Source organism: Neorhizobium galegae bv. orientalis str. HAMBI 540 (assembly GCF_000731315.1).
GTDB classification, from domain to species: domain Bacteria; phylum Pseudomonadota; class Alphaproteobacteria; order Rhizobiales; family Rhizobiaceae; genus Neorhizobium; species Neorhizobium galegae.
Genome location: NZ_HG938353.1, coordinates 3,318,800 through 3,780,172, shown reverse-complemented (window position 1 = coordinate 3,780,172; position 461,373 = coordinate 3,318,800). Strand labels below are relative to the sequence as shown.

The following is a 461,373-nucleotide window of genomic DNA, read 5'->3' as shown; positions in this document are numbered from 1 at the left end:
CGGTGAGCGCCGAGTTGGTGGGAAGCTTCTCCTCATAGGTGATGCCGCGGTCGCCGCGCAGCACCCAGCGGCCGGCTGGCGGCACGTTCATCTGGGTGACGTCCTGGCCGTTGAAAGCGAGAATCCGGCCGCGCAGCATCGGCACCTGGGTGATCGTACCCTCCGGCGCCTGCTGTTTCAGGATGTTGACGAAGCCTTCGCGCTCCGATCCCTGGATGTCCACGAAGAAGAAGTTCGGCGCCTGCTGGGCGATGCTGCCGGTCAGCTGGCGGCGCATATTGCCGTCGATCAGCGCCAGCGTCACGAGCAGGGCAAGGCCGAGGCCGAGCGACAGAACGACTGAAGGCGTCAGCGCGCCGGGCCGGTGGATATTTCCGATCGCCAGCCGCAGCGCCGGCGAGTTTACCCGCGGGCTTCTCCTCGCCAGTGCTGCAATCAGTGCTGCCACGAGGCGCAGCAGCACGAAAGCGCCGGCGACTGCGGCAAGGAAAACAGAGGCGATGAAGCGTTCCTCGGCAGAGAAGATGGCCAGCGTTGCCAGGGCAGCGAGCGCCAGGCCGGCGGCCAGAAGATAGGGCCAGGAGGGAAGGCGGGTATTGTCGAAGCTCTGCTCCCGGAAGAGGGCGGTTGCCGGAACCTCGCGGGCATGACCGAGCGGGAGGACCGCGAAGGCGAAGGTGATCAGGATGCCGAACAGCGCGGCAAGCGCCAGCGCCGAGGGATAGAAGGTCACTTCCTTCGGTACCGGCAGCACGCCTTCGAGGAACTGCAGCGCCACGAAGGGCGAAACCGCGCCGATGACGAGACCGATCAGGATGCCGACTACTGCGAGGAGCATGATCTGGATGAGGTAGATCATCGTCACCACCGAGGCCGGTGCGCCGAGGCACTTGAACGTGGCGATGGTGGTGCGCTTGGCGTCAAGAAAGGCGCGCACCGCATTGGCGACGCCGACGCCGCCGACGATCAAGGCCGTCAGGCCGACCAGTGTCAGGAATTGCGAGAAGCGATCGACATTTTCGGTCAGCGAGGGGGCGGCCCGGTCGCTGGTGCGAACGGACCAGCCGGCACTTGGAAATTCGCGGTTGGCGCGGGCGGTCAGCGTCGAACGGGTCGCCGGATCGTCGAGCTGGATCTTGTAGGCATGTTCGACGAGGCTGCCGGTGGTGATCAGGCCCGAAGCTGCAAGCGCTTCGCGGCTGACGATCAGGCGCGGCGCAAAGCCGAAACCGTCGGAAAGTGCGTCCGGTTCGGCGGTGATCGTACTGCGCAATGTCAGCTTGGCATTGCCGAGCAGAAGCTGATCGCCGTCCTTGAGGCCGAGGCGTTCCAGCAGCAGCGGGGCTGCCAGCGCCCCAAAAGTGTCTCCCTGCTTGCCAAGCAGGTCGGGCAGCGGCGCCGAGGGCTCGGCGCGGAAGCTGCCATAGAGGGGATAGGCGTCGTCCACCGCCTTGACCTCGACCAGCGCCTGTTCGGAACCGTCGGGCTTGCGTGCCATAGAGCGCAGGCTGGTGGAAACCGAAACCTTGCCGAGGCTTGTTAGAAACGCGCGTTCCTGGTCGGTGGCCTCGCGGTTGTTCAGCTCGAAGCGGATGTCGCCGGCAAGGATTTCCTGGCCTTGGGATGCGATGGCGCCGGTAATCGCCCGCGATACCGAATTGACCGCCGCGATCGCCCCGGTGCCGAGCGCGATGCAGGCTAGGAAGATGTAGAAGCCGGCCAGGCCGCCGCGCATTTCGCGCAGCGCCAGGCGGAAGGAAATCGAAAGGCGCGGAAAGGCCGACCTCATGCGGAGACCGCCTGAACGGTCGCGTGGGCGGTGGCGCTGTCGCCGACGATCTCGCCGGAGCGGACGCGGATCTGGCGCGAGCAGCGGGCGGCAAGCGCGTTATCATGGGTGACGAGCAGCATGGTCATGCCGCGCTCCGCTTGTTTCGAAAAGAGCAGGTCGGCGATCTGCCGGCCGGTCTCGGTGTCGAGATTGCCGGTCGGTTCGTCGGCGATCAGCACGGACGGCGAGGGGGCAAGGGCGCGGGCAATCGCCACGCGCTGCTGCTCGCCGCCGGAAAGCTGGCCGGGATAGTGGCTCAGCCGTTCGCCGAGGCCGACGGCTGCGAGCTCCCGCCGGGCGATTTCGAAGGCGTCCTTCACATTGGCGAGTTCGAGCGGCACGGCGACGTTTTCGAGCGCCGTCATGTTGGCGATCAGGTGGAAGGACTGGAAAACGATGCCGATATTGCGACCGCGGAAATCGGCAAGCCTGTCTTCGGAAAGGGCGTGAAGGGGTGCGTCGTTGATGACGATCTCGCCACTGTCGAGGCGTTCGAGGCCGGCCAGAACCATCAGCAGCGTCGATTTTCCCGAGCCCGAAGGCCCGACGATACCGACGGCTTCGCCTGCACGGATTTCGAGGTCGATCTGCTTCAGCACATGCACCGAGGCCGCCGCGCTGCCGAGGGTCAGATCGGCTTTCTTCAGCGTGATGATGGTTTTAGTCAAATCGAACCGTCCTATATTAGGCGTGAAGCGTAACCCGAACACCGCGTTGCGGTAGCGCTCAATCTAGGAGACGGATCGTGAGTTTTAAAGCAAGCCTGCTTCACTTCATCGTCATGTCCGCGCTGGCGCTGGCCGCAATGCCGGCCGCCGCGCAGGATAAGGCGATCCAGCTCGTCGGTTTCGGCGACAGCCTGATGGCGGGTTACCAGCTTGCGCCTTCCGAATCCTATACGGCCCAGCTCGAGGCGGCGCTGAAGGCCGATGGGCAGAATGTCGTGGTCACCAATGCGGGCGTTTCGGGCGATACGACAGCAGGAGGGCTTTCGCGCATCGACTGGTCGGTGCCCGACGGAACTGACGGCGTGATCCTCGAGCTCGGCGCCAACGATGCGCTGCGCGGCATCTCTCCCGAGCAGTCGGAAAAGAACCTCGATGCGATCCTGGCGCGGCTGAAGGAACGGAAAATCCCGGTGTTCCTGATCGGCATCCTGGCACCGCCGAACATGGGCGGGGATTATGCCGAAAAGTTCAACCCGATCTACAAGCGGCTGGCGGAGAAATACGCGGTGCCGCTCTATCCGTTCTTCCTGGATGGGGTCGCGACCATTTCCACGCTCCAGCTCTCGGACGGCATGCATCCGAACGCCAAAGGGGTCGCGGTGATGGTCGAAAAGACCACGGAACCTGTCAAAAGCTTCCTGGGGGCTATTAAGGATAAGGGAAAATAACAGCTTGCGCGGAACTCCGTTGCATGATTCGCTGTTTGCATCTGCAAAAGATTCGAGGAGGTCCCTATGCCGAGACTTTTCACCGCCCTCGAAGTTCCGCGCAATGTAGCGATGAGCCTGTCGCTCCTGCGCGGCGGGATCCCCGGTGCCCGGTGGATCGACGTGGAGAATTATCACATCACTCTACGCTTTATCGGCGATGTCGATGGCCGCACCGCCGACGAGATCGTCGACCGTCTGGACCGTATCGACCGGCCGGAATTCCAGGCGACGCTGACCGGGATCGGCTCCTTCGGATCGAAGAAGCCGCATTCCATCTGGGCCGGCGTTTCGCCTTCACCGGAAATCTACGCGCTGCAGGCGGAGATCGAGCGGATCTGCCAGCGTTTCGGCCTGCCGCCGGATCCTCGCAAGTTCACGCCGCATGTGACGCTCGCACGGCTCAAGAATTGCCGGCTGGACGATGTGGTCCACTACCTTTCCGGCCGCGGCAACTTCTATACGGCGCCCTTCACGGTGCCGCGTTTCGTGCTGCTGTCATCGAAGGAATCGGTCGGGGGCGGGCCTTATCTGACGGAGGAAATCTTCCCCCTGCAGGAGGCGAGCTACGGCACCGCCTATGCTGGCGACATGGAGCCGGCAAAAAGCCTCCTTTAACCCGAAGCAGCCCCTTTCCGAAGGAGCGTTGGACGATGAACTACGAAAAGCTGGATACGGCGAGCGTCGAGCGCGAGTTCGCGACGCTTGACGGCTGGGATCTGAAGCCCGAAGGCGATGCGATCTTCAAGAGCTTCAAGTTCAAGACCTTCATCGAGGCCTTCGGTTTCATGGCCGAATGCGCACTGTCCGCCGAGAAGCTCAACCATCACCCGGAATGGTCGAACGTCTATTCGCGGGTCGACGTGCTGTTGACCACCCACGCGACCAAAGGCCTGACCGACATCGACTTCAAGCTTGCCCGGGCGATGGACAAGGCATCCTCGCGCCGCAATTGAACTTCATGGTCTAGAGCCCATATTGGGTGGGCACACGTTGAGCGAACGGAGCGACCATGGACGACGTGAAGATCGGCGAGATTCTGTTGCCGGGTGACGAGGATACGCAAGACCGCCGCGAGCGGCAGGTGCGCGCCAGGTTCTGGCCGACCCTGAAGCGGGCCGTCCGGCAGGTGCCGTTCAGCCGCGACCTGATCGCCGCCTATTACTGCGCGATCGACCGGCGGACTCCGACGCGGGTGCGGGGCGTCCTGCTTGCGGCGCTTGCCTATTTCATCATGCCGATCGATTTTCTGCCGGACATGTTCGTCCTCGTCGGCTTCACCGACGATGTCGCCGTGCTCGCAGCAGCTTTCCGGATGATCCAGGGCCATATTGCCGACCGCCATTACGAGGCTGCCGATCTGGCGCTGGCGGACAATCCCGACATCGCCGACGGCGTGCGCGGCAAATAGTCTCACGGGGCGTCATTCCCCCGAAGGATCGTCGAGAACTCTTCGCAAGCGCTCGAATGCAAGCCGGATTCGCGACTTCACCGTCCCGAGCGGCAGGCCCGTGGACGAGGCGATTTCCGAATGGGACTGGCCGAGGAAGAAGGCCGCCCGCACCATTTCCATCTGTTCGCCAGGGATATCGGCAAGGGCTGCACGCACCTGCGCATCCCGTTCCTCGCCTTCGAAAATCGTATCGGCGCCCGGCGCCTCGGTCACGAAGAACAGGGGTTCGTAGACGTCCAGATACTTGTGCCTCGCCCGCCGTTCCGCATCGATGCGACGGTTGCGGGCGATGCGGAAAAGCCAGGTGGACAGGGAGGATCGGGCCGGATCGTAGAGGCCGGCGCGGTGCCAGAGAACGGCCATCACCTCCTGGACGAGTTCCTCCGCATCGTCGGGCCGCATCGACCGCTTCACCAGCCAGGATTTCAGACGCGGCGCGTAATAATCGAACAGCACGGTAAAAGCTGCCTGATCGCGCTCATCGGCCACTGCCCTTACCAAGCCGGCGAAGTGGTCTCTTTCGTCTACATCCATTTACGCTGCGCACAGTTTCCGATGAGATTCGCGTCATATTCGACCATTCTAATGTCATTGTGAGAGTTAGGAAAAGGACAAACTCTTGCCCCAATCCTTGTGTCACTGATTGACGAAACGCATGGAAATTCTGCTGGTTGGCTCTTTGGAGGCATGGGGGGAGTGCTATCTCCACGCACCTATGGGCCAAGGCAGGAGATTCAGCAGATTCTAATAGTCTGGTTGACGGTTTGGTAACCAGGATCAAGTCAAAATGCACCGAATCAGGATCATGCCTGGCAAGGCTTGCCCGCTCGGGCCGTTGAACTAACAAAACCGGCAGGAGACCATGTCTGTAAGAACAATCGCAACCGCATTGGCAATCTTGGCTGCAAGCACCGGCCTGGCATCGGCTCAGGCGCCGAAGGCCACTGCCCCGGCCAAGCCCCAACAGGCCCAGGCGCCGGCACCGGCCGCCGCAGGTCCCACCCGCATCCAGCAATTCAAGGCGTGGGGCGCCTATTCCTACAAGTCGGGCGCCAGCAACGTCTGTTACGTGCTTTCGGTGCCGACCACCAAGGAACCGGCCAGCGTCGATCACGGCGATATCTTCTTTATCGTCTCGCAGCGGCCCGGCCAGAACATTTCCTACGAGCCGCAGGCAATGGTCGGATACGTTCTGCAGCCGAATTCCAAGGTGACGGTGACGATCGACAAGAAGAACTTCACGATGTTCACCAAGGACAAGGCGGCCTGGGTCGAGAACGCCGCCGAGGAGCCGGCGCTCGTCGCGGCGATGAAGACAGGTCACAACATGAGCGTCAGCGCCGTTTCCGGCCGCGGCACAAAGACCTCCTATGCCTATTCGCTGCAGGGCATTGCAGCGGCGTTGAAGCAGATCGAAACCTGCAAGTAAGCGTCTGTGCGCAGCAAGAGTTGGAAGGCCGGTCGCAGCACCGGCCTTTTGCATTTCTTGAAGAATAGTGACGCGGCGGCTATTTGATGATAAAGCCCCGCCCAACGAAGGTCCGGCACATGTGCCCGATGGGCCGATACAGGTTTCACGCATCCAACATGCCCTGACTTTCCCGCTGATCGATCGTGGGAAAGCTGCATGTGTTCGAACGGGATAGAAGAATGTCAGTCTCAGAGGCTCTGGCGCCGCTTGCCATCAAGACGCCGCTCGTCGCCAATCCGGATCTGTACGGCACCAAGCCGTCGCTGATCGGGCTTTCGCGCGAGGACATGGCGCAGGCGCTGAAGGAAAAGGGCGTATCTGAAAAGCAGGTGCGGATGCGCGTCAGCCAGCTCTGGCACTGGCTCTATATCCGAGGCGTATCCGATTTCGACGCGATGACCAATGTCGCCAAGGACATGCGCGAGATGCTGAAGCTGCATTTCACCATCGCGCGTCCGGAAATCGTCGAGGAACAGGTTTCCAATGACGGCACCCGCAAATGGCTGTTGCGCTTTCCGCCGCGCGGCGCCGGCCGTCCGGTCGAAGTCGAGACCGTCTACATTCCGGAGGAAGGCCGCGGCACGCTCTGCATCTCGAGTCAGGTCGGCTGTTCGCTCACCTGTTCGTTCTGTCATACCGGAACGCAGCGCCTGGTGCGCAACCTGACGGCTGAGGAAATTCTCGCCCAGCTGCTGCTGGCACGTGACCGGCTCGGCGATTTCCCCGGTACCGACACGCCGCCGGGCGCCTACGTGCCGACCGGCGACCGCAAGGTGACCAATGTCGTGATGATGGGCATGGGCGAGCCACTCTACAATTTCGAAAGCGTCAAGACGGCCCTGCTGATCGCCACCGACGGCGACGGGCTGTCGTTGTCGCGACGCCGTGTCACCCTGTCGACCTCAGGCGTGGTCCCGGAAATCTTCCGGACCGGCGACGAGATCGGCGTGATGCTCGCGATCTCGCTGCATGCGGTGCGCGACGACCTGCGCGACATGCTGGTGCCGATCAACAAGAAATATCCGCTGAAGGAGCTGATCGAGGCCTGCCGCAACTATCCCGGTCTTTCGAACGCCCGCCGCATCACCTTCGAATATGTGATGCTGAAGGACGTCAACGACAGCCTGGAGGACGCCAAGGCGCTGATCCAGCTTTTGAAGGGCATTCCCTCCAAGATCAACCTGATCCCGTTCAATCCCTGGCCGGGCACGAACTACCAGTGTTCGGAATGGGCGCAGATCGAGAAATTCGCCGACTTCATCAACCAGGCGGGTTACGCCTCGCCGATCCGCACCCCGCGCGGCCGCGACATCCTCGCCGCCTGCGGCCAGCTGAAATCGGAATCGGAGCGGATGCGCAAGACCGATCGCCTCGCCTTCGAGGCGATGATGATCGCCGGGCACGGCGAGGACGACTGAGGAGACCAGGCCGGCTTTTCTGTCAGCGTGCCTGGGTGAAGAAAATCTTCGCCGCGAAGACCGAGAAGACGCCGGCAAAGGTGTAGTCGATGCCGCGCAGGACCTTCGGGTTGGCCTGCAGCCAGTTGGCCAGGCGGTCGGCGGCAAGGACGACGATCACGTTCACCGGCATGCCGATGACGATGAAATAGACCCCTAGGAAAATCAGCTTGCTCGTGACGTCCGGATCGCCGGCGGTGACGAATTGCGGCAGGAAGGTCATGAAGAAAATGATGACCTTGGGATTCAAAAGGTTCACCCAAAAGCCCGTCGAAATGTTGGCAAGCGCGCTCGCCTTGGTCTGGTCGACCTTCTCCACCGACAGTTTTGAGCCGAAGCGGATCGCCTGGATCGCCAGCCAGAGCAGATAGGCGGCGCCGCCGGTCTTGAGGATGAAGAAGGCGGTCGGCGAAGCGGTGATCAGCGCCGAGATGCCGAAAGCGACCAGCAGCGTGTGGCAGATGACGCCGAGGCTGGTGCCGAGCACCACGAACAGCGCGGGTCGCCGGCCCTGGCCGAGCGCGCGGCTGATCGACAGCGTCATATCCGGCCCCGGAGTCAGCGCCAGAAGCAGACCGGCAGCCGTGAAGGCGAGGAGGGTGGCAAGGCTCGGCAGGAAATCCATGGGCGCACGCTCGAATAGCCGGATAAAGGAGTGCTCCATTTACCCGGCTTTCGCGGCTATGCCAATCAGGCGCTCAGCGCTTGGAGATGAATTCCTTTGACGCATCCGCGAAATTCGGATGCCAGCGCGACAGCGGCGGGCGGTTCTCGATGATGTCGCCGATCGCCCAGGCCATGCGGCGTTCGTCTGTCGCCCGGTCCACGTCGTTGTCTGGGCAGAGAATATAGAAATCACCGCGCTCGAGGCTGGCGAGCATGAACTCGACCGTCTGTTCCGGCGTCCAGGCGCCGGCGGGCTTTTCGATGCGGTCGCCCTTGGTCAGGCCGGTAAACACGAAGCCTGGGATGAGCAGATGGGCCGACACATGGCAGTCGGGCGTGTTGCGAAGCTCGTGCTGGAGCGCTTCGGTGAACGCCTTCACACCGGCCTTGGCGACATTGTAGGCGGGATTGCCGGGTGGGGTGGTGATCCCCTGTTTCGAGCCGGTATTGATGATCAGCGACGGCTCGCCATGGGCGATCATGGCCGGCCCGAACGTCCGCGTACCGTTGATAACGCCGAGGAGATTGACGGCGAAAATGCTGTCCCAGTTGACCTGCGGCCCGAATATCGAACTCCCCGGGCTGATGCCGGCATTGTTCATAAGCACATGCACCCGGCCGAAACGCTGGATGACGGCGCGTTCCAGAGCCTCGATCTCATCCGGCTTCGAAACGTCGGTGCCGATGGCGGCGACGTCCGCCTCGCCGTCTTCGGCAAGGGCCGCGACCTCGCGGCAAGCTTCCGCAAGCTTGTCGCCCTCCAGATCGGCAAGGACTACGGAAAGGCCCATCCGGGCAAATTCCTTCGCCGCCGCCAGACCGATGCCGGATGCGGCCCCGGTAATCACGGCGACATTGTCCTTTTTCAGAGCGGGATGAGTGATGGTCATGGCAGATCTCCTCTAGGGCGCTGCTGTTCAAAGGTCGGGCGGGATATGGAACTCGTAACCAAGCGTGTCAACGTGACATGACAGTTACAGTTTGCCGGGTTTTTCTTGCGTGGCTCAAGAAACTCGCTAAAAGTGCCGCAAATCCTGACTTGGCAGTTTCAAGAACCGCTTCCACCCGCAGACGGACGTAAATCGACATGGTACTCCCGAAAGACGTAAAGAAGGTCGTTCTCGCCTATTCCGGCGGTCTCGACACCTCGATCATCCTGAAATGGCTGCAGACCGAACTGAATGCCGAGGTGGTGACCTTCACCGCCGATCTCGGCCAGGGCGAGGAGCTGGAGCCGGCTCGCAAGAAGGCCGAGATGCTCGGCATCAAGGAGATCTATATCGAGGACGTGCGCGAGGAATTCGTGCGCGATTTCGTCTTCCCGATGTTCCGCGCCAACGCCGTCTATGAAGGCGTCTACCTGCTCGGCACCTCGATCGCCCGTCCGCTGATCTCCAAGCACCTGATCGAGATCGCCAAAAAGACCGGTGCCGATGCGATCGCCCATGGCGCCACAGGCAAGGGCAACGACCAGGTCCGTTTCGAGCTTTCGGCCTATGCGCTGAACCCGGATATTAAGGTCATCGCCCCGTGGCGCGACTGGGCGTTCAAGAGCCGCACCGATCTTCTGAAATTCGCCGAGGAAAACCAGATCCCGGTCGCCAAGGACAAGATGGGCGAAGCGCCGTTCTCGGTCGATGCCAACCTGCTGCACTCCTCTTCCGAGGGCAAGGTTCTGGAAGACCCGGCCGTTGAGGCTCCCGAATACGTGCATATGCGCACGATCTCGCCGGAAGCTGCTCCGGACAAGGCGACCGTCATCAAGGTCGGCTTCAGACAAGGCGATGCGGTTTCCATCAACGGTGTCGCCATGTCGCCGGCGACCCTGCTTGCCGCGCTCAACAATTACGGCCGCGACAACGGCATCGGCCGTCTCGACCTCGTCGAGAACCGCTATGTCGGCATGAAGTCGCGGGGCGTCTACGAGACCCCCGGCGGCACGATCCTGCTGGCGGCCCACCGGGCGATCGAGTCGATCACGCTCGACCGCGGTGCCGCCCATCTCAAGGACGACATCATGCCGCGTTACGCGGAGCTCATCTATTACGGCTTCTGGTTCTCGCCGGAGCGAGAAATGCTGCAGGCGCTGATCGACAAGAGCCAGGAGCATGTCGAAGGCGAAGTGACGCTGAAGCTCTACAAGGGCAATGTCATGGTCATCGGCCGCGAGAGCGAAAAGTCGCTCTATTCCGACAAGCTGGTCACCTTCGAGGACGACCAGGGCGCCTACGACCAGAAGGATGCTGCCGGTTTCATCAAGCTCAATGCGCTGCGCCTGCGCACCCTCGCCAAGCGCAATCTCGGCAAGTAATTCCAAACAATCCGATCACCGAAGCCCGCCTACCCGAAAGGGAGGCGGGCTTTTTCATGCCCTGCGGCTGGCGACTCGGAAACCGATGTACCCGAGCACGGCGATCAGGTGCATGGCGGGAATGACGATGCCGAAGGCCGGCAGCGGCGAGCCGATCGAGGCGGCGGCGACGCCGCCCACGAAGCCGGCGCCCATCTGGATGAAGCCCATCATTGCCGATGCCGACCCGGCAATATGCGGGAAGGGGATGAGGCCCGCCGCGGTCATGTAGGGCGATACGAAGGCGATCCCGAAAGCGCACATGGCAACCGGCACCATGACCGACAGAAAGGATGGCGGCAGGTAGTGGATCGAAAGGGCCATGAGGAGGCCACCGCTGCCGCTGAAAATCAGTCCGACAAGGGGCGCGCGTTCGGCCGGCAACCATCTCGAGATGACGCGCAGGCAGACCGACCCCATCAGGAAGAAGCCGGATTGCATCAGCATGCTCATGCCGAACTGGGTCGGCGTCAGCCCGACCCTCTCGATCAGGATGAACGGCAACACGGCCGCCTGTGCGTACATGGAGCCCACCGCGCCGGCGAGAACGACCGCGGTAAACAGGAAGCGCGGCAAGGCGACGATTTCCGCATAGGCCTGGACGAGCCGCAGCGGTTTCAGCCGACTGCGATCGGGTACCGTGGTTTCCTTCAGGCAGACGGTCGAGAGGAAAACGAGGAGGGCGCCGAAGCCGACCATCAGCAGGAAGACGGACCGCCAGCCGAATGCCGCCAATGCAAGGCCGCCGATCGTCGGACCGAGGGACGGCCCGATCGCCAGGATGATGCCCATCGTATTGATGATGCGGGCCGCGTCGCCGCCGTTGAACTGATCGCGCACGATGGCGCGCGACACAGTGATGCCGACGGAGGCACCGATACCCTGGACGAGGCGGCCGGCGAGCACCCATTCGACCGTCGGCGCAAAGGCGGCAAGCAGAGAACCGGCGAGATAGATCAGGAGAAAACTCAGCGAGGCGGTCTTGCGGCCGAAGGCATCGGAGACGGGGCCGGCGACCAGCTGCGCCAGCGCGAACCCGGCAAAATAGAGCGACAGCGACATCTTGATCGCTGCCTCCGTGGTCGAGAAGGCGTGCACCAGTTCCGGCATGGCCGGCGTGTAGATCGCCATCGAGATCGGTCCGATCGCCGTCAGGAGCGCGCCGATGATCGTGGTTCGGCGCTCGCTCATCCGAGCGGGGACAGGCGGCATGTTATCGGCTTTCATCGAATGCGGTCTGGAGCATGACTGAAGGGGTTACGGCCTGGAGGTTGGCGTTGAACGCGGCCAATGCCTCGCGCAGGATGCGGCTGTTTTCCTCGCTCAAGCCTTCGGTCGCCTGAGCAAGGATGGCGTTCAGTTCGTGGCGGATCGAGCCGATCATCTCGTCGGAGGTCTTGGTGAGATTGATCCGCTTGACGCGCCGGTCGGCAGAGCATTGCTGCCTTTCGACCAGGCCGAGTGCCTCCAGCTTGTCGAGATAGGCGCAGAGCGTCATCGGCTCGACGCCCATGCGGGCAGCGATGTCGAGCTGGCGGCTGCCGTCGACGGTCGCGATGTTCAGGAGCGCCCGCGCCTCGCCGGGCGTCAGTCCGAGGCCGGCCTCGGCGATGCGGCGCTCGAAGGCGGCACGCAGCAATCGGGCACTGTCAGCGATCAGAAATCCCAAACTGTCCATGCCTTCTTCGGCACCTTTCGCCTTTATATGCAAATTTTGTAAGGTACCCTTACTATCTTTCGGGTGTGAGGCAAACGGAAAACGGGGTTCGGTTGCATTGACACCGGCGAAACCTGCGGCGAGATTGTCGCAGCCTTCCGACGGAGCTTCTCCATGTCCTCATCGCTGCTTGCCGGTGCCTTTTTCGCGGCGCTCGCCTATACGCTCATTCCCGGCCCGGCATTCCTGGCGCTGCTCGGCATCGGTGCCGGACAGGGGAGGCAGGCCGGCGCCTTCTTCATGGGCGGTCACTTGGCGGGAGACATTCTCTGGTCCGGGCTGGCGCTGGTGGCGATCATCGGCGCCAAGACGGTCGGCACCGCCGTCTTCGACATACTCGGGGTTTTCTGCGGTCTCTATCTTGGCTGGATCGGCTGGAGCGCGTTGCGGGCGAAGCCGAAGAAAGATGGCGGCGCTCTGGTGACGGTCGAAAAGCCGCTGCGGCGCGGGCTGATTTTCGGGTTGACGAACCCGAAGGGTTATCCGGTGGCACTGGCAACCTTCACGGCGCTGCTGGCGAGTTCAGCCGATGCACTGGATTTCAGCGCGTTGCCGGTGCTTCTCGCCGTGTCGCTGATCGGGTTTCTGACGGCCGATCTGGTGCTGATCGGGATTATCGGCGCCGGCGTGGTGCGGCGGTTCTATCGGAAGCATGAAAGGGTGATCGTCCGGCTTTCCGGCCTGCTGTTCATCGGTTTTGCGGTGCAGGCGCTCTGGCATTCGGCACCAGGCCTGTTCGGCTACCGGCGCGCCTGAGCTTCGATCAGACTTCGATGAAGGCCATCACCGCGCGAAGGACATTGGCGCGGGGCGTATCGCCGAGCGACATGGCGATCTCGAGTTGATTGCGGTAATAATCGTGGAAATTGAAGCCGGTTTCGTCGGTGACCTGCGACAGGTCCATCAATTGTCCCTGAGCATCGACGGCGTGCGTCGGAAGTTCTTCGGACAGCGTTATGTAAGTGTCCTGGTCGATCCTGCCGGCCTGATAGTTTTCAAGCGCGAGCGCACGCAGATCCCGCGGGGTGATCGCCGAAAAATCGATCGGCGATTCATCCGTGTCGGGCACCTGAAAGGTGATCTGGCTCTGCCGACTTCCATGCTCGGATGACTTCTCGACTTTATTGTTTCGAGAGTGGTCCCTTTGCAGTAAGTTGGTAGACCAGCGCAAGGAACTGATTTCCATGGCTATATCCTGATTCATCGGATACTGGCCAAAAGTACCTTTGATTACTGCAGTGCGTCAAATGGTTAATAACCGTTAATTGTTGTGTATGATTTCTTGCTGAAAGACGAAAATGGATGGGCGCATACCCATTCCCGCCGCCTTCTCCTATATGATTGGCGAAGCATCGTTACGAAGGATATTTGCATGTCTTCTAATCTTCTGGTGAACCCCGCTCTCGTGGACTGGAACGGCCATCACGGCCTGCCGCGTTTCGATCAGGTGAAGGACGAGGACTTCGCTCCCGGCTTCGACGCGGCACTTGGCATCCACGAAGCGGAGATCGAGGCGATCGCCAGCAATCCGGAAGAGCCGACCTTCACCAATACCGTCGTTGCGCTGGAGACCGCGGGCGACGAGCTGTCGCGCGTTTCGTCACTGTTCTGGGGCAAGGCTGGTGCGCATACCAACGAGAATATTCAGGCGCTCGAGCGCGAGATCGCGCCAAAAATGTCGCGCCATTATTCGAAGATCGGCATGAATGCGGCGCTGTTTTCCCGCATCGATACGCTTTGGGAAAAGCGCAAGGAACTGGGCCTGACACTCGAGGAAGAACGCGTGCTTGAACGTCACTGGAAGGGCTTCGTCAAGGCCGGTGCCAAGCTTGCCAAGGCTGAGCAGGAGCGGCTTGCCGATATCAACGAGAAGCTCGCCGGGCTTGGCGCCAAGTTCGGCCAGAACGTGCTCGGCGACGAGAAGAGCTGGTCGCTGAAATTGTCCGGCGAGGCCGAGCTGGACGGCCTGCCGGTCTTCCTGCGCGATGCCATGGCGTCCGCTGCCCGCGAGCGCGGCGAGACGGACGGCTATATGGTGACGCTGTCGCGTTCGATCATTGAGCCGTTCCTGACTTTCTCCACCCGCCGAGACCTGCGCGAACAGGCGTTTAAGGCCTGGGCGGCGCGTGGACAAAACGGCGGCGAGACCGACAATCTCGGCATCGTGCGCGAAACGCTGTCGCTTCGGGCGGAAAAGGCAAAGCTGCTCGGATACGAGAATTTCGCCGCCTACAAGCTCGACAACACGATGGCGAAGACCGCGGACGCGGTAAATTCCCTGCTCCGCAAGGTCTGGGACAAGGCACGCTCCAAGGCGTTGGAGGAAGAGGCGAGCCTTGGCGGGTTGATCGCCGAGGAGGGCAAGAACCATGAGGTCATGCCCTGGGACTGGCGGCATTACGCCGAGAAGCTACGCCAGCGGACCTTCGATTTCTCCGAGACTGAGCTAAAACCCTATCTGCAGCTCGAAAAGATCATCGAGGCCTGCTTCGACGTCGCCGAGCGGCTGTTCGGCATCAAAGTGGTCGAAGTGAAGGGTGTGGCGGCCTATCATCCGGATGTACGGGTATTCGAAGTCCGCGACAGGGATGGTTCGCTGAAGGCGCTGTTCCTCGGCGATTATTTCGCGCGCTCCTCGAAGCGCTCCGGCGCATGGATGAATTCCCTGCAGTCGCAGCACAAGCTGCCGCTGAAGAACGGCGCGACAGGCGAACTGCCGATCATCTACAACGTCTGCAATTTCGCCAAGCCCGCCGAAGGCAAGCCGGCGTTGCTGTCGCTCGACGACGCCCGCACGCTGTTCCACGAATTCGGCCATGCGCTGCACGGCATGCTGTCGGATGTCACCTATCCGTCGGTCTCCGGCACCGGCGTGTCGCGCGATTTCGTCGAACTGCCGTCGCAGCTCTACGAACACTGGCTGGCCGTGCCGGAAATCCTCGAGAAATACGCCGTGCATCACGAGACCGGCAAACCGATGCCGAAGGCGCTGCTCGACAAGGTGCTGGCGGCCCGCACCTTCAACGCCGGTTTCGCGACGGTGGAATTCACCTCTTCGGCGCTCGTGGACATGGCGTTCCATACCCGCGGGGCGGTCGAAGATCCGATGGCGGTGCAGAAGGAAGTGCTCGACGAGATCGGCATGCCGGCCTCGATCGTGATGCGCCACGCGACGCCGCATTTTCAGCATGTGTTTTCGGGCGACGGCTATTCGGCCGGCTACTATTCCTACATGTGGTCGGAAGTGCTCGATGCCGACGCCTTCTCCGCCTTCGAGGAAACCGGCAATGCCTTCGATCCGGTCATGGCCCGCAAGCTCAAGAACAATATCTATTCTGTCGGCGGTTCGATCGATCCGGAAGAGACCTACAAGGCCTTCCGCGGCAAGTTGCCGGACCCGCAGGCTATGCTGAAGAAAAAGGGCCTCGCGATGGTCGAGGAGCTTTCCGGGAGCGACGCCTGAGCGCGTCGTGATCCTGGTCTCAGGGGGTGCGGCATGCCGATGATTCACCAATCATCGGCCTGTCATCCGGCCGTCATAAAACCGTAACACCACTGTCATGGAACCTTAATAGGAAACCGGCATCGCCTCCAACCGATGCCGGTTCTCCATGACCTTTCAGCCCCCAGCGACACATGCCGCCGTTTCGACGGCCGGGGTGGAATTGCATTACGGCGCGACGCCGGTTCTCAAGGGCATCGATATCTCGCTTTCGAAGGGCAAGACGCTTGCCCTTCTCGGCCCCTCCGGCTGCGGAAAGACCACGCTTCTGCGCCTCGTCGCCGGATTGCTGGCGCCGACCAAGGGTTCGATCTCGATTGTCGGCCAGGTGGTTGCGGATGCTGCCGCGAATACATTCTCCCCGCCCGAAAAGCGCAATCTCGGCATGGTCTTTCAGGACTACGCGCTGTGGCCGCATCTGACGGTCGGCGGCAATGTTTCCTTTCCGCTCGAGATGCGTGGCCTCGGCAAGGCCGAACGCCAGTCTCGCACGATGCGGGCGCTGGAGCGTGTCGGTCTCGGTGCCTATGCGGACCGCCGTCCAAGCGATCTGTCCGGCGGCCAGCAGCAGCGCGTGGCGATCGCCCGTGCCATCGTCGCCGAACCGCAGCTCATCCTCTTCGACGAGCCGTTGTCCAACCTCGACCGCGAGCTGCGCGAAAACATGGTCGGCGAACTTGCCGAGCTGATCGCAACGCTCGGTCTGACCGCCATCTATGTCACGCACGACCACGCGGAAGCGCTGACGCTTGCTGACGACGTGGCCGTCATGCGCGACGGGCTGATCGAGCAGCTCGCGTCTCCCGACCAGTTGATCGAAAAGCCGGCGACGCCCGAGGTGGCGGATTTCCTGCGCCTCGGCGGCATCGCCGATCTCGACCATCGCGACGGGCTGTGGGTCTTCAAGGGCAGCGACGTGGCGCTACTGCGGAGTGAAGGCGATGCCGGCGCGAGCGCCCGCGTGCTCATTCCGGTCGGCTCGATCTCGGTCAGTGACGTCGGGCCGGGGCGGCTTGCGGCAACCGTGCTGCGCTCGCAGTTCCGCGGCGACGGGCACCTGGCGACGGTTTCGCTCGTCGGCCCCACCCATATGGAATTGCAGGTTCTGAGCCGCGTCAAGCTTCGGCCGGGCGACGGCGTCGGCCTTTCGATCGATCCGGATCAGATCCGCTGGTTTTCCCCACGCGTTCATTCATCCCAAAAGGAGAGTTTGCAACATGCTTAAATCATTGAAGAGCATCACTTTCGGCGTCGTTGCCGCAGCACTTACGGCGGGCGTCGCCCATGCCGACGTCACCGTCTATACCGCCGGTCCCCAGAGCCTGATCGACAAGCTGTCGGCCGGCTTCACCAAGCAGACCGGCATCAAGGTCAACGTCTTCCAGGCGACGACCGGCAAGGTCATGGCTCGTATCGAAGCCGAAGCCGCAAACCCGGTCGTTGACGTTCTGGTTTCGGCTTCCTGGGATACCGCCACCGACTTCGCCAAGCGCGGCTGGCTCGTCAAGTATTCGAGCCCCAACGCTGCCAAGGTTCCGGACTTCCTGAAGACGGAAGGCGCCGTCGCGCAAGGGATCTCGGCACTCGGCATTGCCTGGAATACCAAGAGCGGCACGCCGAAGCCGACCGAATGGGCCGACCTGACAAGTAAGGAATACAAGGACCTCGTCAACATTCCGGATCCGGCGCAGTCCGGCTCGTCCTTCGAGCTGACCGCGGCTCTCGCCGGCCAGGACAGTTTCAAGCTCTTCAACGACCTGAAGGCCAATGGCGCGATCATCGCCGGCGCCAATGCTGACGCTCTGAACCCGGTTCTGCAGGGTGCCAAGGCCGCCGTCTTCGGCGCCGTCGACTACATCACCCTCGCTGCCAAGGCGAAGGGTGAATCGATCGACGTGATCTTCCCGGCTTCCGGCACGGTCATCGCGCCGCGTCCGGCGATGATCCTCAACTGGTCCAAGAACCAGGACGATGCCAAGAAGTTCATCGACTATATGCTGTCAGACGAAGGCCAGAAGGCCGTCGCCGACGAAATGCTGATGCCGGCCCGCGCCGATATCCCGGCTAACCGTCCGCTGATCAGCGACCTGAAGCTGCTTAAGTACGATACCGCCACCGTCTACGGCAAGCGCAAGGAAACGCTGGCCGAGATCAGCAAGATCTACGGCGGCAAGTAAGGAACAGACGCATGAAGATGAACGGCATCGGCGGGGCGGCTCCGGCCGCCTGGCTCGCGATTGCGGGACTAGTTGTCGTCGTCGCCATCCCCTTCATCGCCGTGGTGCTGCAGGGCATCTTCCCCAATCTCGGACAGGGCTCGTTCGCGGGCCCTTTCTCCTCGCTTCTCGCGACGCTTGCCGATAGCGCGCTGATCGGCATGGCCGGCAATACGCTGCTGCTCGGCGGCTGCGTGGTGCTTGCCTCGGCCGTGGTCGCCGTGCCGCTAGGCGTCTTCCGGGCGCTCTACCGCATTCCCTACGCGCCGTTCTGGGACGTGGTTCTGCTCGTTCCCTTCATGATCCCGCCCTATATCGCGACGCTCGGCTGGATCATGACGCTGCAGCCGCGCGGCTACCTGCAGCAGCTGGTCGGCTTCAACCTCGCGCCCTTCCTGTTCTCGCTGTTCGGCATGACGCTGGTCATGGCCTTCAACACGTTTCCGGTCGTCTATTTCGCGGTGTCGCGCACGGTGGAAGCCGTTGGTTCGCGCTACGCCGATGTCGGTCGCGTGTTTGGCGCGACGCCCGCGCGGGCCTTCTGGCGGATCACACTGCCGTTATCCGCTCCCGGCCTTGCTGCCAGTCTGATGCTGGTTTTCGCGGCCGCCATCGAGGAATACGGCACGCCGGCGGCGCTTGGCCGTCGTGCCGGTTTCCAGGTGCTGGTGACCGGCATCGATCTTCGGATCACCGACTGGCCGATCGATCTTCCGGGTGCGGCGATCCTGTCGCTGCTTTTGGTCGGCATGTCGCTCGTGACTTTCCTGTTGCAGCGCTGGATCCTGGCGCGGCGCTCCTACCAGACGGTGGGCGGCAAGCCGAGCGCCAAGGACAAACGGTCGCTCGGCGCCCTGAAGGTGCCTGTGATGATCGCCTTCTCAGTGGTGGCATTCCTGGCGACGGGCGTGCCGCTGCTGGCGATCCTGGCGACGGCCCTGTCGCGGACGATTTCCGGCGGGCTGGCGCTCGGCAATCTCAGTCTCAGCAATTTCATCGCCGTCTTTAGCAACAGCGCCGGCGCGGTCGGGGCATTGGTCAACAGTTTCTCGCTCGGCATCGCCACGGCCCTGATCACCGGGCTGATCGGTGTGACCGCAGCCTACACGGTGGTCAAGACGCGGATGCGCGGCCGCACGACGATCGACATCATGACCATCCTGCCGAACGCGCTGCCTGGCATTGTCGTGGCGGTCGGGCTGATCCTTGCCTGGAACATGCCCTGGCTTCCGGCGACACCCTACAACACCGCCTTAATCCTGCTGCTCGCCTATTGTTGCATCCTGCTGCCGCAGCCTGTACGCTATACCACGGCGGCCTTCCAGCAGATCGGCGATAATCTGGAGGCGGCGGCCCGCGTCTTCGGTGCCAGCAGCATCACGGCCTTCCGGCGCATCCTGCTGCCGCTGGTCTTTCCAAGTCTTGCGTCGGCCATGCTGCTGGTCTTTGCGCTCGCTTCCCGCGAGCTGGTTGCCTCCGTCGTCGTCGCCCCGGTCGGCATGCTGACGATCGCCACATTCATCTGGCGGCAGTTCGAGCAGGGATCGATCGGGCTCGGCATGGCCATGGCCTTCATTGCAATCGTGATTACCACCCTACTGCCGCTCCTCCTGCTGACCCTGTTGAGGCGCAGCGGGCTGGTGGCGGAATAGCCGTCAACCATCATCGCGCTCACCCCTTTCGCAAATGCGAAAAACAGGGTATGAGGCCGCAAAACGAATTGGGTGCCGCCTCCCGTCGCCGCGCCAAAGCTCAGAGATTCAAAACATGAAAATGCGCAATATCGCGATTATCGCACACGTTGACCATGGGAAGACCACCCTCGTTGACGAACTTCTGAAGCAGTCCGGCTCGTTCCGCGACAACCAGCGCACCACCGAGCGCATGATGGACAGCAACGATCTCGAAAAAGAACGCGGCATTACCATTCTTGCCAAGGCGACCTCGATCGAGTGGAAGGGCGTTCGCGTCAACATCGTCGACACGCCCGGCCACGCCGACTTCGGTGGCGAAGTCGAGCGTATTCTCTCGATGGTGGACGGCGCGATCGTTCTCGTCGATAGCTCCGAAGGCCCGATGCCGCAGACCAAGTTCGTGGTCGGCAAGGCGCTGAAGGTCGGCCTTCGCCCGATCGTCGCGATCAACAAGATCGACCGTCCGGACGGCCGCCACGAAGAAGTCATCAACGAAGTCTTCGACCTGTTCGCCAATCTCGACGCCACCGACGAACAGCTCGATTTCCCGATCCTTTACGGTTCCGGCCGCGATGGCTGGATGAACGTCAATCCGGAAGGCCCGAAGGACCAGGGTCTCGCCCCGCTTCTCGATCTGGTGCTGAAGCACGTTCCCGAGCCGAGCGTCGGCGAAGAAGACGGCGCGTTCCGCATGATCGGCACGCTGCTCGAAGCCAACCCCTTCCTCGGCCGTATCATCACCGGCCGTATCCATTCCGGCTCGATCAAGCCGAACCAGGCCGTCAAGGTTCTGAGCCAGGACGGCAAGACGGTCGAAACCGGCCGAATCTCCAAGATCCTCGCCTTCCGCGGCATCGAACGCACGCCGATCGAGGAAGCCCATGCGGGCGATATCGTCGCGATCGCCGGCCTCTCCAAGGGCACGGTCGCCGACACGTTCTGCGATCCCTCGGTCACCGAGGCGCTGCATGCACAGCCGATCGACCCGCCGACCGTCACCATGTCCTTCCTCGTCAACGATTCACCCCTGGCCGGCACCGAAGGCGACAAGGTCACCTCGCGTGTCATCCGCGACCGCCTGTTCAAGGAAGCCGAAGGCAATGTCGCGCTGAAGATCGAGGAATCGGACGGCAAGGATTCGTTCTTCGTGTCCGGCCGCGGCGAATTGCAGCTCGCGGTGCTGATCGAAACCATGCGCCGCGAAGGCTTCGAGCTCGCCGTGTCGCGTCCGCGCGTCGTCATGCACAAGGCCGAGGACGGCACGCTGATGGAGCCGATCGAGGAAGTCGTCATCGACGTCGATGAAGAACATTCCGGCGTCGTCGTGCAGAAGATGTCCGAGCGCAAGGCTGAAATGGCCGAGCTGCGTCCGTCCGGCGGCAGCCGCGTCCGCCTGGTATTCTTCGCGCCGACCCGCGGCCTGATCGGCTACCAGTCGGAACTTCTGACCGATACCCGCGGCACGGCGATCATGAACCGCCTGTTCCACGACTATCAGCCTTACAAGGGTGAAATCGGCGGCCGCACCAACGGCGTGCTCTTGTCCAACCAGGCCGGCGAAGCCGTCGCCTATGCGATGTTCAACCTGGAAGACCGCGGCCCGATGATCATCGAGCCGGGCGAGAAGGTCTATGCCGGCATGATCATCGGCATTCACAGCAGAGACAACGACCTTGAGGTCAATGTCCTCAAGGGCAAGCAGCTGACCAACATCCGCTCTGCCGGCAAGGACGAAGCCGTTCGTCTGACCCCGCCGATCCGCATGACGCTCGACCGCGCTCTCTCCTGGATCCAGGACGACGAGCTGATGGAAGTGACGCCGAAGAACATCCGTCTGCGCAAGACCTATCTCGACGCCAATGACCGCAAGCGCTTCGGCAAGGCGAAGATCGCCTGATTTCGGCTACATGCTCTGAGCCCTTCAAAACCCCGGCAGAAATGCTGGGGTTTTTTCTGTGCCTGAGACCTGCCCGGCCTTGTCGCAAAGGTTAAAAACACGTTAACGTTGCCTCGTTGTCCACATGAGAAGTCTGTGGGCAATCCGCTCTACACACATTGGTGGAATGGCGGATTGCCGACATCAGGGCCTAGAGTAAACGTTATGAAGACGTTATCGATCGATGTCCGGCGGGCCGAACCGCAAGACGCCCGCGCCATTTCCGAGGCGCACCGCCAGGCATGGACCCAGGCCTATGCAGGCCTCATTCCCTATAAGCCGCTGACCCAGATGCTGGAGCGCCGGGGCGAGACCTGGTGGCGCAAGGCGACGCGCGGGCCGGCAACGCTGCTGGTTCTCGACGTCGCCGACCAGGTCGCCGGTTATGCGACGATCGGCCTCAACCGCGCCCGTGCCCTGCCTTACGACGGCGAGGTCTACGAGATCTATCTGCGTCCGGAATTCCAGGGTATCGGCCTTGGCCGCCGCCTGTTCGGCGAAAGCCGCCGGCTCCTGAAATCGCTCGGCTGCGAAGGTCTGGTTGTCTGGTGCCTTGAGGACAGCGAGCATGCGGCGCGTTTCTTCCGCCGGCACGGCGGCGTGGATCTCGCCGAAGGCATGGAAGATTTTGGCGGCACGCAGCTTCGCAAGATCGGTTTTGTCTGGCCTTGAACGGTCAGGCTTGAAGTCCTTGAATTTAAACGATTTCTAATGTTTCGGCGCGCAGCGTGGTTCAATATTGGCGTCAAAGCCTTGTTGCCTTGCAGCATGATTCCCGCTATCGACGCTTAACTTTGTCGAACCTCATCGGGGACTAGAATGCGTATCGATGCAATTTCCGTTGGCAAGAATCCGCCTGAAGACGTCAACGTCATCGTTGAAGTGCCGGTCGGCGGCCAGCCGATCAAGTACGAAATGGACAAGGAAGCCGGCGCTCTTGTCGTCGACCGCTTCCTCTACACGCCGATGACCTATCCGGGCAATTACGGCTTCGTACCGCATACGCTCTCGGAAGACGGCGACCCGATCGACGTCCTTATCTGCAACACCCGTCCGCTGGTTCCCGGCTGCGTCATCAACGTGCGCCCGATCGGCGTGATGATCATGGAAGACGATGGCGGCAAGGACGAGAAGATCATTGCCGTGCCGGTTCCGAAGCTGACCCAGCGCTACGACAAGATCAAGAACTACACGGATATGCCCGAGATCACGCTGAAGCAGATCGAGCATTTCTTCGAGCACTACAAGGATCTGGAGCCCGGCAAGTGGGTGAAGATCGGCGGCTGGCAGAATGTCGACGTGGCCAAGACACTGATCATCGAAGCCATCGAGCGCTACAAGGCCCAGAAGTAAGTCGTCAGGCCTTCAGGACCTTTTTGAATTTCTCTTCCAAATCCTCCGGGTCGCCATCGATCCGGAGGATTTTTTTGCGCGCGGTTTCGCCCGACAGGATCGAGATGGAGGATTTGGGGAGACGGAACGTGTCGGCCAGCAGCAGGATCAGCGCCTTGTTGGCCTTGCCGTCCTCCGGCACGGCGGTGACGCGTGCCTTCAGGAAAATGTCGCCATCGGCTGCGGTCTCGATGCCGTCGACAGCATTGCGGCCCGAATTCGGCGTGAGCCGGATTGCGAGCCGCAGATGATCGGAATGCCTGCTATAAGGACCGCTCACGCAAACAGCGGATAGATCGACGTCCACATCAGCGAGCGGATGAAGAAGATGATCAGCAGCAGGACGACCGGCGAAATGTCGATGCCGCCGAGATCCGGCATGATGCGGCGGATGGGGCGCAGCACCGGTTCGGTGACGTTGAAGAGGAAACGACCGACCGCATCGACGAACTGGTTTCGCGAATTGATGACGTTGAAGGCAAAGAGCCAGGAAAAGATGGCGCTGGCAATCAGCACCCAGGTATAGAGGTTCAAGGCCAAATCGATGGTCTGAAACAGGGCGAGCATTAACGTCTCCATTTCTTTGTTGACAGACATGTAGACATTGGCGAACTAACGGGCAAGTGCCGCGCCCGCGCCTCATCCGATTCATGTTTAACGGGCGACAGGCACGCTGCCGGCTTCCGGCTCCGCTGAAAGTGCTGCCTTATGTCCATTCCTGCCTCGGGCGATCGTTTCGCCGCCTTCCGGCACTCATCCTATACTCGCTTCTTCTTTTCCCGGCTCTTTTCGGCTTTCGCGATCCAGATCATCAGCGTCGCGGTCGGCTGGCAGATGTACGACGAGACCAGCAATCCGCTCTATCTCGGCCTGATCGGGCTTTTCCAGTTCCTGCCGTCGCTGCTCCTGATCCTCGTCACCGGCTCGGTCGCCGACCGCTATAACCGGCGCGCGATCGTGGCGGCCTGCATGGTGGTCGGAGCGCTCTGCGCCGGCGCCCTGCTGGCACTCACCGTCACCCATTCGTTTTCGCCCTGGCCGGTCTTCGGCATCCTGATCGTGTTCGGGATCGAGCGCGCCTTCATGGGGCCTGCGGTCCAGTCGCTCGGGCCGAATTTGGTGCCGGAACAGGACCTGCCGAATGCGGTTGCCTGGAATTCCTCGTCGTGGCAGACGGCGGCGATCCTCGGCCCGGTGGCGGGTGGCCTGCTTTACGGCGTCAGCGCGATCGCCGCTTATTCGGTCGCCTTCGCCTTTCTCATCCTGGCGGGTGCTCTGGTCTTCATGATCCCGAAGCCTCCGCAGCGAAACGCGGTCGAGAAGGTGAGTTGGGGCCAGATCCTCGCCGGCTTCAAGTTCATCTCCGGTGAAAAGATCGTGCTCGGGGCGATCTCGCTCGACCTCTTTGCGGTGCTGCTCGGCGGTGCGGTGGCGCTGATGCCGATTTTTGCGCGCGATATTCTGGAACTCGGGCCCTGGGGGCTCGGCATGCTGCGGGCAGCACCGGGCGTCGGGGCGATCATCGTCGCGATCTACCTCGCCTTCTACCCGATCCGCCACCATGCCGGCGTGGCAATGTTCATCGGTGTCGGGCTGTTCGGAGCGGGCACGCTGGTCTTCGGTCTCTCAGCGACGCCCTGGCTGTCGATTTCGGCGCTGATGCTGATGGGCGCGTCCGACATGATCTCTGTCTATGTGCGCGAGACGCTGATCGCGCTCTGGACGCCGGACGAGGTGCGCGGCCGGGTCAATGCGGTCAACATGGTGTTCGTCGGCGCGTCCAACGAACTCGGGGAATTCCGGGCAGGTACGATGGCCTCGATCTTCGGGGCGATGCCGGCCGTGGTTATCGGCGGTATAGGCACGCTGGCGGTTGCGATCATCTGGTCCATGAGCTTCCCGAAGCTGCGTCGGATCGACAGCCTCGAGGCACCGGAGCGGGAAGAGAAATCGGCCCAGCCGGCCTGAAGCGCCGGCCGGCGGCGCAGCATGGCGAATATCTGAAGCGTCGTCGTGGCCGGTGGAAGCATCGGCATCGGGTACCGTCAGTCTTCTCCCTGGTCTCCCAAGGTTGCACGGGCGGCGGCCTGCTGGCGCTCGAGAACCCTGTCGCGCGCCGAGACGCCCAGAAGATCGGCGATCCTCCAAATCACGTGATCTTCGATTTCGCTGCGCTGGCCGTCGGCATAAACGATATCCCAGAGGATGCCGAGCAGCTCGACGCGGTCTTCTTCGTTGACGAGATGCTTTCTGAGATCGGACGTGAAGCGGTAATAATCGACGGCCTCGCTGCCGGCCTGGTGGCCGACCTCGATCAAAGTCTTCAGGCGATCCTCGCTCAAGTCGTAACGTTCGCGCAGCAGATCGCGAAACTTCTGCTGTTCCTGATCGGAAATATTGCCGTCCGCCTCCATGACCTGGAAACAGAGCGCCACGAAGGCCACCCGCGGATCATCGGGCGCGAATTCCTGCGTATGGTGGGATCCTGTCAGAGTGTGGAGGAAGGCCTGAATGCGATCTAACATCTATCTCCAGGCCCTCGCCATTCTAGAACAACCGGAGCCTCGTTGCGGGCTGCCCGGCTTCGGGATCTTTCACACCCGGATCATCCGGCGGACGGCCGAAAAAGGGAACGGGCTCCTCCCCCTTTTCAGGGGTTTTTCCGTCCTTCGGCGTCACATTCGCTGGCGCTGGTGTTTTTGCTGCAACAGCTAACTCCTTCGGAACAGGCTTTGCCTCCGGTGGAGCGGGCTTGACCGGAACCAGGATCGGCCGCGGCGCTTCCTCGGCGCGAGACTCGGCGTTCCGGGTGAAAGCCGGCACCTCGGTGACGGGCGGCAGGCTGGCGATCGCCGTGTCGGCTGCAAGCGAACCTTCCTCGACCGGGCCTTCGAGCTGGTCGAACGGCGCCTTCCACTCGAAGGCGTCGAGCCGGCCGGTGACCGGGGAAATCGGCAGCCATTTTTCCGAGACGTGCCCGTCGGCCACCCAGGCCGGGTCGCGGGGTGCTCGCAGCGCCTGCGCCATCCAGTGCCGGACGCGGCCCTGGTCGCCGGTCTCGGCCTCCTCGATATCGGCGAGCAGCAGGTAGACGGCCTCGCGGGGCTCCATGCGGGCGGCTGCCTCCGCCTTGGCGCGGGCCTTCTTCAACTCCTGCGCGTCGAGCGCCGCCTGGGCGACGGCCAGCAGCGATTCGACATTGTTGGGCCGCATCGCCTCGAGCTTTTCGGCGCGTTTCAGCCGGTCGACGGTGCTGTCGCCACTGCGGGCACGGACATAGGCGCGGGCGATTTCCGGATGGGGCCCGAGCTTCCAGACTCCTTCGAGGGTGGATGCGGCCTTGCGGACATTGTCCTCACGCAGCCATGCCTTGGCGGCGATGACGGCGGCGGGCACCAGATCCTTGGCGAGTTTCAGGGCCGCCATGGCATCGTCGCGGGCGCCCTTCGGATCGCCTTCCAGCCGGTCGTTTGCCTTGGCCGTCAGAAGCACGGCCTTCCAGCGTTCGGCCTGCGGCTTTTCGAGGATATTGGCCATGCGTTGCTGGTCGAGCAGGCGGATTGCATCATCCCAACGGCCGGCCTGGCTGCGGGATTCGAGGGTCGCCTGGGCGGCCCAGGGCAGGTAGGGCGCGTGTTCGACGGCCTTTTCGGCATACTGGCGGGCGGCCTCGTTGGCGCCGAGCCGGCGGGCTTCCATGTAGAGGCCGCGCAGGCCGAGTTCGCGGGTTTCCGGATCCTCGGCCATCTGCTCGAACTTTTTGCGCGCTTCGTCGTGCTTGCCTTCGATCAGGGCGGCCTGGGCTTCGAGGAGATGGATCAGCGGCTCCTGGTCTGCACTGATCAGCCCGCGGGTGCCAAGGCTCATCTTGCGGGCGAGCAGCGCATTGCCGGCGCCGGCGGCGATCAGGCCGGTCGACAGTGCCTGGTAGCCGCGGTCCCGCTTGCGGGCGCGAAAATAGCGGCGGACGGAATAGGGCGATGTCCAGATCACCCCGACGATCCACCAGAGGATCATTGCAAAGCCGACCAGCGCAACCACAGCGGTCGCGGCCACCATCAGGCTGGTTTCGATCAGGTGATCCTGCCAGGTGATGGAAAGCAGGCCGGGGCGATCCGCGAGCCAGGAGAAACCCCAGCCGAGAGCCAGCACCACAACGAGAAAAATGAAAAGTCTGACCATCCGGTTCTTCCGTCCTCAGCCTTGGGTGCCGGCGACGGCGCGCGTCAGCGTTCCGCCCACGAGATTTTCCACCTGAATGCGGGCATCGAGCTTCTGCTTGAAATCGCGCGAAACGGCTTTTGCCGGTTCCGGCAGCGCGTCCCATTCGCGAGCGGAGGCCTGGAGATTGCCGTTGCGTAGCGCCTCTTCCATGCGGGCGACGATCGCATCCGGCGTCGCGCCCTGGACGTCACCGACGCGGCGGACCTTGACGACCGACATGGCGGAGGCAAGCAGCCGACCGGCAATACCCTGGTTGGGATCGGGCTGGGCGGTCGCTTCCAGCATGGCATCGGCAATGCGGGGGAAGTCGCGCTGCAGCTCGGCGCGGGCGGGCACGCCGGCGGACGCGAACTTTTGCAGGTCGGCGACGGCGGGATCGTCGCCGGCGACGCTCACGAAGGTCTGCAGTTCGGTTTCGAACGGACCGCCGCGATCGATACCGGCCTTGAGGGCGGCGGCTGCGACGGCGCGGGCGACCTGTTGTTCCGGGCCGCGATCGTTCAGCTTGGCCTCGGCCTGGTCCAAGCGCTGGGCGAGGCCGGAATCGGCACTCGCCGCCGACTGGACGGTGGCGCGAAGCCGGTCGAGATCAGCCTTCAGCGCGGCAAGCGCCTGGTCGCCGGCGCCGCTCGATGCCTTGGGCGCAGTTTCAAGGGCTGCGACGCGATTGGCGAGCGCGGCATCCGGCGCTGCTGCGGTGGCGGGACGATTTTTGAGTGCTGCTATTTCCTGGCGCAGTGCGGCGATCTCCGAAGAGAGACCGGCCGTGTTGGACGCGGCCGGAGTTGGCGTGGCGCCGGGCAGGTAACCGGCATATTGCATGCTGCCAGCCAGCAGCAGCGCGACGATGCCGCCGAAAATACCGGCTGCGATCAGCGTCGACGTGGCAGGGCTCGGACGCTGCGACGGGGCAGGAGTTGGCTCCGGTTCGGGCGCCACGGTCGCGGGCTGCGGTTCGCTCCGGGCGGCAGACCAGGGGTCGTCATAACGCGGCTCGTCCGCGGCCGAGGGACTGGACGCCGGTTCTTCCGTGGGCTCGGCCTTGGCCGGTTCTTCGGCGCTTGCGGAAACGTCTTCGGCAGGCTCGGTCGCGCTCACCGCATCATCGGTGTCGTTGCTGCGGACAGGTTCGGCGACCACATCCGATTGCTCGGCCGTGAGGTCGATCGTGACCGGCTCCTTATCTGTCTTGGATCGGCGGGGTGGTTGTTCCGGTACCATCTCGACCTCTTTTTGCATGCGCTCACAGGAAACTAGTGGGTGGGTCATCGGAAAGAAAGGGGCGGGCGGGATTTTGGCGCAACACATCAACTAAAGGAGTGCCAATACCCCATCCTCGTCAGGGTGGCTGGCGATCTTGATATTTCTGTGAAATTCCCGCGGAATGTTTTCGGCGACATTGTCGCTGAGGCAGAGGAACTGCACGGATGCAAGTTCCTTCAGGTGCGGCGCAGCGAAATCACAGAACAGCCGGGCATTTTCCCGCGAGTAAAGGAGCACGGCATCCACGGGTGGATCGAGCAGGGTGGCGCGGATGAAAACCTCATCGTAGGCTATGGGCATCATTCCGTAGACTTCGGTCGCCACAAACGGGACGCCCTCGGCGTTGAGGCCGTCTTCGAATTGCGGCGAGCGCGGCTTGCCGGCGAGATAGAGCAGGGGGGCGTCGAAATCCGATGCATCGCTTGCGATGAGTTCAGCAAGTTCGGCGCCTGTGCCGGGGCCACGGCGAATGTCCCGGAAACCGGTATCTTCGGCCGCCTTTGCCGTTGTTTCTCCGACGGCGTAGAGGGTTTGGCCGAGAAAAGGGGCGAGGCGATCGCCCAGCGAGGACAGCACGCGAACGGCTTCGGCGCTGGTGACGGCGAGCGCAGAATGCCGGCCGGCGAGCGCTGTCGCGGCAGCGTCCGGATGATGGATCGACTTGGTCAGCGGCAGCAGGACCGGCTGATGGCCGAGGTTCTGCAGCCGTTCGTCGGTCCGGCGGGCCGAGCTTTCGGGGCGGGTGACGACGACCCGCATGGCTTTACGACCAGCCTTCGAAGAAATCGGTGCCGGCCGCCGCGCGGACCGCTTCTCCCGCCTGCCGGCCGAGCTTTTCCGCGCTCACCCGTTTGCCTTCGGTCTCGATCGAATGTTCCCTGCGGCCATCCGGCGTCAGGATCAGCCCTGAGAATTTCAGATGGTCGCCCTCGCAGATGGCGTAACCGCCGATCGGGGTGCGACAGGAACCGTCGAGGGCTGCCAGGAAGGCGCGTTCGCAGGAGACCGCGTCATAGGTCGGGCGGTCGTTGATCGGGTCGAGAAGCGCGTCGATGCGGGCATCACTGACACGGCTTTCGACGCAGATCGCGCCCTGCGCCGGCGCCGGGGGGAAATCCTGCGGGTCGAGCAGTTCGGTGACGACATCCTGCTTGGCAAGGCGCTTGAGGCCGGCATAAGCGAGCAGCGTCGCATCCACCTGGCCTTCGCTCAGCTTGCGCAGCCGCGTTTCGACGAGGCCACGGAAGGTGATGACCTCGATGTCCGGACGGATGCGGCGGATCAGCGCCTGGCGGCGCAGCGACGAGGAGCCGACAGTGGCGCCATCGGGAAGGGCGGCAAGCGTATGGGCGGTGCGGCCGATAAACGCATCGCGAAAATCCTCGCGGGGCAGGTAGGCGGCGAGACGCAGCCCCTCGGGCAGCTTGGTCGGCATGTCTTTCGAGGAATGGACGGCGAAATCGAGATCGCCGGAGATCAGCCCTTCCTCCAGTTCCTGGGTGAACAGGCCCTTGCCGCCGAGCTCGCTCAGCGCCCGGTCGGTGATCCGGTCGCCGGTGGTCGACAGCACGACGATCTCGAACATGTCCTCCGGCAGGCCATGCGCCGTCATCAGCCGGGCCCGGGTTTCGGAGGCCTGGGCGAGTGCCAGCGGGCTGCCGCGCGTGCCGATCCGGAAAGGTTTTGTTTGCATCCGCGTCATTCCATTGTTACCGGAGGCTTTCGTAGACCGGTTTATCCGGCATCGCAATTATCGATAGGCGTATGGCGACCTTTCTTCGCATCCTCGGCATTGAAACTAGCTGCGACGAGACGGCGGCTTCCGTCGTCGTGCGCCATGAGGACGGCCGCGGCGAAATCCTCTCCGACGTGGTGTTCTCGCAGCTCGACGAACACAGCGCCTATGGCGGCGTCGTGCCGGAGATCGCCGCGCGTGCCCATGTCGAGGCGCTGGACGGGCTGATCGAGGAAGCACTGGCGCGCGCCAATGTGTCGCTCGACGAGATCGATGCGGTCGCCGCGACATCCGGACCGGGCCTGATCGGCGGGCTGATCGTCGGGCTGATGACCGCCAAGGCGATCGCGCGGGCGGCCGGCAAGCCGCTGATGGCGATCAACCATCTCGAAGGTCATGCGCTGACGGCGCGGCTGACCGACGGGCTTTCCTTTCCCTACCTGATGCTGCTCGTGTCCGGCGGCCATACGCAGCTGGTGCTGGTGCGCGGCGTCGGCGAATATGAGCGCTGGGGCACGACGATCGACGATGCGCTCGGCGAAGCCTTCGACAAGACGGCAAAACTGCTGGGGCTTCCCTATCCCGGCGGGCCGGCGGTCGAGAAGGCGGCGCTGAAAGGCAATCCGGACCGGTTCTCGCTGCCGCGGCCGCTGGTCGGCGAAGCGCGGCTCGACTTTTCCTTCTCGGGCCTCAAGACGGCGGTGCGCCAGGCGGCGACCGAGATCGCGCCGCTCAGCGAGCAGGATATTGCCGATATCTGCGCCTCGTTCCAGAAGGCGGTTTCCCGGACGCTGCGCGACCGCATCGGCCGCGGGCTCGCCCGCTTCAAACAGGAGTTCGCGCATCTCGACGTCGACCGGGCGCTGGTCGTCGCTGGCGGGGTTGCCGCCAACCAGGAAATCCGCCGGACGCTGCAGGCGCTCTGCATCGAGAACGGCTTCCGCTTCATCGCGCCGCCGCCGAGACTCTGCACCGACAACGCGGCGATGATCGCCTGGGCGGGGCTCGAGCGGATGGCGGAAGATCTGCCGACCGACGGAATGGATGTGGCGCCGCGCTCGCGCTGGCCGCTCGACAAGGACGCCAAGACCCTGCTGGGGTCCGGCAAGCGAGGAGCCAAGGCATGAGCACTCGGGAACGGATCGTCGTTATCGGGGCCGGTGCTTTCGGGACGGCACTTGCCGCGGTGATTTCGCTGGAAGGCCGACATCCGGTCACCCTGATCGGCCGCGATCCCTCGCTGATGAGCGATCTGCGCGATGACCGGGTGCACGATGCAGCCCTTCCCGGCGTGCCCCTGCCGGATGCGCTGGAGTTTTCCGCCGAGCCGGATGCGATCGGCGAGGCGAGCCTTGTTCTGTTCGCCATGCCTTCGCAGGCGCAGGCGGATGCGGCGCGGCATTACGGTCCCTATCTTGCCGACGGCGCGGTGGTCGTCACCTGCGCCAAGGGCATCGACAAGTCTTCCGGCCGGTTGCTGACCGACCTGCTGGAGGCGGAATTGCCGCATCATCCGGTCGCGGTGCTTTCGGGGCCGGGTTTTGCGGCCGATATCGCCCGCGGCCTGCCGACGGCGATGGCGATTGCGGCGGGGGATGAGGCATTGGCGGAGCGGCTCGCCAACGCGCTCTCGAGCCGTACCTTCCGCCTATATGCCTCCACCGACCGGATCGGTGTGCAGCTCGGCGGAGCGCTGAAGAACGTGCTGGCGATTGCCTGCGGCATCATCGAAGGCGCCGGCCTCGGCGAATCGGCGCGCGCCGCGCTGATCTCGCGCGGTCTTGCGGAAATGTCGCGGCTGGTCGAGGCGATGGGCGGCAATGCGGATACGGTGCGGGGCCTGTCGGGCCTCGGCGACCTGGTGCTGACCGGCACCAGCCATCAATCGCGCAACCTGCGTTTCGGCATCGCGCTCGGCAGAGGCGAGGGTACTCAGGCCGGCGGACCGCTGGTCGAAGGGGCCTTTGCGGCATCCGTCGCGGCGCGTCTTGGCGAAAAATTCTCCGTCGAGCTGCCGGTCACCAACGCGGTGGCCGAAATCATCGACGGCAAGCTCGATATCATGACGGCCATGGAACAGTTGATGACCCGGCCGATCACCACCGAATAAGACCGTTTCCCCAATAGGATCATGCAAGGAGAGACTGATGCTGTTTGCGTTTCTGTGCACCGACAAGCCCGGCCATCTGAACGTCCGGATGGAAACCCGCCCTACCCATCTGGAACACCTGAACAAGCTCAATGCCGAGGGCACGCTGAAGTTCGCAGGTCCGTTCCTGGATGATGACGGCAAGCCGAACGGCAGCCTCGTGGTCGTCGAAGCCGCCGACATGGCCGCCGCCCGCCTGATCGCCGAAGCCGATCCCTATTACCTGGCGGGCCTGTTCGAGAAGGTCGAAGTGAAGGCCTGGAACTGGGTCTTCAACAAGCCGGAGTGAGGCGACAGATGGCGTACTGGCTTTACAAATCCGAACCGTCGGCCTGGTCCTGGGAACAGCAGAAGGCGGCAGGGGAAAAAGGCACCGAATGGACCGGCGTGCGCAATTACCTGGCGCGCAACAACATGCGGGCCATGAAGATCGGCGACAAGGGTTTTTTCTACCACTCGAATGACGGGTTGGAGATCGTCGGCATCGTCGAGGTCTGCGCGCTCTCCCATCCCGATTCCAGCGCCAAGGGCGATCCGAAGTGGGATTGCGTCGATATCCGCGCCGTGACCGACGTGCCGACGCCGGTGACTCTGAAGGACATCAAGGCCAATCCGAAGTTCGAGAAGATGTCGCTGGTGACATCGATGCGGCTTTCGGTTCAGCCGGTGACCGACGAGGAATATTTTGAAATCTGCAGGCTCGGTGGTCTCGACAATCCGCCGAAATCGCCGGCCTGAACCCCGCCTTGAAGACCGATCCCCGGACCTTCATCCTCGCCAATACCGAGCTCATGAGCCCGCCGCATGTGCGGGAAATCCGGCTGCATCTAGCGAGCGAGGCGCATGACCTCTGGAAAAAGACGGAAGAGGATCTTGAGAAGATCGGCCTGCCCCCGCCATTCTGGGCTTTTGCCTGGGCGGGTGGGCAGGGGCTTGCACGCTACATCCTCGATCATCCGGAAACGGTCGCGGGCAAAATGGTGCTCGATTTCGCCAGCGGCTCCGGCCTGGTGGCGATTGCCGCGCGGCTCGCCGGCGCCGCCGACGTACTGGCCGCGGATATCGATCCCTGGGCTGCGAGCGCCATAGCGCTGAATGCTGCGGCCAACGACGTCGCGATCCGCTCCACGGCCGAAGACCAGATCGGCAAGGCGGTCGGGGCGGATGTCATCCTGGCCGGCGACGTCTTCTACGACCGGGATTTTGCGTCGGCCCTGATCCCGTGGTTCACGCGGCTTGCGGGTGAGGGGAAGCTGGTCCTGATCGGCGATCCGGGCCGCAGCTATCTTCCGAAGGACATGCTCGAATCGCTGGCGGTCTATCAGGTGCCGGTCACCCGGGCGCTGGAAGACAGCGAGGTGAAGATGACGACCGTCTGGCGGTTTGGTTAGCTTCGAGCAGGCTAATTCCCGCCGCGGATGACGCAGACGCCGGCTTCGTAGGAGCAGGCGTTTCCAAAGCCACGCAGGCCTGCGCCGACGTCGATGATCTTGGCCTTGGGGGCGAGCACCACGCGACCGTCTTCTCCCTGCCAGTAGTCTTCCGAAAAATAGCGCGCAAAATGGATGCCGAAGTCGGGGATCGGGGGAGCCTGCAGCGGTCCACTGAAGATGCCGAGCCTGCGGACGAAGGATGCCGTGCCGGTGTAGAAGACGCGGAAGCTTTCCACGTTTGACGCGCCATCACCCTGTTCGACCCAGTGATTGCCGCCAAGGCGGTAGACGCTGCTGTCGGCGCCGCGCCAGCCGTCGCGGGCATTGGCGGCGGATGCGAGCGACGCGAAAAGCGCCGCTGCGACCAGGACAGGCTTGATGCGATTCGCGATCATGGCGAAACTCCGGAGAACATGATTAACGAAACGTTACCATAAAACGGCTCACCACGTCCCGGCGGCAACGAAATCTTTCCAAATCGTAGTTAATGTGGCCGCCGGGTTGACCCGCGTAAGCCACGAGAAAGACACAATCGATTAAATTGAAAATCGGTTTGAATTGTTCTTGTCGTCAGACATCCGTGCGATTAAACCACGCCAATGATGCAATGCACATTTCTTCGGCACCGTGCATTGTTGGGCGCCCGCCCTTGATACCGCATACGACGCCGCGAGGTTCTGATGGCGAATGTGACAAATAACCGGCCCTTGTCGCCGCATCTTCAAATCTACAAGCCAATCCCCACCATGATCATGTCGATTGTGCACCGCATCACCGGCGGAGCGCTCTATGTCGGCACCATTCTGGTGGCGTGGTGGCTGATCGCCGCCGCCAGCGGCCCGGCCTATTACGACTGGGCCAACTGGGCGCTCGGCAGCCTTCTCGGCAAGCTCGTGCTGCTCGGCTATACCTGGGCGCTGATCCACCACATGCTCGGCGGTTTCCGCCACTTCATGTGGGACCTCGGCCACGGTTTCGAGAAGGAATTCTCCACCAAGCTCGCCATCGCCAATATCATCGCATCGCTCTGTCTGACCGTGCTGGTCTGGGTGATCGGCTTCCTCGTTCGGTAAGGTTCTCATCCATGGATATGCGTACCCCGCTCGGTAAGGTCCGCGGACTGGGCTCCGCCAAGGACGGCACCGATCATTTCTGGCGACAGCGCCTGACGGCCGTCGCCAACGTGCCGCTGATGACCTTCTTCGTCATCTTCATGATCATCTATGCCGGAAAGCCCTATCCGGAAGTGATCGCCGCGCTGTCGAACCCGTTCGTCGCCGTCATCATGGGCCTCATCGTCATCTCCGGCGTCATTCACATGAAGCTCGGCATGCAGGTGATCATCGAGGACTATGTCCACGGCGAATTTAGCAAGGTCGCGCTGATCATGCTCAACACCTTCTTCTCGATTTTGATCGCCGGGCTCTGTCTGTTCGCCGTTCTGAAAATCGCATTCGCAGGATAACCCGTCATGGCATCAGTCACACCTATTGCCCCGAACGGGGCCGCCCAGAACGGCAAGGCTTATACCTATGTCGACCATTCCTATGACGTGATCGTCGTCGGCGCCGGCGGCGCGGGCCTGCGCGCCACGCTCGGCATGGCCGAACAGGGTTTCAAGACCGCCTGCATCACCAAGGTCTTCCCGACCCGTTCGCACACCGTCGCGGCGCAGGGCGGCATCGCAGCCTCGCTGCAGAACATGACGCCGGACTCGTGGCAGTGGCACCTTTACGATACCGTCAAGGGTTCCGACTGGCTCGGCGATGTCGATGCCATGCAGTACATGGTCATGGAAGCGCCGAAGGCCGTCTACGAACTCGAGCATTACGGCGTGCCTTTCTCCCGTAACGAGGAAGGCAAGATCTACCAGCGCCCGTTCGGCGGCCACATGCAGAATTTCGGCGCCGGCCCGCCGGTGCAGCGCACCTGCGCGGCAGCCGACCGTACCGGCCACGCCATCCTGCACACGCTCTACGGCCAATCGCTGAAGAACAATGCGGAATTCTTCATCGAATATTTCGCGCTCGACCTGATCATGTCGGATGACGGCCGCTGCACCGGCGTCGTCGCCTGGAACCTCGACGACGGCACGATCCACCGCTTCGCCGCCAAGATGGTGGTGTTGGCGACCGGCGGTTACGGCCGCGCCTATTTCTCGGCAACGTCCGCCCATACCTGCACCGGCGACGGCGGCGGCATGGTGGCCCGCGCCGGCCTGCCTCTGCAGGACATGGAATTCGTGCAGTTCCACCCGACCGGCATCTACGGCTCCGGCTGTCTGATCACCGAAGGCGCGCGCGGCGAAGGCGGTTACCTCGTGAATTCCGAGGGCGAACGCTTCATGGAGCGTTATGCGCCTTCGGCCAAGGACCTTGCCTCGCGCGACGTGGTTTCGCGCTGCATGACGCTGGAAATCCGCGAAGGCCGCGGCGTCGGCAAGAACAAGGACCACATCTTCCTGCATCTCGACCATCTCGATCCCGCCGTTCTTCATGAACGCCTGCCGGGCATTTCCGAGAGCGCCAAGATTTTTGCCGGCGTCGACGTGACGCGGGAGCCAATCCCGGTTCTGCCGACCGTGCATTACAACATGGGCGGCATCCCGACCAACTTTTATGGTGAAGTGCTCAATGCCGACAGCGCCAATCCGGAACGGCTGCTGCCGGGCCTGATGGCCGTCGGCGAGGCGGGCTGCGCGTCGGTGCACGGGGCCAACCGCCTTGGCTCCAACTCGCTGATCGACCTCGTGGTCTTCGGCCGCGCCGCCGCGATCCGTGCCGGAGAGGTGATCAACAAGGCCGAGCCGATCCCGGCGCTCAACATCGCCGCCTGCGACAAGATCATGGACCGCTTCGACCGCCTGCGGAACGCCAATGGCGGCACACCGACCGCGGTGCTGCGCGACAAGATGCAGCGCACCATGCAGGACGATGCCGCCGTGTTCCGTACCCAGGAATCGCTGGAATCGGGCTGCAAGCGGATGTCGGCAATCTGGGGCGAGCTGAAGGACATCAAGGTCACCGACCGTTCGATGATCTGGAACTCCGACCTGGTCGAGACCCTCGAACTCGAAAACCTGATGGCGAACGCGATCACCACGGTGGTCGGCGCGGAAGCCCGCAAGGAAAGCCGCGGCTCCCACGCACGCGAGGACTACACATCCGGCCCGTTCGGCGGCCGCGATGACGAGAACTGGCGCAAGCACACACTCGCCTGGGTCAGCGACAACGGCGACGTCAAGCTCGACTACCGCCCGGTCCATACCGAGCTCATCGCCGAAGGCATCGATCCTTACAAGATCGAGCCGAAGGCACGCGTGTACTGATCATGCAAATCGTCGAGGACATTGGTGCTATCGCAAGCTATGTCAGAGACATTGCCCGGAAGGTTGCGTCTCAAACCGGCAGCAAGGTCGAACACGTGGAGACCGGCCGCTATCATGTCCAGGTTCATTTGAGCGATGACTATAAGCTCGTTTTTTTTGAGCACGAGATTGGTGAGGAGTTTCAAATTCGGCTCGAGCCAGCCACGCATACTAACTATCTTCTTGAATTCGGTTTCGGGCCGCGGCGTCGTGCGAAGTTTGGACTAACTGTCGATGGACAAGTCTATCTTTTGCGCGATACGAAGTCATTGTCGATTGGACAGAGGCAAAACTTCAACGTGCGGCCTATTGCAGGATCCAACTATTACGTCGTTTGTTCGCTTGATGATCGTATTGCGGACGAAATAATCCGCTTTTATGAAGATGAAGCAGTTTTGGAGGATGCGAGCGGAAAGCTTGCGACCGGCGACTACGGTCCATTGGTAGAACATAGCCGAACAGGCTGCGAAGTCATCCCAAAGCATCATCCGGTGGCGAAAGCTGCAGAACGGTATCTTCTGGAGCATGGCTTTGAACTTCTGGTAGCAAAAGGATGCCGTCCGGACTTTTTTGCTCAAAGAGATCGCCGCAAGACGGTCGTTGAGGTAAAGCCTAATGTCAATCAGCAGTCCATTGCTACGGCTATCGGGCAGTTGTTGATGTACAGACTGATCACTTCGAGTGATGAAATGTTGCTAATTGTGCCTGAAAGCGAACCGGTAAACCGGATCCGCGTTCAGATTGCGCAGATTGATCCGCGCATTGTTGTGGCTTCAATACCGATCGACAGGATTGAACATGGTTGAACTCGCTCTCCCCAAGAACTCTCAGATGACCGAAGGCAAGACCTGGCCGAAGCCGGCAGGAGCCAAGAACGTCCGGGAATTCCGCATCTACCGCTGGAGCCCGGATGACGGGCAGAACCCGCGCATCGACACCTATTACATCGATGTCGACGATTGCGGCCCGATGGTGCTCGACGGTCTGCTCTACATCAAGAACAATATCGATCCGACGCTGACGCTGCGCCGCTCCTGTCGCGAGGGCATCTGCGGCTCCTGCGCCATGAACATCGACGGCACCAACACGCTCGCCTGCACCAAGGGCATGGACGACGTGAAAGGCACCGTGAAAGTCTATCCGCTGCCGCACATGCCTGTCGTCAAGGATCTGGTTCCTGACCTCACCAACTTCTACGCCCAGCACCGCTCGATCGAGCCCTGGCTGAAGACGGTTTCGCCGCCGCCGGCCAAGGAATGGAAGCAGAGCCACGAAGACCGCCAGAAGCTCGACGGCCTCTACGAGTGCATCCTCTGCGCCTGCTGCTCGACCTCCTGTCCGAGCTACTGGTGGAACGGCGACCGTTACCTCGGCCCGGCCACCCTTTTGCAGGCCTATCGCTGGCTGATCGATAGTCGTGACGAAGCCAAGGGCGAACGGCTCGACAATCTCGAGGATCCGTTCCGGCTCTATCGCTGCCATACGATCATGAACTGCGCCCAGACCTGCCCCAAGGGTCTGAACCCGGCCAAGGCAATCGCCGAGATCAAGAAGATGATGGTCGAGCGCCGCGTCTAAGGCATCCCCGACAGTCGGTGCCCCGTCCGGCCCGTGTTGGCGGGGTCTGAGCGCATTGCAGCATTTCTCTTGAGCGGACATGCCGAATTGTTCCAGTACGACTTGATTAACCAAGGTGGTTTACGATAATTCGGTCTCAATTCAGTGGCATCGGTGGCGGGTACCGGCTGAAAGCAGGAGTTTAGTGATGCAGTTCAGATATATGGCGACGGGACTTGTTCTTGCCTTGGCACTGGCGGGTTGCCAGCGCACTTCGTATAGCCCCTATAGCGATCTGCCCGCCCAACCCTCTCAGCCTGCTCCGCTTCAGGCGCAGCCGGTGCCGTCCGTTCAAGGTGGCCAGCTGCCGCCGCCCCCTGGCACTGCTGGTTCTTCCCAGTTTCCCAACGCACCCGGCGCAAATCCTGCCATGGCGTCGGCCAATCCGGCCGCACCGCCTGCGAGTGCGCTCGATGTCAAGAAGGAAGGCATGGTTGGCAACTGGCGTGTGTCCAATGGCGGCTCTTCCTGCGACATGTTCCTGACACTCACCAATCTCGGTGGCGGTTCGCGCGGCGGTACCCGCGGCTGCGCCGGCGAACTGACCGCGATGGGCTCCTGGGACGTGTCGGGCAAGATGGTCCAGTTCAAGAACCGGGCCGGTGACGTGATCGGGCGCGTCTACAAGAGCGCCGAGAACCGCTTTGACGGCACGATGAATTCCGGTCAGCAAGTCAGCCTCAGCCGTTAAGCGGCCCCCCGCAATTTCGAGGGCGTCCGGTTGGAACCCATCCCCGAATACACGACGAGTGTCGGTGAGGAGCTGAGAGCCCTCACCGCATCCGGCGTGCTAACCGCCGATCGGGCCCAGCTTTCGGTTGCCGCCAAACTCGACCATCTGCTGACCTGCCTTCGCGAGACGAGGCCGGCGAAGAAGAAAAGCTCGCTCGGCTGGCTTTTCGCCAAGGGCGACGGCCGGCCGCGCGAAATACGCGGGCTCTACGTGCATGGCAGCGTCGGGCGCGGCAAGACCATGCTGATGGACATGTTCTTCAAGAAGGCGCCGACGACCAAGAAACGCCGGGCGCATTTCCACGAATTCATGGCGGATGTGCACAACCGGATCCACGACCATCGCCAGAAGCTGAAGCGCGGCGAGACCAAGCAGGCGGACCCCGTGCCGCCGGTCGCCGCGGCACTGTTTGCGGAGGCGGAGCTCCTCTGCTTCGACGAGTTCTCGGTCACTGATATCACCGATGCGATGATCCTGGCACGGCTGTTCACGGAGCTGTTCGGGCTCGGCTGCGTTCTTGTCGCGACCTCCAACGTGGCGCCGGACGATCTTTACCGGGACGGGCTGAACCGCGGCCTCTTCCTGCCGTTCATCGCGCTGCTCAACCAGTATGTGGACGTGGTCACCCTCGATTCACCCAACGACTACCGCATGCAGAAGCTCGCAAGCCTGCCGGTCTACATAACGCCGCTCGACGCGCGCGCCGACGCGGCGATGGAATCCGCCTGGCACCAGGTGACCGAGGGCGAGAAGGCGGCGCCTGCCGAGGTGCCGATGAAAGGGCGCAGCATCCATGTGCCGTCGGCCGCCGGGCGGGCAGCACGGTTCGATTTCAAGGACATCTGCGGCAAGCCGCTGGGCGCGACGGACTATCTGGCGCTCGCCGATCGCTTCGACGCGATCTTCGTCGAGCACGTTCCGCAGCTCGGGCCGGAGAAGCGCAACGAAACCAAGCGGCTGATCAACCTCGTCGATACGCTCTACGACCACACGGTCCGTCTCTATATTTCCGCGGCGACCGCGCCGGAAGATATCCTCCTGGAGCGAAAAGGCACAGAAGGCTTCGAGTTCGACCGCACCATCTCGCGTCTTTTCGAGATGCGCAGCCCCGACTATCTCGCATTGCACCAAGAAAAGCGCCGCTGATTTTAACGGTTTGGTGACAGAAAATCTTACGTTTACGTAAGATTTTTAACATCTAACCGATTGAAAAAGTTGAGTAGAAAATAATCGATTGCCATTTTGAGCGGATGGGGCTATGCGGTCTGGCACATTGGTAGGCGAGCCGTAGTCTGCCAAGGATTCGGATCTCGAAAGGAAGCTTTTCGATGGCGCGCAAGAAGATCGCACTTATTGGTTCTGGCATGATTGGTGGCACGCTGGCGCATCTCGCCAGCCTGAAGGAACTGGGCGACATCGTCCTCTTCGACATCGCCGACGGCATTCCGCAGGGCAAGGGCCTCGATATCGCCCAGTCCGGCCCGGTCGAGGGCTTCAATGCGAAGCTTTCCGGCGCCAGCGATTACGCGGCCATTGAAGGCGCCGACGTCTGCATCGTCACTGCCGGTGTCGCCCGCAAGCCGGGCATGAGCCGCGACGACCTGCTCGGCATCAACCTCAAGGTCATGGAGCAGGTCGGCGCCGGCATCAAGAAGTATGCCCCGAACGCCTTCGTGATCTGCATCACCAACCCGCTCGATGCGATGGTCTGGGCTCTCCAGAAGTTCTCCGGCCTGCCGAAGAACATGGTTGTCGGCATGGCCGGCGTGCTCGACTCGGCTCGCTTCCGTCTCTTCCTCTCCGAAGAATTCAACGTTTCCGTCCAGGACGTCACCGCCTTCGTTCTCGGCGGCCATGGCGACACGATGGTGCCGCTCGCCCGTTACTCCACCGTCGGCGGCGTTCCGCTCACCGACCTCGTCAAGATGGGCTGGGTCACCAAGGAACGCCTCGAAGAAATCATCCAGCGCACCCGTGACGGCGGCGCCGAAATCGTCGGCCTGCTGAAGACCGGTTCTGCCTATTACGCGCCTGCCGCTTCGGCGATCGAAATGGCCGAATCCTTCCTCAAGGACAAGAAGCGCGTTCTGCCGGCTGCCGCCTATCTCTCCGGCCAGTATGGCGTGAAGGACATGTATGTCGGCGTTCCGACGATCATCGGCGCCGGCGGCATCGAGCGCATCATCGAGGTCGAGTTCAACAAGGACGAAGAAGCCGCCTTCCAGAAGTCTGTCGGCGCCGTCGCCAGCCTCTGCGAAGCCTGCATCAACATCGCCCCGGCTCTCAAGTAATTGACGCGCTGAAGTCATCGAAACAGGGATAAACCCATGAACATTCATGAATATCAGGCCAAGGCTCTGCTGAAGGGCTATGGCGCACCGGTTGCGGAAGGCGTCGCGATCCTGAAGGCTGATGAGGCCGAAGCTGCTGCGAAGTCGCTGCCGGGTCCGCTTTATGTCGTCAAAAGCCAGATCCATGCCGGCGGTCGCGGCAAGGGCAAGTTCAAGGAACTCGGCCCCGACGCCAAGGGCGGCGTTCGCCTGGCCTTCTCGATCGAAGAAGCCAAGGCGCATGCCAAGGAAATGCTCGGCAACACGCTGGTGACCGCGCAGACCGGCGAAGCCGGCAAGCAGGTCAACCGCCTCTATATCGAAGACGGCGCCGACATCGCTCGTGAGCTCTACTGCTCGCTGCTGGTCGATCGCTCGGTCGGCCGCGTCGCATTCGTCGTTTCGACCGAAGGCGGCATGGACATCGAAGCCGTCGCCCACGACACGCCTGAGAAGATCCACACGATCGCCATCGATCCGGAAGCCGGCGTGACGGCTGCCGATATCGCTGCAATCTCCAAGGCCCTGGAACTCGACGGCGCTGCCGCGGAAGATGCCAAGTCGCTCTTCCCGCTGCTCTACAAGGCCTTCAACGAGAAGGACATGGCCCTTCTTGAGATCAATCCGCTGATCGTCATGAAGAATGGTCACCTGCGCGTTCTCGACGCGAAGATGTCGTTCGACGGCAATGCGCTCTTCCGTCACGACGACGTCAAGGCGCTGCGTGACGAGACCGAAGAAGATGCCAAGGAAATCGAAGCCTCCAAGTGGGACCTCGCTTACGTGGCTCTCGACGGCAATATCGGCTGCATGGTCAACGGCGCCGGTCTCGCCATGGCGACGATGGACATCATCAAGCTCTACGGCAAGGAGCCGGCTAACTTCTGCGACGTCGGCGGTGGTGCCGGCAAGGAGAAGGTGGCTGCGGCCTTCAAGATCATCACCGCGGACCCGAAGGTCGAGGGCATCCTCGTCAACATCTTCGGCGGCATCATGCGCTGCGACGTCATCGCTGAAGGCGTTGTCGCGGCGGTGCAGGAAGTCGGCTTGAAGGTTCCGCTCGTGGTGCGCCTCGAAGGTACCAATGTCGAGCTCGGCAAGAAAATCCTAAATGAATCTGGTCTCGCTATCACGGCGGCTGACGACCTTGACGACGCGGCGAAGAAGATCGTCGCGGCGATCGAAGCCTAACCTGGAAGGACCGGAACCAATGTCTATTCTCGTCAATAAAGACACCAAGGTCATCGTCCAGGGCCTGACCGGCAAGACCGGCACCTTTCATACGGAGCAGGCGCTCGCCTATTACGGCACCAAGATGGTGGGTGGCGTTCATCCGAAGAAGGGCGGCGAATCGTGGTCGTCCGGCGTCGACGGTACGGCGCTGCCGATCTTCACCTCGGTTGCCGAAGCCAAGGAACGCACGGGCGCCGATGCGACCGTGATCTACGTTCCGCCGGCAGGCGCCGCGGACGCGATCATCGAAGCGATCGAAGCCGAAGTTCCCTTCATCACCTGCATCACCGAAGGCATCCCGGTCATGGACATGGTCCGCGTCAAGGCTCGCCTCGACCGCTCCAAGTCGCGACTGCTCGGCCCCAACTGCCCGGGCATCCTGACCCCGGAAGAATGCAAGATCGGCATCATGCCGGGCTCGATCTTCCGCAAGGGCTCGGTCGGCATCGTTTCCCGCTCGGGCACGCTCACCTATGAGGCCGTGTTCCAGACGTCCAACGAAGGCCTCGGTCAGACGACGGCTGTCGGCATCGGCGGCGACCCGGTCAAGGGCACCGAGTTCATCGACATCTTGGAAATGTTCCTCGCTGACGAAGCCACCACCTCGATCATCATGATCGGCGAAATCGGCGGCTCGGCGGAAGAAGACGCGGCGCAGTTCCTGAAGGACGAAGCCAAGAAGGGCCGTAGCAAGCCGATGGCCGGCTTCATCGCAGGCCGTACCGCACCGAAGGGCCGCACCATGGGCCATGCCGGTGCAGTGGTTTCCGGCGGCAAGGGTGACGCGGAATCGAAGATCGCGGCCATGGAATCCGCAGGCATCAAAGTGTCGCCGTCCCCGGCCCGTCTCGGCAAAACCTTGGTTGAAGTCCTGAAGGGCTGACGCCACATAAAGGACACTCGCCACCCCCAGATAGATAGGTGGCGATTGATCCGACAAGCTTCGGACAGGCGAAGCGCCACATTGTTTCGCCTGTCCATGTTTTGCGTCTCACAACTTCAGGGACGCGTGGCCGCCAAAGGCGGTTCGGTACAAGACGAAGACCAAGAAAATGCGGAGACCGGAGATATTTTCCGGCTCCGATTACGTCAGGAGGCGGGCGCGGCGCCCGCAGATAACCATGGCACGGCAAGAAGCCAACGAGCAGTTCCTCATCACCTCTTTCCTCGACGGACAGAACGCGGCCTATATCGAGCAGCTTCATGCCCGGTACGAGGACGACCCGACATCCGTCGCGCCGGAATGGCAGGCCTTCTTCAAGGCACTCGCCGACAATCCGGACGATGTGAAGGCGGCCGCCAAGGGAGCCTCATGGCAGCGCAAGAACTGGCCGATCACGGCTAACGGTGAACTGGTCTCGGCGCTCGACGGCAACTGGCCGATCGTCGAGAAGGCAATCGAAACCAAGGTCAAGGCGAAGGCCGAAGCTGCTGCCGTCGCGACCGGCAAGCCGGTCAACGAAACGGATGTGCTGCAGGCGACGCGCGACTCTGTCCGCGCCATCATGATGATCCGTGCGTACCGCATGCGCGGCCACCTGCATGCCAAGCTCGATCCGCTCGGCATTGCCAGCGCGGTCGAGGACTATAACGAACTGTCGCCGTCCGCTTACGGCTTCACCGAAGCAGACTACGACCGCAAGATCTTCATCGACAACGTGCTTGGCCTCGAATACGCGACGCTGCGCCAGATGATCGAGATTCTGGAGCGGACCTATTGCTCGACGCTCGGTGTCGAGTTCATGCACATTTCCAATCCGGAAGAAAAGTCCTGGATCCAGGAACGCATCGAAGGCCCGGGCAAGGGCGTCGAGTTCACGCCGGAAGGCAAGAAGGCGATCCTTTCCAAGCTGGTCGAGGCTGAAGGTTACGAACAGTTCCTCGACGTCCGGTTCAAGGGCACCAAGCGCTTCGGTCTCGACGGCGGTGAATCGCTGATCCCGGCGCTCGAACAGATCATCAAGCGCGGCGGCCAGGAAGGCCTTGAAGAAGTCGTTCTCGGCATGCCGCATCGCGGCCGCCTGAACGTGCTCACCAACGTCATGCTCAAGCCGCATCGCGCGGTGTTCCACGAGTTCAAGGGCGGTTCGTTCAAGCCGGACGAAGTCGAAGGTTCTGGCGACGTCAAGTACCATCTCGGCGCTTCGTCGGACCGCGAGTTCGACGGCAACAAGGTGCATATGTCGCTGACGGCCAACCCGTCGCATCTGGAAATCGTCAACCCGGTGGTCATGGGCAAGGCCCGCGCCAAGCAGGACATGCTCGCCAAGGCCTGGGACGGCGATATCATTCCGCTGAAGGAGCGCTCCAAGGTCCTGCCGCTGCTGCTGCACGGCGATGCCGCGTTTGCGGGCCAGGGTGTCGTGGCCGAAATCCTCGGCCTTTCGGGCCTGCGCGGCCACCGCGTCGCCGGCACGATGCACGTCATCGTCAACAACCAGATCGGCTTCACCACCAACCCGGCCTTCTCGCGTTCGTCGCCCTATCCGTCCGACGTCGCCAAGATGATCGAGGCGCCGATTTTCCACGTCAACGGCGACGATCCAGAAGCGGTCGTCTATGCCGCCAAGGTCGCCACCGAATACCGGATGAAGTTCCACAAGCCGGTGGTCATCGACATGTTCTGCTACCGCCGCTTCGGCCATAACGAAGGCGACGAGCCGGCGTTCACGCAGCCGAAGATGTACAAGGTCATACGCGCCCACAAGACGGTCGCGCAGATCTATGCCGACCGCCTGATCGCCGAAGGTCTCGTCACCGACGGCGAATTCGAGAAGATGAAGGCCGATTGGCGCGCCAATCTTGAAACCGAGTTCGAGGCCGGCCAGAGCTACAAGCCGAACAAGGCCGACTGGCTGGATGGTCAGTGGTCGGGCCTGCGCTCGGCTGACAATGCCGACGAACAGCGCCGCGGCAAGACTGCGATGCCGATGAAGGAACTGCGCGAGATCGGCCGCAAGCTGGCGACCATTCCGGAAGGTTTCAACGCGCACCGCACTATCAAGCGGTTCATGGAAAACCGTTCGCAGATGGTCGAGACCGGCGAAGGTATCGACTGGGCTATGGCGGAAGCCCTGGCATTCGGCTCGCTTGCCGTCGAAGGCACCAAGATCCGCTTGTCCGGTCAGGATTGCGAACGCGGCACGTTCTCGCAGCGTCACTCGGTTCTCTACGATCAGGACACCGAAGAGCGTTACATCCCGCTCGCCAACCTGTCGCCGACCCAGGCCCGTTACGAAGTCATCAACTCGATGCTTTCGGAAGAGGCGGTTCTCGGCTTCGAATACGGTTATTCGCTTGCTCGTCCGAATGCGCTCACCCTCTGGGAAGCCCAGTTCGGCGACTTCGCCAACGGTGCGCAGGTCGTGTTCGACCAGTTCATCTCGTCGGGCGAACGCAAGTGGCTGCGCATGTCCGGTCTCGTCTGCCTTCTGCCGCACGGTTATGAAGGCCAGGGTCCGGAACACTCCTCGGCACGCCTGGAGCGTTGGCTGCAGATGTGCGCCGAAGACAACATGCAGGTCGCCAACGTCACGACGCCGGCTAACTACTTCCACATCCTGCGCCGCCAGACGAAGCGCGACTTCCGCAAGCCGCTGATCCTGATGACGCCGAAGTCGCTGCTGCGTCACAAGCGGGCCACCTCGACGCTTGCCGAAATGGCCGGCGAATCCGCCTTTCATCGCCTGCTCTGGGACGATGCGGAGGTCATCAAGGATGGTCCGATCAAGCTGCAGAAGGATGCCAAGATCCGTCGCGTCGTGCTCTGCACCGGCAAGGTCTATTACGACCTGCTCGAAGAGCGCGAAAAGCGCGGCATCGACGACATCTACCTGCTGCGCATCGAACAGCTCTATCCGTTCCCGGCCAAAGCCCTGATCAACGAGCTTTCCCGCTTCCGCAATGCGGAAATGGTCTGGTGCCAGGAAGAGCCGAAGAACATGGGTGCATGGTCGTTCATCGATCCGTATCTGGAATGGGTTCTGGCGCATATCGATGCCAAGTATCAGCGTGTCCGGTATACGGGCCGGCCGGCAGCGGCCTCGCCTGCAACGGGCCAGATGTCGAAGCATCTCGCACAGCTCGAAGCCTTCCTCGAAGACGCGCTCGGCGGCTGATTCCCAGCCGCTCCTTCACTTTTCACAGACACAACCTACAAACACGGAAACAGATCATGGCCACCGAAATCCGCGTCCCCACTCTCGGCGAGTCCGTCAGCGAGGCAACTGTCGGCACCTGGTTCAAGAAGGTCGGCGATACGGTCAAGGCCGATGAGCCGCTCCTCGAGCTCGAAACGGACAAGGTGACAGTCGAGGTTCCGTCGCCGGCCGCCGGCGTTCTGACCGAAATCGTCGCCGCCAACGGCGAGACCGTCGGCCTCGGCGCCCTCCTCGGCCAGATCGCCGCAGGCGCTGCCGGCGCCGCGACCGCCGCCCCGGCTGCAAAGCCCGCCGAAGCTGCACCTGCCAAGGCTGCCGAACCGGCTGCTCCGGCGCCGGTCGCTGCCGCCGCCAGCGCTTCTGCCACCGCCACCTCGATGCCGCCGGCTCCGGCTGCTGCAAAGGTCGCTGCGGACAACAACATCTCGACTGCCGATATCGATGGTTCGGGCAAGCGTGGCCAGGTTCTGAAGGGCGACGTGATCGCTGCCGTCGCCAAGGGCATTTCCGCTCCGGCACAGGCGCCTGCCGCTCCGGCGGCACCGCGTCCGGTTTCCTCGGCCGACGACGCTTCCCGCGAAGAGCGTGTGAAGATGACGCGCCTGCGCCAGACGATCGCCCGCCGCCTCAAGGATGCCCAGAGCACCGCCGCCATGCTGACCACCTATAACGAGGTGGACATGAAGGCGGTCATGGACCTGCGCAACCGCTACAAGGACGTGTTCGAGAAGAAGCACGGCGTCAAGCTCGGCTTCATGGGCTTCTTCACCAAGGCCGTGACCCACGCGCTGAAGGAACTGCCGGCTGTCAACGCCGAGATCGACGGCACCGACATCATCTACAAGAACTACTGCCATGTTGGCGTCGCCGTCGGCACCGACAAGGGCCTTGTGGTTCCGGTCGTGCGCAATGCCGACCAGATGTCGATCGCTGAAATCGAGAAGGATATCGGCCGCCTCGGTAAGCTCGCCCGTGACGGCGCGCTTTCGATGGCCGACATGCAGGGCGGCACGTTCACCATCTCGAACGGTGGCGTCTACGGTTCGCTGATGTCCTCGCCGATCCTCAACGCCCCGCAGTCCGGCATTCTCGGCATGCACAAGATTCAGGACCGTCCGGTGGTCATCGGCGGCCAGATCGTCATCCGCCCGATGATGTATCTCGCGCTCTCCTACGATCACCGCATGGTCGACGGCAAGGAAGCCGTGACCTTCCTGGTGCGCGTCAAGGAAAGCCTCGAAGATCCGGAACGCCTGGTTCTCGATCTCTAAGACGGGAACGAACCTATGGAAACGCTCGGGGTTACCGCAACGCCATACATGACGCTGCTGGCCTTGAGCGTTGTCCTTCTGGTGTTCCATGTTCTACTGCAGGGTACGCTTTCCACTCGCGAGCTTGGTCGTGAATGGAACGCAGGGCCGCGAGACGAGGGACTGGCGCCGAGGGACAAGTTCGCGGGGCGTGCCGCGCGTGCTTCGAAAAATTTCCAGGAGACCTATCCGGCGTTTGTCGGGCTTCTGCTCGGCGTTGCCTTTGCTCGAGACGCGTCCGGCTGGGGGCTGATCGGCGGCTGGATCTGGCTGATCTCTCGGGTCGTTTATATCCCGCTCTATATGGGCGGCGTGCCTTATATCCGCTCCCTCGTCTGGACGGTGAGCCTGATCGGGCTTCTCGCCATGACCATCGCGCTTTTCCGGTGACGCCATGACCGCATCCTTGAAAACATGGCTTCCGATACTTTGCCTGGTGCCGGGCATGGCGATAGCTGCCGAGCGATGCGCCATCGAGAAGGCCGTGTTCGTCGAGGCTACTGCCGGGACCGTGCTTTCGTTCAAGCCGGTCGGTTCGGATGCGGCGGTCGTCAGCCACCTGTTCACGATCACCGGGGCCAAGCTGAAGCTCGACGGCAACGTCATGTATGACGAGGAATCCAAGCGTCCAGGCGGCATGGTGACGAACAACTGCCCGCAGGGCGATGCGACCGGCGCCGAACTTCGGGCCTGTACCGTCTGGACAGGCGTGCCTTATGCCCTTGATGTGGCGACCGGCCATATCGACATATTGGGCGCGGCGAATACCCGGGCGCCGGACGCGATCCTGATGCCGGGCTTCGGCCCGTCGATCCGACATTCGACGCTGTGGGGCAAAAGCGGTCTGAAACAGGTCCCCTGGGATCTGTACGAGTTCAAGGAATGCAAGGCATGAGCGAAAACCCTGTTCTTCTGGTGACCGGCGGAAGCCGCGGCATCGGCGCGGCGGTTTCGCTCATGGCTGCCAGCCGCGGCTGGCGGGTGGCGGTGAACTACGCGTCCAATCGGCAGGCGGCCGAAAAGGTGGTCTCGGAAATCGAGGCAGCCGGCGGCGAGGCGATCGCGGTCGAGGCGGATGTCGGCAATGCGACCGAGATCGTCGCGATGTTTCTGGCGGTCGACCGACATTTCGGGCGGCTGGACGGGCTGGTCAACAATGCCGGGATCGTCGACATGCCCCAACGCATCGACGAGATGAGCGCCGAACGCATCGAGCGAATGATGCGGGTCAATGTCATCGGTTCGATCCTGTGTGCCGGAGAGGCGGTGCGCCGCATGTCGACGAAACACGGCGGCAAGGGCGGCGTGATCGTCAATATCTCGTCGATGGCTGCCAAGCTGGGCTCTCCGGGGCAATATGTCGATTACGCAGCTTCGAAGGCCGCGATCGACACGCTGACCATTGGCTTGGCGCGCGAAGTCGCGACCGAAGGCGTGCGCGTCAATGCGATCCGCCCAGGTGTTATCGACACGGATATCCATGCGTCCGGCGGCCTGCCGGACCGGGCGCGCGACATGGCGCCCAGCGTTCCCATGCAACGGCCGGGCAGGGCGGAAGAGGTGGCGGATGCCGTCCTCTATTTTCTGTCGCCAGCGGCTTCCTACGTAACCGGCGCCATACTCGACGTGAGCGGCGGGCGCTAAGAGATGAAGAGAAGGAAAAAGTACTATGGCATATGATCTCGTCGTCATCGGAAGCGGCCCCGGCGGTTACGTCTGCGCGGTGAAGGCTGCCCAGCTCGGCCTCAAGGTCGCGGTCGTGGAAAAGCGCGCCACCTATGGCGGGACCTGCCTCAACATCGGCTGCATCCCCTCCAAGGCGCTGCTGCACGCTTCCGAAATGTTCGCCCACGCCGCCCACGGCATGGATGCGCTCGGCGTCGAGGTTTCCGCGCCAAAACTCAATCTTGAAAAGATGATGGCCCACAAGGACGCGACCGTTAAGTCGAACGTCGACGGGGTCTCCTTCCTGTTCAAGAAGAACAAGATCGACGGCTTCATCGGCACCGGCAAGATCGTCTCGGCCGGCAAGGTCACGGTGACCGGCGACGACGGCAAGGTCCAGGAACTTGAAACCAAGAACATCGTCATCGCCACCGGCTCCGACGTTGCGGGCATTCCGGGCGTCAATGTCGAGATCGACGAGAAGGTGATCATTTCGTCGACCGGCGGCATCGCGCTCGAAAAGGTGCCGCAGCACCTGATCGTGGTCGGCGGCGGCGTCATCGGCATGGAGCTCGGTTCGGTCTGGTCGCGCCTCGGCGCCAAGGTGACTGTCGTCGAATACCTGGACAAGCTGCTCGGCGGCATGGACGGCGAAGTCTCCAAGCAGTTCCAGCGGATGATGGTGAAGCAGGGCATGGACATCCGTACGGATGCCAAGGTCACCGGCGTCGAAAAGACCGCCACTGGCGCCAAGGTCACCTACGAGCCGGTCAAGGGTGGTGAGGCCCAGACGCTGGAAGCCGACGTGGTGCTGATCTCTACCGGGCGCAAGCCCTACACGGCAGGCCTCGGCCTGGAGGAAGCGGGCGTCAAGCTGGACAACCGCGGCCGCGTCGAGATCGACGGCCACTTCAAGACCAATGTCGAGGGCATCTATGCGATCGGCGACGTGGTCAAGGGACCGATGCTTGCCCACAAGGCGGAAGACGAAGGTGTGGCGATGGCGGAAATCCTCGCCGGCCAGCACGGCCATGTGAACTACGACGTCATCCCGAGCGTCGTCTATACCCAGCCGGAAGTCGCGTCCGTCGGCAAGACCGAGGAAGAGCTGAAGGCTGCGGGCATCGCCTATAAGGTCGGCAAGTTCCCGTTCACGGCGAACGGCCGCGCCCGCGCGATGCTGGCGACGGACGGTTTCGTGAAGTTCCTGGCCGACAAGGACACCGACCGGGTTCTCGGCGGCCATATCGTCGGTTTCGGCGCCGGCGAAATGATCCACGAGATCGCCGTGTTGATGGAATTCGGCGGTTCGTCGGAAGACCTCGGCCGCACCTGCCATGCCCATCCGACCATGTCGGAAGCCGTCAAGGAAGCAGCACTCGCGACCTTCTTCAAGCCGATCCACATGTGAGCGCGTCCAGCGCTTTCATGCCGGTATGATCGGGAAGGGTGGGACATCGTCCTGCCCTTTCGCCGTTTGTGAGGCCTACCCCTCGAAACGGCCCGTGGCATCACGATCGCGCTCGTATCGCCTGGCGAGCGGAAACGGCGGCAACCAGGACTCACGGCGGATGATCCAGCTTTCGTAGGTTGGCGTCAGCTGGTCGGGGGCATCCAGAGATCCGAGGTTGACTTCGATCTCGTCCGCGGTGCGTGCGAAAACCGACGAGCCGCAGCGGGGACAGAAAAACCGCCCGGCGTAATCGCGCGTCTCGCCATCGACCGTTACCGCGTCCTCGGGAAATATCGCGGAAGCGTGGAAAAGCGCTCCATGGTGCTTGCGGCAGTCGAGACAGTGACAGAGGCCGACCCGGTACGGCAGCCCCGACGCCACAAATCGCACGTTGCCGCACAGGCAACCGCCGGTAAATCGATCCATGTCGCGTCTCCTCCAAAATCAAGCGGCGGGAAATTTTACCGACCAGCAGCTTCGGTGCAATTGTCCGCAGCGGACGATAATGTTCATCGCTACCAGCCGAACACACGGCATGGAATTATGATTGATCAATTCCAGGATTAAATCTTGGACAGGGTTGCCGCTTTCGCTTGAGCATCCGGCAAACGGACCTAGACTGGATTCCATCACTCTAACCTTCTGAAAAAGGTCAAGAAAATGGCTTCCTCCTTCACAGTTCCCCAGCGTATCCTACATTGGCTGATGGCGGCGCTGATCCTATTCAACCTGCTTTTCACCGACGCCATGGAGACTGCCGCGCGGCTGATGTTCCGCGGTCAGGCACTGACGCCGGAGCAGGTGAGTTCGGCGAATATCCATGCCTATGTCGGCATCGGCGTGCTGGCTCTCGGCCTGATCCGGCTCTGTCTGCGGTTGGTGCAAGGTGTGCCGCCGGAGCCGCGGCAAGAGCCTCCGTTCCTGCGGTTGGTGGCGAAGATCAGCCACTGGGCTTTTTACGCGCTCTTTGTCGCCATGCCGTTTGCTGGCATCGGCGCGTGGTATTTCGGAAACAAGACTGCCGCCTTCGCGCATACGGGGCCGCTGAAGTTGCTGATGTGGGCATTGATCGTCGCCCATATCGGCGGGACGCTGGTGCATCAGTTCTATTGGAAGACCGATGTGCTGAAGCGGATGACGAGCGGTTGACGACGAATGGGCGGCGTCAGTTGATCGCCGTCACCTTGAAGCCCTGTTTCCGGAAGAGCTCGACAAGGCCTTCCTCGCCCGGCAGGTGAAGGGCGCCGACGGCCATGAAGGCGCCGCCCTGATCCAGGATCGGAGCTGCCCGATCGGCCATCACATGGTTGCGCTTGCTGACCACCAGGTTTTCGAAGTCGCCATAACCGGCCTCGTCCTCGGTTCCGTCGGGTGCCACGGCTTTCAACATCGGCATGGCAAGGCCGATATTGCCTGAGAGATAGACTTCGGTCAGCGTCTCGAAAATGTCATCGACGCGCCGGCCGAGCTTGATGGTCTCGATCAGCGACTTGAGGTGAAGCTCGATCGGGATGGCGTTCAGTGCCGCCGCCTGTTCTTCGAGCGTTTCCAGCCCTTTGACCGGTTTGCCCTCGGCGGTGGCCTGTTCGGCAATCTTCTTGTCGAGAAAGGCGACGTTCTGCGCCTTGCGGGCGAGTTCGCAAGCCGGCACGGAAACGAGAGCCATCAGCATCCACGGTCGCATGCGCGAAACGGCCGAGAGCGGCACTCCGCGTGCCTTCAGGCCGGTCTCGAGCAGCGCGACATCATCCTTGGGCAACAGCGAATCGATCGTGCTGCCATCCGTCAGCATCATCAGTTCCGGTTTGGCCAGCATCTTGGCCATTGCCTTCTTCTCGTCGATGACCTCGTCGGATTCGATGATGATGGTCTTTGCCTTGGAATGGGCTTCGGCGGCGCCAAGCGGCATTTTCAGCACCCGCGGGTCGGAAACGTGCATGGTGCCGAGCAGATAGGAGGCTTGAAGCCCGTCCTTCTCGATTTTCCAGAAGATGCCCTTGCCGTTCGGTACCTTGGCGCCCTCGGCGACGATCTGGTCGTAAAGCGGCGACTTTTCGGCCTTCATCTCTTCGAGAAGGTTCTGGCCGTCACAGGCCGGCGTTTCCGCCCGTGCAGGGGATAATGAGCCGAGGATGAGAAGCAGAGAGGCAAGTGCTGCGACATGTGCGGCCGCAATCAGCCACAGCACGAAACCTTGGGCGCGTTTCATCAAAGCGCCGGTGGGGGAGGCAAAGGCGGGAGTCATCATGTCATCCGTCTGAAAGTTGCCGACATATTAGCGATGGCGGCTGCACAAGCGCTTAACGCAACTGGTTAAAACTTCGTTCAGGCGCGGGGATGGGCGCGGTCGTAGACTTCCAGCAATCTGGAGGAATCGACGCCGGTATAGACCTGCGTTGTCGAGAGGCTGGCATGGCCGAGCAGTTCCTGGATGGTGCGCAGATCGCCGCCGCCGGCGAGCAGATGGGTGGCGAAGGAATGCCGCAGCGCGTGCGGCGTGGCTGTCTCCGGCAGGCCGAAGGCACTCCGGAGCTTCTGCATTTCCCGCTGGATGATCGCCGGCTGCAATGGACCGCCGCGAGCGCCCCGGAAGAGGGGTTTCTCTGCCTCCAGATGGTAGGGGCAGAGTTTCTGGTAGGTGGCGACGGCATCGAAAACCACCTGCAGGAGCGGCACGAGGCGGGTCTTGCTGCCCTTGCCGGTGATCCGCAGCGTCGTTGCACCCGGCGTCAGGTCGATGGGGCGGAGGCCGAGCGCCTCGGAGATGCGCAGGCCACAGCCGTATAGGAGGGTCAGCACCGCGGCATCGCGGGCGGCGATCCACGGCTCTTCCTGCAGCTGCGCGCCCGTGGTGACGAGATTGAGCGCCTGCCGGTCACTCAGCGGCTTCGGCAGGGATTTTGGCTGCTTCGGAGCGCGGATGGCGCCGGCGGCTGCGGCGTTCACCAGGCCCTTGCGCTCGAGATAACGAAGAAATGAACGAAGCCCGGCAAGATGCCGGCCGAGCGACCGCGCCCCCGAACCCTCGCGGCGGCGGGCTGCCAGGAAGGCGCGCAGGTCGGCCGGGCGCAGCGTGTGGATATCGGAGATTTTCGCCGGACCTGCCAGATGTCCGGTCAGAAACGTCAAAAACTGCCGCGTGTCGCGTTCATAGGCATCGAGCGTGTTCGGCGAAAGCCGGCGCTCGCTCGCCAGGCTCTCCAGCCATTCCCTGCGTTTTTCGGTCAGGTCGGGCGCGGCGATAATCAGCAGTTCGTTCAAGATCTGACCCGTTGAATTTGGAGAGGTTGCGCCCCAGATTGCTCTGGACGGCGTTACGAAATCCCTAAACCTGCCTTAGTCCTGGGTAACGATGTCATCGTTCGATCATACGGGGCTGCGATACCAAGCAGGTCCTGCCTGCGGGAGTTTCTATGGCGCGCCGTGATTCTACGACCACTTTTGGACAGTTCGCGGAAACAATCGCCCTCGTTTCACAAGGCAGACCTGGTCACATCGTCGACACGCTGATTGCCGAACGCGGCCAGCGGATCGTCCAGAATCCGCTCTGGCCGGCAATGCGTCCATTCCTCTACACGCTGCTGCGTTATGGAAGGGCGATCAAATTCGCCAACGACATCTCCACGCTCAACGGCTTCCAGTGCTTCGAATACATGAGCAACCTCCTGAAGCTGGATGTCACGGTCGCCAATGCCGAGCGTATTCCCGAAAAGGGCGGTTTCATCCTGGTCAGCAACCACCCGACCGGGATTGCCGATGGGGTTGCCGTCTTCGACCTGCTGAAGTCGCGCCGTCCGGACATGATGGTTTTCGCCAACCGAGATGCCGTGCGCGTCAATCCGCGTTTTTCCGAGATGATCATCCCCGTCGAATGGCGGGAGGAGCACAAGACCAAGCTCAAGGCTCGCGAGACGCTGGTTCTGACCAACAAGACCGTCGAGGACGGCAAGGTGATGGTGCTGTTTCCTTCGGGGCGCATCGCCTACTGGGCGGACGGCAGACTGAACGAGCGCCCGTGGAAGACATCTGCCGTTAGCCTCGCGCGCAAATACAACATGCCGATCCTGCCGATCCACATGCGGGCGCGCAATTCCGGTCTGTTCTACTGGTTTGCCAAATGGTCGACGGAGCTGCGCGACATGACGGTGTTCTACGAACTTCTCAACAAGAAGGGCGACCATTTCGATTTCACCGTTGGTCAGATGATCCCGCCGAGCGCGCTGGATGGCGATATGACGGAGGTCACCAAGGCGCTCGAACAGCACACGGTGTTCGAGCTTGCCGCCGATGGCGACGCGACATTCAAGCCTGCCGAGAAATCGCAGACGGCTTCGGCGGCATGAAAGACATGCGTCCCGCGGATATAGCTGCACTGGACATAGGCGTGGTGATTGCTCCGCTCGGCAACCCGCTCGGGGGTGATATCGTGATGCTCGCCGAGACCGCCAGGCAGGAAGGTTATAATCACATCCTGCGGATCGCCGAGGAATGGTCTGCGGGGATCAATCGCTTCGAGCGACGCGGCGAAAGCCTGCTCGGTGCTCACGATCAGGGACGGTTGATCGCCGTCGGCGGGATGACGGTCGAGCCGTCGCGCGCCGACTGGCTGCGGATGCGCCGCTTTTATGTGTCGCGGCGATACCGGGGCAGGGGGATCGGCAGGCGTCTTGCCGAACACCTGCTCGAACACGCCCGCTCCTTCACGCCGGTCGTGACAGTCCATGCCGGCAGCGACGATGCCAGTCGTTTCTGGCAGGCCATTGGCTTTCTGCCGCTGACGGGCGAGAGCTATACGCACACCCTGCGCCTGACCTGAGCGACGTTTTTTCCCGCCGTTCTTTGGCTAGGCCCGTTCTTCGACTAGGAATGGAGCATGCTGCTTCGCTCGATGTTTGCCGCCAACTACCGCTCTCTGCGCTCGATCCGCATGGATCTGGCCGGCGTGAATCTATTCATCGGCGAAAACGGCGTCGGAAAATCCAATCTTTACCGCGCCCTGCAGCTGGTGCAGGCGGCGGTGCGCGGCAATCTTGCCTATGAAATTGCGGCGGAAGGCGGCATGGCTTCGGCGCTCTGGTCTGGACAGCGCCGGCAGGAGAAGAATTTCCGCATCAGGCTCGAAGTCGAGGTTCTTGATGACGAGCGAGCGGTGACGTTCCGCTACCGGGTCGAGGCGGGGCTTCGTCCGCCTATCGATGCAGCGGGCTTTGCCTTCGAGCCGCAGGTGAAGGAGGAGGAGCTTGTCGTTGAAACCGGCTCGCGGCCCGTGACGATGATGAAACGCACCGGGCCGGGGATCATGGTGCGCGGGGCAAGCGGTCGCATGGAGGAGTATCCCGAAAAGGCGATGACCTCGGAAACGGCAATCGCGCTGCTCGGCGATGCCGGCCACTATCCGGAAGTCGGGGCTTTTCGGCGATTGATCGATGGCTGGCGGTTCTTCCACGGTTTTCGAACCGATCGGGATTCCGCCCTGCGGCAGCCCTGCCTTGCCGTTACCTCGCCGCTACTGGATCAGGACGGCGGTAACATGGCGGCGGTGTTCGCGACGCTCGTCCACACCCGTGGGGACACGGTGGAGCTCGACAGCGCCGTTGCTGCAGCTCTTGGCGGGGCGAAACTGCATGTGCCTGAGCCGGGTGAATATGCGGAATTCGGTCTGGTATTTCCCGATTTCCCCAAACGGATTTTTCAGCCACGCGAGCTTTCCGATGGCCAGATCCGTTTCCTCGGGCTCGCCGCGGCGCTGATGTCCTATCGCCAGCCGCCGCTGATCGCGCTCAACGAGCCGGAGGCGAGCCTGCATCCGGACATGCTGGCGCCGCTCGCCGACATGATCGCGCAGGCCGCGCGCCACAGCCAGATCTGGATCGTCACCCATTCGGAACTGCTTGCCTCCGCCGTCCAGGAGCGTTGCGGCACGCGGCCGCGGCGGGTGATCCGAAAGGAAGGCGCCACCTGGATCGACGGCATGCGGCTGACCGGCGTCATCGATGACGAAGACGAGGATGAGTGATCCTGTTTAGGGTTCCCTTTTGTTCCGGGTTTGGGCATGGTCGCCGCCCATGGGCATAGATTCGTCCGATCTCTTCGGTTCGCTGTTTGAAGCGCCGTCATTGGTGAGGGTGGTGCCGGTGCTGGTGCCGCTGCCGGTGCCGGTCGCCTATAGCTATGCCGTGCCGGAGGGGGTGCATGTGGAGCCCGGTTCGGTCGTGCAGGTGCCAGTCGGGCCACGGCAGCTGATCGGGGTCGTCTGGGACGGCGACAACGACGACAAGCTCGATCCCAAGAAGCTGAGGCCGCTGACCCTCGTTTTCGATTGCCCGCCGCTTTCCAAGGAGATGCGCGATTTCGTCGATTGGGTGGCGAGCTATACGCTGTCCCCACCGGGCCTGGTGGCGCGCATGGCGATCCGCGCGCCCGCCGCACTCGATCCGGAGCCGATGGTCGAAGGCCTACGCTATCTCGGCGGCCAGCCGGAGCGGCTGACGCCGGCGCGGGCCCGGGTGCTCGATCTCGCGGACGAGGAAGAAATCCCCTGGACGCGCAGCGGGCTGGCGCATGCCGCCGGTGTCTCGATGAGTGTTGTCGACGGGCTGACCGCGCAAGGGATTTTCGAGACTGTCTTCCTGCCGCCACCGCCGGTCGTGGCGAGGCCCGATCCGGATTATATCAGCCCGCGCATCGAGGGACCGCAGAAACAGGCATCCGTGGACATCCTGGAGTCGATCCGGGCCGGCGGGTTCTCCGCCTCGCTGATCGATGGCGTCACCGGCTCGGGCAAGACGGAAGTCTATTTCGAGGCGATCGCCGAAACCTTGAGGCGCGGAAAGCAGGTGCTGATCCTGCTGCCGGAAATCGCGCTGACATCGAGCTTCCTTGAACGTTTCCAGGAGCGGTTCGGTGCCAAGCCCGGCGAGTGGCATTCGGATCTTGCCCCCCGCATGCGTGAAAAGGTCTGGCGCGGCGTGGTGACCGGCGAGGTGAAGGTGGTGGCCGGAGCGCGTTCGGCGCTGTTCCTGCCCTTCGAGGACCTCGGCCTGATCATCGTCGACGAAGAGCACGACCCGGCCTACAAGCAGGAAGACCGGGTCTTCTACAATGCCCGCGACATGGCGGTGGTGCGGGCCCGGATCGGCGATTTCCCGATCGTGCTGGTTTCGGCGACGCCCTCGGTGGAGAGCCAGGTCAACGGCTTGGCCGGCCGCTACAACACGGTGCACCTGCCAACCCGTTTCGGCGATGCGGCGATGCCAGACCTGCATCTGATCGACATGCGGCGCCACCCGCCGGAGCGCGGTGGATTCCTGTCGCCGGTGCTTTTGCGGGCGATGAAGAAAACCCTGGAGCGGAACGAGCAGTCGCTGTTGTTCCTCAATCGGCGTGGGTATGCTCCGCTGACGCTCTGCCGCGTCTGCGGCCATCGGTTTCAGTGCCCGCAATGTTCGAGCTGGCTGGTGGAGCACCGGTTCAAGAGCCAGATCCAGTGCCATCAATGCGGTTACTCGGAACGGACCCCGGAAGCCTGCCCGGAATGCGGTACGCTCGACCACCTCGTCGCCTGCGGGCCGGGTGTCGAGCGGATTGCCGAGGAGGTCGAAAAGCATTTTCCGGAGGCGCGCACGATCGTGATGTCGTCGGACCTGCTCGGCGGCGTCAAGCGCATGCGGCTAGAGCTGGAGGCGATCGCCAAGGGCGAGGCGGATATCGTCATCGGCACCCAGCTGGTCGCCAAGGGCCATAACTTTCCACTGATGACGCTGGTCGGCATCGTCGATTCCGATCTCGGGCTTTCGAATGGCGATCCACGCGCTGCCGAGCGCACCTTCCAGCTTCTGAGCCAGGTGACGGGCCGCGCCGGGCGAACCGGCCTCAAGAGCCATGGCCTGCTGCAGACCTTTCAGCCTCAGCATCCCGTGATGCAGGCAATCGTCTCGGGAGATGCCGGGGCCTTTTACGAGCGCGAGATCGCCGAGCGGGAAAAGGCGATCCTGCCGCCCTTCGGTCGGCTCGCCTCGCTGATCGTTTCTGCCGATACGCGTGCGGATGCGGAAACCCATGCGCGGGGCCTCAGAGCCGCCGCGCCAAAGGTCACCGGCATTTCGGTGCTCGGTCCGGCGGAGGCGCCGCTGGCGCTGGTGCGCGGCCGGCACCGCTTCCGGCTTTTGGTGCATGGCCGGCGCAATTCCGACATGCAGGCGTTTCTGCGGGCGATGATGGAGAACGGCCCGAAACAGCGCGGCTCGGTGCAGATCCAGCTCGATATCGACCCGCAGAGTTTTCTTTGATCGCCGCTCTTTGCGACTTGTTTACCGCTTGCGTTAGAATCTTGCGATTCGAACGATGCGAGGCGACATGGAACTTTATTTTCCCACTGAACTCGGCGAGCGGGTGGCTTTCGTCTGTGCGGCGGTAACCGCTGCGCTCGGCCTCCTCGTCTTCCTGTTTCCCGCCGTCGTCCTGCGCCTGACTGCATTCCAGATCGGCGAGGTGCGGCCGGAAGGTTATGCCGCGGTCCGATCGACCGGCGCCCATCATCTCGGGTTCGGCCTGGCGGCGATCATGCTCGCCCAGGACTGGATCTACATGACGCTCGGTATCGCACTCGGATTTGCTGCTGTGGGACGATTGCTGTCCTGTGCCCTGGATCGAGGCTTCACCCCCAGAAACATAGCATTTTCCCTACTTCAGGTTGCGCTTGCCGGCGGGCCGCTCGCCTATGTCTTCGGCTATATCTGACGCATAATTCGAAGATTGCAGGCGGTTGCCTGCCGAAAATCCTTCCGCTTCCGGTATAAAATCGCTCTCAGCCCTTGCGTGTCCGGCTTTTTCCGTTATCAGGCGTGTTGCGAGTCCTTACAGCCTATGCTAGACGGACCGCGAAAGTCGGAAAGGGTAGGGCGCAAGCTCTGCAGGTTCTGAGAAAAAATCAAACGATTTCAAGCTCTTGCTTCACCTCTCCCATAGGGTCTGGCGCTTGGATGGCAATACAGGGAAACTGTGCCCGTGGCTGACACGTCCCAGCTTATTTCCGGTGTAGCGGAGCGTTATGCTTCCTCGCTTTTCGAACTGTCTCTCGAGGCTGGTTCGATCGACAAGGTCGGTGCCGATCTTGATCGTTTTCAGGCGCTGCTGGATGAGAGTGAAGACCTGCGACGCCTGGTCGCAAGCCCGGTATTTTCCGCCGAGGACCAGCAGAAGGCCGTGATCGCCGTGGCCGAGAAGGCTGGCATTTCCGGTCTCGTCGCCAATTTCCTGAAGGTGGTCGCCGGCAATCGTCGTCTTTTCGCGATGCCAGGCATGATCCGCGCCTTCCGCCAGATCGCCGCAGAGCATCGCGGTGAAATCACTGCCGAGGTCACCTCGGCGCATGCGCTTTCCCAGGCGCAGGAAAACGAACTCAAGTCGGCGCTGAAGGGCGTAACCGGCAAGGACGTGACAATCGCCGTGACCATCGACCCGTCGATCCTCGGCGGCCTGATCGTCAAGGTCGGTTCTCGTCAGATCGATACTTCCCTTCGCACCAAACTTTCCACCCTTAAGCTTGCACTGAAAGAGGTTGGCTGATGGATATCCGCGCCGCGGAAATTTCCGCAATTCTGAAAGACCAGATCAAGAATTTCGGCCAGGAGGCTGAAGTTTCCGAAGTCGGACAGGTTCTGTCCGTCGGCGACGGCATTGCCCGCGTCTACGGTCTGGACAATGTCCAGGCTGGCGAAATGGTCGAATTCCCGGGCGGCATCCGTGGTATGGCGCTGAACCTCGAAGCCGACAATGTCGGCGTCGTCATCTTCGGTTCCGACCGTGCGATCAAAGAAGGCGACATCGTCAAGCGGACCGGCGCCATCGTCGACGTTCCGGTTGGTCCGGAACTGCTCGGCCGCGTCGTCGACGCGCTTGGCAACCCGATCGATGGCAAGGGCCCGCTCAACGCGACCCGCCGTTCGCGCGTCGACGTCAAGGCTCCGGGCATCATTCCGCGCAAATCGGTTCATGAGCCGATGTCGACCGGCCTCAAGGCCATCGACGCGCTCATCCCGGTCGGCCGCGGCCAGCGCGAGCTGGTCATTGGCGACCGCCAGACCGGCAAGACCGCGATCATCCTCGACACGATCCTCAACCAGAAGGCCATTCACGATAACGGCCCGGATGCGGAAAAGCTGTTCTGCGTCTACGTCGCTATCGGCCAGAAGCGCTCGACGGTTGCTCAGTTCGTGAAGGTTCTCGAAGAGCGTGGCGCTCTGCCGTACTCGATCATCGTTGCTGCGACCGCTTCGGATCCGGCTCCGATGCAGTACCTGGCACCGTTCGCCGGCTGCGCCATGGGCGAATATTTCCGCGATAACGGCATGCATGCCCTGATCGGCTACGACGACCTTTCCAAGCAGGCCGTCGCCTACCGCCAGATGTCGCTGCTCCTGCGCCGCCCGCCGGGCCGCGAAGCTTATCCGGGCGACGTCTTCTACCTGCATTCCCGTCTTCTGGAGCGCGCTGCAAAGCTCTCCGACGAGCGTGGCAATGGTTCGCTGACGGCTCTGCCGGTCATCGAAACCCAGGGTAACGACGTTTCGGCCTTCATTCCGACCAACGTGATCTCGATCACAGACGGCCAGATCTTCCTTGAAACCGACCTGTTCTACCAGGGCATCCGTCCGGCCGTTAACGTCGGTCTGTCGGTTTCTCGCGTCGGTTCCGCCGCGCAGATCAAGGCGATGAAGCAGGTTGCCGGCTCGATCAAGGGCGAACTTGCCCAGTATCGCGAAATGGCCGCCTTCGCCCAGTTCGGCTCCGACCTCGACGCCTCGACGCAGCGCCTGCTGAACCGTGGTGCACGCCTGACGGAACTCCTGAAGCAGCCGCAGTTCGCGCCGCTGAAGACGGAAGAACAGGTCGCTGTGATCTTCGCCGGCGTTAACGGCTACCTCGACAAGATCGCGGTCGCCCAGGTCGGCAAGTTCGAGCAGGGCTTCCTCTCGTACCTGCGTTCCGAAGGCAAGGCTATCCTCGATGCGATCCGCACCGAGAAGCAGCTTTCCGACGACACGCGTGCGAAGCTGAAGGCTGCTCTCGACAGCTACGCCAAGTCGTTCGCCTGAGAACGGATCAAGCCCACCTAACCCCCAGGGGACCGATAACGGATGCCTTCACTTAAGGATCTGAAAAACCGGATCGCCTCCGTCAAGGCGACGCAGAAGATCACCAAGGCGATGAAAATGGTCGCCGCGGCGAAGCTGCGCCGTGCTCAGGAGGCGGCCGAGGCCGCCCGTCCTTACGCGGAACGCATGACCAAGGTGCTGGCCGGCCTTTCGGCCGCCAATGCCGGCAATGCGGAAGCGCCGCTGCTGCTTTCGGGCACCGGCAAGGACCAGGTTCATCTGCTGATCGTCGCGACCGGCGAACGCGGTCTGGCCGGGGGCTTCAACTCCTCGATCATCCGTCTTGCCCGCGACCACGCGCTGAAGCTGCTTGCCCAGGGCAAGACGGTGAAGATCATCACCGTCGGCCGCAAGGGCAACGACATCCTGCGCCGCACGTTCAAGGACAACATCGTCGACTACGTGACGTTCCGCGAAATCAAGCAGCTCGGTTTCGCCCAGGCCGACGAGGTGGCACACAAGGTGCTCGCGCTCTACAATGCCGGTGAATTCGACATCGCGACGCTGTTCTACGCACGCTTCCAGTCGGTGATCTCGCAGGTGGCGACCGCCTCGCAGATCATCCCGGCCAAGTTCGATGCGACGCAGGCTGCGGATGCCTCCTCGGCGCTCTACGAATACGAGCCGAGCGAAGAGGAAATCCTCGAAGACCTGCTGCCGAAGAACGTCGCAGTCCAGATCTTCCGGGCTCTGCTCGAAAACAACGCTTCCTTCTATGGCGCGCAGATGTCCGCAATGGACAACGCGACGCGCAATGCCGGTGACATGATCAACAAGCTGACTCTCTCCTACAACCGTCAGCGCCAGGCACAGATCACCAAGGAACTTATCGAAATCATTTCGGGCGCGGAAGCGCTCTGAGGTAAAGAAAGAGGGTAAGAATCATGGCTACCGCAACGGGCACGTCCCTCGGCAAGGTGACCCAGGTTATCGGCGCTGTCGTCGACGTCACTTTCGACGGCGAACTGCCGGCGATCCTGAACGCGCTTGAAACCGACAACAACGGCAACCGCCTTGTTCTCGAAGTCGCGCAGCACCTCGGCGAAAGCGCCGTCCGCACCATCGCAATGGACTCGACCGAAGGTCTGGTTCGTGGTCAGCACGTCACGGATACCGGCGCTCCGATCACCGTTCCGGTCGGTCCGGAAACGCTCGGCCGCATCATGAACGTCATCGGCGAGCCGGTGGACGAAGCCGGTCCGCTGGTCACCTCCGGCAAGCGCGCCATCCACCAGGAAGCGCCTTCCTACGTCGATCAGTCGACCGAAGGCCAGATCCTGGTCACCGGCATCAAGGTCGTCGACCTGCTCGCGCCTTACGCAAAGGGCGGCAAGATCGGCCTCTTCGGCGGTGCAGGCGTCGGCAAGACGGTTCTCATCATGGAACTCATCAACAACGTCGCAAAGGCACACGGCGGTTATTCCGTGTTCGCAGGCGTCGGTGAGCGTACCCGCGAAGGCAACGACCTTTACCACGAAATGATCGAATCGGGCGTCAACAAGCATGGCGGCGGCGAAGGCTCCAAGGCCGCGCTCGTCTATGGCCAGATGAACGAACCGCCGGGCGCCCGCGCTCGCGTGGCTCTGACCGGTCTCACCATCGCTGAAGATTTCCGCGACAAGGGCCAGGACGTTCTGTTCTTCGTCGACAACATCTTCCGCTTTACCCAGGCAGGTTCGGAAGTGTCGGCTCTGCTCGGCCGCATCCCTTCGGCCGTGGGCTATCAGCCGACGCTCGCCACCGACATGGGCCAGATGCAGGAACGCATCACCACCACGACCAAGGGCTCGATCACCTCGGTTCAGGCCATCTACGTTCCCGCCGACGACTTGACCGACCCGGCACCGGCAACCTCGTTCGCCCACTTGGATGCAACGACGGTTCTGTCGCGTTCGATCGCCGAAAAGGGCATCTACCCGGCCGTCGACCCGCTCGACTCCACCTCGCGCATGCTCGACCCGCTGGTCGTCGGCGAAGAGCACTATGATATCGCCCGCAAGGTGCAGACGACCCTGCAGCGCTACAAGTCGCTGCAGGACATCATCGCCATCCTCGGCATGGACGAACTGTCCGAAGAGGACAAGATGACCGTCCAGCGCGCCCGCAAGATCGAGCGCTTCCTGTCCCAGCCGTTCTTCGTCGCCGAAGTCTTCACCGGTTCGCCGGGCAAGCTGGTTGCGCTCGAAGACACGATCAAGGGCTTCAAGGGCCTCGTCAACGGCGATTACGACCATCTTCCGGAAGCCGCCTTCTACATGGTCGGCTCGATCGAAGAAGCCGTCGAAAAGGCCAAGAAGCTGGCTGAAGCAGCCTGATCCTGAACGAGATGGCGCGCGGGACTATCTCCGGCGCGCCTTTCCCGCATAAAACACGCGGGCTTCTCGGCAAGGAATTGCCTCGATGCCCTGATGATTTAGTTTTTCGCAATTCCGGACGCAAAACCGCTCTGCACTTTTGCTGGAATTGCTTTGAGGAAGTAGACCTTCATGGCCGAGGCTTTCAACTTTGAACTGGTTTCGCCCGAGCGCCTGCTCGTCTCGGAAAAGGTCACCGAAGTGGTGATCCCGGCGACGCTTGGCGAAATGACGGTGCTTGCCAATCACGCGCCGACGATGACGACCATCAAGCCGGGTGTGGTTTCGGTGAAGCTTGCCTCGGGCCAGGTCACCAAATACGTGGTTTTCGGTGGCTTCGCCGACATCCTGCCGACCGGCTGCACGCTGCTTGCCGAATCTGCGGTTCCGGCGAGCGAGCTGACCCACGCGACGCTGCAGAAGCGGATCGAGACGACGCAGGCCGAGATCAACCACGCGCAGAACGACGAGCACAAGACCAAGCTCGAACAGTTCCTGGCGGAACTGACGCACCTGAACGGCGTCGTCAATCCGGCCTGATACGTCAAAATTCTCTGCGAAAGAGCAAGGCGGTCCGAAAGGCCGCCTTTTTCTTTGGGCGGTGGTCGGTTCCTCCGGCGGCTATCGGCGGGACCGGATGGCCGCTTGTATGTGCCGCGCCATCTTGTTAGCCCTTGCCGGTGGAGGAACGCGATGATCGACAAGCTGGAATTCTTCATTGCCCTGGCGCGCGAAGGCCATTTCGGCCGGGCGGCGGAGGAGTGCGGCATTTCGCAGCCATCGCTTTCGGCGGCGATCCGTCAGCTCGAAGAACAGCTCGGCGTGCAACTCGTGGTGCGCGGCTCGCGCTACCAGGGCCTGACGCCGGAAGGCCAGCGGGTGCTGGAATGGGCAAAACGGATCGTCGGCGATGCGCGCACCATGCGCGAGGAAATGCGCGCGGCCCGCAAGGGCCTTGTCGGTCATATCCGGCTGGCGTCGATCCCGACGGCGCTGGCGATGATCCCCAGATTGACCGAACCCTTCCAGGCCAAGCATCCGGAAGTCACCTTTTCCGTCGTCTCGCGCAATTCCCTGCAGGTTCTTTCCCAGCTCGACAATTTCGAAATCGACGCGGGCATTACCTATCTCGACAACGAGCCGCTGGGGCGCGTGACGAGCGTGCCGCTCTATGCGGAGCGCTATAATCTGGTGACGGCCGAGGGCGCGCCCTATGCGGACCGGGAAAGCGTGACCTGGAAGGAGATGGCCGATCTTAGGCTCTGTCTATTGACGCCCGACATGCAGAACCGCCGGATCATCAACCAGCACCTTGCGGAAGCGGGGGTGACGGTGAAGCCGATGCTCGAATCGAACTCGATGGTGGTGCTTCTCTCGCATGTGGGGACCGGGCGCTGGGCGAGCATCATGCCGCGCAACGTGGCGCGATCGTTCGGGTTCACAAAAGAAATCAGGACGATCCCCATCGTTGATCCGGAAGCCACGCATATCGTCGGGCTTGTTGCGACACACCGCGAGCCGTTTACGCCGCTGGTGTCGGCCCTGCTTCACGAGGCTCGCAGCCTCACTCCTGCTGCCATGGCTTGATAGTTTTTTTCTATCGCGTAACCGATCTCCTTTATTGACGGTTGAGGCCCCGGTTGCGACATTCCATTCCCAGTAGGCGAAGTACGATTGTCGGACAACTTCGTCGGCTTTCTGATCCGCATGTGCATGGTGGCGCCGACGCCGCGGCGCTGGGACGGATCAGCCCGGGAGGCTACAGACTATGAATATGCGAATTTCCGCTGGTGAGCTCACCGAGCGGTCGCTTCAGATCATCAGGGATCTGAAGCATTTGGAAGGTCCGATGCTGCCGATCCTGCATGCGATCCAGGCAGAGTTCGGTTATGTGCCGGAAGAGGTAAAGCCGGTCATCGCCAGTGAACTCAACCTGTCGCGCGCCGAAGTGCATGGCGTCGTCACCTTCTATCACGAATTCCGCGACCACCCGGCCGGCCGGCATGTGCTAAAGCTCTGTCGCGCCGAAGCCTGCCAGTCGATGGGCAGCGACCGCATCGCGGACCATGCCCGGCAGCTTCTCGGGATCGACTTCCACCAGACAACACTCGACGGAGCCGTGACGCTCGAACCCGTCTACTGTCTGGGGCTCTGTGCCTGCGCGCCCGCCGCGATGCTCGATGGCGAGGTTCTTGGCCGCGTCGACGAGCACTGTCTTAGCGAAATCGTTGCGGGGCTAAGCCGATGACGGTGACGATTTTCGTTCCGCGCGATGCTGCAGCGCTCGCGCTCGGTGCCGAAAAGGTGGCGAACGCGATAATCGCCGAAATCGCAGCCCGCGGCCTCGATGCGAAAGTCGTGCGCAACGGCTCGCGTGGCATGTTCTGGCTGGAGCCATTGGTCGAGGTGAGTACCGAACACGGGCGTATCGCCTATGGGCCGGTCAAGGCCGGCGACGTTTCAGGCCTGTTCGATGCCGGTTTCCTGCAAGGTGCAGAGCATGCTTTGCATCTCGGTCCGACCCACGACATCCCGTTCCTGCGCCAGCAGACGCGGCTGACCTTCTCCCGTTGCGGCGTCACGGATCCGCTTTCGCTGGATGACTATCGCCAGTATCAGGGGCTGAAGGGCCTCGATAATGCGATCGCCATGACTGGGGCACAGATCGTTGCCCAGGTCACGGACAGTGGCCTTCGCGGCCGCGGCGGCGCCGGCTTCCCGACCGGCATCAAGTGGAAGACGGTGATGGATGCGGCGGGGCCGCAAAAATACATCGTCTGCAATGCGGACGAGGGCGACAGCGCCACCTTCGCTGACCGGATGATCATGGAGGGCGATCCCTTCGTGCTGATCGAAGGCATGATCATTGCGGGCATCGCGACGGGTGCCACCAAGGGTTATGTCTATACCCGCTCGGAATATCCGCACGCCATCGCGACGATGCGCCAAGCGGTCGAGATCGCCCGTGCCGCCGGCATTCTCGGCCCGTCGGTGATGGGTTCGGTGCATGCCTTTGACATGGAGGTCCGCTCCGGCGCCGGTGCCTATGTCTGCGGCGAAGAGACCTCGCTGCTGAATTCGCTGGAAGGCAAGCGCGGCATCGTGCGCGCCAAGCCGCCGCTGCCGGCGCTGCAGGGTTTTCTCGGCCGCCCGACGGTGGTCAACAACGTCATCTCGCTTGCGTCGGTGCCGGTCATCATGGATCGCGGTGCCGCCTTCTATCGAGATTTCGGCATGGGCCGTTCGCGCGGCACGATCCCGATCCAGATCGCCGGCAATGTCAAATACGGTGGCCTCTACGAGACGGCCTTCGGCCTGTCGCTCGGCGAGATCGTCGATCATATCGGCGGCGGCACGGCGACCGGACGGCCGGTGAAGGCGGTGCAGGTGGGTGGGCCACTCGGCGCCTATTTCCCGCGCGCGCTGTTCGATACGCCGTTCGACTACGAAGCCTTCGCAGCCCGGGACGGGCTGATCGGCCATGCCGGCATCACCGTGTTCGACGATAGCGCCGACATGCTGAAGCAGGCGCGGTTCGCAATGGAGTTCTGCGCCATCGAAAGCTGCGGCAAGTGCACGCCCTGCCGCATCGGCTCGACGCGCGGCGTGGAAACGGCCGACAAAATCGCTCAGGGTATCGAGCCGGAGAAGAACAAGGCGCTGCTCGCCGACCTCTGCAACACGATGAAGTTCGGTTCGCTCTGTGCGCTCGGCGGCTTTACGCCCTATCCGGTGATGAGCGCGATGAACCACTTTCCGGAGGATTTTTCTCCGGTTCCGATGGTGGAGGCGGCGGAATGATGGCCCTGCGCGCGTCAGCTCCGGTTGAACTCCGGAGTGCCCCCCTCTGCCCTGCCGGGCATCTCCCCCTCAAGGGGGGAGATCGGCTGGGGGCTTGCTCTCCGCATTCCATTGTACCTCGCATCCTCCGTGTCGGCTCTTTTGAAGCGGCGGTTCTGCCTTTTGTGATCTCCCCACCTGAGGGGGAGATGCCCGGCAGGGCAGAGGGGGGCGGCTTGCTCCGAGGTCAAAGACTCAATTCCATTTTCGTACAGGAGACACACAATGTCCCTCGTTCATGAAATCGACTACGGCACACCGGCTTCCCGCTCCGAAGCCCAGGTGACCCTTACCATTGACGGCCGCGCCATTACCGTGCCGGAAGGCACGTCGATCATGCGCGCTTCGATGGAAGCCGGTATCAAGGTTCCGAAACTCTGCGCCACCGACATGGTCGACGCCTTCGGTTCCTGCCGCCTCTGTCTCGTCGAGATCGAAGGCCGCAACGGCACGCCGGCGTCCTGCACCACGCCTGTCATGCCGGGCATGGTGGTCCACACCCAGACCGGACGACTGAAGGACATCCGCAAGGGGGTCATGGAGCTCTATATCTCCGACCACCCGCTCGACTGTCTCACCTGCGCCGCCAACGGGGACTGCGAATTGCAGGACATGGCCGGCGCAGTAGGCCTTCGCGACGTTCGCTACGGCTATGAGGGCGACAACCACGTCAAGGCTCGCAACGATGGCGCGATCAACGCCAAGTGGATGCCGAAGGACGAGTCGAACCCGTACTTCACCTACGATCCGTCGAAGTGCATCGTCTGCTCCCGTTGTGTGCGTGCCTGCGAGGAAGTGCAGGGCACGTTCGCGCTGACGATCGAGGGCCGCGGCTTCGGCAGCCGTGTCTCGCCCGGTGCCCACGAACTTTTCCTCGATTCCGAATGCGTTTCCTGCGGCGCCTGCGTTCAGGCCTGCCCGACGGCGACGCTCACTGAAAAGTCGGTGATCGCGATCGGCCAGCCGGAACATTCGGAAGTCACCACCTGCGCCTATTGCGGCGTCGGCTGCTCCTTCAAGGCGGAGATGCGCGGCGAGGAACTGGTGCGCATGGTGCCGTGGAAGGATGGCCAGGCGAACCGCGGCCATTCCTGCGTCAAGGGCCGCTTCGCTTACGGATATGCGACCCACAAGGACCGCATCCTCAACCCGATGATCCGCGAGAAGATTTCCGATCCGTGGCGGGAAGTGACCTGGGAAGAGGCCTTTTCGCACGTGGCTTCCGAGTTCCGCCGGATCCAGTACCAGTACGGTCGGGATTCGATCGGCGGCATCACCTCGTCGCGCTGCACCAACGAGGAGACCTTCCTCGTGCAGAAGCTGATCCGCGCCGGCTTCGGCAACAACAATGTCGATACCTGTGCCCGCGTCTGCCATTCGCCGACCGGTTACGGTCTCGGCCAGGCGTTCGGCACGTCTGCCGGCACGCAGAATTTCGACTCGGTCGAGCATACCGACGTCGCCATCGTCATCGGCGCCAACCCGACCGACGGCCATCCCGTGTTCGGCTCGCGCCTTAAGAAGCGGCTGCGCCAGGGCGCCAAGCTAATCGTCATCGATCCGCGCCGCATCGATCTCGTCCGCACGCCGCATGTGGAGGCCGATTATCACCTGCCGCTGCAGCCGGGCACCAATGTTGCCGTACTGACGGCGCTTGCCCATGTCATTGTCACCGAAGGCCTGTTCGACGAGAAGTTCATCCGCGAACGCTGCGACTGGTCCGAATTCGAGGACTGGGCCGGCTTCGTTTCGGAAGACGCACACAGCCCGGAGGCGACCGAGAAATATACCGGCGTGCCGGCGGATCTCGTTCGCGGTGCGGCCCGGCTTTACGCTAAGGGCGGCAACGGGGCGATCTATTACGGTCTCGGCGTCACCGAACACAGCCAGGGCTCGACCACCGTCATGGCGATCGCCAACCTTGCGATGGTCACCGGCAATATCGGCCGTCCGGGCGTCGGCGTAAACCCGCTGCGCGGCCAGAACAATGTCCAGGGCTCCTGCGACATGGGCTCCTTTCCGCACGAACTGCCGGGCTACCGCCATATCTCGGACGATGCGACCCGCGACACGTTCGAAAAGCTCTGGGGCGTGACGCTCAACAACGAACCGGGCCTGCGCATCCCGAACATGCTGGATGCCGCCGTCGAAGGCACGTTCAAGGGCATCTACATCCAGGGCGAGGACATTCTCCAGTCCGACCCGGATACCAAGCACGTCTCGGCCGGCCTTGCCGCGATGGAATGCGTCGTCGTCCACGATCTCTTCCTCAACGAGACGGCCAATTACGCGCATGTCTTCCTGCCGGGTTCGACCTTCCTCGAAAAGGACGGCACGTTCACCAATGCGGAACGCCGCATCAACCGCGTGCGCAAGGTGATGAGCCCGAAGAACGGTTATGCTGATTGGGAAGTTACCCAGAAGCTGGCGCAGTCGATGGGACTTGCCTGGAACTATGCGCATCCGTCCGAGATCATGGACGAGATCGCCGTATCGACGCCGAGCTTCGCGCTGGTTTCCTATGACTATCTCGACAAGATGGGCTCGGTTCAGTGGCCGTGCAACGAGGCGCACCCGGTCGGCTCGCCGATCATGCATGTCGACGGTTTTGTGCGGGGCAAGGGCAAGTTCATCCGTACCGAATATGTCGCGACGGACGAGCGTACCGGCCCGCGCTTCCCGCTGCTGCTGACCACAGGTCGCGTCCTTTCCCAGTACAATGTGGGCGCCCAGACGCGCCGTACCGAAAATGTCACCTGGCATGCGGAAGACCGGCTGGAAATCCATCCGCACGATGCCGAACAGCGCGGCATCAAGGAAGGCGACTGGATCAAGCTCGCCAGCCGTTCGGGCGATACGACGCTGCGGGCGCTGATCACCGACCGCGTCGCGCCGGGCGTGGTCTACACGACCTTCCACCACCCGAACACCCAGGCAAACGTCATCACCACCGACTTCTCCGACTGGGCGACCAATTGCCCGGAATACAAGGTGACGGCGGTGCAGATATCGCCGTCCAACGGCCCGACCGAATGGCAGAGCGATTATGACGAACTGTCGCGGCGGTCTCGACGGATTACGGGGAAGCTGGAGGCTGCTGAGTGATGCAATTGCCTGGCGTGCTTCGCGTTACCCCCCTCTGCCTGCCGGCATCTCCCCCACAAGGGGGGAGATCGGCAAGACGCGCCGCCGGCATTCGTCAGCATTGGAAATACGTTTGCTCACTCGATGACGTTAATAGTGGGCTGGACATCGCCACATCCGATCTCCCCCCTTGTGGGGGAGATGCCCGGCAGGGCAGAGGGGGGTATTCCTGCCCCGACGTCCTATGACCTTATTCAACACCACCGCAACAGCCCCCGAGATCGCCCGCCGCAACGGCGTGGTCCGCACGGCCACGCGGGTGGTGCCGGAGGAGGTGCCTATCGCCTTTTCCTATGGCGGGTCGACCCATGCGGTGATGATGGGCACGCCTGCCGATCTCGAGGATTTCGCGGTCGGCTTCAGCCTGACGGAAGGCATCATCGCGTCGATGGCGGAGATCGAGAGCATCACCGTGGTTGCGGAAGGTGCCGGTCTCGATGTTCAGGTGACGCTCGCCGAGGATAAGGAAGATGCGCTGCGCGCTCGCCGGCGACATATGGCCGGGCCGGTCGGCTGCGGGCTTTGCGGCATCGAATCGATCGAGCAGGCCATGCGCCCGGTGCCGGATGTTTCCGCGGTGACGATGGCGCTCAGCCCGAAAGAGGTGAGCGAAGCTGTCGCGGCACTCAATTGTGCGCAGCCGCTGCATCGGGAAACCCATGCGGTTCACGGCGCCGGTTTTTATCGGCCGGGCAAGGGGCTGGTTGCCGTCCGCGAGGATGTCGGCCGCCACAATGCGCTCGATAAGCTTGCCGGAGCGGTCACCCGCGAGGGCGTCAAGGGTTCGGCCGGCGTCGTGGTCGTCACCAGCCGCATCTCCGTCGAGATGGTGCAGAAGACGGCGATCCTCGGAAGCCCGGTGCTGATTGCCATTTCCGCGCCGACAGCACTTGCCATCCGCACGGCGGAAGCGGCGGGCATGACCTTGATCGCGCTGACCCGCGGCGAGGATTTCGAAATTTTCACGCGTACCGATCGCATAACCACTGGAGTTGTCGCCGATGTCGCATGACCAAAGCCCCGAGCAATTGGTGCTCGACAAGCTGGTCCGGATGGCCAACCAGATCGCTACCTTCTTTCTGTCGCAGCCGGAAAGCGTCCGCGCCGAGGGCGTTGCGACGCATATCAACAAATTCTGGGAGCCGCGCATGCGCCGGCACCTTTTCGAGCATCTCGACAATGGCGGGGCAGGGCTGCTGCCGCTCGTGGTCGAGGCCTCGACGCTGATCCGCCGGCCGGAAGCCAAGGTTGGATCGGGCGTTGGCGTCGGCCAGGATGCGAGGCAGGGTGCGCCGGGCGGCAAGGGTCCCGCTGAGGGAGAATCGCTTTCCGAACCGAGCATTCCGGAGAGCGCCGCATGAATTCATCCATCCGGCAGGTGAGGGGCCGGAGGGGGAATAGAGCATAGCCGTCATCCAGAGGGAGGATATTTTTTAATGGCAATTGCAGACACGACGAACGAGGGCCTGACAGGCAATGTCGGGCTCCTCGATAGGGAACGTATTATCGCAAAACCGGGCTTCAATCGCTGGCTGGTGCCGCCGGCAGCTTTGGCTATTCACCTTTGCATCGGCATGGCATACGGCTTCAGCGTCTTCTGGCTGCCGCTGTCGCGCGCCCTAGGTACCACGCAGGACCCGTCCTGCACCAGTCTCAATCTCATCTCGGCACTGTTCACGACAAGCTGCAACTGGCGTGTTGCAGACCTCGGGTGGATCTACACGCTGTTCTTCGTGCTGCTCGGTTGCTCGGCGGCGATCTGGGGCGGCTGGCTGGAACGGGTCGGCCCGCGCAAGGCCGGTTTCGTCTCGGCCTGCTGCTGGTGCGGCGGCATTATCGTCGCGGCCATCGGCGTTATGACCCATCAGCTGTGGCTGATGTGGATCGGCGCCGGCGTGATCGGTGGTGTCGGCCTCGGTCTCGGTTACATCTCGCCGGTCTCGACGCTGATCAAATGGTTCCCGGACCGCCGCGGCATGGCGACCGGTATGGCTATCATGGGCTTCGGAGGCGGCGCGATGATCGGCGCTCCGCTCGCCAACCTCTTGATGAACTATTTCAAGACCGGTACTTCGGTCGGCGTCTGGCAGACCTTCATCTGCATGGCGGTGATCTATTTCTGCTTCATGATGGGCGGCGCCTTCGGGTACCGTATCCCGCCGGCCGGCTGGCGTCCCGAAGGCTGGACGCCTCCGGTCTCCAAAACGACGATGATCACCACCAGGCACGTCCACCTGCGGGATGCACACAAGACCAAGCAGTTCTGGCTGATCTGGGCGGTGCTTTGCCTGAACGTTTCGGCTGGCATCGGCGTTATCGGCATGGCCTCGCCGATGCTGCAGGAAATCTTCGCCGGGTCGCTGATCGGTCTGCCGAACCTGACCTTCTCGCAGCTTGACGCGAGCCAGAAGGCACAGATCGCCACGATTGCCGCCGGTTTTGCGGGTCTCCTGTCGCTCTTCAATATCGGCGGGCGCTTCTTCTGGGCATCGCTCTCCGACAAGATCGGCCGCAAGAACACATACTATACGTTCTTCGTGCTCGGCATCGTGCTTTATGCGCTCGCTCCGACGCTTGCCGATATGGGCAACAAGGCGCTCTTCGTGCTCGCCTTCGGCATCATCCTGTCCATGTATGGCGGCGGTTTTGCGACCATTCCCGCGTACCTTGCGGATATCTTCGGCACCCAGTTCGTCGGCGCCATCCACGGTCGCCTGCTGACGGCCTGGGCGACGGCCGGCATCCTCGGACCGGTCGTCGTCAACTACATCCGCGAAGCTCAGCTCACGGCAGGCGTACCTGCCGGTCCGGCGCTCTATACCGGCACGATGTATATCCTCGCCGGCATGCTGGTGCTGGGTCTGGTCGCAAACTCGCTGGTGCGTCCGCTTGCCGACAAATGGTTCATGTCGGACCACGAAGTTGCTTCGCTGCAGGCAAAGACGGCTGCCGCGAATGCCGGTCCGACCGGCTCCTTCGGCATCGGCACCGGTGGGCTGGATGCCAAGGCGGCGATCGCCTGGGCCGTGGTCGGCATTCCGCTCCTCTGGGGCGTCTGGGTGACGCTGCGGAGCAGTCTGGTGCTGTTCGGCTAACATTCGGCAATTGGAATGACGAAGGGGCGGCTTGTCGAAGCCGCCCCTTCTTTTTGCCTTGCACGCAAATGTGAGGATAAAAACGGAGGCGGCTCCGCTTGACGGCGGCGGAATCCAAGCTAGATTGCCTTCCGGAACCCGAGTTCGCATTCTCTGCGAAACGCACGCGCCCGCGTGCCCGATCCGGCTTCCAGTGACTGCTTTATCTCTTCATATCTTCAGTGCACACGGGAGTTCTCCATGCGCTACAATCAATTGGGCAATACAGGTCTTTTCGTCTCCGAACTCTGCCTCGGCACGATGACCTTCGGCGAGAACCAGACGGGCGCCGTCTGGAGTGCCGTCGCCGGTCTCGATCAGGACGCCGCCGACAAGATCGTCGAGCGCTCGCTGGCCGCCGGCGTCAACTTCATAGATACGGCGAATGTTTATTCCCAGGGCCGGTCAGAGGCCATCCTCGGTCAGGCGATCAAGAACCTCGGCGTGCCGCGCAAGGACGTGGTCATCGCCACGAAATTCCATGGCCAGATGGGCGACAAGCCGAACGATCGCGGCGCCTCCCGCGGCCATATCATGGACTCGGTGGAGCAGAGCCTCGAACGGCTGCAGATGAACCATATCGATCTCTACCAGATCCATGGCACCGACACGGTAACGCCGATCGACGAGACGCTGCGGGCGCTCGACGATCTCGTGTCGCGTGGCCTCGTCCGCTATATCGGCCTTTCCAACTGGGCGGCCTGGCGGATGGCGAAGGCGCTCGGCATTTCCGAGCGCAAGGGTTACGCCCGTTTCGAGACGGTGCAGGCCTACTATTCGATCGCCGGCCGCGACCTGGAGCGGGATATCGTACCGCTGATGCAGGAGGAGAAGCTCGGCCTGATGGTCTGGTCGCCGCTTGCCGGCGGGCTGCTCTCCGGCAAATACGGTCCAGGCGCTCCAGGCAACGGGGAAGGCCGCCGCGCCAACTTCGATTTTCCGCCGGTCGACAAGGATCGTGCCTGGGCCTGCGTCGCGGCCATGCGCGAAATCGGCGTCAAGCATGGCGCGAGCGTCGCGGAAGTGGCGCTGGCCTATATCCTGGCGAAACCGTTCGTCACGAGTGTCATCATCGGCGCCAAACGGCTGGAACAACTCGAAGAGAATTTGAAGGCCGTGAAGCTGAAGCTCGACGGGGAGGATATGGCAAAACTCGATGAGGTAAGCGCGCTTGCTCCGGAATATCCGGGCTGGATGCTGGCGCGCCAGGCTGCCGGACGCCGGCCGGCACCGTTCGAACCGAAGGAATAATCAGGAAAAAAGCCCGCGGTGGTTCAAACGCTGCGGGCTTCAAGTCGCGTGGCGGCTTAGAGGGTCTTTCCAGCCAACCGCCTTGGCCTCGAGGTGGTGCTGCAGGCGTGGCAGGTGCTTTGCCTCGCCTGTCAGAAATCAGGCAGCCAGATCGTCGGCCTCGGTGCCCTTGAACATCTTGGCAAGATTCAGGAAGCAGATCATGCCGTTCTCGTTGGCGATGATGCCTTCGGAGAAGGACTTGTCGAAGGAGGCGGAGATTTCCGGAACCGGCTGGACCTGGCTCGAAGGGATGGTCAGGATGTCCGAGACGCGATCGACGAGCATGCCGATGACCATGTTGTGGACTTCGGCGACCACGATGGCGCTGCGCTCGTTGGCAACCGTGCTCTTCATGCCGAGCTTGTAGGCAAGGTCGATGATCGGGATCACGGAACCGCGAAGGTTCATGACGCCGATGACATCGGCCGGGGCGTGCGGGATCGGCGTCGAAGGCGCCCATCCGCGGATTTCGCGGATTGTCGTCGTCTTGACGCAGAACTCCTGGTCATGGAGACGGAAGGCGATGATTTCCAGCGTTTCGCCGCTGTAGCTTGTGGAGTTGATCGTCGTAGCCATCAGAATTCTTCCCAACTATCCGTTGCCTGAGCGGCAGCGGCGGCACCCGTTGTGGTCCGCGCGACCGTTGCCATGAGTTTGCGTGCCGGCGATGCAACGGGTCGTGCATCAGGTCGCGCTATTTCAATCTTACGCGAAGAATGTTGCGCAAATCTAAATCGTCCCAGAAGATCCCGCAGGGTTTCGGCTTCGCGCGCCAGGCTGTGGCTGGCAGCGGTCGTTTCCTCGACCATGGCAGCGTTCTGCTGCGTGTTCTGGTCCATCGAGTTGACGGCCTTGCTGATCTCCTTGATGCCCGTCGACTGTTCGCGGGCAGCCTCGACGATCGCTGTGACATTGCCGTTGATCTCGTCCACCTGGGACATGATCTCGTCGAGCGCCTTGCCGGTTTCTCCGACCAGCGCGACGCCACGCTTGACCTGTTCGGAGGAGGTCGAGATCAGCGTCTTGATTTCCTTGGCCGCACTGGCGGAACGTTGAGCCAGTTCGCGGACTTCCTGGGCAACGACCGCAAAGCCCTTACCCGCTTCGCCGGCGCGTGCTGCCTCGACACCCGCATTGAGCGCCAGCAGGTTTGTCTGGAAGGCGATCTCGTCGATCACGCCGATGATATTGGAGATTTCCCGGGATGACGTCTCGATCTGGCCCATCGCGTTTACCGCGTTGCGCACCACGGCGCCGGAATGTTCGGCGCTTTTTTTAGCATGCGAGACAAGGGTCCCTGCTTCTTCCGCGCGTTTGGCGCTATCGGTGACGGTACGGCTGATTTCTTCAAGCGCCGCGGCGGTCTCCTCGACTGCCGCTGCCTGCTGCTCGGTGCGCTTGGCAAGGCTGTCGGAAGCCTGGCGAATCTCGCTGGAGCCGCCTGCAATCCCCTCGGCATTGTCCCCGACCGTGCGCATGGCATCCGCCAGCGTTGCGATGGCTCCATTGAAATCGAGGCGGATCTGCTCAAGCGTCGAAATGAAAGGCTTCTCGATGCGGATGGTCAGGTCGCCGTTTGAAAGAGACGTCAGGCCATCGGCGATGTCATCGACGGCGCGGACGCGTTCGGTGATGTCGGTTGCAAACTTGACCACCTTGAAGACGCGGCCGTCGGCGTCGAAGATCGGATTGTAGGACGCCTGGATCCAGACCGCCTTGCCGCCCTTGCCGATGCGCTTGAACTCGGCGGCAATCGCTTCGCCACCGGCAAGCTTCTTCCAGAATTGCGGGTATTCGGCGCTGTCACGAAATGACGGTTCGCAGAACATGCTGTGATGTTTGCCGACGATTTCCGAAAGCTGATAGCCGAGACAGGCGAGGAAATTTTCGTTGGCGGTCAGGACGTCGCCACCGGGCGTGAACTCGATGATGGCCTGCGTGCGCGAGATGGCGTTGATCTTGCCTTCGTCATCGGCGGATTTGAGCTTCGCGGCAGTGATGTCTGTTGCGAACTTGACCACCTTGTAAGGCTTGCCGCCTGAAGTCACCGGATTGTAGGAGGCCTGGATCCAGATCTCGCGGCCACCCTTGCCGATGCGCTTATAGGCGGCAGCGTCATATTTGCCGCTGCCGAGATGCGCCCAGAAATCCTTGTAGGCCTGTGACTTCACGTAGGCCGGATCGCAGAACATGCTGTGATGCTTGCCGACGATCTCGGAGAGAGCGTAGCCGAGCGTCTTGCAGAAGTTCTCGTTGGCCGTGAGGACTTTTCCGGACAGGTCAAACTCTATGATAGCCTGCGACTTATTGAGCGCTGCAAGTACTGCTTTCGCGTCAGCACCTGGAAGTGAAAGTATGGACATCTGGCTTGCCTGCCCCCGTCTGTAAGTTCCCGAACCGGCTCGATTTTGCCCGCAGCCTAACGAGGTAACCATCTCGCCGCCGGGACACTGAGTTCTGCTAAAAATAGCATTGAGGACTTAACGGAAGGTCAATAATTCTTTTCGGCTCAAGTCAGGGGGAATACGTATCTGTTCTGTGTTTTGTCAAATTCCGGATGATATGTATATGTTCCCCAGTGGCTCCAGTTTTCGATGTATGTTCGGGACTTCTGCGAAGTAATTTCGATCAATATTTTAAATATAAACTTACGCCGCATGTCGGGCCGGGCGGGCTGGGCGACTGGGCAGGCGCTTGCGGAGGTACGCCGATCAATGTGATGTCCTCGGAGCTCAGGTTTTTCTCCCGAACAAGCAGGAACCGATGGATATGGGAGATTAGTATTCGCGCTCATAAAAGATGCCGGCCTTGCCGCCTTCGGTGCCGGCGCCGGCCTTGAGCTTCACACCGCGACCGACATCGAGGTTGATCGTCGCTTCGGCGCCGCTTTCGCCGCCCTGTTCGAGCTGGATGTAGGTGCGGTTGTTGATGTAGCGGCCGACCGACACGGTGGTCTGGCCGGTCGCATCGGTGTTGATGTCGAGATCGTCGACACCGAGATTGTTGCGCAGGGTTTCGAGCAGCGATGTGGAGCCCCCGCCGGCCAGCTGCGCGACGGCGTCGGCCAGCTGGGCGATCTGCAGCGGTGACAGCCGCGACATGGACTGGCCGAAGATCAGCCGCGCCAGAACCTCGTCCTGGGGCAGGGCGGGTGAGGAAGAGAAGGCGATCGTCGGGTCATTGGCGACGCCGGTGACTTTCACCGTGATCGTCGTCGCGGCAGACGTCGTGTTCGCTTCCATGTTGAGAATCGGGATCAGGCCGCCGCCGAAGGTGATATCGCCGTCAGTGAAGTCCATCCGCTTTGCGAGGATGACGATACGGCCGCGGCGCATCTGGAAGCCGCCGGCGACGACCGGCGCAACCGCCGTGCCCGTCACGGTCAATTCACCGCCGAGCTCGGCGTCGATGCCTCGCCCGCGAACGAAAATGCCGTTCGGCGCACTGATCTGAAGGTTGAGCGCGATCGGGTTCGAACTGCCGCTGGCGCCCTTCGGGCGCAGCTTTTCCATCTGCCGCAGCACGTCAGGGGGTGCGTTCCGGTGGCGGATATCGATGGCGGAAAGCGAAGTCGGCAGGCGGGCGGGCACGGTAATCGCAGCCTTGGTCAGCGTTACCTTGCCACCGAGAATAGGGCCAGAGGTCAGCGGGCCGGTGATCGTCAGGGCGCCGTCGGTGGTTGCAGCAAACAGCGTGCCGTCGGCATAGGATGCCTGAGCAAGCGTGATCCTGAGATCGGCTGGAAATCCGGAGCCCGGTGTGATGCCGACCGAGCCCTGGACCGAGACCGTGCCGCCACCCGAGAGCTTGGCCGTGAGCCTCGAAATATTGGCGCTCTTACCATCGAAGGCGACATTGGCGGCGAGATCCGTCAGGGCGAGGTTACGGCGAACGTCCACCAGCCGGGCGCCGGAGGAGGATGCCGTGCCGGTGATCGCCGGCGCTGCCGCGGTGCCGCCGATCGCAAGATCGACATTGCCGGTGCCTTCCAGCACGAACCCTTGAGCGGCCATCTGCCCGGCGAGGATGGAGAAGGGCAGTTTCCCGCCGAATTTCAGATTGAGTGGCTTTTCGCCCGCAAGCGAGACGGAGCCGCCGCCCGATAACGAGACGCCGCCGCCGCCCGAAAGGCGGGTATCGACGGTGACGGTGCCGTTTTGAAACGTGCCGCCGGCGGTGATGTTGAAAGCCGCGACCCCGGCGGAGGTGGTCTGCGCGACGCCGGCATCTGCCCAGCGCAGATCATAACGGACGGCCGGGGCTTGCGGGGTTCCCGTCGTGGTCACCGTGCCGGAAATCGTGCCGCGGGCGTCGAGGCCTGGCGCAAAGGCGTTGACCAGGCTGGCGGGCACGGCATTGGCGCGGGCGTTTATGTCGAGCGCGGGAATGCCGTCCTTCAGGATAACCTTGCCCGCGGCGGACAGGTCGAGACCGCCGGAGCCCGTCAGCCGCGTCTTGTCTAATGTGACTGTCCCGTTGGCGAAGCTGCCGCTTGCTTGGACTCGAAAGGGACTGATGCCAGCGTCGCGCGACTGGCGAAGCTGTGCATCACTCCATTCTAAATCGTAACGTATGGCAGGAGCAGATGCGGCGCCGGTGGCGTTGATCGTGCCGGAAATCGTACCGGCAGCGTTGATCGCGGGCACGAAAGCGTTGATGAGGTTGGCGGGCAGGGCCTTGATATTGGCGGTCAAGTCCAGCGCCGACCCGGCTGTGCCGTTGACGGTGACGCTGCCGGTGCCGGTTGCGATGGTGAGGTCAGCAAGCCGCGCACCGCCGTTGGCGACCGCGATGCGGGTCGGCGCGGCAAGCCGGACCGGGATGCTGCGGGGCGCGGCGGTGAAGCTCTCGATGCCGACCGAGATATCGGAACCGCTCTGGATATCGCCGATCGCAGTGAGGGGTGCGTTGTCATATTGGGCGGCGAGGTTGAAGTTGGTCCGGTTGCCGCCCTGGCTGACGCCGAGGTTGACGTCGTTGATGCCGACCGATCCGGCGCCGATGCGGGTGGCGCGGACGGTGCCTTCGGCCGCGATCGCCTTGATGTCGGGAATGGCAAGGTCGATGTTCGGCTGGGCGATCTCGATCGTGCCGCGGCGAAGGGCACTGCCGGATGCCCGGATCGCAGCGCCTGCCTTGCCGCCGGTATTGCTGAACATCACCGTTCCCTTGAGATCGCCCTGGGCCTGCTGGGCCGCGAGCGCTGCAAGCAGGGAGACGTCCGGGAAGTCGAAGGTGAGCTGGCCTTCCGGCAGGAAGGCGGAGGAGAAGTTCAGGGCACCGGAGAGCTTGTTCGGGCCGATCTCGGCGGTGATCGCCGGCGCGCTGGTGCGGCCCTGGACGGAGGCGACGTCGGCATTGACGCGGATCGGCTGGCCATCGAGCGAACCCGTGCCGGTCAGCTTGCCCTTGGGGGCGTTCGGATCGGCGGTGCCTTCGAGGATGAAGCTCATGTCCTGGAGCTTGCGGCCGACCAGCCGGGCGTCGGCGGAATTGACCACGGCCCTGACGCCCATCGCGGCGAGCGGCCCCTTGGCGGAAATATCGAAACCGGCAGCACCTTCGGCCTCGGGCAGCCAGCGCTTGAGATCCGGCACGCGGCCGGCGAGGCGGCCGGTGACGGTCTGGTTTTCGAGCAGCATGTTGCCATGCGCCTCGATCGCGTTCGACCGCATCACGAAGTTCTCGAGGCTGACGCGGCCGCCGCTCACTATGTTGACATAACCTTCAGCGGACAGCTTGCCGTCGAATTTCGAAACCAGCCCCGGCGGCAGAACGGCGGGATTGGCGAAAACCCGGAAATTGCCGGTGACCGCCTGCTTCGACATGTCATAGGCGCCGGACAGCGTGCCGTTCACATTGCCGCTGTCGAAGGTTGCCGCATCGAGGCCGATCGCCGGAGGCGCCAGCCTTAGCGGCGCATCGAGCGTCACCGGCCCGCGGATCACCCGGTCGAGGTCGTCATTGGTGAAATTCGTGCGGGCCACGGTGAAGCGGCTGCGGATGCTGCCGGAGCGGCTGATGAGGTTCAGGTCTTCGCTTTCCGCCTGCAGGCGGATCTGGCCGAAGCGCCCCTGCGGCAGTTCCGCGGCGTTGAGCGCAGCCGTCGCGTTGAAGCGCGCCGAGGTGGCCGCGCCGGTCAGCGTAAAGTTGATGCTTTCGAAGGAGAAGCGGCTCTCCTGCCCGTTGATCGGCCAGACGAAGTCGACCGGGCCCTTCACGCCGTTGAGACTGGCGGTGAGGCTGTTGTCGCCTGTCTGGTCCCAGGCCCCCTTGGCCGCGATCTTCACGGCGCCGGAGGTGAGATCACCGCGTTCGATATCCACGCGACCGGAAGGCGCATAGACTGCAGCGATGTTGATATCGGTCGTGCCGCCGAACAGCGGACGAAAGGCGGGCGGGAGAAGCGTCGAAAGCTGACCGCCGCCGGTCACCTCCACTCTGTGCCTGCCGTTTGCGACCAGCATATGTTTGCCATCGACCGAGATGACGGGAATGCCGCCGACGCTGCCCTGCAACTTGCCGGCCCAGTCGGAAAGAGGTCCTTCGCCGTCGAGCGCGAGCTGGACCGCCGGGGTGCCGGGTAGACGCAGAACCCGGGCGAGCAGGCCACCCTGCGGCTCGGACACGGCAGCCTTGAGCGTCAGGCGATTTTCGGACGGCGCGTAGACCACGTCGGCAGATGCCATGGCATCCGGCTCGTCCTTGCGGGTTGCCTGCAGGTCGAGCGAAATGTCAGGTCCGGTCGCATCGATCGATCCCTTCACCGAAAGAGAGAAATCCCGTCCCGAAAGTGCCTGGGAGAGATTGATGTCCGGCAGATCGATCTGCGCGACGCGGATACCGACGGGTAAGGGCGACCCGGAGGAGTTCGTCGTCTGCGTCGTTGCGGGCGTTTTGGGCGGCCGCGGCGCACGGATGAAATTGACAGTGTCTGCGGAAATGTGCTCGGCGCGGAAAACACCGGTCACCAGGGATGTCGGCGACCAGTCGATCTTGATGCCGCCGATCTGGGCATAGGGGCCCATATCGTCGGACAGTGTAAGGGCATCGATACGCAGATCGCCGGTCAGAAGGCCTTCCGGCCGCGTGAAGGAGATGCCGCGGTCAGGCGTGGAGACGATGGCGGAAATCCGGTCCGCGGCAACGCGTCCGCCGACCGGGGTGAGGGCGACGAAAAGGACAACGCCCAAGGCCATGACGAACAGGATCGCGACCACGCCAAGCGCGGCCTTCAAGATCCATTTCAACAGGCGTACCATCAGCATCATGCCTTAAACGCTACCCTTCACTGCCTTTCAGAATGCCTGTCCTATGCCCGCATAGATACCGTACTGGCTACCGCCGTCATAGCGCTGCAACGGAATTGCAACATCCAATCTCAGCGGTCCAAAAGGCGTGGCATATCTCACGCCGATCCCTGCGCCAGCACGTATATCAGAAAAATCGGGCACGATTCCGGTCGATACCGTACCAATGTCGACAAAAGGTACAATGCCTATATTTTCTGACACTTTTACCCTCACTTCGAAAGATCCCAGCGTATAAGAACGCCCGCCCGTGGCTTCGTCGGCGCTGTTATAGGGCGAGATTTCCCGATAGGCGTAGCCGCGCACCGATCCGCCGCCGCCGGCAAAGAATCTGCGTGTCGCCGGGATTCTTTCAAGGTCGCTTCCGCCGACCAGCGTTCCGGCTGCCAGACGGGCTGCCAGCACGATCCGATCCTCCTGCCCGAGGCCGAGATAACCCGAGATCGAGCCCTCGAACGACGAGAAGATCGTGCCGTCCATCAGCTCGTAGCTCGGCTTGGCCGACAGCGTGGCGTAATATCCTTTGGTCGGGTCGAGCTTGTTGTCCCGCGCGTCGCGCTCGAAGCCGATCGGCAGGCTGAGGGTGAGGTACTGGTTGTTGCCGAAGGCATCGTCCGCATCGATATAGGCGATTTCCCCGCCGCCCTTGAGCTTGTCGGTCTCGTTCAGCTCGTAGGTGATGCCGGCCGAATAGATGATGGTCTGCGCCTCGTAGACGTCAGGCGTCTCGCTCTTGGCTTCCAGACGGGATTCGAAGGTTGCTTCCGGCACGAAGGCGCCCGGCTTCGTAAAGATGATGCCGGCGGAATAGTCGAAGGTGGTGACGTCGGTTGTCGCGCCGATGCCGGACACCTTGCCTTCGATGCGCAGCGACTCGGCTTCCCCGAAGAGGTTGCGGTGGCCCCAGTATCCTTCGAGACCGGCGCCGTCGATTGAGGAATATTCGGCGCCGAAGCCGAAATAACGGTGCTTGCCTTCCGATACCTCGATTGTCAGCGGTAACGAACCGTCCGGCGCAAGCTTCTCCGCCTCGTGGATCGTCACGCTCGAAAAGACGCCGAGTTCGCGCAGGCGATCGTTCGCCTTCTTCAACTGCTCGGGCGAATATTGTCCGCGTTTGTCGAGCCGCGAATAACGGCTGACGAAGGCGGCATCGACAGTGCGCGACCCCTTGACGGCGACGGTGCCGAACGGCGCGACCGGACCGCCGACGGCACCGAGCACGACGTCGATCGTGTCGGTTCGATGGTCTGCCGTCACCTGCCGTCGGGTCAGTTTCGCAAGCGGTCGTCCTTCGTTCTTCAGATCGACCAGAAGCTGTTCGCCCGCTTTGAGGATCAGCCGCGAACCCGCCTTCCCGCCGGCGACGAGATCGTATTTTCCCGGATCGTGGCCGGCGGCATCGCCTTCGAAACGAACCGAGCCGAGCTTGAAGACCGGGCCGGGATCAATGCTGACGGTGACCGGCACGGGCGCCGCGTGGTCGAATGTAGGGTTGGGCGGCAGGCGGTCGATATCGGTGCCGGCGACGGAGATGTTGACGGTGCCGCCGTAACGGGCTTCCTCGTAAAGCACGGCGATCAATCGGTCGCGGTCCTCGCGCGCCTTGATGATCACCCCGAGGTCGCCCGAGACCGGCTGTTTTTCGTCGGTGACCATGGAAGCGGCCGATTCGAGGCGCTTCTTGAGGTCCTTGTCGGCGCTGCCGGTTTGGACCGTCGCATCGTAGCGGACGGGATCGATGACCTCGACCTTGTCTTCATCGCCGCCGAACAGGGTGATGCCGAAGAGTTTAAAGGCGTAGGCGTTGCCGGAAAGCGGCGGGGAAACAAGAAGTATAGCGGCAAGCATCGCGGCTGCGCTTGCCCCCCTCAACCTCCGTTTTTCTGTCCGCCCAGTGTTTTCGTTCCGCATACGCAAACTGCTGTGGATCCCCCGGCTGGAAGCCTTCATAGCATCCGACGAAGCGAACTATCTAACTGCAAAAGACGAAGCCGGGTACCCCCTCATCGCCCTTCGCAATGATTTCATGACAGAAAAAGCCCCGGAGAGTGCTCCGGGGCCACAGTTTTTTCTACAGTCCACGCGGTTATCAGTAACGGCGCGGGCAGCTGTCAATATAGCGACGACCATACCGGTCGCGGTAATAACATTGACCCGGCTGTTCGGCGACGGAACCGATCAAGGCACCGGAAACGCCCCCGATCGCAGCGCCAACGGCTGCGCCGCGAACGTTGCCGGTGGCCAGGCCGCCGATCACGGCGCCGGATGCTGCGCCGATGCCGGCGCCCTGTTCAGTTGCCGTGCAGCTCGCGAGCGAAGCGCCGACCATCAAAAGTACCAAGGCTTTTCTCATGAGATCCTCCTGTTTGTTCTTCGTTTTGCCCGGCTGCTCGCAGACTCCGAACGTCTCCGCGGGTCAGTTCAACAGCCATCAATGGGAACAATAGGTCGCGGCGCACAAGAGTCCATATGACCTCAATATTTTTAAGCGCCGATTTCGTTTGAGTTGTCGATAGTTACTCGAAATCCGAGAGGATCGGAGGATGATGGCCTGTCCGGCGGCCGACCAAATTATTGCCGTTTCCGTAGAAAGTAGCGGTTGATCCCCTAAGTAAAAAAGCAAATGATGACGGGCGTGTCCGGGAGGGACATGAGGAGGATCATATGACGAAAGTGACGCTGACCGTGAACGGCCGCGCGATGAGCGGCGAGTGCGAGGACCGCACCCTGCTCGTGCATTTCATCCGCGAAAAACTTGGTCTGACGGGCACGCATGTGGGCTGCGATACGACCCAGTGCGGCGCCTGCGTCGTTCATATGGACGGCCATTCGGTGAAGAGCTGTTCGATCCTGGCGGTGCAGGCGTCCGGCTCGACGATCACGACGATCGAAGGCCTCGCCGGCCAGGGCGAATTGCATCCGGTTCAAGCCGCCTTCAAGGAGCATCATGGCCTGCAATGCGGCTTCTGCACGCCGGGCATGGTGATGACGGCAGTCGACCTGATCAACCGCGAAGGCGGGACGCTGACCGAGGAGACGGTCCGCGCCGGGCTCGAAGGCAATATCTGTCGGTGCACCGGCTACCACAACATCGTCAAGGCGATCCTTGCCGCCGATGCCGAAATGGCAACGGGGCGGCAGGCTGCTGAGTGAGTAGTCGTTAGTGAGCAGCGGTTCACACGGCGTTTCCGCTCTTGAACCGTTCACTGCGGACTAATTCCTACTCACTAACCAAAACTAATCACCATCTCGGGAGGAGATGAACATGGGTGTTGAAGGAATCGGTGCACGCGTTACCCGCAAAGAAGACAAGCGTTTTCTGACCGGCAAGGGCCGTTACACGGACGACATGACCGTCCCCCGCATGAAATATGCCTATTTCGTCCGCAGTCCCTATGCACATGCGAAGATCGGGAACATCGATGCGACCGCGGCGAAAGCCATGCCGGGCGTTATCGACGTGCTCGACGGCAAACAGCTGCAGGCGGACGGCATCGGCAATCTCATCTGCGGCTGGATGATCCATTCGAAGGACGGAACGCCCATGAAAATGGGCGCCTGGCATCCGCTCGCCGTCGATACCGTGCGCTATGTGGGCGATGCGATCGCGATCGTGGTTGCCGACTCCTCCGGCGAAGCCCGCGATGCCGCGGAAGCCGTGGTCATCGATTACGAGCAATTGCCGACAGTGGTCGAGGCTGTCGCAGCACTTGCCTCCGGCGCGCCGCAGATCCATCCGGAAGCGCCCGGCAACCTGATTTTCGATTGGCAGATCGGTGAGCCGGATGCGGTGGACAAGGCGATTGCAACGGCTGCGCATGTCACCGAAATCGAGATCCTCAACAACCGCCTGTCGCCTAACCCGATGGAGCCGCGTGCCACGCTCGGCATCTACGACACGGCGGAAGATCACTACACCTGCTACACGACCAGCCAGAACCCGCATGTGGCGCGACTGGTGATGAGTGCCTTCTATAATGTGGCGCCCGAAAACAAGCTGCGCGTCATCGCTCCGGATGTCGGCGGCGGTTTCGGTTCGAAGATCTATATCTATCCGGAAGAGATCATCTGTCTCTGGGCGTCGAAGAAGACCGGCGTGCCGGTGAAATGGACCTCGGACCGCACCGAGGCGTTCCTCACCGACGCGCATGGCCGCGACCATGTCTCGAAGGTGAAGATGGCCTTCGATGCCAACAACCGGATCACGGCGCTGAAGGTCGATACGATCGCCAATCTCGGCGCCTACATGTCGCTGTTTTCCTCGGCCGTGCCGACCTATCTCTATGCGACCCTTCTGTCGGGCCAGTACGATATTCCGGCGATCCACGCCAATGTCCGCACCGTCTATACCAATACGGTGCCGGTCGACGCCTATCGCGGCGCCGGCCGTCCGGAAGCGACCTACCTGCTGGAACGAACGATGGAGACGGCGGCGCGCGAACTCGGCGTCTCGCCGGCGGAACTGCGCCGGGCGAATTTCATCCGCACCTTCCCCCACCAGACACCGGTCATCATGAACTATGACGCGGGCGATTACGAAGCCTCGCTGAACGCCGCGATGCAGGCCGCCGACTGGAATGGTTTTGCCGCCCGGCGGTCGCAATCCGAAGCCAAAGGCAAAAGGCGCGGCATCGGCATGAGCTGCTATATCGAGGCCTGCGGCATCGCGCCGTCGGCTGCGGTCGGTTCGCTCGGCGCCGGGGTGGGCCTCTGGGAATCCGCCGAAGTCCGGGTCAACGCCGTCGGGACGATCGAGGTGCTGACCGGCTCGCACAGCCATGGCCAAGGCCATGAGACCACCTTCGCGCAGCTGGTCGCCGGCCGTCTCGGCGTGCCGATCGAAAGCATCAACATCGTCCACGGCGATACCGACAAGGTGCAGATGGGCATGGGCACCTACGGTTCGCGCTCCGGCGCGGTCGGCATGTCGGCGGTCGTCAAGGCGCTCGACAAGGTCGAGGCCAAGGCGAAGAAGATCGCCGCGCACCTGATGGAAGCCTCCGAGGAGGATATCGTCATCGAGAATGGCGAGTTGAAGGTCGCCGGCACCGACAAGTCGGTGCCGTGGTTCCAGGTGGCGCTCGCCTCCTATACCGCCCACAACCTGCCTTCGGGCATGGAGCCGGGCCTGAAGGAAACCGCCTTCTACGATCCTTCCAACTTCACCTTCCCGGCCGGGTGCTACATTGCCGAGGTGGAGATCGATCCGGATACCGGCGAGACGGATATCGTCCAGTTCGTCGCGGCCGACGATTTCGGCAATATCATCAACCCGATGATCGTCGAGGGCCAGGTGCATGGCGGCATTGCCCAGGGCATCGGCCAGGCGCTGCTCGAAAACGTCCAGTATGACGAGAACGGCCAGCTTCTGACGGCAAGCTACATGGATTATGCCATGCCGCGCGCCGACGACCTGCCGTCGTTCAAGCTGTCGCACCAGAACACGCCGTGTCCCAGCAATCCGCTCGGCATCAAGGGCTGCGGCGAGGCGGGCGCCATCGGTTCGCCACCGGCGCTGATCAACGCCATTACCGATGCGATCGGCCATAACAAGCTCACCATGCCGGCGACCCCGATGAAGGTCTGGCAGGCACTGCATCCGGCTCACTGAGGAGAACAGACATGTACGCTACCAGCTATCATCGTGCATCCTCGGTGGAAGATGCCGTCAAGCTCAAGTCCGCCAACGAGGAGGGCAAATACCTTTCCGGTGGCATGACCTTGATCGCCACCATGAAACAGCGGCTCGCCGCGCCGAGCGACCTGATCGACCTTCGCCATATCCCGACGCTGCGCGGGATTTCGATCGACGGCCGCAAGGTGACGATCGGTGCCGCCACGCCGCATGCGGACGTTGCCGCCTCGCGGGAGCTTGCTGCCATCTGTCCAGCGATCTGCAAGCTCGCCGGCCATATCGGCGATCCGCATGTGCGCCACATGGGCACGATCGGGGGTTCGATCGCCAACAACGACCCGGCGGCGGACTATCCCGCCGGCCTGCTCGGGCTCGGCGCGACCATCGTCACGGACCGTCGTTCGATCTCGGCCGACGATTTCTTCACCGGTCTTTTCGAGACCGCGCTGGAGGAGGGCGAGATGGTGACCTCTGTCACCTTCGATGCACCGGAAAAGGCCGGCTACGCCAAGTTCAACAATCCGGCCTCGCGTTTTGCGATGACCGGAGTGTTCGTCGCCAAAACCGCCGGCGGCGTGCGTGTCGCGGTGACGGGCGCCGGCTCATCCGGCGTTTTCCGTCATCCCGGCTTCGAACAGGCGCTGGCCTCCAACTGGTCGGCGGATGCGCTGAGCAATGTCGCGGTCGACGCTTCCAACCTGATGGCGGACATGCACGCGAACGCGGAATACCGCGCCAACCTGGTGAAGGTCATGGCGAAAAGGGCGGTGGCGTCTGCCGGTTGAGGCGAATCGAGATCGCCGATAAAAAAAACTGGAAGAGCGGCGAAACCGCTCTTCTTTTTGCTGCTTGACGTGGATCAATTCTCACATTTTCGAAATCGCTTACCTTTTTATTGGAATAATTCAAAAAAAGCGGGCCTTTTGCCGCAGGTTGGTTCTATTCGCGCGGTCCGGGGTTGACGAAAAGCGTGGCTGAAACCAAAACCGAGGCAGGTTCTGGAGTGTGAGCATGGACTTCGAGGCATTTTTCAAGAGCGAACTGGACGGCCTTCACGGGGAAGGCCGTTACCGGGTGTTCGCCGATCTGGAGAGGCATCGCGGCAATTTTCCCCGCGCCACGCGCCATACTCCGGATGGTCCCAAGGAAGTGACCGTCTGGTGTTCGAACGATTATCTCGGCATGGGCCAGCACCCCGCCGTGATCGAGGCGATGAAGGAAGCCATCGATCACTGTGGCGCGGGTGCGGGAGGCACCCGGAATATTTCTGGCACGACGCACTATCACGTGGTTCTTGAACAGGAACTGGCCGACCTGCATGGCAAGGAAGCGGCGCTGATCTTCAATTCCGGCTATATGTCGAACTGGGCGACGCTCGGCACGCTCGGCCAGAAAATCCCCAGCCTGATCATTTTCTCGGATGCGTTGAACCACGCGTCGATGATCGAGGGCATCCGCTACGCCAAGTGCGAACGGGTGATCTGGAAGCACAACGACCTCAACGACCTCGAAGCAAAGCTGGCGGCAGCCGACCCGAATGCGCCGAAGCTGATCGCCTTCGAAAGCATCTATTCGATGGATGGCGACATTTCGCCGATCAAGGAAATCTGCGATCTTGCCGATAAATACGGCGCGATGACCTATCTCGACGAAGTGCATGCGGTCGGCATGTACGGCCCGCGCGGCGGCGGCATTGCCGAACGCGAAGGCCTGATGGACCGCCTGACGATCATCGAAGGCACGCTCGGCAAGTCTTTCGGCGTGATGGGCGGGTATATCGCCGCTTCGACTGCGCTCTGTGATTTCATCCGCTCGTTCGCCTCGGGCTTCATCTTCACGACGGCGCTGCCGCCGACGCTGGCAGCTGGGGCGATTGCCTCGATCCGACATCTGAAGGCAAGCCCGTTCGAGCGCGCCCGGCATCAGGACCGCGTCCGCAAGCTGCGCACCATGCTCGATCAGAAGGGTATTCCACATATGCACAACCCGAGCCATATCGTGCCGGTCATGGTCGGTGATGCGGCCAAGTGCAAATGGATCTCGGATATCTTGCTCGACACCTGCGGCGTCTATGTGCAGCCGATCAACTATCCGACCGTGCCGCGCAAGACCGAACGCCTGCGCATCACCCCGACGCCGCTGCATAGCGATGCGGATATCGAGCACCTGGTCAGCTCGCTGCATCAGCTCTGGTCGCGCTGCGCGCTCGCGCGGCACGTGGCTTAACCAACCAACCCTCTGCCCTCATCCCTGTGCTTGTCACAGGGATCCAGCAACACCGCGTCTGCGGTGTGCAAGAGTCTTTTCAGTCCACGGACTTGGGCTGGCTGGATTCCTGTGACAAGCACAGGAATGAGGAAAGTTTGGAGTTACCGCCTCGGCAGGTGACCGGCGCTTTTGACAGGCTAACGCCCTAGGCAGCCATTTCCCTTTGAGCGATGATATCACCGGCGCGGCGCCGCGCCTCGGCATCGGCCGCAAATACGTCGTCCATCGTCATCGCGGCCCCAAACCCTACCATCTCATCCATCACCTGCTCGGCGATATCAGCCATGTTGAGAAAACCGATGCGGCCGGCGCAGAAGGCGTGGAAGGCGATCTCTTCGGCGGCGTTCATGACCGCGCCCTGCACGCCGCCGCGTTCAAGAGCCGTGCGCGCCAGCCTCAGCGCTGGGAAACGGACCTCGTCAGGGGCCTCGAAATCCAGCCTTGCGAGCTTGGCGAAATCCAGCCGTTCGACATCGAGCTTCGTGCGGTTGGGGTAGGTCAGCGCATAACCGATCGCGGTGCGCATGTCCGGACAACCGAGCTGGGCCAGCACCGAGCCGTCGGCATAACCGACCATGGAATGGATGACCGATTGCGGATGGACGATCACCTCGATCTGGTCGGGGCGCAGATCGAAGAGATGTTTCGCCTCGATCATCTCCAGCGCCTTGTTGAACATCGAGGCGCTGCCGATCGAGATTTTCAGGCCCATCGACCAGTTGGGGTGGGCGCGGGCGATATCCGCGGTAACGCCCGCCATCTGCTCTCGCGTCCAGGTGCGGAAGGGCCCGCCGGAGGCGGTGAGCACGATGCGCTCGACCGCGTGGTGCTGGTCGTCTTCGAGCGACTGGAAGATGGCGCTGTGTTCGCTGTCGACCGGGATCAGCCGTCCGCCGCCTTCGGCCACCGCCTTGACGAACAGTTCGCCGGCGGAGACGAGGCATTCCTTGTTGGCGAGCGCGATATCGGCGCCTCGCTTCGCGGCGGCCAGTGTCGGGGCAAGCCCGGCGGTGCCGACGATCGCCGCCATCACCCAGTCGGACGGGCGCGCGCCCGCCTCGATCAGCGCCTCGCGGCCAGCCGCAACTTCGATGCCGCTCCCGGCAAGCGCATCCTTCAGAGCCGCATACTGACGGTCGTCGGCGGTAACGGCCAGTTTCGCGCCGCAAGCTTTCGCCTGGTCGGCCAAAAGCGCAATGTTGCTGTTGCCGGTGATTGCCACAATCTCGAAGGCTTCGCGGCCGCCGAGCTGGTTCACCACATCCAACGTATTGACGCCGATCGAGCCGGTGGAACCGAGGATGCTGATGCGGCGCTTGCCGGTTTCGGCCATGCTGTCTTCCATTTCCTAAAGCTGCCGTTGGTCTACAAGCGAAAGCCACGGCTCACAAGAGCGGGCTTGAATTCGGCCCGGCTGCGACCAAGTGCAGCTTGCACAATGGATGCTCTTGGCGCGAAGTGGGACGATGAGCGAACACCGTGAAATCCAGACGACTTGCGTGATCGCCGGCGCCGGCCCGGCGGGGTTGATGCTTGGCCTCTTGTTGGCGCGGGCCGGCGTCGATGCCGTGGTCGTCGAAAGGCACGCGGATTTTCTGCGCGATTTTCGCGGCGATACGATCCATCCCTCGACGCTGGAGGTAATGCACGAACTCGGCCTGATCGACGAATTTTTGAGGCTGCTGCATACGCGGGCGCCAAAACTGTCCGCAGAGATGGGCGGGAAGACGGTGACGATCGCAGATTTTTCGCGGCTGCCGGTCAAGAACCGCTTCATCGCCTTCATGCCGCAATGGGATTTTCTGAGCTTTCTTGCCGAGAAGGCGCAAGGCTATCCAAATTTCCGGCTGGTCATGCAGGCGAAGGTGGTGGACGTGCTGGAGGATCAGGGCGCAATCTCGGGCCTCATCATGGAGACGCCGGAAGGAGAGTTCACCATCCGCTCGACGCTTGTCGTCGGTGCCGATGGACGAAACTCGATCGTGCGGGAAAAGGCCGGGCTCGATGTCGAGAGTTTCGGCATGCCGAGCGAAGTCGTCTGGATGAAGCTGTCGAAACAACCGGGCGATCCGAACGAGGTGATGGGCCATGCCGGACCGCGCCAGGGTTTCGTGCTGATCGACCGCGGCGACTATTGGCAATGCGGGTATGTGATCCGCCGCACCACGTTCGCCGACATCCGCGAGAAGGGCATCGAGGCCTTCCGGCGGATGGTCGCCGACGTCTCGCCGCTGCCGGCCGAGCGGGTGCAGGAGGTCCGCAGTTTCGAGGATACCAACCTGCTGACGGTGCGCATCGACCGGCTGAAGCAATGGTGGCGGACAGGGCTGATCTGCATCGGCGACGCGGCGCATGCGATGTCACCGATCGGCGGTGTCGGCGTCAATCTGGCGATCCAGGATGCTGTGGCGGCCGCCAATATCCTGGGCGTACCGTTGCGCGAGAATCGCCTCACCGATACCGACCTCGCCGCCGTCGAAAAGCGGCGCAGTTTTCCGACCAGGGCAACGCAGAAGCTGCAGTTGATGATGAGGAGCCGCCGCCGCACCGACCAGGCGGACGACCGGAAACGCAAGGGGCCGCCGGCCTTCATCCGGGGCATTGCCCGCTTTCCGCTGCTCGCCCATCTGGCCGGTCGGCTGATCGGGCTCGGGTTCCGCATGGAGCATGTGCGGGTGAAACAAGGCAACCTTTGACCGCCCCGCGTCGTTGATCGGCAAAACAACCGAGGTTTTGCCATGCTCATGCTCGGAAGAATGCTGACGATGGCGATGGCGCTGCTTGGCGGGATCTTCTTTTCGCAGGCGCCGGAATTCGCACAGCAATACCGCCAGCGGATCGGCGGCGCGCTCGACGAATTGAAGATCCTGATCTCGGAATTCGATGCCCAGGCCAATCACAACGGCCTCGATCGCCAGGAAGCGCTCAACATCTATTCCGCCTCGCCGCAGACCTTCCTGCGCAATCAGGGCGATGCGATGCGGCGAACTTTTTCGCGTTATGAGATGCTCGCCCAGCAGCAGAGGGAACTGACACTGGCACCGACCTTTACCAAGCCGTTCGTGGTGATGCGCAATCCCGATTCGACGACGTTCGCAAATGCCTGGCGCGATTTCGTGCCCGGCGTGCCGGTGGATTTCGCGGGCCTAACCTGGGCTGCGGGCGGGCTCTTCTGCGGCTGGCTGATCGCAGCACTTCTCGGAGCCGGCCGTCGCGGCGTCGTGCGTGCGGTCAGGCGGCCGAAACGGGTGGACCAGACGCCGACGATTGCCCGATAAACGAGAGGTGGTGATCCCAGATGGATTCGAACCATCGGCCTCAGGATTAGGAATCCTGCGCTCTATCCTGCTGAGCTATGGGACCACATGAGGAATTCCATACAAAAGGCGAGGCGTTTAGCCAAGCCTTTTCCTCGCCCTCATTCCGTCAACCGCTGTTCGGCGAGCCGAACCCAGTAGGAAATACCATAGGAAATCGCCTCGTCGTCGAAATCGTAATGCGGGTTGTGCAGTGCTGCTGTGTCGCCGTTGCCGATGAAGATGAAGGCGCCGGGGCGGCGTTTCAGCATGAAGGCGAAATCCTCGCCGGCCATGGTCGGCTCGACATTGGTGTCGACGTTGGAGGCGCCGACCACTTCCGTCGCGACGCCGATCGCATGCTCCGTTTCGAGGTCATGATTGAAGGTAACCGGGCATTGGCGGTAATAATCGATCTCCGACGAGGCGCCATGAGCACTGACGATGCCCTCGACGATCTGGCGGATGCGGTTTTCCGCAAGATCGCGGGTTTCCTCGCTGAGCGTCCGGACCGTGCCCCACAGCGTCGCCTGGTCGGGAATGATGTTATAGGCCGTGCCGGCGTCGAAGCGGGTCACCGAGATGACGATCGAGTGGACCGGGTCGGCATTGCGGGCGGCGATCGCCTGCAAGCTACCGACCAGCTGCGAGCCGATAAAGATCGGGTCGATGGTCTTGTGCGGCTGGGCGGCATGGCCGCCTCGGCCCTTGATGGTGATGGTGAAGCGATCGGGTGCTGCCATGATGCCGCCCTTGCGGATGGCGAACTGGCCGAGCGGAATGCCGGGCATGTTGTGCATGCCGTAGACTTCCTCGATGCCGAAACGCTCCATCATGCCGTCGTCGACCATCGCCAGCGCACCGGCGCCACCCTCTTCGGCGGGCTGGAAGATCAGGGCGACCGTGCCGTTGAAATTGCGGGTTTCCGCGAGGTATTTCGCCGCACCCAGGAGCATGGACGTGTGGCCGTCATGGCCGCAGGCGTGCATCTTGCCGGGGACCTTCGAAGCCCAGGGTTTGCCGGTGATTTCGGTGAGCGGCAGCGCGTCCATGTCGGCGCGGAGCCCGATCGTACGGCCGCCCGGGCCTTTGCCGCGAATGATGCCGACGACGCCGGTGCGGCCGATGCCGGGCACCACTTCGTCGACGCCGAATTCCTTCAGCTTCTGTTCCACGAAGGCGGCGGTGTTCTCGACCTCGTAAAGAATCTCAGGATTTTCATGAAGATATCGTCGCCACTCGCTGACTTCGCCCTGAAGTTCGGCGGCTCGGTTCAAAATCGGCATAATGTTCCCTGTTGCTGGCTGGTCACGCGGTTATGACAAGTCCTCCCGGCCGGAGTGTGCCTGTCATGATTGACGTAATCAATCTTCTTTGCCATTGCTTGGCCACATACGCCGCATATGCGCCACACTCGTTAAAGCCGTAACAACGAGGGAAACCCTTGTCGACTTCAAGCCTCCGATCCGTGTCTGCCACCCGGTTGATTTCTGCCGTGACGGCCATTGGGCTTTTCGTATCCGCGGGCAGCGCTGCCGCCAATCCGAAGATCGTTGTCGATGCGAAGACCGGCAAGGTGATCGCCCATGAGGACGCCTTCCTGAAATGGTATCCGGCGTCGCTGACCAAGTTGATGACCGCCTACGTTGCCTTCAAGGCACTGAAGAGCGGCAAGCTCTCGCTCGAGACGCCTGTCGTGATGAGCAAGTGGGCGACCGACCAGCCGGCGAGCAAGATGTATTTCACGCCCGGCACGACGATGACGATGGACAACGCGCTGAAGATGATGCTCGTCAAGTCGGCGAATGACATGGCCGTTGCGGTGGCTGAGGCCGTCGGGGGCACGCAGGAGCAGTTCGTGGCGATGATGAATGCCCAGGCCAAGGCGCTCGGCATGAGTTCGACCCAGTACATCAATCCGCACGGCCTGCCGGGCAAGGGCCAGTTCTCGACCGCCCGCGATCTGGCGCTGCTGACACTGAGGCTCAAGCAGGATTTCCCGGAATACCAGAGCTATTTCTCGCTTGAGGGCATCGATACCGGCTCCAAGCAATATCCCAATTTCAACACGCTGATCGGCCGGTTCGACGGCGCCGACGGTATGAAGACCGGCTTCATCTGTGCCTCCGGGTTCAACCAGATCGGTTCCGCGACACGGGACGGTCGTTCTGTAATCTCCGTGGTGCTGGGCTCGGACAGCCTCGCCGGCCGAGCCGACGACACCGCCAACCTGCTGCAGCAGGGACTGACCTCAACGACGGCCGGGGGCGTGGCCCTGCCGGCGCTCGCAGCCTATGGCGATACGGCTGAGGTCAACGACGTCAGCGCCGAGATCTGCAATCCGAAGGCCGCAAAGGTGCGCAGCGAAACGCGTGACGATGCGGGCCGCACCATCCAGCATTCGCCCTATATCCATGAAATGGCACAGCCGCCGGTCTATACGCCCCTGACCTTGCTTTCCGGCGGCGAGGCTCCCCCGCCGCCGCCCAAGGGCGCCAAGAAGGCAGCGGTTGCCGCAAATGCCCTCAATGTGCCGATCCCGCAGCCGCGTCCGACATTCTGAACGAGAATAGATCATGTCCTCTGCCCGCAGCCGGATTCCAGTCTCCATCCTCACCGGGTTTCTCGGCGCAGGAAAATCGACCCTGCTGAACCGCATCCTGAAGGATCCCGGCACCAGCGATACGGCGGTGATCATCAACGAGTTCGGCGAGGTCGGGATCGACAATTTCCTGGTCGAAGCGTCCGGCGATGCGCTGCTGGAGATTGCCAATGGCTGCCTCTGCTGCACGGTGCGCGGTGAGCTGGTGGATTCGCTCGCCTCGATCATGGATGGCATCCAGACCGGCCGTCTGAGGCCGATCCGCCGCATCGTCATCGAAACGACGGGCCTTGCGGATCCTGCGCCGGTCATGCAGTCGGTGATGGGTAACCCGGTCATCGCGCAGAATTTCGAGCTCGACGGCGTCATCACCGTGATCGATGCGGTGAACGGTGTCTCCACGCTCGACCGTCATCAGGAAGCGGTGAAGCAGGTGGCGGTGGCCGACCGGCTGATCATCTCCAAACAGTCAATGGCGGACGCTTCTCAGTTGGCGGCGCTGAAAAGCCGGCTCGCCGCGCTCAACCCGCGGGCGCTGATCGTCGATGGTGACAGCGAGGAGGCCGGCACGGCTGCCGTTCTGGTGAACGGCCTCTACGACCCGGCGACGAAGATCGCCGACGTGGATCGCTGGCTGCACGACGAGATGGCGAACGATGCCGAAGAGCATCATCATCACAATCATGGTCATAACCACCACGATGATCATCACCATAGCCATGAGCACCACGGGGATGGGCACCACCACCATCATCACGACGTGAACCGTCACGGCGACGACATCCGCTCCTTCTCGATCATCCACGACAAGCCGATCGATCCGATGGCGATCGAGATGTTCATCGACCTGCTGCGCTCGGCCCACGGCGAGAAGCTGCTTAGGATGAAGGCGATCGTGGCGCTCTCCGACAACCCGGATCGGCCGTTGGTGCTGCATGGGGTGCAGAGCGTCTTCCATCCGCCGCAGCGCCTGCCGAAATGGCCTGACGGCTCCGACCGGCGCACCCGCATGGTGCTGATTACTCAAGGGTTGGAAGAAGCTTTCGTCTCGGATCTTTTTGCCGCATTCACCGGCCAGCCCCGCGTCGACCGGCCGGACCGTGCGGCGCTGGAAGACAATCCGCTCGCCGTCCCCGGCCTTCGAATGTAGGCCCGCTTAACCCTTGCGGATCAGAAACCGGTGCCCCGTCTCGGTCTTTTCCGAGCGGACCAGTTCGTGGCCTTCCTGATTGCAGAAATGCGGGATGTCGATGCCGGCCAGGGGATCGGTGGTTTCGATCGTAAGCTCTGTGCCGCTTGGCATGCCTTTCAGCCGACGGCGCGTCTTCAGGACGGGCAGGGGACACTTCAGGCCTCTCAGATCGTAGAGGCCTGCGGTCCGCGAGGTCATTCCTGGCTCCAGAACTTCCAGAACGGCTTCTTCTTTTCTTCCGTGACCGGCGGGGCCGCATAGGCGAGCGGGTTCTGCGCCGGGATCGGAACCGCGGTGGTCGTGCCCTGGGCCGTGGCGATGGTCGGGACCGTACCGGTGCTCTGTGCGACGGGAGCGGCGGTTGCGGCTGCCGGCAGGCGGTCCTGCTTCATGCGGTCGGCGGCGGAACCGGCACGGAAGGTGACGGGCGAGGCGGAGGCAAGCACGGTATTGGCCGGCTTGTTCTGGGAGGCCATCCGCTTTTCCATCATCTGCTGGAATTCCGACTGGCTCAGCAGCTTGCCGGCTTCGAGAGAGGTTCCGGTCGGCGCATAGGCGATATCACGGCCCTTGCGCTTGTCGGCGACGACTGCCTTGCGCTCGGCTTCGGTCGGCTCGTACCAGACCTTGCCGTCGAACTTCTCCAGCGCCTTCACATAAGTCACCTGATAGGTCTTTTCGTAGGAGGTGAGCGCAGCCGAGAGGGCCGGCGGAGTGGACATGGGCGGGCAGGCTGCGGCGGGAGCGAAGGTGCCGTTGCTATCCGCCTGCTGGTTGAAGACATACTTCTTTTCGCAGACGTTGACTTCCGGCGGACGCTTGGTGACCTCGAAATGATCGTAGCCGGTCTTCAGCATTTTCCAGAAGTCGAAATTCTGGCTGTCGCGGTGGCGCGCCATGTTCTCTGCCGTCATCCGGAAGGGAAGAGCCTGGAGCTGCACGGAGGTCTGTCCACCCTTGAAGGCGTCGCGGGCGAAGGCGTAAATTTCCAGGACCTGTTCGTCGGTCATCGAATAGCAGCCGGAGGACGAACAGGCGCCGTGGATCATCAGGTTCGATCCGCTGCGGCCGTTGGCGGCATCGTAGCGGTTCGGGAAGCCGGTATTGATGGCGAGGTAATATTTGGAATTCGGGTTCAGGTGTGCCGGCGTCAGATTATAGAAACCTTCCGGAGCCTGACGGTCGCCTTCCTTGACCTTGGGGCCGAGCTTCCCGGACCAGGCGCAGATGTCGTAGCTCTTGATCACCTCGAAGCGGTTGTCGGCTCTCGCCTTCCAGACCTCCAGCTTGCCCTCTTCCTTGAGGATGCGGATCATGATCGGCGAATTGCGCGGCATGTCCTTCTTCTGCATCTCGGCGAGAATGCTTGAAGGCAGGGGCTGCTCGACCTTGTTCTTGACGCTCTTCAGGTCGACGCTCGCGGAATCGAGCGTATCGTTGCAGCCCGTCAGGGCTGTTGCCACGAGGAGAGTGAAAGCGATGTGTTTCAGGCGCATCGAGACGGACCACATAGACTTGGAACGACGAACGAATTCGGTACAGGACTTCTAGGAATAAAGCGGTAATCTTTACATATTCTTAACCGCTTGCGCCGGCCTGTCCAGTAAAACCGCCCGGCACCCAATGTTATCAGCAATATGGCCAAATTTGGCTATTTGAGCGGCGGACAGCCGGAGATCACAGATTACGGCCGATATCGAGGAATTTCTGCCGGCGTGCAGCCCGCACTTCCTCGCCCGAGAGCCTGCCGAGATCTTCCAGTGCCGAAGCGATGACCTTGCCCGTCGCGGTGATGACGGCCTCGGGCTCGCGATGCGCCCCGCCGACCGGCTCCGGGATGATGTCGTCGATGATGCCGAGACCCTTCAGGTCTTCGGCGGTGATCTTCATATTGGTCGCAGCCTCGCGGGCGCGGGTCGAATCGCGCCAGAGGATCGATGCCGCGCCTTCCGGGGAGATGACCGAATAGATCGAATGTTCGAGCATGTAGACGCGGTTGCCGGTGGCGATCGCGATGGCGCCGCCGGAGCCGCCTTCGCCGATCACGACCGAAACCATCGGCACTTTCAGGCCCAGGCACATTTCCGTCGAGCGCGCGATGGCCTCTGCCTGGCCGCGTTCCTCGGCGCCGACGCCGGGATAGGCGCCTGCAGTGTCGATGAGGGTGATGACCGGCAGGTGGAAACGATCAGCCATTTCCATGACGCGGATTGCCTTGCGATAGCCTTCCGGACGTGCGCTGCCGAAATTGTGCTTGAGACGCGTCTTGGTGTCATGGCCCTTTTCCTGGCCGATGACCGCGACGGGCATGCCGTTGAAGCGGGCAAGGCCGGCCTGGATGGCGGCGTCTTCGCCGAAATTGCGGTCGCCGGCGAGCGGCGTGAAATCGGTGAACAAGTAGGCGGAGTAATCGAGGAAATGCGGTCGCTGCGGATGGCGCGCGACCTGCGTTTTCTCCCAGGCGCCAAGCTTGGAATAGATTTCCCTTGTGGCTTCCCTGACCCGGGTCTCCAGCCTGCCGATTTCCTCGGACGTATCGATGCTTTCGTCCTCGGAGGCGAGCTTTTTGAGCTCGTGAATCTTGCCTTCGAGGTCCGAGATTGGCTTTTCGAAATCGAGATAAGTCTGCATGAGAGCCGGTTTCCGGTTGTTTTATCTCAGGAACACGGAGTTCCCATTTTGTGTTTGGGGCCTCTAATCCCGGTTTTTGGCCTGTTTTGCAAGAGGGTGGTGTGTTTGAACCAGCTCTCGCAGCCTTTCTTCCAGTACATGCGTATAGATTTGGGTGGTGGAAATGTCGGAATGGCCGAGCAGTTCCTGCACAACTCGAAGGTCTGCCCCATTCTGGAGGAGGTGGCTTGCGAAGGCATGGCGCATCACATGGGGAGAGATTGCGGCGGCTCTAAGTCCGGCGCGCGCCGCCAGACCCTTGAGGTCGCGGGCAAACACCTGCCTCGGCAGGTAGCCCCCCTTGCCGGTCGAAGGAAACAGCCACGGGCTGTCGCCGGTCTTTGCGAGTGCCAGCCGCCGGACCTCGCCATAGGATGCGACGGCCGCGATCGCCGAACGGGAAAGCGGCACGAGACGCTCCTTGTTGCCCTTGCCGCGGATGATCAGGAAACGGCCCTCCTGGTCGAGAACCTTGATCGGCAGCGATACCAGTTCGCTGACGCGCATGCCGGTCGCGTAGAGCAATTCGAGCAGCGCCAGCATTCTGAGACGCCCGAGCTGGTCCGGCCCGGGTTCGCCGGCTTCCTTGGCGGCGAGGTCCAGCAGGCGCGTCACCTCGTCCTCGCTCATGATCTTCGGCAGCGAACGGCCTTTTTTCGGCGCGTCGAGGATCGCGGTCGGGTCATCGCCGCGCAGGCCCTCGGCATAGAGGAATTTGTAGAACTGCCGCATCGCCGACAGTTTTCTTGCCTGGGACGAAGCGGCAAAACCTTGGGCGCCGAGATGGGCGAGATAGGCGGAGAGGCTGGCGCTTTCAGCCGTCAGGGCCGAGGTGTTGCTGGCAACGAGGAAGGACTGCAGATCTTCGAGATCGCGTTCGTAAGAGGTGAGCGTGTTGCCGGCGGCTCCCCGCTCGGCGCTCATCATTTCGAGAAAGGCTTCGATATGAGCTCGGGAAAGATCGGCCATGTTCCCTGCCGTTATTGTTTCGGCGCTGCCGGGTTCAACCTCTCGGAAGGAATGCGCACCGTCACATCGCGCTCGTGCGGATCCACCAGCATGACGAGAGCCACCATGCTTCCATAAACGATGCCTGCGATCGCCGCCAGCACGAAAAGGAAACGGAAAAGGGTGGGCATTCACGACTCCTGGGGTTGCGTCGCAATATATCGATAAAGGTTTACATATCGGCAAGAACAAACAATCCCCCGCATTCTTTGAGGGTTGCGACGGCTTGACGCTGCCGATGCATTTGTCGATACCGTTTTCTCGAAACGGACCTAACGATGACAGAAGCCGCAACCTCCGCCGCACCCGCCCTCAGCGAAAAGGCGCGCGCCGTTCTCGGCAAGCGCAACCTGATCTTCGTCGGGCTGATGGGGGCGGGCAAATCGGCGATCGGCCGGCTGGTGGCGCAGAGCCTTTCGATTCCCTTCATCGATACGGATGCGGAGATTGAGAAGGTTTCCCGCATGACCATCAGCGAACTTTTTGCTGCCTACGGCGAGACGGAGTTCCGGGCATTGGAAACCAGGGTCATCGAGCGGCTGCTGAGGGGCGGCCCGCGCGTGGTTTCGACTGGCGGCGGCGCCTTCATCAACGAGAACACCCGCCACCAGATCAAGATCGGCGGTATTTCCATCTGGCTGAAGGCAGATCTCGACGTTTTGTGGGAACGGGTGAACAAACGCGACCACCGGCCGTTGCTGAAGACCGAGAACCCCAGGCAGACGCTCGAAAATCTGATGATCCAGCGTTATCCGATCTATGCCGAGGCCGATGTGACGGTGCTGTCCGAAAACGTCCGCAAGGACGTGATGGTCAACGAGGTGCTTGCCGCTGTGGCCAATCTGTCCGGCGAAAGTGAATTGCCCAGCGAAGGTGAATTGCAATGAACATGTCTTCCCGATCCGAGGGCCGATCCGAGGCCCGAACCGAGGAACGCTCCCCGGAGCGTCTGGTGCACGTGCCGCTCGGTGAACGGGCCTATGACATCCTGATCGGCCCCGGCTTGATCACGCGTGCCGGCGGCGAGATCACCGCGCGGCTGAAGGGCCGCAAGGCAGCCATCGTCACTGACGAGCACGTCGCGCCGCTTTATCTCGAAGCGCTGATGGACAGCTTGCAGACGGACGGGATCGAAGCCGTGTCGCTAACGCTGCCGGCCGGCGAAAAGACCAAAAGTTTCGAACATTTGGCAACCGTCACCGATATGGTGCTTTCGGCCCGTATCGAGCGCAACGACGCGGTGATCGCGCTCGGCGGCGGCGTGATCGGCGATCTTGCCGGTTTTGCAGCCGGCATCGTGCGGCGCGGCGTGCGCTTCGTGCAGATTCCGACCTCGCTTTTGGCGCAGGTCGATTCGTCGGTCGGCGGTAAGACCGGCATCAACACCCGCCACGGCAAGAACCTGCTCGGCGTCTTCCATCAGCCGGACCTCGTTCTCGCCGATACCGCGGCACTCGATTCGCTCTCCGAGCGCGAATTCCGGGCCGGTTATGCGGAAGTGGCGAAATACGGCCTCATCGATCAGCCGGATTTTTTCGCCTGGCTCGAAAAGAACTGGAAAGCCGTATTTGCCGGCGGTCCGGAGCGGATCGAGGCGATTGCCGTCAGCTGTCAGGCGAAATCCGACGTGGTGGTCGAGGACGAGCGCGAGATGGGCCGGCGGGCATTGCTCAATCTCGGCCACACGTTCGGCCACGCGCTGGAAGCGGCGACCGAATATGACAGCCGCCGCCTGGTGCACGGCGAGGGCGTGGCGATCGGCATGGTGCTGGCACATCAGTTCTCGGCGCGCCTGAACCTTGCAAGCCCAGACGACGCGGTGCGGGTGACGGCCCATCTCAAGGCCGTCGGCCTGCCGACGTCGATGAGCGATATTCCCGGAAAACTGCCGCCGACGGAGAGGTTGCTGGACGCGATTGCGCAGGACAAGAAGGTGATGAGCGGCAAGCTCACCTTCATCCTCACCCATGGCATCGGTCAGTCCTTTGTCGCCAACGACGTGCCGTCGTCCGAGGTCTTGAGTTTCCTGGAGGAAAAACGGCCGAAATGACGTCCAAACAGGGCCTTAAGTCGCGTGCTGTTAACGCGGTGATCCGCGGGTTTCTTCGCGCGCTCGGCGTTTCCCTGTCGGAACAGACCCTGGCGCTTTCCAGCCACGACGATCTGCACGCCGCTCTCGATATCGTTCATCGCGACGGAAATTTCGAAAAGCAGGACCGTGACCGGCTGAATGGCCTCTTCGAGCTCGAGGAGCTCGAAGTCTCCGACGTGATGCGGCACCGCACCGTCATGCGGGCGGTCAACGCCGACGATCCGCCGGAAGTGGCGGTACGCACCGTCCTCGAAAGCCCCTATACGCGCATGCCGCTCTGGCGCAATTCGACCGAGAACATCATCGGCGTCGTCCACGCCAAGGACCTGCTGCGGGCACTCGCCGAGCCGAATGTCGAGCCGGAAAATCTCGACATCGTCAAGATCGCCCAAAAACCCTGGTTCGTGCCGGACAGCACCAGCCTCAAGGACCAGCTCAGCGCCTTCCTGCGGCGCAAGGGGCATTTCGCGGTCGTCGTCGACGAATATGGCGAGGTGCAGGGCATCGTCACGCTCGAAGACATTCTTGAGGAGATCGTCGGCGATATCGCCGACGAGCACGATATCGAGATCCAGGGCGTTCGCCAGGAAGCCGACGGTTCGATCGTCGTCGATGGTTCAGTGCCGATCCGCGATCTGAACCGCGCGCTGGACTGGAGCCTGCCGGATGAGGAGGCGACGACGATCGCGGGCCTCGTTATCCACGAATCGAAGCTGATCCCGGAGGAGCGGCAGGCGTTTACGTTCTATGGCAAGCGCTTCACGGTGATGAAGCGCGAGAAGAACCGCATCACGCGGCTGCGCATCCGCCCGGTGGGAGATGCGGCGCTGCCGGCGGAATAGTCTTTCGTTTTGCGAAAGGCTTTCAAGCGCTGAAATTGCCGGCTTTCCGCCCTAGGCAGACTTCGGCAACGTTGATGATTTGGCTTGCCAACCTGTCGAAATCAGCAGGTCTTCGCGCTCAACGACCGGCATGGCGCGAATCCGCCGCCGCGCCGTGAGGCGTATTGCAGCAAATCCGGCTATGGATAGAACCGCTTTGCTGGCAATTCCGAAGATCGTCATGGTCAGCGCCCAGGTTGCCACGTCCTTGCTCATTGCTAGATAGGCATTCAACATGGCGGAGATAAACATGAGACCTGCCCACGCAAAACCAACATAAGTCGCGATGTCGGACGCGACAGCCCTTGCAATCGGAGGCAAGTAGCGGTTCATCCAGCCGGGCCTCAGCATCACAATGCCAATGATCGCGTAAATCGCGCTTGGCTTGAACAGGACAAAGCGCGGGTCGTCCGTCAACACCGTTGCGGTGCCCGACGCGATCACGAGGAAAAGACTGACCCATTCCATGACGTCGATCGGCTTTCGCCGGGCAAACTGCACCGCGATCTGAATAAGTCCAAGCAACATTCCGAGGCAAGCCGAAAGAACGGCATTATGGGTCAGGGAGAACAGGACGAGAAAGAGCAGGCTTGAGGCCAAATCGCTGAGCAATAATCTGGCCGTTTGCAGGAAGGCTTTCATTGGAAGCTAGCCCTTGTTGCGACTGTTGCAGAAAATGTCGCCTGTTAGCGCAGTGCCGCATTCCCTAATGCTGATGTCAAATATCCTTTTGTTTCAGAAGGAGCAATGTCAGCTTCCGGGCGTCAAGCGACCGCTGCTCCGTCAACTACCGGGAAGCAGTGCGGGTCGGCCAAAGCGATACCCCACAAGGAGTGAGCCCGTACCTTGGCCTCTCGCTAGGTCATCCCTATCTAAGTCCTGCTACCAGCGGGTCGGTTCCCCGGGTGCCGAGGCTTCCACCGCGAGCGCGTGGAGCCCGGCGTCGAGTTCCGGCTTCAGTAGGGCATTCACCGTCCGATGTCGGTCGAGCCGGCTCATTCCGGAAAATTTTTTCGAAACGATGCGAACCCGCATATGGGTTTCGCCGGTTCCGGTGATGTCGGGCTGATGGCCGGCGTGCTGATGGCTTTCATCGATGACGATCAGCCGTTCCGGCTCAAGATTGTCGGTAAGCGTGATTTCGATTCGGGATTTGACGGACATCGCGGTCTCCGTTGCGACGCAAAAGGGCATCTCACAAACCAGTAAGAAAGGACTTTGTCAATTCTTGCCGCGCCCTCTTCGTCGCCCCATAATGAGGGCCTTATGAAACTAGATTCCAAATATTTCGACCGCATCCGGACGCGCAAGAACAGGCAGCAGGAAGCTGTGCCTGAAGCGCCCACTTGCCAATGGGACGGGTGCGACAAGCCCGGCGTCCATCGCGCACCCGTTGGCCGCAACGCGGAAGGCCAGTTCTTTCTGTTCTGTTTCGAACACGTCAGGGAATACAACAAGGGCTATAACTATTTCTCCGGCCTCTCGGACAGCGAGATCGCCCGTTACCAGAAAGAGGCGATCACCGGCCATCGTCCGACCTGGACCGTCGGCGTCAACAAGGCCGCCAAGGATGCCCCGCTTCACTCGACGGCGCGTTCAGGGGCTGCCGGCGCTACCGGCGCCCAGCAGCGCTTCAGGGATCCGTTCGGCTTCGTGTCCAGTGCGCGGGCGGCCGGCCCCCGTTTCCAGACGCAGGGGCGCAAGCTGAAGACATTGGAAGCCAAAGCCTTCGATACGATGGAGTTGGCGGCCAATGCGTCCGCGGCGGAGATCAAGACCCGCTACAAGGAACTGGTCAAGAAACATCATCCGGATGCGAATGGCGGCGACCGCGGTTCGGAAGAACGTTTTCGTGCCGTCATTCAAGCATATCAGTTGTTGAAGCAGGCGGGTTTCTGCTAAGCCGTAAAAATTATGGCAGTAAGGATGACGGCCGGGCGGCGGCTCGCGCCTTGGAGAGACGATGAGTAAGATTGATCTAGATATTTCCAACCTTCCCGATACCACCGTTTCGGTCAGGGAAGTCTTCGGCATCGACAGCGATATCAGGGTTCCGGCATATAGCAGCGGCGACCCCTACGTACCGGATCTCGACCCGGACTACTTGTTCGACCGCGATACGACGCTCGCTATTCTCGCCGGCTTTGCACATAACCGACGCGTCATGGTGTCCGGCTTCCACGGCACCGGCAAGTCCACCCATATCGAGCAGGTCGCAGCTCGCCTCAACTGGCCGTGCGTGCGTATCAACCTCGACAGCCATGTCAGCCGTATCGATCTCGTCGGCAAGGACGCGATCGTGCTGAAGGATGGCAAGCAGGTCACCGAATTCAAGGACGGCATCCTGCCCTGGGCCTACCAGCACAATGTCGCGCTCGTCTTCGACGAATACGATGCCGGCCGCCCGGACGTCATGTTCGTCATCCAGCGCGTTCTGGAATCCTCCGGTCGCCTGACCCTGCTCGACCAGAGCCGTGTCATCCGTCCTCACCCGGCATTCCGCATCTTCGCGACCGCCAATACGGTAGGCCTCGGGGACACGACCGGCCTTTATCACGGCACGCAGCAGATCAACCAGGCACAGATGGACCGCTGGTCGATCGTGACGACGCTGAACTATCTGCCGCACCAGAAGGAAGTCGACATCGTCGCCGCCAAGGTCAAGTCCTTCGGTCGCACGGCCGAGGGCCGCGAGACCGTGTCGAAGATGGTGCGCGTCGCGGATCTTACCCGTTCGGCCTTCATCAACGGCGATCTCTCGACCGTCATGAGCCCGCGTACCGTCATCACCTGGGCGGAAAACGCCGAGATTTTCGGTGACATCGCGTTCGCCTTCCGCATCACCTTCCTCAACAAGTGCGACGAACTGGAACGCACGCTGGTCGCCGAACAGTACCAGCGCGCCTTCGGCGTCGAGCTGAAGGAAAGTGCCGCCAACATCGTTCTCGGAGCCTAAGCGGAGACGAGATCATGGCAGGTCGCGGAGACAATTCGAAAGCCAAATCCGGCGGTCCGGTCGATACCGAACCGTTGCGGCGGGCAATTAGCGGCTGCGTGCGCTCGATTGCCGGCAATAACGAAGTCGAGGTCACGTTCGCCAACGAGCGTCCGGGCCTTGCCGGCGAGCGCATCCGCCTGCCGGAAATCTCCAAGCGACCGACGGCACACGAGCTCGCGGTGACCCGCGGGCTCGGCGATTCCATGGCGCTGCGGATCGCCTGCCACGATACCAACGTGCATGCCAGCATGTCGCCGCAGGGCGCCGATGCACGCGTCGTCTTTGATGCCGTCGAGCAGGCGCGCGTCGAGTCGATCGGCGCATTGCGCATGGCCGGCATGGCATCGAACCTCAGTTCGATGCATGCCGAAAAATATTCGAAGGCGAATTTCTCTGGCGTCGAACGGCAGGAAGATGCGCCGATCGGCGAAGCGGTCGCCATGCTGGTGCGCGAGAAGCTCACCGGCATCAAGCCGCCGGCGAGTGCCGGCAAGGTGCTCGATCTCTGGCGCCCGTTCATCGAGGACAAGGCGGCCGGCGATCTCGACAATCTCGGAAATGTGATCGAGGACCAGCAGGCGTTCGCCAAGCTGGTGCGGCACATGCTGACCTCCATGCAGATGGCGGAGGAGTTTGCCGACGACGATACCGATCCGGAGGAGATGGAGAACCCGGACCAGGAAGACCAGCCGCGCAGCAACGAGACCGAGAACGACGAGGTCGAGGAAGAAGCGGGTTCCGACGCTGCGCCTGCCGAGCAGAGCGACGCTTCCGACGAGGAAATGGACGACGGCGAGATGGACGGCGCGGAAATGTCCGACGACGACATGTCGGACGACAGCGACGAACATTCCGAGACGCCCGGAGAGACCCGGCGGCCCAACAGCCCGTTCGACGATTTCAACGAGAAGGTCGACTACAAGATCTTCACCCAGGAATTCGACGAGGAAATCACGGCCGAAGAGCTTTGCGACGAAGCGGAACTCGACCGGCTGCGGGCGTTCCTCGACAAGCAGCTTGCCCATCTTCAGGGCGCCGTCGGCCGGCTTGCCAACCGCCTGCAGCGCCGCCTGATGGCGCAGCAGAACCGCTCCTGGGACTTCGATCTCGAAGAGGGGTATCTCGATCCGGCCCGTCTGGTGCGCCTGATCATCGATCCGATGCAGCCGCTCTCCTTCAAGAAGGAGCGCGATACGCAGTTCCGCGATACGGTCGTCACCCTGGTCATCGACAATTCCGGCTCGATGCGCGGCCGGCCGATTACGGTTGCCGCCACCTGCGCCGACATCCTTGCCCGCACGCTGGAGCGCTGCGGCGTCAAGGTCGAGATTCTCGGCTTCACCACCAAGGCCTGGAAGGGCGGGCAGGCGCGCGAAAAGTGGCTGGCAAGCGGCAAGCCGCCGACGCCCGGCCGCCTCAACGACCTGCGCCATATCGTCTATAAGTCGGCGGATGCGCCATGGCGCCGTTCGCGCCGCAATCTCGGCCTGATGATGCGCGAAGGCCTGCTCAAGGAAAACATCGACGGCGAGGCGCTGATGTGGGCGCATAACCGCCTGATCGCCCGCCGCGAGCAGCGCAAGATCCTGATGATGATCTCGGATGGCGCGCCGGTCGACGATTCGACGCTGTCGGTCAATCCGGGCAATTATCTCGAACGGCATCTGCGCGCGGTGATCGAACAGATCGAGACGCGCTCGCCGGTGGAGCTGCTGGCGATCGGTATCGGCCACGACGTGACGCGCTACTATCGCAAGGCCGTGACGATCGTCGATGCGGACGAGCTTGCCGGGGCGATGACCGAGCAGCTCGCCGAACTGTTTGCGGAAAACGGCAGGCAGCAGGGCCGCATGCGACGGGCCAGCTGAGGTCCGCCGCTTGAAACTTTCCCGCCTCGTCGTCTGGGCCGGCCTTTTTGGCGTCATCGCTTTCCCGGTGGCGCCGGCCACCGAAAATATCTCGGTCAGGGCGCGCGCGATCACCGAATTCAAGCGCGGTTCGGCGGAAACACGCTTTGGATCGCTCGAATTTCTCGGTGGAATCGAATTTTCATCGTCCGATAGCCGGCTGCAGTCGCTGTCGAGCATCCGTTTTCGCGCCGATGGCGAAAGGTTCGTGTCGGTGCTCGATACCGGTTCCTGGCTGACCGGCCGCATCGAGCGGGATGCCAAGGGGCGCCTCGCCAACCTCACCGATCTCGCCATCAATCCGATCCTCATCCGCGGCGGCCGGGTCGGTTCGAAATACACTTCGGACGCCGAGGGCCTGGCGCTGAGGGACGGCCACGCGATCGTCAGCTTCGAGCAACTGCATCGCGTCGATGCCTATCCCGATCCGGGGTTCGAGACCTCCGCTCCCCTGAAGAGCCTCGATCTCCCGATCCCCCGCCACGAGTTCCGGATGAATGCGGGCATGGAGACGGTGGCTATCTCGCCCCAGACCGGTCCGCTCAAGGGATCGCCCATCGTCGTCACCGAGCATAGCCTCGATGACCAGGGGAACCTTTTCGCCGCCATCCTGGAGGGGCCGCTCAAGGGCGTGTTCACAGTGGTGCGGCACGATCCCTTCGACGCGACCGATGGCGCCTTCCTGCCGAACGGCGATTTCCTGCTGCTCGAACGCCGCTTCAGCTTTCTCGGCGGTCTCGGCATGCGCATCCGCCTCATCAAGGGCGACAGCATCCGCCCCGGCGTCGTCGTCGACGGCGAAGTGCTGGTCGATGCCGACATGGGTTATGCCATCGACAACATGGAAGGGCTCGACGTCATCACCGGGCCGGAGGGCAAGCCGCACCTCATCCTGATTTCGGATGATAACGGCAATCTGCTGCAGCGTAACGTGATGCTGGAATTCCGCCTGACGCAATGACGCCAAGCGAAATGTCTGCGCTTGAGTTAGCTGGCCGGAGCGACCTGCGGCATCGGCTTCAGCACGTTCATCAGTGCGCCATAGGGCAGGAGCAGGACGACGCCGACTAGGATCTTGACCACGAGGTCGCCGAGCGCCCAGGAGATCCAGCGCGGGGCTTCTGCGGCAAACGCGCCGAGGATCGGTGCGGATTGGATCGCGAAATTCTCGTTCGGGCCGATGAAGGCGAAGAGCGGGGCGAAGGCCAGCGAGAAGAACAGGATCGTATCGACTACCGTGCCGATCAGCGATGCCGCCAGCGGCGCCTTCCACCAGGTCTTGCGGCGCAGTTCATTGAACACCGAGATGTCGAGAAGCTGGCCGATCAGAAAGGCGGTGCCGGATGCGATCGCGATACGCGGAACGGAAATCCAGAAGGACAGCGCGACGCCGACGACGAAACCGACAAGCACGACACGTCGCGCAATCGAGGGACCGAACTGGCGATTGGTCAGGTCGGTGATCAGGAATGCGACCGGATAGGTGAACGCGCCCCAGGTAAGGAGATCGCCAAGGGCGATGCCCCAGAGCGTTCCCGTGACCGGAAACTGCACTAGGAAATTGGAGGCGCCGACGATGGCCGCCATCAGCAGGGCATAGATGAAAGTATAGCGTGAGCTCAGCATTTTTTTATCCTGGGTGATGCCACCAGTTGGAGTTTTATGAAGGCCAAGAGAAAAGGCCTGGCCGGTATTACCCGTTCAAGCCTTGTTCAAAGCCGAATGATTTGTCGTCAGACCGATCAGGCCGCAGCAGCGACTTCGGCGGTCTTCTTGACGATCTGGCGGCGCAGCAGGCGGGCGCGCATCGACAGTTCGGTCTCGTCGGACTTCAACAGGAAGGCATCGAGGCCGCCACGATGTTCGACGGAGCGCAGAGCGTGCGCCGAAACGCGCAGGCGATAACGCTGGCCGAGAGCGTCGGAGATCAACGTGACCTGGCACAGGTTCGGCAGGAACCGACGGCGGGTCTTGTTGTTGGCGTGGCTTACGTTGTTGCCGGTCTGAACGCCCTTGCCGGTCAGTTCGCACACACGAGACATGGATACACCTTTGTTCTTCTGCAATCGGATGGTACTTCCGGGCAATGCCCGGTGCGCCGATCCAACTGGTCCTGAGTGGAAAGTTGCGGTTCTATAGTCAGTGGGGCTCGTCGCGTCAAGCCAAAACCTTGGCCTAACCCTAAGAGAATCCGCTGCCAGTGCCCTGACGCCGCTATTTTCTTGCCATGATGCACCGTCTATATGTCTCCAGGAAGACGCTTTTCGGCGTCCTCATCGGTCAGGGCAGAATCATGAACCTTCACGGCTGTTTCGTCAGTGCCTTCGTGTTCGTCTTCGGGTTCACGACCGTTCCGCTCGGCTCGGCGGAAATCCGGCATGTTAGCGAATACGATATTTCGCTCGGGATCCTGCCGATCGCCAAGGCGTCATTCGCGAGCGAATTCAACAGCAGCGACTACAAGATCACCGGAACGTTCAAATCGGCCGGAATCGTCAACATCATCAGCCGCATCTCCGCCGAGACCAGCGTCAGCGGGCGCATGCAGGCCGACAAGCTGCAGGCCGAGCGCTACAACCTCGTTTACAGCGCCGGCCGTCGAACGCGTGTCTACGACGTCGAGTACCGTAACGGCAATGTCACCGAGACGACTGTCAAGCCCGAGCCGACCCGCAATCCGGAAACCTGGATTCCCGTGACGGAAAAGGACCTGCACGCTGTTCTCGACCCGTTGAGCGGCCTCATCTTCCCGGGCGACGCCAAGGTCTGCCCCAGTCGGCTGCCGATCTATGACGGTGAGTCGCGCATGGACCTGGTGTTGACACCGAAGGGCACCAGACCGTTTTCGACCGACGGTTTCAAGGGTGAGGCGATCGTCTGTTCGATCCGCTACCTTCCGAGATCGGGCTTCAAGCGCGGGCGCAGCGATATCGAATATTTGCGCAAGACGCCGATGGAAATCTGGTTTGCCAAAGCGCAATCGGTAAATGTATATGCTCCGGTCTACGCCGTCATCCCGACAAGGATGGGGCAGGTTTACGTGACAGCCGTCAAATATGGCGGTTGAATAAGGCGCCCGCCCGGGCGCCCAAGGGGGCAGGGGTGAAAATCCGGGGAACGTTGATCGGTTTTACGGCGATCCTGATGTGGTCGCTGCTGGCCCTGATGACGGCCGCATCCGGAAAAGTGCCGCCTTTCCAGATGAGCGCGATGACGTTCGCGATCGGCAGCCTGCCGGGTATCGTACTTTTTATCGTCAAGCCTGAGCGTATTGCTTTCCTGAAGCAGCCACCGAAAGTGTGGATCACCGGCATCGGCGGCCTGTTCGGTTATCATTTTCTGTATTTCACGGCGCTCCGCAACGCGCCGGCGGTCGAAGCGGGGCTGATCGCCTATCTCTGGCCGCTGTTCATCGTCGTTGGTTCGGCCTTGCTGCCGGGCGAAAGGCTGCGCTGGTATCACGTGGCTGGCGCGGTCGCCGGGCTTTGCGGCACGATCGCCATCGTTTCCCGCAACGGGCTTGCCTTCGACGGCGCCTATCTCACGGGTTACGGGGCGGCCTTTCTCTGCGCCTTCACCTGGTCGGGCTATTCGCTGCTGACGCGGCGCTTCGATCGGGTTTCGACCGATGTCGTTACCGGTTTCTGCCTCGGCACGTCGCTGCTCTCGCTGATCTGCCATCTGGCGCTCGAGACGACCGTCTGGCCCGCCAATAGTGGTGAGTGGACAGCGGTCGTCGGGCTTGGCCTGCTGCCGGTCGGTGCGGCCTTCTATGCCTGGGACTACGGGGTCAAGAACGGCGATATCCAGATCATCGGCGCGGCAAGTTATGCGGCGCCGCTGTTGTCGACGCTGATTCTGGTCGCATCGGGTTTTGCCGAAGCGAACTGGAACGTCCTGTTGGCCTGCCTGCTGATCACCGGAGGGGCGGTGCTGGCGGCTCGGGATATGTTCCGGCCGAAGCCAATTGCGGAAGCCGCGGCCGAATAGGCGTTCCTGAAGGGTCGGGGACGTGGGGGAAGAGATGTATCTGTTGTTATGGGCGCTGCTGGCCGCCTCGATCGCGCTTGCGATCCATTATTTCCGCTGGCTGAAAAGGCCGGCGGGCCATCTTCGCGCGGTGCTGAAGACCTTACCAGTCTTGCTGCTTGTGCTCTACGCCGGTCTTTCCGGCGCGCCGGCGCTGTTCGTCGCAGCGCTGGCGCTCGGTGCACTCGGAGACGCCTGCCTCGCCTACGAGGGAGAGCCAGCTTTCGTCGCCGGGCTCGCGGCCTTCCTCGCTTCGCATATTGCCTATGCGGCGCTGTTCTGGCCGTCGATAGAACCGAGCCTACTCGTCGCCTCCGCCTGGCGTTATACGGCGGCATGGATTTTCGTTGTGCTGACAGGCATGACGTTTTTCATGTTGCGGCGCCCTGCCGGACGGCTTGCCATCCCCGTCACTGCCTATGGGATCGCGATCCTCGCCATGGCGCTTTCGGCGCTGGCGGTGAAGCCGATCCTGCCAGCGGCCGGCGCTGCGCTGTTCGTCATGTCCGACACTGCACTGGCGATCCAGAAGTTCCTGGTGAAGCCGGATGCGCCTGTCATGGCGAGGCTGAAGCCGTTCGTGTGGGGCACTTACTTCGCGGCACAGCTGATTTTTACGTTGGCAGTTGCCGGCCTGCCGTTGTCTTAGCCTGTTGGCTCCCAGCCCGGCGGTGCCATCTCGAAGCTCGAAAACTGAAAGCCTGGTGCGACCGTACAGCCGACCAGCGTGAAGCGGCCAAGCGGTTCCGCTGCCTGCCAGGCGTTCGCCGGGACCACGGCCTGCGGCCGTTCGCCCCTGGCGAGATCGGAGCCGAGCCTCACCTCTTCGACCGTCTCGCCCTCGGAAATCCGCAGTCGCAGCGGATCGCCGGCATAGAAATGCCAGACCTCCGCCGCATCGCGAACCCGATGCCAATGGGAGCGTTCGCCCGCTTCCAGCAGGTAATAGATCGCCGTCGAATGGCCACGTGCACCGCCGTCTTCGTCGCGAAACGTCTCGACATACCAGCCGCCTTCCGGATGCCGCTGCATGCCGAGCGTGGCGATAATCTCTTCCGGCTTCATTCAGAAGTTGTCCTTGCGCTTGCGGATCTCGGCAAACACTTCCTCGTTGGATTTGCTCTCCATCACCAGGTTGCGACGGATGGCCGGGTCGGTGGCGCGCAGGAAAGGATTGGTTTCCTTCTCCAGCCCGATCGTCGTCGGAATGGTGAACCGGCCGGCCGCGCGCTGTGCCTCGATCTCGCTGGCGCGCGCCTGCAGGCGTTCATTGTCCGGATCGACGCTCAATGCGAATTTCGCATTTGAAAGCGTATATTCGTGACCGAAATAGACGGCCGTCTCGTCCGGCAGGACGGCGAGCTTCTGCAGCGAGTGCCACATATCGGCGGCCGGGCGTTCGAACAGCCGGCCGCAGCCGAGCGCAAACAGGGTGTCTGCCGCGAACAGGATCTTGTCGTCCGGGAAATGGTAGCAGATATGGCCGGCGGTGTGGCCCGGCGTCTCGATGACGCAGACGAGATGTTCGCCGAACTGGAATTCGTCGCCATCCGCCATGGTCTTGTCGAGGCCGGGGATCGCCACGGCCTCGTTGAACGGGCCGATGATCTCCAGCCCGAACTTTTCCTTGAGCGCCAGGTTGGCTTCCACGTGGTCGCCGTGGTGATGGGTGGTGAAGATGTGGGTGATCTTCCAGCCGCGCCGGGCCGCCGCGTCCAGGATCGGCTTTTCCTCCGGGGCATCGATCGAGGCCGTCAGGCCGCTTTCCGGATCGTGCACGAGGACGCCGTAATTATCGCTGCGGCATGAAAAAACTTCGAGTTCCAGTGGTCTCATAACATAACCCCATTGCTGAAAGTGTTTTGCGTCACAATGTAGAGACTGGTCCCTTGAAGTCCAACCGCCGTCTGGTACCAAATCACGCATGCACACGGATATCGTCGATCTTCGCGAATTCTATCACTCGCCCCTCGGCCATCTCGCTGAGCAGTCGATCACGTTCGCGCTGTCTTCGCTCTGGGCGAGGCTGCCGGAGGAGCGGCTGGTGGGCCTTGGTTACGCCGTGCCCTATCTCGACCGTTTCCGCGCCGATACAGAACGCACTTTCGCCTTCATGCCGGCAGGGCAGGGGGCGGTGAACTGGCCGGTCAGCGAGCTTTCCTCGACGGCCCTCGTCTTCGACGAGGAACTGCCGCTGCCGGACTCTTCCGTCGATCGTGTGCTGATGGTGCATTCGCTGGAATTTGCCGAAAATCCGCGGGAGACCTTGAAGGAACTCTGGCGGGTGCTGGCGCCCGGCGGGCGGCTGGTCATCGTCGTGCCCAACCGGCGCGGCGTCTGGGCCCGCATGGAGCATACGCCGTTCGGTTCCGGCCGGCCCTATTCGCGCGGGCAGCTCACCTCGCTGCTGCGCGAGACCAATTTCACGCCCGGCGCCAGCGCCGAGGCACTGTTCTTCCCGCCGTCGAAGATCCGCGCGGTGCTGAAGCTGCGCCAGGCCTTCGAGCGCCTGGGGCGCCGCTTCTGGCCGGTGTTTTCGGGGGTGATCGTGGTGGAGGCCCAGAAGCGCCTCTACCAGGGCCTGCCGGTCGCCGCCCGTGCGTCGCGCCGCGTCTTCGTGCCGGTGCTGGCGCCCCAGGGCGTGCCGACGACGCGAACGCGGTGAGGGCCGCCCCTCGTCCGACTGCATTCTCCGGCCCTTCGCTTTGGCTCAGGGCGTTCGTCATTCGAAACGATTCACCAGATCGTTTCGTCGGCTGCGCCGACCATTCCCCACCCCTCGACAAAGGCGATTTTCGGCTTTAATCCCACTGGATCACACCCGCCGTTCAGGCTTTCCAAAAAGGTTGATCCGATGAGCATCGTCACGAGTGAGCCCGTTCCGCGTCCAGGCATCCTGGATATCGCCGCCTATGTGCCCGGCAAGGAACATGCTCCGGGCGTGGCGCGCGTCTTCAAGCTTTCGTCCAACGAGACGCCGCTCGGCGCCAGCCCGAAGGCGATCGACGCTTTCAAGCAGGCGGCGGGCAATCTCGAACTTTATCCCGACGGCCAGGCGATGGCGCTGCGCGAGGCGATCGCCTCGGTGCACGGGCTCAATGTCGCAAACATCATGTGCGGCAACGGTTCCGACGAGCTGCTGGGCCTGCTCTGCCACGTCTATCTCGGCACCGGCGACGAAGCGATCATCACCGAACACGGTTTCCTCGTCTACAAGATCCAGATCATGGGCGCCGGCGCCACTGTGGTCGAGGTGAAGGAGAAGGATCGCACCGTCGATGTCGACGCGATCCTCGCCGCCGTCACCGACAAGACGAAGATGGTGTTCATCGCCAATCCGGGCAATCCGACCGGCACCTATGTTCCGGTCGCCGATATCCGCCGCCTGCATGCCGGGCTGCCGAAGAGCGTCATCCTCGTGCTCGACGCGGCCTACGCGGAATATGTGCGCAAGAACGATTACGAAGCCGGCCTCGAACTGGTGTCGTCCAACAGGAACGTCGTGATGACCCGCACCTTCTCCAAGGTCTACGGGCTTGCGGCGCTGCGCATCGGCTGGATGTACGGCCCGGCCGGCATTCTCGACGCGCTCAACCGTGTGCGCGGCCCGTTCAACATGAACGCCCCGGCGATTGCCGCGGGTGCCGCCGCCATCCGCGACCAGGCTTTCGTCGAAAAGGCAGTCGAGCATAACAATCTCTGGCAGGGCAAGCTCACCCATGCGCTGGAGACGATCGGTCTGAAGGTCACGCCTTCGGTCGCCAATTTCGTGCTCATCCATTTCCCGGATGTCGACGGCAAGCGGGCGCCGGAAGCGGATGCGTTCCTCACCAGCCGCGGTTATATCCTTCGCGCCGTCCGCGGTTACGGTTTTCCGAACGCCCTGCGCATGACGATCGGCTCGGAGGAGGCCAATCGCGGCGTCATCGAAACGCTCGGCGAATTCATGGGCAAAAGCGCATGAGCACGCCGCTTTTCGACCGGATCGCGCTGATCGGCATCGGCCTGATCGGCTCGTCGATCGCCCGTGACGTCAAGGAACTTGGCTTGGCCGGTGAGGTGGTGATTTCCACGCGCAGCGCCGAAACCCTGAAACGCGCCGAAGAGCTGGCGCTCGGCACGCACTATGTTTCCTCAGCCGCCGACGCGGTGAAAGATGCCGATCTCGTCATCGTCTCGGTGCCGGTCGGCGCATCGGAGGCCGTCGCCAGGCAGATCGCCGGTAGCCTGAAGGCTGGCGCCATCGTCACCGATGTCGGTTCCACCAAGGCTTCCGTCATCGCGCAGATGGCGCCGCATATGCCGGAAGGCGTGCATTTCATTCCGGGCCACCCGCTGGCGGGCACCGAAAAATCCGGACCGGATGCCGGCTTCGTCGGCCTGTTCCGGGACCGCTGGTGCATCTTCACGCCGCTGCCGGATACGGACCAGGCGGCCCTCGACACGCTGAAGTCCTTCTGGATGGCGCTCGGCTCGCGCATCGACGAGATGGACCCGCAGCACCATGACAAGGTTCTGGCGATCGTCTCCCACCTGCCGCATATCATTGCCTACAATATTGTCGGCACGGCGGACGATCTCGAGACGGTGACCGACGCAGAAGTCATCAAATATTCCGCCTCCGGCTTCCGCGATTTCACCCGCCTTGCGGCTTCCGATCCCACCATGTGGCGGGATGTCTGCCTGCACAACAAGGATGCGATCCTGGAAATGCTGGCGCGCTTTTCGGAAGATCTTGCCTATCTGCAGCGGGCGATCCGCTGGGGCGAGGGCGACAAGCTGTTCGAGCTCTTCACCCGCACCCGCGCTATCCGCCGCTCGATCGTCCAGGCCGGCCAAGATGTCGACGCTCCGGATTTCGGCCGCCATTCACTCGACGCCAAGAAGTGATATCAGGATGTGACCCCGGTCAGATCGGCGGGATTTCGCCGATCTGGATGAAGCCGCCGGCGAATACCTTGCCGCGGTTGATGGTGAGGTCGAGCGACGCGCTCTTGCCGCGGCCGAGGGCGGACAGCATGTTGGCGGCGGTCTTCAGCGTTGGGGCGATCTGCGGAAACGCCTGGCTCAGGCTGTCGCGCCAGGCATCGATCTGCTCGACCCGGAGTTTCAGCTTGCCCGACAGGTAGCCCTGCTCGTCGAAGGAAAAGGGACCGGAAACGGTGATCAGCTTGCCATCACCGAGATCAGCCGAAACACTGCGCATCTGGCCCTGAGTGCCATAGAGAGCGGTTCCGTTCGGATCGGATCCGTCGATCATGCCGGCGCGACCGGTCAAGGTCAGGTCGAGATTGGCCGTGAATCGCGGCAGAAGCTGCGGCAGGTCCTTCATCACCACATCGGTGTTTTGGAGTGTCAGAGCCGCATCGAGGTCGTTGCCGTTCTGGCGCAGATGGATTTCGGTGTGACCGGCGCTGATATTGAAGGCCTGGCCGGTTGCCGACGATAGGATGTTCGTCTTCGCGTTCTCGATCATCGTCGAAGTGCGTTCCACCCCGCGAAACCGGGTGATCAGGCTCGACTGGAAATTCTCCCAGGTTGTCGAGACCGAAAGTCCGTGGCCGGTGCGGATCTCGATCGGCGAATCGAGTTCCCAGACGATATGGCCGGGATTGTAGACCTGGGCGGCGGACCGCAGGGATCCGAACATTGCGGAAATGCCGTTGGTGCGGTCGTCGACCGATACTTTCGAGCAGAACAGGCCGATCCGGAAGGGATAGCCACGATAGTCCGCGTCGGCGCATTCGGCCGAGATGCCGCGGCTTTCCTGGCTGCCGAGCAGGCTCAGCGTCCGCTCCTTCAGCACTGAGGCGCCATAGAACCAGCCGGCCGTGTAAAGTGCGATCACCAGCACCACACCGGAGGCGAGTAGCCATAATTTTCCGCTGACGCCAGTTCGGCTTGACGCTGCCATGATGTTCTCCAATGGTGCTGGGAAAGTTGGGGCGGGTCGCTTCAATTGGAATGGTGTGGCGCGGGATATGGACGAATTTTGGGTGTTTGGCTACGGGTCTCTGATGTGGAATCCCGGTTTTACGTTTGAGGAAAGACTGCCCGCACGTGCTTTCGGCTTCCGCCGCTCCCTCTGTGTCTGGTCTTACGTGCATCGCGGCACGCCGGATCGTCCGGGCCTTGTCCTCGGTCTCGACCGCGGCGGCTCATGCCGCGGCGTTGCCTTCCGGGTAAGCGGGGAGAATCGGGAGGATGTGCTCGATTATCTGCGCCGCCGCGAACTCGTCACGAATGTCTATCTGGAAAAGATTCTGCCCGTCTCGCTCAGTGATGGGCGGCAGGTGAAGGCGGTCGGCTATGTCGTCGATCGCCACCATGTCCAATATGCCGGCGCGCTGGAGATCGAGCAGGCGGCTGAGATCGTCCGCGTCTCGGTCGGTCAATCGGGTCCTAACGATACTTATGTGTTCAACACGCTGGCGCATCTGAAGGACATGGGCATTCGCGATCATTGGCTGGAAGGCGTCGGCGCGGCGGTGACAGCCCGAGCTCAGGCCGCCGTCTGAGCCTTCAGCTCCGCAAGCCGCTTCACCGCTGACGGCGGCAGCGGCAGGTGCGGATTGGCGGCCACGGTTTCGACCAGCAACCTGTCGCTTTCCCGTTCCAGGGTTTCGACCAGATGGGCGTAAAAAGCATCCGGATCCATGCCCGGTGCGATCGGTGGCAGGATGCGGACCTTGAAATGGCCGGGATATTTGATGAGCTTGCGGCGGCCCCAGAACAGGCCCCAATGGGCGACGATCGGCACGACGGGCACCCCGACGTCGCGATAGATGCGGGCGATGCCGTAGCGGTATTGCGGCTCGGCCCCCGGCGCCCGGCGCGTGCCTTCCGGGTAGATGATGAGCTGGCGGTTGTTGGCCATCTCCTCCTTCGTCCGGTTCATGACGTCGACCATGACCTTGCCGCGGGCGCCGCGGTTGACCGGGATCATCTTCTGCTTGGCGGCGTACCAGCCGAACAGCGGGATCCACATCAGCTCGCGCTTGAGGATATAAACCGGGTCCCGCTGCCAGGGCAGTAGCGCGACAGTATCCCAGGCGGATTGATGCTTGGGGGCAAAGATGCAACCGCCCTCGGGCACGTTTTCCAGCCCCTCGATCTCGAAGGTGGCGCCGACGATTTTTGCCATCAGCCAGTTGCAGGAGGCGGCCCAGGCTTTTGGGATGCGGTAGGCCGCCTTGCGCGGCATCAGGAAATAGATCGGGCTCAGCACGATCATCCGGACGATCAGGTTTGTGTAGAAGGCGATGTTGAAAAGAACCGAACGCACCAGCAGCATGGAAGGCTTCCTCTTGGACAGGCGTTGCCTACACGAGATCGCGCTGCGAAAAAAGCGCCGGGCTGTCATGCGAGGGCAAAAGTATCAGAGCGCGGGCTTTGATGCAGTCTTCGGCGGATCTTCGTTGCGCAATCCGGTGCCGCGCTCGATGCCGAACCAGTCGCGGCAGGTAGCCAGCACGACCTTGCCGTATTCCGAAAGCATGGTGCGCAACACGTCCGGCTCGGCGAACCAGGCTTTTCGGGTGAGATCAGAACTGACCACCGGATAGGCAATGAACTTGGTTACCGGGTCGGCACGCCGCAATTCGTGCAGGCTGCGCAGCATGTGATAGTTGTTGGTGACGACCAGCACGGACTTGTAGCCGTGGTCGTGGATCCAGCGGGTGATCTCGTTGGCATTGCCGATCGTGTCGATCGCATCGTAGCCGATATCGACGCAGCAGGCGAAGAGGTCCGGCGAGGCCTGTGTGACCTTGCGGATCTGGGTCGGGCTGGTGGATGGATGCGCTCCCGAGATCAGCAGGCGCTGGCCGGCTCCATCCCGCAAAAGTCCGAGCGCCTGTTCGATGCGCAGATAGCCACCGGTCAACACGACGATCGCATCGGCCTTGACGCCGTCAGGCGCCTTCAGTGAGGTCACCGCATTTGCAAACCACAAAAACCCGCCAAAAAGCAGCGCCAGCCCGAGTACGCAGGCCATGATGATGCGTCGGGCGGCCCATCGCAGCCGGCTGTTGCGCGAAAACACTCTCCCGAGCCACCGCCGCGGGTGGCGATCCGCTTCATTTTCGGGTGTGGTCGGAGCCGGTGTCATGATTGTCCATAGCCGGAGATTCGTGGCGAGAACAGGGCCAACCTACAGAGGAGTGGCAACCGATTCAAGAAGCTGATAACCCGTCGGAACGCGATGGATCGGATCGGATCAGGTCGATCTCGTCGATGGTGCGCATGACCGTGAACCGGGCGGTGAGCGTCGTCAGCAGCGCGATCACGATCATCGTGGCGAAGATGCCGAGATAACCGCCGACGCCTATCGTGAAGGAACCGAATAGGGCGCTCGCCTGGTCGCTTTCGGGCGTCGCGAGCGAATTCGCCTGCCACATGTTGGCTATGGCGAACATAGCGGCTGCGAGCGCACCGCCGGCGGCGGAACCCTTGATGCTGATCTTCAGGAAATGTTTCTGGAATTCGCCGGCCACGAAAGAGCTTTCGGCGCCGACGAAATGCAGCACCTCGACGATATGGCGATTGCCGGAGAGCGCGCCGCGGGTGGCAAAGATCACTGTCAGGATCATAGCGGTGAAAACGAGGATGAGGACGCCCATGCCGATCAGCACCGTCGTATGGGCCATCGACACCAGGCGATCCACCCAGGTGCGATGATCGTCGAGGAAAGCCTGCGGGATTTCCGTCTTCAGGAGATCGCGCATTCCGGCGAAATCGGGCGGGTTCTGCTCATCTATGGTGATGATGACGAGGCGCGGTATAGGCAGGTCGTCGAAGTTCAATCCGGTACCGAGCCACGGCTCCAGAAGCCTTGCCGTCGCGCTTTCGTCCATAATCGTGCCTTCGCGGGTGCCGACGAAGGTGAGCGCCAGGTCGCGGGCCTTCTTCAAAGCCGCATCCATGTCGAGCCCGTCATCGGGTTTGATCTGGATGGTGATCTCGCGGGAAATCTGGCTCTGCCAGCTCGATGCCGTCGCCCTCACCATGCTCACCGCGCCAAGCGTCAGGCAGGCGAGGAAGGCCATGATGGCGATCACTACCATCAGCGCATTGCCCTGGATGTTGGAGGGCGGCAGGATCGGGGCCGTCGGCCGCACCCGCATCTCGACGCGGCGCGCCTGCTTCTGGCCCGCCGGTTGAGCCTGCCGCTCGCTTTCGGGCTTCGGCGATTGGGCGCTCTTCGTCGCTTTCGGGCGGCTTAGCTCATTCATAGATGTCGAGCCGCCCTTCGGTGAGGATCATCCGCCTTGCATCCACCTGGTCCATCAGCGCCAGATCGTGGGTGGCGATGACGACGGCGGTGCCGAGCCGGTTGAGTTCCAGGAACAGACTGAGGAGCCGGCGCGCCATCGGCGGGTCGACATTGCCGGTCGGTTCGTCGGCGAGCAGGATTTCCGGCTGGTCCATCAGGGCGCGAGCGATCGCGGCACGCTGCTTTTCGCCGCCCGAGAGGACGGCGGGGAGCACGTTGATACGCTCGCCGAGCCCGACCCATTTCAGAAGCTCGATCACGTCGTTGCGGTAGGAGCTTTCCTCCTTGCCGCGCACGCGCAGCGGCAGCGCGACGTTCTCGTAGGTGGTCAGGTGGTCAAGCAGGCGGAAATCCTGGAAGACGATACCGACCCGCCGGCGCAGCATCGGCAGTTCGGCGCGGGGGATCTGCGACAGGTCGCGGCCGAACATGTGGATGATGCCGCGGGTCGGGTGCAGCGACATGAACAGCAGGCGCAACAGGGTGGTCTTCCCAGCGCCCGATGGGCCCGTGAGGAACTGGAACGAGCGCTTGGGGATGTCGAAGGTCATATCCCGCAGGATCTCCGGCCCCATCCCATAGCGCAGACCAACGTTTTCGAAATGAATCAACGGATGACCCAGTCCTCGCTCTTTCGACTCTCTGGTGCCCGTCTATCTCTTAACGACCCGGGTAAACGAACGGTAAATCACGCGCGGAAAAGGGCTAATTTCAGGCCTTATTTGCGAAGCGTTAACCATTTCAATTTACGACTGAGGAGGATTCGATTCAATGCCCGCCATCCCGAACATCGGGGAAAACGGGCCGAAGAGGGCCCCATGAGCACGTTTAGCAGCCATCAGGGCAAGACAGTCATCCAGATGGACATCCTGCCGCCGGAACCTTCCGCGCGCACGACCCGGATAAACCCGCGGCGCGGCGAGGTGGTAGACGCCCAGTTCGTCCCGGTTCGCGAGACCTTCCGCCGAGGGTCGGCCCCGCGCTCGCACAATGACAATCGCACCAAGTGCACGGAAACCGCAGTCACTGCCCCCTCGTTTGCGAAACGGATTCTTGCGGGAACTGAGCGTGGCCTGATGCGTCTTTCCGCCGATTTCTTCTCGGCAGTAGTGGCCATCGTCTTCGTTACCGTTTTCAGCCTCGCGGGTGGCTTCACGTTCCTGTTCGCCGGTTCGGCGACGGCCGGGGCCGGACCGACGCTCGACATCACCCATGTGACGATGACGCCGCAGGATGCCAATGGCATGCGCGTGCTCTTGATCAACGGCATCGTCGAGAACCGCAGCGGCGACAACCGGGCCATGCCGCAGATCCGCGCCGATCTGATGTCGGGCCAGACACTCATTGCGACGACGCTGATCTCGCCGCCGGCCTCGTCCATCGAAGGCCGCCAGAGCCGAGGCTTTTCGGCGCGCGTGCCCCACCCCGGTGGAAAACTGCCCGATCTGCGGCTTTCCTTTGCGGACCGCGGCGCCTAGAGCTTTCTCTTTCCCGGCGGATTGTGGTATCGCGGTTTTTTACGGACACGCAGGAGAACCTCATGCCCGTCGTACGCGGCAAAATCATCGAGCCGCTTTATACCGCCGAACAGATCGCCGAGCGCAACCATGCGATCGCGGCGCAGATCGCCACCGGTCCGACCAAGGACCTGCTGGTCATTGCTATCCTCAAGGGTTCGTTCATCTTCGCCGCCGATCTGTTGCGGGCGCTGCATGACGTGGGTCTTGCGCCGGAAGTCGAGTTCGTCACGCTGTCGAGCTACGGCGCCGGAACCGTTTCGCAAGGGGTGCGGATCGTCAAGGACATCGACAGCGACGTGAAGGATCGCGACGTCTTGTTGATCGACGATATTCTCGAATCCGGCCGTACGCTGAAATTCGCCAAGGAAATGCTCTATGAGCGCGGCGCCCGTAATGTTTCCGTCGCCGTGCTGCTCGACAAACGCGTCAAGCGCCAGGAGGATCTGGAGGCGGATTATGTCGGTTTCGAATGCCCGGACTATTTCGTCGTCGGTTATGGCATGGACGTCGCCTATGCCTTTCGCGAGCTGCCTTTCGTCGGTGTCGTGACCGGAGACGCTTGACCGATTTGCTTGGCTTGGGGAGACGAGGTGTTAACCATGTCGGCCTGCAAAGGGCCGGCGTTTACTCCTCGACAAGAAAACTCTGTTGATTTGCTCCCACATAACAAAACACGGGAGCGATCACCGCAATGGCAAAAATCCTGATTACCGAGGACGAGGACTCGCTTCGCATGTTCGTTGCGCGGGCGCTTCGTCTCGATGGTCATGAAACCCATGAAGCGGGTGACGGCGCGGAAGGTCTGGAAAAGCTGAGCGAGGGTAGCTTCGATCTGCTGCTCTCCGATATCCGCATGCCAGTCATGGACGGGATCGAACTGGTGCATCAGGCTTCGGCCAAGTTCCCCGATCTCAAGATCCTGCTGATGACCGGTTATGCCGAGCAGCGGGAGCGTGCCGACGATCTTGCAGCCAAGGTGATCGACGTGGTGCAGAAGCCGTTCGCGCTTCCCGATATCCGCCGTGCCGTCGCCTCGGCGCTGGCCGCAGCAAGCTCCCGCGCGGCCTGATCGCTCAGCGAATATCCAGAAGCCGTTCCAGGTATTGTCGCTCCGCTTCACCGGAAAGCGCGTTGCCGAGCTTTTCGCGGATCGCTTCGAGGATTTGGCGGGCGCGCTGGACGTCGATTTCATCAGGCACCTTCACCTGATCGCCGAAATCCGGGCCTGACGTGGCACGCGGGCGCCCAAGCGGGTCGCGGCCGTTCTGACCGCCTTGCGAGGTCATGTTCTCGCCCGGGCCGCCGCGATCCTGGCCTTGGCCCTGGCCCTGCTGCTGCATGGCCTGCATCATCTGCTGCATCATGTTCTGGGCGCCTTGGCGAAGTGCGTTGAGCGCGTTGCCCTGGCCTTGCACGGCCTGCTCGCCCTGGCCATCGCCCAGCGCCTTGCCGGCATTGCCCATCTCGTTCTGCGCCTTGCCGAAACCTTCGCCGGGCTGCATGCCGAGGCCTTTCAGCGCCTGCTGCAGCTCTTCCAGCTTCTTGCCAAGGCCTTCCTGCTGGGCGCGGAGGTTCTTCAGCGCTTCACGTAGCTGCTCGGCGGTCATCTGGTCGGTGTTCTGCTGACCCTGCTGACCCTGTTGGCCCTGCTGACCTTGCTGCTGTTGACCCTGCTGCTGCTGTTGTTGGCCTTCCTGTCCGGGCCGTTCGCTCGGGTCGCCGCGCTGCATGCGGTCGCGGAGCGCCTGATCCAGCTTGAAGGTCTGGTCCATCAGACGCTGCTGTTCCTGCATGATTTCGCCGAGCTTGTCGATCTGCTGGCGCATCTGGCCGTTCTGCTGTTGCTGGCCCTGCTGACCCCGCTGCGGCCGGCCGGCCTGCAGGTTGTTCATCATCCGCTGCAATTCGTTGAGCATCTGCTGGGCGGCGTCGCGATTGCCGGACCGGGCGAGGTTTTCGATCTGGTTCATCATGTTCTGCAGGTCGCGCTGGCGGATGACGTTCTGGGACTGCATGTTGTTGGGCGCCTGCGGAGCGTTCTGCATCCGCTGCGCAAGCTCGTTCATGAACTGCTGCATAGCTTCGCGCAGTTCCTGCATCAGCCGAGCGACCTCCTGGTCGGACGCCTTGTTCTGCAGCGCTTCGGCAAGGTTGCGCTGCGCGTCGCGCAGGCGGCGTTCGGCCTGCGACAGGTCACCATCCTCGATGCCGAGCGCGATTTCCCAGAGATATTCGGCCGTTTCCTTCAGCTGTTCCTCGTTGCGGGCGAGCTTCATGCGCTCGAGCGCCGACCTGATCAGCAGGAAATGGCTGAGGTTGGGGATGGTCTCGTCGGGACGGATCGCCAGCGCTTCATTGAGCTCGATGGCGCGGGGCATCTGGCGGGTATCGAGCGCGAAGACCTGGCGCTCTTCGGCGACGGCCGCCGCCAGCGGTTCGGAGAAGCCGCGCGAGGGCAGCACCATTTCATGGGTGGGGCTGCGGCCGGTCTGGCCGGCGCCATCCTTGGCGATCAGGGTGATCTTGACGCGTTTACCGGCGAGCGGATGCTCGATCAGGCTTCGGCTCGTCAGGCTCTTGACCTCGCGGCTGTTCTGCCGCGGCAGGTCAAGCCGGTAGTCCGGCAGCGGATAAAGCGGGGTTGCGCCCGGAGCCGGCTGGCCGACAGGTTCGATCAGAGCATGAGCTTCACGGATGCCGTAATCGTCCTTGCCGGTGTAGCCGATCTCCAGCGCGCCGTTGACGGAACGCTTCGGCTGGCCATCGAAGGCGATTTCCGGCGGCCGGTCCGGGATCACGTCAAAGGCCCAGGTCTGGCCGTTGACGGTCAGGCTGCCGCTTTCGGCGACATTGAGCGCGTAGGTGCGGGGCGGCCGCTGCTGGTTGGGCTGCTGGGGTGCGGCCGGTTGAGTCGATGTCTGTGGGGCCGGTGCCTGCTGGGCTGTCTGCTGCCCCTGCTGTCCGGGGGCCTGCTTTTGCTGCTGCGCCGCGTCCTCGGCTGCCTTCTTGGCTTCCTCGGTGATCAGCGTCGATGGTTGCCCTCCGGCTTTCGGGGCGAAGACGACTGCCTCGCCGCCTTCGCCGCCGGTGACGCGCACCGTCAGGGCCGAATTCTGCGGGATGGAGACGGCGGCCACGGTCGTGGTCGCCTCGCGGCCGGTCAGGAAGACCGGCGCACGGCCGGTATAGGAGGGCGGCGTCAGCCAGGCGTCGATGCGCAGGTCCGGATTGATGCTCGGCGCCGGTGGTGCGGGCCGGAAGGCATCGGCGGGAGAACCGCCGCCGTTCGAGAAGGAATAACCGAGCGCGACGACGAAGACGAGAGCAGGAATGGCGCGGAGCGCAAACCGGTCGTGCCGGGCGATATCGGGCTGCGGCAGGCCGGCGTCGAGCGCTGCAATGCGCTCGGCCATGCGGATCTGATGTTCTTTCCACAGGGCACGGGAGAAGGGCGTTTCGAAAGCCGGTTGGTCGTCCTGCACGCCGACTGGCTGGTGGGGCAGGTTGTTGCGGACTTCCAGAAGCCGGTCGGCATCAGCCACCGCCGGCCAACGCAGGCGGCTTAACGGCAGCAGAGCATACACGAAGGCAAAGGCGAAGCCGCCGACCAGGACCCAGCGCACCCAGTCCGGCGCGATCCGGAAAATCCCGAACCAGGCCACCGACAGGAAAAGCGCCGCAATCCCGAGGGGCGCGAGCAGCAGCGGCAAAATCCGTTCGAAAAACAACACGATCCGTGCGAAGGACCGTTTCAGTGCGACGCGACGCGCAAGCACGGGATGCAATTCGAAGGCACCTTTGCGGATGAAGCTCATGCGATCCGTCTCCAGTCGTGGCGGCGCAAATCAAGCTTCCAAGATAACGATGTTTGTGGCGAAGACGAGGGCAGGGGGCGATCCGCCCCCATATTTTCCGGGCTTTCCCGTAAAAGTGAACGGCGCGTTAAATGTTCAGTCAAGCCATGCCGGCACGGAATCGAGGCCGATGAGCTCTTCGTAGCTGCCGCGCGGACGCACCACATGGAACTCCGATCCCTTCACCAGAACCTCCGGCACCAGCAGGCGGCTGTTATAGGTGCTTGCCTGCACGGCGCCGTAAGCGCCGGCCGACGAGATTGCGATCAGATCGCCGGGCCTGGGTTCGGCCATCTCGCGGTCGAGCGCCAGATAGTCGCCGGTTTCGCAGACCGGGCCGACCACGTCGCCCTTGATGCGCGACGCATCGGCGGCCGGCACGACCACCGGACGGATCTCGTGATAGGCGTCGTAGAGCGTCGGACGGATCAGGTCGTTCATCGCGCCGTCGACGACCACGAAGGACTTTTCGCCACCGTCCTTCACGTAGATGACCTCGGTCACCAGAATGCCGGCATTGCCGACGATCAGCCGGCCGGGCTCGGTGACGATCTTGCAGTTCAGCGACCGCAGCTGGCGCTTCACCGTCTCCGCATAGGCATCGGGCAGCGGCGGGGGATTGTTGTCCTGACGGTAGGGAATGCCGAGACCGCCGCCGATATCGACGTGGTCTATGCGATGGCCGTCGGTGCGCAGCGTTTCGACCAGTTCGCGCAGCAACCGGAAGGCGTGCTCGAACGGCTGCAATTCGGTGATCTGGCTGCCGATATGCATGTCGATGCCCTTGACGTCGATGCCATCGAGCGTCGCGGCATGAGCGTAAACGGCGCGGGCGCGCTCATAGGCGATGCCGAACTTGTTTTCCTTCTTGCCGGTGGAGATCTTGGCATGCGTGCCCGCATCGACATCCGGGTTGATGCGGAAGGAGACATGCGCTTTTCGGCCGGCTTTCCGGGCGCGCAGGTTGAGGACTTCCAGTTCCGGCTCGGATTCGACGTTGAAACAGTAGATGCCGGCTTGCAGCGCCAAATCCATTTCCTGCACCGTCTTGCCGACGCCGGAAAACATGATGCGGTTTGCCGGAATGCCGGCGGCCAGCGCGCGACGCAGCTCTCCGCCGGAGACGACATCGACGCCGGCGCCGAGCCGGCCGAGCGTCTTCAGCACCGCCTGGTTGGAATTCGCCTTCATGGCATAACAGACCATCGCGTCCACATCGGAGAACGCCTTGGCGAAAACCTTGTAGTGACGTTCCAGGGTGGCCGTCGAATAGACGTAAAAGGGGGTCCCGACCGCCTTGGCGATTTCCGGGATCGGCACGTTCTCGGCGTGCAGCACGCCGTCGATGTAATGAAAATGATTCACGGTAAAACTCGGAAATTACAGGAGCGGGTCGAGCAGGAAAGGCCGGTTGGCAACCGGCTCGGCTTTCTGTTCACCCGGCTTGCCACTCTTGCGGATGTTCTGCTGCTCTACCGGCGTGCTCGGGCGGTCGAGGCTGCCCTTACGGCCGCAGCCGACGACAACGATGCCGGCGAGGCTCAGCACAAAGGCGATGCGGGCGATTTTTACCAGGGACTTCGACATTCTATTCCTTCTCCGGCACGGCTGCGGAACTTTCATAGCGAAGTTCCGCGCCCTTGTGCAGTCACTATCCGGCATCACTTCTCAGCGTTCGTCCTGCCGACATCAATTCCGGGCGCGCCACCAGGCGATCTGCTTCCGGACTTCCGCCGGCGCGGTGCCGCCGAAGCTGGTGCGGCTGGCGACTGAGGCGTCGACGGAAAGGACGTTGAAGACCTTGTCGGTGATCGCCGGATTGATCGACTGCAGTTCTTCGAGCGACAGTTCGGAAAGGTCGCAGCCCTTGCTTTCTGCAAGCGCCACGACGCGGCCGGTCACGTGATGGGCGTCGCGGAAAGGGAGGCCGACTTCACGCACCAGCCAATCGGCAAGATCCGTCGCAGTCGAATATCCAGCGCCGGCGGCGGCACGCATTTTGTCGGCACGGATCGTCATGTCGCGCATCATGCCGGTCATCGCGGCGATCGCCAGTTCCAGGTTCTCGGCGCAATCGAAGACCTGTTCCTTGTCTTCCTGCATGTCCTTGGAATAGGCGAGCGGCAGGCCCTTCATGACGGTCAGCAGCGCTACCAGCGAGCCGTTGATGCGGCCGGTCTTTGCGCGCACCAGTTCGGCGGCATCCGGGTTCTTCTTTTGGGGCATGATCGAGGAGCCGGTCGAGAATGCATCCGACAGGCGCACGAAGCCGAATTGCGGCGTCGACCAGATGACGATCTCTTCGGCCAGCCGCGACAGGTGCACGGCGCAGATCGCTGCGACGGACAGGAATTCCAGCGCGAAGTCGCGGTCGGAAACGGTGTCGATCGAGTTGCGGGTCGGTTCGCGGAAGCCGAGCGCCTTGGCCGTCATGTGGCGGTCGATCGGGTAGGGCGTGCCGGCCAGCGCTGCGGCGCCGATCGGGCTTTCGTCGAGATGGTCGATCGCGTGGCGCACACGGGCGCGGTCTCGGCCGAACATTTCCACATAGGCCATGCAGTGATGGCCGAAGGTGACCGGCTGGGCAGTCTGCAGATGGGTGAAGCCCGGCATGACCGTATCGGCGTGTTCCTCGGCGCGGTCTAGGAAGGCGGCGATCAGGCGGGTCAGCATCGCTTCCGTCTTGACGAGCTCTTCCTTGACCCAGAGGCGGAAATCGAGCGCCACCTGGTCGTTGCGGGAGCGGGCGGTGTGCAGGCGTCCGGCGGCGGGGCCGATCAACACTGCCAGCCGCGCCTCGATGTTCATGTGGATGTCTTCGAGCTTGCGCGAAAATTCGAACTTGCCGGTTTCGATCTCTGACATGATCGTGTTCAGGCCGGAGACGATCTTGTCTTTATCTTCGCCCGAAATAATGCCCTTTTCCGCGAGCATCGTCGCATGCGCTATTGAGCCGCGGATATCCTGGGCGAACAGCTTCTTGTCGAAACCGATCGAGGCATTTATCTCCTCCATGATCGCATCCGGCCCTGAAGCGAAGCGTCCGCCCCACATCTGGTTGGAGGATACTGCGTCCTTCGTGCCTTCAGCCATGATGCCTAGTCCTGGAGTAATTGATGACGACCAAAAGACCTTTCGGCCTTCCGTCCGCCAGATTGATCGTGATTGCCGCCGTTGCGGGAATACTTGCCGGTGCCGTGGCGGTATACGTGACGAATGTGGGGTCTGGCAATGGCGAGACCGGGCTCTCCGCCCAATCCTCCGGCGCCTGCGAGGGTGCAGTCGAGAAGGTGAAGTCGGTTTCGCAATTCTCCAAGGGCCAGGTCGCTGCCATGGTCGCCGCCCAACCGCCTCGGCCGCTCGATCTCACCTTCAAGGGGCCGGACGGCCGGGACCTCAAGACCGCCGATTTCGCAGGCAAGACCGTGCTGCTCAATCTCTGGGCAACCTGGTGCGGCCCGTGCCGGGAAGAGATGCCGGCGCTGAATGCGCTGCAGAAGGGCATGGGGGCTAAGGACTTCGAGGTCGTGGCGGTCAATATCGATACCGGCAGCGACGAGAAGCCCAAGGCTTTCTTCGCCGAATACGGCGTCGATACGCTCGGTTATTACCGCGACAGTTCAATGGGCGTCTTCAACTCGCTGAAGAAGGAAGGCCTCGCCTTCGGCCTGCCGGTAACCTTGGTGATGGACAAGAAAGGCTGCCTGATCTCGGCGATGAACGGTCCGGCAGCCTGGGACAGCCCGGATGCCAAGGCGCTGATCACGGCGGCGAAGGGGCCTTAGCCCGCAATTTTCCAATTGAAGTAACGTAAATCTCTACTCTATGCTGCTTTTGGTTGTGATGGCCAAGCAGACGCGCCCCTGTCAGGCGCATCGGAGGAGATGGGCTCCTCCGACCCGGCGAAGGCCTCGCCATCCAACTGGAGAGTGAACTATGTGGCTCATGCCATTTAGCATCACGTTCACCATAAGGAAAACCCGCACGAGCTGGCAGGCGTGCGGGTGTTATTCCGGAGGTGATCTACGAGAGGCGGGCGCAAGCTCGCCTCTTACTCCTCAATATAGTTTAGAACGACATGACTGACAAGCTTAGGTGGCGGTTTAACTTACCGCGTCGGAACCGGCACTTCGCCGCGATAATCGTAGAATCCGCGGCCGGATTTGCGGCCGAGCCAGCCGGCTTCGACATACTTTACCAGAAGCGGGCAGGGGCGGTATTTGCTGTCGGCCAGGCCGTCGTGCAGGACCTGCATGATCGACAGGCAAGTGTCGAGGCCGATGAAATCGGCGAGCTGTAGTGGCCCCATCGGATGGTTGGCGCCGAGCCTCATGGCAGTGTCGATCGCCTCGACCGAGCCGACGCCTTCGTAAAGCGTGTAGATCGCCTCGTTGATCATCGGCAGCAGGATGCGGTTGACGATGAAGGCCGGAAAATCCTCGGCGACGGTCGCAGTCTTTTCAAGCGCGACGACGTAGTCCTTGGCAGCCCGGAAGGTCGGCTCGTCGGTCGCGATTCCGCGCACCAGTTCCACGAGCTTCATCACCGGCACCGGGTTCATGAAATGTATACCCATGAAGCGCTCCGGACGGTCGGTGGCGGAAGCGAGGCGGGTAATGGAAAGCGACGAGGTGTTAGTGGCGAGCAGCGCTTCGGGTTTAAGGACCGGACAGACCTGCGCGTAGATCTTGCGCTTGACGCTCTCGTCTTCCGTCGCGGCCTCGATCACCAAATCCATCGGCGCGAGATCGTTGAGGTCGGAAGAGCCGGAAATCAGGGCAAGGGCCGCCTTGCGCTCGTCATCGCCGAGTTTGCCGTTGGAGACCTGGCGGGCGAGATTGCCGTTGATGGTTGCGAGCGCTGCTTCGATCCGGTCCTTGGACACGTCGTACATCTGCACCTTGTATCCGGCGAGAGCCGAAACATGTGCAATACCGCAGCCCATCTGGCCTGCTCCGATGATGCCGATGCTTTTTATGACCAAACCCATGGTTTCGCTCCCTGGGCGTTTACGCCATCTCAAGCGTACGCCGATTTCATAGAAATGCCGGACTGCATGTATGCAGTCCGGCAGATTGTTATTCTGCTGCTTGTCGTTTTGCCAGCATTTTTCGCGCTTGCGAAATGAACAAAGGCTCAAAGCGCCTTTTCGAGCTGGGGCAGGATTTCGAAAAGATCGCCGACGATGCCATAGTCGGCAACCTGGAAGATCGGGGCTTCCTCGTCCTTATTGATGGCGACGATGACCTTCGAATCCTTCATGCCGGCGAGATGCTGGATGGCACCGGAAATGCCGACGGCGATATAGAGTGCCGGCGCGACCACCTTGCCGGTCTGGCCGACCTGCCAGTCGTTCGGGGCGTAACCCGCGTCGACCGCTGCGCGCGATGCGCCGACGGCTGCACCGAGCTTATCGGCGACCGGCAGGATGACTTCCTTGAACTTTTCCGCCGAGCCGAGTGCCCGGCCGCCGGAGATGATGATCTTGGCCGAGGTCAGTTCCGGACGTTCGGACGACGACAGCGCATCCGAAACGAAACTCGACAGGCCGGGGTTGGCGGCAGCCGAAATGCTTTCGACCGAGGCGGAACCGCCGTCGCCAGCCGCCTGGAAGGAGGCGGTGCGCACCGTGATGACCTTCTTGGCGTCGGTTGACTGGACGGTCTGGATGGCGTTGCCGGCATAGATCGGACGCTTGAACGTGTCGGCCGAAACGACCTCGACGATCTCCGAGACCTGCATGACGTCGAGCAGGGCTGCGACGCGGGGCATGACGTTCTTGGCAGATGCCGTCGCAGCGGCGATGATCGTGTCGTAGGAACCGGCTAGCGAAACGATCAGAGCCGAAAGCGGTTCTGCGAGGTTGTTGGCGTAGTCGGCGCTGTCGGCGAGCAGGACCTTGGAAACGCCGGCAAGTTTTGCAGCGGCATCGGCAGCGGCTTTGGCGCCGGAACCGGCGACCAGCACATGCACATCGCCGCCGATCTTGGAGGCTGCGCTCAGCGCCTTGGCGGTCTGGTCGTTGAGGCTCGCATTGTCGTGTTCTGCCAGAAGAAGAATGGCCATGTTGATGTTCTCCCTTTCCTTACAGAACGCCGGCGATCTTCAAGGCGCCAACCAGTTCCTCGACCGTCTTTACCTTGATGCCTGCCTTGCGGCCGCCCGGTTCTTCCGTCTTCAGGACCTTCAGGCGCGGCGCGGTGTCGACGCCGAAATCTGACGGAGTCTTCTTGTCGAGCGGCTTTTTCTTCGCCTTCATGATGTTCGGCAGTGAAGCGTAACGCGGTTCGTTCAAACGCAGGTCGGTGGTGACGACGGCTGGAAGCTTGACTTCGATCGTCTGCAGGCCGCCATCGACTTCGCGGGTGACCTTGGCGGAACCGTCTGCGAGCTCGATCTTCGAGGCGAAGGTCGCCTGGGCGGAGCCGAGCAGGGCTGCCAGCATCTGGCCGGTCTGGTTGGAATCATCATCGATCGCCTGCTTGCCGACGATGATCAGGCCCGGCTGTTCGGCATCGACGATGCCTTTCAGAATCTTGGCCACGGCAAGCGGCTCGACCACGTCGTCGGTCTCGACCAGGATCGCCCGGTCGGCGCCCATGGCGAGTGCTGTACGCAGGGTCTCTTCGGCCTTGGCCGGGCCGATCGAAACGACCACCACTTCCTCGGCCTTGCCCGCTTCCTTCAGACGTAGAGCCTCCTCGACGGAGATTTCGTCGAACGGGTTCATCGACATTTTCACATTGGCGAGCTCGACACCCGTGCCGTCCGGCTTTACCCGAATCTTGACGTTGTAATCGACCACGCGCTTCACTGGCACCAGGATCTTCATGGGGTCCTTCCTTGACTATCTCCAGCCGCAAATTGCGACATTTGCTGCTTCCTCATTTGTCAGTTGGCGACATGGATACGCATTTTTCGCGCGATTACAACGCGGATTTGCCTCCAGGCATTGCCGTTTTCTCATAGTTCTATTCGGTTGCCGCGGCGATCTGCGGAGCGCCTGGTTTTCGCTCGACGGCTTTCGGGGTGACGATGTCGCGGTCGAACAGTGGCACGCCCTTGCGGCGCATGAACAGCACGAGGATGGCGCCGGCAATGATACCGCCCACATGCGCACCCCAGGAGACCATGCCATCGAGATCGAGCGCCAGCATGGCGAACTGCTGGACGATCCAGAGCGCCAAGGGAATGAAGGCCGGCAGCGGCAGCGGAATACGGAAGAGAACCAGCACCCAGACCCGCACGCGCGGATGCAGCAGGAAATAGGCGGCAACGACGCCGGAGATCGCCCCGGATGCGCCGATCAGCGGACCTTCCGAACTCGATGCCACGAAACCGTGGAGAGCGGCGCCCGCCGCTGCGCAGGCGAGGTAGAAGATCAGGAACTTCACATGCCCTAGCGCATCCTCGACATTGTCGCCGAACACCCAGAGGAACAGCATGTTCGAGGCGAGATGCCAGAAATCCATGTGCAGAAAGGCATAGGTGACGAAGGTCAGATCGTCCGGCACGATCACCAGCGACGGATCGAGCGTTGCGTAATTGAAAATCACTGCCGGAATGAAGCCGAGCCCGAGGGAGGCGTGTTCGGCCACTTCAGGCGCGGAAAAATTGGTGAACAGCCATATCAGCACATTAAGAGCGATGATGCTGATCGTGACATATTGCGCGCGGATGTATTTGAGTTCGACGGCATCGTGCAGCGGGATGAACATGCTGTGGCTCCTGCGCCGTTGCGGTTACCGGTTCTTGCCAGGAACCCAGAGTATATCGGCTTTGCCGCCGTCATTGGCAAAACGCGCAGCGACGAACAGAAAGTCGGAAAGCCGGTTGATATATTTCAGCGCCGCAGCGCCGACGGTCTCGCCTCGGGACAGCTCGACCATCAGCCGTTCAGCACGACGCGACACGGTGCGGGCAAGATGAAGATGAGCGGCGGCGGCCGATCCGCCCGGCAGCACGAAGGAGGTCAGCGGATCGAGATGGGCGTTCAGCGCATCGATCTCCGTTTCCAGCCGCGTCGCCTGGGCGTCGACGATCCGAAGCGGTTCGTAGTCCAGCTTTTCGCCGGCATCGGGCGTCGCAAGATCGGCGCCGAGATCGAAGAGGTCGTTCTGGATGCGGAACAGCATGGCATCGAGTTCGATCATGCTTGACGTGTGGAGGCGGACGAGCCCGATCGTCGAATTCGTCTCGTCGACCGTGCCATAGGCTTCGACGCGCAGGTCATGCTTTTCGCGGCGCGGACCCGAGACCAGCGCCGTGGTGCCGTTATCGCCGGTGCGCGTGTAGATCTTGTTGAGCTTTACCATCCGCCATCATCAGAATCAGGTCGGGCGACCGCCGCCCGTAATCCAGAGAGTGAGCATGATGAGGACGATTGCAACTGCCTGCAAGAGAATACGCAGTTGCATCAGCTTGTTGGATTTGTTGGGATCGGTGCCCTTGACCATGTTAAACAGCCCGCGGATCAGGACGAGCACGACGAGGCCCATGACGATCAGAGCAAGGACGGTGGTAAAAGTGGACATTGTCGGATTGCTGCCTTTCAATCCAGCCGGCGCATCAATTTATAGAAGAGCGCGGCCGGGAGTATTCTTTTCAGGAAAGCGCCCTGTTTGGCGGGCGTTGTTACCAGATAATGTGGCCTCGGACGAGATGCGGTCAAGGCATGCGTCAAGACGTCATAGACGGCTTCGGGCCCAAGTTTATGGCGGTTGGCCTGCCCCTGTCCATCGAGGCGCCTGAGCTGCCGCTGATACTGCTTCGCATGGACGGAACCTTCGAGGTCGACATGCTCCCGGATCTTGGCGAGCGCGTTGGCGGTGAAGCGAGAGGTGATCGGTCCGGGCTCGATGAGGCTTACTCCGATGCCGCTGCCTTCGAGTTCCATGCGCATGGTGACCGTCAGCCCTTCGAGGGCGTATTTCGAGGCTGTGTAAGCGCCTCGATAACGATAGGGCAGCAGGCCCAGTATCGACGAACAGTTGACGATCCGACCATAACCCTGAGCCCGCATGAACGGGATGACCCGCCGCGTCAGCTCATGCCAGCCGAAGAAATTGGTCTCGAACTGCTCGCGCAACACATCGGTGCTCAGATCCTCCACCGCACCCGCCTGGCCGTAGGCGCCGTTGTTGAACAACGCATCGAGCTGCCCGCCGGTGCGCTCGATCACTGTTGCGATCAGGGCGGCGATCGTATCCGGCTTGGTATAGTCCATCAGCAGGGCTTCGATGCCGTCCGCTTCGAGGGAGGCCAGATCTGACTCGTTGCGAACCGTCGCAAACACCCGCCAGCCATCGGCCTTCAGGGCACGCGCGCAATGGGCGCCGATGCCGGAGGAACAGCCGGTAACGATGATCGTTCTATTTTCGGCCATTCGGTGAGGCTCCCTGTACAATCGAAAGAGTTCCTCCCATATTTCCCACCACGTCACAACGGAGTTGCAATTGCCCGAAGAAAACCGCCCCGTCCGGTGGTATCGCCTCGCCTTCAAGGTGCTTTGGGACGCCTATTGGCATTTCTCGGATGACGATGGCTGGGCGATGGCGAGCCATGTCGCGCTTTCCGGCCTTCTGGCGCTGTTTCCGTTCCTGATCTTCGGCACGGCGCTTGCGGGCTTTCTGGGGGCCGGCGACTTCTCGCAGACGACGGTCCACCTGCTCTTCGATACCTGGCCGGCGGATATCGCCCAGCCCATCGCCTCGGAGCTGCAGCGGGTCCTCGAAATCCCGCGCGGCGGCCTTTTGACGATCTCGGTGCTGGCGGCCGCATATTTCGCCTCGAATGGCGTCGAAGCCCTGCGCATTTCGCTCAACCGAGCCTATCGCGTCACGGAGACCCGGCCCTGGTACGTGACGCGCCTGGCGAGCCTCGGTTATGTCGTCATCCTGGTGGTGATCTTTGCGGTCCTTAGCATTCTGCTGCTTGCTGTTCCCGTGGCGCTGCGTTTTGCCGAGACCCGCTTTTATTTTCCGTGGCTGATCAGTGATCTCACCACGGCGGCAAACTGGGGACTCTACGGCACCGCCCTATTATTGCTGATCGGCCTGCTCGCCTCCCACAAGTGGTTGCCGGCCGGCCATCGCCGGCTGATCGACATCATTCCCGGCGTGACGTTGACGATCGTCGTCTGGACTTGTTTCGGGCTCGGCTTTGCCGCCTATCTCTCGACCTTCGCCAATTATACCGCCACCTATGCCGGTCTGGCGTCGATCATGATCGTGCTGATCTTCCTTTATATGGTAGGCGTCATCTTCATGCTCGGCGCCGAGTTCAATGCCGCACTGATGAAATACAAGATCTATTCGGTCTTCTCGCGCCGCCGGAAGGCGCATCGAGAGCGGGAGAAAATCCGCTCAGAGGCCGACGAAGCGGCGAATATCGCCGCCCGAGAGGCCCTGGTCGCGAAGCGCCGCGAGCCCGGTTGAGCCCTCGCTTTTCGACAGCTTCCTGCCATCGGGCCCCATGATCAGCCGGTGGTGATGATAGGCCGGCTGCGGCAGTTCCAGCAGCTCCTGCAGCAGGCGGTGCACGGCCGTCGCTTCGAAGAGATCGAGCCCGCGCACCACATGGGCGATGCCTTGCACCGCATCGTCCACTGTTACTGACAGATGGTAGCTCGACGGCGCATCCGAACGGGACAGGACGACATCGCCCCAGACCGACGGATCGGCGGGGATCTCGCCGCACGCTCCGTCGCCGGTCTCCATCCAATTCAGCGGCGCCTTGATGAGGCCAAGTGCCTTTCCCATGTCGAGGCGAAAGGCATGCCGGACGCCCTCTGCGATCAGTCTTCGCCGCTCGGTCTTGCTGCGATATCTGTCGTGGTCGGGATAAAGCGGCGAACCATCCGGGTCGCGCGGCCAGCTCTTCCCGTCCGCCTCGTAGGCAGCGACCCTGGCTTTTACATCGCCGCGGGTCAGGAAGGCCGGATAGACGAGATCCATCTCGGTCAATCGGTCGAGCGCCGCATGGTAGGCGTTGAAATGTTCGGATTGTCGCCGCACCGGCTCTTCCCATCGAAGCCCCAGCCAGGCGAGATCACGATAGATCGCCTGCTCGAACTCCGGCGTGCAGCGCGCAAGATCTATATCCTCGATGCGCAGCAGGAAACGACCGCCGTTTGTTCTCGCCATGTCGTGGTTGAGGAATGCCGACAGGGCGTGGCCGAGATGCAGAAATCCGTTCGGGCTTGGCGCGAAACGATAGACCGGTTTATCTGGAGGCGGAGCGGGCATGATTTCTTCTGCCATGCTTTTTGAAAAACGACCATGGGGAGGCAAGCGGTGGCGATCATCCGCGATCATTCCGACATCCAGGCGGGGCTCGAGGCGCTGGTGACGCTCGATCCGAGACTTGCTGATATCGTCGAGGCTTCCGGCCCGGTGCCGCTCAGGCTGAACGAGCCGGGCTTTTCCGGCCTTGCGTCGATCGTCGTATCGCAGATGGTGTCGAGGGCGAGTGCCGAGGCGATCTGGCGGAGGATAATGGCGGCCGGCCCGGTTACCGCCGAAGGATATCTGGCCTTGGATCCCGCTATCATCGCCACGTTCGGCCTCTCACGGGCAAAGGCGGCGACGCTTCATCATTTGTCCACGGCAATTTCGGAAGGGCATTTCGATCTCGCTTCCGTCTGCGCGCTGGAAACGGACGAGGCCATCCGGCAGATGACCACGCTGCCGGGAATTGGTCCCTGGACGGCGGAAGTCTACCTGATGTTCTGCGGCGGACATGCGGATATCTTCCCGGCCGGCGACGTGGCGCTGCAGGCTGCGGTCGCCCACGCATTCGGGCTCGAAACGCGGCCGTCCGCCAAAAATCTGGCGGTGATGGCTAAAGCCTGGGGGCCGTGGAGGTCCGTCGCGGCGCGGCTTTTCTGGGCCTATTACGCGGCTAAAATGCGTCGGGATGTCACACCTTTGGCCTGAAGCCGCGTCCGAGTATCCCACTGCATTTATTGGGCTTCACAATCCTGTAACAACGGACCTAATATAGAATGTACAGATGCCGAATCGGGTAGGAGCGTCATTTGACGATTGCAGTCTCCCCGCAGGCCCTGCCGGCGCTCGTCCTGAACGCTGACTACCGGCCGCTGAGTTATTATCCCTTGTCGCTTTGGTCCTGGCAGGACGCGATCAAGGCGGTTTTTCTTGACCGTGTGAACATCATCGCGGAATACGATCACTCGGTCTGCTCGCCGAGCTTTTCGATGAAACTGCCGAGCGTCGTCAGCCTCAAGACCTATGTCCAGCCGACCCGCAATCCGGCGTTCACCCGATTCAACGTCTTTCTGCGCGACCGGTTCGAGTGCCAGTATTGCGGAGAACACGACGACCTGACCTTCGACCACGTCATCCCGCGCGCTCATGGCGGCGAGACCACCTGGGAGAATGTCGTGGCCGCCTGTTCGCCCTGCAATCTGAGGAAAGGCAGCAAGCTGCCGAAGCAGGCCGCCATGTTCCCGCACCAGAAGCCCTACCAGCCAACGGTGCAGGATCTGCATAATAACGGCCGTCTGTTCCCGCCGAACTATCTGCACGAAAGCTGGATGGACTATCTCTATTGGGATACGGAACTGCAGCCGTAAAACGGAGCGCATCGAGCCGGTACTGGATAAGATGAAGGTCGATCCGGTGCGGCCTGCGCGAGAAGTCGAGCTGATCAGTGAGAGCGTGCTGCGTTTTTGAGACTCAGCGAGCGGTAAATTTGCTACCGGCTGGCGACTTCGTCGGGCGACTGGGTGTTGAGCAGCGTATCGATCCGCTTGCGTTCATCTTCGAACCGGGCGAGCGCCTTGCCGTTCAGCGAATTGCCGCCGGGCAGGCGGATCTTCATGGCATCGACCTTGGTACCGTTGACGATCAGTTCGTAGTGAAGGTGGGTGCCGGTCGACTGGCCGGTCGAGCCGACGTAACCAATCACCTGGCCCTGGGTGACCTTGGCGCCTTCGCGAATCCCCGGCGCGATCGCGCTCTGGTGGTTATAGGAGGAGACATAGCCATTGGCGTGGCGGATGAGTGTCTGGTTGCCGTAGCCGCCGGAATCCCAGCCGGCCTTTTCGACGATCCCGTTGCCGGTAGCGATGATTGGGGTGCCGCGCGGGGCGGCCCAGTCGGTGCCGGTATGCATGAGGGCCTTGCCAAGAATTGGATGGCCGCGCATGCCGAAACCGGAGGTCATGCGGCCGTTCGGGAGCGGGTTGCGCAGCAGGAACTGCCGGATGCTCTTGCCGTCCTCGTCGAAATAGTCGACCGAATTGTCGTCCGGATTCTGGAAGCGGTAGAAACGGCTCGTTGTGTCGCCAAAGCGGGCATTGACATAAAGCAGTTCGGAATCCTTGTTGGCCTGACCCCTGTCGTCGGCAACCGAGAAGAAGGCCTCGATCTTGTCCGCCGGCTTTAGCTGGGCCTGCAGGTCGACGTTGCTGGCAAGCAATTTCACCAGCGTCCCCGTCATTTCCTTGCTCATGCCGTAGGAGAGAGCTGCCCGGTAGATGCCGTCGTAGACGCGCGGCAGTTCGCGGCCGGCGACGACCTGCGCGGGCTGTTCGCTGAAGGCCGAGGCAACCGCATCCAGCATCGGCGGCTCATGGCCATCCACGAAGCGGCCGTGATCGTCGAGAGCGACTGTTACCCGATGATCGCCGCGCCGATAGAGGCTGGCGCGCACGACCAGAACCATGTCGCCTTCCTGGATAACGCCGATGCGCAGCACGTCGCCGACGGAAAGATCGGCTTCGCCGAGGCGGGATTGCAGATAGCCGGAAATTTCCCGAGCCTTGCCTTCCGGATAACCGACCTCGGCCATCGCCTGGCTGACCGTTTCGACCTTGCGCACCGGAATGATGTCGTCGGCATATTCGCGGGTACGGGAGTTGATCGCCTCAGGTGTTGAAACCGAGATGTTTTCCTCGACGACGCGGGCCGAAAGGCCGGCGGTGATATCCAGACCGCCGCCGTCATCCTTTGAGGAGAAGCGCTGCGGGTCGACATAATAGAGAGCCGAAAGCTGGCCACCGCCATCGGTGAGCACCGAGCCGTTGGAACGGACGTTCTCCTCGACCTCCTCCAGCGTCATCGCCGGCGCGAAGGCATACATGCTGCCCTTGATGGGGAAGGCCACGGTCTGGAGACTGACCTCGGATTCGACGTTCGACCCATAGATGACGCCGGCACGCGCTGCAGGCGGCGGCGGGGTCTCGCTCGACGAGAAGATCGTCATCGGATCGAAGTTCGGGTAATCTTCCTGCGCCACGTGGTTTGCGGCAAGGTTCATCTTCACATGCGCGAACGGCTTGCGGCGGACGACTTCCTTATTGCCCTCGTGCACGACCGTCGAGACTTCCATCACCTTCCGGTCGGTCGGCATGGCAACGATATTGCCGCCGAGCAGTCTTTTGCCGCGTGACGCTGCATCAGCATCGTTTGTCGGGATGGCGGCGGAGGCTTCGGCGGGGATGGCAAGCTGCTGCCGGCCGTCGAGGGCGGCAAACAAAGCAACGCCCATCAGAATGGAAGATGTAATGCCTGTCAGAAAGGTGCCGGAAAGCCAGCGTAACGAAATCTCACGTCGATCTGGAGCGCGACGGCCGTCGGCGAGGATCGGCGGTTCGTTGCCGAGCGAGCGGATCATGCTGCGGGCCGTCATCATGTGGGTTTAAGCCAGTCCCTGATACTCGTTATTGCCGTAGGCAGCTTTTATACTGCCTGCGGGACCTTGGGCCAAACATGTGCCCCTTCCAGCATAGAGAGTCAAATCGGCGACGGTGCAAACGCGTACATTGGCCCGACATGCGCTTTTCGATTCCCTGCTGGCACCGTGGTAACCATGAGATTGTGAATTTGTCGGGGCGGTTTTGGGGCAGGAGCCGAAAGGGCGCTATTTATACGCGCTTCAAGGGGTCGAAAGGCACCGGAAAACGGATTTTTGGAGAGTTTTCGAAAAATCATCTTTTAAATCATTAGGTTGGCATTTTTCTCGAAAATTCGAAAACAAGGCTGTTGACTTCAAAGTGTGGTGGGATCTATAACCCGCTCACTGAACGAGGGCGGCGGCGCTGCTGGCGACGACGACTTTCGTTCTTCAGAAATCACTGATTGATTGGCGCATGCTGGTTGGGACCGAGTTTCGGTTTGGTCTCTGGATGTAGCGCTGTTTGAGAAGTTTTGACGGTTTGGCCTTTTGGTTTTGAAGCGTCTGTTATTTGACAATTGAAGATGAGAAGAAAGAGAAACGTGGTCGGCGGTTTTCGCGGATCGGGGTTTAGGCCTTGATCTATGGAAGACAAATGACGGTCACGTTTTGAACAAGAGAACACCTGGTTAGGTGCGCAGTGATGCGGACCTTATCATAGTGAGTTCTCGTCGATTCAGAACAAGAGTGATTAGTCGGATTGGATTCTCAACTTGAGAGTTTGATCCTGGCTCAGAACGAACGCTGGCGGCAGGCTTAACACATGCAAGTCGAGCGCCTCGCAAGAGGAGCGGCAGACGGGTGAGTAACGCGTGGGAATCTACCCATCCCTACGGAACAACTCCGGGAAACTGGAGCTAATACCGTATACGCCCTTCGGGGGAAAGATTTATCGGGGATGGATGAGCCCGCGTTGGATTAGCTAGTTGGTGGGGTAAAGGCCTACCAAGGCGACGATCCATAGCTGGTCTGAGAGGATGATCAGCCACATTGGGACTGAGACACGGCCCAAACTCCTACGGGAGGCAGCAGTGGGGAATATTGGACAATGGGCGCAAGCCTGATCCAGCCATGCCGCGTGAGTGATGAAGGTCTTAGGATTGTAAAGCTCTTTCACCGGAGAAGATAATGACGGTATCCGGAGAAGAAGCCCCGGCTAACTTCGTGCCAGCAGCCGCGGTAATACGAAGGGGGCTAGCGTTGTTCGGAATTACTGGGCGTAAAGCGCACGTAGGCGGATATTTAAGTCAGGGGTGAAATCCCAGAGCTCAACTCTGGAACTGCCTTTGATACTGGGTATCTTGAGTATGGAAGAGGTAAGTGGAATTGCGAGTGTAGAGGTGAAATTCGTAGATATTCGCAGGAACACCAGTGGCGAAGGCGGCTTACTGGTCCATTACTGACGCTGAGGTGCGAAAGCGTGGGGAGCAAACAGGATTAGATACCCTGGTAGTCCACGCCGTAAACGATGAATGTTAGCCGTCGGCAAGTTTACTTGTCGGTGGCGCAGCTAACGCATTAAACATTCCGCCTGGGGAGTACGGTCGCAAGATTAAAACTCAAAGGAATTGACGGGGGCCCGCACAAGCGGTGGAGCATGTGGTTTAATTCGAAGCAACGCGCAGAACCTTACCAGCCCTTGACATGCCCGGACAGCTACAGAGATGTAGTGTTCCCTTCGGGGACCGGGACACAGGTGCTGCATGGCTGTCGTCAGCTCGTGTCGTGAGATGTTGGGTTAAGTCCCGCAACGAGCGCAACCCTCGCCCTTAGTTGCCAGCATTCAGTTGGGCACTCTAAGGGGACTGCCGGTGATAAGCCGAGAGGAAGGTGGGGATGACGTCAAGTCCTCATGGCCCTTACGGGCTGGGCTACACACGTGCTACAATGGTGGTGACAGTGGGCAGCGAAGGAGCGATCCCGAGCTAATCTCCAAAAGCCATCTCAGTTCGGATTGCACTCTGCAACTCGAGTGCATGAAGTTGGAATCGCTAGTAATCGCGGATCAGCACGCCGCGGTGAATACGTTCCCGGGCCTTGTACACACCGCCCGTCACACCATGGGAGTTGGTTTTACCCGAAGGTAGTGCGCTAACCGCAAGGAGGCAGCTAACCACGGTAGGGTCAGCGACTGGGGTGAAGTCGTAACAAGGTAGCCGTAGGGGAACCTGCGGCTGGATCACCTCCTTTCTAAGGAAGCTGTGGAACGGTAAGACGACCGGCACATGTCGCAAGACATGGCCCGGTATGAACCTTCCCGTGCTTTTTAGAACAATAGATGGCACCAGTCAGGTGACCATCGAAACGCAATACGCCACGGAATTGCCTCGGCAATAGGATGGTATGGCGAACCCGCCGACTACGTTTCTCTTTCTTCAAGAAGACAAAAAACCGCACGACCGGTTTGACTGAATGGGCCCGTAGCTCAGTTGGTTAGAGCACACGCTTGATAAGCGTGGGGTCGGTAGTTCGAGTCTACCCGGGCCCACCATTTGTTGAAAAGCAGATGGCTTGGCGCCGCACGGGTGGCGAACACAGTTGAATGGCGCGCGGATTATGGTGTTGATGAACGGGCTTTGTGCTGACGCTGTCGGCTGCAAGCTGTTCCCAAGTGATTGGGGCTGTAGCTCAGCTGGGAGAGCACCTGCTTTGCAAGCAGGGGGTCAGCGGTTCGATCCCGCTCAGCTCCACCATATTTTGTCCTGACGCTGTCGCGGCCTTGCTCGAGTTTGAGTATGGCAGCAATACAGCGCAGAGCGCGTCGCCAATCGTTTGGCGCCCCTGCGGAGCGCCTGCGGCGCGTGAGCACAAAAGTTGTCTTCTGAAGAAAATAAAAGTTTGCATCACTTCGATGAAGTGCTGCCTGTTCTGCAAAAATCGTGAAGAGAAGATTGATCTGGAGGCTTCCAGGTATGGGTTTAGGCCCATGTCCGAAGCCGGTTCCAATGATGTCGTTGATGGCCTAGCCGGCCGGATACGAAAGAGGGGCCGGAATAGGTAGGAAGCTTGTCACTCTGGTCGGTCGTTGTTGTCATTTTGAAGGACTTGTCCTGAAGAATGGCTCTGATGACTTACTGATGGCCGTTGCCTGACCGCGCGGTCCTGGATCACATCTCGAGAAGCTGGTCTTAAAGACAAGTTTGCAAGCGGGTCGCTCGGCGTGACCCCAATCAAGCAAGCTTGTCGAACACGTCGATGGCATCATGAGAAGGGCTGGTTGTAAAAGGTAACCGGTCCGCCACGCATTGGGTCTGAAAGCCCGATGGGTGGCTATATTGATGAGCATTGGCAATGAGAACGATTAAGTGTCGTAAGGGCATTTGGTGGATGCCTTGGCATGCACAGGCGAAGAAGGACGTGATACGCTGCGATAAGCCGTGGGGAGCTGCGAATGAGCTTTGATCCATGGATCTCCGAATGGGGCAACCCACCTTAGATGCTTGGGAAATCATTTTGGTTGTCGAACCTTTGGTTCGACGTTGCGGCGAACGATCGCCGACGGCCTCTGGCCTGTATGGGAATTTCCCAATACAGCGTGGAGCGCGTCGCCGGTCGTCCGGCGTTAAAACCAAAAATGGTTTCCAAGCATTGTTAAAAGGTATCTTACCTTCGAATAAAATAGGGGTAAGAAGCGAACGCAGGGAACTGAAACATCTAAGTACCTGCAGGAAAGGACATCAACCGAGACTCCGTAAGTAGTGGCGAGCGAACACGGACCAGGCCAGTGGCAATCAGGAATAAAGCCGAACGCTTTGGAAAAGGCGGCCGTAGCGGGTGATAGCCCCGTAGGCGTAGAACACTGATTGTCCTAGAGTAGGGCGGGACACGTGAAATCCTGTCTGAACATGGGGAGACCACTCTCCAAGCCTAAGTACTCGTGCATGACCGATAGCGAACAAGTACCGTGAGGGAAAGGTGAAAAGCACCCCGACAAGGGGAGTGAAATAGAACCTGAAACCGGATGCCTACAAACAGTCGGAGGGGGCAACCCTGACGGCGTACCTTTTGTATAATGGGTCAACGACTTAGTGTAACTAGCAAGCTTAAGCCGGTAGGTGTAGGCGCAGCGAAAGCGAGTCTGAACAGGGCGTTCAGTTAGTTGCATTAGACCCGAAACCGAGTGATCTAGCCATGAGCAGGTTGAAGGTTGGGTAACACCAACTGGAGGACCGAACCCGCATCTGTTGCAATAGATTGGGATGACTTGTGGCTAGGGGTGAAAGGCCAATCAAACTCGGAAATAGCTGGTTCTCCGCGAAAACTATTTAGGTAGTGCGTCGATCGAATACCCCGGGGGGTAGAGCACTGGATGGGCTATGGGGACTCACCGTCTTACTGATCCTAACCAAACTCCGAATACCCGGGAGTACTAATCGGCAGACACACGGCGGGTGCTAACGTCCGTCGTGAAAAGGGAAACAACCCTGACCTCCAGCTAAGGTCCCCAAGTCATGGCTAAGTGGGAAAGGATGTGAGGATCCCAAAACAACCAGGATGTTGGCTTAGAAGCAGCCATCATTTAAAGAAAGCGTAACAGCTCACTGGTCTAATTAAGGGTCTTTGCGCCGAAAATGTAACGGGGCTAAAGCCATGCACCGAAGCTGAGGATACGTGACTTGTCACGTGTGGTAGCGGAGCGTTCCGTAAGTCTGTGAAGGAGGACCCGTGAGGGCCTCTGGAGATATCGGAAGTGCGAATGTTGACATGAGTAACGATAAAGAGGGTGAGAGACCCTCTCGCCGAAAGACCAAGGGTTCCTGCTTAAAGTTAATCTGAGCAGGGTTAGCCGGCCCCTAAGCCGAGGCAGAAATGCGTAGGTGATGGGAACCACGTTAATATTCGTGGGCCTGGTGGTAGTGACGGATCGCAAAAATTGTTCAACCTTATTGGATTGGTTGGGCAGTGGGGCGGTTCCAGGAAATAGCTCCACCGTATAGACCGTACCCGAAACCGACACAGGTGGTCAGGTAGAGTATACCAAGGCGCTTGAGAGAACTATGTTGAAGGAACTCGGCAAATTGCACGCGTAACTTCGGAAGAAGCGTGACCCCATTTTGGGCAACCATAATGGGGTGGCACAGACCAGGGGGTAGCGACTGTTTATCAAAAACACAGGGCTCTGCGAAGTCTAAAGACGACGTATAGGGTCTGACGCCTGCCCGGTGCTGGAAGGTTAAGAGGAGAGGTGCAAGCTTTGAATCGAAGCCCCAGTAAACGGCGGCCGTAACTATAACGGTCCTAAGGTAGCGAAATTCCTTGTCGGGTAAGTTCCGACCTGCACGAATGGCGTAACGACTTCCCCGCTGTCTCCAACATAGACTCAGTGAAATTGAATTCCCCGTGAAGATGCGGGGTTCCTGCGGTCAGACGGAAAGACCCCGTGCACCTTTACTATAGCTTTACACTGGCATTCGTGTCGGCATGTGTAGGATAGGTGGTAGGCTTTGAAGCGGGGACGCCAGTTCTCGTGGAGCCATCCTTGAAATACCACCCTTATCGTCATGGATGTCTAACCGCGGTCCGTCATCCGGATCCGGGACAGTGTATGGTGGGTAGTTTGACTGGGGCGGTCGCCTCCGAAAGAGTAACGGAGGCGCGCGATGGTGGGCTCAGACCGGTCGGAAATCGGTCGTCGAGTGCAATGGCATAAGCCCGCCTGACTGCGAGACTGACAAGTCGAGCAGAGACGAAAGTCGGTCATAGTGATCCGGTGGTCCCGCGTGGAAGGGCCATCGCTCAACGGATAAAAGGTACGCCGGGGATAACAGGCTGATGACCCCCAAGAGTCCATATCGACGGGGTTGTTTGGCACCTCGATGTCGGCTCATCGCATCCTGGGGCTGGAGCAGGTCCCAAGGGTTTGGCTGTTCGCCAATTAAAGCGGTACGTGAGCTGGGTTCAGAACGTCGTGAGACAGTTCGGTCCCTATCTGCCGTGGGTGTAGGAATATTGACAGGATCTGTCCCTAGTACGAGAGGACCGGGATGGACATATCTCTGGTGGACCTGTTGTCCTGCCAAGGGCATAGCAGGGTAGCTATATATGGAATGGATAACCGCTGAAGGCATCTAAGCGGGAAACCAACCTGAAAACGAGTATTCCCTATCAGGGCCGTGGAAGACGACCACGTTGATAGGCCGGGTGTGGACGTGCAGCAATGCATGAAGCTTACCGGTACTAATCGCCCGATTGGCTTGATCGTTCTCATTGACCATGCTCATCAAGCTTTGCTTGATGATGCCAAGACCTTAGTCCTGACGCTGTCGCATCCTTCGGATGCTGTGCTGCGGACGGCCCGCCAAACGATTGGCGACGGCCTCTGGCCTGTATGGGTGCCTCAAGCGCTCGTCGGGTCCGGAAAGGTTCAAACGACGTGTTCAAAGACTAAAAATGAGGTTCGCCTCAACCAGCTTCTCAAATGTTGCGCTTCGCTGACCTGGTGGTCATTGCGGGGCGGCCGCACCCGTTCCCATTCCGAACACGGCCGTGAAACGCCCCTGCGCCAATGGTACTCCGTCTCAAGACGCGGGAGAGTAGGTCGCTGCCAGGTCTGCAAAACGCAACATATCTTCTCGATCCACGAAACCAAACGGCCCTTGAAGCCGATCTCAAGGGCCGCCCACAAGCGGCCCTTTCGTCGTTTGACGGAAACTTGCAGTACGTCCCTTACGCGAGACAAATCGCCTTCGGCAATTTGCTCGCCAGCAGGCATAACCGCAAAAGCGGTTACGCCACCGCGATAAATCCCAAAGGGATTTGCGCATCGCTATTTTGCCTTCGGCAAAAAGCTCTCAGGTCGACGGTTCCCGTCGCCTGTACAACGCGGGGTGGAGCAGCCCGGTAGCTCGTCAGGCTCATAACCTGAAGGCCGCAGGTTCAAATCCTGCCCCCGCAACCAAATCTTATGAAGACTTTACCAAGAAGCCCTCCTCCAAGGAGGGCTTTCTTGCGTTCCGGGCCTTGCCCAGTTGAGGTGACCGAGTTTGCCTTAGAGCGTAAGCGGGTGTTGATCCCGGAGTTTGATGCGCATCAAAGAACGCTGTGGCGGAAGGGCGCATAGACAGATGTCACCGTGCCGTGCCAATAACGGATGTCCAAATCGGACATCTGCGGCTGGCCGCAACTGATGAGGGGACTGTGAAGAACCGCAAAGCACCTGCCTGGAGTGTTGTGTTCGCGTCGATCGCGGCCTACGCGCTCGTCGTGCAGATGCTGCTTGGGTCCTTCCTTCTCGGTTCGGCGGTCGCAGCTCCCATCCTCGATGACTTTGGAAACCCGCTTTGCATCACCCATGCCGGCGGTAGCGGCCAATCGGATCACAAGGACGGCTCAAAACTGCCCGAGTGCTGCACGCAGGCATGCAGCGTTCTCGCTCCAGCGCTCGCCCCGCAATTTTCCGACAATTTTCTGAACAACCGGCTGGAGGCCACCTCCAGACCGGTTCCGATCGTGGCGGATACAGGCCCCTTCGAACGCCCCGAGACCTCTCCTGGGAATCCCCGCGCGCCGCCTCAGGCGGCCTGAAGGCTTGTCGTGCAAAACGAACGCCGTCTTGCGACACGACATGCGGAACAAAGACTTAAGCGTGACGCGCGACACTGAGATCGCGGGCCGCTGTAAGTCGGGCAATCCTGCCATCTTCTGAGTTCACACCTGGCCAAACGGCAACGAAGCGGCGGAAGCCGCGTGTCGCGCCCTCGTGGTCGGCCGGACCGGAACACGGATAGGACCGCCCTTTCAACCCATCAACCAACCGGCCGGCGCCCTCGTGGCGGCCAGTCGCCCGAAAATCAGGCCGCCCAACGCGCGGCCAGGCATGGAGAGTTACATGTTGAAGGCAATCACGTTGAAGACAGTCACCACAACCACCGCCATCCTCGTGTTCGGCAGCACCGCCGCCCTGGCGCATGTCACCCTGGAAGGAAAAGACGCTCCCGTTGGCTCGACCTATAAGGCGGTGCTGCGCGTGCCGCATGGCTGCGAAGGCAAGCCCACGAACACCGTGCGGGTCCAGGTTCCGGAGGGGTTCTACGGCGTCAAGCCGCAGCCGAAGGCGGGCTGGACGCTCGACAAGGTCAGGGGAGCCTATGCCAAGGCTTACGACAATCACGGTTCTCCCGTCGCCGAAGGGGTGAAGGAAGTGGTCTGGAGCGGCGGCAACCTCGGCGACGACGAGTATGATGAATTCGTTCTGCGTGGCACGATTGCGGCCGACCTGAAAGCCGGCGACATGCTCTATTTCCCGGTAATCCAGGAGTGCCCGGAAGGCCTCAAGGAACGCTGGATCGAAGTGCCGGCTGCAGGCCAGAAGGCGTCGGACCTCGAACTTCCGGCGCCCGGCATAAAGCTTCTTCAGAAGACGGGCAATTAACGATCCATCCACCCGGGAGCATGAAGGCCGATGACGCCGCTTTGCCACAAGGCACTTTCACTGACCGGCACTCTGCAGCGCCTCGCGTCTGCGATCCTGCTGTGGCTGGTCATGACGGCGGCGGCATCCGCCCATGCGTCCCTCAACACGACCGAACCGCGCGATGGCTCGGTCGTGTGTGCGGCCCCGCGTGTGATGGTTCTAACATTCAGCGAGCCTGTCTCGCCGACCAGCCTGAAGCTCACGCGGCCGGATGGCACTACAGTCACCCTCAAAAGCTTCGCCCTGAAGGATAGGACGGTCGAGATTACGCCGCCCGGGGACCTTAAGGAGGGCAGCTACCTCCTCTCCTGGCGGGTAGTCTCCGAGGATGGCCACCCGATCGGCGGCTCGGTCGTCTTCTCGATCGGACAGCCGAACGCCGGCGCCCGGGGCGCTGCGGCCGATATCGACTGGCCGGTCCGCGCCGGCCTCTGGATCGGCAAGGTGGCGCTCTATGTCGGTCTCTTCTTGGGGGTCGGCGGCGCTTTTGCCATCCACTGGTTCGCGGACGGTTCCCGGAATGCGCTGAGGCAGGTGCTTGCAACTCTCGGCATCGGTTTTGCGGGTGCCTTGCTTTCAGCCGGCTTTCAGGGGCTCGATACGGTGGGCGAGCCTGTTTCGCGGCTCTTCTTGCCGACTGTCTGGAAGGCGGGAATGGTCACGAGCTTCGGGCCGACGGTCATTTTTGCGATCGCGGCCCTGGCGCTTGCGGGGCTCGCTCTGGCCAGCGGCAGGGGCAGGGATGCCCGCTGGATATCGATATCGGCGGTCATGACCGCGGCATTTGCCCTCTGCCTCAGCGGGCATGCGAGCGCGGCAGATCCGCAATGGCTGATGCGCCCGGCCGTTTTCCTGCATGTCGCGGCCATCGCGGTCTGGGCCGGCGCGCTGCTGCCGATTCTGGCCGAGTTTGGAAAAGGCAAAGAGGCGGCGGGCGCGGTACTGCACCGTTTCTCGGCCTTCATCCCATGGGCCGTCCTGGTGCTTGCCCTGGCTAGCGGGGTGCTCGCCGTCGTCCAGATCCGCACCCCCGCCGGGCTGGTTACGACGGCATACGGGATCGTATTCCTCGTCAAGCTCGGGCTGCTCGTCCTGCTGTTTGCCCTGGCAGCCGTCAACCGATGGAAACTCACGGCCGGTTCGGAAAAGGGAGAGCCCGCCGCAATCCGCCTGCTCGTTCGTTCGATCGCCGCGGAAACCATCATTCTGCTCCTCATCTTCGCGGTGGCTGCGACATGGCGGTTCACTCCGCCGCCACGCACGTTGATCGCTGAAGTTCAGAGGACTGCCGTGGTTCATCTGGAGACCAGCAAGGCGGTGGCTGACGTCAAGATCACGCCGGATCGGGTCGGGGAGGTCGCGATATCCGCGGCCATCGCCAAAAGCGACAGGTCGCCGCTCGATCCTCAGGAGGTGACGGTCGTGCTCTCTAACCCCGGGGCGGAGATCGAGCCGATAAGGCGCCGGGCCGAGAAAGGTAAGGACGGCTGGACGGTGCCCGATATCGTGCTTCCCATTCCCGGGCGGTGGCGACTTCGCCTTGACGTGATCATCAGCGATTTCGAGATCACCAGGATGGAGGGCGAGATCGAAATCGCGCCTTGACCTGATGCCGGCCTGAGGGCTCGCCTATCGCAGAGCGATCTTCATCCTTCCGCCACCCGTCGCCGCACGCGGATCAGCATCGGGCCATATTCGAGAACAAAGAGGCCGAAAGCGGCAAGCCATGCGGCGCCGGACAGCGAATAGATCAGGCTCGCAAATTCCGGGAAAAGGCCGGCGCTTGGCCTCAGGAGCGCGCAGAGTACGATCGCTGCATAAGATGCGACAGTCGTCCGCGATGCGGTCAGCACCCGTCCGGTATGGCCCCGGCTTGCTCGCGTCATAACGGCGAGCATCATCGTGGTCACGGTTCCGACACTCAGCACATGGATAGCGGAGGTCTCGTCGAAAAGGTTCACCGCTGCAAGGCCGATCGCAAGGAACCCAAGCGGCACGAACAGGTAGGCGATATGCAGGACGGTCACCAGCATTTCGGCCGTCGTCGTCCAGCCGCGCCAGCGTGCGAGCCGAATCGTGTGCATGGCTGCCGCCAGTCCTGCCGTCCCCGCGACGAGCTTTCCGTCGCCTAGAATGACCCAGGCGGCCAGAGCGACGACCCCGCACAGGATGGCCGCCGTATCAAACCGGTCGTAGGCGGCGGGGAAATCCGTCCGTCCGGTCTTGTTGATCCAGTTGCGGGTGAAGCTCGGGATGATTCGGCCGCCAACTACGAGGATCATTGCGATATAGGCCGAGAGGGCGAGCTTGATCCCCACGGATGGATGCTGCCCGCCGGCCACCGCCAGATGATACAGGATATTTGCGGTGGAGAGGGCGATCAGTCCACCGACAACCTTCAGATCCTTCCACTTTCGTCCCGCGACCACTTCGCGCACGCAGATGAAGAGGAGGAGGGGCAGAAAGGCACTGTCGGCCAGGATGGCGGCCACAGTACCGGTATAGTCGGAGAGAAGCAGCGCCAGCCTGCCGGCGACCCATACGAGAAACAGGAAGACCAGCGGCCATCCGGACACCGGCAGCCTGCCGGTCCAGTTGGGAACCGCGGTCAGCAGGAAACCGGCAAGCACGGCGCTCGCATAACCGAACAGCATCTCATGCGCATGCCGATGGACCGTGCCGTAGGACCCCGCCACGTCGATCAGTCCGGCCAGGCTCGCCATCCATAACAGCATGGCGACAGCCGCCCAGAGTGCCGCCGAGAGAAAAAATGGCCGGAAACCGTAGGAGAATATGATGGGGGCGGTTGTGGAAAGTCCCCTCGGAATGCTCCCAGGTCGCCGCGCAGCCGGAATTGTCGTCATCTTCGGAACTCCTTATCCGGCATCCTTGTAGCGGCGGCGGCGGCGCCCTTCTTTGCTGCGTCGCAAGCAGACCAAGGAATGTTTGCTGCCGGGCGCGGCAATACCGCATCTTCGATCTTGCCGCGGGTCATGCTACGATCGCGCCGACCCTAGCGGAGCATAGGCCGTTGAAGATCGATAAGAGCCTCGTCAGAAGTTTTCCCCTGTTCGAGAGGATGGAGGATGCCGATACCGAAGCCCTTCTCATTCACGCAACGTCCCGCAGGGTGCCGGTCGGCGAAGCCGTATTCGAACAGGGAGCGGCCGCGACGCATTTCTATCTGCTTCTGCATGGCAGGCTGAAAGTCACGCAGGTCACTGAAGACGGCCAGCAGATCATCGTGCGCGTCGTCCACCCGGGCGATCTCTTCGGTTTTGCCAAGGCGCTTCAACGGATGGACTATCCCGGCACGGCGATGGCCGTCGCGGAAAGCATCGCGCTTTGCTGGCCGACGGAACTCTGGCCCCAGTTCGTGGATCGAAATCCCCGCCTCGCGGTCACTGCGATGCAGACGATCGGGCAGCGCCTGGAAGAAGCCCATGCCCGTATCCGGGAGATGTCGACGCAGGAGGTCGAGCAGCGCGTCGCCCATGCGGTTCTGAGACTGGTCAAGCAGGCGGGCCGCAAGGAGGGAGACGCGGTGTGGATCGACTTCCCGATTTCCCGGCAGGACATAGCCGAGATGACCGGCACCACGCTGCATACCGTCTCGAGGATCATAAGCGCATGGGAGGCGAAGGGGCTGGTCGAAGGCGGGCGTCAGAAGCTCCTGGTGAAGGATGCCGACGGCCTGCGCGTGCTGGCAGAAAGCACGAAGGGATAGCGGGAACGGGATAGGCGTTCTGAAACGGGCGCCGGACAACCCGGCGAGATGCCTCAGATCTCCCGGGTGATCGATTCGCTCAGGCGCTCGATTTCCTCGATGATGAACAACGCCGGATCGTCCGCAGCGCCGGATGCTACCAGCTCGTAGACCGCAAGGCGCTTGTCTCGAACATTTCCCACATGCGAAACGAGCGGCGTCCTATCGTGGTACCTGGCCCTCCCCAGCGCCTGATCAGCGTTAGAAGCTTCATGGCGTCATCATCGCAGGGTTCCACGGCGGGTCGTAGGTCAGCTCCACCTCGACGCTCTTCACCCCGGCGACCGATGCGGCACAGGCCTGGATGGCTTCCTTCAGAAACGTCGAGGCGGGGCAGCCTTTCGTCGTGGTCGTCATCGATATGTACATGTCGCCGGCCTGATCCGCCTCGATGCGGTAGATCAGGCCCATGTCCACGACGCTGCGCCCAATCTCCGGATCGATGACCATGGAGAGCTGTTGTCTGACCTGCTTGATCAGGTCGGTCTGCTCGGACGTGTTAGGCATCGGCAACCCCTTTGCCGGTACGGATCATGATGCGGTAGGCGCTGCCGTCCCGATCGAAATTGCCCACCCATTGATGGCCCCGGCGCGTCAGTTCCGGGAACAGGAATACCGGCTCGCGCGCAAGCACCGCGAAGATCACTTCGCCCGGGTTGAGCGCTTCGGCCGCGCCGAGAATTCGCTGCATCGGTTCCGGCGGGTCAAGGTCGGAAAGGTCGAGCTGCACGGATGGCTCCGCCCAGAGTTCGGGCGAGACAGCGTTTTCGGAGTGCGCGACTGCTTCGTGCTGGCGTGGCGTGAAGCGGACCTCGAAATCCCCGCCGTCGAGTTCGATAACGGCGTGATCGAAGCCCTTGGCATCCAGGACGCGATAGAGCGGTTGCGGCTTGAAGGGCGCAAACAGCTTCAGTCCCTGGCCGGGCTGCAGCGTCCCGACCGCCGTCATGATCGCTTCGAACGGCTCGCCGCCGTTCTTCAGGATCGGCCTGACATCGAGTTCCTTGAATTCCTGGGTCATCGTGACCTCCCGTTGAAGCTTGGTAAAATGAGCCGCCGTGCGGCGACGGCCGATGGCAGCACGGTCGCGGCCGGGACCATGGCGAGACGGCGGGCCTGGATGAACTCGAGGGCGAGAGCGCAGACAGCCGCGAGCTGAGCGAGCGTAACCGCCCTGAACATGTCCGGCATGTCGAGGATCAGGACTGCGGTCGCCGTTGCCGTCGCGGTGAAATAGAGCCCGAACCACAAGGATGCCCGCCGCTCGTTGACCAGGTCCTGGACGCGCGGGACGGCTGTGCGGCCAAGAACGGGGCCGTAAAACTCCAGCCACGTCATGAATGCGACGATCTTGTAAAGCTGCCCGAGGCCAAGCCCGGTTAACCAGCCGAACGTGAAAAGATAGGCGACCGGCATCACCATCTCAGGCAGATTGCCGATCACGATCGAGACGGCGAAAAGAACGAAACAGAAGACCAGCATGCCGACCGCCACCAGGCTCGCCATCACGTTCAGTTCCACGGACTTCCGTTTCCGTTCGCGGAAGATCAAGTGGACATCGATCGCGTAGAGAAGAGCGGCAAGTCCCGAGAGCGCTATCGCCAGGTGAAGCGGCCAGTCTGCGGTCAAGCCGGTTCCATCGGAGAAGATGCCGCAGCCGGCGGCCACGAGAGCGGCGGCCGTTAGCCAGCCGATCGCCCGGCTTGTCCCGCGGGTCCTTTCGGGCGACAGCAGGAACATCGTCAGGAGGCGGTAGCTGACGCCGATCGCGGTGATGGTCATCCATCCGAACAGGCCGAGATAGGCGTGCGCCGGTCCGGCCGAGAGCAGCAGCTTGGCGAGATGCGGATCATCGGTGAGGCCGGAGAGAGAAAGGGTAAACAGCAGCCCGAGCAAGGCAGTGCCGATCAACGGCGCGCAGCCGAGCGCGAGGAACTTTGCCGGCAGCGAGTACGGCCGTGCTGCCGCAAGCGTGCCTGCTACCATCCAGCAGAGGCCGGCGAATGCCAGCGTCAGGAGGAGGCCGCTCACCGGCAGTGTCCATGTCCAGAGGGGCACGATATCAGCCAGGCCAAGAAAGCCGGTCAGCAGCAGGAGAAGCCCGACCATGGTCATGAGCAGCGCGGGCAGGGCGAGATGGGGAGATAACAGCTGCCGCGAGGCGATTACCGGCACGAACTGAAGCAGCGATCCGGCAAACAGGAGAGCGAGCCAGCCGACCGCGATCAGGTGAACGATCACCAGCGAGGCCGGGTCGTCGATGGAGGCGGATGGATATCCAAACCCCGATATCGTCAAGGCCAGCCCGGCGACCAGGCAGACCAATGCCGTCGCGAAATAGGACATCGTCCAGGGGGAGAGAGTGGCGCCGGGCATGGCTTTCGTCTTTCAATGACCGCAGCAGCAGTCGCAGCCGGAGCCCTGCGCCCGCTGGATTTCGACGCGCCAGACATCCGGACCCTGTTCGAGATATTGCCAGTCGAACTCTTCTGGATACCGGCTCTCGATCTGGTAGTGCAGCGGCCGCGGATCATGGTCGCTGGTAACATGCATGACGCCGCCGGGAATGAGGGACGTCAGCACGCCAAAAATCTTCGGGTGACGTTCGGCGGGCGCGAGCGTCCTGACATCGATGGAGGGGATCTCAATATCCGACATGGTATGTTCTGGGCCTTTCAAGCTGGTGCTGCGGCCTGGCCGATCCCTGCCGCCTCGATGACTTAGCAGCGGCGCGATCGACGGAATTTGCGTCGGGACAAATATTTTGCAGAAAGACGACGCTGTCGTTGATTTTGCACAAAGAGAGGCCGCCGCCGGGCAGATAAATGCTTTCCGATGAAAACTGGAAAGGAGCCCGACATGTCCGCAGCGATAATCGAGAAATATGGCGATGCACGGCTGCCGCGCTACACGAGCTATCCGACGGCTCCGAACTTCAGCGCGGATTTCGATGCCCCCGACTATCCAGCCTGGCTGAAGGCGTTGCCCCAAGGACAGCCAACCTCGCTCTACATCCACATCCCCTTCTGTCGGTCGATGTGCTGGTATTGCGGGTGTCACACGACGATCACCGAGCGCGACAGGCCCATTCTCGACTATATCGAGATACTTCACCGGGAGATCGAGCTTCTGGCGTCCGCCAGAGACGACGGCTTCAGCGTCGGGGAAATCCACTTCGGCGGCGGTACGCCGACCATCATCAGGCCAGAGGAATTTATCGCGCTGATGGATGCCTTTCGCAACCGCCTCGGTTTTGCGGGCGCTGTCAATGCCGCGGTCGAGATCGATCCGCGAACCTTGACCGGGGAGATGGCAGTTGCGCTCGGCCAGTCGGGCGTCACCCGCGCAAGCCTTGGCGTCCAGAGCTTCGATCCGAAGGTCCAGAGGGCGATCAACCGCGTTCAGAGCGTCGAGACGACGATGGATGCGGTCGAGCATCTTCGCCACAACAATATTAACGCGATCAACTTCGACCTCATCTATGGGCTGCCGTTTCAGACGGTCGAATCCTGCGTCGAGACGGTCGAAGCGGCCGTCAGCATGCGGCCGGATCGTCTTGCTGTCTTCGGTTATGCCCATATCCCAAGCTTCAAGAAGCACCAGCGCCTGATCGACGAGGCGGCACTTCCCGACGCGCGGGAGCGCGCGCTTCAGGCATCCGCGATCGCCGAGGCCCTTGTGGCGGCAGGATATGTCAGGATCGGTCTCGACCATTTCGCCCTGCCGGGCGACGACCTCTCGCTTGCACAGGCCGAAGGCCGGCTGCATCGGAATTTCCAAGGGTACACGACCGATGCCTGCGAGGCGCTCATCGGGCTCGGGGCGTCGTCGATCGGCCGGTTGCCGCAGGGGTATATTCAGAACGAGGTTCCTCCGGGCCTTTATGCAACCCGCGTGTCGAAAGGTGAATTGCCGGTCGCCAAGGGCTACCGTCTCACACCGGAAGATCGTCTGCGCGGCGAGGTGATCGAGAGGCTGATGTGCGACTTTACGGTGGATGTTGCGACCCTTGCGGCGGCCCATGGCTTCGATGCCGAGCTTCTGCTGAGGGGTAACGATCGGCTCGATGAGCTGGAACGAGACGGCCTGATCGAACGCCGGGGCGGCGTCATCCGCGTCTCGGAAGATCACCGGTTCATCGTCAGAGCCGCGGCCTCGGCGTTTGATGCCTATCTGAACAGAAGCGGCAGGTCGTTCAGCAAGGCGGCATAGGGTTCAGAACTGAAATTGGAGGTCCGGCAGTCCGCCGAGCCGGACCTCCCACGCGGCCGAGATCCCCTTATCCCGTCAGGCCGCGATAGATGGCGGGCAGAGCCGCGGGGAGCTTTGAGATATCTCCGACGACCGCGTAACCGTTGCGGCCGAACATCGTCGGCAGGTAGGACTTCGCATCCTTGTCCACCGTCACGGCGAAGATGTTGACGCCGAGGCGTCTCGCCTCCTGCACGGCGCGGCGGCTGTCTTCCATCGCGAAACGCCCCTCGTAGTGATCGATATCGTTGGGCTTGCCGTCGGTCAGCACGAGAAGCAGCCGGGTCCGGTTGGGGCGTTTTGCGAGGTCCGCCGTGGCGTGCCGCAGGGCGGCTCCAAGGCGGGTGTAATATCCGGGTTTCAGGCCGGCGATCCGATCCTCCACGACTGGCGAAAGCCGCTCGTCGAAGCCTTTCACGGTCTCGACCCGCACCCAGGAGCGACGGCGGGAAGTGAAGGTGAGGATGGAGTGATCCGTGCCGCAGGCGCTCAGGCCCTGCGCAAGGACGAGAAGCGCTTCCTTCTCGACATCCAGAACCCGCCGGTTGTCGATCCAGGCGTCGGTGGAGAGGGAAACGTCGACAAGAATGGTGACGGCAAGATCGGGCGTGCGCGGCCGGCTTGCCACGTGGATACGGTCGGTTGCCTGCCCTCCGGCCAGGAGATCGGTCCGGCGCCGGACGACGGCGTCGAGATCGAGTTCCACGCCGTCCAGCTGCGACTTCAGCATTTCCTGGCGCGGCCGCAGGATCTCGAACTGCTTGCGCACCTTCCTCACCAGCGCCTTCGTGTCTTCCGACGTTTCGAGGCGGTCGCCGCTCGCTGATGTCGGGACGGCGAGGACCCGGCAATGGTTCTTCAGATAGGTTGCCTTCCGGTAGTCCCATTCGGGATAGGTCAGTTCGGCGGCGATTTCCTGGAGATCGACCATTTCCGGCGGAAGGTCGAGATCGAAGTGGAAACGCGAGGAGGGGCGTTCCTTGCGGCGTCCCAGAACCATTTCGTCGAGATCCTCGGCGGCCTTGCCGTCTTCCTCGGGCTTGTCGTCGGTCGGCCGGTCGACATTGACCATTTCCGTCATCGCCAGAATTTTCTCGAAGCGGTTGAGGATGAACGGGCTCCGCTCGGAGCGCTTCTCGTCCTCCCGCTCGCGCTTCGCGCTGAACCTTCTCTTCCCGGCCGGACCCTCCGGATCGCCGAGCGGGGTTTCCGAATCCTCCGCCGAAGAACGGGTTTCCTCATGGGATAAGAATTCCGGCCAGAGCGGCACGTCCATCATAGGCTGGTAGCCCGGTGGGGCATGGCGGGGGAAGATCGCGCCCGGCGTGTCGTCCGGCAGGCCCGCGCCTGCCCGCAGCAGGCTGACGATCCTGCTTTCCAGCAGTCTTTCCACCGAGGGAAGCCTGCCGCGGTGACGATCGGTAAGCGTTGACCGACATAAATTTCGATAGACCTGGCGCAAGCCGGGAAATGCGGCAAGCGTTTCGTCCACATTGGAGATCGCCATATGCAGCCGCTCGAGATCCCGTGCGAGGGGATCCGACGAGGCTGGCCGGGTCTCGGGCAACGTGGCGATGGCGGCCGTCAGCCAGATGTAGAGCGCCCGGTTCAGGCTGCGGTCCGGAAAGAAGTCGATGACATCAGGCAGCATCGCGCGGGCGAAATCCCGGCCGGAGCGGGCAATCCGCTCCTCGCCGAGCCCCACAAGCTGGCGAAACTTCAGGCGATGTTTCGACGTGCGCTGATGGGCTGCCACGAGCTGGACCGCGTGATCGCCTCCGAACCCGCGGAAGCAGGATGCGAGGACGGGTTTTATCTCGTCCAGCGTCACCGCCTGCTCGGGATAGCGCGGCAGGCTTCGTGTCTGGCCGACCAGGCGATGCCAAGCCTTGCCGACGGTTTCTTCCAGCTCGAGAAAATCCAGCATCAGAGCACCTCAGGCAACCACGGCATTCGCCACTTCGATCAACGCCGCGCGCACATCCGGATCGTCGGTCAGCGGCTCGATCATGGCAGCCCGAATAGCATGGCGCGGGTCGAGCCCGCTTTCGATCAGCGTGGCGCAATAGACAAGCAGGCGCGTCGAAACGCCCTCCTCCAGGTCGTGTCCCTTGAGGGCGCGCAGGCGATGGGCGAGATTTACCAGCGGCACGACATGGCGCTCGGAAAGGCCGCTTTCGGCCGCAACGATCGCCACTTCCTGTTCCCGGGGAAGGAAGTCGAACTCGATCGCCACGAAGCGCTGCTTGGTGGAAGGCTTCAATGCCTTGAGGATGTTCTGGTAGCCGGGGTTGTAGGAGACGACCAGCATGAACTCCGGCGGCGCCTCCAGCACCTCACCGGTTCTTTCGAGCGGCAGGATGCGGCGGTCGTCGGTCAAGGGGTGGATGACGACAGCGATATCCTTCCGCGCTTCGACGATTTCATCGAGATAGCAGATGCCGCCGCCGCGCACCGACTTCGTCAACGGGCCATCCACCCAGATGGTCTCGCCGCCCTTGAGGAGGAACCGGCCGGTCAGATCGGCGGCAGCCAGATCGTCATGGCAGGAAACGGTCGCAAGCGGCAGTCCGAGACGCTCGGCCATGTGGCAAACGAAGCGGGTCTTTCCGCATCCGGTCGGACCTTTCAAGAGAAGCGGAAGCTGCCGCTTCCACGCGGTTTCGAACAGCTCGCATTCGTTGCCTGCGGGAATGTAGTGCGGGATCGGTCCGGCCTGGGCCGGCTTTATCGGAGAAATCGTGGTCATTGGAATGTCCTGATCTTGGAGGGGCCGAGAAGGGCGGCCCCGTAGTTGAAACGGAGCCGCGCTGCATCATTCGGCCGGTTGGATTCTCGAAGTGCCGGCGGGTCGCCGTTCTCGGCTCGGGACGAACAGGGCCCAGAGGAACATCAGCGCCGAGATCAGCACGAAGACGCCCGATCCGAGCCGGACCCAATAGAAGATCGCCAGCTGGTCCTGGACATCCATGAAGCTTTCGCCGAGGACGCGCTGCAGGTGCACCTGAAGGACGCCGGCGAAGGTCAGCGCGAAGGTCATGACGGACATCGCCGTGCACATGATCCAGAAGCTGGCCATCGAAAGCCACTGGTTATAAGGGCTGCGGCCCCGAAGCTCCGGCACGGCATAGGCCATGACGGCAAGGTTCAGCATCACATAGGCACCGAAGAAGGCGAGATGGCCATGGGCTGCGGTGAGCTGGGTGCCGTGGGTATAGTAGTTGACCGACGACAGCGTGTGGAGGAAGCCCCAGACACCCGCGCCGAAGAAGGCCATGACCGAGCAACCGATCGACCAGAGAAGTGCGGCCCGGTTCGGGTGTTTGCGCCCGGCCTTCCAGGTCATCACGAAGGTGAAGACGACCATGGTGAAGAAGGGCGCCACTTCGAGCGTCGAGAAGAGCGAGCCGATCCACTGCCAATAGCCGGGCGCGCCGATCCAGTAGAAATGGTGGCCGGTGCCGAGAATGCCGGAGAAGAGGGCAAGGCCGACGATCACGTAGAGCCATTTTTCGACCACTTCGCGGTCGATGCCGTTCAGCTTGATCATCAGGAAGGCCAGCACCGAGGCCATGATCAGTTCCCAGACGCCCTCGACCCACAGATGGACGACATACCACCAGTACATCTTGTCGAGCGCGAGGTTGGCCGGGTTGTAGAAGGCGAACAGGAAGAAGATCGCCACGCCCCAGAGGCCGAAGATCAGGATATTGGTGACGACCGTCTTGCGGCCCTTGAGCACCGTGAGCGTGACATTGAACAGGAACATCAGCGCGACGATAACGATACCGACCTTGATAACGAACGGCTGTTCCAGGAACTCGCGGCCTTCGTGATAGTGGAACAGATAACCGACCACGGCGATCGCCGCCGCAACGAGGAAAAGCCAGAACTGGGCAACGGCGATCCGGGTGCTGTACAGCTCCGTTTCGGCCTCCTCGGGCAGCAGGTAGTAGGTCGATCCCATGAAGCCCATCAGCAGCCAGACGATGAGCGCGTTGGTGTGGATCATCCGCACGATGTTGAAGGGCAGCAGTTCCGAAAGCGTGTTCGGCAGGACGTAGATCGTTCCCGCCAGAACACCGAACAGGATCTGGGCGATGAACAGGCCGAGCGCGCCGTAAAAATACAGCATGGCGACCTTCTGGGTTTGATATTTCATGTGTTTTTCCCTTCCCGTGAGATCAGCCGGCGTCGTTCGGCGGCCAGTTCTGGGTCTTGATCCTGCTCGTCCATTCGAGGAAGTTGGCCAGGTCGTCGAGTTCACGTTCCGTGAGGTTGAACTGCGGCATCTGCCGCCTGCCTTCGATGCCGCTCGGTTGTGCGGCCATCCAGGCCTTCAGCGTCGCGCGGGCCGTGTCCGGGTCGGTATCGCCGCCCCAGCGTTTCCACACATTGCCGAGCTCGGGGGCGAAATAGGCGCCTTCCCCGAGGATCGTATGGCAGTTGATACAGGCGTTCTTTTCCCAGACATGTTTGCCGCGCGCGACGGAATCCGTGAGCGTGCTTTCGTCCGTGGACGTGGTTCGCATGTAGTAGTGGCTGTGGGCGGTAAGCCCGAGAAAGATTACGAAGAAGAACGCGGAGCCGCCGTAAAAGACGTTACGAGCCCCGGTCTTTGTGAGGCGTTCTGCCATCCTCATGTCCCCTTTGTGCGGATGCCTTGCGGGTTGCTGTGGGGCCACATCCGCAAAAAGCGGACGACGACCCGTGAAGCTTCTATGAGGGGTTTTCCGGAGCCGCTCTTTGCGATTTACCAAACAAAAAAGCGTTGCCCGCGGAGTCCGTTATTTTTGAAGGGTAAGCGTTAGCTTTCCTAATGGCGCACGGGCAACGACGGGGCCGCCTGAGATCAGGCAGGTGCCGGAGAGGAAAAGTGCAGGTGAGAACCGAACCTAAAGAATGGCCATCAGTACGACCTTGCCCAGCGACAGGGCAGAGAAGAAGACAGGCCAGATCATCAGCGCACGGGCCAGATTGGGTCGCATCCCCCGCAGGTCCATGAAGTCGAGCACGATGAGCCTTATCTTTGCAATGGCCATGACGAGGATGACGGCAAGTGCCGCTGCCGGTATCACCTCATGCTTCCATTGTGCGGCGATCAATGCGCCGACGATGCCGAGCATCATGACCCAATTGGCGCTGCCGAAGAGTTTCGAACCGTCCATTCCGGCCTCCTAGCCCAGATAGATCAGGGGAAACATCACCAGCCAGACGATGTCGATGACATGCCAGATGGTCGTCAGCGTGACGATCGTCGAACGTTCCAGCCTGATTGCCGCCAACAGGAAGAGGGCGGCAACGAATGCGACATGGGCGAGGTGGAAGCCGGTGATGAGAAAGTAGAGTTCGAAAAAGGTCTGCAGGTTCTCGTCACCTGCCGCGGCCCATTCGGAACTGTATTCGGCGAATTTGAGGGCGACGAAGAGGAAACCCAACAATGCCACGCCGAGCAGGAAGAGGCGCTGCCGGCGAGGTTTTCCCTGGGAGCTGGCGGCAAGCGCCGCCTGCCAGCTGCTCGCCAGCAGCACGACTGTATTGAGCCCCGCCAGCCGCGGCGCGAGGTGGAGCTTTGCGAGTGCAAAACTTTCCGGATGCAGCATGGACGTAACGACATAGCCGGTCAGCAGGATGCCGAACGCCGCAAGCTCGCCCCAGACGAGCACCCAGAGAAGAAGGTCGCCGCCTTCATCCCTCTCTTCGCTGGTCGAGATTGCCGCCATTCCGAAACCTCCGGTATTCTTCCGTCCCGGAAAATGGAGGCAATACAGATCCGGCTCTTTGTCATATCGCAAAGAAACGGCAGATAGAGGGGGTAGGATGACGGCAAACCAAGGATTTGCCATGTCTGATGCACAAGTCGGCCTTCTGATGGCCGCCCCGATCATTGTCATATTCGCCATCGCCCTCAAACGGATGGGGGTCCTGCAGGGTTACAGCTCGCTGGCCGCAGTCGTCTTTTCCGTCGCCATCGCGGGCGTCCTCTTCTGGCAACAGTAGCGGCTCCGCAATGCTGCGGTTTCTTTGCGGAATCACGTGGCCGATCAGCCGTGTCGGCATCAAGATCTGGGAGTATGACCTCTTCCACGAACGAAGGTCACGGCTTCGTTTTGAACCTCGCCTTCGTTGTTCAGGACAGCGCGCCACAGGCGGTTTCCGAGACGAACGCTCAGGCGGGACGTTCCGATGTCCTCAGCTTCGCCACGCTCCACGGTACTTGTCACGAGACCTTGGCGGATTCTCTGCCGGAACTCATCGCGAGACAGCCCGAACCGACCGGCGATCTCACCGGATTCCAGGATGAAGTCGCCATTCGGGTCGCGTTCGATATGCATCGCTCTTCCTCAGGTCGATGATGTTGAGGCGAGGTTCGCTGTTCAACGCTTTTTTACGTTCTACGACACTGATCGAAGTCGTGGAAAGGTCTCGGCGATAACGATTTCGTCGCAAGTGTCCGGTTGTCATGGCGAGCCAGCCTTGCTCAGAGCCTGTGGCCCGTCACCTTGTCGAAGAGGTGAACCTGCTTGGCGTCGATCGAAATGCCGACCGTGTCGCCGAACCTGACATCGATGCGCTCCCGGAAAAGGCAGGAGAGCTGCTCGCCGCCGCAATCGAGCTTGGCAAAGATTTCCGAGCCGGTGCCTTCGACGATCGCCGCGCGGCCCTGGATGCCCTGGTCGCTGGCGCGGATGTGTTCCGGCCTGATGCCGTAGACGAGCGGGCGGCCGCCCGCCTTGGCCGGCGACAAGTCGGCCGGGAGCGGCAGGATAAGCCCCTTGTCGGTGCGGAAAACGCCTTCCTCGATCTTGCCGTCCAGAAAGTTCATGGCCGGCGAACCGATGAAGCCGGCGACGAAGAGGTTGGCCGGCCGGTCGTAGAGTTCCAGCGGAGCGCCGACCTGCTCGATATTGCCGTCGTGCAATACGACGATCTTGTCTGCCATGGTCATGGCTTCGATCTGGTCGTGCGTCACGTAGATCGTCGTCGTGCCGATGCGCTGGTGCATGGCCTTGATCTCGCTGCGCATCACCACACGCAGCTTGGCGTCGAGGTTCGAGAGCGGTTCGTCGAAAAGAAACACCTGCGGATTGCGGACGATCGCCCGGCCCATGGCGACGCGCTGGCGCTGGCCGCCGGAAAGCTGGCGAGGGTAGCGTTCAAGCAGGTTTTCCAGGCCGAGGATAGCGGCCGCCTTCTTCACCCGCTCGGCGGTATCGGCAGGGTTCGCTCTCTTGAGCTTCAGCGCGAAGCCCATGTTGTCCGCCACCGTCATATGCGGATAGAGCGCGTAGTTCTGGAATACCATGGCGATGTCGCGGTCGCGGGCCGGCAGGTTGCTGACCTCGCGGGCGCCGATGCGGATCTCGCCGCCGCTGACCTCTTCGAGCCCGGCGACCATGCGCAGCAGGGTGGACTTGCCGCAGCCCGAAGGGCCGACGAGAACGACGAATTCCCCGTCGGCAATATCGACGCTCAGGTTCTCGATGACGTTGACCGCGCCGAAGCGCTTCTGGATGTTGTGAAGGGTGACGGTTGCCATGAAGTTCGATCCTGTTTGTGAGCCTGCTCAGCCGCCCTTGACCGCGCCGGCCGTCAGGCCTGCGACGATCTGCTTCTGGGCGAACAGGGTGAGTATCAGCACGGGGAGGGTGACGATCAGCGCGGCCGCGGCGAGCGGTCCCCAGCTGACCTGTTCGAAGGAGAGCATGTTGTAGACGGCAACGGGCAGCGTCCGCGTGGTGCGGCTTGCAAGCACGATGCCGAAGACGAAGTTGTTCCAGGAGAAGATGAGCGCCAGGATGAAGGCGACGACAATGCCGGGCTTGGCGATCGGCAGCGCCACGAGGCGAAACACCTGCCAGGGCGTTGCGCCGTCGATGCTGGCAGCCTCCTCGAGCTCCATTGGCGTCGTCTCGAAATAACCGATCATGATCCACACGACGATCGGCACGGTGACGACGAGATGGATGATGATCTGCGGCCAGAGCGTGCCGAGCAGGTTCAGCCACTGGAACAGCAGGAAGAGCGGAATGAGGAAGGAAAGGCCGGGCGTCATGCGGGCGATCATGATGACGATCGCTGCCTTCTCCGCCTTCAACCGCGCAATGCCGTAACCCGCCGGCACGCCGATGAGGAGTGCCAGCAGCGTCGCGGCCCCCGTCACCAGCACGGAATTCCAGAAATACAGGAAGAAATTGTTCTCGCGGAACACCTGCACATAATTCGACCAGGCGAAGTTTTCCGGGATGAGGATCGGCGGATAGGCGCCGTTGTCGATCTCGTATTTGAGCGACAGCGAGATCATCCAGAGGAAAAACAGCACGACCGGCGACACCATGACGAGGGCTGCGAACAGCAGGCCGATGCGATCGAGCGTCTTACGTCTGACGAGCGGGCGTTTGTTGAGGGCGTGTTCCATCAGCGCGTCTCCATGTCCGACCAGTTTGTCCGTGCGCGGACCATCATCAGCATGAGGGAGAGTGCGACGATGATGACGAAGAAGACGACCGCCATCGCCGAGCCGTAGCCGATGTCGTAATAGGAGAAGGCGGTGTTGTAGAGGTAGATGTTGATCGTCTCGGACGCCGTGCCGGGCCCGCCTTGCGTCATCGCGTAGATGATGTCGAAGCTCTTGATCGCGTCGATCGCGCGGATGATGACGCCGATCATCAGGAAAGGCGCGATCATCGGAAGCGTCAGGTAGCGGAATTTCTGCCAGGCGTTGGCGCCGTCGATCTCCGCGCTTTCATAGGGTTCGCGCGGAAGAGAGGCGAGGCCACCAAGCACGATCAGCATGATCAGCGGCGTCCATTGCCAGGTCTCGACGAGGACCAGCGATGGGATGACGCTGTAGCGGTTGTAAATCCATTCCTGCGGGCCGATGCCCACCAGCGACAGCAGATAGTTGAGCACGCCGAGCTGGGGATGGAACATCATGGTCCAGACGAGCGCGATGGCAACCGGCGTCGCCATCATCGGCATGACGAAGACGCCGCGCAGGAAACCCCTCCCCGGAAATTGAGCATCGAAGATAAGTGCTGCGAGCGTGCCGAGAAACAGGGGCGCCACGACCGCCAGCACCGTGAAGATCAGCGTGTGCCAGAGCGATTCCCAGAAGCGGAAATCGGTCGCCAGCCGGATGTAGTTGTCCAGCCCGGCGAAGGTCTGCTCCTGTCCCAGCGTCCAGCTGTTCACGCTCATCCAAAGGGTGAAAACCCAGGGGAAGACGATGACTGCGCCGATGACGATGAGGGCGGGAACGACGAAAGGCCAGTAGTTGGGAGCAAGCCTACTCGGCTTGCTCCTCTTGTTACCGGTTTCCGTCCGTGCTGTTTCGGTGCTCACGGAAGCCATTATCCCTCGCTCTTGGCAAGGACCGGTTCGAACTGTGCCGTTGCGGTCTTGAGTTCCGTCGCCGGGTCGGCACCGCCGATCATGTTGGTGAGACCGACACCGTAGATGTCGCGGAATTCGGTGACCGGAATGATGACCGGCAGCGCAAGCTGCGACACCTTACCGGAAGCGGCGACCGCATCCACCCATGCGCTCGGCATGGTGACACCCTTGCGGACTTCCGCATCGGCGAGGACCGACTGGCGGAAGGGAACGCCGGCGCCGGCCTGCAGCAGGCGTGCGCCCATCTCCTTCGAGATGACCCACTGGCAGAACAGATAGGCCGCTTCCTTCTTCTGGCTGGCTGCGGTGACGCCGATGCCATCGCCGAAGGTGGCGGCCGCCTGCGCCTTCGGTCCCTTCGGCATGACGCCGTAGCCGACCTTGCCGACGACACGGGACTTCTGCGGGTCTTCGAGCGGCGGAGCGAAGCCGACGCCGTCCAGCCACATGCCGATCTTGCCCTGCAGGAAGGCAGACTGGGCTTCCGCCCAGTTGAAGCCGGAGACCCCGACGGGGGCCGCCTTGGTCATCAGGCGCTGGTAGAGTTTGGCGGCCTCGACCGCCTCGTCGGAGGTCGTGCGCAGCTTGCCGTCAGGCCCAAGCGCCGTCGCGCCGTAGCCGAGCATCAGCGCCGTCCACACCGGAACGTTGGCGTTCTTCAGGCCGCGGGCGACGAAGCCGTAGGTATTGGTGGTCTTGTCGGTCAGAGCTTCGGCTGCCGCCGCCATCTCATCGAAGGTCTTCGGGTAGGCGAGGCCCTTCTTCTCGAAGAGTTCCTTGTTCCAGTAGACGATCCAGTAATCGACCGAGAAGGGCAGGGAGCGCAGCTTGCCGTCCTTGTCCTTGGCAAAGGTGAGGCCGGCTTCGGCGAAATCGCTTTCGGTCAGCGACGGGTCGGTGAGCGTCGGATCTTTCAGGAAACCGCTGATATCGGCAAGCCAGCCGCCCTTTTCGAACTGGCGCTTCTGGACATGGTAGCTCAGGTGGATGACGTCGAAGCTCGGCTTGCCGGACGAGAGCTCGATCGTCGCCTTCTGGCGCTGCTGCTGTTCCGGGGTCGCTTCGGCATTGACCTTGATGCCGGTCAGCGTTTCGAACTCGGCCAGGTACTTGATGATGGTGTCGCTGCGCGGGCTTTTGACGAGGTTCACTTCCAGCGTGGTGCCGGCGAAGCGCTTCCAGTCGACGGCGGCCGATGCCGGGCGCGAACCGACCAGTCCGGCGGCACCAAGCGCCGCCGAGCCGGCCAGGAAGCTGCGGCGGGTGGGATTCCAGAACGAAGATGACATGCTATTCCTCCTCCTAATGCGCCGGATACCCTTGTCTCCGGCTTCTTTTTCTAAAGTCTGATCGCGCGATCCCTCGCGTGATTGATATGGGCGACGAGTGCCGCGACCGCTTCCTCCACGGAGCGCCGCTCGATCGCTTCGAGCACTTTCAGATGCTCGCTCATGACGGGGCCGACCCGGCCGTCGATGCGGAACCGCTCCTGCCTGATCAGCCGCATCTTGATGGAATTCACCCGGTAGACGTTCGAAATGATAGTGTTGCCGAGCGCATCGATGAAGGCGTCGTGCATGCCCCAGTCGACCGCCTGCGCATGCAGCTCCAGCTCACGGCTGTCGTTGCCGCCCTGGATCGCCTCGAGGATTTCACGATGCTCCTTCAAAAGCCTGGCGATTGCCTGGTCCGGGGCCGATTGGGTGAACAGTGCAACGGCTTCCTTTTCCAGGAAGACGCGAAGCTGGAAGGCTTCACGGATGAGGTTGAGGTCGATATGGGCGATCTGCAGCCCGCGTTGCGGCACGGTCTTGATCAGTCCCTCGGCCTCCAGCCGCGGAACGAGTTCACGGATCGCGCCGAGGGTCAGGCCCGTCAATTCCACCAGCCGACGTTGCGAGACGAACTGGCCTGGGCGAACGTCCCGCGCCAGAAGGTGGCGCGTGAAGCTCTCGTAAGCCTTTTCCCTCAGAGTCGGCTGCTCCTCGACCGGGCTTTCCACGGGGCGATCCTGATCCATGGCCTTCAGGCAGCCTCCGAACGGAACAAGGTATCGAAGATCGACGACAGACGGCGCTGGCCTTCATCGGCGATCGGAAGAAGCGGCGGCCGCACCGTCAGCCACGACGGGTCGTTCGAAAGATGGGCGATCATCGCCTTCACGGCCGGAATGACGGGATATTTCAGCAATTCCACGACGAGATCGACGACCCGCTGATCGTCCTCGCCATCCACGGCCATGCGGCGAACTTCGCGCGGGGCAAAATTTGCGACGCCGGATATCGCACCCTGTCCGCCGAGACGTACGCCCTGGGCCAGATGTCGCTCGTCACCGATCAGGATGATGAGGTCGCCATGTTCCTTGAGGAGCTTTTCGGTAAAGGCCCATTCGCCCCCGGAATCCTTCACCCCGGTGACAATGCCGGGAAACGCTTGGCGAAGCCGGCCAATCAGCGCGTGGCTCAGCGGCACCATCGTGACCGATGGAATGTGGTAGATGATGATGTCGCGGGCCTTGTCGCCCAGCAGAGCGAATACGGTAGAGAACCAGCCGAACAGGCCTTCGTCGCTGACATTCTTGAAATAGGAGGGCGGGGCCAGAAGAATGTTCCGCGCACCCTTGGACAGGGCGTATGCGGCCTGTTCCGCGGCTTCCTCAGCCGCGTCGACGAGAACCCCCGCAACGATCTGACGCGGCGCGATGCCGCCCGAAATCATGGCGGCGACGACCTTTTCCCGTTCGCTATTGCCGATCGAGGCGCCTTCGCCGGTCGTGCCGAAAACCGTAACGCTGTCGCAGCCGGCATCGAGGCTGCGGCGAGCTTGGGCGACCATCGCGTCGAGCACGATCTTGCCGTCTTTGTCAAAAGGGGTCGCGAGTGCGACAGAGAGCCCGAAACGCATGTTAGACTATTTATCCTCCCAGTGTCGCCACAATGTTCGCACGCTAACATGTTAGATGTCAATCAGGCAATTTGATCGAAATTGAGGTGCGCGCTTGCGTAGATCGAACGGCTCTACCGAGCTCGATCACGCAAGCCGCACTTGGCCTTCGCTGCGGATGCTGACCTCGATGCCAGCTCGTGGGCGAAAGCTGCTTTTGCAAGGGTGGCGCGGTGTAACAGTCAGTCGCGCAGATCGAAAAAGGCCGAAGGTCGCGTCAGCTCAGGTCGAGGACAAACCGCTGTCCGCCCATGTTGACTTCGATCCTGCCCGGTTCCGCGACCGGGATCAGTCCGCACAATGTGCCCGTCGTCATCACCTGTCCGGCCTTCAGCATGGAGAAGGAGGAGAGCTGGTCCTGGTTCGCCAGCACGACCATGGTCTTCAGCGGGTCGCCGTCGGAGTGCGCCGCGGGCTTGTCGAAGCCGGACTGTCCGTCGATGAAAACCGACAACTGACCGATCGATGCGCCTTCGTCCAGCAGGCTCCGGTCCAGCGGCGGTCCGAGGACGTAACCGACATTGCTCATCATGTCGGCGGCGGCGAGGGCCGGATCGCCCCGGGAGCCGCCCTGGTAACGGCTGCGGAGAAGCTCAACGCCGATCCGCACAGAGCCGATCGCGTCGACGATATCCTGGCGGGTCACGTCGCCGTCGCGGGCCACGACATCCTTGCCGAGCACGAAGGCGAGTTCCACTTCCAGCGAAATGCCCGGCTGGTGGGCATGGCCGGTTTCTTCATTGACGAACAGAAGCGGTGCGCTTTGGCAGAAATCGCCCTTCAGGGTGAGCTTGGCGCCCTTGAACGGCTGGCCGAGCGCGCGAAACACGTCCGTCTGCACCGCATAGGCATCCGCCAGCGGCAGCCCGAGAAACGGCTCCGGATCAAGCACGGTGCTCGATAAGATGGCATTTCGAATGGCGCTCGCGAGGCGGGCCTTGAGGGTATCGGCGGGCATATCGGGCATAGGTTCAGTTTCCTTGGTTTGAGATGGAAGCAGCGGGGCATTCACAGTCAATATCAATAGCCGAGCTTTCAAGCATCCCAATAAAATCAATGGATTTTGCACGCTTTAAAATATGCCGAGGGCAATCGCGCATTCGTTCCTCCATTGCCAGTCCCGGGCGCAACATGCCGCAGCCGGTGACTGATGTAAATATATATTTGACGACTGATACCTACACTGATTATATCAGTTCTATAACGAGGGTCCCGTTTATGTCGAATGTTACGCTGAAAGGCATTGTTGCCGCCTCCGTCACGCCGGTGACGGCCGATTTCCGTATCGATATCGTCCGGCTGAAGGCGCATATCGATCATCTCCTGGAAAACGGCTGCAGCTTCATTTCCACGTTCGGCACGACGGGCGAGGGCGCATCTTTTTCGACCGCTCAGAAGCTCGAAGCTTTGAAAGCCCTGACAGCGGGCGGGGTGGATATGGGCCGTCAGCTGCCGGCGATCATGACGCCGAGTTTCGCCGACGCGGTAACCTCGCTGATCGCCTATGGAGAGCTTGGCTGTCGCGCCGCGCTCGTCCTGCCGCCCTTCTATTACGGAGCAAGCGAGGATGGCGTCGTGGCGTTCTTCGATGCGCTGATCGAGCGGACCAAGGGGCATACGGAAATCGATCTCGTGCTCTACAACATCCCCCAGCTCAGCCGGGTCCGCTTCACGCAGCCGCTGATTGCGGCTCTGATGCGTAAGCACGGTAGCCGCATCGCCGGGATCAAGGATTCGACCGGGGATCTCGACAACGGCCTCATGCTGGTGAAGTCCTTCCCGGAGCTTGCCGTCTTTACGGGCGACGACCGGGTTCTGCCCACGCTCGTCAAGACCGGGGGCGCCGGCATGATCGGCGGCATGCCGAACGTCTTTGCCCGCGATCTGAGGGCGCTTTACGACAATCCCGACGATGCCGGCCTTCTGGAGAAGCAGTCGCGGCGCATCCAGGCAGTGGATGCTTACGGATCGCTCGTTGCCCTCAAGGCGGCTCTTGCCCATTATCGGAACGACGAAAGTCTGGCATATGCGGTGCCGCCTCTGGTTGCTCTCAACCAGTGCGATCGTGCTATGCTCATTGAATTATTCGAGCGGACGGGTTATCGCGCCGCTGCTTGACCCGCCCGGTGCTGCCGGCAATAGGAGACAGATGAGCGTACGTACTGCACCGCCCGGCACTGGACAGCCAGACCTTCGCTCGGTCAAACAGGTCGCCTATGAGCGGTTTCGCGAGGCGCTGTTCGATGGCCGGCTGCGGCCCGGCCAATTCGTGTCCCAGCGGGAGCTCGTCGCGCTTCTCGGCCTTTCGATCGGCGCTCTGCGCGAACTCCTGCCGCGTCTGCAATATGAAGGCCTCCTGGTGGTCATGCCGCAGCGAGGCATCCAGATCACGCAGATCGACCTCTCGATCATCCGTCAGGCTTTCCAGGTGCGCATGGCGCTGGAGCGCGAGGCGGTGCTGACGGCCGTCAGGCGGATGCCTGACGCTATCCTCGACGAGCAGGCCAGGCTTCACCAGTCCATCCTCGACGAGGTCCGCAATGCTCCCTCGCCGGATGTCTTCGATCGCGGACAGAAGGTCGACGACGGATTTCACAACCTTCTCGTCGATTCGACCCAGAACGATCTGCTGATCCAGGCCTATGCGGTCAACGCGATCCGCATGCGGCTCATCAAGCTCGACAGAATCAGCCTTTCCGAGCAGGTCCTGCCGCCGGCCTTCGCCGATCATCTGGCGATCATCGACGCCATCAAATCCCGCGATCCGCATGCGGCAGGCGACGCCATCGACCGCCACATCATGCATGCCCGAGAACGGGCGATCGAGTTCTGATCAGCTTCCGCCTTATTTATCGGCGTTTTGCCTTGGCCATCATACATCTTGGTGGCCGATCTCCATATGTGGCCCCTCTTAATGTATAACTGATCATATCAGTTTTCATAGAAGTTGTCGAACAACATGTTTACAGGTTCGAATTTTTGTTGCATGGTGAAGCTGTCAGGCATCTGACGCTTTGGGAGAGGCAATTCAGGGAGGGCCGAGCTTGGCGCGGCTGGAGTTATCCAACGTTTCGAAAAGCTACGGGGCATTCGACGCCATTACGGACGTATCGCTTGCCATCGAGGACGGAGAATTTGCAGTTTTCGTCGGCCCGTCCGGTTGCGGCAAGTCCACGCTGCTGCGCCTGATCGCAGGTCTCGATCCGATCAGCGACGGCGCGATCAGAATTGGCGCGGATGACGTGACCCGCCGGCCTGCAGGTACGCGGAGTGTGGCGATGGTGTTCCAGTCCTACGCGCTCTATCCGCATATGAGCGTCTACGACAACATTGCCTTTCCGCTGCAGATGGAGCGCCGTTCGAAGGGCGACATCCGCCAGCAGGTCGAAAAGGCTGCCGGCACGGTGCAGCTTTCCACCCGGCTGAAGGACAAGCCGTCGAAGCTTTCGGGCGGCCAGCGGCAGCGTGTCGCGATCGCCCGAGCCATCGTCCGCAAGCCGAAAATCTTTTTGATGGACGAGCCGCTTTCCAATCTCGACGCGGCATTGCGCATCGAGATGCGCACCGAGCTCACCCAGCTCCATAAGGAGCTCGGCGCCACCATGGTCTACGTCACCCATGACCAGCTGGAGGCGATGACCATGGCCGACCGGATCGTGGTGTTGAATGGCGGCCGCGTCGAGCAGGTCGGCAGGCCGATGGATCTCTATCACAATCCGGTCAATCGTTTCGTCGCGGGCTTCATCGGCAGCCCGCCGATGAATATGTTGCGCGGCAAGGTGAAGGCGATCGAGAGCGAATATTATTCCTTCGAAGCCCCCGGCATCGGGACGATCGTGATCGACGGACTGGCGAAGCGCCTCAAGATCGGCGAGGAGGTCGTCCTCGGCATTCGTCCGGAATTCCTGGCGCCACATCCGGCCGGCAGCGAGCCGCTGGTGAAGATCGGCGCCGTGCCGCGGTCGGTCGAGAGGCTGGGTGCCCAGACGATCGTTCACAGCGCTATCGAGGGTCAGAATTTCACCTGCGTGTTTGCCGGCGACCAGGTCGTCGAGCCGGGCCGGGAGCTGAACGTTTATTGCGATGCGGCGAATATCCACGTCTTTGACGCTGCAGGGATTACGGTCAGCCGAAACTAAATCGTCGTCGATAAATCGGGAGGAGTTTACGATGAAGAATGATGTCATGCATGCCATGAAGCCCACACGCCGCGCATTTCTGTCAGGCGCCGCTGCCGGCCTCGCGGGCCTGCCGATCCTGATGTCGGCTTCCGGCCGCGCACTTGCGGCCGACCAGCAACTGGTTTTCTGGTCTCAGCTCGCAGGCAGCAAGAAGGCCGCCGGCGAAGCGCTCGAAGCCGCTTTCAAGACCGCCCATGCGGAAATCGCGCTGCAATCCAGCCTTTATGCGGAACCGTCGCAGCTCAATGAAAAGATGCTGACGGCGATCAACGGCAATACCGGCCCGGATCTGATCGTTCAGCATTGGGACTACAATCTCACCTATGCTTCAGGCAAGAAGCTCGTCGAACTCGGCAAGGCGCTGCCGAGTGTGAAGACTGCGGATCTCGACCCCTCGCTGCTCGCCTACGGCCGTGTCAACGGCGGTCAGTATTCCATGCCGCTCTACGGCACTTCGCGCGGTCTTGGCATCAATCGCAAGCTCATCAGCGAAGCGGGCCTCAATCCGGACAAGGGGCCGCAGAACTGGGCCGAACTTCGCGAATGGGCAAAGGCCGTCACCAAGCGCCCCGGCGGCGGCATGCTGCAGGTGTCCGGCATCCAGCTCTATCAGAACGACCTCGAGGCCTTCGAACTATTCACGCTGCTGCTGCAGGGGGCGGGCGGTTCGTTGCTGACGGCGGATCTGTCGGCGCCGGGCTTTGCCGGTCCGGAAGGCGTCAAGGCGCTGACCTTCCTGCAAGACCTCGTCGTCACCGACAAGATCACCGATGCGGGCTTCGGCGTCGGCCCCGGCGGCATGGCCAACCCGTTCAACCAGGGACGCGCCGCGATGCTGATCGCGGGCAACTACTCCACCAATAACGCGCTGAAGGCAGGCGTCGAATTCGACGTCGTTCCCTTCCCGAAGGAGAGCGGTGGGTTCACATCGCTTGTCGATCCCTTCTGCTTCGCCGTCCGGGCAGGCGCACCGAACCAGGAAGCGGCCCTCAAGCTCGTCGAGTTTGCGATGTCGCCGGAACAGCAAATCGCCTTCGCGGTCGCCAGCAAGAACGTGCCGGCCCTGAAGTCCGCCCAGCAGAACAAGGACGTGCAGGCCGACCCCTACCTCTCCAAGTTCATCAAGACCGCGAGCTACGCCCCGCCGACCGCGCCGGCAACGCCGGTATTCCCCCGCATGATGTCGCTCGTCGCGCGTGGCGTTCAGGAGGTCATTTTCCAGAAGAACACGCCCGACAAGGCGCTGAAGGCGGCCGCGGACGAAGTGCAGACATTGCTGAAAAAGGGCTGAGGAGCGGGTGATGGCGCTTCAGAACTCGACATCCAGGCCGATCAAAACGGTCAGTTTTCATCAGAACTGGAGCGCCTACGCATTCCTCGCACCGGCGCTCGTCATCCTCTTCCTGTCGCTGCTGCTGCCGGCGGTGGCGACGCTGTTGATGAGCTTTACCGACGTCTCGTTCCTGAAGCCGACGAGTTTCGTCGGCTTCGACAACTACATCAAGCTTTTCAATGACGCCCGCTTCCAGCAGGCGGTCGGCAATACGATCCACTATACGATCGGCGTAACCTTCCCGACCATGGTGCTCGGCCTGCTGGCCGCGGTCGCGCTCAATCAAAAAGTGCCGGGGCGCATGGCTTTCCGGACGATCTTCTACCTGCCGGTTCTGACCTCGCTGATCGCGGCCGCCGTCGTCTGGGCCTATGTCTACGAGCCCTATGCCGGGCCGCTCAACGGTGTCCTGACCCGGGTCGGCCTGCCGCCGCAGCCGTGGCTTCAGAACCCCAGCCTTGCAATGAATTCGCTGATCATCATGGCGATCTGGCGTGACTTCGGCACTGCGATGATCATCTATCTGGCCGGTCTTCAGGATATCCCGAACGACCTCTACGAGGCGGCGCGCCTCGATGGGGCGAAGGGCAAGGATATCTTCCTGCGCATCACCGTGCCGATGCTGAGTTCCGTCACCTTCTACCTGCTGATCATCCTGATCGTGCAGACCTTCCAGGTGTTCGGCGCGATCTACGTGATGACGCAGGGCGGGCCGCTCGGCTCGACGGAAACCGTCGTCTACCAGATGTACCAGACGGCCTTCGGTTATACCGAATTCGGTTATAGCGCGGCCATGTCGACCATACTCTTCCTGACCATCCTGGTGTTCTCGATCATCGGGACCCGGATCATGCGGAGGAAAGACGTATGACGGACCTTGCGCAGCCCGCCGCGATGGAACGGCAGATCGCGGCCCGCGGTCGGAGACGGGAATTCCCGCGCTTCGACGTGATGAACGTCATCGGTTACCTGCTGCTGCTGTTTGCAGCGCTCGCCACCGTGATGCCCTTCCTCTGGATGGTCTCGACCTCATTCAAGGGCGACCAGGAAATCTTTCGGTTTCCGCCGAGTTTCATTCCGGACGGCCTGCGATGGCAGAACTATCTCGATGCCATGGCCTCGCCGGATGCCGGCCGGCAGCTGGTGAACAGCCTGATCTACGCGCTGGGCTCGACGGTTTCGAACCTCGTCTTCTGCTCGCTCGCAGGTTACGCGCTTGCCCGCATGCAGTTTTCCGGCCGCAACCTGATCTTCGCGCTCGTCGTCGGCCTGCTGATGGTGCCGGCCCAGAGCCAGATCGTCCCCGTCTTCCTGATCGTCCAGAAGATCCCCTTTGCCGGCGGCAACGACTGGCTCGGCAATGGCGGCACCGGCCTCCTCAACACCTATTGGGGCATGATCCTGCCGACCGCCGCAACCCCGTTCGGCATTTTCATGATGCGGCAGTTCTTCACCCGCATCCCGATGGAATACGAGGAATCCGCCAAGCTGGACGGTGCTTCGCCCTTCACGATCTTCCGGCGCATCCTGCTGCCGCTGGCCCGGCCGTCGCTCGCGGTGCTGGGGGTGCTCAGCTTCCAGAGTGCCTGGAACGATTTCGTCTGGCCGCTTATCCTCAATTCGCACCGGGAGATGGCGACCCTGCAGATCGGCCTGCAGCTTCTGCAGAGCGGACCGGATGCGCGCTGGAACGTCGTCATGGCGATGGCGACCCTGATCACCCTACCGGTCATCATCGTCTACCTGCTGGCCCAGCGCCATGTGATCGACGGTGCCGTGACGAGCGGCGTCAAGGGCTGACCATCGACAAAGACATGAACGAGACCGCTTCCGCGGCAAGGAGGATTCCTGTGACCAAGCCAAATTCGATCAAGAATGTCGAAGTTTACCGGAAAGAGGGTGAATTCGCCGCATGGCCGGCCAACTACGGCCTGTGGCTGTGGGGCGGCGAGGCGGTAACGATCTTCGTGCAGGGCTTCCGTGGCGAGGCCGAAAACCTGCATGCTCGCGACAAGACGCGGCCTTTCATTCCGGTGCAGGCCCGCAGCACGGATGGCGGCGAGACTTGGACGATCGAGCGTTTCAACGCCTTCGTGCCCGGCAGCCAAACGCTTTCCGGCGACGAGCATGTCCTGCCGGAACTGGAGGCCCAGCCGAAGATCGATATCGACCGGGATCTGCGCCCGTTGGACGAGCCGATCGACTTCACCGATCCGGAAACGATCGTCATGTGCGCCCGCACCGGCCTGCTGGGTGGGGCGATCAGCTGGTTCTATGTCAGCAACGACCGGGCGCGGACGTGGCGCGGCCCCTATCGGCTCGGCGATTTCGGCCTGCCGGGCATTTCGGCGCGCACCGACATCGTGCCGCTCGGCAAGCATGACGCGCTCTTCCTGTTGAGCGCTGCCAAGCCGGACGGCAAGGAAGGCCAGGTCTTCTGCATCCGCACCCGCGACGGCGGCAAGAGCTTTACGTTCGAAAGTTTTGTCGGTGAGGAACCGGAAGGTTTTGCGATCATGCCGGCTTCCATCCGGCTGAAGGATGGCAAGGTGCTGACGCTGGTGCGTTGCGCAACCGCCAGCCGTGGGCCGGATCGCAAGGCCTGGATCGATGCCTATGTCTCCGGCGATGAAGGCAAGACCTGGGAGCCGATCGGCCGGCCGGTGCCGAACACCGGTTATGGCGGCAATCCACCGACGGTCAACAGGCTGCAGGACGGCCGGCTGGCGCTGGTCTTCGGTTATCGTGATGCGCCCTTTGGTTTGCGGGCGCGGATAAGCTCCGACGAGGGCAGGACCTGGAGCGACGACATCATCATCCGCGACGACGGCGGCATGTCCGATCTTGGCTATCCCCGCACCGTGGTGCGGCCGGATGGCAAGCTTTTGAGCGTCTATTACTACAACTACGGCAGCGATCAGGATCGCTTCATCGCCGCATCGATCTATGAGATCGCCGGCTGATCAGCCATGGCCGGCTCTCAAGCCCGCGGCCGGCAGGACAATCGCATATGAGGATGTATGGCGGCGCGTGGAGCCCCTCCCCCTTGTGGGGAGGGGATTGCGCTCCGAGTAAAAACCCCTCCCGCTTGCCGGCCACCCTCCCCACAAGGGGGAGGGTTCAGAATGCCGCGCCGCCTCGCATCCCATATGCGATTGCCCTGGGTAAGGGGCGGGAGCATCAGCCGCGAATTCATTCCGTGAAAGCACCACCACCGGGTCCGGCCAGGAGCATCGGGCGATTTCGCATGTCCGAACGGCAGGCCTGGAACATGGCGCTTGCTCCGGGCGACTTCGCAAGAGTCGTTGAAAGCGGCATTTTGGATTGACACGTGTCGTAAGACATCATATCTCTTGGGTCGCTATTATCTGTCTGCCGGGAGGAGACCGGCAATCCAAGGGAGGACGGCCATGAAGCCGCTATTGAGAATAGTGGGACCGGTATTGCTCGGTTCCACCCTGCTTTTCCAGCCTGCCCACGCCGAAACCCCGCCCAATATGCTGGTTGTCGGCTTCTCGATGACCAATATCCTGACGCTCGATCCCGCTGCCATTACCGGCAAGGAGACCGTACAGGTTCTCACAAACATATATGATAACCTGGTGGCGCTCGATGCCGTCAATCGCGCTCAGGTCGATCCGCAGCTGGCGGAAAGCTGGACGATCGCCGATGACAACGGCTCGATCACCTTCAAGCTGCGCAAGGGGGCGACCTTCGCTTCCGGAAACCCGGTCACTTCGGCGGATGTGGTCTGGTCCTTCAAGCGCCTGATGAAGCTCAACCTTGCCCAGGCATCGTTCCTGAAAACCCATGGCTTCTCCGCGGCCAATGCCGACGCAAGCTTCACCGCCCCGGACGACGGCACCGTCGTCATCAAGCTGCCGAAGAAGGTCGACCCGCAGATCATCGTGCAGACACTCGGGATTGTCGGCCCAGGCTCCATCCTCGACATGAAGGCGGTCATGGAGCACGACAAGAACGGCGATATGGGCGCCGCCTGGCTCACCAACAACTCCGCCGGCTCCGGTCCGTTCACGCTCGGCCAGTGGCAGTCGAACGAGCGTGTAACGCTCGAGCAGAACCCCAAATACTGGGGCGAGAAACCGGCCATGCGCCGGATCATGATGCGCCATCTGGCTGAATCGCAGAGCCAGCGGCTGATGCTCGAAAAGGGCGATATCGACATCGCGTTTTCCATGTCCGCAGCCGATCTGAAGGCGCTCGAGAGCAGCAAAGACGTCAAGATCCAGACGAATGGCGGCAGCGGCTTCTATTATCTCGCCGTCTCCATGAAGGACGAGAAGTTCCAGAAGCCGAAGGTTCGCGAGGCGCTGCGTTATCTCATCGACTACCAGGGCCTGAACGACAGCGTGCTGCCCTATTTCGGCAAGCTGCGCGATCGTCCGGTTCCGGCGGGCATTTTCGGCGCCTTGCCGAATGCCGGCTACAAGCTCGATGTCGCAAAGGCCAAGGCGCTTCTTGCCGAGGCCGGTTATCCGAACGGCTTCTCGACAACGCTGCGCGCCATTTCGGACGTGCCGTTCATGAGCCTTGCGACCGCCATTCAGGCGACGCTGGCGCAGGCCGGCATCAAGGCCGAGATCGTCACCGGCTCCGGCGACCAGATCTACGGCGCGATGCGCGAACGCAAATATGAACTTGTCGTCGGCCGCGGCGGCGGCGGCCAGCTGCCGCATCCGGACTCGAACTTCCGCGCCATCGTCTACAATCCCAACAATGCGGATGAGGCGAAGCTGACGAACTTCCAGGGCTGGCGCACGTCCTTCTATGATGAGAAGATCAACAAGATGATCGATGACGCTCTCGTCGAAGGCAACAAGGACAAGCAGATCAAGGAATACCAGGACATCCAGGCCTATTACGCGGAGATGGTGCCGGCGATCCAGCCCTTCTCGGAAGTGGTCGACAGTGTCGGTTTCCGGGCCGACATCAAGGGTCTCGAACTGAACCCGTCCTGGTCGACCCAGCTTCGGACGGTCAAGAAAGAACGATAATCGTCGGCTGCCGCGGCGTGGGCCTTGTGGCCCGGCAGCGCCGCGGCGTCCGAAACGATCTTGAGGAAGCCCCATGAACAACGAGCGTCTCACCGCTTTCACGCGGCAGGCCGGCACCATATTGGCAACCCTTCTCGGGTTGCTGATCCTGACCTTCTGCATCGGACGGCTGATGCCGGTCGATCCGGTGCGCGCCATTGTCGGCGAAGAGGCCGACCAGGCCACATACAATATGGTCGCGGAACGGATCGGCGCCAACCTTCCTCTCTACCAGCAGTTCTTCCGGTATGTGAACGATTTGGCTCATGGCGATTTCGGGATGTCGATCCGGACAGGGCAGCCGGTCATCAACGACATCCTGCATGTCATGCCGGCGACGATCGAGCTTGCGACCTTCGCGATCATCGTCGGGGCGGGGCTGGGCATTCCGCTCGGCATTCTGGCCGCCGTGCGCCGCAACCGGCCGATCGACCACATCATCCGCTTCCTCACCCTGATCGGCCATTCCATGCCGATCTTCTGGACCGGCATGATCGGCCTGATCATCTTTTATGCGGCACTGGATCTGGTCGGCGGCGGCGGCCGTCTGTCGGATTATTATATCGGCCTTGTGCCGGAAACGACCGGCTTCCTGCTGATCGACGCGATCATCGCCGGCGACTGGGAGGTCTTGCGGGATGCGGTCAACCATCTGCTGCTGCCGGCGAGCATCCTCGGTTATTCGTCGATGGCTTATATCACCCGCATGACCCGCAGTTTCATGCTGGACCAGCTGAACCAGGAATACGTGACCACGGCGCGGGTGAAGGGGCTGTCGAAGGGCCGCACCATCTGGCACCACGCGTTCGCGAATATCCGGGTGCAGCTGGTGACGATCGTGGCGCTCGCCTATGGCAGCCTGCTGGAGGGCGCCGTCCTCATCGAGACCGTGTTCTCCTGGCCGGGCTTCGGCCAATATATCACCAACAACATGCTGATCGGCGACATGAACGCGGTGATGACCTGCGTGCTGCTGGTCGGCATCATCTTCATTGCGCTCAACCTGCTTTCCGACGCGCTGTACAAGATCTTCGATCCGAGGACGCGGTGACATGGCAGCTCAATCTCTCGACATGCAGGACGTGGCCATGAACGGTACTCGCTCAAACCCAAATTCGGCCTTCCGCCGGCTGCTCGCCGTCATCCGCGAGCTTCTCGGCAACCCGTCTTCGGGCTTTGGCCTCGTCGTCATCACCATCCTGGTCCTGACGGCGATCGTCGCGCCGCTGATCGCGCCCTATGACCCGAATGTCATCGATCTCGGCAATACGCTGAAGCCGCCGAGCGCCGAGCACTGGTTCGGAACCGACGAGCTCGGCCGCGACATCATGAGCCGCATCATCTACGGCACGCGCATCAGCCTGACGATCATCACCATCGTGTCGGTGATCGTCGGCCCGATCGGGCTGCTGGTCGGCACGACGGCCGGTTATTTCGGGGGCTGGTACGACACGATCATGATGCGGATCACCGATATCTTCCTGTCCTTCCCGAGCCTCATCCTGTCGCTCGCCTTCGTGGCGGCCCTCGGTGCCGGCCTCGAAAATGCGATCATCGCCATCGGTCTCACCACCTGGCCGCCGATCGCCCGCCTGGCCCGCGCCGAAACGCTGACCTTCCGCGGCGCCGACTATATCTCGGCCTCGCGCATGCAGGGGGCATCGGCGCTGCGCATCATCATCAAGTCGATCATGCCGATGTGCCTGCCTTCGGTTCTGGTGCGCATCACGCTTTCGATGGCAACCGTCATCCTGACGGCGGCCGGCCTCGGTTTCCTGGGTCTCGGTGCCCAGCCGCCGCTGCCCGAATGGGGGGCGATGATCGCCACCGGCCGGCGCTACATGCTGGACAACTGGTGGCTGGTCGCCTTCCCGGGCGGCGCCATCCTGCTCGTCAGCCTTGCCTTCAACCTTCTCGGCGACGGCCTGCGCGACGCGCTGGATCCCAAGCAAAGATAGGCCCGAAACAGCGTTAGGATTCCGCCATGGATAACAGCCAAGCACTCTTGAAGGTCGAAAATCTCCGCGTCAGCTATCGCGCTGGCAAAGCCTACAACACCGTCGTCAAGGGCGTCTCCTTCGATCTCGGCCGCGAGCGGCTCGGCATCGTCGGCGAATCCGGCTCCGGCAAGTCGACGATCGGCCGCGCGCTGCTGAAGCTGCTGCCGACCGCCAAGATCGAGGCCGACCGCATGGATTTCGGCGGTATCGACCTTCTCTCGGCCAGCGAAAAGCAGATGCTGACGATCCGCGGCCGACGCATTTCGATGATCCTCCAGGATCCGAAGTTCTCGCTCAACCCGGTGCATCGCGTCGGAGACCAGATCGCCGAGGCCTATCGTGTTCATTACAAGGCCTCGGCGCAGGTCGCCCGGCAGAAGACGCTGGAAATGCTGGAAGCGGTGAAGATCCGCGATCCGGAACGGGTGTTCGGCCTTTATCCGCATGAAGTCTCGGGCGGCATGGGCCAGCGCATCATGATCGCCATGATGCTGATCCCCGAGCCGCAGATCATCATCGCCGACGAGCCGACCTCGGCGCTCGACGTCACCGTGCGCATGCAGGTCCTCAACATCCTCAACGAGCTGGTGACCAACAAGGGCATCGGCCTCATCATGATCAGCCACGACCTCAACCTGGTGCGCAATTTCTGCGACCGCGTTCTGGTCATGCGCCATGGCGAAGTGGTCGAGGAACGGGCGGCCCGGGACATGCGCAACTGCACGCATCCCTATACTCAAGGGTTGCTTGCCGCGCAGCCGCATATCGGCGGCAGCCGAAAGCCGCTTCCGGTCCTGAACCGCCAAACCATCTCCCCAGAGACCAAAGAGGTGCGCGCATGACCGCCATCGACGTCCGCAATCTCTCGATCGATCTCGGCTACGGTCCGGCAAAGAGGCGCATTCTCGGCGATGTCTGCTTTTCGGTCGAGGCTGGCGAATCCTTCGGTCTTGTCGGCGAATCCGGTTCCGGCAAATCGACCATCCTGCGCTGCATCGCCCGTCTTCTGAACGTCTGGGAGGGCGATATCCAGCTCGAGGGACGGTCGGTCAACGACATGCCCTTCGTCGAATATTGCCGCGCGGTCCAGATGGTGTTCCAGGATCCCTACGGTTCGCTGCATCCGCGCCAGTCGATCCGCACGGCGCTTCAGGAGCCGCTGCGCATCCATCGCATGGACCGCCAGGTCGAACGCATGGAGCGGGCCCTGATCGATGTCGGCCTCGATCCGGCCTTCCTGTCGCGTTATCCGCACGAGCTTTCCGGCGGCCAGCGCCAGCGCGTGGCGATCGCCCGCGCGCTCATTCTCGAACCGCGCATCCTGCTGCTCGACGAGCCGACCTCGGCGCTCGACGTCTCGGTGCAGGCGGAAGTGCTCAATCTGCTCGCCGATCTGCGTGCAAAACGCAACTTGACCTATCTCTTCGTTTCCCATGATCTTGCGGTGATCGATCATATGTGCGAGCGGCTGGCGGTCATGCAGCATGGTCGCGTGGTCGAGGTGATGAGCCGAGACCTGCTGGCGACAGGCCAGGCCAAGGATCCCTATGCCCGCGAACTGATCCAGGCCAGCCTCGAATACGACCACGCTGTCTGAGTTTTCACATCTGAGACGCCATGGAGTGCCCGATGACAGCCGAAGCCCCATCCTCTACCTGGCGCCGCAGGGAGACCCTGAGTTCCCAGGTCGTTCGCACGATCGCCGAGCGTATCAAGCTTGGGGACTATCCGCGCGGCTCGAAGCTTCCGACGGAAAAGGCGCTGATCGATGAACTGGGCGTCAGCCGGACGGTCGTCCGGGAGGCGATCGCCAATCTTCGGGCAAGCGGCCTCGTCTCGATCCATCATGGGATCGGCGTCTTCGTTCGCCAGGACGCGGGTGTCACGCCTTTCCGCCTCGGCGACGAAAACCTGATGCTGGTCGAAAACCTGGTGAAGGGGCTCGAACTGCGCATCGGCATCGAATCCGAAGCGGCAGCGCTTGCCGCCGACCGGCGGACCCAGGCGGATATCCAGGCGATGACCGCGGCCTGCAAGGCCATGGATGTCGCCGTCCGCCGTGCAAGCCGGGACACGCAGGCGGATTTCGATTTTCACCGCGCCGTTGCCACGGCCAGCCATAACGAACATTTTTTCCGTATCTTCAACTATCTCGGCGAGACCCTGATGCCGCGCATGCGGCTTTCGACCCATGCCGTCGATGACGCGAGCCTCTCCGTGCATCTGGCGCGCGTCAATGAAGAACATCGTGCCATTCTCAAGGCGATCGAGGCTCGTGATGTGGAAGGCGCGCGCGGAGCGATGCGCAAGCACCTGGGCGACAGCCGCGACCGGATGCTCGAACGGCTGCGGCAACAGCAATGATCGACAGCGAGAACATGTCCAGCCTTGCGGCGAGGCTGCGCGACAACCTCTCGTTCGACTGGAATTTCCACCCGGCGGCGGAAGGTTTTTCCGACTGGCAGGACCGCACACGGAACAAGGTGCGCCACGCACTCGGCGTCGGGCGGATCGCGCCAGCAAGCGCGTCCGTCCTCACGGAGTGGGCTGAAGACGGATGCACGGGCCAGGAGCTCGAACTTGCCTTTTCGAACGGCGAAACGACGAAAGCCTATCTCCTTCGTCCGGACACCGCTAGCGTCACACCTGCCGTGCTGCTCCTGCACGACCACGGCTCGTTCTTCTCGATCGGCAAGGAGAAGATGATCCGCCGCTCCGGCGAAGCTTGCGAGGTCGCAGCGGACATGGATCGATGGGCGGCGAAACTTTATGGCGGTCGGCATGTCGGCAATGAACTCGCCCGGCGCGGTTACACCGTGCTTTGCGCCGACACGCTCGGCTGGGGCAGTCGGAAAGGCAACGGTTACGAAACGCAGCAGGCGCTGGCGGCCAATCTCATGCAGTTCGGCGTTTCCTACGCCTCCGTCATCCTGCTCGAAGACCTTGAGGCCATGACATGGCTTCGCGCGCTGCCCGGCGTCGATGGAAACCGTGTGGCGAGCTTCGGTTATTCGATGGGCGGCTCGCGCGCCTGGCAGGCGGCAGCACTTTCGGACGATGCCAGGGCCTGTGTCGCCGGCGGCTGGATGGGGACGCTGCAAGGCCTCATGCAGCCAGGCAACAACCAGCTTCGCGGCCAGTCGGCCTTTTCCATGCTGCATCCGCCGATCGCCGGAAAGATCGATTATCCGCATTTTGCAGGGCTTGCCGCGCCGAAACCCACGCTGATCTTCAGCGGCGCCGAAGACCGGCATTTCCCGGAGCCTACCGCCTTGGCGGCCCACCAGCAGATCCACGATATCTGGAGCGCAGCGGGGGCGGAACGGTGCCTCGAAACGCGGCTTTGGCCCGGCGCGGCTCATGCATTCCCGATTGACCAGCAGGACCATGCGATCGACTGGCTGGATCGGGCGATGTGAGGTGGGTTGGAGGGCAGGTCCTTTCGCGAAATGCGGGGTTGGATTTGACCGAGTCCGAGTATGCGGTGAGGCACCCCCCTCTGCCCTGCCGGGCATCTCCCCCTCAAGGGGGGAGATCGAAGGAGGCGTGCTCAGCGGAACCTCTTTGATTTGTGCAACGGCAGGAAGCTGGCAGGGAGTGGAGTCTGGCAAGCTCAGGGCTTTTGATGGGACAAGACCTTGCTTCCGGCCGATCTCCCCCCCTTGAGGGGGAGATGTCCGGCAGGACAGAGGGGGGTATGGCAGGGTGCGCCGTCCAATGCTGTCTTTCCGTGTTTGCTCGTGGATAATTGATCGCCACCCTCCAGCATCTCCAATGACTTAACCACATCGTCATCCCCGCCCTTCAAACCCATGCCTACAATTGCCTCGCTTCCGTCGCCGGAGTGTTTCGCGAGACGTTCGCGGGCAAGCGGGAGCCGGCGCCCTCATTCGATCCGTAACGTGCGGGGAAGGTGAGGGAGGTGAAAGCCATGGAGTGCAAGTCGAAAGACGACCATTCCTATCAAGCCTCCCCCGGACAGCCATGTCCGGTTCGGTTGAGCCGTGCAAGTGGCAAGGTTTCCCGAAAGGAAGCCGTGAACACAGCCACGCAGCGAGGCGAGATGATCACCTGTAGAGGCCGGAAGCCTCGACAAGACGCCGAAGGCCACGCGAATGCGGAGCCACACATACTAAACAAAATGAGGTTCCGCATTCGTGTGGGCTCTCCGATCTTTGAAAACCACGGCAGGCGACTGCGCGGGGCTCCAAAGTGTTGGCCGAAGGCGGATATCGATGAGATTGATTTCGGCGACGACAAGCTTGTACCGACTGCAAAAAGAAGAAACCCGGCCATAACGGGACCGGGCTCCTCTTTCCTGCTTGGGAGGCAGAATAAACGGTTCACTCAACCAGATTGGCGTTGATGAAGTCGAAGTTGATGTCTTCGCCCATGCCCGGCTTGTCGGAAATATGAACGAAACCGTCTTCGTCCATCGGGTCGACGAGGGCGTTCAGGTATTCGAAGCCGTCGTCATATTCGAGGAACGGGTGCAGCAGGCCGCGCTCGTACCATTTCGCATTTTTGGTGCAGGCCGCGACGATCAGGTTCGGAGCGCCATTGCCGTGAATTTCGCAGTTCATGCCGAAGGATTCGGCCAGATGCATGGTCTTCATTGCCGGGCTGATGCCGCCGACGTCATGGACACCGGTGCGCAGGATGTCGCAGGCCTTCGAGGTGATCCATTCGGCGCGGCTGAAATGCTTGCCGCCGGCGCTTTCCGGGCCGAGGACCGGGATGTCGAGGTTTTCGGCAAGCCAGGCGTAGGAAGCCGAGCTCTGCTCGTCCATCGGCTCCTCGATCCAGTCGAAGCCAAGCTTTTCGAGGCCCCTGCCGAGTTCTAGCGCTTCCGTGCGGGTGTACCAGTGGAAGGCGTCGATCATCAGGTGGATATCCGGGCCGACCGCCTCGCGGACTGCGGCGCAGGCCTTGAGATCCATCTTGACGTCCGGTGCCCAGGAGACCGGCGGCATCCAGGTGTGCAGCTTGATACCCTTGTAGCCGCGCTTGACGAGCATTTCGCCAAACCGGCCGTAATCTTCCGGCGTCGCGAGGCCGTTCTCCAGCTCGTCGCCACACATGATCGAGCCATAGGCCGGGATTTTTTCACGGTAGCTGCCGATCAGTTTGTGGACCGGCATGTTCAGCTTGCGGCCGGCAAGATCCCACAGGGCGCAATCGACGATCGCGAGCGTCCGGTCGGTCAACTGCATCGCGCTGCCGCGCTGCCAGTGAGCGAGGTCCTGCCACAGCCTTTCGCGGGCGAACGGATCTTCGCCGATCAGCACCTTCTTGACGAACTTGTCGATCACATGCGGGCGAACGACTTCCGGCGCGGCAAAGCAATAGCCTTCCGCACCGTCGTCGTCGACGATGGTCAGCAGCGCCAGGTTGACCTTGTGCGGCGGGCCCGGATGGGCGTGGCCGGCGGTATCCTGGTGGCGGCGCGTGGTATGGGAGAATACGCGCACATTGACGTCTATGATCTTCACGAAATTCCTCCTGTCAGAAGCGGAGGGACGAACCTCCGCCATTTCATGTCGGGACCCGGCGGGGGCCGGATCGGAGCCGCCCGTCGGGCGGCGGAAGTCTGTCTTTCACGCATCGTCCGGATGGCCGGCCAATGCGAAGGCGCCGCCTTGATAGATGACGGCGGGATCGGTCGGGTCTTGTCTGCCGGCTGCCGTTTCCACTTCGACGCGCCACTTTGCGGATGTGTCCTCAGGTTTCCAGCCGAGGAAAGCGGCATTGCGGTTGTCCCACCACTGCTCGTCGTTGGCAGAGGAGCCGTAGACGATGGTGTGTGCGATCCGCGGCGCAGCAAAGGCGCGCCGGCAGAGGGAAAAGAAATCACGATAGCTGAGCCAGGTCGCCAGCATGCGCGTGTTGACCGGCTTTTCGAAGCACGAACCGATGCGGACGGACAAGGTCTCCTGTCCAAATTTTTCGAAATAGAGGCTGGCAATCGCCTCTCCGAAAACCTTCGAAGCCCCGTAGAGCGAGTCCGGCTTCGGCACGACGGTGTTGTCCAGCCTTTCATCGCACCGATAGTAGCCGACGACGTGGTTGGAGCTTGCGAAGACGATGCGCGGCAGGCCGTTGTGGCGGGCGGCTTCGTAGATATTGTAGAGGCCGACGATATTGCCTTGGACGATGAGATCGAACGTCTTTTCGAGGGAAATGCCGCCGAGATGAATGATGCCGTCGACGCCCTCGACCAGCCTTGCGACACCAGCGGCATCCGCTAGATCGCATCGGATGAAGGTTTCGTTTGCGCCTGCATCGGCGATCTCACCGATATCCGACAGCACGACATGTTCGGCGATTTCTTTCAGCATCGGCCGGATTGCCCGGCCAACACCACCCGCGGCGCCGGTTAAAAGAAGTCTCTTGAGCATTCTTCCCTCGTGGGCGGGTCGACGGTGAATATGCGTCGGTCCGACATGTCATCATACCTCATAGGTCATCTCATACTATAGGTCCATGGCCGGGCGTCAATAAATTTCTTGCCCGGCGCTTGACAACACGGGCAGGTTTTACCCCTCTAAGTGGCTGAAATGGCAAAGCGAGCGAGCGGACAGACATTGAAGAGAGCAGATAACATCACTGGGGAGGCACCCTCGCGAAAAGGCCGCAACCTGGTCGAGACGGTTGGTCGGCGGATGCGGGATGCGATCACGAGTGGTGCGTTGAAACCCGGTGACAAACTGCCCACGGAAAGCGGACTGACCCAGCAATATGAGGTCAGTCGCACGGTCATCCGCGAGGCGATCGCCTCGTTGCGGGCCGATAACCTCGTCGAGGTCCGCCATGGCGTCGGCGTCTTCGTGCTGGCGCCGCAAGCCGGGCTTCAGGGCGGGTTTCGCACCGTGGATGCCAGCCGCGTTTCCTCGATCATCGAGATGCTGGAAGTCCGCGCCGCCATCGAGATCGAGGCCTCGGGCCTTGCCGCCGTTCGCTCGTCGCCGGCGCAGCAGGAGTTGATCTTCGAATGTCTCGAAACGATCAAACGGCAGATCGCCGCCGGTGCGCCAACGGTTGAAAGCGATCGGGCTTTCCATCTTGCCATCGCGGATGCGACCAATAACCCGCGTTTCCGGGAGCTCCTGGAAGCGATCGGCAAGCAAATGATTCCGAGATCGCTGCTGCAGGAGGGCGAGGTCGAGATTTCGCCGGCCGAATACCTGGCCCAGATCCAGGACGAACATGCCCGCATCGCCCGCGCAATCACGGATGGCGATGATTCGGCTGCTCGCGACGCCATGCGCATGCATCTCAAGGGGAGCCAGCAACGCTATCGATCGCTGATACGGCGTCCGTGAGTTTCCCACAAAGATAATACAACTATTGACAGTCATAATATGACTTGGTAGCCTTCTGGAAATCAACCAGGAAGGGACTGCCATGTCTATGGATCCAATTGAACTGAAGCATGCGCTCGGCGCCGGCCTCCTGTCGTTCCCCGTTACACCGTTCGGGAAAGATGGCCTCTTCAACCGCAAGGCCTACGAGCAGCATGTCGGCTGGCTGGCCGGGTTCGATGCTTCGGTGCTTTTTGCCGCCGGCGGCACGGGCGAGTTCTTTTCACTGGAGCCGTCCGAAATTCCGGAGATCATTGCCGCCGCCAAGGCTTCGGCCGGCAGCACGCCGATCGTTTCCGGCTGCGGTTACGGCACGCGCATCGCCGTCTCGATCGCCAAGTCTGCCGAAAAGGCCGGTGCCGACGGCATCCTCCTGCTGCCCCACTACCTGATGGATGCCAGCCAGGAAGGCCTTTACCAGCATATCAAGACCGTCTGCCAGTCGGTCGGCATCGGCGTGATGGTCTATAACCGCGACAACTCGATCCTGACGGCGGAAACGCTGGCCCGACTTTGCGAGGCCTGCCCCAATCTGGTCGGCTTCAAGGACGGTTCCGGGGATATCGGCCTGGTGCGCAAGATCACCGCGGTCATGGGCGACCGTTTGACCTATCTCGGCGGCATGCCGACGGCTGAGCTTTTTGCGGATGCCTATCTCGGCGCCGGCGTCACCACCTATTCGTCGGCCGTCTTCAACTTCGTCCCGGCGCTGGCCCAGAAGTTCTACAAGTCGCTCCGGGCCGGGGATACGGCCGCCACCAACCAGATCCTCATCGACTTCTTCTATCCGTTCATGGAGATCCGCAACCGCCAGAAGGGTTACGCGGTTTCCGCCATCAAGGCCGGCGTGCGGCTGATGGGCTTCGATACGGGTCCGGTTCGCGCGCCGCTGACCGACCTGACCGCCGAAGAAGTCAAGATGATGGAGGCTCTCTGCGAGCCCTACCGCAATGACGCTCTCGGGGTGCAGGCGGCCGAATAGGCGTCCTCCTCTCCAACCCTCTCCCCGAGTGCATCAGCCGGCAGGTCCACCCTGCCGGCTTTTTCGCGTCCGCGGCCGAGCGTTGGCGGCAAATAAAAAACGCCCGCAACCGAAGTTGCGAGCGCCGTCCTGGGAGGGACTTATAGGTTGGCGATCAGCGCTGCTTGGACACGCTGCGCAGGCGAACCGTCCAGCCGTAGTGGTTCACATAGCCCTTCACGTCGGCACGATAGACGACACTGTCGACAACCGCCGAGATCGGCTGCAGCGCAGGAACGACTTCCTCATATCGCTTCTGAATGTCTTCATAGGCCGTCTTCTGCTTCGCCTGGTCACGCTCTACCAGTGCCTTAGCCGACATGTCGTTCAGCTGCTGGTCGAAGAAGGACGTGCGCCAGCCGATAATGCCGCTGAGCTTGGCGTCGTCGGCGTTGTTCGGGTTGATGACGAGGGCGCGCAGGTTGGAATGCGGATGCGGCTCCTGGCCGCCGCCGCCGCGACCGACGAGCATTTCGAACTTGCGCTCGCGCATCGGGCCATAGATCTGGTCACCGGCGCCCTGGACGATTTCAGCCTTGATGCCGGCCTGGGCAAGGGTTGCCTGGATCGCGGTGGCGGTGTCCGTGAAAGGCGGCTCGTTGAGCGTCAGCAGCCTGACCGGGAAACCGTCGGGATAACCTGCCTTGGCGAGCAGTTCCTTTGCCTTGGCGACATCGAGCTTGTAGTCCGGATCGGCCAAGCTGCCGATGACGCCGTCGGCGACCGGGCGAAGACGTTTGGTGCCGTAGTTCGGCATGATCGACTTGTTGATGCCGTCGTAGTCGATCAGGTAGCGGATCGCGAGGCGCACGTCCGGGTTCTTGAAGCGCTCGTCCTTCATGCTCACGGCGAGGAAATAGAAGCCTGAGCTCGGCGTGCTCTGCACTTCGACGTCCTTGTTCTTGCCGAGGGCGGCGATATCGGGAACCGAAAGGCCGATCGCGACATCCACGTCGCCCTTTTCCAGCATCAGGCGCTTGGTCTGGGATTCCGGCATGTGCCGGAAGATCACGCGCTTCATCCTGGGCTTTTCGCCCCAGTAATCGTCGAAACGCGTCAGGATCAGCATTTCGTTGGAGGACCAGCGCGTCAGGCTGAAGGCCCCGGAACCGGCGGCGTTGATCTTCAGCCAGGCCGCTGCCTTGTCGCCGTTTGTCTCATGGCTCATGGCGGTCTTCATGTCGATGACCGCGCTTGCATCCGGCTTGCCAAAAATGTCGAGCGTGAGCTGCGGATCGGTCGGCTGAGCCGGCTTGAGGGTGATCTTGTTGCCGTCGGCCGTCAGCAGCTGGTCGATATTGTTGGCCTTGTAACCGAAGGACGACCAGACGCCCGCACCGACCAGGCCGAGGCTGATGTTGCGTTTGATCGACCAGACGACGTCTTCGGTCCGGACCGGATTGCCGGACGTGAACTTCGCGCCATCCCTCAGCGTGAAGGTGATCGAGCCGTCATCCGCGACCGTCCAGGAGCTGGCGAGACCCGGATTGACGGTCTTCTTGTCCGGGGCGAGTTCCACCAGCGTGTCATAGAGATTGGCGATGACGCCTGTCGCCTCGCGGCCTGAAATCGCCGCCGGGTCGAGGGTCAGGATATTGTTCATGCTGAGGCCGACGATCAGCTGGTCGGCGGGGGTATCTGCGTATGCGCCGACCGGCGCAGACAGCGTCAGAGCCGTGGCCAGAGCCACATGCTTCATCCATTTCATCTGGGGTTCCTCCATCCAGGCACTCAAGTGAGAGTATGACGTCACATGACTGCTGTGCTATATGAAGACCGAAAAGATAACCTTCGTCAATCGATACGGGCCGATAAAACAACGCATTTTGCGTTCTTTTGATCTCGACGTCGGGCAGTCAATGCCCTGGCATCCTATTTAGGTCCTTAAGTCATATTATGAGTTGACGTGCCTTTGGGGCACCTTCTAGATTGCAGGCAGCATATCGAGGAGGGGTGGAGATGAAGCGGCTTCTGATCACCGGGGCGGCCGGCAACATGGGCAAGGCTATGCGCCAGCGGCTCGGGCATCTGGCGGAGACCATCCGCATTTCCGATATCGCCCCACTGGACGATGCCGCGGCCAACGAGGAGCCGTTTGCCTGCGACCTGGCGGATTCCGATGCCGTCCTGCGCATGGTGGAAGGATGCGACGGCATCCTGCATTTCGGCGGCGTTCCTTCCGAAAACACCTTCGCCAGCATTCTCGACAGCAATATCCGCGGACTGCACAATCTCTATGAAGCGGCGCGAAAGCACAGTAAACCGCGCATCCTGTTTGCCAGCAGCAACCATACGGTCGGCTTCTATCGGCAGGACCAGTTCATCGGCGTCGATCAGCCGACCAGGCCGGACGGCCTTTATGGCGCCTCGAAATGCTTCGGCGAGGGTCTGGCGCAGATGTATTTTCACAAATTCGGCCAGGAAACGGCGATCGTCCGCATCGGTGCTTGCTGGCCTAGGCCGACGACGGTGCGGATGCTGTCGATCTGGCTGAGTTTCGACGACATGGCTTCGCTTGCGGAGAGGGTCTTCAAGGCTCCTTATCTCGGTTGCCCGACGATCTGGGGCGTGTCGGACAATCAGCCGAAATGGTGGGATAATTCCGCTTCCGCCTATCTGGGCTGGGTTCCGAAGGACAGTTCGGAGATTTACCGCTCGGAACTGGAACGCAATCCCGGCATTCCTGATCGGGGATCATCGCAAGCCAAGTGGCAGGGCGGCGGTTTCGTCGATGATCCCATCTACACCGAACCTCCCCGTGCCCTGAACCGGTAACGATCCCATGAAAATCACTGATCTCACCACCACCGCCGTCAGCCTGCCGCTTGCCGAACCGCTCGGCAATGCCACGGCGACCATCCATCAATTCTCCTGCATCGTCGTCGATCTCGTCACCGACGAAGGATTACGGGGCGAAAACCTGATCTTCACCATCCGGCCGGAGCAGGTGAAGCTGCTGGATAGCATGGTGCACGTGCTGCGGGATGCGGTGATCGGACGCGATCCGGACGATACGGGCGCCTTCTGGGCCGATGCCTGGCGGCGCATCAACTTCATCGGCTTCACGGGCGTCTCGATCATGGGCATTTCCGCGATCGATGGCGCCATGTGGGATCTGAGAGCCAAGCGCGCCGGGCTTTCGATCTCGCGGATGCTGGGCCGGTGCCGTGAGACTATTCCAGCCTATGCGAGCGGCGGTCTCTGGCTGACCCAGGACATTCCTTCGCTCGTTCGGCAGGCGGAAGGTTTTGTTGCAGCCGGCTTCAAGGCGATGAAGCTGCGGCTTGCCGGGCGAATCGACGTCGACCTGCCGCGTGTGAAGGCCGTTCGGGCGGCGATCGGCAGCGATATCGGGTTGATGATCGACGCCAACCAGGCGCTCGACGTCGATGCGGCGATCAAGCTCGGCGATGCTTTGGCGCCCCTGGATATCGCCTGGTTCGAGGAACCGGTGCCGGCCCACGCATTGGAGGATTCGGCCAAGGTGGCAAGAGCCCTGCGCATGCCGATCGCCTCCGGTGAAAACGAATATACGCGCTACGGTTTCCGCCGGATGATCGAAACGGGTGCCGCCTCCGTTCTCATGCCGGATCTCCAGCGGGTTGGCGGTGTTACCGAATTCGCCCGCGTCGGCGCACTGGCGGCAAGTTTTGATCTGCCGATCTCCTCGCATCTTTTCCCTGAAATGAGCCTGCAGCTGCTCGCCCACGTCCCGACGGCCCATTCCCTGGAATACGTGGAATGGTTCGCGCCGCTCTACGAGGAAAAGATAAAGCTCGTCGACGGTACGGCCCAGATCCCGGATGCGCCTGGCTGGGGAATGTCCCTCGACCGGGATGCGATCCACCGCCACGCTCTTTAGGCGGCAGCTGCCGCCCCGCGTCCGGCCGGACAAGAGATCGGTCGTGAGGGATTCACCGTTAACCGCTCAATCGGCCCAGCTTTGCCTCGTTTTCTTGCGGAAGCGCAAGCAAAAGCCGATGCTCTGTTTGTTTCACGTCAAAGAGTAGATGGGGATATGGACATAGATTCTGCTTCCAGAGGACGGCGATTTACTCCGCCCCTTGTTCCGAAGGACAGAAACCATGACCGACACGATTCAGATGACCAGACGCTCGATCCTTGCGGGGGCAGCCTTCGTTGGCGCAATCGCACCGGTCGTGCAGGCTTCTTTCGCTTATGCGGACGAAGCGCCCCCGGCGAAGATGAAACTGGTGGACCTATCGCGCCTCCGTCGCGAGAAAATCGAGCTGGTGAAGCCGCCTTTCGTGCATGCCCATGCTCAGAAAGCAGACGGCCCGCCAAAGGTGATCGAAGTTACGCTGACCATCCAGGAGAAGAAGCTCGTCATCGACAAGGAAGGCACCGAGATCAATGCGATGACCTTCAACGGGTCGGTTCCGGGCCCGCTTATGGTCGTCCATCAGGACGACTATGTCGAGCTGACACTCATCAACCCCGACACCAACGAGCTCCAGCACAATATCGACTTCCATTCGGCAACCGGCGGCTTGGGTGGCGGTGCGCTGACCGTGGTGAACCCAGGCGAGAAAACCGTTCTGAGGTTCAAGGCAACCAAGGCCGGCGTCTTCGTTTACCACTGCGCACCTCCCGGAATGGTGCCGTGGCACGTCACCTCGGGCATGAACGGCGCCATCATGGTGCTCCCGCGCGACGGCCTCAAGGACGGCAACGGGAAACCGCTCACCTACGACAATATTTACTATGTGGGTGAGCAGGATTTCTACGTCCCGCGGGACGAGAACGGCAAGTTCAAGAAATATGACAGCGCCGGCGAAGCTTATGAAGACACCGTCAAGGTGATGCGGACGCTGACCCCGACGCATATCGTCTTCAACGGGGCGGTCGGTGCCTTGACTGGCCAGAACGCCATGACCGCCGCTGTCGGCGAAAAGGTGCTGATCGTCCATTCGCAGGCAAACCGGGACACCCGGCCTCACCTTATCGGCGGCCATGGCGACTATGTCTGGGCTACGGGCAAGTTCGCCAACCCTCCGGACCTCGACCAGGAAACATGGTTCATCCCGGGCGGCGCAGCAGGCGCTGCGTTCTACACCTTCCAGCAGCCCGGCATATACGCCTACGTCAACCATAACCTGATCGAGGCCTTCGAACTGGGTGCGGCGGCGCATTTCAAGGTCACAGGGGATTGGAACGACGACTTGATGACGTCGGTCCTGGCGCCGAGCGGCACCTGATCGGAAACGGCCGGGAGCATGGCATGAGCCTGTTCCCGACCGGCCTTCACCCCCTGCAAGCTAGATTTCGCCTCGGGAGGCGAACATGCCATGCACACACGACAAGCCAAAGCTCTCGCTCCTCCATACCGGGCTTCCGATCACGCTGATCGCCGTGCTGGCGGCGGGTATCGTCCACCAGGCGGGTTTCATGATGTCGGCGCCCCCAGAGGGCGCGGTCTATGAGCCCGCGACGATCGCTGTTCCTCCCCGCAGCTACAGCTACAGGAGCGACGGAGAGTTCCTGAAGGGTACGGCACCGATCGACGCGCCGATGAAGACGGTGGTCGCAGGACCGAGCCTCACGATCACGAAATATCATGTCACTGCCTCGGAATACCGGGCGTGCGTTTCCGGGGGCGCCTGCAGATCTTCCGAGACGGCCACGTCAAGAGCCGACGTTCCCGCCACCGGCGTGAGCTTCGACGATGCCACGGCTTACGCCCACTGGCTCTCCGAGGTGACCGGTGAATACTGGACCTTGCCGACAGACGAACAACTGGCTCAGGCCGCGGGCAAGAGGTTTCCGGACGATGCTCTCGGTCTCGATCCGGACAGCAAGAACCCCGCGCTGCGGTGGCTTGCCGACTACGAGCGCGAAGCGCGCGAGCGGGCGACAGGCGATCCGGTGCCCCGGCCGACCGGAAGTTTCGGAGAGAACGAATATGGCCTGGCCGACTTTGGCGGCAACATCTGGGAATGGACGTCCACCTGCCATCGCAGGGTCCATCTTTACGTGAACGGGTCCGTTCGCGCCTCCGAGGAGATTTGCGGCGTCTACGTGACGGTCGGCACCCATCGATCGCCGATGAGTTCCTTCATCCGCGATCCGAAAGGCGGCGGCTGCGCAGTGGGGACCCCGCCGGACAATCTGGGCTTTCGCCTGGTCAAATCCACCCGCTGGTATGCGCCCCTTCTCAAGACGCTTCGGCACGTGGGCTGGACAACGTGACCATCACGTCGCCATCCGAGCCCAAACCGACGCAAAAGCGAGCCGCGACAAACTCAAAACCGTTTGTCGCAGGTCAAAGAGGACCGGCCTTTTTGCTCTAGTGTGAATTTCAACGAAGCCGAGGGCTTTTAGAAAAGGAGTAACGAAATGAAGAAGATTCTGGCATCCCTGGTCGGTGCGGCGATCGTCGCGGCTGTCTGCGGAACTGTGGCGTCGGCTGCCGATTTCGAAGTGCATATGCTCAACAAGGGCAAGGACGGCGCGATGGTATTCGAACCGGGTTCCCTGAAGATCGCCAAGGGCGATACCGTCACCTTCATCCCGACGGACAAGTCTCACAACGCCGAAACAATCGACGGCCTGATCCCGGAAGGTGCAAAGCCGTTCAAGGGCCAGATGAACGAAAGCGTGAAGATCACCTTCGACATCGAGGGGGCATATGCCGTGAAATGCTCGCCGCATGTCGGCATGGGCATGATTGGCCTCATCGTTGTCGGCAACGCGCCAGCCAACCTGGAGGCCGTCAAGACCGCGAAACTGCCCAAGAAGGCTCGCGAACGTCTCGACGCGGATATTGCAGCTTCCGGCGTTTAAGCCGGGAGCGTTCGGCGGCGGCCATTCCCTCTCCCCCGGCCGTCGCCGCGCCTATTCTCCCGGCCCTATCAGCGCATCAGGCCCGCCATGCGAAGCGCGCTCTCGATGATCTGTTGGATGCCTTCAGGCTCTTTTGCCTCCTGAGAAGAAACGGATGGCCGCTTGGCGCCGCCGGTCTTCGCCTGCAACGGCTCTACACCTTGGCGAAGCAGGCCCCAGCTTTTTGCCGAATGAAGCGTCGACGATATGCCGACATCCAGCAGATAAGGCGCGACGTTCTCGTCGCCGAGTGCGGTATCGATCGGCGTTCCATGGCCCATTCCAGCAATGCTGTTATATTCGATGACCTGCTTGCCGCGGGCATCCTTCCAGACGGTTTTCGACTGGCCGTCGACCTTCTCCTCCAGGTCCGGCCGCGAGCCAACTTCGTGAACGCCGCGCCACTGGTCGATGATCGCCTGTGCATTTGCCGCCGCGACCGTGTTGTCCTGGGTGCCCTGCCACACCGAGATGATCGGCCAAGGCCCCTGATGGGTGGAGGCGGCTTTCAGCCGTGACTGAAGCGCCGACGGTGCCGGCAGGCCGTGCCCGCGCATCCGGTCGAATGCTTCGGGAACCGTCGCGGCGACGCCATAGGGCAGTCCTGCGATGATTGCGCCACCCGCGAAAACCTCGGGATAGGCGGCCAACATGGCATTGGCCATGCCGCCGCCTGCGGACAGGCCGCTCACATAGATGCGCGAAGTGTCGATCCCGTGCCGGGAGACCACGGCATCGATCATCTGGCGGATCGAGTGCGCTTCGCCTTGGCCGCGGCGCGTGTCGCCTGGAACGAACCAGTTGAAACAGAGATTGCCGTTGTTGGCGCGGACCTGTTCGGGGAGGAGCACCACGAAGCCGTGCCGTTCGGCGAGCTTCGACCATCCGGTGCCGTGATCATAACCGGAGGCGGTTTGCGTGCATCCGTGAAGAACCACGACGAGGGCGGGATGTTTGGGAAGCAGGGAGGGGACGTAAACCTTGGCTGCCAGCGCTCCGGGGTTGGATCCGAAGCCCTCGAGCGCCTCCAGATGGCTGGGCGCGTCGGTCGGTTCCCAACCCAGTGATTTCAAGCGGGCGAGCCGCTCCAGCGTATCCGACAACGATCTCATCATGCCTCCTGGCAATCATTGCCGGGATGGCAGTGATCAACGACAACGTCCCCTATATGGGAAGCGTTGCTGCACTGCACAATTATTTTTTTGCAAAGGTATATTTCATCACGAGCCGGCGGGGGCCGACAAGTTGGCCGCGCGCGAGGTTTTACGTCCGCTTTCGATCAGCGCCCTGGTGTATTCGTGCTGCGGCGACAGGAAAAGGCGTTCAGTCTCGCCCTGTTCGACGATCACGCCGCGTTTCATCACGATGGTCCGGTCGCAGATCTGCCGGATGACGGCGAGGTTGTGCGAGATGAAGACATAGGTGAGATCGAGCTCGGCGCGCAGTTCCTGCAGGAAATCAAGCACCTGCGCCTGCACCGAGATGTCGAGCGCCGAAGTCGGTTCGTCGAGGATCAGCAGGCGTGGATTGAGGGCGATGGCACGGGCGATGCAGATGCGCTGCTTCTGGCCGCCGGAGAGTTCGTGCGGATAGCGGTACTTGAACATTTTCGGCAGCTGGACGATATCGAGCAGCGCTTCGACGCGGGCCTCGATGTCACGACGGCCCATGCTTGTCTGGATGCGCAGCGGTTCGCCGATCGCGTCACCGATCGTGTGGCGGCCGTTGAGCGCCGAATGCGGGTTCTGGAAGACGAACTGCATATGCCGGCGCATCAACCGCATGGGCTCGCCGGTCAGGCCGGAAATGTTCCTGCCGTCGAAGATGATGTCGCCGGAGGTCGGCTCGATCAGCCGCAGCAGCATGCGGGCGAGCGTCGACTTGCCGGAGCCGGATTCGCCGACCACGCCGAAGATCTCGCCGGTCGCGACAGACAGGTTGATGCCGTCGACCGCCGTCACCTCGCTGCCCGATTGGCTGCGATAGACCTTTTTGAGGTCGATCGCTTCCAGAAGCACGCCCGGTTTGGCCGGTTTGCCGACCGCCGGTTCGGCGGCGACCTTCGCCGCAGCGGTATCGATGTCCGGCACGGCGGCGAGCAGCCGCTTTGTGTATTCGTGTTTCGGGGCGCTCAGGATATCCGCTGTCAGGCCCTGTTCGACGATCTCGCCCTTGTACATGACCGCACAGCGTTTCGCGATCGTCGCGATGGCGCCGATATCGTGGCTGATCATGATGACGGTGAGGTTGAGTTTCTCGACCAGCGAATTGATGAGGTCGAGCACCTGCGCCTGGACCGTGACGTCGAGCGCCGTCGTCGGCTCGTCGGCGATCAGCAGGTCCGGCTTGCCGGACAGCGCCATGGCGATCAGCACCCGCTGGCGCATGCCGCCGGAAAGCTGGTGCGGATACTGGTCGAACAACATCGCCGGGTTGGGCAGGCCGACCTGATCGAGCAGGTCTTCGGTCCGGGCGCGGCGGGTGGCCTTCGAGGAGACGCCGTGACCGGCTGCCTTTTCATGGGCGGCGATGACGTCGGAGATCTGCTGCCCGATGGTGAAGAGCGGGTTCAGATAGGTCATCGGATCCTGGAAGATCATCGAGATTCGGATGCCGCGGATCTTCCTCCAGTCTTTTTCCGAAAGTGCCGTGATATCCTGCCCGTCGAAGGCGATGTTGCCCTGGACGACCTTGGATGCCTTCGGTCCGATGCCGAGCACCGAGCGCACCAGCACCGTCTTGCCGGAGCCGCTTTCGCCGACGATGCCGAGCGTATCGCCGCGGTTGACGGTGAGGTTAATGTCCTTCAGCACATGCACCGGGCCGTCGAACGTGCCGATGTCGAGCCTGTAGTTCTGGATGTCGAGAAGAGGTCCGGTCATCGGTCGCGGCTCCGGGGATCGAGAATGTCGCGCAGGCCGTCGCCGAGAAGGTTGAAGCCGAGCACGGTCAGGAAGATCGCGGCACCCGGAAACAGCGAATACCACCACCAGTCCGGCATGTAGGTGCGGGCGACCGAGATCATCGCGCCCCATTCGGGTGCGGGCGGCTGGGCGCCAAGGCCTATGAAGCCGAGGCTTGCGGCGGACAGGATCGCCATACCCATGTCCATGCTCATCTTGACGATGATCGGCGACATGCAGTTGGGCAGGATGTGGTGCCAGAGGATCCACGGAGTTTTGGCGCCGATCGAGCGGGCCGATTCCACGAACAGTTCCTCCTTAACGGAGAGGGTCTTCGCCTCCACCAGCCGCACATAACCAGGCCACCAGACGAGCGACAGAGCCAGCACGCAATTGGTGATGCCGGGGCCAAGCGCGGCGACGATCGCCAGCGCGAGAGCCAAGCCCGGCACGGCGAGGAAAAGCTCCGTGATGCGCATGATGACGGCGCGCACCCAGCCGCCGCGATAACCGGCGATGATGCCGAGCGGCACGCCGATGACGGCGCCGACGCCGGTGATGATCAGGCCGATCCAGAGCGACGTGCGGGCACCGATGATGACGCGCGAAAGGATGTCGCTGCCCATTTCGTCGGTGCCGAACCAGTGGCCGGCGCTCGGTCCCATCAGCTTGTTGGCCATGTTGAAGGCGCCGACCGTATCTTCCGGATAGGGCGCAAGCCATGGTCCGAGAGCGGCAAGCAACAGGAAGAGCACGACCAGGCCGAGGCCGAGCATGGAGGAAAAGCTCTTGCCGAACATGTGGGCATAGAGCCGCCACTGGCGGATCTTGCTTTCATGCCGTTCGCGGAAGGTGAGCGGCCGGGAGAGTTCCACGGGCGTCGTCATCAGGCGCTCCTGAGGCGGGGATCGATCCACGCATAGGCGAGATCGACAAGGGTGTTGGCGACGATGAAGAAGAAGCCGATCACCAGCGTGACGCCGATGACGGGCTTGAAATCCGATGAAAGCGCCGAGGAGACGGCATAAAGCCCGATGCCGGGCCAGTCGAAGACGGTTTCGACGAGAACGGTGGAGCCGAGCATCCAGCCGAAACGCAGGCCGATCATCGCAAGCGTCGGCAGCAGCGCGTTCTTCAGCGCGTAGATGGCGACGATGCGGAACGAGGCGATGCCGTGGGCGCGTGCCGCGACGATGTAGTCGGACTGCAGCACTTCGATCATCTCGGCGCGGTTGACGCGCAGGATCGAGGCAAGGCAGGGGAAGGAGAGCACGATTGCCGGAAGGATGATGTGCCGCAGCGACGTCCAGAACGTATCCAGCCGGCCGGCGAACAGGCTGTCGACGAGGAGCAGGCCGGTAACGGTTTGCGGCGGGCGGGTGACCAGCGGCAGCCGGCCGGAGACCGGCAGCCAGCCGAGATCGACCGCGAATGTCAGCTGCAGGATGATGCCGAACCAGAAGGCCGGCAGAGCGACGCCCGAGATCGAGAAGATGCGGGTCGCGTGGTCGATCGGGCCGTCCTTGTAGACGGCCGACACCATGCCCAGCGGCACGCCGATGACGATGCCGAGCGTCATGGCGACGAAGACCAGTTCCAGCGTTGCCGGCGCATAACGCAGCACTTCTTCCAGCACCGGCCTCGTGGTGACGATCGACTTGCCGAGATCGCCGGTGATGAGGTCGCCCATATAGACGACGAACTGTTCGGGCAGCGACTTGTCGAGGCCGTATTCGGTGCGGATCGTCGTCACCATGTCCTCGGTCGCGTTGGGGCCGGCGACCAGGCGGGCGGGATCGCCCGGCGCGACATTGGTGATGACGAAGGTGAGTGCCGCAATGCCGATCATGGTTCCGACCAGCGTCAGCACTTTGCGGAAGGCGAATGTCAACATCGTCTTCTCCGGTGGCTATCTTCTAAAAAACTGCGCATGGCCCGGCCGGTTGGGAAAGCCGGACCATGCGCATCATGCTGGCTGCAGGAGGGGACGCAAGCCAGTTTCTATTCGGCCTTCACCCACATCGGGTAAAGATCGACTTCGCCGGTGAAGCGGACCGGGCTGAACTGGAAGCCCTGCAGATAGTCGCGATGCGCCCAGCGGCGGTTCTGCAGCATGCCGAAGACCTCCGGCTGGTCGGCGACGATCTGCTTCTGGATGTCGGCATAAAGCTTGGCGCGGTCATCCCAGTTGGTGGCGGCACGGGCCTGGTCGATCATCTCCGAGACCTTCGGATTGTCGTAGAACATCATCGCGTAATACTGGCCCCAGCTCGCCTTGTGATACTGGTAGGCGACGGCGTCCGGGTCGGTCGAGACCGGTGTGGTGAAGACCGAGGTCATGGCCGGCGAAGTCTCGACCTTGGAACCGGCGGCGACCATGTTCGGCCACTGTTCCGGCTTGACCTCGACGGTGATGCCGAGTTCCTTCAGGTTGTCGAGCAGGACGAGGCCGATGCGGCGGGCTTCTTCGAGGCCGGCGACATGGACGTAGGGAAGCGTGATGCCGCCGTTCGGGTAGGCGGATTTCGCCAGGTATTCCTTGGCCTTGGCGAGATCCTTGCGGGGGATGCCCGGAACGGAGACGAAGCCCTTCATGGCGTCCGGCAGCGGGCTGCTCTCGAGCGACGCAGCGCCGTTGTAGATCTGGATCAGCGCATCGTAATCGACCGCATAGGCGATCGCCTTGCGCAGGTTGATGTCGGCGGTCGGGCCCTTCTGGGTGTTGAACTTGATGCCGAAGGTGGTCATGCCCTTGTGGTCCTGGATGACCACGCCGGGTACGCGCTTGATCTGGATGTAGTCGTCCGGCGTCAGACCTTCGACGATGTCGGCTTCGCCGCGCTGCAGGGCGGCCTTCTGGGCGGCCGGTTCGCGGATGATCTTGTAGATGACGCCGGCCGGGCGGTTCTTTTCGCCCTGCGGCCAACCCTTCCAGTAGCCGTCATTGGCTTCGATTTCATAGAGAACGTTCGGTTCCCAGCGGCCGAGCTTGAACGGGCCGGAGCCGGCGGCATGGTCGGTCAGCCACTTCTGGCCGTAGTCGCCATCCACTTCATGGGCCTTCACTTCCGCCGGGTTGACGACGAACCACCAGGGCAGGAAGGACAGGAAAGGTGCGTAGGGCGCCCTGAGGTCGAAGCGGACCGTATTGGCATCGACGGCGACGATGTTTTCAGGTGCCAGGAAGTCCTTGAGCATCCAGGCGACGCCCTTGTTGAGCTTCAGGCCGCGCTCGAAGGAGTAGCGTACGGCTTCGGCGGTCACCGGGTCGCCGTTGTGGAATTTGGCATTCTTGGCAAGGTGGAAGGTCCAGCTCTTACCGTCGGCGCTGGTTTCCCACTTCTCGGCGAGCCATGGCTTGATCTCGGCCGGGTTGCCTTCGTATTTGACCAGGCCGTCATAGACCGACTGCTGGATCATGCGCGTCGACCAGTCGTAGCGGACATGCGGATCGAGGACGGGGATCGCCTGGCGGCCGCCGAAGACGATGACATTGCCCTTGTCGGTGCGCTCGAAAGCGCCGGCGGGCGCGGCGAGGATCGAGGAGGCGAGCAGCCCCGCGACCGCGACGGTTTTCAGGATTTTTCCGAACATTTGGTTCCCTCTGTTTTTCATGTGGCTCGGTATCAGATCATTTGGCGGACGACGCCCGCGACGACGCGGCGCGACAATAGGACCGGGGCATCGACCGCGCGTCGCACCTCGTCCAGCATTCCGGCGGAATAGCCCATGCAATGCATGACGATAAGGTCGCAGCCTTCGAGCGTCTTCGCCCGCTCACCCATATCGTCGCCGGCATAGGGCGAGGCGGCCACGAATTTGGGCTCGCCGCTGAAGACATGGCGATCGGCGAAATCCTTGACCTGCCGTTCGAGCGGCAGGATGACGCCGAGCTTGCGGGAGGAGGCGGCCAGCGCCTCGACGGTCGAATCGACGATCCGCTGAGCTTCGACGACCAGGGTGTTTTCGAGCGGATCGATCGCCGTGCCGGTGCACAGAAGAACGACGAGGTCGAAGCCCTGCTTGTCGATCTGGCCCAGAAGCACATTGAGTTTCTCTTCCGTCCGGGCCTTGGAGGTGACGATCTCCTGCCCGCTCTTCAGGCGCGTCGCGAAGGAATGTTCGCCGTCCACGGCCCGCATCGCGTCCAGTTCAGCCAGGTTCAGGCCGTCAAGCACGCCGAATTCGCGGAACTCGACGCGGCCTTCCGGCAGGCCGATGCAGATCTCGGTCATCATTTCCGGGACGACGTCGATACGCGGCGTCTGGCCGATGGTCACGAAGGCGATCTTGGATGTGGAAGGCATGCTCTCATCGTTCCCTGCACGGCATTATCGACAGGGAGCCTAACGCCCGGAAGCGCGGCTTCACTATAGGGTAATGCCCCTAGAACGACATGATTCTGACATGGTCAAGGCGACCAATTTTTAGGCAAATAGGTCATCTGACGCAATTTTCTTGCGCTAAACCGTTTATTTTCGATCAGGGATGGCCGGCGGAGATGACCATGCGGATCAGCGCATTGGAAGAGGTGACTTCCATCTTGCTCATGACGTTCGAGCGGTGGATCTCGACCGTCTTCGGGCTGATGCCGAGCTGGCGGGCGATCGCCTTGTTGGACAGGCCTTCCGCCACCAATGACAGGACCTGCCGCTCACGCGGCGTCAGACGCAGAAGCTTTTCCGCAAATTCCGGCGAAACGCCCGGCAGCGTCACGGGCTGCGAACGGTGCAGGAGAAGCCGGATGGCGCTTGCGACGATGCGGCGGGCGAGAACCACCGGCTTGCCGCTTGCCTTCGCGACCATCTGCCGGTCGGCCTCGGTAAAGCTCACGGAATTCAGGACGATGATTTCCGCATCGGCGAGATCGACGAGCGCGCCGGCAAGCAGTTTCCGGTCGCCGTCGGCGGCATAGCTGGCGCAGATCTTGTAGGGCGCCAGCGCCGGGATATCGAGTTCGGCGATCTGCTGCTGCAGCGGCTGGATGAGACCGACGGAAGCGCCATGCGCGGCGAGCGAAATCACCGCCGATTCCATGGCGCGCTGGGCGTTGACTGTCGGGCAGGTGCTTTCGAAATCGCGAAACAGGCCGGTCGAGAGGATGACGACCAGATCGAATTCATTGGGGTGGAAGGCGGCGGCGATCTTCGCCATGCGCTCGGCGATCCGCGGTTTGGACACGACGATATCGGTATTGTCGGCAAGCCGGGTGATGATGCTTTGTTCGCCCGGCCGCACTTTCAGATCGTCGATTTCTGCCTTGGAAAGCCCGTCCAGCGCGCCGATTTCGAGAGCTTCGATGGATACGTCGAGATTGGTCAGCATGTCCCCGATGAGATCGGCACGCGGCGTCTGGCCGACGCTCAGGAACATCACCCGGTGGTGCGGTTCCGCACCTTCCGGCGAGGTCGGGGCCAGCGCATATGGGCTCTTCGACATGTGCAGGGAATCGGTCCTTTCGATCGTCAAACCATGATGGCGCCGGGCATGCCTAAAATCAAGGCAAGCTCACTCTAGGGGCAGTCCCCTATAGGCATCCTTCGTCACTCATGGCTAGGTTCTAGCACATTCTTCGGAGGTAAACATGATCCGTGATTTCGAAGCGGGCGAGATCGACCCGCTTGCCGTTGGCGCCTGGATTCTCGGCACCGGCGGCGGCGGCAGCCCCTATCTGGCGCAGCTCAACCTGAAAAAACTCTACAAGGACGGCAAGCGCGTCAAGCTGATCGATCCCCAGGCGCTCGATGACGGCGATGCCGTCGCGGTCGTCTCCAAGATGGGTGCGCCGCTGGTTGGCCAGGAGCGCCTCGTCGATCCCGCGCATCTCGCCCGGGCCATGCAGCTGATGGAAGAATATACCGGCCGCAAGTTCCGCGCCGTGATGAGCGTGGAGATCGGCGGCGGCAATGCGCTGTCGCCGTTCCTCGCCGGCGCCATGCTGGACATCCCGGTCGTCGATGCGGATGCGATGGGCCGCGCCTATCCGGAAGCGCAGATGACGAGCTTTGCGATCGGCGACCTGCCGATGTATCCGCTGACGCTGGTCGATTGCCGCGACAACGAGGCGATCGTCGCCAAGGCCGCGTCCTGGAAGTGGATGGAACGGATTTCCCGCAAGATCTGCACCGAGGTCGGTTCGACGGCGGCGACCTGCAAGGCGCCGCGCACCGGCCGGGAAGTCAAGGATTGGGGCGTGCTTTACACGGTCACCAAGGCGGTCAGCCTCGGCCGCGCCGTGCTTGAGGCCCGCGCCGCCCACACTGATCCGGTCGAGGCCGTGCTCGCCCATGAAGGCGGCAAGGTGCTGTTCAAGGGCAAGATCGCCGATGTCGACCGTACCACGACGGGCGGCTTCCTGCGCGGTTCGGCGATGATCGAAGGCCTCGACGACGATCGCGGCTCGAAGGTCGAGCTCGCCTTCCAGAATGAATGGGCGGTCGCCTTCCGCGACGGCCAGCCGATCGCCATGACGCCGGACCTGATCTGCCTGCTCGACACGGTGTCGGGTGAAGCGATCGGCACCGAGACGGTGCGGTACGGCCAGCGCGTCACGGTCGTGGCGCTGCCGGCACCTGACGTGCTGACCAGCGCCAAGGGCCTCGAACATGTCGGCCCGCGCGCCTTCGGATATGACCTGGATTTCAAATCGGTGTTTGCAGCATGAAGCGGATCGGAATTGACGTCGGCGGCACCAATACGGATGCCGTGCTCATCGATGGCGAGAAGGTTCTCTCGGCCATCAAGTTTCCCACCACGTCGGACGTGATGCAGGGCGTGGTCAATGCGATCGGCCATGTGGTCGCCTCGCAGGCGCCGGGTTCGGCACCGGTCGATGCGGTGATGATCGGCACGACGCATTTCACCAATGCGGTGGTCGAGCGTGCCCGTCTCGATCGGATCGCGGCGATCCGCATCGCCATGCCGGCCGGGGCTTCCCTGCCGCCGATGGTCGACTGGCCGGATGAGTTGCGCGATGCCGTCGATCCGCTCACCTTCATGGTGCACGGCGGCCACGAATATGACGGCCGGCCGCTGGTGCCGCTCGCCCGCGACGAAGTGCGCGACGCGGCGATGAAGATCCGCGACGCCGGCGTCGATTCGGTCGGCATCACCGCGCTCTTTTCGCCGCTGACGGCGGAATGCGAGCTGGAAGCGGCCGAGATCGTCCGCTCGGTGATCCCGAACGCGCGTATCACGCTGTCCCACACGCTCGGCCGTATCGGCCTTCTGGAACGTGAGAACGTCACGCTTCTGAACGCTGCCCTGCAGGGGCTCGGCCGCAAGACGATCGACGCCTTCAAGGATGCGCTGAAGCAAGCCGGCATCGACGCGCCGTTCTATCTGACCCAGAACGACGGCACGGTGGTGCTGGCGGATGTCGCGGCCGCCAACCCGGTTTACAGCTTTGCCTCCGGCCCGACCAATTCGATGCGTGGCGCGGCGTTCCTGACCGGTCTCAAGGAGGCGATGGTCATCGACGTCGGCGGCACGACCTCGGATGTCGGCTGCCTGGTCGGCGGCTTTCCGCGCGAGGCGAACAATGTCGTCGAGGTCGGCGGCGTGCGCACGCTGTTCCGCATGCCGGACCTGCTGCCGATGGCGCTCGGCGGCGGCACGATCATCGATCCGGACACCCGCAAGATCGGCCCGCGTTCGGTCGGCTACCGGATCACCGAAAAGGCGCTGGTCTTCGGCGGGGATACGCTGACGACGACCGACGTGGCGGTGGCTGCGGGCCTCGTCGAGATCGGCGACCGCGACCGGGTCAAGCATCTCGACAAGGCGCTGGTTGCCGACCTTCTGAAGCGCGTCGAGGCGATGGTGGAAGACGGCGTCGACCGGATGAAGACTTCGGCCGAGGGTGTCCAACTGATCGCTGTCGGCGGTGGCGCCTTCCTGATCCCGGAAAAGCTCAAAGGTGCGAGCGAAGTGCTGCGCGTCGAGCATGCCGGTGTCGCGAACGCGCTCGGCGCGGCGATGGCGCAGGTGTCCGGCGAAGTCGATCAGGTGTTTTCCGGCATGTCGCGCGAAAAGGCGATTGCCGAGGCCGAGCGCATTGCCCGCGCCCGTGCGGTCGAAGCGGGCGCCAGCCCCGATACGATCGTGACGCTCGACACCGAGGATATCCCGATCGCCTATCTGCCGGGTGACGCGCGGCGGGTGCGCGTCCGGGTCGTCGGCGACATCGCCTTCATGAAGGACGAACAGAAGCGCGTGGCCGGGGCCTTGCGCTGAACCCCAATCTCCTCCCAGGGAGAATCGGCGGGCCGGCTTGTTGCCAGTCCGCCGATTTCATTTTGGGCTGTCGGGAATTTTGCAAGTCCCGGAGTCGATGGTGGCTGCGCGCCTTACTACGCTCCTCCCAGATAAAATTCAGAGGTATATTTATTTTACCGAAGATGGCAGTTAGGCTTACCATTTATCAATGGCCTCCAGAGGTATGCTTTTCATGACGCATGAATTCATCCAGGCGCTCCAGCGCGAACTCGCTCCCGATGTCTTTTTCGGTGAGGATATTCCTGTCCGCTTCCACAACGATTGGGGCGGTCTTTCTCCGGTCATACCGCTGGCTTTGGTGCGGCCGCGCACGACGGAGCAGGTCTCGGTGACGCTGCGCCTCTGCAACGAGTTCAAGGTGCCGGTCGTGCCGCAGGGTGGGTTGACCGGCCTTGCCGGCGGGGCACGGCCGATCGAAAATGGCGTGGCGCTGTCGCTCGACCGCATGAACGGTATCGAGGAAGTCGATACGGTGATGGCGACGATGACGGTTCTGGCGGGCACGCCGCTCAGCGTCATCCAGGCGAAGGCGGAAGAGGTGGGGCTGTTCTTCGGCCTCGATCTCGGCGCCCGCGATTCCTGCGTCATCGGCGGCAACCTTGCCACCAATGCTGGCGGCAATCGCGTCATCCGGTTCGGCATGGCGCGCGAGCATGTGCTGGGCCTCGAAGTGGTGGTGCCGGACGGCACGATCGTCAGATCACTGAACAAGATGCTGAAGAACAATGCGGGCTATGACCTGAAGCAGCTTTTCATCGGCTCGGAAGGCACGCTCGGCGTCATCACCCGCGCCGTGCTGCGGCTGCAGGCGAAGCCCGCGGAACTCGCCAGCGCCTTCTGCGGCTGCCCGGATTTTCCTTCGCTTCTGGAGCTCCTAAAGAGCGCTCGCCAGGGCATGGGCTCGGCGCTGACCTCGTTCGAGGTGATGTGGCCGAGCTTTTACGACTTCATGACGGGTAAGCTTCCTGACCTGCGCCGCGCCTTCAAGGAGCCGCACGGGATCTATGTGCTGATCGAAACCGGCGGGCGCAATGCCGAAGAAAACCGGGCGCTGCTGGAGCAGGTGCTGTCGGATGCGCTCGAAGCCGGCTGGGTTTCCGATGCGGTTCTGCCATCTTCGGAGCGCGAGACCAAGGACCTTTGGGCGGTGCGCGAGAGCGTATCCGAATACGGCAAGCTGATGGGACCGCTGACCGCCTTCGACGTCGGCCTGCCGACCAGCGCCGCCGGCCGGGTGGTCGACGAGATCGAAGCCGCGATGAAGGTCCGCTGGCCGGACGCGATTGCGCTGAGCTATGGCCATATCGGCGACAGCAACCTGCATCTCGTCTGCAACATTCCGTCTGCCGGCAACGACCAGCCGCACAAGGAGATCACCGAACTCGTCTTCGGCTCGATTGCGCGCGAAGGCGGCACGATTTCCGCCGAACACGGGATCGGCCTCCTGAAGAAGCCGTATCTCAAGCTGTCGCGCACGCCGGAGGAGCTGGCGCTGATGGCGCGTATCAAGCTGGCGCTCGATCCCAACAACATTCTGAATACCGGCAAAGTGCTTTCCGTCTGAGCGGATAGGAGGTGCTGGTGGACCGACATTTTCAGCCCGTCAAAGTGCTGCTTCCGAACGAAGAGGTCGCGCGCCGGCTTGCCGACGCCATCCGGACCGGGTTTTTTCGGCTCGGTTCCCGCCTTCCCTCCGAACGCAGCATTGCCGAGCAGATGCAGGTCAGCCGCCCGACCGTGCGCGAGGCGGTGAAGCTGCTGGTCGAGGCGAACATTCTGACCGTCAGGCCAGGCGCCGGCGGCGGCACGTTCGTCAGCAGCGAGATCGTGCCGCTCGACCTGATCGTATCGAGGCCCGACATGCGACCGGGCGATATCGACGAGGCGATCGAGGTGCGCCGGCTGATCCTGCCCTGGGTGGCGCAGATCGCCTCGCAATATGCCGAGGATGCGGATTTCGACCGGATGCGGGAGGCAATCCGGTTCGGCCGGGATTCGCTGCCGCCGCCGGAGGTGACCAAAAGCAGCCCCGAGCACATCAGCTCGATCATCATCGCTTCGATGCGCTTCGACCTCGCCCTGGCACGGGCGACCCGCAATGGCCTCGTGCTGGAACTGATGGAACTGCTGCTGCAATGGGTTGAGCCGATGCGGCACGGGACGCTGCATACCCGCGCCGACCTCGTCCTGTCGCTCGAACTGGTCGAGACCATGATGCAGGCGATCGAAGCCGGCGACCCGGCGCAGATTGCCAATATTACCGAGCGGCGTCTCGGCATTCTGGAAAATGCGCTTGAGGAGCAGACCGGCCGGCGCCTTCGCCGCAACCGGCGGCCGGCCAGCGCGGGCTGATCAGCGCTCCAGCCTTTCGTGCCAGGCGGTGCGATAGGCTGCAACGTCCCAGGATGGCGCGGGCACGGCGCGGCCGGGCTTGGTGTTCGGCGAAATGCCGGCCAGAAGCGCTGCACCCTGGCTGGTGCCCGTCGAGCCGGGGAGGGCGACAACCTGGCGGCCAAGCAGAGCTGTCAGCGCCTGAAGATAGGCCGGGTTGGTCGAGAAAGGGCCTTCGACCAGAACCGGTCCCTTGGTGCCGATGAGGTCGAGGCAGGTCTCCGTCATCAGCGCGAGGTAGAGGCAGGCGGCCGCCCAGCGCTGGTCGGTCGAGACTTCTATGTCGTTGACCCATTGCTGCTGATGGGCCGGGAAGGGGCCGGAGCCGCCTGAAACGTTCGGCAGAAGCGTCAGGCCTTTTTCGATGACATGAGGAATGGCTGCAAGCGCCGCGTCCGGCGACAATGGACCGAGTTCGGCCGTCAGCATCTCGAATTCGCGCCCGCCCATGAAGCGGCTCGAGGGCACGGCGCGGCCATAGGCATCTACATTGGCAAGCGCGTCGCGCTGCGGATCGAGATGGTCGAGGTCGCCGCCGACCGCGAAATTGATGACCCAGGTGCCGGTGGAGACGACCGCGAAGGGCGGCTCGCGTCCCACCAGATGAGCCAGCAGCGAAGCGTTGGAATCGTGGATGCCGCAATGGGCCGGGATCGGTTTCGTCGTTCCGATCTGCGCCGCAATGCTTGGCAGGAGAGGACCGAGCGTCTCGAAGGCCGAATGGACCGGGGCCATCAGGTCGCGGATGCCGAGCGTATCCACCAGCGGAGAATAGGCGCCTTCACGTGGGAGCCAGAGATCGGTGTGGCAGCCGAGCGAGGTAACTTCGTTCGCCGCGACACCGGTCAGCCTGAACGCCCAATATTGCGGATAGGTGAGGATGGTGCGGACGCGGGCAAAGGCTTCAGGAAAGGCGGTCTTCTGGTAGTGAAGCTGGGCGCCGACATTCAGCCCACCGGAGAGGGACGGCGAGAAGGTTTCCGAAAAGGGCGGGCGGATCAACTGATAGGCCCTGCGGATGTCTTCCGGATACTCGTGCTCGTAATCGAGCACCGGCAGGGCCAGTCCACCCTCGGCATCGAGAAGCACCGCCGATGCGCCGTGGGTGGTGATGGAGATCGCGTCGAACCCGGGCTGTTTTGCAAAGTCGGACAGCGCTTGGAGCACGAACTCCCACAGGGCTTCGATATCGTAGTGCGGATAGGGTGGACCCGGCAGAACCCGGTTCGGGCTGCGCCTTTCGGCGATCTCCTCGCCGGTCGCGCAGTCGAGCACGACAACCTTGGCATTGGTCTTGCCGATATCGAGAACGGCGATCTTTGCCGGTATCGTCATGGCAGGTGGAACACCGTCACCAGATCGCTCTGGACCGGCGAATTGTCCGGGTTGGATTCCATGATATCGGCCATATGCGCCCACCATTTCTTCATCACCGGATGGTCGGGCAGGCTCGCCAGAGTGTGGTCGGCCGGCCGTGTCAGCACACCGAACAGAATGTTCGTCTCGCGGTCGAGATGGATGGAATAGTCGCTGGCGCCGGCCTGGTGCAGGAGATCGACAAGCTCCGGCCAGATCTCGTCATGGCGTCTGCGGTATTCCGCTTCCATGCCCGGATTGAGCTTCATCTTGAAGGCGTGCTTTTCGAGCGTCATCGGCTCATTTCCTTGATGCGGCGGGCGATGATCGGGATGGCGATGGTGATGATCAAAAGCAGGCCGACGAAGATCGACATGACGATGCCGGGCACGTTCAGGAGGCCCAGCCCAAAGGTGACGAGGCCCATGACGAAAGCGGCGATGACCACGCCGGCAATCGTGCCCGCGCCGCCAAGGATGGAGACGCCGCCGAGCACGACCATGGTGACGACTTCCAGTTCCCAGCCTTGGGCGATCGAGGGGCGGGTCGAGCCAAGGCGGGAGGTGAGGCAGACGGATGCGACACCCGCCATCACGCCGGTCAACAGGAAGAGGATGAACTTCACCCGTTCCACTGGAATGCCGGAAAAGCGTGCCGCGAACTCGTTGTTGCCGATCACATAGACCTGCCGGCCGAAATTCGTCGCGTGCAGGAGGATGCCGAAAGCTGCGGCAAACACGAGGAACAGTACGAATTCGAAGGAAAACACCCAGGCAACATAGCCCTGGCCGAAATAGGCGAAGCTTGCCGGATATTTGCCATAGGCCTGATCGCCCAGCACGATATAGGAAATGCCGCGGAAGAGGCTCATCGTGCCGATGGTCACGACGATCGACGGCAGCCTGAGGGCGGCGACAAGCAGGCCGTTGAACGCGCCGCAGAGAAGGCCGGTGCCGATGCCGATCGCCACCAGTCCCGGCGTGCCGATGCCGGCCTGGGCCGCCGCACCCATGGCGGTCGAGGCGAGCGCGATGATCGCCGCCACTGACAGATCGATCTCGCCGGCGATGACGAGCAGCGCCATGGCAAAGGCGATCATCGCCTTTTCGGTGAAGTTGAAGGTGGCGTCGGAGAGGTTCCAGGCATTCAGAAAGTAAGGCGAGGCGAACGAATTGAAGACAAAGATCAGCACCGCCACGCCGAAGAGCAGCACTTCCCAGCTCGCCAGGAGGCGCGATGTCTTGCTGCCGAGCCGGTCGGGAATGACCCGTTTTGAGGAAACGACATCGCTCATGCGGACACCTCTTTCGCGCCGCGATCGCGCAGGATGATGCGGCCGGCCTTGCGCTCGGCGCGGGCGTTGAAGACGACGGCGAGCACGATGACGATGCCGGAGATCGCCATCTGTGCGAATGGCGAGATGCCGATGACGGGCAGCGCGTTCTTGATGACGCCCAGGAAAAGCGCGCCGAGCACGGCGCCGCCGACCGAGCCGATGCCGCCGGCGATCGAGATGCCGCCGATGACACAGGCCGCGACCGTATCCAGCTCGAAGCCGGCGGCGATATCCACATAGGCGACCGCATAACGCGACACCCAGAGATAACCGGAGAGGCCGGCGAGCGCGCCCGACACCACGAAGGCGATGAACTTGGTCCAACCGATATCGATGCCGGCATAGATCGCCGCGGTCGGGTTGCCACCGGATGCATAGGCCGCCCGGCCGAAGGGCAGGCGGGTCAGCACGAACCAGGCGCCGAGCACGATGAGGATAGCGATCCAGGAAAGGATCGGCAGGCCGAGTACCGGCATTCGGGGGACGTTGAGGAAGGAAGGGGCCATCTGGTGGGCGTTCACCCAGCCGCCGCCCGACAGCACGAAGGCCATGCCGCGATAGATCGTCAGCGTTCCAAGCGTCACGACGATCGGCGGGATACGCAGCACCCAGACGAGGTAACCGTTGATCGCGCCGAGAAAGGCGCCGATGCCGACCGCCATGACGATGAGCAGGGCCAGCGGCAGGTCGGGATAGGCGGCATTGGTCATGGCGACCGCCATGCCGGTGAAGGCAAGGTTGGCGGCGACCGAAAGATCGATCGATTTGGTCAGGATCACCGTCATCTGGCCGAGCGCCAGGATGATCAGGATCGAGGTGTCGTTGAAGATATTGGCGAGATTGCCGGGAGCGGCAAAGCCCTGCGCGCGTGTCGCGAAGCCGACGATCATCATGGCAATGATGACGGTGAGCAGGATTTGGCGGTTCTTCAGGAGGCGGTTCATCGGGTTTTCCTCACTGGTTGCCCGTCGCGGCGCGCACCAGCGCTTCGGCGCTCAAGGCTTCACGCTCGAAGACGCCAGCGGAGAGGCCCTCGCGCATCACCATCACCCGGTCGGACATGCCGAGGATTTCCGGAAGCTCGGATGATACCATGATGATCGACAGACCTTCGGCGGCGAGTTCACCGATGAAGGCGTGAACGGCGGCCTTGGAGCCGATGTCGATGCCCTTGGTTGGCTCGTCGAGAATGATCACCTTCGGCTGGGTCGCCAGCCATTTGCCGATGACGACCTTCTGCTGGTTGCCGCCGGACAACGTGCCGACGGGCACTGAAAGAGCTGCAGCGCGCAGGTCCAGCCGCTCGGCATATTTTCGTGCAAGCGCAAGTTCGTTAGCAGCCTTGAGAAAGCCAGAGCGGGAGGTCTTGCCAAGTGATGGCAGCGACATGTTCTGGAAGATCGGCATGGGCAGCGCCAGACCGTGGCGGCCGCGCTCCTCCGGCACATAGACGATGCCGGCGCGGATCGCGTCGCCCGAGGAGCGGATGTCGAGCGGCCTGCCTTCCAGCACCAGCCGGCCGGATGAGGGCCGGGTCACGCCGAATAGCGACTGGCAGAGTTCCGAACGCCCGGCGCCGATCAGGCCGTAGAGCCCCAGGATTTCGCCGCGACGAAGCTCGAAGGAAATGTCACGGAATTCGGTCGGATGGCAATAGTTCTCGACGCGGAAAACCGGCGCGCCGATCTGGACCTCGACCTTGGGAAAGACGTCCTTGACGTCGCGGCCGACCATCAGCCGGACGATCTCGTCCTGAGGCGTCTCCCTCAGCCGGCCCTGGCCGACGGCGCGGCCATCGCGAAAAACCGCGTAGTTCTCAGCGATCTCATAGACCTCGTCGAACTTGTGGCTGATGAAGAGGATCGCCTTGCCCTGCCGCTTCAGGTTCTCGACGATGCGGAAGAGGTCATCGATCTCCTTGCGGGAGAGGGCGGCGGTCGGCTCGTCCATGATGACGATGCGGGCCTCGACCGACAGCGCCCGAGCGATGGCCACAAGGTGGCGCTGGGCGATCGACAGGTCGCGCAGTCGGATCGTCGGGTCGATATCGCTTTCGAGCTGAAGCATGAGGGCCTTGGCGCCGGAATTGATCCTGCGCCAGTCGATCGTGCCGAAACGGGTGCGCGGCGCATGGCCGAGAAAGATGTTTTCCGCGACACTCAACTCGTCGAAGAGGACGGTTTCCTGATGGATTGCGGTAACACCGGCGTCGATCGCCGCCTGCGCGCTCGCGAATGTGGTGGGCTGACCGTCGATCAGGATCTCGCCCTCGTTCGGGCGGTAGATACCGGTCAAAATCTTGACGAGCGTCGACTTGCCGGCGCCGTTTTCGCCGATCAGCGCCGTCACCTGGCCGGGGTAAAGCTTGATGCTGACCCCATCGAGGGCTTTGACGCCCGGAAAGATCTGGCTGATGCCGCGCATTTCCAGGATCGGCATTGCTTCCGTCGTCGGTGCCGGTCGAAGCGATCGGTCTTGAATGTTCGTAACGCCGTTCATCAGGGACATTTTCCGACGAGTCTTTGAGATTACGTCTGGTTATTTTTCGGCAGCACAAAGCCGATGGCTCTGAGTTTGGAGCCCCTCACCCGGCCGCCGCTCCGCCAACCTCTCCCCGAGGGGTGAGGGTGGAATAGCGAAGGCGCGACATATTTCTTCTCCCGACGGGGAGAAGGTGCCGGCAGGCGGATGAGGGGGCTCGCGCCTGCCGGCAAGGGGAGTTCTCCAGATCAGAAGATCTTCGAGAACTCGTCGATGTTCTTGGCGTTGTAGACGAAGGGGTCGGCCATGGCGGCTTCGCCATTGTCGCCGATCTTGATCGAGCCCATGCGGCCGGCCTTGATGTCCGAGCCCGGCTTGCCGTCCGCATCACCCTTGACGAGGTGATAGGCAATCTGGGTGGCAGAATAACCGAGGTCGATCGGGTTCCAGATGGCAAATTCCTTGGTGGCGCCGGACTTGATGGCACCGGCCATTTCAGATGGCAAGCCGAGACCTGTCACATAGACCTGGCCGATCTTGCCGGCATCCTTGACGGCCTGCGAGGCGGCGAGCACGCCGACCGTGGTCGGAGCAACGATGACCTTGACGTTCGGCTGCGAGGTCAAGAGGCCCTGTGCTTCGCGATAGGACTTGTCGGCGAGGTCGTCACCATAGACTGTCGTGACGAGGTTCAGGCCCGGAAAATCCTTGAGCTGCTTCTTCATCTCGGCGATCCAGGTGTTCTGGTTCGTCGAGGTGGTGGTGGCCGAAAGGATCGCGAAACCGCCCTTGCCGCCATCCAGGTGGTCCTTGGCGAGCGTCAGGCACATCTTACCGATCAGCTCGTTGGAAGACGGGTTCAGGTGCATGATGCGGCCTTCCTTGGCGACCGCCGAATCCCAGGAGATCACTTTGATGCCGCGCTGGGTGGCCTTCTTCAGCGCCGGTATGACGGCGTCCGGATCGTTGGCGGAGATGGCAATCGCATCGACGCCTTGTGCGATCAGCGAGTTGATCACTTCGATCTGGCCTTCGGCCGTCGTGGAGGTCGGGCCAGTATAGATGACCTGGACGCCGCCGAGTTCCTTGGCAGCTTCCTGCGCGCCCTTGTTGGCGGCTTCGAAGAAGCCGTTGCCGAGCGATTTGACGACCAGCGCAATCTTCATGTCGGCGGCGCTTGCCGTCGTCATTGTCGATGTCAGGGCGGCGAAGGCGAATGCCGCGCCGAGAGCGAGTTTCTTTGCAAGTTTCATGGTTGGTCCTCCCAGTTGATAGTTTAATCTTCTCCCGCCGGTCGCTCCTCACGCGGCCGACGAAGAATCCTCCCTGGCCGTGTCCGCTGCGGCGGCACCGGCAATAATCAGTCTGACGCCCGCATCCTCGATCATCCGTGCGGCGTCGTCGGTCACGCCGTCATCGGTGATGACAGTCGTCACCCGATCGAGCGGGCAGAGGATGAGGCTCGATCGGCGCGAAAACTTCGACGAATCCACCATCACGATCAGTTCCTCAGCCTGGTGCATCAGCTTCTGCTCGCTCTGGATTACCAGCGCGTCGGCTTCCATCACGCCGAGCGGGCCGACCCCCTGCGCGCCGATGAACATGCGCCGTGCGTAAAAATTGCGGATCGCATCATTGTCGAAGGGCGACAGGATCAGGCTCTGCTCGCGGTAGATCGCGCCGCCCGGTATCGTCACCGTGTTCTTCGAATGCTTGACTAGGTGTTCGGCGATCGCAAACGAATTGGTCATCACCTGCAGGCGTCGCGCCGACATGAAATGCACCATCTGGAACGTCGTCGTGCCGCCGTTGATGATGACGCTGTCGCCTTCGTCACAGAGTTCGACCGCGCGGCGGGCGATTGCGCGCTTCTTGTCGATATTGACCGATTCCGACACCCGGAACGATCGGGCCGAAAGCTGACCGATCTGCGGAGGATGCATTGCTTCGGCGCCGCCGCGGACGCGCCGGAGCTTGCCCTGAACGTGCAGCGAAGCGATGTCGCGCCGGATCGTCGCTTCCGATGCCTCGGTCAATTCGGCGATATCCTGCACCGTGATGACGGGCTTTTCCTGGATAGCGCTCAAGATGATGCGATGGCGTTCACGTTCGTGCATTGGTTCCTCCTTGGCGTCAACTATTACCGGAAAATTTACGTTGTCAATCACAAACGATCAAATTCGCTTTTACTGCGCTGCACAATGAAACTTTATGATCGTTTATGATTGACAGACGTCGCGACAATGCGCGATACCGGCAGCAGGGAGATGGCGGCCGCCTCGTCGCCGTGAGCCGAAACACGTTGGAGGACAAGCAATGTCGGGCCAAACCCGCCTTCTCGAAAACCGTTGGAACGATGCTCAAGCCGCCAAGCTCGATGAGCCCGGCAAGCTGCTCTATCGCTCCAATCTTCTCGGTGCCGACAAGCGCATCACCAATTACGGCGGCGGCAATACTTCCGCCAAGGTGATGGAAACCGATCCGCTGACCGGCGAAAAAGTGAAGGTCATGTGGGTGAAGGGATCGGGCGGCGATGTCGGCACGATCAAGCTCGACGGTTTCGCCACCCTCTACATGGACAAGCTGGAAGCGCTGAAGGGGCTCTACAAGGGCGTCGAGGACGAGGACCGCATGGTCGGCTTCCTGCCGCATTGCACCTTCAACCTCAATCCGCGCGCCGCTTCCATCGATACCCCGCTACACGGTTTCGTGCCGTTCACCCATGTGGACCACATGCACCCGGACGCGATCATTGCGATTGCGGCTTCCAAAAACTCAAGGGAACTGACGCAGCAGGTCTTCGGTGCCGAAATCGGCTGGCTGCCCTGGCGGCGGCCGGGTTTCCAGCTCGGGCTCGATCTCGAAGCGTTCGTCAAGGCTAACCCGAATGCCAAGGGCGTCGTGCTGGAAAGTCATGGCCTGTTCACCTGGGCAAATGATGCCAAGGCCTGCTACGAACTGACGCTCGACATCATCAACAAGGCGATCGAATGGTTCGCCAAAGAGACCGAAGGCAAGACGATCTTCGGCGGGCCCGTGGCGAAGAGCCTGCCTGCACCGGAACGTCGGGCGATCGTCGCGAAACTGATGCCGGAGATCCGCGGTCGGATCGGCAAGGCGGAGCGCAAGCTCGGCCATTTCGACGACCAGGATGCGGTGCTGGAATTCATCAATTCCAAGGACCTGAAGCCGCTTGGGAGCCTCGGCACCTCCTGCCCTGACCATTTCCTGCGCACGAAAATCCGTCCGCTGATCATCGATTTCGATCCTGCCAAGCCGGATGTCGATGCGGTGATCGCTGCGCTCGACACGGCGCTCGAAGATTATCGCGCCGATTACGGCCGTTATTATGAGGCATGCAAACACGCCAATTCACCCGCCATGCGCGACCCCAACCCGGTGATCTTCCTGGTTCCGGGCGTCGGACTGCTGTCGTTTGCGCGTGACAAGGCGACTGCCCGGATTGCCGGCGAGTTCTACGTCAACGCCATCAACGTGATGCGCGGGGCGTCCACGGTTTCCGAATATCAGGGCCTGCCGGAGCAGGAGGCCTTTGACATCGAATACTGGCTGCTCGAAGAGGCGAAGCTGCAGCGCATGCCGAAGCCGAAGAGCCTTGCCGGACAGGTGGCCTTGGTCACCGGCGGCGCCGGCGGCATCGGGCGGGCAACCGCGGCCAGGCTGATGGGCGAGGGTGCCTGCGTGGTACTTGCCGATATCGACGGCAGTGCGCTCGACACGACCAAAGCCGATTTCGAAAAGTCGTTCGGCAAGGATGCGGTGCGCGGGGTCCTGCTCGACGTGACGACCGAGGACGCGGTGATCACTGCGTTTGCCGAGGCCTGCGTCGAATTCGGCGGCGTCGATATCCTCGTCTCGAATGCCGGGATCGCGTCTTCCGCGCCGGTCGAGGAAACCACGCTTGCCATGTGGAGCAAGAATATCGACATCCTGGCGACGGGTTATTTCCTCGTTTCGCGTGAGGCCTTCCGGTTGTTCCGGCGCCAAAAGCTCGGGGGCAACGTCGTCTTTGTTGCTTCCAAGAACGGGCTTGCCTCTTCTCCGAATGCGTCGGCCTACTGCACCGCCAAGGCCGCCGAAATCCATCTCGCCCGCTGCCTGGCGCTCGAAGGCGCCGAGGCCGGCATCCGCGTCAATACGGTCAATCCGGACGCCGTGCTGCGCGGATCGAAGATCTGGAACGGCGAATGGCGCGAACAGCGGGCCGCCTCGTCCAAGATCGAGGTGGACGACCTTGAGGAGCACTACCGCAAGCGGTCGCTGCTCAAGCTCAATGTCTTCCCGGAGGATATCGCGGAGGCGATTTATTTCCTCGCCAGCGATGCCTCGGCCAAGTCGACGGGGAATATCATCAACGTGGATGCCGGCAACGCCCAGAGCTTTACGCGGTAGGCCGAACTTGCCCTTCACCCTAGCCCTCTCCCCGCATGCGGGGAGAGGGGACGTGGCACACGGTACGTTCAAGGGACTTGATGACAGCGCGGCATATCCCTTCTCCCCATCATGATGGGGAGAAGGTGGCGGCAGCCGGATGAGGGGCAGACCCCCAAGGGAGGACTTTTCAATGACTGAGCTCAAGATCACGACCAATGTGATCGCCGCTGAAAACGATAAGCGCTCCGCAGCGCTCAAATCCGACTACGATGCGCTCGGCGAGAACCTGTCGCGGCGCGGCGTCGATATCGAAACGATCACCCGGGATGTCGAAAAGTTCTTTGTCGCCGTACCCTCCTGGGGTGTCGGCACCGGCGGCACGCGTTTCGCCCGTTTTCCGGGCCAAGGCGAGCCGCGCGGCATTTTTGACAAGCTCGATGACTGCTCGGTCATCCATCAGTTGACCCGCGCGACGCCGACCGTTTCGCTGCATATCCCGTGGGACAAGGCGGATCCGAAGGAATTGCTGGCCAAGGGCGATGCGCTGGGTCTCGGTTTCGACGCGATGAACTCGAATACGTTTTCAGATGCACCGGGACAGGCGCATTCCTATAAATACGGCTCGCTTAGCCACACGAATGCTGCGACACGCGCCCAGGCGATCGAGCACAATCTCGAATGTATCGAGATCGGCAAGGCGATCGGTTCCAAGGCGCTGACGGTGTGGATTGGCGACGGCTCGAACTTTCCGGGCCAGAGCCATTTCACGCGGATGTTCGAACGTTATCTCGCTTCGATGGCGGAGATCTACAAGGCGTTGCCGGACGATTGGCGGCTGTTTTCCGAGCACAAGATGTACGAGCCGGCCTTCTATTCGACGGTGGTGCAGGATTGGGGCACGAATTACCTGATCGCCAATACGCTGGGACCGAAAGCCTTCTGCCTCGTCGATCTCGGCCACCACGCGCCGAACACCAATATCGAGATGATCGTTGCCCGGCTCATCCAGTTCGGCAAGCTCGGCGGCTTCCACTTCAACGATTCCAAATATGGCGACGACGATCTTGATGCCGGTGCGATCGAGCCCTACCGCCTGTTCCTCGTCTTCAACGAGTTGGTGGATGCGGAGCATCGCGGCATCAAGGATTTTCGCCCGGCGCATATGATCGACCAGTCGCACAATGTCACGGACCCGATCGAAAGCCTGATTTCCAGCGCCAACGAGATCCGCCGTGCCTATGCGCAGGCATTGCTGGTCGATCGAGTAGCACTTGACGGTTTCCAGCAGGAAAATGACGCGCTGATGGCCTCCGAGACGCTGAAGCGCGCCTATCGCACCGATGTCGAACCGATCCTTGCCGAAGCCCGCCGCCGCTCCGGCGGCGCGATCGATCCGGTTGCGGCCTATCGCGCCAGCGGGTATCGGAAAAAGGTCGCGCTCGAACGTCCGGTTTCGATCAGCGGTGGTGGAGGGATCATCTGATCCCCCCATCCGCCTCGATGGGGGCGATGGGTTCCGCCAGCGGGTAGGAAAAGGCCACGGGTTTCCGGCCGTGGCCAATCCTTATGTATATGACAGCGATGAGTTCCGATCAGGTATTCCGGCCGATTGCGCGCTCCATGCGGCTCAGGCCTTCCTCAAGCAGGGTGCGTGGGCATCCGAAATTGATGCGGACGAAGTTGCCGTAGGCCGCGCCGAATTCCGAGCCGGCATTGAAGCCGACCTTGCCATGTTCGAGGAAATAACTCTGCGCATCCGGTTCCAGACCGAGTTCCGTGCAGTCGAGCCAGGCGAGGAACGTGCCTTCCGACGGGATGAGCTTGATCTTGGGAAACCGGCGCGCCAACTCAGCCGATAGAAAATCGCGGTTGGCCTCGATATAAGCGAGCATCCGCGTCTTCCAGTCGCCCGCCTTCGAGAAGGCCGCAAGCGTCGCCTCGAGCCCGATAATATTGGCGTTGTCGACCATTCCAAGCCGCGCCTGGTTGAATTTTTCGCGGATCGCCTTGTTGCCGATGATCGCGAAGGCGGTCTTCAGGCCGGCTATGTTGTAGGTCTTGCTGGCAGCCATCAGGGTGATCGTGCGGTTGGCCGCATCTTGCGAAAGCGTGGCGATCGGCACGTGGCGGCGGCCGTCGAACAGAAGGTCGCAATGGATTTCGTCGGAGATGATCAGCGTATCGTTCTGGCGGCAGAGATCGGTGATTGTCTTGAGTTCGTCGGCGGTGAACACCTTGCCCGTCGGGTTCTGCGGGTTGCAGAACAGCAGCGCCTTCGATTTTGCCAGTTCCGCCGCGAAGGCCCCGGCATCCATCACATAGCCTTCAGCGGCCGGGGTAAGCGGCGCTTCGTGCCGGACGAGATTCCAATTCGCGGGGGCTTCGAGGATGGGACGGTAGACCGGCGTCTGCACCAGTACGCCGTCGCCGGGCTGAAGCATCGCGTGTAGCGCCATGTTGAATCCGGGCACGACGCCGGGAAGGAAGACGATCTCGTCGGGCGAGACGGTCCAGCCGTATTTTTCCTGCATGTCGGAGATGATTTGGGCTCGCAGTTCATCGCGGGCGACGCCGTAGCCGAGCATCGGATGTTCGAGCCGGTTGCGGATGGCGTCGACGATCTCCGGTGCCGCGGGGAAGTCCATGTCGGCGACCCACATGGGCAGCACGTCGTCCGGATACTTGCTCCACTTCGAGCTACCGGTGCCCCGGCGTTCGTGCACGGCGTCGAAATCGGTCATGTTCTCAAGTCCCCTGTTATTATGTTGCCGATCGATGCGGATCGACAACCCTGGTATGCGCCTGCCGCGAACAGGGCAAAGCGTGAAATTACCCTTAGCTTGTCCCTAACCAACCGCGCGGCTGTCAACGCCTTTCTTCGCTTTGGTGAGCCGTTCGGCGTTTTCCGCATCCGGCCTAATCTCTCCAATTTGTAATCCAGGTCCGCTGAAAGCGCCTTCCATTGCAGGCATTAGACCAGTAGCGTTCAATCCAGTTGATTTTTCAAGCATTCAAGAAGTTGCGGTCGATGGCGCGTAGGCATTGGGTCCTGGTTTCCGTGATAATCCTGGGCACAGCGGGCTTCGGAGCCTATGCGCTTCGGGATCGCTGGCTGGGCCGTGTGGAAACCATGCTCGGGTGGGCGCCGACGGAGGCAACCGCAGCGCAGCCGGCGGGACGACCTGCCGGCGGGCGCCGGCGCCCTGGTCGTCAATCGGGTCAATCGGAGCCGGTTCCGGTGCTGGTGGCCGATGCCAAGGCGAGTGACGTGCCGGTGTTCATCGATGGCGTCGGCTCGGTCCGGCCGTTGAGCACGGTCACCATTCGCCCGCAGGTCAGTGGCAAGCTGGTCGAACTGCATTTCGAGGAGGGGCAGGACGTCAGGAAGGGCGATGTCCTGGTGCGGATCGACGATGCGGTCTATCGCGCCCAGCTCGACCAGGCGATCGGCAAGAAGGCGCAGGATCAAGCGCTGCTGCAAAATGCCGAACTTGCTCTAGACCGGTCCCTGAAACTGGTTCAGTCGAGCTCGGGCACGCAGCAGCAGGTCGATACGGCGCGCTCGCAGGTCGAGCAGTACCGGGCGGCCGTCCAGTCCGACGACGCGGCGATCGCCAGCGCCCAGGCCTCGCTCGACTATACGACGATCCGGGCGCCGATCGACGGCCGCACCGGCATCCGCAATGTCGATGTCGGCAATATCGTCAGTTCTTCCGATGCGGCGGGCATCGTCACGCTGTCGCAGATCAGGCCGATCTCGGTGGTCTTTTCCATTCCGCAGCAGCAGCTTGCGAAGGTCAATGCGGCGAGCGGCGGCGGGCAGCTTTCGGTCGAGGCGATCGCCGGCGACGGCAAGAGCGTGATCGACAACGGCGTGCTCGCGGCGGTGGACAATCAGGTCGACGCGACCACGGGAACGGTCAGGATCAAGGCCAACTTCCCGAACGACAAGCTGGCGCTGTGGCCCGGCGCCTTCGTCAACGCCCGCCTTCTCGTCGAGACGCTGAGAGGCGTGATCGTCGTGCCGACGGCCGCCGTCCAGCGAGGACCCAGTGGCACTTTCGTCTATCTCCTGAAACCCGACCAGACGGTCGGCATGAAGATGGTCAAGCTGGGCCAGCAGGACGATGTGCAAACCGTCATTGCCGAGGGCGTGGCGGATGGCGACAAGGTGGTGACCACCGGCTTTTCACGCCTGAGGGACGGGGAGCATGTCGAGGTTGCCGCCTCGCAGCCGCCGGCAGCAACGCCCGGCAATCCCCCCGGTAATCCCAATGAGGAACGCAAACCAAACCGCCGACCTCAGAAGACAGGCGGGCCCGAAGCCGCGAGTGCTGCGCCGGTCGCATTACCCGAAGCAAAACAATGAACACGTCGACGCTGTTCATCAAACGCCCGATCGCGACTTCGCTGCTCGGCGTCGCCGTTCTGCTGGGCGGCATTCTCGGTTATATCAATCTTCCCGTCGCGCCGCTGCCGCAGGTGGATTTTCCGACGATCCGGGTGACGACGCAGTTGCCGGGTGCCGATCCCGAGACGATGGCGGCGCTGGTGACCGCACCGCTCGAACGGCCGCTCGGCCAGATCCCGTCGCTGACCTCGATGACCTCGTCAAGCGCCTTCGGCATCAGCCAGGTGACGCTGCAATTCGCGCTCGGCCGGGATATCGACGGCGCCGCCCAAGACGTCCAGTCGGCCATCAATGCCGCCGGCTCGGGCCTGCCGCGCAACCTGCCCTATCCGCCGACCTATGCCAAGGTGAACCCGGCCGACACGCCGATCATCACGCTCGCCTTGCGTTCGACCAGCTACCCGATCCGAGACCTCAGCGATTTTGCCGATACGCTGCTGGCGCAGCGGCTTGCGCAGGTTTCCGGCGTCGGCAATGTCTCGATCCAGGGCGGGGTGCGGCCGGCGATCCGCGTCCAGGCCGATATTCCGCGCCTTGCCGCCTATGGCATCGGCCTGGAAGATCTTCGGACCGCGATCTCCAGCGCCAGCGTCGCCGGTGCCAAAGGCGCGCTTGACGGCGCGCACCAGTCCTTCACGCTTGCCGCCAACGACCAGATCATCGACCCCGAAATCTACGGCAATGTCGTCGTCGCCTACCGGAACAATGCGCCGGTGCGGCTGAAGGACGTGGCGGATATCGTCCAGGGGCTCGAAAACACCCGCGTCGGCGCCTGGTATCAGGGTGAGCCGGCGGTGATCCTGGATGTCATGAAGCAGCCGGGCGCCAATGTCATCGATACGGTCGGCAGCATCCTGAGGCAGGTACCGCGCCTGAGGGAGGTGCTGCCGGCGGGCATTTCGCTCGATATCGTCAACGATCGCACCGAGACGATCCGGGCGTCGATCCATGACGTCCAGTGGACGCTCGGAGTCAGTATCGGCCTCGTCATCCTCGTCGTCTTCGTGTTCCTGCGGACGCTGACGGCGACGATCATCGCGGCGGTGGCGCTGCCGCTGTCGCTGGTCGCCACCTTCGGGGTGATGTGGTTTGCCGGATTCTCCCTCGACAACCTGTCGCTGATGGCGCTGACGATCGGCACCGGGTTCGTGGTCGACGATGCGATCGTGATGATCGAGAATATCGCGCGGCATATCGAAGAGGGCGAGAACCCGATGCATGCGGCCCTGAAAGGGGCGGGCGAGATCGGTTTCACGATCATTTCGCTGACCGCCTCGCTGATTGCCGTGTTCATCCCGCTGCTGTTCATGTCGGGCATTGTCGGCCGGATGTTCCGTGAATTCGCCCTGACGCTGACGATCGCCGTCGTCGTCTCCGCGGTGATTTCGCTGACGCTGACGCCGATGATGTGCGCCCGCATTTTGCGCAAACCGGCCGAAGGACGCCGCGGGGTGCTTGCCGGTGCCGATCGCGTCATGGACCGGGTTATTGCAGGTTATCACCGAAGCTTGGTCTGGGTGATCGACCGTAGTGCGCTGATGCTGATCCTGACCGTCGCAACGCTGGCGGCCACGCTCGCGCTTTACGTCTTCATTCCCAAGGGTTTTCTGCCGCCTCAGGATACGGGCCTGATCACCGCAGTCATCGAAACGGAGCCGACGACATCGTTTGACGCGATGAAGCGGACCCAGGCTGTCGTCACCGACAGGCTGCGGCAGGATGAGGACGTAACCGGCATCGTCTCCGTGATCGGTGCGAGCGCGAACAACCTGACGCTCAACACCGGCACGCTGAGCCTCGTGCTCAAGCCGCGCAGCGAGCGGACGTCGTCCGTACCAGATGTCATCGACCGGCTGCGGCGGGAGGTTTCGCAATTGCCCGGCGTACGCGTCACCTTCCAGGGCGTGCGGGATATCAGCATCAGCACCCGCGTCAGCCGGGCGCCCTATCAATACATCCTGACCGGCGCCACGGCAGCAAGCGTGGCGGATTGGGCTGACAGGCTGGCGACACGGCTGGAGCAGCTTCCGGAACTGGTCGACGTCTCATCGGAGGTCGAGATGGGCGGAGGGCGCCTCCTGCTCGATATCGATCGCGAGACCGCCTCGCGTCTCGGCGTCTCGATGCAGGCGATCAGCGACACGCTCAACGACGCGTTCGGCCAGCGCCAGATCAGCACGATCTATGCGCAATCCAACCAGTACCGGGTGATCCTGGAGGCGGCGCCGCAATATCAGTCCGATCCGAAATCGCTCGAAAGGCTCTATGTCTCCGGCGCCTCGAATACGCAGATCCCCCTCGGGGCCTTCGCCAGGACATCGTTCACGGCGGCGCCGCTGGTGATCAGCCACAACGAGCAGTTTCCGTCGGTAACGATCAGCTTCGACCTCGCTGCGGGCGCTTCGCTCAGTGAGGCCGTCAGCGCCATCAAGGCGGCGGAGCAGGAGATCGGGGTCCCGGTGACGATCCAGCGGGACTATTTCGGCGATGCCGAGGAATTCGCCAATTCGCTGGCCGGAGAGCCCTGGCTGATCCTGGCGGCGATCGTCACCATCTACATCGTTCTCGGGCTGCTTTATGAAAGCGCCATCCATCCGGTCACTATCCTGTCGACCCTGCCGTCCGCGGGCGTCGGCGCACTTTTGGCCCTGATGCTGTTCGGCCAGGATCTGTCGCTGATCGCGTTGATCGGCATCGTGCTCCTGATGGGCATCGTCAAGAAGAACGCGATCATGATGATCGATTTCGCGCTCGAGGCTGAGCGCGTCGAGGGGCTGTCTCCCCGCGAGGCGATCCTCAAGGCCTCGATCCTGCGTTTCCGCCCGATCATGATGACGACGCTTGCCGCGCTCTTCGGCGCGCTGCCGCTGGCGATGGCGGAAGGAACGGGCTCCGAACTGCGCATCCCGCTCGGCATCAGCATCATCGGCGGCCTGCTCCTCAGCCAGCTTCTGACGCTCTATACGACGCCGGTCATCTATCTGGCATTCGAGACCCTGCGCAGCCGCATTGTCGGCCGGCCGACGGGGCAAGCGCCTTCTCCAGCCGTAAGCGAACTCGGAGGGTCGCCGTGAACCTCTCGGAGACCTTCATCCGCAGGCCGGTCGGCACGATGCTGCTGGCGATCGGCTTGATGATCCTCGGCATCGCCGCCTACCATTTCCTGCCGGTCTCCAATCTTCCCTCGGTCGATCTCCCGACCATCCGGGTGACGGCAAGCCGGCCGGGCGCCGATCCCTCCAGCATGGCGGCGAGCGTCGCAGCTCCATTGGAACGGCATCTCGGCGCGATTGCGGGTGTCACCGAACTGACCTCGTCCAGCGCGCTGGGTTCGACCAACATCACCATCCAGTTCGATATTGCGCGGACGATCGACGGGGCGGCGCAGGATGTGCAGGCGGCGCTCAATGCGGCCGCGGTCGATCTGCCTGCCGATCTCCCGTCGCTGCCGTCGTTCCGCAAGGTCAATCCCGCCGCTGCGCCGATTCTCAGTCTTGCGCTGACATCCGACAATGTCGCGCCGAGCGCGATCTACGATGCTGCCGATACGCTGGTGGTGCAACGCATATCGCAGGTGGAGGGGGTGGGGGACGTCAGCGTCAGCGGTGCAGACCAGCCGGCGATCCGGGTGCAACTCGATCCCAGCCGGCTTGCGGCGATCGGCCTGTCGCTCGATGCGGTCCGCACGGCCATCGTCAGCGCCGCCACATTGGGGCCGATCGGCTCGATCAACGGCAACGATCTCGCTTTTTCGATCGGCATGAACAACCAGTTGCGGACGCCGGAAGAATATGGCCGGATCGTCATCCGCAGCAATAACGGGGTCGCCACGCGCCTGTCGGACATCGCGATCGTCGAGCCGGGCGTGCGCAACCGGCGTTCGGATGCCTGGTACAATGGCAAGCCGGCAGTGCTGCTCAACATCACCAAGGGAACGGACGCCAATGTCATCAAGACGGTAGATGCGGTGAAGGCGCTGATCCCGGAACTCCAGGCGCTGATGCCGGCGGGCGTCGAGATCGCCATCCTTGCCGATCGCACCACGACCATTCATGCGAGCGTCGACGACATGCAGTGGACGCTGCTGATCACCGTCGTGCTTGTCATGATGGTGGTCTTCCTGTTCCTGCGCCGCGCGACGCCAACGGTTGCGGCGGGCGTCACCGTGCCGCTGTCGCTTGCCGGCACGTTTGCTGCGATGTGGGCCTGCGGCCTTTCGCTCGACAACCTGTCGCTGATGGCGCTGGCGGTGTCGGTCGGTTTCGTGGTCGATGATGCGATCGTGATGATCGAGAATATCTATGCCAATCTCGAAGCCGGCATGAAGCCGATGCAGGCGGCGACGGAGGGGGCACGGCAGATCGGCTTCACGGTCATCTCGATCAGCGCTTCCTTGCTCGCCGCCTTCATACCGATGTTTTTCCTCGGCGGCATCATCGGCAAATTCTTCCAGAGCTTTTCGCTGACGCTCGGTTTTGCGATCGTCATCTCCACGGCGGTTTCGCTGACGCTGACGCCGATGATCTGCGCACACCGCCTGCGTGCGCATGAGAGACGGGCTCATACGGGGGATAAGGAACGTGCGGGAATGCTGGGAGCGGTTATCGGCTTTTATGGCCGCAGCCTGAAATCCGTGCTCCATCACCAGGTTGCGGCCGTCATTGTCATCCTCGCCTGTATCGGCCTGACCGCCTACCTTTATGTGAAAATTCCGAAGGGCTTTATTCCGCAGGATGATACGGGCTTCATCCAGGGCGGCACGGAGGCCTCGACCGACATATCCTATCCGGCCATGGTCGCCCTGCAGCGGCAGGCGGCCGAGATCGCGGGCCGGGACCCGGCGGTCTCAGGCATCGGTTCTTCGGCCGGCGGCGGGTTTTTCGGTTCGGTCAATCGGGGTCAGCTGACGATCGCGCTGAAGCCGCCCTCCGAGCGGGCGTCGACTGCGGAGGTGATCGAGCGGATGCGAAAGGAACTGGCGACCATTCCCGGTCTCAGCTCCTATCTGTTTTCGCCGTCCGATATCCGCATCGGCGCCCGTTCGGCGCCGTCGCCGTTTCAGTTCACGCTCTGGGACGAGGATTTCAACGAGCTGACAACCTGGGCGCCCAAGGTTCTCGAAGCGCTGCGCAAGGAGCCGATCCTCACGGACGTCAATTCAGACCGCCAGCCGAACGGGCTGCAGGCGACGGTCAACATCAATCGAGACGAGGCCGCGCGCCTCGGGGTCAGCATCCAGTCGATCGACAATGCGCTGAACAGCGCCTTTGCCCAGCGGCAGGTCTCGACGATCTATACACAACGCAATCAATATAGGGTCGTGCTGGAAGCCGATCCGCGCTTTGCGCGCGACCCGTCCGATATCTCCGGGCTCTACGTGCCGGCGGCGGGCGGGAAGCTGGTGCCGATCTCAAGCGTCACCTCGATCGAGCGTACGCTCGCGCCGCTCGTCGTCAATCATCAGGGCCAGTTTCCCTCGGTGACGATGTCCTACAACGTCAAGCTGGGGGGCACGCTACAGGATGCCAATGATGCGGTGCTGCATGCGGTCGGCGAATTGCACATTCCGGACACGCTGCATGCCGAATTTGCCGGGGATGCCGGGGCCGGCAGCTCGTCGAACAACCAGCCGCTGTTGATGGTCGCCGCCATCCTGACGGTCTATATCGTGCTCGGTATTCTCTACGAGAGCCTCGCGCATCCGCTGACGATCATATCGACGCTGCCATCTGCGGGGCTCGGGGCGCTGCTTGCCCTGATGATCAGCGGCACGGAGCTGACGATCATCGCCTTCATCGGCATCGTTCTGCTGATCGGTATCGTCAAGAAGAACGGCATCATGCTGGTCGATTTCGCGCTACAGGCTGAGCGTCGGCTGGGACTTCCCCCGGACGAGGCGATCTTCCAGGCGTGCCTGCAGCGTTTCCGGCCGATCCTGATGACGACGCTTGCGGCGATCATGGGCGCCGTCCCGCTGATCATCGCCACCGGGCCGGGTTCGGAGCTCAGGCGTCCGCTCGGCATCACCATCGTCGGCGGGCTGATCATCTCGCAGATCCTCACCCTCTACACGACGCCGATCATCTACCTGATCCTGGCAAAGCTGCATAACCGGCGATCGAACCGCCGGGCACTTGTTTCCGGCGAAGGAGCGGGTGATCCGGTTCGGTAGTCGGGGATAGCGTGGCATCGCCGCAGGTAGAAAGCCTAGGCGCGGACCAGGATATGCGCTTCCTTCGCGGCCTCGACAAAGGCCTTTCTGGCGTCTTCCGGCTTGCTCTTTCCGGCGTCCACCGCGGCACAAACGGTAAGCGCCCGGTCAAGGGCCGTGCCATCCTCCACCGGCCAGTCCTCGATCATCGCCCAGGCGGCGCCCTGCGTCGTTTCGATCGCGGTCTCGACCGGCGGGTCGCCGATCGATATGACGACCGGCTTGGTCCAAGGCGTGTTCATTCTCTCAAGTATCCCGTCTCGTGTGTGTCGGTCTCATAGACCGGTTTGACGGCCGTGGCGAGACGGAGGCTGACCCGCTCAGAGCAATCCTCGCGCGGCGAGATTCTTCATCAGCGCCGAGATGCCGAAGCTCCACGGTGGGCATTCGGTGGAGAGGCGCACCGTGTTGCGCAGCGTGCCGAGGCCCGGAGACGAGATATCGACGATGTCGCCGATCTTATGGGTAAAGCCCTGGTTCGGAACATCGCGATCCTCGGTCGGCGCAAACAAGGTGCCGAGGAACAGCATGAAGCCGTCGGGATATTGATGGTGATCACCGCAGGTGTGTTTGACGAGTTCGAGCGGGTCGCGGCTGATCTTCGACATGGAGCTCTTGCCGTTGAGGATATAACCATCCGGGCCGGTAACCCGCAGGTCGAGTTCGGCATTGCGGACGTCGTCCAGTCCATAACTTTCATCGAGGAGGCGGATGAAAGGTCCGATCGAGCAGGAGGCGTTGTTGTCCTTCGCCTTGCCGAGCAGAAGCGCCGAGCGTCCTTCGACATCGCGCAGGTTGACGTCGTTGCCGAGCGTCGCGCCCTTGATCTCGCCGCGGCTGTTGACCGCGAGCACGATTTCCGGCTCCGGATTGTTCCAGGTTGATACCGGGTGCAGGCCGACATCCGCTCCCCACCCCATCGAGGAAAGCACCGGCGCCTTCGTAAAGACTTCTGCATCCGGCCCGATCCCGACTTCGAGATATTGCGACCACATGCCTTCCCGGATCAAGGCTTCCTTGACTTTCGCGGATTGCGGGGAGCCGGCCTTCAGGTCCTTGAGGCTGCCGCCGATGATCGTGCTGACCGTCTCGCGGATCGCTGCCGCCTTGTCGGGATTGCCGGCCGCTTTTTCCTCGATGACCCGCTCGATCATCGACTGCGCGAAGGTGACGCCGCAGGCCTTGATTGCCTGCAGGTCGGCCGGTGCCAGAAGATGGGGACGCGACAGGTCGGGCCGGCCCGTGCTGTTTCTGGCAATGTCTTCCAAGGTGCCGAGTACAGGGCCGGCCGCGTTGCGGACGAAATCCGCGGTATCGCCGCGCTCCAGGAGCGCGCTGACGGTCGGCGTCTCCTTGCTGGTAATGTCGATCAGATCGCCGTTGCGCAACGTGACGAGGCTAGGGCCTGAAGCAGCGGGATTCCAGACCCGGCCGAGGAAAAGGCCGTTCGTGGAAGTGTCGATAAGATTGTCGGTCATGTTGAAAAATATGCCTCCCAGACGATGTGGCCCGAATGGGCCACATCCATCTCGTTTTGTCCATCTGGTTCGAAGCGCTGTTTTCAGCTCGCGGCCAGTTTGTCCTGGGTTTTGGTCTCGAAATCGCTGGCGTCGTGGCGCTCGTGAAGCTGGCCGGACGGATCGCCGCTGAGGCGATTGACCATTCGGCCGCGCTTGACGGCGGGGCGATCCAGGATGGCGTCGGCCCAACGCTGGACGTGGGTGTAGTCCTGGACCGAAAGGAATTCGCCGGCGCCATACTGCCAGCCCTTCGCGAGGCCGCCGTACCAGGGCCAGATCGCCATGTCGGCGATCGTGTAGGCGCTGCCTGCGATGTATTCGCTTTCGGCAAGCCGCCGGTCGAGGACATCGAGCTGGCGCTTGGTTTCCATCGCGAAGCGGTCGATCGCGTATTCGATCTTGGTCGGGGCGTAGGCATAAAAGTGCCCGAAGCCGCCACCGAGATAGGGGGCGCTGCCCATCTGCCAGAACAGCCAGGACAGGCATTCGGCGCGCTTGGCAGGCTCAGTCGGCAGGAAGGCGCCAAATTTCTCCGCGAGATAGACGAGGATGGCGCCCGATTCGAAGACCCTGATCGGCTCAGGGCCGGACCGGTCCATCAGCGCCGGGATCTTGGAATTGGGATTGACCTCGACAAAGCCGGAGCCGAACTGGTCTCCGTCGCCGATCTTGATCAGCCAGGCGTCGTATTCGGCGCCGGAATGCCCGAGCGCCAGCAATTCTTCCAGCATGATCGTGACCTTCTGGCCGTTCGGCGTCGCCAGCGAATAGAGCTGGAGGGGGTGACGTCCGACCGGCAATTCCTTGTCATGGGTCGGGCCGGCGATCGGGCGATTGATGCTCGCGAACTGACCTCCATTGGATTTGTCCCAGGTCCATACTTTCGGCGGAGTGTAATTGGAATCGGTCACTTCTGGCTCCTAGCATTTGTAGAGGACGCGAAGGCTATCTGCTTTCGCCGTCGAAGACGCGTTCGTCCAGCCTCCACGTAACAGAGAGCGCGAAATTTTGTGAGAGGCTGTCAGCGACTTCACGTAACATTGAGGGCTGCTACAGGCGATATCCATCATTGCAATTCGGGCAATTTGCATAGGACCAGCGCATGTTCCCATGTGCCCATTGACAGAGCGGCCGCGTTCTATATTCTGTTATAAAAGCCTATATAACATAATTGTGGAACATAAACGGGAGACTACCATGAGATTAAAGCTTGCATTCCTGGTTGCAACGGCGCTCGTCGCCACGCCGTCATTTCTGATGGCGCAAGAGAAAGGCGGCGTCGTCAACGTCGCGACTATCGGCGAACCGCCGACGCTCGATCCGATGACATCGACGGCCGACCTCGTGGGTATCGTCACCCAGCACATTTTCGAGACGCTCTACACATTCAACAAGAAGTGGGATGTCACGCCGCTTCTGGCGGAAAGCCTTCCGGAGGTCAGCGCCGACGGCAAGACCTATACGATCAAGCTGCGCACCGGTATCAAGTTCCATGACGGCAGCGACATGACTTCGGAAGACGTGATCGCCTCGCTGACCCGCTGGACCAAGCTCGCCTCGCGGGGCAAGCAGGCCGTCGGCTTCATCGACACCATTTCCGCCGCCGACCCGACGACCGTGACGATCAAGCTGAAGCAGCCGTATGCGCCGCTTGTCTCGTTGCTTGCCTTCAACAACTCCGCCGCGATCATCATCCCGTCGGAGAAGCAGGCCGATACGATGACCGATTTCATCGGCACCGGGCCTTATATGCTGAAGGAGCGCAAGGCCGACCAGTATATCCAGCTCGTCCGCTTCAAGGACTATAAGCCGCGTTCGGGCGAGAGCGACGGTTATGGCGGCGCCCGCCACCAGTATCTCGACGAGATCCGTTTCGTGCCGGTTCCGGACCCGAACACGCGCGTAGAGGCCGCTATTTCCGGCCAGTACGACTATATCGACTCGCTGCCGGTCGAATCCTTCGACAAGGTGAAGGCCTCGAAGGCCACTCAGCCGCTGCTCCTGAAGCCGTTCGGCTATCCGGTCTTCGTCTTCAATACCGCCGAAGGCGCTGCCAAAAGCCTTGGCGTCCGCAAGGCGATCCGCCAGGCGCTCAGCATGGAAGACATGCTTGCCGCCGCCTTCGGCAGCAAGGACTTCTACGCCCTCGACGGCAACATCTATCCGGCCTCCTTCACCTGGAGCACGGATGCCGGCGTAAAGGGCAATTATAACGTCGCCGATCCGGAAGGTGCTGCCAAGGCTGCCAAGGCCGCAGGCTATGACGGCAAACCGATCCGTATCCTGACCAGCCGCCAATACGAGTTCCACTACAAGATGGCGCAGGTCGCTGCCGAATATCTGAAGCTTGCCGGCTTTGCCGTCGACATGCAGGTGGTCGACTGGGCGACTCTCACCCAGCGCCGCACCGACAAGGCGCTCTGGGACATCTACATCACCCACAGCCCCTTCCTGCCGGAGCCGGCATTGATCGGTTCGCTGGCCCCCACCTCGCCGGGCTGGTGGGATACGCCTGCCAGAAAGACGGCCGTGGATGCTTTCTCGGCAGAGTCGGATCCGAAGAAGCGCATCGAGCTCTGGGCCAATGTCCAGAAGGCGATGTATGACGAAGCGCCTTTCATGAAGATCGGCGATTTCAACGCGGTCTCTGCGATCTCGACCAAGCTTCAGGGCGTCGATCCAGCTCCGTGGCCCTATTTCTGGAACGCCTCGATCAAGAAGTAATATAGTGGGCCGGTAACAATGATCGCGGCGGCAACCCCATACTCCCTCATCCCTGTGCTTGTCACAGGGATCCAGCCACGGCGCGTCTGCGCCGTGAGAGACTTCAATTCCTTCAAAGAGTCTTTTGCGCCCAAAGACTTGGGCACGCTGGATTCCTGTGACAAGCACAGGAATGAGGGAGAGGTTCTTGCCGCCGCTTACCTTCTTCAACAGAACGCAGCAAACAGGGCCATGCCCGCATGATACGCTACATTCTCCAACGCCTTGCCGGCATGATCGTGGTGATGTTCCTCGTCGTCACGATCGTCTTCGTGATCGTTCGTGTGACGCCTGGCGATCCGGCCGCGGTCATGCTCGGCCCGGATGCCACGGCCCAGGACGTCGCCCAGCTGCGCACGCGTCTCGGCCTCGATCAGTCGATCGCGGTTCAATACGTCTTCTATATCGGCCAGCTTCTGAAGGGCGATCTCGGCCAGTCGATCTTCCTCAACATGCCGGTGACGTCAGCGCTACTCGACCGCGCCGAACCGACTTTCTTCCTGACGATTTTCTCGCTGGCGATTGCCAGTCTCATCGCGCTGCCGATCGGCATCTATGCCGCCTATCGGCGTGGATCCTTCGTCGACCAGGCTGCGATGATGGTGGCGATGCTGGCTGCCAGTATTCCGAGCTTCTGGCTCGGGCTCATCCTGATGCAGTTCTTCGCGGTGCGGCTCAACATCTTCCCGGTTTCCGGTTACGGCGGGCCGGGCGCGAGCTTTGGTGAGCGCATGTATCACCTGACATTGCCGGCCTTCGCACTCGGCCTGGTCTCCTCGGCGCTGATCCTGCGTTTTACCCGGGCCTCTATGCTCGATGTGCTCGGTGACGATTATATCCGCACTGCCCGCGCGAAGGGGCTGATCGAGCGACGCGTCGTGCTGAAACATGCGTTGAAGAACGCGCTGATCCCGATCCTCACCGTGCTCGGCCTGACGGCTGCGGTGCTGATTTCCGGCGCCGTGGTCACCGAAACCGTGTTCGGCCTGCCGGGCGTCGGCAATCTGGTGGTCTCGGCGGTTTTGCGGCGTGACTATCCCGTCATCCAGGGCGCGCTGCTCGTCATCGCCGCCCTCTATGTCCTGATCAATTTCGCGATCGACATGCTCTATCTGCTGGTCGATCCAAGGGTGCGCTACTGATGGCGGAAATTGTCACCACCAAGCCGGGGCTAAGCGAGGGAGCCAAGTTCTTCCGCCGGTTCCTGAAACGCAAGACGGTCGCGCTCGGGCTGGTCGTCATCGTGATCTTCGTCCTGCTGGCGGTTCTGGCGCCATGGATAGCGCCCTATTCGCCGTCGAAACTGTCGATCGTCAACCGGCTGAAGCCGCCGAGCGAGATCTACTGGTTCGGCACCGACGAGTTCGGCCGCGATATCTTTTCGCGCACGATTTTTGCGGGGCGTCTGTCGCTATTGGTCGGCGCTGCCGTCGTCACTCTTTCGGCGATCATCGGCGTAACGCTCGGTCTGCTTGCCGGTTTTTTCCAGAGGCTCGATACGCCGATCGCCCGGCTGATCGATGCGATGATGGCCTTTCCGGATATTCTGCTTGCCATCGCGCTTGTCGCGGCGCTCGGGCCATCGCTGGTGACTGTGATCATCGCCTTGTCGATAGTCTATTCGCCGCGGCTTGCCCGTATCGTCCGGGCTTCGACGCTGGTCATCCGCGAGCTGCCTTACGTGGAGGCGGCAAAGGCGCTGGGTATCTCGACCTTCCACATCATGACGCGGCACGTGCTGCGCAACCTGATATCGCCGATCCTGGTGCAGGGCACATTCCTGTTTGCCAGCGCCATGCTTGCCGAAGCCGGGCTTTCCTTCCTCGGCCTCGGCGTCAGCCCGGAAATTCCGACCTGGGGAACGATGATCGCCAGCGGGCGCCAATATATCGGCCAAGCCGACTGGATGACCTATTTTCCGGGCTTCGCCATCATTCTTTCCGTTCTGTCGCTGCAGATGGTCGGCGATGGATTGCGGGACATGCTCGATCCAAGACTTCGAAAGGACCTTTAAATGACCGGTGAAACAGCGGGCCAGCCGCTCCTCCTCACCAACGTGAAGCCGATGGCTTTCGGCGACAATGCGGCCTCCGGCACGATCGACATCCTGGTCGGCGCCGACGGGCGGATTTCCGCCATCGGCCCGTCGCTTGCAGCACCCGCGGACGCAATCCGGGTCAACGGCAAGGGCGCCTTCATCTCGCCCGGTTGGATCGACCTGCATGTGCATATCTGGCATGGCGGCACCGATATCTCGCTCCGTCCGTCGGAATGCGGCGCCGAGCGCGGCGTGACGACGCTGGTCGATGCGGGTTCTGCCGGCGAAGCCAATTTCCATGGTTTTCGCGAATATATCATCGAGCCGTCCAAGGAGCGCATCAAGGCGTTCCTGAACCTCGGCTCGATCGGCCTGGTTGCCTGCAACCGCGTTGCCGAATTGCGTGATATCCGCGATATCGACCTCGACCGCATCCTCGAATGTTATGCGGAAAACAAGGAGCATATCGTCGGCATCAAGGTGCGGGCGAGCCATGTGATCACCGGTTCTTGGGGTGTCACACCGGTCAAGCTCGGCAAGAAGATCGCCAAGATCCTCAAGGTTCCGATGATGGTGCATGTCGGCGAACCGCCGGCGCTCTACGACGAAGTGCTGGAAATCCTCGGCCCCGGCGACGTCGTCACCCATTGCTTCAACGGCAAGGCCGGTTCGAGCATCATGGAAGACGAGGATCTCTACAATCTTGCCGAACGCTGCGCCGGCGAAGGCATTCGCCTCGACATCGGCCATGGCGGCGCGTCCTTCTCCTTCAAGGTGGCGGAAGCGGCGATTGCCCGGGGGCTGCTGCCCTATTCGATCTCGACCGACCTGCACAGCCATTCGATGAACTTCCCGGTCTGGGACTTGGCGACTACCATGTCCAAGCTGCTGTCGGTCGGCATGCCGTTCGACAAGGTTGTCGAAGCGGTCACCCAGGCGCCGGCCTCGGTCATCAAGCTCTCAATGGAAAACCGGCTGTCGGTTGGCGAGCGCGCCGATTTCACGATCTTCGATCTCGTCGATGCCGATCTCGAAGCGACCGATTCCAACGGCGACGTCTCGCGTCTCCAGAAACTGTTCGAGCCGCGTTACGCGGTCATCGGTTCGGAAGCCATCACCGCCAGCCGCTACATTCCACGGGCCCGCAAGCTCGTCCGCCACAGCCACGGTTATTCGTGGCGCTGAGGCGTTTCCTTAAAATCGCATGACAGGAGTTGACGTGAATACGTCTTCAGCAAAGGCCGCTCCCACGGCACAGACACCTTACGATCGGCTGATCGAGCTCGGCATCAAGCTACCGCCGCCACCGCCGCCGATCGCCAATTTCGTCACGCATGTCCGTGAAGGCAATATGCTCTACCTCTCCGGCCAGGGGCCGCGCGAGGCGGATGGCCATCTGCATGCCGGCAAGGTTGGCGCCGATGTCAGCGTCGATCTCGCCTATCAGCATGCGCGGCTGGTGGGCATCAACCTGCTTGCCGTCATGCACGAGGCGCTTGGCGACCTTTCACGGGTGAAGCGGGTCGTGAAACTGCTCGGCATGGTCAATGCCGTACCGGACTTCGAAGATCATCCGAGCGTCATCAACGGCTGCTCGGACCTCTTCATTGCGGTGTTCGGCGATGCGGGCCAGCATGCCCGTTCGGCGGTCGGTTTCGGCTCGCTGCCGGGCAACATCACCGTGGAAATCGAGGCGATCGTCTCGCTGAACGATTAAGGAGACAAGGTCAGTGGTTGCGCCAACCCATCAGCTTCTCGATCCGCTGGGCGGAAGCGCGGACGTGCTCCGTATAGTGGTTCCCGTCGGACACGACTTTCTGTTCAGGCAGCACGATGGAGATGGTGGCGACGCACTCACCGCTCCGGTCGCAGACCGGCGAGGCGATGCAGGCAACCGCATAATCGGACTCCGCCACCTGGATCGACAGCCGCTCCTCGAACGCCTTGCCGGCCGAGTCGGACAACGTGCGGGCGTCGATCTCGGCGCGGCCGGTCGGCGAGGTGCGGGCGCAGCGCTTGAAAAGCTCGATCCGCTCGGCCTCGGCCAAGTGCCCGACGAGAAGCCGGCCGGAGGCCGTCCAGTTGAGCGGCACACGGGTGCCGACGCGCGAAGCGACCTGGTAATGGCTCGGGCCGTCCGCCATGGCGAGCACCAGCATGTAGTCGCCGTCGCGGCCGCAGACCTGCACGGTTTCGCCGGCCTGCCGGCAGAGGTCGTGCATTTCGTGGGTCGCGACGCTCATGAAATCCAGCGACCGGGCATAAGCGAGGCCGTAGTGGTAGAGGCGGGCGCCGAGCCAGATCGAACCGTCGGCATTGCGGGCGAGCATGTTCTTCTCGACCAGATCGTCGATAATCACGTAGACGGTCGACAGTGGCGCCTTGACCGCCTTGGCGATCGCATAGGCGCCGGTCGGCGCACCCGTTTCGTAGAGATAATCGATCACCTGCAGCGCGCGGTCGATGCCGCTCACGCGCGTGCGACGCGCGCCCTGGGCTTCCACTTCGGAACCTGCCTCACCGGAGAGGTCTGCGGATGAAGTCTTTGCGTCCAATTCAACGCTCCTCGTGCGATTTCGAGAGCCTATTACATTATTATGGCATAACTGTCGATGGCAATTCGCGGTTGGCCGTCACTTTGGAGAACGACAATGTCCGATGATATTCGCACCCAGATCGGTCTTCGGCCGGTCATCAATGTTTCCGGTACGATGACCAGCCTCGGGGCTTCGATCGTGGTTCCGGAGGCGGTCGCGGCGATGTCGGCGATCCTGCCGCAATTCGTCGAGATCAACGATCTGCAGCGCAAGGCAAGCGCGATCATCTCTCGGTTGACCGGCGGTGAGGCGGGCTTCGTCACGGCTTCCTGCTCCTCCGGCATCAGCCTCGCGGTCGCTGGCGCGATTACCGGCAACAACCTGCTGGCAATCGAGAAACTGCCGGACACGGTGCCGGACAAGAATCAGGTGCTCGTGCAGATGGGCCATGTGGTGAGCTATGGCGCACCGGTGGACCAGGCGATCCGGCTCGCCGGCGGCAAGGTCGTGCTGATTGGCCAGGCGACCTCGACGCACCGTTATCATATGGAACATGCGATCACCGAAAAGACGGCCGCGGCGGTCTATGTCGTCTCGCATCACGTCGTCGACTATGGCCTGCTCAACCTTGTCGAATTCGTCGAGATCGCCCACGCGAAGGGTGTGCCGGTCATCGTCGACGCCGCCTCGGAATACGACCTCAAGCTCTTCCTTTCGCAGGGTGCCGATATCGTCCTTTATTCCGGCCACAAGTTCCTCGGCGGTCCGACTTCGGGCATCGTCGCGGGCAAGAAAGACCTCGTGCGCAGCGCCTTCCTGCAGAACATGGGCATCGGCCGCGGCATGAAGGTCGGCAAAGAGAGCGTGTTCGGCGTCATGGCGGCGCTGGAAGCCTGGGAGAAGCGTGACCACGCGGGCATCCGCGAACGCGAAACCGGCTATCTCGATCTGTGGAAACGGACGCTCGACGGCCGCCCCGGCGTCACCGCACTGATCGAGCCGGATCCGACCAACAATCCGCTAGACCGCATGCGGGTGATCATCTCCGCGCCGGAAGCGCACATTACCGCCTGGGATCTTGCCACCGCACTCGGCCGTGGTAACCCGCCGATCATCGTCCGCGACCACGAGGTAGAGCATCACTACTTCTACCTCGATCCCTGCAACCTGCATCCTGGCCAGGAAGCCATCGTCGCGGCCCGCCTGACCGAAGAGCTCGACAAGGCGCGGGCCTCTAACGAGATCATCGCGACGCCGATCGAAGAGCGCAGCCGCCACCGTTTCGACGGTGCTCTTCGCTGGCCGGACTGAACTGACAACAACGACAGGAAGGGAACGATCATGGCCATTTCGCAAGCACAAGCCGTCCAGTCCACTCAGCCGGTCCTCTCCGTCGAGAACCTGACCACCTCGTTCAATGTGGACGGGGAGTGGAAGTCGGTCGTGCGTGACGTTTCCTTCACCGTCGCTCCCGGCGAGACCGTGGCGATCGTCGGCGAAAGCGGGTCGGGCAAGAGCGTCACCTCGTTGTCGATCATGCGACTGCTGCAGGAAGGCACCAGCCGCATCGAAGGCAAGATCATGCTCGGCGGGCGCGATCTTCTGGCGCTTCCCGAACACGAAATGCGCAAGGTGCGCGGCAACGATGTGGCGATGATCTTCCAGGAGCCGATGACGAGCCTCAATCCGCTCTTCACCATCGGCGACCAGATTTCCGAGGCGCTGCTCTGCCACAAGGCGATGTCGGCGGCGCAAGCCAAGGCCGAAACCATCCGGCTGCTCGAAAAGGTCCGTATCCCCTCGGCCGCGTCGCGTTTCGACGAATATCCTCACCGTTTCTCGGGCGGCATGCGCCAGCGGGTGATGATCGCCATGGCCTTGGCATCGAAGCCGAAGCTGCTGATTGCCGACGAGCCGACCACCGCGCTCGATGTGACCATCCAGGGCCAGATTCTCGATCTCATCAAGCTGCTGCAGGATGAGGAGGGGACGTCGGTCCTGTTCATCACCCATGACATGGGCGTCGTCGCCGAAGTCGCCGACCGGACGATCGTGATGTATCGCGGCGAGCAGGTGGAGACGGGTGACACGCCGGACATTTTTCATCGCGGCAAGCATCCCTATACGCGGGCGCTGCTCGCCGCGGTGCCGGTGCTCGGTTCGATGCAGAAATATGAGCGGCCGCTGCGCTTTCCCGTCGTCAACACGGCGACCGGTGAATCCGACGTCCAGGTGGAAGTGGCCGATACGGTTGCCGCCAACGACCGGCCCATTCTGGAGGTGAAGAACCTCACCAAGCGGTTCGACATTCATTCCGGCCTGTTTGGTCGCGTGAGCGGCCGGGTGCATGCGGTCGAGAATGTCTCCTTCGATCTGCAGGCCGGCGAGACGCTGTCGCTGGTCGGCGAAAGCGGCTGCGGCAAGTCGACGACGGGCCGCGCCATCATGCGGCTGATCGAGCCGGACGCCGGTTCGGTGGTCGTCGAGGGCCGGGATGTGCTGGCGCTCGACAAGCGGGAGATGCGCGAGATGCGCAAATCCGTGCAGATGATCTTCCAGGATCCGTTCGCCTCGCTCAATCCGCGCATGACGATCGGCCAGGCGATCGCCGAACCCTATCTCGAACACAAGATGGGGACGGCGAAACAGGCGAAGGAAGTCGTCGCTGACATGCTGCGCAAGGTAGGGCTGACGCCCGACATGGTGAACCGCTATCCGCACGAATTCTCCGGCGGCCAACGCCAGCGTATCTGCATTGCCCGGGCGCTTGCGCTTGAACCGAAGGTGATCGTTGCCGACGAAAGCGTCTCGGCGCTCGACGTGTCGATCAAGGCGCAGGTCATCAATCTGATGCTCGACCTGCAGCAGAGCCTGAATCTCGCCTTCCTGTTCATCAGCCACGATATGGCAGTGGTCGAGCGGGTCAGCCATCGGGTGGCGGTGATGTATCTCGGCGAGATCGTTGAGATCGGACCGCGTGCTTCGGTGTTCGGCAATCCGCAGCACGAATATACGAAGAAACTGATGGCCGCGGTGCCGGTGCCGGATCCCGATCGCCGCCGGGAAAAACGAGCGGTCGCCAGCGACGAGCTCAAGAGCCCGATCCGCCCCGTCGACTATAAAGTCAATCCGCTCGGCTATAAGACTGTTTCACCGGGTCATCTGGTCGCGATGTAACGGCTGCGGGCAATCTCTGCAGCAATCAGTCGATGACGGCCTCGATCAGGAAAGGCCCCCTGCGGCTGAGCGCGCCGTCGAACAGCTTGACGAATTCCTCGATCGTCGTCGCGCGGCCGGCTTCGACGCCGAGGCCCTTGGCGAGCGAGCACCAGTCGAGTTTCGGCGCGTCGAGATCGAGCATCCGCTGGGCATTGCGGCCGTAGGCGTTGACGCCGACATTGGTCATTTCGCCCTGCAGGATGCGGTAGGCGCTGTTGGCGAAAACGACGGTCACCACATCCAGCTGTTCGCGCGCCTGGGTCCAGAGGCCCTGCACCGTGTACATGCCGCTGCCGTCCGCCTGCATCGCGATGACCTTGCGATCGGGTGCTCCGATCGCAGCGCCTGCAGCCAGCGGAATGCCGATGCCGATGGCGCCGCCGGTGATCGGAAGGTGATCGTGGGGTGGGAGCCCGGGCGCCAAAACCGGATATTGGCCGACGGAGGTCAGGCCTTCATCGATAATGATGGCGTTTTCCGGAAGTCGGCGGCCGATGGCGAAGCTGATCGCATCCGGCGTCAGCGCGCCGGTCGGCACCTGGATATCATCCTGCGTGAACCGGTTGCGGACGAAATCCGCATCCGGCTTGATCCCGAGTGCATCGGCGAGTATTGCCAGCACTTCAGCGAGGTCGTGTTCGTGCTCGGCGAGTTGGATCACTTCGCAGGAGGGCGGCAGGGTCGTGCTCGGTTTTCCGGGATAGGCGAAGAAGGTGACCGGGCGTGGTCCGCCGATACAGATGGCGACCTCGAAATCCTTGAGCGCTTCGACCGCGAGATCGATCTTGTAGGGCACCGGTCTGACGAACGCGCGTCCGGCGCCGCGGGCGCTACGGCCCGAGGACGTTGAGAAGAGCGCAGCGCCGGTGGAGGCTGCGATCCGGCCGGCGGTCTCGACCGGCTTTTCCCGCATGGCCCGGCCGGCCAGCATGATCACGACACGCTTGCCGCTGCGTAGCGCGGTGACGGAGGCCTTCAGGGCTTCGGCGTCGATCGCCGGCGGGGTAGGGATTGCGGCAGGCGCGAGCGTTTCCAGCGAGACCTCGCCCCAGGCAGCGTCCGCCGGCAGGATCATGGTTGAGACGCCCCGGTTTGCCAAGGCGGCGGCATAACCCTCTTCTGTACAACGGCGGATATCGGCGGCGCCGGCGGCGCGTCCGACCCAATGGGACATCGGTCGGGCCAGGCTTTCGATATCGCTGGTCAGCGGCGCGTCATATTGAAGGTGGTAGGAAGCATGGTCGCCGACGACATTCAGCATCGGCGTGCGGGCGCGGCGGGCATTGTGGAGGTTGGCCAGGCCGTTGGCGAGGCCGGGGCCGAGGTGGAGAAGAGTGGCGGCCGGCTTGTCCGCCATGCGGGCATAACCATCGGCGGCGCCCGTCACGACGCCTTCCGACAAGCCGAGGATGCAGCGCATCGCGGGCTTGCGGTCGAGAGCGGCGACGAAATGCATCTCCGACGTGCCGGGATTGGCAAAGCAGACATCGACGCCGTTCACCAGAAGGACGTCACACAGCATATCGGCGCCGTTCATGCGCTTTTCCTTATCTTTGCAGCGTTCCCATAGGCCACTGCGACCAAGAGAAACCGCAGGCCGGATCGGTCCTGCGGTCAGCGGCGATGAGTGAGGCTCAGGCGGCTGCCGAAGCGGTGGCGTCGGAGAACGCTGCTTCGATCGAAGCTTCGAGAATGGCGAGCCCTTCCTCCAGAACCTCCCACTCGATGGTGAGCGGCGGCAGCAAACGGATCACATTGAAGCGTGTCCCGCAAGATAGGAGGATCAGACCGCGGGCTTCCGCTTCCGCGACGATGCGGGTGGTGAGGGCAGACGCCGCCGCCTTCGATTGACGGTCCTCGACCAGTTCGAACGCTACCATGGCGCCGAGGCCGCGCACGTCACCGATATGTTCCATGCCCTGGCGGGAGGCGAACATGGTCAACCGCTCGGTGATCCGGCGGCCCACTTCGGCGGCGCGTTCGCAGAGCTTCTCATCTTCGATGACGTCGAGTACGGCATTGGCGGCGGCGACGCTCAGCGGATTGCCGGCATAGGTCCCGCCCAGCCCGCCCGGATGGGCTGCATTCATGATCTCGGCCTTGCCGGTGACGGCCGAAAGCGGGAAGCCGCCGGCGAGGCCCTTTGCCATGGTGATCATATCCGGCTTTACGCCGGCATGTTCGAAACCGAACATCCTGCCGGTGCGCGCCATGCCTGCCTGGATTTCGTCGGCGATCAGCACGATGCCGTATTTATCCGCGACTGCGCGAAGGTGTACAAGGAACTCCTTCGGCGCTACGTTGAAGCCGCCTTCGCCCTGGACCGGTTCGACGATGAAGGCCGCAATCCGTTCCGGATCGACGTCGGCTGCGAAGAGCCGTTCGAGGCCAGCGATCGCCTCCTCGGTCGAGAAGCCGAGATAGGGGTTGGGGAAGGGCGCGTGGTAGATATCGGCCGGGAAGGGGCCGAAATTCTTCTTGTAGGGCATGACCTTGCCGGTCAGCGCCATGCCGAGCATGGTGCGGCCGTGGAAGGCGCCGGAAAAGGCGATGATGCCGGCGCGGCCGGTATGGGCGCGGGCGATCTTCACGGCATTTTCGACGGCTTCTGCACCCGTGGTCACCAGCATGGTGCGATTTTCGGCGCCGGTCGGCGCCATCGCGTTCAGCCGCTCGGCGAGCCGCACATAACCTTCGTAAGGCGCGACGTGGAAGCAGGTATGGGTGAAATGTTCAGCCTGTTCGGCGACGGCTCGCATCACGGCCGGATGGCGATGGCCGGTATTGTTGACCGCGATGCCGGCGGCGAAATCGACGAAGCGCCTGCCGTCGACATCCCAGAGTTCGGCGTTCAAGGCTTTGTGGGCGAAGATACCCCTTGTGCCGACACCGCCGGCGACGGCGGCTTTCTGGCGGGATTGCAGATCTGCTGAGACGGTCATGGCGATATCCCCTAAAGTCGATGACCTAAGCTATAATCTTGCTCATTATATTGAGCAAGAGGGGAATCTCGAAATCAGAGATAGGGCGGCGAGCAGGCCGAGATAACGATCGTCTGCCGGTCGGAGAGGTTGCGGAATCGGTGAGGAACGCGGCTGTCGAAGAGGTAAGCCTCGCCGGCCTTGAGGACACGGACGTCGTCGCCGACCGTCACTTCCAGCTCACCCTCGACCACATAGCCGCCTTCCGAGGAAGCGTGCTGCAGCCGTGTTTCGCCGGTGTCCGCATGGGGGCCGTAAATCTCGTGGAGGATCTGCAGGTTATGCGCCCGCGCATCGCCGATCTGGCGAAAGATCAGCTTGCCGTCACCGCCTGCAATCGGCGATGTGGCAACCTTGGAAGTCAGGTCGACCAGTTCGTGCGCCGAGAAGAACGGGCCTTTCGGCGGGCTGCGCTCCGGCTCGAAAAAATCGCCCATGCCGACGCCGAGACCGTTCAGGATCTTACGGAGCGTCGAGACGGAGGGGCTGACCTTGTTGGTCTCGACATTGGATATCTGTGCGTGCGGAACGCCGGCCCGCTCGGCGAGCTGGCGCTGCGAAAGCCCGGCCGCTACACGCATGGCGTTGAGCCGCGCACCGATATCGAACTTTTCATCCATTGGCTTGGCCCCGACTGTTCGGGTCGGTTATGCCGTGGATCGGGATCGCGATCAACTGGATGATATTTTGAGCGGATGATGGCCGCAAGCTTTGGCGCAATCAACGTAGGGTCGCCCCAGCCGATAGGCCTAAGGATATAGCTCATTTGGCGCAACTGCCTGCGACTCACGCGCGTGTTATCCTCCGACCCTGCGGATCACAGAGGATTTCGCCGATGTTCAGGTGCAGAGACTGCAAGGACACGGGCTGGGTTTGCGAAGCTCATCCCGCCAAGCCGTATACCGGTACCCGATGCTGCGGCTGCGGTGCGGTTGAAATGCCATGTCCCCACTGTTTCGCGACCCATGGCCTGGACAAATATCCAGAGGTCGGGCGGGTCTTCCCGAAGCAATTCGGTTTCGAGCTCAGGTCATCGGTTCAAGGTTCTGACGATCGCCTCTAGCGGAGCGATACCGTATCGAGATATCCGCCGACCAGTTGATTTGGTGCAAGTGTAAACCCACACGCACCCAGCGGAGTCTCCTTGAGGAAAGCTGCAGTATCTTCAGGAAATCGTCTTTTAGAATGACAGCCTTTTCGTTACCGCATTGAACGATGATTGGGCGAGCATCCATATGCATTTGGCAAGGCGTTGGCTGACGGAGAAGCGTCCCATCGGCGCCGTGTGATCCCCCGTCAAAACGGAGGGGAATGCGAAGGGGTGACGCTATTTTTTTCCCGGTTTCCAAGGTGGGACGCCAATTCCAGGTTGACCGGCGCGATGGGTAATTTATATATCTGCTAATGTTCTGATTGAGCCTAAACGCAGATCGGGAGATGGGGGGGTAAGCGCTTGGAGGTTGGAGCGCCCGCTTCCGTGACGGTTGGATTCGCAATTGAAGCGGCCGCCAGGCTAACCCCGGGGGAGTTTGGGTTCCATGGTGAAATATTTCCTGAATGTCGATCTGAAGGACGGTTTCATTCCGGATACGGAAGGACTTGATTTCCTCAACCTCGAGAGAGCCACAGCTGAAGTCATCTCCGGAATGAGAGACATCATCGTCGAGCATATTCAGCAGGGAGAAACCCTGGCGTTGCGGGCCATATCGATCACTGACGATGCCGGGCATCTCATATCGATCGTTACGCTGGCCGACGCCGTCAACGGTTTCCTGCCTGGGATAAAGGTCTCGGGCCTGGGGTAAGGCTTTGCGGATTTAGGTCGGGAAGCCGTAGCGTTCGGTGATCCCCCAGAACATCCGGTTGATTGCGACGAGCGAGTTGATGCTCTCCTGAATACGGCCGATTTCCCGGGCGTCAAGTTCTTCGATCTTTCCGTATTTGATCTCGTCCCGGCTTTCGAAGATGCGCATCGATTGCGTGACGTTGCGGCCGCTGTCGGGATCGAATGAATAGATGCAGTGGTTGTATTTGTTACGGAGCTTCGCTTCCTCGGAAAGGCGGCGGGTGGCTTCCAAGATCTCCTTGCGGCAGACCGGTGCGGTCTTGCGCATCTTGGTCAGCCTGTCCACGAGGTCGATGCGCGCGCGTGTCGTATTCAAGGTCAGGAAGATGACGATCGCCGTTTCCTTGTCCACTTTGGCGAGGCCGGCAATCATGTGGATCAACAGGCTTTCTGTGTTGGTCCACGTATAGTTCAGCTGCCCAATCAGGAGCAGGATGTCCTGCAGCCTAGTACTTGTCGCCCGAGAGGGAGCGGCCGTCCTGGCCGCGGTTCGTGTCGCCTGCATTGCCGGTTACATCCTTGCGTCTATATTCAAAATAGAGAGCGACGACTTCCGTTCTGTTATGCACGCCGAGCTTGGTAATGATGTTGTGAATATGAATCTTTACTGTGTGTTCTGATAGGCTCAGGGCGGCGGCGATGATCTTGTTCTGGTTGCCCATGGCCATTCTGGCGAGAATTTCGTTCTCACGCTTCGTGAGCTTTTCGATCGCCTGCTTGCCGGCATTGTATGGGGCCGGCTTGGTGTCAGCCGGATCCTCGCTTGTTTCCGGAGGCGGGCTTCGCTGAGCGCGGTAACCTGTCGAAGGGAAATATGTACCGCCCTTCAACACGATCCGCAGGCCTGACAGGAAGACATCGAGATTGACGTTGAACGGCAGTATTCCCTGAACGATTTCAAGTTCTTTTGCTCTTTGATGATCGGAGGCTATTTCGCCGTCATCGGTACCGATCAGCGCGAGCGTTGCTGCGGGATGATAGTGGGCCAATTCCGGCCAGTATTCGGCGAGCGCGGAGGCAAGGCGGACATCCGCCAGCATGAGCTGAACAGGATTGTCGAATTCCGCCGAGGCCAGCTTGAGATCGGGAACCGTCTTGACGTTGAGCCACGGAAATTCGCTTTCGATGGCCGCAATCATTGCGGTGGAGATTGTTCCCGGCGAGCAAATGAAGAGAAGTGTTCGGATCGCGTTCATTCTCTTCAAGGCGCTTGTTGCCAGATCCAAGCCGGCATGTTGTGAAATACCATGCGGGATTTGCATGGATAGACCCCCCTCTCGTCGTTGATCGAAAGTACACGCAAAGTGGTGCTCCGAAGATCTTATTAGAGAACGGTAAACCAAGACCGGAAGGGTGGGAATAGACCGAACGATTTATCGAATAGATCGAATCGGTGATGGGATTTGGCATTCCAGGTCGTTTTCCCGCGAACGAACCATGATCAGATAGCGTTTCCTCCGGTGAGACTCGAGTTGCTGCATACATAAGGCTGCATTCACTGCCGATGTGCCTACCTCTTCTTGGTTAGACCATTTCACCCATAGAACTATGCTCATATAGTATTCATCAGGTTGTGCTAGCTCGAAATATTACCTTATTTCTTCTGAGCAATCGGGACAAAGTGCCTCATCCCGAAGCAGCTGAAGAACGAGCGCTGAAGAACGTTCGTCGATGCACGCTGTCACGAGCATGCGGCCCATGCCGCCGCTCGTTCCAGGTCTCTCGGGAAACTAGGGGAGAGCTAAAAAATCAGACATCACGAAAGAAAGACCGGCGAACGGTCGCGTTGACGCGCGCCCTCTCGCCAGAGGCCAATGACTCACTTCAACAGCGACGAGCAAAGACCCCAAGAAGATGAATGGTGGTCACGCCGTCGCAGTCAAAGAGGATACTGTGATGGTAGACAAACGCCACTCGTTCAACACTGTTGTCGACGATCCGACGGACAGCCAGGAACAGCAGCAGCAACAGCAACAGCAGGAACAACAGCAGCAGCAACAGTCCAGCGACCAGAGCCAGACGAGCGAGTCGACGAACGACAACGACAACTGGAATGGCAACGGCAATCTGAACCTGAACGGTAACGGCAACCTGAACCTCAACGGCAATCTCAATGAGAACGTCAACGAGACTACCGTGGGCGTCGCTGTCGATGTCGGTGTCGATCTTGAAGGCTACACGCCGACGGATGACGACTTTGCCGATGTCGACATGCAGCACAGTTCCATCGACGGGATGTTCAACATCCGCATCGACGACTTGCTCAACAACTCCCTGAACGGTGAAGGCAATGATGTCGGCAACGTCTTCAGCCAGGTCGCCAACATCCAGGACAATGACAAGCTCGAAAGCGCCACCGTCAGCAACGATGGGTCGTTCGAGCTGAATGCCACTGCCGAGGGCGGCATTGCGCTCGCCTCCGATGGGATCAACGCCGGAGGAAGCGGCGGTGACGGCGGAAGTCATGCGGATGCCGACGGCGGTGACGGCGGCAATGGCGGCGCAGCACTTGGCGGGTTTGCACTCGGTGGCATCGGCCTTGGTGGCCTCGCTGCAAGCGTTGCGGCCGGCGGTGAAGGCGACGGCGGCGATGCCGACGGAGGCGACGGCGACAGCGGCGACGCTGAGACCGGCGAAGCCAATGGCGGCAACGGCACTGGCGGCCGCGGCGGCAGCGGCGGTGATGGCCTCGGTCTGGGTCTTGGCCTGGGCCTCGGTCTTGGCGCAGGCCTCGCATTCGCCGGTGATGGCGATAACGGTGGCGACAGCACGGGCGGCAATGGCGCTGCGGGCGGCAATACCGGCAGCTCGAGTGGTGGCAATGCTTCCGACGCCGGCGACGGCGGGGATTCAACCGGCGGCCTGGCCACGACCCTCGTCGGCGGTAGCCTCGGGCTGATCAATCCGATCTTCGCTGACAGCGATGGCGGTGCCGGCGGCCCTGGCGGTGACGGTGGCGGAAACGACGGCGGTGCCGGCGGAGATCCGGCTGGCGGTGACGGCGGTGATGGCGGCGAGGCCTCGGATGCCGGCGACGGCGGCGATGGCGGCGGTGCCCTCGGTGCCGGTCTCGGTGCCGGCTTCGGTGCGGGTCTCGGTGCCGGCCTCGGTGGCGATGGCGCAGCAGGTGGTGGTGGTATCGGCGGCACAGCGGCAACCGGTGCGGCGGCCAGTGGTGACGCTACCGGCGGTGACGCTACGTCCGGCGCTGGCGAAGGTGGTGCGGCACTGAGTGGCGCATGGGCCGATGGTACCGGTGGCGATGGTCTGGGCGGTTGGGCAGCCGGTGGAGCCGGCGCAGCCGGTGGCGCGGGTGGCTTGGCCTATACCGGTGCCGGTGCAGCCGGCGGCGACGGCGGCGTCTGGGGCTCGCACAACGGTGACGATGGTTTCGTGACCGGCACGAGTTCCGCCTCGTCCGATGCCTTCATCGAAACCCATGCCTTCAACCAGGAAATCGTGATGGGTGCGAACCTCCAGCAGAATGCGATCGACATGACGATCGTTGGCGGCGACCTCTCCAGCACGGTAGCGGGTGACGACACCCACGACGGCACCAGTCTCTAAGCCGTCACTTTCCCTGCTCCAGGCAGAGACCTTCACATCGTGGACTGCGCAGACCTCCTGCGCAGTCCCTCATTCCGAACGACCTGTGGTCCAGGCATGCCAATACAAAGGCAGCGGTTATGACGATGATGGATACAATCACCGAGGAAATCGCTCATTTCATCGGGCTCTTCCACACGAACGTCGAGGATGCGCGCCTGCGGGATAATTACACCCATTTCTCGCTCAACACGCCCGAACAATTCATCCCGCCATCTGTCGCGGCCCCATCCCATTTCGAGGCGCCTTACGAGCTGCTCGGCTTCGATCCGTCAGTGGTCTACAAGGCTCCCGCCACTTTCACGCCCATCTGGCATCCCCACTTCGTGGGTCGATATGACCATCCGTCAATTCCCATCGTAGAAATCAGGACGCATTACGGCCGGCATGAGATGCCGCGGCACGAGTATCCGTCCTATGCAAGCGGCAAGTCCTTCACATTGGGGATACAACCTCTTGGCTCGGTGGTGAACTTCATCGTTCAGGCCGCCTCGCTATCCGATAACGACAGTTTCGGCGTGGGGGGGCACGGCCTCACGTTCAATCCTGCTCTGGTTGACAACGGCGAGCTGCTGGATAAGGCGCAGGAGGTCTTGTCGGACGCGCCGATCAGCCATCTCGACATGCCCGAATCCTCGGCAGACCTTATCGAGATCATCAAGTCCGTCGCCAGCGAGCTGGAGTCCCTTTCATCCGATTCCGGCGGGCCGATGGAAGCTTTCGTCCATCAATCCACGACGATCGAAGGTACCTACGTCAACGGAGTGCTCGTCGACGAGGCGCCGAAGCTGGAGGATTATCACTCCTTCGACAAGGATGCAGATGACGTCGACGCGGAGGAGGATGCTCATCCATCCAACGCCAAGATCTTTGCGGATGGCTCCGTCCAGGTAGACGCTTCGGTCGAACTGGTCGGCGGCGCCAATACCACCGTCAACGATGCCGTCCTCAAGAATATCTGGACCGGCGCAACGGTGACGGCGGTCGTCGGCGACCATTTCGAGATCAACACGATCATCCAGGTCAATGTCATCCAGGATATCGACGCCATTACCTCGGCGATCAGCAGCTGGACGAACGACGGCGCACCCGACGAAATATTCAACATCGCGACATTCCACAGGGTCGACCCACTGCAGGACGAGAGTGCTTCCTCTCACGCCAGTGGAGGCTATCCCGGAAGCTGGATCGTCACGGAGATCCAGGGCGACCTGCTGATCGTCAATTGGCTGGAGCAGTACATCTTCATGTCCGACAATGACGTCGGCATCCTGTCGTCCTCCGGCGCCACTACCAAGGTCATTGGCGGCGACAACATGAGCGTGAACCAGACCTCGATCTACGAGCTCAGCCATGCCTACGATCTGATATTGGTTGGCGGCAGCCTTTACGACGCCAATATCATCCACCAGATGAACATATTGTTCGACAACGATGTTGTCGGCGCGGTTACGGGTTTCGGAACGACCGGCGAGGGCACGTTTTCCAGCGCCGGAAACCTGCTCTGGAACCAGGCCCATATCTACAATATCGGCGGCGCCGATCGTTTCGACACGCTGCCTTCCGCCTACCTGGACACGGCCGCCGATTTTGCCGGCGGCGGAAGAAATCTCTCCAGCGGCGTTCTGACTGATCCGGCGTTTGCGGGATTGGCCGGGTTGCGCGTTCTTTATATCAGCGGCGACATGCTGAACATCCAGTATATCAGCCAGACCAGCATTGTCGGCGACAGCGATCAGATCGCCCTGGCGATGAATGCCGTCAATCCTCATGCGGAAGCGACATGGTCGATCTCGACCGGGGGAAATACGCTCATCAACAATGCCGCGATCGCCGACCTGGACTCTCTCGGCCATACCTATGTCGGCGGCGAGCAATACTCCCAGGAAACGCTTTTCCAATCGGGACTGATTTCAAGCCATCCGGAATGGGCGGCGCACGATCCCGATGCACTGGTCAACGAAGCGGTGGCTTTTCTCGACGATTCGATGCTGGAAGCCGATCCAACCGAGCCTGGCTTCGGCGTGCCTGTGGATCATGACGGCCACTATCAGAACGATGGACTGCAACATGTGCTCGGATAATGGGGGGAAACATGTCGGACGCCCAAAAGAGGGCCGACCTAGAACAGGCCCACGATCACGATGAAAGTCGGCAACTTGCCGGGGAGGAATTTTATGCAAAATTGGAGCGCGCCGTGGACGAATGCCTGAAAATGTCATCCGGTGACGCAGTCTCTTCAGCAACGATATCCAGGCTGGAACCCAAGAACTCACCACCGAGTTCATTGCGCGTGAACGAGGGCTCGTCAGGAGCCGATATTCTGGCCATGCCTGCCAATGGCCGGATCATCGAACCGGAGATCGAGCCGAAGCCTCCGCAGCGCGAAGCAACGGAGGCAAAGGGACCGGAAGGCATGATCACGATCGATGCCGACACCGGGCCATTGCGGACAGAGGCAAAGCCCTTTGGAAAGCCGCCGACGACCGGTGGCGGGCGCGGTGGCGACGGAACGTTTCACAAGCGCCTCGCGCCGGTCGACTTTTCGGCCAGCCTGCGGGCGGGCGTTACTGCGGTGCGGAGGAACCTGGCGATCGTCATGTTTTTCACCGTCGCCAGCAATATCCTCGTGCTTGCGATCCCGACCTACCTGTTCCAGATATCGGACCGGGTGCTGACCAGCCGTTCTCTCGACACGCTGGTGATGTTGACGATCGTGATCGTCGGAGCGGTCATCCTGCAGGCGGCCTTCGATGCTCTTCGGCGCTTCATCCTGATGCGGACGGCGGTGGAAATCGCGGCACAACTTGGCGCTCCGATCCTGAGCGCGGCCGCCCGCGCCTCGCTTCAAAGCAATGGCCGCGAATATCAGGTGCTGGGCGATCTTCAGCAGGTTCGTTCGTTCCTCGTCTCCAGGACCTTGCTGTCGTTTCTCGACGCGCCGATTGCACCTCTCTTCGTGGTGGCGGTCTTCCTCATCCACCCGCATCTCGGCTTCATCGTGGTCCTGACAGCCCTCATGCTGCTGGCCTTCACCCAGATCAACCAGCGGATGACCGCCGAGCCGTTTGCCGAAGCCAATACGGCGCAGGTGAAGGCCAATCTTCATCTGGAATCGATGTCGCGCAATTCGCAGATCATCAATGCGCTCGCCATGATCCCGGAGACGGTGCAGATCTGGGGCAAGGACACGGCTTCGTCGCTCAAGTCGCAGGTCATTGCCCAGGACCGGAATATCACCATTGCGGCCATATCGAAGGCCTGCCGCCTTCTGACGCAGATCGCGATGCTCGGTTGGGGCGCCTTCCTGTCGATCGAAGGTCAGCTCACCGGGGGCATGGTGATCGCTGCCTCCATCATTGCGGGTCGCGCGTTGGCGCCGATCGAAGGGGCCATCGAAGGATGGAACCAATACAGCCAGTCCCGCGCGGCCTACGGGCGCATATCGGCGCTGCTGAAATCCTCGCCATTGAATTTCGACCGCCTGAACCTGCCGAAACCCGAGGGGCGCCTGGATGTCGAGCGCCTCCTTTATGTACCGCAGGGAACCAAGCGCGTCGTGCTCAACGGCGTTTCGTTTGCCCTGCAGCCGGGAGATTCCCTGGCGATCATCGGCAATTCCGGTGCCGGCAAGACGACACTCGGAAAAATGCTCGTTGGATCGATCCTGCCGACGTCGGGCAGTGTCCGATTGGATCTGATGGATCTGAGGAACTGGGATCAACGCCAGTTCGGCGAAAATATCGGCTACCTGCCGCAGGACGTGCAGCTTTTTCCCGGCACGATAAAGTCCAATATCGCCCGGATGCGGATGGACGCGGATGATGAGCAGATCTACCGGGCCGCAATGCTCGCCGATGTTCATGAAATGATAGCCAGCCTGCCGCACGGATACGAAACCGTGGTGGCGGCCGATGGCTCTCCTCTTTCCGGCGGCCAGAAGCAGCGTATTGCGCTTGCCCGGGCATTTTTCGGCGATCCAAGGATGGTGGTGCTGGATGAGCCGAATTCCAATCTCGACAATGCGGGCGATGCGGCGCTGCTCCACGCACTTCAGCATGCCAAGGAACACAAGATAACCGTCGCGACGATCACGCAACGTCCGGCCCTCCTGAGCAGCGTCGACAAGGTCCTGCTGCTGGTCAACGGCACCGTCGCGCTGTTCGGAATGCGGGCGGACGTGCTGAAAGCCATCGAAGCGCGTGGCATCGATATCAATACCGGTTCATTCGGCCATCAGTTGCTATAGGGGTTGGTGCATGTCTGCTGTTGCGAAGATACACGATCTCGAATGGTACTCGGAGGTTCCTCGGTCGGTCTGGAAACAGACGGTCGCCGGTCTCGCGCTGACGGCCATAGCCTTTGGCGGTTTCGGTACCTGGGCTGCGACCGCCCCGCTTGCGGCTGCCGTCATCGCCCAGGGCAGTTTCGTCGCAACCGGCCGCAACAAGATCGTTCAGCATTTCGAAGGCGGCATCATCAGGGAACTGCTGGTCAACGAAGGCGACCAGGTTGTCGAAAACCAGCCGGTGATCAGGCTGGACGAGACCGCGTCGCAGGCCAAGAAACGGGAATTCTTCCTCAGACGCGTCAGGTTGGAAGCAACGGCCGCCCGGCTTACCGCTCAATCCGAGGCCGCCGACTCCATGATGATTTCGCCATACCTGAACGATTTCCGGGATGACCCGGATGTTTCTGCGATCATCCTCACGCAACAGCTCAATTTCAAGGCCCAGCGCATGAAGCTGGCGACCGAGCTTTCTCTGCTGAGGCAGAATATGAAGGCATTGGAGTTCCGGAGCGAAGGTTACTCCCGCCATCGCGATGCCATGTCGCGGCAGCTCATGTTGCTCAAGGACGAATATGATACCAAGCGGGTCCTGCTGACCAAAGGATTGCTGCGCGCAACCGAGGTCAGAGCGCTTGAGCGGGCGATCGCCGATGCGGAGGGGCAGATCGGCAGGCTGGAGGCAGAAGTTTCGGAAACCGGAGCCGAGCTCCTGAAGGGGCAGCAGGAGATCACTCGCGCTGAGGAAACGTATCGGGAGGAAGCACTCGACCGCTTGCAATCGATCCAAGGCGAACGTGATGCTTCGCGTGAACAATCACGCGAAGCCGACGACGTGCTGCGCCGGGCGACGATCCTCGCGCCGGTCTCCGGCACTGTCGTGCGGACTTACTACCATACGACGGGTGGCGTCATTGAAAGCGGCAAGGGGATCATGGAGATCCTGCCTGCCGGCGTGCCGTTGATCATCGAGGCAAAGGTGCCGCGCAACGAGATCGACAGCGTCAAGGTCGGACAAAAGGCAACGATCCGCCTTATCGCCTTGAATCAGCGCACTACCCCGGTCCTGAGGGGCGAAGTGTTTTATGTCTCTGCGGACGCAATGGAGGATAGCAAGGCGGGGCTCTCAAACCACGACGTCTATGTCGCGCGCATCAACATTTCGTCCGAGGAGATCGCCCGCATCAAGGGATTTACCCCGCAACCCGGTATGCCTGCGGAAATCATGATTCAAACCGCAGTCAGGACTTTTTTCAGCTATCTGATCAAGCCGGTTGTCGACAGCATGTCGAGAGCATTCACCGAGCGTTGACAGGTGTGACCTGCCCGTGGCGAAGCCAGCACCCGCTAGGGCGCAGTCGCTGCTGCCAAAAAAGAAGCCCTCGCCGATCAAACAGCGAGGGCGTCCACAAAAACGGGAAGTCATCGAGGCCGACAGGACGCCTCGCACACAATAACACCACGAGCCATGAGAAATGTCAGGTTCACCAAAAGGAGAAGGCCCGACCGTTTTTCCCGTTCGAGCCTTCAGCAGTCTGTTTGGCGAAAGTATTATTCCCTTATCCACGCAGCATATCAACTCAATCAAAAGGATTAGGTTCTATTAATAGTTGTATTAAGTATTTTATTTAATAACCACCGGTTGATTCCCCTTTTTTCACATAGGATTTGAGGCGATGTACATGAGGTAGATCGCCATTCACTCAAAATTTATTGAGCTAAATTAGGCATCGGAAAGTTACACTTGGAGTGTGGCCCGTTTGCAATATCGCCGATCTAAGATTGTGGTACCTTGTAGTGCGGACTTGAGCAGAACGCCTCGGGTTTCGGCGTGGTAGACTGACCGGTTGCCATACTCAGGCAGCCGGTCAGTTGTTTGATGAATACCTTCATCGCCATCCGCTCCTCGAGGACATCGGATTTCAGGCCCATTGCTTTTCGGGATGGAGCGCATCAGTCGCCAACCGGCGTCGATGGCAAGGACGTATGTCCATACCTTTCGCGGTTCCGCCTTCGGGTGATATCGCGGGTTCCAACTGCCGAGCAGAAAGCGGGCGAGACGGCCTACAGGGCAGGTTTGCGCTTAAGAACCTGCTGGATAGCTTGCCATTTCGGGTGGCTGCCGCCCTCTTCCTCCAGCAATCCCCAGCTGCCCCATTTGTTGGGTTCGCTCATCGACGAAAACACGGCATAGAGGTCTCCGCCCGACATCCGCCAGTTCTTGAGATGGCGAAGGTAGAGTTCGCCCATTCGGCGGTCGCGATTGGCTGCGACGAATAGATTTGTCAGTCTTTCGTTGTTTTCCGCTCCGCTGCTGCCAACCAGATGCTGGCCCCCTTCATAGGCATAGAGCTTAACGCCGTATCGTTTGGCGATCGCTGCCTGCTCCTGAATGGTTTTCTTGTTGTCGGTCTCGACTTCATTCTCGAGTGCTGAGAAGAGGCGGTTAAGCGACCATCTCGAAACCTCTTCCTGTCGGTCCGGCGCGCCAAAGCCGCCACCGAAATAGGGGGCTATCGCAAGCACATCCGCATGCGCCTTGACGCCTTTCCACGACAGGATCGTCTCGCTGGTCCAGCCGTTTACGGATTGTGCCGAATAGACGCCGACGATCCTCGGTCTGGTGGCACCGAAAACGTCTTCCCAGATTGCCAGTATTTCGTTTGTCCGCTGTGCGTAATAGCGCAGCTGCGCTTCGTAGTCATTGGTCGAAAAGCCGAGCGCAAGGCCGCGGCTGCGGGCATGGTCCGCCTGATCGAAACTGGTATTCCAGACTTCATTGGAATATTCCACGTGGACCTTGAGAGCCGGGTCCAGGTCTTTCCTGACCTGTTCCGCGAAACGACGAACATAATCGTCGTCCGCAAGATGCGGTATGTTGAACCACGGATCGGATTTTACCAGATTGCAGAGCTCGATCATGTGTTCGAGCGGGACGCCGAGTTCGGATTTACCGAACTGGCCGGGCCTTGGCCTGTCGCTCCAGCTCTGGACCTTGGAATTGTTGGTTCCCATCCAGTCCATGAAGCGCAACGTCGACATGCCGCTCAGCCGGTCCAGAAATGGCGCCCTGAACGTCTCCTTCGGTATTGGGCCGCGCTCATACACACGGATATTGCGGATCGGATCGGTGGAATCGGTTTCCATCACCATCGAGGTGAAGGGGGCATCCTTTCGAAGATTGCGCACATCGTCGCGCCCTGGCGACCGAGACTCCAGTTCGGCACCGGCTATGTAGCCAAGCTTCCCCTTGCCGTCGTAGTGAACCGAAAGCTGGACCGGCAGGTTTTTTCGATGCGCGGTGAAGATCAGGAAGCTCTCGACGAACGATCCGGCCGGAACTCGCGTCGGATACCCGTCCTTGGTCATCGGCGGCAGCGGCGTATCCCATGTGAAGGGGGCGTCCTTGACCTGCACCCGCCAGGGCGAAGCATTGTAGGCGAGATTGGAAAAAGCCTGCTCGGTTGCCCAATAGCTCATTCCGGTGATGTTCAGTCCCACCTGCTCGGGAAAGATCTCGTCGGTGGCGTTGGCGCCGGAGGGGATGCCGTTCAGGACTGGTGCGATCGCGACATTCGACAGCATTTGGAGAAACGTTCGGCGGTTCACGGCGGATCCTTTCCTGATGCTGGCGTTGGGTCGTCGGTTTCGATGGGCAGGAGCTGTGGCGCGGCCGTCTTGAATCGAACGGCATAGCAGGAGCGCAGGCAAGCAAGGCAAATGGCGGTACGGGGGCTACGATCGAAGTAGGCGTTAGCTCTTTTGGATATGTGTGGGAAGGCGAGCCGGGCGTGTAGCCTAAGTCGAGGCGCGCAGCCGGGGTTGCGCATTGGCAAGGGGCAGCCATATGGGGAAAAGTCGCAGCGCGAGACGTCTTCGCACGGGCGCGTTTTCAGGCGCGAGAACTTAAATGCCTGAATATCTCCGCGCTCTCCTCTACGTTCTGATCATCAGCGCTCCCGCGCTTTATATCGCCGGCAAGGTTGCCGTGCCCCTCATCGGCGAAGCTGAGTTCAAGCTTTGGCGCAATTGCTGGGTCATCGCGACCTGCGCTACTTTCCTGTCGCGAAGTTTCTTCGATTTCGCTGCCGCGCTTGCGATCATGAGCCTATATATCCATCGAAATTCCAAGCAGCCCGTCCTGCTCTACGTGATCCTGATGTTCGTGGCGCCCTGCGTTCCGATCGGGGTGGGCATTCCGGGCGTTTTCAACAGGATCATCGATCTCGATCCGCCGCGCCTGCTGGCGGTCGTCATCCTGTTGCCGATCGCGATCAGGCTCTGGAGAGAGCACGACAATCGGGAGCTTCGCGGCCCGGACGTCCTGGTCATCGCCTTCTTCGTCTATATATCCCTGCTCGCCCTGCGTCTGGGGGATCTGAATTCTATTCTGCGCGTCGTACCGGGCTATTTTCTCGACATCCTGCTTCCCTACTTCGTCTTCAGCCGATCGCTGCGCTCGGCGCTGGAAATAAACCAGGTATTGCTCGCATTCGTCGTCGCGGCGCTGCCGCTTGCCGCGATCGGATTTTTCGAAATCTGGAGAAACTGGCGGATCTATTACGTGGTTGTGCTGCAATGGGACGTGGTGTTGATCACAGTCTATCTTTTCCGCGACGGTTTTCTGCGTGCCGCTACGACGTCGGTGGAGTCCATCGCGTTCGGATTCTTATGCATGACGGCGGGTGGCTGCCTGCTGGCGTTGCGGACGCCAAAGTCGTTGGGCCTCTGGCGATATGCGGCGCTCGGCGTGCTGATGATCGGGCTTCTGTCCAGCGTCTCGCGCGGGCCCTGGCTTGGTTTCGCGCTCTGCGCAATGGTGCTGCTGCTGACCAATCTGCGGGTCTCGCTCAAGCTGCTGGTCGGAATGATCCCGGGTATCGCCACCCTGATATTTCTACATCCGCCATTCATCGACCGGTTTACCAATCTGCTTCCATTTGTCGGTTCCGCCGACAAGGGCAGCGAGACCTATCGCTCCAGGCTTTTCGAAAACTCGATTATCGTCATCGAGCGCTATCCGCTTTTCGGATCGGACACGTTCGTGCGCGAGCCGGAGATGCAAACGATGATCCAGGGGCAGGGCATCGTGGACGTGGTGAACACCTACCTGCAGATTTCACTCCATTATGGATTGATCGGCCTGCTGTTGTTTGCGGTGTTCTTCGGAGTGCTCGCCGTCAAACTCGGTGCTCTGTTCTGGACGAGCAAATCGGATATCGTCAGCTATGAGGGCGTGCTTGCGCTCCTAGCCGCCATGCTTTTCACCATCGCGACCACCAGCAGCGTTTCGATCATTCCCTATATCTACTGGCCGTTCTCTGGTCTCTGCGCCGCACTTCTGAGACGAGGCGCGGGCATGGAGTGGGAGTTTTCTCCGATGGCCAAGGCAGGGATGAAAAGCATGGGAACCGGGCTGCCATACCCGGTCATGCAGACCTCCGTCGAGATCAAAAAGATGCGGGTTCTAGGGTCGCGCCAGTAGCGGCGGACAACCGCCGCGCCGGAGTTCAGCAATGGCTACTATTTATATTCGATGATCCGCTGTTGGCGATTGATCAGCCGGTTCACATAAAACTGAGCGATGCCCTGCATTTCCGCGAATTTGCCGAGGACATCGAACGTGGCGAAGATCCATCTATCACCTGGTTTGGATGCGGTTCTGAACGCCAGGCGCAGGATCTGAAGCGGATAGGCCAGCAGTAGCGCGAGGCCTACAGGATCGAGAACCGTGCCGACGATCGCCGCCAGTGGTACCAAACCGCCCCAGAAAACCGCGCGTTGGAAATTCCTGGCCCATATCCTGGACGGAGATTTCCGATGGAGATGGGACACTTGCGCATAGGCATGCCCGCAACGCACGCTTCTCCGCCACCATTGGCTCAGGCGGCTTATGTCCGCATCGTGACGCGTCATTTCGCAGGGAAGGCGCCAGATCTTCCAGCCTCTTTCGCGCAGACGCACGCAAAGTTCCGGTTCCTCTCCCGCGATCAGCTCGTTGGAGTAACCGCCAAGATCCTTGAGGGCAGAGGCTCTGATGAGGATATCGCCGCCGCATGCCGGGACTTCACCGGGCAGGCCCTCCCATTCGCGGTCGCACATGGCGTTGAAGATCGTACGGTCGGGATGCCGTTCGCGCCGATCTCCGAAGACCAGCGCGACATCCTTGCGCATGACCAGGAAGGTTGTGGCCGTGGCGATCCACCTGGAGTCAAGTTCGCAGTCCCCATCCAGGAACTGCACAAAGGCCGTGTCGGGCCAGCGTTGCATGACAGCATCAAAACCTGCATTGCGCGCACGCGCCGCCGTGAATGGAATTGCCATGTCGAGCGGCAAGACCTCTGCGCAGAGTTTAGCGGCCGCCTCGACGCTGCCGTCCGACGAGGCTGAATCCACGTAGATCGTACGCTCGCGATGGTTCTTCAGCGAATTGAGGCAGTCGATGAGACGCTGCCCCTCGTTACGTCCGATCACAACGACGCAGACATCAGCTCCGAGCCCGGAATAGCCGCCGCGGTGCATTTGGATATCCATGTCCATGTGCGCGTATCCCCCGGCCATTGGTTTATCGGTGGTCATCTGTCGCGATCTCGGCCCCGGAACGTGATAAGCCTCTATACTGTCTGTATAATTTCGGCTCGCTGGTGTAAATTTACCTCTTTGGTGGAAGCCGATGCAGCGCTCCTAAGCTCTTTGTTGCACTGAGCCCGTGAAACCCTTTTTGCTATACCTGATCCAAGGGGAATTGCCGGCGATAGGCAAATATGAAGGGGCGCTTGTGGAATGCGGATTGCGTATTTCACCAACCAATATCCGGCGCCGAGCCACACGTTCATACGGCGCGAAATCGTGGCGCTTGAGGCGAGGGGGCATCGGGTCGAAAGATATGCGATACGCCCCTTTCGCGGCGCATTGAAGGATCCCGAGGATATCGGGGAAGCCCGCCGCACCCGCCATATCCTGCGGACTCCGATGATAAGGGCCTTCGCAAGCGTCGTTCGCCAAGCGCTTGCCCGCCCCGGTCCCTCGTTGAAAGCCTTGGGAATTGCGCTCCGGTTCGCGAGGACGTCCGGAGGGCGTTACCTGCACCACCTGGTCTATTTCTGGGAGGCGATGATCCTGGCCGATTGGTGCCGCAGGGATAAGATCGATCACCTGCATGTGCATTTTGGCACCAACCCCGCGACGGTCGCGACATTGGCGCATGAGATCGGCGGCATGAAGTTCAGTTTCACCGTGCACGGGCCGGAGGAGTTCGATCGGCCTGAGACCCTGGGGCTTGGCGACAAGATCCGGGCGTCGTCGTTTGTGGTCGCCGTCAGCTCCTACGGCCGCAGCCAGCTACTGCGCTGGGCCGACCTTGGAGACTGGCGGAAGATCGAAGTGGTCCATTGCGGCATCGACCAGCGTTATCTGAGCGATGATGTGGAGCTAAACCGCTCCGATCCGCGTCTTGTCTGCGTCGCGCGGCTCTCCGAGCAAAAAGGCCATCTCCTTCTGCTTCAGGCGGCGGCCAACCTGCGGGCCGAGGGGACGCATTTCGAACTCGTTCTTGTCGGCGATGGCCCGTTGCGGGCCGAAATCGGACGCGAGATCGAACGGCTCGGACTCGGCGGCACGGTCGTACTGATGGGCATGATCTCGCAGGACGATGTGCGCAACGAAATTCTTCGCGCCAAGGCTCTGGTTTTGCCAAGCTTCGCGGAAGGCCTTCCCGTCGTGCTGATGGAAAGCATGGCGTTGAAGCGCCCGGTGATCTCGACCTATGTCGCCGGCATCCCGGAGCTTGTTCAACCGGACAATGGCTGGCTCGTTCCAGCCGGCGACCTGGAGGCATTGACCGGCGCAATGCGGCAGGCGTTGTTCGCGAGCGATGTTGAGTTGTTCCGCAAGGGCGAGGCGGGGCGGCGGCGGGCGCTTGAACGGCACGACATCAACAAGTCGGCGGCGGCATTGGAAATATTGATGGCCAGACCGGGCATCATTTGAGCCGGGTGTTGCTTGTGAAAGCGGTCAGATCCCGCGAAACGGCCCCGAGTGCCGGATGAAATCCTGCAGCAGATGCGGCGGCCCGCTGGAGCTCTTGCCTTCGGCGAGAAGCCGGATGCGCCAGGCGATGTGTCCGCAAAGCCAGGCAAGGTCCGAGAGGACCGAGAAGACGGCTCCATGATGCTTGAGATGGTAACGCCGCCGGGACTCGAACCAGTAGGCTGGTCGCCTGGATGGTTTGACGTGTCGTGTCACGCCCGTCGACTGGCCGACCAGGTGAATGATGCGGCTTTGCGGCACATGCCAGCAGGACCATCCGGCGCGCGCTGCCCGAATGCAGAAATCCACTTCCTCGTAATACAGGAAATATCCTTCATCGAGGGTGCCGATCTGGTCGAGGACGTCTGTCCTGACCATCAGGCTGGCTCCGGAGACCCAGTCGATCCGGCTTGGCTCCCGCGGCATATCCGGAGCGATACGCCAGCGTCCGAGCAGGCGGGTAACCGGCCCCAGCTTCGCCTCGCTTTCGAATTCATTGGCAATCGAGGGAAAGCGGAAAGCGCAGGCCTGACCTTTGCCATCCGGATGTTCCAGACGGCTGCCGGCAATGCCGGCGTCGGGCTTGCGGTCCATGAATTCGACCAGGCGCGTAACGCTGCCGGGGCGGGCAATGGTATCGGGATTGAGGAGCAGAACATAGTCCGGTCGACCGAAGTTCGCCATCGCATATTCGATGCCTCGGTTGTTGCCGTAGGCAAAGCCGCCGTTCACCTCCAGCGGAAGGCATACGGCATTCGTCCAGCCGTTCTTCTTTATGGCTGCTGCAATGAGATCGGCCGAGCGATCGCCGGATCCCCCCTCGACGGCTACGATCCGCGTTCCGTCCGGTACCGTGCCGGGAACGCTCAAGGATGCAAGACAATCGATGGCGAGATCGGCGGTCCGATAGTTGACGATGACGACGACCAGTTTCAGAGAAGGGGCGTTGTCTTGCCGGTTAAGTTCGACATCCATCAAAGGCCGTGCCTCTTCGTTTTGTTCAGGACCACCTGCATGCTTTTCTCGGGGCCAAGATAGCTCCGGCAGATCTCCAGTTCAGAAAGCTTTGACTTACCGATCGCGAGTACGATCAGGGCGGTGTCCGACATCTCGACAAACGGGATCACCTCGTCCGAACTCAACATCGGCGGCAGATCGAATAGAACGATCGTCGGTTTCAGCATCTGTCGCGCCAAGTCGACCTGCCCCGTCATCCGCGCCAGGTCTGCCGGCAGCGGAATTTTGCCCGGCCCCCAGGCCGCGCGCAGCAGATGACAACGGACGCTTCGAATATCCACCGTCGTCAGCCAACCGTGAACCGGATCGTCCGATACCGGACGAGGCGACAGCCCGAGTATATTGCCTATTGCGGGATCCCGGGAGTTCGCATCGACGAGCAAGACATTAGCGCCGGGTACGCGGGCGAAACTGAGGGCCAGATTGATGGCGGTTACGGTGGTGCCGCATCCGATCGTCGGGGCGGTCACCGAAATCACCCGCGTGTCCCGGTCCTTGTGTGCGTTGAGCAACTGGTTTCGCAGGACGTCGTAGGAGTGTGCCATCGGACTGTCGCTGTCGAAGGCGATGATGCGATTGGAATACAGAAAGGTGGGGGAGACTGGAGAGATGCCCGGCAGCGGCGGACATTCCTCATGGGAGTGGATGACCGAGCCGTTGAGGTAATTGGTATTCAGCTCGGCAAGACCGGTACCATCCAGTCTCTCCGCCATTCTGCCCCGAGATGAAATATTCTTGATGATTTCCATGAAATTCGTGCCTTGTCCCATCGATACCATTTTCAACTAAAGGCGGTTCGGCCGTAGTCGAATGACGTCACCCTCCCGCAAGCGGACTTGGGTTCGTAAAAGCGGAATTCCGGAATGCCCTGGCAATGCGCCGCTTCGGCTTCCATCGTGGAATGACCACCAGCGTTTCTCCGGCCAGAGCGTGGCCGAGATCGAACGTGCCGCGAATGGTCCGGTCAAATAGATGCGCGCCGTAGATGCCCGCTGCCGCCGCCATGGCCGCCGCGGCACAGGCTCCGGCGACCAGTTGGAGCCGCCGTGGTCCCGTAGCGGCTTTGGAAATTTCCGGCTCCTCGACCACCTCGATCTGCTGGGCGGCATCGCCTACCTCCAGTCGCTCGCCAAGGCGTGCCGCATCGAGTTTGGTCTGCATCTCGTCCATGTTTCGCTGCAACGACACCTTCTCGGCTTCATTCGCCGCGATCTGTGCCCCAACTTCGGGAGCGTGAGAGACAAGCTCCCGCAGCCTGGCGATGCGTTCCGTAAGGGCGCTCCTTTGCGCGATATTCTGTTGCTGGCGCGGCTTTGCCATCGCGATACGTTCCGCGATCAGCATGAGCTCGGGCGAAAGCGTCTTGATCTCTTCAGGCGTCGGCATATTCCCCGATGTGTCGCGCGGTGCCGGTGCAACCTGAGCCCGCATCTCATCGAGACGCTGCTTCATGGCGCGAATCTGGGGATGCGTGTCCGAATAAATGACCGACTTGACTGCGAAATCACGCTCAAGCTCAACAAGCTGTGCATGAAAGCGCGTACTTTCGGTCGTCTGTCCGACACCCATGCGCAGCTGGGCTTCGTAGATTCCTATCTCTTCGTTCAGCGCAACGGCGGCCCGGTCCAGCGCCGCGAGTTCCACTTCCTTTGCCTGAAGCTCAATCAGCAAGGTTGGGATTCGCGTGGGATGGGATTCCTTGTTTTCTTCGAGATATTTGGTCCAGACGCCTTCCCTCTCGCGGAACCGCTGGGTGACGCTATTGGCCTCCTGCGTCAGGAATTTTGTCGCCTCCGAAGCGCGTGACATGCGGATGCGCCGGTTTTCCTCGATGATTTGCGAGATGAGATCCGACACTACATTCGCGGAAATGACGGGATCGCCATATTTGAAGCCAATTCTGACCGAGGCGTTGCTTGCGACGCGGTCGGCACCTTCGGTCACCGATATCAGCAGAGTGATCTGGTTGCGTATCAAGGCAGCAAAATTGTTCTTGGCCAAGGTATCCGGCATATTTGGAAAGAGACGGTATTTTTCGGCCAGTGCCAGCAGGTTATTGCGCGACAATACCCGTTGCTCGATGAATTGCAGGCGATCGTTCGATACGGTCGGCGATACGAGCGTCGTTGGTATCTGCTGAAATTCCATCAGCAGCAGCGCCTCGGAATAATAGCTCCGTGGCATCGTGTAGATGAAATAGGCGCCAACCAGAATGGCAATCAGTCCTGGTACGATGGCGTAGAAGGGTTTGGCGAGGGCGATTTCGATATAATAGAGAATATTGCGTCCTAACTCGTTGATCATGCTGTCGCCTCATTGCTTCGCGTACGAGATACATTGGTCATCACGAAGTCCCCGTCATCGAGCTGCCCTCGTTACTTCGGACGAACGCGGTTCGGCTCGAGCAACCGGCTGACCAGCCCCCGCATCCCCGGTCTTTGTCGGATCGGTGTAGACGACCCGCAACAGGTCGCCCGGCAGGATCGGGGTCATCTCGGTTGCGACGAACTCGCGGGTTTCGCCGTTCGTGGTCCGCACGACATGATAGCCGAGCTGCCGCCGCTCCCTTTGCTGGCTTGAGGCAGCACTCTCCCCATAAATGGTCATGATCCGCGTGCTGTCGGCCAGCCGCGCTGCGGTTTCTTCCTGTTCGCGCTGGGCTGCATTGAGTTCGACCAGCAATTGGGTCCGCTGTGCCTGTCGAGCGCTATCATAACGGGCGAGCTCCGCCATCTTGGTGCGCTCGGCGACTGCAATTTCAGATGTCAGTCGGCTGATCTGTCCCTCGAGTTCGGCGATCGTGCCTTCCTGGACCATCTGCTGCGAGCCTTCGGTCACGCCTTTGGCGACGAGCCCGGAGATGCTCTGGAGGCGGCGTTTGGCCAGGTCGATCCGTTTCGTCATGGTGTCGACCTGCTCCTGCATCGCGAGACTGTTTCGCTCCGTGAGCTGGTTCGCTTGTGCCTGGGCTTTTTCCTCCATGGAAAGCGCTTCCATGCGGGCGTTCAACAGCGATTGTTCCTGGGCAAGGGCCGGATCGGCAGCAAGCGCTTCGGTCGTGCCGATGGATTTTTCGCCCCGCAGTTCCGCCTCGAGGCGGACGATGCGGGCCTTCAGTTCCTGCAGACGTTTTTGGGAGTGTTCGACGTCGCGACGTACAATCACGGACCGGTCCTGATCGGCCGCCAGCAAAGCCGTGCGGTAAACGCCGCCGGCAACGCTGAGGCCGTGAAGGACAGTCATGTTCGCCCGATACGGGTATGCGCCGGGTGTGGCGACCTCGCCAAGAACGTAGATCAGCTGCGGGTTCTGGGTGTTGGGCCGCAGCATGATCGTCAGATTGGGTTTGTCGTTGAAATAGGTTTTCAGCCGATCGAGAAGTTGCGCCTCCAGTTCCGAAAGGGAAAGCCCGGCGCTCTGAATATGGCCTGCAAGCGGGAATGACAGCCATCCGTCCGGAGCAATGACGACCTCGCGGGTGAGCTCAGGCTCCTGGGCAATCCATACCTGCAACGTATCGCCGGGCTGTAGGCGATAGGCTGTCTGGGCGGCAACGTCCCCAAATGTCAGGCAGAGCAAAAGCCCCGCGAGACTCGTTATCCCACGCATCTGTAGACCCCCGGTGATTGGTAACCCCTTCCCATCCAACTGGGATAAGACGGTTTATACTACGGCCGCGTCGGGCACCTGCAAACAAGGCACAAAGAGGTACGTGTCCGATCCCTGTTCCTAACCCGAACGGATGAGTGCCAAGCAATCCGTCCCCTTTAGGATAAGGACATCCACCGCCAAGAAAGCTTGTGAAATGGCGACCTGGCCCTGACCATGATCCTTCTGCATTCAACCGATTAGTGCCTGCGGTTACCGGCCGCGCGTGGTCCGTCATGCGAGTGCCGCAGCCGACAAGGTCGCGTGTCGCGGGAGCATCGGAACAAGGAGGGATGATGGGTCGCAGGATAGGTTTCTTCATACCGGAATTTCCGGGTCAGACCCATATATTCCTGTGGCGTGAACACGAGGCCTTGTCCGAGCTCGGTATAGAGGCTCAATTCGTTTCCACGGCGCCTCCTCCGAAGGCGATCGCGTCACATGCCTGGGCCGACGAAGCTCGCAGGGGGACCGACTACCTTCTGCCGCTCGGCTTCGGCGGAGCGCTTGTCGCGATGGCGGAAATTGTTCGCGCCGGTCCGCGTCGGGTCGGCCGGAGTCTTGCCGCCGTTTTCGGTGCGGAAATCAAATCTCCAGTCGGTCGACTGCGCATGCTCGCCATCCTATTGGTTGCCGGCAAGCTTGTGCGGCTCGCCCGTCGCGGAAACTGGTCCCATATTCATGTCCATTCCTGCGCCGACGCGGCGAACGTCGCGGCGATGGCCTCGCTGTTGTCAGGGATACCCTACAGCCTGACGCTTCATGGTCCGACGCTTGAGGGTTACGGTCCCAACCAGCGGCAGAAATGGAAGAATGCCGCCTTTGCGACGGTAATCTCCAAGCGGTTGTTCAACGATATCGATGTCAAGCTAAACGGCTCGAAACCGTCCCGGATCGCGATTGCGCCGATGGGGGTGGATCTGGAGCAGATTCGCAGGAGCCGTCCCTACAACCCTTGGAAACCTGGGGAACCGTGCCGGATCTTTACCTGCGGCAGGCTCAATCCGGTGAAGGGACATGACCTTCTGCTTCAAACCGTCGAAATCCTGCGAAGGCGTGACATCGACGTCCGCCTGCAGATTGCCGGCGAAGACGAGCAGGGCGGCAGCGGCTATCGCAGGACATTGGAAGCCCTGATTGCGGAAAAGAAGCTCACCGGCTGTGTCGAACTTCTGGGAGCGGTCTCCGAAACCCGGGTGCGACAAGGGCTGGAGGACGCACATATCTTCGTACTCGCCAGTCTGAACGAAGGGATTTCGGTCGCCATCATGGAGGCGATGGCGATGGAGATGCCGGTGATCGTCACCGATGTCGGTGGAAATAGCGAGCTCGTCGACCATGGCGTGGATGCCATGCTGGTACAAGCGCAGCGTCCGGAGGAGATGGCGATCGCCATTGAAAGAGTATTGCTGAACGATGATCTCTCCCGCCGGTTGAGGCAGGCTTCGCGGGCCAAGATCGCCGCGAAGTTTCATCACCGCATCAGCGCCCAGGCGATAGCTTCGCTGCTGGAGCACGAGGAAAAACACGGCGATCTGATACTTCGAAATGAGTAGGCCGATAACCCAAAGATTACGGCGAAACCATTGGCCGCTATGCGATTATCCTGTTCAGGGCGGTAGTTTGGAGGCACGGGGCCTCCGCGTTCGAAGCGCCGATTGCAGACTTGCGGGGATGGTTGATTGATATCTTTTCTGCCGATCGTGCATTCTTTGAGAAAGGCCGTCCGGATGCCTTTTCCGGATATCGAGGCGGTTGCAGGCGACCGCTGGACGATCGCTCCGCAAACCCGGCGTTTCATCCGCCCGGCGAAGTTTCTTCCGCATCACCTCGACCGTATCAAAGGCGCCCAATTCGGTACCGTCGCCGAGGTCCTGAAGGGTTTCAGGGGAAATTACGAAACCACCCAGGAGGCAACGGTCGGTTACCGGCTCAAGGATATCGACCTGATCGACGGCGTACTCTATGGGCAAAAATCATCGAGGAGCCTCAGACCGCGCAGCCGTCGGCTGCCAGTCTACGTGCCCCCCAAGCGGTCGACCAGCGGTGCATTGTTCGAGAGCTGGGTCGGCAACCGCTGGTTCGGCAACTGGCTTTCGGATGACTGCCTGACCTACCCCTTGGCGGACGAATACCAGACGCCGGTAACCACGCGGCCGACCAGATGGGATCACGAGCCGCAATACACGCAAAAACTCGACCTCAAGGCGATCTATGTCGACGACGTCCATTTCGACGAGGTCATCCTCTTCAGGGACAAAGGACAGAATGAGGGCAAGAAGAAACGCGCCGATCAGGTGCGTGAAAAGCTTCTGGCATCAGCGCCGCCTTTCTCCGTTCATCCCGGCGTCTTCATCCTGCGAGGGAAAAGGGGAGACAGCCGCCTGTTGTCGAACGAGAGCGAGATCGCCGAGCAGTTCGTGTCGAAATACGGATTCCGGATCATCGACCCGGTGGCTTCGTCGGTTGACGACATTATCCACGCCTGTGCCGGAGCGCGGGTCGTCGCCGGCGTCGAAGGCAGCCATCTGGTTCACGGACTGATGGTCATGCCGCCGGATTCGACTCTCTTCGTCATCCAGCCGGCAGATCGAGTGGTTTCGGCCCTCAAGGTCATCACCGATCGTCAGGGACAAGGCTATGCCTTCGTCGTCGGCGAGGGAACCTGCGAAAACTTTCGCGTGGAGTGGAGTGATATCGACCGTACATTGGAGATGGTGCTCGCATGACTTCACGGCTTCGTTTTCTCCACCCTCAATCCGTCGCGATGCAGGACCACAATAGTGTGGCATCTCTGCAGGCGCCTCCCGTTCCGTTCGGCCAACTGGTGCGCAAGGACTATGAGCGTCATGGCGGCACGGTCCTCAATGCCGCCTTTATCGCGCTGTTGGTCTATCGCTTCGGTCGATGGGCGGGCAGCCGCCGAAGCTACATGGCCAGGCGGTTCTTCCAGAAGATCTACGGCGCAATCAACATGGTCGTTTCAACGCTGACGCGCGTGTGGATTCCGGCCGAGGTGACGCTTGGCGAGGGTTTTCATATCATCCACGTCGAGGGGTCGATCTCGATCCACCCGGCGGTCGTGATCGGAAAACGATGCGGCATCATGCACAATGTCACGATCGGCACGAACATGAGCGCCGGCGCGCCGAAGATCGGCGATGACGTTTTTATCGGCGTAAACTCCACCATTCTTGGCGACATCCGGATCGGCGATCGGGTGCGGATAGGAGCAAATACGGCCGTCTCCACCGATGTGCCCTCGGATTCGATCGTCGTCGGCTCACCGGCCAGGATCTATCCCCGCCTCGGCCCGTTTTTGAGCGAGCACACCAAGACTGATGCCGGCCCTTGATCCACTCACCGCTGGAGGAGTTTGCCATGAACGCGTTGACCACCAACTTCTATCAGCTTCTGGCTGACAACCTCGATGCAAGGCCGGGCAAGCCGGCGATCATCGACGGTCATCGCGCAGCGAGCTATGCTGCTGTGGCGGCCGAGGTGGATCGGCTGGCGGGCTATCTTCAGAGCCGCAATATCCGGCCGGGCGACCGGGTGATCGTGCACCTGCGCAAGAGCATCGCGGAGGTCACCGCCATGTTCGCCATCGCCAAGGTCGGTGGAGTGATCGTCAACGTCAACACGCAATGGACGGTCGAGCAGCTCGAATATGTCGCCAACGACTGCGGCGCACGCCTGCTGATCGTCGAGGCAAGGGTCGCGGAGGCCCTTGGCGCGCGTAAGCTACCCGACACGGTCGACAATGTCCTGGTCAAAGGCAAATTGCCGGCCGACACCATATTCGATGTCTGGGATCACCTTCCGGAAGACTTTTCCGGCGACGAGATCGCGCGCCTCGATACAGAACTTGCAATGATCATCTACACATCCGGTTCGACGGGCATGCCGAAGGGCGTGATGCTGACCCATCGCAACATCGTTGCCGGCGCCCGGTCCGTGTCGCGCTATCTGGGCCTCAGGGAGGACGACCGGCTGCTGAGCGTCCTGCCCTACAGCTTCGACTATGGCTTGAACCAGCTGACGACGATGATGCTGATGGGCGGTACAGTCGTGCATCAGGCGGTGCCGATGGCCACCGAAATCGTGCTGGCGATGCAGCGGCATCGGGTGACAGGCGTCGCCGCCGTGCCGCCGCTCTGGAGCCAGATCGTGCGACTGCTGAAAGACAACCCCGTGGAATTTCCAGCGCTCAGGCGGATCACCAATTCCGGTGGCAAGATTTCGCTCAACATCCTGGAGCAGATACCACGAGTTTTCCCGGATGCGGATATCTACCTGATGTACGGACTGACCGAGGCCTTCCGCTCCACCTATCTCTCGCCGCAGAAGTTTACCCGCAAGATGGGCGCGATCGGCCAGGCGATCCCCGGCGCCGAGGTCTATGTCATCAAGCATGGCGAAGGCATCGCCTATCCCGGCGAGCAGGGCGAACTCGTTCACCGCGGCCCGCTTGTGAGCCTTGGATATTGGGGCAAGCCTGAGATAACGGAGCAGAAGATCAGGCCGTGTCCGGAGCTCTGGCATTTGATCGGCGACGAACCGGTCGTCTATAGCGGCGATATCGTCAGGATCGATGCCGATGGCGACCTCTGGTTCATCGGCCGCAACGACGCGATGATCAAGACCAGCGGTTTCCGGGTCAGTCCGGATGAGATCGAGGATCTCGTCTGCCGCAGCGGCGTGGTGGCGGAAGCAGTCGCCTTCGGTGTTGACGACGAGGAACTGGGGCAAACCGTGCATGTGGCGATAACGCCGATCGGCGAGTTCGACGAGGAAGCCTTGCTGCGTTACTGCCGGCGCGCGATGCCGTCCTATATGGTGCCGCGCCAGTTCCATGTCTGGGCAGAAGGAATGCCCCGGACGTCGAGCGGCAAACTGGCGCGACCGGATGTGGTGCGCCTTTCTCGCGAGTGCATGCAAGGCGGGGAAATTGTCCTCAGTGCGCCCCCGCCGGCAGTCCCAGTCAAAGTGACCGAAACGAGGGAGAACTTGCAATGAGCCTTACCCATGGAAAATTGATTGGTTACCTGCGGGAATCCCTGAATATCGCCCATGCAGACAGCGAGAGCGAACTGTTCTCCTCGGGGCTTCTCGATTCCGTCTCGATGGTGAACCTGCTGGCATTTGTCGAGCAGACGACGGGCCTTGCCATCCGCGCCGAGGACGTCACGCTCGAGAACTTCGATACGCCGTCCCGGATCATCCGTTTTGCCGAAGCCAGCGCCTGATGAACCACTCTTCGGCGCTCGATGTCTGGCTGCTGAGTGCGGCGGCATCATTCGGGACCCCCTCCTATGTCTATCTCGCATCGGCAATCGAGAGCCGGGCAGCGCTCCTGAGGCAAGCCTTCGAGGGGCGTTTTGCGCTGAGCTTTGCCGCGAAGAGCAATCCCAATCCGGCATTGCTTTCCCTGATGAGGGGACAGGCGGAGTATCTCGACGTCTCTTCCATCGGCGAGTTCAGGACCGCGCTTGCGGCGGGATGGGAAGCCGCGCGCATCAGTTTTACAGGTCCGGGAAAACGGCAGTTCGAAATCCGGGAAGCGATCGAAGGCGACATTGGCGAACTGATCCTGGAATCGGTGCGTGAGGCTGTACTTGCCAATTCCATCGCCGGCGAACTCGGGCGTGTCCAGCATGTCCTCGTCCGCATTGCTCCGACCACGGTTCCCAAGGGGTTTGGCGATCAGATGGCCGGCCGTCCATCGGCCTTCGGCATCGACTGGGAAGATGTTGCGAGAGACATGCCTGAGATCGCGGCCCTGCCCAATCTCAAGATCGTCGGGTTGCACATCTATTCCGGCACGCAGTGCCTGAAGCCCGAAGCCATCTGCGAGAACTATCGCAGCTTCATCGGCATTTTCCGGGAGGTCTGCGAAGCTTACATTCCGCTGCCGGAAAAACTGGTGTTCGGTTCCGGGCTCGGAATTCCCTATCATGACGGCGATTTGCCGCTCGACCTGGCTGCCGTCGTTGCCGGCATTGCGGCGGATCTCGACGGTCTCAAGGCGTTGCCGCAATTTGCCGGGACCCGGCTGGTGCTCGAACTTGGGCGTTATCTTGTCGGTGAGGCCGGATATTTTCTGACGCGCGTCATTTCGGTCAAGAAATCACGCGGCGTGCGGATCGGTATCTGCGATGGCGGCATGAACAACCACCTGCCGGCTTCCGGTCATTTCGGAATGGTGATGCATCGGAACTATACGATGCACAAGGTCGGCGGGCAGGGTGAACCGGAGAAAGTCAATCTCGTCGGCCCGCTTTGCACTTCGATCGACCGGCTCGCCGTCGCGGCGATGCTTCCGCGGATCGAAGAGGGTGATCTCATTGCCGTGCATAACAGCGGCGCTTACGGGCTGACGGCCAGCCCAATCCATTTCATCAGCCACGCACCGCCCTGCGAAGTCCTCATCGAGGCCGTCGGGATGCGGGATGTCACCCACATCCCGGCGCTGCCATCGGCTTAAAACCTTCCGATCTTGCAGTGAATCAGTAGACCTTGCCGAAATCGCAGATCTCGATTGCGGTGCGGACGATGATCTTCATATCGAGCCAGAACGACCAGTTGTTGATGTACCAGAGGTCGTGGAATATCCGTTCTTCCATCTTCTCGATATTCGGCGTCTCGCCGCGGCAATTGTTGATCTGAGCCCAACCGGTCAGCCCGGGTTTGACATGCCGCCTGAAGGCATATTTGGCGATCTGCGCATCATAGAGTTCGTCATGGGCGAGCGCGTGCGGACGGGGGCCGACGATCGACATCTCGCCTCGGAGGACGTTCCAGAGCTGCGGCAACTCATCGATGCTCGAAGCGCGGATGATAGCCCCGATCTTCGTGACGCGGGGGTCGTTCCTGGTAGCCTGGCGAATGTCGGCAGAATCTTCCATGACGGTCATGCTGCGGAATTTCAGAATTCGGAACGAACGGCCGCCATATCCTTTGCGGACCTGCCTGAACAGAATCGGACCCCTGGAATCGCATTTGATGGCGATCGCCACGACGAGCAACAGCGGAAACAGCGAGAGGATGGCCAATAGCGAGAAGATGATGTCGAACGCGCGCTTGGTACCGCGTTCGTAAAGGTTCAACGGCGGCCGCTGCGTCTGGAATGCTGTCATGCCGCCGATCTTGCGGGCCGGAGCGCTGGTAAGCCGGCCGACGACGCCATCGAAGATGACATTGACCGGCGATGCAGAGCGCCTGAGTTCTCCGAGGTAGAATTCGAGCTTGGAGACATTCGGATCCCGCCAGATGATGAATACCTCGTCGATGTTGTCGGTCTCGCTCTGCCTCAGTCTCTGCAGGGCGTTCACGGGCAACAGATTTTCATCCGAGAGGCGGAGGACCTGGACGAGTGTCATACCGCTTGCGGCCGCCTTATGCTGCCAATGTTCCGCCGAAAACTCCTCATGGCAGATCAGGAGTATCCGTTTCATCTTGAAGGACGCCGCAGCCGCCGCCGACGGCAGATACCAGTGCCAGAACAGGCGGGTGCAGATCAGCCCGGACAGAGAGATGACAGCTGTCATCAAGATTGCCCCGCGCGAGAAGGTCGTGCCGATTTTCAAAAAGAAAATGACCGTCAGCAGGAAAGCCAGAGCGCTTGGAATCAGAATGCAGATCAGCCGGATTTGTGGCCGCAGAAGCTGAATGCTCTCCGGGCTGTAGGCCTGGGCGCTGTGCATTGCGAGCACGAAGATCGTCGACAGAACCAGGCCGATCCCGATAAAAAGCGACGGATCGGGCGCAGATCCGAAAACGACATATTGATAGCCCGTGAAGCCGACGCCGGTCGCTCCGAGAAGATAGATGAAGTCGGCCGCGGCAGCCACATAGGCGATAACATGATATTCCGGCCCCCCGCGTTGAGACTTCTGCTCATACGAGATGTAATCATTTCCAATCTTCGGCTCGAATGGTGTGATCATCGTTAAAAAACCCCTACCAGCGATAAGAGTATAGCCGAGGAGAGGGTGGGCACAATGTATCCAGCCTACCTCCTAAGAATGATCTCCCTATTACCTACTTTTGTTGCTGGGCCGATTGAATACAATCTTTCCTCTATAGGGTTGAATTTGCCTTCGAGATTTCCGAGATAATTTTATTTTGACTTAAATTAAATGGTATAGATCTATTTTATATTTCGAACGAGAAGGCGGGACTGTCTTGCTCTGCCGATAAATTGAACGTTAGCAGCAATTTTGGATATTGGGGCTCAGCCGCCGGAGGGGTCCGGCCGGCTGAAGGCTAACCGCCACAGCCCTTTGTTTTGAGTTGGGGGTGTGGATGGAATTTGAATGGGACGTTGCCATCGTCGGCGCCGGAATGGGCGGGGCGGCAATGGGATACGCTTTGGCAACCGCCGGATATCGCGTCCTTTTCATCGAAAAAGGCTTGGCTGAGTTCCCGCAGGATGAAGATGATGATCCTGACAGTCCGGATGAAGCGAAACGCTTGAGAAATGGCCGGTGGCCGCAGCAGATTTCCGGCACGGTGGATGCTCATCCCGTGCGCTTCTTTCCTGCACTCGGTTGCGGCGTTGGCGGTTCGACGCTCATCTATGCTGCAGCGCTCGAACGGTTTTCCCCAAGCGACTTCAAAATCGTCGACAAGTCCGGCAGATCGGCCTGGCCCATCGGGTATGAAAATCTGGAGCCTTTTTACCGCAAGGCGGAAGGCCTTCTGCACGTTCGCGGCAGCCAGGACCCGCTGCAGCCGCAATCCGATGTTATCGAGCCTCCTGCCATGACCCGATGCGACCAGCATTTTTTCGATTCCGCGCAGTCGAATGGAATGCATCCCTATCGGGTTCACACGGCCTGCCGATATATCGACGGATGTAGCCAATGCGGCGGCTTCATCTGTCACCAGTCCTGCAAGCAGGACGCACGGCGGGCATTCGTCGAGCCGGCGCTCGCGACGGGCAATGCGATGATCATCGATCAGTGCAGTGTGGAAAAGATCTCGGCCGATGACCAGGCGGTCACGCAATTGTCTTGCCGGAAGAACGGGAACGAGCTGGCGATCGTTGCGAAGCTCTATGTGCTCGCCGCCGGGGCGCTTTCAACGCCCTTGCTGCTTCTTAATTCCACGAACGAGTTCTGGCCGAACGGCCTTGCAAACACGTCAGACCTCGTGGGGCGCAATCTGATGTTTCACGCGTCTGATTTCTTCGCTGTCTGGCCTCGTGGCAGAACCCGTGTTTCAGAGCCGGGAAAGGCTATCGGTCTTCGCGATTTCTACGAATATCAAGGCCTCAAGCTGGGCGTCATCCAGTCTACGGGTCTGACGGCGACCGCCAACAACGTGCTTCACTTCCTGAAATCGCTGATCGACCGGAATGGCTGGATCTGGCTGAAGCCGCTGAAGCCCTTCATGCGCATTCCGGCGATGATCGGCGCCCTTATCTCAGGCAATGCGACCATATTCACTTCTATCCTCGAGGATCTGCCTTATCCCGAAAATCGCGTCAGGCCCGATCCGGAAGATCCGGCCAGAATGTATTTCGAATATACCATTCATGCCGAGTTGCGGCAAAGAATGCAGGCCTTCCGCAAACTATACCGGAAAGCATTCAAGTGGCACCGGATGATGATGCTCGGTTCCGAAGTCAACCTCAACTACGGCCATGCCTGTGGCACATGCCGGTTTGGTTCGGATCCCTCTACCGCGGTATTGGATACCAACAACCGCGTGCACGACCTGGACAATCTCTATGTCGTCGATGCTTCGTTCTTTCCGACCAGCGGAGGGGCCAATCCAAGCCTCACGGTAGCCGCGAACGCCTTGCGTGTTGCAGAGCATATTGCTCAGAAACTCTCAGCGACAAGGACGAACCTGACGGAGGCCGAGGTCGTCCCGGATCCCACGTCCTGAGCCGACTTTCCGAAAGGGGAATGCCCCTCTCGCCCCGGATCAGTGAATCCTGGTTCGATCGGTTCTGATCCAGGTGGCCCCGCCGGCTTCGATGACATGGCGCGGATAGAGCCTCAGTTTCTTGAAGATGTATCCCGGGATGTCAGCCATGGCATGCATGGGAAGCGCGCGTCTGCCGTGACGCCACCAAGCTACGGACAGCGCGATATCGAAAGCCAGGATGCTGATGATCGAGATGGCCAACGGCGCGATCGCAATTCCCGAAGTCGCGAGGAAGACTGCCGGAAACAGTGAGAGCAGGAGAAGCGCTGCCAGCAATGTCAGTGGCGGTATGAGCGCATCGACGACGAGCGCCAGATAGGCTCTGTTCCGCAACGTGTTGACGTCAAGCAAGGCCGAGAAAAGGTGTGCCGCTAACGCCAAGCGGCCCGCGTTCCATCGGGAGGCTTGTGTTTCGAGGCCTTTCTTTGAATACGGAAACCTGCTGCTTACGGCTGCGGCATCGCAAAAAAGCGGAGCGTGGCCAATCCGCGCGAGGTCCAGCCCCAGCTTCATGTCTTCGACCAGATCGCCGTTCGCAAGTGCGGCGTCACGCAGGACGGCCCAGGGAAATGCCATGCCCGAGCCGGTCAATTGCGCAGGAAGCCCGAGTTTAGCCAGTCCAAGAAGCCGGATCCGGTTCTTCAGTAGAAATGCGAATTCGGAAACAGCGAGGTTGATGCTTGCGTCCGGCGGCGCGAACATCAGATAGCGTGATTGCACGGGTCCGTTCGTTGCCGCGGCCATGAGGGCGAGGTTATCGAGCGCGCCCGGTTCCAGCCAGCAATCGGCGTCGACAATGACGACCACGTCCGGCGGCAGCAGGCCGAGGTACCTGACGCCGGCGTCGAGGGCGTATCCCTTGCCGCGGCGAAGCGGATCGAACCGTACGATGACATCCGCGCCCGCTTCGCGCGCCAGCGAGGCGGTGAGATCGTTGCAATTGTCGGCCACGACGACCAGCCGATCGCCGTCGCGCATCTGGCTTTGGATGCTCTGCAGGGTGCCGATGATCTGAAGCTCTTCGTTGTGCGCCGGGACAAGAACCGCGACTTGCGGTCGTCGGCCGTTCTGACGAGGCGGTGTGCTCTGCCGGCCGATGCTTCCCGCAAGGCACTCGATCGCGAAAAAGACAGTCGGAACAAGGACAACGACGGACAATAACAATGCTGCGGCGACCAGTATGTCCTGTTGCATGATTTCCCTCCGACGATAGCGTCTCAAGGAGTCAATCATAACGGGAGGGCCGAGCGTTCTAAGCTGACCACGCTACACAGTTCGAGTGAGCGCGGGCTCATCCTATTTTGGGGCAGGTGGGATCAGGTCGAACCTATCTACGCCCATTTGATGGCAGGTGGGTCAATTGAAGCCTGTTCTTCGTGCCAAAATGGTTATTGATCGAGTGAATGCAGCCGGCTACGCAAAATGCCGCCACCGACTTCTGGCCGGTTGCCTCATAGTGAAATGGGCTAGAAGTACGTTCTTCTTGGTTATTGGCGGCCTGGCCCAGGCTCAGGACAGGCTCCGGGTACGATCTGCCTTCCTCGCCTTCAGCTCGCCCGGCTGCGAGATCGCCAGGGCTACGGCTGAATGCTTCAGCGGATGATCATGCCGGCGACGACATATCCGTCCCGCAGCCTGATCCGGCCCACAAGCCGGTCACCAGTCCTAAAGGGCGGGACATCGATCTCGAAATAAGCGGCGAAGTGCCCGTCGGCGAGGTTCAATTCGATGCGGATGGCCTCGAAACCGAACATCGTGCGCGTCAGGCCGTACTGGCACTTGTAGGTGCATTCCTTGGCGCTGAAGATCGCCTTCACCAACCGGCCGCGAGTGCCCCATTGCTGGCGGTTGAGCCATTGCCGCTCGCGCGGGGTGCAGATCTCCTGCGCATAGGTGTCGTCAAGCGGCGTCGCTTCCTCCAGATCGAGTCCGAGAGCCTTGATGCCGTCCGAATGGCGGCCGATAGCCGCTACGCATCGCGTGGTGGAGTGGCTGATGCTTCCGGCAATGCCGGCCGGCCAGATCGGCGCACGATCGGACCCCACGGGGATGGCCATATCCGGCAGGCCCAGATGGCCCATGGCCCGCCGGGCGCAGGTGCGGCCGGCGGTGAACTCCTGCTGCCGGCTCTTCACCGCCGTGGCGATCGCCGTTCTCTCTTCGGGATAGAGTTTCGAAACGTCGCCGAACAGGTCGGATTCGGCAACCGACACGGAAGGGTCGAATATGCCTTCCAGCAGCATAGCTAGACCTTCGTTTCCACGCGGACCAGCGTCGGGCGCCGTTCCATCGCATTGCGGCGCAATGCGGCTCGCTCGGCCACCCTGCTCAGCTGGATATCGGCCTTACCCTTGCCGGCGATATGGTCGGCCAGAAGGGCAACCGTCGGGAAACGGAAGAGGTCGGTGATCGTCAGATCCGGTGCCAGCTTTGCCTTCATTTCGCGATGGACCTGCACAGCGAGCAGCGAATGTCCTCCGAGTGCAAAGAAGTTGTCGAAGATGCCGACCTTTTCGAGCCCAAGTGCGCGGCTGAAGACCTCGCTGATGTCGCGTTGCAGACTGTTGGACGGTTCTATGAACGTCGCGGGCGTGGACTGGACCTTTTCCGTCGGAGCCGGCAGCTTGTTACGATCCACCTTGGCGTTCGGCGTCAGCGGGAAGGCCTCCATCGTCACGAAATGCGATGGTATCATCGCATCGGGCAGAGCTTCGGCGATATAGGCACGCAAATCCTGTTCGGAGACGGACGTCCCGCCGGTGCGGATATAAGCCACCAGGCGCACGTCGCCGGGGTTGTCCTTGCGAGCGACCACGACCGCCTCGCGGATGCCGGCGAATGTGCCGATCCGCGCTTCGATCTCGCCAAGCTCGATGCGATGGCCGCGGATCTTTACCTGATGATCGGTACGGCCGAGGAAATGTAGGACGCCGTTCCTGTCGAAGCGAGCAAGGTCGCCGGTTCGATAGATCCGGCCTTCCATGAATGGGTTCGGCAGGAAGCGTTCTTTGGTGAACTGTTCGCGGTTGTGATATCCGCGGGCGACGCCATCGCCGCCGATATAGAGTTCGCCGACATCGCCGGGCGGCACCGGATTATAGGCATTGTCGAGCACATAGAGCTGGGTATTGGCGATCGGATGGCCGATCGGCACGACGCCTGTCGATGGGCCGGCCGTGAATGTCGAAGACCAGATTGTCGTCTCGGTCGGGCCGTACATGTTTTCAATCGTCGCATCGGTGACGGTTCGCAAGGCTGCGAGAAGCGACCCCTGCAGCGCCTCGCCGCCGAGGAAGAGATGGCGGACATCGCTCAAGGCAGCGCGGTCCTCGTCGATCATCATGAACATGCGGGCCATCGAGGGCGTGCATTGCAGATGGGTAACCCGATGCTTGCGGATTTCTTCTGCAAAACCGTCTCCGGTCTCTTCGCTGACGGGATTCTTGCTCGTCTTGACCACTTCGGCCAGCAGCGGCAGCCTTTCCAGGACGATATCGTCGGCCAGGCCGAAATCGATGAGGCATGCAATGTCGTCGACGCCGGCCCCCTTGACCTGATCCAGCCTTTCCAGCGCATCCTCGACCGTGCCGAACAGGCCGCTGTCCTCGAAATAACGCAGGAAGGCGAATTCCAGGATGGCATCCATCTCCTCGGGCGCGAGCGACTGGAGGTCGATATCCATCGGCTGGGCGATGCCCTGCGGCTTCTTGAAGGCCGGAAACGCCCAGGCATATTGCTTGATGAGGGCCGCTGCGCTGCGCAGGTATTCCTTCATCGGGCCGCGCGCCAGATCCCGCACCTCGTTGCGATCTTCGCCGATCAGGGTGTGCAGCATTAGCGTGACTTTGTAATCGGCGGGGTCGCGGCCTGTCTCAGTGAGCGTCTGTCGGTAGATACGGATTTTTTCCGCAAGCTCGTCGACCGACTGGCCGAGCAAATGGGTGAGCACGTTGGCGCCAAGCCGAGCGGCTTCCCGATAGCTTTCCGGATTGCCGGCGGTGGTCAGCCAGATAGGGAGTTCCTTCTGGACCGGCCGCGGCTGGGTCACGACTGCGACCGAGCCGGCGCCGAAATCGAAATCGACGCTCTCGCCACGCCACAATTTGCGGACGACCTCAATGTCGCGGGTCAGGCTCGCCTTGTTCTTCGGCGGCGCGTTTTCGGGCCGCAGCACGAAGTCCTCCGGCATCCAGCCGGAGGCGAAGGCAAGTGCGACGCGCCCATTGCTGAGATTGTCGATAACCGCCCATTCCTCGGCGACGCGCGCCGGATGATGGAGCGGCAGAACGCAGCTGCCGGCGCGGATCGAAAGGTTTTTGGTGACCGCCGCGACAGCCGCTCCGGTAACGGCCGGGTTCGGATAGGGGCCACCGAAGGCGTGAAAATGGCGCTCCGGCGTCCAGACGGAATCGAATCCGTTGGCATCGGCAAATTTCGCGCCTTCGATCAGCAGGCGGTATTTGTCCGGACCAACTCCGCCGTCATTACCCCAGTAGAAGAGGCCGAAATCCAGATGGGTGCCTCTCCCGGCGGAAGACGCGCCCTTTGCCTTGGCTTCGATGACTTCCGAGGAATGGATGACGACCTTGAAGCCACGGGCAAGGGTCCAGAAGAGTTCCAGAACGGAAATATCGAAAGAGAGGCTGGTGACGGCCAGCCAGACATTGCGACGATCGGCGGCGCGCGGCACCCGCTCGTCCATGCCGGCGAAGAAATTGACGACGTTGCGATGCTCGAGCATCACGCCCTTCGGCAGGCCGGTAGAGCCCGACGTATAGATGACATAGGCGAGATTGCTGGAAGTAACGTCGCTTGTTGGCCGGTCCGCTGTAGTCTGGTTTCTGAGAATATCCTCGACACACAGGAAGTTGCTACCATCAAGCGTCTCGGATTTCGCAAGGCGACGCTCGGTCAGGACAAGTTTCGCGCCGCTGTCCTTGATCATGAAGGCGAGGCGATCGGCCGGGAAATGTGGGTCGAGCGGAATATAGGCTGCGCCCGCCTTCATGATCGCAAGCGCGCCGACGACCAGGTCGAGCGAACGCGGCAGGTAGAGGCCGACGGTGACGTCCGGGCCGACGCCCTGGGCGACCAGCGCTTGTGCGATGCGGTTCGCCCGCTCGTCCATCTCGCGATAAGAAAGGGAACGGCCGTGGAATGCCAGAGCTTCGGCATCCGGCGTCCGGTCGACCTGCCGCTCGATAAGCTGGTGGACGCAGGCGGTCGTGTCGTATTCCCGCTCAGTCCGGTTCCAGTCGAAGAGGACCATGTTCCTGTCGGCGTTCGACATCAAGGGCAGGTCCTGCAGCAACGTAGCGTGGTCCTCGAACGCAGAGGCCAGGATCGCAAATGCCGTCGCCAGATCCTGCGCCTGCCGTTCATCGACGCGCGCCCGATCGTAGACGAGGTCGGCCCTCGTCTCGCCGAGCCGGAAGGTCAGGGCGCAGCCGTCGATTTCATCGGTGAGCGCCGGATTGGAGATGTCCGCGATACCGATCGTCAGCTCAGGCGCGGTCAGGCCGGGATAACGGTCGGCAAGATCGCGGCAATAACCCTGGCGTTCGTCCAGCACCTTCAGCGACCGATCGACATGCCCGAGCAGGTCGTGGATGGAGGCTTGTCCCGCCGCGTCGATTCGCAGCGGAATGGATTTCGCGAAATAGCCGGGGTGATGGGCACCAAGCTCTATCAGCCTGTCGTTCGTATAAGCGAGGTCGAACGTCGGCTGACCGGAAAGACGGTTCAGGAAGGCTGCCGTCAGCGCGACCCGTTCCTGCCGCGAAAGTTGCCCGGTAAAGGGCAGGGGGATGGTGCGAATATCCGGGGCATGTTCGGCTTCGGATGCTTTTACATAGGGTAGCGTGATATCGGCAATGGTTTCGAGCGTGCGGCGGAAGAAGCCTTCATGTCGCGCAAGAGTGGAAACCGCTTGCGATAACGTGTCCTTCTCGCGGTCGTTCATAAGCGGCAGCCGGTCGCCGGGGCGCAGCACCGAGGAAAGGGTGATCGGCCCGGCAACGTCCTTGCGGACGGCCTCGAGCAGGACCGGCATGTCCGCGGTTCCGACCGTCACGCCATGGGCGCCGACCGAGAGGACCAGGCCGGGTTCGCCGTTCAACTCGCCGTCGAGGACACGAAGATTTCTGACGGTGAAGACGTCGTTGCCGAACTGGACCTTTGGCGTTGCCAACGGGTTCAGATAGGGCGCGCCGAAATCCAGGCCGCGCACCAGGCGCGAAAGTTCGTTTGCCGAAGCGGTGAAATCGAGGGTGCCGGCGGCCGGAGGACGCCTGAGCTGTTCGTAATAGGTGCGACTCGTAAAATCCTGGCGGTGGGGGGTCAGGGTGCCGCGCTCGATGTCGCCGAGCATCTCGGAGAAAGTCGCAATCCCTGCTTCAAAGCATTTGGTGTTCAGCGTCAGCGCCGTCTCGTCCGCGCTGATCTCGAAATGCTGCTGCGCATAGATATCGCCTTCGTCGATCCCTTCGGTGATTGCGTGCCAGGTGATGCCGTGCCGGTCATGGCCTTCGAGGATCGCCCAGGCGGGTGTGTTGAGGCCGGCCATATCCGGCAGCAAGCCGTCATGAAAATTGGCGGCGCCGATGCGCGCGTGCTGCCAGATCGCATTGGGAACCATTTTCAGGTTGGCGATGCTGAACAGCCAGTCGTAGTCGTATTGCGTCAGCTGGGCGGCGTAATCGCCTTCGGGTGTTATGACGGGAATGTCCTGGGCCATCGCCCAGTTTCGGACCGATCCGTTCGAGGTCGCTATGGCCTGGATTTTATGTCCGCGTCCCCGCAGAATTTCAGCGCATTGAACCAGCAATAGTCCGCCACCGATCAAAACACACTTCAATTCGCCCATAAAGCTTGTCCCCACTCGTTGCTGTTCCAGGCACTTCGATAGAAACGGGGGGCGGTATAAAACTCAACATGCGCCTCACCACCCATGCGGATGATCGCGGCTAAGCCTGAATCGCGGGCCTTACCTGCCTCTCCCCCATACGGATGATGATGGTTTCCAAAGGAGTAATTGCGATTGCTTCTTAGCTGGAAGCACATTGAGAATGCGGGGTTTGCGCTCGCGGTTTTTCAATGGAAGCGGAACAAGGCCGATGGCTCATTGGGGTGATGTCATCGGGCCGACCTCCGCGGGTTGGGACGGTATCGATGCTTGAGGGGTCTAACCAAGTTAGTGCCGGCGATATTGCGATCGTCGGCATGGCTTTGAGAGTGCCGGGTGCGCGCAATGTTTCGGAATTCTGGCAAAACCTGCGAGACGGCGTCGAGTCCGTCCGCACGTTTTCGCCTGAGGACCTGATCGCTGAAGGCGAAGATCCCGAGCGGCTCCACCATCCCAACTATGTTCCCCGCGGCGCCGATCTTCCCGACATGGAAATGTTCGACGCGGAATTCTTCGGCCTAAACCCGAAGGAGGCGGCGATCATGGATCCCCAGCACCGCCATTTCCTGGAATGTGCCTGGGAAGCCATGGAGGATGCCGGCCGGACGCCGAACAATCAGCCCGGCCCGGTCGGTATCTTCGCCGGCTGCGGCATGGGCAGCTACTTCTATTTCAACGTCTGCAGCAATCGCAACCTCATCGACCAGGTGGGCATGTTCCTGTTGCGCCATACCGGCAACGACAAGGATTTTCTGGCGACTCGCGCCTCGTTCACGTTCGACCTGCGCGGTCCGAGCATCAACGTCCAGACCGCCTGCTCGACGTCGCTGGTCGCGGTGCATTACGCCTGCCAGAGCCTGATTTCGGGCGAGTGCGACATGGCGCTTGCGGGCGGGGTGACGATCGAGTTCCCGCATCGGCGCGGATACACGTTCCAGGAAGGCGAGATTCTGTCGCCCGACGGGCATTGCCGGCCCTTCGATCATCGCGCCGCCGGGACCGTTTTCGGCAGCGGTGTCGGGGTAGTCGTGCTGCGCCGGCTTTCGGATGCGCTCCGCGACGGCGATGTGATCCATGCCGTGATCAAGGGCACGGCCGTCAATAACGACGGCGGCAGCAAGGCGGGCTATCTGGCACCGAGCGTCAGCGGGCAGGCCGAGGCGGTTCTGGAGGCTCAAGGGCTCGCAGGCGTCGATGCCGACACTATTCAATACATCGAGTGCCATGGCACGGGTACGTTCCTCGGCGATCCCATCGAGATCGAGGCGCTGACGGCGGCCTTCAGGCAGAGCACCGAGCGGACCGGCTTCTGCCATGTCGGGTCGGTCAAATCGAATATCGGCCATCTCGATACCGCAGCGGGCGTCGTCGGCCTCATCAAGGCGACACTTGCCGTCAACGAGGGCGAAATTCCGCCAACGCTCGGCTTCGAGCGCCCCAATCCCTCGATCAATTTCGAAAAGAGCCCGTTCCGGGTCAACAACAAGCTGGTGAAATGGCCGCATGCGCCAGGCCCTCGCCGGGCGGCCGTCAACTCGCTCGGCGTCGGCGGCACCAATGCGCATGCGATCATCGAGCAGGCGCCGACCCGCTACGTGCCGGATGCGGCCAAGGACGACGCGCAGGCCGGTGCCGATTCCGATCCGATGCTGCTGTTCCTTTCGGCCCGCCAGCGCAAGACGATCGACCAGGCGGCCGAGCGGCTCGGTTTGGCGATGTCAAACCAGCCCGGCCTTTCGCTCGACGACGTCAGCTACACCTTGTTGCATGGCCGCAAACATTTCGACCATCGCATGGTGGTCGCCGTTCGCGGAAAAGAGGATGCCATCGCGGTCCTCGCAAACCCGGGCAACCGAGGTTTCATTCATCAGCCGGTGCCGAACAACGCCGGTGCCATTTTCCTGTTTCCGGGCGGCGGCGCGCAATATGTCGGCATGGCCAAGCGGCTTTACGAGGAGGATCAGACATTCCGGCTGATCGTCGAGGAGGGGCTTTCCCATCTGCCGAGCGATGCGGCAAAAGAGATCCGCGCCACCTGGCTTGGGGAAAGTTCCGCAGCGACTGCGAAAGCCTTTCTCCGCCCGTCGCTCCAGCTTCCGGCCATCCTGATCACCGAAATCGGTTTGGCCCGCCTCTGGATGGATTGGGGTGTGAAGCCGAAGGCGCTGATCGGTCATTCCATGGGCGAGAACGCCGCGGCCTGCGTCGCCGGCGTGATGTCCTTCAAGGATGCCGTCAATCTCGTGCACCTGCGCGGGAAACTGTTCGAGACTATCCAGCCGAGCGGGATGATGAGCGTGCCGCTCGATCACGACCGGCTTTCCGAACTGTTGCCGTCATCGCTCGACATTGCTTCGGTCAATGCGCCGTCGCTTTGCGTCGTGTCCGGCCTCAACGAGGATCTCGACACATTCCGGGAATTCCTGGCGGGGCAGGGCATCGATGCGACACGGGTGCCGATCAATATCGCCGCTCATTCGCGGCTGGTCACGCCCATCCTCAAAGCCTTCGAGACTTTTCTGCGCGGTATTACTCTTCGAGCCCCGGCAATTCCGATCCTATCGAACCGTACAGGCTTGCCGCTCAGCGCCGAAGAGGCGACCGATCCGATGTACTGGGTTGGTCACCTTCGTTCGACCGTCCATTTCGCGCACGGCATGGCGGCGCTTTCGGCCGAACCCGGACGGATTTATATCGAGGTGGGTCCCGGACGGGTTCTGTCGTCACTGACGAAGGCGCAAGGGTCGATCCCCGCAAACCAGGTGATCAACAGCCTGCCGCATCCGGATGAGGTCGGCGACGACCGGCTTTATTTCCTCTCGGCCGTCGGACGGGCCTGGGCGACCGGCCTTGAAGTCGATATCGACCGCCTGTGGCAGGGCCGTTCGCCGCGCCGGGTCCGGTTGCCCGCCTATCCATTCCAGCACAAGCGCTTCTTTATAGACCGTGCCGGAGCGAATGAGAGAGGTAAAAGCGCCGAGCCCGTCCTTTCGAAGGAACCCGATATCGCACGCTGGGGCTATCGTCCCTCCTGGAAGCAGACGCTTGCGGATTACGAAATCGGCGCCGAGAAAGAGGCGCGATCCTGGCTGTTCTTCCTCGATGATACCGGCATGGGAGCGCGGCTGGTCGCTGCGCTGAGGACGGCAGGACACCGCGTCGTGACGGTGTCGCTGGGCGACGCTTTCATTCGCCGTAGCGCCGAGGATTATATGCTCTGCCCGGAGCTGGGGCGTGCGGGATATGATGCCCTTATCGCCGGACTTATCGGCGATGGTGGACTGCCGTCGCGGATCGTGCATATGTGGCTTCTGACCCAGGCGGAAACCTTCCGGCCCGGCTCGAATTTCTTCCATCGGAACCAGGAATGCGGCTTTGACAGCATGTTGCATCTCGCTCAGGCTCTGGGGGATGCAGCCAGCGTTCCGGACATACATTTCACCGTCATCACCAACGGTATGCAGCAGGTTTCGGGCGAGCCTTTGCCCTATCCCGAAAAGGCCACTGTTCTTGGTCCCGGCCTGGTCCTGCCGAAGGAGATGGCCGGCGCGACGGTCAAGGTGATCGATATCGATCTGCCGTCCAAGGCCGAGCGGAACAGCAAGCGTTTCGCTTTTGCTCGTTCGGCAGAGAAAAAGGATACCGCGGACCTGGTGCCATTGACCGAGCAGCTCTGGGAAGATCTGCATGCGAAGCCGGGATCAGAAGTGGTGGCGCTGCGTAAGGGGCGGCGCTGGTCGCAGATCCATCAGCGGCTGCCATTAAAAGAAGTGTCATCCGAGCAGGCGAAACTGCGCGAAGGTGGCGTCTATTTCTTCTCCGGCGGTTTGAGCGATGTCGCTCTCGCACTTGCGGACGAGCTCGCCAGCCGGTTCCGTGCGCGGATCGTGCTTGTCGGCCGCCTGGTCCTGCCGCCGCGGGAAAACTGGGAATTCTACGATCGCACCCACGGCCATGACGGAGTACGGCGCGCGATTTCGGCGATCCGGAGGCTCGAAGACAAGGGCGCTGAGGTCCTCTATCTCGTCGGCGATGTCAGTAATCCGGAGCAGATGAGCCGGGCGGTGGAGACGTCGCTTTCCCGTTTCAGGGAAATCAACGGTGTCTTCCATGCGGCCGGCGCGGTCGATGACGGCCTGATCCAGACCAAGACGCGCGACAGCATCGACAGGGTGCTGACGCCGAAGGTCCTCGGTACGACCGTACTGGATGCGGCACTCGAAAACGTGGCGCTTGATTTCTTCCTGATGTTCTCCTCCACCAGCACCGATGTGGTGCGGGCGGGACAGGTCGATTACGTCGCCGCAAACGCCTATCTCAATGCCTTCGCGCAGAGCCGTTCCCATCGCACCGACCGGGCGACCGTCGCGCTGCACTGGGGCGTCTGGAACGAAGTCGGTCTTGCGGCACGAGCGCTTGGCGCTTCGGAAGGCGGCGGATGGATCAGGCCGGTTGCCGGGCCGGCAGTGGGTCCGTTCTTCCATCACTGGAAAGAGGACGAGACGGGACAGCCCTGGCTCGAGGCACTGGTCGGCCCTGAAACCGAATGGATGCTCGACGAGCATCGTCTTCTGTCCGGTCAGGCCGTCATGCCGGGTACCGGCTATCTGGAATTGATTACACAGGCGTCTCGGGAATACGGACTTCCGTTTGCAGCGGAAGTGGCGGACCTCGTATTTCTGAGACCGCTTGTCTTTAGCGATGGAGAGATGAAAGCCGTTCGCGTCCGGCTGGAACCGGTGGCGGAGCATTTTCGCGTCGCGGTTCTGGCGGGCCCGGCGGATGGCGAAGATGCGCTGTTCGTCAAGCACGCCGAAGCCGTCCTCAAGCCGCAGCCGCAACAGAGGCACGAGACCATCGACATCGCCACTATAGCCTCTTCCTGTGAGGAGACACGGGTCGCCGGAGGCGGCAGCGCGCTTCGTGCTGTCCAGGAGAAGCATATTCGCTTCGGCCCCCGCTGGTCCGTGCTGCGCTCCATGGCGATCGGAAGCGGCAAGGCGATTGCGGAGCTGAAACTGGACCCCTCATATGCCGATGATCTTTCGAAAGGCGTTCTGCTGCATCCGGGCCTGCTCGACATTGCGACCGGCTTTGCCATGGAACTTGCCAAAGACTACGACGCGGAGACTTCGCTTTGGGCGCCGGCAACCTATGGCCGGGTGGTCCTTCACGAGCCGCTGCCCGCCGAGATCGTCAGCATCGTCAGGCTCGCCGACAGCAACGATTTCGGCGAGGGCTATGCGGCCTTCGACGTGACGATCACCGATCCTCACGGTAATATTGTCTTCGAAGCCGAGAAGTTCGTCATGCGCAGGCTGGAGAACGATCTTGCGCTCGGTCTCGCAACCCAGGCGGATGCACCGGCTGCTGCGAAACCGAAACATGCCCCCCTGTCTACGGCGATGCTGAAGCTCGGCACCCAGGTGCGCAACGGCATCCTTCCGTTGGAAGGCTTTTCGGCGCTGCAACGTGCACTCGGCACCTCCGAACCTCAACCGATCATCAGTTCGATCGATCTCGACACCTTGCGCGAATGGATCGCGGCCTCTGCCGAAACCGCGACGCCGTCTGGGGACAATTTCGAGAGGCCGGACCTCGAAAGCGAGTTCGTCGAGCCCCGCAACCCGATCGAGGAAACGCTGGCCGGTTATTGGCGGGAGCTTCTCGGCATCGCCAAGGTCGGCATCCATGACAGTTTCTTCGACATGGGCGGGCATTCGCTGATTGCAGTTCGACTGTTTCGGATGATCAAGAAGCAATACACACTCGACCTGCCGATCTCGACGCTGTTCGAGGCGCCAACCATTGCCCAGTGTGCCGAGCGCATCGCTATTGAACTGCCGGATGGCGGCGAGACCGCAGGATCCGAAATGACGGCGAATGCTCCGACGACGACGGCAAAGCCGGTTCACCTGGTGCTGATGAACCCCGGCAAGGACGCCAAGGCGGCGCCGCTGTTCATCTGCGCCGGCATGTTCGGCAATGTCCTGAACCTTCGCCATCTGGCTATGACCATGGGGGCGGACAGGCCGGTCTACGGATTGCAGGCTCGCGGTCTCTATGGAGACCATGAGCCGCATGCGACTTTCGAGGAAATGGCGGCCGATTACATCGCCGAAATCCGCATCGTGCAGCCAAACGGCCCCTATCTCCTTGCCGGCTATTCGGGCGGCGGCATAACCGCCTATGAAATGGCCCGACAACTTCAGGAGGTGGGAGAAGAAGTTTCCCATGTGTTGATGCTGGACACGCCGCTGCCGCGGCAACCGGGGCTGGATCTGCGCGACCGCATCAGCATGAAACTGCAGGATATCCGCCGACATAAGGCCAATTATCTCGCCAAGTATCTCCAGGACCGTCTGCACGACAAGATGAACGGCCGCGCCAAGCAGGAGGCGGAGCATCAGGCCGGGCCGACGGAGCATTTCAACAACGAGAAGATCGAGGTGGCGTTCAGGCGGGCGGCTCATCAATACCAGGTGAAACCCTATGCCGGAGCGGTGACCTTGTTCCGACCGAAGCCCGCCATCTTCTACAGGCTCAGTGGCGGACGCTGCCTCAAGGAGAACCGCGATATCCTGCTCTCCGACAACGGCTGGAGCGAGCATGTCGTGCAACTCAGTGTCTCCGAGGTGCCGGGAGATCACGACAGCATGGTGCTCGATCCCTATGTTCGCGTGCTTGCCGAGCGCATGCGCGCAATCGTTGCCGAGGCGGTGGAAAAACGGAAGTCAAAGGACGCCGGACCGGCGCAGCCGCTTCAAAGCAAAACCGTTGCCCAGAAACCGGTGATCGAGCTTGCGTAACGTTCCCCGGCAATCCGTTTCGATGCCGTCGCCCACGCTCGTGGCCTTGCCATTGGACGGGCCGCCGTCGTCACATCTTTCCCAGACGCACAACCAGGCCAACAGAATAGTGAAGTAAGGAGCCCGCGGTGGTCGAAGCAAGTATTTCTCCCGATTGGAATGGCGAACCTTCGGGTCCTGCGGGTGTGCTCGGCTCGCCCGCTCCTTCGGTCGAGTCGCAGCCGCGTTTCCGCAATATCATCATGCGGGCGGCCGGCTGGTCGATGATGGGGTATGTCCTGCTGCAGGTGCTGCGCATCGCCAGCAGCCTGATCCTGACGCGCCTGCTGATCCCGGAAATGTTCGGCATCATGGCGGTTGCCACGATGGTTCAGGTCTCGGTGTCGATGCTCTCCGACCTCGGCCTCAGGCCGGCAGCGATCCAGAGCCGGATGGGAGACGAGCAATCCTATCTCGATACCGCCTGGACGCTGCAGATCCTGCATGGATGCCTGATCTGGTTTACCTGTGTGCTGGTGGCGATCGGGATCGGGCGCGCAGCCCATTACGGTCTGTTTCCCGCCGGGTCGGTCTATACCGTTCCCGAGCTTCCCGAGATTATCATGGCACTGTCGTTCTGCACGGTCATCATGGGCCTGCAATCGACGAAACTCATCTCCGCTTTCCGGCATCTGGATCTCGGACGGCTGACGGTTATCGAGGTCACGGCACAAGTGATCAGCCTCACCGTTGCGGTTCTGCTCGCCTGGAAGACGGGGTCGATCTGGGCCTTCGTCGTTTCGACATATGTATCCTGCATCGTCACCACCGTGCTCAGCCATGTGTGGCTCCCCGGCGTGAATAACAGCTTTTCCTGGGAGAAGGAGGCGGTTCGGGATCTCATTCGCTTCGGCCGGTGGATCATGCTGTCGTCGATCCTGACGGTGGTCGCGGCCAGCGGGGATCGCGTCTTTCTTGCCGGCTGGACGAGCCCCATGATGCTCGGCCTCTATAGCCTGGCCTTCAATCTTATTTCGATGCTGGAGGGCGCAGGCGGGCGGCTTTTCTCAACTGTCGCGATGCCGGCACTCAGCAAGGTGGCGCGGGAGCGGCCCGAACAGCTGCGCGGCATGTTTCTGAAAATTCGCCTTCCCTTCGATCTCGTGTTCATAGGAAGCGCCGGGGCGATCTTCTCAGGCGGCAAGGCGATCATCGAGTTTCTCTATGACGATCGTTATCTGGAGGCCGCGCCGATCATCCAGATACTGTCCTTCAGCCTTCTCACCACCCGTTTCGGGCCGCTGTCGGCGATATACCTTGCCGTCAACGAACCCAGAAACCAGACCATTCTGAATTTCGTCCGGGCGATCTCGATTTTCGTCTCGATTCCGGTCGCCTATTATATGTTCGGGTTTTACGGCGCGTTGTGGGCGATCGCCCTTTACGGGCTGCCGGTTTTTGCCGTGATATTCTATTTCAATCGGCGCCATGGCCTCCACAGCCTGCCCTATGAAGTCGGCGTGCTTCTGGCCTGGCCAGTCGGTTTTCTAGCCGGAACCCTCGCGACGCTGATTTTTGAGCGCGCCGGCAGCATGTTCTGATCGATCCAAATCAGAAGGCGATCCGTCCTCAGTCGAGGGGTGGTGGTGGACGATTCCGTCCTACCCCTAAAGCAGTAATGTTCTCCCACTTCCGATAGATTGAAGAAGAGGAGAAGGCGAAATAACATTCATCATCAATACATACTTGTGGCGGCCAGTGAGTAGTGGTTGCTCAACCGTCACGTCAGCGGGATTTCATCAATTCAATTTGGAAATACTCTATGCATGACAACATAAATTTCCGGACTGGTCTGGCGTTGAATTTTTTCCACCGGATTGGTGGCGTCGACTGCAAAGGGGTCAATCAATGAGCGTGGCGGGGCCGCATTCCGATAGCCTTCCGCAGGTCTTCCGCGCTTTCGCCGATAAACTTTCCGAGCAGAGCCGTGCCGGAAACGGGCCTCACTCCAATGTCGCGAAATCACCGGACAAGACGCTTCGGCCCTTGTTGATTGCCGAGGCAGCGAACCCGGAATGGACCAGCGTGCCGCTGGTCGGCTGGAACCTTGCGCATGCGATCATGCAGAAGACCGACGCTCTCCTTGTCACGCAGGTCCGGAACCGGGATGCGCTTTTGCGCGCCGGGTTGGTCGAGGGGCGCGATTTCGTCGCTATCGACAACGAAAGGGTAGCGCGCGCCTTCTACCGTCTCAGCGAGCGTCTGCGGGGCGGCGAGAACAAGGGCTGGACGGTCGTGACGGCCTTTTCCTCGTTCTCCTACTATAGTTTCGAGCGAGAGGTATGGAAGCTGCTGGGCAAGCGGCTGATGGCCGGCGAATTTGATCTGGTGCACAGGATCACGCCGCTCAGTCCCACGAGCCAAAGCCCGATCGCGAGGAAGCTGAAAAAATATGGCATCCCTTTTGTCCTCGGCCCCCTCAACGGCGGCGTGCCCTGGCCGAAAGGTTTTTCGGACGTGCGAAGCCGTGAGCGCGAGTGGCTGTCGGCAATTCGCAAGCTCCATTTTCTGATGCCGTACTACCGGACGACGCGATCGGAGGCGGCAGCGCTGATTGCGGGATCCGGTCACACGCTGAGCGAGCTTCCCACGAGCTGTGCGGAAAGGGCCTTTCTCATTCCGGAAAACGCGGCCGATCCGGATCGTTTTCCATTTCAGTTGCGCGAACTCTCCGGCAACAGGTTGGCCGTCGCCTTCATCGGCAGGCTGGTACCCTATAAGGGCGCAGATATCCTCATCGAGGCCGTGGCCGCCTATCGCGGGCGTTTGAACATCGAAGTTCTCATTGTCGGGGATGGGCCCCAGCGAAAAGAACTGGAGGAGACCGTGCGTCGAAAGGGGCTTCGGGATTCCGTCAAATTTGCGGGATGGGTGGAGCAAAGGGACCTGGCTTCAACACTGGCCGGATATCAGGTGCTGGCATTGCCGAGTGTCCGGGAGTTTGGCGGCGGAGTGGTTCTGGAGGCAATGTCCATGGGCCTGGTCCCGGTCGTTGCCAATTACGGAGGCCCGCCGGAGCTCATCGACGATCATTCCGGCATAGCGGTAGACTTTCACGATCGCGAGACGTTGATTACCGGTTTCACCAAGGCGTTCGAATACTTGGAAAGCAATCCCGGGCTTGTCGCTCTACTCAGCGACGCAACCTCAAGACGTGTTAGAGAAAGATACAGCTGGCATGCCAAGGCGGCTCAGATGTTCGAGATTTATAACTGGATCCTGTATGGTGGTCCAAAGCCTATATTTTGACGTGCGCGTTAACTATAAGCAGATATCCAATTCCCTATCGGAACTTAGCTCGCCACTTTGATAAATATTTTTATCTATTTGCTTACTTGATGATAGACTAAATTACGTATCAGTTGTATATTGACGTTAATAAAAGGTTGATGAGGTGGTAAGACAGTCTGTTGGCGTACTTATAGTTGCGGTTCCTGAAGGGGACAATCAGTCCTAGACTTCAGGCAAGGGGGTAAGATGAGTTCCACACCAAGCGGCTACAGCCGTTCTCCTGCTGTGGCAGAATCCTTTCGCATTATGAATGACATCCCGAAGCTCGCCGAACGAGATGATCGCGGCGGTGAAGGGGTAAACCACGATGGATGCCTGGTGATCATCGACGCGAGAGCGCTTGATCGCGAATGCCTTGCCAAAGCCCTCATCGGGCGTGGCCTCGAGATGGATGTCTGCGCTGTCGGCTCCATCGAAGAATGGAAGTTAGAGAAAGATCTCTTTCCACCTGTTCAAGCCGTTCTATTCAATATAGGCAGCCGAAAGGCCGACGATTCAGCACTCGCAGCTGACATCTCGAAATTGACGACCGAGTTCAAGTCGCCGCCGATCATCGTGCTCTCCGACTCCGATGATCTCGCGCAGGTCGTGAAAATGCTCGAGTATGGGGCTCGGGGTTTCATTCCGTCCTGCGTCGGCATCGGCGTCTGCGTCGAAGCGATCGGCCTGGCAGTTGCCGGCGGGATTTTCGTTCCTGCAAGCAGCGTCCTCTCCATGAGGCATCTGGTCAGCGCTGCGACGTCGTCGGCAGAACATCGGCCGCTCTCGGGGATGTTCACGCTGCGCCAGGAAGCGGTGGTCGAAGCGCTTCGCAGGGGCAAGGCCAACAAGATCATCGCCTACGAGCTCAATCTTCGGGAAAGCACGGTCAAGGTCCACATCCGCAATATCATGAAGAAGCTGAAAGCGACCAATCGAACAGAGGTCGCCTACAAGCTCAATGACCTCTTCCCGTACGGAGCGGCTAACTAGATCCGCCGTTCACCTGACGGACCATCCCCAAGATATCACGGCTGCGAAATCCGAATGTTCGCAGCTGAATGAAAACTACCAAAAACCACGTCAACGCTGACAGGGGCGTCGCCGCGGTACTGCCTCCTGACCTTGAAGAACTTCCCGGCAGGGATCGTTCTTTGACGTTGGTGGTCGTGCATACGCCGTTGCATTGGCGAGAGACAAGGAACGGCGCAGCGCGCGCGTTCTGAAACGAATTGCGAATTCAATCTGTACGTCATCCAATCTGGCAGTCAGGGCAATGCCGATAGGGGTTCGGTGTGTCGAGACCGTGAGATCGGCTTCGTGTGTCCTGGCGGTCGGATGCGGGATCGTCAGGCCCCGCCGGGCATACCATCATCGGGGATGACAAGGAGCTAGGGCGACGGCTTTGGCAGGGCCCTCCAATTGGGATCCGGCCAGACAAACGGGTTGTCTCCGGGTTTCGGATGGATTTCGGCAAAATAGCTCTGGCAGCGACCGACTTCGTTCGGTTCGCCCGCAAGCGTCCAGTAGCTTCGGCAGACCTTTTCGACGATGACGTGCCGGCATTCTTCCATGCTCGGCGGGTCCAGGCTTTCCTGCTTCAGAAAATCTCGAGTCACGGTCCAGGCAATTCTCTGCAGTTCCTTTGCAAGATCCCGGGGTATGGTCGGCGGTGCCGCGGCGCCCTCGGGCGATTGATGATAGATCGATGCGTAGTGGACTGCGGCCACAAAATAGATGCCGATATCGGTCAAATGCACATTGTCGCGGAAAATCCGATCCAGCTTCTGCCTGGTGCTTCCGGTCAGGCCGACAACCTTGTCGTCAAGGGTCCTTTTCACCAATTCCACGAGCGCCGTACCGGCCGGCACGACAAAGAGATTGGCCGGGCGTTTTTCGGCCTGCAGCGTCAGCCTCGCTTTCTCCGCTATGCATTGCCAGACAACCGACGCGTTTGTCTCGTGTTCCAGCCACAGTGCGGGCTTGTCCTTGTCGACATCCAGCCAGGTGTGCACATAGAGAGTTCGGCCGTTCGGATTGCCGTCGAGAAGGCGGTCGTGAAAATGACGCAGGTAGCCAATCGCGTTTTCCCATATGACCGAGCCGATCGAGCCGTGGCCTTCCGCCACGACAAGCGTGTCGTAGGGCCGTCCGGTGCGGACATGGGTCGGGTGACGCAACTCCTCGATGACATTCATTTCGTCGCCATTGCGGTTCTTTCCGTATTTATATCCGGCCCAGCCGCTGCTTTCGGCGTCGTCGCCGCGGGTGCGGACCCTCAGAGGCGAGCCGATGACGATCTGTTCCTCCCAGGCAATGGTTTTGCCCTGGCTTTTGGCGATCAGTTCCACCCAGTCGGGCAGGGGATTGTCGATCAGGCTATGGCCGGTGAAGAAAACCTGTGCGGAATTTCGTGCATCGGAGACCGGCTTGGTTTCTTGCGACAGTGCGGCGCCGGACAATAGGCACCCGAGAGATGCTATGACGAGGCGCTTGCGTCCTCTAGAGCTGGTTAGGAGCATCGGCCTTCTCCGTTTGATCTGGAGGCATCTCCCTGCAAAACTGCGAAATGCCCCGGCTTGCCGGTTTGCGGCTGCCCGGTCGGGACCAGCTCGCCCGCGCCCGATGCGCTGCCGAACACCCAATACTTGTTGAGAAGAAAAAGCGCCGCCGGAACCAGGGTCGCCATGAAGGGCAGGGCATAGATGCCTGGATAATCCAGCCACGTGACGATCACGAAGACGATCGACGTATTGAAGGCGAACCCCGCGACACTTGCAGCCAGAAAACGCGTCAGGCGGGCGGATGTGAGCCAACGCCCGCCGGCATCGTCCCGAAAGGTCCATCCTGCTTGTCCGGTGAAAGAAATTCCGAATGCCAGGACAAAGGCGATGGCGTTGGCCGCCAGGGGCTCGACAACGAGAAGTTCGCTCAGTGCGGAATAGATGGTCAGGTGGGCGGCCGTCGCAAGGACGCCAACGGTTGCAAAGCGCCAGATCTGTCCGACAAGCGCCGCCGTTCCGGATCCGCGTCGAGTTGCGGCCGCTGATCTAGCTAGTTCAATCATCAGACCCCGCCCAATCAGGAGTGCGAACGATTTCGCGGACAGAGGAGTCCGCCGAAATCTTCACAAGACGACCATACACGTCGGATAACCGCGCCATCATCCTGCCCAAAAGGCGTAAGGCTGACCGTATCGGAGATACAGGCGGTTCCATCAAAAGCATAAGTGGGCAAGGGTGAAGAGGTCGGCCTAGGATTGCCGCATCGAACCCGCGAGGACCGCGATGCCGAAGCGCCCAATCGAGAGCAGGCCCGTATCGACGATCAGTCTGATCATTCCGGTCCACAACGAGGAGGCGGCCATAGCGCCGTTTCTCGAAGCGGCCCAGGAAGCCCTGGATCCTTTGCGCGACGATGGTATCCTGTTCGAATTCATCTTCATCAACGATGGGAGCCGGGACCGCACCCTCGATCGTCTGACTAAGGCCCAGCACGGCGAACCGCGCATCCGGATCATCGACCTGTCGCGCAATTTCGGCAAGGAGGCGGCAATGACGGCGGGGCTCGATGCCTGCCAGAGCGATGCCGCGATCCCGATTGATGTCGACCTGCAGGATCCTCCCCACGTCATCCCCTTGCTGATTGCGAAATGGCGCGAAGGTTTCGACGTGGTGCTGGCCAAGCGGGCGGACCGTTCAAGCGACGGCTTTCTCAAGCGCCATACCGCCTCGATGTTCTACCGGCTGCACAATCTGATCGCCTCGCAGGAGATACCGTCCAATGTCGGCGATTTCCGGTTGGTAGACCGCCAGGTGATCGATGCCCTCAGGCAGCTTCCGGAACGACGCCGTTTCATGAAGGGCCTGTTTGCGTGGGTGGGCTTCAAGACCACGGTTGTCGAATATGTCCGGGAGCCGCGCGTCGCCGGGCAGTCGAAATTCTCCGGCTGGCGGCTTTGGAATTTCGCGCTGGAGGGGATCACTTCCTTTTCGAGCGTACCGCTGGAGATCTGGACCTATGTCGGGGCATCGATCTCGCTCGCGTCCTTCGGTTATGGCCTGCTGACCATCTTCAAGACGCTGTATTTCGGCGTCGAAGTCCCCGGTTATGCGTCGCTGCTGGTCAGCATGCTGTTCCTCGGCGGTATCCAGTTGATCGGTATCGGCATACTCGGCCAGTATCTCGGGCGCGTTTATGCCGAGATCAAGCAGCGGCCGATCTATATCGTGCGCCAGAACCTCACCACGCAGGCTCCGCAGGACAATCTGGTTTCGATCGGTCCCAGAGTGCGCCGTCGGCGTGCCACGACATGAGTGCAAATATGGACGCCGTGCGAACCGCCTATCAAAGGGCAATCAAGCGCAAGGACGCTGCCGCCGACTATGAGAAATCCTCACCGCGGGGCGGAAAGCCATCGGACGTATCGGGCGATACGCGGAGATGGGGTAACGTTCCGATATTTCTCGTCGCGCTGATCGCTGCCGGCATAGCGCTCCGAATTCTCAACCTGACCCTCGATGCCTCACTGTGGGAAGACGAGGTGTTTTCCGTCGCACTGGCCGAAAGCCCGCTGATCGACCTCCTATTCGCGGCGTTGCGCTTCGACACGCATCCGCCGCTCTATTATGTCCAGTTGCACATGTGGGCGGCGTTCGGCGACAGCGACCGCTGGTACATCCTCAACTCCACGCTTCTGAGCATTGCAGCCGTCGCGGCGATCTACGAGGCTTGCAGGCGTATCTACGATCGCAGCGTCGCGCTCTGGGCAGCCGCCATTTTCGCCGTGATGCCGCTCCAGCTTTTCTTTGCGGAAAATGTCCGCATGTACCCGATGCTCGCCATATTGGAGATCGCCCTCTGGTACGTGCTGCAGACGATGGCGAGAGATCGCCATGCGTCGAGAGGGCGGCTCATCGCGGCACTCTGCTTCGGGCTTGCCGTAACCCTCACCCACGGGCTCGGGTTCTTCGTGACCTTCTTCCTCTTCCTGCATGCGGCGATCCGGCTTAGACGGGCCGCCCCCGGCCGGGATCTGCTGTTCCTGGTAGGGATCTACGTGGTGGTGGCGCTGGCCGCGCTCTATCCGCTGGTGATCGGGGCAATCCGGCAGACGGAGGGTATAGCCGGCTTCGATCTGCCGACGATCGGTATCCATCTGACGCTGACGCTTCTCGGCCTGGAGTTTCCGTGGCCGACCGTTGCGGGCTTCCTGATGCTGCCGCTGGTGGCACTTCTGCCGCTTTCTGAATCCCGGGCACGTTGGCCCGGCGGTCTCTTGGTCCTGTTGCCGCTTGCGGTGCTGCTCGCCATCTCGCTGCTCTTCAAGCCGGTCTTCATCTACCGGACGCTGGGGCTCTTCCTGCCGTTTCTGGCAATCTCGCTTGCCCTTTACGCCGATGCGGTTTTCAAGGCGCATGCCATCGCACAGCGGGTTGTCGTCTCGGCCGTTGTTCTGCTGATGTTGGCCGGCGGCCTGAATTACACCCTGAAATTCGAAAAGCGAGGATATCGCGAGATCATAGCAGCATGGGAGGCACAGTCTCCGACGGACGCCGTCCTGATGACGAACGGGCCTTCGGAATTCTGGGCAGTCCTGCGATACCTCAATAACGGAGAGGGAAGACGGAGCGCCCTGGAGGTTCAGCCGCCGGTCAGGGACGGCATGCTGCGGATCAAACAGAAACTGGAGGGTGTTGGCGCCGCGAGCCTGGGGCTGTTCGGGCGTTCGAATTATGCCCAGGTCGGAAACCGCAGGATCTATCCGTATTTCGCCGAGGATGTCGCGTCCGGCCTTTCTGCCTTCTGGACCCTCAATCCTCCAAAAGCCGGCTGCGCCTTGGCGAATGCGGGAATTGGTGCGGATGTCTCCGGCTACCGGGAGGATGCCGATATCTCGCTCAGCGGCCACCATCTTGCTGAATGCCGCAATTTGCGGTTCGGCCCGAAAGCATAAACCGCAGCTTGCGAACCCGGTGAGGCTGGAGTCCGAGAGAGATGATGCAAATTTTATTAAAAGTTAATATAGTATAGTTGGCAGGTTATTCCGCTTTTTTCCGGGCGTTGCTTGAATGGTGGTTCATTCATCGTTTCCGGCAGCGGGGCCCGCAGGGTCACCAAAGCAGACTCCGCATGCCAGCCAGTAAAATCATCGCGTTATAGCTTGCCTGGCTTATCCAGCACCCAATCTGATTGGGCCTATCCGCCACCGGCCAGGCAAAGTTTCGGGCCGAATCAACCCTCTTCCTGTTGGCGAATCGGTTGCCTGAGATGGCTCTAGCCCGATCAGGCCGAGCGTATGCCTGTAGCAATCATCCAAGATACCGTTTGGAAACCATGTTTTTAGCCCGATAGGGGCAAGATGTGTGGCTTTAATACGTCTCCCGGGACCCCAGTTAACCTTCCGTCAACAATTCCTTTCCCCGCACATAACCGGCTATATCCCGAAGGTTAAGGAACTCTTGCTTTATATTTGGGGGCGGAGTTGATTGCGGCACAGTTTTTATTGGGGGTTAGAGTCATGTCCGTTGAAGATCCGCGCCTGTCGAGCATCTCGGAAGAAAATCTGACTGAGAATTTCTCGTCGGAAATCCAGGAGGAAATTGCATCTTCCTCGACACCTTCTCCGATCGAGCACGAGATCCAGGTGGCGCAGGCCGGCGATGGCCGCACCCCGACGACGGGCCGTGTACCGACGGATCCGAACGCGCCGGTCGCTCCTCCTGCAGCTCCGGCCGCGGAAGTGACCCCGGATGCCAACAACATCGTTCACCTGGCGGCAAATGTCGCGATTGACGATGTCCGCATCGACGGCGCGAACCTGATCCTGGTCCAGGCGGACGGCACCGAGGTCGTCATCCTCAACGGCGCTGCCAAGATCCCGACGATGCTGATCGGCGAGGTCGAGGTTCCCCAGCAGGTGCTTTTCGCAGCACTGGAAGATAGCGGCATCAACGTCGCGGCTGGCCCGGACGGATCCTATAGCGCAAGCGGACGCCCCGACAGCTCCGGCGCTCAGTTCGAAGACTCGATCCAGGGAAACCAGAACGGCCCCATTCAGCTGGCATCCCTGCTCGGCGACACGGACTTTGGTGGCGACGGAGGGCTTGATGCCCAGACGGGCGCAGACGATCAGCCGGACGCCTTCGACATGGGGTCGCCGTTCATCTTCTCCGAATCGGTACTGGCCGATGACGTTATCGGCAACGAGACGATCAATGGCACGCTCGGGTTCGACGGCGGTGACGATTTTGGCATTGTCTCCTCGGTGAATTACCAGAGCACTTTCGATATGGCGGAAGGAACCGGCGCCGGCGCTGCTACGGCGCTCACGTCTGGCGGTCATGCCGTTACTGTGTCGACCTCGGCTGACGGCCTGACGGTCACCGGCACGATCACCGTCGGCGAGACCACGGTCACCGTTTTCACGCTAACGGTCACCGACCCCGTCACCGGCGCCTTCACCTACACGCAGTCGCAGCCTCTCGACCATCCGGATCTCGGCCAGATCGGTGCCGATGACGCCCTGCGACTGAACTTTACGTTCACAGTCACGGACAAGGACGGAGATTCCGATACCGGTTCGTTCTCGATCGAGATCGGTGATGACGGCCCGGTACAGCGCGAGGCGGTTGGCGCCTCGCTGAATGAAGACGATGTTTCGGCCTATCCTGCCACGGATGGCAGCGAAGCTGCCAAAAAAACCGGCGATATCTCGCTCGGCATTTCGTGGGGTGCGGATGCCGATACACGCAATGGCGAAGGCGACACCTTCGGCCGCTCGGTCGGTTTTGCGAACGCGGCAGGCGCGGTCCCGGCCAATGCCGAGGGCGTTTACACAGGTGCCTCAGATGTCGGTCTCTCCGTCACTGGCGGGACTCTGACCTCGGGTGGTAGCGAGCTTTATTACGTGATCACCGACCTTGGGAATGGTGGCCAGACGCTGACGGCTTATGTCGATGGCTCGGAACCGGCAGCGAAGGTATTCGAGATCTCGTTGGATCCGACCTCCGCAAATGGGTCTTACACGGTCGAGATCTTCCAGGAACTGGATCACACCGTGGACTCGGATGCGTTGACGATCTCGTTCCAGTTCCAGGGTGTCGATGCCGACGGTGATGCCGCAGCGTCAGGTACGGCTTTGATCACCATCGCTGACGATGCGCCGGTGATCGGCGCGGCCGGCGAAGGCGGCGAAGGCAAGGTCGACGAAGGTGGCAGCAATACCGCCCAAGGTTCGCTTGGCATTTCCTGGGGAGCGGACGACGGTAATACGAGCGAGGACGGCGGCTACGACGGCACCCAGGACGCCGGAGACCGGTCCGTGGTCTTCACCCCGGGCGAGGTCTCTGACCTGCCGCCCGCAGACGGCGATGACATGCCTGCGCTGAAGGTCGGTAACTCGGCACTTTCGACGGCTGCCGTTTCGGCATTCATGCAGGTATGGAGTGGCGAGACCGAGATCGGACTTGGGAACCTGACCTCAGGTGGCCAGCCGCTCGTCTACACGCTGTCGCCGGACGGCACGGTTCTGACGGCGGCCGACCAGGAGGGTGGACCGGTCTTCACCGTGACCCTCTCCGATACCGGCGCCGGCGGCTACACCTTCGAGCTTCAAGGCGTTCTCGACCATCCCGGCCATGGCGAAACCGGCAGCAAGGCCGACATCCTGACCTTCGAATTCACCTACACCGTGCGTGACGGCGATGGTGACGTCGCCGAGAGCACCTTCACGGTCGATGTCAAGGACGACGTCCCGGTCGCCACCGGCAACGCTGTCGATATCACCTCCGATGAAGGTGATATCGTTACGTGGAGTTCCCTCGGCTCAAGCCCCTCTGACGGTGCTGGGGATGGTTCCACGACAGGTCCAAACGATTCTCTGGTCGGCCCCGCGACCGTGTCCGGTTCGATCGCCTCGGTCGTTGCCTTCGGCGCGGACGGCGCGGCAGCCGGCGGCGGTTTCGGTTTTGTCGCCGATGCAACGGCCAAGATGCAGGCGCTGGCCCTGACCTCGAAGGGCGGCACGCTCTCCTATGCGATGATCGGCGATGCCCTGGTGGCTTATGTGAATGGCGGCGGCGGTGCCGGCTTGGATTCCCTGGCGGACCGGCCGGTCTTCTCCCTGGCCCTCGATCACACCACCGGCGCATTTACCTATCAGCAGTACGACCAGCTCGACCACGTCACGGGCAATGGCGAGAACACCGCCCTCAAGAGCGGATCGGGTTCGATCGCCGCCATCGACTTCGGCGCCGTGATCCAGGCGACCGACGGCGACGGCGACCAAATCGGCCTCGGCGGCAAGTTCTCGATCACGATCACCGACGACGTGCCTGCTCCGTCGATCATTGCGACGGGCGCCTCGACGACGATCGACGAGACGGTCAACAATCAATCAAACGATACCGGCAACCAGGCGGTAAGATCGCTGTTTGCGGCGGTTGCCAATGTTGGCCACGACGCCGACATGGGCAATGCGGCGATTTTTGCACGTAACGGCGACGCTCTGGTCTCGACGTTCTTCTCCGCGCCAGGCGCCGACGAGACGACCACCAAGGTTCTTTCCCTGGAAATTGCCAGCGCCGGGCTTGATTCCGGCCTGGCGACGACCGGTGGCAAAGCGATCTTCCTGTTCGAAGAGGGCGGGTTGATCGTCGGCCGCTTCGACTCCGACGGCAACGGGACCCCGGACACCGCGGCGTTTGCGGTCGCTATCGACCAGTCCGGTCGCGTCAGCGTCGCGCAATATGTATCACTGCACCAGGGCAACACGGCGACCTTCAACGAGACTGTCAATCTAGGCGACAAGATCTCGGCGGTCGTCACCGCCACCGATTATGACGGCGACGTCGTGCGGGACACGGTCTCGATCGGCAGCCATATCCGCTTTGCCGACGACGGGCCGCTGGCATCCGGCGCGAAGGTATCGGCCACGGCCGATGAGGACGACATCTCCAACCTGCTGTCGTCCGGCACGCATCCAAACGACGGAACCGCCGACGGTTCCACCTCGGACTTCTCGTGGACCGGTGTGGGCAATGCGGCGACCGTGTCCGGCTCGATCGCCTCGGTCGTCGCCTTCGGCGCGGACGGCGCGGCAGCCGGCGGCGGCTTCGGTTTTGTCGCCGATGCAGCGGCCAAGATGCAGGCGCTGGCCCTGACCTCGAAGGGCGGCACGCTCTCCTATGCGATGATCGGCGATGCCCTGGTGGCCTATGTGAATGTCGTCGGCGGTATCGACCGGCCGGTCTTCTCCCTGACCCTCGATCACGCCACCGGCGCATTTACCTATCAGCAGTACGACCAGCTCGACCACGTCGCCGGCAATGGCGAGAACACCGCCCTCAAGAGCGGATCGGGCTCGATCGCCGCCATCGACTTCGGCGCGGTGATCCAGGCGACCGACGGCGACGGCGACCATGTCGGCCTCGGCGGCAAGTTCTCGATCACCATCACCGACGACGTGCCGGAAATCGCAATTGTCGCCAATAAGACGGTGACGATCGACGAAACGTCCGGCTTCCAGAACGACGACATCGGCGCGGGCAGCGTCGGCAGCCTGTTCGCCGGCGTTGGCAACCGTGGCGTGGACGCCGATCTCGGCGGACCGATCTATGCCCGCGACGACGTAATTGACATCTCGGTCAAGGATGGTGCGGACGACAATCTCTCCACGGCACTGACCCTACGGATCGACGGCGGAAACGGCATCGATTCCGGCCTGCTGACCACTGGCGGCGCTAACATCTATCTGTACCTGGAAGGAGAAGTCGTGGTCGGCCGCGTCGGCGGTGCCGATGGTTTGGCGGCCTTCGCGATCGCCATCGACTCCGACGGCCGTGTCAGCGTGGCGGAATATCTGTCGCTGCAACATCCGAACAATGCCTCCTCGGATGAGGGCGTCAATCTCTCCGGGAAGATCTCGGCCGTTCTGACCGCCACCGATTACGACGGCGACGTGGTCACCAAGTCGGTTTCGATCGGCGACAAAATCACCTTCGAGGACGACGGCCCGAGTGTTGGTGCAAACAGCGGCGTATGGGTAGACGACGACAACGTCGTCGGTGCACAGGGAAATAACGGCGGCGAGGGAGATCACGCCCTGGCAAACACCACCGGCGTACTTTCCCACGACTTCGGCGCTGACGGAGGGTCGATCGCCTGGAAGACGGCGGGGGCGCCCTCTGGCTTCACCTATGTACACGACGGCAACGCCTTGCTGGTGATGCAAGGTACGACCACTGTTATGACGGTCACGCTGGATACGGCGACCGGCGCCTATACGGTTACCCAGAACGCGGCGATCGACCATCCGATGGGTAACGACGAGAACGAGGTGTCGTTCAACCTGACCTACACCGTGACCGACGGCGACGGCGATCATGTCGATGGCACGTTGACGATCAATGCCGACGACGACACGCCGGTTTCCACCGGTGTGATCGGCACCGGCGCGATCACTGAAAGCGCGGTAGGCGGTTCGATTGCAGGCGAGCTTTCCGCCCTGGTATCGCCGGGCGCTGACGGCATCGGCCGCTACTCGGTTGAAACCACCGGTCTGTCCTCCAGCCTGACTTCGCTGACGTCCGGCGGTGTCGCCCTTACCTATTCAGTGGTCGGCAATGCCCTGGTGGCGAAAGCCGGTACGGCGACGATCTTCACCTTCAGCGTCGACCCGGCCACCGGCCATTACACCTTTACGCAGACCGGCCCGCTCGACCACACCGACAGCGTGGTTATCGATGGCGTGTCGATCCCGGCTGCTACTCTCGATGCTGCCGGCAGTCATGCGGCTGTCGCTGATGTCGGCGGCAACGATCTCGCCTTCGTGGGACACATGACGGACGGCGACGCGATCATCCGCGTCAGCAATTCGGGCAATACCGCAGTCACCTGGACGCTGGACAACAATAACCCCGGTGGAACGGACTATGTTCTCAACATCCCGGCCCACACCACCTGGTATTTGAATGTCGGCAATGTCCCGAACCAGACGAAGTTCGATCTTGACGGTGTAGGTTCGCCGAATGGCTCTACAACCGTTAACAATGGTCATTCGATTACCTTCACCGACGGCGACGGTTCGCTGGCGCTGGACCTTTCGTCCGCCGTCACGGTAACCGATGGCGACGGCGACAGCGTGGCGCTCCATGACCAGCTGATCGTCACAGTCACCGATAGCGTGCCGACGGCCGGCCCCAATACCATCGGAACGGTCGAGGAGGGTGGCACGGAAACCATCACCGCCGCCCTGACAGGCCTCTCCTGGGGTGCGGATGCCGGCAGCGCGCGCACGCTTTCCTTCACGGGAAGTGTCGCGACAAAGGATCAAAACGGAGCTTCGGTGACGACGCTCAGCTCGAACGGCAATCCGGTGACGATAGCCGTCATCGGTGGTGTGCTTACCGGGTTCACCGGCTCTGCCAACCCGCCGGCGCTGGACCATATCGTCTTTACAGCATTGCTCAATGCTGCGACCGGCGGTTACACCTTCTCGCTGCTTCAGCCGCTGGACCATACGGCACCGAATGCGACGAGCCAGTATCTCGATCTGGCCCTCGGGTTCACCGCCACCGACGCAGACGGCGACGCCGCCACCTCGACGGTGACCGTTCGCGTCGATGCCGCCGGCTCGATCGACTCGATCAACTATTCCAGCCTTTCCACCAGCGTCTTCGTCAACCTTGACGGTGCTGCCCACATGGTCGGCGGCCAGACCGTTGCAGCTGACACCGCGACCGACGGTGCCACCGTGATCGACAAAGTGATTGGTATCGACAGCGTCTCGGGCATCGTCGATGCCCTGGGTGGTGCCGGCAACGATGTGCTGATCGGCGGCGACGAAGCCAACAAGCTCACCGGCAATGGTGGCAACGATTACCTGGATGGCGGTCTCGGAGCCGATGTTCTCGACGGCGGCGAAGGTAACGACACCTTCGTCCTCGGCGCGGACGTGACCGGTTCCGGTACCCGCAACATTCAGCTGGGTGACGGCAGTCTGCTGGCGGTCAATATCGCTGGTCTTGCCGGCACTGCCGACAAGGTTATCGGTGGCGCAGGAAACGACACGATCATCCTCGAGCGTGACGGCAAATCGGGCTTCGTAGCCGATTACAGCACGGCTCCCGGTTATCTCTCCGGCGTCGAAAAGATCGTCGGCACCGATGGCAACGACGTCATTCTTCTGGCTGCAGGCTCCACTGCGGACGGCGGACCGATCACCATCGAAGGTGGTGACGGCAACGACATTCTGGGTGGTTCGAATTCCGCCGATATCATCAACGGCGGCGATGGCAACGACCTGATTTCCGGCCTCGGCGGCAACGACACCTTGACTGGTGGCAATGGCGACGACGTCATTTGGGGCGGCCTCGGTGCCGATACGATCCATGGCGGCGCCGGTAGCGACACCATCGATCTGACTGCCGATCTGACCTACGCTGCGGGTACCCTTCACACCGTTCCCGTGGTCGGTCTCACAACCGTCGGCGTCGATATTTCTGGCAAGGCCGGTACGCTCGACTTGATCAACGGTGGTTTTGACCTCGCCGACACTATCTATCTGAAGGCCGGTAGCACAGGCTTTGTGCTCGACGGCTATCAAACCAACATCGAGGGCGTCGAGCGTATCGTCGGCACGGATGGCGACGATGTGATCGTCATGAGGTCGGACTACGTAACCGACGACGGCGCTGGCCGCACGACCATCGAAGGTGGCCTCGGCAACGACACGATCGTCGGCGGTGCTGGCAATGATTTCCTCGACGGGGCTCAGGGCGCCGATACTCTCGCCGGCGGAGACGGAGCCGACATCCTCAAGGGTGGAGCCGATAACGACGCTCTTTGGGGCGGCAAGGCATCCGATAACCTTTATGGTAACGGAACGACCAACCAGGGCTCGGACCTGACAGCGACCATTGGTGAAGCCGATAGCGCGAACTATGGCGGTCCCGCGGACAAGTATCACGTGTTCTTCAACGCGAACGCCTTTAACAGCGGGCTCGGCATCTGGCAGGTCGAAGCACTGGGCGGTGCGCCGGAACTGATGGATGGCGGCCCGGGGAGCAATACCGACAATCTCTATGGCATCGAGTTGATCAAGTTCTCGAATGGTATCGTGCTTGATCTGACGGATCCGGTTCGCGTCTTCGATGGGGCAAACCTCGTCGGCACCTATGACACGATTCAGGCCGCGAATGATGCAGCCTCGACGCTTGCAGGTTTCCGCATCGAGCTCGTCGGAACGATCGTTGGCGAGACGGCGACGATCACTAAGGAGAGCCTGACGGTCGTCGGCGGTGTCGACGACACTGGCATCACGCTGACCCTCGACGGCGTCCAGAACCTGACGCTTGGTGGCGCTGCTCCAATCAACGTTGCCGGCAATGGCCTCAACAATGGTGTTCAGGGCAATGATGGCGAGAACGTCATCACGTCTGGCAAGGGCAGCGACGCCCTGAATGGCGGCGCTGGCAATGACAAGTTCATCCTGAGCGCCGACATTGATGACGCGGGCAGCCAGGGTAGCCGGACGGTAACGCTCGGCGACGGCTCGACGAGACAGGTTTCGCTGAACCAGCTGTCGGGCGAGGGCGACACCCTCACCGGCGGTACGGGCATCGACCGGGTTGAGCTGGTTGCAGCGGCGGGCGCCAAGGGCTTCGTTTTCGACAGGGCAAACTATCCCGGCAATCTCTCCGGCGCGGAAGAATTTATCGGCACCGACGGTGACGACGTCATCCTTCTGCCGAAGTCCTATACGTCCGGCGATATTTCGGAACTGCTGATCGACGGCGGCAAGGGTAACGACGTCCTGCAAGGCTCGGACAGCCAGGCAGACAGGATCCTCGGCGGCGACGGCAACGACCTGATCTCCGGTCTCGGCGGTAACGACATCCTCGAAGGCGGCGCCGGCAGCGACGAAATCTGGGGCGGCGCCGGCAACGATCAGATCAACGGCGGCAGCGGCATTGACAACATCACGGGCGGTCTTGGCGACGACACGATCGACGGCGGGATCGGTGGCGATACCTTCAACTATGCCATTGGCGATGGTGTCGACACCATCGATGGCGGCACCCAAGGTGACGTTCTCCTGACTTCCGGAAACGCCACTGCGGAATCCGCAGTTCTTACCGTGACCTCGACCGGTTTCACCCTTGATGTCGACGGCGATGGCATTGTCGATGTGAACGCCACCAACATCGAGTCGGTGGTGCTCTATCAGGCCGACGGCGCCGACAAGATCACGGTACGCGGCCAGGATAGTGCCGAGACGATTACGATCGAAGGCAACTCCAATCTCCTGCAGGTCTACGGCAACGGCATTCCGTCCGTTTCCGGGATCAGCACTTCCGAGCTGACCATCGAAGGCAAGGGCGGCAATGATGTCATCAATGCCAGCAACCTCAATACTGTCGCGCTGCCTCCTGTAGCGCTTACCCTGGACGGCGGTGCCGGCAACGACACCATCACCGGTTCGGCTGGCGCCGACACCATCCTTGGCGGCGCAGGTAACGATACGATCCTCTACAAGGTCGGCGCCGGCGCCGACATCATCGACGGCGGCTCGGAAACCGGGTTAAGCAACCCGGACTACGACGTGCTCAAGATCGCCGGTGACGCTGTTCAGCGCAGCTTCAACATCGCAAAGGCCACCGGCGGCAGCGATATCGTCGCGGGCGTCAATGCTACGGACATCCTGGTCAGCTATACCGGTGCCAACGGCGCAACCGTCCGAGCCGATGAAATCGAGCGCATCGAAGTCACTCTGGGAAGTGCCGGCGACAGCATCGCTGTCGGCGACCTGAGCGGGACGGCCATCGCGCCGACAACGGTTGTGATCAACGGCGGCGTCGGCAGCGACACCATCGATCTGACTGGTCTGGTCGGAACCAAGGTCGAGATCAACGACGTCGATGGCGCTGGCCCGGATACGGATACGGTGAAGTTGGCCGGCAAGTGGGCCGACTACACCATCACCGAATTCGACGGCACCTTTACCTTCAGCCAGGGTGGTCACGTCGTGGCGACGGCGAAGAATATCGAGCAGTTCACCTTCCAGGGCGAGAATGGCGGCCCCGTGCAGGCGGCGGATCTTCTCAACGACGCTCCGCATGCGGGTGCCGACAGCAATGCCGGTGACCCGGTGGTCGAAGCCGGCGGCGTTTCCAACGGCACGCTTGGCGATCCTTCGGCGATTGGCAATGTTCTGACCAACGATACCGACGCGGACGTTTTCGACAGCAAGCAGGTCGTTGCGATCCAGTTCGGCTCAGGCCCGGCGACGGCCGTTCCGGCCGGTAACGGCGACGTTACGATCGCCGGCACTTACGGTACGCTGACCATCCATTCCGATGGCAGCTATGCCTATGCGCTGGACAACAATGACGGCGACACCCAGGCGCTTGCCCAGGATGCCGCTGCGAGCGATGTCTTCACCTACACCATGGCGGACGCCCATGGTCTGACATCGAATGCCAACCTTACCATCAACATCACCGGCACCAATGATGCACCGGTGCTGAATGGTACCATCGCCGACCAAGTGATCGCAGAAGATAACGCGCTCAGCTTCACGGTTCCCGGCGGCACATTCAGCGACGTCGACTCGCCCTCGCTGACCTATACCGCTACCTTGGCTGACGGCACCTCCGCATTGCCTGGCTGGCTGCACTTCGATGCCGCCACCATGACGTTCAGCGGCACACCAGATCTGAACTGGAACGGCGCCATCGACGTGAAGGTTACGGCGTCGGACGGTTCTCTGTCCGTGTCTGACACGTTCACCCTCACGGTGACCCCAGTCAACGACGCGCCGATCGTAACGAACGATGTCTACGTCACGGACGAAGATACCGCCCTCTCGGGGCTGAAGCTCTTCGCCAATGATAGCGACGTCGAGGGCAGTCCCCTTACGGCCAACGGTATTGCCGTCGGAAGTCAGCTGGGCGGATCCATCTCGTTTGAGCAGAACGGCACCTTGCGCTTTGAGCCGCTGGCCAACGAGAGCGGATATGCGGTCCTGCAATACGGCGTTTCCGATGGAAACCTGAGCAGCACGGGCACCGTTACCATCGACGTGCGTCCGGTCGCGGACGCCGCTACGATCTCCGGTTCCGGCTCCGGTAGCGAAGATGCTACAGCCGCTCTGAGCCTCAACATTGCCGTTGGCGATACCGACGGTTCGGAAAAGGTGACGCGGGTGGAACTATCCGGCTTCCCGGCCGGTGCGACTTTCAACCAGGGTTCGCTTGAAGGCGCGGTCTGGGTCGTCACCAATGCCGCCGGGGTCAACACCTCGGGCCTGACGATGACACCTCCGACCAATTATGCCGGCGACTTCACGCTGAACGTGAAGGCAACGGTTATAGACAGCGCCACGCTGTCCGACGGCCATGTCTACACGAATACCAAGGACTCTAACGGTTCGATCGGCGTCAGCATCACCCCGGTTAACGACGGCCATCCAACGGTCGCGATCACCGACAGCACGCCAGCGACTGATCCGACTGTCGGGGATGTTCTGCATGCCACGCTGGGCTCGGACCCGGACGGCACGCCGACCAATGTCGTCTACACGTGGCTGCGTGACGGCAACGCCTTTGGGGCAACAGGTGCGGACTACACCTTGACGGCCGCCGATACCGGCCACAAGCTGTCGGTCAAGACCACCTACGTCGATGGCCAGAACTTCAGCGAAACCGTCACCAGCACCGAGAGTGCTACGGTGATCAGCAACAATCATGCGCCGGTGGCTGCAGCCGACCGCATCTACACGAATGCCCAGAACGAGGAGATCGAATTCAAGCATTCGTGGCTGCTCAGCAACGATACCGACGCCGATGGTAACAGTCTTTCGATCAATTCATTTACCTGGAGCTCGAACGGACCTGTGAAGGTTATTAATGCAGGTGCCTTCGACAATGGTGATACCCAGATCAGCGTTACACTAGGCCAGGGCAATTCCGGAACCTTCTCCTATGGAATCACTGACGGTTCCGCAGGTAGCGGTGCCACTGTTACTGTGCAGCGGACCGCGAATTTGGCGATCACAGGTAGCAGCCAAAGCGATATATTGATCGATACTTTCTCTAACGGTACATCGACGGTAACGCTCGATGGTGGTGCGGGAAGTGACTACATCATTGGCGGCTCACGCAACAATGTGATCATCGGTGATCAGAGCGACTATCTGATCGATGGCGGCACGGGCAGCAACGATACCATTCAAGTCAGTTCGAGCTTCACCAGCGCGAGCGATGCCCAGATCGTCAACATAGATGCATTCACCCTTACGGGCGCTGCAACTCTAAATATTTCGAACCAAAGTGAAGGGTTCGTAATCAAGGGATCGGCGTTTGCCGACACCATTACCGGCGGTGGCGGCAATGACACCATCACCGGCGGCGCCGGTGGCGATACTCTTACGGGTGGCGCGGGCAGCGACACGTTCGTGATTGCTGCCGGTGATTCCACGCCGCAAATCGGCGGGAGCTTCAACGACGGAACCATCACAGGTTATGACGTGATCACCGACTGGGCCAGCGGCGATAAGCTTGATTTCTCGGTGGCCGTGAAGCAGGCCTATCTATTCGGCAACGGCGTTGACTCTACTCTTGCGATCGGCGGAGATACCGTCGAACTGCACACGGTCAACTATCAAACGGGTATTGCTACGTTCTATGGCACCGATGGTGGGGACTATCAGACCTACCCGTCTCTTTCGATAAACTCGACACAGGCTCTTGCTGCTATAACGCAATATCTTACGCGCACGGTTATTGGCGAAGCCGGTGCGACACTTGCGTTTAACGCAATGGGTAACGCCTACGTCTATCAGCAAACCGGAAATGGCGCCGGCGGAACACTGGTAGAGTTGACCGGGGTAACGCTCACCGACATCTACACCACCCCCTTCACCCCTAATGGCGTCGTATCGTCCATTGACCCCATCATCCTCGATCTCGATCACAACGGCTTCACCTTCAGCTCGGTCGAAGATGGCGTGAAGTTCGACATCGATGCCGATGGTCACAAGGACCAGGTGGCCTGGACCAAGACCGATGGCATCCTTGCTTATGATGTCGATGGCAATGGCAAGATCGACAACGGTTCGGAGATCTTCACCCCGAACTTTGGTGGCGGCACGCATGCCGGCGGTGTGGCGGCGCTCTCGACGCTTGACGTCAATCATGACGGCAAGATCGATGCGTCCGACACAGGCTTCGACAAGCTGCTGGTCTGGCAGGATGCCAACGGTAACGGCATCAGCGACGAGGGCGAGCTGAAGGGCCTCCACGATTACGGCATCACCGGCATCTCGCTCGATGCTCATGGCGCGGAGGGTTATATCGACGGTCAGTCACTGTTTGCAGAGGGTTCGTTCACCTATGCAGACGGTTCGACCGGCTCGTTCGTGGAAGTCGGGTTCGACACTCTGTTCAGCGATGCGCCTGACCACGTGCTGGTCGGGACCGATGGTGACGACATCCTTGCCGCCATGCCGGGCCTGACGCAGATGACCGGCGGTGCCGGCGCCGATACCTTCGTGCTCGACCCTTCGGCCCTGCACGAACTCGACATGGCCGACATCATCACCGACTACAAGTCGAACGAAGGCGATGCGGTCGATGTTTCGAAGCTTCTCGACACTCTGCTTGGTCATCAGGCAACCGGTGAAGAGGCTGCCGCGAATGTTCGCACCACGATTGCCGGTAACGACACGACCGTCAGCGTTCAGGTCGCGACCGATAGCTGGAAGGACGTCGCCGTGCTTCAGAATCACACGGAAGCCGTCAAGATCCTCTTCGACGACGAGAAGCATGCGGCCAACATCTCTCATGTCTAAGTGAAGATTGCCCAGAATCAAAACAACGGAAAAGGCGCGCAAGCGCCTTTTCTTGTTTCAGCAGGTGCTGATCAATAAAATAATACCAAAACTTGAGTCTCTTCAATTTTATACACTTTTGAGGCGTTACGTGATTTGCGGCCAACTATGGGAGGGAATGTGCCGATGTGTCTCGGAGGCTACACAAGAGGTAAATGTATACGCCTCGGCAATTAGATGCCAAACCACAAGTTTTTAGGCCGATATTTTGTCGTCAGAAATTTTACATAGAAAACAATAGGATAGATGGTTTATATTTGGCAATTAACCCTAGGCTATGGAATATTCCGAGCGGGCTTGGGCCTCTGAATTAGAAATGATAATACTTCCCAACGAAATCGCCGCAGTATATGAATGCCGTAATGGGATTTAGATCGGCGAGGGGCTTCCGATTGTTTAAGAGCAAAAGAATTTTGGCGACGCTGTTGGCGACTGTAGCTTTGGGGAGCGTGTTTAGCGCGCCCGCCAATGCGATGACGCTTGATGAAGCGGTAGCAAAAACCTTGAAAACGAACCCGCAGATCATGCAGGCGGTAGAAAACCGCGAGGCTGTGGAATTCGAGTTGAGGCAGGCAAGGGGTCTTTATCTTCCTTCGATAGATTTGCAGGCGGGCGTAAGCCGGCGTAGACTGTCGAACAGCAGTACAGGTACGCTTACCCGCGACTATGAAAACTTCAAAGGGTCCGACGCGAGCCTGACGATTACTCAAACGTTGTTTGACGGCGGTAGTCGCCGTTCTCAGGTCGAGCAGCAGGCATCGCGCGTTGATGGCGCTTCGTTCCGCGTTGTTGAGCGGTCCGAGTCGCTGGCTCTTCAGGTCACTCAAGATTATCTCGAGTATATCCTTCAGTCCAAGATCGTCGCTATTGCGCAGCAGAACGTCGCTGCCCACAATCAGATCCTCGGCGATATCGGCGCCAGCATCCAGGGTGGTGCGCTGACCGACGCCGATCGTCTGCAGGGCCGCGAGCGACTCGAGGCGGCACGTGCCCGGTTGCGCGAAGCCCAGGAAGAACTGGAGCTCACGAAGATCCGTTTCCTGAAGACGGTCGGCGAACCGATCGGCCCTGTAAAGGTGCCGGTATCGCTTGCGAAGTTCGTCCCGAAGACGCTCAACGATACAATCTTCATCGCCAAGAAAAACAGCCCGCAGATTCATGCGGCCGATGCCGATGTCGATGCGGCGGATGCCGGTGTGCGTGGCTCGCGCGCCAACTATCTCCCGAAGGTCGATCTTCAGGGTAGTGCGCGGGTCGGCAACGACATCGATGGCAACCAGGGCAATACCAACGACGTTCAGGTCGGTGTGACCGCCCGCTGGAACCTCTATCGCGGTGGTATCGATCAGGCGCGCGAGCAGGAGCAGATCCGTCGCGCCAGCGAACAGCGTTACGGTTTGGCCCAGGCCCATCGCGAGGTCGAAGAATCCATTCGCTCCGCATGGAACGAGCGTAGCGGCCGCGGCGAACTGGCCGCGATCCTGGCGCGCCAGTCCTCGACGAACGGCAGCCTTGTGACCTCGTATCGCGAACAGTTCAAGGTCAATCAGCGTTCGCTTCTCGACGTGCTGGATGCCCAGAACACCCGTTTCAACACCAGCATTCTTGCGGAAACCGCACGATTTGCTTCCCTTTTCGCCGAATACAAGATCTTGGCCGCATCCGGCAGTCTGCTTCAATCGATGAAGCTGAAGCCGGTCGGTCAGGCTGAGGCGTATGCCCGGAATGAGTTTGCTGTCCCGGGTGGCGTCACGAATCCTGGCTATGTCGAAGTTGACTCCCGTCAAAAGGCTGGCATGCCCATGGATCTCCTGGCGCCGATCCGACAGTAACGGATTGGCAAGGACCAAATGCTCAACGTAAAGCTCGACCACGCAGATACTACGCCGTTTCGGACATTTAAAACTGCATTCAGGTCTGTTGCGAGCTTTTACGGGCGCCCGACGTCAGACATCGTCCTGTTCTCCGGATTGCCGGATGAGGTTTCCGAATCTCTGGAACTGGACGATGTCGAACATCTTGCCCAGCGTATCGGGCTGGAAGTCATCCGCCACGGCGAACGCGAGTGTCGCGAGGGCAATTTCGACTGCCCAGCCATCATCGTCTTCGAGAACGGCGGCGTGCTGCCGTTACTCGAAACCGATCCCGATGGAAACTACATCACAGATCTCGTTCCGGCCTCGGGAAATCCTGTCAAGCTGACGCGTCGGGAACTCGTGGCGCTGAAGCCGAGCTTCGGTTTTGCCTTCACGCTTTATTATCAGAACGCGTCCGAGCATGCCTCGGTGGGTACGGCCGGAGAAATCGAGCGCCGCCACTGGCTGTTGCGGGCGCTGGTTCCCTATTGGCGCACCTATATCCGCGTCATCATGGCTGCGCTGTTCATCAATCTGATTGCGCTCGGATCGCCGCTGTTCACGATGAACGTCTACGACCGCGTGCTTCCCAACAAGGCGTTTCCGACGCTTTGGGTGCTCGCCATCGGCATCACGCTTGCCTATACGTTCGATTTCCTGCTGAAGACCGCGCGTGCCGCCCTCATCGACCATGCCGGGCGAAACGCGGATTTGCGCCTGTCTCAGATGATCTTCGACAAGGTGCTGAATTCGACGCTCGCTTCGCGTCCGCTGTCGACGGGCGAATATGCCAACCGTGTCACGCAGTACGAGTTCGTCCGTGAATTCTTCACGTCCAACACTGTCGGCCTGCTGATCGATACGGCGTTCGTGTTCATCTTCCTGATCGTGATCTACGCGCTTTCAGGTTGGCTTGTGGTGATCCCTTCCGTGGCCTTGCTGCTTTCGGTGCTGATCGGTCTGCATGCCCAGGCCAAGATCGGTCACCGCATGGCGGCGGCCACCAACGAGGCGTCACGCCGTCAGTCGCTGCTGGTCGAGACGATTTCGACGATCGAGACCGTGAAGAGCCTTCGTGCCGAAGCGGGCATGCTGCGTCGCTGGCAGGAGCTGATGAAGCTCTCGAGCCGCACCAGCGAAGAAATCAAGCATGTCTCTTCGAATGCGGTGAACCTCACCAATCTTGTCCAGCAGATGGTCAGCGTCCTGATCGTGATCGCCGGTACCTATGAGTTTTCGGAGGGCCATCTGGCAATGGGCGCGATCATCGCGACCGTCATGCTGGCAGGCCGCGCTGGCGCTCCGCTCGGCCAGATCGCCATGGCGCTTGCGCGTTTCCGGCAGGCAATGACGTCGCTCAAGATCCTCGACAAGATCATGGAGCAGCCGGAGGACCGTCCGTCCACGGTGGGTTTCGTGAACCGCGAGATCAAGCAGGGCAGCTTCAGCTTCCAGAATGTCTCTTTTCAATACCCGGGATCTGACTACAAGGTCATCAATCAGCTTTCGTTGACCGTCGCTGCCGGGGAGCGGGTCGGGATCATCGGGCGCATCGGCTCGGGCAAGACGACGCTTGGCCGCCTTCTCGACGGTCTCTTCCTGCCGTCCGATGGTCGCCTGTTGATCGACGGCGTCGATATTCGCCAGTACCACATGTCCGAAGTCCGTTCGGCGGTGGCAGTAGCCGGGCAATCATCCGATCTGTTTTCGGGGACGGTGAAGGAAAACCTGCTGATCGGCCGTGCCGATGCGACGGACGAGGAATTGCTCCACGTGTCGCGGATGACCGGCGTCGAAGAGTTTGTTTCCAACCATCCGCGTGGTTTCGACATGCCGGTCGGCGAACGCGGCAGCAATCTCTCCAGCGGCCAGAAACAGGCTCTGGCGATCGCGCGCCTGCTGCTGACCAAGCCGAAGATCGTCTTTCTTGACGAGCCGTCAGGCGCCATGGATCTTGCGAGCGAGCGCCATCTGCTCGCCAAGCTGTCGACCGCATTCAGCCGCGACACGACGCTGCTGATCGCCACGCACCGTTTCAGCATGCTGGAACTGTGCGACCGCCTTGTGGTGATCGACAAGGGCCGCATCGTTGCCGACGGGCCGAAGGCTGCCGTGCTCGAGGCGATGCAGCGCAAGGGAGCAAAGCCGTGAGCAAAGGCGTTCACGACAATCCTCCGTTCTTCGCTCGCATGCTGGTCGGCCTGGTGGCGGCCTGCATGGCGACATTCCTCGCCTGGGCCGCACTTGCGGAGATCGACGAGATCGCCCGGGGCGAAGGCAAGGTCATTCCCATTTCCAAAACCCAGATCATCCAGTCGTCCGAAGCCGGCGTTGTGCAGGACATTGCGGTTCAGGTCGGCCAGGTGGTCCACAAAGGCGATCTGATCGTTCAGCTGAACAATACGACAACCGAATCGACGCTCGGCGAATCGGTTGCCAAGGCAAGGGCGATCGGTGCGAAGATCGCACGCCTGCAGATGGAAGAAAAAGGCGAGTACGACCAGCCGTTCGTATGTCCGGCGGATGTCCTGAAGGTCGCCAAGAACGTCTGCGACAACGAAGATCGGCTGTTTTCGGCAAACAAGGCCAGTTACAAGAACAAGTTCGATGTGCTTCAGGAGCGCGTGAAGCAGCGTCAGAATGAACTCAGCGAAGCCAATGCCAATATCGATCGGCTTGAACAGAATATCGCCTCCTCGATGCGGCAGCGCGATCTTTACGGTCCTCTCGCCAAAAAAGGGCTGGTCTCGCAGACGCAGCTTCTGACGATCGAAAGCCAGCTTACGGACCAGCAGGGTCAGCTCAAGGTTTATCAGGAAAGCCTGATACGCCTTCGTGGTGCTGTCGATGAAGCAAAGCTCCAAGTGGGTGAAATTTCATTGGCGGTTCGTCAACAGGCCCTCACCGACAAGGCGCAAGCTCTCGCAGAGCTCTCGGTCATCGATCAAACGATCCGCGGTGCTTCGGACCGCGTCAAGCGTACCGACATTCGCTCGCCGGTCGACGGCATCGTCAATACCCTGGAAGTCAATACGATCGGTGCTTATGTGGATCCGGGCCGTGTGGTTGCCGGAATTGTCCCGACGGCCGATACGCTGCTGATCGAAGCGCGGATATCGCCACGCGACGTCGCGTTCGTCCGCCGCGGGCAACCGGCGATCGTCAAGATCACGGCCTATGATTTCGCGATCTTTGGCGGGCTCGAAGGCGAAGTGACCAACGTTTCCGCTGACAGTATTGTCGAGAAGGAAAAGGGCGAGACTTACTACCTCGTCCAGGTCAAGACCAACAAATCGGAGCTGGAACGCAACGGCAAGTCCTATCCGATCATCCCTGGCATGATTGCGTCAGCGGAAATCATGACGGGCCGCAAGACAGTCCTCAGCTACCTTATGAAGCCTATCAATCGGGCGCGTTCCGATGCGCTTACCGAGCGGTAGAGGCCTCCAATGAAATCAGGTGCGCTTTCAATGTCCGTCATCGAACCTGCGGGTGACCCGCTGCCGATCATCGACAAGGAAGAAGTCGAGCCGCGTTTTCGCGCGGTTGTCGCGCGCAATGGCGAGCGCCGTGGTATCAGGCTTGAGAAGATTTATTGGGAAGGCCTCAGCCGGATGTCGGCGGCGGGCAAGATAACCACGGGCGATCTGGTTCAGTACACTGCGGCCCAGATGCCGGAAGCGGGCAATCTCACCTCGTTGCTGCGCGTCCTCAGCCTTAAATGGGCGCTTGGGCGGCTGGCGACGGTCGAGGATGTCTCGTCGCTCGAAAATCTCAACGCGCTGGTCCAGGCTTCGCCGTCGCCGACGGTGGTGCTGACACGTGAAAAGCGCCTGCAATTCTTCAACGAGCCGTTTCTCGTCATGCTTCGGCAGCGGTTGGTGGGGGAGGATACGTCGCAGCTGATGAAGACCTTGAAGTTCTCGATCGACACGCAGATCGAGGATGCCATGGATACGCTGCAGATGAACCGTGGCAAGACCTTGAATACCGGCTTCACGATCTCCTGCGCCAGGCAGGTCATCAAGGGTCAGATCAATCTGGCCCTTGCCCCGGCACACGAAAAGCCGATGCTGGTCGGCTATATTTCCCGTTATTGATGTTCTCAAGGTTTAAGGCCGGAGCGCAACGCGCGCCGGCCATGGAAAGCTTAGAAGTTGGCGCCTTCGCCCGGCGCAATCTTTTCCAGCGGCGTCACCATCGCCACGTTCTGGTCCTTGCGGCGTGAGCCATGCAGGAAGCCCTTGCCGCCTTTGATAGAATAGAGCGGCATGTAGTCGGGAAGCTGGGTATCGAGGAGAACCTGATTGCGCATGTTGTCGAGAATGAAGAACTTGCCGCCGGCTTCGACCGAGAGGATGGCATGGTAAAAGTGGCGCTTCTGGTCGAACAGGACGACGATCGACATCTGGTTGGGGTCGATGCCTTCCGCACGAAGCGCCGCCATCTTGAGGATCGCGAAATCTTCGCAATCGCCCTGCTGTAGGCTCAGCGTTTCCTGGGGAGTGCTCCAGCGGTCGGCGACCTTGTAGGCGTCCTGGTCGGTGCGGTAACGGATGGACTGGTTCACTGCGGCGTTGACGGCATTCAGCTTGTCGCGGAGCGACGATTGCGACGTGTTCATGCCGACAAGCTGGATGGCGGCAAAGGCAGGGCTGCAGCCCTTGCCGTTGCATTTCACCGCGGTGCCATTGTCCATCTCTTCGAGAGCCGGAGCGAGCTTCTTCAAGGCGGCAAGCCGCTTGAAAGGAATAGCCACCGTATCGAACACGGCGCCGTTGGACGGTGCTGGTTCTACTCGCCGGGATGGGTAAAGGTCGCCCGGCTTGATTGCGACCTCGGTCACGTTCGCAGGTCTTGCCGCAGGCAGAGCGATCTTCGAGCCGAGCTCGCTGAATGTCTGAAATGCTGCGGCAACCTGTACGTTTCCGAATGCAAGCGAAGCCATGATGGAAAGCGGCTTCGGAAGATATTCAAGAAAATGACTTCCGATGATCGATACCGTTGATCCAGTATTGATCTGAAATTGTTGCTTTGTTATGGGTGAAGATAGTGCCGCGGAAGCAATTAATGGTAATACTAGTGTGGCGACGACTGCGGCTTTCAACGTATTCTTCTTGTTTGCCATTTTTTGTCTCCCTTGTTGAGGAGAAGTTAGCAAAGTCGCCTGAATTTCTGGTTTTTGAAGATAGATAATCTATAAATAAGTTATTTGAGAGAAAAAGCATAAAATTTTATATTCATACGTGGGCGCTTGTTAATGAGTTTTGTCTGGGCTAGCATGCCGCCGCGACAACCAAGAAGGCCGCAGAGTGGTCCACGAAATGCCCCAGGGACGTTCATTTTTTTACTGTTCAGATCTCGCCGACATTGCTCATAAAACCTTGCGAATGACGACGCGCCTGCATCCGGTACGCTTATGGCTGCTAAGTCTGTTTGCCGCCGCCGTTCTCTCCGGCTGCGAGTCCTCGTCCGTCGCCGACAAGGTTCTGGACGACAAGGCGCTGAAGCCGCCGCCGTCCATGGTTGAGGAAACATTCGGCCGGGGTTCGACGGAAATTACCCTGCTTCTGACAAAGGCGCCGAACGGCATCTATGAGGGCGCCGCGCGCGACATACGCGACGGTGCGGCGCTTGCTATCGGCGAACTTGACGATGCCGCTGTGATGAAGATCAAGGTGGTCGACGTGGCGGGAGGGCCAGCTACTGTGGCTGCGGCGCTCGCAACTGCCAAGGCACGCGGTTCCGGTCTGCTGATCAGCTATGCGCCGCAGGCGACGACGGCGGCGATTGCCGCCATTCCGGCCGATCAGCGACCGTCGCTGATCAATCTTTCAAGCCCTGTGGCGGGCGCGAAAGTCTTCAATTTCGGGTTTGACGAAGTGGCGAGCGTTGCTCGGGGTGTGCACCCGGTCATCGCTTCCGGCCACAAGAGAGTTATCGCTCTGACGCCCAATAGCATAGCCGGTGTTGACGAAGAGCGCCTGAGATCGGCCGTCAGCCAGGCCGGCGGTGCGCTGATAGGTGTGGTTCGTTATGATCCAGCCGCCCCGCTTGGTGACCTGCTTACCCGCAACAAGGCTTTGCTCGATGATGCCGGTGCCTTGGTGCTGATGGGTGATTCTGCGGCGATCGGGCCTATCTTGAAGGGTGTCAGGGCCTCTTTCGGCAAACTGGCCGTTGTCGGAACCAGCCATTGGCCGATGGAGCTTTATACCGATCCGGCAGCGAGCGGCGTCATCATCGCGGCGGTCGATCCGGATGCTTCTCTGTTGATCGGCGAGCGCTATCGCCGTTTCAACAAGCGTTCGCTCTCGGTCTATGCCGCCGAGGGTTACGACAGTATCGCGGTCGCTGCCGGCATCGTCAGAGGCAAGGGTGCTGCGGCACTGACGCCGGAAATGCTAACGACAAAGACCGGTTTTCGAGGGGTTACGGGTCTGTTCCGCTTTACACCGAGTGGCATGGCGGAGCGCAAGATCGGGCTTTACAAGATCGACGGCGGCCGGTTGGTGGCTATCGAGCCGAAGGCGGTCAGCTTCTAGCGGTGCATGGTCGTCGATATTGGAAATCCTGCCGTAACGTTGATCGGAATTGGGACGGCCGGCGTCTCATGCGGCATCGTCGTCGGATGATGGCTCTATAAGCCTCGACATTTTAGCGGCCAATATCAAATCCGATGTTTGCCAAGCCTCATCCGCATGGGCGGTTCCCTTTCTGCCGGCATGCTCTATGTGCTGGTAATCCAAGGTTCTCTCTCAAAGGCATACATGGCTTCAGCAGATACTGAGACTGAGACGACGGATGTCTGCATCGTCGGCGCCGGCCCCGTCGGGTTGGCACTCGCCTTCAAGCTGGAGGAGTTGGGGCTCTCGGTAACCCTTGTCGAGATGGGTGCGGGCGGAGCGACGGATGATGCCGGTGCCGGTGGTATCGAATTCACCAACGGTCATCATGCAGCTTCGATCGCGATGTCCCGGCCAGGCATAGGCGGCGCTTCCGCGCTCTGGGGCGGCCGGTGCGTTACCTTCGACGATATCGATCTACAGAAGCGAGATCATGTACCCTTTTCCGGCTGGCCCATTTCTCACGAGGAGCTTCGCCGCCACTATCCGGAGGCGCTGACATTCCTCAATTGCAATGCCGCCGAGCCTGCTTTTGAGGCGATCGACGTTTCCGACCATGGGGTCGATACGAACGCTCTGGAGCGATGGAGCCGGTCTCCGGATCTTGGCCCGGTTTACGGAGAGCAGCTCAAGGCTTCCAAGCGGATTCGTCTCGTCAACACGATCGTCACCGGGATCACGCTCGATGGTTCCGGTGGACGTGTCGAAGGTCTCACCACCTATCGTGCGGGGCAGGAAAGCCAGATTACGGCTAGGACTTTCGTGCTTGCGGGAGGAGGGTTGGAAAATGCCCGCCTGCTGCTCGCTTTGCGGGAGAGACGGCCAGAGGCATTGGGCGGTATGAGCGGTCCGCTCGGCCGTTTTTATCAAGGGCATCTCACGGGCTATATTGCCGTGCTGCAATTCGACAGGTCCAGGATCGCGAGCCATTTCGCCTTCAATGTCGACGACGAAAACTATGTCTTTCGTCGCAGGCTGCAGATCGTACCGGAGATCCAGGCAGAGGAGGGGCTTCTCAACTGCGTCTTCTGGATCGACGCGATTTCGGTCGCCGACCCCGCGCATGCCTCAGGCGCGCTGTCGCTCATCTATCTGTTCCTGAAAATGTTCGGCCTCTACCGCCGTCTCTCGAATGGCCTTGCGCCGACGGCCAAGGGACCTGAGAATATCGACCGCCGGCAGCATTGGCGGAATATCCGCGCCGATCGCCGCTTGGTATTCGATCTGTTCGGGTCGCTTCTCAATATGTTGGAGCGGCGCATCGAGCCGTGGCGCACGCTGATCAATCCGAAAGGTCGTTATCTGCTTCGCTACCATGCCGAACAGGTGCCCAATCCGGAAAGCCGGGTCCACCTTCAACAGGGTGGAGCGGGCAGGCAGGCCGCCCTTGTCGTCGATTATCAAGTGGTCGAACAAGACGTCAGTTCGGTCCTGAAATCGCACGAGATTCTCGATACGTGGCTACGTCGAACCGGGCTCGGTCGGCTGGAATATCTACATGATGCTGCCCAGCGGCAGCAGGCCGTGCTGAGCCAGGCATTCGACGGCTATCACCAGATCGGCCTCAGCCGCATGTCCGATACACCCGACGATGGCGTCACGGATGCCAATTGCCGCGTGCATGGCATCGGCAATCTTTATCTCGCCGGCAGCGGCCTGTTCCCGACAGGAGGCCATGCCAATCCGACACTGCCGGCCGTGGCGCTGGCGCTCCGGCTCGCCGAGCACCTCTTCGAAAAGCTCAAGCGGCAATAGTCCCCCGGCCTCCGACGGGATGAGAGGTGAACGCGGTGGACTTCTGGCGAAGGGTCAACCGGCCAGCCGCGTAGAACATCAGGAATGAACCGATCTGGTAGGGGAAAAGTACGTCGACTTCCACGAAGGCCCGGATCAGCAACAGAACGCTCAGCGCGCATAACAGCGTCGACGCGGGATCGCGATTGCGGCTCAGCATCGCGCTCAGATGGCCGAAGACGTTTATCAGCATGATCATGCACAATAGGGCGAGCCCGATCAGGCCGGTCTCGACGGTGACCTCGATGAACGTGTTGTGGAAATGGAAGCCGCTGCGGGCCGTGATGAAGAAATCGTCCCATAGCCTCTCGGCATCGGCGAAGCCGGGAACCCAATAACCCTGATAACCGGTGCCGAGAACCGGGTTATCACGGATCGCCTCGATTCCCTGCTGCCAGAGGTAGGTCCGTCCCGTCAGCGTCGAATCCTTGCCGAAGATGCCGAGAACGGCATCGACAGCGCCCATCTGCAGCGCTCCGATGATCGCGACCACGCCGATCACCACCAGCCCGGCGACCAGCAGCTTGCGGTGATTCGGCGAAAGCTGTGCGACCGGCATATAACCGGCGCAGAGCGCCAGGACGCCGGCGGTCGTAATGGCAGAGGTCGCCGATTGCGAGGCGAGAAGGCAATAGGCGCTCAGGAGGCCGACGCCGCCCGACGCCATCAACCAGAGACCTTTCTGCCGCCAGATGAGCAGATAGGACGCGGCGAAGAAAAGACCGAGCGAGGCGTAGAAACCGAGCTGGTTCTTCGAGGAGAAGGCTCCGACGAAACTATAACTGCCGTCGATGGCGTCGTAGAGGTAGGTTCCGAACAGCATGGAGAAGACGAGCACGATCGCCGTGCCCAGGATCGCACCGCGGGTCAATGTCAGCACACTGATCGTGCGCATGGCGATCAGCGCACAGACGACATGCGTCAGGTATTGTATCGCGGTTCGCAGCGAGATGCCGAAGGCGGGCGACCAGAAGGCGGAGACGAAGCAGAACAGCGCAAATCCGAATATCCAAAGATATTTCAGATAATTGCCGAGAGCCTGCCGATAGTCGGCAACTACCAGCAGGAACCAGAGGCCATAATAGGCGAGGATCGAAATCTGCCCGAACCGGCTCGAATAGGCGAACACGAAGAAGGACAGCGCGACCGCAGCCACGCCGTAGACTTCATTGCGAGCCGGGTCGATCAGCGCAGATTTCGCAATCCTCATGCGATCCTCATTGCATCAGGAGCTCGGCGGCGACCTTGATGACGTCGCCGGGCAGAAGCTTGTCGTTTTCGCCGACGGCGACCTCTTTCGGCCCCTGGCCCTCGTCCCGCACCACGGTGTATTTGATGGTGGCGGACTTGCCCGAAGGGTCGAATTTCAGCGCCTCGGCCGATTGAGCCACGGCTTCCGACATTAGCTCGCGGCTGGTTCCGAGCTGCAATCCGAGCTTTTCGAGTTCGGCCTCGGTGTTCTGCAGCTCCTGGGCGCGCTGGGCTTCCCAGTCGTTGCGCAGGTTGATCTCGTCCTGGTTCGCCTTGTTGATATCCTGCTTGGCGCGAAGTATTGACGTGTCGATATCAAGGAGGTTCGCTTCGATGGTCGCGGCCCTTTCCTCGGCGGTGATGCGGCGGCTGGAGGTCGCCAGTCCCTGTTCGGTCAGCTTCGCCATTTTTTCCCGGTCCTCGCTGACGAGCTGCAGCTGCCGCTTCTGGGTATCGGTCTTCTGGCTGAGAGATTGGACCTCGTTTTCGAGCAGCGTCCGCAGGTCGGTGAGAGCCTTCAACTGAAGCTCGTAGCGTTCTCGCCGCGATTTCATCAGCGAGACTTCGCTGGCGATCAGCTTTTCGGCATTGCCGACGTCCTTGAGTTCCGGCGGGACTTTCATTTCGGTAGCACCGGCGACTTCCGCCAGCAGCCGGGCGCGGCGAGCGAGAAGCCGGCCGCGTTGGGAATCGTAGACCGAGGCGTCGCCGCGGGCATTGATGAAATCGCGGGCGAAACGCTGGCCCGAATCAGACCGGAGAAGACCGCCGGCAAGGCTGATGGCCTTCAGCACGGTCAGGTTGGGGGTATAGGGATATTCGCCCGGCGTATGCACGTCGCCGGCCAGGAAAACCGGCCGGAACTGGGCAATTTCCACGGAAGCCGATGGCAGGTTGCGCAACGCGAATTTGCCGCGCAATTCCTCGCCGATGGTTTTTGCGACCTCGCCCGCCGTCTTGCCGGCTGCCGGGAGGTCGCCGATGAAGGGGAGCGAGAGCGATCCGGTCGGCCCGATGGTATAGTCGCCGCTCACCGCATCCCAGTTGCGGATCGTGCCGTCGGCCGGCTGCCACTCGGCGACGCGGACGCGAAGCTTATCCATCACGCCGAGGCGATAACCGGTCTCTTCCGCAGTCGCGCTGCCGGCCAGAGCGACTGTGATCGCACCGGCCAGAAAACATAACGCACGCAGGCCTCTCGCGGAGGCAGTTTGTGTCTGCATGGATTTTTCCTTCAAAAGGCGCGGAACCAGTCCGCGCTCGAAGCCCGCCAGATTTGCCGATCCCGTCAAGTGGGGTCCGACGCCTCAGCAGAGGGGATGGACTGTCAGTAACTGCCGCGCGCCATGCAGACGGCGGGGATCGTTTTCACAATGATTGCGACGTCGCCGATCAGCGACCAGTTCTGGACGTATTGGGTGTCGAACGCGATACGGGTATCATAGGAAACGTCATTGCGACCGCTGATCTGCCACAGACCGGTGAGGCCCGGGCGCGTGCTCAGGTAGAAGGCCGCAAAGCTGTCATAGAGGTTCAGTTCCTCGTCGACCACGGGGCGGGGACCGACAACGCTCATTTCGCCACGCAGGATGTTGAGAAGCTGCGGAAGCTCGTCGAGGCTGAGCTTGCGCAGCACGGTGCCGACGACCGTCACCCGAGGATCGAACTTGAGTTTGCGCGTCGCTCGCCATTCCTCCGCCGCTTGCGGATTGGCTTTCAGGTAGTTTCGCAGGACTTCATCGCCATTCACGGCCATCGTGCGGAACTTGAGGCATTTGAAGGTACGACCGTTGTGGCCGATCCGGCGATGCCCATAAAAAATGGGGCCATTGTCGGAGAACTTTACCAACGCCGCGATCATCAGGAAGATGGGACTGAACAGGATGAGGGCCAAGGCGGCGGCGGTGATATCGAAACTTCGTTTTGCCAAGCCCCCAGTTGGGAGAGTCATGCGGGCTTGGTCTGACGTTGAGAACGGCGAACCTGCCGAACGTGTCGCTGACTTCATAGAGTGAACTCCACTTATGTTTTGCGATAGTCGGTGCCATTACGGCGCGTCATTGAGCGTTAATGTGATAATAAGTCTGTGTTCGCAATTTGATGAAGATCAAACTTTTCCGCCAACCGCATCCCGCCGGGGTCTGGGGCCGATTTCCAACCCGCGATTGGGCGGGAACAACTTGGGAGATATACGCCGGAAACGCAGTCAATACTGTACTCTGCGTGTAAAAGCGGTCGAGTAGCTAATATTCCCGACTTGGTTCAAACTTATCCCGGCATTCTCTCCTGTTGGTCGCCTAGTCATAGATCGCTCAGCTTCTTGAGGATGGGGACCAAAGTAGCTTGCGTCTGGGACCAAAGGCCCACTCCTGCTGCGCCGCAATACAATGCTGCAACGCAACAACGCCTGTCGGTTTCGAGTTAGCTTTGTAACAAAAGTTGATGGGGTTTGAGGGGAATTGAGAGGTGCGGCTGGCGAGTTCGTTCCAACCGGGGCGAATCCGGGCGGAAATGTGGCAAAAGCGAGGCGCAGTGCTTGTGGCGCTGTGATAGAGATGGGCTCGCTGCCTGCAGTATTTGTTCGGAACCTCATGGACCTTACGAAAGTTTCACCAATAGTCTGGCATTATCGAGATCGGAAAACTTGAATCCTCTCCTGCAGACTCATATGGTTGTCTTATCGGGAGAGGAGCCTGAAAAACCACGAACTGAACAGCCACGTTCGGGAGGAACGATCATGTACGCGCCACGCGTCTTTATCAGCATGACAGTGACTCTGATCGTGTTCGCGGTGGCTGCGTATCTTATCACCGGGTCGTTCTATACCGCAGTTATACAGACGCTGATCTGTGCAGTCCTGATCCAGGCGGGATATTTCGCCGCTGTCCTTTACCTCGTTCGCCGTGAAAAGCAGATACGGGAGGCGGGCGCGACTTCGGATGCTGCCGCGGCTACCAAAAGCTCCAAGGATGGCAGCCGGCGCGACGGATTGCGTGCCGATGCCGCCCCGAACCTTCCGGCCAGCGATACATGACCGCTCTGACGCTTTTTTCCGCCAGTTTCATACGAGGGCCATTTTCCTGAGCCCATAGTTGCGGACGGATGCAACATGGAGAGGGCTATGGTTGAACACGCTTCCCAGACGATCTGCGTCATCATCGCGGCCAAAAACGCCGCTGAAACCATTGGAATCGCGATTCAATCCGCCTTGAACGAGGCGCATGTCAGCGAGGTCGTGGTGGTCGACGACGGCTCCACCGATAAGACCGCGGACGTCGCGCGCAGATCGGATGATAGGTCAGGACGGCTGACGGTTGTCTCGTTCGATCAGAATCGCGGCCCCTCTGCTGCCCGCAATCATGCCATTGCCATATCGACGGCGCCGCTGATTGGTATTCTCGATGCCGACGACTTCTTTTTTCCGGGCCGGTTTGCGCCGATGCTGGCGGAGGATGGCTGGGACCTGATTGCCGACAATATCGCCTTCATCTACGAACCGAGCGAATTCATTCGCCCGGAAAGGTTCGAGACGCGGGCGCGGAGCATGTCGCTTACTGAATTCGTGGAAGGCAATATTTCCAAGCGCGGGGTCAAGCGCGGCGAGACCGGTTTCATGAAGCCGGTGATGAGCCGAGCGTTTCTCGACGCCCATGGTCTTCGCTACGACGAAAACATGCGTTTCGGCGAGGATTACGATTTCTACGCCCGGGCGCTCGCCAAGGGCGCGCGCTACAAGGTGATCGAGCATTGCGGCTACGGCGCCATCGTGCGCCAGGATTCGCTGAGCGGCCGGCATCGCACCGACGACCTGCGCAAATTCTACGAGGCGGACGACGCGCTCCTTGCAGATCCGGCGCTTAGCGAAGAGGAAAGGGCAGTGATCGTCCGGCATCGCGACCATACGCGCGACCGCTACGAGTTGCGTGCCTTCCTCGACATCAAGTCGCAGGCGGGGAATGGCGCCGCCATCCGGCGCTTGCTCTCCCACCCGCAGGTCCTGCCGGCCGTGGCGACCGGCATATTCCTCGACAAGCTCGATCTCCTGCGCGCCAGGTCGTCCAAGCCGCAGGCACAGCCGGTCGGCATGCGCTATCTTCTGCCCGGCATACCCGCCGCTCAGAAATAATCGCGGCGGATTCCTTCCAGCATCGTCCGGAATTTCTCCTTGCGCTCCTCCAGAACCTCGACCGGGCTGAGCCGCGGCTCGGCGCGGCTTGCCTGCCAGAGCGCCAGCACGGATGGGGCTGCGAGGAACTGTTTCGCCATGCCGCGAAGGCCGCTTTGTGACGGCGGCGTGTGGGTCATGACTTCGCCGCCATGGGTGTCTTGTGCGGCCGGACGTGCCGGCTCCTGACGGTCGAAGTTGATGCCCCAGAAACGCGAGCGTTTGGCTACAGCTTCGGCTCGGGTGGAGACCGGCACGTAGCGAGGTTCGTATGTTGTCCCAACGGATTTGGCCCAGTCATTCCATTTGAAATTGTTGATGGAACGGGAGCTGCTGACGGCCACCCACGGCACCCGGAAGGCATCCGCCAGGATCGCACCATGCATGGATTCGGCGATGATCAGCTCCGACTGGGCTATATGGCGGATGACCGACTTCGCTTCGCCGCGCGGATCGAGATAGGTGAGGCCGACGGGCTCGCAGACGGCGTTCCACATGCCGAATTCGGCCGACTCCCAATGGGGAATGAAGGTCTTCTTGTGGATTTTCGGCAGGTTCTGGAATTCCGGCATGTCGGCGATCATGACCGCCGGGTCGGTGATCGCCTTGTCGGTCGAAATGCCGAGTTTGGCGGCCGTCAGCGGACCGCGAACCGCCCGCACATCCCATTCCGCCGCGTCCGTGACATCAGGCGGCGTGCCATAACCATAGCCGCTGCCGATCACCAGCTTCTTCTGGCCGACAGGCAGCAGGACCGGATTGAGGACCGTGCCGACGCCGACTAGCAGGACTTCAGGATGGACGTCCCGAAAGCCGGGTAGCAGCGCATCCCAGAGCCAGAGATTGAGATCGTCGCCGAAATTGCCGTGATGCGATTCCCAGTAGTACGCTTTCATGCGGGCCTCCGTGGGATGATGAATTTGAAAGGAAACGCAAGCATTTAGCGTGCGCTGCGGCCGAGTTTCCCGGCTCCGAGTTCGAATGCCGCTCGGATCAGCGCGGGATCGCGCATGACCCAGCGGGCGAGCAGGCCAAGGTCTGGCGCCTCGCGGCGTTTGACTCGTCCGGCCTGGCTCCAGAGCGCCTGCCGGCGGGCGGTGTTCTTGTAGGATGCGATCGAGGCGACGTCGCTGGGGCGGGAGCGGAAGCGCTCCTCCAGCGTATCGAGCGCCACCCAGGTGTTGAACTGCTGTCGCAGGAACTGCGGAGAACGATTGTCGATGCTGTGGAAGATATTGAGGCCCATGCCGCGGGCCGCACCCTCTTCGTCGCAAAGCAGGGTTCGCTTCGATTTCAGGATGCAATCGACGAAGAATAACACGTCTTCAGCCGCCAACCGCAGGGAGGGCTCGAAACGAACCGTTTCGAAGACCGGCCGGGCGATGACCATGCAGGAGAGATGCAGGAAACTCCAGTTCTTCAGCATGACACTCGCGAGATCCGGCATTTCGATCAGGAGCGGGTTTTCGGAAAGCCGCGTGCCGCCCTCCGCCTGTTCGAGCTCGGCCATGCCGAAGTGGTAATAGAACTCGTCGCTCGCCTGCATCGAGGCCCAATAGCACTCGGCATCGAAGCGGGTCATGCTCTCGAAAGCATTTTTCAGATGATCCGGCAGCCAGACGTCGTCCGAATCGAGAAGTGCCGCGAAACGGGTCGAAGCCGGGACGTTGTCGAGGCCGGTATTGCGTGCGGCACCTGGCCCGCCGTTCTGCTGGCGGATTACGCGGATGCGGGATCTCCAAGCATCTTCAATGTCTTGAAGCTCCATATCTGCGGAAAGGGGCGACTCGTCGTCGACAATGACGATATCGAAGTCCTGATAGCTCTGATCGAAAATCGATTTCAGCGCGCGGCGAAGAATGCCGGCTTCCTTTTGGAAAAATGGGATAACAACCGTGAACGTCGCCATGTTTTTGCCCCTGCCTTTTCAAAGAATTACAAGCCTCTGACGTTTGTCGGGCTCCGGGTTGACGGCAGTGCGCTGCCGTATCGAATGACCTCCCGTAACAGGATTTGACCATATGGCTCCCGCCAAGACGATCACACTGGCCTCGGCCGAGCGCGTTATCAAAGACCGTTACATTCGGGCTGAAATTTGTCACGGGCTCCAATCTGGCAAGACCGCGAGCCTTAGAGGATCTCGGATCGGTCCCTCGAGGCACCACCCGGTGCTGTTTTCGGCGATGATCTGCCGGTCGTCCTGCGCATCCTCGCAGTGCAGTTAACGAAGCCTTATCTGGAGGCGGCAAGCGGCGGTGCGGCCGGGGGAGAACCCATCAATTGGCGCCTTTTTGCTAACTGAGGGCCTGGTTGCAGAAAATTCAGGACGTCGTCCGCCGCCGCGGATCCCGGCGAAGCAGCCAGGGCCGGCTTTGCCCGATTGTGTCCCAGATTTGCCTAGATTACGCCACATTCCACGTCCGTTTCAGGGCGAGGAGGTACATGGATACGAAAGGGCTAGCCGTTTCGGCCTATTGCAAAAAGATTTTTTTCTGCTGCTGCGGTGCAGCATTCCGAGCCCCAAAGTGGGCCCTGAACCCTTGAAAATCATAAGTCCTCGAAGCCGTATCGGACGTCGGGACGGGAGCCTCTTCGAGCCTCAGTATTTCCGCGCGGGTTGCTTTTTTGCTGCGCCGCCACATTTTGTGCCAAACTCGGCACGATCCTTTTTGCGTGACTGCGGGCTCAAGTCTGCTCTGATTGAAACGGTGGTGACGGGAGGCACTGCCCAAAAAGGGTGACTCGTTTGACTGTCGATCCAAACATATCCTCCCGTATCAATTTGATGCGCATCCTGCTGATCTCCGGCATTCTCTTCGTCCATGTGCCGCATGATCCCGACACCAGCCCGTTCTTGGCGCTGAATGGATTCTTCGATTGGCTCAGGGTTTTCCTCGGGGATAGCCTGTTCCGTATCGGTGTGCCCTGCCTCAGCGCGATTTCCGGCTATCTACTGTTCCAGCGGGGATGGGAGACGTTCGATTATGCCAAGACGCTTCGCTCCAAGGCGAAGACCGTTCTCTTGCCTTTCCTGTTGTGGAACCTCGGTCTGCTCGGGGCTATCTTCGTCATCCAGCGCGTCGACATGGGCGTTGGATACTTTCCCGATCTCTGGAACATCTCGACGCGCGAACTCCTGAGCAACGCGTTCGCGACGGAAGGCTTGCCGATCAATATTCCGCTCTACTTCCTGCGCGACCTGATCGTCTGCATCCTGCTGTCGCCGATCCTTGCCATGCTGGTGCGGCGTTTTCCGGCAGCGACGCTCGGCGTTCTGTTCCTGCTGGCAATCACCCCCATGCTGACGGTCGGCATCGTGCTGAAGAAATCGATCCTGTTCAGCTTCACCCTCGGCATCTTCCTGGCGCTCTACCGGGTGGACCTCAAGTCCGCGGACCGGTTTGCGGTACCGGGTACGGCGGTGATGCTTGCCGCCGCGGTGCTGCTGTCCATCGGCCTCTACTGGACCGGCCCGGATTTCCCCTGGCCTCTCGACATGGCGCGCAACGCGCTTTCGATCCTCGGAGCCGGTGGTTTCTGGCTGATGTCGGCGATCATCATCCGTTCCTGGATCGGTCAACGGCTGGCTGCCACCGGAAGCCTGAGCTTCTGGATGTTCTGCGCCCATTATCCGCTGCTCGTCCTGATGTGGATGGTGTGGAACCGCGTGGCAGGCGACGACCTTTACCCGCTCTTCTACGGGGTCGCCGCCGTCGCAAGCTTCGTCATCCTTTTTGTCAGCAACCGCCTCGTCTCGCACAGAATGCGCGGTCTCTACGAGGTGTTGACCGGCAGCCGCGGTCGCAAGGCCAAGCTTCTGGCCGCCACCAAATCCCACCCACTCGCCGAGGCTTCTGGCCCAGGCGAACCCGCAATAACGCAACAGCACAGGTGAAACATGACGGCCAAGGCCAGACAGATTCAACTAACCTGCCAGGTTATCATCGCAGCCGCGGTGTCTGGACTTCTTTCGCCCGCAGCACAGGCTCAGCAGGCTAACGCGGGCAAGTCCTTCGTGGAAAACTTCGACGGACTCAACCGTTCCTTCTGGTACGTCTCGGACGGCTGGAACAACGGCAAACATCAGAATTGCAACTGGTCGAAGAAACAGGTGAAGGTCGAGAGCGGTAATCTGCAGCTCAGTTTCGCGCAGGACAAGACCGGTGCGCAAGACAAGCCCAGCGACCGCGACTTCGCCTGCGGTGAAATCCAGACCAATGCGCGTTTCGGCTATGGCACCTATGAAGTGCGGATGAAATCCGCATCGGGCTCGGGCCTCAATTCGGCGTTCTTCACCTATATCGGCCCGACTGACAAAAAGCCGCATGACGAGATCGATTTCGAAGTGCTCGGCAAGAATACCGGCCAGGTCCAGCTCAATCAGTATGTTTCCGCCAAGGGCAACAACGAAAAGCTGGTGCCGGTCGCCGGCGGTGCGGACCAGGGTTTCAACGACTATGCCTTCATCTGGGAGGAAAACCGCCTCCGTTACTTCGTGAACGGCAAGCTCGTTCAAGAAGTAACGGACAAGGCGAAGATACCGCAGAACCCTCAGAAGATTTTCCTCAGTCTCTGGGGAACCGACACGCTCAAGCAGTGGATGGGCGCATTTTCCTACACTCAGCCGACCTCGATGACCGTCGATCGGGTCGCTTTTACTGCGCTCGGCGAGCCCTGCCGCTTTCCTGAATCCGTGCTCTGCACGCTCGGCTGAGCCGCCTCGGCGGCTCGACAATGGAGTTGGACGATTTGACGTTGAACGTTCTCTATCTCGCGCATGACATGGCCGACGCGGCCATCCGGCGGCGCGTGCTGACCTTGAAGGCCGGTGGTGCGAGCGTCACCGTCGCCGGCTTCGAGCGCGGCGCGAACGTGCTTGCCGACGAGCGGGATGTGACGACCGTTTCACTCGGGCAGACAGCGGACGGGCGTTTTGCGCAGCGCATCGGGGCGGTTCTGGCCGCTCGCATGAGGCTGAAGCGGACGCTGGCCGATATCGCCGCGCCCGACGTCATCATCGCCCGCAACCTGGAGACGCTGGCGCTTGCCGGACGTGCTGTGTCCATGTTCAGCCGCCGGATTCCTGTCGTTTACGAATGCCTCGATATTCACCGCCTGCTTCTCGACGAGGGGATGAAGGGTCGTCTGATGCGCCAGGCGCAGCGGTTCTTCGGCCGCCGAGCGAGCCTACTGATCACCAGCTCCCCGGCGTTCGTGGATAATTTCTTCAAACCGCGTTCAGGCCTCGACCTTCCTGTTCTGCTTCTGGAAAACAAGGTGCTCGCTCTCGAGCCGGAACCGGTGTCCGAGCCAATCCTGCCCCGTCCGCCGGAGCCGGGCAAGCCCTGGCGGATCGGCTGGTTCGGAGCGATCCGCTGCCGCAAGTCGCTCGATATGCTGATCGATTTTGCGGCCCGCATGGACGGCAAGGTTGAGATCGTGTTGCGCGGCCGTCCCGCCTACAGCGAATTCGACGATTTCGATGCGACGGTCGCGGCCGCCCCGCATGTCGAATTCCATGGTGCCTACCGCAATCCGGAGGATCTCGCTGCGATCTACGGCGACGTGCAGTTCGCCTGGGCGATCGATTTCTTCGAGGAAGGACTGAATTCCAGCTGGCTGCTGCCGAACCGCCTTTACGAAGGCGGGCTTTACGGAGCGGTGCCGATCGCGCTGGCCGGCACGGAGACCGGCCGTTTCGTCGGCAAGCGAGGCATTGGCCTGGTGCGCAATCACGTGACGCCGCAGACGCTCGAAGCGCTGTTCGGTGAGATGACGGAAGCGCGCTACGTCGACCTTTTTTCCCGGCTTGCGGCCGTCGAGCGCTGTCAGTGGGTGACCGGACCGGCGGAATGCCGCGCTCTTGTTTCGCGGCTCGCCGCCCTACATCCCAACGTCCCGTCGCCGGCCGAAATGTCGGCCGTTTCAACCGTGCAATCGTGAGGTGGAGTATGGTTTTGCGTTCTCACTCCAATGCCCAGATGTCCGAGATCCGGACGCTTCTGGTGATCCCGTGCCTCAACGAAGCGGCGACGATCGCGCCGTTGTTGCATAAGCTGAACGGCCAACGCGGCGACACGGACATGCTGATCGTTGTCGCCGACGGCGGCAGCCAGGACGGCACGCCGGATATCGTCCAGGACCTTATTCCGGAAATCCGCGACCTCGTGCTGATCGGAAATCGCAAGCGCATCCAGAGTGCAGCCATCAACCTCGCGGTCGACCGGTTCGGCGAGGATCGGGACTTTCTCATCCGCATCGATGCGCATGGGGATTATCCAGACGATTACTGCCGGACGCTGCTGCAGGAGGCCGTCGAGATGGATGCCGATTCTGTCGTGGTCGGCATGGAGACGATCGGTTTCGGCACCTTCCAGAAGGCGACCGCGGTGGCGCAGAATTCCAAGCTCGGAAACGGTGGTTCGAAACATCGCGCCGGCGGCGGCGGCGAATGGGTCGATCATGGCCACCACGCGCTGATGCGGATTTCGGCCTTCCGGGCTGTCGGCGGTTATGACGAGAGTTTCAGTCACAACGAGGATGCCGAACTGGACTTCCGGCTGCGCGCGGACGCTTTCCGCATCTGGATGACCGGCAAGACCTACATGACCTATTATCCGCGTTCGACCGCCTCGGCGCTGTTCCGACAATATCTCGCCTATGGCCGGGGCCGGGCGAAGAACCTCGTCAAGCATCGTACCATTCCAAAGCTCCGGCAAGCGATCCCGCTTGCAGTCGCGCCGGTCGTCGTCGCGGCGCTGCTTGCACTTCTCTATTGGTGGGCGGCGGTGCCGATGGTCGTCTGGGCCGCGGCCTGTATCGGTTACGGCTTCTGGCTCGCCGTCGGGCAGAAGAACCCCTACGGCCCACTTGCCTCGCTTTCGGCGATGATCATGCATTTCGCCTGGTCGGCCGGCTTTTGGCTGGAGCTGATCGGCATCCGACCACGGAGGATCGCTTGATGACGGCAGAGGAAAAGCCGCTCCGCATCGATATCGGCATCTGCACCTATCGGCGGCCGGAACTGGCCGAGACGCTGATCTCGCTCTTTGGGATCGCCATCCCGGCAGGCGCGGAATTGCGCCTGATTGTCGCCGACAACGACGCAAGCCCGAGCGCAAGCGGGTTGGTGGACCGTCTGCGGGATCGTTCACCGTTCCCGATCCGCTACGTGCATTGCCCGAAGTCGAATATCTCGATCGCGCGCAATGCCTGCCTTGCCGAAAGCGATGCGGACTACCTCGCCTTCATCGACGACGACGAGACGGCGGAACCGGAATGGCTGGCCGGACTGATGGCGATGGCGAGGAGCACGGGGGCTGATGCCGTTCTCGGACCGGTCCGAGCCGTCTACGGATCGCAAAGCGCCAGCTGGATGCGCAATGGCGATTTCCACTCGACGATGCCTGTCTGGGTCGGCGGGCAGATCAGGACCGGTTATACCTGTAACGTCCTCCTCCAATTGCGCTCACCGGTCGTCGCAGGCCGCAGGTTTGCGCTCTCGCTCGGCCAAAGCGGCGGCGAGGATACACATTTCTTCACCGCTTTGACCGATGCCGGCGGGCGGATCGAATTTGCGCCGGATGCGGTGATCGAGGAACTGGTGCCCGAAAAGCGGGCAAGCTTTTCCTGGCTTGCCAAGCGCCGTTTCCGCTCCGGACAGACGCATGGCCGCATTCTCGCCGCCAAGAACTCCGGTCTCGGCCGGCTCAAGCAGACGGGTCTCGCGATGCTGAAGCTCGGTTATTGTCTGGCGGTGACGGCAGCAGCCATTCCCTCGCCGGTTATCCGCGTTCGCTACGCCCTTCGTGCGGCACTCCATGCCGGCGCCGTCACGGGCACGCTCGGCGTCCGAGAGATCCGCCAATACGGAGCCGCCGAAGCCACATGACGATGCATGATCTGCAGGCCCCAAATTTCCAGCCCGACGTGAGTTTCGTGATTGCGGCTTACAACGCCGAGGAGACGCTCGCGCGCGCGATCGACAGCGCGCTTGCGCAAATCGGCGTGACGCTCGAAGTGATCGTCGTCGACGATTGCTCGACCGATGGGACGCGAGCAATCGCGGAGGCTTATTCGGATCACCGCGTCAGGCTGATTGCCCAGGCGGTGAATGGTGGGCCGGCTGCTGCACGTAATGCCGGACTTGCCGCGGCAAGGGGGCGTTGGGTCGCGATCCTCGATTCCGACGACTCGATTTACCCCACCAGGCTTTTGACCATGCTGGAGCGGGCGGAGAACGCGCAGGCGCAGATCGTCGTCGACAATCTCGACGTCATCCCGTTCGACCATGGCGAGCCCCATGCGATGTTCTCCAAGGAGGCGCTCAGGCAGCGGTCGATGCTGACGCTTGCCGATTTCATCGGCTCGAACGTGATTTTCCAGTCGACCTTCAACTTCGGCTACATGAAGCCGATCTTCGAACGCGCGTTTCTCGTCGAGCACGGGCTGCGCTTCGACGAGGCGCTGCGGGTCGGCGAGGACTATCTGCTGCTTGCTTCTGCCCTGGCGAGCGGTGCGCGATGCGCGATCGTGCCAGAGATCGGATATGTCTATCACCTGCGCCAGGACTCGATTTCGCGCGTCCTGGAGCAGAGCCACTTGGATGCGATGCTGGCCTCCGACAGCGCTTTTCTCGCCCGCTACAAGCTGGATGCGAAAGCCTCGGCTGCCCAATACAGGCGCACCCGCAGCATCCTCGAAGCGGGTTCATTTCTCACGCTCGTCGACGAAATCAAGAAGGGTTCCGTCGGCGGCTTCCTGAAAACGGTAATCGAAAACCCACGTGCGCTCCGACTTTTGCGCATGCCGATCGCCGTTCGCATGCGTCGGCTGGTAAAACGGCCGACGTCAACTGAAAATCCGATCAATAGGGCGGGGGCGCCCTCAGAAAGGACGAAGGAATGGACATGAAAAGACCAGTTCGAAAGGCGGTGATACCCGTCGCAGGCAACGGCACTCGGTTCCTGCCGGCCACCAAGGCCATGCCGAAGGAAATGTTGACGATCGTCGATCGACCAGTCGTTCAGTATGCGGTCGACGAAGCCATGCAGGCGGGAATCGAGAACATCATTTTCGTGACCAGCCGCAACAAAACCGCGATCGAGGACTATTTCGACAGCGCGCCGGAACTCGTCGCGACGCTGACCCGTTCTGGCAAGACCGTGCAGGTTACCCAACTCGAAAAGATGCTGCCGGTCGCCGGCACCGTCAGCTATACGCGCCAGCAAGTGCCGCTGGGACTTGGTCATGCGGTCTGGTGCGCCCGCGAACTGGTGGGCAACGAGCCCTTCGCACTGCTTCTGCCCGACATGGTCTCCTACGGCTCGCAGGGTTGCATGGCGGGGCTGATGGATCTCTATGAAGAAGTCGGCGGCAATGTCTTCGCGGTCGAGGAATGCGCACCCGAAGAGACGTCGAGCTACGGCATCGTGGGGGTCGGCCACAGCGTGCCGCACGGTTTCGAGGTGACGGAAATGGTCGAAAAGCCGAAACCTGCCGAGGCGCCGTCCAATTATTACCTGAATGGGCGCTATATTCTGCAGCCGGAAATCTTCGAACTGCTGGCCCGGCAGGAACGCGGCGCCGGCAACGAAATTCAGCTGACGGACAGCATGCACAAGCTTGCGCAGGTCCAGCCGTTCCATGCGCATCCCTATCAGGGGCGCACATTCGATTGCGGTAGCAAGCGCGGCTTCATCGAAGCGAATGTCGCCTTCGCCATGCTTCGCCAGGACATGGGGGCCGAGATTTACGCCTCCATCAAGGAATTGATTATGTCGCACGAAACGCGGGTCAAGGCCGCCTGACGCGCATTCAAGTCATACGAGACGGATGGCGGCGGTTCCGCCATCCGTCCCCCAAAGCTCCAGAAAGCGAGCCCTATGGATCAGGTAAACTTCAGACCGAGAACGATATTTCCGAGCGAAACGCGGGATCACGACACATTCATCGATCTCGATAAGCTCTGGGCGGCTGCGATCCGTCGTTCGGGCGTCATCGTTGTCTGCCTCATTGTGACGGTTGCCCTTGCCGGGGTCTATCTCGTGATGGCGCAGCCGATTTATACTGCGCTGACGCAGATTCTGATCGATGATAACCTTTCGCGTTATGCCGACGATCAGCAGGACAGTCAGACGGCCCAGCAGATCGACAACCGCATGTCGAGCGCGGTCGAAATCCTGAAATCCAAGGCGTTAGCGGTAAGGGTAGTCGACAAGGCCAAGCTCGATCAGAACGAGGCGGTGGTCAATCCGCCGCAATCTCCGGTCGATCTCGTCAAGGGCGTCGTCCGCAGCGTCGTTGCGCTTCTGACACCTGGCAGCCCACCCCCTTCCGAGGAGAATGTCAGGATGGGGCGGCGCGAAAAGGCGGCGGCCGTCCTGCAGCAATCGCTGACCGTGGAGCGTGTCGGCCGCAGCTCGGTGATCGCCCTGTCCGTTCGTTCGCCAGACCCGCAGCTTGCTGCGATGATCACGCGGACTTATGCGGAATCCTATCTGACTGAACAGCTCAATGCCAATTTCGATGCGACGGAGCGGGCTTCGCTCTGGTTGCAGGAACGCCTGAACGACCTCAACAGCCGCTCGCAGCAGGCCTCGCTTGCCGTCGAGCAATTCAAGACCCAACACGGTCTGGTTTCGCCGCGCGGCGAACTCCTGTCGACGCAGCAGCTTTCGGATCTCAACAGCCAGCTGATTGTCGCCCAGGCCGATGCGGCAACCGCTTCGGCACGCTACAACCAATATCAGGCGATCATCGACAAGGGGCCTGACGCGGCCGTTCAGAATGCGGTCATTTCGGCTCGCGATACGGACAACACGGTCATTCAGGATCTCCGCAAGCGTTATATCAACATTTCCGACCGCGAGCAGAGCATCATCCAGCAGTTCGGCGCGAACCATCCGCAGGCGGTCGCGCTCAAAGCGGAAAAGAGCGAACTCGCGCAGCAGATTTATCGCGAGCTGCAGCAATTGACCGGCAGTTTCCGCAACGTACTCGAAGTGGCGAGTTCGCGCGAAAAATCGCTGCGTGAGAGCATCGACCGGGTGGCGGGCCGCAATTCGGAGGCAAATGTCTCGATGGTCCAGCTGCGCGAACTGGAGCAGAAGGCAGCGGCGCTGAAGACGCTCTACGAATCCTTCCTCGGTCGTTTCGAAGAGGCAACGCAACGGCAATCCTTCCCGATCGCCAAGGCTCGCGTGATCTCTGACGCCGGTCTGCCGACTGCCCCGTCCAGCCCGCGCAAGACGCTGACCATGGCGCTCTCCGTCGTGCTTGGCCTGCTGATCGGCGGGGCGGCGGCAACGCTCTTGGAATTCCGCGAGCGGTTCTTCCGGACCGGCGACGACGTCCAGGAGAAGCTTGGCCTGCGCTTCCTCGGCTACCTACCGAAGGTGAGCGGCGCCTTCGCGGAGGACGCGCCGCCACCGCCACCAACGGAGGCCGAGGCGGCCGGAGCGCCTCCCGGCAACCCGATCTCGTTCCGCCGATTGATGCGGGTCGCGGTGGAGGCGCCGCGGTCTCAGTTCGCCGAGACGCTACGTAACGCAAAGCTTGCATGCGATATCATGCTGCAGGAGCGGAAATGCCGGGTGATCGGCGTGGTCTCCTGCCTGCCGGGCGAAGGGAAGTCCATGGTCGCCGCCAATTTCGCCGGGCTGATCGCCTCGACGGGCGTTCGCACGCTGGTGATCGATGCCGACCTGCGCAATCCGGGTCTCAGCCGTATGCTGGCCTCCGAGCCGGAAGTCGGACTGGTCGAGGTGGTGCTCCAGCAGACGCCATGGACCAATGCCGCGCGGGTCGACCGCCGGTCGCGTCTGACGATCCTGCCGATGACGACGCGTAGCAAACAGCTTGCCCATACAAGCGAACTTCTCGCTTCTTCCGGCATGAGCCACTTCCTCGAAAGCATCAAGGATACGTTCGACGTCATCGTCGTCGACCTGGCGCCGCTCCTCCCGGTTATCGATGCGAAGGCCTTCGAGCCCTATGTCGACGGTTTCGTCTTCGTCACCGAGTGGGGCGTGACGCCGGCGAAGGCGGTGCAGTCGGTGATCCGGTCCGAACCGCAGATCGCCTCGAAAACGGTGGGCGTGATCCTCAACAAGACAGAGATGTCGGAGCTGCACCGCTATGCGGATCCGGGCGCGCCAGAACGGCTGCACAGCAGCTATGTCTCTTATTACAAGGACGGTTCGGCCTCCGCGCCCCGCTGACCTGTGATCCAAAGGGGCGGTTTTTACCGCCCCTTTTTTCGTCAGGCGCTTGCTGCGGCTTGGTCGCTCCAGTGCGTGCAGTCGGCGATATCAGCCTTGCGAAATACGTGGCCGATGCCGATCAGCACGGGTTCATCGATGCCGATCTCTGCCATGGCCGCAGCCATGTCGTTCAGCCGCCCGGCCCAACGCCGCTCGTTCGGCCGGGTCACCGCGCTGACGATCACGACCGGCATGTCGTGCGTCATGCCGGCGTCCGTGAGCTTGCTCACGATCTCGCCCGCGGTGCGTCCCGCCATGTAATAGATGGTCGTGGTTCGGGGATCGGCGAGGCTTTTCCAGTCGAGATTATCCGGCAGTACGCCTTTGCGCGAATGGCCGGTGACGAAACGAACGCCCTGCGCATGGTCGCGATGGGTGAGCGACACGCCGAGCCGCGATGCCATGGCGCTCGCCGAAGTGATGCCCGGCACGACGTCGACGGGGATGCCTTCTCGTTCCAGGCAGGCGATCTCTTCGCCGGCACGGCCAAAGACCATCGGATCGCCGGACTTCAGGCGGACGACGCGTTTGCCCGCCTTGGCGAACTTCACCAGCATGTCGTTGATGTCTTCCTGGCGGCAGCTTACCCGGCCGCCACGTTTTCCCACCAGCATGCGTTTCGCCTCGCGGCGCGCGAGTTCCAGCACCTCGTCGGAGACGAGATCGTCGAACAGAATGACGTCGGCCGCCTGCAGGGCGCGTACGGCCTTCAGCGTCAGAAGTTCGGCATCGCCGGGGCCGGCGCCGACAAGGGTGACGCGGCCCTTCTGAGCCGAGGATGCCACGCGGCCGGCATCAGCGAGGATAGCCGCTTCGCTGCCCGATCCCGGTTCGCTGCCGAAGGCGCGATCCACGAAACGTTCCCAGAAGGCTCTTCGCTGCGGGCCGGGCGCCAGGCGGTCGTTGATCTTTTCCCTGAGCGATTGGGCGAGTTCCGCCCAAGTTTTCAACGAGGCCGGCAGCAGGGTTTCGATACGACGGCGGATGGCCTGCGCCAGGATCGGCGCCGCGCCATCGGTTGAAATGGATACGACGACCGGTGAGCGGTTGACGATCGAACCGAACTGGAACTGGCAGAAGGCGGGTTTGTCGATGACGTTAACCGGTACGCCGGCCGCGCGGGCCGCGTCAAAAAACGCCTGCGCCTCGTCCCCATCCTCGCAATCCGCAATCGCAATCGCTGCGGCCTCGAAAATCGAAACGTCCCACACCCTCGGATGATGGATGAACCGGCCCTGCGGATGTTCCGCCCCGCGTTCGATCAGCTTTTCGAATGTCTCGGAAAGCCTATCCGCATAGACATGCACATTGGCTCCGCAGGCGGCGAGCAGCTCGGCTTTCCAGGCAGCCGCATCCGACCCACCGGCAACGATGACGGGCCTGCCTTCGAGCGCCCAGAAGACCGGGAGCTTCGCAAGCGGCGCCATGCGGGCGCCACGATCAGGAGATGCTTCATTCCGCGGCGGCTGCAAGACATCCATCGATGATCCCCCTGATTTCAGCGCGGCAGGAGCCGCAATTGGTGCCGGCATTGGTTGCTTTTCCGACGGCCTCGACGCTGTGACAGCCGGTCCTGACCGCGCCGATGATCCGGTTGACGCCGACCGAAAAGCAGGAGCAGACGGTGGCGCCGGGATCGGGCTGGTCGGCCCCGGGGCGCCCGGCGACGATCGCAAAGCGCTTGCGCAAGTCGGCGTGTTCGGCGGCAAGTTGGCCGATTGCCCAGTTGCGGGCGACGGCGACGGGCTGGTTCGCGAGGAAAAGTGCGGCAAGCAGCTTTCCGCCGTCGAAGAAGGCGAGGCGCAGGTCGCCGGACTGATGGTCGGCATAACCGAGCGGCTCGATCTCGGCAGGGATGCCGAATGCTGCCCGGCACCAGGCCACCCAGTCCTCGACCGGGTCCGCGAACGCGAGTTCGATCCGCCAGCCGCCATCGGCCTTGGCGAGCGCCCAGTAGTCCGCCTGTAGGTTCAAGGGTTTCGAGGCGGAAACGGCAAAGCCGTAGAAAGAAGCAGCGAATGGCCGGGCGGCAATCGCGACATTCTTCGAAGCCGGTTGGCCGGAAAACGGATCGGTGACAGGTGCGACCAGCGCATCAATGCGGGCTTTTGCGGCGAACTGGTCGTTCCAGTGCATCGGCACGAAGACGTTTCCACGGGCCTGGCGTTCCGTGACCAGCGCCCGGACGATTGCCGTGCCATGCGGGCTTTCGAGTTCGACCAGGCCCGCGCCGCGAATGCCGAGTTCCATCGCATCGCGCGGATGGAGTTCCGCGAAGGGCTCGGCGATATGGCCGGAAAGCCGGGCGCTTTTGGCCGTCCGCGTCATCGTATGCCAATGGTCGCGGATGCGGCCGGTATTCAATGTAAGCGGATATTGCTCATTGGTGCGGTCGGTCGCTGGAGCCTGGACGGGGACGAAACGTGCCTTACGATCGGGGTGATAGAAGCCGCCATCGGCGAAAAAGCGCTTATCGCTATCTCTCCCGACGATGGGCTGCTCCAGCGGAGCAGGCCACTGAAAGGGCGTCAGTGCATCGTATCCTTCTTCACCGAGCCCGACAAACGCGCCGATATCGAAATCCCGGCTGCCCTCGTTCTCGAAGGCCGAAAGTGCCGCATGTTCGGCGAAGATCTCAGCCGCAGATTTATAAACGAAGCCGTCAAAGCCCATGCGCTGGCCGACTTCTGCCATCTGCCACCAATCGGCCTTGGCCTCGCCGGGCGCGGACAGAAACCAGCGCTGGCGGGAGATGCGGCGTTCCGAATTGGTGACGGTGCCGTCCTTCTCACCCCAGCCGACCGAGGGCAGCAGGACATGCGCGTGGCGGGCGGTATCGGTGTCACGAAGAATGTCGGAGACCACCACGAAGGGACAGGCCTTGATGGCAGCCTCGACCGCATCGGCATCGGGCATCGACACCACCGGATTGGTGGCCATGATCCACAGCGCCTTGATCCGCCCATCGGCGACGGCGCGGAACATGTCGACGGCCTTGAGGCCCGGCTTTTCGGCAATCCTAGGCGAGGCCCAGAAACGCTGCACCCGGTCGCGATCCTCGGCGCTTTCGATCGCCATATGGGCGGCGAGCATATTGGCGAGACCGCCGACTTCGCGGCCACCCATGGCATTCGGCTGGCCGGTCAGCGAAAAGGGGCCGGTGCCCGGCCGGCCGATGCGGCCGGTCGCCAGATGGCAGTTGATGATGGCGTTGACCTTGTCCGTCCCCGACGCCGACTGGTTGACGCCCTGACTATAGCAGGTGACGACCTTTTCCGTCGTCTCGAACAGGTGAAAGAACTCGCGAAGCTGCATCGCGGGCAGGCCGGTCCGCTCCATCAATTCTGTGAACGAAAGCGCGGCCGCGGCAGCAAAGGCTTCGCCAAACCCTTGCGTATGCGCGGCGATATAGTTCTGGTCGATCGCCGGGCTTTGCGCCAGATGGGCGAGCAGGCCCATGAACAGCGCCACGTCGCCATCCGGGCGGATGCCCAGATGCAGGTCGGCGATATCGCAGGTCATCGTCCGGCGCGGATCGATGACGACGATCTTCATGCCCGGCCGAGCAGCCTTGGCCGCTGCGAGCCGCTGATAGATCACAGGGTGACACCAGGCGAGGTTGGAGCCGGTGAGGATGACCAGATCGGCGAGTTCGATGTCCTCGTAAGTACCGGGAACGGTATCGGATCCGAAAGCGCGGCGGTGGCCGGCGACGGACGAAGACATGCAAAGCCTGGAATTGGTGTCGATATTTGCCGAGCCGATAGAGCCCTTCATCAGCTTGTTGGCAACGTAATAGTCTTCAGTCAGCAATTGGCCGGAGACGTAGAAGGCAACAGAATCCGGTCCGTGTTCGGCAATGGTTTTCGAGAACTTTTCGGCGACGAGATCGAGCGCCTCGTCCCAGTCCGCCTGCCGGCCGAGGATCTCGGGGAAGAGGACACGCCCCTCGAGATCGATGGTTTCTGCCAGCGCCGATCCTTTGGAACAGAGCCGGCCGAAATTGGCCGGATGCTCGGGATCGCCTTTTACCGTTACGGCGCCGTCACCGGCCACCGTGGCGATGACGCCGCAGCCGACGCCGCAATAGGGGCAGGTCGTCCTGGTGGTTTCTCCACCCGCCTGCATTTCCGTTTCCAGAAGGCCCGCCCCCATCGGTTCACTCCGCCGGAACGCCGGCAGGATTGCCGATATGGCCAGCCTGAGCGCTCTGCTTGCCCTTCTTGCGACCATGGGTCGAGTAAAGCGTCAGACCGACGAAGGTGAGGCCGCCGACAAGATTGCCGATGACGGTCGGGATTTCGTTCCAGATCAGATAATCCATGAACGAGAACTTGCCGCCCAGCAGCAGGCCGGAGGGGAACAGGAACATGTTCACGATGGAATGTTCGAAACCCATGTAGAAGAACAGCATGATCGGCATCCACATGCCGATGACCTTGCCGGACACGGAGGTCGACATCATCGCGGCGACGACGCCGGTCGAAACCATCCAGTTGCAGAGAACGCCGCGGATGAAGAGCGTCAGCATGCCGGCCGCGCCGTGGGCCGCGTAACCGAGCGTGCGGCCTTCGCCGATATGGCCGATTCTCTGGCCAACCTCGTTGGGCACCTCGCTGAAACCGAAGGTGAAGATGATCGCCATCATCACCGCAACGAGGAAGGCGCCGGCGAAATTGCCGATGAAGACGAGCGTCCAGTTACGCAGAACGCCACCAGCGGTCGCTCCCGGCCGCTTGTCGATCAGGGCAAGCGGTGAAAGCGTAAAGACGCCCGTCAGAAGATCGAAGCCCATGAGATAGAGAAGGCAGAAGCCGACCGGGAAGAGGATTGCGCCGGCAAGCGCATTGCCGGTCTGCACCGTGATGGTGACGGCAAAGGCGGCGGAAAGCGCAAGGATTGCGCCCGCCATGAAAGCCCGGATCAGGGTGTCGCGCGTAGACATGAAGATCTTCGCCTCGCCGGCGTCGATCATCTTCGTCACGAATTCCGTTGGTGTGACATAGGACATTTTTTTCTCGTCTCCCTAGAGCGTAGTCGTTTGAAATGGCCGCGCCGATTATTCGGCTGCGGCCAGCTGTTCTTCGAGTGCCATGAAGATGTCTTCGCCGCGCAGTTCGAGCCGGATGGTCCGGACCGAACCTTCGTCGGCGCCGAGCGCCTTGCCGGTTTCGAGCGAGATCACCCAGTTGTGCAGCGGACACGTCACCGAGGTGCCGTGCACGATGCCCTGGCTCAGCGGCCCTCCCTTGTGAGGGCAATGATCTTCGATGGCGAAGACCTGGTTTTCGGCGGTGCGGAATACGCCAATCTTGCCTTGCGGGGTCTTCACGCAACGCGCGCCGCGGAGCGGAATGTCGGTCAGCTTGCCGATTGCGATCCAGTTCATGTCCATCTCCTCACTCGGCTGCATGCGAGTAACCGACCGTCGCCATCGGCCGGAACTCGTGTTTGTCCTTGCCGGAGACGCGCTCCGACCAGGGATCGACCTGGGCGAATTTCTGGGAGAAGACGAAACGCTCGTAATAGGCCTGGCGCTTCTCCGTATCGGTCATGATCTGCCGGCGGATTTCGTCGAGGCCGATGCGCTTCGCCCACTTGTAGATGCGCTCGAGGTAACGGCCCTGTTCGCGATACATCTGCGTGAGTGCGACGATGTATTCGAGTGCCTCGTCCTCGGTCTTCACCAGGCCGAGCACTTCGGTGCCCTTGATGTCGAGGCCCGCGGCGCCTGCGAAATGGATCTCGAAGCCCGAGTCCACGCAGATGACGCCGATGTCCTTGCAGGTCGCCTCGGCGCAGTTTCGCGGACACCCGGAGACCGCCATTTTCAGCTTGGCCGGTGTCCAGGAGCCCCACATGAATTTCTCGATGCGGATGCCGAGGCCGGTCGAATCCTGCGTGCCGAAGCGGCACCAATCGGAGCCGACGCAGGTCTTTACCGTGCGCAGGCCCTTGGCATAGGCCTGGCCGGAGATGAAGCCGGCCTTGCCGAGATCGGCCCAGACGGCAGGCAGATCTTCCTTCTCGATGCCGAGAAGGTCGATGCGCTGGCCGCCGGTGACCTTCACCATCGGGATCTCGAACTTGTCGACGACGTCGGCGATTGCCCTCAATTCCTGCGAATTGGTGACGCCGCCCCACATCCGCGGCACGACGGAATAGGTGCCGTCCTTCTGGATGTTGGCGTGGACGCGTTCGTTGATGTAGCGCGACTGGTAGTCGTCGGCATATTCATCCGGCCAGTCGCAGACGAGGTAATAGTTGAGCGCTGGGCGGCATTTGGCGCAGCCGCAGGAGGTCTTCCATTCCAGTTCCTGCATGACCGCCGGGATGGTCTTCAGGCCCTTCGCCTTGATCAGGCGGCGGACGTCGTCATGGCCAAGCTCGGTGCAGGTGCACATCGGCTGCACGGCCTTGGGATTGTAGGCATCGCCAAGCGTCAGAGCCATCAGCTGTTCGACGAGGCCGGTGCAGGTGCCGCAGGAGGCGGAAGCCTTGGTGTGGGCGCGCACGTCGTCGAGCGATGTCAGGCCCTTGGCAGTGATGGTCGAGGTGATCTTGCCCTTGCAGACGCCGTTGCAGCCGCAGATTTCCGCATCATCCGGCAAGGCTGCAACGGCCGCCATAGGGTCCAGCGGGGACCCTCCCTGGTAGGCCTGGCCGAAGATCAGCGTGTCGCGCATCTCCGTGATATCGGTCGCCTTCTTCTTCAGGTCGTTGAACCAGGCGCCGTCTGAGGTCTCGCCGTAAAGGACCGTACCGATGATGCGGTTGTCCTTCAGGACGAGGCGCTTGTAGATGCCGGCGGTGGCATCGCGCAGCACGATTTCCTGCCGGTCGTCGCCGTCGGCGAAGTCGCCGAGCGAATAGAGATCGATGCCGGTGACCTTCAGCTTTGTCGGCGTGTCGGAATGCACGAAGGCCGGCTTCGTATCGCCCGCCAGATGTGCCGCCGCGATGCGGGCCATTTCGTAGAGCGGTGCGACGAGGCCATAGACCATGCCGCCGACTTCGGCGCATTCGCCGATGGAATAGATGTCGCCGTCAGACGTCTGCATGCCGGCGTCGACGACGATGCCGCGATTGACCGCGAGGCCTGCTTCCTTGGCGAGGCCGGCGCTCGGGCGGATGCCGACGGCCATGACCACCAGCGTCGCCGGGATGATCGTGCCGTTGTCGAGTTCGACGCCCTCGACCTTGCCATTGCCGATGATCTGTTTGGTATTGGCCTTGCAGATCACCTTGATGCCGCGTTCCTCGACGGCTTTCTGCAGCAGGTAACCGGCGGCCGGATCGAGCTGGCGCTCCATCAGCGTCGGCATCACGTGCAGCACGGTCACGTCCATGCCGCGCTGGGCAAGACCGGCTGCCGCTTCGAGGCCGAGCAGGCCGCCGCCGATGACGATCGCCTTTTCGCGCGACTGGGCGGCGAGCAGCATGGCCTGCACGTCGTCGAGGTCGCGATAGGTGATGACGCCCGGCAGATCCTTGCCCGGCACCGGAATGATGAAGGGCACCGAGCCGGTGGCGATCACCAGCTTGTCGTAGCTTTCGGTGACGCCGTGATCGGAAGTAACGGTCTTCGCCGCCCGGTCGATCGCAACGATCTTGTGGCCCTTGTAAAGCGTGATGCCGTGGTCGATGTACCAGCCGTCGCCATGGATGACGATCTGCTCGAAGCTCTTTTCGCCGGAAAGCACCGGCGAGAGCATGATGCGGTCGTAGTTGACGCGTGGTTCGGCGTTGAAGATCGTTACGTCGTAGCGGCCGGGCGCCTGTTCGAAGAGGTGTTCCAGCATGCGCCCCGGCGCCATGCCATTGCCGATGATGATAAGTTTTTCTGTCATGGTTTTTACTCCGCGGCTTCAACGAAGCGGTGGCGTTCGTAGAGGAATTTCAGGACTGCCTCGCGGCACTTGAGATACGTGCGGTCGGAAGCAAGCTCGATGCGGTTGCGCGGCCGGGGGATCGGCACGTCGAGCACTTCGCCGATCTTGGCGGCCGGGCCGTTGGTCATCATCACGATGCGGTCGGAAAGCAAAACGGCCTCGTCGACGTCGTGGGTAATCATCACCATCGTGTTGCCGAGACGCGAATGGATCTCCATGACCGCGTCCTGCAGATGGGCGCGGGTCAGCGCGTCCAGCGCGCCGAAGGGTTCGTCGAGCAGCAGGATCTTCGGTTCCATGGCGAGTGCCCGGGCAATGCCGACGCGCTGCTTCATGCCGCCCGAAATCTCGGATGGACGCTTGTCCTTGGCATGGGCCATCTGCACGAGGTCCAGATTGGCCATGACCCATTCGTGCCGTTCGGCCCTGCTCTTGGTGCGGCCGAAGACTTTTGAGACGGCGAGGTTGACGTTTTCGTAGACCGTCAGCCAGGGCAGCAGCGAATGGTTCTGGAAAACGACGGCGCGTTCCGGCCCCGGCGCGTTGACCTCACGGTTTTCGAGCAGGACAGCACCTGCCGAGACGGGTGTCAGGCCGGCGATGAGGTTGAGCAGCGTGGACTTGCCGCAGCCGGAATGGCCGATGATCGAGACGAACTCGGCCTTGGAGATCGTCAGGTTGATGTCCTTCAGAACTTCGGCGCGATTGCCGCCGCGGTCGAAATGTTTGTCGATATGGTCGAGCTTCAAATAGGCGTTCATGGTCCGCTCCTCAGTTTGCCGAAGCGCCGCGGGTGATGATCTTGCCGAGCGCGGAAACCAGCTTGTCGAGGGCGAAGCCGACGACGCCGATATAGGCCAGCGCGACGATGATGTCGGGCAGGCGCGAAGAGTTCCACGCATCCCAGATGAAGAAGCCGATGCCGACGCCGCCGGTCAGCATCTCGGCCGCGACGATGGCCAGCCAGGAGAGGCCGACGCCGATCCTGAGGCCGGTGAAGATGTACGGGGCCGCCGACGGCAGCATGATCTTGAAGAAGAATTCGATCTGGTTCAGCCGCAGCACCTGCGCGACGTTGCGATAATCCTGCGGGATGTTGCGCACGCCGACGGCGGTGTTGATGATGACAGGCCAGATCGAGGTGATGAAGATCACGAAGATCGCCGAGGGATTTGAGTCCTGGAAGGCGGCGAGCGACAGCGGCAGCCAGGCGAGTGGCGGCACCGTGCGCAGCACCTGGAAGATCGGGTCGAGCCCGCGCATCGCCCAGACTGATTGGCCGATGATCGCCCCGATCAACACCCCGGCTACAGACGCAAGACCGAAGCCATAGGCGACGCGCTGCAGCGACACGAGGACGCGCAGCCCCAGGCCGATATCCTGCGAACCGTTGTAGAAGAATGGCGAGACGATCAGGTCATAACTTTGCTGCCAGACGACATGCGGCGAAGGAAGCGAGGCATCCGGCGCCGAACAGAGGACCTGCCAGATCAGCAGGATCAGGGCCAACACGACGACCGGTGGCACGACGTTGCGCAGCGTCGTCATGCCGATCTGCTTGAAATCGATCCTCGAAACCGGCTTACCGGAAAAGGGGACGATAGTTGCCGCCGGCTTTGCGGCAGCGATTGCAGAAACTTTTTCTTTTTTTGCCAGGGCGGACATAGGCGCGCTCCTTAGAAAGGGAAAAGGCCGGCGCGTGCGTCCACGCGCCGGAGGTGGGGAAATCAGGACGCGGCCTTGATCGAAAGGCTGTCGAGATAGGCCGAGGGGTTTTCCGGATCGAAGACCTTGCCGTCGAAGAAGGTTTCCTTGCCGCGCGAGGAGGAAGCCGGGATGTCGGCTGCCGCGACACCGAGATCCTTGGCGGCGCCGCGCCAGATGTCCTCGCGGTTCACCTGATTGACCAGTGCCTTGATGTCGGTATTGGCCGGAAGGTAACCCCAGCGGATGTTCTCGGCCATGAACCAGGTGTCGTGGCTCTTAAAAGGATAGGACGCGCCGTCCTTCCAGAACTTCATGTACAGGTCGGTGCCCTGAACCATGCGGCCGTTGCCATAGTTGATGTCGCCCTTCAGGCGTCCGAGGACGTCCTTCGGCGGCACGTTGAACCACTGGCGGCGTCCGAGGATCTCGGCCATCTCCGCCTTGTTGTCCATGCTTTCGCACCATTGCTGGGCTTCCATGACAGCCATCAGCAAAGCCTTGGCGGCGTTCGGGTTCTTCTCGATCCAGTCGGCGCGCAGGCCGAGCGCCTTTTCCGGATGGCCCTTCCAGAGTTCGCCGGTGGTGGCGGCGGTGAAGCCGATGCCCTGGTTGACGAGCTGCTCGTTCCAGGGTTCGCCGACACAGAAGACGTCCATGTTACCGACCTTCATGTTCGCCACCATCTGTGGCGGCGGTACGACGATGGTCGAGACGTCCTTGTTCGGATCGATGCCGCCGGCGGCGAGCCAGTAGCGGATCCAGAGATCATGGGTGCCGCCCGGGAAGGTCATGGCGGCCTTGATCTCCTTGCCCTCCGCCTTCTTCTTCTCAAACGCCGCCTTCAGCTTGGAAGCGTCGAGCTGCACGCCGGTCTCGGCATATTCCTTGGCGACCGAAATGCCCTGGCTGTCGAGGTTGAGGCGGGCGAGGATCGCCATCGGCACCGGCTTGTTGTTCTGGGTCACCTTGCCGGTGTGCATCAGATAGGGAAGCGGCGAGAGGATATGGGCGCCGTCGATGCCGTTGGCGGCACCGCCAAGCACGAGGTTGTCGCGGGTCGCACCCCAGGAAGCCTGCTTGGCGACGTCGACATCGGGAAGGCCGTGCTTGTCGAAGAAACCCTTTTCCTTGGCGATGACCAGCGGGGCGGCGTCGGTGAGCGCGATGTAGCCGAGCTTGATGCCTTTGACTTCCGGGCCGGCCCCGGCTGCGAAGGCGCCGGACGGGAATGCGGTCTTGACGGCGCCGACGAGGGCGACGGTGGCTGTGGTCTTGATCAGGCTGCGGCGGGTGATGCCGCTCGTCAAAATCCCAGTCTTCGAAATCTTGGTCATGCGCAGGTTCCCTCTGCTGGTTCTTAGGAATTCAGGCACAAAAAAACGCCGCTTGGAGATTGCGCCCGCGGAAACTGGGAGGAGTTTCCGGGCAGCAAAAACCTTGCGACGTCGATGTCTCTGGAAGCGCTTATCGCGCGCTTATCTGCTCCAATCGCCATTGACTGGGGCGATTATGAAGAAGCAAGCGGCGTGCCAAGTTCGATGTGCTTTTCTAAGTAATTGAAAATAAAATGAATTTCTTCTATGAAACTTTTGGCTTAAATTGTCGGCAACCTGTGCGACTGCAATATTTTTGTGCGGTTGCTAAATTGAATGCGCGCAATTGCTGTGCAGCACATCTCGGAAGATCAGACCTCGTCGCGGTCGGCGGGGATCGCGAGAGAGCTGCTGACGGCGAAATTTTCGACATAGTTCGCCATCTCGGAAGGGTCGAAGACATGGCCGTCCATAAAGCGGTCGCCGTCCCGATCGCCTTCGACGCCGATGTCGGGTTGCGCCGGTCCGATGCCGAGCGCGGTCCGATAGAGATCGGGACGATAGGCTGCCGCCGCCGCGGCCAAACCGTCCTCGCTGAACTCTACCTGGCCCCAGCGGATCATCTGGCTGTAGAGCCACAATGCATGGCTTGGCCGCGGGTAGTTCGCAAAGCCGCGATGGAAGGTGAAATAGTCGGCGATGACGCGCCGGTTGCCCTTGGCGTCGAGGCTGAATTCGCCGGACAGCACATGACGGATGATATTGACCGGGGCACCGATGAAGCGGGGCCCGGCCAGGACTTCCGCGAGCGCATCGTGGTTCTCCGCCTTGTCGCACCAGCGGGCTGCGGCATCGAGCGCCACGATCAGGCGGGAAACGGTTTCGGGATGGCTTTCGGCCCATTCCGGTCGCATGGCGATCACTTTTTCCGGTGCCGAGGGCCAGATATCCTGCTTGGCGGCGACAATCCGGCCGACCCCGCGTTCGGATGCGACCATGTTCCACGGCGCGCCGACACAGAAGCCGTCGATGGCGCCGGCTGCCAGTGCATCGGAGGTCATCGGCGGGGGCACGACGACGAGTTTCACATCCCTGTCCGGGTCTATTCCGCCGGCGGCAAGCCAATAGCGGAATTCGTAATTATGGGAGGAGAAGGGATAGGTCACGCCGAACATCGGCAGTGCTTCGCCGCGCTCCCTCATCGCTTCGAGCACACTGGCGAGCGCCTTTGCGTTCTCCAGTGCGCCTGCGGTTTCCGATATCCCGCCCACCTCGCGCATGCGCTCGAAAAGCCGCGTCGAAAGCGTGATCGCATTGCCGCCGCGTCCGAGCGAAAACGGCGTGATGGTCGGCGAGGGGTTGGATCCGAGCCCCAGCATGGAGGCGACCGGCATCGGCGACAGCATATGGGCAATGTCGAACTGGCGGAAGGCGAGGCGGTCGCGGACATTGGCCCAGGACACGTCCTTGACGAGATCGAGGGTCAGTCCCTCTTTTGCGGCAAAGCCGAATTCGGCGGCAGCGATCAGCACGGAAGCGTCGACCAGCGGGATGAACCCGGCGCGCAGGACCTTCGGCCCCTCGCCGTTCGAACGGGTAGGCGCGGAGAGGTTGCTTCCGGATCGGTCGGTCTTCATCATCATGTTCACTCCGGCTTTCTCCCGGACATTTCGGTGCTCGGAACCATCACATCAACAGGCCCGCCGCCGTGACCACGCTTTGCGCGATGTCCGACATCTTCTTCTTTTCGTTCATCGCTGTCTGGCGCAGCAGCGCAAACGCATCTTCTTCCGACAGGCCGCGCATCTTCATCAGAATGCCCTTGGCCCGTTCGATCACCTTGCGCTCCTCGAGCGCCGATTTCGCCTCGGCGAGTTCCCGCTGAAGCCGGCTGAAGGCGTTGAAGCGGCTGACCGCCATGTCGAGGATCGCCTTGACGCGCTCCTTCTTCAGCCCGTCGACCACATAGGCCGAGACGCCCGCATCCATCGCCGCTTCGATCAGGGCCGTATCGGAACGGTCGACGAACATGGCGATCGGCCGGCTGACGGTGCGGGTGAGCTGGAACAGATGCTCCATCATGTCGCGGTTGGGGTTCTCGATATCGATGACGATAACGTCCGGCTTCAACGTTTCGATGATGCGCGCGACGCCCTGGACCTCGTGGATGACCGTGACTTTGCTATGCCCAGCCTCCCGCAGCCCTTCCTCGATAATGGAAGCGCGGATGGCATTTTCATCGATAACCAGAATGGTGAGATCGGGTGCCGGCATCCTTATAGGAATGACGCAGCGCAGCAATCTTGGCAAGCGCTACTATCCCGCTCATCAAATCGTGCCATCATCCATCGCGTGGAAAGAACCGGTTAACCTTTATTTTCTACTTCCTGTGAGAATGTGCCGTTCCCGTATCTCGTCTGGTTGTCATGCAGTTCTCACGCAATAATCATCCCCAGAGTTCTGACCTCCCTAACGCCGAAGACGATGCCGTCGACGCGGCGCAGCAGCCTCGTCCCGCGCAGAGCCTTGCGGATTTCAATCAACCGGTTCTGGAGCAAGCGCCTTGGCAGGCGGCTTTCCGACTGGCGCCGAACGTGCGGTTCACCCGCACGCCCGAAAGCGTGCTCGCCCGCAAGGCGAATGCCGGACAAGCTCCTGAGGGGCCGGTCAATATGCCTGTTGCCGAAGAGATCGAAGTGATTCCGTCCGAAGTGTTCCTGACAGCTGCCACTCATGATTCGCCGGCAACCTATCAACCGTCCGCCGCCCCTCTCGAACAGATCGCAGGCCTGCAGCAGCTTGCCGCGACGATGCGTTACCACGTGCCGGAAACGCATTCGGTGATCGTCACGCGGCCCGAACCGGTTCAGAAGGCAACACCTCTCGTGGCGCCGCGCCAGGACATCGCGATCTCCGATTTCGCCTTCTGGGACGCCATGCCGTTCGAACTGGAAGGGCCCACTGTCATCGAGACCGAAGCCCGGCCGGTCGAATCGAAGGTCCTGCCCGTCGTCGCGGCGCAGCCTGGCGCCCCGGTCACGGATCTCTATCGCGAAGTGCCGCGCAGGACGGCAGCCAGGACCGTGGTCGTCGCGCCGTCTCCGAGACCGGAGCCGGTCAAGGCGCCCGAACCGGTTCAGGCCGCTCCGCAGCGCGTGGCGAAAACCAAGACATCCATCGTCGTCGCACCCGTGCCTGCCCCTGTCGCTCAGGTACCTGTACCCGCGCCGATCACGGCCGTGGAACCTGTCGCCGTTCAACCGGCTCCCGTCCAATCCGAAATCGCACGTCCGCGGACCGTCCGGCCGGCGGAAGCGGAATACGAATTCCCGCCGATCTCGTTGCTACAGGAACCGCAGGGCGAGCGTGGCCAGGCGATGCAGCCGGATGCCCTGCAGCAGAGCGCCGGCCTGCTCGAAAGCATTCTTGAGGATTTCGGCATCCGCGGCGAGATCATCGACGTGCGGCCGGGTCCGGTCGTAACGCTCTACGAATTCGAGCCGGCGCCGGGCGTCAAATCCTCGCGGGTCATCGGCCTTGCGGACGATATCGCCCGTTCGATGTCGGCGCTGTCCGCCCGCGTCGCCGTAGTACCCGGCCGCAACGTCATCGGCATCGAACTGCCGAACGCCACCCGCGAAACTGTCTATTTCCGCGAACTGATCGAGTGCGAGGACTATTGGGAGACCAAGCACCGGCTGGCGCTCTGCCTCGGCAAGACGATCGGCGGCGAACCTGTCATTGCCGAACTCGCAAAAATGCCGCATCTGCTCGTCGCCGGCACTACCGGCTCGGGCAAGTCGGTCGCCATCAACACGATGATCCTGTCGCTTCTCTACCGGCTGCGGCCGGAGGAATGCCGGCTGATCATGATCGATCCGAAGATGCTGGAGCTCTCCGTCTATGACGGTATTCCGCACCTGCTGACCCCCGTCGTGACCGATCCCAAGAAGGCCGTCCTGGCGCTGAAATGGGCGGTTCGCGAGATGGAGGATCGCTACAAGAAGATGTCGCGCCTCGGCGTCCGCAACATCGACGGCTACAATCAGCGTGCCGCAAGCGCCCGCGAAAAAGGCGAGGTCATCTCCGTCAGCGTCCAGGCGGGCTTCGACCGGCAGACCGGCGAAATCCTCTACGAAGAGCAGGAGATGGATCTCTCGCCGATGCCTTATATCGTCGTCATCGTCGACGAGATGGCCGACCTGATGATGGTCGCCGGCAAGGATATCGAAGGCGCGATCCAGCGGCTGGCGCAGATGGCGCGCGCCGCCGGCATTCACCTGATCATGGCGACCCAGCGTCCTTCGGTCGACGTCATCACTGGCACGATCAAGGCCAATTTCCCCACCCGCATTTCCTTCCAGGTGACGTCGAAGATCGACAGCCGCACCATTCTCGGCGAGCAGGGTGCCGAACATCTGCTCGGCCAGGGCGACATGCTGCATATGGCGGGTGGCGGGCGGATTTCCCGCGTCCACGGCCCGTTCGTTTCGGATGCCGAAGTCGAACTGGTGGTCCGCCACCTGAAGACACAAGGCCGGCCGGATTATCTCGGCACGGTCACCGAGGACGAAGACGACGAGGAAGACGAGGACGCATCGAGCCAGGAAGCCGTGTTCGACAAGAGCGCGATGGGTGGAGACGACAGCGACGAGCTTTACGACAAGGCCGTCAAAGTGGTCATGAAGGACCGCAAGTGCTCGACCTCCTATATCCAGCGCCGCCTCTCGGTCGGTTACAATCGCGCGGCATCGCTGGTCGAGCGCATGGAGCAGGAAGGCCTGGTCGGCCCCGCCAACCATGTCGGCAAACGCGAGATCATTGCCGGCGGACGTTCTGCTACAGCCGAGGATTTCGGGGACTAAGGCGTGCCCTCCGGCTCCTCATCCCTGCGCTTGTCACAGGGATCCAGCCAGCCCAAGTCTTTGGGCTGAGAGGAGTCTTTCACCGCGCCGACGCGCGGTTGCTGGATTCCTGTGACAAGCACAGGAATGAGGGTCGATGGACGGAAAGTTCCGCCCAAGTCTTCACGTTCTTATCGCTGGCGGCAGATGAAGGGCAGGAAACTGCTCGCGGTGCCGAAATTCATCGCCGCCATTGTCAGCGCATTGGCGAGCTCAATCTCCTTGGGTGTGTGCGGGCAGACGTCCGCACCGCTCGAACAGCCATCGGCGATGAACTTTTCGTTGCCTTTGATGAACTCGGCGCTAACGCCCTCGAGCCCAATGAAATCCTTGGCCCGGTTCCAGGCGCGCTCGTAGCGGACGCATTTTTCCTTGGCCCAGGCTTCGACTTCAGTATCCTCGGCACGGGTGGGACCGAAGCTCGCCAGAGTGACGGCAAGGATCAATAGAATTCTGGTCATGTGGCACCCGGATCGATGACTCCGGCGGATTACCGGCTGCGGATATAGTCGCTGAGCCGGTTCGCGGCATCCTCGACCTGGAGTGGATCGCGCAGGAAACAGGCCCGCATGAAACCTTGGCCGCCTGGGCCGAAGGCGGTTCCGGGTGCGAGGCCGACGCCGGTCTTGTCGACGATCCTGAACGCCTCCTCGCGGCTGTCGGTGACGCCGTCGATCTTCAGGAAGGCATAGAGGGCGCCTGCGGGCTTCAGCGTTTCCACCCGGTTGGTGGCGATCAGCGCGTCGCAGAGGATGTCGCGGGATTTTCGCGCCCGTTCGATGTTGGTGCGGACGAAGTCGTCGCCCTGTTCGAGGGCGGCGATCGCGCCCTTCTGCATGAACTGGGCGACGCCGGACGTCGAATACTGGATGAGGTTGGTCAGCGTCTGGCCGATTTCCGCCGGTGCGACCATCCAGCCGACCCGCCAGCCGGTCATGCACCAGTTCTTCGAGAAGGAATTGGCGAAGATGATCCGGTCTTCCGGCTCCATGACGTCCATGAAAGAAGGCGCACGGGTGCCGTCGAAATAATAGAGGCCGTAGATCTCGTCAGCGACGATCCACAGGCCATGCTTGCGGGCGAGTTCGAGGACGGCCTTGAGGTCGTCATGCGTCGCGGTCCAGCCGGTCGGGTTGGACGGCGAATTGATGAAGAGGGCGCTGGTCTTCGGGGTTATCGCTGCCTTCAGCCGGTCGATATCGAGCACCCAGCGACCGTCGGTAAAGCCGAGCTCGACGGTGACCGGCTTGGCTTCCGAAACGCCGATGGCGTTGACGACATTCGGCCAGGCGGGAGAGAGGTAGACGATTTCGTCACCGGCGGAGGCGACGGTCTGGATGGCGAGCACGATCGACTGCATGCCGGAGCCGGTGACATAGATGTTGTCGACCGACAGGTCCCGCCCATAGTGCCGCTGGTAATAACGCACGATCGACTCGCGGAGCGCCGGGATGCCCTGCGTCCAGGTGTAGAAGGTCTCGCCGGCGAGCAGGGCTTCGCTGGCAGCACGGGTAATGAAATCGGGCGTCGGCAGATCGCCTTCGCCGATCCAGAGCGGCATCAGGTTTTCGCGGCCTCGGGCATAGGTGACGATCTCGCCAATGCCGCTGCGGGGCGCTGCTGCGGCGCGGGCGCTGATCTCCGGTCTGATGATTGTCATGGATTGCCCTGTCGGTCGTGGCTGGTTTGTCGCAAAACTGACTTGGCCCAACCGCGCCCGCGGGTCAATATTTCCCGTGCCGGATTTTATTGTTTACTGGCTGGTGGTGCTTGCGAAACGGCCGAAAGTGCCGCGCGAAAAACACAGCGGATCGCCTTCGCGGTGGGCTGCGCGCAACACGCGGCCGAGGATCAGCGTATGATCGCCGGCATCGTGCATCGAGGACAGCTCACATTCGAAACGGGCGAGCGTGCCGGGTATGACCGGCACGCCTTCACGGTTCAGGTTCCAACAAAGCTCCTCAAAGCCGAGACCGCCGCGCGTGAACCGGGCGCTGAGCAGATCCTGGTCGGCGCTGAGCACATGGATGGCGAAATGGTTCGCCGCCGTGAAGGCGCCATGACGAGACGAGCTCTTTGCCGGCGACCAGAGAACCAGCGGCGGATCGAGCGACACCGAGATGAAGCTGTTGACCGTCATGCCGATCGGACCATCCGGCGTTGTTGCCGTCACCACTGTCACACCGGTCGTGAAGGCCCCGAGCGCGTTGCGATAATGCCGCGCGGTCGATGCGTCCGGAATGAAGATCTGTTCGCTGGATATGCTTGCGGTGTCGGCAGTGATCATCATGGCACCTGCTTTCCGGTTGCGGCTGTGTAGAGTTCGAACCAGGTCTGGCGGTCGATCGTCACCTTGGTGGCGTCCGCGCTCGTCGCGATGCGGGCGATATTGTTGGTGCCGATGATCGGAAGAATGTTTGCCGGGTGATGCAGCAGCCAGGCGAGCGCCACAGCCGACGCATCGACGCCTTGTTCTGCCGCTACCCGTTCCAGCACGGCCATCAGAGGCTGGTGTTCGGGTTTGAAAATGCCGCCGCGGGCGAGCGGTGACCAGGCCATCGGCGCGATATTGCGCTCCTGCAGGTAGGCGAGATCGCCATTGGTGAATACCTCGGCAGCGAGGAGGCTGATCTCGATCTGGTTGGTGACGAGTTCGGCTTCCATGGAGGATTGCAGCAGCGAGAAATCCCAGGGGCGGAAATTCGAGACGCCGACGGTGCGCACCTTGCCGGATACGACCAGTGCATCAAGCGCCGGGCCGGTTTCGTCCGGATCCATCAACGGGTCGGGCCGGTGGATTAGCAGCAGATCAATATAATCCGTTGCCATGTCACGTAGCGAGGCCTCGACCGACGCGGTGATATGGGCCGCACTCGTATCGTAGTGTTTGACGCGGGCGGCGGAATGCCGTCCGGCCGGCGCGACGATGCCGCATTTGGTGACGATCTCGATTTTGTCGCGTAGCGAAGGCGAGGTCTTCAGCGCCGCGCCCAAAATCGCTTCCGCCGTATAGCCGCCATAGATGTCGGCCTGGTCCATGGTGGTGATGCCCTGCGCCAGGCAGGCTTCGATCTTCGCCTGGACATGTTTCGGCGAGGTATCGGCATCGTCGCCGATCCGCCACATGCCATAGACGAGGCGACTGAGCTGGAGATCGGGCGAAAGTTGAATGCGATCAAGGTGATGAGGGGCCATCAGTGTCGTCTCCCGTTGCCGAGCGGCGTTGCGGGTGTCTCGGCCGGCACGCGACCATAGGCATGCGGCAGCGAACAGGTCTTGAGCTCGGGCAAGACCTTCTGGCCGAAATGTTCCGCCTCGTCGAGATGCGGGTAGCCCGAAAAGATGAAAGCCCGGATGCCCATCTTTTTATACGCCTCGATTTCCGAAAGCACTTGGTCGGCGGAGCCGACAAGTGCTGCGCCGCAGCCGGAGCGGGCACGGCCGATGCCGGTCCAGAGGTGAGGTTCGACGTAGCCGAACTTGTCGGCGAGTTCGCGGGCCTTCGCCTGGTGCGAGACGCCGAGCGAGGTGCTGTCATGGGCGCGGCTGCGGATCAGCTGGCCGTATTCGTCGTCCAGCTTGGAGACGAGGTGTTCCGCATATTCGCGGGCTTCCTTTTCCGTGTCGCGGACGATCATGTGGACGCGCAGGCCGTAGTCCAGCGTCCGGCCATGGGCCGCGGCGCGGGCATGGACGGCCTTCATGCGCTCGGCCAACTGGTCCTTGGTTTCCGGCCACATCAGGTAGACGTCGCATTGGGCGCCGCAGAGCTCCAGCGCATCCGGCGAATAGCCGCCGAAATAGAGAAGTGGACCGCCGTTCTGCTGGTAGGGCCTCGCCGGTTCGGTGGTGATACCCTTGAAATTGTAGACCTCGCCCTCGTGGTCGATCGTGTCGCGGGTCCATGCCTGACGGAGGATCTGCACGACCTCGTGGCTGCGGCGATAGCGGAAGGCGCTGTCGGCGACTTCGCCGGGAAAATCGGAGCTGATGACGTTGAGCGTCAGTCGCCCCTTCAGCATATGGTCGAGGGTGGCGACCGTCCGGGCAAGCATGATCGGCTGCATCTCGCCGCAGCGGATGGCGGCCAGCAGATTGATCCGGTTCGTGATTTGCGAGGCGGCTGCGGCGAAGCTCAGCGTGTCCTGGCCGACCTGGTAAGACGAAGGGCAGAGGATGTTGCGGAAGCCGAGCGTCTCGGCGCGCTGGACGATGTCGGAGCAATGTTCCCAGCTAGACTTCAGTGCGTCATCCGGGACGCCGAGATAGGCGTAGTCGTCTGAGCACAGGGCGGCGAACCAGGATACCTCGGCGGCATCGAGATCCGGTGATGTTATGGGCACGACGGTCATCAAAATTCTCCTCGACTCCTGGGACTTGAATATCATCCGCGTTCGTGTAAATCAATAGTGTATCAATTTGAGTGCGTCATTCCTCGGGGAGGGGGAACGGCTTATGGACAGTTATCCGGGCAGCCTGCCGATCTATCTGCAAATCGCCGAACTGCTGGTTCGCGATATCGCGGCCGGCCGGCTTGTCGACGGCGAGAAGCTGGCGCCCGAGCGCGACATGGCGGTGCAGCTCGGCATTGCCGTCGGCACGTTGCGCAAGGCGCTGGCGGAACTGCAAAACCGCGGGCTGCTGGAACGGGTGCAGGGGTCCGGCAACTATGTCCGGGCAATCAGCGATCCGAAGAGCGTTTATGCGATGTTCCGGCTGGAACTGATCCAGGGCGGCGGCCTGCCGACCGCGGAATTGCTCGACGTGATGCGGCTCGACAAACCCAAGGACCTGCCGAAATTCGGCTTTTCGCCGGAAGGCCATCGCATCCGCCGCATTCGCCGGCTGTCTGGCAAGGTCGCTGCGCTCGAGGAGATCTGGCTCGACGGTTCCTATGTGGCGGCGATCACGCCGGAAGACTTGTCGGAATCCCTCTATCTCTACTACCGCACGCGGCTGGGTCTTTGGATCGTCAGGGCGGAAGACAAGATCGACCTCGATACCGTGCCCGATTGGGCGCCGCCGGCCTTCGGCCAGAAGCCAGGCGCGCCGATCCCCCATGTGCTCCGGACGAGCCAGGCACAGGATGGCGCGCTGGCCGAGGTTTCCCGCACATGGTTCGACCATTCCGTGGCGCGATACGTATCGCGGCTGCGGTAGACAACAATCGAGTACCGACAAGATGAAATTCGAGACGACACAAGACGGTTTTTCCATATCGCTAAACGGCCGCAGCATCTTGCGACACAGCGCTGCCTCGCCCTGCCTATTCGTCGGCCACGGGCAGGAGCGGATGGACATGTACCGCGGCAATTTCGAGGTCGAGGATTACATCGTCGAGCGCAGCGCGCTGCGCCATGCGGATGTCGACGGCAATGTGATCAGCCTTTCGGAGGCCGAGGGCCGGGCGCCGCGGCTGGAATTGACGGTCTCGGAAACTGCCCTGCATTTCCGGTCATTGGACGAAACGATCAACCGCTTCTGGATCCGCATCCATGCGGACAACGACGAGCATGTCTGGGGCGGCGGCGAGCAGATGTCCTATTTCGACATGCGTGGACGCCGCTTTCCGCTGTGGACCTCGGAGCCCGGTGTCGGCCGCGACAAGACGAGCGAGATCACCTTCAAGTCCGACCTGAAGGACAAAGCGGGCGGCGACTATTACAACACCAACTATCCGCAGCCGACCTACATTTCCTCGGCGCGCTATGCCCTGCATGTGGAAACGACCGCCTATTCCGTCTTCGATTTCCGCCGCAAGACCTTTCACGAGATCGAAACCTGGGCGGTGCCGGAGCGGATCGAATTGTTTGCCGCCCCGAATTTCGTCGAGCTGGTCGAGGCCCTGTCTCTGCGGTTCGGGCGGCAACCGGAGCTGCCCGACTGGGTCTACAAAGGCGCAATCATCGGCCTGAAAGATGGGGTCAATTCCTTTGAGCGGCTGGAAAAGATGCGCAATGCCGGCGTCCAGGTTTCGGGCCTCTGGTGCGAGGATTGGGTCGGGCTTCGCCAGACCTCGTTCGGATCGCGGCTGTTCTGGGACTGGCAGGCGAATGACGAGCGTTATCCGGACCTGCGCGAACGGATCGCCGAACTGAACGGCGAGGGCATCCGTTTCCTCGGTTACGTCAATCCGTATCTCTGCGTCGACGGCTCGCTGTTTCCGGAAGCGGAAGCCGCGGGTTATTTCGCCAAGGATCAGCTCGGCCGCACGGCGATCGTCGATTTCGGCGAGTTCGATTGCGGCGTCGTCGATTTCACCAACCGGCAAGCGGCCGATTGGTTCGCCGAGGAGGTCATCGGCCGCCGTATGCTCGATTTCGGGTTGACCGGCTGGATGGCCGATTTCGGTGAATACCTGCCGATCGATGTGGAGCTTTCGAACGGCATCGACGCCAAGCTGATGCACAATGCCTGGCCGACACTCTGGGCCGAAGTCAACGCCAAGGCGATCGCCAGCCGTGGCAAGACGGGCGAGGCACTGTTCTTCATGCGGGCCGGCTTTACCGGCGTGCAGAAACATTGCCCGCTGCTGTGGGGTGGCGACCAGTCGGTGGACTTTTCGCGCCATGACGGGCTCGTCACGGTGATGTGCGCAGCCCTCTCGTCAGGCGTGCTCGGCAACGCCTATCACCATTCCGATATCGGCGGTTATACGAGCCTGTTCGGCAATGTCCGCACACCGGAACTGCTGATGCGCTGGGCCGAGATGGCGGCCTTTACGCCGGTCATGCGCAGCCACGAGGGCAACCGTCCGCGCGACAATATCCAGATCGACCAGGACCCCGAGGTGCTGGACCATTTTGCCCGGATGACGCGGATCTACGTGCATCTGGCGCCGTATCTGAAGACGCTGTCCAAGGAAGCCGCCGCCCGTGGCCTGCCGGTGCAGCGGCCGCTCTTCCTGCATCACGAGCACGATCCGAAGACTTACGCTATCCAGGATGCCTATCTCTATGGTTCGGAACTGCTGGTGGCACCGGTCTGGCATGCGGCGCAGGAGGTGCGAAGCGTCTATCTGCCTGGTGGGGCGGACTGGGTGCATGTGTGGAGCGGGGTCGAATATACAGGTGGGGAAGAGGTGACGGTTGCGTCGCCGATCGGTTGTCCGCCGGTGTTCTATCGGTCGGATGCGGCTTTTGCGGAGACCTTCAAGGCACTGAAGGGGATGTAGGATGTGAGGCGTTGCCGCAGGCTCCCTATAATCTCCCCCCTTGAGGGGGAGATGTCACCGAAGGTGACAGAGGGGGTAGCGACGGTGCGGCAAACGCAGTGGCGGAAGAATATGCCGAGAGGTCACCCCCCTTTGCCCTGCCGGGCATCTCCCCCTCAAGGGGGGAGATCGGATGCGGCGCCGCCAGTCCAATCTCACCGTGCCGCCCAGTTGGCACCACGGCGGAAAATGGTCTTCATCTGCGGCACGTCGAATTCCTTGGCCTGGTGGCCGAGCGAGGAATAGAAGACGCGGCCCTCTCCGTATTTCCGCTTCCAGACGACCGGCATGACGACCCCGTCGATCCAGTAGGCGTGGTCGCCGGTAAACGTCGTCGTCGCCAGCACCTCGTTCGAGGGGTCGACATGCATGTAATATTGCTCGGACGTGTAGGGGAAATCGGCGATCCCCTCCATCAGCGGGTCGTCGGGCCTCGTGATGTTGACCGTATAATCGATGATGTTGCCGGGATGGGCGACCCACTGGCCGCCGATGATGAACTGGTAGTCGACCGACTCGCGAAAGGCATCGCCCGCACCGCCGTGATAACCGGCGATGCCGACGCCGTTCTGGACGGCTGCGGCGAGGTTCTTCACCTCTTCCTTCTCGATTTTCGACATGGTCATGATCGGCACGATAAGGCTGAGATCATGGATCGAAGGATCCGCGAAAGCCTCCGTCGAATGTTCGAGATAGACCTTGAAGCCGTCTTCTTCGAGCATGTCCTTGATGATTTCGGCGCATTCCTGCGGTTCGTGACCGCTCCAGCCGCCCCAAACGATGAGTGCTTCACGCATTTATTCGTCCTCCAGAATTATTTCGCCAGCCGTCCATCGACGAGCGATTCCGACAGCGGAGCGGGCCGCTCCGTCGCCGTGGTGATCTTGATCGTGCGCCCTTCGGCGGAAGCCGTGTGGAAGGCTTCCATAACCTCCAGCACATGCAGCGCCAGATCGCCGTTCGCCCGGTGCGGGCGGTTGGAGCGGATCGCATAAGCCAGGTCCGCGACGCCGATCGAGCGATAGTTGCCGTCCGCATAGGGCAGGGTGGCGGGCTGGTCCTCGAACTGGCCGCCCTTCTTCAAATAACCGACAGGGCCCTCGAAACGGTTCGGGTCCGGTACGATCAGCGTGCCCTCGGTGCCGTAGACTTCGAGCGGCACATGTTTGTGGCCGGCGACGTCGAAGCTCATGCCGATCTGCACGACAGCGCCGTTGGCAAAGGCCATGACGCCCGCCACATGGGTCGGAACATGCACCGGAATACGCTCGCCGTTGCGCGGCTCGCTGGTGATGATGCGCTCCTTGCGTGGCGTCACCGCGAAACCCGCCACCTGCGACACGGGGCCGAGCAGGTTAACGAGGTCGGTGATGTAATAGGGACCCATGTCGAGCATCGGGCCGCCGCCGACCTCGTAATAGAAGGCCGGGTTCGGGTGCCAGCGCTCGTGGCCGGGGCACATGAAAGTCGCGGTACCGCCGACGGGCAGGCCGATGACGCCCTGGTCGATCAGTTCTCGGGCGGTCTGGTGGCCGCCGCCGAGGAAGGTGTCGGGAGCCGCGCCGATGCGCAGGCCCTTGGCCTTGGCGGCCTCCGCCAATTTTTTCCCTTCCGCGAAATTAATCCCGAGAGGTTTTTCCGAATAGGTGTGCTTGCCCGCATCAAGCGCCTGCAGCCCGACGGCGACATGCGCCTTGGGGATCGTCAGGTTGACGATGATCTCGACCTTCGGGTCGGCCAGCAGTTCCTCGACCGTGCGCGCCTGGAGGTTGAATTCGGAGGCTTTCGCCTCGGCCAGATCGCGGTTGAGATCGGCCACGCCGCGGATATCGAGGATGGGAAAGAATTCCGTCATCGCCTTCAGATAGGCGCCCGAAATATTGCCGCATCCGATGATGCCGATACCGACTTTATCCATTGTTTCCTCCCGATGAATGCTGATGTTTGGCGCGTCAGAGCGCCGGCCCGGTGGTGCTCCAGGGCGATTCGTAAAGTTCGTAAAGGGCGACGGCGGCAGCTCCCTGCGCCCAGAAATCGTCGGTCGAATCGTCGAAGACGAGTTCGCTGACGCCTTTCAGCGACGGCGGGATGGCGAGCGCATAGGCATCGCGCAGGCTGTTCAGGAACGGTTCGCCCAGCGCCAGCGACGAGCCGACGAGGATGACGCGCGGCGGCGCAAACAGCGTGACGATGTTGGCGATCGTCAGCCCGACAGCCTCGCCGGCGCGAACGGCCGCGGCGATCAGCCGGTCGTCGTCGGCCTGGATGAGCGCCTGGACATGGGTCATGCCGCGGCCGAGCCTCACTGCTTCGGCAAAACGTCCGTCCGCCTGCTGCTCGCCGAGGATGGCACTCTCGCCTGCCTGGCTCGAAAGCCGCACCATGCCCTGCGGACCGGTGCCGAGCACGAGATCGCCGAGATTGTGGCTGAGGCCGCCGGCACCGCGGAAAAGCCGGTTGCCATGCAGCACGCCGAGGCCAAGCGTCTGTTCGAGCGAGATCAGGACCATATCCTGCAGATCGCGGGCCTTGCCGAACCAGTGATGGCCGAGCGTGATGGCATGTGCGTCACTCTCGACGATGGTCGGCGTCGAGAGGCGCGTCGACATTTCGGTCGCAAAATCGATGTTGATCTCGCGAAAAATCGGGCTTGAGCGGACATGCCCGGTGCGGTGTTCGATGACGCCCGGAAGCCCGAGGCAGACGCTGTCGACATCCTCCAGCGACAGGCCGGCATCGACGACACAGCGGCGCACGCCGTCTTCGACGAGATCGGCGATGACGGCGATCGGCTGCCGGTCGATACGGATCGGCAGGGTGAGCTTGGAGAGCACGTCGCCGCGGAAATTGGTGACGACGAAGACCATGCGGCTTGCGGCAATCTTGGCGCCGACGACGCGGGCGGCATCCGGATTGACCTCCAGCATGACGCGCGGCCGGCCGCGCACCGCCTCGTTGCGGATATCGCCCTCGTGGCGGGTCAGGATCAGCCCGTCGTCGAGCAGCGAACCGGTGATGGCCGAAACGGTGGTCGTCGAGAGTTCGGTGCGCTCGGAAATCTCGACGCGGGAGATGGGGCCGCGCCGCCGGATCGTATCCAGCACGCTCAGACGATTCATCGCACGCATGAGTTCTGGATCGGCGGTTTTCATCTCTTCTGCGCACTCGTCGGCTTCTGCACCAAACCGCTATTTAATACGAGGTGCAAATTAAATTCGGTTTGTTCTAGATCTGATTTTGTGGGGTATGCAAGAGAGAAAAGCAGCAAATGCTGCAATTTTTGCCAAAATCCGGCAATGTCACGCAGGGCTATTGACAGATGCGTCGGGCTTGCCGATTATTTAATTCGGATACAGGAATAAAGCTTTGGGAGGAGCGCCTTCAATGTCCAACAGATACTACAGGATGCGTCTGATTTCAGCGACCACTGTTGCTCTCGCGGGTGGGCTGTTTACGGCCAGCGTCGCGGCAGCGGACAGCGTCATTCGCTGGATGCATGTCGAGCAGGTGCCGGCGAACATCACGGTCTGGAACCAGATCGCCAGGGATTTCGAGGCCAAGCATCCCGGCGTCAAGGTCGAGATGCAATTTCTGGAAAACCAGGCCTTCAAGGCGAAGCTGCCGACGCTTCTGCAATCGAAAGACGCGCCGAGCATCTTCTATACCTGGGGCGGCGGCGTCCTCAAGGCGCAGTCCGAGACCGGCACGTTGCGGCCGATCAATGCTGCGATCGACGCGAACGGAGGGGAATGGCGCAAGTCGATCAATCCCTCCGCCGTCGATGGCCTGACTTTCGACGGCAAGGTCTGGGCGTCGCCCGTCAGGACCGGCCTCGTTTCCTTCTATTACAACAAGGAATTGTTCAAGAAGGCCGGCGTCGACGCCTCGAAGATCGCTACCTGGGACGATTTCCTTAGCGCTGTCAAAACGCTGAAGCAGGCTGGCGTGACACCTATTGCCGGCGGCGGGCGGGACAAGTGGCCCCTGCATTTCTACTGGAGCTATCTCGCTATGCGCGAAGCGGGGCAAAAGGGCTTTGCCGATGCCAAGGCGGGCAAGAACGACGGCTTCGCCGGCAAGCCTTTCGTCAAGGCAGGCGAGCGCATGGCGGAACTCGGCAAACTTGAGCCATTCCAGAATGGCTACTTGGGTGCGACCTGGAACGATGCGCTTGCCACGTTCGGTGATGGCCGTGCCGCGCTCATCCTGAGCTTCGAAAATACGCCGGCGACGCAGGCGTCGAATTCGACGAGCCGCAAAGGCCTTGCCGACGACAATATCGGCCGCTTCTCGTTTCCCGTCGTCAGCGGAGGGCCCGGTGTGACCACCGACAGTTTCGGCGGTCTCAACGGATGGGCAGTCACCAAGAATGCGCCGCCTGAAACCGAGGAATTCCTCCGCTACATGGCAAGCGCCGACGTGCAGAAGCTTCTCGCCAGGGATACGCAGATCATGCCCGTCGCCAAAGGTGCGAGCGAAGCGATCTCGAAGCCGCTGCTGAAGGAAGTTGCCGAAGCTCTCGGCAAGGAAACCTGGCACCAGAACTTCCTTGACCAGGACCTCGGTCCCAATGTCGGTGCGATCGTCAACGACATCAGCGTCGAAGTGGTCTCCGGCAGCATGAAACCGGCTGCCGCGGCGCAGCAGATCGAGGACGCCTACTCGCTCGAACGAAAGTAAGCGCACTGCCGGCGCTCCCGCTCCCCTAAGGTTCCAGCAACCCTGGGAGCGCCGGTTCCCGTCCTCGCCTGACGGCGTCTCGCAGCCCGAAAGGCTCGAAAATCGATGAGCGATATGCTGATGTCTGCCAATGCCGTCCCTTCCGGGAATACACTTGTGGTAGCGCGGCGCCGCAAGCGGTCTCTTGCCAACAGCAAATGGCCGGTACTGATCCTGTTCCTGCCGCCGGCGCTTCTTCTGTTTACGGTGCTGGTCATTCTGCCCATGGGCGAGGCCGCCTGGTATTCCTTCTATAACTGGAACGGCTATGGCAGCCCGACGCAATGGGTCGGCTGGCGCAACTACCAGCTCATTTTCCGCAATAGCGCCTTCACCCAGGCTTTGATCAACAACGGCCTGATCGTGCTTGCCTCGCTTTGCGTGCAGGTGCCTCTGGCGCTCTGGCTGGCGACGATGATCTCCAGCCGGATCAAGGGTGCGCTGTTCTTCCGGCTGATCTTCTTCCTGCCGTACGTGCTTGCGGATGTTGCAGCCGGCATGATCTGGCGTTTCGTTTATGACGGGGATTTCGGTCTCGTCGCCGGTATCGCGCATTTCATTGGCGTACAACCACCCTTCTGGCTGGCCGACCGCGATCTGGCAATGTACGCAATATTGGGCGTCATCGTCTGGAAGTATTTCGGCTTTCACATGATGCTCTTCATCGCCGGCCTGCAGGCAATCGACAAGAGCGTGCTGGAAGCGGCTGACATCGACGGTGCGACCGGCTTCCAGAAGTTCCGGCTTGTGACGCTGCCGCTGCTCGGCTCCACCGTGCGCCTCTCGGTCTTCTTTGCGGTCGTCGGTTCGCTGCAGCTTTTCGACATGATCATGCCGCTCACCGGCGGGGGACCGTCGAACTCGACGCAGACGATGGTGACGTTCCTGTACAATTTCGGGGTGACCCGCATGCAGGTCGGGTTCGGCAGCGCCGTCGGCGTGGTGCTGTTCGTGATCTGCGTGACGCTCGCCTTCAGCTACAAGCGGGTATTCATGCGCAATGACTGATATCTCGACAGCACAGCCCATCGATGCCGCCAGCGCGCCGACGTCCGGCCAGCGGATCCGCGCCGGCACGCAGGTCTATATGTACATATCGCTGATCATCGTGGCGGCAATCGTGGTGGTGCCGCTCATCAGCACTGCGCTCGGCGGCTTCAAGACCCTTGGCGAACTGCGCGGCAATCCTTTCGGCCTGCCGACGGAATGGCAGTGGTCGAACTACACGGACATCATCATCAGCAAGCGTTACTGGCTGCAGATGAGCAATTCGCTGATCATCGCCCTGCTGACGGTGTTCCTGACATTGACCTTCGGTGCCATGGCAGCCTTCTGCTTCGCACATATCCGCTTCTTCGGCACCGATTATCTGGTCAACTATTTCCTGATCGGGCTGATGTTCCCGGCAGCGACGGCCATCCTGCCGCTCTACATCCGTATCCGCGATCTGGGGCTCATCGATACATATTGGGGCGTGGTGCTGCCGCAGGTCGCGTTCGGCATGGGCATGAGCATTATGCTGTTCCGAAACTACTTCCGCAATTTGCCATCCGAGCTGTTCGATGCGGCCTTCGTCGACGGCTGCGGCTACATGCGCTTCTTCTGGCACATCACGCTGCCGCTGTCGCGGCCGATCATCGCCACCGTCGGCATCATCTCCTTCGTCAGCAGCTGGAACAGTTATATCGTGCCGCTGATCATGCTGAATTCCGAGAGCCGTTACCCCTGGCCGCTCGGCATCATGATCTATCGGGGCGAATTCAGCACCGAATGGCAGCTGGTGCTGGCCTTCATCACGCTCACCATCCTGCCAACCATCATCGCCTTCTTCCTGGCCCAGAAGCACATCATCGCCGGTCTGACCGCCGGTGCGGTGAAGTCCTGAGCCCCGACCCGGAGTAACTCGCATGGCATCCGTCGAACTCAGACAAGTCCGCAAGGCCTATGGGGCACTCCCGGTCATCCATGGCGTGTCGCTGGCGATCGAAGACGGCGAGTTCGTCGCGCTGGTTGGCCCTTCCGGTTGCGGAAAATCGACGCTGCTGCGCATGATTGCCGGGCTTGAGGAAATCACAGCCGGCGAGGTCATCATCGACAACGCCGTGGTCAACGAGCTGACCCCGCGCGAGCGCAACATCGCCATGGTGTTCCAGTCCTATGCGCTTTATCCGCATATGACGGTTGCCGAAAACATGGGCTTCAACCTGCGCCTTTCCGGAACCCCGAAGCCGGTGATTGCCGAACGCGTCGCCGAAGCCGCGCGCATGCTCGACCTGATGCCGCTTCTCGACCGCAAGCCGGCGCAACTTTCCGGCGGCCAGCGTCAGCGCGTCGCGATGGGCCGGGCAATCGTCCGCAACCCGGCCGTCTTCCTGTTCGACGAGCCGCTTTCCAATCTCGATGCCAAACTGCGTGTGCAGATGCGCGCCGAGATCAAGCAGCTGCACCAGAAGGTCGGGACGACATCGATCTACGTCACCCACGACCAGATCGAGGCGATGACACTCGCCGACCGCATCGTCGTCCTCAATCAGGGAAAGGTGGAGCAGGAAGGCACGCCGATGGAACTTTACAAGAAGCCGGCCAATCTCTTCGTTGCCGCCTTCATCGGTTCTCCGGCGATGAACCTTCTCGACGGCACCGTGGACGGCGATGGCGGCGAACCGTCCGCGCGTCTTGGCGACGGAACCGCGATCCGCATCGCGCCGGATCGCAAGGTGAAGCGCGGCCAGGCGATCAAGGTCGGCTTGCGTCCGGAGCATCTAAGCCCCGGCGTCGGGGGTACTGCGCTTGCCGGGCAGACGCTGCTGGTCGAGCCGACCGGCGCACAGACCCATATCATCTTCGACCTCGCCGGCCACCCGGTCGTGGCCATCGTCGACGGTGAATATCCGGCCCGCTACGGCGCGCGGTTTGAAGCCAACATCCCGCCCGAACAGGTGCATGTCTTCGACCGTGAAACGGGAGTGGCCCTCTAGCCCAGCTTTGGAAGCGCCTCAGATTTATACGGTTTCGAATATGGCAGTTTATGTAGCTCAAAAGACATGTCACGCTGCTGAAATGTTTGCGTCTTAGGACGCTTGTCATCAGCGGGGCGATCTTTCATGTCGAACTCACCGGCAGCCAGCCAACACCGGACTATCATCCACCCTCACGCGCGCCATGTCATCGTCGTGGGCATCGATGGGCTGCGGCCCGACATGATCAACGCGGCAACCATGCCCAATCTCACCGCGATGCGGGCGAGGGGTGTGTCGAGCAAAGACCACCGGACGGTGTTCCCGAGCGAGACGCGCGGCGCCCTGACAGCACTCGCAAGCGGGGCGCGGCCGGAAACGACAGGCGTGCTCGGCAACGAATTCTACTCCCGCGACGGATCGGGCCTGCTGACCGGCACGGATACGATCCACGACTGGCGGGCCGGCGACAAGCGGCTGATCGGCGGCATGGTGACGGCCACCAATCTCTCCGAAACGCTCGCCAAGAACGGCAAGTCGTTCGCGGTGGTGACGTCGAGCGGGCAGGGTTCGTTTACCGCGCTCAACTGGAAGGGCGGTGACTGGGGCCAGACCGGTTACAACGTCCGCCACCCGGCAGTGGGCTTCCCGCCGGAACTTGCCGTCGACATTGCTGAACAACACAGGGTGCCGGCAAACGGTCTTGATCGCGGTGCGGAAAAGCAGGCTGTTGCAGTGTTCACGGATACCGTCTGGCCGGCAAAGAAGCCGGATGCGGCGATCATCTGGCTGACGGAAGTCGACAGCGCTTCGCACCGTTACGGCCTCGGCGCCGAGGGCATGCTCGCCTCGATGCGTGATTGCGATATCGCGATCGGCAACCTGCTGGAATGGCGCGACAGGCAGCCTGAAAAGGACGGCATCGTCATTTTCGTCACCTCCGATCATGGCCATTCGACTATCGTGGAATTCATCTCGGTCGGCGACGCGTTTAAGGAAGCCGGTATCTCCGCCGATACGCGGCTCGGCGACGGCGTCGACGTGCTCTACCGCCGCGGCCGAGCGCCGGGCTTCTGGCTCAAGAAATTCGACAAGGGCCTGCTGCAGGGCGTTTTCGACGCGCTCGCCGTCCAGCCATGGTATGGCGCGACTTTTACGCCGGCGATCGAGCGGGGCTCGCATGAAGGCATCCTTCCCGGTACGCTGGCGCTGGAGCTGACCGGTGCCGCCCATCCCCGCGCACCGGATCTCTACATCAACCTGAAGGGCGATGGTACGAACAACGCGTTCGGCGTCCCCGGCACTTCGGTCTGCGACGCCGGCAGCTATAGCGGCATTCCGCTCGGTGGCGGGTCGCATGGCGGCCTGCATTCGACCGAGCTTGCGGCGGTGCTGATCGGCGAGGGCGCGGGGCTGAAAAGCGGCGGGCAGGTGATCGCATCGCGCACCGCAATCTACGACATCGCCCCCACCGTCCTCGAAATGCTCGGGCTGAAGCCGGCCGCCAGCATGACCGGCCGGCCGATGTTCGAGCTGTTCGAAGAGGGCGAAGCCGTAGAGGCGCCGGTCGTGACGGAATTCACGGCGGCAATCGATGGCAAGGTTTCGCGCATCGTCATCGGACATGTCGCGGGCCGCGCCTATATCGACGAGGCCGACCTCCTGACCGAAAACGCGGACAAGTACGGCGCTCAGCCGAAGGGCGCGGAATTGCAGTCCTGAGCTTTTCCAGATGAAGCGCCACACGATCATGCGCGACCGTATCGATCCAACGGCGAACAGGTGTCAGAAGCTTTCGAGCCTGATGTCGGCGGGCCGCGAGTGGGTGAGGATATAGCGGCCGTTCGGCAGGTCATTGCCATCGAGTTTCCAGGCAATCGCGGCTTCATCAAGCCCATAATGGACCCAGCGTGCCCTGAGCCGTTCGCGGAGCACCTCTTCCGAGGGACCGACGAAAATGGTGAAGTCGAACATCTCGGCAAGCCGTGACCAGGGCGCTTCGTTGATCAGCAAGTAATTGCCTTCCGCGAGCACGATATGAGTATCGGGCGAGATCGGGCGGGCCGAGGCGATGGCGATCTCGCGCGATCGGTCGAAGACCGGCACCAGCACTTCCTCGTCTCCCTGCCGCACCGCTCTCAGGACATCCGCAAAACCGCGCACGTCGAAGGTCTGTGGTGCGCCTTTGCGGGGCAACAGGCCGCGGGCTTCGAGAATGCCGTTGTCCATGTGGAAACCGTCCATCGGCAGGATTTCGGTCGTTTCACCGCGCGCCAGCAGGGCTTCGTGCAAGGCCTCGGCAAGCGTGGATTTTCCTCCGCCCGGCGGACCGGCGACTGCAACGATGAAACGCCGCCTGTCGCTTGCCCGGCCGATGACGGTGTCGGTGATGTCGTCCAGTGTCATAGCGCCGAGGCCTTGCGTTCCGTTTGTCTGAAAAGGACTTCTAGCGTCCGGCAAGGCATTCAGGCAATCCGCCGACGGACGAAACGGGGCTCGGATCAAGAAGCCTGTCGAGCGCCCTCCCTCGCGACCTTGAGGGCCTCCCAAACCCTGTAGGGCGTTGCGGGCATGTCGAAATCCTTGACGCCTGCCTGGCGAAGCGCATCCAGGATGGCGTTCATCAGTGTCGGCAGCGCGCCGGTCGTGCCGGCTTCGCCGCCGCCCTTGACGCCGAGCACATTGGTCGGTGAGGGCGTCGGCAGGTCGAAGAAACGCGGCGTCGGCATGAAATCGGCGCGCGGCATGAAATAGTCCATGAAGGTGGCGGTCAGCATCTGGCCGCTGTCCCGGTCGTAGACGATATGCTCCCCGAACACCTGGCCCGCACCCTGGGCGAGGCCGCCATGCATCTGGCCTTCGAGCAGCGTGTGGTTGACGACATGGCCGGCGTCATCGACGCCGATATAGGACGTGACCCTGGTTTCGCCGGTATTAGGATCGATCTCCACTTCGGCCACATGTACGCCGCCTGGAAAATTGCGCTCCGGCTGGATTGAGCCCAGCGTGTCGAGCGCATTGCCTTCAGGCGTACCGTGGCGGGCCGCCAGTTCCAGGAGCGAGATCGACATGTTGGTGCCGGCCACCTTGTAATGGCCGTGGTCGAATTCGATGTCGGTTTCCGAGGCCTCCAGCGCTTCGGCGGCGAGCGTCAGGCCCTTCTTCACCACCTCGCGTGAGGTGATCGTCAGGGACGCGCCATGCGAGGCCATGGTCCGCGAGCCCATGGTTCCTGCGCCCTTCAGCTTGTGAGGCGCATGGACGCTGTTGGCGCGCAGGTTGATCAGGTTCTCGTCGATACCGAGTTCCCTGGCGACCAGCCGCGGCAGCACCGTTTCGTGGCCCTGGCCGGCGGAACCGGAAAGCGTATAGAGCGTCAGCGTCCCGTCCGCCTCGAAGCGGATCTCGGTCTCCTCCGGCATGTGGCCGCCGCCCGAGGGCTCGACGAAGATGCCCATGCCGATGCCGCGCAGATTGCCGCGCTTTTCGGCTTCCTTCCGGCGGGCTTCGAAACCCTTCCAGTCGGACATCGTGAGGGCTTCCTCCAGCATCGCGACATAGCTGCCGCTGTCGTAAACGGTGGTCGGCGTCTTGTAGGGGTAGGCGTCGTCGGGAATGAGGTTCTTCCGGCGGATCTCGATCCGGTCCATACCGAGATCGGTGGCCGCCTGATCGACCAGCCGCTCGACGAAATAGTTGATATCCGGACGGCCCGCACCGCGATAGGCGGCAATCGGCGAGGTATTGGTAAAGGCGAGGCGGTTGAGCCCGTAAACCGCGGGGATGCGGTAACATCCCGTGCCGGTCAGCATCGGGTTCAGGACGTTGATCAGCGCGCCGGCCGGCGAATGGTAGGCGCCGAGATCGCAGACGACATTCATGCGGATGGCGAGGAATTCGCCGGTCTCGCCAAGCGCCAGCTCGCCCGCGAACCTGACAGCCCGGCCATGATAATCGGCAAGGAAGCTTTCGGTGCGGCTGGCGGTCCAGCGTACGGGGCGACAGAGCTTCTTGGCGGCAAGCATGATCGCCGCATATTCCGGATAGGGCGCGCCGCGGATGCCGAAGCTGCCCCCGACATCGCCCATGTGATGGCGCACCTTTTCCGGCGGATGGCCGGTGAAGCGGGCAAGCCCGTCGCCAAGGCCGGTGCCCTGGCTGGCGGAATAGACGTCGAAAACGTCTGTTTCCGCGTCGTATGCGGCCATGAAAGATTTGAGTTCGAGCGGGTTGGCAGCGACGCGTTGCGACTCGACCGTCAGCGTCGCGACATGCGCGGCCTTGGCGAAGGCTTCGTCGGCCGTCGCCTTGTCGCCGAACCCGTGCAGGAAAACCAGATTGCCCGGCACGTCGTCGAAAAGCTGCGGCGCTCCGTCTTCCAATGCCGCCTCCGGGTCGATGATCGCCGGCAGATCCTCGTATTCGACGGCGATCAGTTCAACCGCATCGGCGGCCGTGTCGGCACTGTCGGCAATCACCACTGCGACCGGCTCGCCGACGAAGCGGACGCGGTCGGTCGAAAGCGCGTAACGGTTCGGTGCCTTGATCTTCATGCCATCGACGCCGGGGAAGGAGACCAACGGGCCGGGGGCGATCAGATTGGCTTGAAGCGCATCCTTGCCGGTCAGCACGAGATGGACGCCAGGTGCCGCGAGCGCCGCCTCGACATCGATCGAAACGATGCGCGCATGCGGCTGATCGGCCCTCAAGAATGCGGCGTGGAGTTGGCCGTCCAGCACCTTGTCGGCGGTATATGCGCCTTGGCCGGTAACAAGTCTCATGTCTTCCCGGCGGCCGGTGAAGACCTCATGATCACTGCTCAAAACCGCTCTCCCACGCCAGGCGACCTCATGCCGGATGCGCCATTTCCGCCTCTTGGCCGAGAATAGGACGTCCGGCGGATGGTATGCCATCCGGATGTCGTACACCTTCGCCGGCGACGGACGCTAATGCATGAATTCAACTCTGACAAATGCGATTTTACGCATTTGTCAGGATTTTAGGGGACAGGGAGGCGTGGCATTGACCGGCGATTTCTCGCCGACCGGAAGCCGGATAAAACGGTAGCTAGACGTAACTCAGCTTTATTTCCTCACGTCGATCACCACCCGGCCGCGGATCTTGCCGGCGATGATATCCTCGGCGAGCTGCGGCAGGTTCGACATCGGCTCGGTCGTGGTGATGTCCGAAAGCTTGGCGGGATCGAGATCGCGAGCGAGCCGCGCCCAGGCCGAAAGCCGCTGTTCGCGGGTGGCGATGACGCTGTCGACGCCGATCAGGGTCACGGCCCGCAGGATGTGCGGGAGCACGGTGCCCGGAAGGTCCGCGCCGCCGGCGAGGCCGCAGGCGGCGATGGCACCACCGCGCATCGTCTGGGAGAGCGCGTTGACGAGTGTGGTCGAGCCGACCGAGTCGATGCCGCCGGTCCAGCGTTCCTTCTGCAGCGGGCCACCCTTTTCGGCAAGCACGGCGCGGTCGATGAAATTGGAGGCGCCGAGCGAGGCGAGATAATCGTGGGTTTCCGGACGGCCGGTCGAGGCGGTGACATTGTAGCCGCGGGCTGCCAGTAGTGCGATTGCCACCGAGCCGACGCCGCCGGCCGCACCGGTGACCAGCACTTCTCCCTCGCCAGGCTTGATCGAACCCCATTTCTCCAGCGCATCGACGCAGAGTGCGGCGGTATAACCCGCCGTTCCGATCGCCATCGCCTGTTCCATCGAAAAGGCGTCGGGCAGGCGGATCAGCCATTCCGGCTTGACCCGCTGATAGCGGCCAAAGGCGCCCCATTCGGTTTCGGAAAGGCCCCAGCCGTTCAGAACAACCTTGTCGCCGGCCTTCCATTCCGGCGAGCGGGATTCGATCACCGTGCCGGAAAGGTCGATGCCGCCGATCATCGGCATCCGCCTTGCGATGCGCCCCTTGCCGGATATCGCCAGCCCGTCCTTGTAGTTCAACGTCGAATAGGCGATCTCGACCAGCACGTCATTGTCGGGAAGATCGGCGATCGAGATCTCCCTGAAGGCGCCTTTCGGCTTGCCGTCGACGGCGTCGATCACCATGGCGGTGAAGGTCTCGGTCATGTCTCTCTCCCGATATTCTGGTGTGATTGAATTCAAGCGGAGGCCTGTGAGGGCGCATCGCGTTTGGCGCGCGCGTCGAGCACGGCGGAATAGCTTTCGCGTACATAGGCGAGCAGCCGGGCCAGCGCATCGGCGGCCTTGGCATCCTCGCGGCTGCGCACCGCATCGATGATTTCCTGGTGCAGCGAGGCGACGTGTCGGCGTTCGCGGACGCGGAAGACGATCATGTTGGTGATCGGAATGAAAGCCTCGATGACGGTGTACATCATCAGCTTCAACGGGCCGTTGCCGGTCGATTCCACCAGTGCCCTGTGAAAACGCACGTCCGAAGCGCAGAAATCCTCGTCGCTGATCGCCTCGTCGAGCTGCACCGCGATCTCCGCTTCCATCGCAGCGAGGTCGGCTTCGCTGCGATTTGCGGCGGCCAGACGGCAGCAGACGGTTTCCGTCTCAAGCCTTGCGGTGATGATCTCTTCGATGTCGAAAGCGCCGATGCCGACGAGCAGGGTGGCAGCACCCGTGATCGCCTTGGAAAGGCCTTCCGGGTCCGGCCGCTTGACGAAATTGCCGCCGGTCGGGCCGCGTTTGGAATGGATGAGGTTCTGCGCGGCAAGCCGCTTCAGGGCTTCGCGGACGGTCGGGCGGGAAATGCCGAAGCTTTTCGCAAGCTCCTCTTCGGTCGGCAGGCGTTCGTCCACTTTCAGCCGGCCATCCATGATCGCCGAGCGGATATTGTCGGACACTTGCCTCGCGATGCCCGTGCGGACAACCTCGTCATATTTGAGGATCATGTCACCCTTCCCATGGTTCCTGGCATAGTGATGCCATGAGAAGGATAAAATGGCTACTGCTTTTTAAATATAGGTTTGACAAATAGGGGAATGGGAATAACCTCGCCCCAAGAAATAAGGGGACAAGAGAATGGGCGCAATCGCATTCGGTGGAGCCGGAGCGCAGGGCCGGACGGCGGGATACGCGCGGGAGGCCATCCTTGTCCTCTGATCGCGCCAGCCGTCTTCTTTCCCGCCTCGAAAACCGGCTGGATGCCGCTGCGATCCTCATCGGCGATGCGGTTTCCGACGGTTATGCCGCCGATGCGACCGCTCGCGGTGCCCGGCCTGTCGCCGTTCTGCGCCCGCGCGATACCCAGGATGTTTCCGCCATCCTTTCCGCCGCCAACGAGCTCGGCCAGCCGATCGTCGTGCAGGGCGGGCGTACCGGACTTTCCGGATCCTCGCGGCCGCTTCAGGGAGAGATTTCCATCTCGCTCGAACGGATGAATGGCATCGAGGCGCTCGATGTCGCGGCCCAGACGATGATCGTCAAGGCGGGCACGCCGCTGCAGGTGGTGCAGCAGGCGGCGAGCGATGTCGGCCTGTTCTTCGGCGTCGATATCGGCGCACGCGGCACCGCGACCGTCGGCGGCAATATCGCCACCAATGCCGGCGGCATCCGGGTTCTGCGTTACGGCATGTACCGGGCGCAGGTCATGGGCCTGGAAGCGGTGCTGCCGGACGGCACGATCCTCTCCTCGCTCAAAGGGTTGCCGAAGGATAATTCCGGCTACGATCTCAATCCTCTGTTCATCGGCACCGAAGGCACGATTGGCGTCGTGACCCGCGCCTGCCTGAAACTGCATCCGAAACCGCAGATCGAGCGCAACGCGTTCATCGCCATGCCTTCGCTGAAGGCGGCGCAGGATCTGCTGGCGCGGCTGCGGGTGGAATTGTCCGGCCTGCTCTCCGCGTTCGAGGCGATCTTTCCGGATGTCTACGAAGGCACGGTCGATTACATGGGCATCCGTCCGCCGGTCGAAAAAGGCGCCGGCATGTATGCGATGGTCGAAATCCATGGCCAGGCGCCAGATCAGGACAATGAGCGTTTCGAGGCGGCGCTTGCCGCTGCGCTGGAGGATGGGCTCGCCACGGACGTGGTACTCTCCAACTCATTGCGCGAGTTCAACGGGCTCTGGGGCATTCGCGACGGCATCAACGACTATCTATTCGGCAATGGGGTGACGATCGGCTTCGATATTTCCGTGCCGCTTTCCCGCATGCAGGAATTCCTCGACAGGGCAGCGCTCGCCGTCGACGAGATTGATCCGGATGCGCGCACCTATATTTTCGGCCATCTGGGCGACGGCAACCTGCATTACTGCATGTTCAGCCATCATGAGAAAAAGGTCGCCGAAGCGATATTTTCTGGCATCGAGGCGGTCGGCGGCGGGGTTTCCGCCGAACACGGGATCGGCACCGACAAGGTGAAATACCTGAAATACGCCCGCAGCGAAGCCGAGATCGCCACGATGCGCCGGCTGAAGACGGCCTTCGACCCGAACTACATTCTCAATCGCGGCCGGGTCTTCGAGGCACCGGTGTCCGTGCAGCAGGCGGAGCGGGCGTAGATGTCGATCCATACCGCGCCGGATACCAACCCCAAGGATAGCAAGGTCAGCCTCGACGACCGCTATACGCTGGAGAAGGGCCGCATCCTGGTGTCGGGCACGCAGGCATTGGTGCGCCTGCCGATGATCCAGCGCCAGCGGGACCTTTCGCGCGGGCTCAACACCGCGGGTTATGTTTCCGGTTACCGTGGTTCGCCTCTCGCCGGTTTCGACCGGGAGATGGGGCGTGCGAAGAAATTTCTCGATGCCGCGCATGTAAAATTCCATCCGGGACTCAACGAGGACATGGCGGCGACAGCCGTGTGGGGCACGCAGCAGACCGGCATGTTCCAGGGCGTGCGTTACGACGGCGTGTTCGGCATGTGGTACGGCAAGGGGCCGGGCGTCGATCGCAGCATGGACGTGATCCGCCATGCCAATGCGATCGGCACCAACCCGAACGGCGGCGTGCTGCTGCTGGTCGGCGACGATCATGGCGCGGTTTCCTCCACCCTGCCGCACCAGAGCGAGCACAATCTGATCTCGGCCATGGTGCCGCTGCTGTCGCCGGCCGGTGTCGGCGAATATATCGAATACGGCCTGCTCGGCATTGCGATGAGCCGCTATTCCGGCGCCTGGATCGGCTTCAAGTGCCAGACCGAGATTGTCGAATGCTCGGCAACGGTCGATCTCGATCCGGACAAGCCGCAGATAGTTATCCCCGACGAGACCTTTGCGCCCGACGGCTTGTCGCTGCGCTGGCCGGACGGACCGCATGCGATGGAGCTGCGGCTGGAGCGCAAGATGCTCGCGGTGCAGGCCTTTGCCCGCGCCAACCGGCTGGACCGCCCGATCTGGGGAACCACCGGCCGCGCCCGTCTCGGCATCGTCTCGACCGGCAAATCCTGGCTCGATCTTCTGGGCGCTCTGGCGCTGCTCGGCATAAACGAGACCCGCGCGGCGGAACTCGGCATAGCGCTCTACAAGGTCGGGATGGTCTGGCCGCTGGAGCCGCAGGGGATCGCGGAGTTCGCTTCCCGCATTGACGAACTGCTCGTGGTTGAGGAAAAACGCTCGATCCTCGAGGACCAGATCAAGGCGCAGCTTTTCAACCTGCCCACTGAGCGGCGTCCCCGCGTCTTCGGCAAGGCCGGCGAGAACGGCGCGACGCTGCTGCAGGCGATCGGCGAGATCGGCACATTGTCGGTCGCGAAAGCTATCCTCTCCCGGCTCGGCAATCTCGATGAGACACTGCAGGCCAAGGCGCGTTTCGTGGAGGAAATGTCGATCGCCATGGGCGTCGAGGCGACCGCTCTGAAGCGTGAGGCCTATTTCTGCTCCGGCTGTCCGCACAGCGTCTCGACCCGCCCGCCGGAGGGCAGCCGCGCCTCGACCGGCATCGGCTGCCACATGATGATCATCGGCAACGAGGACCGCAACACCTCGACCTTTACCCAGATGGGCGGCGAGGGCGGCTCGTGGATTGGCCTCTCGCCCTTCACCGACGAGAAGCATATCTTCGTCAACATGGGCGACGGCACCTATTTCCATTCCGGCTTGCTCGCCATCCGCGCCGGGATCGCGGCCAAGGTCAACGCCACCTACAAGATTCTCTACAATGACGCGGTCGCTATGACCGGCGGCCAGAAGCATGACGGCGACGTTACCGTGCCGGGCATTGTCGGGCAGATGCTGGCGGAAGGTGCGGCGCGCGTCGTGGTGGTCGCCGAGCGGCCGGAGGTCTGGCAGGGCAATCTTCCGCGTCAGGTTTCCATCCATCACCGCGACGAACTCGACGCCGTGCAGCGTGAGCTGCGCGATATTCCCGGCGTCACCGTGCTGGTCTACGATCAGGTCTGCGCTGCGGAAAAGCGCCGCCGCCGCAAGCGCGGCGCCTATCCGGTTTCGGACAAACGCGCCTTCATCAACGAACTGGTCTGCGAAGGCTGCGGCGACTGTTCCGCCGTCTCCAACTGCATCTCGATCGAGCCGCAGGAAACCGAGTTCGGCCGCAAGCGGCGCATCAATCAGTCGAGCTGCAATACGGATCTTTCCTGCATCAAGGGCTTCTGTCCGAGCTTCGTCACCGTCGAAGGCGGCAGCATCCGCAAGCCGGCGGTGAGGTCGAAGGTGGTGAAGACTGACGACCTGCCGCCGCCCACGTTCACGGCGACCTTCGAGACGCCCTACAGCATGCTGCTCGCCGGCATTGGCGGCACCGGCGTGATCACCGTTAGCGCCATCCTAGCCCAGGCGGCCCTTCTCGATGGCTTGTCGCTGGTGACGCTTGACCAGACCGGGCTTGCGCAGAAGAATGGATCGGTCGTCTCACACATTCGGCTGGCGCGCGACCCGGCGCAGATCAATGCCGTGCGGGTCGGCCCCGGTGAAAGCGACCTCGTGCTCGGCTTCGATATCGTCGTCGCCGCGCAGAAGAATTCGCTTGCCTCGTTTGCGAAGAACAAGACGCGCGCCGTCATCGACGACCATTTCGCGCCGACGGCTTCCTTCGTGAAGGATACGACGATCGATTTCAGGCAGGAGGCGACGCTGAAGTCTCTGCGCCGTGCCGCAGGTGAAGATGCCGTCGAGACGGTCGCCGCGACGGATATGGCAACCGCGCTGCTGGGTGACGCGATTGCTGCGAACATGTTCCTGCTCGGCCATGCCTGGCAGCGCGGTCTGGTGCCGATCAGCCTTACCGCCATCGACAAGGCGATCGAGCTCAACGGCACGGGTATTGCCCTGAACCGCGCCGCCTTCGGTTGGGGGCGTCGGGCGGCGGTGGATGTAGAGGCCGTTGCGCGTGCGGCTGGCCTCGTGAAGCCGGAGCCGAAGGCCGAGACGCTGGAGGAGATGGTTGCCAAGCGTGTCACCTTCCTGATCGACTACCAGAATGCCGCCTATGCCGAGCGCTACAAGGGTTTGGTGGATATTGCGAAATCGGCCGAGGCGCAGCTGCGCGGCATAATCGGTTTTGCCGAGGCGGTGGCGAAAAACGCTTTCAAGCTGATGGCCTACAAGGACGAATACGAAGTTGCCCGGCTGCATCGGGACCGGAGTTTTGCAAAGAAGCTTGCCGAGCAGTTCGAAGGCGATTTCAAGATCAAGCATCACCTGGCGCCACCGATGATCTCGAAGATCGATCAGCGCACCGGCCATCCGGCGAAGATCGCTTTTGGCGCATGGATCCGACCCGCCTTCGCGGTGCTCGAAAAGCTGAAATTCCTGCGCGGCACATCTTTTGATCCCTTCGGCCGCACAGCCGAGCGGCGGATGGAGCGGCAGCTGATCGCGGACTATTTCGGTCTCGTGACCGAGCTTTCGGCCGGGCTCGATATCGGCAATCATGCGCTTGCCGTCGAGCTTACCGGTCTGCCGGAAATGGTCCGCGGTTTCGGCCATGTAAAGCTTGCCTCGATAACCAAGTTCGAGAAGCGCAAAACCGATCTTCTTGCGAAATGGCGGGCGAGGGAGCCGCTCGTTCATGTCGCGTAACAGTCATCGTTCCTGAGAGTTTTTCGCATGGCAGAAAAGATCATCATCGACACCGATCCCGGCCAGGACGACGCGCTGGCCATTCTGCTGGCGCTCGCCAGTCCGGAAATCGAAGTGCTGGGGATCGTCGCAGCCGCCGGCAACGTGCCGTTGTCGCTGACGACGAAGAACATCCGCAAGATCTGCGAACTCGCGGGTCGTCCGGACATCAAGGTCTTTGCGGGCTGCAGCCAGCCGATGACCGGACCGCTCGTCACCGCCGAACACGTGCATGGCGCGACCGGGCTCGATGGCGCCGACCTGCCCGAGCCGACCATGCCGCTTCAGGAACAGCATGGTGTCGACTTCATCATCGAGACGCTCTTGAGCGAACCGGAAGGCACCGTGACCGTCTGTACGCTCGGGCCGCTCACCGACCTCGGCAAGGCGCTGACCCGGGCGCCTGAGATCGCCGGCCGCATCAGACAAATCGTGCTGATGGGCGGCGGATTGTTCGAAGGCGGCAACATCACGCCAGCCGCCGAATTCAATATCTATGTCGACCCGCCGGCCGCTGCCGTGGTGTTTGGCTCAGGCGCGCCGATCGTGATGATGCCGCTTGACGTCACCCACAAGACGCTGACAAGCCGCGCCCGCGTTGCCGCGATCCAGGCGATCGGCACACCGCTTTCGGATGCCGTGGTCGGCTGGCTCGATTATTTCGAGCGCTTCGACGTGGCGAAATACGGCAGTGACGGCGGACCGTTGCACGATCCGAACGTGATTGCCTATCTGCTGAAGCCGGAGCTTTATTCCGGCCGGCTCTGCAATGTGGAGATCGAGACGGAGTCCGAACTGACCAAGGGCATGACGGTGGCCGACTGGTGGGGCGTTTCTGGCCGACCGAAGAACGCGATGTTCATGCGCGATGTCGACGCCGACGGTTTTTATGCGCTGCTGACCGAACGGCTGTCATGGTTCGGTCGCGCGGAGAATGCGGCTCCGCCGAAGCTGCGGCTGGTGTGATCAGTCGCGCTTTCGCGGGATGATCAGCGCGTCGAGGACGCGCACGCCTTTGCCGTCGGGCAAGACCGCTACCGGATTGAGATCGATCGCCTCGATGTCGTCGCCGTATTGCGCGGCGAACTCTGAGAGCCCGACCAGCAGCTCGGCGAGGGCGCTGCGATCCGTCTTCGGCGCGCCGCGATAGCCTTCCAGCAGCGATGCCAGTTTGGTCTCGCCGATCATCGCCTCGGCGCGGGCAAGGTCGATCGGCAGGAGGTCGAAGGCGCTGTCCTTCACCAGTTCAACCAGCACTCCGCCGATGCCGACGACGAGGCCGAAACCGAAGGGTTCGTGGCGCACGAGGCCGACCAGTGCCTCGACACCGCCCGTCACCATTTCCTGCACCGAGACGCCGCGCAGATCCGCATTCGGGGCGTAGGCGCGGGCGCTTGCCATGATGGCGTCGAAGGCGGTGCGAGCTTCGGTCTCCGAGCCGATTCCAAGTTTCACGCCGCCCGCTTCGGTCTTGTGCAAGATATCCGGCGACTCGATCTTCATGACGACCGGGAAGCCGAGCTGCTTTGCTGCTTCGGCGGCGGCATCGGCGCTGGTGACGAATTGTTCCCTGGGAACCGGCAGTCCTTCCGCGGCGAGCAGTTGTTTGGCCTCGCGCTCGGTCAAAGCACCCGCGAGGAGATTCTTCTTTGTCGCCGCCACCTTGTCGGGCCAGGAAACAACCCTGCTCCGAGTGATCAGGCTGCGAACGGCCGTCAGCGCGCTTTTCGTGCCGCGTAGCACAGGCACATTCGAAAGCTTCGCCTCGACATCCGGGTGATGGCCGGAGGAGAGGTTGCTCATGAATACGACCGGCACCTTACCCGTCCAGGCATAATCGGAAACCGCCTCAGCAATGCCGAGATATTCGGAGGCGCAGAAATCGTCGAGACCAGCGGGTGCGTCCTGCGTAGCGACGATCAGGCCGACCGAAGCATCGTCGGCGAGCGCGTGCAGGACATCCTGGTAGATCTTGCTGTCCGCGAAGACGACGCCAGTCGTGTCGAGCGGGTTCTGGGGTGTGGCGAAGGGCGGCAGCAGCGCCTCTAACCGTGCGACCGTTTCGGGCTGCAAATCGGGCAGCGAGAGGCCGACCTCGTCGGCGATATCGGAGACATGTGCCACACCGCCGCCGGAAACGCCGATGATCGCGACGCCCGGCTTAGTGGGTCGGTTCTTCAGGTCCAGGCAAAGCGTAGCCGTCTCCATGAAGCCGTCCATGTCCGCCACTTCGATAATGCCGGTCCGGCGGAAGAAGGCGCGGTAGGCGTCATTGCTGCCGGCGAGCGAACCGGTATGGGCGGCGGTCGCCCGGGCACCGCGTTCCGAGCGGCCGGCGCGAAGGGCGATCACCGGCTTGTTGGCCGCATGCATCTTCTCCATCGCGGCCGCGAGTTTTTCCGGCTCGCGAATGGCCTCGATGACGATGCCAACGGCGCTGGTCTGATCATCCGTCGCGAGGAATTCGAGATAGTCGGGAATATCGGTCGCGGCGCTGTTGCCGGAGGAGACGACGTGGCTGAGGCCAAATCGGCCGGTATTGCCGAGGGCGATCGCACTGGCCCCGGAATGCGAGAGGATCGCGAAGCGGCCATTTTCGAGATTGGTCGAGAGGCTGGAGGAATAGAGGGCGGCGCCCGAGCCGAGATTGAAGAGGCCAAGGCAGTTCGGGCCGCAGATCGCCATGCCGTAACGCTCTGCAATTTCGACCAATTGCCGCTGGCGTTCGCGGCCAGGTTCGTCCAGTTCGGCGAAACCGGAGGCCAGCACGACCGCCGCCTTGACGCCGGTGCTGCCGGCCTCTTCAAGGGCCGCGATCACCTTGTCGGCGGCGATGCCGATCACCGCGACATCGGGTGCATTGGCCAGTGCCGAGAGGGAGTGCGAGGCGGGAAGCCCGAAGATTGTCCCGGCCTTCGGATGCACCGGAATGATCTGTCCCTGGTAGCCGAAGCGCATCAGGTTCTTCATCACGTAGCTGGAGGAGGCGTCGGCGCGCTCGGTGGCGCCGACGACTGCGACGGAGCGCGGCGCCATCAGGGCCCGCATCGCTGCTTTTGCGTTCATGGGCGTGTTGGCCGCCATGGCCAAAACCTCAGTCGAGGCCCTTGAAGGGGTCGTCACGGAAGGCGAGATATTCCTTCAGCGACATCTTGGCGAGGTTTGCCATCCATTCGCGGCCCTGCCGGGTGACGTGGAGGGCGGCAATCGCTTCGATATTGTACTGGAACGACGGCATCAGCCCGGCAACCATCTGCTGATTGTTGATCGAAGCCTTGGTGTATCTCAGCGCCGGCACCGGCATACGGGCAAGCTTGCGGGCGAGGTTCTCGGTCTTTTCCTTAAGCTGATCGGCTGGCACCACCTTGTTGATCAGGTGCATGCGCAGCGCCTCTTGGGCATCCACCATGTCTCCGGTGAACATCAGCCAGCGCACGTCGCGGGTGGCGAGCAGCCAGGGCATCATCAGCGCCGGCGGGCCGGAATTGTGGCGCACTTCCGGTTCGCCGAACTTGGCGTTGTCGGCGGCGATCGCCAGATCGCAGCACATCATCAGCTCGAGCGCGCCGGCAAGGGCGTAACCGTTGACTGACGCAATGACGGGGATCGGGGCGCGCCAGATGTTGAGCAGGGCTTCGGCATTTTCCGACATGTCCGCGCGCCAGAAATCGATGTCGACATCGAAATCGCCGCCCTGCAGGTCGTAGCCGGAAGAGAAGGCTCGGCCGGCGCCAGTGATGACGAGCGCATTGACGTCCGGGTCGGCGACGGCTGCGGCAACCGCCGCGTCGATCTCGCGGATCACCGTCTTGTTCATCGCGTTCATCTTGTCGGGGCGATTGATGGTGATCGTCGCGAACTTGTCGGTGGTATCCTTCTCGTAAAGGATCGTCTCGTAGCTCATGGCAGTTCCCCTTGTTCTTGAACTATTTGCCGGCCTTCTTCAGCGCCGCGTAGGCGACGGCCATCTTCGCGGCGAGACGCGCGTTGTTCTTCACCAGCTCGATATTGGCCTTGAGGCTCTCGCCCTTGGAAAGCTCGTTGATACGGGCGAGCAGGAAGGGCGTCAGCTCCTTCCGGCCGATGCCGCGCTCTTCCGCCTCGCGCACGGCGTCCGCGATCGTTCCGTCGATGAATTCCGGCGTCAGGGCCGCCGCTTCAGGGATAGGGTTGGCGATCAAGAGACCGGTGCCGGTGCCAAGCTGGTGGTGCAGATACATGGCCTTGGCGATCTCTTCAGCCGTATCGAGCCGGTGGTCGGCCTTGAAGCCGCTCTTGCGGGTGAAGAAGGCGGGGAAATCGTCGGTGCCATAGGCGATCACCGGCACGCGCTGGGTTTCGAGATATTCCAGCGTCTTGGCGATATCGAGGATCGACTTTACCCCGGCGCAGACGACTGCCGTCTTGGTGCGGCCGAGTTCGGTCAGGTCGGCGGAGATGTCGAAGGTCTGTTCGGCGCCGCGGTGTACGCCGCCGACGCCGCCGGTCGCGAAAATGTCGATGCCGGCGAGATCGGCCATCAGCATGGTGGCGGAAACCGTCGTGCCGGCAGACTGGCCGCGTACCATGGCGACGGCGAGGTCGCGGCCGGATGCCTTCACAACGCCCTTGGCCTGGGCCAGTTCTTCCAGTTCGCTATGTTCGAGGCCGACGCGCAGCTCGCCGTTGACGACGGCGATTGTCGCCGGGATCGCGCCGTTCTTGCGGATCACCGCCTCGACGCCGAGTGCGGTTTCGAGATTGGCCGGGTAGGGCATGCCATGGGTGATGATCGTCGATTCCAGCGCCACGACCGGGCCGCCGGCTGCTATCGTTTCTGCCACTTCGCGGCTCAGCTTCGGTTTGATGAGGGCCATTTCGGTATTCCTTAAATCGTTTTCGACCAGCCGAAGGTCAGCCGGCCAATCGGTGCATATTGGCTTCCAGGAAGCGTTCGGACAGGTCCGTATGGACGCTTGCGGTGCTTTCGGTGGTCAGCGTGCCGAGCAGCGCGCCGGTGCGGGCCGCATTGTAGGTGTCCTCGCCGTGCAGGATCCGGTGCAGCGTTCCGGCGATCATCGCGTCGCCTGCGCCGGTGATATCGACTGGCCGGGCGTGGACCGCCGGAAACGTGCGGGCGCCCTCGGTGCCGGCGATCGCAATGCCGCGCGGACCCATGGTAACGACCGCCTCGCGGGCGCCGGCGGCCTGCAGGGCAAGCGCCGCGTCCTTGGCGTCGTCGATCGTCTCATGCGCGTTGCGGCCAAGGATCGCGTTTGCTTCGTCAATGTTCATGAACAGCAGATCGACGCCGGTGAGATCTTTTGGCAGGCGGGCTGCCTTGGGTGTCGAGACCGCGTCGATCGCCAGCCGGAAACGGGCGCCCTGTCGTTTGGCGATCAGAGCCGAAAGCGTCTCGGCCGGCAGGTTGCAGTCGGAAAATACCCAGCTTGCGGCGGCGAGATGCGGCCAGATGCGCTCGATATGGCTGGGCAGCAGCAGGTCGAAAATGCTCATGTCGGCAATGCCGAGGACGAGGTCGCCCTTGGTGTCGAGGATGGCGGCATATTCCGCCGTCGGGCGCTCGGTGGTGGTGATGATCTGGCTGACGTCGATGCCACGGTCGCGCATGTGCTTTACCACCGCGCGGCCGCCTTCGTCGTCACCGACGATCGAGACGAAACTGGTCGTGGTGCCGAGAAGGGCGAGGTTTTCAGCGACGTTGCGGGCAACGCCGCCTAGGCTGCGCACGCCGTCGACCGGGTTCGAAGTCTCGAAGACGAATTCCTGCTTGGCGCGGTATTTGCGGTCGAGCACGGCGCCGCCGATGCAGACTGCGCGGGTTTCGGCGGGCATCACATAACCGCGGCCGAGAATATAACCCTTCTGCATCAACTGGACGATGTGGGCGGCGACCGTCGAGCGCGCCAGCCCGAGCATGGTGGCGATCTCCTGCTGGCCCGCGAACGGGTTGTCCTTGATGATTGCCAGGACGGCCGCTTCCTGTGGCGCAAGGTCATCCATGTTCAGTCGATCGTCCTTTGGGGCGAGAACCACGTTGCAACTTCGGTAATTTTGTTATGGACAACAACAGATGTTTTTGTCAACATCTGTTTGTCAGATGTGAATTGGAGGAAGGCATGTCCGTTTCGAGCGCCAATCCAGCGTCATCCAATGATGCCGTCCCCGGCATTCCGGTGATCGATGTCGGCTCCTTCATCCGAAACGAAGCAGGTGCCGCCGCCGTCGTCAAAGCCATCGAGAGGGCTTGCCGCGACACGGGCTTCTTTCTCGTGACCGGCCATGGTGTTTCGCCCGAGGTGACGTCGAGGCTCTACAATCTCGCCCGCGCCTTCTTTGATTACCCGCAGGACTGGAAGAAGACCCAAGGCCGCGGCGCCGGCGTTATGGGCGGCGTCGCGTTTTCGCCGATCGCCGAAGAGGCGCTTGCCGCCACGCTCGGCATCAAGACGCCCGGCGACTACAAGGAAAGCCTGAACTTCGGCCAGAACCTTCCCGGCGACGCCTGGCCGGACCGGCCGGACGGCCTGGAGCAGGCCTTTCGCGATTATTTCAAGGAAATGGAAGCCTTGGCCCGGCACATGCGCCGCATCTTCTGCCAGGCAATCGGGCTCGATCAGGATTATTTCGAGCCCTCTTTCGAAAGCCATCTCTCGGCGCTGCGCGTCATCAACTATCCGGAACAGGAAGAATCGCCGCTGCCGGGCCAGATGCGTGCCGGCGTGCATACCGACTATGGCTTCATGACGATCCTGCGCTCGGAGGCCTCGGCCGGTGGGCTGCAGGTGCGCAACCGCAACGGCGACTGGCTGGACGCCCCGTCGATCGAGGGCGCTTATGTGATCAACATCGCCGATGCCTTCATGCGGTGGACGAATGACGAATGGGTCTCAACGCCACACCGCGTCGCCAATCCACCGACCGGTTTCAAGGGCACGGCGCGTCGTCAGTCGATCCCATTCTTCCTCAACCCGTCCAAGGATACGGTGATCGAGTGCCTGGCCCCGTTCGTAAAAGGTGGTGCCAAATATGAGCCGATCACCTATGGCGAATACATCGACCTGAAGACGAAACAGGCCTTTTCGAAAGGCTGATACCGACCAATTTCGTGCGCAGAAGCGGAGAACCGCCGGCACAGCAAGGTCTCGAAAGACCGCAACAAGGGGAACTGAACATGATGGATTTGACAAGGCGGCAAACGCTTGCCGGAATGAGTGCGCTCACTGCGGCGGGACTTTTCGGCCTTCCGGCGCGGGCTCAGCAGAAGACGCTGGTCGTGCCGACGCTCGGCGGGGTGTGGGAACAATACTGGCGTTCGACCGTCGGTCCCGCCTTCACCAAGCAGACCGGCGCCGCCGTGACCCTCGACGTCGGCAACGGCCGCGTCTGGGGCGCCAACCTACGGGCGGCGGGCGCTGCGAAGCCGCCCTATTCGATGGTGATGACCAACGAGGTTTTCGCGTCCGGCCTGCGCAAGGAAGGCTTCTTCGAGAAGCTCGATCTCACCAAACTCTCGAACTACAACGATCTTTATCCGCTCGCCAAAAAAACCGATGGCTGGGGCGCGATCGGCGCCGTTTCGCCGATCGGCATCGGCTACCGCACGGACCTCGTGAAGACCAAGCCGAAGTCCTGGAAGGACCTTTGGAACAACCCGGAATTCAAGGGCAAGATCGGCCTCTACAACTTCGCCAACAGCGCCGGCAAGATGGAACTGCTGCTGTTTTCGAAGATCTTCGGCAAGGACCAGTATGACGTCGATGCCGGTTTTGCGGCGCTCCAGAAGCTCGGCTCGGTGATCCAGGTGGACTTCAACATGTCGACCGGCCTGGCCTCCGGCGAAATTGTCGTCGCACCCTTCGACTTCGGCGAAATCGCCCGTCTTCGCCGCCAGGGTCTGCCGGTCGACTGTGTGATCCCGGAGGAAGGGATGTTCATGTTCGACCAGACCATCAACATCCTCGCCAATGCTCCGGAAAAGGAGTTGGCCTACCAATACGCTAACTTCCTGTTGTCGCCGGAAGTGCAGGGGATGATGATGAAGGAGTTCTTCATCTCGCCGACCAATTCCAAGGTGGTCGTGCCGGCCGATCTCAAGGTGGACGTGCCGGTTTCCGGCGCCGACATGGACAAGATCCTCACCTGGGACTGGAACTTCGTCAACGAAAAGCAGGGCGAGCTTGCCGAACGCTGGGCGAAGACCATCAAGTGATTTCCCCCACTGCGATCATGGTCTGCGTTCAAAGGCAGGCCATGATCGGCTTTTTTCGGGTCAGGCACTTCAATTGGAAAGTAGAATTTCATGACAGAGGTTAGCATCGAAAAGCTGACCAAGGACTACGGGCAGGGTCCTGCGGTCAACAGCATTTCGATCAGGATCGCCGAGGGTGAGTTCATCTCGCTGCTCGGGCCGTCCGGTTGCGGCAAGACGACGACGCTGAAGATGATCGCCGGTTTCGAGGACGCGACCGCAGGGGCGATCCGCTTCGACGGCCGCGACGTCGTGCATGTGCCGGTCGAAAAGCGCGATATCGGCATGGTCTTCCAGAACTATGCCCTCTTTCCGCATATGACGGTCGAAAAGAACCTCGCTTTCGGGCTCGAGATGCGGAAGCTTCCAAAGGACGAGATCCGCACCCGCATCGCCAAGGTGCTGGATATGGTGCAGCTCACCGGTTATTCGGAGCGTTATCCGCGCCAGCTTTCCGGCGGCCAGCAGCAGCGCGTGGCGCTTGCCCGCGCTCTGGTCATCGAGCCGAAGATCCTGCTGCTCGACGAACCGCTCGCCAATCTCGACGCCAAGCTGCGCGAGGAGATGCGTGTCTTCATCCGCGACCTGCAGCGCCGCGTCGGCATTACCACGGTCTACGTCACCCACGACCAGGCCGAGGCGATGACCATGTCCGACCGGGTCGTGGTGATGTTCGGCGGCCGTATCGCCCAGATCGGCACGCCATCGGATATCTACGAGCGGCCTGCCAATCTGGAAGTCGCCGAGTTCGTCGGCCAGGTGAACATCATCCGCGGCAAGGTCGGCAACCGCGTCGTTTCGACAGCCTTCGGCGACGTGCCGGTAAACGGAGATTTCGCCGATGGTGCCGAGCTGATGCTGGCTCTGCGCCCAGAAGCGGTCGAGCTGCTGCCGATCAACTCAGGTGCGACCGGCGCGCCGGCAAAGGTTCTCTCCAGCTACTATTCCGGCAGTCTCGTCGACTACCGGCTGGAGCTTGCGACCGGCGCTGTCGTCAACGTCCAGACGTTTCCACGCACCCGGTTTGCCGATGGCGACCAGGTGCTGGTGCATGCGCCGGCCGATCGGTTCTGGCCACTAGGGACCGTGGCATGATTGTCCCGCCCAGAAAAAGGTTCGAACCGCTGCTGCTGATCGCCCCCGCTGCGATCCTGCTCGGCGTGTTCCTCGTGCTGCCCTATCTCAATATCGTCGTCATGAGCTTCCGTATGCCGGGGCAAGGCACGCCCTATGGGCCGGGCTTCACGCTTGGCAATTACGGCAAGTTCTTCTCGGACTTCTTCTATGTCCAACAGGTGATCAACACGCTGTGGATCGGTTTCCTGACGACCTTCATCTGCCTCGTTCTCGGTTATCCCGTCGCCTTGCAGCTGGCGCGCGGGGCCTCGGCTTTTCGCGCGCTGGGTTATGCGCTGGTGCTTTCGCCACTACTCGTCGGCATCGTCATCCGCAGTTATGGCTGGACGATCCTGCTCGGCAATAACGGCATCATCAACCGCACACTGACCGGCTGGGGGCTGATCGATGGGCCGCTGCCGCTGATGTACAACGCGCTCGGCATCATCATCGCGCTAGTGCATGTCTTCCTGCCCTTCATGATCCTGCCGATCATGAGCGCCATCCAGGGCATCGATCCGTCGCTCGAAGCGGCGGCCCGCTCGCTTGGGGCGTCGAAGGTCACCTCCTTCCGGCGCATCACCCTGCCGCTGTCGCTGCCGGGCATCCAGGCCGGCTGCATCCTCGTCTTCGTCCTGTCGCTCAGCGCCTATGTGACGCCGTCGCTGATCGGCGGCTTGCGCGTCAAGACCATGGCGGTGACGGTGGTGGATGCGCTGATCGATACGTTCCAGTGGCCGTTCGGTTCGGCGCTGGCGCTGATGCTGTCGGTCACCGGTGCGATCTTCGTCGTCATTTTCGGGCGGCTGACCGTCATGAAATGGAAGGCATAGAGACATGTCGAAACCCTTCTTCACCGTCTATTGCCTGATTATCTACGCTTTCCTGCTGGCGCCGATTGCAGTCGTGGTGATCGCTTCCTTCAATGCCGGGGCTTTCCTCACCTTCCCGCCGCAGGGGCTTTCCTTCCGCTGGTATCTGGTTTTCTTCAACAACGAGGTGTTCATGCGGGCGATCCGCACATCGCTGTGGATTGCAACGCTCACCATGGTGATCTCCGGCATCATCGGAACGATGGCGGCGATGTTCTACGTGACGCATGCCGGCAAGCTCAAGGAAACGGTGCGGGTCGCCATGCTGGCGCCGTTGCTGCTGCCGGAAGTGCTGACGGCAATCTCGCTGCTGTTCTTCGTCTATTCGGTCGGCCTCGGCACGCAGAACCTTGTCGGCATGATCGTCGGCCACGTGCTGATCACGCTGCCCTTCGTGTTCATCAACGTCTCGGCCTCGATGGAGAGCTATGATCCGGCCTGGAGCCTTGCGGCGCAGAGCCTGGGGGCAGGGCGGTTCACCCGCTTCCGGCGGATCATGCTGCCGCTGATCAAGCCTGGCGTCATCGGCGGCTGCCTGTTCGCCTTCATCATTTCGTTCGACGTCTTTACCATTTCCTTCATGCTGAAAGGGGTTGGCATGTCGACGCTGCCGATCCAACTGTTCGATTACCTGCGCACCAACTTCACGCCGGAAGCGGCGGCCGTCTCGACCTGCTCGATCGTGCTGACGATGGCGGTGGTGGTCATCTCGGAAAAGGTGCTGGGCCTGCGCATCCACCGCTTTTAGGCGGTCAATAAAGCTTGCCGCGGGCGGTGACCGGCCAGAGCGCCTCGACGCGGCCGTTTCGCACACAGACATACCAGTCGTAGAGATTGCAGGTCGGGTCGCAGTGACCCGGCACGAGGCGCAGCCGGTCGTTGAGCGTCAGTGTGTCCTGCGGGTCCTCGATCTTGCCGTGCTCGTCCGATGCGCTGGCGAATGTGAGGTCGGGGCGTTCGAACACCGTCGGCAGGCCGCTGTCGATCGAGTGCGCTTTCAGGCCCGCATCGCAGATGGCGCGGCCGGAGGCCGGCTTACTCATGATCGAGGTCAGCACGAACAGCGCATGTTCGAAACCGCCGATGGTGCCGTTGCCTTCGGTCGAGCGGACGCGGGCGTAATCCGCATCCATGAAAATGTAGGAGCCGGGCTGGATTTCATTGTAAACGCCGGAGGCACCTTCGAGATCGTGGGTGCCTGTTCCCGCACCGGTGACGATCGCTGGCTCCAGCCCCGCATCGCGCAGCAGGTCCGCCGTCTCCCGCGCCATGCCGATCGCCTTGTCGATCGCGGCGCGGCGCTCCACCGGATCGTAGATATGCTGGGCGCTGCCGTGATAGGCTTGGATGCCGGTGAAGGCGAGGTTCGGCGCGGCGGCGACCGCCTTTGCGAGTTCGACGGCCGGTGCGCCGGGCAACACGCCGCAGCGACGGGCGCCGCAATCGATCTCCACCAGCACGTCGAGCGTGACGCCATGCAGGGCCGCCGCTTCCGAAAGTGCCGCAACGACGGTGGGATCATCGACGCAGACGGAGACATGGGCGCTCTCTGCGAGCCACGCCAGCCGGTCGATCTTTTTCGGATCGGCGACCTCGTTGGCGATGAGCACGTCGGTGACGCCGCCGCGCACCAGCGCTTCCGCTTCGGATATCTTCTGGCAGCAGACGCCGACAGCGCCGCCGCTTGCCATCTGGTACAGCGCCACGTCCGCGGACTTGTGGGTCTTGGCATGCGGGCGAAGCCGGACCCCCATCGCCTCGGCATGATCCTTCATCCGCGCGACATTCCGCTCGAAGGCGTCGAGATCGATGATCAGCGCCGGCGTCTGGATGTCGGCGATATTATCGCCGATGGCGGCCGGTACGTCATAGCCGATGTCGATGTCGTCGTAGGTCATGAGGTCGGGTCCGCAATCAGATGGCGCGACGATAGGTTCGCCGCCGCATCCAGGCAATCGTCCGCCTGCAATTTCGTTCAAGATCGATGCGGCTCTCTCCGATAGCTGTGGGAAAACATCTCGAAAGGATCGCCCATGAGCCCGGAATTCCTAATTACCTCCTTTATCGTCGTCGCATCGCCCGGTACCGGCGTGCTGATCACGCTCGCCGCCGGCCTGTCGCGAGGCGCGCGAGCAAGCCTCGTTGCCGCGCTCGGCTGTACGCTCGGCATCCTGCCGCACATGATAGCGGCAGTATCCGGCCTTGCAGCACTGCTGCATGCCAGCGCATTGGCCTTCGAGATCATCAAATATCTCGGCGTCGCCTATCTGCTGTTCATGGCCTGGCAGGTCCTGAAGGAAAAAGGGGCGCTGACGGTGGAGGCGGACCGGACGCCGAAATCCGTTGGCCAAGTCATCGTCTCGGCGATTCTTGCCAATCTTCTCAACCCGAAACTGTCGATCTTCTTCTTCGCCTTCCTGCCGCAGTTCGTCAGACAGGACGAAATCGCGCCGGTTCTGCGCATGACCGAGCTCAGCCTCGTCTTCATGCTGATGACCTTCGGCGTCTTCGTCCTCTACGGGCTGTTTGCCGCCTCGGTGCGCAGTCACATCATCTCGCGGCCGAATATCCTTGCCTGGATGCGCCGTATCTTCGCCGGCGCCTTCGTGGTGCTCGGCGCGAGGCTTGCGCTTTCGGCGCGATAGTTATTACCTGCCGCGTAATTGAGACGATGCAGCCGCTCCGGCATGTTCGCCCTGCCTGCAACGAGCAGGGCGATTTCAAGGAGAAAAGACATGACCGATGCGAACACCAATGCCGAACGTTATCTCGCCATCTGGAACGAAACGGATGCCGTTCGCCGCAAGGCGATGATCGCCGAGACCTGGGCGGAAGACGGGCTTTACGTCGACCCGCTGATGCGCGGCGAGGGCCATGAGGGCGTCGATCGCCTGGTCGAAGGCGCCCAGGCGCGGTTTCCGGGTTTCCGCTTCACGTTGCTCGGCACGCCCGACGGCTACGACGACAATCTGCGCTTTTCCTGGGGGCTCGGCCCCGTGGATGGCGAGGTGCTGATCAAGGGCACGGATTTCGCGGTCCTGGAAAACGGCCGGCTGAAGTCGGTCTGCGGTTTCCTCGACCAGGTCCCGGCAGCCGCATGACGACCCTCGCACCCGCCCGTCCCCTCGGTGATTTCCTGCGCGAATGGCGCCGCCGCCGGCGGATGAGCCAGCTCGACCTGGCGTTGGAGGCCGATATCTCGCAGCGTCATCTGAGCTTCATCGAAAGCGGGCGGGCGGCCCCCAGCCGCGACATGCTGCTGCATCTCGCGGAGCGGCTTGAAGTGCCGCTCCGCGAGCGCAACCCGATGCTGCTCGCCGCCGGTTTCGCGCCGGTGTTTGCCGAGCGCAAACTCGACGATCCGGCACTTCAGCCGGCGCGGCGGGCGATCGATATGGTGCTGAAGGGCCACGAGCCATTCCCCGCACTCGCGATCGATCGGCACTGGACATTGGTGGCCGCCAATGCCGCGGTGGCGCCGCTGCTTGCTGGTGTCGCCGACCGGTCGCTGATCGAGGGGCCGGTGAACGTGCTGCGGCTCAGCCTGCATCCGCAGGGTCTTGCGCCTCACATCGCCAATCTTGTCGAATGGCGCAGTCATCTGCTCGAGCGGCTCCGCCAGCAGATCGCCGCGACGGGCGATCGCGTTCTCAGGGCGTTGCTGGAAGAACTTTCCGGTTATCCGGTGCCGGAAGATACGTCGAAAGCGGCGGCGAAGCATGACTATGCGGGCATCGCCGTGCCGATGGATCTGCGGACCGAGGCGGGATTGCTGTCCTTCATCTCGACGACGACGGTCTTCGGAACCCCGGTGGATGTGACGCTGTCGGAACTGGCAGTCGAATCCTTCTTTCCCGCCAATGACGAAACGGCTCGGCTTCTGCGTCAGATGACAAAGGCCGGGCCGTGGAAAGCGACAGTTGAAGCTTAGCTTCGATCAGCGGATCAGAATTCGGTCCACTGCGATTCCGTGGTTGCAGCAGCCGCGGCACCACCGAAGGACTTGCTGACGCGCTGTGCAAGGCGGCGGGCCGGCGATTCCTGCGGGACGGCGTTGCGACCGGCCGGGGCCGGAGCGGAGCCGTAGGCAGGCCGCTGCTGCGTTCCGGAACGCCGACCGCCTTCGGAGAGCTTGAAGCGGGTGAGGAGATCACGCAGCTTCGTGCTTTCCGAAGCGAGATTGGCGCCGGCAGCATTGGTTTCTTCGACCATCGCGGCATTCTGCTGGGTCACCTGGTCCATCTGGTTGACGGCCGAATTGACTTCGGCAAGGCCGACCGACTGTTCGCGGGCGGCTGTGGCGATCGCACTGATATGCTCGTTGATGGTGACGACGTGGGATTCGATCGTCTTCAGCGCGTCGCCGGTCTCGCGCACCAGCTTGACGCCGTTCTGAACCTCGGCACCCGACTTGCGGATGAGGTCCTTGATCTCCTTGGCGGCGCTCGCGGAACGCTGGGCGAGTTCGCGGACTTCCTGGGCGACGACCGCAAAACCCTTGCCGGCATCGCCCGCACGGGCCGCTTCGACGCCGGCATTCAGCGCCAGCAAATTGGTCTGGAAGGCGATCTCGTCGATGACGCCGATGATGTTGGAGATCTGGCTGGACGACTGCTCGATGCGCTGCATCGCGTCGACGGCGTTGGCAACCACGGCCCCCGACTGGGCGGCGCTGGAGTTTGCCTGCAATGCGATCGCCTTGGCTTCATCGGCGCGCTTGGAAGAGTTCGAGACGTTGACGGTGATTTCGTCGAGGGCTGCGGCGGTCTCTTCAAGCGAGGCTGCCTGCTGTTCAGTCCGCTTGGAAAGGTCGTCGGCGCTCTGGCTGACTTCACGCGAACCGCTGTCGATCGATTGGGCCGAGCCGGCGACTTCCGAGAGTGCAGCGCCGAGACGGGACACGGCGGAGTTCAAATCTTCGCGCAGGGCTTCGAAATCCGGAGCGAAGGGTTCGTTGAGCTGGAAGGCGAGGTCACCGGAGGCAAGACGGCGCAGGCCGGCGGCAAGGCCGGAGGTCGCTTCGTGCAGGCGGGCCTGGGCCGAAGCTTCCGCCTCTTCCTGCAGGCGGATACGGTCGGCTTCGGCTTGGCCGCGGGCTTCCTCGGCCTGTTCCTGAAGCTGCCTGTTGGAGATCGCGGCCTGGCGGAACACTTCGACGGCGCCGGCCATGGCGCCGACTTCGTCCTTGCGGCCGGCAAAGGGGATTTCGGCGGCGGTGTCACCTGCGGCAAGGCCGCTCATCGAAGCGGTGATGCGCTGGATCGGACGGGCGATGCCGGACAGCACGTAGACGGCGGCGCCGACGATCAGCAGGAAAACGACGCCGAGGATGATTTCCATCGTGGTGAGCGCGGTGGAATAGGTCGTCTTCGCCTTGGCGGTTTCGACGGCCGCCTCGTCGGTGTTCGACTTGACCAGCTTGGTAACGGCTTCCATGACCGGCTGGATGGTGATGCGCATCTTCTCCATCTCGACACGGGCGCGGGCGTCCGAAGCCTTGCGGGAGAAGTCCAGCATCTTCTGTCCGTTGAGGATGTATTTGTCGATGCCGGTCTGGATCTGGTCGATGATCTGCTTTTCCTGATCGCTGGAGATCAGTGGCCTGTAGGTATTGAGAGCTGTCTTCAGCGCATCGGACTGCTGAGCGATCAGCTTTTCCGCCGAATCCATGCCGAAGTCCGAGGTGGTGGTCAGATGGCCCATATAGGCGACCGTCATTCCGAGAATGGCCGTCTCGATATTCTTCGAAGCCTGAACGCTCGGCATCGAGTTCTCGGAAATCGTGTTGAGATTGCCGGCGACATTGGAGAGCGAGGAAATGGCCGCCCAGGCGAGAACGGCGACGAGAGCTGCAATCGCGCCGAAGACGGCGATGAGCGAGCTGCGAATTGAGAGACGGGACATGAGGTTCGGCTCCGGATTGATGAAGCCTCGAATGAGGCAACGCGTTTTCACGCGCAGATCTGATATCTGGCAGTGTGGGAAGAGAACCGGTCTCATACCGGTTCTTGCGCTACACCGGATGGCGGTCACGCGGTCCCCGGGAGATTAGGGCCAAACTCTTTAACGACAGATTGAATTTTGATACTGTACAATGACTTTTGATGATTTTCGGCACTAAAATCTCGAAAATAGGCCTGCGCTATCCTTTTATTTTATAACGATAATATTGGAATCAGGCCGGCGTAGTAACAGGATACCTGTCAATCGACGATTGCTTGATTTTCCGTTCAAACGAAATGCGAAATCTAGCCCATCCGACGGGCCGTTTCCGAGCGGATCCGAGGCATCGAGCGGGTGTTATCGGCGGGTCCGAAGGCCGTCCATCAAGAGGCCGATCAGGCGATGCGACCGCTCACGCCATTCGGGCGATTCCGGAATCGAATAGATACTCGACAGCGCGTGCAGGAGATCGCTTGTCTCGATGTCGCTGCGGATGCATCCCTTGTCGCCGGCGGTCTTCAACAGGCTTTCCAAAGCGCCGCGGATCAGGCCCGAGCCCTCGGAAAAAAGGGAGGAGTTCGACGTCATGAGAATGCGCAGGCTGTTGGCCATGCCGCGCTTGGTGGCGATGTAGCCGACGAAACGACGCATCCATTCCTCAAGGGCAACATCCGGCGTATGTTTTTCCGCAAGTTCGGTGGCAGCCGTGGCAAGGCTTTCGAGTTCGCGTCGATAGACCACTTCCACGAGATGCTCGCGGCTCGGGAAATGCCGGTAAAGGGTGCCGATGCCGACGCCGGCCTGGCGTGCTATATCTTCCAGCGAGGTCTCGACGCCATTTTCCGCAAAGGCTGCGGCCGCCACCTCGATCAGCCTGTCGCGGTTACGGCGAGCATCGGCGCGAAGCTTGGTCGATGCGGGCGATGTCTTCGGCTCGGCCGAGGCCAAAATATTGCTCCAGGCAAATGAGGGCTTGACGAAAATCCGTAAGCCACTAGTTTAAACGGAGGCGCCTCCGTTTATCTGGAGTGCCTTCCACTTCTTAGTCCAGAGGGGGACGGATGTCATGCCGAAATGTGCCGGTGCTTCTCTCGCCGAACATCATCTAGGGCATCGCAGCCAGTTGGCCAGTCCGTCCCAGGCTTTAAAGTTCTCATTCTCGTGACAATGGCAGGAGCTTGATCCATGACACGAACCATCCATCTTTCGCTCGATATCAACGGGAGGCGGCACGAACTCGATGTCGAACCGCGTGTCACGCTGCTCGATGCCCTGCGCGAACATCTGGCGCTGACCGGCACCAAGAAGGGCTGCGACCAGGGTCAATGCGGTGCCTGCACCTGTCATGTCGACGGTAGCCGTGTGCTTTCCTGTCTGACGCTCGCAGCCCAGGTCGAAGGCCGGCAGATCACCACGATTGAGGGGATTGCCGCGGAAAACGGCGAGTTGCACCCTGTCCAGGCGGCTTTCGTGGAGCATGATGCGTTCCAATGCGGCTATTGCACACCCGGCCAGATCATGTCGGCAGTCGCCTGCATCCGCGAGGGCCATGCAGGATCGGACGAGGAAATCCGCGAATACATGTCCGGCAATCTCTGTCGGTGCGGAGCCTATAACAGCATCGTCGCGGCGGTGCGCGAAGCGGCGGAGATGGCGTGATGAGAGACTTTTCCTATCTCCGCGCCTCGTCTGCCGATGAAGCCCGGCAGGCGGCACTCCAGGCCGGTTCAGCGCTGCTTGCCGGTGGCACGACGCTTCTCGATCTCGCCAAATGTGGCGTGATGGAGCCGGAAACGGTCATCGACATCACCCACCTCTCGGGCCTCGGCGAAATCACCGTCGATGCTGGCGGCGCCACGATCGGTGCGCTTGCCAAGATGGGGGAGGTTGCCGATCACGCAGGCATCCGCGCCGCTTTCCCGGCGGTTTCGGAATCGCTGTCGCTGGCGGCCTCCGCCCAGCTGCGCAACATGGCGACGATCGGCGGCAACCTGCTGCAGCGGACACGCTGTTCGTATTTCCGCGAACCGGACGTGTTTCCGGCCTGCCACAAGCGCAATCCCGGCTCGGGCTGTTCGGCGCTCGGCGGCGTTACCCGCAACCATGCCGTTCTCGGCACGAGCGATGCCTGCATCGCCAGCTATCCGGGTGACCTCGCGGTTGCCCTCGTCGCCTTCGACGCCGTGGTCGAGCTCGGTGGCCGGACGGTATCCGTCGACGACTTCTTCCTGATGCCGGGTAATACGCCGGAGCGGGAAACCGTGCTGGAACGCGGCGAGATGATCACCGCGATCACCGTGCGGGCCTCGGCGGCGGCGAAGAACTCCACCTATCTGAAGGTGCGCGACCGGCAGTCCTATGAATTTGCGGCAGCGAGTGCCGCGGTCGGCCTGGAATTCGAGGCGGACGGCAAGACGGTGCGCGATATCCGCGTCGCTCTCGGCGGCGTTGCCACCAAGCCGTGGCGGGCCCGTAGCGTCGAACAGGCGCTGGTCGGCAAGGTGCTCAGCCTCGAAACCGTCGAGGCAGCGAGCCGGCTCGCCGTGGGAGGCGCCGTTTCGCATGGCGCCAATCGCTACAAGATCGAACTTGCGCCGCGCGTCGTCGCCCGCGCCATCCTGAAAGTTGGAGGTCTCGTATGACCATCATGGAACCCCGCAAACACGGCGATGCCTCCGACGGGACTGTCGGCGGTCGTCAAACACGCTTCGAAGGCAATCTGAAGGTCACCGGTGGTGCGACCTATGCGCTGGAATATCCGCTCGAAGGCCTTGCCTACGCCATTCTCGTGCAGAGCACGATCCCGGCCGGCCGCGTCATTTCGGTCGATGCGGAAAAGGCGCTTGCGGCCCCGGGCGTGCTGATGGTGCTGACGCCGGATGACGACCTGGGTCTCCTGGTCGCCTCCGACTGGGGTGGCAATCGCCCGGAAAATCAGCCGTATTATCCGCTGCCGCGGCAGGTGCAATACAATGGCCAGTCGATCGCCGCAGTCGTCGCGGAAAGTCGCGAACAGGCGGTCGAGGCGGCAAGGCTGATCTGCATCACCTATGAGAAGGCGCCGCATGTCGCAAGCTTCAATGATACGGCTGCCGGCGAAGGCAAGGTGATGGACAGTCTCACCTCCGGATGGGGTGATGCCGAGGCCGCTCTTGCGGCCGCGCCGGTTCAGATCGAAGGCGAATATTCGACGCCGCGTGAATATCACGTCGCCATGGAGCCGCACGGGTTGACCGTGAAGTGGGATGGCGACCGGATCACGGTCTGGGAACCGAGCCAGTGGTCTCACGGCATGGCGCGCAGCTATTCTGAATGGTTCGGCATTCCTTACGAAAATGTCCGCCTGATCTCGCCGTTCATCGGCGGCGGGTTTGGTTCGAAGGGGGCGGCGCTCGCCCATGGCGCGGTGGCCGCTTTCGCGGCAAGGAAGCTCGGCCGGCCGGTCAAGCTTGCGCTGACGCGACCGCAGAATTTCACGAACTATGGCGGTCGCGCCGCGACGCGCCAGCGGATCAAGATCGGCGCGACCGAAGACGGCATCCTTCAGGCGATCGTCCATCGCGGCGCCAGCGAGACCTCCACCTATGCGGACTGGCCGGAGCAGACGGGTGCTGCGACGCCGATCCTCTACAAGGTCGAGAATTTCTCGTCGCAGCATAGGGTCGTGCCGGTCAACGCCGTCACTCCGGGTGCGTTGCGCGGCCCTGGCAAGAACCCCAGCGCCTTCGGCATCGAAAGTGCGATGGAGGAGCTGGCTTACAAGCTCGGCATCGACCCGCTCGAACTGCGGCTCAAGAACTATGCCGACCATGACTACCAGTCAGGGAAACCGTGGTCGACCCGCCGGCTGCGCGAAGCGCTGACCGAAGGCGCCGAAGCCTTCGGCTGGTCGAAACGCAGCCATGAACCACGCTCGATGCGCGACGGCAAGACCCTGATCGGCTGGGGCATCGGCTGCGGCACCTTCCCGGTCCTTCAGGCGCCCAGCGAGGCGATGATCCGCATCCTGCGCAATGGCCGTGTCGAGGTCGTCAGCGGTGCGATCGACATGGGGCAGGGGACCTATACCATCCTTGCCCAGACGGCAGCCGAAGTGTTTGGCATTCCCGTCGACCAGGTCGAGGTCCATCTCGGCGATTCCCGGCTGCCGGGCTCGGCGATCGCCGGCGGCTCGATGCTGGCGGGCTCCATCCTCGGTGCCGTGCACAAGGCGGCGACGGCGGCCCGCGACGAACTGATCGGACTGGCGCTCAACGACGAGAAATCGCCGCTGCGCGATACCGGCGCCAATACGCTGACCTTCAGCGGCGGCCGCATTGCCGCTCCCCGCGATCAAGGTCCGTCGCTCACGCTTTCGGAACTGATGGCGGCGCTCGGTCGCGACGAGATCGAGATCCTGAGGAATACGCTGCCGGAAGGTGCCACCGCCCAGGAGCAACATCAGGCCTGGACGAGCATGGCGAAGGTCCAGGGGCCGACCATGGGCGAATATTCCATGCATAGCTGGTGCGCCCATTTCGCCGAAGTGCGGGTGGATGAGGATTTTGGAACGGTGCGGGTGTCCCGTATCGTCTCGGCCTTCGATTGCGGCCGGCTCTACAATCCGCGGCTGGTGGAAAGCCAGTGGCGGGGCGGCATCATCATGGGCATCGGCCAGGCTCTCCTGGAAGAAGGTCTCGTCGACCAGCGCAACGGCCGCACCGTCAACAACAACATGGGCGACTATCTGGTGCCGACCAATGCGGACGTTCCGCATATCGAGGTAATCTCGGTCGGCATTCCCGACTACGGTGCCTCGGCGCTGGGCGGCAAGGGTGTCGGCGAGGTCGGCATCGTCGGCGTCGCGCCGGCGATCGCCAACGCGGTCTTCCACGCGACCGGCAAACGCGTCCGGGACCTGCCGATCACGCTCGAAAAGCTGATCTGACCGATCCCGCGCATCCGGCTTCGGCCGGGTGCGCCTATTTTCGCTTCGGCGTGTTGGATGCCCCGAGGCTGCCGGCAAAACGTTCGGCCAGACGTTCCTTCCGAAAATGCTCGACCACGAAGTCGATAAAGACGCGGGTTTTTGCCGGCAGCAGCGTCTTGCTGGCGTAGTAGATCGAGATCGGCCCGATATCCGCATACCAGTCGGGCAGCAGGCGGACGAGCGTACCGCTCTCCATATACGATAAGGCATCCGGCATCGCGATCATCGCGACGCCGAGGCCGAGGCTTGCTGCGTGGGCAATGGCAGCTGGGTCGTTGAGCACCATCTTTTCCCTCAGTACCACCGGTACTTCGTCGCCGCCGGTATTTCGCATCACCCATTGGCGGATACGGCCGGTATTGGAAGAACGCATATGGATGCCGTCGAGGTTCGCAAGATCCGCCGGATGGGCCGGCATCGGCCTGTCCCTCATGTACGCGGGTGAAGCGACTAGGACGATATGGGCCGGCGCCAGCACCCGAGCGACCGCGCCGGGCGTCAGCTCAAACCCGCCGCCGATCGCTGTGTCATATCCCTCGGCGATCAGATCGACCTGCCGGTTTTCGAAAGACCAGTCCGGACGGATCAGCGGGTAACGCGCGATGAACTCCGGCAGCAGCGGTAAGATATAACCCGTACCGAAATGCGGGCTCATGCTGACTTTCAGCACACCGGCCGGCTCCGCGCTTTCCGACGAGGCGCCAGCTATCGCAGCCTGCAGCGCCCCGACGTGATCGCGGATCTCCGACAGGAAACGTTCGCCCGCTTCCGTCAGCGTCAGCCTGCGCGTGCTGCGCTGGAAGAGGCGGGTGCCGAGGTTCCTCTCAAGCATCGCGACATTGCGGCTGACAGCCGCGGGCGTCAGCGCCAACCGCCGGGCCGCAGCCGAGAAACCGCCGAGCTCGGCGCTGCGCATGAAGGATTCGAGATTGGCGAGACTTTCCACAGCGGATTTATTCTCAATGGTTGCTTGAAGATGATCCGCATTATTACCGCCTAATCAGGCGCCAATCCAGAGGCGATATTCCTGTCATCGAAACCACTGGAGTATCGCAATCATGACCATCGGTATCATCGGCGCCGGCAATATCGGCGCAGCCTTCGCCCGCACTCTTGCAAGAAACGGCGTGCGCGCCACCATCGCCAACAGCCGCGGCCCGGCCTCGCTCGAAACACTGACGGCTGAGCTGTCACCCTGGATTTCCGCCGGCACGATCGAGGAGGCCGCAAGTGCGGACATGGTGCTGATCGCGGTTCCATGGTCGAAGCTGCCGGCTGCGCTTGCCGGCCTTCCGGACTGGAACGGGCGGATCGTCATCGATGCAAACAACCCGATCGAGTCGCCGCTCTATAAACCGGCCGAACTCAACGGCCGTCTTTCCAGCGAGATCGTCGCGGACCTCGTGCCGGGCGCCCGGGTGGTTAAGGCGTTCAATCATCTGTTTGCCAAGCTGGTCGAGACCGATCCCTCTTCCGAGGGCGGCAAGCGGGTGCTGTTCTACTCGGGTGACGATGCGGCCGCAAAGACGGAAGTCGCCGCCTTGACGGAGAAGCTCGGCTTCTTCGGCATAGACCTCGGGCCGCTTGCTGTCGGGGCCAAGCTGACGCAGTTCCCGGGCGGTCCGCTGCCGGGACTGAATCTCGTCAATTTCGGCTGACCCTCAGTCGTCCGAATAACGTTCCTCGGACCAGGGATCGCCGCGCATGTGGTAGCCGTTCTTCTCCCAGAAGCCGGCCTGATCCCGGTCGAGGAACTCGATGCGGTTGATCCATTTGGCGCTCTTCCAGAAATAGAGGTGCGGCACCACCAGCCGCACCGGCCCGCCATGCTCCTCGCTCAGCGGCTTGCCTTCCCACTCGGTGACGATGATCGCGTCCGGCGAGGCGAAATCCGAGAGCAGCAAGTTGGTGGTATAGCCGTCATAGCTGGTCAGCATGACGGCAACCGCCTCCTCTTGCGGGTCGACGAGATCGAGGAAGTCGTGTGTCGAGACACCTTTCCAGTTGTTGTCGTAACGCGACCAGGTGGTCACGCAATGGATGTCGGAGCGCATCCCGGTCTGCGGCAGGGCCTGGAAGGCCGCCCAATCCAAGGTCCTGCGGTTGTTGACGAGGCCGCGCACGTCAAGTTTCCAGCGCTCGGTCGAGACCTGCGGCTGCTGGCCGAGATCGAGCACCGGCCAGTTCTTGACCAGGTGCTGACCGGGCGGCAGGCGGTCGGTTTCCGGCCTCGTGATGCGGCCGGTCAGGAATTTGCCTTGTTCCGCCCATTTCCGCTTGGTGATGGTGAGCTTCGAATCCTCGGGCTCAATTTCGTCGGCCATATCCGGTTCTCCTTGCGTCGCCCGATAATCTGATAAACAAGAAAGGCAATCAATTGCCCATCTTGGCAATTGCTTGTTCGGAAAATCCTGTTCTCGGAAGATCATGCCTGCCTTCAATCCGCTTATCGAAAAGCTCAGCCCTCCGCCCGTTCCCTCCGTCGCCGCCTGGGGGCGTGCCTATGACGGGTCCCGGGGTCCGCTGATCGACCTCTCTCAGGCCGTGCCCGGTTATCCGGCCCATCCGGACATGCTGAAGCTGCTCGGCGAGACCGGCTCCTCAAAGGCCTTCACCGGATATGGGCCGATCGAGGGCGAGGCGGAACTTCGGACAGCCTATGCGGCGCATGTCTCGGAGGTTTATGGCGCAGGCATCGGCCTCAGGAACATCCACGTCACGTCGGGCTGCAACCAGGCTTTCGTCTGCGCCGCGATGACGGTGGCTGGCCCCGGCAATACGGTGCTGATGACCGAGCCCTTCTATTTCAACCACGAAACGACGCTGGCGATGATGGGCGTCAAGACCGCTTTCGTCGCCTGCGACGCGGCGAACGGTTTTCTGCCGGACCTTGTCGGGCTTGAAGCTGCGATCACCGGCGAGGTGCGGGCGCTGGCGCTCGTCTCACCCAACAATCCGACGGGGGCGATCTATCCGCCGTCGCTGCTCGAAGCGATCTTCAAGCTCTGCCGGAACAAAGGCATCTGGCTGATCCTCGACGAGACCTATCGCGACTTTCTGCCGACAGCGGACCAGGTGCCGCACGCGCTGTTCAGTCTCGACGGCTGGGAAGATACGCTGATCAGCCTCTACAGTTTTTCGAAATCCTTCTGCATCCCGGGGCACCGGCTCGGAGCGATCACCGCCGGACCGGTTGCGGTCGAGCAGATCGCCAAGATCATGGACAACCTGCAGATCTGCGCGCCGCGCGCCGCTCAGGCTGCCGTCGCCAAGGCGCTGCCGCTTCTCGCCGATTGGCGTGAGGAAAACCGCCAGGAGATCGGCCGCCGTGCCGATGCGCTGAAGGCGGTGATGCGTTCCGTCAACGACTGGAAGCTCGATGCGATCGGCGCCTATTTCGCCTTCGTGCGGCATCCCTTTCCGGGCAGGAGTTCCGCGGAAGTGGCGGAGAAGCTGGCCAGGCAGGCGGGCGTAATCTGCATTCCGGGCGCCTATTTCGGCGAGAGCCAACAGAATTATCTGCGCTTCGCGTTCGCCAATGCGGACGTGCCGACGATCGGGCTGTTGCGAGAACGTTTGCAGAACTTTTCTCTATCGTGAGCCTGAGCGTCCGTATATAAGCGGAGCATGGTTCAAAGAGCAGGCAGCGCCGATCTCCCGCTTCACGGCGGCCGGGTTCCCCGGTGGCTCGGCGAGCGCATGACCAAGCTCGGCGCCGTGATCACCCAGGCGATCGTCATCGAATACGGCCGCGACGAGCTTCTGCGGCGGCTGGCGCATCCCTTCTGGTTCCAGTCCTTCGGTTGCGTCATGGGAATGGACTGGCATTCTTCCGGTATTACCACCAGCGTTCTCGGCGCACTCAAGCGCGGGCTGACCCCGATGGCCGGCGAACTCGGCATCCATGTTTGCGGCGGCCGGGGCCAGAGCTCCCGCAAGACGCCGGACGAATTGATCGCCGTCGGCAACCGCGTCGGCATCGACGGCAGCAATCTTGCGACGACCAGCCGTCTGGTCGCCAAGGTGGACAGCGCCGCGGTGCAGGACGGGTTCGATCTTTATCTGCACGGGTTCATCGTCACCGACGATGGCAAATGGGTGGTGGTGCAGCAGGGAATGAACGGCGACAAGCGCCAGGCGCGGCGTTACCACTGGATCTCGGAGGGCTTGAAAAGCTTCGTCGATTCTCCGCATGCGGCCATCGAAGGCCGCGGGCAGGGCGAGATCGTCAATCTCGCCGACCACCGTGCCGAAGCCTCCCGCAAGGGCCAGCTCGACCTGCTCGCGACGCTCGGGCCGGACCGGATCGTCCGCGAGGTGATCGCCATCGAGCCGGCGCGCAAGGTGAAGGAACTGGCGCAGCCGATGCTGCCGCATCTGGTCATGCCGGCGCATCACGATGTCCGCGAGGAGGACGTCAACATGAGGCGGCTGCATGGCACGCTGGCGGCGGCGGCCGATCGAGGCCCGGAGGATTTCGAGAACCTGCTGCTGATGCCGGGCGTCGGAGCGCGGACGGTCAAGGCTTTGGCCATGGTCGCCGAGGTGGTGCATGGCGCGCCGTGCCGTTTTTCCGATCCGGCGCGTTTCTCGCTCGCCCATGGCGGCAAGGACCGGCATCCGTTTCCGGTGCCGCTGAAGGTCTATGACGAGACGATCAAGGTGATGAAGTCCGCGGTCGGCAAGGCCCGGCTCGGCCGCGAGGAGGAGCTGCAGGCGCTGAAGCGGCTCGATGACCAGGCCCGCCAGATGGAACGGTATGTGACCGGCCCGGACCTCAAGGAGATCGTCGCCGGCGAATTCCGCCAGTCGCACGAATGGGGCGGCCGCAGCGTCTTCGGCTGGGAGCCGCCGGCGGAGGAGACCGCCAATTTTCCGGGATCAGCTGATTACTTGAAGGGATCGTAACCGGGCTTTTTGTAGACAAGCTCCGGCTGCCCCTGGATATCCGGCACGTAGACCTTGTCCGTCCAGGCGTCCCTCGGAAAGTCCTGGATTGCGACCGACACGGAACTCTCGGCGGAGCCGAGGGCGGTCATGACCGCCTTGGTCACCTCAGCCGTCAGCGCCTGCTTCTGCTCTTCGGAGCGGCCCTCGATCATTTTGACGATAACATGGGGCATGTTGCGCTCCTCCGATCGGCAGTTTTCAAATCAACCGAGGGTTAGGATAGACCGTCTTGCTCCGGGAGATCAATCGGGAACTTCGCTCACGCCATCGGGGTTGTCGCGCGGTCTCTGCCAGTGGACGCGATGCGGCCGGCGAGGTCAGCGATACGGTCCATGGCGGTTGCAACCACGTCGTCCGGGACGGTTAGCGAGATGCGCAGGAAGCCTGCGGCCTGGTCGCCGAAGGAGGTGCCGGGCATGACGGCAACCTTCTCCTCGCGCAGCAGTTCCCAGGCGAATTCCTCGCCGTTAAGGCCGGTGGCGGTCACGTCGAGCAGGACAAACATTCCCCCTTCCGGCGGCATCGGCTTGACGAGATTGCTGCCGGCAAAGGCCTTCTCGACGATCGTGGCACGGCGGCGATAATTTCCCCGCATGACGTCGGCGGTGTCGAAATGCTGCGACAGCGCCATGGCGGTCATGTCGGAGATGAAGGGCTGCACGCCGAACAGCATGGTTTCGGACACCGGCAGCAGTCTTTCACAGAATTCTTCCGGGCCGGCGGCCCAGCCGCTGCGGAAGCCTGGGGCCGCGTGAGATTTCGAGATCGACGAGACTGCGATGGTGCGTTCGGCCAATTCCGGAATGTCGAAAGGAGAGGCGAACGGCGTGCCTTCGAAGATCAACTGCTCATAGACCTCGTCCGAGACGATCCAGAGGTCATGCCGGCGGCAGACCTCGCCGATCGCAGCGATTTCCGCGGCAGTCAGCACCGCGCCGGTCGGATTGTGCGGCGTGTTGAGAAGGAGCACGCGGGCCTCCGGCGTGATCGCCCGTTCGAGGTCCTCGGCCTGCAGGTGGAATTTCTTTTCCGGACGCAGCGGCACGGGGATCATGTGTGCGCCGGTGGACTGGATGACGCCTTCATAGGTCGCATAGAGCGGATCGCCGACGAGCACGCCGTCGCCGGCTTCGACGAGACCGGTCATGACGCCGTAGAGCGCGGTCTGGGTGCCGGGGAAGCAGAGGAAATTGCGCTCTGTGACACCTAGCCGGCGCTTCGAATATTTCTCGACCAGCGCCTTCAGCACCGGCGGCTCGCCGCGGCCGTTGGAATAACGGGTGCGGCCGGCATACATGGCGCGCGCCGCCTCGTCGAGCAGAGCCTTGTCCGGCTTGACGTCCGGCTCGCCGATGGTGAGTTCGATGATATCCTCGCCCGATGCCTGCATGCGGCGGGCTGTCAGGTGGAGTGCCCAGCGGCCGGAGCCTAGATGGGCGAGGCGGTCGGTGATCGAGGCATAACGCATCGGTGGTTCCTTTTGTTATCGTTGTTCGGCCGAAAGCTCGCCGGGCTGCAGGCGCAGCAGCGCTTCCACGGAGATCAGGGCATTTTCTGCGAGTTCGTGTTCCGCAAACGTGTCAGCTGCAAGCGTTCCCTCCAGCCAGAGGCCGTCGACGAGCGCGTTGACCCCGATTGCATAGGTGCGGCATTGGGCAGGGCTGAGAGCTCGCTTCTCCTCGACGAAGAAGGCGGACAGCAGCGTCTCCAGCGCCTCCAGGAATGAGAGGTAGTTTTCGCGGTGGATGGCGGCGAAGCTCTGGTCGATCTGGATATGGCTGATGAATGCGGCCCAGAGCGACAGCGTGCGCGGGTCGGTGACCGGCGGCGTCACGTTGGCGACGATGAAGCGGCGCAGGCGCGAGCGCGCCGTCTCGCCCTCGATCGCGGCAGCAACCGCCGCCTCGGTCATGCCGGCCATCACCTTGCGGTAGGCCGCCTGCAGCATCTGGTCCTTGCTGCTGAAATAGTGCCTGATCAGCCCGCCGGTGACGCCGGCGCGCATGGCGATCTGGCGGACCGTCGCGCCCTGGATGCCGAACTCGGCGATGCAATCGAGCGTCGCGGCAATCAGGTCCTCGCGCCGCTCGGCCTCGCTTGCCCTGTGGTAGGTGCGGCGGTTCACGGGTCATCTCCTGAGGAACGGGCAGGCCGTTTTTCGCACGGCGTCACGGCTTATTATACGCTCGAATAATTCGCGCAAGCAAATTCCTTCGACCGCGCCTCGTCGCCTGATCAGCGCCTTCCGCCGGCAAGCCGGACGGCTTCCGGCCTGCTTCGCAGGATCAGCATGGAAGCGGCGCCGAAGATCGGCCCGACCGCCAGCAACACGAATGTCCAACGCCAGCCGCCGAGAATTGCGGCCAGATGCGGCATCAGCCAGATCATGAAGATCGTCAGCGCGAAACCCATGCCCATCTGCAGTGATAGTGCCGTGCCGATGTAGTTGCGGTCGGCAAGTTCGGTGACAGCGGCCGAGAATTGCGCCGAGTCTCCGATGATCGAAATGCCCCAGACGATCACCACCAGCGCCAGCAGCCAGAAGGGGCCGTCGAAGACGAAGCCGATGGTCAGGGCGCAGAGGCCGGAGACAATCATCAGGCCGGCGGTGGTGGCGGTACGGCCAAAACGGTCCGAGAGCACGCCGCCGGCAAAACAGCCGAACACGCCTGATGCAACCGCGATGAAGGTGAGCAGCGAGGCCTCGCTGCTGATGCCGGTTCCACCCTTGTCGAGGGCTGCGGTCAGATAGGCGAGCAGCCAGGCCCACATGGCATAAAGTTCCCACATATGGCCGAGATAACCGCCGTTGACGAGCAGCAGGTTGCGGTCCTTCAGCACCCGGCCGATCTGGCGCGGATCGAACAGAGCCTTGCCGAACGGATAGGGGCCTTCACGGGTGAAGAGGAGGAGAACGACGGCGCCGACCAGCGTCGCACTGCTCGAAAGCAACACGACATTGTGCCAGTCAACGGCGGATGACATGCCGCGAAAGAGATGCGGCAGCGACGAGCCGGCGGTGATCGCGCCGATGACGCCGGCCAACGCCAGGCCTCGTCCGGAGATAAACCAGGTTGAGACGAGCTTCAGCGCCGGCGGATAAACGCCGGCAAGTGCGAAGCCGGTGACCATGCGGCAGAGGATGGCGCCGGCCGGGCCGGGTTCCAGAGCCAAGGCGGCATTGGAGAGCGCGGCAAGCAGGGCGGAGGCCGCCATCAGCCGGTTCATGCGGATGAGGTCCGGCAGGTTGAAGAGGCTTGCGGCCAGAGCGCCGATCACGAAGCCGATCTGCACGCCGTTTGTGAGCCAGGCGGCGGCATTTTCGGACAGCGACCAGGCGCGTTTCAGCTCCGGCGCGATCGCGTTTGCCGAAAACCAGCAGGAAAAGGAGAGCACGACGGCGAAGCACAGCAGCGCCAGCATCGACCAGCGGCCTTCGGCTGGCGTTTCCAGGGTCGTCGCGGTGCTCATAATTTTATCCCGTGATGCGGTATCTGGCGGCGATATGCCGGCTCGGCAGGCGCGGCGTTCCGAACAGCTTTTCACGGAACGGACCTTCGCGATAGCCGGTCTTGTAGAGGCCACGCTCCTGCAGGATCGGAATCACAAGCTCGATGATATCGTCGAAACATTCCGGCACAACGGTGCGCGACAGGTTAAAACCGTCGACGCCGGCCTCATCCATCCAGGCGACGAGATTGTCGGCGATCTGTTCGGCGGAACCGATCATCGGCGCCTGGCGGCTGCCGAGAACCATCTGGTCGAGCAGCTTGCGCTTGGTCCATTGCGGCCCGGCGGTGCGGGTCATCGCCTCGACATTGGAGACGATCGCCGAACTCTTGCCGGTCTCGATCGGTTCGTCGAGATCGTATTTTGCAAAATCGATGCCGAGCGAGCCGGCCGCATGCACGAGCGCGCCTTCGGAACTCGCATAGGCGCGATAATCCTCGAATTTTTCGCGGGCTTCCTTTTCGGTGCGGCCGGTAACGATCGTGGCGCCGACAAAGACTTTGACGTCCTCCGCGTTGCGGCCGTATTCGACGGCGCGAGCCCTGATGTCGTCGACGATGCCCTTGACGCCTTCGGTCTTCTGGCCGTTGACGAAGACGCACTCGGCGTGGGTGGCGGCGAACTGCCGGCCGCGGGTTGAGGAACCGGCCTGGTAGAGGACCGGTGTGCGCTGCGGCGAGGGTTCGCAGAGATGGATCGCCTCGATGCCGTATTGCTTGCCGCGGTGGTGCACCTTGTGGACCTTGGCCGGGTCTGCATAGACGTGATTTGCCCGGTCGAAGACCACGGCATCGTCTTCCCAGCTTGCCTCCCACAGCCGGTACATGACCTCCATATATTCGTCGGCGAGGTCGTAGCGGTCGTCGTGGGCGGCCATGCCGCCGAGGCCGATGGCCTTGGCGGCGCTGTCGAGGTAACCGGTGACGATGTTCCAGCCGATCCGGCCACCCGTCAGGTGATCGAGCGTCGACATGCGGCGGGCAAATACGAACGGCGGTTCATGGGTCAGGTTGGCGGTAACGCCAAATGAGAGATGTTCGGTGACCGCGGCCATGGCCGGCACCAACAGCAGCGGATCGTTGACTGGCACCTGTACGGCACCCCTCAAAGCCGCCGCGTTGCTGCCTCCGAAGACGTCGTTGACGCCGAGAACGTCGGCGAGGAATATGCCGTCGAACAGGCCGGCCTCCAGCCTTTTCGCATAGTCCGTCCAGTAGTGCAGTTGCGCATAACGGTGCGACTGATCGCGGGGATGTGCCCAGAGCCCCTGCTGGATGTGGCCGACGCAGTTCATATCGAAGGCGTTGAAACGGATTTCGCGTGTCACGATCTTCCCTTTGAATTCCCCATTGCCGACAAGGTTCGTCTCTTATAGGATGTTATCGTCCACTATAGAAGACGAACTTTGAAAGGCAAGCCGCTTGCAGCAGATGGAGAACGACCCGGTCCAGGCGATCGCCACTCGGCTGAAGATCGAGCGGGAGGCGCGGGGCTGGTCGCTCGCCGAGCTTGCCGAACGCTCGGGCGTGTCCAAGGCGATGATCAGCAAGATCGAGCGCAGCGAGGCGAGCCCGACGGCGACCGTGCTCGGCCGGCTCTCGGGCGCCTTCGGTCTGCCGCTTTCGGTACTGCTGGCGCTTGCCGAGCGGGCACAGGAGCGTGTCGCGCTACAGGCGGAACAGTCGGTCTGGACCGATCCGGAGACGGGTTATACGCGACGTGCAGTCTCCCCACCGAATTCGCTGCTGGAGCTTCTGGATGTGTCGCTGCCCTCAGGCGTCCGCGTGCCCTATCCGGCATCCGCCTTCGCCTTCCAGCACCAGCAGATCTGGGTGCTTTCGGGCCGGCTCGATTTCCAGGAGGGAGCGGTGACGCATCAGCTTACCGAAGGCGATTGCCTTCTGCTCGGGACGCCGGCCGATTGCGTCTTTTTCAATCCGGGCACGGAACCGGCGCGTTATGTTGTGGCGCTGACACGGCGTTAGGCGCCGAGCCAGAATTTAATGATCAGGCCGACGGTGCCGACCGTCAGGACGCCGGCGATCCAGAGAGCGACGAACCAGGCGAGCCGCCTGAAGGTTTCGCTGCCGGCCATCAGTGATAACCCTCTTCCGGATCGATCTTGCCGCGGAAGACCCAATAGGCATAGCTCGTATAGGCAAGGATCAGCGGCACGAGGATCAGCGCGCCGACCAGCAGGAAGCCGAGGCTTTCGTCGGGGGCCGCCGCATCCCAGATCGTCACGGATGTCGGTACGATATACGGATAGAAGCTGATGCCGATGCCTGCGTAGCCAAGTATGAAAAGGCCGAGCGCCGCAAGGAAAGGCCGGCTGTCGCGGTTGTTTTTCAGGCCCGTGAGCAGAAGCCAGAAGCAGCCGAGGACAAGCAGCGGCACGATGATGCTGAAGATCGCCGTCGGCCAGGAAAACCAGCGTTTCAGATAGAGCGGTTCGAGAAAGGGCGTCCAGAGGCTGAAGATCGCCATCGCGGCGAGCGTCGCGAGCGCTGCGATATAGGAAAGGCTGCGGGCCTTGTCGCGAAGGTCGCCCGTCGTTTTCATCACCAGCCAGGTCGAGCCGAGCAGTGCGTAACCGATGACGACCGCAAGGCCGGTGGCGATCGAAAACGGTGTCAGCCAGTCCCACCAGCCGCCGGAATAGGCGCGGTTTGCAACCGGAATGCCCTGTACCAACGCCCCGAGCGCGATCCCTTGGGCCAACGCCGCCATGAACGAGCCGCCGGCAAAGGCCCAGTTCCAGAGATATTGCGCCCGGCCGGTGCGCCAGCGGTATTCGAAGGCGACGCCTCGAAAGATCAGCCCGAGCAGCATGGCGATGATAGATGCGTAGAGTGCCGGCAGGATCGTCGCATAGGCGAGCGGAAAGACCGCCATCAGCCCGCCGCCACCCAGCACCAGCCAGGTCTCGTTGCCGTCCCAGACCGGTGCGACGCTGTTCATCATCACGTCGCGATGGCGCTTTTCCGGAAACAGCGGAAAGAGGATGCCGACGCCGAGGTCGAAGCCGTCGAGGATGACATAGGCAAGCACCGCAAAGGCGATGATGGCCGCCCAGATGAAGGGAAGGTCAATGACCATGACGGCCTCCTGCATGGAGCGATGCGACGTGTGGGGCGGGCGTAATGCCGGCGGTTCGGATCGGGCCTTCGCCGAGATCGCCGCTCGGATCGCGCGGCGGCCGGGACATCAGCCGCAGGATGTAGAAGGTGCCCGCGCCAAAGACGAGGAAATAGACGATGACGAAGGCGATCAGTGAGGAGCCTACAGCCGCCGCCGCGATCGGCGAGACGGAATTGGCGGTCAGCAGGTGGCCGTAGACCGTATAGGGCTGGCGGCCGACCTCGGTTGTCACCCACCCGGCGAGCACGGCGACGAAGCCGGCTGGCCCCATCACCATCGCGGCCCGGTGCAGCCATTCGGAGGTGTAGAGGCGGCCTCTCCATCGACAGTAAAGGCTCCAGAGGCCGAGACCCAGCATGGCGAAGCCGAGGCCGACCATGATGCGGAAGGACCAGAACACGATTGGTACCGGCGGCTGCAATTCGCGCGGCACCGTGTCGAGGCCCTTGAGCGGCGCATCGAGGCTGTGTTTCAGGATGAGGCTCGAAAGCTTCGGGATCTCGATTGCGTAGTCGATCCGTTGTTCGGCCTGGTTCGGCAGGCCGAAGAGGATCAGCGGCGCGCCGTCCGGATGGCTCTGGTAGTGGCCCTCCATCGCCATGACCTTGACCGGCTGGTGCTCCAGCGTGTTGAGGCCGTGCTGGTCGCCGGCAAAGATCTGGATCGGGGCGACCAATGTCAGCATCCACATGGCCATCGAGAACATCGTGCCGGCCCGCAAGGGGGCGGTGCGGCGCAGAAGGTGCAGGCCGCCGACCGCGCCGACCACAAGGGCGGTGGTCAGATAGGCGGCGAGCACCATGTGGACGAGGCGATAGGGGAAGGACGGGTTGAAGATGACCGCCCACCAGTCGGCGGGGATGAACTGACCCTTGTCGTTCATCGCAAAACCCTGCGGCGTCTGCATCCAGGAGTTGGCGGAAAGGATCCAGGTGGCCGAAATCAGCGTGCCGACCGCGACCATCAGCGTCGCGAAGAAATGCAGGCCGGGGCCGACGCGGTTGCGGCCGAACAGCATGATGCCGAGGAAACCGGCCTCCAGAAAGAAGGCCGACAGCACTTCGTAACCCATCAGCGGGCCGATGATCGGGCCGACCTTGTCCGAGAACACGCTCCAGTTCGTGCCGAACTGGTAGGACATGACGATACCGGAGACGACGCCCATGCCGAAGGCGAGGGCAAAAATCGTCTTCCAGAAGTCGAACAGCTCCAGATAAACGACCTTTTTCGTCCACAGCCAAAGACCTTCCAGCACAGCGAGATAACTCGCCAGCCCGATCGAAAACGCGGGGAAAATGATGTGGAACGAGACCGTGAAGGCGAACTGCATGCGCGCCAGCAGCGTCGCGTCGAAGGTCTCGAACATGGCGTATCCCTTTTCTGGCGCGGCCAATGGCCCACCCATCTCATCGGATGACAATCGGTGCGGGGCGTCAAGAGATCAATACGCGTGAATGCCGCGCGCCCCGATGCCGCAGTCCTGCGTCGGACCGCCACAGTGAACGAAAAAGCGCTTCCCGGTGAGGGGAAGCGCCAAGTTGGGGAGGGTACTTATGACAATGTCGACCGCGTGGAGGTCATGCGTCCGACCCGCGTTGAACCCGTGATCATGAGTTTTGTTCCTTCTTCGCTTTTCATTTCGCTTGGTCGCGACGGAACCTTCGTTAGCCGTCCCGGTTCGGGAATGAGCCACGAAAGGAGGATCACGTTTATGAGCAAAGCCGTAGAAACCACCGATCACAAGGAGATCCGGCAGTGGATCGAGGAGCGGGGGCGGCCATCCCGCCCGAGTGAAGGGCGCCAAGGAAGGCGGCATTCTGCGCGTTGATTTCGGGAAGCCGGAAGAATCCCTGGAGGGAATAGAATGGGGCGACTTCTTCTCGATCTTCGACAAGAACAAGCTTGTCTTCCTTTTTCAGGAAGAAACGGAAGCCGGTAAACCCAGCCGGTTCAACAAATTCGTGTCCAGCACGAAACACTGACGCCGCGGCCGAGACCGCGGTGCCGCAGAGCCAAGGAGGACGATTATGTCCACATCCAAACATTTCAAGACCCGCAAGCCGAGCGACGCCGATCTCAAGGAGGATCCCGGCATAGGCCAGTCGAAAGGGTTGAACCGCTTTACCGGTGCCGACGAGATCGCCGGCGAGAATACCGAGGAAGGCGATGTCGGCAACGACACGACCCGGTTCGGCGGCGTTGATCCCAACCAACGCGGCCGGGCGAACAAATGACCTCTCAAGGAGGATAGATCATGCAAGGCAACAAAACCCATCAGCAACAGCGCAACATCATCGAAAAGCGGGAAAATACCGCCAATGCGCCGAAGGAATTCGATCCCGGCCCCGACTTGCGGCGGAGCGAAGCGGCCAAGGATGCTTTCCGTCGCGGCGATAACCTGGACATGCGGGCTGCGGACGTTTCCCTCCATGACGACCCATCGATCATTCGCGGCCGCAACCAGGAAAGCGAGCACCACAAAGGCAGGGGCTCCTGACTCTTTTGGAGAGCGCGGAACGCAAACCCCATCCTCATAGTTGTCGGACGTCCGGCTGGTGATATGATGCAGTCGGGCTGGCATAAGAACCACGTGCGGTGGCAGGCGTCGTCGCACCATCCTGGGAGGATGATATGTTCGGTCTAAGCCCAACCTTTATCGATCGCGAGGACGCCGGAAGGCAATTGGCGGAAGCCATGCAGGCGGCGATGCCGCCGGATCCGATCCTGATGGCGCTGCCGCGTGGCGGCGTGCCCGTGGCCTTCGAAGTCGCCCAGCGGCTCGGCCTGCCGCTCGATCTTCTCATCGTCCGCAAGATCGGCGCGCCCGGTCATCCCGAATACGGCATCGGCGCTGTCGTGGATGGGCGTGAGCCGCATGTGATCGTCGATGAGGATGCCGCTCGCCGTTTCCATGTGCCGCCGGGCTATCTTGCGGCCGAGCGCGAACATCAGCTCGCAGAAATCGAGCGCCGACATCGGATGTATTTCGGCGAGGACGAGCCGAGCGAGCATGATCATACGGGTCGCGACATCATTCTCGTCGATGATGGTATTGCAAACGGCGTTTCGATCCGCGCCGGCATCCATGCGCTGAAAGACATGGGTGTAGCGTCGATCCGGATCGCGGTGCCGGTCGCGCCGCGTCTATTGCTGGAATCACTGCAGGAGGAGGTGGACGACATCGTCTGCCTGTCGGCGCCGGAGCGCATGGAAGCCGTCAGTCTGCACTACGGCGACTTCAGGGAGACGACCGACCAGGACGTGGTGCGCCTTCTGAAGGAGGCTCACCGGCTCAGCCGCACCCTGAGCCATTGAGGATCAAAGTTCGACAGTGACCAGAAGCGGCAGATGATCGGAGGCCCGGCGGGAAAGCGGGGTCGATACGACCTGCGTCGCAATCGGCGTGACTTCGCTGGAGACGAAGACGTGGTCGATCCTCAAAAGCGGCAGACGCGACGGGAAAGTGGCTTTGGGCCGTCCCCCGCTGACAAGCGGCGCGTCCGCCATCTGACGGGCGACGGCCTTGTAGGTCGCGGTCACAGGCGTGGCGTTGAAATCGCCGATCAGGATCTTCGGCTTGCCTTGGCAATCCGGTGCGCCCATCCAAACTGGGCCTAGAATTTCGCCGATCTGGCGCATCCGGTCGCCGCCCAGCAGGCCGAGATGGGTATTGAAGACCTGCAGCTTGTGCTCCCCGACCTCTATTTCCACCCAGACCGCCCCGCGCTGTTCGCCATGCGAGGGCAGGCCGGCACCCTTGATCATTCTTGCCGGCAGGGCGGTCAGGATCGCATCGCCATAACGCTCTTCGGCGACGTTGAGCGCTGCGTGGAAATGGAATTCCATCCGCAGAAGAGAGGCGATCGCATGCGCCTGATCTATCCCGCCGGTGCGGCTGCGGCCGACATCCAATTCCTGCAATCCGATGATATCCGGTTCCAGGGCCGCGATGACCTCTGCCACCCGGGCGGGGTCGAGCCGGCGATCGGTACCGATGCAGCTGTGCACATTATAGCTCAAGATTCTCAGGCGATGCCTTGTCTTCAAAGGCTGGGCCGGGGCGGGGCCGGCCTCGGCTGGCAATATCTGATCCGTCATGGCGCTGGGAACACCTCGGGCCCAGTTTCGTTCCCATTGTTATACAGCCGTTTACGAGAGGGACCATGATCGCCAGACGCCATCTGCTCAAGTTTCTGATCGGCGTTGCGATCTGCCTGGCGGCCTTCCTCGTCTATCGCAGTCTCGGTCGCTACACGGTCGACGAGATCGAGGAATCGGTCCGGTCGATCGCCGGTTTGCGGCTGGCGACTGCCTTCTTTTTCGTCATCCTCTCCTATCTCTGCCTTGGTGGGTTCGATGCGCTTGCGGTGCGGTATGCGGGCAAGCCGCTTCTCTTGCGCCAGACCTCGCTCGCGTCCTTCACGGCTCTGTCGATCGGTCACAATGTCGGGCTTTCCGCGCTCAGCAGCGGCGCCGTGCGCTACCGGTTCTACACGCGCTGGGGCCTGACTGGAGAGGACATTGCCAAGGTCATAGTGTTCTGCGGGGTGACCGTCGGCCTCGGTCTTGGAACGCTCGCCGGACTGGCGTTGCTGCTCCAGCCCGGTGACACGGTGGACCTGCTGGGCCTCGACCGCACGGCACGGCTGACGGTCGGCTTGCTCTGCCTCGCCGGTCCCGCCACCCATCTCATGGTCTGCGCCTTCGTGCGTCGCCCGCTCGTCGTGCGCAGCTGGCGTTTCGAACCGCCGGCGATACAGCTCGCGCTCGGCCAGGTCGCCATCGGCACGCTGAACTTCGCCTGCGTCGCGGCGTCCATCCAGCAGCTTCTGGCGAGCTTTACCGATGCCGGTTACCTGGATGTGGCCAGCGCCTACGTCACCGCCAACCTGGCCGCGCTGATCAGCCATGTGCCGGGCGGGCTCGGCGTGCTGGAGGCGACGATGCTCGGGATCCTGCCGACATCCGCGTCGATCGGTGCACTGGTCGCCTTCCGCGTGCTCTATTTTTTCGTGCCGCTCACGGTCGGTGTGCCGATGCTGCTCGTCACCGAGGCCTATTATCGTCATCGGGGCGGCAGGTTCCTAGAGCAGACGGTAATGTGACAGGCGGGCGAAAAGCCGCCGGAAACCGATCTTGATTTCCGGGATCGGCCAAAAGGGCTGTTTCGGATCGATGATCCCCGTGCCGACGAGGGATGCGGTTTCGCCTTTTTCCGTATCGACGTGGTAGCTCCGCAGGCCGCGGGACTTGACGTTCAGCCGATCGACGGCCGCCAGCATGGAGCCGGTTTCCGCGATGATCCGCGCAACTTCCGCCGGTTGGGCATCGAGGTGTTCGGCGATCAGCTCGTTGCGCAGTGCCGCGATCGCCTGTCGGCCCGCCGGTTGAGAGGTTTCGATCGCAAGGTCCGCCTCCGTGTCCAGGCCTTCCGAGCGATTGTTGAGATTGGAAGAGCCGACGCGCACGAACCGGTCGTCGACGATGATCAGTTTGGAGTGAACGATGATCTCCTGCTCCCTGCCGTCGCCGTCGGAAACCACGGCATAGAAAACCCGCAGCCGTCCATAACGATCCGCGCGCTTCAGGCGGCGGATCAGCCGGTTGCGGTTGTGGCCCATCATCAGCTTTTCCAGGAAGCCGTGGGATTCGCGCGTGACGATCACGAGGATTTCAGGGCCGTCTGCTTTCCTCAACTGTCTGGCAAGCGTCCGCGCCACGCCGAAGGAGGCGAGATACTGGGTCTCGATATAGAGGTGGCTTTTTGCCGCCTTCAGCGCGTCGTGGGTCAGCCGGATCGCCTCGCGGTGGCCGCGGCGGCCCTTCCATTTCCACGCTTCAGTCAGCGCCAGACCGGTGTTGCAGTCGGTCAACGCCGGCTCCAGGTCTGCTGGCCAGGGAGGCGCGCTGTGCGTATCAAGTGGCGCAAGCGTTTCTCGGGTCGCCTTCTTCCACCGGCGGCGGGCGACATCGCCGATCAGCTTTGCCGTATCACCGGTCACGATCGCTTGCATGTCGTGGACGGGGCCATAGGCGGTTCCGTCCGGAGCCCGGCGAAGCGGGTTGACTATTGCGTGGCTGCGGTCGTCCCAGCGACGGGCGGTCAGGTCGATGCCGCCGAGGAAGGCTGTCCCGTCGTCGATCACGACGATTTTCTGGTGATGGCTGGCGCGCAGCGGATGATCGAAATCGAAATGCAGGAAAATGCGCGGATGATCGTTCCAGCCCATCCTGCCGAACATCTTCAGGCTCTTGCCGGAGTAGACCGGGCCCATGCCCCAGACCAGGATGCGGATTTCAAGCGAAGGTTTTTCCTCGACCATCCTGTGCAGCAGCGCGCCGAGGGTCTCTCCGTCCGGACCGCGAGGAAGAAGGAGAATGTCGGGATTGAAATCCCAGCCGATGATGAAGACCGAATGTTCCGCCTGCCTCAGCACCTGATCCAGTCGGCGGTAATAGTCGTCGGCATCGATCAGAAAGGCGAGCTTTTTCGCCCTCGCGCTACGCCACGCGTTGCGGCCCGGTCGGATGATCGGGTCGAACACGAATGACGTTTTTAGGGTCTGGAGTGATTGCGTCGTTGCGTCCACCTGCGCCACCTCGTCATAGGATGACAGATGAACGCGCGGATTTTACCCTTTGTTCCAAGGTCGAGTTCATGTGCCGACCCGGGGGGATGCAAGGTGAGGCGTTATTCGAGAACTGTCTGCTGAGCTGGATTGGGGGCAACGAAACCGTTGTTGCCGTCTCCCAATGCCTCCATCGCGACGATGAGCCCGAGGAGGATGAGAATTGCGGCGCTCAGCAGTTTCCAAAGCCCGCCCGCCATCTGTCTCTGGCTATTCTCGCCCTGCATTTCTCTACGGTCTGAACGCGTTTGGCTATGGATGTTCATGGTCGATCTGCCGGCGCTTTTGGCGCCGGTACCTCTTCAACTGAAAGCCAGGTTGCCGGGCGGCATATAGACTGGCGGATTGGGATTTTCATCCGGATTGGGCAGCGGCGTCTCGTCCGGCAGCCGGTCCGGTTCCGGTTCGCCGATCGGGGGTTCCGGTTTCCAAACAGGAGCCGGCATAGGCGGCCGTTCGCTGGGTTCGCGAGGATCGGGTATCATGGAAAACTCCCTGTTACTCATTCCACAACCGCCCGGCATGGCGATTGTTCCTCGCGAATTACCCTACCGGTTGGTGGAACCGGTGCTCGTCGGATCCGTGCCGAGAGCCGGTGCTGGTGCCAGCTTCTGCGCGGTATCGTTCGTCGCCGGAGGTGTCGGCGCCTGTGCCGTATTATCCGACGTGCCGGTGAAATAATAGCCGACAGCCATCAAGAGGAGCACTATAATAATGCCTCCGATGATCGAATTTGCCCTCGTCTCGCGTGACATGACCTCGCCTCCAGGCTCGTGAAGCTATCGCCGGACAATTCGTGAATGGAGCAAATGTTCCGACGCGTTGAGGCGAAGAGGAACTTCGGATGCTTTCAGGGGTTGAATCCGGCCATCCTGCCATTCATCCGCGTTCCAGGGGGCTACCGATTTGCGAGGAGAAGCGAATGACCCATGCCCGAGACAACTTCCTTGCCTGGCTGCGTGCGGCGCATGCCATGGAGGAACAGGCAATCGTCACGCTCTTCGCTCAATCCAAGCGGATCGAGAGCTATCCGGACCTCAGGGCCAGGATCGTCCGGCACCTACATGAGACGGAGAAACACGCCCAGGCGCTGAAGGCGCTGCTGGATCAATTTTCGGGAACCGGCAGCGCTTTGGCGCTCAAGGACATGGCGGCCAAGCTGGCGGCCAAGGCACAGGGCGTCGGCGGCATGTTGACCAGCGACGAGGTGGTCAAGGGAGCGATGGCAAGTTATGCCTTCGAACACATGGAGATCGCCAGCTACAGGGTTCTGATTGCAGCGGCCGACGAACTCGATGAAATGGAAGCAAAGACCGTCTTCGAACGCATTCTGGACGAAGAGATCGCTATGGCGGACTGGCTGGAAGCCAATCTTGATGCCATCACCCGCGTATTCCTGATGCGGGACGAGCGGGACCTGATGGCCAAGAGATAGTGTGAAGCGCTGAAGGTGAAGAATGCCAGCCGCTGCGACGGCGGCTGTCACGCGATGTCAGGTTCTTAAGGGTGCATCCGGGTCCAGATGGACCTGCAGATCTCGTGGGTCGCGCACACCCTGTTGATAAAGCTGAATCATCTGTGCTGCGAGATTGTTTGCGGCGAGGCTGCCGCCGGCAAGTCCACGCTCTGCACAGATTTCGTCGAACAAGCGTTGAAGGAATGCCAATTCCGTGGGTTCGAAAGTATTGGTCAGGATTGCTGCGTTCATATTTTCAGCCTCCCCAAATCGCGGCGAAAGCGCTTCCTATCGCCAGCGCGCGATCTTTCCTTTGCCGACGATAGCCAAAGATTACTACTTCTCTTCCACTTTGCAAGGGCCGGAAAGCTGAATGGCGCCGGCTGTCAGGGCTTAAAATCTTTTTCAAGCAGTCGTGAATATAGGTGCTTTTTCAGTCGCTAAGATGATTCGACTCGTGATCGTGAAACTGCTCGGTCTGTACCATTTTGCTGTCCAGTCCGCGTTCCCTCGAATGCTGCGCCTTGTCGCGGTTTGACAGCACTTTGTTTTCAGGAAGAGTCCTCTTGTCGATGTCCGTCATGGCGCCGTTGCCGCTGCTTTTTCCCTGCGTTCCTGCGCCCATCCGTTTCGAACTGGCTTTGGCCATGGGATCTGCCTCCTGTTTCTGTTTTGCTCATCAGGCAAAACCGCGCAGGAGAGTTTTTGATCCGCGAAAAAATCGGATAGAAGGAATGTGAATGATCTCTCTTCACAGATTTTAAGATTTCAGCCCTAGGTTCCGGTCATGAGGCACGAATTCAGCTCCGCTTTTCCAGAAGCTGCCGATACGCTAAATCCTTCGGGGATGCGGATCCTCCAGCTCGTCACCCATGACAAGATGGGTGGCGTTCGGACACTTGTGCAGATGGTCGAAACCGGATTGCATGCCCGCGGTTTCGACGTGCAGACCCTGTCTCTCGATACCGGTCACGGGACGGTCGCCACGCTTCGCAATCTTGCGCGCCTCGCATGGGCCATCCTCTCCCGAAAGTACGACGCGATATTCACCTACCAGGCTGCGGCTTCGGTCTTTGGCGGATTCCTTGGCTTTCTCGGCCGGGTGCCCGTGCGCGCTGCCCATCACACCGCAGCGCCCGAGGGTATTCGCCGGCATTGGAAGGCACTCGACTGGCTGTTCGGCTCGACGGGAATCTTCACCCATTTCGTATCCAATTCCGTATCGACCAGCGCTTCGTTCGGCAAATGGCCGGCCGCCTACCGGCGGCGTTTCATTCTGATCCCGCACGGTGTCGATCCCATTCCGCCGGCGCGTGCAGCGGTCGACTGGCGGCAGCGCCTTTCCATTGCGCCGGACGCATTCTTGCTGGTCGCGACCGGCAGGCTGGTGGATCAGAAAGATCATGGCGTATTGGTGGAGGCGCTCCGGCTGCTGCCGGGAATGCATCTGATCATCGCCGGTGATGGCCCCAACCGCGCGGCGCTTGAAGACAAAGCGCGCGCCCTCGATGTGGCTGAACGCGTCCATCTGGTGGGCTCCATCGATCGGGATGAACTCGGTGACATCCTCACGACCGGCAATATCTATGTGTTTCCCTCGATCTGGGAGACTTTCGGCCTTGCAGGGGTCGAGGCTTCGATGGCGGGGCTGCCGGTTGTTGCGTCCGATCTCCCGGTTCTGCGCGAGGTGCTTTGCATCGGCGACGAGCATGAAAACGTATCCATGACGCGGTTCCATCCGCCCTGCGATGCGACCGGTCTTGCCGATGCGGTCAAGGACCTCGCTGCGAATTATCCGGACGCGCAGCTTCGCAGCGATTTCGCGCGATTGCATCGCGAGCATCACAGCCGGGAGCTGATGCTGGAGCGGTATACGAATTTCCTGCGCTCCGAGGCCGGCTAGCCCCGTCGCGGATAAAAACGCTGAAGCAGCGAACGGGCATCGAACAGGTTCCAGCGCAGGGCGATATAGGCGCTGGCGATGCCGATCAACACGAAGTTGATGGCGCTTGCAACCGGCTCCCCCGCCACGAGCTGGACACCCTTACCGACGGCGACGAGAGCTATGCCAAGCGCCAGCAATAGGCTGCCCCGCGGCAGGTCGAGAGGCATGCGCAGGTTTCCGGACGCGTAGATCAGGCAGATCAACAGCGCCGCTGCCTGCCCAAGCGTGAAGGCGATGGCGGCGCCCATTGCGGAATATGAAGGGATAAGCAGGTAGCTCAGCGTACCGGTGACCGCCAGCATCGCGACCGAAGCGACCAGTTCCAGGTTCGTTGTCCCGCTGAAATAAATCACCTGGCCGAAATAGTGGGAACGCATGACGAGAAGCGCATTTGCGACGAGCAGGATCGGCATGATCTGGGTGACGACCGGCAGATAGCTGGGAGCCAGGAGGACCGCAAAGACGACGTCGCCGAGCAGGATGAATGATACCGTGCCGAAAATAACGATATAGCACTGGGTAATGAAGGCGCGCTTGAGGGTATGGCGCGCGTCGGAGCCCTTTCCCTCGGTGTGAAGGTTCTTGGCGCTTGAAATATATCCCGCGCTGATCGCCTCGGCCAGGACCAGGAAGGTCTGCTTCATGAGGTCGAGCACGGTCCCGTAAGGCGCGACGGTGCTGGTGTTATAGAGTCCCGCCAGCAGCAATCTATCGACATTCATGGCCGCTGCGGAGGCGCCGAAGGCTATGGCAAGCGGCCAGCCGTAGCGCCACATCCTGCGCACGTCGCTGCTCCGCGGCCAGACGAAGCCGGACGCCCATATGGTGCGGCTGAAATGCCGGAAAACCGGCACGGAGCCCAGCGCATAACCCAGCCCTACGCCCGCCAGCAGCGCGCCGGGCGTCTCGAATTCGAGCACGGCGATGAAACCGAACAGCAGGGAGAAGACGCTGCGGGCGATGGTCGCGATGGCAACAAGCCGGACAAGAAGGTGGGCGCGGCTGATTTCGACTGCGACAAAATACAAGGTGAAGCAAACCACCAGCAAGCTGCTGCTGGCCGCGACATCGGCATGCAACGTTCCAAACAGGTAGAACAGGTATATGGCGCCGACCGCCGGCAACATCACGATTCCTGAAACCAGCAGCAGCGCACCGGCGAGCCGATCGGCTTCCCTCGGGTCGTATCGTCCGAAATGCGCGAATACGATCCACTGGACGCCGAGGCTGTAGACCATCATGCAGATCGAAAATCCGATAATATACTGGCCGTAAACGTCGGCGCTGGTCATGCGCGTGAAGATGGAAACCGACACGAGATTGATGATGGCCGAGGTCGCCCGCGAGGCTAAATACACCGAGGCATGTCTATCGCTCAATTTCGTCGCCCAATAATATGCATTTGGTCAGAATTAACCGCTAACCCTCTAGGGTAGGCCGGATCGTTGCCGGGAGTGATGCAGATCCTTCCTTAGCAGGAACAAACGCAATAATCATAGGGCATGTGATGATTATGAATAGCTCTCGGATTGTTGATCCGATCGCAGCCCGGATTTGTTTTCTCGTTCGCGGTTTCGATGGCGGTGGTGCTCAGCGTGACGCCATCCTGCTGGCGAACGAATTGCAGGCCCAGGGATTTCCGAGCGCAATCGTCACGCTTCAGAGTTCGGGTCCCTTGCGGGAGCTGATTCGCTCCGACGTGCCTGTCATCGATCTCGGCAATGGCCGCAAATTGCGCCTTGCCTTCGCGTCCGCTGCATTGAGACGGTTATTGGTCACGGGGCGCCCCAGGGCGCTGGTGTCTTCCGAGGCGGCGGCGAATGTTCTGGTGATCCTGGCCTCCCGAGGGCTTGCGAAGGAAACGCGGCCGTCGATCGTCTTGCGGGAGGTGGCAAGCCCCTTGCAGGCGCGAACAGGTGATCCCTACTGGCAGAACCGGCTGGCCTACAGGCTGATCCGATTTGCCTATCCGCGCGCCGATCTCGTGCTGACGCTGACGGCGGGTGCGCGAAACGATCTCATCGACCGTTTTGGGGTGCCGGCGGCGAAAGTCGCCAATCTTGGAACCAATGCCGTTCTGACACCGCAGATGCGGCGGCGGATTGAACAACTTGGCCGCTCACCGGAGCCTGGCCTCATTGTTTCGGTCGGCAGGCTCTCTCCGGAAAAAGGATACGCGACGCTGATCGAGGCCTTCGCGCAACTCAGGCGGACGCGAGCCGCGCGGCTGACGATCGTCGGAGAAGGTGATGAGCGCGGCAATCTGGAAGCCTTGATCGAAGCCAGGAACCTGTCGGCGGATATCAGCCTGCCGGGACACAATCCGGACCCGTTGTCAGTCGTATCGCAGGCTTCGCTTTTCGTATCGTCCTCTTCGCACGAGGGGCTGGGGAACGCCCTGATCGAGGCGATGGCCTGCGGCGTGCCAGTCGTCGCGACGGATGCGCCTTATGGGCCGCGCGAGATCCTGGAAGGCGGCAGGCTTGGGCGGCTGGTGCCGGTCGGCGCCGCCGGCGCGCTTTCGCAGGCCATGGCCATGACGCTCGAGCAGCCGCTTGAAAGCGCAGTTCTCCAGGCCCGCGCGGCAGAATTCAGCGTCGAAAAATCGGCCGAAAGGTTCATTCATCTTCTTCAGGCCGCAGGGATAGCGGGAAGTGCCGTTTCTGCGGTGCCTGAGGTTGAGACAACCGTAAGTATTTGAGGTTATGTTTTCAGGCTGTGGGAGATCCGACTGCAATGGATGGGGGTAAATGAAAAAGCCGAAACTCTGGGAAATGTCCGGTTCGGAGATACTGGCGGGCGTATCCCGCAAGCTCGGGCGGCACGTCTATTTTCGCCCGCACCTGTTGAAACTGGATGCACCCGTCGTTGCTTTCACCTTCGACGATTTTCCTGTCTCGGTTTTCGAGAATGCCGCGCCTGCTCTTGAGGATGCGGGCATGCTCGGCACTTTCTACCTTGCAAGCGGGCTGATGCAACGCGTCGAAAACGGCCAGTTGATCGTCGATCAGGAGATGGTTGCGACACTTTCGGGCAGGGGACACGAGATCGGCGGCCACACGCATGGCCATATCAACGTCCAGAAAACGCCCCGTCGGGACCTGATGGCCGATGTCAGGCGGAATGATGAAGAGATCGCCCGGATCGTCGGCTCTGCAAGGCCGGTTTCGTTCGCTTATCCTTTCGGGATGATTTCGGTTCCGTCCAAGCTGGCGCTGATGCATCACTATCCTGGCCTGCGGGGCATCAAGGTCGGCACCAATTCCGGCCTCATCGATCTCGCCCATCTGAAAGCGCAGGAACTCTATGACTGCAGCAACGATTCATCGTCGATCGACAGGATGCTGGACGATGTCGAGCGGCGCTGCGGCTGGCTGATCTTCTATACCCACGACGTGCGCGAGGACCCGACGAATATCGGCTGTTCGCCGGCTTTCTTCTCGCAAGTGGTCGACAAGGTGCGCCGGCGCGGCATCAAGGTCGAGAGCGTGATTGATACGCTGAAGCGGATCGGCGTCGCCTGAAAAGGGCCTCCTCCCGCGCCTCTAGCGCCGGTCGGCCGTGAGATCCTTGTATACAGCCCAGCAGAATGCCCAGGACGTGATGAAATAACGCCGTGCCAGGCGGCGCGGTTCTGTCGCGACGCGCCAGAGGAATTCCAGCCCAGCTTTCCGCAGGAAGACCGGAGCACGCGATTTGACGCCGGCATAGAAGTCGAGCCCGGCGCCAAAACCGAAGCCGTAGCAATCGGGAAGATCGGCGCGGTGCTTGTCCATCCAGATTTCGGATTTGGGCGCGCCGATGCCGAAGAAGACATGGGTCACCCGGTTTTCCCGAAGCTTGGACACCAATTCCCGGCCAAACACCTCGTTTCGCTCGAAAGCCGGGGGTGCCGTGACGATGAGGTGTTCGGAAAAGCCGAGCGCGCGCAGTTTTTCGTCCAGGATAGCGGCCGTGGTTTCGCTCGAGCATAAAAGCAGGGGCCGGTGAATGCCCGGCTTCAGGCGTTCGATGATTTCGGGAAACAGATCGGCGCCGGTGATACGGCCGGGGACGTCGAGCCCACGCAGCCGCGCATAGAGGAAGACGGGGGCTCCATCGACCGTTGTCAGCCACGCCTTGTCATAGGCGGCTTTGAAGGCGGCATTCCTGTTCAGTTGCACGATGTGATCGAGATTGGCGGTCACCAGTAGCCGCAGGCCTTCTCCCGCAGGAACCGGTTCAGTGACGATGGCATCGACGATCCTGCCGGCGTCCCAGGTGGAGAACTCGATGCCGAAGACTGAGGCTCGCCGTTGTTTTGCAGGTGCTTGCTCAGACATCTCAGGCGTACGCTGGTCCATAGGCAGGCTCCGCCTTCCTGGAGGCTATGATACGGTAGCGCGCCTGGTAGCCAAGGCCGAACATGGCAACCATCATCGTGAACCAGATCGGTCCCGACCGTGCGAGGAAGATGCTTTCGAGGCAAGCCAGAAAGATCGAGAAAAGCCAGATCCTCAAAAAAAGCCTGGTGAGCGGCGTGAAATTCTTTGCGGCGTCGATTGCCGCCAGATTTTTAAGGGGAGTAGCCAAGACCCATATCACCATCAATATCAATCCCGGTATGCCGGCGTTCATGGCGGCATCGACATAGGCATTGTGGGCATCCACCGCGCGCACGGCCCAATTCAAGGTGCGCATATCGCTGTTGACGAGGCTCTCCGCCCCCCAGAAAGAGCCGAAGCCATAACCGGTGATCGGATGCTGTGCAATAGCATCGAGCGCCAGCCGCCAGATATCGGCGCGTGCCGTATAGGTGGTGTCGATCCCCGTTGCCGCGACGATCTCCCGCAGCGGCGCAATGGTGGAGACGCCGACGGTGGCCAGGTTGAGCAGGCCGACCCCGCCGAAGACGACGGGAACGCGGATCCAGCGCCAGCGCTCGAAGAAAATACTGAGGAGGAAGATGCCCGGCAGCATCGCGGTCGAAGTCTTGGCGCCGGTTTTCAGCAGGAACAGGCAGCTTGCCGCGATCAGGAGCAGCCCGATGATGCGCGACCAGGCCGACACCAGGTAGATGCCGACGAAGCAGGAGAGCGCCATGACGACGCCCGTCTCGTTCTTCTGGACGTAAATTCCCTTCCAGCGCCCCGCATGCTGGGGCTCGAGAAAATCGGTCAGCTGATGGATGGCGAGGCTCGGGAGAAACAGCACTCCGAAATAACAAAGGCCGACGATCAGCATCACGCCGCCGCCGGCCAGCCTTGCAAACTGGCTTTCGCCCTTCGGCAACATCAGAAATGCGCTGGCGCTGATGCAGACGGTTAGCGCAATCAGAACGCGCCGCACGGCCCCGAGAGGGTCCACGGAAAGTGCCGCCGTCAGAAACAGCCATCCGAATACCAGCGTCAGCAGCAGGCGGGGCTGGAAGATGACGCTCCGCACCCTCGGGGTCATGGAATAGACAAGCACGATCAGGAATAGCAGATAGGCAAGCAGCTGGCTCCAGAGAGCCGGCTTCGCCAAAGCCGGATTGACGCTGGTATCGACGAATGGCGTCAGGGTGATCCAGTAGAAGCACCCGACACAGCAAAACAGTAGCGTTGCGCCAAAATTTCCAGAAGACGCAACTTCGTCCGTGTCTCTCGCCATCCACCCGCCGCCGCGTTCTCTTCGCGCGCGAATCGTAACAGAAACCGCCGAATCTCGCCAGCATCCATATCCCGGCAACGGTTGCTGCGAGGTTCGTCGAGAGCGACTGGGCGCCTGGTTTGGAAGGGCCTATGACCCGGAAGTGCAGCCGTGAGATTTCCGGGCGTTCATCATAACCGGATAAACTTCCGCCCGGTTGCTTGACCTTGTCTGCGTCGAACCGGACTTTGCCTTCATGAAGCAATCCGACGGCGCTCTTTTACAGACGACTGGAGATCTTGAATGCTGAGGATGGTGGCGCGGCTTGCCGGATCTCTGATGCTGATGGCGCTCGGGATTGCCGGTGCGCAGGCGCAGAATTTCGTGCTGAAACCGTTTTCAGAAACCCGCCCGCCCGAAATCGCCGGACTGACCGCGGCCGATCAAGCCAAGGCGCTGGGGCGAGGGGTTAATTTCGGGGGAACGCTGGAGGCGCCGAGCGAGGGCGCCTGGGGAGGACGGCTTTCCACGGAGCTGTTCGCGGCAGTCAGGGAGGGCGGGTTCCAGACCATCCGGCTGCCGGTCCGTTTCAGCAGCCATGCGGCCGTCTCTGCGCCCTACAAGCTCGACGAGCCTTTCATGAAGCGCGTCGACTTTGCGATCAACAACGCGCTGTCGCGGGGTCTCAACATCATCATCGACTTCCACCATTATCATGAGATGGATGGCGATCCCCTGGAGGCGGAGGAGGTCGCGATCGGCGTGGAGATGAGCCGCGAGCGTTTCCTGGCGATCTGGGAGCAGCTTGCACGGCGATACCAGAGCCTGCCCAACGACAAGGTGCTGTTCGAGCTCTACAACGAACCGCACGGCAAAACGGAAGAGGTCTGGAACGAGCTGCTCGCCCAGGCGCTTGCGGTGATCCGCAGGACAAATCCTTACCGCTTCCTGATTGTCGATCCGGCGGAGTGGAGCACTGCCTGGGGGCTCGGGAAGCTGGCGATCCCGGCCGACGACCGCCGCCTGATCGTCACCATACACAACTACGCACCGTTCAAATTCACGATGCAGGGCGCCAGCTGGATCGAGGGATCCAGGCCCTGGCTCGGAACGGCCTGCTGCGAAAAGGCGCAGATCGAGGAGATCAGGACGCCTCTCGACATGGCGGTCGAGTGGGGGAAAAAGAACGATCGGCCGATTTTCGTCGGTGAATTCGGCTCCAATTCGCTCGCCTATTATCCCGACCGGGTGACCTACACGCGGATCATGCGGGAAGAGATCGAGGGACGCGGCATGAGCTGGGCCTATTGGGATTTCGCGTCGCACGAATTCGGCCCCTGGGACCCGACCACCAAGTCATGGCTGCCGGAATTGCACGAGGCGCTGGTTCCGAAGAAATAGAAAATTCAGGCGAACTCGCGGCCGGCTTCGCGCATATGGCCGAACAGGCCGAATGTGAGTGCCATCAGCACGCCGAAAATGGCGCCAGCGAAGGCGCCGCCGATCATCAGCAGCAGCGAGCTTGGCGGCCAGCTCTTCGATTGCGGCGGCACCGGCGGCGAAATCACGCGGACATTGCTGGTATCGATCTGCTGACGTTCACTGATCTGGTGCGTTCGCGACAGATAGGTTTCGTAGACGGCGGCCTTGGAGCGTGCATCCCGCTCAAGCTCGCGCAAGCGCACCTGGGCGTCGTTTTCGGTAAACACGGTCGAGCGCGAGGCGTCGGATTTGCGGCGCAGTTCCTGAAGAGCGTTGTTTGCCTGATCGACATCGGTCTTGGCGGACTGAAGAAGACGGGCGGCTTCCTCTGAGATCGCGCGATCGACGGAGGCAAGTTCCGACTGCAGGGCGACTAGACGCGGATGGCGGGTGCCATAGACGAGTGTCATCGAGCTGATCTGCTGCTGCAGGGCGCTATAGCTGGCGCGCAGGGTGATCATGGTGGCAGAGTCGAAGACGGCCGAATTCGCAACCCGCCTGTCGGCATAGGCCGCCTGCAGCTGCTTGTAGCGGGTATCCGCCTGGATCAGCCGTTGCTGGGCGTCGAGAACCTGGGTGTCGAGCGCACCGGAAATACGGGTGCTGGTGAGTTCGCCGGCCGTCGATTGCAGGTCGTTCTGGCGCTTGAACTGCTCGACCTTCTCCTCGGCTTGCGTGACGGAACGGCGCAGTTCGTCGAGCCGGCTGTTGAGGCCGATTGCAAGCTGGCCGGCGCTAGCCGAGGAGGATTTGAACAGTTCCCCTTCGAAGGCCGAGACGATCGCGTTCGACAGCTTGATCGACTTGTCGACGTCTCCCGTCCATACCGAAAGCACGACGACAAACGAGCCGTCGTCGCGGGTCGCGGTAACCTGCTTTTCGAGCTGCCGCAGGACGCTCAACTGCCGGTTCTCGCGCGCGGACGGCGATGAAATGAGGTTGCGCAGGCCGTCGAGCCGTCCGGGACGGTTGAATTCCGGGTCTTCGGTGAGGTTGAGATCGTTGATGACCTTGGTCAGCACGTTGCGAGACGTCAGCACCCGCAATTTGCTCTCGACCTCCAGAAGCTGGGAATCCCGCTGCGGGTTGGCGGAGAAGACATCGTCGGAAACCACGTTGAGGTTGGAAGGATCGATGATGATCTCGGTGCCGACCGTATAGCGCGGCGAGGCAATGGCGGCATAAAGCAGCGCGAGGACGGCGCCGAGAATTGCGGCGGCAATGATCCGCAGAAAGCCCTTGCGCAGCCAGCGGATGATATCGGTGAACTGTATCTCCGTCAGGCTGTGAAGCTGTGCCTCGATCCGTTTTTCAAACGGAATGTCCTCGTATCGCATCCGGTCGTCATCTTCCCGTTCATAGGCGGGCGGATCACGATGATAATCCGAACGGGGTCGATAGTCAGGTGCTGAAGAAGGACGAGGCTGATGGCGCGCCGGGGGCTGTTCTTCGGGTTCTTCCTCTTCGAGGAGAGGGTGGTTCAGGAGTGAGCTCTGATAGTCGCTGCGATAACGCAACGCCCGGGCCGATGCCGACCGCCGAGTATGTGGCTCCTTCGGCTCGTACATGGACTACCTCCGCCCTTCCGCCACAGCGAAAGAACCTACAATTGGACACACTCTGGCGATCATGACCAATTGTCGTGAATTTTAAGTTAATTGAAGATTTTCAAGAGCTAATAGGCGGCCTTGCGGATGGTATGCGCCTCGTCCGCGGCGGATCGGGTAAAACCCTTCAGCCAGAGCTGTGTGGACAATATGCCGACAAACGCGGCGTTGTCGCGAAACCCGGAGACCGGGGCCAGGCGGCATTTCTGATGGAGTTTTGCGACGGCCTTCGGATTGAAGAGACCGGAGGCAGCGATTGCCTGTTCGCCGAGCATCTCGCCGACATAAGCCTGCGCGTTATTACCGATGAAGGAACGGCTGTCCGGTGCGCGGTAGGGCTGTTTCGGACGCTTGCTGATCACATCCGGCAGCAGACCCTTGGTGACACGGCGCAGGATGTGCTTCTCGTCGAGGCCCTTGAGCTTCATGCCCGGCGCCAGGCGGCTGGCGAACTCCACGAGCCGGTGGTCGAGGAAGGGGAAGCGGCCTTCGATCCCATGCGCCATCGCCATGCGGTCGCCCTGGCTCGACAGGATATAGCCGGGCAGCAGAAAACGGCTTTCGAGATATTGAGCCTGATGCAGCGGATGCCAGCGGCCGAAGTTTTCCGGCAAGCGGGAGGCGAGTTCTTCGGCGGCATCATAGGTGCCCAAGGTGGCGCGCAGGTCGTCGGAATAGAAGATCTTGGCCGCCGCCGTCGAGCGGAAGCGCGGGCGATGCGAGAACAATGGATCGTCGGCCGCATCGTTGCCGGCGCCGAAGAAGGCGGCGAGATATTCGGCCGGCTGCTGCTTCAGCCCCGGCAGATAGGGATAGAGCTTGCGGAAGAGATGCGGCCGCATCTTCGATCCGGGCTGGCGGGCGCAGAAGCGGCGCACGCGTGCCTCGCGAAAAATGTCGTAGCCGGCGAATACCTCGTCGGCGCCTTCGCCGGTCAGCACCACTTTCATGCCGGCGTCTCGGACGAGACCCGAGAGTCGGTAAAGCGGGGCAGGGGCGGTGCGCAGGACCGGCCGTTCGGTAAAACGGATCACATCCGGAAAACTTGCGGCGATATCGGCCGAGCCGCTGGCGACGGCGTGATGACGGGTGCCGAGCGCTTCTGCGACCTGTCGCTGGAAGGCGCTTTCGTCGTGTTCGGCATCGTCGAAGGTGACCGAGAACGTGTTGAGGCCATTCGGAGCCATCGGTGCGGCGAGCGCCGCGATCAGCGAGGAGTCGAGCCCGCCGGAGAGATAGGCGCCGACCGGTACGTCGGCGCGCATGCGCAGCCGCGTCGCATCGGCCAACAGCGCTCGCAGTTCTTCCTCGCGGACGGACTGGTCGACTTCGGTTTGATCGCCGGCATCCAGAAAATCGAGCGTCCAATAAGGCCGGGTCTCGGTCCGACCGTTCCTGGCGGTCATCAGGTGGCCGGGTTCGAGTTCGAAAACGCCCTTGAAGGCGGTGCGCGGCGGGATCGGCGTCCAAAGGGTAAAAATCTGGTCGAGGGCGATTGGATCGAGTTCGGCCTCGATACCCGGCACCTGAAGCAATGCCTTGATCTCCGAGGCAAAATAGAGCGAACCCCTATGCTCGGTATAAAAGAGTGGCCTGACCCCCATCCGGTCGCGGGCGAGCATCAGCCGGCGCTCGTGGTGATCCCAGATCGCGAAGGCATAATCGCCGTTGAGACGCGAGAGGCAGGCTTCGCCATAGGTCGCGTAAAGCTGCAGCAGGACTTCCGTGTCGCTGCCGGTGCGGAAGGCGAGGCCGCGCGCCTTCAGCTCGTCGCGCAGTTCGACATAGTTGAAGATCTCGCCGTTGAAAACGATGGTGAAGCGGCCATCGGCATCGGTCATCGGCTGCTGGCCGTCGGAAAGCCCGACGATCGACAGCCGGACATGCGCAAGGCCGATGCGGGGCGAGGCGAACACGCCTTGTCCGTCCGGCCCGCGATGGGCGATCGCCTGTGCCATGGAAGACAGCAGGGCCTCCGAATTTCCGGAGTCGTATGCCTCACCGACGAAGCCCGCAAAACCGCACATCTGTTTCCATCATGAACAGGGACAATAACCCTCGTTCATAGATGGAAATGCTTGCTGGCTACTTCAGGCGATCGATAAAATTGTAATCGTGTCCAAAAGAGGCTCAGATTGGCTTCATGCCGAGCACCACGGTCGGCCAGAATTCCGAGACCGTCGGATGGATCGGCACCGCCCAGCGTAGCGTGTCGTAGGTGGCGCGGGCGTTCATCATGTCGAGAACGCCGTGGATGGATTCGTCGCCGCCGGTGCCGAGAATGGCGGCGCCGAGGATTTCGTGCGTGTCCGCATCGGCCACGAATTTCATCAGGCCCTGTGTCTCGCCCTTCTCGACCGCGCGGCCGACCCTTGCCATGGACTGACGGCCGACCAGCACCTTCCGGCCGGATTTCCGGGCTTCCGCCTCGCTCATGCCGACACGGCCGAGCGGCGGGTCGATATAAAGCGCGTAACCGACCAGCCGGTCGGAGACCTTGCGGTTCTCGCCGTCGAAGAGGTTGGCGGCGATGATCTCGAAGTCGTTATAGGCGGTGTGGGTGAAGGCGCCGCGGCCGTTGCAGTCGCCCATCGCCCAGATGCCCGGAACATTGGTCGAGAGGTCGTCGCCGACCTTGATATAGCCACGGGCGTCCAGCTCGACGCCGGCCTTGTCGAGGCCGAGATCATCGGTGTTCGGGCGTCGTCCGACCGCGAGCAGCACGTCGGAGCCGATCACTTCCGGTGCGCCGTCGGTGCAGTCGACGCCGACGGCGACGCCGTCCTCATGCTTGCGGAACCGGATACACTCGGCGCCGGTGCGGATATGGATGCCTTCGGCTTCGAGGATCTCGCGGATTGCCTGTGAAATATCTTCGTCCTCGCGGCCGACAAGGCGCGGGCCTTTTTCGACGACGGTGACTTCGGCGCCGAAGCGGCGGTAGATCTGGGCGAATTCCAACCCGATATAGCTGCCGCCGACGATGACCAGATGTTTTGGCACCCGATCGAGCATGAGGATATCGCTGTTGGTCATGTAGGGCACGTCGTTGACGCCCGGGAAATCCGGGATCGCGGCACGGCCGCCGACATTCAGGAAGATCTGCGGCGCGGTCAGAAGTTCGTCGCCGACGCGGATCGTGTTCGTGGTCTCGAACCGGGCATGGCCGCGGATCAGAGTGCAGTTCGGCATGCCCTCGAGCCAGCTCTCGTTACCGTGGCGCGAGTCGAGCGTCACCTTGTGCGAACGTCGCATGACGGCCGGCATGTCGATCTTCACCGGGCTGTCGAGAACCACGCCATAGTGACTGCCGCGGCGGGCGACGTGGGCGGCATAGGCGCTGGCGACGAGCGTCTTGGTGGGCTTGCAGCCGGTATTGACGCAGGTGCCGCCGACATGTTTGCGCTCGATGATCGCAACGGTCTTGCCGGCGTCGTTGAAGCGCCCTGCGAGTGAGGGGCCGGCCTGGCCGGCCCCGATGATGATCGCGTCGAAGGTTTTCATACCGCGGCCGCGACAGGTAGGGACGCGATGATGAGGTAGGCGCCGATGATGGCGACGGCATCCTCGATGAAGGCGGCCGGGGGATCCTTGCCGAAGCTGGCGGCCAGCTTGCCGCGGACGGCTGCGCCACCATAGGTGCCGATTGCGGCGCCGATGATGCCCGCGATGAGGCCGACGATCCAGCCGCTGTAGGGCGTGCCGATCGCAGCACCCGTGAGCGCCCCCATGATCAGGCGGGCGCCGAACTGCTGCGGCACCTTGCGGCTTGGGGTGGAGGGAAGCTGGTCGGTAACCAGTTCGACGACGGCAAGGATGGTGAAGATGCCGACGGCCCAGATCGTGCCCATGAAGGAGAGCCAGGAACCGGAGAGATTGAGCCAGCCGAGATAGGCGGCCCAGGCGATTGCGGCAGGTGCGGTCATGGCGCGCAGGCCGGCGACGACACCGATCAAAAGTGCGAGTAGATAGACCATTGAAACCCCCTTGTGACTTTCCCCATTTACGCCTGTGATCGAAGCACGATCAGTCGTGAAGTCAAGCACTAGGTGGAAATTATTACGACGATACGAGGAATGCTTGCACGATCCGATCACGCACGCCGGCGCCTTCAAACACCTGTAGCGACCATGATCCGACATGCCGGCTACATGCCAGCCCCATGCCGGAAGGATTTTATGGAAATCAGCAGTGCAGCGGTTAGAATGCCGTTTTCCCGTCAGCCCAGGCGTGAAAATGAGCGGAGGAACCCGGACCTGTTGAGATATCGCATTCTTCTGCCGTTGGCCCTGCTTGCGGCGATCGGTGTTGCGCTGGTCTTTAAGGGCAGCGATATCCTCGCGCGGGGTTATATCGACGAGGCCGAGATCCAGGCGGGCACGACGCTGCGCCTGGCGGTGTCGGCGTTGGACGGCCATCTGAAGCGTTACGAGGCGTTACCGGCTCTGATCGCCGATCAGCAGAATATCGAGGCGCTGATCCTCGATCCGAAGAACGAGACGCTGCAGGCGACGACCAACACGTATCTCAAGGAGATCAATGGGCTTCTGAAATCCTCCGACGTTTATGTGATGACGATGGACGGCGAGACGATCGCCGCCAGCAATTATGACAGTCCGGTCAGCTTTGTCGGCGAGAATTTCACCTATCGCCCCTATTTCCAGGACGCGGCGGAGGGCCGCCAGTCGCGCTTCTATGCGCTCGGCACGACGTCCTTGAAGCGCGGCTACTATTTCGGCTCGCCGATCGAGATCGGCGGCGCCATCCGCGGGGTGATCGTCTTCAAGGTGGATATCGACAGCCTCGAAGCCTCCTGGGGCGGCGGCGACGACCGGATTTTCGTGTCGGATCCCGAGGGCATCATCTTCATGACCGGCAGTCCCGAATGGCTTTATGCCAGCATCCTGCCGCTGACGCCCGACCGGATAGCCCGCACCGAGGCGTCGCGGCGGTATGCGGACGCCAGGCTCCGCGAATTGCCGGTCAAGCGCAGCAGCTTCGCAGGGCGCGATGTCATGACCATTCGGGATGGCGGGATCGAGAAGGAATATCTTGTTGTGTCGCAACCGATGCCGGATGCCGGCTGGACCGTCAACGTGCTGATGGATACCGGCTCGGTCCATGCCCAGGCAAAGACCGCGACAGTTGCAGCACTTCTAACGCTCTGCCTTGCAGGTCTGGGACTCGCTGTCGTCCTTCAGCGCCGAGCGCGGCTCAACGAACGCCTGACGCTGCAAGCCGAGGCGCGCAACGAGCTGGAGCACCGCGTCGCCGAGCGCACCGCCGATCTCGCCCGCGTCAACAGCCGCATCGAGGAGGAGATCGCCGAACGGCGGCTCACCGAACAGCGGCTGCGACAGACCCAGGCCGACCTCATCCAGGCCGGTAAGCTCGCCGGCCTCGGCCAGATGTCGGCGGCCCTGTCGCACGAACTCAACCAGCCGCTCGCTGCCGCCAAGACCTATGCAGAAACGACCGGCGTGCTAATCGATCTCGGACGCATGGACGAGGCGCGGGACAATGTCCGGCGCATTTCGGTACTCATCGACCGGATGGCCTCGATCAGCCGACACCTGCGCAACTTCGCCCGCAAGCCGAACGAGAAGCTCGGGGCCGTCGCGCTCGACGACGCGATGCGCGACACGCTGGAAATTGTCGCCGCGCGCCTGAAGACCGCGGATGCGGAACTCGACATCGACATCGATCCCGCCATTCCGGCGGTGAAGGCCGGTGCGGTGCGGCTTCAGCAGGTGCTGGTCAACATCATCACCAATGCCGCCGATGCGGTCGAGGGGTTGGACGACCGGCGCATCACCGTTTCGGCCTGGCAGACGGATGGCAAGGTATTGGTCTCGGTGCGTGATCGCGGGCCGGGCGTCGCCGCCGCCATCCACGAGCGCATCTTCGATCCGTTCTTCACCACCAAGGGCGTCGGCAAGGGCCTGGGGCTTGGCCTGTCGATCTCCTACAATATCATCAAGGATTTCGGCGGCAGCCTTTCCGTCGCCGATCATCCGGAAGGCGGCGCGGTCTTCCTGATCGAACTCGAAGTTGCCGACGGCAATCTTCTGGAGGCAGCTGAGTGAGCGAGCAAAGGGTTCTGCTGGTCGACGACGAGGAGGAACTGCGCCGTTCGGCGGCGCAGGCGCTGGAGCTTTTCGGCCTGTCGGTACAGACCTTTTCCAATGCCGATCATGTGCTGGAACTGACTGGTTTCGGCTTTGACGGCGTCGTCGTCAGCGATATCCGCATGCCGGGCACCGACGGCATGACGCTGCTCCAGAAAATCCGCGAGCTCGATGCAGAGATCCCGGTCATCCTGGTCACCGGTCATGGCGACGTGCAGCTTGCAGTCAAAGCCATGCGGGAAGGCGCCTACGATTTCCTCGAAAAGCCGTTCACGCCGCAGCATCTCGCTGGCGTCATTCGGCGCGCTCTCGACCGGCGCAGCCTGGTGCTGGAAAACCGCCGCTTAAGGGCCGTTGCCGGCAAGCGCGACGATGTCGAAGCCCGGCTTCCGGGTCGCACCCAGGTCATGGTCGATCTGCGCTACCGAATCCGTGCCATCGGCGCCACGGATGCCGATACGCTGATCATCGGCGAAACCGGTGCCGGCAAGGAAGTCGTGGCACGGGCGCTGCACGACATCAGTTCTCGCGCCAACAAGCCCTTCATCGCCATCAATTGCGCGGCCCTTCCCGATAACCTGATCGAGAGCGAGCTTTTCGGGCATGAGGCCGGCGCCTTTCCAGGAGCGCTCAGGCCGCGCTACGGCAAGTTCGAACACGGTCGCGGCGGCACGATCCTGCTCGACGAGATCGGCTCTATGCCGGTCGACCTGCAGGCGAAATTCCTGCGCGTGCTGCAGGAGCGGGTCATCACCCGGCTCGGCTCCAACGAGACGGTGCCGCTCGACGTGCGCTTTGTCGCCACCAGCAAGGTGGATCTCGAAGCGGAAGTGGCGGCGGGCCGGTTCCGCGCCGACCTCTTTTACAGGCTCAATGTCGCGACCATCCATGTGCCGTCATTGGCACAGCGACGGGCGGATATTCCGCTGCTCTTCCTCCAACTCGTGCGGGAGGCAGCGGCGCGGTATGGCCGCGAGGACCTGGACGTACCGGCCGAGGTGACCTCCGCCATCGCCCAGCGCGACTGGCCGGGCAATGTCCGGGAATTGCGCAACGCCGCCGACCGGCTGGTACTCGGCCTCGATCCGAAGCCGGGCGAAACCGGCGGCGCAAAGGATGGGGCAGGGCGGCTCGCCGACAAGGTTGCAGCTTTCGAGCGTAACCTGATTGCCGGCGAGATCGCCGCGCATGGAGGCGCGCTCAGGCCCGTCTACGAATCCCTCGGTATCTCGCGCAAGACGCTCTACGAGAAGATGCAGAAATACGGGCTCGACAAGAAGTTACTCGGTCCGGAACATATGCTGCAGGATGACAGGGAGGGCTGATTGCGTGCCGCATGTGTGGAAATCCACCCATGCTTTTTGCGAATTGTTTCCGAATCCACCCATGCTGCGTCGCGGTATTCGCTGAAATGGCGCTCGGGACTTACGCAACGATTGCGCGTGCTCGGCGCCCGGCCGCAAATGGTGCTCAGGTTGGCGCCGGAGGAAATTTTGGGCGTCCACTGGTCCACATTTCATCCTGGAGGAGCCCCGATGAAAATCCTGAACGCCGTTATCGGCGCAACCGCTCTTGCGGCGCTTTCCCTTTTCTCCGCTTCCGCCAACGCCGCGGGTTATCCCGAGCGCCAGATCACCATGATCGTGCCGTTTGCGGCCGGCGGCCCGACAGACACCGTGGCGCGTCTTGTCGCCGAATCGATGTCGAAGGATCTCGGCCAGCAGGTCATCGTCGAAAATGTCGGCGGCGCCGGCGGCACGCTCGGCGCGGCCCGCGTCGCCAATGCCGACGCGGACGGCTACACTGTTCTCCTGCACCATATCGGCATGGCGACCAGTGCCTCGCTCTATCGCAAACTGCCCTATGACACGCTGAACGCCTTCGACTATGTCGGCCTCGTCACCGACGTTCCGATGACACTCCTCGCCCGCAAGGACATGCCGGCGAGCGATCTCAAGGGTCTCATCGAGTATGCGAAGGCCAACAGCGACAAGGTGACGGTTGCAAATGCCGGCATCGGGGCCGCCTCGCATCTGTGCGGCATGCTGTTCATGAGCTCGATCAAGACGTCGCTCGTCACCGTCCCCTACAAGGGCACCGGTCCGGCGATGACCGATCTTCTCGGCGGCCAGGTCGACATCATGTGCGACCAGACCACCAACACCACGAAGCAGATCCAGGGCGGCACGGTAAAGGCCTATGCGGTCACGTCTCCGGAACGTCTCGGCGTCCTGAAGGACATCCCGACCGTCAAGGAAGCCGGTCTTCCGGATATGCAGGTCGGCATCTGGCATGGTCTCTATGCGCCGAAAGGCACCCCGAAGGACGCTCTCGACAAGCTCAACAAGGCCCTCAAGTCGGCCCTGAAGAACCCGAACGTCGCCGCCCGCTTCGCCGAACTCGGCACCGTGCCTTCGCCCGACAACGACGTCACCCCGGCGGCGCTGAAGGCCAAGCTCGAAGGCGAAATTGCTCGCTGGAAGCCGGTCATCCAGGCCGCCGGCCAATACGCGGACTAAGTTGCCCGCTGGTGATTTGCCCCTCACCCTAACCCTCTCCCCGCCTGCAGGGAGAGGGGACGTGCCAAGCTTATCGTCTGCGATCCGGGTAACCGGTGCGGCATATCCCTTCTCCCCGTGAGCGGGGAGAAGGTGCCGGCAGGCGGATGAGGGGCGCGTACGCTCAAGCATCTCCCACGTCACGGAGACACCATGAATTCCTTGAAATTCGACACCGCCAATCTGATCTGCGGGCTGCTGCTGATCGCGACGGGCCTGTTCTTCGCCTACCAGTCGTTCGAGCTCGAACTTGGTACGGCGCTGCGCATGGGGCCTGGCTATTTCCCATTCATCCTTGCCTGCGCGCTCATCCTGTTCGGCGCGATCATCCTCATCCAGTCGATGCGAGTGGATGGAGGGCCGATCGGAGTGCTCGCCTGGCGCGGCATGTTCTTCATCCTGCCGGCACCGATCTTCTTCGGGCTCACCGTCCGTGGCCTCGGCTTCGTGCCGTCGATCTTCGTCACCGCGCTGATTGCTTCCTTCGCCTCGGGGCGCATGAAACCGCTTATGGCCCTCGTCCTATCGGCGGCGCTGACCCTCTTTTCGGTCGCCGTCTTCAGTTACGGCCTCGGCCTCCCGTTCCGCCGTTTCGGGCCCTGGCTCGGTAATTGAGGTTGAGTGATGGATCTCTTCAATAATCTCGCGCTGGGTTTTGCGACAGCGACGTCGCTGGAGAACCTGTTCTTCTGCCTGATCGGCGTGCTGCTCGGCACCCTGATCGGCGTGCTTCCCGGTATCGGCGCCACGGCGACGATCGCCATGCTCCTGCCGATCACGTTTCAGCTCGAGCCGGTCTCGTCGCTGATCATGCTCGCCGGTATCTATTACGGTGCGCAATACGGCGGTTCCACCACGGCGATCCTGATCAACATGCCGGGCGAATCCTCGTCGGCCGTCACCGCCATCGACGGTTACCAGATGGCGCGCAAGGGCAAGGCCGGCGCCGCACTGGCGATCGCCGCGATCGGCTCTTTCTTCGCCGGCACGGTCTCGACCTTCCTGGTGGCAATCTTCGCGCCGCCGCTCACCCAGATCGCGCTCAAGTTCGGGGCGGCCGAATATTTCTCGCTGATGGTGGTCGGTCTCGTATCCTCGATAGCGCTTGCCCACGGTTCGATCCTCAAGGCGCTTGCCATGGTGGCGCTCGGCCTGCTGCTCGGCCTTGTCGGCACCGACATCTATACCGGCACCCCGCGTTTCACCCTCGGCATCCGTGAATATGCGGACGGGTTGAACTTCGTGGCGGTCGCGGTCGGTGTCTTCGGCATCGCGGAAATCCTGCGCAATCTCGAAAACGAAAAGACCCGTTCGGTCCTGATGGCCAAGGTCGGCGGTCTTATGCCGAGCCGGGAAGATTTCAGGGCGATGGTTGGACCGGTCCTGCGCGGCACGGCCATCGGTTCCATCCTCGGCATCCTGCCGGGCGGCGGCGCGATCCTTGCGGCATTTGCCTCCTACACGGTGGAAAAGAAGGTCTCGAAACATCCGGAAGAATTCGGCCACGGCGCGGTCGCCGGCGTGGCCGGTCCGGAATCGGCTAACAATGCCGGCGCTCAGACCTCGTTCATTCCGCTGCTCACCCTCGGCATTCCGGCAAACCCCGTCATGGCGCTGATGGTCGGCGCGATGATCATCCAGGGCATCGTTCCCGGTCCGAACGTCGCGATCGAACAGCCGGCGCTGTTCTGGGGCATCATCGCCTCGATGTGGATCGGCAATCTGATGCTCGTGGTGCTCAACCTGCCGCTGATCGGGCTGTGGGTGAAGCTGCTGACCATCCCCTATTACGTGCTGTTCCCGATCATCATGGCCTTCTGCGCCATCGGGGTCTACAGCGTCAATTCCAACGTCTACGATCTCTATGCCGTCGCCTTCTTCGGCCTCATCGGCTACGCGCTGGTGAAACTCCGCTGCGAACCGGCTCCGCTGCTGCTCGGCTTCGTGCTCGGCCCGTTGCTGGAAGAGAACCTCAGGCGGGCGATGATCCTTTCGCGGGGAGATCCGACAACGTTCGTCACGCGTCCCATCAGCGCGGGCCTCCTCTTCCTCGCAGCCCTCGTCCTCGTCGTCGTTTTCCTGCCGAGCGTCAAGGCAAAGCGCGAGGTCGTTTTCCAGGAAGAGGATTGAGAAGCTGCCGACAGCGCGGCGCGACAGACCGCGCGGCGCTGAAACTCTTCGCATGACTTCCTGACGGGTTGTGCGGACGGCGCTCCAGGCGGTCAAACCGTCTGGAGCGCCTGCAACTCGGCGACGGGGGCGGGGCCTGCGATCCGTTTCAGCAGCAGCTTGCCCATCAGCAGGCCCGCTTCAGTCAGGTCCTCATAGATCGTCTCGACGCGGGGGCGGATCTGGTCGAACAGGCCCGACGTCTGCTTGGCCACCAGCCTGATATCCTGGCCGAGTTCGAGCCGATGGTCGTAAGCGGATGCCATGACGGCGAGCGCCGACACTTCACCACCGCAGATATAACCGTCCGGGCGCTCAGGCTCGGCCATCCGGCGGAACAGATAATCGCGAATATCGTCCGACTTGCTGTCGAGCGTGACGCCCTTGGCGATCTCGAAGCCGACGCCTTCCTCGCGCACCGCCGTCATGAAGCCATGCTTCAGGTGGTGGGCGAAGGTGAAGCGCTCCGGCGGCAGGATGATCGAGAGCTTTCTCGCGCCCGCGGCGATCAGCTTTTTTGCGGCCTTATACGCGAAACTGTAATTGTCGTAGTCGACGTATGGGTGAGCGGTGGCAAGTTCTGTCCGGCCGTGGCAGATGAACGGAAAATTGTTCTCCATCAAAAGCTTGACGCGTTCGTCCGCCGGTTCGGTGCGGGTGAAGACGATGCCGTCGGCCATGCGGTTGCGCATGATGTGGCGCACCGGGTCGATCTGCGGCGTATCGGAAAAATGCGGCGTGATGACGAGATGATAAGCCGTGCCACGCAGGGCTTCGGTCAGCCCGTTGATCATCGAGGTGGCATAACCGAGGATTTCCTCGTGAGGATCGAGGATCAGGCTGATGACATTGGTGCGGCCGGTGCGCAGGCGCTGCGCTGCCCGGTCCGGCAGATAGCCGATATCGGATGCGACCTTGCGGACGCGCTGACGTGTTTCGAGCGCGATCTGCGGCGCATCGGCAAGCGCGTGCGATACCGTCGTAACGGCAAGGCCAGTCAGTTCGGCAATGGTTTTCAGGGTTGGCTTTGTATCACCGCGGGGCTTTTCGGTTGCCCGCTGCGACTTCGCCCGCCGACCCTTGTCCCCCAGGTCTTCCAGCGACATATCCTCTTCTCCTCCGCTCCCGCCCCGAAACCGGAGCAAGCCTCACCTATATCGTTACAAATTTTTCGAGAGCTGCCACGAATTTTTCTCGATTCCTGAGTAAAAATTTGCCGATCTCAGATTTTGCTAGTTTTTTCCTCATGTTAAGTGGTTCCGGCGCGGACGTAAAAAACTCCTACGGCCGGGTTGACACCTACCGTAATTATATCGTTATAAATCGCCATATCCGGAGAGGAGCCCGGATGCAAAGGGAGATTCTCAATGAATATTCGAATGATTGCCAAACTCGCCGCCGGTGCGGCACTTATCGCCATGACCGCCGGTGCCGCCAAGGCCGCAGAACAGGTCGAAGTCCTGCATTGGTGGACTTCGGGCGGTGAAGCCGCAGCGCTCAATGTCCTGAAGGAAAACCTGCAGAAGCAGGGCGTCGCCTGGAAAGACATGCCGGTCGCCGGTGGTGCAGGTTCCGCTGCCATGACCGCTCTGCGCGCACGCGTTACGGCCGGTGACCCGCCGACCGCCGTTCAGCTGCTCGGTTTCGACCTCAAGGACTGGGCCGAAATGGGCGTTGCCGCAAACCTCGACGACCTTGCCAAGAAGGAAGGCTGGGACAAGGTTATCCCGGCCGCTCTCCAGAACTTCTCGAAGTATGATGGCCACTGGATCGCTGCTCCTGTGAACATCCACTCCACCAACTGGCTGTGGATCAACAAGGCTGCTCTCGACAAGGCCGGCGGCAAGGTTCCGACCAATATCGCCGAACTCATCACGCTGCTCGACGCCTTCAAGGGCCAGGGCCTCACCGCCCTCGCTCACGGTGGCGTTCCGTGGCAGGACGGCACGCTCTGGGAAGCTGTCGTGCTTTCGACCGGCGGTCCGGACTTCTACAAAAAGGCCGTTCTCGACCTCGATCCGGCAGCACTTTCCGGCGATACGATGAAGAAGGTCTTCGACACGATGTCGAAGCTGCGCACCTATTTCGACCCGAACTTCTCGGGCCGCGAATGGAACCTCTCGACCGCCCTCGTCATCGAAGGCAAGGCCGGGGCTCAGGAAATGGGCGATTGGTCGAAGGGCGAATGGCTGCGCGCCAACAAGAAGCCGGGCACGGACTTCGTCTGCATCCGCTTCCCCGGCACGCAGGGCTCGGTCCTCTTCAACGCCGACCAGTTCATGATGTTCAACGTTGGCGGCGACGCCGAAAAGGCTCAGTTCAAGATGGCGTCCGCCGTCGAAGATCCGGCCTTCCAGATCGCCTTCAACACGGTCAAGGGTTCCGTTCCTGCCCGGACCGACGTCTCGAACGAAAAGTTCGACGATTGCGGCAAGAAGGGCATGGCGGATCTGACGGAAGCTTCTTCCAAGGGCACGCTGATGGGCTCGCTCGCCCATGGTTACGCTCAGCCGGCCGCCATCAAGGAGGCCATGCTTGACGTCATCACCCAGCACCTCAACGGCCAGCTCACCACCGAAGCAGCGCTGAAGCGCCTGCCGGAGGCGGTGAAGGCTGCCAAGTGATCGCGTTTCCGCGAAAGTTCTGACATCCGAGTGGCCGGGATAATCTCCCGGCCACTTTTCAAATTCCGGCTTGCCGGTATCTCTTAGTTCTGGTGTCTGCCGGAGGTCATGATGACGACAATCGAACCGGTTCCTGTCGTGGTGCCGCAAAGACAGGGCCGCTCAGTTGCGGACGGGCTGCGCAACGCTCTGCCGAAGATCGTGCTGGCGCCATCGTTTGCGGTCATCCTCGTCTTCGTCTACGGCTTCATCCTCTGGACGGTCTACCTTTCGTTCACGACCTCACGCATCCTGCCGGTCTACAAATGGGGCGGTTTCGACGCCTATTACCGCCTCTGGTCGCAGCCGAACTGGTATGTGGCGATGCAGAACCTGGCCATCTTCGGCGTCCTCTATATCGGCATCTGCATCATCCTCGGGCTCGGCATCGCGATCCTGATGGACCAGCGGATCCGCGCCGAAGGCCTACTCAGGCCGATCTTCCTCTACCCGATGGCGCTCTCCTTCGTCGTCACGGGCACGGCCTGGAAATGGTTCCTCAACCCCGGCCTCGGGCTTGAGAACACCATGCACAATCTCGGCTGGACGAGCTTCAAGTTCGACTGGCTGGTCAATCCCAAGATGGCGATCTACACCGTCGTGATCGCCGGCGTCTGGCAGGCTTCGGGTTTCGTGATGGCGATGTTCCTGGCCGGTCTTCGCGGTATCGACGGAGAGATCATCAAGGCCGCCCAGATCGATGGCGCTTCAACTGTCTCGATCTACCGCCGGATCGTCATCCCGCTCTTGCGGCCCGTCTTCCTTTCCGCCTTCATCGTGCTCGCGCATATGGCGATCAAGTCCTACGACCTGGTCATCGCGCTAACCGGCGGCGGACCGGGTAATGCGACCGAGCTGCCGTCGACCTTCATGTATTCCTACACGTTCACCCGTAACCAGATGAATGTCGGATCGGCGAGCGCCGTGATGATGCTGATGGGCATTACCGCGATCATCGTGCCCTATCTCTATTCGGAACTGCGGGAGAGAAAGCAATGAGCGCCGCCAACGAAACCGTCAGCGCCGGCGGTGCCCGGACCGCCCGTTATTTCATCTATGCCGCACTGATCATTCTGGCATTGGTCTACCTCCTGCCGCTCTACGTCATGCTGTCGACGTCCCTGAAATCGCTCGATGAAATCCGCGGCGGCGACATGCTGGCGCTGCCGCGCGATCCCTCGGTCGCCGCCTGGGTACGCGCCTGGGGCGAGGCCTGCATCGGGGTCAGCTGCGTCGGCATCAAGGGGTACTTCTGGAATTCCATCAAGATGGTGGTTCCGGCGGTTCTGATCTCGACCCTGCTCGGTGCGCTCAACGGCTACGTGCTGACCAAGTGGCGTTTCCCGGGCCACAAGCTGATGTTCGGCATGATGCTGTTTGCCTGCTTCATTCCGTTCCAGGCGGTCCTGATCCCGATGGCGCGCGTGCTCGGCACATTTGGGCTCTCGAACTCCACTACGGGCCTCGTCATCGTCCACGTGATCTACGGCCTCGGCTTCACCACGCTGTTCTTCCGCAACTATTACGAAGCGTTTCCGGATGAACTCGTTAAGGCCGCGATGATCGACGGCGCCGGGTTCTTCCGGATCTTCTGGCGCATTCTGCTGCCGAGTTCCGGGCCGATCATCGTCGTGACGATCATCTACCAGTTCACCAACATCTGGAACGACTTCCTGTTCGGCGTGTCCTTCTCATCCGGCACATCCTCGCCGATGACGGTGGCGCTCAACAACCTCGTTGCCTCCTCCACCGGCGTCAAGGAATACAATGTCGATATGGCGGCTGCCGTCTTCGCAGCGCTTCCGACGCTGTTCGTTTATGTCGTCGCCGGACGCTATTTCGTGCGTGGCCTGATGGCCGGCGCAGTCAAGGGATAACCGCACATGAGCTTTCTTGAAATCAAGGATATTCGCAAGAAGATCGGCAATAACGAGATTCTGAAGGGCATCAATATCGAGCTCGAAAAGGGCGGCTTCCTGGTTCTCGTCGGCCCCTCCGGCTGCGGCAAGTCGACCCTGCTCAATGCGATTGCCGGCCTGCTGCCGCCGTCGTCGGGCGATATCGTCATCGACGGCCAGGTGGTCAACGACCTGCACCCCTCGCAGCGCGACATTGCCATGGTCTTCCAGTCCTACGCGCTTTATCCGAACATGACAGTGGAACAGAACATCGCGTTCGCGCTGGAAATGCGCGGCGTCGAGAAGATGCAGCGCGAGGCAGCCGTCAAGCAGGTCGCCAAGACGCTGCAGATCGAGCATCTCCTGAAGCGCCGCCCGAGCCAGCTTTCCGGCGGTCAGCGGCAGCGCGTCGCCATGGGCCGGGCACTGGTGCGCCAGCCGCGGGTCTTCCTGTTCGACGAGCCGCTCTCCAACCTCGACGCCAAGCTGCGCGTCGAAGTCCGCGCCGAAATCAAGGCTTTGCACCAGAACACCCACGCGACGATCGTCTACGTCACCCATGACCAAATCGAGGCGATGACGCTTGCTACCAAGATCGTCGTGCTGAAAGAGGGCATGGTGCAGCAGGTCGGCACGCCGGCGGAAATCTATGGCCGCCCGGCCAATCTCTTCGTCGCCGATTTCATGGGCTCGCCGGCAATGAACATGCTGAAGGGCAAGGTGTCCAGCGTCAATGGCCAGCAGAGCATTGCGCTGTTCGGCAATGAAGGCGTCAAGGTCGCGATGCCGCCTTCCGTGACCACCAGCCTTGCGGATGGCAAGGACGTTATTCTCGGCCTGCGCCCGGAGACGATCACTGATGCCGGTCTCGTCGATCCGCACGCACGCGCTACCGCCCAGATCGAGGCGGAAGTGATGATGATCGAGCCGACCGGTTCCGATACCTTCGTCACCGGCAAGCTGGACGGCACCACCTTCACCGCCCGTACCCGTTCCGACGTGCATGTCGAGCTCGGCCAGAAGTTTCCCTTCGCTTTCAATCTCGACAAGGCCGTCGTCTTCGATCCGGAGACGACCAGCCGTATCGATTGACCCGGCAGGCGGGTTTGACCTGCGGCCTCTTTTGATATCTTCGAGCGCTCCAAGCTGTATTGGGAGCGCGCTCGCGGGCCAAAGGGCAACTTCATCGCGACCGCCTGCTGCAGCTACGTGCCAATCTCTCGGCCAAGCCGAAGGCCGTACCACCCGTTTCCGGTGTCGTCATCCACAGCGAACCAGCGGATATTGCTGCCGGCGAAACCGTCCCTGGCCTCACCATAGTTGTGGCCGTCTCCTCCGATTGAGTCCTCCGCATTTCCTCAGAAAACGCGGAACAATCCCGGACAGGCGGGGTTGAATCAGCGTCCTTGCGAAGCGGGACCAAACCAGACCGAGGAGACAGACAATGGCGAGTGGAAACTATTCCCAATCGGGCGGGTATCGAAACGACCGGATGCGTGACGAGCGCGATTTTGCGCGCGAGTCCTCCAGCGATTACCGTCCGGGCGATACGGGTTACGTGCGTGGTTTCAGTGACGATCTGCGTAGCGGCGATGTAAATAGGGAAGACGGCGATCGTTCGCGGGTCCCCCGCTACGGCCGCAGCGAACAATGGGCTTCCGATGACGGCGGGTTCGAGGCCGGTTATGGCGATTCGGCACGCTCTCAGGCCTGGGCTCGCGAATCCTATCGCGGCCGGCCTTCGTCGTTCAGCTACGAGCCCGACCGCAACCGCGTCAATCAAGCTTATGGTGACCGATACGGCTCGGACTACCGCTTCGGCGGCGAAAGCCGTTCAGGTTCGGACAGCCGCTTCCGCGGCTCGGATGATTTTGGCCGCAGACGCGGATTCATGGAGCGTGCCGGCGATGAAGTTGCCTCCTGGTTCGGCGACGAAGATGCCGAACATCGCCGGATGATGGATGAGCATCGCGGCAAAGGCCCGAAGGGCTACCAACGCTCCGATGCCCGTATCGAGGAGGACGTCAACGATCGGCTGAGCGACGATCCGGTGCTGGACGCATCCAATATCACCGTGACCGTCCAGAGCGCCGAAGTGACGCTCGACGGTTTCGTGTCGAGCCGCTGGGACAAGCGGCGAGCAGAGGATCTGGTGGACGATGTTTCCGGCGTCCGGCATGTGCAGAACAACCTGCGAGTCAACAATAGTTCGACCGATACGCTGGCGGGTTCGACCACTGTCTGATCGGTTGATCCATGCGTCAGGCCGCTGTCGGCGGCCTGACTTCGTTCGGGCCTGACTTCATTCGGGAAGGAGACATCATGACCGAGAACAATAACAGAGCCAAAATCCACAAGGATGCCGAGGGGCAGTATGCCAAGTCCAGGGCCGACCGCAAGTCGAGCGGTGTCGCAAGTGCTAAACCGACGGTCATCACCGGCTCCGACGACGCCACAAAACACCGCACCCCTCCCGGCCAGAAGGCGCCCAAAAAGGACTGGGACGTGAATTTCGACGTGGCGGAGCGGCCTCGTTAAACCGCAGCAGTCTTTCCGAAAAAACATATCGCCGGCAATCAATCCTTGGCCCGGCCTTCAAAACCAGTTAGAAAAGACCCCGCTAGAATATTAGCAGATGGCGGGATACGGAAATGGATAATGCCGGCAGGTGGCACAGGCACCTGCAGCTTTCTTCTATAGGGTAAATGCGCGGAATGGTTAGAATTTCGCGGTTTTTCCCGACGGCGCCGATCGGTGCATACCTGGTCGCTCTGGCGGCTGGCGTGGCATTGCCTTTGCTGATTTTCGTCGGTTATCTGATGATGGAGCTGGAGGCGAACGAGCGGGAGATTCTTGCGAGCGAAACCGCCGAGGATGCCCAGCTCGTCGCCCGATCGATCGACCGTGAGCTGCAGGACATGGCGACGACGCTGAGGCTGCTGATTACGTCGCCGGAGCTTGAGACCGGCGATCTGCGGGCCTTCCACAACCGAACCCAGAACAGCCTCCGGTCCGATTCGCTCTATATCCTCGTCGTCAATGCGGATGGGCAGCAGCGACTCAACACACGCGTGGAGTTCGACGCGCCGCTCGGCAAGATCTCCAATATGCCGGCGCTCCAATCGGCTATGAACAACGGGGTGACTGAGGTCTCCAACGTCTTTTTCGGCGCCACCAGCGGCAAGCATGTCTTCAACATCACGATGCCCCTCCCCAAGGAGATTTCCTATTCCGGCGCTGCGATGATCATGACGCAGAACGCTGAGGACCTGCAGAAGCTCGTCTCGACGGAAGGTCTTCCTGTCGGCTGGTCGGTTGCGATCGTCGATGGAGCCGGAAAGGTGGTGACTTCGCTCGGCGCCCACGCGCTCAGTTCCGGCACCGCGTTTCCGTCCGATACGCTGAAGCTGATGACGGGCTTCAAGGGTACGATCGAAGATGTCGATGGTCACCGCCGGCAGATGTACGGCTACGCGCAGATCACCGGCTGGACATGGAAGGCCATCGTCTGGGGACCGATCGATGCGGCTCAGGCGAGTATCCTGACGACATGGCGGCAGTTGATTGCCGGCGGCGCGATCTTCCTTGCCGTCGGAATGCTGATTGCATGGCTCGTCGGCCGCCAGCTTCGCATCCCGATCCGGCAGATCGCCGAAATGGCCGAGCGGATCGGCAAGGGCGAGATCGTTTCTCCGGTGGAGACGAAGATCCGGGAAGCCAACCAGGTCGCAGTAGCACTTTCGAATGCCTCCTTCGACCGCAGCGAGGCGGAAGACCGTATTCACCTCATCCTGCATGAACTCGTACACCGGACCAAGAACATCCTCACACTGATCCAGGCGATGATGCGCCAGCTGGCGCGCCAGGACACCACGATGGAGGAATTCCAGAAGGCGATCAGCACGCGCCTACAGGGTCTCGGGAAATCGATCGAGGCGTTGGCGAAGGAGCAGTGGGCGGGGGTCTCTATCCGGCGCGTCATCGAAATCCACATGAGCACGTTCGCGGACGCGGCCGACCGGGTCGAGCTGCAGGGCGCAGATTTTATCCTGAAGGCCGAAGCGGTCCAGAACCTTGGCCTCATCCTCCATGAGCTTGCGACCAATTCGGTAAAATACGGAGCGCTGTCGGTGCCGCAGGGCAAGGTGCTCATCGCCTGGAAGGATCTGGCCGAGGAGGACGACGGTGAAAGCCGGCTGGAGCTCGTCTGGGAGGAGAGAAACGGCCCCGCGGTCCATGAGCCTTCCCGCACCGGGTTCGGGACGACGATCATCAAGCGCCATGCGGCAGCGGCTTTTGCGGGCCGTGTCGAGGTCGACTTCCGCAAGGAGGGGCTTTGCTGGACCTTGAACGCGCCGCGCTCCGCCTTCCAGCGAGGCGAGGGCGCCGAAAATCTCAAGGACATCGCTATCTAGCTGTTTATCTTGGAGAGTGCCGGAACGAAGGCGCGGGCCTCGCCGTTTGATCGGCCATGGACGCTATGCTCACCACGATCGACATCGATCAAGATTCCCTCAAGACAATCGGCCTTACTTATGTCACCGACACGGAGCCGGGCATCCGCCGGCTCAGGCGCGGCAAGGGCTTCACCTACCGCCTGCCGGACGGCACCTTGCTCGCCGATCCCGAGCATCGCTTGAGGATCTCTTCGCTCGGCCTGCCGCCCGCTTATGAAAATGTCTGGATCTGCCTCGATCCCCGCGGACATCTGCAGGCGACGGGCTACGATTCGCGCGGCCGCAAGCAGTATCGCTATCATCCCGACTGGCAGAATTTCCGCAGCGAACGCAAATTCGATCAGCTCGTCCGGTTCGGCGAGGCCTTGCCGCGCATCCGCCGCAAGGCGAAACGCGACCTGGAGCTTGGCCTCGATAAGTCCGATGCGGTGATCGCCGCGCTGGTGGCACTGATGGACGCGACCCATCTGCGGGTCGGCAACCGTCTCTACGCCAAGGAGAACAAGACCTACGGCGCGACTACGCTCCTGAAGCGCCACATGACGTTGTCGGGCGAGGCGATCATGCTGCGCTTTGTCGCCAAGGGCGGCAAATGCGTCCAGCACACGCTGAAGCATCCCCGTCTGCAGCGCATCCTGGAGGAGATCGCCGACCTGCCGGGCCGGCAGCTCTTTTCCTGGCCGGACGAGGAGGGCGTGCCGCATCCGATCGATTCAGGCAGGCTCAACGCCTATCTCGCCA

Annotated in this window: 386 protein-coding genes, 4 tRNA genes, 3 rRNA genes and 2 pseudogenes (2 of these 395 only partly in view); 221 read left to right on the top strand and 174 right to left on the bottom strand. The window is 61.6% G+C overall.

The window, feature by feature from the left end; translation table 11 throughout:
• Together RG540_RS18395 and RG540_RS18390 are read right to left on the bottom strand one after the other, a co-directional pair.
• A protein-coding gene (locus tag RG540_RS18395; RefSeq protein WP_038590887.1) for an ABC transporter permease crosses the window boundary here: on the bottom strand, nucleotides 1-1,789 show its 5' portion. The gene continues 755 nt to the left of window position 1, outside the view; 1,789 of the gene's 2,544 nt are visible here — the first part of the coding sequence; it begins with the start codon at nucleotides 1,787-1,789; its stop codon lies off the left edge, out of view.
• Nucleotides 1,786-2,499 carry an ABC transporter ATP-binding protein gene (locus RG540_RS18390; RefSeq protein ID WP_038590885.1) on the bottom strand — a complete coding sequence of 238 codons (714 nt, stop codon included), beginning with the start codon at nucleotides 2,497-2,499 and terminating at the stop codon, nucleotides 1,786-1,788. The genes RG540_RS18395 and RG540_RS18390 overlap by 4 nt, the downstream gene beginning before the upstream one ends.
• Nucleotides 2,500-2,576: 77 nt before the next feature.
• Between RG540_RS18390 and RG540_RS18385 the strand changes: the two genes are divergently transcribed.
• The 4 genes from RG540_RS18385 to RG540_RS18370 all read left to right on the top strand — a co-directional run bounded on the left by RG540_RS18385 (nucleotide 2,577) and on the right by RG540_RS18370 (nucleotide 4,677).
• Nucleotides 2,577-3,227 carry an arylesterase gene (locus RG540_RS18385; RefSeq protein ID WP_038590883.1) on the top strand — a complete coding sequence of 217 codons (651 nt, stop codon included), beginning with the start codon at nucleotides 2,577-2,579 and terminating at the stop codon, nucleotides 3,225-3,227.
• A 66-nt stretch (nucleotides 3,228-3,293) separates the two neighbouring features.
• On the top strand, nucleotides 3,294-3,884 hold the full coding sequence (gene thpR / locus RG540_RS18380) for an RNA 2',3'-cyclic phosphodiesterase (RefSeq protein ID WP_038590881.1): 591 nt from the start codon (nucleotides 3,294-3,296) through the stop codon (nucleotides 3,882-3,884).
• 35 nt (nucleotides 3,885-3,919) lie between these two features.
• Nucleotides 3,920-4,222: a 4a-hydroxytetrahydrobiopterin dehydratase gene (locus tag RG540_RS18375; RefSeq protein WP_038590879.1), complete on the top strand. Its 303-nt coding sequence runs from the start codon at nucleotides 3,920-3,922 to the stop codon at nucleotides 4,220-4,222.
• A gap of 56 nt (nucleotides 4,223-4,278) precedes the next feature.
• Nucleotides 4,279-4,677, top strand: coding sequence for a YkvA family protein (locus RG540_RS18370; RefSeq protein ID WP_038590877.1), 399 nt, complete (start codon nucleotides 4,279-4,281; stop codon nucleotides 4,675-4,677).
• A 12-nt stretch (nucleotides 4,678-4,689) separates the two neighbouring features.
• Here the strand turns inward: RG540_RS18370 and RG540_RS18365 are convergent, their stop codons facing one another.
• On the bottom strand, nucleotides 4,690-5,253 hold the full coding sequence (locus RG540_RS18365; RefSeq protein ID WP_038590875.1) for a sigma-70 family RNA polymerase sigma factor: 564 nt from the start codon (nucleotides 5,251-5,253) through the stop codon (nucleotides 4,690-4,692).
• Between the two features lie 328 nt (nucleotides 5,254-5,581).
• On the opposite strand from RG540_RS18365, the gene RG540_RS18360 reads away from it, so the two are divergent.
• Both RG540_RS18360 and rlmN read left to right on the top strand, forming a co-directional pair.
• Entirely contained in the window at nucleotides 5,582-6,148 is a 567-nt protein-coding gene (locus tag RG540_RS18360; protein ID WP_038590872.1) for an invasion associated locus B family protein, read from the top strand.
• A 329-nt stretch (nucleotides 6,149-6,477) separates the two neighbouring features.
• A complete protein-coding gene (gene rlmN / locus RG540_RS18355; RefSeq protein WP_244446694.1) occupies nucleotides 6,478-7,608 on the top strand; it encodes a 23S rRNA (adenine(2503)-C(2))-methyltransferase RlmN in 1,131 nt (376 codons plus the stop codon).
• Nucleotides 7,609-7,630: 22 nt separating this feature from the next.
• Here the strand turns inward: rlmN and RG540_RS18350 are convergent, their stop codons facing one another.
• The gene (locus RG540_RS18350; RefSeq protein ID WP_038590868.1) at nucleotides 7,631-8,272 is read right to left on the bottom strand and encodes a LysE family translocator; all 642 of its coding nucleotides are present in this window, start codon (nucleotides 8,270-8,272) and stop codon (nucleotides 7,631-7,633) included.
• 73 nt (nucleotides 8,273-8,345) lie between these two features.
• A complete protein-coding gene (locus RG540_RS18345) occupies nucleotides 8,346-9,203 on the bottom strand; it encodes an SDR family NAD(P)-dependent oxidoreductase (RefSeq protein ID WP_038590866.1) in 858 nt (285 codons plus the stop codon).
• A 197-nt stretch (nucleotides 9,204-9,400) separates the two neighbouring features.
• Here RG540_RS18345 and RG540_RS18340 point away from each other — a divergent pair, with 197 nt between their 5' ends.
• Entirely contained in the window at nucleotides 9,401-10,624 is a 1,224-nt protein-coding gene (locus tag RG540_RS18340; protein ID WP_038590864.1) for an argininosuccinate synthase, read from the top strand.
• 54 nt (nucleotides 10,625-10,678) lie between these two features.
• Here RG540_RS18340 and RG540_RS18335 read toward each other — a convergent pair whose 3' ends face one another.
• Entirely contained in the window at nucleotides 10,679-11,875 is a 1,197-nt protein-coding gene (locus RG540_RS18335) for a multidrug effflux MFS transporter (protein ID WP_244446587.1), read from the bottom strand.
• 1 nt (nucleotide 11,876) lies between these two features.
• Nucleotides 11,877-12,341, bottom strand: a complete 465-nt coding sequence (locus tag RG540_RS18330; RefSeq protein WP_038590860.1) for a MarR family winged helix-turn-helix transcriptional regulator — start codon at nucleotides 12,339-12,341, stop codon at nucleotides 11,877-11,879.
• 153 nt (nucleotides 12,342-12,494) lie between these two features.
• On the opposite strand from RG540_RS18330, the gene RG540_RS18325 reads away from it, so the two are divergent.
• Nucleotides 12,495-13,136: a LysE family translocator gene (locus RG540_RS18325; RefSeq protein WP_038590858.1), complete on the top strand. Its 642-nt coding sequence runs from the start codon at nucleotides 12,495-12,497 to the stop codon at nucleotides 13,134-13,136.
• A 7-nt stretch (nucleotides 13,137-13,143) separates the two neighbouring features.
• Here the strand turns inward: RG540_RS18325 and RG540_RS18320 are convergent, their stop codons facing one another.
• On the bottom strand, nucleotides 13,144-13,566 hold the full coding sequence (locus RG540_RS18320; protein ID WP_038546579.1) for a hypothetical protein: 423 nt from the start codon (nucleotides 13,564-13,566) through the stop codon (nucleotides 13,144-13,146).
• Between the two features lie 186 nt (nucleotides 13,567-13,752).
• Here RG540_RS18320 and RG540_RS18315 point away from each other — a divergent pair, with 186 nt between their 5' ends.
• From RG540_RS18315 to ppa, 7 genes are all read left to right on the top strand, one after another.
• Complete coding sequence (locus tag RG540_RS18315) at nucleotides 13,753-15,843, top strand: M3 family metallopeptidase (RefSeq protein ID WP_038590856.1); 2,091 nt, start codon at nucleotides 13,753-13,755, stop codon at nucleotides 15,841-15,843.
• Nucleotides 15,844-15,991: 148 nt separating this feature from the next.
• Complete coding sequence (locus RG540_RS18310; protein ID WP_038590854.1) at nucleotides 15,992-17,107, top strand: ABC transporter ATP-binding protein; 1,116 nt, start codon at nucleotides 15,992-15,994, stop codon at nucleotides 17,105-17,107.
• On the top strand, nucleotides 17,100-18,059 hold the full coding sequence (locus RG540_RS18305) for an ABC transporter substrate-binding protein (RefSeq protein WP_038590851.1): 960 nt from the start codon (nucleotides 17,100-17,102) through the stop codon (nucleotides 18,057-18,059). Before RG540_RS18310 ends, RG540_RS18305 begins: the two co-directional genes overlap by 8 nt.
• Nucleotides 18,060-18,070: 11 nt before the next feature.
• Nucleotides 18,071-19,750 carry an ABC transporter permease gene (locus tag RG540_RS18300; RefSeq protein ID WP_038590849.1) on the top strand — a complete coding sequence of 560 codons (1,680 nt, stop codon included), beginning with the start codon at nucleotides 18,071-18,073 and terminating at the stop codon, nucleotides 19,748-19,750.
• A 115-nt stretch (nucleotides 19,751-19,865) separates the two neighbouring features.
• Entirely contained in the window at nucleotides 19,866-21,689 is a 1,824-nt protein-coding gene (gene typA / locus RG540_RS18295) for a translational GTPase TypA (RefSeq protein ID WP_038590846.1), read from the top strand.
• A 204-nt stretch (nucleotides 21,690-21,893) separates the two neighbouring features.
• Nucleotides 21,894-22,400: a GNAT family N-acetyltransferase gene (locus RG540_RS18290; protein ID WP_038590844.1), complete on the top strand. Its 507-nt coding sequence runs from the start codon at nucleotides 21,894-21,896 to the stop codon at nucleotides 22,398-22,400.
• A gap of 147 nt (nucleotides 22,401-22,547) precedes the next feature.
• Complete coding sequence (gene ppa / locus RG540_RS18285) at nucleotides 22,548-23,081, top strand: inorganic diphosphatase (RefSeq protein ID WP_037081533.1); 534 nt, start codon at nucleotides 22,548-22,550, stop codon at nucleotides 23,079-23,081.
• A 4-nt stretch (nucleotides 23,082-23,085) separates the two neighbouring features.
• Here ppa and RG540_RS18280 read toward each other — a convergent pair whose 3' ends face one another.
• Together RG540_RS18280 and RG540_RS18275 are read right to left on the bottom strand one after the other, a co-directional pair.
• The gene (locus tag RG540_RS18280) at nucleotides 23,086-23,400 is read right to left on the bottom strand and encodes a DUF167 domain-containing protein (RefSeq protein ID WP_038546558.1); all 315 of its coding nucleotides are present in this window, start codon (nucleotides 23,398-23,400) and stop codon (nucleotides 23,086-23,088) included.
• Nucleotides 23,397-23,687: a YggT family protein gene (locus tag RG540_RS18275; protein ID WP_038546555.1), complete on the bottom strand. Its 291-nt coding sequence runs from the start codon at nucleotides 23,685-23,687 to the stop codon at nucleotides 23,397-23,399. Before RG540_RS18275 ends, RG540_RS18280 begins: the two co-directional genes overlap by 4 nt.
• 141 nt (nucleotides 23,688-23,828) lie before the next feature.
• Between RG540_RS18275 and RG540_RS18270 the strand changes: the two genes are divergently transcribed.
• Nucleotides 23,829-25,088 (top strand): MFS transporter, encoded by a 1,260-nt coding sequence (locus RG540_RS18270; RefSeq protein WP_038590842.1) that lies wholly within the window; start codon nucleotides 23,829-23,831, stop codon nucleotides 25,086-25,088.
• A 77-nt stretch (nucleotides 25,089-25,165) separates the two neighbouring features.
• On the opposite strand, the gene RG540_RS18265 is transcribed toward RG540_RS18270, so the two are convergent.
• From RG540_RS18265 to hemC, 5 genes are all read right to left on the bottom strand, one after another.
• Complete coding sequence (locus RG540_RS18265) at nucleotides 25,166-25,645, bottom strand: tellurite resistance TerB family protein (RefSeq protein ID WP_038546549.1); 480 nt, start codon at nucleotides 25,643-25,645, stop codon at nucleotides 25,166-25,168.
• A 22-nt stretch (nucleotides 25,646-25,667) separates the two neighbouring features.
• Nucleotides 25,668-27,302: a heme biosynthesis protein HemY gene (locus tag RG540_RS18260; RefSeq protein WP_038590840.1), complete on the bottom strand. Its 1,635-nt coding sequence runs from the start codon at nucleotides 27,300-27,302 to the stop codon at nucleotides 25,668-25,670.
• Between the two features lie 15 nt (nucleotides 27,303-27,317).
• A complete protein-coding gene (locus RG540_RS18255) occupies nucleotides 27,318-28,565 on the bottom strand; it encodes a COG4223 family protein (protein WP_038594191.1) in 1,248 nt (415 codons plus the stop codon).
• 90 nt (nucleotides 28,566-28,655) lie between these two features.
• Entirely contained in the window at nucleotides 28,656-29,366 is a 711-nt protein-coding gene (locus RG540_RS18250; RefSeq protein WP_038590838.1) for a uroporphyrinogen-III synthase, read from the bottom strand.
• 4 nt (nucleotides 29,367-29,370) lie between these two features.
• Nucleotides 29,371-30,300, bottom strand: coding sequence for a hydroxymethylbilane synthase (gene hemC / locus RG540_RS18245; RefSeq protein ID WP_038594188.1), 930 nt, complete (start codon nucleotides 30,298-30,300; stop codon nucleotides 29,371-29,373).
• Between the two features lie 71 nt (nucleotides 30,301-30,371).
• On the opposite strand from hemC, the gene tsaD reads away from it, so the two are divergent.
• From tsaD to RG540_RS18220, 5 genes are read left to right on the top strand one after another with little or no spacing between them, the layout of a single operon-like run.
• A complete protein-coding gene (gene tsaD, locus RG540_RS18240; RefSeq protein ID WP_038590836.1) occupies nucleotides 30,372-31,469 on the top strand; it encodes a tRNA (adenosine(37)-N6)-threonylcarbamoyltransferase complex transferase subunit TsaD in 1,098 nt (365 codons plus the stop codon).
• Nucleotides 31,466-32,452, top strand: a complete 987-nt coding sequence (locus RG540_RS18235; protein ID WP_038590835.1) for an NAD(P)H-dependent glycerol-3-phosphate dehydrogenase — start codon at nucleotides 31,466-31,468, stop codon at nucleotides 32,450-32,452. The genes tsaD and RG540_RS18235 overlap by 4 nt, the downstream gene beginning before the upstream one ends.
• 37 nt (nucleotides 32,453-32,489) lie before the next feature.
• A complete protein-coding gene (locus RG540_RS18230; RefSeq protein WP_038590833.1) occupies nucleotides 32,490-32,780 on the top strand; it encodes a YciI-like protein in 291 nt (96 codons plus the stop codon).
• Nucleotides 32,781-32,788: 8 nt separating this feature from the next.
• Nucleotides 32,789-33,229: an EVE domain-containing protein gene (locus RG540_RS18225; protein ID WP_038590832.1), complete on the top strand. Its 441-nt coding sequence runs from the start codon at nucleotides 32,789-32,791 to the stop codon at nucleotides 33,227-33,229.
• A gap of 8 nt (nucleotides 33,230-33,237) precedes the next feature.
• Nucleotides 33,238-33,882 (top strand): class I SAM-dependent methyltransferase, encoded by a 645-nt coding sequence (locus RG540_RS18220; protein WP_038590830.1) that lies wholly within the window; start codon nucleotides 33,238-33,240, stop codon nucleotides 33,880-33,882.
• Nucleotides 33,883-33,893: 11 nt separating this feature from the next.
• Here the strand turns inward: RG540_RS18220 and RG540_RS18215 are convergent, their stop codons facing one another.
• Nucleotides 33,894-34,319, bottom strand: a complete 426-nt coding sequence (locus RG540_RS18215; RefSeq protein ID WP_038590829.1) for a hypothetical protein — start codon at nucleotides 34,317-34,319, stop codon at nucleotides 33,894-33,896.
• 285 nt (nucleotides 34,320-34,604) lie between these two features.
• Between RG540_RS18215 and sdhC the strand changes: the two genes are divergently transcribed.
• The 16 genes from sdhC (at nucleotide 34,605) to lpdA (ending at nucleotide 51,750) form a co-directional block, all read left to right on the top strand.
• Nucleotides 34,605-34,997, top strand: coding sequence for a succinate dehydrogenase, cytochrome b556 subunit (sdhC, locus tag RG540_RS18210; protein WP_038590827.1), 393 nt, complete (start codon nucleotides 34,605-34,607; stop codon nucleotides 34,995-34,997).
• Nucleotides 34,998-35,008: 11 nt separating this feature from the next.
• Entirely contained in the window at nucleotides 35,009-35,389 is a 381-nt protein-coding gene (gene sdhD, locus RG540_RS18205) for a succinate dehydrogenase, hydrophobic membrane anchor protein (protein WP_038590826.1), read from the top strand.
• Between the two features lie 6 nt (nucleotides 35,390-35,395).
• Complete coding sequence (gene sdhA / locus RG540_RS18200; protein WP_038590823.1) at nucleotides 35,396-37,252, top strand: succinate dehydrogenase flavoprotein subunit; 1,857 nt, start codon at nucleotides 35,396-35,398, stop codon at nucleotides 37,250-37,252.
• Between the two features lie 2 nt (nucleotides 37,253-37,254).
• Nucleotides 37,255-38,097, top strand: coding sequence for a hypothetical protein (locus RG540_RS18195; protein ID WP_038590821.1), 843 nt, complete (start codon nucleotides 37,255-37,257; stop codon nucleotides 38,095-38,097).
• Nucleotides 38,090-38,869: a succinate dehydrogenase iron-sulfur subunit gene (locus RG540_RS18190; RefSeq protein WP_037081594.1), complete on the top strand. Its 780-nt coding sequence runs from the start codon at nucleotides 38,090-38,092 to the stop codon at nucleotides 38,867-38,869. The genes RG540_RS18195 and RG540_RS18190 overlap by 8 nt, the downstream gene beginning before the upstream one ends.
• Before the next feature lie 187 nt (nucleotides 38,870-39,056).
• Complete coding sequence (locus RG540_RS18185) at nucleotides 39,057-39,599, top strand: protease inhibitor Inh/omp19 family protein (RefSeq protein WP_038590818.1); 543 nt, start codon at nucleotides 39,057-39,059, stop codon at nucleotides 39,597-39,599.
• A 30-nt stretch (nucleotides 39,600-39,629) separates the two neighbouring features.
• Nucleotides 39,630-40,787, top strand: coding sequence for a cell division protein ZapE (zapE, locus tag RG540_RS18180; protein ID WP_038590816.1), 1,158 nt, complete (start codon nucleotides 39,630-39,632; stop codon nucleotides 40,785-40,787).
• Between the two features lie 182 nt (nucleotides 40,788-40,969).
• Nucleotides 40,970-41,932: a malate dehydrogenase gene (mdh, locus tag RG540_RS18175; protein WP_038590813.1), complete on the top strand. Its 963-nt coding sequence runs from the start codon at nucleotides 40,970-40,972 to the stop codon at nucleotides 41,930-41,932.
• A gap of 36 nt (nucleotides 41,933-41,968) precedes the next feature.
• Nucleotides 41,969-43,162, top strand: coding sequence for an ADP-forming succinate--CoA ligase subunit beta (sucC, locus tag RG540_RS18170; RefSeq protein WP_038546514.1), 1,194 nt, complete (start codon nucleotides 41,969-41,971; stop codon nucleotides 43,160-43,162).
• Between the two features lie 19 nt (nucleotides 43,163-43,181).
• A complete protein-coding gene (gene sucD, locus RG540_RS18165) occupies nucleotides 43,182-44,087 on the top strand; it encodes a succinate--CoA ligase subunit alpha (RefSeq protein WP_038590810.1) in 906 nt (301 codons plus the stop codon).
• Between the two features lie 238 nt (nucleotides 44,088-44,325).
• Complete coding sequence (locus RG540_RS18160) at nucleotides 44,326-47,322, top strand: 2-oxoglutarate dehydrogenase E1 component (protein WP_038590807.1); 2,997 nt, start codon at nucleotides 44,326-44,328, stop codon at nucleotides 47,320-47,322.
• A gap of 56 nt (nucleotides 47,323-47,378) precedes the next feature.
• A complete protein-coding gene (gene odhB, locus RG540_RS18155) occupies nucleotides 47,379-48,635 on the top strand; it encodes a 2-oxoglutarate dehydrogenase complex dihydrolipoyllysine-residue succinyltransferase (RefSeq protein WP_038590804.1) in 1,257 nt (418 codons plus the stop codon).
• A gap of 15 nt (nucleotides 48,636-48,650) precedes the next feature.
• Complete coding sequence (locus RG540_RS18150) at nucleotides 48,651-49,064, top strand: MAPEG family protein (RefSeq protein ID WP_038590801.1); 414 nt, start codon at nucleotides 48,651-48,653, stop codon at nucleotides 49,062-49,064.
• A 55-nt stretch (nucleotides 49,065-49,119) separates the two neighbouring features.
• Nucleotides 49,120-49,569: a hypothetical protein gene (locus RG540_RS18145; RefSeq protein ID WP_244446586.1), complete on the top strand. Its 450-nt coding sequence runs from the start codon at nucleotides 49,120-49,122 to the stop codon at nucleotides 49,567-49,569.
• Nucleotides 49,566-50,318 (top strand): SDR family oxidoreductase, encoded by a 753-nt coding sequence (locus RG540_RS18140; RefSeq protein WP_038590796.1) that lies wholly within the window; start codon nucleotides 49,566-49,568, stop codon nucleotides 50,316-50,318. Before RG540_RS18145 ends, RG540_RS18140 begins: the two co-directional genes overlap by 4 nt.
• 25 nt (nucleotides 50,319-50,343) lie before the next feature.
• Complete coding sequence (gene lpdA / locus RG540_RS18135; RefSeq protein WP_038590794.1) at nucleotides 50,344-51,750, top strand: dihydrolipoyl dehydrogenase; 1,407 nt, start codon at nucleotides 50,344-50,346, stop codon at nucleotides 51,748-51,750.
• Between the two features lie 75 nt (nucleotides 51,751-51,825).
• Here the strand turns inward: lpdA and RG540_RS18130 are convergent, their stop codons facing one another.
• Nucleotides 51,826-52,218 (bottom strand): GFA family protein, encoded by a 393-nt coding sequence (locus RG540_RS18130; protein WP_038590792.1) that lies wholly within the window; start codon nucleotides 52,216-52,218, stop codon nucleotides 51,826-51,828.
• Nucleotides 52,219-52,452: 234 nt separating this feature from the next.
• On the opposite strand from RG540_RS18130, the gene RG540_RS18125 reads away from it, so the two are divergent.
• On the top strand, nucleotides 52,453-52,941 hold the full coding sequence (locus RG540_RS18125) for a cytochrome b (RefSeq protein ID WP_038590789.1): 489 nt from the start codon (nucleotides 52,453-52,455) through the stop codon (nucleotides 52,939-52,941).
• Between the two features lie 16 nt (nucleotides 52,942-52,957).
• Here the strand turns inward: RG540_RS18125 and RG540_RS18120 are convergent, their stop codons facing one another.
• Together RG540_RS18120 and RG540_RS18115 are read right to left on the bottom strand one after the other, a co-directional pair.
• Nucleotides 52,958-54,037, bottom strand: a complete 1,080-nt coding sequence (locus RG540_RS18120) for a TraB/GumN family protein (RefSeq protein ID WP_038594185.1) — start codon at nucleotides 54,035-54,037, stop codon at nucleotides 52,958-52,960.
• Nucleotides 54,038-54,117: 80 nt separating this feature from the next.
• Nucleotides 54,118-55,053: a tyrosine recombinase XerC gene (locus RG540_RS18115; RefSeq protein WP_038590787.1), complete on the bottom strand. Its 936-nt coding sequence runs from the start codon at nucleotides 55,051-55,053 to the stop codon at nucleotides 54,118-54,120.
• 152 nt (nucleotides 55,054-55,205) lie between these two features.
• Here RG540_RS18115 and RG540_RS18110 point away from each other — a divergent pair, with 152 nt between their 5' ends.
• The 18 genes from RG540_RS18110 (at nucleotide 55,206) to RG540_RS18020 (ending at nucleotide 76,671) form a co-directional block, all read left to right on the top strand.
• On the top strand, nucleotides 55,206-56,135 hold the full coding sequence (locus RG540_RS18110) for a GNAT family N-acetyltransferase (RefSeq protein WP_038590784.1): 930 nt from the start codon (nucleotides 55,206-55,208) through the stop codon (nucleotides 56,133-56,135).
• Entirely contained in the window at nucleotides 56,132-56,608 is a 477-nt protein-coding gene (locus RG540_RS18105; RefSeq protein ID WP_244446585.1) for a GNAT family N-acetyltransferase, read from the top strand. Before RG540_RS18110 ends, RG540_RS18105 begins: the two co-directional genes overlap by 4 nt.
• Nucleotides 56,609-56,665: 57 nt before the next feature.
• Entirely contained in the window at nucleotides 56,666-57,808 is a 1,143-nt protein-coding gene (locus tag RG540_RS18100; protein WP_038590781.1) for an AAA family ATPase, read from the top strand.
• Between the two features lie 49 nt (nucleotides 57,809-57,857).
• Nucleotides 57,858-60,080 (top strand): primosomal protein N', encoded by a 2,223-nt coding sequence (locus RG540_RS18095; protein WP_038590778.1) that lies wholly within the window; start codon nucleotides 57,858-57,860, stop codon nucleotides 60,078-60,080.
• Nucleotides 60,081-60,147: 67 nt separating this feature from the next.
• A complete protein-coding gene (locus RG540_RS18090) occupies nucleotides 60,148-60,531 on the top strand; it encodes an AGROH133_08824 family phage infection protein (protein ID WP_038590775.1) in 384 nt (127 codons plus the stop codon).
• Nucleotides 60,532-60,792: 261 nt separating this feature from the next.
• A complete protein-coding gene (locus tag RG540_RS18085) occupies nucleotides 60,793-61,359 on the top strand; it encodes a F0F1 ATP synthase subunit delta (RefSeq protein ID WP_080724980.1) in 567 nt (188 codons plus the stop codon).
• Nucleotides 61,359-62,888, top strand: coding sequence for a F0F1 ATP synthase subunit alpha (gene atpA / locus RG540_RS18080; protein WP_038590769.1), 1,530 nt, complete (start codon nucleotides 61,359-61,361; stop codon nucleotides 62,886-62,888). The genes RG540_RS18085 and atpA overlap by 1 nt, the downstream gene beginning before the upstream one ends.
• Nucleotides 62,889-62,930: 42 nt before the next feature.
• On the top strand, nucleotides 62,931-63,809 hold the full coding sequence (locus RG540_RS18075; RefSeq protein WP_038590766.1) for a F0F1 ATP synthase subunit gamma: 879 nt from the start codon (nucleotides 62,931-62,933) through the stop codon (nucleotides 63,807-63,809).
• Nucleotides 63,810-63,832: 23 nt separating this feature from the next.
• Entirely contained in the window at nucleotides 63,833-65,263 is a 1,431-nt protein-coding gene (atpD, locus tag RG540_RS18070; protein ID WP_038590763.1) for a F0F1 ATP synthase subunit beta, read from the top strand.
• Nucleotides 65,264-65,434: 171 nt separating this feature from the next.
• Nucleotides 65,435-65,842: a F0F1 ATP synthase subunit epsilon gene (locus RG540_RS18065; RefSeq protein WP_038590760.1), complete on the top strand. Its 408-nt coding sequence runs from the start codon at nucleotides 65,435-65,437 to the stop codon at nucleotides 65,840-65,842.
• Nucleotides 65,843-65,995: 153 nt separating this feature from the next.
• Nucleotides 65,996-66,889 (top strand): LysR family transcriptional regulator, encoded by an 894-nt coding sequence (locus tag RG540_RS18060; RefSeq protein WP_038590757.1) that lies wholly within the window; start codon nucleotides 65,996-65,998, stop codon nucleotides 66,887-66,889.
• 181 nt (nucleotides 66,890-67,070) lie between these two features.
• Nucleotides 67,071-67,550: a formate dehydrogenase subunit gamma gene (locus tag RG540_RS18055; protein ID WP_038590754.1), complete on the top strand. Its 480-nt coding sequence runs from the start codon at nucleotides 67,071-67,073 to the stop codon at nucleotides 67,548-67,550.
• On the top strand, nucleotides 67,547-69,103 hold the full coding sequence (locus tag RG540_RS18050; protein ID WP_038590751.1) for a formate dehydrogenase beta subunit: 1,557 nt from the start codon (nucleotides 67,547-67,549) through the stop codon (nucleotides 69,101-69,103). Before RG540_RS18055 ends, RG540_RS18050 begins: the two co-directional genes overlap by 4 nt.
• A gap of 264 nt (nucleotides 69,104-69,367) precedes the next feature.
• Complete coding sequence (gene fdhF / locus RG540_RS18040) at nucleotides 69,368-72,247, top strand: formate dehydrogenase subunit alpha (RefSeq protein ID WP_038590748.1); 2,880 nt, start codon at nucleotides 69,368-69,370, stop codon at nucleotides 72,245-72,247.
• Between the two features lie 223 nt (nucleotides 72,248-72,470).
• Nucleotides 72,471-73,298, top strand: a complete 828-nt coding sequence (gene fdhD / locus RG540_RS18035; RefSeq protein WP_038590745.1) for a formate dehydrogenase accessory sulfurtransferase FdhD — start codon at nucleotides 72,471-72,473, stop codon at nucleotides 73,296-73,298.
• Complete coding sequence (locus RG540_RS18030; RefSeq protein ID WP_155414716.1) at nucleotides 73,288-73,647, top strand: formate dehydrogenase subunit delta; 360 nt, start codon at nucleotides 73,288-73,290, stop codon at nucleotides 73,645-73,647. The genes fdhD and RG540_RS18030 overlap by 11 nt, the downstream gene beginning before the upstream one ends.
• Before the next feature lie 75 nt (nucleotides 73,648-73,722).
• Nucleotides 73,723-75,381, top strand: coding sequence for an OFA family MFS transporter (locus RG540_RS18025; protein ID WP_038590742.1), 1,659 nt, complete (start codon nucleotides 73,723-73,725; stop codon nucleotides 75,379-75,381).
• Nucleotides 75,382-75,621: 240 nt separating this feature from the next.
• Complete coding sequence (locus tag RG540_RS18020) at nucleotides 75,622-76,671, top strand: aldo/keto reductase (RefSeq protein WP_038590739.1); 1,050 nt, start codon at nucleotides 75,622-75,624, stop codon at nucleotides 76,669-76,671.
• Between the two features lie 138 nt (nucleotides 76,672-76,809).
• Here RG540_RS18020 and RG540_RS18015 read toward each other — a convergent pair whose 3' ends face one another.
• The 5 genes from RG540_RS18015 to RG540_RS17995 all read right to left on the bottom strand — a co-directional run bounded on the left by RG540_RS18015 (nucleotide 76,810) and on the right by RG540_RS17995 (nucleotide 86,379).
• Nucleotides 76,810-77,289 (bottom strand): chemotaxis protein CheW, encoded by a 480-nt coding sequence (locus tag RG540_RS18015; RefSeq protein WP_038546443.1) that lies wholly within the window; start codon nucleotides 77,287-77,289, stop codon nucleotides 76,810-76,812.
• Nucleotides 77,289-79,076: a methyl-accepting chemotaxis protein gene (locus tag RG540_RS18010; protein ID WP_038590736.1), complete on the bottom strand. Its 1,788-nt coding sequence runs from the start codon at nucleotides 79,074-79,076 to the stop codon at nucleotides 77,289-77,291. Before RG540_RS18010 ends, RG540_RS18015 begins: the two co-directional genes overlap by 1 nt.
• A 414-nt stretch (nucleotides 79,077-79,490) precedes the next feature.
• Nucleotides 79,491-83,984, bottom strand: a complete 4,494-nt coding sequence (locus RG540_RS18005; protein WP_038590733.1) for a translocation/assembly module TamB domain-containing protein — start codon at nucleotides 83,982-83,984, stop codon at nucleotides 79,491-79,493.
• A gap of 27 nt (nucleotides 83,985-84,011) precedes the next feature.
• Nucleotides 84,012-85,937 carry an autotransporter assembly complex protein TamA gene (locus RG540_RS18000; protein WP_407668834.1) on the bottom strand — a complete coding sequence of 642 codons (1,926 nt, stop codon included), beginning with the start codon at nucleotides 85,935-85,937 and terminating at the stop codon, nucleotides 84,012-84,014.
• Nucleotides 85,938-86,115: 178 nt separating this feature from the next.
• On the bottom strand, nucleotides 86,116-86,379 hold the full coding sequence (locus RG540_RS17995) for a glycine zipper domain-containing protein (RefSeq protein WP_038546432.1): 264 nt from the start codon (nucleotides 86,377-86,379) through the stop codon (nucleotides 86,116-86,118).
• 311 nt (nucleotides 86,380-86,690) lie between these two features.
• On the opposite strand from RG540_RS17995, the gene RG540_RS17990 reads away from it, so the two are divergent.
• The 4 genes from RG540_RS17990 to hemA all read left to right on the top strand — a co-directional run bounded on the left by RG540_RS17990 (nucleotide 86,691) and on the right by hemA (nucleotide 91,887).
• Complete coding sequence (locus tag RG540_RS17990) at nucleotides 86,691-87,179, top strand: (2Fe-2S)-binding protein (RefSeq protein ID WP_037081659.1); 489 nt, start codon at nucleotides 86,691-86,693, stop codon at nucleotides 87,177-87,179.
• Nucleotides 87,180-87,291: 112 nt separating this feature from the next.
• A complete protein-coding gene (locus RG540_RS17985; protein ID WP_038590728.1) occupies nucleotides 87,292-89,637 on the top strand; it encodes a xanthine dehydrogenase family protein molybdopterin-binding subunit in 2,346 nt (781 codons plus the stop codon).
• Nucleotides 89,638-89,648: 11 nt separating this feature from the next.
• Nucleotides 89,649-90,446, top strand: a complete 798-nt coding sequence (locus RG540_RS17980; protein WP_038590726.1) for an FAD binding domain-containing protein — start codon at nucleotides 89,649-89,651, stop codon at nucleotides 90,444-90,446.
• 226 nt (nucleotides 90,447-90,672) lie between these two features.
• Nucleotides 90,673-91,887 (top strand): 5-aminolevulinate synthase, encoded by a 1,215-nt coding sequence (gene hemA, locus RG540_RS17975; RefSeq protein WP_038590724.1) that lies wholly within the window; start codon nucleotides 90,673-90,675, stop codon nucleotides 91,885-91,887.
• Nucleotides 91,888-92,074: 187 nt separating this feature from the next.
• Here the strand turns inward: hemA and dxr are convergent, their stop codons facing one another.
• Nucleotides 92,075-93,262 carry a 1-deoxy-D-xylulose-5-phosphate reductoisomerase gene (gene dxr / locus RG540_RS17970; protein ID WP_038590722.1) on the bottom strand — a complete coding sequence of 396 codons (1,188 nt, stop codon included), beginning with the start codon at nucleotides 93,260-93,262 and terminating at the stop codon, nucleotides 92,075-92,077.
• Between the two features lie 133 nt (nucleotides 93,263-93,395).
• Between dxr and RG540_RS17965 the strand changes: the two genes are divergently transcribed.
• Nucleotides 93,396-94,625, top strand: a complete 1,230-nt coding sequence (locus tag RG540_RS17965) for an FAD-dependent oxidoreductase (RefSeq protein ID WP_244446584.1) — start codon at nucleotides 93,396-93,398, stop codon at nucleotides 94,623-94,625.
• A 42-nt stretch (nucleotides 94,626-94,667) separates the two neighbouring features.
• On the top strand, nucleotides 94,668-95,207 hold the full coding sequence (locus RG540_RS17960) for a DUF2937 family protein (protein ID WP_038590716.1): 540 nt from the start codon (nucleotides 94,668-94,670) through the stop codon (nucleotides 95,205-95,207).
• 8 nt (nucleotides 95,208-95,215) lie between these two features.
• On the opposite strand, the gene RG540_RS17955 is transcribed toward RG540_RS17960, so the two are convergent.
• Together RG540_RS17955 and RG540_RS17950 are read right to left on the bottom strand one after the other, a co-directional pair.
• Nucleotides 95,216-95,292 (bottom strand) — tRNA-Arg (locus RG540_RS17955).
• A 55-nt stretch (nucleotides 95,293-95,347) separates the two neighbouring features.
• Nucleotides 95,348-96,511: a M20 aminoacylase family protein gene (locus RG540_RS17950; protein ID WP_038590714.1), complete on the bottom strand. Its 1,164-nt coding sequence runs from the start codon at nucleotides 96,509-96,511 to the stop codon at nucleotides 95,348-95,350.
• Nucleotides 96,512-96,669: 158 nt separating this feature from the next.
• Here RG540_RS17950 and RG540_RS17945 point away from each other — a divergent pair, with 158 nt between their 5' ends.
• Both RG540_RS17945 and RG540_RS17940 read left to right on the top strand, forming a co-directional pair.
• Nucleotides 96,670-97,788, top strand: coding sequence for a D-alanyl-D-alanine carboxypeptidase family protein (locus RG540_RS17945; protein WP_046600822.1), 1,119 nt, complete (start codon nucleotides 96,670-96,672; stop codon nucleotides 97,786-97,788).
• Between the two features lie 13 nt (nucleotides 97,789-97,801).
• Complete coding sequence (locus RG540_RS17940; RefSeq protein ID WP_038590708.1) at nucleotides 97,802-98,977, top strand: CobW family GTP-binding protein; 1,176 nt, start codon at nucleotides 97,802-97,804, stop codon at nucleotides 98,975-98,977.
• A 6-nt stretch (nucleotides 98,978-98,983) separates the two neighbouring features.
• On the opposite strand, the gene RG540_RS17935 is transcribed toward RG540_RS17940, so the two are convergent.
• The 5 genes from RG540_RS17935 to RG540_RS32885 form a co-directional block, all read right to left on the bottom strand.
• A complete protein-coding gene (locus RG540_RS17935; RefSeq protein ID WP_038590706.1) occupies nucleotides 98,984-99,217 on the bottom strand; it encodes a sulfurtransferase TusA family protein in 234 nt (77 codons plus the stop codon).
• Nucleotides 99,214-100,515, bottom strand: a complete 1,302-nt coding sequence (locus RG540_RS17930; protein WP_038594174.1) for a L,D-transpeptidase family protein — start codon at nucleotides 100,513-100,515, stop codon at nucleotides 99,214-99,216. Before RG540_RS17930 ends, RG540_RS17935 begins: the two co-directional genes overlap by 4 nt.
• Nucleotides 100,516-100,696: 181 nt before the next feature.
• Nucleotides 100,697-101,650 (bottom strand): acetyl-CoA carboxylase carboxyltransferase subunit alpha, encoded by a 954-nt coding sequence (locus tag RG540_RS17925; protein WP_038590703.1) that lies wholly within the window; start codon nucleotides 101,648-101,650, stop codon nucleotides 100,697-100,699.
• A 63-nt stretch (nucleotides 101,651-101,713) separates the two neighbouring features.
• The gene (gene xerD, locus RG540_RS17920; protein ID WP_038590699.1) at nucleotides 101,714-102,658 is read right to left on the bottom strand and encodes a site-specific tyrosine recombinase XerD; all 945 of its coding nucleotides are present in this window, start codon (nucleotides 102,656-102,658) and stop codon (nucleotides 101,714-101,716) included.
• Between the two features lie 11 nt (nucleotides 102,659-102,669).
• Complete coding sequence (locus RG540_RS32885) at nucleotides 102,670-102,828, bottom strand: hypothetical protein (protein WP_038546390.1); 159 nt, start codon at nucleotides 102,826-102,828, stop codon at nucleotides 102,670-102,672.
• A gap of 147 nt (nucleotides 102,829-102,975) precedes the next feature.
• Between RG540_RS32885 and RG540_RS17910 the strand changes: the two genes are divergently transcribed.
• The 3 genes and pseudogenes from RG540_RS17910 to RG540_RS17900 form a co-directional block, all read left to right on the top strand.
• Complete coding sequence (locus tag RG540_RS17910) at nucleotides 102,976-103,584, top strand: shikimate kinase (RefSeq protein WP_038590696.1); 609 nt, start codon at nucleotides 102,976-102,978, stop codon at nucleotides 103,582-103,584.
• A 2-nt stretch (nucleotides 103,585-103,586) separates the two neighbouring features.
• Nucleotides 103,587-104,747 carry a 3-dehydroquinate synthase gene (aroB, locus tag RG540_RS17905; protein WP_046600841.1) on the top strand — a complete coding sequence of 387 codons (1,161 nt, stop codon included), beginning with the start codon at nucleotides 103,587-103,589 and terminating at the stop codon, nucleotides 104,745-104,747.
• An 11-nt stretch (nucleotides 104,748-104,758) separates the two neighbouring features.
• A pseudogene (locus tag RG540_RS17900) lies at nucleotides 104,759-105,631 on the top strand (HlyC/CorC family transporter); the annotation flags it as partial.
• 51 nt (nucleotides 105,632-105,682) lie between these two features.
• On the opposite strand, the gene RG540_RS17895 reads toward RG540_RS17900, so the two are convergent.
• Together RG540_RS17895 and RG540_RS17890 are read right to left on the bottom strand one after the other, a co-directional pair.
• On the bottom strand, nucleotides 105,683-106,312 hold the full coding sequence (locus RG540_RS17895) for an inner membrane-spanning protein YciB (protein ID WP_038590693.1): 630 nt from the start codon (nucleotides 106,310-106,312) through the stop codon (nucleotides 105,683-105,685).
• Between the two features lie 240 nt (nucleotides 106,313-106,552).
• On the bottom strand, nucleotides 106,553-106,834 hold the full coding sequence (locus RG540_RS17890) for a BolA family protein (protein ID WP_038549763.1): 282 nt from the start codon (nucleotides 106,832-106,834) through the stop codon (nucleotides 106,553-106,555).
• Nucleotides 106,835-106,936: 102 nt separating this feature from the next.
• Between RG540_RS17890 and RG540_RS17885 the strand changes: the two genes are divergently transcribed.
• The 4 genes from RG540_RS17885 to RG540_RS17870 all read left to right on the top strand — a co-directional run bounded on the left by RG540_RS17885 (nucleotide 106,937) and on the right by RG540_RS17870 (nucleotide 111,536).
• Nucleotides 106,937-107,572: a J domain-containing protein gene (locus RG540_RS17885; protein WP_038546382.1), complete on the top strand. Its 636-nt coding sequence runs from the start codon at nucleotides 106,937-106,939 to the stop codon at nucleotides 107,570-107,572.
• A 61-nt stretch (nucleotides 107,573-107,633) separates the two neighbouring features.
• Nucleotides 107,634-108,626: a cobaltochelatase subunit CobS gene (gene cobS / locus RG540_RS17880; RefSeq protein WP_038546380.1), complete on the top strand. Its 993-nt coding sequence runs from the start codon at nucleotides 107,634-107,636 to the stop codon at nucleotides 108,624-108,626.
• 14 nt (nucleotides 108,627-108,640) lie between these two features.
• Nucleotides 108,641-110,536, top strand: coding sequence for a cobaltochelatase subunit CobT (gene cobT / locus RG540_RS17875; protein WP_038590690.1), 1,896 nt, complete (start codon nucleotides 108,641-108,643; stop codon nucleotides 110,534-110,536).
• Between the two features lie 10 nt (nucleotides 110,537-110,546).
• Complete coding sequence (locus tag RG540_RS17870) at nucleotides 110,547-111,536, top strand: esterase-like activity of phytase family protein (protein ID WP_038590686.1); 990 nt, start codon at nucleotides 110,547-110,549, stop codon at nucleotides 111,534-111,536.
• Nucleotides 111,537-111,562: 26 nt separating this feature from the next.
• Here RG540_RS17870 and RG540_RS17865 read toward each other — a convergent pair whose 3' ends face one another.
• Together RG540_RS17865 and rpmB are read right to left on the bottom strand one after the other, a co-directional pair.
• Complete coding sequence (locus tag RG540_RS17865) at nucleotides 111,563-112,201, bottom strand: queuosine precursor transporter (RefSeq protein ID WP_038590682.1); 639 nt, start codon at nucleotides 112,199-112,201, stop codon at nucleotides 111,563-111,565.
• Nucleotides 112,202-112,317: 116 nt separating this feature from the next.
• Nucleotides 112,318-112,617 carry a 50S ribosomal protein L28 gene (gene rpmB, locus RG540_RS17860; RefSeq protein ID WP_037081685.1) on the bottom strand — a complete coding sequence of 100 codons (300 nt, stop codon included), beginning with the start codon at nucleotides 112,615-112,617 and terminating at the stop codon, nucleotides 112,318-112,320.
• Between the two features lie 251 nt (nucleotides 112,618-112,868).
• Here rpmB and RG540_RS17855 point away from each other — a divergent pair, with 251 nt between their 5' ends.
• The 3 genes from RG540_RS17855 to RG540_RS17845 are packed head-to-tail and all read left to right on the top strand — an operon-like array spanning nucleotide 112,869 to nucleotide 115,253.
• Nucleotides 112,869-113,642: a DUF3108 domain-containing protein gene (locus RG540_RS17855; protein ID WP_046600842.1), complete on the top strand. Its 774-nt coding sequence runs from the start codon at nucleotides 112,869-112,871 to the stop codon at nucleotides 113,640-113,642.
• A gap of 35 nt (nucleotides 113,643-113,677) precedes the next feature.
• Nucleotides 113,678-114,565 (top strand): aromatic amino acid exporter YddG, encoded by an 888-nt coding sequence (gene yddG / locus RG540_RS17850; RefSeq protein WP_038590678.1) that lies wholly within the window; start codon nucleotides 113,678-113,680, stop codon nucleotides 114,563-114,565.
• A gap of 34 nt (nucleotides 114,566-114,599) precedes the next feature.
• Nucleotides 114,600-115,253 carry a lysoplasmalogenase gene (locus RG540_RS17845; RefSeq protein ID WP_038590675.1) on the top strand — a complete coding sequence of 218 codons (654 nt, stop codon included), beginning with the start codon at nucleotides 114,600-114,602 and terminating at the stop codon, nucleotides 115,251-115,253.
• On the opposite strand, the gene RG540_RS17840 is transcribed toward RG540_RS17845, so the two are convergent.
• Together RG540_RS17840 and gloB are read right to left on the bottom strand one after the other, a co-directional pair.
• Nucleotides 115,250-115,669 (bottom strand): cupin domain-containing protein, encoded by a 420-nt coding sequence (locus RG540_RS17840; protein ID WP_038590672.1) that lies wholly within the window; start codon nucleotides 115,667-115,669, stop codon nucleotides 115,250-115,252. The two genes, RG540_RS17845 and RG540_RS17840, sit on opposite strands and share 4 nt — an antisense overlap.
• Nucleotides 115,670-116,440: a hydroxyacylglutathione hydrolase gene (gene gloB, locus RG540_RS17835; protein ID WP_038590669.1), complete on the bottom strand. Its 771-nt coding sequence runs from the start codon at nucleotides 116,438-116,440 to the stop codon at nucleotides 115,670-115,672. It abuts the gene before it with no gap.
• Nucleotides 116,441-116,528: 88 nt separating this feature from the next.
• Here gloB and RG540_RS17830 point away from each other — a divergent pair, with 88 nt between their 5' ends.
• From RG540_RS17830 to RG540_RS17820, 3 genes are all read left to right on the top strand, one after another.
• Nucleotides 116,529-117,269, top strand: coding sequence for a class I SAM-dependent methyltransferase (locus RG540_RS17830; protein ID WP_038546354.1), 741 nt, complete (start codon nucleotides 116,529-116,531; stop codon nucleotides 117,267-117,269).
• 189 nt (nucleotides 117,270-117,458) lie between these two features.
• Nucleotides 117,459-118,568: a histidinol-phosphate transaminase gene (gene hisC / locus RG540_RS17825; RefSeq protein ID WP_038590666.1), complete on the top strand. Its 1,110-nt coding sequence runs from the start codon at nucleotides 117,459-117,461 to the stop codon at nucleotides 118,566-118,568.
• The gene (locus RG540_RS17820) at nucleotides 118,565-119,494 is read left to right on the top strand and encodes a prephenate/arogenate dehydrogenase family protein (RefSeq protein ID WP_038590664.1); all 930 of its coding nucleotides are present in this window, start codon (nucleotides 118,565-118,567) and stop codon (nucleotides 119,492-119,494) included. The genes hisC and RG540_RS17820 overlap by 4 nt, the downstream gene beginning before the upstream one ends.
• Nucleotides 119,495-119,513: 19 nt before the next feature.
• Here the strand turns inward: RG540_RS17820 and RG540_RS17815 are convergent, their stop codons facing one another.
• On the bottom strand, nucleotides 119,514-120,518 hold the full coding sequence (locus RG540_RS17815; RefSeq protein ID WP_038590662.1) for a DUF2125 domain-containing protein: 1,005 nt from the start codon (nucleotides 120,516-120,518) through the stop codon (nucleotides 119,514-119,516).
• 1 nt (nucleotide 120,519) lies between these two features.
• Here RG540_RS17815 and RG540_RS17810 point away from each other — a divergent pair, with 1 nt between their 5' ends.
• Nucleotides 120,520-121,122, top strand: a complete 603-nt coding sequence (locus tag RG540_RS17810) for a gamma-glutamylcyclotransferase (RefSeq protein ID WP_080725037.1) — start codon at nucleotides 120,520-120,522, stop codon at nucleotides 121,120-121,122.
• Here RG540_RS17810 and RG540_RS17805 read toward each other — a convergent pair.
• The 4 genes from RG540_RS17805 to ftsE all read right to left on the bottom strand — a co-directional run bounded on the left by RG540_RS17805 (nucleotide 121,107) and on the right by ftsE (nucleotide 124,489).
• The gene (locus RG540_RS17805; protein ID WP_038590658.1) at nucleotides 121,107-121,898 is read right to left on the bottom strand and encodes a lysophospholipid acyltransferase family protein; all 792 of its coding nucleotides are present in this window, start codon (nucleotides 121,896-121,898) and stop codon (nucleotides 121,107-121,109) included. The two genes, RG540_RS17810 and RG540_RS17805, sit on opposite strands and share 16 nt — an antisense overlap.
• A gap of 84 nt (nucleotides 121,899-121,982) precedes the next feature.
• On the bottom strand, nucleotides 121,983-122,714 hold the full coding sequence (locus tag RG540_RS17800) for a YdcF family protein (RefSeq protein WP_038590656.1): 732 nt from the start codon (nucleotides 122,712-122,714) through the stop codon (nucleotides 121,983-121,985).
• A gap of 64 nt (nucleotides 122,715-122,778) precedes the next feature.
• Nucleotides 122,779-123,837: a cell division protein FtsX gene (locus tag RG540_RS17795; protein ID WP_038590654.1), complete on the bottom strand. Its 1,059-nt coding sequence runs from the start codon at nucleotides 123,835-123,837 to the stop codon at nucleotides 122,779-122,781.
• Entirely contained in the window at nucleotides 123,830-124,489 is a 660-nt protein-coding gene (ftsE, locus tag RG540_RS17790; protein WP_038590651.1) for a cell division ATP-binding protein FtsE, read from the bottom strand. Before ftsE ends, RG540_RS17795 begins: the two co-directional genes overlap by 8 nt.
• A 207-nt stretch (nucleotides 124,490-124,696) precedes the next feature.
• Here ftsE and RG540_RS17785 point away from each other — a divergent pair, with 207 nt between their 5' ends.
• The 3 genes from RG540_RS17785 to RG540_RS17775 all read left to right on the top strand — a co-directional run bounded on the left by RG540_RS17785 (nucleotide 124,697) and on the right by RG540_RS17775 (nucleotide 126,467).
• Nucleotides 124,697-125,356 carry a hypothetical protein gene (locus RG540_RS17785; RefSeq protein WP_038590649.1) on the top strand — a complete coding sequence of 220 codons (660 nt, stop codon included), beginning with the start codon at nucleotides 124,697-124,699 and terminating at the stop codon, nucleotides 125,354-125,356.
• A 62-nt stretch (nucleotides 125,357-125,418) separates the two neighbouring features.
• The gene (gene hpt / locus RG540_RS17780) at nucleotides 125,419-125,961 is read left to right on the top strand and encodes a hypoxanthine phosphoribosyltransferase (RefSeq protein WP_038546323.1); all 543 of its coding nucleotides are present in this window, start codon (nucleotides 125,419-125,421) and stop codon (nucleotides 125,959-125,961) included.
• A gap of 128 nt (nucleotides 125,962-126,089) precedes the next feature.
• Complete coding sequence (locus tag RG540_RS17775) at nucleotides 126,090-126,467, top strand: response regulator (protein ID WP_038590646.1); 378 nt, start codon at nucleotides 126,090-126,092, stop codon at nucleotides 126,465-126,467.
• A gap of 4 nt (nucleotides 126,468-126,471) precedes the next feature.
• On the opposite strand, the gene RG540_RS17770 is transcribed toward RG540_RS17775, so the two are convergent.
• From RG540_RS17770 to argH, 4 genes are all read right to left on the bottom strand, one after another.
• The gene (locus tag RG540_RS17770; RefSeq protein WP_038590643.1) at nucleotides 126,472-129,213 is read right to left on the bottom strand and encodes a TIGR02302 family protein; all 2,742 of its coding nucleotides are present in this window, start codon (nucleotides 129,211-129,213) and stop codon (nucleotides 126,472-126,474) included.
• A gap of 135 nt (nucleotides 129,214-129,348) precedes the next feature.
• Nucleotides 129,349-130,617, bottom strand: a complete 1,269-nt coding sequence (lysA, locus tag RG540_RS17765) for a diaminopimelate decarboxylase (protein WP_038590640.1) — start codon at nucleotides 130,615-130,617, stop codon at nucleotides 129,349-129,351.
• Between the two features lie 15 nt (nucleotides 130,618-130,632).
• Nucleotides 130,633-130,839: an LPS translocon maturation chaperone LptM gene (lptM, locus tag RG540_RS17760; protein WP_038590638.1), complete on the bottom strand. Its 207-nt coding sequence runs from the start codon at nucleotides 130,837-130,839 to the stop codon at nucleotides 130,633-130,635.
• Nucleotides 130,840-130,941: 102 nt separating this feature from the next.
• Nucleotides 130,942-132,345 carry an argininosuccinate lyase gene (gene argH / locus RG540_RS17755; RefSeq protein WP_038590634.1) on the bottom strand — a complete coding sequence of 468 codons (1,404 nt, stop codon included), beginning with the start codon at nucleotides 132,343-132,345 and terminating at the stop codon, nucleotides 130,942-130,944.
• A gap of 23 nt (nucleotides 132,346-132,368) precedes the next feature.
• On the opposite strand from argH, the gene tlpA reads away from it, so the two are divergent.
• Nucleotides 132,369-133,037 (top strand): thiol:disulfide interchange protein TlpA, encoded by a 669-nt coding sequence (gene tlpA / locus RG540_RS17750; RefSeq protein WP_038590631.1) that lies wholly within the window; start codon nucleotides 132,369-132,371, stop codon nucleotides 133,035-133,037.
• 323 nt (nucleotides 133,038-133,360) lie between these two features.
• On the opposite strand, the gene RG540_RS17745 is transcribed toward tlpA, so the two are convergent.
• From RG540_RS17745 to RG540_RS17715, 7 genes are all read right to left on the bottom strand, one after another.
• Nucleotides 133,361-134,242 carry a 3-hydroxybutyryl-CoA dehydrogenase gene (locus tag RG540_RS17745; protein WP_038590629.1) on the bottom strand — a complete coding sequence of 294 codons (882 nt, stop codon included), beginning with the start codon at nucleotides 134,240-134,242 and terminating at the stop codon, nucleotides 133,361-133,363.
• Between the two features lie 146 nt (nucleotides 134,243-134,388).
• On the bottom strand, nucleotides 134,389-135,318 hold the full coding sequence (locus tag RG540_RS17740) for an electron transfer flavoprotein subunit alpha/FixB family protein (RefSeq protein WP_038590626.1): 930 nt from the start codon (nucleotides 135,316-135,318) through the stop codon (nucleotides 134,389-134,391).
• 19 nt (nucleotides 135,319-135,337) lie between these two features.
• Nucleotides 135,338-136,084: an electron transfer flavoprotein subunit beta/FixA family protein gene (locus RG540_RS17735; RefSeq protein WP_038590623.1), complete on the bottom strand. Its 747-nt coding sequence runs from the start codon at nucleotides 136,082-136,084 to the stop codon at nucleotides 135,338-135,340.
• 139 nt (nucleotides 136,085-136,223) lie between these two features.
• Nucleotides 136,224-136,970, bottom strand: coding sequence for a rhomboid family intramembrane serine protease (locus RG540_RS17730; RefSeq protein WP_038590620.1), 747 nt, complete (start codon nucleotides 136,968-136,970; stop codon nucleotides 136,224-136,226).
• Nucleotides 136,971-136,994: 24 nt separating this feature from the next.
• Complete coding sequence (locus RG540_RS17725) at nucleotides 136,995-137,567, bottom strand: cob(I)yrinic acid a,c-diamide adenosyltransferase (protein WP_038590617.1); 573 nt, start codon at nucleotides 137,565-137,567, stop codon at nucleotides 136,995-136,997.
• Nucleotides 137,568-137,582: 15 nt separating this feature from the next.
• Nucleotides 137,583-137,786, bottom strand: coding sequence for a twin transmembrane helix small protein (locus tag RG540_RS17720; RefSeq protein ID WP_038590614.1), 204 nt, complete (start codon nucleotides 137,784-137,786; stop codon nucleotides 137,583-137,585).
• 17 nt (nucleotides 137,787-137,803) lie between these two features.
• The gene (locus RG540_RS17715; RefSeq protein WP_038590611.1) at nucleotides 137,804-138,637 is read right to left on the bottom strand and encodes an SDR family oxidoreductase; all 834 of its coding nucleotides are present in this window, start codon (nucleotides 138,635-138,637) and stop codon (nucleotides 137,804-137,806) included.
• A 70-nt stretch (nucleotides 138,638-138,707) separates the two neighbouring features.
• On the opposite strand from RG540_RS17715, the gene RG540_RS17710 reads away from it, so the two are divergent.
• Complete coding sequence (locus RG540_RS17710; RefSeq protein ID WP_046600828.1) at nucleotides 138,708-139,688, top strand: YhjD/YihY/BrkB family envelope integrity protein; 981 nt, start codon at nucleotides 138,708-138,710, stop codon at nucleotides 139,686-139,688.
• On the opposite strand, the gene gluQRS is transcribed toward RG540_RS17710, so the two are convergent.
• On the bottom strand, nucleotides 139,617-140,513 hold the full coding sequence (gene gluQRS / locus RG540_RS17705) for a tRNA glutamyl-Q(34) synthetase GluQRS (protein WP_038594165.1): 897 nt from the start codon (nucleotides 140,511-140,513) through the stop codon (nucleotides 139,617-139,619). The two genes, RG540_RS17710 and gluQRS, sit on opposite strands and share 72 nt — an antisense overlap.
• Nucleotides 140,514-140,546: 33 nt before the next feature.
• On the opposite strand from gluQRS, the gene RG540_RS17700 reads away from it, so the two are divergent.
• Nucleotides 140,547-141,188 (top strand): DNA-3-methyladenine glycosylase family protein, encoded by a 642-nt coding sequence (locus RG540_RS17700; protein ID WP_038590608.1) that lies wholly within the window; start codon nucleotides 140,547-140,549, stop codon nucleotides 141,186-141,188.
• Nucleotides 141,189-141,289: 101 nt separating this feature from the next.
• On the top strand, nucleotides 141,290-141,847 hold the full coding sequence (locus tag RG540_RS17695; RefSeq protein ID WP_007767848.1) for an HNH endonuclease: 558 nt from the start codon (nucleotides 141,290-141,292) through the stop codon (nucleotides 141,845-141,847).
• 122 nt (nucleotides 141,848-141,969) lie between these two features.
• Here RG540_RS17695 and RG540_RS17690 read toward each other — a convergent pair whose 3' ends face one another.
• Nucleotides 141,970-143,910 carry a M23 family metallopeptidase gene (locus RG540_RS17690; RefSeq protein ID WP_038590605.1) on the bottom strand — a complete coding sequence of 647 codons (1,941 nt, stop codon included), beginning with the start codon at nucleotides 143,908-143,910 and terminating at the stop codon, nucleotides 141,970-141,972.
• 751 nt (nucleotides 143,911-144,661) lie between these two features.
• Between RG540_RS17690 and RG540_RS17685 the strand changes: the two genes are divergently transcribed.
• The 9 genes from RG540_RS17685 to RG540_RS17645 all read left to right on the top strand — a co-directional run bounded on the left by RG540_RS17685 (nucleotide 144,662) and on the right by RG540_RS17645 (nucleotide 153,970).
• A 16S ribosomal RNA gene (locus tag RG540_RS17685) occupies nucleotides 144,662-146,142 on the top strand.
• A gap of 224 nt (nucleotides 146,143-146,366) precedes the next feature.
• Nucleotides 146,367-146,443: transfer RNA gene (locus tag RG540_RS17680), tRNA-Ile, on the top strand.
• Between the two features lie 126 nt (nucleotides 146,444-146,569).
• A tRNA-Ala gene (locus tag RG540_RS17675) sits at nucleotides 146,570-146,645 on the top strand.
• Nucleotides 146,646-147,251: 606 nt separating this feature from the next.
• Nucleotides 147,252-150,154 (top strand): 23S ribosomal RNA (locus RG540_RS17670).
• 233 nt (nucleotides 150,155-150,387) lie between these two features.
• A 5S ribosomal RNA gene (rrf, locus tag RG540_RS17665) occupies nucleotides 150,388-150,502 on the top strand.
• The 16S, 23S and 5S rRNA genes sit together here with 3 tRNA genes alongside, the layout of an rRNA operon.
• 271 nt (nucleotides 150,503-150,773) lie before the next feature.
• Nucleotides 150,774-150,850, top strand: a tRNA-Met gene (locus RG540_RS17660).
• Nucleotides 150,851-151,089: 239 nt separating this feature from the next.
• Nucleotides 151,090-151,476: a hypothetical protein gene (locus RG540_RS31175; protein ID WP_051909516.1), complete on the top strand. Its 387-nt coding sequence runs from the start codon at nucleotides 151,090-151,092 to the stop codon at nucleotides 151,474-151,476.
• A gap of 304 nt (nucleotides 151,477-151,780) precedes the next feature.
• A complete protein-coding gene (locus RG540_RS17650) occupies nucleotides 151,781-152,323 on the top strand; it encodes a YcnI family copper-binding membrane protein (RefSeq protein ID WP_046602048.1) in 543 nt (180 codons plus the stop codon).
• Between the two features lie 30 nt (nucleotides 152,324-152,353).
• The gene (locus tag RG540_RS17645) at nucleotides 152,354-153,970 is read left to right on the top strand and encodes a copper resistance CopC/CopD family protein (RefSeq protein ID WP_046602049.1); all 1,617 of its coding nucleotides are present in this window, start codon (nucleotides 152,354-152,356) and stop codon (nucleotides 153,968-153,970) included.
• Nucleotides 153,971-154,011: 41 nt separating this feature from the next.
• On the opposite strand, the gene RG540_RS17640 is transcribed toward RG540_RS17645, so the two are convergent.
• Nucleotides 154,012-155,229 (bottom strand): NnrS family protein, encoded by a 1,218-nt coding sequence (locus RG540_RS17640; RefSeq protein WP_038590602.1) that lies wholly within the window; start codon nucleotides 155,227-155,229, stop codon nucleotides 154,012-154,014.
• A 167-nt stretch (nucleotides 155,230-155,396) separates the two neighbouring features.
• Between RG540_RS17640 and RG540_RS17635 the strand changes: the two genes are divergently transcribed.
• Nucleotides 155,397-156,092, top strand: coding sequence for a Crp/Fnr family transcriptional regulator (locus RG540_RS17635; protein WP_038590599.1), 696 nt, complete (start codon nucleotides 155,397-155,399; stop codon nucleotides 156,090-156,092).
• Between the two features lie 53 nt (nucleotides 156,093-156,145).
• Here RG540_RS17635 and RG540_RS33485 read toward each other — a convergent pair whose 3' ends face one another.
• The 5 genes from RG540_RS33485 to RG540_RS17615 all read right to left on the bottom strand — a co-directional run bounded on the left by RG540_RS33485 (nucleotide 156,146) and on the right by RG540_RS17615 (nucleotide 158,789).
• Entirely contained in the window at nucleotides 156,146-156,274 is a 129-nt protein-coding gene (locus tag RG540_RS33485) for a hypothetical protein (RefSeq protein ID WP_275451992.1), read from the bottom strand.
• Nucleotides 156,275-156,341: 67 nt separating this feature from the next.
• The gene (locus tag RG540_RS17630; RefSeq protein WP_038590596.1) at nucleotides 156,342-156,638 is read right to left on the bottom strand and encodes a metal-sulfur cluster assembly factor; all 297 of its coding nucleotides are present in this window, start codon (nucleotides 156,636-156,638) and stop codon (nucleotides 156,342-156,344) included.
• Complete coding sequence (locus tag RG540_RS17625; protein ID WP_038590593.1) at nucleotides 156,631-157,152, bottom strand: DUF2249 domain-containing protein; 522 nt, start codon at nucleotides 157,150-157,152, stop codon at nucleotides 156,631-156,633. The genes RG540_RS17630 and RG540_RS17625 overlap by 8 nt, the downstream gene beginning before the upstream one ends.
• Nucleotides 157,149-158,507, bottom strand: coding sequence for a hypothetical protein (locus RG540_RS17620; RefSeq protein ID WP_038590590.1), 1,359 nt, complete (start codon nucleotides 158,505-158,507; stop codon nucleotides 157,149-157,151). Before RG540_RS17620 ends, RG540_RS17625 begins: the two co-directional genes overlap by 4 nt.
• Nucleotides 158,508-158,519: 12 nt before the next feature.
• Nucleotides 158,520-158,789, bottom strand: coding sequence for a DUF2249 domain-containing protein (locus RG540_RS17615; protein WP_038590587.1), 270 nt, complete (start codon nucleotides 158,787-158,789; stop codon nucleotides 158,520-158,522).
• A 201-nt stretch (nucleotides 158,790-158,990) separates the two neighbouring features.
• Between RG540_RS17615 and hemN the strand changes: the two genes are divergently transcribed.
• Nucleotides 158,991-160,343 carry an oxygen-independent coproporphyrinogen III oxidase gene (hemN, locus tag RG540_RS17610; protein ID WP_038590585.1) on the top strand — a complete coding sequence of 451 codons (1,353 nt, stop codon included), beginning with the start codon at nucleotides 158,991-158,993 and terminating at the stop codon, nucleotides 160,341-160,343.
• Nucleotides 160,344-160,410: 67 nt separating this feature from the next.
• Here the strand turns inward: hemN and RG540_RS17605 are convergent, their stop codons facing one another.
• The 6 genes from RG540_RS17605 to RG540_RS17580 all read right to left on the bottom strand — a co-directional run bounded on the left by RG540_RS17605 (nucleotide 160,411) and on the right by RG540_RS17580 (nucleotide 166,105).
• Nucleotides 160,411-162,309: a nitric oxide reductase activation protein NorD gene (locus tag RG540_RS17605; protein ID WP_038590582.1), complete on the bottom strand. Its 1,899-nt coding sequence runs from the start codon at nucleotides 162,307-162,309 to the stop codon at nucleotides 160,411-160,413.
• Between the two features lie 9 nt (nucleotides 162,310-162,318).
• Nucleotides 162,319-163,131, bottom strand: a complete 813-nt coding sequence (locus tag RG540_RS17600; protein WP_038590579.1) for a CbbQ/NirQ/NorQ/GpvN family protein — start codon at nucleotides 163,129-163,131, stop codon at nucleotides 162,319-162,321.
• Nucleotides 163,132-163,197: 66 nt separating this feature from the next.
• Complete coding sequence (locus tag RG540_RS17595; protein ID WP_038590576.1) at nucleotides 163,198-164,544, bottom strand: nitric-oxide reductase large subunit; 1,347 nt, start codon at nucleotides 164,542-164,544, stop codon at nucleotides 163,198-163,200.
• Between the two features lie 22 nt (nucleotides 164,545-164,566).
• The gene (locus RG540_RS17590) at nucleotides 164,567-165,019 is read right to left on the bottom strand and encodes a c-type cytochrome (protein ID WP_038546246.1); all 453 of its coding nucleotides are present in this window, start codon (nucleotides 165,017-165,019) and stop codon (nucleotides 164,567-164,569) included.
• Between the two features lie 258 nt (nucleotides 165,020-165,277).
• Complete coding sequence (locus tag RG540_RS17585) at nucleotides 165,278-165,550, bottom strand: cytochrome C oxidase subunit IV family protein (protein WP_038590573.1); 273 nt, start codon at nucleotides 165,548-165,550, stop codon at nucleotides 165,278-165,280.
• Nucleotides 165,551-165,559: 9 nt separating this feature from the next.
• Entirely contained in the window at nucleotides 165,560-166,105 is a 546-nt protein-coding gene (locus tag RG540_RS17580; protein ID WP_038590570.1) for a cytochrome c oxidase subunit 3, read from the bottom strand.
• A gap of 121 nt (nucleotides 166,106-166,226) precedes the next feature.
• On the opposite strand from RG540_RS17580, the gene RG540_RS32880 reads away from it, so the two are divergent.
• Entirely contained in the window at nucleotides 166,227-166,382 is a 156-nt protein-coding gene (locus tag RG540_RS32880; RefSeq protein WP_167551678.1) for a hypothetical protein, read from the top strand.
• Nucleotides 166,383-166,441: 59 nt separating this feature from the next.
• Here the strand turns inward: RG540_RS32880 and RG540_RS17570 are convergent, their stop codons facing one another.
• From RG540_RS17570 to RG540_RS31170, 8 genes are all read right to left on the bottom strand, one after another.
• Complete coding sequence (locus tag RG540_RS17570) at nucleotides 166,442-166,717, bottom strand: DUF6522 family protein (RefSeq protein WP_038590564.1); 276 nt, start codon at nucleotides 166,715-166,717, stop codon at nucleotides 166,442-166,444.
• A 146-nt stretch (nucleotides 166,718-166,863) separates the two neighbouring features.
• Complete coding sequence (locus RG540_RS17565) at nucleotides 166,864-167,922, bottom strand: ABC transporter ATP-binding protein (protein WP_038590562.1); 1,059 nt, start codon at nucleotides 167,920-167,922, stop codon at nucleotides 166,864-166,866.
• A gap of 27 nt (nucleotides 167,923-167,949) precedes the next feature.
• Nucleotides 167,950-168,801: a carbohydrate ABC transporter permease gene (locus tag RG540_RS17560; protein WP_038590560.1), complete on the bottom strand. Its 852-nt coding sequence runs from the start codon at nucleotides 168,799-168,801 to the stop codon at nucleotides 167,950-167,952.
• Complete coding sequence (locus RG540_RS17555) at nucleotides 168,801-169,736, bottom strand: carbohydrate ABC transporter permease (protein WP_038590558.1); 936 nt, start codon at nucleotides 169,734-169,736, stop codon at nucleotides 168,801-168,803. The genes RG540_RS17560 and RG540_RS17555 overlap by 1 nt, the downstream gene beginning before the upstream one ends.
• Nucleotides 169,736-171,067 (bottom strand): ABC transporter substrate-binding protein, encoded by a 1,332-nt coding sequence (locus RG540_RS17550; protein ID WP_038590556.1) that lies wholly within the window; start codon nucleotides 171,065-171,067, stop codon nucleotides 169,736-169,738. The genes RG540_RS17555 and RG540_RS17550 overlap by 1 nt, the downstream gene beginning before the upstream one ends.
• Before the next feature lie 50 nt (nucleotides 171,068-171,117).
• Nucleotides 171,118-171,798, bottom strand: coding sequence for a GntR family transcriptional regulator (locus RG540_RS17545; RefSeq protein ID WP_038590554.1), 681 nt, complete (start codon nucleotides 171,796-171,798; stop codon nucleotides 171,118-171,120).
• A gap of 5 nt (nucleotides 171,799-171,803) precedes the next feature.
• Nucleotides 171,804-172,682, bottom strand: a complete 879-nt coding sequence (locus RG540_RS17540; RefSeq protein WP_038590550.1) for a dihydrodipicolinate synthase family protein — start codon at nucleotides 172,680-172,682, stop codon at nucleotides 171,804-171,806.
• Between the two features lie 256 nt (nucleotides 172,683-172,938).
• Nucleotides 172,939-173,688 carry a hypothetical protein gene (locus RG540_RS31170; protein WP_051909513.1) on the bottom strand — a complete coding sequence of 250 codons (750 nt, stop codon included), beginning with the start codon at nucleotides 173,686-173,688 and terminating at the stop codon, nucleotides 172,939-172,941.
• 251 nt (nucleotides 173,689-173,939) lie between these two features.
• On the opposite strand from RG540_RS31170, the gene RG540_RS17530 reads away from it, so the two are divergent.
• The 14 genes from RG540_RS17530 (at nucleotide 173,940) to RG540_RS17465 (ending at nucleotide 188,708) form a co-directional block, all read left to right on the top strand.
• Nucleotides 173,940-174,839, top strand: coding sequence for a dihydrodipicolinate synthase family protein (locus RG540_RS17530; protein ID WP_038590547.1), 900 nt, complete (start codon nucleotides 173,940-173,942; stop codon nucleotides 174,837-174,839).
• A 31-nt stretch (nucleotides 174,840-174,870) separates the two neighbouring features.
• Entirely contained in the window at nucleotides 174,871-175,554 is a 684-nt protein-coding gene (locus tag RG540_RS17525; protein ID WP_038590543.1) for a GntR family transcriptional regulator, read from the top strand.
• 211 nt (nucleotides 175,555-175,765) lie between these two features.
• Nucleotides 175,766-176,860, top strand: coding sequence for an ABC transporter ATP-binding protein (locus tag RG540_RS17520; RefSeq protein WP_038590540.1), 1,095 nt, complete (start codon nucleotides 175,766-175,768; stop codon nucleotides 176,858-176,860).
• A gap of 31 nt (nucleotides 176,861-176,891) precedes the next feature.
• Entirely contained in the window at nucleotides 176,892-178,193 is a 1,302-nt protein-coding gene (locus RG540_RS17515) for an extracellular solute-binding protein (protein ID WP_038590538.1), read from the top strand.
• Between the two features lie 10 nt (nucleotides 178,194-178,203).
• Nucleotides 178,204-179,106 (top strand): carbohydrate ABC transporter permease, encoded by a 903-nt coding sequence (locus tag RG540_RS17510; protein ID WP_038590535.1) that lies wholly within the window; start codon nucleotides 178,204-178,206, stop codon nucleotides 179,104-179,106.
• Nucleotides 179,103-180,035, top strand: a complete 933-nt coding sequence (locus RG540_RS17505) for a carbohydrate ABC transporter permease (RefSeq protein WP_051909511.1) — start codon at nucleotides 179,103-179,105, stop codon at nucleotides 180,033-180,035. The genes RG540_RS17510 and RG540_RS17505 overlap by 4 nt, the downstream gene beginning before the upstream one ends.
• Nucleotides 180,036-180,085: 50 nt before the next feature.
• Nucleotides 180,086-181,198 (top strand): sialidase family protein, encoded by a 1,113-nt coding sequence (locus RG540_RS17500; protein WP_155414862.1) that lies wholly within the window; start codon nucleotides 180,086-180,088, stop codon nucleotides 181,196-181,198.
• A 447-nt stretch (nucleotides 181,199-181,645) separates the two neighbouring features.
• Nucleotides 181,646-183,250, top strand: coding sequence for an ABC transporter substrate-binding protein (locus RG540_RS17495; RefSeq protein WP_038590532.1), 1,605 nt, complete (start codon nucleotides 181,646-181,648; stop codon nucleotides 183,248-183,250).
• A gap of 73 nt (nucleotides 183,251-183,323) precedes the next feature.
• Nucleotides 183,324-184,340 (top strand): ABC transporter permease, encoded by a 1,017-nt coding sequence (locus RG540_RS17490; protein ID WP_038590529.1) that lies wholly within the window; start codon nucleotides 183,324-183,326, stop codon nucleotides 184,338-184,340.
• Nucleotides 184,341-184,377: 37 nt separating this feature from the next.
• On the top strand, nucleotides 184,378-185,247 hold the full coding sequence (locus tag RG540_RS17485; RefSeq protein ID WP_038594143.1) for an ABC transporter permease: 870 nt from the start codon (nucleotides 184,378-184,380) through the stop codon (nucleotides 185,245-185,247).
• A gap of 26 nt (nucleotides 185,248-185,273) precedes the next feature.
• Nucleotides 185,274-186,131: an ABC transporter ATP-binding protein gene (locus RG540_RS17480; protein ID WP_038590526.1), complete on the top strand. Its 858-nt coding sequence runs from the start codon at nucleotides 185,274-185,276 to the stop codon at nucleotides 186,129-186,131.
• A complete protein-coding gene (locus RG540_RS17475; RefSeq protein ID WP_038590523.1) occupies nucleotides 186,128-186,886 on the top strand; it encodes an ABC transporter ATP-binding protein in 759 nt (252 codons plus the stop codon). Before RG540_RS17480 ends, RG540_RS17475 begins: the two co-directional genes overlap by 4 nt.
• A 32-nt stretch (nucleotides 186,887-186,918) precedes the next feature.
• A complete protein-coding gene (locus tag RG540_RS17470; RefSeq protein ID WP_038546177.1) occupies nucleotides 186,919-187,653 on the top strand; it encodes a FadR/GntR family transcriptional regulator in 735 nt (244 codons plus the stop codon).
• A complete protein-coding gene (locus RG540_RS17465) occupies nucleotides 187,650-188,708 on the top strand; it encodes a dienelactone hydrolase family protein (RefSeq protein WP_038590519.1) in 1,059 nt (352 codons plus the stop codon). Before RG540_RS17470 ends, RG540_RS17465 begins: the two co-directional genes overlap by 4 nt.
• Before the next feature lie 924 nt (nucleotides 188,709-189,632).
• Here the strand turns inward: RG540_RS17465 and RG540_RS17460 are convergent.
• Both RG540_RS17460 and RG540_RS17455 read right to left on the bottom strand, forming a co-directional pair.
• Nucleotides 189,633-190,781: a mandelate racemase family protein gene (locus RG540_RS17460; RefSeq protein WP_038590516.1), complete on the bottom strand. Its 1,149-nt coding sequence runs from the start codon at nucleotides 190,779-190,781 to the stop codon at nucleotides 189,633-189,635.
• Between the two features lie 105 nt (nucleotides 190,782-190,886).
• Nucleotides 190,887-191,687: an NAD-dependent epimerase/dehydratase family protein gene (locus RG540_RS17455; protein ID WP_038590513.1), complete on the bottom strand. Its 801-nt coding sequence runs from the start codon at nucleotides 191,685-191,687 to the stop codon at nucleotides 190,887-190,889.
• Nucleotides 191,688-191,951: 264 nt separating this feature from the next.
• On the opposite strand from RG540_RS17455, the gene RG540_RS17450 reads away from it, so the two are divergent.
• Together RG540_RS17450 and kdgD are read left to right on the top strand one after the other, a co-directional pair.
• Nucleotides 191,952-192,611 carry a FadR/GntR family transcriptional regulator gene (locus RG540_RS17450; protein ID WP_244446692.1) on the top strand — a complete coding sequence of 220 codons (660 nt, stop codon included), beginning with the start codon at nucleotides 191,952-191,954 and terminating at the stop codon, nucleotides 192,609-192,611.
• Between the two features lie 88 nt (nucleotides 192,612-192,699).
• Nucleotides 192,700-193,632, top strand: a complete 933-nt coding sequence (gene kdgD, locus RG540_RS17445) for a 5-dehydro-4-deoxyglucarate dehydratase (RefSeq protein WP_038590508.1) — start codon at nucleotides 192,700-192,702, stop codon at nucleotides 193,630-193,632.
• A 154-nt stretch (nucleotides 193,633-193,786) separates the two neighbouring features.
• Here the strand turns inward: kdgD and RG540_RS17440 are convergent, their stop codons facing one another.
• Nucleotides 193,787-195,370, bottom strand: a complete 1,584-nt coding sequence (locus RG540_RS17440) for an ABC transporter substrate-binding protein (protein WP_038594140.1) — start codon at nucleotides 195,368-195,370, stop codon at nucleotides 193,787-193,789.
• 260 nt (nucleotides 195,371-195,630) lie between these two features.
• Here RG540_RS17440 and RG540_RS17435 point away from each other — a divergent pair, with 260 nt between their 5' ends.
• The 5 genes from RG540_RS17435 to RG540_RS17415 all read left to right on the top strand — a co-directional run bounded on the left by RG540_RS17435 (nucleotide 195,631) and on the right by RG540_RS17415 (nucleotide 200,475).
• The gene (locus RG540_RS17435) at nucleotides 195,631-196,446 is read left to right on the top strand and encodes an NAD-dependent epimerase/dehydratase family protein (protein ID WP_038590505.1); all 816 of its coding nucleotides are present in this window, start codon (nucleotides 195,631-195,633) and stop codon (nucleotides 196,444-196,446) included.
• A gap of 7 nt (nucleotides 196,447-196,453) precedes the next feature.
• Nucleotides 196,454-197,533 (top strand): mandelate racemase/muconate lactonizing enzyme family protein, encoded by a 1,080-nt coding sequence (locus RG540_RS17430; RefSeq protein ID WP_038590502.1) that lies wholly within the window; start codon nucleotides 196,454-196,456, stop codon nucleotides 197,531-197,533.
• 223 nt (nucleotides 197,534-197,756) lie between these two features.
• The gene (gene nirK, locus RG540_RS17425; protein WP_038590499.1) at nucleotides 197,757-198,890 is read left to right on the top strand and encodes a copper-containing nitrite reductase; all 1,134 of its coding nucleotides are present in this window, start codon (nucleotides 197,757-197,759) and stop codon (nucleotides 198,888-198,890) included.
• An 85-nt stretch (nucleotides 198,891-198,975) separates the two neighbouring features.
• Nucleotides 198,976-199,881, top strand: coding sequence for an SUMF1/EgtB/PvdO family nonheme iron enzyme (locus RG540_RS17420; protein WP_038590496.1), 906 nt, complete (start codon nucleotides 198,976-198,978; stop codon nucleotides 199,879-199,881).
• Nucleotides 199,882-200,028: 147 nt separating this feature from the next.
• Nucleotides 200,029-200,475, top strand: coding sequence for a pseudoazurin (locus tag RG540_RS17415; protein WP_038590494.1), 447 nt, complete (start codon nucleotides 200,029-200,031; stop codon nucleotides 200,473-200,475).
• Nucleotides 200,476-200,543: 68 nt separating this feature from the next.
• Here the strand turns inward: RG540_RS17415 and RG540_RS17410 are convergent, their stop codons facing one another.
• The 7 genes from RG540_RS17410 to RG540_RS17380 all read right to left on the bottom strand — a co-directional run bounded on the left by RG540_RS17410 (nucleotide 200,544) and on the right by RG540_RS17380 (nucleotide 208,856).
• Nucleotides 200,544-201,626: an extracellular catalytic domain type 1 short-chain-length polyhydroxyalkanoate depolymerase gene (locus RG540_RS17410; RefSeq protein ID WP_038590491.1), complete on the bottom strand. Its 1,083-nt coding sequence runs from the start codon at nucleotides 201,624-201,626 to the stop codon at nucleotides 200,544-200,546.
• A 108-nt stretch (nucleotides 201,627-201,734) separates the two neighbouring features.
• Nucleotides 201,735-203,396: an ABC transporter ATP-binding protein gene (locus tag RG540_RS17405; protein ID WP_051909509.1), complete on the bottom strand. Its 1,662-nt coding sequence runs from the start codon at nucleotides 203,394-203,396 to the stop codon at nucleotides 201,735-201,737.
• Nucleotides 203,393-204,304, bottom strand: a complete 912-nt coding sequence (locus tag RG540_RS17400; protein WP_038590488.1) for an ABC transporter permease — start codon at nucleotides 204,302-204,304, stop codon at nucleotides 203,393-203,395. The genes RG540_RS17405 and RG540_RS17400 overlap by 4 nt, the downstream gene beginning before the upstream one ends.
• The gene (locus RG540_RS17395) at nucleotides 204,304-205,311 is read right to left on the bottom strand and encodes an ABC transporter permease (RefSeq protein WP_038590486.1); all 1,008 of its coding nucleotides are present in this window, start codon (nucleotides 205,309-205,311) and stop codon (nucleotides 204,304-204,306) included. Before RG540_RS17395 ends, RG540_RS17400 begins: the two co-directional genes overlap by 1 nt.
• Before the next feature lie 107 nt (nucleotides 205,312-205,418).
• Entirely contained in the window at nucleotides 205,419-207,011 is a 1,593-nt protein-coding gene (locus tag RG540_RS17390; protein ID WP_038590483.1) for an ABC transporter substrate-binding protein, read from the bottom strand.
• Nucleotides 207,012-207,043: 32 nt separating this feature from the next.
• Nucleotides 207,044-207,724 (bottom strand): AroM family protein, encoded by a 681-nt coding sequence (locus RG540_RS17385; RefSeq protein ID WP_038590481.1) that lies wholly within the window; start codon nucleotides 207,722-207,724, stop codon nucleotides 207,044-207,046.
• Nucleotides 207,725-207,899: 175 nt separating this feature from the next.
• Complete coding sequence (locus tag RG540_RS17380; protein ID WP_080725036.1) at nucleotides 207,900-208,856, bottom strand: AroM family protein; 957 nt, start codon at nucleotides 208,854-208,856, stop codon at nucleotides 207,900-207,902.
• Nucleotides 208,857-209,001: 145 nt separating this feature from the next.
• Here RG540_RS17380 and RG540_RS17375 point away from each other — a divergent pair, with 145 nt between their 5' ends.
• The 4 genes from RG540_RS17375 to RG540_RS17360 all read left to right on the top strand — a co-directional run bounded on the left by RG540_RS17375 (nucleotide 209,002) and on the right by RG540_RS17360 (nucleotide 214,046).
• Nucleotides 209,002-210,081 (top strand): DUF917 domain-containing protein, encoded by a 1,080-nt coding sequence (locus RG540_RS17375; RefSeq protein WP_038590478.1) that lies wholly within the window; start codon nucleotides 209,002-209,004, stop codon nucleotides 210,079-210,081.
• A complete protein-coding gene (locus RG540_RS17370; RefSeq protein WP_051909507.1) occupies nucleotides 210,078-211,652 on the top strand; it encodes a hydantoinase/oxoprolinase N-terminal domain-containing protein in 1,575 nt (524 codons plus the stop codon). The genes RG540_RS17375 and RG540_RS17370 overlap by 4 nt, the downstream gene beginning before the upstream one ends.
• Nucleotides 211,653-211,866: 214 nt before the next feature.
• Entirely contained in the window at nucleotides 211,867-213,258 is a 1,392-nt protein-coding gene (locus RG540_RS17365) for an FAD-binding oxidoreductase (RefSeq protein ID WP_038594125.1), read from the top strand.
• A 17-nt stretch (nucleotides 213,259-213,275) separates the two neighbouring features.
• On the top strand, nucleotides 213,276-214,046 hold the full coding sequence (locus tag RG540_RS17360; RefSeq protein ID WP_038590475.1) for a FadR/GntR family transcriptional regulator: 771 nt from the start codon (nucleotides 213,276-213,278) through the stop codon (nucleotides 214,044-214,046).
• Here the strand turns inward: RG540_RS17360 and RG540_RS17355 are convergent, their stop codons facing one another.
• The 7 genes from RG540_RS17355 to RG540_RS17325 form a co-directional block, all read right to left on the bottom strand.
• A complete protein-coding gene (locus tag RG540_RS17355) occupies nucleotides 214,047-215,420 on the bottom strand; it encodes an FGGY-family carbohydrate kinase (protein ID WP_038590472.1) in 1,374 nt (457 codons plus the stop codon).
• Nucleotides 215,417-215,737: an L-rhamnose mutarotase gene (rhaM, locus tag RG540_RS17350; RefSeq protein WP_038590469.1), complete on the bottom strand. Its 321-nt coding sequence runs from the start codon at nucleotides 215,735-215,737 to the stop codon at nucleotides 215,417-215,419. Before rhaM ends, RG540_RS17355 begins: the two co-directional genes overlap by 4 nt.
• A complete protein-coding gene (locus tag RG540_RS17345; protein WP_038590466.1) occupies nucleotides 215,734-216,735 on the bottom strand; it encodes an ABC transporter permease in 1,002 nt (333 codons plus the stop codon). Before RG540_RS17345 ends, rhaM begins: the two co-directional genes overlap by 4 nt.
• Nucleotides 216,732-217,721, bottom strand: a complete 990-nt coding sequence (locus tag RG540_RS17340) for an ABC transporter permease (RefSeq protein ID WP_038590463.1) — start codon at nucleotides 217,719-217,721, stop codon at nucleotides 216,732-216,734. Before RG540_RS17340 ends, RG540_RS17345 begins: the two co-directional genes overlap by 4 nt.
• Before the next feature lie 10 nt (nucleotides 217,722-217,731).
• On the bottom strand, nucleotides 217,732-219,276 hold the full coding sequence (locus RG540_RS17335; protein ID WP_038590458.1) for a sugar ABC transporter ATP-binding protein: 1,545 nt from the start codon (nucleotides 219,274-219,276) through the stop codon (nucleotides 217,732-217,734).
• A 230-nt stretch (nucleotides 219,277-219,506) separates the two neighbouring features.
• Nucleotides 219,507-220,511 carry a rhamnose ABC transporter substrate-binding protein gene (rhaS, locus tag RG540_RS17330; RefSeq protein WP_038590455.1) on the bottom strand — a complete coding sequence of 335 codons (1,005 nt, stop codon included), beginning with the start codon at nucleotides 220,509-220,511 and terminating at the stop codon, nucleotides 219,507-219,509.
• Between the two features lie 48 nt (nucleotides 220,512-220,559).
• Nucleotides 220,560-221,375 carry a DeoR/GlpR family DNA-binding transcription regulator gene (locus RG540_RS17325; RefSeq protein WP_038590452.1) on the bottom strand — a complete coding sequence of 272 codons (816 nt, stop codon included), beginning with the start codon at nucleotides 221,373-221,375 and terminating at the stop codon, nucleotides 220,560-220,562.
• Nucleotides 221,376-221,574: 199 nt separating this feature from the next.
• On the opposite strand from RG540_RS17325, the gene RG540_RS17320 reads away from it, so the two are divergent.
• The gene (locus RG540_RS17320; protein WP_038590449.1) at nucleotides 221,575-223,671 is read left to right on the top strand and encodes a bifunctional rhamnulose-1-phosphate aldolase/short-chain dehydrogenase; all 2,097 of its coding nucleotides are present in this window, start codon (nucleotides 221,575-221,577) and stop codon (nucleotides 223,669-223,671) included.
• A gap of 172 nt (nucleotides 223,672-223,843) precedes the next feature.
• Nucleotides 223,844-225,136, top strand: a complete 1,293-nt coding sequence (gene rhaI, locus RG540_RS17315) for an L-rhamnose catabolism isomerase (RefSeq protein WP_038590447.1) — start codon at nucleotides 223,844-223,846, stop codon at nucleotides 225,134-225,136.
• Between the two features lie 109 nt (nucleotides 225,137-225,245).
• On the opposite strand, the gene RG540_RS17310 is transcribed toward rhaI, so the two are convergent.
• Nucleotides 225,246-226,394: a MalY/PatB family protein gene (locus RG540_RS17310; RefSeq protein ID WP_038590444.1), complete on the bottom strand. Its 1,149-nt coding sequence runs from the start codon at nucleotides 226,392-226,394 to the stop codon at nucleotides 225,246-225,248.
• Between the two features lie 287 nt (nucleotides 226,395-226,681).
• Here RG540_RS17310 and RG540_RS17305 point away from each other — a divergent pair, with 287 nt between their 5' ends.
• From RG540_RS17305 to RG540_RS17295, 3 genes are read left to right on the top strand one after another with little or no spacing between them, the layout of a single operon-like run.
• A complete protein-coding gene (locus RG540_RS17305; RefSeq protein WP_038590441.1) occupies nucleotides 226,682-228,022 on the top strand; it encodes an efflux RND transporter periplasmic adaptor subunit in 1,341 nt (446 codons plus the stop codon).
• The gene (locus tag RG540_RS17300; RefSeq protein WP_038590437.1) at nucleotides 228,019-231,138 is read left to right on the top strand and encodes an efflux RND transporter permease subunit; all 3,120 of its coding nucleotides are present in this window, start codon (nucleotides 228,019-228,021) and stop codon (nucleotides 231,136-231,138) included. The genes RG540_RS17305 and RG540_RS17300 overlap by 4 nt, the downstream gene beginning before the upstream one ends.
• A gap of 38 nt (nucleotides 231,139-231,176) precedes the next feature.
• The gene (locus tag RG540_RS17295) at nucleotides 231,177-234,236 is read left to right on the top strand and encodes an efflux RND transporter permease subunit (protein WP_244446691.1); all 3,060 of its coding nucleotides are present in this window, start codon (nucleotides 231,177-231,179) and stop codon (nucleotides 234,234-234,236) included.
• A gap of 35 nt (nucleotides 234,237-234,271) precedes the next feature.
• On the opposite strand, the gene RG540_RS17290 is transcribed toward RG540_RS17295, so the two are convergent.
• The 3 genes from RG540_RS17290 to yghU form a co-directional block, all read right to left on the bottom strand.
• Nucleotides 234,272-234,517 carry a DUF982 domain-containing protein gene (locus tag RG540_RS17290; protein WP_038590432.1) on the bottom strand — a complete coding sequence of 82 codons (246 nt, stop codon included), beginning with the start codon at nucleotides 234,515-234,517 and terminating at the stop codon, nucleotides 234,272-234,274.
• Between the two features lie 78 nt (nucleotides 234,518-234,595).
• A complete protein-coding gene (locus RG540_RS17285; protein WP_038590430.1) occupies nucleotides 234,596-235,753 on the bottom strand; it encodes a fumarylacetoacetate hydrolase family protein in 1,158 nt (385 codons plus the stop codon).
• A gap of 83 nt (nucleotides 235,754-235,836) precedes the next feature.
• Nucleotides 235,837-236,706 (bottom strand): glutathione-dependent disulfide-bond oxidoreductase, encoded by an 870-nt coding sequence (yghU, locus tag RG540_RS17280; RefSeq protein ID WP_038590429.1) that lies wholly within the window; start codon nucleotides 236,704-236,706, stop codon nucleotides 235,837-235,839.
• Between the two features lie 286 nt (nucleotides 236,707-236,992).
• On the opposite strand from yghU, the gene RG540_RS17275 reads away from it, so the two are divergent.
• The 5 genes from RG540_RS17275 (at nucleotide 236,993) to RG540_RS17250 (ending at nucleotide 242,313) form a co-directional block, all read left to right on the top strand.
• A complete protein-coding gene (locus RG540_RS17275) occupies nucleotides 236,993-238,519 on the top strand; it encodes an ABC transporter substrate-binding protein (RefSeq protein ID WP_038590428.1) in 1,527 nt (508 codons plus the stop codon).
• Between the two features lie 239 nt (nucleotides 238,520-238,758).
• Nucleotides 238,759-239,700 carry an ABC transporter permease gene (locus tag RG540_RS17265; protein WP_038549714.1) on the top strand — a complete coding sequence of 314 codons (942 nt, stop codon included), beginning with the start codon at nucleotides 238,759-238,761 and terminating at the stop codon, nucleotides 239,698-239,700.
• Nucleotides 239,700-240,572 (top strand): ABC transporter permease, encoded by an 873-nt coding sequence (locus RG540_RS17260; protein WP_038590426.1) that lies wholly within the window; start codon nucleotides 239,700-239,702, stop codon nucleotides 240,570-240,572. The genes RG540_RS17265 and RG540_RS17260 overlap by 1 nt, the downstream gene beginning before the upstream one ends.
• The gene (locus tag RG540_RS17255) at nucleotides 240,573-241,781 is read left to right on the top strand and encodes an amidohydrolase/deacetylase family metallohydrolase (protein ID WP_038590425.1); all 1,209 of its coding nucleotides are present in this window, start codon (nucleotides 240,573-240,575) and stop codon (nucleotides 241,779-241,781) included.
• Nucleotides 241,782-241,800: 19 nt separating this feature from the next.
• Nucleotides 241,801-242,313 carry a RidA family protein gene (locus RG540_RS17250; RefSeq protein WP_046599924.1) on the top strand — a complete coding sequence of 171 codons (513 nt, stop codon included), beginning with the start codon at nucleotides 241,801-241,803 and terminating at the stop codon, nucleotides 242,311-242,313.
• Between the two features lie 10 nt (nucleotides 242,314-242,323).
• Here RG540_RS17250 and RG540_RS17245 read toward each other — a convergent pair whose 3' ends face one another.
• Nucleotides 242,324-243,151, bottom strand: coding sequence for an IclR family transcriptional regulator (locus tag RG540_RS17245; protein WP_038590422.1), 828 nt, complete (start codon nucleotides 243,149-243,151; stop codon nucleotides 242,324-242,326).
• A gap of 96 nt (nucleotides 243,152-243,247) precedes the next feature.
• Here RG540_RS17245 and RG540_RS17240 point away from each other — a divergent pair, with 96 nt between their 5' ends.
• Entirely contained in the window at nucleotides 243,248-244,444 is a 1,197-nt protein-coding gene (locus RG540_RS17240) for an aminotransferase class V-fold PLP-dependent enzyme (protein WP_038590420.1), read from the top strand.
• Between the two features lie 30 nt (nucleotides 244,445-244,474).
• Complete coding sequence (locus RG540_RS17235) at nucleotides 244,475-246,310, top strand: ABC transporter ATP-binding protein (protein ID WP_038590417.1); 1,836 nt, start codon at nucleotides 244,475-244,477, stop codon at nucleotides 246,308-246,310.
• 25 nt (nucleotides 246,311-246,335) lie between these two features.
• Here the strand turns inward: RG540_RS17235 and RG540_RS17230 are convergent, their stop codons facing one another.
• The 3 genes from RG540_RS17230 to RG540_RS17220 all read right to left on the bottom strand — a co-directional run bounded on the left by RG540_RS17230 (nucleotide 246,336) and on the right by RG540_RS17220 (nucleotide 249,953).
• Nucleotides 246,336-247,889: an acetolactate synthase large subunit gene (locus RG540_RS17230; RefSeq protein WP_038590414.1), complete on the bottom strand. Its 1,554-nt coding sequence runs from the start codon at nucleotides 247,887-247,889 to the stop codon at nucleotides 246,336-246,338.
• Nucleotides 247,890-247,986: 97 nt separating this feature from the next.
• Nucleotides 247,987-249,294, bottom strand: a complete 1,308-nt coding sequence (gene gabT / locus RG540_RS17225) for a 4-aminobutyrate--2-oxoglutarate transaminase (protein ID WP_038590411.1) — start codon at nucleotides 249,292-249,294, stop codon at nucleotides 247,987-247,989.
• A gap of 74 nt (nucleotides 249,295-249,368) precedes the next feature.
• A complete protein-coding gene (locus RG540_RS17220; RefSeq protein WP_038590407.1) occupies nucleotides 249,369-249,953 on the bottom strand; it encodes a cupin domain-containing protein in 585 nt (194 codons plus the stop codon).
• A 918-nt stretch (nucleotides 249,954-250,871) separates the two neighbouring features.
• Between RG540_RS17220 and RG540_RS17215 the strand changes: the two genes are divergently transcribed.
• Nucleotides 250,872-251,138, top strand: coding sequence for a DUF6894 family protein (locus tag RG540_RS17215; RefSeq protein ID WP_038590404.1), 267 nt, complete (start codon nucleotides 250,872-250,874; stop codon nucleotides 251,136-251,138).
• 12 nt (nucleotides 251,139-251,150) lie between these two features.
• Here the strand turns inward: RG540_RS17215 and RG540_RS17210 are convergent, their stop codons facing one another.
• Together RG540_RS17210 and RG540_RS17205 are read right to left on the bottom strand one after the other, a co-directional pair.
• Nucleotides 251,151-251,684, bottom strand: a complete 534-nt coding sequence (locus tag RG540_RS17210) for a hypothetical protein (RefSeq protein WP_038590401.1) — start codon at nucleotides 251,682-251,684, stop codon at nucleotides 251,151-251,153.
• Nucleotides 251,626-252,441: a response regulator transcription factor gene (locus RG540_RS17205; RefSeq protein ID WP_157884628.1), complete on the bottom strand. Its 816-nt coding sequence runs from the start codon at nucleotides 252,439-252,441 to the stop codon at nucleotides 251,626-251,628. Before RG540_RS17205 ends, RG540_RS17210 begins: the two co-directional genes overlap by 59 nt.
• A gap of 634 nt (nucleotides 252,442-253,075) precedes the next feature.
• On the opposite strand from RG540_RS17205, the gene RG540_RS31165 reads away from it, so the two are divergent.
• The 4 genes from RG540_RS31165 (at nucleotide 253,076) to RG540_RS17180 (ending at nucleotide 260,385) form a co-directional block, all read left to right on the top strand.
• Complete coding sequence (locus RG540_RS31165; protein WP_051909504.1) at nucleotides 253,076-254,746, top strand: hypothetical protein; 1,671 nt, start codon at nucleotides 253,076-253,078, stop codon at nucleotides 254,744-254,746.
• 125 nt (nucleotides 254,747-254,871) lie between these two features.
• Complete coding sequence (locus RG540_RS17190) at nucleotides 254,872-256,869, top strand: hypothetical protein (RefSeq protein WP_244446582.1); 1,998 nt, start codon at nucleotides 254,872-254,874, stop codon at nucleotides 256,867-256,869.
• An 11-nt stretch (nucleotides 256,870-256,880) separates the two neighbouring features.
• Entirely contained in the window at nucleotides 256,881-259,034 is a 2,154-nt protein-coding gene (locus tag RG540_RS17185; RefSeq protein WP_080724976.1) for a type I secretion system permease/ATPase, read from the top strand.
• A gap of 10 nt (nucleotides 259,035-259,044) precedes the next feature.
• Complete coding sequence (locus RG540_RS17180) at nucleotides 259,045-260,385, top strand: HlyD family type I secretion periplasmic adaptor subunit (RefSeq protein WP_038590395.1); 1,341 nt, start codon at nucleotides 259,045-259,047, stop codon at nucleotides 260,383-260,385.
• Between the two features lie 752 nt (nucleotides 260,386-261,137).
• On the opposite strand, the gene RG540_RS17175 is transcribed toward RG540_RS17180, so the two are convergent.
• Nucleotides 261,138-262,682 carry a hypothetical protein gene (locus RG540_RS17175; RefSeq protein ID WP_244446581.1) on the bottom strand — a complete coding sequence of 515 codons (1,545 nt, stop codon included), beginning with the start codon at nucleotides 262,680-262,682 and terminating at the stop codon, nucleotides 261,138-261,140.
• Between the two features lie 301 nt (nucleotides 262,683-262,983).
• Between RG540_RS17175 and RG540_RS17170 the strand changes: the two genes are divergently transcribed.
• Nucleotides 262,984-264,558, top strand: coding sequence for an O-antigen ligase family protein (locus RG540_RS17170; protein WP_038590392.1), 1,575 nt, complete (start codon nucleotides 262,984-262,986; stop codon nucleotides 264,556-264,558).
• Nucleotides 264,559-264,596: 38 nt separating this feature from the next.
• On the opposite strand, the gene RG540_RS17165 is transcribed toward RG540_RS17170, so the two are convergent.
• Nucleotides 264,597-265,613 carry a glycosyltransferase gene (locus tag RG540_RS17165; RefSeq protein WP_322789612.1) on the bottom strand — a complete coding sequence of 339 codons (1,017 nt, stop codon included), beginning with the start codon at nucleotides 265,611-265,613 and terminating at the stop codon, nucleotides 264,597-264,599.
• A gap of 243 nt (nucleotides 265,614-265,856) precedes the next feature.
• Here RG540_RS17165 and RG540_RS17160 point away from each other — a divergent pair, with 243 nt between their 5' ends.
• Nucleotides 265,857-267,062, top strand: coding sequence for a glycosyltransferase (locus RG540_RS17160; protein WP_038590390.1), 1,206 nt, complete (start codon nucleotides 265,857-265,859; stop codon nucleotides 267,060-267,062).
• Nucleotides 267,063-267,086: 24 nt separating this feature from the next.
• On the opposite strand, the gene RG540_RS17155 is transcribed toward RG540_RS17160, so the two are convergent.
• The 4 genes from RG540_RS17155 to RG540_RS17140 form a co-directional block, all read right to left on the bottom strand.
• Complete coding sequence (locus RG540_RS17155; protein WP_046599934.1) at nucleotides 267,087-268,076, bottom strand: glycosyltransferase family 2 protein; 990 nt, start codon at nucleotides 268,074-268,076, stop codon at nucleotides 267,087-267,089.
• Nucleotides 268,076-268,867: a P-loop NTPase family protein gene (locus RG540_RS17150; RefSeq protein ID WP_155414651.1), complete on the bottom strand. Its 792-nt coding sequence runs from the start codon at nucleotides 268,865-268,867 to the stop codon at nucleotides 268,076-268,078. Before RG540_RS17150 ends, RG540_RS17155 begins: the two co-directional genes overlap by 1 nt.
• 67 nt (nucleotides 268,868-268,934) lie before the next feature.
• Nucleotides 268,935-270,422, bottom strand: a complete 1,488-nt coding sequence (locus RG540_RS17145; protein WP_038590384.1) for a GumC family protein — start codon at nucleotides 270,420-270,422, stop codon at nucleotides 268,935-268,937.
• A 54-nt stretch (nucleotides 270,423-270,476) separates the two neighbouring features.
• Nucleotides 270,477-271,727 (bottom strand): polysaccharide biosynthesis/export family protein, encoded by a 1,251-nt coding sequence (locus RG540_RS17140; protein ID WP_080724973.1) that lies wholly within the window; start codon nucleotides 271,725-271,727, stop codon nucleotides 270,477-270,479.
• A 335-nt stretch (nucleotides 271,728-272,062) separates the two neighbouring features.
• On the opposite strand from RG540_RS17140, the gene epsE reads away from it, so the two are divergent.
• The 6 genes from epsE (at nucleotide 272,063) to RG540_RS17110 (ending at nucleotide 278,253) form a co-directional block, all read left to right on the top strand.
• Nucleotides 272,063-273,322: an exopolysaccharide biosynthesis GT4 family glycosyltransferase EpsE gene (epsE, locus tag RG540_RS17135; protein ID WP_080725035.1), complete on the top strand. Its 1,260-nt coding sequence runs from the start codon at nucleotides 272,063-272,065 to the stop codon at nucleotides 273,320-273,322.
• A gap of 174 nt (nucleotides 273,323-273,496) precedes the next feature.
• Nucleotides 273,497-274,495: a glycosyltransferase 61 family protein gene (locus RG540_RS17130; protein WP_051909500.1), complete on the top strand. Its 999-nt coding sequence runs from the start codon at nucleotides 273,497-273,499 to the stop codon at nucleotides 274,493-274,495.
• 56 nt (nucleotides 274,496-274,551) lie between these two features.
• Nucleotides 274,552-275,121: a serine O-acetyltransferase gene (locus tag RG540_RS17125; protein ID WP_244446580.1), complete on the top strand. Its 570-nt coding sequence runs from the start codon at nucleotides 274,552-274,554 to the stop codon at nucleotides 275,119-275,121.
• Between the two features lie 26 nt (nucleotides 275,122-275,147).
• The gene (locus tag RG540_RS17120) at nucleotides 275,148-276,785 is read left to right on the top strand and encodes an AMP-binding protein (RefSeq protein WP_051909499.1); all 1,638 of its coding nucleotides are present in this window, start codon (nucleotides 275,148-275,150) and stop codon (nucleotides 276,783-276,785) included.
• The gene (locus RG540_RS17115; protein ID WP_038546019.1) at nucleotides 276,782-277,015 is read left to right on the top strand and encodes a phosphopantetheine-binding protein; all 234 of its coding nucleotides are present in this window, start codon (nucleotides 276,782-276,784) and stop codon (nucleotides 277,013-277,015) included. The genes RG540_RS17120 and RG540_RS17115 overlap by 4 nt, the downstream gene beginning before the upstream one ends.
• Nucleotides 277,015-278,253 (top strand): type III PLP-dependent enzyme domain-containing protein, encoded by a 1,239-nt coding sequence (locus tag RG540_RS17110; RefSeq protein WP_038590375.1) that lies wholly within the window; start codon nucleotides 277,015-277,017, stop codon nucleotides 278,251-278,253. Before RG540_RS17115 ends, RG540_RS17110 begins: the two co-directional genes overlap by 1 nt.
• Before the next feature lie 22 nt (nucleotides 278,254-278,275).
• Here the strand turns inward: RG540_RS17110 and RG540_RS17105 are convergent, their stop codons facing one another.
• A complete protein-coding gene (locus RG540_RS17105) occupies nucleotides 278,276-279,715 on the bottom strand; it encodes an exopolysaccharide biosynthesis polyprenyl glycosylphosphotransferase (RefSeq protein WP_038590372.1) in 1,440 nt (479 codons plus the stop codon).
• A gap of 358 nt (nucleotides 279,716-280,073) precedes the next feature.
• Between RG540_RS17105 and RG540_RS17100 the strand changes: the two genes are divergently transcribed.
• Entirely contained in the window at nucleotides 280,074-281,663 is a 1,590-nt protein-coding gene (locus tag RG540_RS17100; protein WP_051909496.1) for a GMC family oxidoreductase, read from the top strand.
• A 39-nt stretch (nucleotides 281,664-281,702) separates the two neighbouring features.
• Here RG540_RS17100 and RG540_RS17095 read toward each other — a convergent pair whose 3' ends face one another.
• The 3 genes from RG540_RS17095 to RG540_RS17085 form a co-directional block, all read right to left on the bottom strand.
• Nucleotides 281,703-282,899 (bottom strand): glycosyltransferase family 2 protein, encoded by a 1,197-nt coding sequence (locus RG540_RS17095; RefSeq protein ID WP_038590368.1) that lies wholly within the window; start codon nucleotides 282,897-282,899, stop codon nucleotides 281,703-281,705.
• A gap of 398 nt (nucleotides 282,900-283,297) precedes the next feature.
• Nucleotides 283,298-283,948 carry a 4'-phosphopantetheinyl transferase family protein gene (locus RG540_RS17090; RefSeq protein ID WP_038546001.1) on the bottom strand — a complete coding sequence of 217 codons (651 nt, stop codon included), beginning with the start codon at nucleotides 283,946-283,948 and terminating at the stop codon, nucleotides 283,298-283,300.
• A gap of 2 nt (nucleotides 283,949-283,950) precedes the next feature.
• On the bottom strand, nucleotides 283,951-288,441 hold the full coding sequence (locus tag RG540_RS17085; protein WP_244446579.1) for a MupA/Atu3671 family FMN-dependent luciferase-like monooxygenase: 4,491 nt from the start codon (nucleotides 288,439-288,441) through the stop codon (nucleotides 283,951-283,953).
• 434 nt (nucleotides 288,442-288,875) lie between these two features.
• On the opposite strand from RG540_RS17085, the gene RG540_RS17080 reads away from it, so the two are divergent.
• The 4 genes from RG540_RS17080 (at nucleotide 288,876) to RG540_RS17065 (ending at nucleotide 299,720) form a co-directional block, all read left to right on the top strand.
• On the top strand, nucleotides 288,876-295,418 hold the full coding sequence (locus RG540_RS17080) for a type I polyketide synthase (RefSeq protein ID WP_038590362.1): 6,543 nt from the start codon (nucleotides 288,876-288,878) through the stop codon (nucleotides 295,416-295,418).
• Nucleotides 295,419-295,546: 128 nt separating this feature from the next.
• Complete coding sequence (locus tag RG540_RS17075; protein WP_038590359.1) at nucleotides 295,547-296,998, top strand: oligosaccharide flippase family protein; 1,452 nt, start codon at nucleotides 295,547-295,549, stop codon at nucleotides 296,996-296,998.
• A gap of 307 nt (nucleotides 296,999-297,305) precedes the next feature.
• Complete coding sequence (locus tag RG540_RS17070) at nucleotides 297,306-298,706, top strand: glycosyltransferase family 4 protein (RefSeq protein ID WP_051909494.1); 1,401 nt, start codon at nucleotides 297,306-297,308, stop codon at nucleotides 298,704-298,706.
• A 228-nt stretch (nucleotides 298,707-298,934) separates the two neighbouring features.
• Complete coding sequence (locus RG540_RS17065) at nucleotides 298,935-299,720, top strand: response regulator transcription factor (protein ID WP_038590356.1); 786 nt, start codon at nucleotides 298,935-298,937, stop codon at nucleotides 299,718-299,720.
• A gap of 398 nt (nucleotides 299,721-300,118) precedes the next feature.
• Here RG540_RS17065 and RG540_RS17060 read toward each other — a convergent pair whose 3' ends face one another.
• Both RG540_RS17060 and RG540_RS17055 read right to left on the bottom strand, forming a co-directional pair.
• Entirely contained in the window at nucleotides 300,119-301,249 is a 1,131-nt protein-coding gene (locus tag RG540_RS17060) for a hypothetical protein (RefSeq protein ID WP_038590354.1), read from the bottom strand.
• Complete coding sequence (locus RG540_RS17055; protein WP_038590351.1) at nucleotides 301,240-301,794, bottom strand: GtrA family protein; 555 nt, start codon at nucleotides 301,792-301,794, stop codon at nucleotides 301,240-301,242. The genes RG540_RS17060 and RG540_RS17055 overlap by 10 nt, the downstream gene beginning before the upstream one ends.
• Nucleotides 301,795-302,014: 220 nt before the next feature.
• Between RG540_RS17055 and RG540_RS17050 the strand changes: the two genes are divergently transcribed.
• The 7 genes from RG540_RS17050 (at nucleotide 302,015) to RG540_RS17020 (ending at nucleotide 324,574) form a co-directional block, all read left to right on the top strand.
• On the top strand, nucleotides 302,015-303,043 hold the full coding sequence (locus tag RG540_RS17050; protein WP_046599945.1) for a glycosyltransferase family 2 protein: 1,029 nt from the start codon (nucleotides 302,015-302,017) through the stop codon (nucleotides 303,041-303,043).
• Nucleotides 303,040-304,683: a glycosyltransferase family 39 protein gene (locus tag RG540_RS17045; protein WP_080724970.1), complete on the top strand. Its 1,644-nt coding sequence runs from the start codon at nucleotides 303,040-303,042 to the stop codon at nucleotides 304,681-304,683. The genes RG540_RS17050 and RG540_RS17045 overlap by 4 nt, the downstream gene beginning before the upstream one ends.
• 564 nt (nucleotides 304,684-305,247) lie before the next feature.
• Nucleotides 305,248-318,579, top strand: coding sequence for a DUF5801 repeats-in-toxin domain-containing protein (locus RG540_RS17040; protein ID WP_038590345.1), 13,332 nt, complete (start codon nucleotides 305,248-305,250; stop codon nucleotides 318,577-318,579).
• A 512-nt stretch (nucleotides 318,580-319,091) separates the two neighbouring features.
• Nucleotides 319,092-320,450, top strand: a complete 1,359-nt coding sequence (locus RG540_RS17035) for a TolC family outer membrane protein (RefSeq protein WP_038590342.1) — start codon at nucleotides 319,092-319,094, stop codon at nucleotides 320,448-320,450.
• 18 nt (nucleotides 320,451-320,468) lie between these two features.
• Nucleotides 320,469-322,625 (top strand): type I secretion system permease/ATPase, encoded by a 2,157-nt coding sequence (locus RG540_RS17030; RefSeq protein ID WP_038590339.1) that lies wholly within the window; start codon nucleotides 320,469-320,471, stop codon nucleotides 322,623-322,625.
• A 38-nt stretch (nucleotides 322,626-322,663) separates the two neighbouring features.
• Nucleotides 322,664-323,914 carry an HlyD family type I secretion periplasmic adaptor subunit gene (locus RG540_RS17025; protein WP_046600091.1) on the top strand — a complete coding sequence of 417 codons (1,251 nt, stop codon included), beginning with the start codon at nucleotides 322,664-322,666 and terminating at the stop codon, nucleotides 323,912-323,914.
• A 30-nt stretch (nucleotides 323,915-323,944) separates the two neighbouring features.
• A complete protein-coding gene (locus tag RG540_RS17020) occupies nucleotides 323,945-324,574 on the top strand; it encodes a ribbon-helix-helix domain-containing protein (protein ID WP_244446577.1) in 630 nt (209 codons plus the stop codon).
• Nucleotides 324,575-324,624: 50 nt separating this feature from the next.
• Here the strand turns inward: RG540_RS17020 and RG540_RS17015 are convergent, their stop codons facing one another.
• Entirely contained in the window at nucleotides 324,625-325,422 is a 798-nt protein-coding gene (locus tag RG540_RS17015; protein WP_051909492.1) for a transglutaminase-like cysteine peptidase, read from the bottom strand.
• Nucleotides 325,423-325,864: 442 nt separating this feature from the next.
• On the opposite strand from RG540_RS17015, the gene RG540_RS17010 reads away from it, so the two are divergent.
• Both RG540_RS17010 and RG540_RS17005 read left to right on the top strand, forming a co-directional pair.
• The gene (locus RG540_RS17010) at nucleotides 325,865-327,019 is read left to right on the top strand and encodes a type 1 periplasmic-binding domain-containing protein (protein WP_038590333.1); all 1,155 of its coding nucleotides are present in this window, start codon (nucleotides 325,865-325,867) and stop codon (nucleotides 327,017-327,019) included.
• A gap of 225 nt (nucleotides 327,020-327,244) precedes the next feature.
• A complete protein-coding gene (locus RG540_RS17005) occupies nucleotides 327,245-328,855 on the top strand; it encodes an FAD-dependent oxidoreductase (RefSeq protein WP_038594081.1) in 1,611 nt (536 codons plus the stop codon).
• On the opposite strand, the gene RG540_RS17000 is transcribed toward RG540_RS17005, so the two are convergent.
• The 3 genes from RG540_RS17000 to RG540_RS16990 all read right to left on the bottom strand — a co-directional run bounded on the left by RG540_RS17000 (nucleotide 328,842) and on the right by RG540_RS16990 (nucleotide 332,153).
• Entirely contained in the window at nucleotides 328,842-330,104 is a 1,263-nt protein-coding gene (locus tag RG540_RS17000) for an O-antigen ligase family protein (RefSeq protein ID WP_038590330.1), read from the bottom strand. The genes RG540_RS17005 and RG540_RS17000 overlap by 14 nt on opposite strands.
• Before the next feature lie 7 nt (nucleotides 330,105-330,111).
• Nucleotides 330,112-331,368 (bottom strand): polysaccharide biosynthesis/export family protein, encoded by a 1,257-nt coding sequence (locus tag RG540_RS16995; protein WP_038594078.1) that lies wholly within the window; start codon nucleotides 331,366-331,368, stop codon nucleotides 330,112-330,114.
• A gap of 104 nt (nucleotides 331,369-331,472) precedes the next feature.
• Nucleotides 331,473-332,153 (bottom strand): sugar transferase, encoded by a 681-nt coding sequence (locus tag RG540_RS16990; protein ID WP_038545957.1) that lies wholly within the window; start codon nucleotides 332,151-332,153, stop codon nucleotides 331,473-331,475.
• A 729-nt stretch (nucleotides 332,154-332,882) separates the two neighbouring features.
• On the opposite strand from RG540_RS16990, the gene RG540_RS33480 reads away from it, so the two are divergent.
• The gene (locus RG540_RS33480; RefSeq protein ID WP_038590328.1) at nucleotides 332,883-333,179 is read left to right on the top strand and encodes an exopolysaccharide production repressor protein; all 297 of its coding nucleotides are present in this window, start codon (nucleotides 332,883-332,885) and stop codon (nucleotides 333,177-333,179) included.
• 87 nt (nucleotides 333,180-333,266) lie between these two features.
• Entirely contained in the window at nucleotides 333,267-334,271 is a 1,005-nt protein-coding gene (locus RG540_RS16980) for a glycosyltransferase family 2 protein (protein ID WP_038590325.1), read from the top strand.
• Here RG540_RS16980 and RG540_RS16975 read toward each other — a convergent pair.
• On the bottom strand, nucleotides 334,262-335,206 hold the full coding sequence (locus RG540_RS16975; RefSeq protein ID WP_038590322.1) for a polysaccharide pyruvyl transferase family protein: 945 nt from the start codon (nucleotides 335,204-335,206) through the stop codon (nucleotides 334,262-334,264). The two genes, RG540_RS16980 and RG540_RS16975, sit on opposite strands and share 10 nt — an antisense overlap.
• A 44-nt stretch (nucleotides 335,207-335,250) precedes the next feature.
• On the bottom strand, nucleotides 335,251-336,219 hold the full coding sequence (locus tag RG540_RS16970; RefSeq protein WP_038590319.1) for a glycosyltransferase family 2 protein: 969 nt from the start codon (nucleotides 336,217-336,219) through the stop codon (nucleotides 335,251-335,253).
• 837 nt (nucleotides 336,220-337,056) lie between these two features.
• Between RG540_RS16970 and RG540_RS16965 the strand changes: the two genes are divergently transcribed.
• From RG540_RS16965 to RG540_RS16930, 8 genes are all read left to right on the top strand, one after another.
• Nucleotides 337,057-338,205, top strand: coding sequence for an acyltransferase family protein (locus tag RG540_RS16965; RefSeq protein ID WP_046599949.1), 1,149 nt, complete (start codon nucleotides 337,057-337,059; stop codon nucleotides 338,203-338,205).
• A gap of 3 nt (nucleotides 338,206-338,208) precedes the next feature.
• Nucleotides 338,209-339,024 (top strand): endo-1,3-1,4-beta-glycanase ExoK, encoded by an 816-nt coding sequence (gene exoK / locus RG540_RS16960; protein WP_038590316.1) that lies wholly within the window; start codon nucleotides 338,209-338,211, stop codon nucleotides 339,022-339,024.
• A 68-nt stretch (nucleotides 339,025-339,092) separates the two neighbouring features.
• The gene (locus RG540_RS16955; protein WP_244446689.1) at nucleotides 339,093-340,253 is read left to right on the top strand and encodes a glycosyltransferase; all 1,161 of its coding nucleotides are present in this window, start codon (nucleotides 339,093-339,095) and stop codon (nucleotides 340,251-340,253) included.
• A gap of 38 nt (nucleotides 340,254-340,291) precedes the next feature.
• Nucleotides 340,292-341,272, top strand: a complete 981-nt coding sequence (locus RG540_RS16950) for a glycosyltransferase family 2 protein (protein WP_038590312.1) — start codon at nucleotides 340,292-340,294, stop codon at nucleotides 341,270-341,272.
• Nucleotides 341,272-342,201, top strand: coding sequence for a glycosyltransferase (locus tag RG540_RS16945; protein WP_038590309.1), 930 nt, complete (start codon nucleotides 341,272-341,274; stop codon nucleotides 342,199-342,201). The genes RG540_RS16950 and RG540_RS16945 overlap by 1 nt, the downstream gene beginning before the upstream one ends.
• Complete coding sequence (locus tag RG540_RS16940) at nucleotides 342,198-343,223, top strand: glycosyltransferase family 2 protein (RefSeq protein WP_051909488.1); 1,026 nt, start codon at nucleotides 342,198-342,200, stop codon at nucleotides 343,221-343,223. The genes RG540_RS16945 and RG540_RS16940 overlap by 4 nt, the downstream gene beginning before the upstream one ends.
• On the top strand, nucleotides 343,214-344,119 hold the full coding sequence (locus tag RG540_RS16935; protein WP_038590305.1) for a UTP--glucose-1-phosphate uridylyltransferase: 906 nt from the start codon (nucleotides 343,214-343,216) through the stop codon (nucleotides 344,117-344,119). Before RG540_RS16940 ends, RG540_RS16935 begins: the two co-directional genes overlap by 10 nt.
• A 75-nt stretch (nucleotides 344,120-344,194) precedes the next feature.
• Complete coding sequence (locus RG540_RS16930; protein WP_038590302.1) at nucleotides 344,195-346,531, top strand: polysaccharide biosynthesis tyrosine autokinase; 2,337 nt, start codon at nucleotides 344,195-344,197, stop codon at nucleotides 346,529-346,531.
• Nucleotides 346,532-346,572: 41 nt separating this feature from the next.
• On the opposite strand, the gene cysG is transcribed toward RG540_RS16930, so the two are convergent.
• The 10 genes from cysG to RG540_RS16880 form a co-directional block, all read right to left on the bottom strand.
• Nucleotides 346,573-348,054, bottom strand: a complete 1,482-nt coding sequence (cysG, locus tag RG540_RS16925; RefSeq protein ID WP_038590299.1) for a siroheme synthase CysG — start codon at nucleotides 348,052-348,054, stop codon at nucleotides 346,573-346,575.
• Nucleotides 348,026-350,701, bottom strand: a complete 2,676-nt coding sequence (locus RG540_RS16920; RefSeq protein WP_038594070.1) for a nitrate reductase — start codon at nucleotides 350,699-350,701, stop codon at nucleotides 348,026-348,028. Before RG540_RS16920 ends, cysG begins: the two co-directional genes overlap by 29 nt.
• Nucleotides 350,702-350,732: 31 nt before the next feature.
• A complete protein-coding gene (locus tag RG540_RS16915) occupies nucleotides 350,733-351,584 on the bottom strand; it encodes a formate/nitrite transporter family protein (RefSeq protein WP_038590296.1) in 852 nt (283 codons plus the stop codon).
• Nucleotides 351,585-351,632: 48 nt separating this feature from the next.
• Nucleotides 351,633-351,968, bottom strand: coding sequence for a nitrite reductase small subunit NirD (gene nirD / locus RG540_RS16910; RefSeq protein WP_038545923.1), 336 nt, complete (start codon nucleotides 351,966-351,968; stop codon nucleotides 351,633-351,635).
• Nucleotides 351,969-351,972: 4 nt separating this feature from the next.
• Nucleotides 351,973-354,423 (bottom strand): nitrite reductase large subunit NirB, encoded by a 2,451-nt coding sequence (gene nirB, locus RG540_RS16905; protein ID WP_038590290.1) that lies wholly within the window; start codon nucleotides 354,421-354,423, stop codon nucleotides 351,973-351,975.
• 5 nt (nucleotides 354,424-354,428) lie between these two features.
• A complete protein-coding gene (locus RG540_RS16900) occupies nucleotides 354,429-355,226 on the bottom strand; it encodes an ABC transporter ATP-binding protein (protein WP_038590288.1) in 798 nt (265 codons plus the stop codon).
• 10 nt (nucleotides 355,227-355,236) lie between these two features.
• Nucleotides 355,237-356,130 (bottom strand): nitrate ABC transporter permease, encoded by an 894-nt coding sequence (gene ntrB, locus RG540_RS16895; RefSeq protein WP_038590285.1) that lies wholly within the window; start codon nucleotides 356,128-356,130, stop codon nucleotides 355,237-355,239.
• Nucleotides 356,131-356,192: 62 nt separating this feature from the next.
• Nucleotides 356,193-357,506, bottom strand: a complete 1,314-nt coding sequence (locus RG540_RS16890) for a CmpA/NrtA family ABC transporter substrate-binding protein (RefSeq protein WP_038590282.1) — start codon at nucleotides 357,504-357,506, stop codon at nucleotides 356,193-356,195.
• A gap of 350 nt (nucleotides 357,507-357,856) precedes the next feature.
• A complete protein-coding gene (locus RG540_RS16885) occupies nucleotides 357,857-359,134 on the bottom strand; it encodes a CmpA/NrtA family ABC transporter substrate-binding protein (protein WP_174479288.1) in 1,278 nt (425 codons plus the stop codon).
• Between the two features lie 37 nt (nucleotides 359,135-359,171).
• Entirely contained in the window at nucleotides 359,172-359,759 is a 588-nt protein-coding gene (locus tag RG540_RS16880) for an ANTAR domain-containing response regulator (RefSeq protein WP_038590280.1), read from the bottom strand.
• A gap of 152 nt (nucleotides 359,760-359,911) precedes the next feature.
• Here RG540_RS16880 and RG540_RS16875 point away from each other — a divergent pair, with 152 nt between their 5' ends.
• Nucleotides 359,912-362,350 carry a DNA translocase FtsK gene (locus RG540_RS16875; RefSeq protein ID WP_046599954.1) on the top strand — a complete coding sequence of 813 codons (2,439 nt, stop codon included), beginning with the start codon at nucleotides 359,912-359,914 and terminating at the stop codon, nucleotides 362,348-362,350.
• A gap of 170 nt (nucleotides 362,351-362,520) precedes the next feature.
• Here the strand turns inward: RG540_RS16875 and RG540_RS16870 are convergent, their stop codons facing one another.
• The 5 genes from RG540_RS16870 to RG540_RS16850 all read right to left on the bottom strand — a co-directional run bounded on the left by RG540_RS16870 (nucleotide 362,521) and on the right by RG540_RS16850 (nucleotide 366,741).
• On the bottom strand, nucleotides 362,521-362,850 hold the full coding sequence (locus RG540_RS16870; protein WP_151044523.1) for a hypothetical protein: 330 nt from the start codon (nucleotides 362,848-362,850) through the stop codon (nucleotides 362,521-362,523).
• A 29-nt stretch (nucleotides 362,851-362,879) separates the two neighbouring features.
• Complete coding sequence (locus tag RG540_RS16865; RefSeq protein ID WP_038590274.1) at nucleotides 362,880-364,049, bottom strand: pyridoxal phosphate-dependent aminotransferase; 1,170 nt, start codon at nucleotides 364,047-364,049, stop codon at nucleotides 362,880-362,882.
• A gap of 93 nt (nucleotides 364,050-364,142) precedes the next feature.
• Nucleotides 364,143-364,679 (bottom strand): flavin reductase family protein, encoded by a 537-nt coding sequence (locus RG540_RS16860; protein ID WP_157884627.1) that lies wholly within the window; start codon nucleotides 364,677-364,679, stop codon nucleotides 364,143-364,145.
• On the bottom strand, nucleotides 364,676-365,584 hold the full coding sequence (locus tag RG540_RS16855) for an aldo/keto reductase (protein ID WP_038590271.1): 909 nt from the start codon (nucleotides 365,582-365,584) through the stop codon (nucleotides 364,676-364,678). The genes RG540_RS16860 and RG540_RS16855 overlap by 4 nt, the downstream gene beginning before the upstream one ends.
• Complete coding sequence (locus RG540_RS16850) at nucleotides 365,584-366,741, bottom strand: LLM class flavin-dependent oxidoreductase (RefSeq protein WP_038590268.1); 1,158 nt, start codon at nucleotides 366,739-366,741, stop codon at nucleotides 365,584-365,586. Before RG540_RS16850 ends, RG540_RS16855 begins: the two co-directional genes overlap by 1 nt.
• A 103-nt stretch (nucleotides 366,742-366,844) precedes the next feature.
• Between RG540_RS16850 and RG540_RS16845 the strand changes: the two genes are divergently transcribed.
• Nucleotides 366,845-367,549, top strand: a complete 705-nt coding sequence (locus RG540_RS16845) for a GntR family transcriptional regulator (RefSeq protein WP_038590265.1) — start codon at nucleotides 366,845-366,847, stop codon at nucleotides 367,547-367,549.
• A gap of 22 nt (nucleotides 367,550-367,571) precedes the next feature.
• Nucleotides 367,572-369,563 carry an alpha-glucosidase gene (locus RG540_RS16840; RefSeq protein WP_038590262.1) on the top strand — a complete coding sequence of 664 codons (1,992 nt, stop codon included), beginning with the start codon at nucleotides 367,572-367,574 and terminating at the stop codon, nucleotides 369,561-369,563.
• A 194-nt stretch (nucleotides 369,564-369,757) separates the two neighbouring features.
• On the opposite strand, the gene RG540_RS16835 is transcribed toward RG540_RS16840, so the two are convergent.
• From RG540_RS16835 to RG540_RS16825, 3 genes are read right to left on the bottom strand one after another with little or no spacing between them, the layout of a single operon-like run.
• Complete coding sequence (locus RG540_RS16835; RefSeq protein WP_038545888.1) at nucleotides 369,758-370,399, bottom strand: ThuA domain-containing protein; 642 nt, start codon at nucleotides 370,397-370,399, stop codon at nucleotides 369,758-369,760.
• A gap of 17 nt (nucleotides 370,400-370,416) precedes the next feature.
• Nucleotides 370,417-371,520 carry a Gfo/Idh/MocA family protein gene (locus RG540_RS16830; RefSeq protein ID WP_038590259.1) on the bottom strand — a complete coding sequence of 368 codons (1,104 nt, stop codon included), beginning with the start codon at nucleotides 371,518-371,520 and terminating at the stop codon, nucleotides 370,417-370,419.
• Between the two features lie 34 nt (nucleotides 371,521-371,554).
• Nucleotides 371,555-372,754, bottom strand: coding sequence for an ROK family transcriptional regulator (locus tag RG540_RS16825; protein ID WP_038590256.1), 1,200 nt, complete (start codon nucleotides 372,752-372,754; stop codon nucleotides 371,555-371,557).
• A 232-nt stretch (nucleotides 372,755-372,986) separates the two neighbouring features.
• Between RG540_RS16825 and RG540_RS16820 the strand changes: the two genes are divergently transcribed.
• From RG540_RS16820 to RG540_RS16800, 5 genes are all read left to right on the top strand, one after another.
• Entirely contained in the window at nucleotides 372,987-374,282 is a 1,296-nt protein-coding gene (locus RG540_RS16820) for an ABC transporter substrate-binding protein (protein ID WP_038590253.1), read from the top strand.
• 120 nt (nucleotides 374,283-374,402) lie between these two features.
• A complete protein-coding gene (locus tag RG540_RS16815; RefSeq protein WP_038594061.1) occupies nucleotides 374,403-375,329 on the top strand; it encodes a carbohydrate ABC transporter permease in 927 nt (308 codons plus the stop codon).
• 79 nt (nucleotides 375,330-375,408) lie between these two features.
• A complete protein-coding gene (locus RG540_RS16810) occupies nucleotides 375,409-376,206 on the top strand; it encodes a carbohydrate ABC transporter permease (protein WP_155414659.1) in 798 nt (265 codons plus the stop codon).
• A 22-nt stretch (nucleotides 376,207-376,228) separates the two neighbouring features.
• Entirely contained in the window at nucleotides 376,229-377,299 is a 1,071-nt protein-coding gene (locus RG540_RS16805) for an ABC transporter ATP-binding protein (protein ID WP_038590250.1), read from the top strand.
• A 126-nt stretch (nucleotides 377,300-377,425) separates the two neighbouring features.
• Nucleotides 377,426-379,000 (top strand): alkaline phosphatase family protein, encoded by a 1,575-nt coding sequence (locus RG540_RS16800; RefSeq protein WP_051909485.1) that lies wholly within the window; start codon nucleotides 377,426-377,428, stop codon nucleotides 378,998-379,000.
• A 63-nt stretch (nucleotides 379,001-379,063) separates the two neighbouring features.
• Here RG540_RS16800 and RG540_RS16795 read toward each other — a convergent pair whose 3' ends face one another.
• The 4 genes from RG540_RS16795 to RG540_RS16780 form a co-directional block, all read right to left on the bottom strand.
• Nucleotides 379,064-379,684, bottom strand: a complete 621-nt coding sequence (locus RG540_RS16795) for a nucleoside triphosphate hydrolase (RefSeq protein ID WP_038590247.1) — start codon at nucleotides 379,682-379,684, stop codon at nucleotides 379,064-379,066.
• A 95-nt stretch (nucleotides 379,685-379,779) separates the two neighbouring features.
• On the bottom strand, nucleotides 379,780-382,101 hold the full coding sequence (locus RG540_RS16790; RefSeq protein WP_038590244.1) for a xanthine dehydrogenase family protein molybdopterin-binding subunit: 2,322 nt from the start codon (nucleotides 382,099-382,101) through the stop codon (nucleotides 379,780-379,782).
• A gap of 261 nt (nucleotides 382,102-382,362) precedes the next feature.
• The gene (locus RG540_RS16785) at nucleotides 382,363-383,358 is read right to left on the bottom strand and encodes an MDR family oxidoreductase (RefSeq protein ID WP_038590241.1); all 996 of its coding nucleotides are present in this window, start codon (nucleotides 383,356-383,358) and stop codon (nucleotides 382,363-382,365) included.
• 32 nt (nucleotides 383,359-383,390) lie between these two features.
• Nucleotides 383,391-384,149, bottom strand: a complete 759-nt coding sequence (locus tag RG540_RS16780; protein WP_038590238.1) for a FadR/GntR family transcriptional regulator — start codon at nucleotides 384,147-384,149, stop codon at nucleotides 383,391-383,393.
• A gap of 200 nt (nucleotides 384,150-384,349) precedes the next feature.
• Between RG540_RS16780 and RG540_RS16775 the strand changes: the two genes are divergently transcribed.
• From RG540_RS16775 to RG540_RS16765, 3 genes are read left to right on the top strand one after another with little or no spacing between them, the layout of a single operon-like run.
• Nucleotides 384,350-385,762, top strand: a complete 1,413-nt coding sequence (locus RG540_RS16775; RefSeq protein WP_038590235.1) for an FAD-binding oxidoreductase — start codon at nucleotides 384,350-384,352, stop codon at nucleotides 385,760-385,762.
• Complete coding sequence (locus RG540_RS16770) at nucleotides 385,763-389,239, top strand: indolepyruvate ferredoxin oxidoreductase family protein (RefSeq protein WP_038590232.1); 3,477 nt, start codon at nucleotides 385,763-385,765, stop codon at nucleotides 389,237-389,239.
• Between the two features lie 27 nt (nucleotides 389,240-389,266).
• Complete coding sequence (locus tag RG540_RS16765) at nucleotides 389,267-390,244, top strand: nucleoside hydrolase (protein ID WP_038590229.1); 978 nt, start codon at nucleotides 389,267-389,269, stop codon at nucleotides 390,242-390,244.
• Here RG540_RS16765 and RG540_RS16760 read toward each other — a convergent pair whose 3' ends face one another.
• The 4 genes from RG540_RS16760 to RG540_RS16745 are packed head-to-tail and all read right to left on the bottom strand — an operon-like array spanning nucleotide 390,245 to nucleotide 395,281.
• Nucleotides 390,245-392,344, bottom strand: a complete 2,100-nt coding sequence (locus RG540_RS16760) for an acetate--CoA ligase family protein (RefSeq protein ID WP_244446576.1) — start codon at nucleotides 392,342-392,344, stop codon at nucleotides 390,245-390,247. It abuts the gene before it with no gap.
• Between the two features lie 28 nt (nucleotides 392,345-392,372).
• Nucleotides 392,373-393,182, bottom strand: coding sequence for an enoyl-CoA hydratase/isomerase family protein (locus RG540_RS16755; protein WP_038590221.1), 810 nt, complete (start codon nucleotides 393,180-393,182; stop codon nucleotides 392,373-392,375).
• Nucleotides 393,183-393,204: 22 nt separating this feature from the next.
• On the bottom strand, nucleotides 393,205-394,134 hold the full coding sequence (locus RG540_RS16750; protein WP_038590219.1) for a pseudouridine-5'-phosphate glycosidase: 930 nt from the start codon (nucleotides 394,132-394,134) through the stop codon (nucleotides 393,205-393,207).
• Between the two features lie 37 nt (nucleotides 394,135-394,171).
• Nucleotides 394,172-395,281, bottom strand: a complete 1,110-nt coding sequence (locus RG540_RS16745) for a carbohydrate kinase (protein ID WP_038590216.1) — start codon at nucleotides 395,279-395,281, stop codon at nucleotides 394,172-394,174.
• Between the two features lie 116 nt (nucleotides 395,282-395,397).
• Here RG540_RS16745 and RG540_RS16740 point away from each other — a divergent pair, with 116 nt between their 5' ends.
• The 5 genes from RG540_RS16740 to RG540_RS16720 all read left to right on the top strand — a co-directional run bounded on the left by RG540_RS16740 (nucleotide 395,398) and on the right by RG540_RS16720 (nucleotide 400,265).
• A complete protein-coding gene (locus RG540_RS16740) occupies nucleotides 395,398-396,372 on the top strand; it encodes an isopenicillin N synthase family dioxygenase (protein ID WP_038590213.1) in 975 nt (324 codons plus the stop codon).
• Between the two features lie 80 nt (nucleotides 396,373-396,452).
• Entirely contained in the window at nucleotides 396,453-397,490 is a 1,038-nt protein-coding gene (locus RG540_RS16735) for an ABC transporter substrate-binding protein (RefSeq protein WP_038590210.1), read from the top strand.
• Between the two features lie 90 nt (nucleotides 397,491-397,580).
• On the top strand, nucleotides 397,581-398,624 hold the full coding sequence (locus RG540_RS16730) for an ABC transporter ATP-binding protein (protein ID WP_038590207.1): 1,044 nt from the start codon (nucleotides 397,581-397,583) through the stop codon (nucleotides 398,622-398,624).
• Nucleotides 398,621-399,478 carry an ABC transporter permease gene (locus tag RG540_RS16725; protein WP_038590203.1) on the top strand — a complete coding sequence of 286 codons (858 nt, stop codon included), beginning with the start codon at nucleotides 398,621-398,623 and terminating at the stop codon, nucleotides 399,476-399,478. Before RG540_RS16730 ends, RG540_RS16725 begins: the two co-directional genes overlap by 4 nt.
• Nucleotides 399,479-399,482: 4 nt before the next feature.
• Nucleotides 399,483-400,265: an ABC transporter permease gene (locus RG540_RS16720; protein WP_038545831.1), complete on the top strand. Its 783-nt coding sequence runs from the start codon at nucleotides 399,483-399,485 to the stop codon at nucleotides 400,263-400,265.
• 4 nt (nucleotides 400,266-400,269) lie between these two features.
• Here RG540_RS16720 and RG540_RS16715 read toward each other — a convergent pair whose 3' ends face one another.
• Nucleotides 400,270-401,415, bottom strand: a complete 1,146-nt coding sequence (locus RG540_RS16715) for a DSD1 family PLP-dependent enzyme (protein ID WP_038590200.1) — start codon at nucleotides 401,413-401,415, stop codon at nucleotides 400,270-400,272.
• 135 nt (nucleotides 401,416-401,550) lie between these two features.
• Between RG540_RS16715 and RG540_RS16710 the strand changes: the two genes are divergently transcribed.
• The 3 genes from RG540_RS16710 to RG540_RS16700 all read left to right on the top strand — a co-directional run bounded on the left by RG540_RS16710 (nucleotide 401,551) and on the right by RG540_RS16700 (nucleotide 403,448).
• Nucleotides 401,551-402,162, top strand: a complete 612-nt coding sequence (locus RG540_RS16710) for a LysE family translocator (RefSeq protein WP_038590197.1) — start codon at nucleotides 401,551-401,553, stop codon at nucleotides 402,160-402,162.
• Nucleotides 402,163-402,252: 90 nt separating this feature from the next.
• Nucleotides 402,253-402,618 (top strand): nuclear transport factor 2 family protein, encoded by a 366-nt coding sequence (locus RG540_RS16705; RefSeq protein ID WP_038590194.1) that lies wholly within the window; start codon nucleotides 402,253-402,255, stop codon nucleotides 402,616-402,618.
• Nucleotides 402,615-403,448, top strand: a complete 834-nt coding sequence (locus tag RG540_RS16700; protein WP_046599975.1) for a helix-turn-helix domain-containing protein — start codon at nucleotides 402,615-402,617, stop codon at nucleotides 403,446-403,448. Before RG540_RS16705 ends, RG540_RS16700 begins: the two co-directional genes overlap by 4 nt.
• 14 nt (nucleotides 403,449-403,462) lie before the next feature.
• Here the strand turns inward: RG540_RS16700 and RG540_RS16695 are convergent, their stop codons facing one another.
• Together RG540_RS16695 and RG540_RS16690 are read right to left on the bottom strand one after the other, a co-directional pair.
• Nucleotides 403,463-405,421: a methyl-accepting chemotaxis protein gene (locus tag RG540_RS16695; RefSeq protein ID WP_051909483.1), complete on the bottom strand. Its 1,959-nt coding sequence runs from the start codon at nucleotides 405,419-405,421 to the stop codon at nucleotides 403,463-403,465.
• 396 nt (nucleotides 405,422-405,817) lie between these two features.
• Nucleotides 405,818-406,408, bottom strand: a complete 591-nt coding sequence (locus RG540_RS16690; protein WP_038590192.1) for a TetR/AcrR family transcriptional regulator — start codon at nucleotides 406,406-406,408, stop codon at nucleotides 405,818-405,820.
• Between the two features lie 237 nt (nucleotides 406,409-406,645).
• Here RG540_RS16690 and RG540_RS16685 point away from each other — a divergent pair, with 237 nt between their 5' ends.
• From RG540_RS16685 to RG540_RS16675, 3 genes are read left to right on the top strand one after another with little or no spacing between them, the layout of a single operon-like run.
• Nucleotides 406,646-407,119, top strand: coding sequence for a (2Fe-2S)-binding protein (locus RG540_RS16685; RefSeq protein WP_038590188.1), 474 nt, complete (start codon nucleotides 406,646-406,648; stop codon nucleotides 407,117-407,119).
• Nucleotides 407,119-408,102 carry an FAD binding domain-containing protein gene (locus RG540_RS16680; RefSeq protein WP_038590184.1) on the top strand — a complete coding sequence of 328 codons (984 nt, stop codon included), beginning with the start codon at nucleotides 407,119-407,121 and terminating at the stop codon, nucleotides 408,100-408,102. The genes RG540_RS16685 and RG540_RS16680 overlap by 1 nt, the downstream gene beginning before the upstream one ends.
• Complete coding sequence (locus RG540_RS16675; protein WP_038590182.1) at nucleotides 408,099-410,387, top strand: xanthine dehydrogenase family protein molybdopterin-binding subunit; 2,289 nt, start codon at nucleotides 408,099-408,101, stop codon at nucleotides 410,385-410,387. The genes RG540_RS16680 and RG540_RS16675 overlap by 4 nt, the downstream gene beginning before the upstream one ends.
• 34 nt (nucleotides 410,388-410,421) lie before the next feature.
• Here RG540_RS16675 and RG540_RS16670 read toward each other — a convergent pair whose 3' ends face one another.
• The gene (locus RG540_RS16670) at nucleotides 410,422-411,375 is read right to left on the bottom strand and encodes a LysR family transcriptional regulator (protein WP_038590179.1); all 954 of its coding nucleotides are present in this window, start codon (nucleotides 411,373-411,375) and stop codon (nucleotides 410,422-410,424) included.
• Nucleotides 411,376-411,487: 112 nt separating this feature from the next.
• Here RG540_RS16670 and RG540_RS16665 point away from each other — a divergent pair, with 112 nt between their 5' ends.
• On the top strand, nucleotides 411,488-412,087 hold the full coding sequence (locus tag RG540_RS16665; RefSeq protein WP_038590176.1) for an NADPH-dependent F420 reductase: 600 nt from the start codon (nucleotides 411,488-411,490) through the stop codon (nucleotides 412,085-412,087).
• Nucleotides 412,088-412,090: 3 nt separating this feature from the next.
• On the opposite strand, the gene RG540_RS16660 is transcribed toward RG540_RS16665, so the two are convergent.
• A complete protein-coding gene (locus tag RG540_RS16660) occupies nucleotides 412,091-412,753 on the bottom strand; it encodes a sulfite oxidase-like oxidoreductase (RefSeq protein WP_038590173.1) in 663 nt (220 codons plus the stop codon).
• Nucleotides 412,754-412,856: 103 nt separating this feature from the next.
• Here RG540_RS16660 and RG540_RS16655 point away from each other — a divergent pair, with 103 nt between their 5' ends.
• Nucleotides 412,857-414,029 (top strand): aminotransferase, encoded by a 1,173-nt coding sequence (locus tag RG540_RS16655; RefSeq protein WP_038590171.1) that lies wholly within the window; start codon nucleotides 412,857-412,859, stop codon nucleotides 414,027-414,029.
• A gap of 27 nt (nucleotides 414,030-414,056) precedes the next feature.
• Nucleotides 414,057-415,337, top strand: a complete 1,281-nt coding sequence (locus RG540_RS16650; protein ID WP_051909481.1) for a DUF763 domain-containing protein — start codon at nucleotides 414,057-414,059, stop codon at nucleotides 415,335-415,337.
• Here the strand turns inward: RG540_RS16650 and RG540_RS16645 are convergent.
• The 5 genes from RG540_RS16645 to RG540_RS16625 form a co-directional block, all read right to left on the bottom strand.
• Nucleotides 415,319-415,552, bottom strand: coding sequence for a tautomerase family protein (locus tag RG540_RS16645; protein ID WP_038590168.1), 234 nt, complete (start codon nucleotides 415,550-415,552; stop codon nucleotides 415,319-415,321). The two genes, RG540_RS16650 and RG540_RS16645, sit on opposite strands and share 19 nt — an antisense overlap.
• A gap of 86 nt (nucleotides 415,553-415,638) precedes the next feature.
• Nucleotides 415,639-416,847 (bottom strand): pyridoxal phosphate-dependent aminotransferase, encoded by a 1,209-nt coding sequence (locus RG540_RS16640; protein ID WP_038590165.1) that lies wholly within the window; start codon nucleotides 416,845-416,847, stop codon nucleotides 415,639-415,641.
• Nucleotides 416,848-416,862: 15 nt separating this feature from the next.
• The gene (locus tag RG540_RS16635; protein WP_038545783.1) at nucleotides 416,863-417,504 is read right to left on the bottom strand and encodes a TetR family transcriptional regulator C-terminal domain-containing protein; all 642 of its coding nucleotides are present in this window, start codon (nucleotides 417,502-417,504) and stop codon (nucleotides 416,863-416,865) included.
• 110 nt (nucleotides 417,505-417,614) lie between these two features.
• Complete coding sequence (locus RG540_RS16630) at nucleotides 417,615-418,850, bottom strand: MFS transporter (RefSeq protein WP_038590162.1); 1,236 nt, start codon at nucleotides 418,848-418,850, stop codon at nucleotides 417,615-417,617.
• A 4-nt stretch (nucleotides 418,851-418,854) separates the two neighbouring features.
• Nucleotides 418,855-420,216 (bottom strand): LLM class flavin-dependent oxidoreductase, encoded by a 1,362-nt coding sequence (locus tag RG540_RS16625; protein WP_038590160.1) that lies wholly within the window; start codon nucleotides 420,214-420,216, stop codon nucleotides 418,855-418,857.
• A gap of 103 nt (nucleotides 420,217-420,319) precedes the next feature.
• Between RG540_RS16625 and RG540_RS16620 the strand changes: the two genes are divergently transcribed.
• A complete protein-coding gene (locus RG540_RS16620) occupies nucleotides 420,320-420,874 on the top strand; it encodes a helix-turn-helix domain-containing protein (protein ID WP_038590157.1) in 555 nt (184 codons plus the stop codon).
• Between the two features lie 109 nt (nucleotides 420,875-420,983).
• On the opposite strand, the gene cydB is transcribed toward RG540_RS16620, so the two are convergent.
• Both cydB and RG540_RS16605 read right to left on the bottom strand, forming a co-directional pair.
• Nucleotides 420,984-421,988: a cytochrome d ubiquinol oxidase subunit II gene (cydB, locus tag RG540_RS16610; protein ID WP_038590151.1), complete on the bottom strand. Its 1,005-nt coding sequence runs from the start codon at nucleotides 421,986-421,988 to the stop codon at nucleotides 420,984-420,986.
• A complete protein-coding gene (locus tag RG540_RS16605) occupies nucleotides 421,978-423,396 on the bottom strand; it encodes a cytochrome ubiquinol oxidase subunit I (RefSeq protein ID WP_038590148.1) in 1,419 nt (472 codons plus the stop codon). The genes cydB and RG540_RS16605 overlap by 11 nt, the downstream gene beginning before the upstream one ends.
• Before the next feature lie 345 nt (nucleotides 423,397-423,741).
• Here RG540_RS16605 and RG540_RS16600 point away from each other — a divergent pair.
• From RG540_RS16600 to RG540_RS16585, 4 genes and pseudogenes are all read left to right on the top strand, one after another.
• Nucleotides 423,742-424,012: pseudogene (locus tag RG540_RS16600) on the top strand (hypothetical protein).
• Between the two features lie 45 nt (nucleotides 424,013-424,057).
• Entirely contained in the window at nucleotides 424,058-424,264 is a 207-nt protein-coding gene (locus RG540_RS16595) for a hypothetical protein (protein WP_038545756.1), read from the top strand.
• A gap of 20 nt (nucleotides 424,265-424,284) precedes the next feature.
• Complete coding sequence (locus tag RG540_RS16590) at nucleotides 424,285-424,527, top strand: hypothetical protein (RefSeq protein WP_038590147.1); 243 nt, start codon at nucleotides 424,285-424,287, stop codon at nucleotides 424,525-424,527.
• A gap of 134 nt (nucleotides 424,528-424,661) precedes the next feature.
• On the top strand, nucleotides 424,662-425,345 hold the full coding sequence (locus tag RG540_RS16585; protein ID WP_038590144.1) for a phosphoribosyltransferase: 684 nt from the start codon (nucleotides 424,662-424,664) through the stop codon (nucleotides 425,343-425,345).
• Nucleotides 425,346-425,348: 3 nt separating this feature from the next.
• On the opposite strand, the gene RG540_RS16580 is transcribed toward RG540_RS16585, so the two are convergent.
• Nucleotides 425,349-426,128, bottom strand: coding sequence for an endonuclease/exonuclease/phosphatase family protein (locus RG540_RS16580; protein WP_046599986.1), 780 nt, complete (start codon nucleotides 426,126-426,128; stop codon nucleotides 425,349-425,351).
• A gap of 65 nt (nucleotides 426,129-426,193) precedes the next feature.
• Between RG540_RS16580 and RG540_RS16575 the strand changes: the two genes are divergently transcribed.
• Entirely contained in the window at nucleotides 426,194-427,135 is a 942-nt protein-coding gene (locus tag RG540_RS16575) for a putative bifunctional lysylphosphatidylglycerol flippase/synthetase (RefSeq protein ID WP_038590142.1), read from the top strand.
• Here the strand turns inward: RG540_RS16575 and RG540_RS16570 are convergent.
• The 4 genes from RG540_RS16570 to RG540_RS16555 form a co-directional block, all read right to left on the bottom strand.
• Complete coding sequence (locus tag RG540_RS16570; protein ID WP_038590139.1) at nucleotides 427,115-428,620, bottom strand: phospholipase D-like domain-containing protein; 1,506 nt, start codon at nucleotides 428,618-428,620, stop codon at nucleotides 427,115-427,117. The two genes, RG540_RS16575 and RG540_RS16570, sit on opposite strands and share 21 nt — an antisense overlap.
• Before the next feature lie 101 nt (nucleotides 428,621-428,721).
• Nucleotides 428,722-428,925, bottom strand: a complete 204-nt coding sequence (locus tag RG540_RS16565) for a hypothetical protein (protein ID WP_038590136.1) — start codon at nucleotides 428,923-428,925, stop codon at nucleotides 428,722-428,724.
• 36 nt (nucleotides 428,926-428,961) lie between these two features.
• Complete coding sequence (locus tag RG540_RS16560; protein WP_162182818.1) at nucleotides 428,962-429,141, bottom strand: hypothetical protein; 180 nt, start codon at nucleotides 429,139-429,141, stop codon at nucleotides 428,962-428,964.
• Nucleotides 429,142-429,207: 66 nt separating this feature from the next.
• Nucleotides 429,208-429,414 carry a hypothetical protein gene (locus RG540_RS16555; protein ID WP_038590130.1) on the bottom strand — a complete coding sequence of 69 codons (207 nt, stop codon included), beginning with the start codon at nucleotides 429,412-429,414 and terminating at the stop codon, nucleotides 429,208-429,210.
• A gap of 167 nt (nucleotides 429,415-429,581) precedes the next feature.
• Here RG540_RS16555 and RG540_RS16550 point away from each other — a divergent pair, with 167 nt between their 5' ends.
• Nucleotides 429,582-430,094 (top strand): ferritin-like domain-containing protein, encoded by a 513-nt coding sequence (locus RG540_RS16550; protein WP_038590127.1) that lies wholly within the window; start codon nucleotides 429,582-429,584, stop codon nucleotides 430,092-430,094.
• Nucleotides 430,095-430,151: 57 nt separating this feature from the next.
• Here the strand turns inward: RG540_RS16550 and RG540_RS16545 are convergent, their stop codons facing one another.
• Both RG540_RS16545 and RG540_RS16540 read right to left on the bottom strand, forming a co-directional pair.
• Nucleotides 430,152-430,367, bottom strand: coding sequence for a hypothetical protein (locus RG540_RS16545; protein ID WP_038590125.1), 216 nt, complete (start codon nucleotides 430,365-430,367; stop codon nucleotides 430,152-430,154).
• A gap of 181 nt (nucleotides 430,368-430,548) precedes the next feature.
• The gene (locus RG540_RS16540; RefSeq protein WP_038590122.1) at nucleotides 430,549-430,764 is read right to left on the bottom strand and encodes a hypothetical protein; all 216 of its coding nucleotides are present in this window, start codon (nucleotides 430,762-430,764) and stop codon (nucleotides 430,549-430,551) included.
• Nucleotides 430,765-430,902: 138 nt separating this feature from the next.
• Between RG540_RS16540 and RG540_RS16535 the strand changes: the two genes are divergently transcribed.
• Complete coding sequence (locus RG540_RS16535; protein WP_080724967.1) at nucleotides 430,903-432,018, top strand: glycosyltransferase family 4 protein; 1,116 nt, start codon at nucleotides 430,903-430,905, stop codon at nucleotides 432,016-432,018.
• Here the strand turns inward: RG540_RS16535 and RG540_RS16530 are convergent.
• A complete protein-coding gene (locus RG540_RS16530) occupies nucleotides 432,015-433,439 on the bottom strand; it encodes a lipopolysaccharide biosynthesis protein (RefSeq protein ID WP_151044436.1) in 1,425 nt (474 codons plus the stop codon). The two genes, RG540_RS16535 and RG540_RS16530, sit on opposite strands and share 4 nt — an antisense overlap.
• Nucleotides 433,440-433,573: 134 nt before the next feature.
• On the opposite strand from RG540_RS16530, the gene RG540_RS16525 reads away from it, so the two are divergent.
• Together RG540_RS16525 and RG540_RS16520 are read left to right on the top strand one after the other, a co-directional pair.
• Nucleotides 433,574-434,761 (top strand): glycosyltransferase, encoded by a 1,188-nt coding sequence (locus tag RG540_RS16525; protein ID WP_051909475.1) that lies wholly within the window; start codon nucleotides 433,574-433,576, stop codon nucleotides 434,759-434,761.
• 49 nt (nucleotides 434,762-434,810) lie between these two features.
• On the top strand, nucleotides 434,811-435,584 hold the full coding sequence (locus tag RG540_RS16520; protein ID WP_038590117.1) for a polysaccharide deacetylase family protein: 774 nt from the start codon (nucleotides 434,811-434,813) through the stop codon (nucleotides 435,582-435,584).
• 21 nt (nucleotides 435,585-435,605) lie between these two features.
• Here RG540_RS16520 and RG540_RS16515 read toward each other — a convergent pair whose 3' ends face one another.
• Nucleotides 435,606-436,382: a WecB/TagA/CpsF family glycosyltransferase gene (locus RG540_RS16515; protein ID WP_051909472.1), complete on the bottom strand. Its 777-nt coding sequence runs from the start codon at nucleotides 436,380-436,382 to the stop codon at nucleotides 435,606-435,608.
• A gap of 1 nt (nucleotide 436,383) precedes the next feature.
• On the bottom strand, nucleotides 436,384-437,691 hold the full coding sequence (locus RG540_RS16510) for an O-antigen ligase family protein (RefSeq protein ID WP_046599989.1): 1,308 nt from the start codon (nucleotides 437,689-437,691) through the stop codon (nucleotides 436,384-436,386).
• A 282-nt stretch (nucleotides 437,692-437,973) separates the two neighbouring features.
• On the opposite strand from RG540_RS16510, the gene RG540_RS16505 reads away from it, so the two are divergent.
• A complete protein-coding gene (locus RG540_RS16505; RefSeq protein ID WP_080724965.1) occupies nucleotides 437,974-439,071 on the top strand; it encodes a glycoside hydrolase family 5 protein in 1,098 nt (365 codons plus the stop codon).
• Between the two features lie 5 nt (nucleotides 439,072-439,076).
• Here RG540_RS16505 and RG540_RS16500 read toward each other — a convergent pair whose 3' ends face one another.
• The 4 genes from RG540_RS16500 to RG540_RS16485 form a co-directional block, all read right to left on the bottom strand.
• On the bottom strand, nucleotides 439,077-440,489 hold the full coding sequence (locus RG540_RS16500; RefSeq protein ID WP_051909470.1) for a GumC family protein: 1,413 nt from the start codon (nucleotides 440,487-440,489) through the stop codon (nucleotides 439,077-439,079).
• A gap of 338 nt (nucleotides 440,490-440,827) precedes the next feature.
• Complete coding sequence (gene asnB, locus RG540_RS16495) at nucleotides 440,828-442,786, bottom strand: asparagine synthase (glutamine-hydrolyzing) (RefSeq protein WP_038590114.1); 1,959 nt, start codon at nucleotides 442,784-442,786, stop codon at nucleotides 440,828-440,830.
• Nucleotides 442,787-442,889: 103 nt separating this feature from the next.
• On the bottom strand, nucleotides 442,890-444,263 hold the full coding sequence (locus tag RG540_RS16490; RefSeq protein ID WP_038590111.1) for an FAD-containing oxidoreductase: 1,374 nt from the start codon (nucleotides 444,261-444,263) through the stop codon (nucleotides 442,890-442,892).
• Nucleotides 444,260-444,736, bottom strand: coding sequence for a DUF4126 family protein (locus tag RG540_RS16485; RefSeq protein ID WP_038590108.1), 477 nt, complete (start codon nucleotides 444,734-444,736; stop codon nucleotides 444,260-444,262). Before RG540_RS16485 ends, RG540_RS16490 begins: the two co-directional genes overlap by 4 nt.
• Nucleotides 444,737-445,018: 282 nt before the next feature.
• On the opposite strand from RG540_RS16485, the gene RG540_RS16480 reads away from it, so the two are divergent.
• The 5 genes from RG540_RS16480 to RG540_RS16460 all read left to right on the top strand — a co-directional run bounded on the left by RG540_RS16480 (nucleotide 445,019) and on the right by RG540_RS16460 (nucleotide 451,575).
• Nucleotides 445,019-446,845 (top strand): sensor histidine kinase, encoded by a 1,827-nt coding sequence (locus RG540_RS16480; protein ID WP_244446574.1) that lies wholly within the window; start codon nucleotides 445,019-445,021, stop codon nucleotides 446,843-446,845.
• Complete coding sequence (locus RG540_RS16475; RefSeq protein ID WP_038590104.1) at nucleotides 446,842-448,212, top strand: sigma-54-dependent transcriptional regulator; 1,371 nt, start codon at nucleotides 446,842-446,844, stop codon at nucleotides 448,210-448,212. The genes RG540_RS16480 and RG540_RS16475 overlap by 4 nt, the downstream gene beginning before the upstream one ends.
• Nucleotides 448,213-448,422: 210 nt before the next feature.
• Nucleotides 448,423-449,406 (top strand): tripartite tricarboxylate transporter substrate-binding protein, encoded by a 984-nt coding sequence (locus RG540_RS16470; protein WP_038590101.1) that lies wholly within the window; start codon nucleotides 448,423-448,425, stop codon nucleotides 449,404-449,406.
• Between the two features lie 192 nt (nucleotides 449,407-449,598).
• On the top strand, nucleotides 449,599-450,060 hold the full coding sequence (locus RG540_RS16465; RefSeq protein ID WP_038590098.1) for a tripartite tricarboxylate transporter TctB family protein: 462 nt from the start codon (nucleotides 449,599-449,601) through the stop codon (nucleotides 450,058-450,060).
• 9 nt (nucleotides 450,061-450,069) lie between these two features.
• The gene (locus RG540_RS16460; RefSeq protein WP_038590095.1) at nucleotides 450,070-451,575 is read left to right on the top strand and encodes a tripartite tricarboxylate transporter permease; all 1,506 of its coding nucleotides are present in this window, start codon (nucleotides 450,070-450,072) and stop codon (nucleotides 451,573-451,575) included.
• 92 nt (nucleotides 451,576-451,667) lie between these two features.
• Here the strand turns inward: RG540_RS16460 and RG540_RS16455 are convergent, their stop codons facing one another.
• Nucleotides 451,668-452,720 (bottom strand): LacI family transcriptional regulator, encoded by a 1,053-nt coding sequence (locus RG540_RS16455; protein ID WP_038590092.1) that lies wholly within the window; start codon nucleotides 452,718-452,720, stop codon nucleotides 451,668-451,670.
• A gap of 267 nt (nucleotides 452,721-452,987) precedes the next feature.
• On the opposite strand from RG540_RS16455, the gene RG540_RS16450 reads away from it, so the two are divergent.
• From RG540_RS16450 to RG540_RS16415, 9 genes are all read left to right on the top strand, one after another.
• The gene (locus tag RG540_RS16450) at nucleotides 452,988-454,238 is read left to right on the top strand and encodes an ABC transporter substrate-binding protein (protein ID WP_174479299.1); all 1,251 of its coding nucleotides are present in this window, start codon (nucleotides 452,988-452,990) and stop codon (nucleotides 454,236-454,238) included.
• Nucleotides 454,239-454,349: 111 nt separating this feature from the next.
• Entirely contained in the window at nucleotides 454,350-455,276 is a 927-nt protein-coding gene (locus RG540_RS16445; RefSeq protein ID WP_038590086.1) for a carbohydrate ABC transporter permease, read from the top strand.
• The gene (locus tag RG540_RS16440) at nucleotides 455,273-456,154 is read left to right on the top strand and encodes a carbohydrate ABC transporter permease (RefSeq protein ID WP_038590083.1); all 882 of its coding nucleotides are present in this window, start codon (nucleotides 455,273-455,275) and stop codon (nucleotides 456,152-456,154) included. The genes RG540_RS16445 and RG540_RS16440 overlap by 4 nt, the downstream gene beginning before the upstream one ends.
• 6 nt (nucleotides 456,155-456,160) lie before the next feature.
• Nucleotides 456,161-457,267 (top strand): ABC transporter ATP-binding protein, encoded by a 1,107-nt coding sequence (locus RG540_RS16435; protein ID WP_038590080.1) that lies wholly within the window; start codon nucleotides 456,161-456,163, stop codon nucleotides 457,265-457,267.
• A gap of 59 nt (nucleotides 457,268-457,326) precedes the next feature.
• Complete coding sequence (locus RG540_RS33610) at nucleotides 457,327-457,518, top strand: DUF3459 domain-containing protein (RefSeq protein WP_367889899.1); 192 nt, start codon at nucleotides 457,327-457,329, stop codon at nucleotides 457,516-457,518.
• 101 nt (nucleotides 457,519-457,619) lie between these two features.
• A complete protein-coding gene (locus RG540_RS31430) occupies nucleotides 457,620-458,420 on the top strand; it encodes a BON domain-containing protein (protein WP_080724963.1) in 801 nt (266 codons plus the stop codon).
• 77 nt (nucleotides 458,421-458,497) lie between these two features.
• Nucleotides 458,498-458,713 carry a hypothetical protein gene (locus RG540_RS16425; RefSeq protein ID WP_038594016.1) on the top strand — a complete coding sequence of 72 codons (216 nt, stop codon included), beginning with the start codon at nucleotides 458,498-458,500 and terminating at the stop codon, nucleotides 458,711-458,713.
• A 176-nt stretch (nucleotides 458,714-458,889) separates the two neighbouring features.
• Complete coding sequence (locus RG540_RS16420; RefSeq protein ID WP_051909650.1) at nucleotides 458,890-460,590, top strand: sensor histidine kinase; 1,701 nt, start codon at nucleotides 458,890-458,892, stop codon at nucleotides 460,588-460,590.
• 83 nt (nucleotides 460,591-460,673) lie between these two features.
• Nucleotides 460,674-461,373: the 5' portion of a DNA topoisomerase IB gene (locus tag RG540_RS16415; RefSeq protein WP_038594010.1), read on the top strand. Its footprint extends 314 nt past the window's final position; 700 of the gene's 1,014 nt are visible here — the first part of the coding sequence; it begins with the start codon at nucleotides 460,674-460,676; the stop codon falls past the right edge of the window.

What these genes read in the sequence shown, in the direction of transcription:
- RG540_RS16950 (WP_038590312.1), top strand. Translation starts at nt 340,292, where the DNA reads ATGTCCGAGATCCGGACGCTTCTGGTGATCCCGTGCCTCAACGAAGCG.
- RG540_RS16510 (WP_046599989.1), bottom strand. Translation starts at nt 437,691, where the DNA reads ATGGCGAGAGACACGGACGAAGTTGCGTCTTCTGGAAATTTTGGCGCA.
- RG540_RS16645 (WP_038590168.1), bottom strand. Translation starts at nt 415,552, where the DNA reads ATGCCCCATGTTATCGTCAAAATGATCGAGGGCCGCTCCGAAGAGCAG.
- RG540_RS17150 (WP_155414651.1), bottom strand. Translation starts at nt 268,867, where the DNA reads ATGGAAATCATCAAGAATATTTCATCTCGGGGCAGAATGGCGGAGAGA.
- RG540_RS18305 (WP_038590851.1), top strand. Translation starts at nt 17,100, where the DNA reads ATGCTTAAATCATTGAAGAGCATCACTTTCGGCGTCGTTGCCGCAGCA.
- RG540_RS18060 (WP_038590757.1), top strand. Translation starts at nt 65,996, where the DNA reads ATGATCGACAAGCTGGAATTCTTCATTGCCCTGGCGCGCGAAGGCCAT.
- RG540_RS16745 (WP_038590216.1), bottom strand. Translation starts at nt 395,281, where the DNA reads ATGGATGACCTTGCGCCACAGGAAGCGGCCGTCCTGGCAATCATCAAG.
- RG540_RS17170 (WP_038590392.1), top strand. Translation starts at nt 262,984, where the DNA reads ATGCCTGAATATCTCCGCGCTCTCCTCTACGTTCTGATCATCAGCGCT.
- RG540_RS17420 (WP_038590496.1), top strand. Translation starts at nt 198,976, where the DNA reads ATGCCATGCACACACGACAAGCCAAAGCTCTCGCTCCTCCATACCGGG.
- RG540_RS16490 (WP_038590111.1), bottom strand. Translation starts at nt 444,263, where the DNA reads ATGAAAACCTTCGACGCGATCATCATCGGGGCCGGCCAGGCCGGCCCC.
- RG540_RS16620 (WP_038590157.1), top strand. Translation starts at nt 420,320, where the DNA reads ATGGAGAACGACCCGGTCCAGGCGATCGCCACTCGGCTGAAGATCGAG.
- RG540_RS17785 (WP_038590649.1), top strand. Translation starts at nt 124,697, where the DNA reads ATGAGCACGTTTAGCAGCCATCAGGGCAAGACAGTCATCCAGATGGAC.
- RG540_RS18255 (WP_038594191.1), bottom strand. Translation starts at nt 28,565, where the DNA reads ATGGTACCGGAACAACCACCCCGCCGATCCAAGACAGATAAGGAGCCG.
- hemN (WP_038590585.1), top strand. Translation starts at nt 158,991, where the DNA reads ATGTCCGCAGCGATAATCGAGAAATATGGCGATGCACGGCTGCCGCGC.
- RG540_RS16550 (WP_038590127.1), top strand. Translation starts at nt 429,582, where the DNA reads ATGACCCATGCCCGAGACAACTTCCTTGCCTGGCTGCGTGCGGCGCAT.
- RG540_RS17340 (WP_038590463.1), bottom strand. Translation starts at nt 217,721, where the DNA reads ATGAACCGCCTCCTGAAGAACCGCCAAATCCTGCTCACCGTCATCATT.
- RG540_RS18140 (WP_038590796.1), top strand. Translation starts at nt 49,566, where the DNA reads ATGAGCGAAAACCCTGTTCTTCTGGTGACCGGCGGAAGCCGCGGCATC.
- RG540_RS16580 (WP_046599986.1), bottom strand. Translation starts at nt 426,128, where the DNA reads ATGACGGATCAGATATTGCCAGCCGAGGCCGGCCCCGCCCCGGCCCAG.
- RG540_RS17275 (WP_038590428.1), top strand. Translation starts at nt 236,993, where the DNA reads ATGAGATTAAAGCTTGCATTCCTGGTTGCAACGGCGCTCGTCGCCACG.
- sucD (WP_038590810.1), top strand. Translation starts at nt 43,182, where the DNA reads ATGTCTATTCTCGTCAATAAAGACACCAAGGTCATCGTCCAGGGCCTG.
- RG540_RS18095 (WP_038590778.1), top strand. Translation starts at nt 57,858, where the DNA reads ATGGGCATAGATTCGTCCGATCTCTTCGGTTCGCTGTTTGAAGCGCCG.
- RG540_RS17010 (WP_038590333.1), top strand. Translation starts at nt 325,865, where the DNA reads ATGACGACGCGCCTGCATCCGGTACGCTTATGGCTGCTAAGTCTGTTT.
- RG540_RS16485 (WP_038590108.1), bottom strand. Translation starts at nt 444,736, where the DNA reads ATGGTCTATCTACTCGCACTTTTGATCGGTGTCGTCGCCGGCCTGCGC.
- RG540_RS18125 (WP_038590789.1), top strand. Translation starts at nt 52,453, where the DNA reads ATGGCTTCCTCCTTCACAGTTCCCCAGCGTATCCTACATTGGCTGATG.
- RG540_RS17855 (WP_046600842.1), top strand. Translation starts at nt 112,869, where the DNA reads ATGAACCTTCACGGCTGTTTCGTCAGTGCCTTCGTGTTCGTCTTCGGG.
- RG540_RS17220 (WP_038590407.1), bottom strand. Translation starts at nt 249,953, where the DNA reads ATGGATGAAAAGTTCGATATCGGTGCGCGGCTCAACGCCATGCGTGTA.
- RG540_RS17865 (WP_038590682.1), bottom strand. Translation starts at nt 112,201, where the DNA reads ATGCTGAGCTCACGCTATACTTTCATCTATGCCCTGCTGATGGCGGCC.
- RG540_RS17770 (WP_038590643.1), bottom strand. Translation starts at nt 129,213, where the DNA reads ATGAGCTTCATCCGCAAAGGTGCCTTCGAATTGCATCCCGTGCTTGCG.
- RG540_RS17490 (WP_038590529.1), top strand. Translation starts at nt 183,324, where the DNA reads ATGAACAACGAGCGTCTCACCGCTTTCACGCGGCAGGCCGGCACCATA.
- RG540_RS17025 (WP_046600091.1), top strand. Translation starts at nt 322,664, where the DNA reads ATGCTGGTCGGCCTGGTGGCGGCCTGCATGGCGACATTCCTCGCCTGG.
- RG540_RS17450 (WP_244446692.1), top strand. Translation starts at nt 191,952, where the DNA reads ATGCGGGATGCGATCACGAGTGGTGCGTTGAAACCCGGTGACAAACTG.
- RG540_RS17405 (WP_051909509.1), bottom strand. Translation starts at nt 203,396, where the DNA reads ATGACCGGACCTCTTCTCGACATCCAGAACTACAGGCTCGACATCGGC.
- RG540_RS17615 (WP_038590587.1), bottom strand. Translation starts at nt 158,789, where the DNA reads ATGTCGGATATTGAGATCCCCTCCATCGATGTCAGGACGCTCGCGCCC.
- RG540_RS18270 (WP_038590842.1), top strand. Translation starts at nt 23,829, where the DNA reads ATGTCCATTCCTGCCTCGGGCGATCGTTTCGCCGCCTTCCGGCACTCA.
- RG540_RS17605 (WP_038590582.1), bottom strand. Translation starts at nt 162,309, where the DNA reads ATGCTGGATTTTCTCGAGCTGGAAGAAACCGTCGGCAAGGCTTGGCAT.
- RG540_RS17110 (WP_038590375.1), top strand. Translation starts at nt 277,015, where the DNA reads ATGAACCACTCTTCGGCGCTCGATGTCTGGCTGCTGAGTGCGGCGGCA.
- RG540_RS17625 (WP_038590593.1), bottom strand. Translation starts at nt 157,152, where the DNA reads ATGACCCAGGAATTCAAGGAACTCGATGTCAGGCCGATCCTGAAGAAC.
- RG540_RS17180 (WP_038590395.1), top strand. Translation starts at nt 259,045, where the DNA reads ATGTCTGCTGTTGCGAAGATACACGATCTCGAATGGTACTCGGAGGTT.
- RG540_RS16660 (WP_038590173.1), bottom strand. Translation starts at nt 412,753, where the DNA reads ATGGCCGACGAAATTGAGCCCGAGGATTCGAAGCTCACCATCACCAAG.
- RG540_RS17510 (WP_038590535.1), top strand. Translation starts at nt 178,204, where the DNA reads ATGGCGCTTCAGAACTCGACATCCAGGCCGATCAAAACGGTCAGTTTT.
- sdhC (WP_038590827.1), top strand. Translation starts at nt 34,605, where the DNA reads ATGGCGAATGTGACAAATAACCGGCCCTTGTCGCCGCATCTTCAAATC.
- RG540_RS17745 (WP_038590629.1), bottom strand. Translation starts at nt 134,242, where the DNA reads ATGGGTTTGGTCATAAAAAGCATCGGCATCATCGGAGCAGGCCAGATG.
- RG540_RS32885 (WP_038546390.1), bottom strand. Translation starts at nt 102,828, where the DNA reads ATGCCCACCCTTTTCCGTTTCCTTTTCGTGCTGGCGGCGATCGCAGGC.
- RG540_RS18235 (WP_038590835.1), top strand. Translation starts at nt 31,466, where the DNA reads ATGAGCACTCGGGAACGGATCGTCGTTATCGGGGCCGGTGCTTTCGGG.
- RG540_RS31170 (WP_051909513.1), bottom strand. Translation starts at nt 173,688, where the DNA reads ATGCCCGATATGCCCGCCGATACCCTCAAGGCCCGCCTCGCGAGCGCC.
- RG540_RS17165 (WP_322789612.1), bottom strand. Translation starts at nt 265,613, where the DNA reads ATGGACATGGATATCCAAATGCACCGCGGCGGCTATTCCGGGCTCGGA.
- RG540_RS17455 (WP_038590513.1), bottom strand. Translation starts at nt 191,687, where the DNA reads ATGCTCAAGAGACTTCTTTTAACCGGCGCCGCGGGTGGTGTTGGCCGG.
- dxr (WP_038590722.1), bottom strand. Translation starts at nt 93,262, where the DNA reads ATGGCCGAAACCGGCAAGCGCCGCATCAGCATCCTCGGTTCCACCGGC.
- RG540_RS17050 (WP_046599945.1), top strand. Translation starts at nt 302,015, where the DNA reads ATGCCGAAGCGCCCAATCGAGAGCAGGCCCGTATCGACGATCAGTCTG.
- RG540_RS16920 (WP_038594070.1), bottom strand. Translation starts at nt 350,701, where the DNA reads ATGCAGGCGGGTGGAGAAACCACCAGGACGACCTGCCCCTATTGCGGC.
- rhaI (WP_038590447.1), top strand. Translation starts at nt 223,844, where the DNA reads ATGACTGAGCTCAAGATCACGACCAATGTGATCGCCGCTGAAAACGAT.
- nirB (WP_038590290.1), bottom strand. Translation starts at nt 354,423, where the DNA reads ATGACAGAAAAACTTATCATCATCGGCAATGGCATGGCGCCGGGGCGC.
- RG540_RS17940 (WP_038590708.1), top strand. Translation starts at nt 97,802, where the DNA reads ATGTCCTCTGCCCGCAGCCGGATTCCAGTCTCCATCCTCACCGGGTTT.
- RG540_RS17100 (WP_051909496.1), top strand. Translation starts at nt 280,074, where the DNA reads ATGGAATTTGAATGGGACGTTGCCATCGTCGGCGCCGGAATGGGCGGG.
- RG540_RS17965 (WP_244446584.1), top strand. Translation starts at nt 93,396, where the DNA reads ATGAGCGAACACCGTGAAATCCAGACGACTTGCGTGATCGCCGGCGCC.
- RG540_RS17130 (WP_051909500.1), top strand. Translation starts at nt 273,497, where the DNA reads ATGCCTTTTCCGGATATCGAGGCGGTTGCAGGCGACCGCTGGACGATC.
- RG540_RS17620 (WP_038590590.1), bottom strand. Translation starts at nt 158,507, where the DNA reads ATGCCCGGCGCCACTCTCTCCCCCTGGACGATGTCCTATTTCGCGACG.
- RG540_RS18030 (WP_155414716.1), top strand. Translation starts at nt 73,288, where the DNA reads ATGTCGCATGACCAAAGCCCCGAGCAATTGGTGCTCGACAAGCTGGTC.
- RG540_RS17390 (WP_038590483.1), bottom strand. Translation starts at nt 207,011, where the DNA reads ATGTTCGGAAAAATCCTGAAAACCGTCGCGGTCGCGGGGCTGCTCGCC.
- cobT (WP_038590690.1), top strand. Translation starts at nt 108,641, where the DNA reads ATGGCAGGTCGCGGAGACAATTCGAAAGCCAAATCCGGCGGTCCGGTC.
- RG540_RS16970 (WP_038590319.1), bottom strand. Translation starts at nt 336,219, where the DNA reads ATGGCGACGTTCACGGTTGTTATCCCATTTTTCCAAAAGGAAGCCGGC.
- RG540_RS16595 (WP_038545756.1), top strand. Translation starts at nt 424,058, where the DNA reads ATGTCCACATCCAAACATTTCAAGACCCGCAAGCCGAGCGACGCCGAT.
- RG540_RS16590 (WP_038590147.1), top strand. Translation starts at nt 424,285, where the DNA reads ATGCAAGGCAACAAAACCCATCAGCAACAGCGCAACATCATCGAAAAG.
- RG540_RS17630 (WP_038590596.1), bottom strand. Translation starts at nt 156,638, where the DNA reads ATGCCTAACACGTCCGAGCAGACCGACCTGATCAAGCAGGTCAGACAA.
- RG540_RS16505 (WP_080724965.1), top strand. Translation starts at nt 437,974, where the DNA reads ATGCTGAGGATGGTGGCGCGGCTTGCCGGATCTCTGATGCTGATGGCG.
- RG540_RS16840 (WP_038590262.1), top strand. Translation starts at nt 367,572, where the DNA reads ATGAAATTCGAGACGACACAAGACGGTTTTTCCATATCGCTAAACGGC.
- fdhD (WP_038590745.1), top strand. Translation starts at nt 72,471, where the DNA reads ATGACCTTATTCAACACCACCGCAACAGCCCCCGAGATCGCCCGCCGC.
- RG540_RS17910 (WP_038590696.1), top strand. Translation starts at nt 102,976, where the DNA reads ATGACAGAAGCCGCAACCTCCGCCGCACCCGCCCTCAGCGAAAAGGCG.
- RG540_RS17235 (WP_038590417.1), top strand. Translation starts at nt 244,475, where the DNA reads ATGGCCATTTCGCAAGCACAAGCCGTCCAGTCCACTCAGCCGGTCCTC.
- RG540_RS17335 (WP_038590458.1), bottom strand. Translation starts at nt 219,276, where the DNA reads ATGAACGGCGTTACGAACATTCAAGACCGATCGCTTCGACCGGCACCG.
- RG540_RS18120 (WP_038594185.1), bottom strand. Translation starts at nt 54,037, where the DNA reads ATGACTCCCGCCTTTGCCTCCCCCACCGGCGCTTTGATGAAACGCGCC.
- kdgD (WP_038590508.1), top strand. Translation starts at nt 192,700, where the DNA reads ATGGATCCAATTGAACTGAAGCATGCGCTCGGCGCCGGCCTCCTGTCG.
- RG540_RS17255 (WP_038590425.1), top strand. Translation starts at nt 240,573, where the DNA reads ATGACCGGTGAAACAGCGGGCCAGCCGCTCCTCCTCACCAACGTGAAG.
- RG540_RS17595 (WP_038590576.1), bottom strand. Translation starts at nt 164,544, where the DNA reads ATGAAATATCAAACCCAGAAGGTCGCCATGCTGTATTTTTACGGCGCG.
- RG540_RS17795 (WP_038590654.1), bottom strand. Translation starts at nt 123,837, where the DNA reads ATGAATGAGCTAAGCCGCCCGAAAGCGACGAAGAGCGCCCAATCGCCG.
- RG540_RS17145 (WP_038590384.1), bottom strand. Translation starts at nt 270,422, where the DNA reads ATGATCAACGAGTTAGGACGCAATATTCTCTATTATATCGAAATCGCC.
- RG540_RS17090 (WP_038546001.1), bottom strand. Translation starts at nt 283,948, where the DNA reads ATGCTGCTGGAAGGCATATTCGACCCTTCCGTGTCGGTTGCCGAATCC.
- RG540_RS17375 (WP_038590478.1), top strand. Translation starts at nt 209,002, where the DNA reads ATGATCCGTGATTTCGAAGCGGGCGAGATCGACCCGCTTGCCGTTGGC.
- RG540_RS16830 (WP_038590259.1), bottom strand. Translation starts at nt 371,520, where the DNA reads ATGGATAAAGTCGGTATCGGCATCATCGGATGCGGCAATATTTCGGGC.
- atpA (WP_038590769.1), top strand. Translation starts at nt 61,359, where the DNA reads ATGGATATCCGCGCCGCGGAAATTTCCGCAATTCTGAAAGACCAGATC.
- RG540_RS16725 (WP_038590203.1), top strand. Translation starts at nt 398,621, where the DNA reads ATGATTGTCCCGCCCAGAAAAAGGTTCGAACCGCTGCTGCTGATCGCC.
- RG540_RS18005 (WP_038590733.1), bottom strand. Translation starts at nt 83,984, where the DNA reads ATGATGCTGATGGTACGCCTGTTGAAATGGATCTTGAAGGCCGCGCTT.
- RG540_RS17015 (WP_051909492.1), bottom strand. Translation starts at nt 325,422, where the DNA reads ATGGCTTCGCTTGCATTCGGAAACGTACAGGTTGCCGCAGCATTTCAG.
- RG540_RS16955 (WP_244446689.1), top strand. Translation starts at nt 339,093, where the DNA reads ATGGCCGACGCGGCCATCCGGCGGCGCGTGCTGACCTTGAAGGCCGGT.
- RG540_RS17985 (WP_038590728.1), top strand. Translation starts at nt 87,292, where the DNA reads ATGGGTGTTGAAGGAATCGGTGCACGCGTTACCCGCAAAGAAGACAAG.
- RG540_RS18350 (WP_038590868.1), bottom strand. Translation starts at nt 8,272, where the DNA reads ATGGATTTCCTGCCGAGCCTTGCCACCCTCCTCGCCTTCACGGCTGCC.
- RG540_RS16980 (WP_038590325.1), top strand. Translation starts at nt 333,267, where the DNA reads ATGGTTGAACACGCTTCCCAGACGATCTGCGTCATCATCGCGGCCAAA.
- RG540_RS18315 (WP_038590856.1), top strand. Translation starts at nt 13,753, where the DNA reads ATGTCTTCTAATCTTCTGGTGAACCCCGCTCTCGTGGACTGGAACGGC.
- RG540_RS16785 (WP_038590241.1), bottom strand. Translation starts at nt 383,358, where the DNA reads ATGACCGAGACCTTCACCGCCATGGTGATCGACGCCGTCGACGGCAAG.
- RG540_RS17960 (WP_038590716.1), top strand. Translation starts at nt 94,668, where the DNA reads ATGCTCATGCTCGGAAGAATGCTGACGATGGCGATGGCGCTGCTTGGC.
- RG540_RS16425 (WP_038594016.1), top strand. Translation starts at nt 458,498, where the DNA reads ATGACCGAGAACAATAACAGAGCCAAAATCCACAAGGATGCCGAGGGG.
- cobS (WP_038546380.1), top strand. Translation starts at nt 107,634, where the DNA reads ATGAGTAAGATTGATCTAGATATTTCCAACCTTCCCGATACCACCGTT.
- RG540_RS17045 (WP_080724970.1), top strand. Translation starts at nt 303,040, where the DNA reads ATGAGTGCAAATATGGACGCCGTGCGAACCGCCTATCAAAGGGCAATC.
- RG540_RS17515 (WP_038590538.1), top strand. Translation starts at nt 176,892, where the DNA reads ATGAAGAATGATGTCATGCATGCCATGAAGCCCACACGCCGCGCATTT.
- RG540_RS17035 (WP_038590342.1), top strand. Translation starts at nt 319,092, where the DNA reads ATGACGCTTGATGAAGCGGTAGCAAAAACCTTGAAAACGAACCCGCAG.
- ppa (WP_037081533.1), top strand. Translation starts at nt 22,548, where the DNA reads ATGCGTATCGATGCAATTTCCGTTGGCAAGAATCCGCCTGAAGACGTC.
- RG540_RS17215 (WP_038590404.1), top strand. Translation starts at nt 250,872, where the DNA reads ATGGTGAAATATTTCCTGAATGTCGATCTGAAGGACGGTTTCATTCCG.
- exoK (WP_038590316.1), top strand. Translation starts at nt 338,209, where the DNA reads ATGACGGCCAAGGCCAGACAGATTCAACTAACCTGCCAGGTTATCATC.
- RG540_RS16770 (WP_038590232.1), top strand. Translation starts at nt 385,763, where the DNA reads ATGTCGATCCATACCGCGCCGGATACCAACCCCAAGGATAGCAAGGTC.
- RG540_RS17155 (WP_046599934.1), bottom strand. Translation starts at nt 268,076, where the DNA reads ATGGATGTCGAACTTAACCGGCAAGACAACGCCCCTTCTCTGAAACTG.
- RG540_RS18025 (WP_038590742.1), top strand. Translation starts at nt 73,723, where the DNA reads ATGGCAATTGCAGACACGACGAACGAGGGCCTGACAGGCAATGTCGGG.
- RG540_RS17095 (WP_038590368.1), bottom strand. Translation starts at nt 282,899, where the DNA reads ATGCAACAGGACATACTGGTCGCCGCAGCATTGTTATTGTCCGTCGTT.
- RG540_RS17160 (WP_038590390.1), top strand. Translation starts at nt 265,857, where the DNA reads ATGCGGATTGCGTATTTCACCAACCAATATCCGGCGCCGAGCCACACG.
- RG540_RS16545 (WP_038590125.1), bottom strand. Translation starts at nt 430,367, where the DNA reads ATGAACGCAGCAATCCTGACCAATACTTTCGAACCCACGGAATTGGCA.
- RG540_RS16420 (WP_051909650.1), top strand. Translation starts at nt 458,890, where the DNA reads ATGGTTAGAATTTCGCGGTTTTTCCCGACGGCGCCGATCGGTGCATAC.
- RG540_RS18225 (WP_038590832.1), top strand. Translation starts at nt 32,789, where the DNA reads ATGGCGTACTGGCTTTACAAATCCGAACCGTCGGCCTGGTCCTGGGAA.
- RG540_RS18195 (WP_038590821.1), top strand. Translation starts at nt 37,255, where the DNA reads ATGCAAATCGTCGAGGACATTGGTGCTATCGCAAGCTATGTCAGAGAC.
- RG540_RS18340 (WP_038590864.1), top strand. Translation starts at nt 9,401, where the DNA reads ATGGTACTCCCGAAAGACGTAAAGAAGGTCGTTCTCGCCTATTCCGGC.
- RG540_RS16585 (WP_038590144.1), top strand. Translation starts at nt 424,662, where the DNA reads ATGTTCGGTCTAAGCCCAACCTTTATCGATCGCGAGGACGCCGGAAGG.
- RG540_RS18090 (WP_038590775.1), top strand. Translation starts at nt 60,148, where the DNA reads ATGGAACTTTATTTTCCCACTGAACTCGGCGAGCGGGTGGCTTTCGTC.
- RG540_RS17355 (WP_038590472.1), bottom strand. Translation starts at nt 215,420, where the DNA reads ATGACGATACCGGCAAAGATCGCCGTTCTCGATATCGGCAAGACCAAT.
- RG540_RS17950 (WP_038590714.1), bottom strand. Translation starts at nt 96,511, where the DNA reads ATGCCGATTTTGAACCGAGCCGCCGAACTTCAGGGCGAAGTCAGCGAG.
- RG540_RS16750 (WP_038590219.1), bottom strand. Translation starts at nt 394,134, where the DNA reads ATGGCCCTCATCAAACCGAAGCTGAGCCGCGAAGTGGCAGAAACGATA.
- RG540_RS16855 (WP_038590271.1), bottom strand. Translation starts at nt 365,584, where the DNA reads ATGGCCCCTCATCACCTTGATCGCATTCAACTTTCGCCCGATCTCCAG.
- RG540_RS17820 (WP_038590664.1), top strand. Translation starts at nt 118,565, where the DNA reads ATGAGCACGCCGCTTTTCGACCGGATCGCGCTGATCGGCATCGGCCTG.
- RG540_RS16795 (WP_038590247.1), bottom strand. Translation starts at nt 379,684, where the DNA reads ATGACACTGGACGACATCACCGACACCGTCATCGGCCGGGCAAGCGAC.
- RG540_RS17365 (WP_038594125.1), top strand. Translation starts at nt 211,867, where the DNA reads ATGACGCATGAATTCATCCAGGCGCTCCAGCGCGAACTCGCTCCCGAT.
- RG540_RS17840 (WP_038590672.1), bottom strand. Translation starts at nt 115,669, where the DNA reads ATGAAGCCGGAAGAGATTATCGCCACGCTCGGCATGCAGCGGCATCCG.
- RG540_RS16940 (WP_051909488.1), top strand. Translation starts at nt 342,198, where the DNA reads ATGACGATGCATGATCTGCAGGCCCCAAATTTCCAGCCCGACGTGAGT.
- gluQRS (WP_038594165.1), bottom strand. Translation starts at nt 140,513, where the DNA reads ATGGCAGAAGAAATCATGCCCGCTCCGCCTCCAGATAAACCGGTCTAT.
- RG540_RS17415 (WP_038590494.1), top strand. Translation starts at nt 200,029, where the DNA reads ATGAAGAAGATTCTGGCATCCCTGGTCGGTGCGGCGATCGTCGCGGCT.
- RG540_RS17260 (WP_038590426.1), top strand. Translation starts at nt 239,700, where the DNA reads ATGGCGGAAATTGTCACCACCAAGCCGGGGCTAAGCGAGGGAGCCAAG.
- rpmB (WP_037081685.1), bottom strand. Translation starts at nt 112,617, where the DNA reads ATGTCTCGTGTGTGCGAACTGACCGGCAAGGGCGTTCAGACCGGCAAC.
- RG540_RS16805 (WP_038590250.1), top strand. Translation starts at nt 376,229, where the DNA reads ATGGCATCCGTCGAACTCAGACAAGTCCGCAAGGCCTATGGGGCACTC.
- RG540_RS16835 (WP_038545888.1), bottom strand. Translation starts at nt 370,399, where the DNA reads ATGCGTGAAGCACTCATCGTTTGGGGCGGCTGGAGCGGTCACGAACCG.
- RG540_RS18160 (WP_038590807.1), top strand. Translation starts at nt 44,326, where the DNA reads ATGGCACGGCAAGAAGCCAACGAGCAGTTCCTCATCACCTCTTTCCTC.
- RG540_RS16850 (WP_038590268.1), bottom strand. Translation starts at nt 366,741, where the DNA reads ATGACCGTCGTGCCCATAACATCACCGGATCTCGATGCCGCCGAGGTA.
- RG540_RS17845 (WP_038590675.1), top strand. Translation starts at nt 114,600, where the DNA reads ATGTATCTGTTGTTATGGGCGCTGCTGGCCGCCTCGATCGCGCTTGCG.
- RG540_RS16995 (WP_038594078.1), bottom strand. Translation starts at nt 331,368, where the DNA reads ATGCAGACACAAACTGCCTCCGCGAGAGGCCTGCGTGCGTTATGTTTT.
- RG540_RS16500 (WP_051909470.1), bottom strand. Translation starts at nt 440,489, where the DNA reads ATGCGATACGAGGACATTCCGTTTGAAAAACGGATCGAGGCACAGCTT.
- RG540_RS17805 (WP_038590658.1), bottom strand. Translation starts at nt 121,898, where the DNA reads ATGCTGCTGGTGCGTTCGGTTCTTTTCAACATCGCCTTCTACACAAAC.
- RG540_RS18010 (WP_038590736.1), bottom strand. Translation starts at nt 79,076, where the DNA reads ATGTCCATACTTTCACTTCCAGGTGCTGACGCGAAAGCAGTACTTGCA.
- RG540_RS16705 (WP_038590194.1), top strand. Translation starts at nt 402,253, where the DNA reads ATGACCGATGCGAACACCAATGCCGAACGTTATCTCGCCATCTGGAAC.
- RG540_RS17120 (WP_051909499.1), top strand. Translation starts at nt 275,148, where the DNA reads ATGAACGCGTTGACCACCAACTTCTATCAGCTTCTGGCTGACAACCTC.
- RG540_RS17040 (WP_038590345.1), top strand. Translation starts at nt 305,248, where the DNA reads ATGTCCGTTGAAGATCCGCGCCTGTCGAGCATCTCGGAAGAAAATCTG.
- RG540_RS17815 (WP_038590662.1), bottom strand. Translation starts at nt 120,518, where the DNA reads ATGGCAGCGTCAAGCCGAACTGGCGTCAGCGGAAAATTATGGCTACTC.
- RG540_RS16755 (WP_038590221.1), bottom strand. Translation starts at nt 393,182, where the DNA reads ATGAGCTACGAGACGATCCTTTACGAGAAGGATACCACCGACAAGTTC.
- RG540_RS17810 (WP_080725037.1), top strand. Translation starts at nt 120,520, where the DNA reads ATGTTCTCCAATGGTGCTGGGAAAGTTGGGGCGGGTCGCTTCAATTGG.
- RG540_RS16740 (WP_038590213.1), top strand. Translation starts at nt 395,398, where the DNA reads ATGTCCGTTTCGAGCGCCAATCCAGCGTCATCCAATGATGCCGTCCCC.
- RG540_RS18310 (WP_038590854.1), top strand. Translation starts at nt 15,992, where the DNA reads ATGACCTTTCAGCCCCCAGCGACACATGCCGCCGTTTCGACGGCCGGG.
- RG540_RS31430 (WP_080724963.1), top strand. Translation starts at nt 457,620, where the DNA reads ATGGCGAGTGGAAACTATTCCCAATCGGGCGGGTATCGAAACGACCGG.
- RG540_RS17885 (WP_038546382.1), top strand. Translation starts at nt 106,937, where the DNA reads ATGAAACTAGATTCCAAATATTTCGACCGCATCCGGACGCGCAAGAAC.
- RG540_RS18000 (WP_407668834.1), bottom strand. Translation starts at nt 85,937, where the DNA reads ATGCGGAACGAAAACACTGGGCGGACAGAAAAACGGAGGTTGAGGGGG.
- RG540_RS17000 (WP_038590330.1), bottom strand. Translation starts at nt 330,104, where the DNA reads ATGAGGATTGCGAAATCTGCGCTGATCGACCCGGCTCGCAATGAAGTC.
- tlpA (WP_038590631.1), top strand. Translation starts at nt 132,369, where the DNA reads ATGACGACCAAAAGACCTTTCGGCCTTCCGTCCGCCAGATTGATCGTG.
- RG540_RS18020 (WP_038590739.1), top strand. Translation starts at nt 75,622, where the DNA reads ATGCGCTACAATCAATTGGGCAATACAGGTCTTTTCGTCTCCGAACTC.
- RG540_RS17300 (WP_038590437.1), top strand. Translation starts at nt 228,019, where the DNA reads ATGAACACGTCGACGCTGTTCATCAAACGCCCGATCGCGACTTCGCTG.
- RG540_RS16525 (WP_051909475.1), top strand. Translation starts at nt 433,574, where the DNA reads ATGAATAGCTCTCGGATTGTTGATCCGATCGCAGCCCGGATTTGTTTT.
- RG540_RS16815 (WP_038594061.1), top strand. Translation starts at nt 374,403, where the DNA reads ATGTCTGCCAATGCCGTCCCTTCCGGGAATACACTTGTGGTAGCGCGG.
- RG540_RS16900 (WP_038590288.1), bottom strand. Translation starts at nt 355,226, where the DNA reads ATGAACGCCTATTTGAAGCTCGACCATATCGACAAACATTTCGACCGC.
- RG540_RS17310 (WP_038590444.1), bottom strand. Translation starts at nt 226,394, where the DNA reads ATGACCGATTTCGACGCCGTGCACGAACGCCGGGGCACCGGTAGCTCG.
- RG540_RS16680 (WP_038590184.1), top strand. Translation starts at nt 407,119, where the DNA reads ATGAGAGACTTTTCCTATCTCCGCGCCTCGTCTGCCGATGAAGCCCGG.
- RG540_RS32880 (WP_167551678.1), top strand. Translation starts at nt 166,227, where the DNA reads ATGTCTGATGCACAAGTCGGCCTTCTGATGGCCGCCCCGATCATTGTC.
- RG540_RS17735 (WP_038590623.1), bottom strand. Translation starts at nt 136,084, where the DNA reads ATGAAGATCCTGGTGCCAGTGAAGCGCGTGGTCGATTACAACGTCAAG.
- RG540_RS18265 (WP_038546549.1), bottom strand. Translation starts at nt 25,645, where the DNA reads ATGTTAGATCGCATTCAGGCCTTCCTCCACACTCTGACAGGATCCCAC.
- RG540_RS17115 (WP_038546019.1), top strand. Translation starts at nt 276,782, where the DNA reads ATGAGCCTTACCCATGGAAAATTGATTGGTTACCTGCGGGAATCCCTG.
- RG540_RS16650 (WP_051909481.1), top strand. Translation starts at nt 414,057, where the DNA reads ATGGTTCAAAGAGCAGGCAGCGCCGATCTCCCGCTTCACGGCGGCCGG.
- RG540_RS16515 (WP_051909472.1), bottom strand. Translation starts at nt 436,382, where the DNA reads ATGTCTGAGCAAGCACCTGCAAAACAACGGCGAGCCTCAGTCTTCGGC.
- RG540_RS16945 (WP_038590309.1), top strand. Translation starts at nt 341,272, where the DNA reads ATGACGGCAGAGGAAAAGCCGCTCCGCATCGATATCGGCATCTGCACC.
- RG540_RS18105 (WP_244446585.1), top strand. Translation starts at nt 56,132, where the DNA reads ATGAAAGACATGCGTCCCGCGGATATAGCTGCACTGGACATAGGCGTG.
- hemC (WP_038594188.1), bottom strand. Translation starts at nt 30,300, where the DNA reads ATGCAAACAAAACCTTTCCGGATCGGCACGCGCGGCAGCCCGCTGGCA.
- RG540_RS18360 (WP_038590872.1), top strand. Translation starts at nt 5,582, where the DNA reads ATGTCTGTAAGAACAATCGCAACCGCATTGGCAATCTTGGCTGCAAGC.
- RG540_RS17475 (WP_038590523.1), top strand. Translation starts at nt 186,128, where the DNA reads ATGACCGCCATCGACGTCCGCAATCTCTCGATCGATCTCGGCTACGGT.
- sdhA (WP_038590823.1), top strand. Translation starts at nt 35,396, where the DNA reads ATGGCATCAGTCACACCTATTGCCCCGAACGGGGCCGCCCAGAACGGC.
- RG540_RS16700 (WP_046599975.1), top strand. Translation starts at nt 402,615, where the DNA reads ATGACGACCCTCGCACCCGCCCGTCCCCTCGGTGATTTCCTGCGCGAA.
- RG540_RS16735 (WP_038590210.1), top strand. Translation starts at nt 396,453, where the DNA reads ATGATGGATTTGACAAGGCGGCAAACGCTTGCCGGAATGAGTGCGCTC.
- RG540_RS17305 (WP_038590441.1), top strand. Translation starts at nt 226,682, where the DNA reads ATGGCGCGTAGGCATTGGGTCCTGGTTTCCGTGATAATCCTGGGCACA.
- RG540_RS17430 (WP_038590502.1), top strand. Translation starts at nt 196,454, where the DNA reads ATGAAAATCACTGATCTCACCACCACCGCCGTCAGCCTGCCGCTTGCC.
- RG540_RS17570 (WP_038590564.1), bottom strand. Translation starts at nt 166,717, where the DNA reads ATGCATATCGAACGCGACCCGAATGGCGACTTCATCCTGGAATCCGGT.
- RG540_RS16555 (WP_038590130.1), bottom strand. Translation starts at nt 429,414, where the DNA reads ATGTCACGCGAGACGAGGGCAAATTCGATCATCGGAGGCATTATTATA.
- RG540_RS16460 (WP_038590095.1), top strand. Translation starts at nt 450,070, where the DNA reads ATGGATCTCTTCAATAATCTCGCGCTGGGTTTTGCGACAGCGACGTCG.
- RG540_RS16675 (WP_038590182.1), top strand. Translation starts at nt 408,099, where the DNA reads ATGACCATCATGGAACCCCGCAAACACGGCGATGCCTCCGACGGGACT.
- RG540_RS17530 (WP_038590547.1), top strand. Translation starts at nt 173,940, where the DNA reads ATGTCGAATGTTACGCTGAAAGGCATTGTTGCCGCCTCCGTCACGCCG.
- RG540_RS17550 (WP_038590556.1), bottom strand. Translation starts at nt 171,067, where the DNA reads ATGTCATCTTCGTTCTGGAATCCCACCCGCCGCAGCTTCCTGGCCGGC.
- RG540_RS16630 (WP_038590162.1), bottom strand. Translation starts at nt 418,850, where the DNA reads ATGAGCACCGCGACGACCCTGGAAACGCCAGCCGAAGGCCGCTGGTCG.
- RG540_RS17320 (WP_038590449.1), top strand. Translation starts at nt 221,575, where the DNA reads ATGTCGGGCCAAACCCGCCTTCTCGAAAACCGTTGGAACGATGCTCAA.
- RG540_RS16710 (WP_038590197.1), top strand. Translation starts at nt 401,551, where the DNA reads ATGAGCCCGGAATTCCTAATTACCTCCTTTATCGTCGTCGCATCGCCC.
- RG540_RS18050 (WP_038590751.1), top strand. Translation starts at nt 67,547, where the DNA reads ATGACGGTGACGATTTTCGTTCCGCGCGATGCTGCAGCGCTCGCGCTC.
- gloB (WP_038590669.1), bottom strand. Translation starts at nt 116,440, where the DNA reads ATGAGACCACTGGAACTCGAAGTTTTTTCATGCCGCAGCGATAATTAC.
- RG540_RS17190 (WP_244446582.1), top strand. Translation starts at nt 254,872, where the DNA reads ATGATGGATACAATCACCGAGGAAATCGCTCATTTCATCGGGCTCTTC.
- lpdA (WP_038590794.1), top strand. Translation starts at nt 50,344, where the DNA reads ATGGCATATGATCTCGTCGTCATCGGAAGCGGCCCCGGCGGTTACGTC.
- RG540_RS18275 (WP_038546555.1), bottom strand. Translation starts at nt 23,687, where the DNA reads ATGCTCGCCCTGTTTCAGACCATCGATTTGGCCTTGAACCTCTATACC.
- RG540_RS17525 (WP_038590543.1), top strand. Translation starts at nt 174,871, where the DNA reads ATGAGCGTACGTACTGCACCGCCCGGCACTGGACAGCCAGACCTTCGC.
- RG540_RS16440 (WP_038590083.1), top strand. Translation starts at nt 455,273, where the DNA reads ATGAGCGCCGCCAACGAAACCGTCAGCGCCGGCGGTGCCCGGACCGCC.
- RG540_RS18185 (WP_038590818.1), top strand. Translation starts at nt 39,057, where the DNA reads ATGCAGTTCAGATATATGGCGACGGGACTTGTTCTTGCCTTGGCACTG.
- RG540_RS18370 (WP_038590877.1), top strand. Translation starts at nt 4,279, where the DNA reads ATGGACGACGTGAAGATCGGCGAGATTCTGTTGCCGGGTGACGAGGAT.
- RG540_RS18260 (WP_038590840.1), bottom strand. Translation starts at nt 27,302, where the DNA reads ATGGTCAGACTTTTCATTTTTCTCGTTGTGGTGCTGGCTCTCGGCTGG.
- RG540_RS16990 (WP_038545957.1), bottom strand. Translation starts at nt 332,153, where the DNA reads ATGAAGTCAGCGACACGTTCGGCAGGTTCGCCGTTCTCAACGTCAGAC.
- RG540_RS17240 (WP_038590420.1), top strand. Translation starts at nt 243,248, where the DNA reads ATGTCCGATGATATTCGCACCCAGATCGGTCTTCGGCCGGTCATCAAT.
- nirD (WP_038545923.1), bottom strand. Translation starts at nt 351,968, where the DNA reads ATGGACATGAACTGGATCGCAATCGGCAAGCTGACCGACATTCCGCTC.
- RG540_RS16915 (WP_038590296.1), bottom strand. Translation starts at nt 351,584, where the DNA reads ATGTCCTATGTCACACCAACGGAATTCGTGACGAAGATGATCGACGCC.
- RG540_RS17740 (WP_038590626.1), bottom strand. Translation starts at nt 135,318, where the DNA reads ATGGCCATTCTTCTTCTGGCAGAACACGACAATGCGAGCCTCAACGAC.
- RG540_RS18290 (WP_038590844.1), top strand. Translation starts at nt 21,894, where the DNA reads ATGAAGACGTTATCGATCGATGTCCGGCGGGCCGAACCGCAAGACGCC.
- RG540_RS17345 (WP_038590466.1), bottom strand. Translation starts at nt 216,735, where the DNA reads ATGAGCGATGTCGTTTCCTCAAAACGGGTCATTCCCGACCGGCTCGGC.
- RG540_RS16975 (WP_038590322.1), bottom strand. Translation starts at nt 335,206, where the DNA reads ATGAAAGCGTACTACTGGGAATCGCATCACGGCAATTTCGGCGACGAT.
- tsaD (WP_038590836.1), top strand. Translation starts at nt 30,372, where the DNA reads ATGGCGACCTTTCTTCGCATCCTCGGCATTGAAACTAGCTGCGACGAG.
- RG540_RS17385 (WP_038590481.1), bottom strand. Translation starts at nt 207,724, where the DNA reads ATGCCTTCCACATCCAAGATCGCCTTCGTGACCATCGGCCAGACGCCG.
- RG540_RS16760 (WP_244446576.1), bottom strand. Translation starts at nt 392,344, where the DNA reads ATGAACGCAAAAGCAGCGATGCGGGCCCTGATGGCGCCGCGCTCCGTC.
- xerD (WP_038590699.1), bottom strand. Translation starts at nt 102,658, where the DNA reads ATGGCCGATCTTTCCCGAGCTCATATCGAAGCCTTTCTCGAAATGATG.
- RG540_RS17440 (WP_038594140.1), bottom strand. Translation starts at nt 195,370, where the DNA reads ATGAAGCATGTGGCTCTGGCCACGGCTCTGACGCTGTCTGCGCCGGTC.
- thpR (WP_038590881.1), top strand. Translation starts at nt 3,294, where the DNA reads ATGCCGAGACTTTTCACCGCCCTCGAAGTTCCGCGCAATGTAGCGATG.
- RG540_RS17185 (WP_080724976.1), top strand. Translation starts at nt 256,881, where the DNA reads ATGTCGGACGCCCAAAAGAGGGCCGACCTAGAACAGGCCCACGATCAC.
- RG540_RS17485 (WP_038594143.1), top strand. Translation starts at nt 184,378, where the DNA reads ATGAACGGTACTCGCTCAAACCCAAATTCGGCCTTCCGCCGGCTGCTC.
- RG540_RS17290 (WP_038590432.1), bottom strand. Translation starts at nt 234,517, where the DNA reads ATGAACACGCCTTGGACCAAGCCGGTCGTCATATCGATCGGCGACCCG.
- RG540_RS16605 (WP_038590148.1), bottom strand. Translation starts at nt 423,396, where the DNA reads ATGTTCGAGACCTTCGACGCGACGCTGCTGGCGCGCATGCAGTTCGCC.
- RG540_RS18330 (WP_038590860.1), bottom strand. Translation starts at nt 12,341, where the DNA reads ATGGACAGTTTGGGATTTCTGATCGCTGACAGTGCCCGATTGCTGCGT.
- RG540_RS17895 (WP_038590693.1), bottom strand. Translation starts at nt 106,312, where the DNA reads ATGAAAGCCTTCCTGCAAACGGCCAGATTATTGCTCAGCGATTTGGCC.
- RG540_RS17400 (WP_038590488.1), bottom strand. Translation starts at nt 204,304, where the DNA reads ATGACGACGCCCGTGGAACTCTCCCGGCCGCTCACCTTCCGCGAACGG.
- RG540_RS18130 (WP_038590792.1), bottom strand. Translation starts at nt 52,218, where the DNA reads ATGGATCGATTTACCGGCGGTTGCCTGTGCGGCAACGTGCGATTTGTG.
- RG540_RS16565 (WP_038590136.1), bottom strand. Translation starts at nt 428,925, where the DNA reads ATGAACATCCATAGCCAAACGCGTTCAGACCGTAGAGAAATGCAGGGC.
- sdhD (WP_038590826.1), top strand. Translation starts at nt 35,009, where the DNA reads ATGGATATGCGTACCCCGCTCGGTAAGGTCCGCGGACTGGGCTCCGCC.
- RG540_RS16890 (WP_038590282.1), bottom strand. Translation starts at nt 357,506, where the DNA reads ATGACCAAGATTTCGAAGACTGGGATTTTGACGAGCGGCATCACCCGC.
- RG540_RS17205 (WP_157884628.1), bottom strand. Translation starts at nt 252,441, where the DNA reads ATGCAAATCCCGCATGGTATTTCACAACATGCCGGCTTGGATCTGGCA.
- hisC (WP_038590666.1), top strand. Translation starts at nt 117,459, where the DNA reads ATGAGCATCGTCACGAGTGAGCCCGTTCCGCGTCCAGGCATCCTGGAT.
- RG540_RS16640 (WP_038590165.1), bottom strand. Translation starts at nt 416,847, where the DNA reads ATGCGTTATGCCTCGATCACCGACCGCCTCGCCCATCTAGGCTCCGGC.
- RG540_RS17725 (WP_038590617.1), bottom strand. Translation starts at nt 137,567, where the DNA reads ATGGTAAAGCTCAACAAGATCTACACGCGCACCGGCGATAACGGCACC.
- RG540_RS16865 (WP_038590274.1), bottom strand. Translation starts at nt 364,049, where the DNA reads ATGACAATCATCAGACCGGAGATCAGCGCCCGCGCCGCAGCAGCGCCC.
- RG540_RS31165 (WP_051909504.1), top strand. Translation starts at nt 253,076, where the DNA reads ATGGTAGACAAACGCCACTCGTTCAACACTGTTGTCGACGATCCGACG.
- RG540_RS17285 (WP_038590430.1), bottom strand. Translation starts at nt 235,753, where the DNA reads ATGACCGACAATCTTATCGACACTTCCACGAACGGCCTTTTCCTCGGC.
- RG540_RS17380 (WP_080725036.1), bottom strand. Translation starts at nt 208,856, where the DNA reads ATGTCGAAGAGCCCATATGCGCTGGCCCCGACCTCGCCGGAAGGTGCG.
- hemA (WP_038590724.1), top strand. Translation starts at nt 90,673, where the DNA reads ATGGACTTCGAGGCATTTTTCAAGAGCGAACTGGACGGCCTTCACGGG.
- RG540_RS16780 (WP_038590238.1), bottom strand. Translation starts at nt 384,149, where the DNA reads ATGATCCTCAAATATGACGAGGTTGTCCGCACGGGCATCGCGAGGCAA.
- RG540_RS17585 (WP_038590573.1), bottom strand. Translation starts at nt 165,550, where the DNA reads ATGGACGGTTCGAAACTCTTCGGCAGCGCCAATTGGGTCATGATGCTC.
- RG540_RS16880 (WP_038590280.1), bottom strand. Translation starts at nt 359,759, where the DNA reads ATGCCGGCACCCGATCTCACCATTCTGGTTATCGATGAAAATGCCATC.
- RG540_RS16860 (WP_157884627.1), bottom strand. Translation starts at nt 364,679, where the DNA reads ATGATGATCACTGCCGACACCGCAAGCATATCCAGCGAACAGATCTTC.
- RG540_RS16695 (WP_051909483.1), bottom strand. Translation starts at nt 405,421, where the DNA reads ATGTCCCGTCTCTCAATTCGCAGCTCGCTCATCGCCGTCTTCGGCGCG.
- RG540_RS17230 (WP_038590414.1), bottom strand. Translation starts at nt 247,889, where the DNA reads ATGAACGGCGCCGATATGCTGTGTGACGTCCTTCTGGTGAACGGCGTC.
- typA (WP_038590846.1), top strand. Translation starts at nt 19,866, where the DNA reads ATGAAAATGCGCAATATCGCGATTATCGCACACGTTGACCATGGGAAG.
- RG540_RS17055 (WP_038590351.1), bottom strand. Translation starts at nt 301,794, where the DNA reads ATGATTGAACTAGCTAGATCAGCGGCCGCAACTCGACGCGGATCCGGA.
- cydB (WP_038590151.1), bottom strand. Translation starts at nt 421,988, where the DNA reads ATGGTCATTGACCTTCCCTTCATCTGGGCGGCCATCATCGCCTTTGCG.
- RG540_RS18110 (WP_038590784.1), top strand. Translation starts at nt 55,206, where the DNA reads ATGGCGCGCCGTGATTCTACGACCACTTTTGGACAGTTCGCGGAAACA.
- RG540_RS17775 (WP_038590646.1), top strand. Translation starts at nt 126,090, where the DNA reads ATGGCAAAAATCCTGATTACCGAGGACGAGGACTCGCTTCGCATGTTC.
- RG540_RS16930 (WP_038590302.1), top strand. Translation starts at nt 344,195, where the DNA reads ATGGATCAGGTAAACTTCAGACCGAGAACGATATTTCCGAGCGAAACG.
- RG540_RS17140 (WP_080724973.1), bottom strand. Translation starts at nt 271,727, where the DNA reads ATGCGTGGGATAACGAGTCTCGCGGGGCTTTTGCTCTGCCTGACATTT.
- RG540_RS17325 (WP_038590452.1), bottom strand. Translation starts at nt 221,375, where the DNA reads ATGCACGAACGTGAACGCCATCGCATCATCTTGAGCGCTATCCAGGAA.
- RG540_RS16435 (WP_038590080.1), top strand. Translation starts at nt 456,161, where the DNA reads ATGAGCTTTCTTGAAATCAAGGATATTCGCAAGAAGATCGGCAATAAC.
- RG540_RS16820 (WP_038590253.1), top strand. Translation starts at nt 372,987, where the DNA reads ATGTCCAACAGATACTACAGGATGCGTCTGATTTCAGCGACCACTGTT.
- RG540_RS17890 (WP_038549763.1), bottom strand. Translation starts at nt 106,834, where the DNA reads ATGTCCGTCAAATCCCGAATCGAAATCACGCTTACCGACAATCTTGAG.
- RG540_RS17650 (WP_046602048.1), top strand. Translation starts at nt 151,781, where the DNA reads ATGTTGAAGGCAATCACGTTGAAGACAGTCACCACAACCACCGCCATC.
- RG540_RS16810 (WP_155414659.1), top strand. Translation starts at nt 375,409, where the DNA reads ATGTACATATCGCTGATCATCGTGGCGGCAATCGTGGTGGTGCCGCTC.
- RG540_RS33480 (WP_038590328.1), top strand. Translation starts at nt 332,883, where the DNA reads ATGTACGCGCCACGCGTCTTTATCAGCATGACAGTGACTCTGATCGTG.
- RG540_RS17830 (WP_038546354.1), top strand. Translation starts at nt 116,529, where the DNA reads ATGCACACGGATATCGTCGATCTTCGCGAATTCTATCACTCGCCCCTC.
- RG540_RS17250 (WP_046599924.1), top strand. Translation starts at nt 241,801, where the DNA reads ATGACAGGAGTTGACGTGAATACGTCTTCAGCAAAGGCCGCTCCCACG.
- RG540_RS16765 (WP_038590229.1), top strand. Translation starts at nt 389,267, where the DNA reads ATGGCAGAAAAGATCATCATCGACACCGATCCCGGCCAGGACGACGCG.
- odhB (WP_038590804.1), top strand. Translation starts at nt 47,379, where the DNA reads ATGGCCACCGAAATCCGCGTCCCCACTCTCGGCGAGTCCGTCAGCGAG.
- RG540_RS17030 (WP_038590339.1), top strand. Translation starts at nt 320,469, where the DNA reads ATGCTCAACGTAAAGCTCGACCACGCAGATACTACGCCGTTTCGGACA.
- epsE (WP_080725035.1), top strand. Translation starts at nt 272,063, where the DNA reads ATGGGTCGCAGGATAGGTTTCTTCATACCGGAATTTCCGGGTCAGACC.
- RG540_RS17080 (WP_038590362.1), top strand. Translation starts at nt 288,876, where the DNA reads ATGCTTGAGGGGTCTAACCAAGTTAGTGCCGGCGATATTGCGATCGTC.
- RG540_RS18230 (WP_038590833.1), top strand. Translation starts at nt 32,490, where the DNA reads ATGCTGTTTGCGTTTCTGTGCACCGACAAGCCCGGCCATCTGAACGTC.
- RG540_RS16730 (WP_038590207.1), top strand. Translation starts at nt 397,581, where the DNA reads ATGACAGAGGTTAGCATCGAAAAGCTGACCAAGGACTACGGGCAGGGT.
- RG540_RS17925 (WP_038590703.1), bottom strand. Translation starts at nt 101,650, where the DNA reads ATGCAGACTTATCTCGATTTCGAAAAGCCAATCTCGGACCTCGAAGGC.
- RG540_RS18075 (WP_038590766.1), top strand. Translation starts at nt 62,931, where the DNA reads ATGCCTTCACTTAAGGATCTGAAAAACCGGATCGCCTCCGTCAAGGCG.
- RG540_RS17545 (WP_038590554.1), bottom strand. Translation starts at nt 171,798, where the DNA reads ATGGATCAGGATCGCCCCGTGGAAAGCCCGGTCGAGGAGCAGCCGACT.
- RG540_RS17730 (WP_038590620.1), bottom strand. Translation starts at nt 136,970, where the DNA reads ATGTTCATCCCGCTGCACGATGCCGTCGAACTCAAATACATCCGCGCG.
- RG540_RS16870 (WP_151044523.1), bottom strand. Translation starts at nt 362,850, where the DNA reads ATGACCAGAATTCTATTGATCCTTGCCGTCACTCTGGCGAGCTTCGGT.
- RG540_RS17370 (WP_051909507.1), top strand. Translation starts at nt 210,078, where the DNA reads ATGAAGCGGATCGGAATTGACGTCGGCGGCACCAATACGGATGCCGTG.
- RG540_RS17265 (WP_038549714.1), top strand. Translation starts at nt 238,759, where the DNA reads ATGATACGCTACATTCTCCAACGCCTTGCCGGCATGATCGTGGTGATG.
- RG540_RS18250 (WP_038590838.1), bottom strand. Translation starts at nt 29,366, where the DNA reads ATGCGGGTCGTCGTCACCCGCCCCGAAAGCTCGGCCCGCCGGACCGAC.
- RG540_RS17930 (WP_038594174.1), bottom strand. Translation starts at nt 100,515, where the DNA reads ATGCGCCTGAAACACATCGCTTTCACTCTCCTCGTGGCAACAGCCCTG.
- cysG (WP_038590299.1), bottom strand. Translation starts at nt 348,054, where the DNA reads ATGGATGTCTTGCAGCCGCCGCGGAATGAAGCATCTCCTGATCGTGGC.
- ntrB (WP_038590285.1), bottom strand. Translation starts at nt 356,130, where the DNA reads ATGTCCGCCCTGGCAAAAAAAGAAAAAGTTTCTGCAATCGCTGCCGCA.
- RG540_RS17565 (WP_038590562.1), bottom strand. Translation starts at nt 167,922, where the DNA reads ATGGCAACCGTCACCCTTCACAACATCCAGAAGCGCTTCGGCGCGGTC.
- RG540_RS17800 (WP_038590656.1), bottom strand. Translation starts at nt 122,714, where the DNA reads ATGACACCGGCTCCGACCACACCCGAAAATGAAGCGGATCGCCACCCG.
- RG540_RS18190 (WP_037081594.1), top strand. Translation starts at nt 38,090, where the DNA reads ATGGTTGAACTCGCTCTCCCCAAGAACTCTCAGATGACCGAAGGCAAG.
- RG540_RS18065 (WP_038590760.1), top strand. Translation starts at nt 65,435, where the DNA reads ATGGCCGAGGCTTTCAACTTTGAACTGGTTTCGCCCGAGCGCCTGCTC.
- argH (WP_038590634.1), bottom strand. Translation starts at nt 132,345, where the DNA reads ATGGCTGAAGGCACGAAGGACGCAGTATCCTCCAACCAGATGTGGGGC.
- RG540_RS17470 (WP_038546177.1), top strand. Translation starts at nt 186,919, where the DNA reads ATGACAGCCGAAGCCCCATCCTCTACCTGGCGCCGCAGGGAGACCCTG.
- RG540_RS18145 (WP_244446586.1), top strand. Translation starts at nt 49,120, where the DNA reads ATGGCGATAGCTGCCGAGCGATGCGCCATCGAGAAGGCCGTGTTCGTC.
- RG540_RS18300 (WP_038590849.1), top strand. Translation starts at nt 18,071, where the DNA reads ATGAAGATGAACGGCATCGGCGGGGCGGCTCCGGCCGCCTGGCTCGCG.
- RG540_RS17105 (WP_038590372.1), bottom strand. Translation starts at nt 279,715, where the DNA reads ATGATCACACCATTCGAGCCGAAGATTGGAAATGATTACATCTCGTAT.
- gabT (WP_038590411.1), bottom strand. Translation starts at nt 249,294, where the DNA reads ATGACCGTCTCAGCAGATCTGCAATCCCGCCAGAAAGCCGCCGTCGCC.
- RG540_RS17715 (WP_038590611.1), bottom strand. Translation starts at nt 138,637, where the DNA reads ATGGCCGAAAATAGAACGATCATCGTTACCGGCTGTTCCTCCGGCATC.
- RG540_RS17560 (WP_038590560.1), bottom strand. Translation starts at nt 168,801, where the DNA reads ATGGAACACGCCCTCAACAAACGCCCGCTCGTCAGACGTAAGACGCTC.
- RG540_RS18100 (WP_038590781.1), top strand. Translation starts at nt 56,666, where the DNA reads ATGCTGCTTCGCTCGATGTTTGCCGCCAACTACCGCTCTCTGCGCTCG.
- RG540_RS17590 (WP_038546246.1), bottom strand. Translation starts at nt 165,019, where the DNA reads ATGGCAGAACGCCTCACAAAGACCGGGGCTCGTAACGTCTTTTACGGC.
- nirK (WP_038590499.1), top strand. Translation starts at nt 197,757, where the DNA reads ATGACCGACACGATTCAGATGACCAGACGCTCGATCCTTGCGGGGGCA.
- lptM (WP_038590638.1), bottom strand. Translation starts at nt 130,839, where the DNA reads ATGTCGAAGTCCCTGGTAAAAATCGCCCGCATCGCCTTTGTGCTGAGC.
- mdh (WP_038590813.1), top strand. Translation starts at nt 40,970, where the DNA reads ATGGCGCGCAAGAAGATCGCACTTATTGGTTCTGGCATGATTGGTGGC.
- RG540_RS16540 (WP_038590122.1), bottom strand. Translation starts at nt 430,764, where the DNA reads ATGGCCAAAGCCAGTTCGAAACGGATGGGCGCAGGAACGCAGGGAAAA.
- RG540_RS17495 (WP_038590532.1), top strand. Translation starts at nt 181,646, where the DNA reads ATGAAGCCGCTATTGAGAATAGTGGGACCGGTATTGCTCGGTTCCACC.
- RG540_RS16470 (WP_038590101.1), top strand. Translation starts at nt 448,423, where the DNA reads ATGAAAATCCTGAACGCCGTTATCGGCGCAACCGCTCTTGCGGCGCTT.
- RG540_RS17690 (WP_038590605.1), bottom strand. Translation starts at nt 143,910, where the DNA reads ATGATGACGGCCCGCAGCATGATCCGCTCGCTCGGCAACGAACCGCCG.
- RG540_RS16935 (WP_038590305.1), top strand. Translation starts at nt 343,214, where the DNA reads ATGGACATGAAAAGACCAGTTCGAAAGGCGGTGATACCCGTCGCAGGC.
- RG540_RS17480 (WP_038590526.1), top strand. Translation starts at nt 185,274, where the DNA reads ATGGATAACAGCCAAGCACTCTTGAAGGTCGAAAATCTCCGCGTCAGC.
- RG540_RS18015 (WP_038546443.1), bottom strand. Translation starts at nt 77,289, where the DNA reads ATGGCTACGACGATCAACTCCACAAGCTACAGCGGCGAAACGCTGGAA.
- RG540_RS17070 (WP_051909494.1), top strand. Translation starts at nt 297,306, where the DNA reads ATGAGCGTGGCGGGGCCGCATTCCGATAGCCTTCCGCAGGTCTTCCGC.
- RG540_RS17410 (WP_038590491.1), bottom strand. Translation starts at nt 201,626, where the DNA reads ATGAGATCGTTGTCGGATACGCTGGAGCGGCTCGCCCGCTTGAAATCA.
- aroB (WP_046600841.1), top strand. Translation starts at nt 103,587, where the DNA reads ATGTCTTCCCGATCCGAGGGCCGATCCGAGGCCCGAACCGAGGAACGC.
- rlmN (WP_244446694.1), top strand. Translation starts at nt 6,478, where the DNA reads ATGGCGCAGGCGCTGAAGGAAAAGGGCGTATCTGAAAAGCAGGTGCGG.
- RG540_RS17435 (WP_038590505.1), top strand. Translation starts at nt 195,631, where the DNA reads ATGAAGCGGCTTCTGATCACCGGGGCGGCCGGCAACATGGGCAAGGCT.
- RG540_RS18335 (WP_244446587.1), bottom strand. Translation starts at nt 11,875, where the DNA reads ATGCCGCCTGTCCCCGCTCGGATGAGCGAGCGCCGAACCACGATCATC.
- RG540_RS18215 (WP_038590829.1), bottom strand. Translation starts at nt 34,319, where the DNA reads ATGATCGCGAATCGCATCAAGCCTGTCCTGGTCGCAGCGGCGCTTTTC.
- RG540_RS17020 (WP_244446577.1), top strand. Translation starts at nt 323,945, where the DNA reads ATGTCCGTCATCGAACCTGCGGGTGACCCGCTGCCGATCATCGACAAG.
- RG540_RS17995 (WP_038546432.1), bottom strand. Translation starts at nt 86,379, where the DNA reads ATGAGAAAAGCCTTGGTACTTTTGATGGTCGGCGCTTCGCTCGCGAGC.
- RG540_RS17465 (WP_038590519.1), top strand. Translation starts at nt 187,650, where the DNA reads ATGATCGACAGCGAGAACATGTCCAGCCTTGCGGCGAGGCTGCGCGAC.
- RG540_RS16845 (WP_038590265.1), top strand. Translation starts at nt 366,845, where the DNA reads ATGGACAGTTATCCGGGCAGCCTGCCGATCTATCTGCAAATCGCCGAA.
- RG540_RS17295 (WP_244446691.1), top strand. Translation starts at nt 231,177, where the DNA reads ATGCTGCTGGCGATCGGCTTGATGATCCTCGGCATCGCCGCCTACCAT.
- RG540_RS16445 (WP_038590086.1), top strand. Translation starts at nt 454,350, where the DNA reads ATGACGACAATCGAACCGGTTCCTGTCGTGGTGCCGCAAAGACAGGGC.
- rhaM (WP_038590469.1), bottom strand. Translation starts at nt 215,737, where the DNA reads ATGACGCTCGAAAAGCACGCCTTCAAGATGAAGCTCAATCCGGGCATG.
- RG540_RS16535 (WP_080724967.1), top strand. Translation starts at nt 430,903, where the DNA reads ATGAGGCACGAATTCAGCTCCGCTTTTCCAGAAGCTGCCGATACGCTA.
- RG540_RS17540 (WP_038590550.1), bottom strand. Translation starts at nt 172,682, where the DNA reads ATGCGTTTCGGGCTCTCTGTCGCACTCGCGACCCCTTTTGACAAAGAC.
- RG540_RS17990 (WP_037081659.1), top strand. Translation starts at nt 86,691, where the DNA reads ATGACGAAAGTGACGCTGACCGTGAACGGCCGCGCGATGAGCGGCGAG.
- hpt (WP_038546323.1), top strand. Translation starts at nt 125,419, where the DNA reads ATGCCCGTCGTACGCGGCAAAATCATCGAGCCGCTTTATACCGCCGAA.
- RG540_RS18375 (WP_038590879.1), top strand. Translation starts at nt 3,920, where the DNA reads ATGAACTACGAAAAGCTGGATACGGCGAGCGTCGAGCGCGAGTTCGCG.
- RG540_RS17720 (WP_038590614.1), bottom strand. Translation starts at nt 137,786, where the DNA reads ATGTCCACTTTTACCACCGTCCTTGCTCTGATCGTCATGGGCCTCGTC.
- RG540_RS16465 (WP_038590098.1), top strand. Translation starts at nt 449,599, where the DNA reads ATGAATTCCTTGAAATTCGACACCGCCAATCTGATCTGCGGGCTGCTG.
- RG540_RS18345 (WP_038590866.1), bottom strand. Translation starts at nt 9,203, where the DNA reads ATGACCATCACTCATCCCGCTCTGAAAAAGGACAATGTCGCCGTGATT.
- RG540_RS17085 (WP_244446579.1), bottom strand. Translation starts at nt 288,441, where the DNA reads ATGGCCCAGGACATTCCCGTCATAACACCCGAAGGCGATTACGCCGCC.
- sucC (WP_038546514.1), top strand. Translation starts at nt 41,969, where the DNA reads ATGAACATTCATGAATATCAGGCCAAGGCTCTGCTGAAGGGCTATGGC.
- rhaS (WP_038590455.1), bottom strand. Translation starts at nt 220,511, where the DNA reads ATGAAACTTGCAAAGAAACTCGCTCTCGGCGCGGCATTCGCCTTCGCC.
- RG540_RS16800 (WP_051909485.1), top strand. Translation starts at nt 377,426, where the DNA reads ATGTCGAACTCACCGGCAGCCAGCCAACACCGGACTATCATCCACCCT.
- RG540_RS18365 (WP_038590875.1), bottom strand. Translation starts at nt 5,253, where the DNA reads ATGGATGTAGACGAAAGAGACCACTTCGCCGGCTTGGTAAGGGCAGTG.
- asnB (WP_038590114.1), bottom strand. Translation starts at nt 442,786, where the DNA reads ATGTGCGGTTTTGCGGGCTTCGTCGGTGAGGCATACGACTCCGGAAAT.
- RG540_RS16875 (WP_046599954.1), top strand. Translation starts at nt 359,912, where the DNA reads ATGCAGTTCTCACGCAATAATCATCCCCAGAGTTCTGACCTCCCTAAC.
- RG540_RS17395 (WP_038590486.1), bottom strand. Translation starts at nt 205,311, where the DNA reads ATGTTGACATTCGCCTTCCGCAAAGTGCTGACGCTGGTCGGAACCATG.
- RG540_RS17065 (WP_038590356.1), top strand. Translation starts at nt 298,935, where the DNA reads ATGAGTTCCACACCAAGCGGCTACAGCCGTTCTCCTGCTGTGGCAGAA.
- RG540_RS17640 (WP_038590602.1), bottom strand. Translation starts at nt 155,229, where the DNA reads ATGACGACAATTCCGGCTGCGCGGCGACCTGGGAGCATTCCGAGGGGA.
- RG540_RS17005 (WP_038594081.1), top strand. Translation starts at nt 327,245, where the DNA reads ATGGCTTCAGCAGATACTGAGACTGAGACGACGGATGTCTGCATCGTC.
- RG540_RS16715 (WP_038590200.1), bottom strand. Translation starts at nt 401,415, where the DNA reads ATGACCTACGACGACATCGACATCGGCTATGACGTACCGGCCGCCATC.
- RG540_RS16455 (WP_038590092.1), bottom strand. Translation starts at nt 452,720, where the DNA reads ATGTCGCTGGAAGACCTGGGGGACAAGGGTCGGCGGGCGAAGTCGCAG.
- RG540_RS16655 (WP_038590171.1), top strand. Translation starts at nt 412,857, where the DNA reads ATGCCTGCCTTCAATCCGCTTATCGAAAAGCTCAGCCCTCCGCCCGTT.
- RG540_RS17600 (WP_038590579.1), bottom strand. Translation starts at nt 163,131, where the DNA reads ATGACCACGATTTCTCCGATAAAGCCGGCCCAGGCCGGACCGATCCCG.
- RG540_RS17210 (WP_038590401.1), bottom strand. Translation starts at nt 251,684, where the DNA reads ATGCAGGCGACACGAACCGCGGCCAGGACGGCCGCTCCCTCTCGGGCG.
- RG540_RS18150 (WP_038590801.1), top strand. Translation starts at nt 48,651, where the DNA reads ATGGAAACGCTCGGGGTTACCGCAACGCCATACATGACGCTGCTGGCC.
- RG540_RS17555 (WP_038590558.1), bottom strand. Translation starts at nt 169,736, where the DNA reads ATGGCTTCCGTGAGCACCGAAACAGCACGGACGGAAACCGGTAACAAG.
- RG540_RS17935 (WP_038590706.1), bottom strand. Translation starts at nt 99,217, where the DNA reads ATGACCTCGCGGACCGCAGGCCTCTACGATCTGAGAGGCCTGAAGTGT.
- RG540_RS16520 (WP_038590117.1), top strand. Translation starts at nt 434,811, where the DNA reads ATGAAAAAGCCGAAACTCTGGGAAATGTCCGGTTCGGAGATACTGGCG.
- RG540_RS18320 (WP_038546579.1), bottom strand. Translation starts at nt 13,566, where the DNA reads ATGGAAATCAGTTCCTTGCGCTGGTCTACCAACTTACTGCAAAGGGAC.
- RG540_RS16575 (WP_038590142.1), top strand. Translation starts at nt 426,194, where the DNA reads ATGATCGCCAGACGCCATCTGCTCAAGTTTCTGATCGGCGTTGCGATC.
- RG540_RS16665 (WP_038590176.1), top strand. Translation starts at nt 411,488, where the DNA reads ATGACCATCGGTATCATCGGCGCCGGCAATATCGGCGCAGCCTTCGCC.
- RG540_RS16685 (WP_038590188.1), top strand. Translation starts at nt 406,646, where the DNA reads ATGACACGAACCATCCATCTTTCGCTCGATATCAACGGGAGGCGGCAC.
- atpD (WP_038590763.1), top strand. Translation starts at nt 63,833, where the DNA reads ATGGCTACCGCAACGGGCACGTCCCTCGGCAAGGTGACCCAGGTTATC.
- RG540_RS17580 (WP_038590570.1), bottom strand. Translation starts at nt 166,105, where the DNA reads ATGGCGGCAATCTCGACCAGCGAAGAGAGGGATGAAGGCGGCGACCTT.
- RG540_RS17980 (WP_038590726.1), top strand. Translation starts at nt 89,649, where the DNA reads ATGTACGCTACCAGCTATCATCGTGCATCCTCGGTGGAAGATGCCGTC.
- RG540_RS16825 (WP_038590256.1), bottom strand. Translation starts at nt 372,754, where the DNA reads ATGAAAACCGCCGATCCAGAACTCATGCGTGCGATGAATCGTCTGAGC.
- RG540_RS17645 (WP_046602049.1), top strand. Translation starts at nt 152,354, where the DNA reads ATGACGCCGCTTTGCCACAAGGCACTTTCACTGACCGGCACTCTGCAG.
- fdhF (WP_038590748.1), top strand. Translation starts at nt 69,368, where the DNA reads ATGTCCCTCGTTCATGAAATCGACTACGGCACACCGGCTTCCCGCTCC.
- RG540_RS17505 (WP_051909511.1), top strand. Translation starts at nt 179,103, where the DNA reads ATGACGGACCTTGCGCAGCCCGCCGCGATGGAACGGCAGATCGCGGCC.
- RG540_RS17060 (WP_038590354.1), bottom strand. Translation starts at nt 301,249, where the DNA reads ATGCTCCTAACCAGCTCTAGAGGACGCAAGCGCCTCGTCATAGCATCT.
- RG540_RS18055 (WP_038590754.1), top strand. Translation starts at nt 67,071, where the DNA reads ATGAATATGCGAATTTCCGCTGGTGAGCTCACCGAGCGGTCGCTTCAG.
- RG540_RS16720 (WP_038545831.1), top strand. Translation starts at nt 399,483, where the DNA reads ATGTCGAAACCCTTCTTCACCGTCTATTGCCTGATTATCTACGCTTTC.
- RG540_RS18325 (WP_038590858.1), top strand. Translation starts at nt 12,495, where the DNA reads ATGTCCTCATCGCTGCTTGCCGGTGCCTTTTTCGCGGCGCTCGCCTAT.